The 461,373-nt window shown below is 53.9% G+C and carries 418 protein-coding genes, 2 tRNA genes, 3 other RNA genes, 5 pseudogenes and 4 riboswitches (2 of these 432 cut by a window edge); of the genes and pseudogenes, 242 read left to right on the top strand and 186 right to left on the bottom strand.

Going from position 1 to position 461,373, the window contains the following annotated elements:
• The 3 genes from R2K28_RS19485 to R2K28_RS19475 all read left to right on the top strand — a co-directional run.
• Positions 1-1,014: the 3' portion of a heme biosynthesis HemY N-terminal domain-containing protein gene (locus tag R2K28_RS19485; RefSeq protein ID WP_316367093.1), read on the top strand. 270 nt of this gene lie to the left of the window's left edge; the window shows 1,014 of its 1,284 coding nt (coding positions 271-1,284); the start codon falls outside the window, past its left edge; it ends in the stop codon at positions 1,012-1,014.
• 284 nt (positions 1,015-1,298) lie between these two features.
• On the top strand, positions 1,299-1,916 hold the full coding sequence (locus R2K28_RS19480; protein WP_316367091.1) for a c-type cytochrome: 618 nt from the start codon (positions 1,299-1,301) through the stop codon (positions 1,914-1,916).
• The gene (locus R2K28_RS19475) at positions 1,913-3,595 is read left to right on the top strand and encodes a sensor domain-containing diguanylate cyclase (RefSeq protein ID WP_316367090.1); all 1,683 of its coding nucleotides are present in this window, start codon (positions 1,913-1,915) and stop codon (positions 3,593-3,595) included. Before R2K28_RS19480 ends, R2K28_RS19475 begins: the two co-directional genes overlap by 4 nt.
• Here R2K28_RS19475 and R2K28_RS19470 read toward each other — a convergent pair.
• Positions 3,585-7,436, bottom strand: a complete 3,852-nt coding sequence (locus R2K28_RS19470; RefSeq protein WP_316367087.1) for a BTAD domain-containing putative transcriptional regulator — start codon at positions 7,434-7,436, stop codon at positions 3,585-3,587. The two genes, R2K28_RS19475 and R2K28_RS19470, sit on opposite strands and share 11 nt — an antisense overlap.
• 171 nt (positions 7,437-7,607) lie before the next feature.
• Between R2K28_RS19470 and R2K28_RS19465 the strand changes: the two genes are divergently transcribed.
• The gene (locus tag R2K28_RS19465; RefSeq protein ID WP_442871454.1) at positions 7,608-8,687 is read left to right on the top strand and encodes a class I SAM-dependent methyltransferase; all 1,080 of its coding nucleotides are present in this window, start codon (positions 7,608-7,610) and stop codon (positions 8,685-8,687) included.
• A gap of 67 nt (positions 8,688-8,754) precedes the next feature.
• Here the strand turns inward: R2K28_RS19465 and R2K28_RS19460 are convergent, their stop codons facing one another.
• Entirely contained in the window at positions 8,755-9,096 is a 342-nt protein-coding gene (locus R2K28_RS19460) for a TraR/DksA family transcriptional regulator (RefSeq protein WP_316367085.1), read from the bottom strand.
• A gap of 95 nt (positions 9,097-9,191) precedes the next feature.
• Between R2K28_RS19460 and R2K28_RS19455 the strand changes: the two genes are divergently transcribed.
• Complete coding sequence (locus R2K28_RS19455) at positions 9,192-9,668, top strand: rhodanese-like domain-containing protein (RefSeq protein WP_316367082.1); 477 nt, start codon at positions 9,192-9,194, stop codon at positions 9,666-9,668.
• Positions 9,669-9,676: 8 nt separating this feature from the next.
• Here R2K28_RS19455 and R2K28_RS19450 read toward each other — a convergent pair whose 3' ends face one another.
• From R2K28_RS19450 to R2K28_RS19440, 3 genes are all read right to left on the bottom strand, one after another.
• Complete coding sequence (locus R2K28_RS19450) at positions 9,677-10,423, bottom strand: hypothetical protein (RefSeq protein ID WP_316367080.1); 747 nt, start codon at positions 10,421-10,423, stop codon at positions 9,677-9,679.
• A 15-nt stretch (positions 10,424-10,438) separates the two neighbouring features.
• Entirely contained in the window at positions 10,439-11,080 is a 642-nt protein-coding gene (locus R2K28_RS19445; RefSeq protein ID WP_316367079.1) for a SatD family protein, read from the bottom strand.
• A gap of 158 nt (positions 11,081-11,238) precedes the next feature.
• Positions 11,239-12,264: a CDP-6-deoxy-delta-3,4-glucoseen reductase gene (locus tag R2K28_RS19440; RefSeq protein ID WP_316367077.1), complete on the bottom strand. Its 1,026-nt coding sequence runs from the start codon at positions 12,262-12,264 to the stop codon at positions 11,239-11,241.
• Between the two features lie 136 nt (positions 12,265-12,400).
• On the opposite strand from R2K28_RS19440, the gene R2K28_RS19435 reads away from it, so the two are divergent.
• Complete coding sequence (locus tag R2K28_RS19435; RefSeq protein ID WP_316367076.1) at positions 12,401-13,261, top strand: SDR family oxidoreductase; 861 nt, start codon at positions 12,401-12,403, stop codon at positions 13,259-13,261.
• A 9-nt stretch (positions 13,262-13,270) separates the two neighbouring features.
• Here the strand turns inward: R2K28_RS19435 and R2K28_RS19430 are convergent, their stop codons facing one another.
• The gene (locus tag R2K28_RS19430) at positions 13,271-13,897 is read right to left on the bottom strand and encodes a nucleotide-binding protein (RefSeq protein WP_316367075.1); all 627 of its coding nucleotides are present in this window, start codon (positions 13,895-13,897) and stop codon (positions 13,271-13,273) included.
• A 65-nt stretch (positions 13,898-13,962) separates the two neighbouring features.
• On the bottom strand, positions 13,963-15,429 hold the full coding sequence (gene ubiD / locus R2K28_RS19425; RefSeq protein ID WP_316367074.1) for a 4-hydroxy-3-polyprenylbenzoate decarboxylase: 1,467 nt from the start codon (positions 15,427-15,429) through the stop codon (positions 13,963-13,965).
• A 204-nt stretch (positions 15,430-15,633) separates the two neighbouring features.
• On the opposite strand from ubiD, the gene R2K28_RS19420 reads away from it, so the two are divergent.
• The 4 genes from R2K28_RS19420 to R2K28_RS19405 all read left to right on the top strand — a co-directional run bounded on the left by R2K28_RS19420 (position 15,634) and on the right by R2K28_RS19405 (position 23,181).
• Complete coding sequence (locus tag R2K28_RS19420) at positions 15,634-17,499, top strand: sensor histidine kinase (protein WP_316367073.1); 1,866 nt, start codon at positions 15,634-15,636, stop codon at positions 17,497-17,499.
• 189 nt (positions 17,500-17,688) lie between these two features.
• Positions 17,689-18,738, top strand: coding sequence for an efflux RND transporter periplasmic adaptor subunit (locus tag R2K28_RS19415; RefSeq protein ID WP_316367072.1), 1,050 nt, complete (start codon positions 17,689-17,691; stop codon positions 18,736-18,738).
• Positions 18,731-21,949, top strand: coding sequence for an efflux RND transporter permease subunit (locus R2K28_RS19410; protein ID WP_316367071.1), 3,219 nt, complete (start codon positions 18,731-18,733; stop codon positions 21,947-21,949). Before R2K28_RS19415 ends, R2K28_RS19410 begins: the two co-directional genes overlap by 8 nt.
• A gap of 170 nt (positions 21,950-22,119) precedes the next feature.
• Positions 22,120-23,181, top strand: a complete 1,062-nt coding sequence (locus R2K28_RS19405) for a GGDEF domain-containing protein (protein ID WP_316367070.1) — start codon at positions 22,120-22,122, stop codon at positions 23,179-23,181.
• Between the two features lie 34 nt (positions 23,182-23,215).
• On the opposite strand, the gene R2K28_RS19400 is transcribed toward R2K28_RS19405, so the two are convergent.
• Both R2K28_RS19400 and R2K28_RS19395 read right to left on the bottom strand, forming a co-directional pair.
• Complete coding sequence (locus tag R2K28_RS19400) at positions 23,216-23,722, bottom strand: GNAT family N-acetyltransferase (RefSeq protein WP_316367068.1); 507 nt, start codon at positions 23,720-23,722, stop codon at positions 23,216-23,218.
• A gap of 9 nt (positions 23,723-23,731) precedes the next feature.
• Positions 23,732-24,148 carry a hypothetical protein gene (locus tag R2K28_RS19395; protein ID WP_316367067.1) on the bottom strand — a complete coding sequence of 139 codons (417 nt, stop codon included), beginning with the start codon at positions 24,146-24,148 and terminating at the stop codon, positions 23,732-23,734.
• Between the two features lie 288 nt (positions 24,149-24,436).
• On the opposite strand from R2K28_RS19395, the gene R2K28_RS19390 reads away from it, so the two are divergent.
• On the top strand, positions 24,437-26,569 hold the full coding sequence (locus tag R2K28_RS19390; RefSeq protein WP_316367066.1) for a C25 family cysteine peptidase: 2,133 nt from the start codon (positions 24,437-24,439) through the stop codon (positions 26,567-26,569).
• Positions 26,570-26,728: 159 nt separating this feature from the next.
• Here the strand turns inward: R2K28_RS19390 and R2K28_RS19385 are convergent, their stop codons facing one another.
• The 6 genes from R2K28_RS19385 to R2K28_RS19360 all read right to left on the bottom strand — a co-directional run bounded on the left by R2K28_RS19385 (position 26,729) and on the right by R2K28_RS19360 (position 31,596).
• Complete coding sequence (locus tag R2K28_RS19385; protein ID WP_316367064.1) at positions 26,729-27,940, bottom strand: hypothetical protein; 1,212 nt, start codon at positions 27,938-27,940, stop codon at positions 26,729-26,731.
• A 33-nt stretch (positions 27,941-27,973) separates the two neighbouring features.
• Positions 27,974-28,195, bottom strand: a complete 222-nt coding sequence (locus R2K28_RS19380; protein WP_316367062.1) for a putative Ig domain-containing protein — start codon at positions 28,193-28,195, stop codon at positions 27,974-27,976.
• 101 nt (positions 28,196-28,296) lie between these two features.
• Complete coding sequence (locus R2K28_RS19375) at positions 28,297-28,485, bottom strand: putative Ig domain-containing protein (protein ID WP_316367059.1); 189 nt, start codon at positions 28,483-28,485, stop codon at positions 28,297-28,299.
• Positions 28,486-28,826: 341 nt separating this feature from the next.
• Positions 28,827-29,144, bottom strand: coding sequence for a hypothetical protein (locus tag R2K28_RS19370; protein WP_316367057.1), 318 nt, complete (start codon positions 29,142-29,144; stop codon positions 28,827-28,829).
• 764 nt (positions 29,145-29,908) lie between these two features.
• The gene (locus tag R2K28_RS19365) at positions 29,909-31,156 is read right to left on the bottom strand and encodes an OmpP1/FadL family transporter (protein WP_316367056.1); all 1,248 of its coding nucleotides are present in this window, start codon (positions 31,154-31,156) and stop codon (positions 29,909-29,911) included.
• Between the two features lie 158 nt (positions 31,157-31,314).
• A complete protein-coding gene (locus R2K28_RS19360; protein ID WP_442871409.1) occupies positions 31,315-31,596 on the bottom strand; it encodes a DUF1304 domain-containing protein in 282 nt (93 codons plus the stop codon).
• A 250-nt stretch (positions 31,597-31,846) separates the two neighbouring features.
• Here R2K28_RS19360 and R2K28_RS19355 point away from each other — a divergent pair, with 250 nt between their 5' ends.
• A complete protein-coding gene (locus R2K28_RS19355) occupies positions 31,847-32,749 on the top strand; it encodes a hypothetical protein (protein WP_316367054.1) in 903 nt (300 codons plus the stop codon).
• Positions 32,750-33,008: 259 nt separating this feature from the next.
• Positions 33,009-33,662: a hypothetical protein gene (locus R2K28_RS19350; protein ID WP_316367052.1), complete on the top strand. Its 654-nt coding sequence runs from the start codon at positions 33,009-33,011 to the stop codon at positions 33,660-33,662.
• 91 nt (positions 33,663-33,753) lie between these two features.
• Here R2K28_RS19350 and R2K28_RS19345 read toward each other — a convergent pair whose 3' ends face one another.
• Entirely contained in the window at positions 33,754-34,731 is a 978-nt protein-coding gene (locus tag R2K28_RS19345; RefSeq protein ID WP_316367050.1) for an AraC family transcriptional regulator, read from the bottom strand.
• Positions 34,732-34,884: 153 nt separating this feature from the next.
• Here R2K28_RS19345 and R2K28_RS19340 point away from each other — a divergent pair, with 153 nt between their 5' ends.
• The gene (locus R2K28_RS19340; protein ID WP_316367048.1) at positions 34,885-35,958 is read left to right on the top strand and encodes a homocysteine S-methyltransferase family protein; all 1,074 of its coding nucleotides are present in this window, start codon (positions 34,885-34,887) and stop codon (positions 35,956-35,958) included.
• Positions 35,933-36,520, top strand: coding sequence for a GNAT family N-acetyltransferase (locus R2K28_RS19335; RefSeq protein ID WP_316367047.1), 588 nt, complete (start codon positions 35,933-35,935; stop codon positions 36,518-36,520). The genes R2K28_RS19340 and R2K28_RS19335 overlap by 26 nt, the downstream gene beginning before the upstream one ends.
• Positions 36,521-36,940: 420 nt before the next feature.
• On the opposite strand, the gene R2K28_RS19330 is transcribed toward R2K28_RS19335, so the two are convergent.
• The 6 genes from R2K28_RS19330 to R2K28_RS19305 form a co-directional block, all read right to left on the bottom strand.
• Positions 36,941-37,615 (bottom strand): M15 family metallopeptidase, encoded by a 675-nt coding sequence (locus R2K28_RS19330; protein WP_316367045.1) that lies wholly within the window; start codon positions 37,613-37,615, stop codon positions 36,941-36,943.
• Positions 37,616-37,642: 27 nt separating this feature from the next.
• Positions 37,643-38,152, bottom strand: a complete 510-nt coding sequence (locus R2K28_RS19325; protein ID WP_316367043.1) for a DUF1697 domain-containing protein — start codon at positions 38,150-38,152, stop codon at positions 37,643-37,645.
• 157 nt (positions 38,153-38,309) lie between these two features.
• Positions 38,310-38,687, bottom strand: a complete 378-nt coding sequence (locus R2K28_RS19320; protein ID WP_316367042.1) for a DUF6869 domain-containing protein — start codon at positions 38,685-38,687, stop codon at positions 38,310-38,312.
• 615 nt (positions 38,688-39,302) lie between these two features.
• A complete protein-coding gene (locus tag R2K28_RS19315; protein WP_316367040.1) occupies positions 39,303-39,956 on the bottom strand; it encodes a hypothetical protein in 654 nt (217 codons plus the stop codon).
• Between the two features lie 133 nt (positions 39,957-40,089).
• Positions 40,090-40,335, bottom strand: a complete 246-nt coding sequence (locus R2K28_RS19310) for a hypothetical protein (RefSeq protein WP_316367037.1) — start codon at positions 40,333-40,335, stop codon at positions 40,090-40,092.
• Between the two features lie 159 nt (positions 40,336-40,494).
• Positions 40,495-42,030, bottom strand: coding sequence for an IS1182 family transposase (locus tag R2K28_RS19305; RefSeq protein WP_316365261.1), 1,536 nt, complete (start codon positions 42,028-42,030; stop codon positions 40,495-40,497).
• Positions 42,031-42,205: 175 nt separating this feature from the next.
• Between R2K28_RS19305 and R2K28_RS19300 the strand changes: the two genes are divergently transcribed.
• The gene (locus R2K28_RS19300) at positions 42,206-43,231 is read left to right on the top strand and encodes an IS110 family transposase (RefSeq protein ID WP_316367035.1); all 1,026 of its coding nucleotides are present in this window, start codon (positions 42,206-42,208) and stop codon (positions 43,229-43,231) included.
• A gap of 280 nt (positions 43,232-43,511) precedes the next feature.
• Here the strand turns inward: R2K28_RS19300 and R2K28_RS19295 are convergent, their stop codons facing one another.
• The 6 genes from R2K28_RS19295 to R2K28_RS19270 all read right to left on the bottom strand — a co-directional run bounded on the left by R2K28_RS19295 (position 43,512) and on the right by R2K28_RS19270 (position 47,417).
• Positions 43,512-44,207 (bottom strand): tetratricopeptide repeat protein, encoded by a 696-nt coding sequence (locus tag R2K28_RS19295; RefSeq protein WP_316367032.1) that lies wholly within the window; start codon positions 44,205-44,207, stop codon positions 43,512-43,514.
• 66 nt (positions 44,208-44,273) lie between these two features.
• The gene (locus R2K28_RS19290; RefSeq protein ID WP_316367029.1) at positions 44,274-44,627 is read right to left on the bottom strand and encodes a hypothetical protein; all 354 of its coding nucleotides are present in this window, start codon (positions 44,625-44,627) and stop codon (positions 44,274-44,276) included.
• 108 nt (positions 44,628-44,735) lie between these two features.
• Complete coding sequence (locus tag R2K28_RS19285) at positions 44,736-44,987, bottom strand: hypothetical protein (RefSeq protein ID WP_316367027.1); 252 nt, start codon at positions 44,985-44,987, stop codon at positions 44,736-44,738.
• A gap of 344 nt (positions 44,988-45,331) precedes the next feature.
• The gene (locus R2K28_RS19280; RefSeq protein WP_316367025.1) at positions 45,332-46,120 is read right to left on the bottom strand and encodes an ABC transporter ATP-binding protein; all 789 of its coding nucleotides are present in this window, start codon (positions 46,118-46,120) and stop codon (positions 45,332-45,334) included.
• Positions 46,117-47,118, bottom strand: a complete 1,002-nt coding sequence (locus R2K28_RS19275; protein ID WP_316367023.1) for a FecCD family ABC transporter permease — start codon at positions 47,116-47,118, stop codon at positions 46,117-46,119. The genes R2K28_RS19280 and R2K28_RS19275 overlap by 4 nt, the downstream gene beginning before the upstream one ends.
• A complete protein-coding gene (locus tag R2K28_RS19270; RefSeq protein WP_316367022.1) occupies positions 47,115-47,417 on the bottom strand; it encodes a hypothetical protein in 303 nt (100 codons plus the stop codon). The genes R2K28_RS19275 and R2K28_RS19270 overlap by 4 nt, the downstream gene beginning before the upstream one ends.
• A 209-nt stretch (positions 47,418-47,626) precedes the next feature.
• Here R2K28_RS19270 and R2K28_RS19265 point away from each other — a divergent pair, with 209 nt between their 5' ends.
• Positions 47,627-47,791 (top strand): hypothetical protein, encoded by a 165-nt coding sequence (locus R2K28_RS19265; protein ID WP_316367020.1) that lies wholly within the window; start codon positions 47,627-47,629, stop codon positions 47,789-47,791.
• Between the two features lie 49 nt (positions 47,792-47,840).
• On the opposite strand, the gene R2K28_RS19260 is transcribed toward R2K28_RS19265, so the two are convergent.
• The 3 genes from R2K28_RS19260 to R2K28_RS19250 form a co-directional block, all read right to left on the bottom strand.
• A complete protein-coding gene (locus R2K28_RS19260) occupies positions 47,841-48,668 on the bottom strand; it encodes an ABC transporter substrate-binding protein (RefSeq protein WP_316367018.1) in 828 nt (275 codons plus the stop codon).
• A 3-nt stretch (positions 48,669-48,671) separates the two neighbouring features.
• The gene (locus R2K28_RS19255; RefSeq protein ID WP_316367017.1) at positions 48,672-50,630 is read right to left on the bottom strand and encodes a TonB-dependent receptor; all 1,959 of its coding nucleotides are present in this window, start codon (positions 50,628-50,630) and stop codon (positions 48,672-48,674) included.
• Between the two features lie 105 nt (positions 50,631-50,735).
• Positions 50,736-50,928: riboswitch (cobalamin riboswitch) on the bottom strand.
• 181 nt (positions 50,929-51,109) lie between these two features.
• The gene (locus R2K28_RS19250) at positions 51,110-51,889 is read right to left on the bottom strand and encodes a class I SAM-dependent methyltransferase (protein ID WP_316367015.1); all 780 of its coding nucleotides are present in this window, start codon (positions 51,887-51,889) and stop codon (positions 51,110-51,112) included.
• Positions 51,890-51,976: 87 nt separating this feature from the next.
• Here R2K28_RS19250 and R2K28_RS19245 point away from each other — a divergent pair, with 87 nt between their 5' ends.
• Positions 51,977-52,636, top strand: a complete 660-nt coding sequence (locus R2K28_RS19245; protein WP_316367014.1) for a YqiA/YcfP family alpha/beta fold hydrolase — start codon at positions 51,977-51,979, stop codon at positions 52,634-52,636.
• A gap of 389 nt (positions 52,637-53,025) precedes the next feature.
• Here the strand turns inward: R2K28_RS19245 and topA are convergent, their stop codons facing one another.
• The 4 genes from topA to R2K28_RS19225 all read right to left on the bottom strand — a co-directional run bounded on the left by topA (position 53,026) and on the right by R2K28_RS19225 (position 58,085).
• Positions 53,026-55,305 carry a type I DNA topoisomerase gene (gene topA / locus R2K28_RS19240; protein WP_316367012.1) on the bottom strand — a complete coding sequence of 760 codons (2,280 nt, stop codon included), beginning with the start codon at positions 55,303-55,305 and terminating at the stop codon, positions 53,026-53,028.
• Between the two features lie 87 nt (positions 55,306-55,392).
• Positions 55,393-55,869 carry a DUF494 domain-containing protein gene (locus R2K28_RS19235; RefSeq protein WP_116446136.1) on the bottom strand — a complete coding sequence of 159 codons (477 nt, stop codon included), beginning with the start codon at positions 55,867-55,869 and terminating at the stop codon, positions 55,393-55,395.
• The gene (gene dprA / locus R2K28_RS19230) at positions 55,866-57,026 is read right to left on the bottom strand and encodes a DNA-processing protein DprA (RefSeq protein WP_316367009.1); all 1,161 of its coding nucleotides are present in this window, start codon (positions 57,024-57,026) and stop codon (positions 55,866-55,868) included. The genes R2K28_RS19235 and dprA overlap by 4 nt, the downstream gene beginning before the upstream one ends.
• Positions 57,027-57,050: 24 nt before the next feature.
• On the bottom strand, positions 57,051-58,085 hold the full coding sequence (locus R2K28_RS19225) for a LysM peptidoglycan-binding domain-containing protein (protein ID WP_116446134.1): 1,035 nt from the start codon (positions 58,083-58,085) through the stop codon (positions 57,051-57,053).
• Positions 58,086-58,280: 195 nt separating this feature from the next.
• Here R2K28_RS19225 and def point away from each other — a divergent pair, with 195 nt between their 5' ends.
• The 6 genes from def (at position 58,281) to R2K28_RS19195 (ending at position 65,551) form a co-directional block, all read left to right on the top strand.
• Positions 58,281-58,814, top strand: a complete 534-nt coding sequence (gene def / locus R2K28_RS19220; RefSeq protein ID WP_316367007.1) for a peptide deformylase — start codon at positions 58,281-58,283, stop codon at positions 58,812-58,814.
• Positions 58,815-58,934: 120 nt separating this feature from the next.
• Positions 58,935-59,957 (top strand): methionyl-tRNA formyltransferase, encoded by a 1,023-nt coding sequence (fmt, locus tag R2K28_RS19215; RefSeq protein WP_316367004.1) that lies wholly within the window; start codon positions 58,935-58,937, stop codon positions 59,955-59,957.
• A 182-nt stretch (positions 59,958-60,139) separates the two neighbouring features.
• Entirely contained in the window at positions 60,140-61,468 is a 1,329-nt protein-coding gene (gene rsmB / locus R2K28_RS19210) for a 16S rRNA (cytosine(967)-C(5))-methyltransferase RsmB (protein WP_316367003.1), read from the top strand.
• Positions 61,465-62,013 carry a DUF4390 domain-containing protein gene (locus R2K28_RS19205; protein WP_316367001.1) on the top strand — a complete coding sequence of 183 codons (549 nt, stop codon included), beginning with the start codon at positions 61,465-61,467 and terminating at the stop codon, positions 62,011-62,013. The genes rsmB and R2K28_RS19205 overlap by 4 nt, the downstream gene beginning before the upstream one ends.
• A complete protein-coding gene (locus R2K28_RS19200; RefSeq protein WP_316366999.1) occupies positions 61,995-64,184 on the top strand; it encodes an ATP-binding protein in 2,190 nt (729 codons plus the stop codon). The genes R2K28_RS19205 and R2K28_RS19200 overlap by 19 nt, the downstream gene beginning before the upstream one ends.
• Complete coding sequence (locus tag R2K28_RS19195) at positions 64,181-65,551, top strand: sigma-54-dependent transcriptional regulator (protein WP_316366997.1); 1,371 nt, start codon at positions 64,181-64,183, stop codon at positions 65,549-65,551. Before R2K28_RS19200 ends, R2K28_RS19195 begins: the two co-directional genes overlap by 4 nt.
• Before the next feature lie 98 nt (positions 65,552-65,649).
• On the opposite strand, the gene R2K28_RS19190 is transcribed toward R2K28_RS19195, so the two are convergent.
• Both R2K28_RS19190 and R2K28_RS19185 read right to left on the bottom strand, forming a co-directional pair.
• The gene (locus tag R2K28_RS19190; RefSeq protein WP_316366994.1) at positions 65,650-67,290 is read right to left on the bottom strand and encodes a hypothetical protein; all 1,641 of its coding nucleotides are present in this window, start codon (positions 67,288-67,290) and stop codon (positions 65,650-65,652) included.
• Positions 67,291-67,426: 136 nt separating this feature from the next.
• On the bottom strand, positions 67,427-69,256 hold the full coding sequence (locus R2K28_RS19185; protein ID WP_316366992.1) for an alkaline phosphatase PhoX: 1,830 nt from the start codon (positions 69,254-69,256) through the stop codon (positions 67,427-67,429).
• 256 nt (positions 69,257-69,512) lie between these two features.
• On the opposite strand from R2K28_RS19185, the gene trkA reads away from it, so the two are divergent.
• Both trkA and R2K28_RS19175 read left to right on the top strand, forming a co-directional pair.
• Positions 69,513-70,886 (top strand): Trk system potassium transporter TrkA, encoded by a 1,374-nt coding sequence (trkA, locus tag R2K28_RS19180; protein ID WP_316366989.1) that lies wholly within the window; start codon positions 69,513-69,515, stop codon positions 70,884-70,886.
• Positions 70,887-70,902: 16 nt separating this feature from the next.
• Positions 70,903-72,354 carry a TrkH family potassium uptake protein gene (locus R2K28_RS19175; RefSeq protein ID WP_316366986.1) on the top strand — a complete coding sequence of 484 codons (1,452 nt, stop codon included), beginning with the start codon at positions 70,903-70,905 and terminating at the stop codon, positions 72,352-72,354.
• 133 nt (positions 72,355-72,487) lie between these two features.
• Here R2K28_RS19175 and R2K28_RS19170 read toward each other — a convergent pair whose 3' ends face one another.
• From R2K28_RS19170 to R2K28_RS19145, 6 genes are all read right to left on the bottom strand, one after another.
• Complete coding sequence (locus R2K28_RS19170) at positions 72,488-72,979, bottom strand: DVUA0089 family protein (RefSeq protein ID WP_316366985.1); 492 nt, start codon at positions 72,977-72,979, stop codon at positions 72,488-72,490.
• A 227-nt stretch (positions 72,980-73,206) separates the two neighbouring features.
• The gene (locus R2K28_RS19165) at positions 73,207-73,659 is read right to left on the bottom strand and encodes a YqaA family protein (protein ID WP_316366983.1); all 453 of its coding nucleotides are present in this window, start codon (positions 73,657-73,659) and stop codon (positions 73,207-73,209) included.
• Positions 73,635-74,570 (bottom strand): class I SAM-dependent methyltransferase, encoded by a 936-nt coding sequence (locus R2K28_RS19160; RefSeq protein WP_316366980.1) that lies wholly within the window; start codon positions 74,568-74,570, stop codon positions 73,635-73,637. Before R2K28_RS19160 ends, R2K28_RS19165 begins: the two co-directional genes overlap by 25 nt.
• A complete protein-coding gene (locus R2K28_RS19155) occupies positions 74,570-74,944 on the bottom strand; it encodes a DUF423 domain-containing protein (protein WP_116446129.1) in 375 nt (124 codons plus the stop codon). The genes R2K28_RS19160 and R2K28_RS19155 overlap by 1 nt, the downstream gene beginning before the upstream one ends.
• Positions 74,944-75,495, bottom strand: a complete 552-nt coding sequence (locus R2K28_RS19150; RefSeq protein ID WP_316366976.1) for a hypothetical protein — start codon at positions 75,493-75,495, stop codon at positions 74,944-74,946. The genes R2K28_RS19155 and R2K28_RS19150 overlap by 1 nt, the downstream gene beginning before the upstream one ends.
• The gene (locus R2K28_RS19145) at positions 75,495-76,145 is read right to left on the bottom strand and encodes a HEAT repeat domain-containing protein (protein WP_316366974.1); all 651 of its coding nucleotides are present in this window, start codon (positions 76,143-76,145) and stop codon (positions 75,495-75,497) included. The genes R2K28_RS19150 and R2K28_RS19145 overlap by 1 nt, the downstream gene beginning before the upstream one ends.
• Before the next feature lie 513 nt (positions 76,146-76,658).
• On the opposite strand from R2K28_RS19145, the gene aprB reads away from it, so the two are divergent.
• From aprB to R2K28_RS19130, 3 genes are all read left to right on the top strand, one after another.
• Positions 76,659-77,132, top strand: coding sequence for an adenylyl-sulfate reductase subunit beta (gene aprB, locus R2K28_RS19140; RefSeq protein WP_316366971.1), 474 nt, complete (start codon positions 76,659-76,661; stop codon positions 77,130-77,132).
• 51 nt (positions 77,133-77,183) lie between these two features.
• Entirely contained in the window at positions 77,184-79,169 is a 1,986-nt protein-coding gene (gene aprA, locus R2K28_RS19135) for an adenylyl-sulfate reductase subunit alpha (protein ID WP_108289497.1), read from the top strand.
• A 227-nt stretch (positions 79,170-79,396) separates the two neighbouring features.
• The gene (locus tag R2K28_RS19130; RefSeq protein WP_316366968.1) at positions 79,397-80,287 is read left to right on the top strand and encodes a YkgJ family cysteine cluster protein; all 891 of its coding nucleotides are present in this window, start codon (positions 79,397-79,399) and stop codon (positions 80,285-80,287) included.
• Positions 80,288-80,405: 118 nt separating this feature from the next.
• On the opposite strand, the gene R2K28_RS19125 is transcribed toward R2K28_RS19130, so the two are convergent.
• Together R2K28_RS19125 and R2K28_RS19120 are read right to left on the bottom strand one after the other, a co-directional pair.
• Positions 80,406-83,351, bottom strand: coding sequence for a hypothetical protein (locus tag R2K28_RS19125; RefSeq protein ID WP_316366967.1), 2,946 nt, complete (start codon positions 83,349-83,351; stop codon positions 80,406-80,408).
• A 275-nt stretch (positions 83,352-83,626) separates the two neighbouring features.
• Complete coding sequence (locus tag R2K28_RS19120; protein WP_316366966.1) at positions 83,627-83,968, bottom strand: 4a-hydroxytetrahydrobiopterin dehydratase; 342 nt, start codon at positions 83,966-83,968, stop codon at positions 83,627-83,629.
• Positions 83,969-84,129: 161 nt separating this feature from the next.
• Between R2K28_RS19120 and R2K28_RS19115 the strand changes: the two genes are divergently transcribed.
• The 4 genes from R2K28_RS19115 to R2K28_RS19100 all read left to right on the top strand — a co-directional run bounded on the left by R2K28_RS19115 (position 84,130) and on the right by R2K28_RS19100 (position 91,234).
• Complete coding sequence (locus tag R2K28_RS19115; protein WP_316366964.1) at positions 84,130-85,524, top strand: response regulator; 1,395 nt, start codon at positions 84,130-84,132, stop codon at positions 85,522-85,524.
• 581 nt (positions 85,525-86,105) lie between these two features.
• Positions 86,106-88,016: a S8 family serine peptidase gene (locus R2K28_RS19110; protein ID WP_316366963.1), complete on the top strand. Its 1,911-nt coding sequence runs from the start codon at positions 86,106-86,108 to the stop codon at positions 88,014-88,016.
• Between the two features lie 24 nt (positions 88,017-88,040).
• Positions 88,041-88,298 (top strand): DUF5062 family protein, encoded by a 258-nt coding sequence (locus R2K28_RS19105; RefSeq protein WP_116446118.1) that lies wholly within the window; start codon positions 88,041-88,043, stop codon positions 88,296-88,298.
• A gap of 122 nt (positions 88,299-88,420) precedes the next feature.
• Positions 88,421-91,234: a 2-oxoglutarate dehydrogenase E1 component gene (locus R2K28_RS19100; RefSeq protein ID WP_316366962.1), complete on the top strand. Its 2,814-nt coding sequence runs from the start codon at positions 88,421-88,423 to the stop codon at positions 91,232-91,234.
• 75 nt (positions 91,235-91,309) lie between these two features.
• On the opposite strand, the gene R2K28_RS19095 is transcribed toward R2K28_RS19100, so the two are convergent.
• From R2K28_RS19095 to R2K28_RS19065, 7 genes are all read right to left on the bottom strand, one after another.
• Positions 91,310-92,344: a hypothetical protein gene (locus R2K28_RS19095; RefSeq protein ID WP_316366961.1), complete on the bottom strand. Its 1,035-nt coding sequence runs from the start codon at positions 92,342-92,344 to the stop codon at positions 91,310-91,312.
• Positions 92,345-92,643: 299 nt separating this feature from the next.
• Positions 92,644-94,230 carry a DUF4062 domain-containing protein gene (locus tag R2K28_RS19090; protein WP_316366959.1) on the bottom strand — a complete coding sequence of 529 codons (1,587 nt, stop codon included), beginning with the start codon at positions 94,228-94,230 and terminating at the stop codon, positions 92,644-92,646.
• A gap of 461 nt (positions 94,231-94,691) precedes the next feature.
• Positions 94,692-95,591, bottom strand: coding sequence for a CoB--CoM heterodisulfide reductase iron-sulfur subunit B family protein (locus R2K28_RS19085; RefSeq protein ID WP_316366958.1), 900 nt, complete (start codon positions 95,589-95,591; stop codon positions 94,692-94,694).
• A gap of 12 nt (positions 95,592-95,603) precedes the next feature.
• Complete coding sequence (locus R2K28_RS19080; protein WP_108333729.1) at positions 95,604-96,227, bottom strand: 4Fe-4S dicluster domain-containing protein; 624 nt, start codon at positions 96,225-96,227, stop codon at positions 95,604-95,606.
• A gap of 11 nt (positions 96,228-96,238) precedes the next feature.
• On the bottom strand, positions 96,239-98,488 hold the full coding sequence (locus R2K28_RS19075; protein WP_316366957.1) for an FAD-dependent oxidoreductase: 2,250 nt from the start codon (positions 98,486-98,488) through the stop codon (positions 96,239-96,241).
• Positions 98,489-98,492: 4 nt separating this feature from the next.
• A complete protein-coding gene (locus R2K28_RS19070; protein WP_316366956.1) occupies positions 98,493-99,767 on the bottom strand; it encodes a CoB--CoM heterodisulfide reductase iron-sulfur subunit A family protein in 1,275 nt (424 codons plus the stop codon).
• A 356-nt stretch (positions 99,768-100,123) separates the two neighbouring features.
• Entirely contained in the window at positions 100,124-102,598 is a 2,475-nt protein-coding gene (locus R2K28_RS19065) for an EAL domain-containing protein (protein WP_316366955.1), read from the bottom strand.
• Positions 102,599-102,963: 365 nt separating this feature from the next.
• Between R2K28_RS19065 and R2K28_RS19060 the strand changes: the two genes are divergently transcribed.
• From R2K28_RS19060 to R2K28_RS19045, 4 genes are read left to right on the top strand one after another with little or no spacing between them, the layout of a single operon-like run.
• The gene (locus R2K28_RS19060) at positions 102,964-103,761 is read left to right on the top strand and encodes a CbbQ/NirQ/NorQ/GpvN family protein (protein ID WP_316366954.1); all 798 of its coding nucleotides are present in this window, start codon (positions 102,964-102,966) and stop codon (positions 103,759-103,761) included.
• Between the two features lie 12 nt (positions 103,762-103,773).
• Positions 103,774-105,888: a nitric oxide reductase activation protein NorD gene (locus tag R2K28_RS19055; RefSeq protein WP_316366953.1), complete on the top strand. Its 2,115-nt coding sequence runs from the start codon at positions 103,774-103,776 to the stop codon at positions 105,886-105,888.
• A gap of 49 nt (positions 105,889-105,937) precedes the next feature.
• Positions 105,938-106,549, top strand: coding sequence for an MlaC/ttg2D family ABC transporter substrate-binding protein (locus R2K28_RS19050; RefSeq protein WP_316366952.1), 612 nt, complete (start codon positions 105,938-105,940; stop codon positions 106,547-106,549).
• Positions 106,550-106,604: 55 nt separating this feature from the next.
• Positions 106,605-107,114, top strand: coding sequence for a retropepsin-like aspartic protease family protein (locus R2K28_RS19045; RefSeq protein ID WP_316366951.1), 510 nt, complete (start codon positions 106,605-106,607; stop codon positions 107,112-107,114).
• A gap of 43 nt (positions 107,115-107,157) precedes the next feature.
• Here the strand turns inward: R2K28_RS19045 and R2K28_RS19040 are convergent, their stop codons facing one another.
• The gene (locus R2K28_RS19040; protein ID WP_116476092.1) at positions 107,158-107,565 is read right to left on the bottom strand and encodes an HU family DNA-binding protein; all 408 of its coding nucleotides are present in this window, start codon (positions 107,563-107,565) and stop codon (positions 107,158-107,160) included.
• 404 nt (positions 107,566-107,969) lie between these two features.
• Here R2K28_RS19040 and R2K28_RS19035 point away from each other — a divergent pair, with 404 nt between their 5' ends.
• Entirely contained in the window at positions 107,970-108,536 is a 567-nt protein-coding gene (locus R2K28_RS19035; RefSeq protein WP_316366950.1) for a chalcone isomerase family protein, read from the top strand.
• Positions 108,537-108,967: 431 nt separating this feature from the next.
• On the opposite strand, the gene R2K28_RS19030 is transcribed toward R2K28_RS19035, so the two are convergent.
• Positions 108,968-110,506 carry a gamma-glutamyltransferase family protein gene (locus R2K28_RS19030; RefSeq protein WP_316366949.1) on the bottom strand — a complete coding sequence of 513 codons (1,539 nt, stop codon included), beginning with the start codon at positions 110,504-110,506 and terminating at the stop codon, positions 108,968-108,970.
• Positions 110,507-110,720: 214 nt separating this feature from the next.
• Here R2K28_RS19030 and R2K28_RS19025 point away from each other — a divergent pair, with 214 nt between their 5' ends.
• Genes R2K28_RS19025 through R2K28_RS19015 form a run of 3 tightly spaced genes read left to right on the top strand, consistent with a single transcriptional unit; the run spans position 110,721 to position 117,145 of the window.
• Positions 110,721-115,904: a cyclic nucleotide-binding domain-containing protein gene (locus R2K28_RS19025; RefSeq protein ID WP_316366947.1), complete on the top strand. Its 5,184-nt coding sequence runs from the start codon at positions 110,721-110,723 to the stop codon at positions 115,902-115,904.
• Between the two features lie 31 nt (positions 115,905-115,935).
• Positions 115,936-116,796, top strand: coding sequence for a PfkB family carbohydrate kinase (locus tag R2K28_RS19020; protein WP_316366946.1), 861 nt, complete (start codon positions 115,936-115,938; stop codon positions 116,794-116,796).
• Entirely contained in the window at positions 116,789-117,145 is a 357-nt protein-coding gene (locus tag R2K28_RS19015) for a Rieske (2Fe-2S) protein (RefSeq protein WP_316366945.1), read from the top strand. Before R2K28_RS19020 ends, R2K28_RS19015 begins: the two co-directional genes overlap by 8 nt.
• A gap of 43 nt (positions 117,146-117,188) precedes the next feature.
• Here R2K28_RS19015 and R2K28_RS19010 read toward each other — a convergent pair whose 3' ends face one another.
• The 3 genes from R2K28_RS19010 to R2K28_RS19000 all read right to left on the bottom strand — a co-directional run bounded on the left by R2K28_RS19010 (position 117,189) and on the right by R2K28_RS19000 (position 119,045).
• Positions 117,189-117,389, bottom strand: a complete 201-nt coding sequence (locus R2K28_RS19010; RefSeq protein WP_116447108.1) for a hypothetical protein — start codon at positions 117,387-117,389, stop codon at positions 117,189-117,191.
• A gap of 212 nt (positions 117,390-117,601) precedes the next feature.
• Entirely contained in the window at positions 117,602-117,895 is a 294-nt protein-coding gene (locus tag R2K28_RS19005; protein WP_316366943.1) for a DUF6763 family protein, read from the bottom strand.
• A gap of 109 nt (positions 117,896-118,004) precedes the next feature.
• A complete protein-coding gene (locus tag R2K28_RS19000; RefSeq protein ID WP_316366942.1) occupies positions 118,005-119,045 on the bottom strand; it encodes an NADP(H)-dependent aldo-keto reductase in 1,041 nt (346 codons plus the stop codon).
• Between the two features lie 119 nt (positions 119,046-119,164).
• Here R2K28_RS19000 and R2K28_RS18995 point away from each other — a divergent pair, with 119 nt between their 5' ends.
• Both R2K28_RS18995 and djlA read left to right on the top strand, forming a co-directional pair.
• Positions 119,165-119,830, top strand: a complete 666-nt coding sequence (locus R2K28_RS18995) for an energy-coupling factor ABC transporter permease (protein ID WP_316366941.1) — start codon at positions 119,165-119,167, stop codon at positions 119,828-119,830.
• A gap of 64 nt (positions 119,831-119,894) precedes the next feature.
• Positions 119,895-120,707 (top strand): co-chaperone DjlA, encoded by an 813-nt coding sequence (djlA, locus tag R2K28_RS18990; RefSeq protein WP_316366939.1) that lies wholly within the window; start codon positions 119,895-119,897, stop codon positions 120,705-120,707.
• A gap of 30 nt (positions 120,708-120,737) precedes the next feature.
• Here the strand turns inward: djlA and R2K28_RS18985 are convergent, their stop codons facing one another.
• The gene (locus R2K28_RS18985; protein ID WP_316366938.1) at positions 120,738-121,595 is read right to left on the bottom strand and encodes a DUF3530 family protein; all 858 of its coding nucleotides are present in this window, start codon (positions 121,593-121,595) and stop codon (positions 120,738-120,740) included.
• Between the two features lie 263 nt (positions 121,596-121,858).
• On the opposite strand from R2K28_RS18985, the gene rpe reads away from it, so the two are divergent.
• The 4 genes from rpe (at position 121,859) to R2K28_RS18965 (ending at position 125,671) form a co-directional block, all read left to right on the top strand.
• Complete coding sequence (gene rpe / locus R2K28_RS18980) at positions 121,859-122,551, top strand: ribulose-phosphate 3-epimerase (RefSeq protein ID WP_116448641.1); 693 nt, start codon at positions 121,859-121,861, stop codon at positions 122,549-122,551.
• Between the two features lie 196 nt (positions 122,552-122,747).
• Positions 122,748-123,425, top strand: coding sequence for a phosphoglycolate phosphatase (locus tag R2K28_RS18975; protein ID WP_316366937.1), 678 nt, complete (start codon positions 122,748-122,750; stop codon positions 123,423-123,425).
• Positions 123,426-123,593: 168 nt separating this feature from the next.
• Complete coding sequence (gene trpE / locus R2K28_RS18970; RefSeq protein WP_316366936.1) at positions 123,594-125,090, top strand: anthranilate synthase component I; 1,497 nt, start codon at positions 123,594-123,596, stop codon at positions 125,088-125,090.
• Positions 125,091-125,092: 2 nt separating this feature from the next.
• The gene (locus tag R2K28_RS18965; protein WP_316366934.1) at positions 125,093-125,671 is read left to right on the top strand and encodes an anthranilate synthase component II; all 579 of its coding nucleotides are present in this window, start codon (positions 125,093-125,095) and stop codon (positions 125,669-125,671) included.
• Positions 125,672-125,685: 14 nt separating this feature from the next.
• On the opposite strand, the gene R2K28_RS18960 is transcribed toward R2K28_RS18965, so the two are convergent.
• From R2K28_RS18960 to R2K28_RS18945, 4 genes are all read right to left on the bottom strand, one after another.
• Positions 125,686-125,868 carry a hypothetical protein gene (locus R2K28_RS18960; RefSeq protein WP_316366933.1) on the bottom strand — a complete coding sequence of 61 codons (183 nt, stop codon included), beginning with the start codon at positions 125,866-125,868 and terminating at the stop codon, positions 125,686-125,688.
• Between the two features lie 66 nt (positions 125,869-125,934).
• Positions 125,935-126,117, bottom strand: coding sequence for a hypothetical protein (locus R2K28_RS18955; protein WP_316366932.1), 183 nt, complete (start codon positions 126,115-126,117; stop codon positions 125,935-125,937).
• A 66-nt stretch (positions 126,118-126,183) separates the two neighbouring features.
• A complete protein-coding gene (locus tag R2K28_RS18950; protein WP_316366931.1) occupies positions 126,184-126,366 on the bottom strand; it encodes a hypothetical protein in 183 nt (60 codons plus the stop codon).
• Between the two features lie 66 nt (positions 126,367-126,432).
• Positions 126,433-126,609 (bottom strand): hypothetical protein, encoded by a 177-nt coding sequence (locus R2K28_RS18945; protein ID WP_316366929.1) that lies wholly within the window; start codon positions 126,607-126,609, stop codon positions 126,433-126,435.
• Positions 126,610-126,799: 190 nt separating this feature from the next.
• Between R2K28_RS18945 and trpD the strand changes: the two genes are divergently transcribed.
• The 3 genes from trpD to R2K28_RS18930 all read left to right on the top strand — a co-directional run bounded on the left by trpD (position 126,800) and on the right by R2K28_RS18930 (position 129,273).
• A complete protein-coding gene (trpD, locus tag R2K28_RS18940; RefSeq protein WP_316366928.1) occupies positions 126,800-127,822 on the top strand; it encodes an anthranilate phosphoribosyltransferase in 1,023 nt (340 codons plus the stop codon).
• 2 nt (positions 127,823-127,824) lie between these two features.
• Complete coding sequence (trpC, locus tag R2K28_RS18935) at positions 127,825-128,622, top strand: indole-3-glycerol phosphate synthase TrpC (RefSeq protein WP_316366927.1); 798 nt, start codon at positions 127,825-127,827, stop codon at positions 128,620-128,622.
• A 78-nt stretch (positions 128,623-128,700) separates the two neighbouring features.
• Positions 128,701-129,273, top strand: coding sequence for a DNA-3-methyladenine glycosylase I (locus R2K28_RS18930; RefSeq protein WP_316366926.1), 573 nt, complete (start codon positions 128,701-128,703; stop codon positions 129,271-129,273).
• Between the two features lie 120 nt (positions 129,274-129,393).
• On the opposite strand, the gene crp is transcribed toward R2K28_RS18930, so the two are convergent.
• On the bottom strand, positions 129,394-130,047 hold the full coding sequence (gene crp, locus R2K28_RS18925) for a cAMP-activated global transcriptional regulator CRP (RefSeq protein ID WP_316366924.1): 654 nt from the start codon (positions 130,045-130,047) through the stop codon (positions 129,394-129,396).
• Between the two features lie 323 nt (positions 130,048-130,370).
• Between crp and R2K28_RS18920 the strand changes: the two genes are divergently transcribed.
• From R2K28_RS18920 to R2K28_RS18905, 4 genes are all read left to right on the top strand, one after another.
• Entirely contained in the window at positions 130,371-130,790 is a 420-nt protein-coding gene (locus tag R2K28_RS18920) for an OsmC family protein (protein ID WP_116445466.1), read from the top strand.
• Positions 130,780-132,378, top strand: coding sequence for a DUF885 family protein (locus R2K28_RS18915; RefSeq protein WP_316366923.1), 1,599 nt, complete (start codon positions 130,780-130,782; stop codon positions 132,376-132,378). The genes R2K28_RS18920 and R2K28_RS18915 overlap by 11 nt, the downstream gene beginning before the upstream one ends.
• Positions 132,375-132,785: a VOC family protein gene (locus R2K28_RS18910; RefSeq protein WP_316366922.1), complete on the top strand. Its 411-nt coding sequence runs from the start codon at positions 132,375-132,377 to the stop codon at positions 132,783-132,785. The genes R2K28_RS18915 and R2K28_RS18910 overlap by 4 nt, the downstream gene beginning before the upstream one ends.
• A 73-nt stretch (positions 132,786-132,858) precedes the next feature.
• Positions 132,859-135,165 carry an FG-GAP repeat protein gene (locus R2K28_RS18905; RefSeq protein ID WP_316366921.1) on the top strand — a complete coding sequence of 769 codons (2,307 nt, stop codon included), beginning with the start codon at positions 132,859-132,861 and terminating at the stop codon, positions 135,163-135,165.
• 140 nt (positions 135,166-135,305) lie between these two features.
• On the opposite strand, the gene R2K28_RS18900 is transcribed toward R2K28_RS18905, so the two are convergent.
• The 5 genes from R2K28_RS18900 to rplM form a co-directional block, all read right to left on the bottom strand.
• Positions 135,306-135,435: non-coding RNA, RtT sRNA (locus R2K28_RS18900), on the bottom strand.
• Between the two features lie 45 nt (positions 135,436-135,480).
• A non-coding RNA gene (locus R2K28_RS18895) (RtT sRNA) lies at positions 135,481-135,610 on the bottom strand.
• A 44-nt stretch (positions 135,611-135,654) separates the two neighbouring features.
• Positions 135,655-135,728, bottom strand: a tRNA-Gln gene (locus R2K28_RS18890).
• 24 nt (positions 135,729-135,752) lie between these two features.
• Positions 135,753-136,142 carry a 30S ribosomal protein S9 gene (rpsI, locus tag R2K28_RS18885; protein ID WP_316366919.1) on the bottom strand — a complete coding sequence of 130 codons (390 nt, stop codon included), beginning with the start codon at positions 136,140-136,142 and terminating at the stop codon, positions 135,753-135,755.
• Between the two features lie 22 nt (positions 136,143-136,164).
• The gene (rplM, locus tag R2K28_RS18880) at positions 136,165-136,593 is read right to left on the bottom strand and encodes a 50S ribosomal protein L13 (RefSeq protein WP_116476363.1); all 429 of its coding nucleotides are present in this window, start codon (positions 136,591-136,593) and stop codon (positions 136,165-136,167) included.
• 405 nt (positions 136,594-136,998) lie between these two features.
• Here rplM and R2K28_RS18875 point away from each other — a divergent pair, with 405 nt between their 5' ends.
• From R2K28_RS18875 to ptsP, 14 genes are all read left to right on the top strand, one after another.
• On the top strand, positions 136,999-137,967 hold the full coding sequence (locus R2K28_RS18875; RefSeq protein WP_316366918.1) for a calcium/sodium antiporter: 969 nt from the start codon (positions 136,999-137,001) through the stop codon (positions 137,965-137,967).
• A 38-nt stretch (positions 137,968-138,005) separates the two neighbouring features.
• Positions 138,006-139,004: a KpsF/GutQ family sugar-phosphate isomerase gene (locus tag R2K28_RS18870; protein WP_316366916.1), complete on the top strand. Its 999-nt coding sequence runs from the start codon at positions 138,006-138,008 to the stop codon at positions 139,002-139,004.
• A gap of 12 nt (positions 139,005-139,016) precedes the next feature.
• Entirely contained in the window at positions 139,017-139,538 is a 522-nt protein-coding gene (gene kdsC, locus R2K28_RS18865; protein WP_316369780.1) for a 3-deoxy-manno-octulosonate-8-phosphatase KdsC, read from the top strand.
• Positions 139,535-140,098, top strand: coding sequence for an LPS export ABC transporter periplasmic protein LptC (gene lptC / locus R2K28_RS18860; protein ID WP_316366915.1), 564 nt, complete (start codon positions 139,535-139,537; stop codon positions 140,096-140,098). Before kdsC ends, lptC begins: the two co-directional genes overlap by 4 nt.
• A complete protein-coding gene (lptA, locus tag R2K28_RS18855) occupies positions 140,085-140,600 on the top strand; it encodes a lipopolysaccharide transport periplasmic protein LptA (protein WP_316366914.1) in 516 nt (171 codons plus the stop codon). The genes lptC and lptA overlap by 14 nt, the downstream gene beginning before the upstream one ends.
• Complete coding sequence (lptB, locus tag R2K28_RS18850; protein WP_316366913.1) at positions 140,597-141,322, top strand: LPS export ABC transporter ATP-binding protein; 726 nt, start codon at positions 140,597-140,599, stop codon at positions 141,320-141,322. Before lptA ends, lptB begins: the two co-directional genes overlap by 4 nt.
• A gap of 193 nt (positions 141,323-141,515) precedes the next feature.
• A complete protein-coding gene (locus R2K28_RS18845; protein WP_316366911.1) occupies positions 141,516-143,003 on the top strand; it encodes an RNA polymerase factor sigma-54 in 1,488 nt (495 codons plus the stop codon).
• Between the two features lie 171 nt (positions 143,004-143,174).
• Positions 143,175-143,495: a ribosome hibernation-promoting factor, HPF/YfiA family gene (hpf, locus tag R2K28_RS18840; protein WP_316366910.1), complete on the top strand. Its 321-nt coding sequence runs from the start codon at positions 143,175-143,177 to the stop codon at positions 143,493-143,495.
• Positions 143,496-143,524: 29 nt separating this feature from the next.
• Entirely contained in the window at positions 143,525-143,992 is a 468-nt protein-coding gene (gene ptsN / locus R2K28_RS18835) for a PTS IIA-like nitrogen regulatory protein PtsN (RefSeq protein WP_116445480.1), read from the top strand.
• On the top strand, positions 143,992-144,930 hold the full coding sequence (gene hprK, locus R2K28_RS18830) for an HPr(Ser) kinase/phosphatase (RefSeq protein ID WP_316366909.1): 939 nt from the start codon (positions 143,992-143,994) through the stop codon (positions 144,928-144,930). The genes ptsN and hprK overlap by 1 nt, the downstream gene beginning before the upstream one ends.
• Positions 144,931-144,940: 10 nt before the next feature.
• Positions 144,941-145,804: an RNase adapter RapZ gene (gene rapZ / locus R2K28_RS18825; protein ID WP_116445491.1), complete on the top strand. Its 864-nt coding sequence runs from the start codon at positions 144,941-144,943 to the stop codon at positions 145,802-145,804.
• Entirely contained in the window at positions 145,804-146,202 is a 399-nt protein-coding gene (locus tag R2K28_RS18820) for a PTS sugar transporter subunit IIA (RefSeq protein WP_316366905.1), read from the top strand. Before rapZ ends, R2K28_RS18820 begins: the two co-directional genes overlap by 1 nt.
• An 8-nt stretch (positions 146,203-146,210) precedes the next feature.
• Entirely contained in the window at positions 146,211-146,480 is a 270-nt protein-coding gene (locus tag R2K28_RS18815; RefSeq protein WP_116445483.1) for an HPr family phosphocarrier protein, read from the top strand.
• Positions 146,477-148,210 carry a phosphoenolpyruvate--protein phosphotransferase gene (gene ptsP, locus R2K28_RS18810; RefSeq protein ID WP_316366902.1) on the top strand — a complete coding sequence of 578 codons (1,734 nt, stop codon included), beginning with the start codon at positions 146,477-146,479 and terminating at the stop codon, positions 148,208-148,210. The genes R2K28_RS18815 and ptsP overlap by 4 nt, the downstream gene beginning before the upstream one ends.
• Positions 148,211-148,253: 43 nt before the next feature.
• On the opposite strand, the gene R2K28_RS18805 is transcribed toward ptsP, so the two are convergent.
• From R2K28_RS18805 to R2K28_RS18735, 15 genes are all read right to left on the bottom strand, one after another.
• Positions 148,254-150,005, bottom strand: coding sequence for a cytochrome C (locus R2K28_RS18805; protein ID WP_316366901.1), 1,752 nt, complete (start codon positions 150,003-150,005; stop codon positions 148,254-148,256).
• A 142-nt stretch (positions 150,006-150,147) separates the two neighbouring features.
• Complete coding sequence (locus R2K28_RS18800; RefSeq protein ID WP_316366900.1) at positions 150,148-152,616, bottom strand: glycogen/starch/alpha-glucan phosphorylase; 2,469 nt, start codon at positions 152,614-152,616, stop codon at positions 150,148-150,150.
• A gap of 149 nt (positions 152,617-152,765) precedes the next feature.
• Positions 152,766-153,170, bottom strand: a complete 405-nt coding sequence (locus R2K28_RS18795; RefSeq protein WP_316366898.1) for a VanZ family protein — start codon at positions 153,168-153,170, stop codon at positions 152,766-152,768.
• Complete coding sequence (gene purD / locus R2K28_RS18790; protein ID WP_316366897.1) at positions 153,167-154,456, bottom strand: phosphoribosylamine--glycine ligase; 1,290 nt, start codon at positions 154,454-154,456, stop codon at positions 153,167-153,169. Before purD ends, R2K28_RS18795 begins: the two co-directional genes overlap by 4 nt.
• Positions 154,457-154,607: 151 nt before the next feature.
• Complete coding sequence (gene purH, locus R2K28_RS18785; RefSeq protein ID WP_316366896.1) at positions 154,608-156,167, bottom strand: bifunctional phosphoribosylaminoimidazolecarboxamide formyltransferase/IMP cyclohydrolase; 1,560 nt, start codon at positions 156,165-156,167, stop codon at positions 154,608-154,610.
• Positions 156,168-156,198: 31 nt separating this feature from the next.
• Complete coding sequence (gene fis / locus R2K28_RS18780; protein ID WP_316366894.1) at positions 156,199-156,495, bottom strand: DNA-binding transcriptional regulator Fis; 297 nt, start codon at positions 156,493-156,495, stop codon at positions 156,199-156,201.
• Positions 156,492-157,478 carry a tRNA dihydrouridine synthase DusB gene (gene dusB, locus R2K28_RS18775; protein ID WP_316366891.1) on the bottom strand — a complete coding sequence of 329 codons (987 nt, stop codon included), beginning with the start codon at positions 157,476-157,478 and terminating at the stop codon, positions 156,492-156,494. Before dusB ends, fis begins: the two co-directional genes overlap by 4 nt.
• 538 nt (positions 157,479-158,016) lie before the next feature.
• Complete coding sequence (locus R2K28_RS18770; RefSeq protein WP_316366890.1) at positions 158,017-159,435, bottom strand: DUF3426 domain-containing protein; 1,419 nt, start codon at positions 159,433-159,435, stop codon at positions 158,017-158,019.
• Positions 159,436-159,554: 119 nt separating this feature from the next.
• On the bottom strand, positions 159,555-160,430 hold the full coding sequence (gene prmA / locus R2K28_RS18765) for a 50S ribosomal protein L11 methyltransferase (protein ID WP_316366889.1): 876 nt from the start codon (positions 160,428-160,430) through the stop codon (positions 159,555-159,557).
• 82 nt (positions 160,431-160,512) lie between these two features.
• The gene (gene accC / locus R2K28_RS18760) at positions 160,513-161,853 is read right to left on the bottom strand and encodes an acetyl-CoA carboxylase biotin carboxylase subunit (protein ID WP_316366887.1); all 1,341 of its coding nucleotides are present in this window, start codon (positions 161,851-161,853) and stop codon (positions 160,513-160,515) included.
• Positions 161,854-161,861: 8 nt separating this feature from the next.
• A complete protein-coding gene (accB, locus tag R2K28_RS18755; RefSeq protein ID WP_316366885.1) occupies positions 161,862-162,335 on the bottom strand; it encodes an acetyl-CoA carboxylase biotin carboxyl carrier protein in 474 nt (157 codons plus the stop codon).
• A 19-nt stretch (positions 162,336-162,354) separates the two neighbouring features.
• Positions 162,355-162,795, bottom strand: a complete 441-nt coding sequence (gene aroQ / locus R2K28_RS18750; RefSeq protein WP_116445078.1) for a type II 3-dehydroquinate dehydratase — start codon at positions 162,793-162,795, stop codon at positions 162,355-162,357.
• A gap of 168 nt (positions 162,796-162,963) precedes the next feature.
• Positions 162,964-165,273, bottom strand: coding sequence for a protein-disulfide reductase DsbD (locus R2K28_RS18745; protein WP_316366883.1), 2,310 nt, complete (start codon positions 165,271-165,273; stop codon positions 162,964-162,966).
• Entirely contained in the window at positions 165,258-165,581 is a 324-nt protein-coding gene (gene cutA, locus R2K28_RS18740) for a divalent-cation tolerance protein CutA (RefSeq protein ID WP_316366882.1), read from the bottom strand. Before cutA ends, R2K28_RS18745 begins: the two co-directional genes overlap by 16 nt.
• Positions 165,582-165,717: 136 nt before the next feature.
• On the bottom strand, positions 165,718-166,560 hold the full coding sequence (locus tag R2K28_RS18735; RefSeq protein WP_316366881.1) for a CsgG/HfaB family protein: 843 nt from the start codon (positions 166,558-166,560) through the stop codon (positions 165,718-165,720).
• Positions 166,561-166,805: 245 nt separating this feature from the next.
• On the opposite strand from R2K28_RS18735, the gene R2K28_RS18730 reads away from it, so the two are divergent.
• Positions 166,806-167,261, top strand: coding sequence for an FxsA family protein (locus tag R2K28_RS18730; RefSeq protein WP_116445081.1), 456 nt, complete (start codon positions 166,806-166,808; stop codon positions 167,259-167,261).
• A gap of 107 nt (positions 167,262-167,368) precedes the next feature.
• Here the strand turns inward: R2K28_RS18730 and ppk2 are convergent, their stop codons facing one another.
• Both ppk2 and R2K28_RS18720 read right to left on the bottom strand, forming a co-directional pair.
• Positions 167,369-168,187: a polyphosphate kinase 2 gene (gene ppk2 / locus R2K28_RS18725; protein ID WP_316366880.1), complete on the bottom strand. Its 819-nt coding sequence runs from the start codon at positions 168,185-168,187 to the stop codon at positions 167,369-167,371.
• Between the two features lie 72 nt (positions 168,188-168,259).
• Entirely contained in the window at positions 168,260-168,688 is a 429-nt protein-coding gene (locus tag R2K28_RS18720) for an FKBP-type peptidyl-prolyl cis-trans isomerase (RefSeq protein ID WP_316366878.1), read from the bottom strand.
• 235 nt (positions 168,689-168,923) lie between these two features.
• On the opposite strand from R2K28_RS18720, the gene R2K28_RS18715 reads away from it, so the two are divergent.
• The 8 genes from R2K28_RS18715 (at position 168,924) to R2K28_RS18680 (ending at position 180,035) form a co-directional block, all read left to right on the top strand.
• Positions 168,924-169,214, top strand: a complete 291-nt coding sequence (locus tag R2K28_RS18715; protein ID WP_316366876.1) for a co-chaperone GroES — start codon at positions 168,924-168,926, stop codon at positions 169,212-169,214.
• Positions 169,215-169,291: 77 nt separating this feature from the next.
• On the top strand, positions 169,292-170,935 hold the full coding sequence (gene groL / locus R2K28_RS18710; RefSeq protein ID WP_316366874.1) for a chaperonin GroEL: 1,644 nt from the start codon (positions 169,292-169,294) through the stop codon (positions 170,933-170,935).
• A 163-nt stretch (positions 170,936-171,098) separates the two neighbouring features.
• Positions 171,099-173,027, top strand: a complete 1,929-nt coding sequence (locus R2K28_RS18705) for a methyl-accepting chemotaxis protein (protein ID WP_316366871.1) — start codon at positions 171,099-171,101, stop codon at positions 173,025-173,027.
• A 435-nt stretch (positions 173,028-173,462) separates the two neighbouring features.
• Entirely contained in the window at positions 173,463-176,330 is a 2,868-nt protein-coding gene (gene glnE, locus R2K28_RS18700; protein WP_316366869.1) for a bifunctional [glutamate--ammonia ligase]-adenylyl-L-tyrosine phosphorylase/[glutamate--ammonia-ligase] adenylyltransferase, read from the top strand.
• Positions 176,330-177,253 carry a branched-chain amino acid transaminase gene (locus R2K28_RS18695; RefSeq protein WP_116448621.1) on the top strand — a complete coding sequence of 308 codons (924 nt, stop codon included), beginning with the start codon at positions 176,330-176,332 and terminating at the stop codon, positions 177,251-177,253. The genes glnE and R2K28_RS18695 overlap by 1 nt, the downstream gene beginning before the upstream one ends.
• Before the next feature lie 15 nt (positions 177,254-177,268).
• On the top strand, positions 177,269-177,457 hold the full coding sequence (locus tag R2K28_RS18690) for a zinc-finger domain-containing protein (protein WP_116446977.1): 189 nt from the start codon (positions 177,269-177,271) through the stop codon (positions 177,455-177,457).
• Between the two features lie 172 nt (positions 177,458-177,629).
• Positions 177,630-179,285, top strand: coding sequence for a hypothetical protein (locus R2K28_RS18685; protein WP_316366867.1), 1,656 nt, complete (start codon positions 177,630-177,632; stop codon positions 179,283-179,285).
• Between the two features lie 165 nt (positions 179,286-179,450).
• The gene (locus R2K28_RS18680) at positions 179,451-180,035 is read left to right on the top strand and encodes a tetratricopeptide repeat protein (RefSeq protein ID WP_316366865.1); all 585 of its coding nucleotides are present in this window, start codon (positions 179,451-179,453) and stop codon (positions 180,033-180,035) included.
• 48 nt (positions 180,036-180,083) lie between these two features.
• On the opposite strand, the gene R2K28_RS18675 is transcribed toward R2K28_RS18680, so the two are convergent.
• The gene (locus R2K28_RS18675) at positions 180,084-180,326 is read right to left on the bottom strand and encodes a hypothetical protein (protein ID WP_116446980.1); all 243 of its coding nucleotides are present in this window, start codon (positions 180,324-180,326) and stop codon (positions 180,084-180,086) included.
• Positions 180,327-180,511: 185 nt separating this feature from the next.
• Here R2K28_RS18675 and R2K28_RS18670 point away from each other — a divergent pair, with 185 nt between their 5' ends.
• The 3 genes from R2K28_RS18670 to R2K28_RS18660 all read left to right on the top strand — a co-directional run bounded on the left by R2K28_RS18670 (position 180,512) and on the right by R2K28_RS18660 (position 184,208).
• Positions 180,512-181,657, top strand: coding sequence for a glycosyltransferase (locus R2K28_RS18670; RefSeq protein ID WP_316366861.1), 1,146 nt, complete (start codon positions 180,512-180,514; stop codon positions 181,655-181,657).
• Positions 181,650-182,771 carry a glycosyltransferase gene (locus R2K28_RS18665; protein WP_316366859.1) on the top strand — a complete coding sequence of 374 codons (1,122 nt, stop codon included), beginning with the start codon at positions 181,650-181,652 and terminating at the stop codon, positions 182,769-182,771. Before R2K28_RS18670 ends, R2K28_RS18665 begins: the two co-directional genes overlap by 8 nt.
• 126 nt (positions 182,772-182,897) lie before the next feature.
• Positions 182,898-184,208, top strand: coding sequence for an NAD(P)/FAD-dependent oxidoreductase (locus R2K28_RS18660; RefSeq protein WP_316366857.1), 1,311 nt, complete (start codon positions 182,898-182,900; stop codon positions 184,206-184,208).
• A 200-nt stretch (positions 184,209-184,408) separates the two neighbouring features.
• Here R2K28_RS18660 and R2K28_RS18655 read toward each other — a convergent pair whose 3' ends face one another.
• Genes R2K28_RS18655 through R2K28_RS18640 form a run of 4 tightly spaced genes read right to left on the bottom strand, consistent with a single transcriptional unit; the run spans position 184,409 to position 188,688 of the window.
• Complete coding sequence (locus R2K28_RS18655; RefSeq protein WP_316366855.1) at positions 184,409-185,089, bottom strand: sulfotransferase family 2 domain-containing protein; 681 nt, start codon at positions 185,087-185,089, stop codon at positions 184,409-184,411.
• Positions 185,073-186,221 carry a glycosyltransferase gene (locus R2K28_RS18650; protein ID WP_316366854.1) on the bottom strand — a complete coding sequence of 383 codons (1,149 nt, stop codon included), beginning with the start codon at positions 186,219-186,221 and terminating at the stop codon, positions 185,073-185,075. The genes R2K28_RS18655 and R2K28_RS18650 overlap by 17 nt, the downstream gene beginning before the upstream one ends.
• Positions 186,205-187,569: an O-antigen ligase family protein gene (locus R2K28_RS18645; RefSeq protein ID WP_316366853.1), complete on the bottom strand. Its 1,365-nt coding sequence runs from the start codon at positions 187,567-187,569 to the stop codon at positions 186,205-186,207. Before R2K28_RS18645 ends, R2K28_RS18650 begins: the two co-directional genes overlap by 17 nt.
• Positions 187,570-187,587: 18 nt before the next feature.
• Positions 187,588-188,688, bottom strand: a complete 1,101-nt coding sequence (locus R2K28_RS18640; RefSeq protein ID WP_316366851.1) for a glycosyltransferase — start codon at positions 188,686-188,688, stop codon at positions 187,588-187,590.
• A gap of 130 nt (positions 188,689-188,818) precedes the next feature.
• Between R2K28_RS18640 and R2K28_RS18635 the strand changes: the two genes are divergently transcribed.
• The 3 genes from R2K28_RS18635 to R2K28_RS18625 are packed head-to-tail and all read left to right on the top strand — an operon-like array spanning position 188,819 to position 192,059.
• Positions 188,819-189,886 (top strand): glycosyltransferase family 9 protein, encoded by a 1,068-nt coding sequence (locus R2K28_RS18635; RefSeq protein WP_316366850.1) that lies wholly within the window; start codon positions 188,819-188,821, stop codon positions 189,884-189,886.
• Positions 189,883-190,983 carry a glycosyltransferase gene (locus tag R2K28_RS18630; protein WP_316366849.1) on the top strand — a complete coding sequence of 367 codons (1,101 nt, stop codon included), beginning with the start codon at positions 189,883-189,885 and terminating at the stop codon, positions 190,981-190,983. The genes R2K28_RS18635 and R2K28_RS18630 overlap by 4 nt, the downstream gene beginning before the upstream one ends.
• Before the next feature lie 2 nt (positions 190,984-190,985).
• Positions 190,986-192,059 carry a glycosyltransferase gene (locus R2K28_RS18625; protein WP_316366846.1) on the top strand — a complete coding sequence of 358 codons (1,074 nt, stop codon included), beginning with the start codon at positions 190,986-190,988 and terminating at the stop codon, positions 192,057-192,059.
• Positions 192,060-192,549: 490 nt separating this feature from the next.
• Here the strand turns inward: R2K28_RS18625 and R2K28_RS18620 are convergent, their stop codons facing one another.
• The 3 genes from R2K28_RS18620 to lpxL form a co-directional block, all read right to left on the bottom strand.
• Positions 192,550-192,744: a hypothetical protein gene (locus R2K28_RS18620; RefSeq protein ID WP_316366844.1), complete on the bottom strand. Its 195-nt coding sequence runs from the start codon at positions 192,742-192,744 to the stop codon at positions 192,550-192,552.
• Complete coding sequence (locus tag R2K28_RS18615) at positions 192,741-195,815, bottom strand: glycosyltransferase (RefSeq protein ID WP_316366843.1); 3,075 nt, start codon at positions 195,813-195,815, stop codon at positions 192,741-192,743. Before R2K28_RS18615 ends, R2K28_RS18620 begins: the two co-directional genes overlap by 4 nt.
• A gap of 356 nt (positions 195,816-196,171) precedes the next feature.
• A complete protein-coding gene (gene lpxL / locus R2K28_RS18610) occupies positions 196,172-197,083 on the bottom strand; it encodes an LpxL/LpxP family Kdo(2)-lipid IV(A) lauroyl/palmitoleoyl acyltransferase (RefSeq protein ID WP_316366840.1) in 912 nt (303 codons plus the stop codon).
• A gap of 191 nt (positions 197,084-197,274) precedes the next feature.
• Here lpxL and hldE point away from each other — a divergent pair, with 191 nt between their 5' ends.
• From hldE to waaA, 3 genes are read left to right on the top strand one after another with little or no spacing between them, the layout of a single operon-like run.
• A complete protein-coding gene (gene hldE, locus R2K28_RS18605; protein ID WP_316366839.1) occupies positions 197,275-198,699 on the top strand; it encodes a bifunctional D-glycero-beta-D-manno-heptose-7-phosphate kinase/D-glycero-beta-D-manno-heptose 1-phosphate adenylyltransferase HldE in 1,425 nt (474 codons plus the stop codon).
• A complete protein-coding gene (msbA, locus tag R2K28_RS18600) occupies positions 198,689-200,473 on the top strand; it encodes a lipid A export permease/ATP-binding protein MsbA (RefSeq protein ID WP_316366837.1) in 1,785 nt (594 codons plus the stop codon). The genes hldE and msbA overlap by 11 nt, the downstream gene beginning before the upstream one ends.
• Before the next feature lie 21 nt (positions 200,474-200,494).
• Complete coding sequence (gene waaA, locus R2K28_RS18595) at positions 200,495-201,760, top strand: lipid IV(A) 3-deoxy-D-manno-octulosonic acid transferase (RefSeq protein WP_316366836.1); 1,266 nt, start codon at positions 200,495-200,497, stop codon at positions 201,758-201,760.
• 40 nt (positions 201,761-201,800) lie between these two features.
• On the opposite strand, the gene R2K28_RS18590 is transcribed toward waaA, so the two are convergent.
• Complete coding sequence (locus R2K28_RS18590; RefSeq protein WP_316366835.1) at positions 201,801-203,564, bottom strand: mechanosensitive ion channel family protein; 1,764 nt, start codon at positions 203,562-203,564, stop codon at positions 201,801-201,803.
• Between the two features lie 228 nt (positions 203,565-203,792).
• On the opposite strand from R2K28_RS18590, the gene R2K28_RS18585 reads away from it, so the two are divergent.
• A complete protein-coding gene (locus R2K28_RS18585) occupies positions 203,793-205,307 on the top strand; it encodes an FMN-binding glutamate synthase family protein (RefSeq protein WP_316366834.1) in 1,515 nt (504 codons plus the stop codon).
• Positions 205,308-205,333: 26 nt separating this feature from the next.
• Here the strand turns inward: R2K28_RS18585 and rpiA are convergent, their stop codons facing one another.
• Positions 205,334-205,993, bottom strand: coding sequence for a ribose-5-phosphate isomerase RpiA (gene rpiA, locus R2K28_RS18580; RefSeq protein WP_316366832.1), 660 nt, complete (start codon positions 205,991-205,993; stop codon positions 205,334-205,336).
• 328 nt (positions 205,994-206,321) lie between these two features.
• On the opposite strand from rpiA, the gene ilvA reads away from it, so the two are divergent.
• The gene (ilvA, locus tag R2K28_RS18575) at positions 206,322-207,842 is read left to right on the top strand and encodes a threonine ammonia-lyase, biosynthetic (protein ID WP_316366831.1); all 1,521 of its coding nucleotides are present in this window, start codon (positions 206,322-206,324) and stop codon (positions 207,840-207,842) included.
• 292 nt (positions 207,843-208,134) lie between these two features.
• Here the strand turns inward: ilvA and R2K28_RS18570 are convergent, their stop codons facing one another.
• The 5 genes from R2K28_RS18570 to R2K28_RS18550 all read right to left on the bottom strand — a co-directional run bounded on the left by R2K28_RS18570 (position 208,135) and on the right by R2K28_RS18550 (position 210,111).
• The gene (locus tag R2K28_RS18570; protein ID WP_316366829.1) at positions 208,135-208,548 is read right to left on the bottom strand and encodes a hypothetical protein; all 414 of its coding nucleotides are present in this window, start codon (positions 208,546-208,548) and stop codon (positions 208,135-208,137) included.
• A gap of 193 nt (positions 208,549-208,741) precedes the next feature.
• The gene (locus tag R2K28_RS18565) at positions 208,742-209,329 is read right to left on the bottom strand and encodes a 5-formyltetrahydrofolate cyclo-ligase (protein ID WP_316366827.1); all 588 of its coding nucleotides are present in this window, start codon (positions 209,327-209,329) and stop codon (positions 208,742-208,744) included.
• 24 nt (positions 209,330-209,353) lie between these two features.
• Positions 209,354-209,538: non-coding RNA, 6S RNA (gene ssrS / locus R2K28_RS18560), on the bottom strand.
• A gap of 28 nt (positions 209,539-209,566) precedes the next feature.
• On the bottom strand, positions 209,567-209,881 hold the full coding sequence (locus R2K28_RS18555) for a cell division protein ZapA (RefSeq protein WP_116447870.1): 315 nt from the start codon (positions 209,879-209,881) through the stop codon (positions 209,567-209,569).
• Entirely contained in the window at positions 209,878-210,111 is a 234-nt protein-coding gene (locus R2K28_RS18550) for a TIGR02449 family protein (RefSeq protein ID WP_116447872.1), read from the bottom strand. The genes R2K28_RS18555 and R2K28_RS18550 overlap by 4 nt, the downstream gene beginning before the upstream one ends.
• A gap of 190 nt (positions 210,112-210,301) precedes the next feature.
• Between R2K28_RS18550 and R2K28_RS18545 the strand changes: the two genes are divergently transcribed.
• The 13 genes from R2K28_RS18545 (at position 210,302) to moaE (ending at position 223,034) form a co-directional block, all read left to right on the top strand.
• Positions 210,302-210,868, top strand: coding sequence for a UPF0149 family protein (locus R2K28_RS18545; RefSeq protein ID WP_316366825.1), 567 nt, complete (start codon positions 210,302-210,304; stop codon positions 210,866-210,868).
• Entirely contained in the window at positions 210,855-212,162 is a 1,308-nt protein-coding gene (locus tag R2K28_RS18540; protein WP_442871453.1) for an aminopeptidase P N-terminal domain-containing protein, read from the top strand. The genes R2K28_RS18545 and R2K28_RS18540 overlap by 14 nt, the downstream gene beginning before the upstream one ends.
• Before the next feature lies 1 nt (position 212,163).
• Positions 212,164-213,387, top strand: a complete 1,224-nt coding sequence (gene ubiH, locus R2K28_RS18535) for a 2-octaprenyl-6-methoxyphenyl hydroxylase (protein ID WP_316366821.1) — start codon at positions 212,164-212,166, stop codon at positions 213,385-213,387.
• The gene (locus tag R2K28_RS18530; protein ID WP_316366818.1) at positions 213,380-214,585 is read left to right on the top strand and encodes a UbiH/UbiF/VisC/COQ6 family ubiquinone biosynthesis hydroxylase; all 1,206 of its coding nucleotides are present in this window, start codon (positions 213,380-213,382) and stop codon (positions 214,583-214,585) included. The genes ubiH and R2K28_RS18530 overlap by 8 nt, the downstream gene beginning before the upstream one ends.
• Before the next feature lie 112 nt (positions 214,586-214,697).
• A riboswitch (glycine riboswitch) is annotated at positions 214,698-214,786 on the top strand.
• Between the two features lie 33 nt (positions 214,787-214,819).
• A riboswitch (glycine riboswitch) is annotated at positions 214,820-214,967 on the top strand.
• Positions 214,968-215,023: 56 nt separating this feature from the next.
• On the top strand, positions 215,024-216,115 hold the full coding sequence (gene gcvT, locus R2K28_RS18525; protein WP_316366817.1) for a glycine cleavage system aminomethyltransferase GcvT: 1,092 nt from the start codon (positions 215,024-215,026) through the stop codon (positions 216,113-216,115).
• 62 nt (positions 216,116-216,177) lie between these two features.
• Entirely contained in the window at positions 216,178-216,570 is a 393-nt protein-coding gene (gcvH, locus tag R2K28_RS18520) for a glycine cleavage system protein GcvH (RefSeq protein ID WP_116446258.1), read from the top strand.
• Positions 216,571-216,653: 83 nt separating this feature from the next.
• Positions 216,654-218,051 carry an aminomethyl-transferring glycine dehydrogenase subunit GcvPA gene (gene gcvPA / locus R2K28_RS18515; protein ID WP_316366815.1) on the top strand — a complete coding sequence of 466 codons (1,398 nt, stop codon included), beginning with the start codon at positions 216,654-216,656 and terminating at the stop codon, positions 218,049-218,051.
• Between the two features lie 10 nt (positions 218,052-218,061).
• Entirely contained in the window at positions 218,062-219,510 is a 1,449-nt protein-coding gene (gene gcvPB / locus R2K28_RS18510) for an aminomethyl-transferring glycine dehydrogenase subunit GcvPB (protein ID WP_316366812.1), read from the top strand.
• A gap of 91 nt (positions 219,511-219,601) precedes the next feature.
• Positions 219,602-220,537, top strand: coding sequence for a carbohydrate kinase family protein (locus R2K28_RS18505; protein ID WP_316366810.1), 936 nt, complete (start codon positions 219,602-219,604; stop codon positions 220,535-220,537).
• Between the two features lie 10 nt (positions 220,538-220,547).
• Positions 220,548-221,078: a molybdenum cofactor biosynthesis protein B gene (moaB, locus tag R2K28_RS18500; RefSeq protein WP_316366808.1), complete on the top strand. Its 531-nt coding sequence runs from the start codon at positions 220,548-220,550 to the stop codon at positions 221,076-221,078.
• 1 nt (position 221,079) lies between these two features.
• Positions 221,080-222,318: a molybdopterin molybdotransferase MoeA gene (locus R2K28_RS18495; RefSeq protein ID WP_316366806.1), complete on the top strand. Its 1,239-nt coding sequence runs from the start codon at positions 221,080-221,082 to the stop codon at positions 222,316-222,318.
• Complete coding sequence (gene moaD / locus R2K28_RS18490; RefSeq protein WP_316366805.1) at positions 222,315-222,566, top strand: molybdopterin converting factor subunit 1; 252 nt, start codon at positions 222,315-222,317, stop codon at positions 222,564-222,566. Before R2K28_RS18495 ends, moaD begins: the two co-directional genes overlap by 4 nt.
• Positions 222,567-222,569: 3 nt before the next feature.
• Positions 222,570-223,034, top strand: a complete 465-nt coding sequence (gene moaE, locus R2K28_RS18485; protein ID WP_316366803.1) for a molybdopterin synthase catalytic subunit MoaE — start codon at positions 222,570-222,572, stop codon at positions 223,032-223,034.
• Positions 223,035-223,096: 62 nt separating this feature from the next.
• Here the strand turns inward: moaE and R2K28_RS18480 are convergent, their stop codons facing one another.
• On the bottom strand, positions 223,097-223,471 hold the full coding sequence (locus R2K28_RS18480) for a helix-turn-helix domain-containing protein (RefSeq protein ID WP_316366801.1): 375 nt from the start codon (positions 223,469-223,471) through the stop codon (positions 223,097-223,099).
• Positions 223,472-223,710: 239 nt separating this feature from the next.
• Between R2K28_RS18480 and lgt the strand changes: the two genes are divergently transcribed.
• The 3 genes from lgt to folA are packed head-to-tail and all read left to right on the top strand — an operon-like array spanning position 223,711 to position 225,947.
• Positions 223,711-224,550: a prolipoprotein diacylglyceryl transferase gene (gene lgt / locus R2K28_RS18475; protein ID WP_316366798.1), complete on the top strand. Its 840-nt coding sequence runs from the start codon at positions 223,711-223,713 to the stop codon at positions 224,548-224,550.
• Between the two features lie 60 nt (positions 224,551-224,610).
• Positions 224,611-225,405: a thymidylate synthase gene (locus tag R2K28_RS18470; protein WP_316366796.1), complete on the top strand. Its 795-nt coding sequence runs from the start codon at positions 224,611-224,613 to the stop codon at positions 225,403-225,405.
• Between the two features lie 44 nt (positions 225,406-225,449).
• A complete protein-coding gene (gene folA, locus R2K28_RS18465; protein WP_316366794.1) occupies positions 225,450-225,947 on the top strand; it encodes a type 3 dihydrofolate reductase in 498 nt (165 codons plus the stop codon).
• Here the strand turns inward: folA and R2K28_RS18460 are convergent.
• The 3 genes from R2K28_RS18460 to apaG are packed head-to-tail and all read right to left on the bottom strand — an operon-like array spanning position 225,937 to position 227,810.
• Positions 225,937-226,761 carry a symmetrical bis(5'-nucleosyl)-tetraphosphatase gene (locus tag R2K28_RS18460; RefSeq protein ID WP_316366792.1) on the bottom strand — a complete coding sequence of 275 codons (825 nt, stop codon included), beginning with the start codon at positions 226,759-226,761 and terminating at the stop codon, positions 225,937-225,939. The two genes, folA and R2K28_RS18460, sit on opposite strands and share 11 nt — an antisense overlap.
• Positions 226,761-227,384, bottom strand: coding sequence for a DUF2238 domain-containing protein (locus tag R2K28_RS18455; RefSeq protein WP_316366790.1), 624 nt, complete (start codon positions 227,382-227,384; stop codon positions 226,761-226,763). Before R2K28_RS18455 ends, R2K28_RS18460 begins: the two co-directional genes overlap by 1 nt.
• Before the next feature lie 42 nt (positions 227,385-227,426).
• The gene (gene apaG / locus R2K28_RS18450; RefSeq protein WP_116446272.1) at positions 227,427-227,810 is read right to left on the bottom strand and encodes a Co2+/Mg2+ efflux protein ApaG; all 384 of its coding nucleotides are present in this window, start codon (positions 227,808-227,810) and stop codon (positions 227,427-227,429) included.
• 142 nt (positions 227,811-227,952) lie between these two features.
• Here apaG and R2K28_RS18445 point away from each other — a divergent pair, with 142 nt between their 5' ends.
• Positions 227,953-228,429, top strand: a complete 477-nt coding sequence (locus R2K28_RS18445; protein ID WP_316366787.1) for an ankyrin repeat domain-containing protein — start codon at positions 227,953-227,955, stop codon at positions 228,427-228,429.
• 154 nt (positions 228,430-228,583) lie between these two features.
• Positions 228,584-228,745 (top strand): hypothetical protein, encoded by a 162-nt coding sequence (locus R2K28_RS18440; protein ID WP_316366785.1) that lies wholly within the window; start codon positions 228,584-228,586, stop codon positions 228,743-228,745.
• Between the two features lie 22 nt (positions 228,746-228,767).
• On the opposite strand, the gene coq7 is transcribed toward R2K28_RS18440, so the two are convergent.
• Both coq7 and R2K28_RS18430 read right to left on the bottom strand, forming a co-directional pair.
• The gene (coq7, locus tag R2K28_RS18435; RefSeq protein WP_316366782.1) at positions 228,768-229,412 is read right to left on the bottom strand and encodes a 2-polyprenyl-3-methyl-6-methoxy-1,4-benzoquinone monooxygenase; all 645 of its coding nucleotides are present in this window, start codon (positions 229,410-229,412) and stop codon (positions 228,768-228,770) included.
• A gap of 60 nt (positions 229,413-229,472) precedes the next feature.
• Complete coding sequence (locus R2K28_RS18430) at positions 229,473-230,657, bottom strand: (Fe-S)-binding protein (RefSeq protein ID WP_316366780.1); 1,185 nt, start codon at positions 230,655-230,657, stop codon at positions 229,473-229,475.
• Between the two features lie 119 nt (positions 230,658-230,776).
• Between R2K28_RS18430 and R2K28_RS18425 the strand changes: the two genes are divergently transcribed.
• The 11 genes from R2K28_RS18425 to R2K28_RS18375 all read left to right on the top strand — a co-directional run bounded on the left by R2K28_RS18425 (position 230,777) and on the right by R2K28_RS18375 (position 241,705).
• Positions 230,777-231,088 (top strand): (2Fe-2S) ferredoxin domain-containing protein, encoded by a 312-nt coding sequence (locus R2K28_RS18425; protein ID WP_316366778.1) that lies wholly within the window; start codon positions 230,777-230,779, stop codon positions 231,086-231,088.
• Between the two features lie 282 nt (positions 231,089-231,370).
• Entirely contained in the window at positions 231,371-233,128 is a 1,758-nt protein-coding gene (locus R2K28_RS18420) for a hypothetical protein (protein ID WP_316366775.1), read from the top strand.
• 442 nt (positions 233,129-233,570) lie between these two features.
• The gene (locus R2K28_RS18415) at positions 233,571-234,386 is read left to right on the top strand and encodes an ABC transporter ATP-binding protein (protein ID WP_316366773.1); all 816 of its coding nucleotides are present in this window, start codon (positions 233,571-233,573) and stop codon (positions 234,384-234,386) included.
• Positions 234,383-235,165, top strand: coding sequence for a lipid asymmetry maintenance ABC transporter permease subunit MlaE (gene mlaE, locus R2K28_RS18410; RefSeq protein ID WP_442871452.1), 783 nt, complete (start codon positions 234,383-234,385; stop codon positions 235,163-235,165). The genes R2K28_RS18415 and mlaE overlap by 4 nt, the downstream gene beginning before the upstream one ends.
• 2 nt (positions 235,166-235,167) lie before the next feature.
• Positions 235,168-235,647 carry an outer membrane lipid asymmetry maintenance protein MlaD gene (mlaD, locus tag R2K28_RS18405; RefSeq protein ID WP_116446280.1) on the top strand — a complete coding sequence of 160 codons (480 nt, stop codon included), beginning with the start codon at positions 235,168-235,170 and terminating at the stop codon, positions 235,645-235,647.
• Positions 235,648-235,650: 3 nt separating this feature from the next.
• Positions 235,651-235,953, top strand: a complete 303-nt coding sequence (locus tag R2K28_RS18400) for an STAS domain-containing protein (RefSeq protein WP_316366769.1) — start codon at positions 235,651-235,653, stop codon at positions 235,951-235,953.
• Between the two features lie 224 nt (positions 235,954-236,177).
• On the top strand, positions 236,178-236,504 hold the full coding sequence (gene trxA, locus R2K28_RS18395) for a thioredoxin TrxA (protein ID WP_116446282.1): 327 nt from the start codon (positions 236,178-236,180) through the stop codon (positions 236,502-236,504).
• 172 nt (positions 236,505-236,676) lie between these two features.
• Positions 236,677-237,933, top strand: coding sequence for a transcription termination factor Rho (rho, locus tag R2K28_RS18390; protein WP_316366766.1), 1,257 nt, complete (start codon positions 236,677-236,679; stop codon positions 237,931-237,933).
• 420 nt (positions 237,934-238,353) lie between these two features.
• Complete coding sequence (gene murU / locus R2K28_RS18385) at positions 238,354-239,040, top strand: N-acetylmuramate alpha-1-phosphate uridylyltransferase MurU (protein ID WP_316366764.1); 687 nt, start codon at positions 238,354-238,356, stop codon at positions 239,038-239,040.
• 53 nt (positions 239,041-239,093) lie between these two features.
• Positions 239,094-240,515 carry a glutamate--cysteine ligase gene (locus R2K28_RS18380; protein WP_316366762.1) on the top strand — a complete coding sequence of 474 codons (1,422 nt, stop codon included), beginning with the start codon at positions 239,094-239,096 and terminating at the stop codon, positions 240,513-240,515.
• A 143-nt stretch (positions 240,516-240,658) separates the two neighbouring features.
• Positions 240,659-241,705, top strand: a complete 1,047-nt coding sequence (locus R2K28_RS18375; protein WP_116446286.1) for a M14 family metallopeptidase — start codon at positions 240,659-240,661, stop codon at positions 241,703-241,705.
• Positions 241,706-241,719: 14 nt separating this feature from the next.
• Here R2K28_RS18375 and lipA read toward each other — a convergent pair whose 3' ends face one another.
• From lipA to R2K28_RS18310, 13 genes are all read right to left on the bottom strand, one after another.
• Positions 241,720-242,700, bottom strand: a complete 981-nt coding sequence (gene lipA, locus R2K28_RS18370; protein ID WP_316366760.1) for a lipoyl synthase — start codon at positions 242,698-242,700, stop codon at positions 241,720-241,722.
• A complete protein-coding gene (gene lipB / locus R2K28_RS18365; RefSeq protein WP_316369776.1) occupies positions 242,697-243,311 on the bottom strand; it encodes a lipoyl(octanoyl) transferase LipB in 615 nt (204 codons plus the stop codon). The genes lipA and lipB overlap by 4 nt, the downstream gene beginning before the upstream one ends.
• Before the next feature lie 83 nt (positions 243,312-243,394).
• Entirely contained in the window at positions 243,395-243,664 is a 270-nt protein-coding gene (locus R2K28_RS18360) for a YbeD family protein (RefSeq protein WP_316366757.1), read from the bottom strand.
• Positions 243,665-243,677: 13 nt separating this feature from the next.
• Positions 243,678-244,856: a D-alanyl-D-alanine carboxypeptidase family protein gene (locus R2K28_RS18355; protein WP_316366755.1), complete on the bottom strand. Its 1,179-nt coding sequence runs from the start codon at positions 244,854-244,856 to the stop codon at positions 243,678-243,680.
• A gap of 25 nt (positions 244,857-244,881) precedes the next feature.
• A complete protein-coding gene (locus R2K28_RS18350; RefSeq protein ID WP_316366753.1) occupies positions 244,882-245,742 on the bottom strand; it encodes a septal ring lytic transglycosylase RlpA family protein in 861 nt (286 codons plus the stop codon).
• Complete coding sequence (gene mltB / locus R2K28_RS18345) at positions 245,743-246,741, bottom strand: lytic murein transglycosylase B (RefSeq protein WP_316366752.1); 999 nt, start codon at positions 246,739-246,741, stop codon at positions 245,743-245,745.
• Positions 246,742-246,747: 6 nt separating this feature from the next.
• Complete coding sequence (gene rodA / locus R2K28_RS18340) at positions 246,748-247,881, bottom strand: rod shape-determining protein RodA (RefSeq protein ID WP_316366751.1); 1,134 nt, start codon at positions 247,879-247,881, stop codon at positions 246,748-246,750.
• On the bottom strand, positions 247,871-249,715 hold the full coding sequence (gene mrdA / locus R2K28_RS18335; RefSeq protein ID WP_316366750.1) for a penicillin-binding protein 2: 1,845 nt from the start codon (positions 249,713-249,715) through the stop codon (positions 247,871-247,873). Before mrdA ends, rodA begins: the two co-directional genes overlap by 11 nt.
• Before the next feature lie 9 nt (positions 249,716-249,724).
• Positions 249,725-250,213 (bottom strand): rod shape-determining protein MreD, encoded by a 489-nt coding sequence (gene mreD / locus R2K28_RS18330; protein WP_116446293.1) that lies wholly within the window; start codon positions 250,211-250,213, stop codon positions 249,725-249,727.
• Positions 250,210-251,085: a rod shape-determining protein MreC gene (gene mreC, locus R2K28_RS18325; protein WP_316366746.1), complete on the bottom strand. Its 876-nt coding sequence runs from the start codon at positions 251,083-251,085 to the stop codon at positions 250,210-250,212. The genes mreD and mreC overlap by 4 nt, the downstream gene beginning before the upstream one ends.
• A gap of 124 nt (positions 251,086-251,209) precedes the next feature.
• On the bottom strand, positions 251,210-252,259 hold the full coding sequence (locus R2K28_RS18320) for a rod shape-determining protein (RefSeq protein ID WP_116446295.1): 1,050 nt from the start codon (positions 252,257-252,259) through the stop codon (positions 251,210-251,212).
• Between the two features lie 224 nt (positions 252,260-252,483).
• Positions 252,484-253,875 (bottom strand): DUF5666 domain-containing protein, encoded by a 1,392-nt coding sequence (locus tag R2K28_RS18315; RefSeq protein ID WP_316366744.1) that lies wholly within the window; start codon positions 253,873-253,875, stop codon positions 252,484-252,486.
• Positions 253,868-254,689: a DUF6502 family protein gene (locus R2K28_RS18310; protein WP_316366742.1), complete on the bottom strand. Its 822-nt coding sequence runs from the start codon at positions 254,687-254,689 to the stop codon at positions 253,868-253,870. The genes R2K28_RS18315 and R2K28_RS18310 overlap by 8 nt, the downstream gene beginning before the upstream one ends.
• Positions 254,690-255,158: 469 nt before the next feature.
• On the opposite strand from R2K28_RS18310, the gene gatC reads away from it, so the two are divergent.
• From gatC to glcF, 7 genes are all read left to right on the top strand, one after another.
• On the top strand, positions 255,159-255,446 hold the full coding sequence (gatC, locus tag R2K28_RS18305; RefSeq protein ID WP_316366740.1) for an Asp-tRNA(Asn)/Glu-tRNA(Gln) amidotransferase subunit GatC: 288 nt from the start codon (positions 255,159-255,161) through the stop codon (positions 255,444-255,446).
• Between the two features lie 72 nt (positions 255,447-255,518).
• Complete coding sequence (gene gatA / locus R2K28_RS18300; protein ID WP_316366739.1) at positions 255,519-256,973, top strand: Asp-tRNA(Asn)/Glu-tRNA(Gln) amidotransferase subunit GatA; 1,455 nt, start codon at positions 255,519-255,521, stop codon at positions 256,971-256,973.
• Positions 256,974-257,044: 71 nt separating this feature from the next.
• Entirely contained in the window at positions 257,045-258,478 is a 1,434-nt protein-coding gene (gene gatB, locus R2K28_RS18295) for an Asp-tRNA(Asn)/Glu-tRNA(Gln) amidotransferase subunit GatB (protein ID WP_316366738.1), read from the top strand.
• 80 nt (positions 258,479-258,558) lie between these two features.
• On the top strand, positions 258,559-260,769 hold the full coding sequence (locus R2K28_RS18290; RefSeq protein ID WP_316366736.1) for a reprolysin-like metallopeptidase: 2,211 nt from the start codon (positions 258,559-258,561) through the stop codon (positions 260,767-260,769).
• A gap of 348 nt (positions 260,770-261,117) precedes the next feature.
• Positions 261,118-261,798 (top strand): energy-coupling factor ABC transporter permease, encoded by a 681-nt coding sequence (locus R2K28_RS18285; RefSeq protein ID WP_316366734.1) that lies wholly within the window; start codon positions 261,118-261,120, stop codon positions 261,796-261,798.
• Between the two features lie 102 nt (positions 261,799-261,900).
• Positions 261,901-262,722 (top strand): methyltransferase domain-containing protein, encoded by an 822-nt coding sequence (locus R2K28_RS18280; RefSeq protein WP_316366732.1) that lies wholly within the window; start codon positions 261,901-261,903, stop codon positions 262,720-262,722.
• A 34-nt stretch (positions 262,723-262,756) separates the two neighbouring features.
• Complete coding sequence (glcF, locus tag R2K28_RS18275; protein ID WP_316366730.1) at positions 262,757-264,058, top strand: glycolate oxidase subunit GlcF; 1,302 nt, start codon at positions 262,757-262,759, stop codon at positions 264,056-264,058.
• 58 nt (positions 264,059-264,116) lie between these two features.
• Here the strand turns inward: glcF and cynR are convergent, their stop codons facing one another.
• A complete protein-coding gene (gene cynR, locus R2K28_RS18270) occupies positions 264,117-265,100 on the bottom strand; it encodes a transcriptional regulator CynR (protein WP_316366728.1) in 984 nt (327 codons plus the stop codon).
• 418 nt (positions 265,101-265,518) lie between these two features.
• Between cynR and R2K28_RS18265 the strand changes: the two genes are divergently transcribed.
• From R2K28_RS18265 to R2K28_RS18205, 13 genes are all read left to right on the top strand, one after another.
• Entirely contained in the window at positions 265,519-265,950 is a 432-nt protein-coding gene (locus R2K28_RS18265) for an SH3-like domain-containing protein (RefSeq protein WP_116446306.1), read from the top strand.
• The gene (locus tag R2K28_RS18260) at positions 265,943-266,311 is read left to right on the top strand and encodes an SH3-like domain-containing protein (RefSeq protein ID WP_316366725.1); all 369 of its coding nucleotides are present in this window, start codon (positions 265,943-265,945) and stop codon (positions 266,309-266,311) included. The genes R2K28_RS18265 and R2K28_RS18260 overlap by 8 nt, the downstream gene beginning before the upstream one ends.
• 59 nt (positions 266,312-266,370) lie before the next feature.
• Positions 266,371-267,066 carry a thiocyanate hydrolase subunit gamma gene (gene scnC / locus R2K28_RS18255; protein WP_116476245.1) on the top strand — a complete coding sequence of 232 codons (696 nt, stop codon included), beginning with the start codon at positions 266,371-266,373 and terminating at the stop codon, positions 267,064-267,066.
• An 8-nt stretch (positions 267,067-267,074) separates the two neighbouring features.
• Positions 267,075-267,530, top strand: coding sequence for a hypothetical protein (locus tag R2K28_RS18250; RefSeq protein ID WP_316366723.1), 456 nt, complete (start codon positions 267,075-267,077; stop codon positions 267,528-267,530).
• Positions 267,531-267,616: 86 nt separating this feature from the next.
• A complete protein-coding gene (locus R2K28_RS18245) occupies positions 267,617-268,444 on the top strand; it encodes an ABC transporter ATP-binding protein (RefSeq protein WP_316366721.1) in 828 nt (275 codons plus the stop codon).
• Between the two features lie 47 nt (positions 268,445-268,491).
• On the top strand, positions 268,492-269,784 hold the full coding sequence (locus R2K28_RS18240; protein WP_316366720.1) for an ABC transporter substrate-binding protein: 1,293 nt from the start codon (positions 268,492-268,494) through the stop codon (positions 269,782-269,784).
• A gap of 50 nt (positions 269,785-269,834) precedes the next feature.
• Positions 269,835-270,608: an ABC transporter permease gene (locus tag R2K28_RS18235; RefSeq protein ID WP_316369774.1), complete on the top strand. Its 774-nt coding sequence runs from the start codon at positions 269,835-269,837 to the stop codon at positions 270,606-270,608.
• A gap of 70 nt (positions 270,609-270,678) precedes the next feature.
• Complete coding sequence (locus R2K28_RS18230; RefSeq protein WP_316366717.1) at positions 270,679-271,527, top strand: ABC transporter permease; 849 nt, start codon at positions 270,679-270,681, stop codon at positions 271,525-271,527.
• A gap of 89 nt (positions 271,528-271,616) precedes the next feature.
• Positions 271,617-271,886, top strand: a complete 270-nt coding sequence (gene tnpA / locus R2K28_RS18225; protein ID WP_316366715.1) for an IS66 family insertion sequence element accessory protein TnpA — start codon at positions 271,617-271,619, stop codon at positions 271,884-271,886.
• Between the two features lie 23 nt (positions 271,887-271,909).
• On the top strand, positions 271,910-272,302 hold the full coding sequence (locus R2K28_RS18220) for a DsrE family protein (RefSeq protein ID WP_316366713.1): 393 nt from the start codon (positions 271,910-271,912) through the stop codon (positions 272,300-272,302).
• A gap of 41 nt (positions 272,303-272,343) precedes the next feature.
• Complete coding sequence (locus R2K28_RS18215) at positions 272,344-272,574, top strand: sulfurtransferase TusA family protein (RefSeq protein WP_316366711.1); 231 nt, start codon at positions 272,344-272,346, stop codon at positions 272,572-272,574.
• Between the two features lie 122 nt (positions 272,575-272,696).
• On the top strand, positions 272,697-273,830 hold the full coding sequence (locus R2K28_RS18210) for an NAD(P)/FAD-dependent oxidoreductase (protein ID WP_316366709.1): 1,134 nt from the start codon (positions 272,697-272,699) through the stop codon (positions 273,828-273,830).
• Positions 273,831-273,842: 12 nt separating this feature from the next.
• Positions 273,843-274,286 (top strand): hypothetical protein, encoded by a 444-nt coding sequence (locus R2K28_RS18205; RefSeq protein ID WP_316366706.1) that lies wholly within the window; start codon positions 273,843-273,845, stop codon positions 274,284-274,286.
• Here R2K28_RS18205 and R2K28_RS18200 read toward each other — a convergent pair.
• Both R2K28_RS18200 and R2K28_RS18195 read right to left on the bottom strand, forming a co-directional pair.
• On the bottom strand, positions 274,265-274,726 hold the full coding sequence (locus R2K28_RS18200; protein WP_316366704.1) for a hypothetical protein: 462 nt from the start codon (positions 274,724-274,726) through the stop codon (positions 274,265-274,267). The two genes, R2K28_RS18205 and R2K28_RS18200, sit on opposite strands and share 22 nt — an antisense overlap.
• A 206-nt stretch (positions 274,727-274,932) precedes the next feature.
• A complete protein-coding gene (locus R2K28_RS18195; protein ID WP_316366702.1) occupies positions 274,933-276,918 on the bottom strand; it encodes an SLC13 family permease in 1,986 nt (661 codons plus the stop codon).
• A 231-nt stretch (positions 276,919-277,149) separates the two neighbouring features.
• Here R2K28_RS18195 and R2K28_RS18190 point away from each other — a divergent pair, with 231 nt between their 5' ends.
• The 10 genes from R2K28_RS18190 (at position 277,150) to pyk (ending at position 287,483) form a co-directional block, all read left to right on the top strand.
• Positions 277,150-278,049 carry a LysR family transcriptional regulator gene (locus R2K28_RS18190; protein WP_316366699.1) on the top strand — a complete coding sequence of 300 codons (900 nt, stop codon included), beginning with the start codon at positions 277,150-277,152 and terminating at the stop codon, positions 278,047-278,049.
• A 456-nt stretch (positions 278,050-278,505) separates the two neighbouring features.
• Positions 278,506-278,985 (top strand): 4Fe-4S dicluster domain-containing protein, encoded by a 480-nt coding sequence (locus tag R2K28_RS18185; RefSeq protein ID WP_316366698.1) that lies wholly within the window; start codon positions 278,506-278,508, stop codon positions 278,983-278,985.
• A 17-nt stretch (positions 278,986-279,002) separates the two neighbouring features.
• Positions 279,003-280,856, top strand: coding sequence for an aldehyde ferredoxin oxidoreductase family protein (locus R2K28_RS18180; RefSeq protein WP_316366696.1), 1,854 nt, complete (start codon positions 279,003-279,005; stop codon positions 280,854-280,856).
• An 18-nt stretch (positions 280,857-280,874) separates the two neighbouring features.
• Complete coding sequence (locus R2K28_RS18175; RefSeq protein WP_316366693.1) at positions 280,875-282,122, top strand: NAD(P)/FAD-dependent oxidoreductase; 1,248 nt, start codon at positions 280,875-280,877, stop codon at positions 282,120-282,122.
• Between the two features lie 4 nt (positions 282,123-282,126).
• Positions 282,127-282,387, top strand: coding sequence for a sulfur carrier protein ThiS (gene thiS / locus R2K28_RS18170; protein WP_316366691.1), 261 nt, complete (start codon positions 282,127-282,129; stop codon positions 282,385-282,387).
• A gap of 443 nt (positions 282,388-282,830) precedes the next feature.
• Positions 282,831-283,889, top strand: a complete 1,059-nt coding sequence (locus tag R2K28_RS18165; RefSeq protein WP_316366689.1) for an SGNH/GDSL hydrolase family protein — start codon at positions 282,831-282,833, stop codon at positions 283,887-283,889.
• Between the two features lie 45 nt (positions 283,890-283,934).
• The gene (locus R2K28_RS18160; RefSeq protein WP_316366687.1) at positions 283,935-284,387 is read left to right on the top strand and encodes a putative molybdenum carrier protein; all 453 of its coding nucleotides are present in this window, start codon (positions 283,935-283,937) and stop codon (positions 284,385-284,387) included.
• 53 nt (positions 284,388-284,440) lie between these two features.
• Positions 284,441-285,196 carry an SDR family NAD(P)-dependent oxidoreductase gene (locus R2K28_RS18155; RefSeq protein WP_316366686.1) on the top strand — a complete coding sequence of 252 codons (756 nt, stop codon included), beginning with the start codon at positions 284,441-284,443 and terminating at the stop codon, positions 285,194-285,196.
• Complete coding sequence (locus R2K28_RS18150) at positions 285,193-286,044, top strand: alpha/beta hydrolase (RefSeq protein ID WP_316366685.1); 852 nt, start codon at positions 285,193-285,195, stop codon at positions 286,042-286,044. Before R2K28_RS18155 ends, R2K28_RS18150 begins: the two co-directional genes overlap by 4 nt.
• Entirely contained in the window at positions 286,044-287,483 is a 1,440-nt protein-coding gene (pyk, locus tag R2K28_RS18145; RefSeq protein ID WP_316366684.1) for a pyruvate kinase, read from the top strand. The genes R2K28_RS18150 and pyk overlap by 1 nt, the downstream gene beginning before the upstream one ends.
• Before the next feature lie 2 nt (positions 287,484-287,485).
• Here the strand turns inward: pyk and R2K28_RS18140 are convergent, their stop codons facing one another.
• The 5 genes from R2K28_RS18140 to R2K28_RS18120 all read right to left on the bottom strand — a co-directional run bounded on the left by R2K28_RS18140 (position 287,486) and on the right by R2K28_RS18120 (position 291,557).
• Positions 287,486-288,076, bottom strand: coding sequence for a YiiX/YebB-like N1pC/P60 family cysteine hydrolase (locus R2K28_RS18140; RefSeq protein ID WP_316366682.1), 591 nt, complete (start codon positions 288,074-288,076; stop codon positions 287,486-287,488).
• A gap of 549 nt (positions 288,077-288,625) precedes the next feature.
• Positions 288,626-288,943, bottom strand: a complete 318-nt coding sequence (gene soxZ / locus R2K28_RS18135; protein WP_316366681.1) for a thiosulfate oxidation carrier complex protein SoxZ — start codon at positions 288,941-288,943, stop codon at positions 288,626-288,628.
• 54 nt (positions 288,944-288,997) lie between these two features.
• Positions 288,998-289,471, bottom strand: coding sequence for a thiosulfate oxidation carrier protein SoxY (gene soxY, locus R2K28_RS18130; RefSeq protein WP_316366679.1), 474 nt, complete (start codon positions 289,469-289,471; stop codon positions 288,998-289,000).
• Positions 289,472-289,520: 49 nt separating this feature from the next.
• On the bottom strand, positions 289,521-291,080 hold the full coding sequence (locus R2K28_RS18125; RefSeq protein ID WP_316366677.1) for a thioredoxin fold domain-containing protein: 1,560 nt from the start codon (positions 291,078-291,080) through the stop codon (positions 289,521-289,523).
• Positions 291,081-291,086: 6 nt separating this feature from the next.
• Entirely contained in the window at positions 291,087-291,557 is a 471-nt protein-coding gene (locus R2K28_RS18120; RefSeq protein WP_316366675.1) for a cupin domain-containing protein, read from the bottom strand.
• 201 nt (positions 291,558-291,758) lie between these two features.
• Between R2K28_RS18120 and R2K28_RS18115 the strand changes: the two genes are divergently transcribed.
• Positions 291,759-293,468 (top strand): winged helix-turn-helix domain-containing protein, encoded by a 1,710-nt coding sequence (locus tag R2K28_RS18115; protein WP_316366673.1) that lies wholly within the window; start codon positions 291,759-291,761, stop codon positions 293,466-293,468.
• A gap of 447 nt (positions 293,469-293,915) precedes the next feature.
• On the opposite strand, the gene R2K28_RS18110 is transcribed toward R2K28_RS18115, so the two are convergent.
• Positions 293,916-294,497: a superoxide dismutase gene (locus R2K28_RS18110; RefSeq protein ID WP_316366671.1), complete on the bottom strand. Its 582-nt coding sequence runs from the start codon at positions 294,495-294,497 to the stop codon at positions 293,916-293,918.
• A gap of 439 nt (positions 294,498-294,936) precedes the next feature.
• Here R2K28_RS18110 and R2K28_RS18105 point away from each other — a divergent pair, with 439 nt between their 5' ends.
• On the top strand, positions 294,937-296,478 hold the full coding sequence (locus R2K28_RS18105) for a hydantoinase B/oxoprolinase family protein (RefSeq protein WP_316366669.1): 1,542 nt from the start codon (positions 294,937-294,939) through the stop codon (positions 296,476-296,478).
• A 127-nt stretch (positions 296,479-296,605) separates the two neighbouring features.
• The gene (locus R2K28_RS18100; RefSeq protein WP_316366668.1) at positions 296,606-297,268 is read left to right on the top strand and encodes a cation transporter; all 663 of its coding nucleotides are present in this window, start codon (positions 296,606-296,608) and stop codon (positions 297,266-297,268) included.
• Between the two features lie 5 nt (positions 297,269-297,273).
• Here R2K28_RS18100 and hybE read toward each other — a convergent pair whose 3' ends face one another.
• From hybE to recQ, 3 genes are all read right to left on the bottom strand, one after another.
• Complete coding sequence (gene hybE, locus R2K28_RS18095) at positions 297,274-297,825, bottom strand: [NiFe]-hydrogenase assembly chaperone HybE (protein WP_316366666.1); 552 nt, start codon at positions 297,823-297,825, stop codon at positions 297,274-297,276.
• Between the two features lie 404 nt (positions 297,826-298,229).
• Positions 298,230-299,090, bottom strand: a complete 861-nt coding sequence (locus R2K28_RS18090) for an HDOD domain-containing protein (RefSeq protein ID WP_316366665.1) — start codon at positions 299,088-299,090, stop codon at positions 298,230-298,232.
• 171 nt (positions 299,091-299,261) lie between these two features.
• Positions 299,262-301,127 (bottom strand): DNA helicase RecQ, encoded by a 1,866-nt coding sequence (gene recQ / locus R2K28_RS18085; RefSeq protein ID WP_316366664.1) that lies wholly within the window; start codon positions 301,125-301,127, stop codon positions 299,262-299,264.
• 203 nt (positions 301,128-301,330) lie between these two features.
• Here recQ and R2K28_RS18080 point away from each other — a divergent pair, with 203 nt between their 5' ends.
• Positions 301,331-303,124, top strand: coding sequence for an N-acetylglutaminylglutamine amidotransferase (locus R2K28_RS18080; RefSeq protein ID WP_316366662.1), 1,794 nt, complete (start codon positions 301,331-301,333; stop codon positions 303,122-303,124).
• Positions 303,121-303,306: a hypothetical protein gene (locus R2K28_RS18075; RefSeq protein WP_316366660.1), complete on the top strand. Its 186-nt coding sequence runs from the start codon at positions 303,121-303,123 to the stop codon at positions 303,304-303,306. The genes R2K28_RS18080 and R2K28_RS18075 overlap by 4 nt, the downstream gene beginning before the upstream one ends.
• Before the next feature lie 21 nt (positions 303,307-303,327).
• On the opposite strand, the gene R2K28_RS18070 is transcribed toward R2K28_RS18075, so the two are convergent.
• On the bottom strand, positions 303,328-303,966 hold the full coding sequence (locus tag R2K28_RS18070) for an HD-GYP domain-containing protein (protein ID WP_316366658.1): 639 nt from the start codon (positions 303,964-303,966) through the stop codon (positions 303,328-303,330).
• Between the two features lie 396 nt (positions 303,967-304,362).
• On the opposite strand from R2K28_RS18070, the gene grxD reads away from it, so the two are divergent.
• Both grxD and R2K28_RS18060 read left to right on the top strand, forming a co-directional pair.
• Positions 304,363-304,707, top strand: coding sequence for a Grx4 family monothiol glutaredoxin (gene grxD / locus R2K28_RS18065; protein ID WP_116447565.1), 345 nt, complete (start codon positions 304,363-304,365; stop codon positions 304,705-304,707).
• Positions 304,707-305,228 (top strand): deoxycytidylate deaminase, encoded by a 522-nt coding sequence (locus R2K28_RS18060; protein WP_316366654.1) that lies wholly within the window; start codon positions 304,707-304,709, stop codon positions 305,226-305,228. Before grxD ends, R2K28_RS18060 begins: the two co-directional genes overlap by 1 nt.
• A gap of 50 nt (positions 305,229-305,278) precedes the next feature.
• On the opposite strand, the gene R2K28_RS18055 is transcribed toward R2K28_RS18060, so the two are convergent.
• A complete protein-coding gene (locus R2K28_RS18055; RefSeq protein ID WP_316366653.1) occupies positions 305,279-305,662 on the bottom strand; it encodes a CBS domain-containing protein in 384 nt (127 codons plus the stop codon).
• Positions 305,663-305,887: 225 nt separating this feature from the next.
• Between R2K28_RS18055 and R2K28_RS18050 the strand changes: the two genes are divergently transcribed.
• Both R2K28_RS18050 and R2K28_RS18045 read left to right on the top strand, forming a co-directional pair.
• Positions 305,888-306,331: a hypothetical protein gene (locus tag R2K28_RS18050; protein WP_316366651.1), complete on the top strand. Its 444-nt coding sequence runs from the start codon at positions 305,888-305,890 to the stop codon at positions 306,329-306,331.
• Between the two features lie 141 nt (positions 306,332-306,472).
• A complete protein-coding gene (locus R2K28_RS18045; protein WP_316366649.1) occupies positions 306,473-307,918 on the top strand; it encodes an aldehyde dehydrogenase family protein in 1,446 nt (481 codons plus the stop codon).
• Here R2K28_RS18045 and xseA read toward each other — a convergent pair.
• Positions 307,913-309,271, bottom strand: a complete 1,359-nt coding sequence (gene xseA / locus R2K28_RS18040) for an exodeoxyribonuclease VII large subunit (RefSeq protein ID WP_316366647.1) — start codon at positions 309,269-309,271, stop codon at positions 307,913-307,915. The genes R2K28_RS18045 and xseA overlap by 6 nt on opposite strands.
• Entirely contained in the window at positions 309,268-312,792 is a 3,525-nt protein-coding gene (locus tag R2K28_RS18035) for an EAL domain-containing protein (RefSeq protein WP_316366645.1), read from the bottom strand. The genes xseA and R2K28_RS18035 overlap by 4 nt, the downstream gene beginning before the upstream one ends.
• Positions 312,793-313,091: 299 nt before the next feature.
• Between R2K28_RS18035 and guaB the strand changes: the two genes are divergently transcribed.
• The 3 genes from guaB to R2K28_RS18020 all read left to right on the top strand — a co-directional run bounded on the left by guaB (position 313,092) and on the right by R2K28_RS18020 (position 316,817).
• Positions 313,092-314,555 (top strand): IMP dehydrogenase, encoded by a 1,464-nt coding sequence (gene guaB, locus R2K28_RS18030; protein WP_116448526.1) that lies wholly within the window; start codon positions 313,092-313,094, stop codon positions 314,553-314,555.
• 1 nt (position 314,556) lies between these two features.
• Positions 314,557-316,134, top strand: a complete 1,578-nt coding sequence (guaA, locus tag R2K28_RS18025) for a glutamine-hydrolyzing GMP synthase (RefSeq protein ID WP_316366643.1) — start codon at positions 314,557-314,559, stop codon at positions 316,132-316,134.
• A gap of 494 nt (positions 316,135-316,628) precedes the next feature.
• A complete protein-coding gene (locus R2K28_RS18020) occupies positions 316,629-316,817 on the top strand; it encodes a hypothetical protein (protein ID WP_316366641.1) in 189 nt (62 codons plus the stop codon).
• 164 nt (positions 316,818-316,981) lie between these two features.
• Here the strand turns inward: R2K28_RS18020 and R2K28_RS18015 are convergent, their stop codons facing one another.
• Complete coding sequence (locus R2K28_RS18015; protein ID WP_316366639.1) at positions 316,982-317,737, bottom strand: cation:proton antiporter domain-containing protein; 756 nt, start codon at positions 317,735-317,737, stop codon at positions 316,982-316,984.
• Complete coding sequence (locus R2K28_RS18010) at positions 317,718-318,296, bottom strand: cation:proton antiporter domain-containing protein (protein ID WP_316366638.1); 579 nt, start codon at positions 318,294-318,296, stop codon at positions 317,718-317,720. Before R2K28_RS18010 ends, R2K28_RS18015 begins: the two co-directional genes overlap by 20 nt.
• A gap of 590 nt (positions 318,297-318,886) precedes the next feature.
• Between R2K28_RS18010 and R2K28_RS18005 the strand changes: the two genes are divergently transcribed.
• The 5 genes and pseudogenes from R2K28_RS18005 to R2K28_RS17980 form a co-directional block, all read left to right on the top strand.
• On the top strand, positions 318,887-319,024 hold the full coding sequence (locus tag R2K28_RS18005; protein WP_316366637.1) for a hypothetical protein: 138 nt from the start codon (positions 318,887-318,889) through the stop codon (positions 319,022-319,024).
• A 133-nt stretch (positions 319,025-319,157) separates the two neighbouring features.
• Positions 319,158-327,697: pseudogene (locus tag R2K28_RS17995) on the top strand (GH36-type glycosyl hydrolase domain-containing protein).
• Between the two features lie 101 nt (positions 327,698-327,798).
• Entirely contained in the window at positions 327,799-328,113 is a 315-nt protein-coding gene (locus R2K28_RS17990; protein WP_316366633.1) for a DUF1488 domain-containing protein, read from the top strand.
• 291 nt (positions 328,114-328,404) lie between these two features.
• A pseudogene (locus tag R2K28_RS17985) lies at positions 328,405-328,704 on the top strand (IS91 family transposase); the annotation flags it as partial.
• Positions 328,705-329,133: 429 nt separating this feature from the next.
• A pseudogene (locus R2K28_RS17980) lies at positions 329,134-329,794 on the top strand (transposase zinc-binding domain-containing protein); the annotation flags it as partial.
• 488 nt (positions 329,795-330,282) lie between these two features.
• On the opposite strand, the gene R2K28_RS17975 reads toward R2K28_RS17980, so the two are convergent.
• From R2K28_RS17975 to R2K28_RS17955, 5 genes are all read right to left on the bottom strand, one after another.
• Positions 330,283-331,230, bottom strand: coding sequence for a chemotaxis protein (locus tag R2K28_RS17975; protein ID WP_316366631.1), 948 nt, complete (start codon positions 331,228-331,230; stop codon positions 330,283-330,285).
• Positions 331,231-331,243: 13 nt separating this feature from the next.
• A complete protein-coding gene (locus R2K28_RS17970) occupies positions 331,244-332,899 on the bottom strand; it encodes a methyl-accepting chemotaxis protein (RefSeq protein ID WP_316366629.1) in 1,656 nt (551 codons plus the stop codon).
• Between the two features lie 533 nt (positions 332,900-333,432).
• Complete coding sequence (locus tag R2K28_RS17965; RefSeq protein ID WP_316366627.1) at positions 333,433-333,726, bottom strand: hypothetical protein; 294 nt, start codon at positions 333,724-333,726, stop codon at positions 333,433-333,435.
• Positions 333,727-333,748: 22 nt separating this feature from the next.
• Complete coding sequence (locus tag R2K28_RS17960) at positions 333,749-336,133, bottom strand: methyl-accepting chemotaxis protein (protein WP_316366625.1); 2,385 nt, start codon at positions 336,131-336,133, stop codon at positions 333,749-333,751.
• Between the two features lie 273 nt (positions 336,134-336,406).
• Complete coding sequence (locus R2K28_RS17955; RefSeq protein WP_316366622.1) at positions 336,407-336,742, bottom strand: hypothetical protein; 336 nt, start codon at positions 336,740-336,742, stop codon at positions 336,407-336,409.
• A gap of 167 nt (positions 336,743-336,909) precedes the next feature.
• Between R2K28_RS17955 and R2K28_RS17950 the strand changes: the two genes are divergently transcribed.
• The 4 genes from R2K28_RS17950 (at position 336,910) to R2K28_RS17935 (ending at position 341,793) form a co-directional block, all read left to right on the top strand.
• The gene (locus tag R2K28_RS17950) at positions 336,910-338,739 is read left to right on the top strand and encodes a PAS domain S-box protein (protein WP_316366621.1); all 1,830 of its coding nucleotides are present in this window, start codon (positions 336,910-336,912) and stop codon (positions 338,737-338,739) included.
• A gap of 144 nt (positions 338,740-338,883) precedes the next feature.
• Positions 338,884-339,507 carry an ANTAR domain-containing response regulator gene (locus R2K28_RS17945; protein ID WP_316366620.1) on the top strand — a complete coding sequence of 208 codons (624 nt, stop codon included), beginning with the start codon at positions 338,884-338,886 and terminating at the stop codon, positions 339,505-339,507.
• A gap of 274 nt (positions 339,508-339,781) precedes the next feature.
• Complete coding sequence (locus R2K28_RS17940; RefSeq protein WP_316366618.1) at positions 339,782-341,566, top strand: putative bifunctional diguanylate cyclase/phosphodiesterase; 1,785 nt, start codon at positions 339,782-339,784, stop codon at positions 341,564-341,566.
• Complete coding sequence (locus tag R2K28_RS17935) at positions 341,566-341,793, top strand: hypothetical protein (protein ID WP_316366616.1); 228 nt, start codon at positions 341,566-341,568, stop codon at positions 341,791-341,793. Before R2K28_RS17940 ends, R2K28_RS17935 begins: the two co-directional genes overlap by 1 nt.
• A gap of 165 nt (positions 341,794-341,958) precedes the next feature.
• Here the strand turns inward: R2K28_RS17935 and R2K28_RS17930 are convergent, their stop codons facing one another.
• The 3 genes from R2K28_RS17930 to R2K28_RS17920 all read right to left on the bottom strand — a co-directional run bounded on the left by R2K28_RS17930 (position 341,959) and on the right by R2K28_RS17920 (position 345,120).
• Positions 341,959-342,519 (bottom strand): OsmC family protein, encoded by a 561-nt coding sequence (locus R2K28_RS17930; protein ID WP_316366615.1) that lies wholly within the window; start codon positions 342,517-342,519, stop codon positions 341,959-341,961.
• 71 nt (positions 342,520-342,590) lie between these two features.
• A complete protein-coding gene (locus tag R2K28_RS17925) occupies positions 342,591-343,439 on the bottom strand; it encodes a class I SAM-dependent methyltransferase (protein WP_316366613.1) in 849 nt (282 codons plus the stop codon).
• Positions 343,440-343,569: 130 nt separating this feature from the next.
• The gene (locus R2K28_RS17920; protein WP_316366611.1) at positions 343,570-345,120 is read right to left on the bottom strand and encodes a winged helix-turn-helix domain-containing protein; all 1,551 of its coding nucleotides are present in this window, start codon (positions 345,118-345,120) and stop codon (positions 343,570-343,572) included.
• 218 nt (positions 345,121-345,338) lie between these two features.
• On the opposite strand from R2K28_RS17920, the gene R2K28_RS17915 reads away from it, so the two are divergent.
• Positions 345,339-346,946 carry a toll/interleukin-1 receptor domain-containing protein gene (locus R2K28_RS17915; RefSeq protein WP_316366609.1) on the top strand — a complete coding sequence of 536 codons (1,608 nt, stop codon included), beginning with the start codon at positions 345,339-345,341 and terminating at the stop codon, positions 346,944-346,946.
• A gap of 67 nt (positions 346,947-347,013) precedes the next feature.
• Positions 347,014-347,898 carry a PhzF family phenazine biosynthesis protein gene (locus R2K28_RS17910; protein ID WP_316366607.1) on the top strand — a complete coding sequence of 295 codons (885 nt, stop codon included), beginning with the start codon at positions 347,014-347,016 and terminating at the stop codon, positions 347,896-347,898.
• 72 nt (positions 347,899-347,970) lie between these two features.
• On the opposite strand, the gene R2K28_RS17905 is transcribed toward R2K28_RS17910, so the two are convergent.
• The gene (locus tag R2K28_RS17905; RefSeq protein ID WP_316366605.1) at positions 347,971-349,122 is read right to left on the bottom strand and encodes a hypothetical protein; all 1,152 of its coding nucleotides are present in this window, start codon (positions 349,120-349,122) and stop codon (positions 347,971-347,973) included.
• A gap of 327 nt (positions 349,123-349,449) precedes the next feature.
• On the opposite strand from R2K28_RS17905, the gene R2K28_RS17900 reads away from it, so the two are divergent.
• Positions 349,450-350,289, top strand: coding sequence for a Rossmann-like domain-containing protein (locus R2K28_RS17900; protein WP_316366604.1), 840 nt, complete (start codon positions 349,450-349,452; stop codon positions 350,287-350,289).
• Here the strand turns inward: R2K28_RS17900 and R2K28_RS17895 are convergent.
• Positions 350,273-350,710: a hypothetical protein gene (locus R2K28_RS17895; RefSeq protein WP_316366603.1), complete on the bottom strand. Its 438-nt coding sequence runs from the start codon at positions 350,708-350,710 to the stop codon at positions 350,273-350,275. The two genes, R2K28_RS17900 and R2K28_RS17895, sit on opposite strands and share 17 nt — an antisense overlap.
• A 150-nt stretch (positions 350,711-350,860) precedes the next feature.
• Here R2K28_RS17895 and tadA point away from each other — a divergent pair, with 150 nt between their 5' ends.
• Both tadA and R2K28_RS17885 read left to right on the top strand, forming a co-directional pair.
• The gene (tadA, locus tag R2K28_RS17890) at positions 350,861-351,331 is read left to right on the top strand and encodes a tRNA adenosine(34) deaminase TadA (protein WP_116447506.1); all 471 of its coding nucleotides are present in this window, start codon (positions 350,861-350,863) and stop codon (positions 351,329-351,331) included.
• A gap of 25 nt (positions 351,332-351,356) precedes the next feature.
• A complete protein-coding gene (locus R2K28_RS17885; RefSeq protein ID WP_316369772.1) occupies positions 351,357-352,376 on the top strand; it encodes a phospholipase A in 1,020 nt (339 codons plus the stop codon).
• Here R2K28_RS17885 and mltF read toward each other — a convergent pair.
• The gene (gene mltF, locus R2K28_RS17880) at positions 352,371-353,798 is read right to left on the bottom strand and encodes a membrane-bound lytic murein transglycosylase MltF (protein ID WP_316366600.1); all 1,428 of its coding nucleotides are present in this window, start codon (positions 353,796-353,798) and stop codon (positions 352,371-352,373) included. The two genes, R2K28_RS17885 and mltF, sit on opposite strands and share 6 nt — an antisense overlap.
• Before the next feature lie 304 nt (positions 353,799-354,102).
• On the opposite strand from mltF, the gene R2K28_RS17875 reads away from it, so the two are divergent.
• The 3 genes from R2K28_RS17875 (at position 354,103) to R2K28_RS17865 (ending at position 355,586) form a co-directional block, all read left to right on the top strand.
• A tRNA-Ser gene (locus tag R2K28_RS17875) sits at positions 354,103-354,192 on the top strand.
• Positions 354,193-354,420: 228 nt separating this feature from the next.
• The gene (locus R2K28_RS17870) at positions 354,421-355,161 is read left to right on the top strand and encodes an MBL fold metallo-hydrolase (protein WP_316366598.1); all 741 of its coding nucleotides are present in this window, start codon (positions 354,421-354,423) and stop codon (positions 355,159-355,161) included.
• Positions 355,162-355,169: 8 nt separating this feature from the next.
• Positions 355,170-355,586 (top strand): PAS domain S-box protein, encoded by a 417-nt coding sequence (locus R2K28_RS17865; protein ID WP_316366596.1) that lies wholly within the window; start codon positions 355,170-355,172, stop codon positions 355,584-355,586.
• A gap of 100 nt (positions 355,587-355,686) precedes the next feature.
• Here R2K28_RS17865 and R2K28_RS17860 read toward each other — a convergent pair whose 3' ends face one another.
• Together R2K28_RS17860 and R2K28_RS17855 are read right to left on the bottom strand one after the other, a co-directional pair.
• Positions 355,687-356,715 carry a metal-dependent hydrolase gene (locus R2K28_RS17860; RefSeq protein ID WP_316366594.1) on the bottom strand — a complete coding sequence of 343 codons (1,029 nt, stop codon included), beginning with the start codon at positions 356,713-356,715 and terminating at the stop codon, positions 355,687-355,689.
• Between the two features lie 21 nt (positions 356,716-356,736).
• Positions 356,737-357,387 (bottom strand): TetR/AcrR family transcriptional regulator, encoded by a 651-nt coding sequence (locus R2K28_RS17855; RefSeq protein WP_316366592.1) that lies wholly within the window; start codon positions 357,385-357,387, stop codon positions 356,737-356,739.
• A gap of 256 nt (positions 357,388-357,643) precedes the next feature.
• Between R2K28_RS17855 and R2K28_RS17850 the strand changes: the two genes are divergently transcribed.
• Entirely contained in the window at positions 357,644-357,868 is a 225-nt protein-coding gene (locus R2K28_RS17850) for a hypothetical protein (RefSeq protein ID WP_316366590.1), read from the top strand.
• On the opposite strand, the gene R2K28_RS17845 is transcribed toward R2K28_RS17850, so the two are convergent.
• Positions 357,858-358,724: a LysR family transcriptional regulator gene (locus R2K28_RS17845; RefSeq protein WP_316366588.1), complete on the bottom strand. Its 867-nt coding sequence runs from the start codon at positions 358,722-358,724 to the stop codon at positions 357,858-357,860. The genes R2K28_RS17850 and R2K28_RS17845 overlap by 11 nt on opposite strands.
• Before the next feature lie 260 nt (positions 358,725-358,984).
• Between R2K28_RS17845 and acnB the strand changes: the two genes are divergently transcribed.
• Complete coding sequence (acnB, locus tag R2K28_RS17840; RefSeq protein ID WP_316366586.1) at positions 358,985-361,588, top strand: bifunctional aconitate hydratase 2/2-methylisocitrate dehydratase; 2,604 nt, start codon at positions 358,985-358,987, stop codon at positions 361,586-361,588.
• An 81-nt stretch (positions 361,589-361,669) separates the two neighbouring features.
• Here the strand turns inward: acnB and R2K28_RS17835 are convergent, their stop codons facing one another.
• Complete coding sequence (locus R2K28_RS17835) at positions 361,670-362,371, bottom strand: transposase (RefSeq protein WP_316366584.1); 702 nt, start codon at positions 362,369-362,371, stop codon at positions 361,670-361,672.
• A gap of 225 nt (positions 362,372-362,596) precedes the next feature.
• On the opposite strand from R2K28_RS17835, the gene R2K28_RS17830 reads away from it, so the two are divergent.
• The 3 genes from R2K28_RS17830 to R2K28_RS17820 all read left to right on the top strand — a co-directional run bounded on the left by R2K28_RS17830 (position 362,597) and on the right by R2K28_RS17820 (position 364,433).
• On the top strand, positions 362,597-363,139 hold the full coding sequence (locus R2K28_RS17830; protein WP_316366581.1) for an RNA polymerase sigma factor: 543 nt from the start codon (positions 362,597-362,599) through the stop codon (positions 363,137-363,139).
• Positions 363,136-363,879: a DsrE family protein gene (locus tag R2K28_RS17825; protein ID WP_316366580.1), complete on the top strand. Its 744-nt coding sequence runs from the start codon at positions 363,136-363,138 to the stop codon at positions 363,877-363,879. The genes R2K28_RS17830 and R2K28_RS17825 overlap by 4 nt, the downstream gene beginning before the upstream one ends.
• Positions 363,880-363,956: 77 nt before the next feature.
• Complete coding sequence (locus R2K28_RS17820; protein ID WP_316366578.1) at positions 363,957-364,433, top strand: DsrE family protein; 477 nt, start codon at positions 363,957-363,959, stop codon at positions 364,431-364,433.
• Positions 364,434-364,490: 57 nt separating this feature from the next.
• On the opposite strand, the gene R2K28_RS17815 is transcribed toward R2K28_RS17820, so the two are convergent.
• Together R2K28_RS17815 and R2K28_RS17810 are read right to left on the bottom strand one after the other, a co-directional pair.
• Complete coding sequence (locus R2K28_RS17815) at positions 364,491-365,045, bottom strand: eCIS core domain-containing protein (RefSeq protein ID WP_316366576.1); 555 nt, start codon at positions 365,043-365,045, stop codon at positions 364,491-364,493.
• A 156-nt stretch (positions 365,046-365,201) separates the two neighbouring features.
• Positions 365,202-365,324 (bottom strand): annotated as a pseudogene (locus R2K28_RS17810) (transposase); the annotation flags it as partial.
• 416 nt (positions 365,325-365,740) lie between these two features.
• Between R2K28_RS17810 and R2K28_RS17805 the strand changes: the two are divergent.
• The 8 genes from R2K28_RS17805 (at position 365,741) to purT (ending at position 374,330) form a co-directional block, all read left to right on the top strand.
• A complete protein-coding gene (locus R2K28_RS17805) occupies positions 365,741-366,766 on the top strand; it encodes a toll/interleukin-1 receptor domain-containing protein (protein WP_316366574.1) in 1,026 nt (341 codons plus the stop codon).
• Positions 366,763-367,806, top strand: coding sequence for a carboxypeptidase-like regulatory domain-containing protein (locus R2K28_RS17800; RefSeq protein WP_316366572.1), 1,044 nt, complete (start codon positions 366,763-366,765; stop codon positions 367,804-367,806). The genes R2K28_RS17805 and R2K28_RS17800 overlap by 4 nt, the downstream gene beginning before the upstream one ends.
• Positions 367,803-369,338, top strand: coding sequence for an SH3 domain-containing protein (locus tag R2K28_RS17795; protein ID WP_316366571.1), 1,536 nt, complete (start codon positions 367,803-367,805; stop codon positions 369,336-369,338). Before R2K28_RS17800 ends, R2K28_RS17795 begins: the two co-directional genes overlap by 4 nt.
• Before the next feature lie 129 nt (positions 369,339-369,467).
• On the top strand, positions 369,468-370,325 hold the full coding sequence (locus R2K28_RS17790) for an HDOD domain-containing protein (protein ID WP_316366569.1): 858 nt from the start codon (positions 369,468-369,470) through the stop codon (positions 370,323-370,325).
• 77 nt (positions 370,326-370,402) lie between these two features.
• On the top strand, positions 370,403-371,293 hold the full coding sequence (locus tag R2K28_RS17785; RefSeq protein ID WP_316366568.1) for an MBL fold metallo-hydrolase: 891 nt from the start codon (positions 370,403-370,405) through the stop codon (positions 371,291-371,293).
• A 78-nt stretch (positions 371,294-371,371) separates the two neighbouring features.
• A complete protein-coding gene (locus R2K28_RS17780) occupies positions 371,372-372,058 on the top strand; it encodes a transposase (RefSeq protein ID WP_316366566.1) in 687 nt (228 codons plus the stop codon).
• A gap of 197 nt (positions 372,059-372,255) precedes the next feature.
• Positions 372,256-372,999: a hypothetical protein gene (locus R2K28_RS17775; RefSeq protein WP_316366564.1), complete on the top strand. Its 744-nt coding sequence runs from the start codon at positions 372,256-372,258 to the stop codon at positions 372,997-372,999.
• 149 nt (positions 373,000-373,148) lie between these two features.
• Positions 373,149-374,330 (top strand): formate-dependent phosphoribosylglycinamide formyltransferase, encoded by a 1,182-nt coding sequence (gene purT, locus R2K28_RS17770; RefSeq protein WP_316366561.1) that lies wholly within the window; start codon positions 373,149-373,151, stop codon positions 374,328-374,330.
• 163 nt (positions 374,331-374,493) lie between these two features.
• Here purT and R2K28_RS17765 read toward each other — a convergent pair whose 3' ends face one another.
• Positions 374,494-375,279, bottom strand: a complete 786-nt coding sequence (locus tag R2K28_RS17765) for a HAMP domain-containing sensor histidine kinase (RefSeq protein WP_316366560.1) — start codon at positions 375,277-375,279, stop codon at positions 374,494-374,496.
• A 116-nt stretch (positions 375,280-375,395) separates the two neighbouring features.
• Between R2K28_RS17765 and R2K28_RS17760 the strand changes: the two genes are divergently transcribed.
• Complete coding sequence (locus tag R2K28_RS17760) at positions 375,396-375,584, top strand: hypothetical protein (protein WP_316366558.1); 189 nt, start codon at positions 375,396-375,398, stop codon at positions 375,582-375,584.
• 147 nt (positions 375,585-375,731) lie between these two features.
• On the opposite strand, the gene R2K28_RS17755 is transcribed toward R2K28_RS17760, so the two are convergent.
• Positions 375,732-376,466 (bottom strand): response regulator transcription factor, encoded by a 735-nt coding sequence (locus R2K28_RS17755; RefSeq protein ID WP_316366557.1) that lies wholly within the window; start codon positions 376,464-376,466, stop codon positions 375,732-375,734.
• Between the two features lie 409 nt (positions 376,467-376,875).
• Here R2K28_RS17755 and R2K28_RS17750 point away from each other — a divergent pair, with 409 nt between their 5' ends.
• Positions 376,876-377,601 (top strand): EF-hand domain-containing protein, encoded by a 726-nt coding sequence (locus R2K28_RS17750; protein WP_316366555.1) that lies wholly within the window; start codon positions 376,876-376,878, stop codon positions 377,599-377,601.
• Between the two features lie 110 nt (positions 377,602-377,711).
• On the opposite strand, the gene R2K28_RS17745 is transcribed toward R2K28_RS17750, so the two are convergent.
• The 3 genes from R2K28_RS17745 to R2K28_RS17735 all read right to left on the bottom strand — a co-directional run bounded on the left by R2K28_RS17745 (position 377,712) and on the right by R2K28_RS17735 (position 379,844).
• Complete coding sequence (locus tag R2K28_RS17745; protein ID WP_316366553.1) at positions 377,712-377,999, bottom strand: hypothetical protein; 288 nt, start codon at positions 377,997-377,999, stop codon at positions 377,712-377,714.
• Between the two features lie 159 nt (positions 378,000-378,158).
• Complete coding sequence (locus tag R2K28_RS17740; RefSeq protein ID WP_316366551.1) at positions 378,159-379,049, bottom strand: dioxygenase family protein; 891 nt, start codon at positions 379,047-379,049, stop codon at positions 378,159-378,161.
• 384 nt (positions 379,050-379,433) lie between these two features.
• Positions 379,434-379,844, bottom strand: a complete 411-nt coding sequence (locus tag R2K28_RS17735) for a hypothetical protein (RefSeq protein WP_316366549.1) — start codon at positions 379,842-379,844, stop codon at positions 379,434-379,436.
• 274 nt (positions 379,845-380,118) lie between these two features.
• Here R2K28_RS17735 and R2K28_RS17730 point away from each other — a divergent pair, with 274 nt between their 5' ends.
• From R2K28_RS17730 to R2K28_RS17720, 4 genes are all read left to right on the top strand, one after another.
• Positions 380,119-380,586: a MarR family winged helix-turn-helix transcriptional regulator gene (locus tag R2K28_RS17730; RefSeq protein WP_316366547.1), complete on the top strand. Its 468-nt coding sequence runs from the start codon at positions 380,119-380,121 to the stop codon at positions 380,584-380,586.
• 126 nt (positions 380,587-380,712) lie between these two features.
• Positions 380,713-380,943: an NAD(P)H-binding protein gene (locus R2K28_RS20500; RefSeq protein ID WP_442871451.1), complete on the top strand. Its 231-nt coding sequence runs from the start codon at positions 380,713-380,715 to the stop codon at positions 380,941-380,943.
• Positions 380,944-380,953: 10 nt separating this feature from the next.
• A complete protein-coding gene (locus R2K28_RS17725; protein WP_316366545.1) occupies positions 380,954-381,796 on the top strand; it encodes an SDR family NAD(P)-dependent oxidoreductase in 843 nt (280 codons plus the stop codon).
• Positions 381,797-381,841: 45 nt separating this feature from the next.
• Positions 381,842-382,543, top strand: a complete 702-nt coding sequence (locus tag R2K28_RS17720; RefSeq protein ID WP_316366544.1) for a hypothetical protein — start codon at positions 381,842-381,844, stop codon at positions 382,541-382,543.
• On the opposite strand, the gene R2K28_RS17715 is transcribed toward R2K28_RS17720, so the two are convergent.
• Positions 382,485-383,108, bottom strand: a complete 624-nt coding sequence (locus R2K28_RS17715) for a class I SAM-dependent methyltransferase (protein WP_316366543.1) — start codon at positions 383,106-383,108, stop codon at positions 382,485-382,487. The two genes, R2K28_RS17720 and R2K28_RS17715, sit on opposite strands and share 59 nt — an antisense overlap.
• Before the next feature lie 300 nt (positions 383,109-383,408).
• Between R2K28_RS17715 and R2K28_RS17710 the strand changes: the two genes are divergently transcribed.
• Entirely contained in the window at positions 383,409-384,848 is a 1,440-nt protein-coding gene (locus R2K28_RS17710) for an Lcl C-terminal domain-containing protein (protein WP_316366542.1), read from the top strand.
• Positions 384,849-385,132: 284 nt separating this feature from the next.
• Here the strand turns inward: R2K28_RS17710 and R2K28_RS17705 are convergent, their stop codons facing one another.
• Together R2K28_RS17705 and R2K28_RS17700 are read right to left on the bottom strand one after the other, a co-directional pair.
• The gene (locus R2K28_RS17705; RefSeq protein WP_316366540.1) at positions 385,133-385,822 is read right to left on the bottom strand and encodes a response regulator; all 690 of its coding nucleotides are present in this window, start codon (positions 385,820-385,822) and stop codon (positions 385,133-385,135) included.
• Positions 385,815-387,251 carry an ATP-binding protein gene (locus tag R2K28_RS17700; RefSeq protein WP_316366538.1) on the bottom strand — a complete coding sequence of 479 codons (1,437 nt, stop codon included), beginning with the start codon at positions 387,249-387,251 and terminating at the stop codon, positions 385,815-385,817. The genes R2K28_RS17705 and R2K28_RS17700 overlap by 8 nt, the downstream gene beginning before the upstream one ends.
• Before the next feature lie 194 nt (positions 387,252-387,445).
• On the opposite strand from R2K28_RS17700, the gene R2K28_RS17695 reads away from it, so the two are divergent.
• The 5 genes from R2K28_RS17695 (at position 387,446) to R2K28_RS17675 (ending at position 393,175) form a co-directional block, all read left to right on the top strand.
• Complete coding sequence (locus tag R2K28_RS17695) at positions 387,446-388,168, top strand: GGDEF domain-containing protein (RefSeq protein ID WP_316366537.1); 723 nt, start codon at positions 387,446-387,448, stop codon at positions 388,166-388,168.
• A gap of 455 nt (positions 388,169-388,623) precedes the next feature.
• Entirely contained in the window at positions 388,624-389,103 is a 480-nt protein-coding gene (locus R2K28_RS17690) for a (2Fe-2S)-binding protein (protein WP_316366536.1), read from the top strand.
• Entirely contained in the window at positions 389,100-391,289 is a 2,190-nt protein-coding gene (locus tag R2K28_RS17685; protein ID WP_316366534.1) for a xanthine dehydrogenase family protein molybdopterin-binding subunit, read from the top strand. The genes R2K28_RS17690 and R2K28_RS17685 overlap by 4 nt, the downstream gene beginning before the upstream one ends.
• Before the next feature lie 80 nt (positions 391,290-391,369).
• Positions 391,370-392,365, top strand: a complete 996-nt coding sequence (locus tag R2K28_RS17680) for an XdhC family protein (RefSeq protein WP_316366533.1) — start codon at positions 391,370-391,372, stop codon at positions 392,363-392,365.
• Between the two features lie 63 nt (positions 392,366-392,428).
• Positions 392,429-393,175 carry a sulfite exporter TauE/SafE family protein gene (locus R2K28_RS17675; RefSeq protein WP_316366532.1) on the top strand — a complete coding sequence of 249 codons (747 nt, stop codon included), beginning with the start codon at positions 392,429-392,431 and terminating at the stop codon, positions 393,173-393,175.
• 88 nt (positions 393,176-393,263) lie between these two features.
• On the opposite strand, the gene R2K28_RS20495 is transcribed toward R2K28_RS17675, so the two are convergent.
• Positions 393,264-393,404 (bottom strand): hypothetical protein, encoded by a 141-nt coding sequence (locus R2K28_RS20495; protein ID WP_442871408.1) that lies wholly within the window; start codon positions 393,402-393,404, stop codon positions 393,264-393,266.
• A gap of 488 nt (positions 393,405-393,892) precedes the next feature.
• On the opposite strand from R2K28_RS20495, the gene R2K28_RS17665 reads away from it, so the two are divergent.
• The 4 genes from R2K28_RS17665 (at position 393,893) to R2K28_RS17650 (ending at position 396,627) form a co-directional block, all read left to right on the top strand.
• Positions 393,893-394,558: a hypothetical protein gene (locus tag R2K28_RS17665; RefSeq protein ID WP_316366531.1), complete on the top strand. Its 666-nt coding sequence runs from the start codon at positions 393,893-393,895 to the stop codon at positions 394,556-394,558.
• Positions 394,559-394,634: 76 nt separating this feature from the next.
• Positions 394,635-395,597, top strand: a complete 963-nt coding sequence (locus R2K28_RS17660) for a carbon-nitrogen hydrolase family protein (protein WP_316366530.1) — start codon at positions 394,635-394,637, stop codon at positions 395,595-395,597.
• Positions 395,584-395,751: a hypothetical protein gene (locus tag R2K28_RS17655; RefSeq protein WP_316366529.1), complete on the top strand. Its 168-nt coding sequence runs from the start codon at positions 395,584-395,586 to the stop codon at positions 395,749-395,751. Before R2K28_RS17660 ends, R2K28_RS17655 begins: the two co-directional genes overlap by 14 nt.
• A 576-nt stretch (positions 395,752-396,327) precedes the next feature.
• Positions 396,328-396,627: a hypothetical protein gene (locus R2K28_RS17650; RefSeq protein WP_316366528.1), complete on the top strand. Its 300-nt coding sequence runs from the start codon at positions 396,328-396,330 to the stop codon at positions 396,625-396,627.
• A gap of 255 nt (positions 396,628-396,882) precedes the next feature.
• Here the strand turns inward: R2K28_RS17650 and R2K28_RS17645 are convergent, their stop codons facing one another.
• A complete protein-coding gene (locus R2K28_RS17645; RefSeq protein ID WP_316366526.1) occupies positions 396,883-399,105 on the bottom strand; it encodes a DUF2235 domain-containing protein in 2,223 nt (740 codons plus the stop codon).
• A gap of 178 nt (positions 399,106-399,283) precedes the next feature.
• Here R2K28_RS17645 and R2K28_RS17640 point away from each other — a divergent pair, with 178 nt between their 5' ends.
• Positions 399,284-399,871, top strand: a complete 588-nt coding sequence (locus tag R2K28_RS17640) for a nucleotidyltransferase family protein (protein ID WP_316366524.1) — start codon at positions 399,284-399,286, stop codon at positions 399,869-399,871.
• On the opposite strand, the gene R2K28_RS17635 is transcribed toward R2K28_RS17640, so the two are convergent.
• Positions 399,868-400,167, bottom strand: a complete 300-nt coding sequence (locus R2K28_RS17635) for an MGMT family protein (RefSeq protein WP_316366522.1) — start codon at positions 400,165-400,167, stop codon at positions 399,868-399,870. The two genes, R2K28_RS17640 and R2K28_RS17635, sit on opposite strands and share 4 nt — an antisense overlap.
• Positions 400,168-400,277: 110 nt before the next feature.
• On the opposite strand from R2K28_RS17635, the gene R2K28_RS17630 reads away from it, so the two are divergent.
• The 8 genes from R2K28_RS17630 to R2K28_RS17595 all read left to right on the top strand — a co-directional run bounded on the left by R2K28_RS17630 (position 400,278) and on the right by R2K28_RS17595 (position 406,475).
• Positions 400,278-401,897 carry a glutamate synthase-related protein gene (locus R2K28_RS17630; RefSeq protein WP_316366520.1) on the top strand — a complete coding sequence of 540 codons (1,620 nt, stop codon included), beginning with the start codon at positions 400,278-400,280 and terminating at the stop codon, positions 401,895-401,897.
• A 44-nt stretch (positions 401,898-401,941) separates the two neighbouring features.
• Complete coding sequence (locus R2K28_RS17625; RefSeq protein ID WP_316366518.1) at positions 401,942-402,184, top strand: hypothetical protein; 243 nt, start codon at positions 401,942-401,944, stop codon at positions 402,182-402,184.
• Between the two features lie 68 nt (positions 402,185-402,252).
• Positions 402,253-403,518, top strand: a complete 1,266-nt coding sequence (egtB, locus tag R2K28_RS17620) for an ergothioneine biosynthesis protein EgtB (protein WP_316366516.1) — start codon at positions 402,253-402,255, stop codon at positions 403,516-403,518.
• The gene (gene egtD, locus R2K28_RS17615; protein ID WP_316366514.1) at positions 403,518-404,471 is read left to right on the top strand and encodes an L-histidine N(alpha)-methyltransferase; all 954 of its coding nucleotides are present in this window, start codon (positions 403,518-403,520) and stop codon (positions 404,469-404,471) included. Before egtB ends, egtD begins: the two co-directional genes overlap by 1 nt.
• Positions 404,472-404,491: 20 nt before the next feature.
• On the top strand, positions 404,492-404,854 hold the full coding sequence (locus R2K28_RS17610; protein WP_316366512.1) for an EthD domain-containing protein: 363 nt from the start codon (positions 404,492-404,494) through the stop codon (positions 404,852-404,854).
• A gap of 132 nt (positions 404,855-404,986) precedes the next feature.
• A complete protein-coding gene (locus R2K28_RS17605; protein WP_316366511.1) occupies positions 404,987-405,370 on the top strand; it encodes a nuclear transport factor 2 family protein in 384 nt (127 codons plus the stop codon).
• Positions 405,371-405,397: 27 nt separating this feature from the next.
• Positions 405,398-405,826 (top strand): pyrimidine dimer DNA glycosylase/endonuclease V, encoded by a 429-nt coding sequence (locus tag R2K28_RS17600; protein ID WP_316366509.1) that lies wholly within the window; start codon positions 405,398-405,400, stop codon positions 405,824-405,826.
• Positions 405,827-406,016: 190 nt separating this feature from the next.
• The gene (locus R2K28_RS17595) at positions 406,017-406,475 is read left to right on the top strand and encodes a hypothetical protein (RefSeq protein WP_316366507.1); all 459 of its coding nucleotides are present in this window, start codon (positions 406,017-406,019) and stop codon (positions 406,473-406,475) included.
• 54 nt (positions 406,476-406,529) lie between these two features.
• Here R2K28_RS17595 and R2K28_RS17590 read toward each other — a convergent pair whose 3' ends face one another.
• Together R2K28_RS17590 and R2K28_RS17585 are read right to left on the bottom strand one after the other, a co-directional pair.
• Positions 406,530-407,108 (bottom strand): hydrolase, encoded by a 579-nt coding sequence (locus tag R2K28_RS17590; protein ID WP_316366505.1) that lies wholly within the window; start codon positions 407,106-407,108, stop codon positions 406,530-406,532.
• A 74-nt stretch (positions 407,109-407,182) separates the two neighbouring features.
• Entirely contained in the window at positions 407,183-407,851 is a 669-nt protein-coding gene (locus R2K28_RS17585; RefSeq protein ID WP_316366504.1) for a protein-L-isoaspartate O-methyltransferase family protein, read from the bottom strand.
• 331 nt (positions 407,852-408,182) lie between these two features.
• Positions 408,183-408,287: riboswitch (TPP riboswitch) on the top strand.
• 36 nt (positions 408,288-408,323) lie between these two features.
• Between R2K28_RS17585 and thiC the strand changes: the two genes are divergently transcribed.
• From thiC to R2K28_RS17570, 3 genes are all read left to right on the top strand, one after another.
• Positions 408,324-410,213, top strand: a complete 1,890-nt coding sequence (gene thiC / locus R2K28_RS17580; RefSeq protein ID WP_316366503.1) for a phosphomethylpyrimidine synthase ThiC — start codon at positions 408,324-408,326, stop codon at positions 410,211-410,213.
• Between the two features lie 388 nt (positions 410,214-410,601).
• Positions 410,602-411,312 (top strand): pseudouridine synthase, encoded by a 711-nt coding sequence (locus R2K28_RS17575; RefSeq protein ID WP_316366501.1) that lies wholly within the window; start codon positions 410,602-410,604, stop codon positions 411,310-411,312.
• A gap of 253 nt (positions 411,313-411,565) precedes the next feature.
• The gene (locus R2K28_RS17570; protein WP_316366500.1) at positions 411,566-413,680 is read left to right on the top strand and encodes an EAL domain-containing protein; all 2,115 of its coding nucleotides are present in this window, start codon (positions 411,566-411,568) and stop codon (positions 413,678-413,680) included.
• Positions 413,681-413,736: 56 nt separating this feature from the next.
• On the opposite strand, the gene rapA is transcribed toward R2K28_RS17570, so the two are convergent.
• Positions 413,737-416,616 carry an RNA polymerase-associated protein RapA gene (rapA, locus tag R2K28_RS17565; protein ID WP_316366498.1) on the bottom strand — a complete coding sequence of 960 codons (2,880 nt, stop codon included), beginning with the start codon at positions 416,614-416,616 and terminating at the stop codon, positions 413,737-413,739.
• Between the two features lie 166 nt (positions 416,617-416,782).
• Here rapA and R2K28_RS17560 point away from each other — a divergent pair, with 166 nt between their 5' ends.
• The 4 genes from R2K28_RS17560 (at position 416,783) to R2K28_RS17545 (ending at position 419,686) form a co-directional block, all read left to right on the top strand.
• Complete coding sequence (locus tag R2K28_RS17560; protein WP_316366496.1) at positions 416,783-417,310, top strand: YqhA family protein; 528 nt, start codon at positions 416,783-416,785, stop codon at positions 417,308-417,310.
• A 259-nt stretch (positions 417,311-417,569) separates the two neighbouring features.
• Positions 417,570-417,893 (top strand): c-type cytochrome, encoded by a 324-nt coding sequence (locus R2K28_RS17555; RefSeq protein WP_316366495.1) that lies wholly within the window; start codon positions 417,570-417,572, stop codon positions 417,891-417,893.
• Positions 417,894-418,162: 269 nt separating this feature from the next.
• A complete protein-coding gene (locus R2K28_RS17550) occupies positions 418,163-418,648 on the top strand; it encodes a copper chaperone PCu(A)C (protein WP_316366494.1) in 486 nt (161 codons plus the stop codon).
• Positions 418,649-418,651: 3 nt separating this feature from the next.
• Positions 418,652-419,686: a hypothetical protein gene (locus R2K28_RS17545; RefSeq protein WP_316366493.1), complete on the top strand. Its 1,035-nt coding sequence runs from the start codon at positions 418,652-418,654 to the stop codon at positions 419,684-419,686.
• Positions 419,687-419,714: 28 nt separating this feature from the next.
• On the opposite strand, the gene R2K28_RS17540 is transcribed toward R2K28_RS17545, so the two are convergent.
• Positions 419,715-419,942: a hypothetical protein gene (locus R2K28_RS17540; RefSeq protein ID WP_116448976.1), complete on the bottom strand. Its 228-nt coding sequence runs from the start codon at positions 419,940-419,942 to the stop codon at positions 419,715-419,717.
• Between the two features lie 169 nt (positions 419,943-420,111).
• Here R2K28_RS17540 and R2K28_RS17535 point away from each other — a divergent pair, with 169 nt between their 5' ends.
• The 3 genes from R2K28_RS17535 to R2K28_RS17525 all read left to right on the top strand — a co-directional run bounded on the left by R2K28_RS17535 (position 420,112) and on the right by R2K28_RS17525 (position 423,339).
• Entirely contained in the window at positions 420,112-420,723 is a 612-nt protein-coding gene (locus R2K28_RS17535) for a c-type cytochrome (protein ID WP_316366491.1), read from the top strand.
• 173 nt (positions 420,724-420,896) lie between these two features.
• A complete protein-coding gene (locus R2K28_RS17530) occupies positions 420,897-421,700 on the top strand; it encodes an endonuclease/exonuclease/phosphatase family protein (protein WP_116445572.1) in 804 nt (267 codons plus the stop codon).
• Between the two features lie 97 nt (positions 421,701-421,797).
• Entirely contained in the window at positions 421,798-423,339 is a 1,542-nt protein-coding gene (locus R2K28_RS17525) for a diguanylate cyclase (RefSeq protein ID WP_316366487.1), read from the top strand.
• Positions 423,340-423,402: 63 nt separating this feature from the next.
• Here the strand turns inward: R2K28_RS17525 and R2K28_RS17520 are convergent, their stop codons facing one another.
• Together R2K28_RS17520 and R2K28_RS17515 are read right to left on the bottom strand one after the other, a co-directional pair.
• Complete coding sequence (locus R2K28_RS17520) at positions 423,403-423,984, bottom strand: hypothetical protein (protein ID WP_316366485.1); 582 nt, start codon at positions 423,982-423,984, stop codon at positions 423,403-423,405.
• Between the two features lie 356 nt (positions 423,985-424,340).
• On the bottom strand, positions 424,341-424,730 hold the full coding sequence (locus R2K28_RS17515) for a TusE/DsrC/DsvC family sulfur relay protein (RefSeq protein ID WP_316366484.1): 390 nt from the start codon (positions 424,728-424,730) through the stop codon (positions 424,341-424,343).
• A gap of 215 nt (positions 424,731-424,945) precedes the next feature.
• On the opposite strand from R2K28_RS17515, the gene R2K28_RS17510 reads away from it, so the two are divergent.
• The gene (locus tag R2K28_RS17510; protein WP_316366483.1) at positions 424,946-426,736 is read left to right on the top strand and encodes a sugar phosphorylase; all 1,791 of its coding nucleotides are present in this window, start codon (positions 424,946-424,948) and stop codon (positions 426,734-426,736) included.
• Between the two features lie 185 nt (positions 426,737-426,921).
• Here R2K28_RS17510 and R2K28_RS17505 read toward each other — a convergent pair whose 3' ends face one another.
• Positions 426,922-428,136 carry a hypothetical protein gene (locus tag R2K28_RS17505; protein ID WP_316366482.1) on the bottom strand — a complete coding sequence of 405 codons (1,215 nt, stop codon included), beginning with the start codon at positions 428,134-428,136 and terminating at the stop codon, positions 426,922-426,924.
• 2 nt (positions 428,137-428,138) lie between these two features.
• Positions 428,139-428,918 (bottom strand): HAD-IIB family hydrolase, encoded by a 780-nt coding sequence (locus R2K28_RS17500; RefSeq protein WP_316366481.1) that lies wholly within the window; start codon positions 428,916-428,918, stop codon positions 428,139-428,141.
• A gap of 455 nt (positions 428,919-429,373) precedes the next feature.
• On the opposite strand from R2K28_RS17500, the gene R2K28_RS17495 reads away from it, so the two are divergent.
• Positions 429,374-430,504, top strand: a complete 1,131-nt coding sequence (locus tag R2K28_RS17495; RefSeq protein ID WP_316366479.1) for an efflux RND transporter periplasmic adaptor subunit — start codon at positions 429,374-429,376, stop codon at positions 430,502-430,504.
• A complete protein-coding gene (locus R2K28_RS17490) occupies positions 430,501-433,605 on the top strand; it encodes an efflux RND transporter permease subunit (protein WP_316366478.1) in 3,105 nt (1,034 codons plus the stop codon). Before R2K28_RS17495 ends, R2K28_RS17490 begins: the two co-directional genes overlap by 4 nt.
• A gap of 130 nt (positions 433,606-433,735) precedes the next feature.
• Here R2K28_RS17490 and phbB read toward each other — a convergent pair whose 3' ends face one another.
• Positions 433,736-434,458: an acetoacetyl-CoA reductase gene (gene phbB / locus R2K28_RS17485; protein WP_316366476.1), complete on the bottom strand. Its 723-nt coding sequence runs from the start codon at positions 434,456-434,458 to the stop codon at positions 433,736-433,738.
• Positions 434,459-434,905: 447 nt separating this feature from the next.
• On the opposite strand from phbB, the gene R2K28_RS17480 reads away from it, so the two are divergent.
• Together R2K28_RS17480 and R2K28_RS20490 are read left to right on the top strand one after the other, a co-directional pair.
• Positions 434,906-435,031, top strand: a complete 126-nt coding sequence (locus R2K28_RS17480) for a hypothetical protein (protein WP_316366475.1) — start codon at positions 434,906-434,908, stop codon at positions 435,029-435,031.
• A gap of 92 nt (positions 435,032-435,123) precedes the next feature.
• Positions 435,124-435,276: a DUF2057 family protein gene (locus R2K28_RS20490; RefSeq protein WP_442871450.1), complete on the top strand. Its 153-nt coding sequence runs from the start codon at positions 435,124-435,126 to the stop codon at positions 435,274-435,276.
• Between the two features lie 76 nt (positions 435,277-435,352).
• Here the strand turns inward: R2K28_RS20490 and R2K28_RS17475 are convergent, their stop codons facing one another.
• The 3 genes from R2K28_RS17475 to R2K28_RS17465 form a co-directional block, all read right to left on the bottom strand.
• Entirely contained in the window at positions 435,353-436,324 is a 972-nt protein-coding gene (locus R2K28_RS17475; RefSeq protein ID WP_316366474.1) for an aldolase catalytic domain-containing protein, read from the bottom strand.
• A gap of 150 nt (positions 436,325-436,474) precedes the next feature.
• A complete protein-coding gene (locus R2K28_RS17470) occupies positions 436,475-437,005 on the bottom strand; it encodes a universal stress protein (RefSeq protein WP_316366473.1) in 531 nt (176 codons plus the stop codon).
• 17 nt (positions 437,006-437,022) lie between these two features.
• The gene (locus R2K28_RS17465; RefSeq protein ID WP_316366471.1) at positions 437,023-438,750 is read right to left on the bottom strand and encodes a TRAP transporter permease; all 1,728 of its coding nucleotides are present in this window, start codon (positions 438,748-438,750) and stop codon (positions 437,023-437,025) included.
• 816 nt (positions 438,751-439,566) lie between these two features.
• Between R2K28_RS17465 and R2K28_RS17460 the strand changes: the two genes are divergently transcribed.
• The 9 genes from R2K28_RS17460 (at position 439,567) to R2K28_RS17420 (ending at position 447,680) form a co-directional block, all read left to right on the top strand.
• Entirely contained in the window at positions 439,567-439,980 is a 414-nt protein-coding gene (locus R2K28_RS17460; protein WP_316366469.1) for a bacteriohemerythrin, read from the top strand.
• A 236-nt stretch (positions 439,981-440,216) separates the two neighbouring features.
• Positions 440,217-441,593: an L-serine ammonia-lyase gene (locus R2K28_RS17455; protein ID WP_316366468.1), complete on the top strand. Its 1,377-nt coding sequence runs from the start codon at positions 440,217-440,219 to the stop codon at positions 441,591-441,593.
• 63 nt (positions 441,594-441,656) lie between these two features.
• Positions 441,657-442,334, top strand: a complete 678-nt coding sequence (locus R2K28_RS17450; RefSeq protein ID WP_116445587.1) for a hypothetical protein — start codon at positions 441,657-441,659, stop codon at positions 442,332-442,334.
• Between the two features lie 310 nt (positions 442,335-442,644).
• Positions 442,645-444,090, top strand: coding sequence for a Fe-S cluster assembly protein SufB (sufB, locus tag R2K28_RS17445; protein WP_316366465.1), 1,446 nt, complete (start codon positions 442,645-442,647; stop codon positions 444,088-444,090).
• 35 nt (positions 444,091-444,125) lie between these two features.
• Positions 444,126-444,878: a Fe-S cluster assembly ATPase SufC gene (gene sufC / locus R2K28_RS17440; protein WP_316366462.1), complete on the top strand. Its 753-nt coding sequence runs from the start codon at positions 444,126-444,128 to the stop codon at positions 444,876-444,878.
• Positions 444,875-446,176, top strand: coding sequence for a Fe-S cluster assembly protein SufD (sufD, locus tag R2K28_RS17435; RefSeq protein WP_316366460.1), 1,302 nt, complete (start codon positions 444,875-444,877; stop codon positions 446,174-446,176). The genes sufC and sufD overlap by 4 nt, the downstream gene beginning before the upstream one ends.
• A 53-nt stretch (positions 446,177-446,229) precedes the next feature.
• Positions 446,230-446,556 (top strand): SUF system Fe-S cluster assembly protein, encoded by a 327-nt coding sequence (locus R2K28_RS17430; protein ID WP_316366458.1) that lies wholly within the window; start codon positions 446,230-446,232, stop codon positions 446,554-446,556.
• Positions 446,557-446,872: 316 nt separating this feature from the next.
• On the top strand, positions 446,873-447,199 hold the full coding sequence (locus R2K28_RS17425; protein ID WP_316366455.1) for a HesB/IscA family protein: 327 nt from the start codon (positions 446,873-446,875) through the stop codon (positions 447,197-447,199).
• 28 nt (positions 447,200-447,227) lie between these two features.
• A complete protein-coding gene (locus tag R2K28_RS17420; protein ID WP_316366453.1) occupies positions 447,228-447,680 on the top strand; it encodes a SufE family protein in 453 nt (150 codons plus the stop codon).
• Positions 447,681-447,707: 27 nt separating this feature from the next.
• Here the strand turns inward: R2K28_RS17420 and R2K28_RS17415 are convergent, their stop codons facing one another.
• Positions 447,708-448,835 carry a methyl-accepting chemotaxis protein gene (locus R2K28_RS17415; protein WP_316366451.1) on the bottom strand — a complete coding sequence of 376 codons (1,128 nt, stop codon included), beginning with the start codon at positions 448,833-448,835 and terminating at the stop codon, positions 447,708-447,710.
• 194 nt (positions 448,836-449,029) lie between these two features.
• A complete protein-coding gene (locus R2K28_RS17410) occupies positions 449,030-449,743 on the bottom strand; it encodes an SIMPL domain-containing protein (protein WP_316366449.1) in 714 nt (237 codons plus the stop codon).
• A gap of 222 nt (positions 449,744-449,965) precedes the next feature.
• Here R2K28_RS17410 and R2K28_RS17405 point away from each other — a divergent pair, with 222 nt between their 5' ends.
• The 3 genes and pseudogenes from R2K28_RS17405 to R2K28_RS17395 all read left to right on the top strand — a co-directional run bounded on the left by R2K28_RS17405 (position 449,966) and on the right by R2K28_RS17395 (position 452,449).
• A complete protein-coding gene (locus tag R2K28_RS17405; protein WP_316366447.1) occupies positions 449,966-450,487 on the top strand; it encodes a PAS domain-containing protein in 522 nt (173 codons plus the stop codon).
• Positions 450,462-451,715, top strand: a pseudogene (locus R2K28_RS17400) (methyl-accepting chemotaxis protein); the annotation flags it as partial. The gene R2K28_RS17405 and the pseudogene R2K28_RS17400, both read left to right, overlap by 26 nt.
• A gap of 209 nt (positions 451,716-451,924) precedes the next feature.
• Positions 451,925-452,449, top strand: coding sequence for a PAS domain-containing protein (locus tag R2K28_RS17395; RefSeq protein ID WP_316366443.1), 525 nt, complete (start codon positions 451,925-451,927; stop codon positions 452,447-452,449).
• Here the strand turns inward: R2K28_RS17395 and R2K28_RS17390 are convergent.
• Positions 452,443-453,321 carry a ThiF family adenylyltransferase gene (locus tag R2K28_RS17390; protein ID WP_316366441.1) on the bottom strand — a complete coding sequence of 293 codons (879 nt, stop codon included), beginning with the start codon at positions 453,319-453,321 and terminating at the stop codon, positions 452,443-452,445. The two genes, R2K28_RS17395 and R2K28_RS17390, sit on opposite strands and share 7 nt — an antisense overlap.
• A complete protein-coding gene (locus tag R2K28_RS17385; RefSeq protein ID WP_316366440.1) occupies positions 453,308-454,081 on the bottom strand; it encodes a PEP-CTERM/exosortase system-associated acyltransferase in 774 nt (257 codons plus the stop codon). The genes R2K28_RS17390 and R2K28_RS17385 overlap by 14 nt, the downstream gene beginning before the upstream one ends.
• Positions 454,082-454,422: 341 nt before the next feature.
• Here R2K28_RS17385 and R2K28_RS17380 point away from each other — a divergent pair, with 341 nt between their 5' ends.
• A complete protein-coding gene (locus tag R2K28_RS17380; protein ID WP_316366438.1) occupies positions 454,423-455,616 on the top strand; it encodes a GGDEF domain-containing protein in 1,194 nt (397 codons plus the stop codon).
• A 134-nt stretch (positions 455,617-455,750) separates the two neighbouring features.
• On the opposite strand, the gene R2K28_RS17375 is transcribed toward R2K28_RS17380, so the two are convergent.
• From R2K28_RS17375 to R2K28_RS17355, 5 genes are all read right to left on the bottom strand, one after another.
• A complete protein-coding gene (locus R2K28_RS17375) occupies positions 455,751-456,968 on the bottom strand; it encodes an efflux RND transporter periplasmic adaptor subunit (RefSeq protein ID WP_316366436.1) in 1,218 nt (405 codons plus the stop codon).
• A gap of 24 nt (positions 456,969-456,992) precedes the next feature.
• The gene (locus R2K28_RS17370) at positions 456,993-459,356 is read right to left on the bottom strand and encodes an ABC transporter permease (RefSeq protein WP_316366434.1); all 2,364 of its coding nucleotides are present in this window, start codon (positions 459,354-459,356) and stop codon (positions 456,993-456,995) included.
• Positions 459,357-459,573: 217 nt separating this feature from the next.
• On the bottom strand, positions 459,574-460,305 hold the full coding sequence (locus R2K28_RS17365) for an ABC transporter ATP-binding protein (RefSeq protein WP_316366432.1): 732 nt from the start codon (positions 460,303-460,305) through the stop codon (positions 459,574-459,576).
• 499 nt (positions 460,306-460,804) lie between these two features.
• Positions 460,805-461,332, bottom strand: a complete 528-nt coding sequence (locus R2K28_RS17360; RefSeq protein ID WP_316366430.1) for an LEA type 2 family protein — start codon at positions 461,330-461,332, stop codon at positions 460,805-460,807.
• On the bottom strand, positions 461,329-461,373 hold the 3' portion of the coding sequence (locus tag R2K28_RS17355; RefSeq protein WP_316366429.1) for a DUF6116 family protein. The gene runs 192 nt beyond the window's last position; only the last 45 of its 237 coding nucleotides appear in the window; its start codon lies off the right edge, out of view; the stop codon is at positions 461,329-461,331. Before R2K28_RS17355 ends, R2K28_RS17360 begins: the two co-directional genes overlap by 4 nt.

Genomic DNA, 461,373 nt, shown 5'->3' with positions numbered 1-461,373 from the left:
GGCCTGGTGGAACTCGCCGAAGGGCGCTGGAAGGTCGCGGAGCGGCACCTGACACGCAACGTCAGCCAATCGGAGACCCCCCTGCTCAACTATCTGGCGGCGGCTCGCGCCGCTCAACTACAAGGTGAACATACCCGGAGAGATGACTATCTCCACTTGGCCCACGAGAGTATGCCTTCCGCCGATGTGGCCGTGGGTCTGACCCAGGCTGAGTTGCAGTTGGCTCATCAGCAGTACGAACAAGCGCTTGCGACCTTGATGCATGTGCGATCCTTGTCGCCCAAGCATACATATGTGCTGACCCTGTTGAAAAAACTCTATGAAAACCTTGGTGAATGGAAAAAACTGGAAGAGATGCTGCCGGAGTTGAAGCGCCGCAAGGTAATCAGTGAAGCCGACTACCAGGCGCTGGAGGTTCGTGTCTATCACAAACGCCTGAAACAGGAGTCTTCGACGGTCGATGATATCGTGCGCTACTGGCAGGGCATTCCCAAGGGGATTAAACAGCAGCAGGGAATGTTGTATCAGTACAGTGAACATATGATGGACCTGGAGGCGGGTTCACGGGTTGAGCCCTTGATTGCAGCCTCGCTGCAACGGCAATGGAACAGCGAACTGGTCACCCTCTATGGACAGATCGAACTTGCCAATCCCTCTCACCAGTTGGCGATGGCAGAAGGCTGGCTGAAAGCGCATCAAGAGGATCCAGTGCTGTTATTGACGCTCGCCAGGCTCTCCCTGCAGAACAAATTGTGGGGTAAGGCGCGCAGCTATCTGGAGGCCAGTATCGGCATATCGCCTATCCCGGAGTCCTATCAGCAGCTTGGCCTGTTGTTACAGCGCCTTGGTGAGGACGATGAAGCGCTACGCTGTTTTCGTGCCGGTTTGGCCTTGCTGCATACCGAGCCTCAGCGGGAGTTGCCAAGCATCGGCAGCCGACCGGCATTGGCCAACAAATCCATCATCGATGAAACCCCCAGTAGTGAAACTTTAATCACATCTGTAAGATCCTGATTCGTATTTCATTGGCGAACTCACCCAAAAATATAGAAACAGGGCGTTGTAATTGACTAAAATACATGGTTGAAGGCCGAAGCTTTTTCTTATATACACATACATATAGTAAGGTAATTCAATCTTGCATTGTGTGATCTGCACAAAAGGAGTTGTCAATCAGTAACGCATAACCGGTCATTGTGGGGGCTCGCAAAGCCGTGTACGCCTTTTGGGTAAAAATGATCATCGCTTTCCCATTGTTAGCTGCTCCCATTGCTCATGCGGGTTGGGATTCCGCTGAATTGGAACGCTTAGAAGCGATGAGGCTGAATCCGGACTATGACCGTGGCAAGGCCGTATATGAGATCTGTGCGGTTTGTCATATGCCGGAAGGTTGGGGAACGCCAAACGGCGCCTATCCGCAAATTGCCGGTCAACACCGTTCTGTCGTGATCAAGCAACTGGCCGATATCCGAGCCAAGAATCGCGACAATCCTTCCATGTATCCATTCGCCCTGCCCGAAGAGATCGGCGACGCTCAAGCCATAGCTGATGTGGCCTATTACATCGAAGCGTTGAAGATGACTACCGCTACCGGCAAGGGTGATGGCAGCGATCTTCAACGTGGTGAATCGTTGTTTAAAAAACACTGTATCGACTGCCATGGTGAACAGGGGGAGGGGCAGTTCGATAAGGCCTATCCAGCCATCCATGGACAACACTACAACTATCTCCTGCGTCAGCTGATCTGGATCCAGAACGGCAAGCGGCGCAACGGTAACAAGGAGATGGTTAAAATCATCGAGGCCATGGATACGCGAGACTTCAAAGCGTTATCCGATTATGTATCCAGAATGCTGCCGCTGGCTGAGAAGCGTTCCAAACATACCTGGAATGATCGCAAGTTGCAGGTGAGATGAATAGGCAAAAGATACCTGTCGAGAGCGATGCCGCGGTTGAATTAAACGGATACTCTGAACATAAGGAGTTGATCCTCAGCTTCCTTGCGGTGTTCATTCCCGCATCCCTGTTACTGGCATTTATTTTTTATGCCTTCTCCACCCAGACCGAAGAATATGAGCTGCAAACCACATTGATTCGTGAAGAGGCGGCTTTGAACAGTGCCAGCGAATTGACCTCGTTGCTATTAGAGCAGAAGCTCTCCGATCTGCTGGTAATCGCGGAGGGGGAGATACTCAGAAACTATATCCATGATCCCAACCTGAAGAACTGGATACGTGCCGCGCGTGAGTTTTCCCTCTTTGCAAGACGGAAACCCAAGTATTTTCAGATAAGATACCTTGACAAAAGCGGCATGGAGATGATTCGCATCAACAGCGATGGCACGTCCCAGGAGATCACTCCCCAGAGTCAGATGCAAAACAAGGGGGATCGCTACTACTTCAAGAACGCAATCAAGTTGGAAGTGGGTGAAATCTATATCTCGCCTCTGGATCTGAATATGGAGCGGGGCGAAATCGAGCGGCCGTTTAAACCCACGGTACGCTTTGCCACGCCGGTGGCCGACGGATACGGGGAAAAACAGGGTATAGTGATTATCAACTATACACCGTCTGAGCTGTTGGATCGCATCACCGATATCTTCACAAGCCTACGTGGTGACGCGGTGATGCTTAACAGCCAGGGATTTTGGCTGCATGGTGTGCCGGATGAGCAATTGTGGGGCTTTATGCACGGCAATGATGAAACCTTCGCAAAACAGAATCCCGATGTCTGGTCCATTGCCAATAGTAGCGAGAAAGGCTCATTCTTTGCCGATGATGGTGTTTATATATTCAAGAAAGCCTATCCATTAGTTCGCCAGAGACTTGGAACGCTGGAGAATGTTGATGAATCGATTGTCCCCTCGCCAAACAGAGCCGAGATGAGATACTGGATCTATCTCTCCCATATTTCCAAAAACCTGATCGAAGATCTCACCGCCAAAAGAATGATCGTTGCCACAATTACCTATCTGTTGCTGTTTTTGGTGACCGCGGTGATCAGCGTCTTCTTCGCCAAGAACAGCGTGCAGAAAAAAGCAGCCTTTCGCAAGCTTCAACTCTACGCCACCACCGATGATCTCACCGGTCTCGCAAATAGACGTGAATTGGACAAGGTCGCGCTGCGCGAATATAAGCGCGCAACCCGTTTTTCGAGACATCTCTCGGTATTGATGATAGATCTCGATCATTTCAAAACGGTTAATGACAACTATGGTCACAACACCGGGGACTGGGTGCTGAAGCATGTGGCCGATATCTGCGCAAACGCGATCCGAGGACAGGATTTTCTCGCCCGTTACGGAGGCGAGGAGTTCACTATCCTGCTGCCGGAATCGGAGATCAATAATGCAGCTCTTCTGGCCCAGCGGATCTGTGATGAGGTCGCGGTCAAACCCTATCAGGATGGCACTCAGGTGATTGCAGTCACCATAAGTGTCGGTGTCAGCGACATCGAAGATGGTGATGATAATGTTGACGATCTGATGTATCGGGCAGACAAGGCTTTGTATGAAGCGAAGAAAAGGGGTCGCAACCAGGTAGTGATCTGTAGTGCCGGTATTTTTATCTCGCACCTTGCGATGATCAGCGAGTAAGCTGCTCGGTTCCGTTACCGGCAATTATCTTTAGCGCTTGCGTGCCCGCATGGATGCCTGCCTTGGCGGCGGCATCGAGCAGCTGTTTCGCCTGCAGCGACACTTCCCGATCACCTTCACTTCGTAGGTTTTGCGCCAACAGCCGACCCCGGGCGATATAGAAATCGCTCCAGGGGAGAGGCTCTTCCCGGGTGTATTCCGCCAAGGCATCTGCGTAAAAGAGCATCCTGTCAGGTTCCCGTTTGTGAAGATGGACCTCGATCATGTTTTGATAAAAGTGCAGGTAGTTGTGGCTGAGGCTGCCTTGATCCAGGTAGCGCTGCCCTTCATGGATCGCATCTTGGCGCTGTTTCTCGTCCCGGGTCACCCGTGCCAGTACACCAAGGATAAAAGGCGCGGTGTGGGTTGGAACGGAATCGAGGGCAGCCCGATAGGCGCGTTGCAGGTAGTCGATACCCTCTTCCAGGTTTCCCAACAACACCTTGGCCTCACCGATGGTGGCAAGGTTATCGCCATAAAAACGACTGGCCCTGAGTTGTTGCGCCAGTGTCAGTCCCAATTGGCCGTATCGTTCCGCCGCGTCGATATCATCTGTGAAGAGCAGTACCAGACCAAGGTTCATATAGGCCGCCATCTCGGCCCGCAAGTTGCCGTATTCTGCGGCGAGCCTGCCTGCTTCATGCAGGGTCTGCAGGGCATCCGGGATCGAGCTGGCATATAGCTGGGTCAAGCCATACATGGAGAGGTTGCCGACCTCCTGGGGCAACCGCTGTTCCCCCTTTGCCAGCGCCAGGCAGCGTTGGAAATGGCGTTGCGCCGTGACTATTTGTCCCTTGGCATAGTAGGCATCCGCCAATCCTGCCTGGACGCGAATCTCGAGCAGCGGATTGTCGGATTGTCTGGATTGGGATTCAGCCACCCTGTGTGCTTGCAGGCACTCATCGGTGCGTGCCAGGGCGAACAGGATATCCCCGCGTCGATAGTGTAGTTCGGTGAGTATGGCGCTGTCTTCACTGGTCTCCGCCAATGGGGTGGCATGCTCCAGGATATCCAGGGCCTGATCCAGATTATCCTGGACCGTCAGGCCGGTGGCCTGCCCGATCATTGCGCGACAACGGAGAGTTGCATCATCTGCTGAATCCGCGGCAGCGGCAAATGCCTGGATGGCGGACGATATGGCACCCGCATGTATCAATAGATCCCCTTGCAGGCAGTTCAGTTGAGCGCCCAACTTCTCTGTTTGCGCAATTTCAGCGCCACGCCTGGCCAGTGATTTCGCCTGGTCGAAGTCAAGCATCTGAATAGCCGATTGAGCTGCCCCGAGATAGGCCTCCGCCGCGGCCTCATTCCCGCCAAGGTCCAGATGCCTGGCATAAAGGGCCGCATCACGCTGTTCATACCAGGCGGCGGCTTTGATATGCAGGGCACGTCTATGAGAAGCCAAGAGTGAATCGTATATGGCATCCCGCAGCAGGGCATGGACAAACAGATAACCTTCTCCTTCCGGTTGCAGCAGGCGTTGCTTGAGCAGCGCGTCGGGTCGATAGTCTTGGTTGTCGAGGAGGTGATCCAAGGCATCCAGTTTGAAACGCTGACCCAGCACAGCCGCAGCCTGAACCGCCTGCCTGTCCTTTGCGGTCAGCAGATCGAGCCTCGACATTACCAGACTGCGGATCGAGTCCGGTACGTTCTCCCCGGGGTCTTTACTGCCGAGCAGCAGCTGTTCGAGAAAGAATGGGTTACCACCCGAACGCTCGATGCATCTGGAGACGAATCTTTGCTCCTGGTCGCTGATCTGATGCGCCAGATTCTGCGCATCTTCCCTTGGCAGCGGACTCAGGTCGAGGGTGGTTAAGGGTGCCCCATGCATGGCGCTGCGCCAGGCGGGATCGAGGGGTTCACCTTCGACCCGTGAGGTGATGATCAACAGGGCTGCATAGCGGCTGACGACATCGGCAAGCCCGGCGATATGGGCGAGGGTCGTCTGATCCGCCCAATGAATATCCTCCACGATCAATAGGCGTGGCGCCGTCCGGGTGGCACTCGCGAGAATGGATCCCAGGATCTGCTGCATGCCTTTTTGCTGTGTCTCGTCGCTGATGCTGTCGATCGAAAAGGTCTTTTCTGTCTCGAGCTGAAGATGAAACAGACGCTGCAGCACAATCGGGTGGGTGGCTGGATTCCATTCCACATCCATTGATTGTTTCACTGAGTTTTCTATCTCATGGGCAGATGCATTGCTATCGAGTCCCAACAACTGGCGCAGCAGGGAAGGGATGGGTTCTGCCGTTGCTTCCATACCGAAGTCGAGCACCAATGCCTGATGGGGTTTGACTCCCATCGGAATTGCGCTCTGACTGATCTCTCCCAAGAGGCGGGTTTTTCCTATACCCGCTTCACCGCGAAGCAGATAGGTTTCACCTGCCAGGTCTTCGCTGCAGGCCTCCAGAGCGGTCTTGAATTGCCTTAACTCCCGGGTTCGCCCGACGAAGGGAGGCAGATTGACCTGTTGCTCCTGCCCCGGTCTGATAGCCGTGATGGCCCATACCGATGCATCTCGTCTCGTTGCCTCGAGATTTAGTCGCAGTCCCAGATAGGCAGATTCGGTGAGTAGAAGATCCCCAGGTTCTCCTGAACGTGCCAACTCTTCCGCCTGGGCGAATACCGCTCCGGAAACAGTACCGCTGGGATCGCTCATCACAGCACCTGTAGCGACACCGCTCTGAAGCCCCATTTGGACATACCATTCTCCTGCCGGCTCTTTTTCCGGCCTCAGTTCCAGGATTAACTGAAGTGCCTTTTCACACTCATTGCCATGGGCCTTCTCGAGACCGAAGAGTATGACAATGGCATCCCCATGTTGATGATGGAGTATGCCGCCGTAACGGGTTATCAGTGGCTGTAACCGATCAAGCAACTGTTTGTTCAGCTTATGCAGATCCTCAGGATCGTCCCTGGCCAACAATTCCAGATAGTGTCCCAGGTGGAGGTGTACGACGGTCACCGTACGCATCTGTTGTGGTGTTTGGACTGGCTGGGTGGGTGGTGGTGGCTGCTGTTTCGATCTCAGTACTGCGGGACGCTGTGAATCAACGGCCTTGCCGCCACTATCATTGGCACTGCGTTGTTGAAGAATCTCACTATACAGTTGCTCGGTTTCCGCCTCCGGCGAGATACCGAGTTCACGCAGCAGCAGGCGTCGGCACTGCCGATATTGACGCAGTGCGTCACCGGGTCGTTTAAGCCGGACATAGAGCTGCATCAGGGTGCGATGGATCTGTTCTTGCAACGGATCGCTAGCAAGTAGTTTTATAGCCAGGCGGATTCCCGATTCGAACTCAGAATTTTCCAGGAAGTGATCCAGCAGCTTCGACATGCTGCTGATGGCGAGTTCCCGATAGTGGCTGCGTTGGGTCATCAGCCACTCCTCATAATTGTTGGAGCGGGGATTGAAGCCTTCTAAGAATTCTCCGCCATACAGGGATACCAACTGGGTTAGGTATTCTGGAGAGCACCCATCCCTCAACAGGGCGTCAAATGCACCGGTGTCGGTGTCGATATGACCGCTCCTGAGTAGCACACTCTCCTGATCGGCGATAAGTGCGTCGGCGTGACCGGCCAATACCTTTCGCAAACCGCTGAGTGCCTGACGCAGACTGTGGCGCGCCTGGGTATCGTTGCTCTCCTCCCATAGCAGCAGTGCCAACCGGTCCCTGGGTTGAGGTTTCTCCTGATGTAACGCCAGCCAGGCTAGCAGGGCCTTCGTTTTGCGTGCCCTCAAGTCGATTACAGCACCTGTATCGTCAGTCAGCTGAAAGCCACCGAAGAGAGACAATTCCATGCAAGGCTCCGGAGAAAATTTTTTTAGGTGAATTTTGACGCTATTTTGACGCTTGCCGGTCGGCTGCTGTGACGCCTGCTGAATAAATTAGCACATAACGCATCGTTTAAAGCGTGATTTTACTTATTCAGCGAACTATCAGAGGAGATAATTATGTGTCAACCAGTCAATCTGCCCGTTGTCGACCAGACGGCATCCAATGATCAATCTGCCCTCTTTGCCGAGGAATTATTACAGATACTCAACCATGGAGCGACAGCGCTGATGATATCCATCGGTCACCGCACTGGATTGTTCGACACCATGGCCAAGTATCCACCAGGAGACAGTCATAGGCTCGCCGAGTCGGCGGGATTGAACGAACGTTATGTGCGGGAGTGGTTGGGCGCCATGGTGACCGCCGGTATTGTCACGTATGTGGCAGAGGATGGCAGCTATAGCTTGCCTCAAGCCCATGCCGGATTACTGACCAGGGATGCCAGCCCGGACAATGTGGCGGTATTCGCCCAATACGTCCCGTTGCTTGGCCAGGTGGAAGACGACATCATCGACTGTTTCTACAATGGTGGCGGCGTGCCCTACACCCGCTTCAAGCGCTTTCATGAAGTGATGGCCGAGGATAGCGGGCAGACGGTGGTCAGCGCCCTGTTTGAACATATCCTGCCATTGATCGATGGTCAGTTATCCCGCCTGGAGCAGGGCATCGATGTGCTGGATGTGGGCTGCGGCCGGGGTCAGGCCCTGCTCTCATTGGCAAAGGCCTTCCCTAACAGCAACTTCACCGGTTACGACTTTTCCAGCGATGCCATACACTGGGCGCGGCAGGAGGCGCAGCGGCAGGGATTGAGCAACCTGCTGTTCGAGGTCAAGGATGCGGCCACCATGGATGAGACAGAGGAATATGATTGGATCGTCACCTTCGATGCCATCCATGATCAGAAGTCACCGGATCGGGTGTTAGCCGCCATTCATCAAGCGTTGCGTGACGATGGCGTCTATCTGATGCAGGACATCAAGGGATCGAGTCATCTGCATAACAATCTGGATCACCCTATCGGACCTTTGCTCTATACCCTTTCCACCATGCACTGCATGACGGTTTCACTGGCCCAGGAGGGTGCCGGGCTGGGTACAGTGTGGGGTAAGGAGCTGGCCCTGCAGATGTTGAGCGAGGCCGGTTTCAAGCAGGTCGAGGTGAAGGAGTTGGAGCACGATTTTCAGAACTACTTCTACATCATGCACAAAAATTGACCTGCTTACTTCAGCATTTTAGTTGTGATGGGTGGGGCCCTGCCCCACCCTGCAGCCTATGCTGAGTTTACACCTCGGCACAATCGATACATCGCGTGATGGTAGGATCGGCATTCAGCCGGCGCACATCGATAGCCTCTTTACAGATAAAGCAATAACCATACTCATCTGCATCGATACGCCGCAGGGCTCCCTCGATTTTTGATAGCTGTTGTAGACGTCTCCTGGCGGTCTCCTGGGCCATTTGTTGGGCCTGCATGGCGTCCATACGACTCAGACGTCCGACCCGGCTCTGGTCCAGTTCGACAGTCTCTCCCGCCGCTTGCGATGTCTCATCGACGGCCTGCAGCTCCGCTTGCAGATGCAACAATCTCTCCCTGATCGTATTGATTTCGTCGGCTGTCATCATAATGTCAGTAGTGGCGTCTGCTTATTGCACGAACAATTATCTGTATAGTGTATCTTAGATTAATGTCTACCCACCTTATCCTGTAAGCTTACCTCATGAACCAACACATATTAGTCCTGACAATCTGCCTCTGTTTTTACGCCTACAACGCGTTCGCAGAGGAAGAGGGTGAAGCCGTCGAGGCGATGGAGGAGTATTTCGAATTCGTCGACTATGGTGGTGCAACCATCTTTGCGCAACAGATACCCGCCGAGGATTGGGGCAGTTTTTTCATCGTCGATACTCGTAGCGCAGCCCAATATGGGAAGGCACATATCCCCGGTGCGGTGAATATCGAATGGCGCCAGATCCTGGCACGGCGTTCGGAACTGCCGCGGGACAAACCGGTGCTGGTCTACTGTAATACCGGCTCACTGTCAGCCCAGGCGGGTTTTGCCCTGCGTCTGGCGGGACACGAGAATGTGAGAATCCTCCAGGGTGGAATCCGTGAATGGCAGGCCAAAGGTGGTTTCGAGGCCCACGCCCGCGCCGTTGGCTCAGCCAAACTTGAGGATTCTCCCGAGGAGAATTAACCGGCCACTCAAATCAAGCGACCTATGATCTGGGCAACCAGAATAGTCAGGAGCATTGAGGAGAGGGTGCCGATCAGGACGTACTCTGCGAAGGCGCGTTCTTCCATTTGGCGAAAACGTGCGAATCCCTTGGCCGCTATGATCAAGGCAATCACGTTGAAGTTTTGGCTTACCAATAGAACGCTATACATCAACCAACGTTCCAATATGCCGATGACGCGGCCGGCATTGAACTCCTGCTCGTCGAGTTGATTAGTATTGGGTTGATTAACATCATCTGCTTTCAGCTGTGGTTCCAGGCCGAACCGGTGGAATAGACTGCGGATCAGGAGATTGGCCTCATTCGCTACAAGCAGAAATCCCAACAGGAACCAGAGACCCGGGCTCAGAAGCGCGTCCATGTTCGCCCCCTCGTGCCAAAGCATGTCCACTGCTTCGCTGAGTGCGGTCTCAAGCCAGGGTGCTAATATCAGCTTGTCCCGGAGGAGTGCAGTCGCGATCAGGATCATCAGAAGTCCGATAAAGCGACTTTCATTCAGCCAATCCTTGGCTAACCAGCGCTCAGGTGCCAAGAGGATAAGCAGCACCAACACAGCAAACATCGAGGGCAGCCAACCAACAGCAAAGACCAGGAGACAAAGCACCACCTGGACCAGGCTAAATATAATCAATGTGCGGCTGGAGAGGCGCCCGTCGTTGAAAATGTAGACCAGTCGGCTGAGCAATAGGCCGTTTAGAAACAGCAATTCTTCCATGCGTTGGCTCCCTGTTTATGCAGTTGACGCATCCCCGGTCAAACAGTTATTCAGAAGTTCGGCCAAGGCGGACAGTACCTGGATCACCACCTCCAGTCCTCCGCTACGGATGTTCTTGTATACCGCCTGCTCTGAAACATGCAGACTTTCAGCGATAGCTTTTACTGAATGACCAACCAGCAATCCATGCAGGATGGCCAGGCGGTTGGTCTCCCATTTTTGCATCCGCTGGCTAAGCAGGCGCAAGGTTCCCTCAGCCAGCGGGGCCCAGTTTTCAGGTGGTCCATCAAGGTGAAACAGGTCGCCGCTATCCTTAAGCCGGTTGATACCATCCCGGGCTCGGTAGAAAGCCGGGCCATCCATTCCCATGGCCTGATCTGGATTCAGGTCGGTAGCGATCTCTCCGAGCCCCAAGGAAAATCGCACTTGGTCGGGGTGCAGGGCCACCATGATCTGAATGATGTCGATGAAAACACGCTCTGCCTGGTCGAAGACGGCCTGGAACTCATCACCAAGGGTCAGGGTGTAGGGCGACACCGGTCTTGGCGTTCGCTCATTCAGCGTCTTCAGTAGCGCGCTGAGTCGATGCTGGAGACCTTTGCGATCGGGGGAGTGCCGCGAGGCGACGAGATCGCCGATCAGAACAAGGTAAGACATGCGTCAACCTCTTTGGTTGTTTATGAAGATATTAAACCAAATCGGTTGTATCTGTCAAACCAAACCGGTTTAATTAATAAAGATTAAACCGCCTCTTCGCCCAACAGCAGGCCCTTTTTGTGCCCCTCGGGTAGTGCCTGACCAGGATTGATGGTTTTTTAGGTCCCGGTCTTTTGCTTGGTTGCGGCGGCCCCATATTCAAACGAGTCGGAATAGAGCTCTTCCCCGGCCAGGCCATGGCTGAGAAAGGCCTCTTTGCCGGCCTCGATCATCGGTGGCGGACCGCTCATGTATACTTCATGGCCGCTGAGATCGGGATGATCCTCGATGACGGCCTCGTGTACCCAGCCGGTCTTGCCGGACCAGCCGGCATCGGGTTCGGAGAGCACAGGCGTATAGGTGAAATTACTATACTTGCTTGCCCATTGCTGTGGCAGTTCAGGCAGGTAGAGGTCGCTCTTGGCGCGTACCCCCCAATAGAGATGCATGGGGCGTTGAATCCCGATTTGAAAGGCGTGCTCGATGATACCCTTGAGGGGCGCAAAGCCGGTACCGCCACCCATCAGGATAATCGGTTTAGATGACTCTTCCCGCAGATAGTAGCTGCCGAGGGGTGCCTCGATGCGCATGATGGTCTTCTCCTCCATGCCACTGAAGAGTACATCGGTGAAAAGGCCGCCGCTGACATGACGGATATGCAATTCGATAAAGTCGTCATCATGGGGCGCATTGGCTATCGAGAAGGCGCGTTTGGTTCCATCCTGGAGGACAAAATTAAGATATTGGCCGGCAAGAAACTGCAGTCGCTCCCCCTCCGGCAATTTCAGGTAGAGCCGGATGACGTCATCGTTGAGACGTTCAATGCGGTCGATCTTACAGGGCATGGTACGGATCGGGATATCCTTCGACTGGGCGATCTCTTTAACTTCGATGGTGACATGCGTAGTGGGGGTTGCCTGGCATATATAGCATTCGCCGTTCTGGTCATCGACCATCACCGGTGGTATTCCGTTGGGGTAGTCGACCTGGCCGGTTGCAAGGGTAGCCAGACAGTCGCCACAGAAGCCGTTACGGCAGCCGTAGGGGAGATTGATACCCTGTCTGATGGCGGCATCGAGTATGGTCTCACCCGATTCGACCGAAAATTCATGACCACTGGGCTCAACCTGTACTTTATAACTCATGGGATAGCTTCTCATTCATGAGTCGATACAATCGGCGTAACAATACGTTATCCTCAATCGACCTGCATATATTATAGGTTTGGTGGGGAATTCTCTCCTATTCTTGTCAGGAATTAAACCGGGAGTCCATTGGGTTATGGGTGTGACCATAGTTGGTTGTGGCGATATCGGCACGCGGGTGGCGTTGGCATATAGAGACGAGGGGGTCGATGTTGCCGGGTGGGTGCGCACGCAACAGAGTGCAGAGAAGCTGCGGGATGTTGCTATCGAAGCGGTTCAGATCGATCTGGATCGGCCTGTGATACCAGCCAGTGAGATTGGATCACAGCGGCTTTACTATTTCGCACCGCCACCACCACAGGGTCAGCAGGAGAGCCGGGTTGCCCAGTTTATCGCGCAGTTGAAGAATCGGCCTCTACCGCAGAAGGTGGTCTATTTGAGCACCAGCGGTGTGTATGGTGATTGCCGGGGGGAGTGGGTGGATGAATCCCGGCCGCCGGCCCCGATGGCGGATCGGGCGAAACGGCGCCTGGATGGTGAGCAACGCTGGCGGGCCTGGAGTGAGCAAACCGGTTGTGCACTGGTGATATTGCGAGTGGCGGGGATCTATGGACCGGGGAAGCTGCCTGTGGAGCGGTTGCGTAGCGGTCAACCCATGGTGGCCGAGGCGGAAGCGCCGATCACCAACCATATCCACAGCCTCGATCTGGTAAAGACAGCGCGAATCGCCATGCAGCGAGGTGTCTCGGGGGAGGTCTACAACGTCTGCGATGGTGCGCCGGAGCCGATGACCCGCTATTTCAACCGGGTGGCCGATTTCCTGGGATTGCCACGGCCGCCTGTGATCAGTCTGGAGGAGGCACAGCAACAGCTATCGCCGGGGATGCTCTCCTATCTGCGGGAATCACGCAGACTCAGTAATCGTAAGCTGCTTGATGAGCTGGAGATCGAGCTGGACTACCCAGATCTGCAGCAGGGTCTACCGGCTTCTGTTTAGAAAATCGTGCTAAACCTTCAACCACTTGAACAGCGGATCCCAGAGAACCACATCCTTATAGACCTGTGACGGGGCCAGCTCAAAGATCGCCAGGCCTTTCTCCGCAGAGCGGATATAGTTTTGACTCTCCCGCAGATGGGTGATGAAGGGGACCTTGAGATGACCCAGGTAGGTCTCCAGGTCGTGGTAGATGCGGGTCTGCTCCTTGGCCCGGTTGGCGACAATCCCGATCCGGGTCTGGTTTTTGGAGACCCGGCCGCTGGCCAGTAGTTCAGTCAGGAAACGGCTGCAGGCGCGCATATCGATTGGCGAGGGAAGCACCGGCAGGATCAATGTGTCGACTCGCAGCAACATTTTATTGATGGCCTTGCCGTGTACCCCGGCTGGAGCATCCATGATCAACAGGTCGGTCCCTTTGGCGGGTCTGACCGGTTCACTTGCCGCATTGATGGCCTGGATATCGGGTATCCCTTCGTAGTCTTTTCTTGCTTCCAGCCAGTCCATAGTGGACTGCTGTGGATCAAAGTCCGCCAAGGCGACACGCTTGCCCTCATCGGCGTACCAGGTGGCCAGGTTGGTAGCGATGGTTGTTTTGCCACAACCCCCCTTAGCATTCATCAACATGATTGTGCGCATTGCTATTCCCTATCCTCTTAGTGGTTTGTACAAAGCCGGCTGGGTTAGTGTTAGCAGGCCCTACTTTAGTCGATCCCGAGCTGATCCCAAATTTCATCGATGCGTTGCTTGACGCTCGCTGTCATGGTGATCGGCTTTCCCCACTCTCTTTCCGTCTCGCCAGGCATCTTGTTGGTCGCGTCAAGACCGATTTTCGAGCCGAGGCCAGATACCGGCGAGGCGAAGTCGAGATAGTCGATGGGTGTGTTCTCCACGATGGTGGTATCCCGTGCTGGATCCATGCGGGTGGTCATGGCCCAAATGACATCCTGCCAATCCCGTGTATTGACATCATCGTCGACTACGATCACGAACTTGGTGTACATAAACTGGCGTAGGAAAGACCAGACCCCCATCATCACCCGCTTGGCATGACCAGGATACTGCTTCTTCATACTCACAATTGCAAGCCGGTAGGAGCAGCCTTCAGGCGGGAGATAGAAATCGATGATTTCCGGGAACTGTTTCTGCAGGATCGGTACGAAGACCTCATTCAACGCCATACCGAGCACCGCCGGTTCGTCCGGAGGACGGCCGGTATAGGTACTGTGATAGATCGGCTCCTCGCGATGGGTTATGCGGGTGACGGTGAAAACGGGAAAGCGCTCGACCTCGTTGTAGTAGCCGGTGTGGTCGCCATAGGGACCCTCCTGTGCCATGTCATCGGGATGGATGTGCCCCTCAAGCACGAACTCTGCGGAGGCGGGTACCTGGAGATCGGATTCCAAGCATTTGACCACCTCTGTACGGCTGCCGCGAAGCAGCCCGGCGAAGGCATATTCCGAGAGTGTATCCGGCACCGGGGTAACAGCGCCGAGAATGGTGGCCGGATCGGCACCCAAGGCGACACAGACCGGAAAGGGTTCACCAGGATGGGCTGTCTGCCACTCTCGATAGTCGAGGGCCCCACCGCGATGGGCCAACCAGCGCATGATCAGGCGGTTGGGCCCGAGCAGCTGCATGCGGTAGATGCCGAGATTCTGGCGTGATTTGCTGGGGCCACGGGTGATCACCAGCCCCCAGGTTATCAGGGGTGCGGCATCCTCCGGCCAGCAGGTTTGAATAGGCAGCCGGGTCAGATCGACCTCATCCCCCTGTTGCGAGACCGCCTGGCAGGGGGCATTGCGCAACTCTTTGGGAGCCATGTCGAGCACCTTGCGGAATACCGGCAGCTTGTCCCAGGCATCCTTCATCCCCTTGGGGGGATCGGGCTCCTTGAGAAAGGCGAGCAGCCTGCCCACCTCACGCAGGGCCTCTACCGACTCCTCACCCATCCCCATGGCGACCCGATCGGGGGTGCCGAAGAGATTGCCGAGCAGCGGATAGGGGGAACCCTTGACCTGCTCGAACAGTAGTGCGGGGCCGCCGCGGCGCAGGGTGCGATCGCAAATCTCCGTGATCTCCAGCTTGGGATCCACTTCGGTGTGAATGCGTTTCAGGTCACCCCGGGATTCAAGCTGTTGGATGAAATCACGTAGATCTTTGTACTTCATGGCCTTGCAGCGTTTATTTGTCTCTCGGTGACATTACCAGAGGCAGCATTGAGGTCAAGTAATACCCGACCTGAGCGGTATGTTGAGCTTGGCGATGGAATCACAAATATCAACGATCAGAACTTCCAGGGGTTAAAGAGACCCAGATGGCAGTCGCTAATATTTAGTGTATTTATCTATGTCACGAACAGGAGACCTAGCGTCATGCGAATCAACCGGCATGACAGGGACGTCCTGATAGATCTGTTGCAGAGCAGTGAAGACAGACTCATCGAACTCATAATCTACTATACCAATCAAGAAGGCTACACTAGCTACACCTCGACCTTGAAAGAGGCCTGGAAGCTCTCCATAGAGGGCCTGAGCAAGGCGATTATCGAGGTTGTGGAAAGGTCCGACATGGTGCCTGAGCTGAGTCCGGAGGAGGACTACGCTAAAGACCCTGCTACTCAGTTTGGTGTCATAGAGGCGCAACGTCACCGTGGCAGAGGCGTCAATCTCTCGATGTTTCTGGGATTGATGAAATATTACCGGCAATCCTATGTCGACCTGCTGACCGAGTCAGGTGGATTCGATTATCCCAAGTCAGTGGACCTGCTGGTCAGGCGGTTCTTCGATCGTACAGAGCTGGCCTATTGCGACGAGTGGGCTGGGACAGATGCCGAGGCGCAGATCAAGCAGCTGAGCCGCAACAATCTGCAGCTGGCCACTGAGAAGAATAAATACCTCACCATGTTCGAGAGTCTCTCATCACCGGTGATTCTGTGTGACGAGGACGGTAAGGTGGACAACTATAACAACGCTGCCGGACGCCTGTTGTTGGGCTGCGATACTCCTGGAAGTCGCTATTATGCGGAACAGCGTAATGACCTGGAGCCACCCGGCTTGCATCATGAACTCGGGATAATGAAGCACAAGGGATTGGATCACTGGGAGCTGGAAAAAAGCTACACAACGCCTGAAGGTGATAGGACCTATGGGGTTCGAATCGAACGGATGCTCGATGTGAGTCACAAGTTTGCCGGTTACACCATACTCTTCAATGACATCACCGAGACCATTCAGTGGGGTGCGCAGCTGGCAGAGATCAACCGTGAACAGAAGCAGCTGATCGAGGATCTGAACAGCACAAGACAACACCTGGTACAGTCAGAAAAGATGGCCGCCATCGGTCAGCTGGCATCGGGTGTGGCCCACGAGATCAATACTCCGATCCAATATATCGGTGAGAATATCCAGTTCATGCAGGAGGCCTTTGGGGATCTGATCGACACAGCCAAGCAGCACCTGAATCTGCTCTCTGCCGTGGAGGGGGGCAGTGTCTCCCGGGATCTGCTGGCCCAAGCGCGCAGCCAGGTGGAGGAGGCCGAGCTTGACTATCTTTTTGACGAGATCCCGGTGGCGGTAAAACAATCCCTGGATGGGGTGGCGAAGGTCTCCAGCATTGTTACGGCGATGAAGGATTTTGCCAGGCCGGGCACCAATGACAAGATCGATACCGACCTAAATGGGGCTGTGGTCAGTACCCTCCAGGTCTCTGCCAATGAATGGAAGTACCATGCGGAGATAGAGACCGAGCTCGACCCGGAACTGCCCCTGGTTCCCGTGGTGCCGAGTGAAATCAATCAGGCCCTGCTGAATGTAATTGTCAATGCTGCAGCGGCGATTAAGGAGTGCGAGGAGCGTACAAACTCCAGGGACAAGGGCAGGATAAAGATTATCACCCGTAAAAGTGGCGATTGGGTGGTCATCGAAATCAGCGATACCGGTCGCGGTATTCCCCGGGAGATCCAATCCAAAATCTTCGACCCATTCTTCACCACCCGGGATGTGGGTCAGGGTAAGGGACAGGGGCTTACGGTCGCTTACCTGGCGATTGTGATTAAACACGCTGGTGAGATCGCTTTACTGCACAGCTCCGAGGAAGGTACGGCCTTCGAGATACGTCTGCCCATCAACCCCGGAATAAATGAGGCGGCTGAGCGTAAGCTGTGGCGGCAGGGCGGTCGATTTCATACGGGTTTCACAAGCCCTGATGACCCATCCATGAGAAAGGTGTCAGACTTATAACCAGTCCTTCCCCTTCTGTTACCTGCCATACTGAGCTTTGCTGAACAGGTGGCTAACAGGATTTGGCGCTACCCTGAAATGTTGTGACCGTCGTCGAGTTCAATCGCGGTTATTGAGGGATGTGGTTGAAAAAATAAATTGAGCCAGTAATATAAGAGAAATCTAATATACTTATCGGAGTCCTTGACAATGAGGCGTTTGCTGGTTCCATTTATCCTCAGCCTTGGGTTGCTGCCCACCCTATCGATGGCGGAAACCGGAGAGCTCGAAACCGTTACCGTGGTGAAGCGGGAGACGGCCAGGGAGTTCTGGCTCGACGGGGTGGTCGAGGCGATCAACCAGACCACCCTATCTGCCCAGACCCGGGGGCAGGTGGAGGAGATACTGTTCGACGTGGATGACTACGTGGAGCAGGGTCAGGTGGTGGTGAGACTGAAAGCCACCGAGCAGCAGGCCGGATTGGATCAGGCCAGGGCGGACCTGAAGGAGGCCGTGGCCCGACTCCAGGAGTCCCAGGACAATTTCAAGCGCAGCAAGGATCTGTTCGGGCGCAAGCTTGCGTCCCAGTCGCAACTGGATAAATCCACGGCGGCGCTGAAATCCGCGAAGGCGCGCAGGGAGGCTGCAGATGCGCGCCTGGCACAGGCCAATGAGCAGTTTGAATATACCCGTGTCAAGGCCCCCTACAGCGGCATAGTGACCCATCGTCACGTGGAGGTGGGGGAGATCGCCTCTCCCGGTCAAAAGCTGATGAGCGGCATCTCCCTGGATCAGCTGCGGGTCACCGTTGAGTTGCCACAGAGCCTGATCCCGGTGATACGCAAGCAGGGTAAGGCACGGGTGCTGCTGTCTACCGGCGAGGCCATCGAAGGTCAGGGACTCACCATCTTTCCCTTTGCCGATCAAAGCAGCAATACCTTCAAGGTTCGCGTCGATCTGCCACAAGGCATCGCCGACCTGTTTCCGGGGATGTTTGTTAAAACGGCCTTTGTCACCGGGGTTAAAAAGGAGCTGGTGGTCCCGACAGGGGCGGTTGTCTATCGTTCCGAGGTGACAGCCGTGTATGTCGTGGGTAAGCAGGGGCGGGTCCATTTCCGGCATATTCGCGCCGGGCATCCGGTGGCGGGGGAGATGCTTGCGGTGATCGCGGGTCTGTCGGAGGGAGAGCGGGTGGCAATCGACCCGGTAGCTGCTGCCAAGTTATTGAAACAGCAGTTGGCGGAGGGCCAGGATGGATAAGTTGGGCCTCTCCGGCGCTGTTGCAAAACGCTTCCTGATCACTGAAATCACCCCGCTGCTGGCCCTGGTGGGTCTGCTGCTGGGTGTATTCGCTGTGTTGGTGACCCCCCGCGAAGAGGAGCCGCAGATCAACGTCACCTTCGCCAATGTCTTCATCCCCTTTCCCGGCGCCACCGCCACCGAGATCGAGAATCTGGTGGCGACACCGGCGGAGCAGGTGTTGTCGGAGATCGACGGCATCAAGCATGTCTACTCCACCTCGCGTCCCGGTATGGCGGTGCTGACGGTGCAGTTCCTGGTGGGTGAGGATCGTGAGGACGCCATCGTGCGCCTGTTCAGCAAGGTCTACGCGAATCAGGACTGGCTGCCCCAGGGCCTGGGTGTGGGGCAACCGATCATCAAGCCGAAGGGCATCGACGATGTGCCAATTGTCACCGCCACCCTTTGGTCGGAAAACCCCGAGGTGGGTGCCTTTGAACTCGGCCAGGTGGCACATGCCATCGAATCCGAACTGAAACGGGTACCGGGTACCCGTGACATCTACACCATCGGTAACCCCGATCGGGTGGTGCATGTGCTGCTCGATCCCCAGGCGTTGTCTGGTCACGGCATCGACCTGAGTGATCTGCGCAATGCCCTGCAGGCAGGCAACCATATCCGTGACAATATCAGCGTCACCGCCGACAACCGGGAGTTGCTGGTGCAGGCCGGCACCTTCCTCACCTCCGCGGAGGAGATCGAAGCCCTGGTGGTGGGTGTGCATGAGGGTAAGGCGGTCTATCTGCGCGACGTGGCCAGGGTGAGCCATCAGCCCGATATCCCCCAGCACTATGTCTGGATGGGGGTGGGTCCCCGGGGTGAGGCCAAGGATCTGCCCCCGGGGGGCAAGTTTCCGGCGGTGACCATCGCCGTGGCGAAGAAGGCGGGCACCAACGCGGTGGATATCTCCAAGGCGGTGATCGACCGCTTCCAGCAGCTCCAGGGGGTGTTTATTCCCGAAGGGGTACACGCAACCATTACCCGTAACTATGGGGAGACGGCAGAGAACAAGGCCAACAAGCTGATCACCAAACTCGTCTTCGCCACTCTCTCGGTGGTGGTGCTGGTGCTCTTAACCATCGGTTGGCGCGAGGCCTTCATCGTCGGCGCCGCGGTGGTGGTGACCCTGGCTATCACCCTGTTCGCCTCCTGGGCCTGGGGCTTTACCCTGAACCGGGTCTCCCTGTTCGCCCTGATCTTCTCCATCGGCATCCTGGTGGATGACGCCATCGTGGTGGTGGAGAATATCCATCGCCATCTGCAAATGGGGGCCAAGCACCTGTTGGAGGCGATTCCCAGGGCAGTGGATGAGGTGGGCGGTCCCACCATCCTGGCCACCTTCACTGTCATCGCCGCGCTGCTGCCGATGGCCTTCGTCACCGGCCTGATGGGGCCCTACATGAGTCCGATCCCGATCAACGCCAGTACCGGTATGTTGATCTCCCTGATCGTGGCTTTTGTCTTCACCCCCTGGTTGACCAACCGGATATTGGCCAGCCAGGCGGAAAAAATAGCCAGCCACGCCCATGCCGAAAATGAGGATACGGCGCTGAGTCGATTCTTCACCCGGGTGATGACCCCCTTCCTTGCCGGCAGTCGGGGGAATCGCATGCGCTGGGTGCTGTTGGGCTCGATCATGCTGCTGATTGCCGCCTCAATCTCTCTGGTGGCGACCAAATCGGTGGTGATGAAGATGCTCCCCTTCGACAACAAGTCGGAGTTCCAGGTGGTACTCGACATGCCGGAAGGGACCAGCCTGGAGCAGACCACCCGGGTGCTCGACGAGCTGGGTGACTACCTGGGCAGGGTGGCGGAGGTGACCGACTACCAGGTCTACGCCGGGACCGCCTCGCCGATCGGCTTCAACGGCCTGGTGCGGCAGTACTACCTCCGCGAGGGGGCCCATCTGGGTGACATCCAGGTCAATCTGGTGGACAAACACCACAGGGATCGTAAAAGCCATGAGATCGCCCTCTCGGTACGTAAACCCCTGCAGGCGATCGCGAGAGAGTACAAGGGTAACGTGAAGGTCGTGGAGGTGCCGCCGGGACCACCGGTGATGTCACCCCTGGTGGCGGAGGTCTATGGTCTCGACTATGAGGGACAGACAGAGGCCGCGTGGGAGGTGCGCAAGGTATTTGAGAATACCCCGGACATCATCGACGTGGATGACAGTGTGGAGTTCCCCTCGGCAAAGTTCGTGGTGAGGGTCGATCGGGCAAAGGCGGCGAGGCTGGGGGTGGCCCAGAGCACGGTGGCCGAGGCCCTGTCGACGGTGTTGCATGGCGAAGACGCCAGTTATCTGCATGGGGAGAACCTGAAGTATGCAGTGCCGATCCGCATCGAATATGCCGAGGCGGACAAGGCCGATCTCGACCAGGTGCTCTCACTGCGGGTGCGTTCGCTGGGAGGCGAGCTGGTGCCCCTGTCGGAGATCGTGCAGGTGATCCCACGGGTGCGCGAGTACTCCATCTACCACAAGGACCTGCTGCCGGTGGTCTATGTTACCGGTGACATGGCCGGAGAGACCGACAGTCCCCTCTACGGCCTGTTCGACATCTCGGGCCAGCTGGGTGACGGCGGCATCGAACAGTGGTTCCTGCAACAGCCGGAGAACCCCTACGCCTACAGCCTGAAGTGGGACGGGGAGTGGCAGATCACCTACGAGACCTTCCGCGACATGGGCATCGCCTACTCGGTGGGGCTGCTGATGATCTACCTGCTGGTGGTGGCTCAGTTCCGCTCCTACCTGGTACCCCTGGTGATCATGGCGCCGATCCCGCTGACCGTGATCGGCATCATGCCTGGGCATGCCATGCTGGGGGCCCAGTTCACAGCCACCTCCATGATCGGCATGATCGCCCTGGCGGGTATCATCGTGCGTAACTCAATCCTGCTGGTGGATTTCGTCAACCAACAGGTGAGAGAGGGCATGGCGCTGGAGAAAGCGGTGATCAACTCGGCGGCGGTGCGTGCCAAGCCGATTGCATTAACTGCCATCGCGGCCATGGCGGGTGGCTTTTTCATCCTCGACGATCCGATCTTCAGCGGCCTGGCGGTCTCCCTGATTTTCGGTCTCTTCGTCTCCACGGTGCTGACCCTGGTGGTGATCCCGGTGGTCTATTATGCGGCGATGCGCAACCGGGTTGAGTTCATCCGTGCCGACGACTAACCATTGAAGCAACATAGCCGGCCTTCCGATTCAGGATGGCCGGCTTGGTCTGGGCTCGCTGTTTGCTCATCGTTTCCGGATGTTAATGAGTTGGCAAGTTTTCTTTGGCTTGGGTTCTGAGCTAATCTTGCACATATGAAATCAATTAGGTGCTGCTTGAGACGAGATCAATGCTGAGGTTGCCGCAACTGATCAAGAATTCATTGCGGTCCCGATTCAGAGTTTCCGATACCTTTCCGGTTAGCTTGGTTATCTGTCTGATTGGTTTTCTTGCGCATTTCTCCTTCATATTTTTGTTTGACTACTGGGGCGTTCCGTCACTCTCCTATTTCAATGTTTTCAGCTCCTTGCTGTGGGCCTGGGCGATTGCTGAAATTCTGCGTGGTTATACTTATCGATCTGTCTATTTAGGCACTATCGAAATATTGCTTCACGCTGTATTCGCAATGTCGATTTTGGGGCAGGACTCAGGATTCGATCTCTATCTATGGCCGTTGGCTGCATGGTTGGCGTATAACCCAAACATAAATCATAAATTTGCACTGGTTGCCGGCTCAGCAAGTATCATTTTATGGGTGTTTGGGCGTGTTTACTGGAGTCATGTTGAAGATGTCCCAGTATCCGTTGAAACGCTCGCTATGATGCTGCGGGTAAATGCTGTAATTGCAGGCATTGCATTCATTTTTGGTATCGTCAGCGCGCGTATTTTAGTGGAGAGGCATAGCAAGCAATTGACCGAGTTGGCGCGCAGGGATGAATTGACGGGTCTGTATAATAGGCATTATCTCACTGAATATATCAGTCGTCATGAACAACAGGATCAGCCTAATAGACGAGCTTATGCCTTGATAATGACCGATGTTGATCACTTTAAGGCTATCAATGATCAATATGGGCATGAGATTGGCGATATAGTACTTCAAGCCTTTGCCCTCCATCTCCAGAAAAGTGTCAGAAAAGAGGACTTGGTATGTCGCTGGGGCGGCGAAGAGTTCATCATTATTCTTCCAAAATGCTCCCTTGAGGAAGCGACCTCGAAGGCTGAAAGCATTCGAAGAGAAATCGCCGATAAGAGCACCGTCGATGGCCGGGTACAGCCAATATATATAACCGCAAGTTTCGGAGTGACGCTTAATGCCACTGGGGAATACTTTAGCGATCTTATTTCGCGGGCGGACAAGCTGCTGTATCAGGCAAAGGAGTCCGGGCGGAATCGTGTCATTGCAAAATAGATGCTGATGTCCCTGGCTGAGTACCAGACATAAATCACCGATTCCTTGCGTCCAGACGCATATGGATCAGCGCAACGCTGTCGCCATTTGGCATGCTACGCTGTTCAATTTCATAGGGTTTGAATCCCAGCGATGTGTAAAGCAGCAATGCCGGGGTATTGAAATTGAAAACCGAAATATAGACGGTCGAGGCGTAGTGTTCGAAGATGATGTCACACATATGGTAGATCAAACGCCGACCGATACCCTGGCCCCGGTAGGCCTCTGATATAACCACATTGCCGATGAAAAACCTGTCACCGGCGGTGTTGGTATAGAGATTGGCAAATCCGATCACTTGCCTGTTATCCAGCACCACGGTGAAATCTCTGCGCTGTGTTGCGAGTCGTTGCAGCTGTGATCTGTCAAAGGGCCAGCTGCCAGAGGGGTTTATGAGGTAGAACTCCTCCTGGGATGTGAACAGCGCCACAATAGCGTCGTAGTGAGACTCATCCCCGGCGGTTATCTCAAATCTGTCAATAGAATTGCTGCTGACTGTCACAAGGATCGATCAATCTCCAATACGTTTAAGATATTTTAGCTCAAGCCACTCCTCGGGTTGCATATTACTGACACGCGCCCAAGTGTCATAGGTTTCATAAACAAATACCCGCTGCCCCTCCTTGTATTCGCGGCTGGTCCGGTTGGAGTTGGGTGCCTCGACTGCCGTTATGGATGTGGCTGTAATCTTGTGCACCTTGGGCAGGCGATGCTTCATTCGGTGGATGATTCTGCCGGTTTGTTGAGTGGAGCTGTATCTCAAGGCACTACTTCTGCTGCTGGGGCTTGCGTCGATACGGCAGGTCTTGTTGAGTGCGATACAACCCTTCCCACAGGGCTTCCCTTTGATACAGTTTCTGGCATGGGCGAGGGTGCCGAGTGTCAGGATAGAAACGAGGGCGAGGGCAAGCATCTGCTTGATGTCCATGTGTGAGTCCTTTCATAGTCTTTGCGCCAAGGCGATCCTGCGATGGCGGTTATACAATCTGCCTGCCCACGATAGCGATTGATGGATATGCTATCAATGCCGGAAATGAATTAACGTTTATTTAATTCGAGTCAGAGAGCAATAAACTCTCTGATCTGATTTTTTTCATTGACTTTAATGCGTCACACTCCGGGTGTGAATATTTAACAGACTCCTCTCCCGTATCACCTTAGCCTGAGTCGTGCTGAGCAATGAGGCTCAGCGATTCACGCACAAAGGAGAGAGTAGATGCTCAGAAAACGTTTGTTCATAACACTGGGACTTGGTGTATCGACGATGTTGTCAGGCGGGCTGCAGGCTGCCCAGGTCGATTTGTCACCGGCGGTGGCCCTGACTTCAATCAACACGACCAATGTGGCTGACGTTCGCGTTGCGGTGGAAGCGCGCAAATGGGTCGCACTGGATCAGGACCAGGAGCCTGGTAGCGAGGCGAGGGTGGAGTTGAACCGCAAGGCCTCCAACAAACGTCGCAGCGTATTCGATATCACCATTCCCGGTTTCTGGATGACCGGCAAGAAGGGTGATGACGGCCAGATCTATCAACAGATCGAGATCCCGGGTCTTGGTAGCCATGACGAGTTGGGCCAGCCCGATCTGCCCCGTTACAAGTTCCATCTGGCCCTGCCTTTCAGCAAGGGCAAGGTGAGCATGCGCGGCGAGGTGCAGGAGTTACGACGCTTTCAGGATATCCTGGTCTGGCCCCAGTCGGTGCCGGAGCTGGATGGGGAAAAGGATACTGGTACCCCGGAGCAATTCGTTCTCGATCGTGAAACCTACGCCGGTAAAGGGAGCTGGCCTGGCACGTTCTCTCCCGAGAGCTATGAGATCGGCAAGGCCCTGCGAGGGATCCCCGCCATCCATGGCGAGGCCTGGCCGGTGCAGTGGGATCCCTCCAGTCGAGAACTGCAGGTGGCTGGCAAGATCACCTACATCCTGGACCACGACGGCGATGAGGAACAGTTCGAGCCCATCACCCAGGAGCGTTTCAAACTAGCTGAACTGACTTTCATCAACTGGGAGATACTGGAACCGGTCTTCGGCCCTAACTTATGGTTCTACACCGCCGACTATCTCTTCATCTATCCCGACAGCAGTTATGCCGATGAGATCAAGCCGCTGGTGGATCAGAAAAAGGCCCGTGGATTCAAGGTTACCGAGATGAACGTGGCCGACGATATCGGTGCCTCCACCTGTAATACAATCCGCACCGCCATCCAGACCTGGGAAGCAGCCATTCCTTTCTCCCGTGATGCCTACGCCCTGTTGGTTGGGGATACGGATGTGATTCCCCATTGTACCTCGCCGGACGGGGATCAGACCGATGATAGCTATGCCTCCACCGACGGCGACGATCTGAATGAGGAGATCTATCTAGGACGCCTCTCAGTGGACAGCGAGGCCGATCTGGCTAACCAGGTGAGCAAGATCCTCACTTATGAGGATCATCCCAGCCCCTTTTGTTGCTACAACCGGGCAGGGCTTTGGGCTCACAAAGAGAATGCGCCGGGGAAATACGAAGGGGCTCACGAAACGGTACGCACCTTCGCCTATGCTGACGCGCCGATATTCGAGACCTTTTACGGCTCACAGACCGGGGTTACCGATTCGGACGTGGCTAACCGGGTTAGCAATGGGGTTGGGGTGATGGCCTATCGCGGCCACGGCAGTTCCGGCTCCACCGCCACAAGTTGGAACCAGACCAGTGAGTACTTCAACGGCCTCGATGTCTCAACCCTTTCCAACCCGTTGTCCCGCTCGCCGGTAGTCTGGTCTTTTGCCTGCACCAACTCCAAGCTAGACGAGAACGACTCCATCGCTGAGAAATGGATGGAGCTGGCTGATGCCGGATCCTCGTCTTACTACGGTGCCACTCGCACCTCCTACACCGATCAGAACCATGTGTTGGATGAGTGGATGTTCCGCGCCGTGTACGACGAGGGATTGCTGACCCAATCCCACGCCATTGAGCGGGGAGAGGCACAAATGGCGGCGCTCATAGGTGCACGCAATGCGTGGATGTATCTGTTGCTTGGGGACCCGGATATGAAGATCCGCACCAAGAACCCTTACACCATTACGATTAAGATCCCGGAGCTGATCGAGATCTGTAAGTTCTGCGAACTGCCGATCCAGGTCTTGGACGAAGTCGGGAATCCGCTACCCAACGCCCTGGTGGGATTGTGGAAGCCCTCACAGCGGGATCTGCCCAACATGGAGGGTGAGACCTGGGTCAACGGTTACACCGATGAGAAGGGTTTGATCACTTTGCCTTATAGTGCGCTCACCGAGGGTGAACTCTACTACTCGGTAGAGGATGGGGCTGGCAATGCGGTGTTTGAAAAGATCCAGGTCGTGAAATAGACCTGGCGAAAAAGTTGTCCTCCACCTTGCCCTCCGTACCTTGCGGAGGGCTTTTTTATGGGGGCAAGGGAGGGCCGGAGTTATTCCGGGTTTCGAGGATAATAAATGTAAGTAGGTGCCTTACTTTGGTAACTGCGCTGAGTTATGACTCCGTGCTGTTCAGGTGTTGAACCTAAGGACGTGAATCCCTTCGCCCCTTTCGTGAACATATGCCAAGCGATTGACGGAATCGAACCCGAGCGTCCGCACCTGGTCCAGTTCACCGATCCAGGTAATGTCTGTATTGCGCAGGCAGAAGTCCATATCGAAGGTCGCATAGGGGCGGATGTTGTTTAAAGGACTCTGATTGCCGTCGAAGGCCTGCTTGAGGTCACGGGCGTCGTAGAGATAGAACCTGTCATTCATGGTGCCGCCGGTTGCGTAGGTGCCCTGCCAGCTGCCTGTGATCGCGCCACCCGTGTCATAGAAGGCGTCACTGCCGCCACAGCCGTAAGCCATGAAGGTGCGTGTCTCGGGCAGCACGATGGTGCCACGATGGGTGCTCATGCTGTTCCACACGTCGGTCTCGTAACCGGGGGTGAAGGGGTAGCCGCTGCCGGCGATATCCGTGTAGTAGCAGGCATTCACACCCGGGACCGTCTGGCTGGTACTCCCTTGGACATCGTCGGGGTTGAAAAAGTGGAAGCCGGGGCCGTAGCCGGCGTTGTTCATCAGGGAGAGGTTGCCGCCGCCACCGACGATGGCCTGGTAGCCGCCGAACACGCTCTGCCACTCAGGCGGGAGTTCACAGCCCATGCCGTTGCCGACGATGCGCTGGTTCACATTCGTGACCCGATAGGGCCCCAGCACGGTGTCGTCTGAAAGGTTGAGGCTCGGCCGAACGAACATGCAGGAGGATGTGGGATCGTTGATGTAGAGGCCCGCCACGGTGATCAGCAACCGGCCGTTGGAGACCAGCATGCCCGTTACAGGGGCGCCGTTGCCGTATTGCCCGTCGTTGACTTGGGCCTGACGGTTCAATCCGCAGGCCAAGGTGAAACTCTGCAGCATGCCGGCCGTATTGTACGGGGCCGAGAGGCTGGGTGTGGGGATGGATATCTCCGCAAGTATGGTGTTCACACGATCATTGTTGGTGGTCGATCCAGTGAGGAACAGGGAGTTGTTCGCCGGGTTGTAGGCAATGCCGCCACCGCCCTGGTCCGGTGAGCCCTGGAAGCCATCGTGGGCCTGCCCGCCGATGGTTCCGCCGCCGCTGGGCAGTGCAAAGCCTCCCAGGTATTCAATCTTCGAGGTGTCGTAGAGCGGTAGATCCAGCTGGTCACCAAGGGCGGGTAAGACGCGAATCGTGAAGCGCTGTGTTGAACTTGCCATGGTGTTACTCCTGTATGCTCTATGGATCGTCCGCTATGCATTCCCGTCATCGGCGGTAGCCACATAGGAAGCCGCGTCGGCCTCTGCGGTGGGGGTTCCACTGATCACACCGTCGTTGAGGGTGACGCCGTCTGGCAGTGCCTGGTCGAGGGAAATCGTCAGTGTGTCGCCATCCGGATCGGTGACATAGTCGTTGAGATCGATGTGGACGGCAACGCCCACGGTCCAGGTCTGCGCCGGAATCGTGCTCCACACGGGCGCCTCGTTCTGGTCGCCATCTGCGGGCATGACGTTAATTGTGAAGCTTTGTGTTGAACTTGCCATCGTGTACTCCTGTATGCTCTATCGATCGTCCTCTAGCCGGTCCCGTCATCGGCGGTCGCCGCATACGAGGTCGATGCGGTCGCTGTGGTGGGGGTTCCACTGATCACGCTACCGTTGAGGGTGACACCGTCTGGCAGGGGTCTGTCGAGGGAAAACGTCAATGCATCGCCTTCCGGATCGGTGACATAGTCGTTGAGATCGAGATGGACGGGATCGCCCACGGTCCAGGTCTGCGGTGGAATCGTGCTCCATACGGGCGCTCCGGGTTCACAGCCCGAGAAGACAATGCCCATGGCGACGTACCCGGTGTTGCGAATGAATTCTCGGCGGGTTTGCAGCTTACTCATGATCGTCATCCTTGTACTCGTGTGATCATCGATTGTTTGAGGCTATCAGTTACCCCCGAGTGTACAAAGGGTAGGGGCGGCAAAATGTGACATCTATCGTTTATTGGCAACTGAACTCGTTGTCTGTGATGGGTCTGTGTCACAGAGTAGAGGGTGCGAAGACACTATGTTTAAGCGGAAGGGGTTAAATAGAGTGGATACTATTCGGCTCACCTCTAGGCATTGCCGTCATCGGCGGTAGCCATGTATGACGCCGACGCGGTCTCAGCGGTGGGGGTTCCACTGATCACGCCGTCGTTGAGGGTGACGCCGTCCGGCAGTGCACTGTCGAGGGAAATGGTCAGCGCGTCCCCATCCGCATCGGTGACATAGTCGTTGAGATCGAGATAGACGGCAACGCCCACGGTCCAGGCCTGGGCCGGAATCGTGCTCCACACGGGCGCCTCGTTATTGGTCGTTCCATCATCGGTAGTTCCATTATCAGACGATCCGTCGTCGCTGGGTGGACTGGTATCCTCGGAGCCACAGCCCATGAAGGCTATGCCCATGGCGACGTACCCAGTTTTGCGAATGAATTGTCGGCGTGTTTGCAGCTTGATCATGATCGGAATCCTTGCACGCGCGTGCTCATCGACATCCAGAGGCTATCAGTTACGTTTGAGTATCGGAAGAGTGAGACGAGGTACCCATTGAGTAAAACGTGACGCGTATCGCGGGTGAATAGAGGCGGCTGGAGTTAAATTCCTAAAATCTTTCCTGCATAAAAAATCCTGACCTCGCGGTCAGGCTCGATCTCATATTTACCAAACTGTTTCGGTCGCTCTTACCGATAACCTTATAAACAACTGCTCCCAACATCTATATTACTTTGGATGAGGCACTCTGTTTTTTGCGATGATATATATGAGTAAAATCAGCGAGCCTGCGATCAATATCCCGCTGAAAAAGGTATAGCCCAAGAGCAGTAGAACTATACCGGTCAGGATGGTTAACGAGAAAGCCGTATAAAAGTAATAAAAACATGTTTTGGAGGTTGCCGGGGTGATTGCTCGGTCGCCCGAATGATTGTCATCAGTCTCGGGATCAGCTGAGATCATCTTGTTTGATGGTCCAATCAACAGGCCCTAATAGGATGATCGCAATGGATAATATTGCCGATAATAGAATCCAACTATGCGCAATTTTCATGATTCATGATCCTTCAAAAATCAAGTGGGACAGAGTTGGATGATCAACCTATATCCCTGATGTCTCTTTCCATCAGAATGATCTTCTGCCAGTTACCCGTCGCTGCCTCTCAGAATATCCATGCATAGCTTATCTCAAGCTCTGTCTGCTCCATATAGAGCGTGCCTGTCTGACCGCTGGTATTCGGATTGGTGCCCTTGAGCTCTTCCCTGGGTGAATACATCAGCGACAGACTCACCTCATGCTCCTTCGAGAGCTGTCGGGAGAAACCGACGGTGTAGTGATCCCGTCCCACGGCTGGCGCCAGGATATTAAGCAACGCTTGGTTTGGGGGAATGATCTGGTTGCCGTGGCTGTAACCTGCCCGCAGCACGGTTTGGGGGTCGTACTGCCAGCGGATGCCGGCCTTGAACACCCTCGCATCCCGCCAACCACCACCGATTCCGTCATCGGCACCCAGGATCGGGGTCATCAATGGGATATCGTTTGGATTACCGACTGAGGCGATGTTGCTGTAGTAGATGCGCTGGTAATCAAGCGCCAGCTCAAGACCGTCGCTGAGGCGAAACGACGCGCCCACCTGGAATGTTGCCGGTATATCGAAATCGCCATGTTCCGCGAACAGCCCGCGGTAGTCATCGAACTCACTCATCCTCAGTCTGGACTGAACACTCAGCCCCAGGGCAATCCTATCCACAGGCCGGAAGTTGACGCCGAGACTGAGTCCGAGGCCGCGAGAGTAGTCAAAACCGTTGTTGGTCACGTCGTCCGGATAGAGGGAGACCGCGCCAAAAGGGTTCAATCCTTTCGCCCTGAAGGCCTGCAACGCAAGGATCGGTGCTATGCCAAGCGCCAGTCTGTCAGAGACCCGGTGGGAATAGGGTAGATGCAGTACCATTTGATAGAGGTCGACGCCGGTGGGGGACGTCGCCTCCCAGCCGGGTCGTTGGAAATATCTGAATATCTCGTCATCATATTCCGTATTCAGTCCATTCATCACAAGCGCGACACCGATCGCCCTGTCTTCATCCAACTGCCGGCTATAGGCGAACTGGGGAATGAGAAAGAGACTGTTTTCGCTGTCGTAAGTCATGGGGGCGATCTGTACAGGTCCCGTCGCGTCGTTATTGGCACGAAAGCCCCGGTCTGGCAGAAACAAGGAACCACCCAACTCCAATCGCCCACCCACCAATACCAGATTGGCGGGATTCAACGCGCCGCTCGCCGCATCCTCCCCAAGGGATACCCCTGCCCCTGCCATGCTCTTGCTTTTAGTGCCGATGCCGTGGGAAAAATAGCCATTGGTGGCGTTGAGGTTTGCGCTGAAGAACAGCAGGAGAATGAGCACTCTTTTCATGATTATTCCTGGGGGGCGTACATCAGATAGAATCGAACATAATATTACCGAATCTCAAAAGCAATGACTCATACTCTAAATGTTAAAATTGGTGTCCCCAATTGCTCCTTATCCTATCCCACAATTTTCGTCAGAGAGCAGATTCTGTTCGCGCATAACTACTGAAACCACAGCAGCACCAAGCCCACTGCCGCAGGCAAAGCCTGAACATAGAGAATCTTTCGACTGGCAGTAAACGCCCCGAAAAGTCCGGCTGTAAGCGCACAGCACAAAAAGAAAGTCAGGACTCCGAAGCCGGCGCTGCCTAGGGAAAGCCCCCAGACTAGCCCCGCGGCAAGAAATCCATTGTACAGACCCATATTTGCCGCCAGTACCTTAGAGGTTTGAGCTTGCTTGAGTGTTTGATTGAAGATCTTCAGGCCTACAGGTCTATCCCACAAGAACATCTCGAGCACAAGAAAGCATAAATGGAGCGCCGCCACCAAGGCTATAGTGATGTTAGCAACGATTGTAATGGTTCATGCCTCCCTTGGCTTCAGCGCGTTAGTGGCAATGTGCTATGTAGAAGATAAATGGTGTCTGTGCCCTGTTTATTTCCATCGGGTCAACAAATGCTATTGAAATATTCTATTATTTTTACACCCCTGCGTTATTATATTTTTATTGTAGAAGATTATTTTTATAACCAGCATGAATGACGAAACTCCGCAAAACGGCAGCCTGAGCGTCATAAACGGCGTGGAGCGCATTTACTACGACGGCTACTGGATCAAGCGCTACCATGCGCCGGTGGACAGCCTGACTGATAAAAAACTGCTGATCCAATCCCTCACCCGCCGCCTGTTCAACCACATGGAGCACGGCATCAATATCCCTGGGCGCCTACTGGACAAGGTCCGGGCGGAGTACCAGGCTGAAAGCGATCCCGCCAAAAAGCGGGTCAGGGGCGCGATGTTGGCAGGCGCGTTGTTCAATCGCGCGGCGGATATCTTCAACCAGCTGGTTGAGCTGGAAGCCAGCGGTGTGCATATAAAAACCGACAATGACCTGATGCGCACCTGCGGAGAGTGCTTGCAGGAGGCGCTGGAGCTGGGCAAGTTGGTCCGTCACCGTAATGGTAGCGCCGGAATCAACGAACTTTGGGGAGAACCATTCAAAGCTTTCGTCATGTCGATCGAGGATTTCTATCAGTCACGCTACGTCAAGATTGCCCTCACCATGCGTAATATCGATGAGGTTGCCGAGCACATGATCGGATGCGCGCGGAACAACCAGGGGTCTGGGGAGATGGAGGCACTGATCAGGCACTACGCCTGCATGGCGCGGCGCAAGTGTGAAACCCTCAGAACCGACCCTGACATCTTCGACGCCTGGGTTGAGTTTGTCGTGGCGGGGGAGGCGATTACCAGTTATACGGGCGAACAAGTGGAAGTTGAAACCGGCAAGGGAATCCTCGATGAATTCGATACCCGTTACATGCTCGAACAGGGTGTCGAGCTGATTGCAGACATCACCAGGGCGAGAACTTCAATGCCGAATAGCACTAAGGAATACCTGGGGTTGTGCGAGCAATTCAAGAGCAGGAAAGTATAGACAGATAAAGACCCTGAGGCTGAAACAGAGTTGCCTTGTGTGATCAACCCAGACTCGTTCCTGGTCTTGTATATGCTATTGGGTGCTCCTGTTTTCTATATGGATCGAACCGTCACGCTAACCAAGTGAATGGCATAATCAATAACTCGCATGATAATATTACTGGCGCGGTCAACAACATTGAATTAGTGTTAACAGGCCCTAGCCTCTCAGATACAGATAACTATCGCTTCAATATCCATTTTAAGGGGAAACTGTCATGATTAGGACAATAACGCTCAGCCTATGTGCACTATTACTGCCCGGCATTGCCAGCTCGGATATTGTTGATGAAGTGGCAGACGCCATGTGTAAATGCGGCGTTCCCCCCAGATCGGCCTGTATGGATGCGTTGGCGAAGAAATATCCGGAAATGGATAAGAGTATAGAGTTGCAGGATCAGGTTATGAATAGGTATCAGCACGATTGTGTCGCAGGGATGGGCTCGAAGGGTGGCTCCAAAATGGGTATGCCCGGCATGCCCGCAGCTGCCGGTGGGTCGGCGGATGCCGCCGACTGCTCCACAAGCGCTTTCAGCGTTGCGATTCCAAAAGGTTGGAAATGCCGCAAGATGGGGGCTAACCCCCAGGATGTGACACTCTATGCCTATGGAAACAAATTGAATGTATCCTTGGGTAAGAATCAGGGAAAGACCAGCTGCTCTGTCATTCCTGGTTGCAAGCGTGCCAAGCATGAGCTCAGCAGCAGATTCGAGAGTACGCGTTTCACCAACCCGATGATCGGCACGCATGAATATGCAGGGCACTTCAAAGACGACAATTCCTTAAAATTGACCATCACTTCGAATATTCCGCCTACAGACAAACAGTACAGTGAGATCAAAGCTATTTTGGATTCATTCAAAAAGAGATAGTGAACGAGCAAACTATAGAGGGTTAGAGAGCGGTCAGTTCTATTTTTAGAGGGTGTCGTTCTCTGGCCCTAACTATTTAACTCGAGTTTCTTTATTCCGACCCGGATTGCGTGTGTTGCCGATGACGGCTTCGCCACTGCGCGGGTGGAATACCGACCTCCCGTTTGAATGCGCGATTGAATGCGACAGCCGATTCGTAGCCAATCTGATGTGAGATCTCGGCAAGTGTCTGGTTGGTTTCCTGTAACAGGGATTTTGCAGATTGGAGTCTTGAGAGCATGAGATAGCGTATCGGTGGTGTGCCGACAAGAGAGGTGAATTTGTCGACAAAGGCGCTGCGGGACATAGCGACCTCATTTGCCAATAGATCGTTGCTCCATGGCTCATTGAGCTGACCGTGTATGAGGGCCAGTGCTCTGCCAATTTTTTTGTCGGTTAAACCCATGATCCAACCATCTATGTCAGACCGCTGCTGTGAATATGTACGGACCGCTTCTGTCAGCAGCAATTCCGAGAGGCGTGACATCATTGAAGATGAAGCAAGTTCACCCTTTATGAGTTGTTTAGCCGCAAGCTGAACCGAAGCCTCTATCCAGTCTTTGGTTATATCTTGGGTGATATCAAGTTTTATAAAATCGGGTAATGAGTCGAAGAGGGGATTTCGGGAGATATCGCTGGCCAAAAAACCACAGTAGATGGTTGTTGCCTCGCCTCCACCACCATAGTTGATTTGTGCCAATTGATCCCCTTCTGCTGGGATGATCAGCTCGTCAGCTTCTGTAGGCGATACGCCTGGTTTGCTGGACAAAATATGCATGCTGTTCTTGGGTAGAAGTATGATCTCTCCAGTGCTGACCTCGATGGGTGAGTTTCCCTCTATCTCCACAAACAGGCTGCCCTCTATGACCAGGTGATAGGCGATGACATGGGCGGGGATGTCAAGGAAAGGGGCGCAATCCTCCGGTGTCACCTGGGAATAGATCGCCCAAGGTGCAGTAAAGTTGGCTTTGAGGAACACAGCGCCTGTGATGCTGGCTGCGTGGATAACATCCGACAGTGGGTCCTGCATGGTCCCTCCAGGATTCTGGTCGATGGGTTAATGATTCAGGTCGAACTGTCATTCACGCCGCGCATGGTCTCCATTAGTCTGATACTCAGGAGTAGTGCAGAACTATTATCTGTTGCAACAATATATTACAAGACTAAAAGAGGATGACCAACCATGAACAGAACAAACGCTCGACTACCGCAACTGGCATCGGGTCTGTTTTTGACCGATGGTGGCATAGAGACGACGCTAATTTTTCACGATGGCTTTGATCTGCCCCATTTTGCAGCATTTGATTTGCTACGTAACACAAAAGGTCGCCAGGCCCTGACCGACTACTACAAACGCTATCTCTCAATCGCCATAGAAGAACAACTCGGGTTTATTCTCGAAACACCTACTTGGCGGGCCAGTGTTGACTGGGGAGAGAAAATTGGCTACACAGAAGATGATATCAAGGCAGTCAATGAAGATGCGGTCTATTTGATGCGCCAGTTGGCCGAGGAGAATAGAAACTCTATCGATCCTCTGGTGATTAGCGGATGCATTGGTCCGAGAGGTGACGGTTATGACGCCGGCGATAAGTTGACAGTTGAAGCAGCAGAAAGCTATCACGATCTCCAGATTGAGGCATTTAAAAGAGCGGGAGCGGACCAGGTAACGGCGATTACCATGACGCATATGAATGAGGCACTCGGGATCGTCAAATCTGCAATGAAGCACGATATCCCAGTGGCTATCTCGTTTACGTTGGAAACAGACGGTCGTCTGCCGAGCGGTACGGGTCTGAAACAAACCTTGACGGAGATCGATAAGGAAACCGGGTGCGCACCGGCGTACTATATGATCAATTGTGCCCATCCCACCCATTTTGACTTTATCCTGCCTCAGGGTGAGGCGTGGGTGGAGCGCATTCATGGTATACGTGCCAACGCCTCCTGCAGAAGCCATAAGGAGCTTGACGAAGCCCCAGATCTGGATATAGGTAATCCCGAGGAGCTTGGTATGCAATATCGTGATCTGATCAAGTTGCACCCACAGTTAAATATCCTGGGTGGCTGTTGTGGGACAGATCACCGGCACATCAAGAGCATCAGTAAGGCATGTCGTGCAGTTGCAAGGTCTGACGGCAATGAAATAAACAGGATCAAAGCTCGCAAAGCGATCCCGGTTAAAGCAGGTATTAAACAATCCATGTCTCATAGGAAGAGAACCAATGATTTTGAATATTCGATCAGCAACGGCTGATGACGGTCCGTTTATTGCGCAGATGATTGAGCTCTCTTCTGACGGCGTGGCGAGCCTTGAGTGGCAGGAAGCGAGTGAGCGACAAGAAGATGTCACACCTTTGGATTTCGGCAGCCAGCTCTATTCCTCCAGCGAAGGAGACTACAGCTATCGCAACTGTCGTATTGCAGAGATCGATGGGCCTGTAGGCATGCTGTTGTCTTTTCCTCTCACAGAAGAGAATATGTGTGTGGACGCCATGCCGCCGCCATTTGAGCCAGGTGACTATCTAGCGCCCTTCAAATATCTGGAGGCGAAAGATAGCTGGTATATCTGCGGGGTTGCCGTCAGGCCGGAATATAGAAAGTTTGGGATCGCCACCCAGTTGATGAAGCAGTCCATGGCCCAGGGAAAAGTCAATGGGTATGATAATTGTAGCTTGGTGGCGATGTGTGAGAAGCAGTGGTTGATTGAGTTCTACGAGTCACTGGGGTTCAGGGTTACGAAGACTGCGCCGATTGTTGAGCATCCGGGGATTAGGGTTTCCGGGCTCGCTGCATTAATGGAAAGACAGACGAGTTGAGTGAAAGGGTACCGAATCTGGTACCCCTTCTCATTGGCATGTAAGCCTGAAATTAGACGCTAGCTCAATAACCAAACCGAGGGTAATACTCAGGGTGAACTTCCCTCAATCTTCTGGCGTAAAAACATGATAACGATTGTTACCAGGTGGTCGGCCAATCGCATCCAGGAATAGAGGGTGTCAATTTATCGAAGTAGGCAGGCGCGGTGAAAGTGCCGCTCATGGCTGCCTCTGGCCTGATAAACGGCGAGGTCGGGTCCGTGGCGGTTCCTAGCGCTTGTTCCTGATTCCTGTTACGGGCCAGGTATTCGCCCGATTCTCATTGTTACCTACGTACCATATACTCGCGTATAGCAAGGTGGTGCTGGTTCACTTGGGCGTCTCAGGACTGGAGTCCGAGTTGCCTTGCTTGTTATAGCCTTACTCGATAATTGAATATGTGCTTCTGGCATCTTTCTTCGTCATACCGTTGAAATGCCACCATTCATGAGATAGTGGATAAAAGCCCGCCTTTACCATTGTTTGCTTCAATAGATGGCGATTCTCTTGTTGATCTACAGATACACCCATGCCTATCTGTTTCAGAAAATACTGCCAATAAATCTTGGCGTGACTCCTATAAAAAGGGCTGGGCCCCATATCCAGTTGATTGCCTCTCTCATCAATGATTGTGATATCTACAGCGATACCATAATTATGCATTGAGCCTTTATCCGGGTTTGCAACATACCTTTCAAAACCTGTACCTTGCATTTTTTCATACATTGCACGAGAGACCGATCTTGGGCGTGCAGCATCAAGCACCTGAAGAGAATAAGTTGGTTGAGCTTTCTTTAGTATGTCTTGCGCCTTGGATAGCATAACAGCAATGCTTCTTCTAAGATAAGCTTTATTCAGCCCGCCGTAGAAATCTTCTTCAAAGAAGTTTTTCCTGGGATCCGAGTTAACAAGATCTACCTTGATTGAGCTATCGATGGTGTTCACATCGATAAGATCTGCAGCTATGAATTTTCTTTCGACGCCATTTGCCAACACATTGCTCGATAGCAAAAGAAAAATGAGCAAAATGATCTGCTTGGTTGTGTGGTTCAGCATTGCCTTTTCAGGTTGTAATGACCAAGCTCAGTCGCGCCGTTTATTGGCGTCGGTTGTAGCGCCTCGTTGGGCAGACGCTATGGAGACGAGTTTGGTCATAGTATTAAGATTCCTGGTGGTCGCAGTGACTTTCAGTTTACGCTCGAAATAATTATTGTTGAACTTTGAATCACTATGTTTGGTTGCATATAAAGTGTATATCGTGTTTCCCACATACCGCACCTGGTCAGGCGAAAAATTTGTAGATAGAAATTCTTTTAAAAGCTTCTTGTCCGGCTCTGTTGCAAGCAGCGAAAAATAAAGTCTCTTTCCATCCTCTTCTTTGAACGGATTGCACTTCAAGATTTCAGAAAACTGACCTGGTGATCTTGCTAGAACGGCGATGTCTCCGCCAAAACTTTTGTGGATAACGTCATACACAAGATTTTCAATCTGATTAAAAGTGAGACTGGATAGGGCGATAATATTGCCGCTTTGTATATATGTCTGCACGTCTTTTAGTCCTGCTTTTGTAAGAGCCGCACGCAGCGGTGCCATCAGAACCTTGTTTTTTCCAGTAGGTGTAATGCCTCTTAGTAAAATAACGAATGTATTCATATTCTTGTTTATGACGCCCAACGGCCGAGTTTTGGGGCAGGCGCTTACCGGACGTCCCGGCCCCGAAGGGACGACAAGAACGAATTGTTATGCGCTTTCACCATGCTTCACCTCGACATTCCAATATTCTCTTCCACACTTCAGTTGTGCCACTCTCCCAAACACCACCCAGTAAAAAGCGGAAACTTGGATTTTGCCTAGCTAATATTTCTATTTCATCAATGACTTCTGTACCAGCATTTTCGATTAGATCTTCTAATGGGCCTGCTGCAAGAACACCTATTAATTTATCTGGTGGATCAAGTTCCAAAATTTTCAAAATTGCTTTTAAACTATCTCCGGGAGTTGTTTCTCCGCCTCCAATACCCATAAACTTTTCAACTGCCCACCATTTTGTGTGATCTGTATTTAGGCCATGAGCTAGCTGGGCTTCAATATAAGCTTTTACCCATTTTTCTATCTCTGTGTCATCCAATATTAAGCGCATAACGTTTATATATGGGGCGCGCAACGAAGTGGAGCGTCCCAGTGAGCGGCAGCGAACGACATGATGTGCTTGCTATGCAATTTCATTCTTCCAGTACCGCTCGCTCAGCCCTTATTTTTTCATTAAACCGGAAAGTATGATCAACTAAGCATTGGTCATATTGTGAATCTGAAACATTAAAATGTTTTCGGAACTCACTATTTACACACTCGCCTATCTTATATTGTATTTTTCTGTCAATAACGTAATCGTCTCCTGCTTCTTCCTTACGGTTGAATTCCTGCTAAAGAGGTGAGTAATCACACTTAGCCACTGATTTTTCCATGCGGACAGAACAGTCCTGCTCATTGGTCCCTAGACATTGAGAGAATTTAATGTCAGTGCAGTATAGCTTGCTCATATCTTTAGCCATATGAATATTGAAATCTTCCAGCATTTCAATGCTATAGCATGGGGAAATGCAAAAAATTATTGAGAATAGAGTAGCTTTATGCTTCATTATTTTCACGCATAACGCCAAATTCACCGGAAGCAAAAAGCAGCGCCGACTTCCCTTGGAGCCCATTGTTATGTGTATGCACCACTCGCACATGTTTTGATCTTTTAATTACCACGTTGGGGATTACTGCCGTTATTACCCTCATCTTGAGAGCCGGGGCCTCCACCTAGTGCTGGTGCCGGTTTTGGGAGTGATGCTGGCGGCGTAATTGTAAGCGGATTCGGCGGGTCGCGCATGACTACACATTCGTATGCTTCATTTGCGCCTTGTACCTCATCACACTTTGGTAGCGCGTTCCATTCATGACCCGCAGCAAAGATGGCACCTGCAATAGCGGCCAAAGAACCCACTGCCCCAACGACCTGACCAACAGACAATGTACGCAAAGCAGAGAATAACCATTGCAGAGTTATTTTATCTGGTATCGCGAGATCACATGCACAGACTTCAATATTGTCACCGTGCGAATATACCGTGTCCCTTAAGCTCCCAAATAGGTCATTAATATTTTTTGACTGTTCGCTTGTTATATTGTTTGTTTGGGAACTATTGAGCTCCTGTTTTAGAGTATTGATTTTTTCATATAAGGTTTTGACTCTCTTATTCTCTACGAAACCAAGACTCTCTAAAAGATCGATCACCTTATCTATATTAGGTATTACGTTCTTTTCGTACATGGGCTCGCCTTCCTTCACCATATAAAGATAACGAATGGACATGCCAAGTTTCAATATACTACTTAAAGGTGATTTGTTCATGTGTCACATCATCTGCGTTTGGAATGAGACTATATTTGGCAACTGAAGACACAAAACGTTGCCTTCAGCGGAGCAGGCGCGTTAGCGTCTGAAACCGCTGGAAGGCCTGGTTATGTGTCATGTTGGTTTGCATTTAAATAACTTCAACGTCGCTTGTTAATATGAGCAGACTATTTGGTATGTCGTTGTGACAATGTAACCCAAAATCACTAACCTGGTCATCGAACTGCATAAGAACCCTAGAACGATCATTTTCTGGTTTGACTATTGTTCCGGTTTTGCCAATTAATGCCCAATAATTCTCTGATGGGTTACACTTTTCTGGCGCGTCGCTATCACCGTTGAATGTTTTTAACTTAACCTTTAATCCTACTTCCATATTTTTCTATATTCCTTTTGACACATAACGAGCCTGTCGAAAAACCTGATTTCGGAAAATAGATTTCCCTATGATCAATTTTTGACAAAGCTTTTTCATTGTTTTACTGATTAATCAACTTCTTTAATTGTTGCACCAAACTTTGTTTCATTCTCGATTCTAAGTCCATTCCCATCCATACCGGTGGATCTTCAGGATATTGTGTAACATCATCATCAATTTCCATTGACCGTCAACTTTCCTTTTGCCTCTATAGCTGAACCGATTGATCCCAATGGCATCAGTGAGATGGCCAAACACCGGTTCAACCGTACCTAATCGTTGACTGTAGATATGGCGGCCTCTTGGGCTATCGATCTTACGCTTCATCCGTTCGAGGATTCCCGCCTTCTGTTCCTGCGTGATATCCAGTGTGACATTGATCTGCCTTGGTGTATGCTGGGCCTCGTTTCTCAGGCAGCGTTTCCTCAAGCCGCAGTTGTCGCAGTCTTGTTCGTAGCCCTGGAACTGCATGAACAGGTGATGGCCGATTCTTGCCCGACGGGCTTTTAGCCACATTGCCTTTCCGGCAGGACACCGGCAAGTCTCGTTATTGCGGTCAACCTTAAACTCGCTCTGGCTGAACCGTTCCTTCTCTTTACGCTTGTTTCTCTCTTTCGATGCCTTGTGATCCTTGAACCGGGGGTCGCGGGCGCGAAAGCCGGTGTCCGCCAGATAGCCGTCTATGCCTTCGGCTTCCAGGTATTCCAGGGTATCCCGGTTGTGGTATCCCGAGTCGGCAGTGATCTTGGTCTTTTGCAGTTTCCTCTCTTCTTTGGGGCTGCTCTCTTTGAAGGTCTCCCTGATCCCTTCTATTACGGGCTTGAGCAGACCATGTTCCTGGCCTTGCCCAAAGGCTTCGGCGTGCACGACCACCTGGTGTAGACTGTCGGCGGCGGCAACGCCGGTGTAGCCCTGGATAACCCCGTGGCTGGTCTTCATCTTGGCGCTTTCGTTGTCGGTGATGTTGCTTTTGACCCTCTTCCCGCTTGTGCCCTTGCGCTCGGGCTCGGTGTCCAGGTGCTGTTTGATCTTACGTGAGGCTGCTCGCAGCTTTTTGATCTGCTCTTGCTCTCGCTCGTAGATATCCGGTTGTTGTTCCGCTGTATCCTGCTCACGATGGCGTTGCAGCATGCGTCGCACCGCGCGATCGATCTTCTGTCGTTTCTTCTTCAGTTCAGCATGTGTGCCGCTCCAGCTCTTGGACGCGTTTGAGGGCAGCTTGCAGCCATCAACGGCGAACATCTCTTTACCGATCAGGCCTAACCGATCACACACCAATACGACTTGTCCAAACAGGTCGGCTATCGTATCAGGGGCGCGGGAGATGAAATCTGCTACTGTACTGTGGTCGGGTTGCAGGTCTGCCGACAGCGCCATGAACACGATATTCTCGCGACATAGGCGTTCGATCTGACGGCTGCTGGTAATGCCCTTGGAATAGGCAAGAATGATGATCTTTAACAGCAGTTTGGGATCATAGGCAGGCCGGCCTGTGCTGTCGTTTTGATACTGTTGGTCAAATGCGCTTATATCAAGCTCGTTATCGATCAGGTAGGAGAGGGAGTATTCGAAACTGCCCGGCAGGATTTGTTTCTCATAGGACACGGGCAGCATTTTCATCTGATCGTAGTTGTAATCCTTATAACGTGCCATCTTCCTTTCTCCATGCACCGTTATTGTCTATGTGATTTTATCGGATTATGGGGTTTTCCGACAGCCTCAACAGTTGCGTTAACAAGCCCCCCTGTCTCAATGGTATGGACTCCTCCACCTTAAGTCGAAATCTCGTTAAAGTGACAGGTCGACCAAAACCAACGGAGCCCATACCATGAAAAATACTACCACAATCACCATAGACCTCGCCAAAGATGTATTCCAAGTTGCTGTTTTTAATAAATTTGGTAAACAATTAGTCAATAAGGACGTGAATTCAAAGCAGTTGGTGAAACTGGTTATGCAACTTCCAGGAGCCTGCATTTACATGGAAGCCTGTGGGTCAGCCCATTACTGGGGAAGACGATTCACGCAATTAGGCTACAAGGCTCAATTGATTCCGCCCCATTTGGTTGCTAAATATCGTACCGGCAACAAGAGCGACAAAAACGATGCTGTGGCTATTTATGAAGTATCCAAAAATCCTCATGTTTACTTCGTTTCAATACGTACCCTGGAGCAACAGGATCTGGCAACGCAACATAAATTGCGAAGTGGGTATATCAAACAAAGAACGCAGTTAGGTAACCGTATCCGTGGATTCGCAATGGAATATGGGGTTAACTTCTCACGTGGCATACATCGATTGCGCCATCAGATTCCTTCCGCCCTGGAAGATGCAGAGAATGAATTAACATCAGTTGCAAGAACATGCTTGTGGGATTTATACAACCAGTTATTGGCCCTAGATAAAATCATTGAGCAGGCGACGACCATTCTGGTTAGTCATGCCAAACAAATTGATGCTTGTGTGCGACTCGAAAAAATACCCGGTGTAGGCTGGCTAGTTGCGAGTATGCTCTATGCACGATTAGGTAATGGTAGTGCCTTCCGGCGAGGCCGAGATGCCAGCGCGAGCCTGGGTTTGGTACCATCCCATTCCGGTAGTGGTGGAAAAAACCGATTAGGAAAAATCACTAAACGGGGCGACAAGTATCTTCGCTGTTTGCTGGTGCATGGGGCGCGGTCTACCCTGCATAGAGTTCAGGGTAAGGAAGATGGACTGAGTGCTTGGGTACGACAGCAACTCACCACAAAGCATGTAAACAATACGGCTGTGGCATTGGCTAATAAGATAGTCAGAATGGCTTGGTCTATTTTAATCACCGGTGATGAATATAAGGCGCCTGTAGCGCAGTAGCACCCATTCATCTCAAGAGGTCACAGTTGTAGGCCTAGATTTGGTAATGTATGAACGGAAACTGACAAAATAGTCAGCCAGATAAAACCTGGTAGTAACGAAGGCTCTTGAAGCCACTGTCTCGATAAGGTATCTGGCAAACGGTGAATGATGCCGTTAAGGTCAGGGGTAGCTCCCATTAATAAAGACCGGATATACGTGAACTAAACTATTTCGTTTTTCCTGAAAATATATTGCTGAATAGGAGGAGTCCATATACGTTACTATTTTTTATGTGATTTCATTTGTAGAACCAATCTGGGTACCCTCTAAATTCCAAGGTGCTTAAATACTGTGCGCGACTTCGCCAATACTCGGCTTCCTTAAGGTTAATCAGTTCTTTATATGGCGCCCCTCTATATATTCGTTCTAATGCTTCTGCGGCCCATTGAGCGTAGGGAACATTGTGATCTTCGCTAGCCGACTTTTTATACCAATATATCGCATTTTCCTTATCAACCACACCTCCCATGCCGTGTAGCAGCATTAGCGCTAGATCGTTTTGGGACTCAGCCAATCCTTGTTTTGCTGCCTTTTCATCCCAGTACATGGTTTTAATGTCATCTTGCGGTACTACATCACCATGCGCGTAAGCGCATGCTAGACTTCTTTGTGCTTCTGCCGACCCCATATTGGCTGCTTTTAGGGTCATTGATAAAGACGTTTGGCTTTGCGGCTCATTACTCCAGAATCCTTTTTTGAAATTGGTTGATGCGAGCAGTGCTATAGCCTCAGCATTTCCATTTTGTGCGCTTTTCTTGAGCCAGTAATGAGATTCTTTTGCCGTGGTCTTTGTATCACCACCATAATACAAGTACCCAAGAATCAATTGAGCTTCAGCATTATTAGTTGCAAGTGAGCGCAGTAGCAATTTAGCCTGCTCATATTTCTTAGCAAGTATCAGTCTCTTGGCTACGCCGATACGATGAAACTTCATGCTTATTTCTCATAACGACCTGGCTCAGTGGGGCGAGCGATAGCTAGCATCCACTGAAGCAGCTGGTTAACTTTGTTTGCTTTTAGACTTTGCTGCATAGTGAAAAAAAGCACCCATAGCAAGCATTCCAACACCAACCGTTATTGTAAATAATTGCAATTCACTGATTTTTGTATAAAAGCCAAACCAAATAAATATTGCTCCTAAGACATAAGATCCATATGCCCCAGACAAAGCAGAATTTTTAGTTTTATTCAATGTTTGGCTAACAACAGTTTCCCTAATTGTAATTTCACTGGTGCATTCTTCAGAGCAACTTAATTTATTACTTGGTGTGAATTGAATGCAATCCGAACACAAACCTTTGCCGCAATTATTACAAATACCTTTCGCTTGTACTTCGTGGTTAATGCATTCCATAGACACTCTCTTTTGAAAAGTTAACGACTAGATATGCGGCGCTGGAGCGGTAGCGACAGCGTCCGAGCGAACGATAGTGAGCGACATGATTTGCTTGTTATAACCTGATTAAATTTTCTTAGCTTCAAACCACGACTCCATGCCACGGTGAAAATATAGTTGAAATTTTAGTTTATCACCTTCTAATTTTGCCCAGCCCCTTCCGCTAATTGGATCTCGATCGTCTTGCCCACTGAAGGAAAACTCTATTTTATCTTTTTCATTATCTGATATTCGATAGTCGATATCCGCTTCTACAGCACAGAAATTTACAAAACCAAACCCATTATTCTCTATTTCTATCTTTGCGGGTTGATCCATATCCATCATATCCGGAGCCCATTCTTCGGACTTTAATATTCGCCACCTTCCTATCAATTTGTTATTCATTATCGATTAATTGTTTATAACAGTGGATTATGTGGACGGCACAAATAATGTGTTATGTGGAAAAATATTCTCGTCTCTTTCCCCGTCAGGGAATCGTGAGATAAATGGCAGTCGCGGATCAGGTTTGCTGGAAATAGCGTCCTGCCAGAGAGGATTCCCATGGTTGTTCACAGGTTATCACGGTTAGCTGCCAAAACTGAAAACGAGAGGAAGAAAATTCCAGTTCTACAGGGTCTCTATACCTTTGGTGTGGTAATGGTCTGGGGGGCTATCCGTTAATCTGGTCTGTGCAACCGCCGCCAAGGCAAACTGGCAGGCTTCAACGCATTCCCATTGGCCTCGGTCAGGGCAATGTCATAGGCATCCGCCAGATTTTTCTCATTAAGTACCGCTTCCGCCGATCCCTCTACCAGGGTGGTGCCCTGATGCAGAAGCTGCAACCGATGGCAGTAGTGCGCCGCCAGACTGAGATCATGCAGAACGACAATCACCGAGTGGCCGCTGTCGCAGTGTTGGCGCAGCAGGTTCATGACATCGAGTTGATGGGCGGGGTCGAGGGCGGAGACGGGTTCGTCCGCGAGCAGGATGTCGGGTTGGGTGACCATGGCGCGGGCGAGGAGGACACGGGCCTGTTCTCCGCCGGAGAGGGTGTTGAAGGCGCGATCCCGGAAGGCCAGCAGATCGGTCTGGCAGATTACCCGCTCGATGATCTCTTGATCCTCTTCTCCCGGATCCTGCCAGGGTTCAAGGTGGGGGATGCGTCCCAGCTCGACGATCCGCTCCACGCTCATGGGCCAGGCGATTTCGCTGAGTTGGGGGAGATAGGCGATACGTTGTGCCCGCTGTGATTGGGGGATCGATTCGATTGCCTCGCCATCGATGCCGAGTTCACCGGCGTCGGCTTCGATCACCCCGGCGAGAACGCGGAGCAGGGTGCTTTTCCCCGCGCCATTGGGGCCGATCAGGCCCAGCATCTCACCCTGTTGCAGGGAGATCTCCACCCCCTTGAGGATCGGCCGCTGCCCACGGGTGACGCAGAGGCCCTTGCCGCTCAGCAGTGTCATACCCCCCTCCTTCTGTGGTGCAGGATCAGCCAGAGGAAGAAGGGTGCGCCGATGAGGGAGGTGACCACGCCGACCTTGATCTCGCCCTGCACCGGCAGCAGGCGCACCCCCATGTCGGCCAGCATCAGCAGCAGTGCCCCACCCATGGCGCTGGGGACCAGCAACCGGCTCGGCTGGTAGCCCACCAGGGGGCGCAGCAGATGGGGCACCACCAGGCCGATAAAGCCGATGGCGCCTGTGACCGAGATGGCCGAGCCCACCGCCAGGGCGACGGCGAGAAAGAGACGCTTTCGCAGATTCGGCAGATCGGCGCCCATGGAGCTGGCGGTCTCCTCCCCCAGGGTGAGGAGATCCAGGGGGCGGCCCTGGCGCCAGATCAACAGCCAGCCCAGGAGTGTGCCGGGGAGCAAGATCCACAGCTCGTTACGGCTCACATTGGCCAGGGAGCCGAGCATCCAGAGGGCGATCTCCTGCACCGCGTAGGGGCTGGGGGCCAGGTTGAGCAGCAGGGAGACCAGGGCCAGGGCGAAGGCGTTGACCGCCACCCCCGCCAGGATCAGGGTGAGGGTGCCGCCGTCGCGCCCGGCCAGGAGATAGGCCGTGAGGGTCGCCAGCAGGGCCCCCGCCATTCCGCCTAAAGGGAGTGCGTATGCGAACAGGCCGGCGACGCCGAAGTAGAGGGTGATCACCGCCCCCAGGGCGGCGCCGCTGGCGCTGCCCACCAGGCCGGGGCTGGCCAGGGGATTGCGCAGCAGGGCCTGCATCACCGCGCCGCAGAGACCGAGGGAGGCCCCGGCCAGCAGGGCCACCAGGGTTCTCGGGATGCGCAGCTCTGTGAGGATCAGGCTGTAGACGCCGGGCGTGTCGCCGAAGCTCTCCTGCAATGCCTGCAACAGGGGCAGGGGTTGGCTGCCGATGGTGAGGGAGAACAGGGCGGTGATCAGGATGGCCACCGCGAGGGAGAGGATCAGACGGTGTTGTCGCACGGCGGCGATCATTGCCCACTCCCGCTCATCGTCCATATCCGACACCCTCTCATCGTCATCCCGGCGCATGCCGGGATCCAGTCAGTGCCGGTAGCCTCTGGATCCCGGCCTTCGCCGGGATGACGGGGTAGTAGGGTAGCGAGAAGGTTGTTTGTCTGATCGGGGTACCGTATCAAGTTCAGTCCAGGGTATTTGCCGAGGTTGTTGGGCTCTCTGGATACGGTGGGCTTGTCGCTGAAGCTCTCCAGCAGTGTCTGCATCAGAGGCAGGGGTTGACTGCCGGTGGTGAGGGAGGGGAAGGCGGTGATCATTGCCAACATCCTCTCATCGTCATCCCGGCGGAGGCCGGGATCCAGTCCGTGCCAGTAGCCTCTGGATCCCGGCCTCCGCCGGGATGACGGGGTGGTAGGGATACGAGAAGGTTATTTACCTGATCGGGGTGCCGTGACAAGTTCAGTCCAGGGTATTTGCCTGGGTTGTTGGGCTTTTTGGATACGGCGGGTTTGTCGCTGAAGCTCTCTTGCAGCGCCTGCGTCAGGGGCTGGTTGCCGATGGTGAGGGAGTGGATCAGGCGGTGTTGTTGTATGGCGGTGTTCATTGCCAACACCTTCTCATCGTCATCCCGGCGGATGCCGGGATCCAGTCTGTACCGGTAGCCTCTGGATCCCGGCCTTCGCCGGGATGACGGGGTAGTGGGGATAGAGATAACAATAACAATGAGAGGTTGTTGGGCTTCATTGATCTACGCCCTCTCTTGCCTGACGCAACAAGGCCACCGCATCGGCCAGCATCGGGCCGGGGCAGATCCAGTACTTGAAGGGGATCTCCACCATCGGCCGCTTCGCCAGCAGGCGCTTCAGGGCAGGGTGGCGCAGTTGTCGCTCCGCCAGGGAGTCCCCCGACTCGCTGAAGCTAGAGGTGAAGAGGGTGCCGGGTTGCCAGCGGAGGATCTCTTCCAGCGGGACAGGGGTGTAACCCTTCACACCATGTTGTGCGGCCAGGTTGTGCCAGCCGGCGAGTCGTAGTGCTTCGTCCTGCAGGGTGTCGGTGCCGCTGGTGTAGCCGCGGGGTTGCAGGAAGAGGGCGCCGGGTGGTTGAGGGTTTTTGTCTTCTCCGGTGTGTAAACGTTGTTGCATCTCTCTTATAAGCAACTCGCCCCGGGAGACCTGCCCGAGCCGGGCGGCCAGTTGGCGGATGTCTGTATGGATAGTGTCGAGCCGGTTGCCGATAGAGAGTTGATGCAGCGGGTACCCCAGTTGCTTGAGAGTCGTACGCAGGCGTGGATTGTCATGGGGGGTGATCAATATCAGATCGGGTTTTAATCGGATGATCTCTTCCGCCCGGGCGTGGTTGATCGGATAGGCCTTGGCTTTCTCTGCAACAAAGGAGCTGTCGGGATCCCGGGAGAGAAAACTGACCGACGCCACCTGTTGGGGGTCGGCTAGCATCAAAAGCAACTGATCACTGCAGAGATTCACCGAGACCACCCGCCGGGGTGGCTCGGCGGCGATGGCCATGCCTGAGCAGAGCATCAGGATTATGGCGATCGCGCTAGTCCGCATGGGCTAGCCGAAGTGGTAGTTGAGGGTCAGCCACAGGTTTCTCTCCGGTGCCGGGAAGAAGGCGGCCCGGTTGGCGAAACTGGCGTCCATCCCCACCGAGCCCGAGTTCGAGTACTCCCTGTCCAGGAGATTATCGATCCGCAGGCCGATGTGCCAGGGTCCGCTGGTGAATTGGGAGCCGAGATTCAACATGCCATAGCCGGGCAGTTCTTCATGGCTGTTGCTGAAATCCCCCCCCAGCACCCGTTCGCTGCTGAAGATCCCTTCGGCAAAGAGGTTCCACTGGGATGAGATGCGCCAGTCGCCGGTAAGTTTGCCGGTCCTCGCCGCCACCAGGGGGATGCGGTTGCCGTCGTAGGGACCGTCGCTGATACGGGGGTCGGTGTAGCTGAGGGAGCCGCCCAGGGAGAAATCGGGGGCGACTTTCCAGTTGGCTTCCATGGTGATCCCTTTGCGACTGGTGTCCTCCAGGTTGATGTTGCTATAGCCACTGGCGTCGAAGCTGATCTCGTTCTCCAGGTCGAGGCGGAAGAGGGCCAGCTTGGTGCTGAAGCCATCCCGGTTCCACTCGGCCCCGGCCTCATAGGAGATACCGGTCTGGTTTTCCAATCCTGTTGGATTGCCGAAGATGGGATTGGTGTGCTCTTCTACCGTGGCGTAGCGGAAGTTTTCGTCTGCACGTAGAAACAGGCGCAGGGCGTCGGTCGCGCGAAAGCTGGCACCAAGGGAGCCAACTGTTTGACTGTCATCCAACTGATCGATACCGAGATAGCTCTCGATGTGGTTGTCGATGGACGAGTGACGCAGGCCGCCGGTGATGGAGAGTTTCTCGCTGGCGGGGATAGTGATTTGGGCGTAGATCGCGTCCACCGATTGATCCAGGATGGTGGGGGCGAAGCTGGTGATCAGCTTGTAATCGGTCCGCTCAAGATCGGCACCCGCGGTCAACTGCATCTCGCCGGAGGCGATGGGAAACTGCCCGATGACGCGTGGGTTGAAGCCTTTCACCGTTCTATCCTGGGTGTTGATTGAGCCGGGTAAGGTGCGGAAGCTGGTCTGGAACTCCCGGTCGTCTTTGCGATAGGTGAGTTCTCCATCGAAGGTCCAGTGGCTGCCCAGACTCTGTTGCAGGCCGATGCGGCTGACGTCGGTCTCGGCATCGGCGAAGTCGCCGTCGTAGGCTGAGACCGATTGGGTGCGGTCCAGTGCCATCTCATCGGCGAAGAGCGCACCAGGCAGCTGTTGGTACTCTTCGGTTCGCTGTTGCTCGAAGAAGATGCCACCGCTGGCGTAGTCGTAGTCGAGTCGCAGATTGTAGTCCTTGCGCTCGGTTTCGTTGTTGTCCCTGTAGTTGTCGCTCTCGTGGTGCTTGGCGGAGAAGCGGTAGGCCAGGCCGTTATCCAGGCGGTCTTCGATGTCGACATAGCCTTCCCGGCCCTGGTAGCTGCCAACGCCCAGCGAGACATTGGTGGAGAAGGTGTTCGCTAGCCTGGTGATGATATTCACCATCCCCCCCACCGCTTGGTTGCCGTAGAGCACACCGGCGCTGCCCTGGACGATCTCGATTCTTTCCACCCGCCGCATATCGATGCTGTTGAGATCGGGGGCGGCGGTGTCGCCGGTGTTGTTCAGGCGCCGGCCATCCACCAGCACCAGGGTGTTGGATTGGGCCGTGGCACCAAAGCCACGCATGTCGATGACCGCTTTACTGCCGTCGCCGTAGAGGCTGTCGATCTGGATGCCGCTGCGGGACTGCAGCAGCTGTTGTATTGTTTGCGAACCGCTCTGTTCGATCTCCTCCCGATCGATGACGGTGATGTTGGCCGGAGTATCGATACTCGCCTGGTCGTGGCGCGATGCACTGACGGCAATGGTCGGCAGATCAGAGGCCGCAAACAGCGGTAGACTGGGAAGGAGTAACAGACCGGTGGTTATCAACCGGCTTCTTTTTGAAAAATACATCGTAAGCTCCCGATGACGCACACCCGCGTCTTTGGATGAAAAAGCGCGTGCGTTGGGAGCCGGGTGGAGCCGATGTGGTCGGCGATCCCCATGCCGCCCGCCGCAACACATCGAATCGCCCAGGCCGGTCTCCGGACTCACAGATTGGATTAAACCGATGTCACGCCTTCCCATGGTCTTAGCCACAGTGGCTTGTTGTGACACCTCATCTGTTTACCGTTGCGGGGGCAGTGCAGGCATCTCACCTGCTTCCCGTTTAACCCGGCTTGCGCCGGGCACCTGAGGCAGGCGGCAAAACTTACAGAGATTGGGGCTATGGGTCAAGCGATCCTTGCCTAGTGAGTTGCTATACTGGTTCGATTCTGGTGAGCGGACTTCGATTCGAGTGTTAGAAATAATTGTCTACTTACACGGTCTGAATAGCGCAGGCAGTTCGGCCAAGGCGGCGATGTTGCTGAGAGAGCAAGCTGTAAGGGTTATTAAATCGTCTGATGCCTCGGATAGTCTGTCTGGAGTATGTTAGTGATAGGGATATCCCAGGATAATCCGGGATCTGGTAATGCTGTTTTTCGTGCCAGTACAGCGATACTCTGGTTAATAGGTGCCAGATGTACTTTGGATGTGGTGCGATCGCGGGACAATGAGATGATTCGGCCTGGTGTCCCTTCAATGGACTCAATTATTTGGAATCCGGTTCTTTCATTTAGCAATGTTTTGAAAGTTTCGATGGAGTAGCGCCAAAAGTCCCAGGGCATTTCGTGGGGTGGTATGGCTGGATGAGTGGATACATATAGTAGTCCCCCGGGTTTCAGGGTCTTATTGATTTCTATCACCGCCTTCCATGGCATCGCCAGGTGCTCAAATACAGATATCGAAAAGACGGCATCGTAATGTTCAGTAGGAAGATGTGAGGAGAGTGCGTGAACGTCTCCAACCACATCAACGTTATCGCCTTGATGAATATCCAGTCCAGTATATGAAACAGAGGAATGAAACGCATCTCGCCAAACCACGCCAGTAACATTTCTTGAACCTATCTCAAGCAGTTCCGGTTTCGGTGACTCGTTTACAGACGCTATAAACTTACCGAAGAGCTGATAAAAGGGATCCCTATCTGTCCCTTTTTTCAATGGAGTCAGTAACACAGCCAGGATTGTGAGTAGTGCAGCCACTGTTTGACGGGTAAAAAAATTCGCCACACCTTCTTCTTGTATATGCTTAGGGATCATCTTGATCCGATCTGACAATCTAGCATTCATTGTTAACTATCCGTAGTCGTGATCATATGGCTTGGGCGACTCCATGTAATTCGTTCTATTATATCCTAATCATCGTGCTGGCTTTAAATGTCCGGCATTACTGTTGCAACCAGCTGTTATCGATATATTGTGATTATCTATCTCCATGGGCTCAACAGCGCCGGCAGTTCCGGTAAGGCGGCGGTATTGAGGGAGTCGCTACCCGAACTTAAGATCATCGCCCCCACCTATCCCGCCCATACCGCGGCGAAGGCGGTGGCGACACTCACCCATAGTCTGCAGCCCCTGCTGCAAGAGGAGCGCAATGCCGATGAGCCCCGCGTCATGGTGGGAAGCTCCATGGGGGGCTTCTACGGCGCCTGTCTGGCGCAACGCTTGGGGATTCACCACCTGGTAATGATCAACCCCGCCCTGCGACCCTGGGAGCTGCTGCTGCAGGTGGTGGGTTGGCAGTACAACCAGGCCCAGGACGAGCGCTACTATCTATCCTCGGAGATGGTGGCCGCTACCCGTGGATTTGCCGTGGAACCGAGTGCCGATGGGGTGCCCACGACCCTGCTGCTCGACAAGGGGGATGAGCTGATCGACTACCGCATCGCCGAGGGGATCTATCGGGGGATCGGTGACATTCACTGTTTCGAGGGGGGGAGCCACACCTTCGATCACATGGAGGAGGCGGTGGGGATAGTTGCTGAGATTCACCAGAGAGTGGCGGAGAAGATTGATTCCGCAAATCAACGCGAATGAACGCAATTGTTGCATTTCTCATTCCGTGTTCTTGGTATGAATTAGAAGGAGTCACGGTGGCTGGCGTAGCTCTTTCTACGCCGCCCCAACAGCACGTCCGTGTGCTGACGGGGCTATCGCGGCATCCCTGCCGCTGCTACGAAAGAGCTACGCCAGCCACCTCCGTTCTGATAGTGGTGGCTTGCAACGGCATGTAGAACAGCAAAGAGAGGTATGAGTTTCCACGTTGGAGCTTGGTAATTTGAAATGTTCTTTCTTGCGTAGGGTGCGGCTTGCCGCACCGATACACAAACATCAGAGTGGCAAGGTGTTTCCGGATGGTTTAATGGTGCGGCCAGCCGCACCCTACGTAATATTTACGTTTATTCGTGTTTATTTGCGTGCTGATGTCAGCCGTCGACCACAGGCTCGCTGAAGGAGCAATCCTTCTGCGGGCAGACCTTCTCGGTGCCTTTGCGCTTGGTGGTCTTGATGGTCAGTACCGGCCAGCCGCAGTTGGGGCAGGGTTCGGCCACCGGCTCGTTCCACACCGCGTAGTCGCAATCTGGGTAGGTTGAGCAGGAGTAGAAGATCTTGCCGCGCCGGGATTTTCGTTTCAGCAATTTGCCCTTGTTACACTTGGGGCAGCTGACGCCGGTATCCTCCGGCTTTTCCAGGGGTTCGATGAATTTACAGGTCGGATAGCTGGAGCAGCCGATGAACTTGCCGTAGCGGCCCCGCTTGATCACCAGTTCGGAGCCACAGTCGGGACAGTTACGCCCCTCCACGACCTCCGGTTCCTCCTTCTCCGCGGTGTCCGCATTCAGATCCCGGGTGTAGTCGCACTCGGGATAGTTGGTACAACCGATAAAGCGGCCGTGACGGCCGAGGCGGATGGAGAGCTGCTTGCCGCAATGGGGACAGGCCTCGTCCAGTGCCTCATGGGTGACGTCGCTGCGTTTCACATTCTCCTGGGTATGATCGATCCGTTCCTTGAACGGGCCCCAGAATTTACTCAACAGCGGGATCCAGTCCTCCTCCCCGCGGGAGACGGCGTCCAACTCATCCTCCAGATTGGCGGTGAAGTCGTAGTCCACGTAACGGGTGAAATATTCGGTGAGAAACTTATTCACCACCCTGCCCACATCGGTAGGCTGGAAGCGCTTCTTCTCCAGCACCACGTATTCCCGGTCCTGCAGGGTGGAGATGATGGAGGCGTAGGTGGAGGGGCGGCCGATGCCGTACTCCTCCAATGCCTTCACCAGGCTCGCCTCACTGTAGCGGGGGGGTGGCTCGGTAAAGTGTTGCTCGGGGCGGATCGCCTTCAGCGGTAGGGTCTCGCCTTCGATCAGCGGTGGTAATAGTTTCTCATCGCTGTCGCTCTTGGCCCCATCGTCGAGTCCTTCCTGGTAGACCGTGATGAAACCCGGCTTGGCGATAACCGAGCCGTTGGCCCGAAACAGGTTGCCCTCGCCACACGCTAGATCGGCGGCGACGGTATGAATCGTGGCGTGGATCATCTGGCAGGCCACCGATCTTTTCCAGATCAGCTCGTACAGCTTTGCCTGATCCTTGCTCAGGTGACCCTTGATCTCTTCGGGGATGCGCAGCACAGAGGTGGGTCTGACCGCCTCATGGGCCTCCTGGGCATTCTTGGCTTTTGTCTTGAAGTGACGTACCGATGCAGGCAGCTGATCGGCGCCATAGCGTTTGCTGATGAGGTCACGGATCTCATCCAATGCCTCATCCGCCAGGTGAACGGAGTCGGTACGCATGTAGGTGATCAGGCCCACGGTGCCCTGACCCACGTCCACCCCTTCATAAAGTTGCTGCGCGGTGCGCATGGTGCGTTGGGTGGTGAAGCCCAGCTTGCGTGCCGCTTCCTGCTGCAGGGTGGAGGTGGTGAAGGGCGGCGCGGGATTACGTTTGCGCTGTTTCTTCTCAACCTTGACCACCTGCAGACCGCTACGGCCAGCCTCCAGCAGCTGATTCTCGGCAGCCTTGGCGCTTGTCTCGTCGGTGATGCTGAACTTCGCCAGTTTTTCACCCTGGTAGTGGGTAAGGCGTGCAGAGAAACCCTGTTTCTCCTTTTCCGAGTCCGCCTCGATGCTCCAGAACTCTTCCGCCTTGAAGGCCTCGATCTCCAGCTCCCTCTCCACGATCATGCGCAGCGCCGGGCTCTGCACGCGACCTGCCGAGAGGCCTCTGCGTACCTTTTTCCACAGCAGGGGCGAGAGGTTGAAACCGACTAGATAATCAAGCGCCCTGCGCGCCTGCTGGGCATCCACGAGTTCATGGGAAAGTTCGCGGGGATTGGCAATGGCGTCATTCACCGCCTTCTTTGTGATCTCGTTGAACACGACCCGGTAGACCGGCTTGTCCTTGAGCTTGCCACGTTGCTGGAGCAGCTCGGAGAGATGCCAGGATATCGCCTCGCCCTCGCGGTCGGGATCGGTTGCCAGATAGAGGGCTTCAGATTTTTTCAGGGCCTTGGTTATTGCCTGAACATGGCGATCGTTGCGTTCGATCACCTGGTATTTCATGGCAAAACCCTTGTCAGGATCGACTGCCCCCTCTTTGGGTATAAGGTCTCTTACATGCCCATAGGAGGCCATTACCTCGAAGTTGCCACCGAGGTACTTCTTGATGGTTTTTGCCTTTGCTGGCGATTCAACAATAACCAGATTCATCGATATTAGGGTCGTTTCAAGGGAAAAACGCGGCACAGTGAACCGCCCCGCGCGAAAGAAATCAAGTTTTTTTAATGTTTGCTGCTACTAATGCAGGAATACCGGGACTTCGTTATAGACCATATCCTCCATCCGCGCGAAGGCAGCTTCCTGACCGGGCTGATTCATCAATACCAGTAGTATTATCCATTTCAACTCCTCTTCCGTGATGATCGCGGTATCGAGCGCCAGGGCCCGATCGATGACAAGCTCGCGGGCGTTTAGCGTGAGTATGTCATTCTGCTCCAGAAACAGCAGCAGACCGCGGGAATCCACATCCAGCCGGGTGGTCTCCTCTTCGGTAAAGACCCTCAGAGAGTGGGATTGGTTCGTATCGCCATGTTGAGACTGATCGTGGTTGGCAAGTTCATCCAGCCAATCAAAGGCCTTGGTAATCTCTACCGCGGGGAAGCCTGCTTGAATCAACTCGTCACGAAGCTCGTGTTGATCGGATGGTGGGGCCTGCTCGCCGTCCATATAGTTTTCATAGAGGTAGATCAGAATATCGACCACGTTCTCGTTCATATGCTCTCTCTCCCGCTGTGGCGGGATGTCAGTCTGTCTGTGCGGCAGTAGTAGCCGCCGGGAGCCGATGATACATGACCTTCTAGCTCGAGCAACAGCAGCATGGACGAAACTGCCTCCGCGGTCAAACCCGTTCGGGTGATTAATTCGTCAACCGATACCGGATCATAACCCAGGGCCTGATCCAACAGCTGATAGTCGGCATCGCGTTCTACGATCTCTAAAGTCTGTCCAGGTATCTGTGTTTCCACTGGATTTTCAAGTGTTGCGAACAGGGAACCCAATTCCTCGATGATATCCTGGGCCGACTCCACCAGTTTGGCCCCCTGCCTGATCAGGGCATGACAGCCGCGGGCCTGGGGATTGTGAATCGATCCCGGAATGGCAAACACCTCTCGGCCCTGCTCCGAGGAGAGTCTTGCGGTGATCAGTGAACCGCTCTGCAGGGTGGCCTCCACCACCAGGGTGCCGAGGGAGAGGCCGCTGATGATCCGGTTTCGACGCGGGAAGTTTTCCGCCCTTGCCTGGGTGCCTGGCGGAAACTCGGTGATCAAGAGTGACTGATCGGCAATCTGGTGGGCGAGGTCTTTATGACTGCCCGGATAGATACGATCAGGCCCTGTACCCATGACGGCAATGGTTGAACCGCTCTTGAGCGCGCCCTGGTGGGCTGCCCCATCAATGCCCTGGGCCAGGCCACTGGTGATGCAGAAGCCGGCCGCGGCCAGGTAGCTGGCAAACTCGCGGGCATTATCGAGGCCCGTGGTGGTCGGGTTGCGGCTGCCGACTATGGCCAGCTGAGGTTGTTGCAGCAGCTGTTCGTCACCCACCAGAAAGAGCAAGGGGGGTGGGGCGTCTATCTGCCGTAACAGGGAGGGATAGCCCTCGTCCTTCAGGGTGAGGAGTTGATGGTCAGGATGTGTCAACCACTCGAGGGAGGGCTCTATCCTGCTCCGGTCTTGGCTCAAGAGGGCGTCTATAGCCGGTTGTGGTAAGCCAAGTTGTTTAAGCTCGTCACCCTTGGCGCCCAGGATGGCTTGCGGATCACCATAGTGATTCAAGAGACGCTGAAAGTAGCGGCTGCCGATACCGGAGGCCAGGCTGACAAGCAGCCAGGCCTCCATCTCGGAAGCTGATGTGCCAGGTGTACCATCCATGCTACACGGCCTCTTCAGATTGGTTTAGGAGCCTGGTGTGCGCACCCAGTCCAGAACATGCAGGGGTTTGGTGGCATCCATCACCAGGGCGAAGCTGACCTTCTCGAAGGTGCGAAAGACCATCAGATGGCCGGCCTCTTCCAGGGGCAGGGTGACGGTTTCACCGCGGCCTTTGACGATATCGCGCACCTCGTCACCACCCTGCAGGATCTTCATTACATGGCCGGCTTCCAGTCCCGCGTTGGCACCTTTGTTCAGCACCACCACGTTGTACTGTCCGATCTGGGTGACACCGTTGAGCACTGATATGATACGTCCTTCAATGGCCGAATCAGGCACCCTGGGTTGAAAATCGATCAGTGGTTCATCCTGCTGTTCCTTGATCAGGCGATCCCCGATGATCGCTTCCATGTCGGTGGAGGTAAGCAGCAGTTTGGCGGGGTCGCCGGTTCGTTTCAGCTCCGAAGTGCCCACATACAGGGCTTCATAACCCAGAATCTCACCGGTATCAGGATCTTTGTAGGGCTTTTCCGGTCTAACCACGGCGTATTGGATGGGACTTGTCTCCATGATACTGCGTGCGTAGTAGCTGATCCCCGCACCCCCTACAATGTGGTCATCCAGAAAATGGACGATATAGGGTGCCTTCTCCAGCTCATTCTCGTCGACCACGTAAGGTCTGGTGAGGAATGGGGCTATGGCGTCAATGGGGATGGTTGGAATGGCCTGATCCAGGGGAGTTGCCCGAATTCTGGGCCCAAGCGCGTTTTTGCGATTCAGCTGAAGTACCGGACGACCGTCCCGATAGGTGAGCAGGATCTCATCGCCGGGATAGATCAGATGTGGGTTTTCGATCTGCGGATTCACATACCAGACCTCCGGCCACAGCCAGGGGTCCCGCAGAAACATCGATGAGATGTCCCAGAGTGTATCGCCTTTGACCACGGTGTAACGTTCCGGGTGAGAGGGATTGAGAGCGACATGCTCAGCCGCAATTAAGGAAAAGGAGAGCAGCAGGCCGCTGATGACTCCGATGAGTTTGTTGTTAAGATATGACATAACTATTCCCTTGGGTACGAAGCGGAAATTCTTCGGCTTGGCTAGCGATCAACTGCGGATATCTCCCATGAGCTGTGTTCTATACTCGATGACGATTTTGGTGAAAAAACAGTCTGTGACACTACACCAGTTTCCAGTATGATCATAATGTTAGCGCAATTTCTTGCATTTGTACTATAGATTTTGGAAAAACAGATGGCGATTCTTGACATACTCCACTTTCCCGATCCACGACTGCGCAACAAGGCCAAACCTGTGGCTCAGGTTGACGACTCTATACGTCGGCTGATTGACGATATGCTTGAGACAATGTATCAGGCCCCGGGGATCGGACTCGCTGCAACCCAGGTCAATGTGGCCAAGCGTGTGGTCGTTATCGACCTCTCCGAAGAGAAAAATGAGCCCCTTTGTCTGGTCAATCCGGAGATAATCGAGAAGGATGGCGAGGAGCAGATGGAAGAGGGTTGTCTCTCGGTCCCCGGCATCTACGAAATGGTGATAAGGGCCAACAAGATCCGGGTGAGAGCCCTCGATCGCGACGGTGCTCCCTTTGAGATGGAGGCCGAAGAGTTGTTGGCGGTCTGTATTCAACACGAACTGGATCACCTGGAAGGTAAATTGTTTGTGGACTATCTATCCAGCCTCAAGCGACAACGGATCCGCAAGAAGCTGGAAAAGGAGAATCGACAGCAAGTTGCCCCTGGCGATAATGCCCACCAGGCCATCTGAGCCTTCTCTGGAGTCCCATCTTGATCCAATCTTCATCCGTGAATGCGGGTTTGTCTGAGACACCGTTCCCAAAGCTATCAAATCTACCCTTCGATATTGATCAAAGCAGGTCAACAACCCATGTCTGAGCCACTGAATATCGTCTTTGCCGGGACCCCGGAGTTCGCCGCTACTGCGCTCGAGTCCCTCCTGACTACCCAACACCGGGTGGTGGCTGTCTATACGCAGCCCGATCGACCTGCCGGCCGCGGCAGAAAAGTCCACATCAGTCCGGTGAAGGCGTTAGCCCTGGAGAGAGGTATCGAGGTGAGGCAGCCTCAGACACTCAAGGATGAGGGTGCACTGCAGGCACTGGCCGATCTGAAAGCGGATTTGATGGTGGTGGTGGCCTACGGACTGCTGTTACCTCAGGCTGTTTTGGATATACCCAGACTGGGTTGCATCAATATCCATGCATCCCTGTTACCGCGCTGGCGGGGGGCCGCACCGATTCAGCGGGCGCTGTTGGCGGGGGACAAGGAGACGGGCGTCACCATCATGCAGATGGAGGCGGGTCTGGATACGGGGCCGATGCTATATACATTGAAGACCCCTATTCATGACCAGGATACCGGTGGCTCGCTACACGATCGCCTGGCGGAGATGGGTGCACAGGCGCTGTTGGCCTGTCTGCCCGATTTGGCTGCAGGTCGGCTACAGGCCGAAACCCAGGATGACCAACTGGCCAACTATGCCAGTAAACTGGATAAACAGGAGGGCCTGATAGACTGGTCGCAGAGTGCAGCAGAGATCGACCGCAAGGTACGGGCCTTCAATCCATGGCCGGTGGCCCAATGCCGCTTTGGGGAAAAGGTAATGCGCATCTGGCAGGCAGAACCGCTTAAGCAGGGGTGTGCCGCCGAGCCGGGAGAGGTATTGCGCAGCGGTAAATCGGGCATCGACGTTGCTACGGCTGATGGCGTGTTACGCATCACTCAGTTGCAGATGCCGGGTAAACGCGCCATGTCCGCAGCCGATTTCCTGAATGCCCATTCCATGCAAGGCGTGGTGCTAGGGCCTGTTAACACTAATCCAATGCACACTGTTGTGCCTGAAAAAGCGCCAATCAAGGCGCGAGGAGAGAAGTTTGGTCACTCCAAATGAACGACGAGCAACGCTGAGTGGCGCTTTTTCAGGCGCACCCCGAAGGGCTGGGGCTGTTTTTGCACCCAGCGGCGTTATCATTCGCTCATGTAGCCGGGCTACACTACGCTCATTCTGCCTTGCTGGGTGCAAAAACAGTCCCAGCAGAGTGCATTGGATTAGTGTTAACAGGTCCTAGGCTGATGCCGGCTGGCGCAAGGAGAGTAAACTCCGGTGATCCGCGCCTTGTTTCCGCGCTCGTCATCCAGCAGGTATTGGCGGGTCGTTCGCTTTCCGAGTTGCTGCCCCACTATCTCGATCAACTTGACGATAGTCGCGACCGGGGATTGGTCCAGGCGATCTGCTTCGGTGTGATGCGGTTTTATCTCAAGCTGCAATATCTGCAACGCCAATTATTGGCAAAACCGTTGAAGTCGAAGGACCGGGATGTGGAGGCCCTGATTCTGGTTGGGTTCTATCAGCTGCTCGAACTCAGAGTTGGCGATCATGCCGCGGTGCATGAAACGGCCGGTGCGGCGAATAAACTCGGCAAGCGTTGGGCCGTGGGTCTGATCAATGGTGTGCTACGCAACTTCCTGCGCCGGAAGGAGAAGCTGCTCGCTGATCTGGCGGATGAAGCGGAGGCGCTGCATGCCATGCCCGGTTGGTTACTGCAAGCGCTGCAGACCCAATGGCCCGAGAGTTGGCGTCAACGGGTAGAGGCGCTCAATGCCCATCCACCCATGAGTCTCAGGATTAACCGGCAAATCAATTCGCGCCAGGATTACCTGCAACTGCTGCAGGAGAGTGCTATCGAGGCCAGTCCCATGCCAATCATCGAAAGCGGCATCAACCTGGCCCAGGCCATGGACGTGGAGAGACTGCCCGGTTTTGCCGAGGGGCGTGTCTCGGTACAGGATGGGGCAGCCCAGTTGGCGGCAGGTCTTATGAGATTGCAGCCTGGGCAGCAGGTACTGGATGCCTGTGCGGCGCCGGGGGGCAAGAGCTGCCATATGTTGGAGCTGGAGCCAAAGATCGAGTTGACCGCCCTGGACAACGACGCCGACCGTCTGCAACGGGTGGGGGAGAATCTGTCACGCCTGGGACTTCAGGCGACCCTGCAGCTGGGAGATGCGGCCAACCCCAGTGGATCCTGGGCGAGGCAGTGTTATGATCGGATATTGCTGGATCTGCCCTGTTCAGCGACAGGTGTGATCCGGCGCCATCCTGATATCAAGTACCTGCGCAGGGAGACAGATATCGTCAATCTTGTGAAACTTCAGGCCAAAATTCTGGACGCTGTCTGGCAGTTATTGAAACCGGGTGGTGTGATGCTCTATGCAACCTGCTCAATCCTGCCGCAGGAGAATGAACTGCAGTTACAGCAATTTCTCTCCCGCCAGGCCGATGCCAGGGAGGATATGATGGATGAGACTTGGGGAGAGGCCAGATCGTCAGGACGCCAGATCGCCCCTGGTGAGGATGGTTTGGACGGTTTTTACTATGCTCGTTTAGTAAAACTGGCCTCATGAGGAGGGGATCATCATGGCTGTTGTCGATTCTGCTGTTGCTGCCACTGGCGCAGGCAGCGGCCTTTAACATCAAGGATGTTCAGATCAATCAAGTCGACAACGTGTACCAGTTGAATGCCCGCATAGATTATCAATTGAGTGAACAGGCCCATGAAGCGCTGAGCAACGGGGTGCCGCTGACCTTGAAAGTACAGCTTTTTGTGGAGAAGGTATGGCGTGGATTCTGGGAACCGAGCCCATTTGCCACCACCTTGAGTTTTCAGATTCGCTACCATGCCTTGACGGAACTCTATCGAATCGTGGATAGACAGACCGGGGATGAAGAGAATTTCGTCACCCAGGAAGCGGCCCTGCATGCATTGGGTGAGATCACCAATCTGCCTATGGTCAGCATGACAAAACTGACCCCTGGCGAGGCCTATCAACTGCGTCTACGCGCCGACCTCGATATCGAATCACTTCCCTTACCGCTGCAGCCCTTGGCCTACCTGGGCCGGGGCTGGAAGCTGACGACAGGATGGTCCCAATGGCCCCTTCAACCTTGAGTCGATTACGCCTGGGAGGGCTCTCCGTCGGCCTATTGCTGATACTGTTGCTGGTGAGCCTGCACCTGATGAGCAGTGCGGTGCAGAATTCAACCGAGTTGAGCCGCTATTTTGTCCCGCTGCTGATCTTCAACCTGGCGGGTATGTTCGTCCTGATCGTCATGATCACCTACAACTCGATACGTCTGATACGCCAATATCTGCGACACAGCGCCGGTTCGCGGCTGACCCTGCGCATGGTGATGATCTTCACCCTGATCTCACTGCTTCCCGTAGGCGTGGTCTATTATTATTCGTTCAGTTTTCTGCAGGGGGGTATCGATAGCTGGTTCGATGTGCAGATCGACCAGGCCATGCAGGATGCTCGGGATCTGGCCCAGGCCTCTCTCTCCCTCAATCAGCGGGTGTGGCTGAAGTATACGGAGCAGCAGCTGCTCAGTATCGCGGATACCTCTGAATCGGCGCTCTCTCTGACTATAGCCAAGCTGCGTCAACAATCGGGTGCGTTGGAGCTCTCACTGAGCGATCCGTCGGGGCAGATCATCGCCTATTCAAATGCCGTGGCGGATGAGTTGGTGCCGGCCAAACCGGACGATTACATCATGCAGCGTCTGCGTGAGGGTAACAGCTACGTTGGATTGGCCAGGGAGAAGGATGAGCTGATGATTCGTGTTGCCGTGGCGGATCCCCTCGGCCGACCCTTCATCATTCAGGGGCTCTACCCCGCGTCGGAGAGGGTCAGCGTCCTCTCGGAAAAGCTGGAAGTGGCCTATAACCGCTACAATGAACTCTCGTTTCTGCGTCAATCACTGAAGCGCAACTTCTCCCTGACCCTGTTTCTGGTACTGATGTTCGCGATGCTGTCGGCTGTCTGGGCCGCGTTCTTTTCCGCCAGGCGCTTGGTGGCGCCGATTGCGAACATCGCTGCAGGCACCAAGGCGGTTGCCGAGGGGGACTACGATCGCCGTCTGCCCGTACCGAGACGGGCGGATGAGCTTGCCTTCCTGGTATCCTCATTCAACACCATGACCCGGCGTATCCGCCAGGCCAGGGATCAAGCCGCGGAGAGCCAGCGGGAGGTGGAGGGACAGCGGGCCTACCTGGAAACCGTGTTGGCCCGACTCTCGTCCGGGGTGCTGACCTTCGATGCCCAGCGCAAGATGCGCACCGCCAATCCGGCCGCGGAAAAGATTCTCGGTATCAACCTGAACCGCAGAATCGATATGCCGGTTCAGGCCTTGGCCCTTGAATCCCCCATTCTGAGGCAGTTCGCCGAAGGTTTGGAGGCGCCGTTACGCCAGATCGACGAGGAGTGGCGCGGTGAGTTGACCCTGTTTGGTGGTGAAGGACGCAAGGTGTTGATCTGCAGGACCACCCCATTTGCCCAGCCCAACGGGCGCAAAGGTCATATCGTCTTGTTCGATGACGTGACGGCACTGATCCGCGCCCAGCGGGATGCCGCCTGGGGCGAGGTGGCGCGGCGTCTGGCCCATGAGATAAAAAATCCGCTGACGCCTATTCAGCTTTCGGCGGAGCGTTTGCGACACAAATATCTGAATGACATGCCGAAACGTGATGCCGAGGTGCTCGATCGCGCGACCCATACCATCGTGCAGCAAGTGGAGGCCATGAAGAGCATGGTCAACGACTTCTCCGAGTATGCCCGTCCGCCGCAGATGGAGTTGAAGCCGATCAAACCGGATACCCTGATCGGGGAGATTGTCGACCTCTACCGGGGTACTCGCGGGGTGGGATTTGAGATCGACCTGTCAGCCAACCACGCCAGGATCGAGGCCGATCCCTTGCGTATCCGTCAAGTCGTTCACAATCTCGTTAAAAACGCTGTCGAGGCGTTGGAGGGGAAGAAGCGGGGTAAGGTCTCCCTGGTCTCTTCCGTCCGTAGCCGGGATGATCATCCGTTCTATGAATTGCGTGTGCAGGACAATGGTCCGGGCTTCGCCGAGGCGATGATACAACAGCTCTTTGAGCCCTATGTCACATCCAAACCCAAGGGTACGGGACTGGGTCTGGCGATTGTAAAGAAGATTGTTGAGGAACATGGCGGTATCATCTGGGCAGAAAACTGTGATAAAGGTGCCTGTATGGTGGTGCAACTACCTATGCTGCTGGATTTGACTCGAGAGACCGCAACAGAGGAGAGTGAAGTATGAGTCGCGCCTATATCCTGGTTGTGGATGATGAGCCTGATATCCGCAACCTGGTAAAAGAGATTCTCCAGGACGAATCCTATGAGGTAGCGATGGCGGAGGATGGCAAGTCTGCGCGCCAGGCATTGCGTGATCGTCGCCCGGAACTGATCCTGCTGGACATCTGGATGCCCGATGTGGACGGTATCACCCTGTTGAAGGAGTGGGGTGAGAACGAGGGCCTACCCTGCCCGGTGATCATGATGTCGGGGCATGGCACAGTGGAGACAGCTGTCGAGGCCACGCGTCTGGGGGCCTATGATTTTCTGGAGAAGCCTCTCTCTCTGGCCAAGTTATTATTGACGGTCAATCGCGCCCTGGAGGCGGAACAGCTCAAGCAGGAGAATGTTGGCCTAAAACGCCATGTGCATGCCGTGCACGAGCCCACGGGCCGCAGCCCGGTGATGCTGCGTCTGCGAGAGCAGGTGAAGCGGATAGCCCAGCACGATACCTGGGTGTTGGTGACCGGTGAGCCAGGTAGTGGCCGTGAAACCCTGGCCCGCTATCTCCACTCCCAGAGCGTTCGCCGCGACCGACCCTTTGTGGAGGTGAATGTCAGCTCGATCGTGAAGGGAAACGCTGCGCAGGAACTGTTTGGCAGTGAAAGAGACGGCCGAATTCACTACGGTCGACTGGAGCAGGCGGCGGGAGGGACCCTGTTCCTTGATGAAGTGGCGGATATGGACCTGGAGGCCCAGTCACAACTGGTGGGTGCGCTGGATACCGGGAGTTTTCTTCGGGTCGGCGGCACGGAGCCGGTGAGTATCGATGTGCGGATCATTGCCGCAACCCAACACAATCTGGAAGAGGCGGTGCAGGAGGAGACATTTCGTGAAGACCTCTTCTACCATCTCAATGTGGTACCCCTGCATGTTCCTCCCCTGCGTGAGCATCCGGAAGATGTCCCGGAGCTGCTCAACTTCTACGTGGACTGGTATGTGAACCACGAAAAGCTGCCTTACCGGCACTTTAACGTGGGGGCGCAGAATACCCTGCGTAACCATCCCTGGCATGGCAACGTGCGGGAGTTGAAGAACCTGGTGCAACGATTGTTGATCCTGGGTGCCGGCAATGAGATCTCCCAGGAGGAGGTGGAAGCGGCGCTGGGCGCCCCCGATGTGGGGAGTGCATTGGGGGGGCTGGAGTCATTGGTCAGTTTCGATCAACCCTTGCGACAGGCCAGAGAGGAGTTCGAGAAGGTCTATCTGGAGTATCAGCTGCGCCAGCACGAGGGCAACATCTCACGCATGGCCAAGGAGGTGGGCATGGAACGCACCCATCTCTATCGCAAGCTCAAATCCCTGGAGATCGAGTTCAAAGACAAGCGGTGATGTAAAATCGGGGACAGACCACGGTTTTGGGATTTTAGCGCGTTACTGTTGTTAAACGTCGATAGCGTTGGAAACCGTGGTCTGTCCCCCTTACTTCTTCACCAGGCCAGGCGCATATCCCAGTCATACTGACGTTCGGTGGGTAAAACCGGTGCGATCTCCGGATCGACCGCATTATAGACGTTCACTGCTGATGTGACATTGGCGTCGCGACCGTGGATGAAATCCTGATCCCCTACGATCACCATGTAGGCCTTGTTCAAGATCAAGGCGCGTTCCGGGCTCGGGGTGATCAACTCATAGACGTCCGCGGCCAGGACCTTCTCTTCATTGACGCTGCCATCCTCATTGAACCACTTCTCGATGATCTCGTCGTTTTCCCGGAATTCATTGCCGCCGCCGACAAGCTTCAAATAATTGAGAATCTCACCCTCTGTCTCGCCGATGTTGGGTGCGTCCACCATACCCCGAAGGTTGATATAGCCCCAACCCGAGGCTCCGGTCACTTTGCGGGGGAAGGCAAAGGTCTGGTCGATAGTGCTGCCGATGGAGGTATGGCAGCCCATGCAGAAGGTGGTCTCCTCTTCGCTCTGCTTGCGTAGATGGCCGTCAGCACCTTCGATAAAACCCAGCACCAGCCAGCCGAAGCCGTTGTCCAGACCGTCGTCTCCCCGGGAGACAAAGTTCGGTAGGTTGCCATCGAGTTTTTCCTGCTTCTCGTTGCCATACATGGAGAGCAGTTCCGGGGGCGTATAGAAGGTCTGTTTGACCATATACCGCACCTCTTTCATGCGTGCCGGGATGGTAATCGTCATATCCTCGTCGAGTCCGATATAACGCACCGTATGCAGGAATTCGGTACCCTCGGGGTAGAGCATCGGGGTGACGCTGACATTGGAGGCGTTACCGACATATGCATCGGGACGGTTAATCGTGTTGATGAGCCCAAGCTGCCCATCCCCGTTCAGGTCGGTACAGAAGCTGTTTTCATCCACTTGCGGCAGGCTTACCTGTTGCAGCTCCTGTATTGCCGCCTCCAGTATCGCCAGGTTGGCGATGTAGGTATCCCGGGAGTAGCCGCTGCCGTTACAACTCTGTTCGCGAAACGCTGCGGGAAGCCGCACCATGACGTCATCGGTGGAACCGTTGGTCGGCCAGAATGTGCTGGGCAGGGGTTTGTAGTTGAAGGCCACCCAGTGGCTGCCATCGAGGGCAAAGCCCTGGTCGTCAAAGGCGCCGGCACCGAGATGCAGATCTTGGATGGCGGGGATAGGTCCATCCCAGGAGTCTCGCTGCAACTGCTCGATCAGGGTCGAGTAGTTGTCGGTATAGATATAGTCGATGACCGCCTGATCGCTGATTTGGGAGACCGCGTCCGAACGGTCTTCAAACAGATTCTGCCAATGGTTGGTAACCCCGATCTCCGAGAATGAGTACTCTGCCTGCAGCGCCTTGTCGCTCATATAGTTCGGACGGCTGCCAAAGGTATAGGTCTGGTGGCAGATCATACAGGGATTGTGGGTTGCTTCGTGCTTGGTATAACACTGGGGGGGGACTATCGCCTCCAAATTGTAGACCACACCGGTCTCCTCGGGTCGCAGGTCTCCGGCAGGTGATTTCGCATAGCTTGTGGGAAAAACCAGCGATTGATTTAGCGTGTCTGAGTCGCTGCTTGAGCCGCCGCATGCCGTGAGGGCCGCAAACACTACCGTCATCAAGAACATGTGAATATGTTTCATTTTGTATCTCCTGAAACACAATGGGGGTGGCATAGGCCACCCCCATTTCCCTGATTTGATTACTCAAGCCCGTTCATCCCGCACCCTTGAGCCGTCTCGCTAGGTCCGGGTGCGAGAAATACGGGCCAGCCGGTTTTTAGATCGCAGGATCATCGAATACCCAGACCACATTGTTTTCGTGGTTGCCGGTATCCTCACCGATGAGTACGCGACCATCATCCATGATCAGCAGGTTGTCGGGGTTGGAGATGTTGTTGACGTTACACTCGTTGACTGAACGGTCAGCGTAGTAGGGTCCGCCAACAATGGCCGGGACCATGGTTGCCACATCAACCTCGCCCTGGGCATTGCGCATCAGCTGCATGCGGTAGACAACGCCGCACTTGCCGTTGTCGCCGTTCAGTTGAATGGCTCCTTCGTCGTCGCTCATGGTGGCGTCGAAGCTGGACATGGCCATGTACATGTGGGCCTGGTCACCGTCCGCAGCACCACCGTTCCACCAGTCCGAGGCCAGGCCGTAGTTGATGTTCACCCCTTCCATCTTGCGGAACTCGCCGGTAGCGCCCAGGGCGACTGCCGCTTTACGGCTCTCCAGAAAGGCCACCCGGTCATCGCTGAATGGGTTGGCGTCGACAGTGACGTCTTCGTCACAGGTCAGATCGGTGCCGGTCTTGGACTCGGCCCAGTCACAGACCTGCTCGTCGGTGATGTAGTTGCCATCGGCGAAGCTACCGTCGAAGGAGTTGATAGCAGCCTCGATGTCGGCTTCACCCATACTGGCGAGTTCGATCCACTCGATACCCAGAGCAGCCTCTGCAGGATCGTCAACACCGGAAGCCTGGGTGATCTGCGCGGCATACAGGGTGCCTGAACTCATATCACCGGCCGCATCGGCAACGAACTTGAAGAATACGACACCGGTGCCGTCGTCACTGAGGAAGACAGTCCGCTGATCGGGCATGACAACCGAGTTCTCGTGGGAGAAACGGCCCATGGTCTCCAATTTGTTGACCGTGACGTTGGCCACTGCCGCATCGGCAGCATTGCCGATCTCCACGATGTAGCCGTAGCGATAGGGGTTGGGCCAGTCGCCGCTACCGTCGGTGGGATAACCGAAATAGGTGGCCAGGGACTGAGGATTGTCGAAATATTCGTAGTCCGGGTTGAACCAATCAGCAGTATCGTCGAAGTAGAGCTCTTCCGATGAGAGCGGGGTTTCCCAGGGACTGACAGTACCGAAGCAGTTCACCCAGGTGCCGCCGACGCTGGTGAAGTCGATCATGCCTTCCTGGACGATGCTGGTGTAGCCACTATCGGTGAGGCCATTCACCTGGATACGGCTCATGCTGCCTGGACGGTCTTCCCAGTTGCTGTAGACATAGAATCCGCCGTTACCGTCAGAGATGACGCCGTTAAAGTCAGGATCGTTGGAGCTTTTGATCAGGGTGGTGCCGTCCAGGGCGACAATGTCGCCCATGGCGTTACCGTCATCCAGGGTGTCGCCCTGCTGGGTCAGTACCTGATAGGAGCCCACTGCTGTCATGACTACCTCTTTCTCGGCAGTGGTGACCGGCAGGTCGAGAGTGCCGAAGTTCTCAGACAGGGCCGAGAAATCCTGGCCAACGATGACACCCACGGTGCCCTTGTCGAATACCTTACCTGCGGCGTCAGTGGTTGTGTTGCTGCTGCTGGGATGCTGAACATTGAGAAACAGGGTGTTGTCGCTGTTCAGGTACATGCCGGTGAACTCAGCTCCCAGGGGGGCAGTCGCAAGTCGCTTCAAACCCAAGGGGATATAGTTGGTTATGCCGTCGGTGCCATCAGCACCATCTTGTCCATCGACGCCGTTTACACCGTCATCGCCGTCATCACCGCTACAGCCGGTCAGCAGCAGAGATGAACCCAATATTGCTGCCGCTATTGAAGCAGGCAGAGATAACAGACGAAATGATTTCTTTTGCAACATAGAATATGCTCCCCATTAGGCGTAATACTTATAAGCGCTGAGCATTCTAGGTGGCCACTGTTTCTTAACGGTGTCATATCTATTTCGTTTACATGAATGCTATATTTCAAACAGTTATAATGGTGGTCACTAACAGAAGTTGCTATGAGACCTGAACAGGACCGGGGTTGATGTTGCTATTATTCTGCCCCAGGTGTTGAGGTGATACGGCTGTTGCGACTCAGGTAGGCATTAAACAACTACACCCGATGAAACAATGAAAATAATTATTCTCGGTGCCGGTCAGGTGGGTCGTTCAGTTGCCAATGCGTTGGTCAGCGAGGCCAACGATATTACCGTGGTCGATCAGGATGAGCAGCTATTGATGGACCTGCAGAATCGGCTCGATCTCGGTACTGTCAGGGGGCATGCGGGTCATCCGGATGTGCTGCGCAGAGCCGGTGCCGAGGATGCGGATATGATCCTCGCGGTCACCAACAGCGACGAGACCAACATGGTTGCCTGCCAGATCGCCTATACCCTGTTCCATACCCCGACCAAGATCGCTCGGGTGCGGGCTCAGGGCTATCTGGACTATCCCCATCTGTTTGAGCAGACCGCGGTACCGGTTGATGTGCTGATCAGCCCGGAGCAGCTGGTAACCGACTATATTCTCAAACTGATCGAATACCCCGGGGCACTGCAGGTGCTCGACTTCGCGGATGGTCGGGTCAGGTTGGTGGCGGTAAAGGCCTACCATGGCGGGCCCCTGGTGGGGAATGCTCTGAGTGCGCTGTATGAGCATATGCCCAATGTGGACGCCCGGGTCGCCGCCATCTACCGCGAGGGTGAGGTGATAATTCCCAGGGGTGATACCCTGATCGAGGAGGGAGATGAGGTGTTCTTCATCGCCGCGACGGAGAACATCCGTTCCGTGATGAGTGAACTGCAGAGGCTGGAGAAGCCCTACCGGCGCATCGTGCTTGCCGGGGGTGGGAACATAGGCAGGCGACTGGCCTCATCCCTGGAACAGAAATACCGGGTCAAGCTCATTGAAAATGACAAGGTGCGGGCAAGGGAGATTGCCGAGCGACTCGAAATGACCATCGTGCTGCATGGAGACGCGGCGGATGAGAGCTTGTTGCTGGAGGAGAATATCGAGAACACGGATGTCTTCTGTGCCGTGACCAATGATGATGAGGACAATATTCTCTCCGCCATGCTGGCCAAGCGCCTGGGTGCCGCCAGGGTAATGGCATTGATCAATCGTCCCTCTTACGTCGACCTGGTGCAGAGTGAAACCATCGATATTGCCATCTCTCCCCAGCAGGCCACCATCGGTACCCTGCTGACCCATGTGCGACGCGGTGATGTGGTACAGGTTCACTCCCTGCGAAGGGGTGCCGCAGAAGCGATCGAGGCAGTGGCTCACGGGGATAGAAATTCATCCAAGGTTGTGGGTCGCGCGGTTGAGGAGATCAAGCTCCCCAAAGGCGCGACCATTGGCGCGGTGGTGCGTGGGGATGAGGTGCTGATCGCCCACCATGACACCATGATCGAGAGTGACGACCATGTAATCTTGTTCCTGGTGGACAAGCGGAAAATCCGCGATGTGGAAAAGCTTTTCCAAGTCGGTGTGACCTTTCTGTAATCCAGGAAAATAGAATATGCATCTTTTTGTGGTTCAACGGATACTGGGTGTGCTGCTGATGGTCTTCAGTCTCAGCATGCTGCCACCCCTTGGGATCTCCATGTGGACCGGTGACGGTGCCCTGGTGGGCTTTACCGATGCCTTTATCCTTACCCTGGGACTCGGCCTGGCGTGCTGGGCACCGGTACGCAACCGCCGCCAGGATTTACGCGTCCGCGACGGCTTTCTGGTTGTGGTGATGTTCTGGGGCGTGCTGGGGCTGACCGGCTCCCTCCCTTTCCTGTTCGCGGAAAACCAGGATATGACCATCACCGATGCGGTGTTCGAATCCATATCGGGCCTCACGACCACCGGCGCCACGGTCATCGTTGGCATCGATGAGCTGCCGGTATCCATCCTCTACTACCGACAGCAACTGCAGTGGCTGGGGGGGATGGGGATCATCGTCCTGGCGGTGGCGGTGTTACCGATGCTGGGTATCGGTGGCATGCAGCTCTATCGGGCCGAGACCCCGGGTCCGGTAAAAGACAATAAACTGACACCCCGTATAACCGAGACCGCCAAGGCGCTCTGGTATATCTACCTGGGTCTGACCCTCAGCTGTATGCTCGCCTATTGGTTGGGGGGCATGCGGCCCTTTGACGCCATGGGACACGCCTTCTCGACGGTGGCCATCGGCGGATTTTCCACCCATGATGAGAGCATCGGTTATTACGACAGTACCCTGATCGAGATGATCGCGGTGATTTTCATGCTCCTCTCAGGGGCAAACTTCGCCCTCCATTTCCTTGCCGTGCGGCGTAGATCCCTTCGCACATATTTCGAGGACCCGGAGTTTCGCGGCTATATCACCACCCTGGGGGTGGTCATAGTTATCGTCTCCTCGGCGCTCTTTTTCATGGGGGTTTACGGCACCTGGGGTGAGTCGATTATACGTGGGCTGTTTCAGGCGGTTTCAATCGGCACCACCACCGGATTTACCACGGCAGACTACTCCCTATGGCCGGGATTCATATCCATCCTGTTGCTGTTCTCCAGCTTCGTCGGCGGCTGTGCCGGCTCCACTGGTGGTGGCATCAAGGTGATACGTTTTTTACTGTTGATCAAACAGGGTGTACGCGAGATCAATCGCCTGATCCACCCCAATGCTGAGATTCCGATCCGCATCGGCACCAAAACCATTCCCTGGCGGATTGTGGAGGCGGTGTGGGGATTCTTCGCCCTCTATGTGGCCAGTTTTGGCGTCATGTACCTGGCCCTGGCCTCCACCGGACTCGATCTGATGACCTCGTTCTCCGCAGTGGCCGCCAGTATCAACAATCTGGGGCCAGGTCTGGCCGATGTGGGTTCCAACTATGCCAACCTCAACGACCCCGCCAAGTGGATACTCTGTTTCGCCATGCTGTTGGGTCGTCTGGAGATCTTCACCCTGCTGGTGTTGTTGACCCCCGCGTTTTGGCGTAAGTAAGGGACACTCTGTTATCGACGAATCGCCAACTACCAGCATCCGCGGAAGTGGATAATTTCTCAGGTCAATAAAAAAACCCGCTGCATTTGCAGCGGGTTTCTATGTTATGAATAGAGTTAAGATCAGAGGCAGACTATTTTTTGGCTCGACGCCGGGAAATCCCCGCACCCAATAGGCCCAGGCCCAATAAGGATAGGGTTGTTGGTTCGGGTACGGAGCTAGAGTTGAAACCCACCTCGGCCCGCGACGCGATAGTAATAGCATAGTCACCATATCGGTTGTTGCTGTTGTACCCCGATAGTGCCTCGCTCAAGGAGAGATGGAAATCAGACACGGCCAGGATATAACTGCCTGCACTCAACATCCTGCCGATGAAAGAGTTAAGGCCGGGTCCGCCATCATCATTCCGCGTGATGTAGTCGGTGTTGTCGAGAGCACCGTTGCTCTCAAACAGATAGACATAGGTGTCAAAATCACGTGAATTAACAGAAATGCCTGTCCATCCAGCTGTACTCTGGTCGAACAACGTGTACGCGACTGATCCGGCACCAGAAGCTGTAATCGATCCGGTCGTACTAATGATGTTCGCAGAGGTGGCCAGAGGAAGCAGGAGCAAGAGTCCCAAAATTAAATTGCTTGATTTATACATTTATTTCGATTCCCCGTATTTATATTCAAAGCTTTGTCATTAAAGCTTTAAGGCCTATTAAGCATGATCCGTGCCAGTGCATACAATATGCGTGTTTAATTAATAGCTTGCAGGGTTGTGTGTGGGACGGGTGATACCCAATGGCTGATATATGTAAAGTAAATCGACATACTTACAAGGGAGTCAGCTAGATATGCCAGCCGCTATCCCAGGCTGCCCATGGCTCCTGCCAGTGCCCCGTACCGCAGTGCCTTGCCAAGTCCGATGAAGAGGGTGGCCGGTAGCAGCCTGACGCCGCTCCAGCCTGCGGCCAGGCAGAGCGGGTCGCCTATCACCGGCAGCCAGGAGAGCAGCAGTATCGGGCTGCCGTAGTGGGTTACCCGCTTTAACGCAAGCCTCTGTCTCTCGTTGCTTAGCCCTCGTCCAGGATATCGACGCCCCAACCACCAGCCGATCAGCCAACTGCTGAGTCCGCCAAGGGTGTTGCCAAGGGTGGCAACGCTGCATAACAGGATTGCCTGGTCAGGATGCTGTTGCAGTTCCCATACCAACATCGCCTCTGAACCGCCGGGCAACAGGGTCGAGGCAAGGAAGCTGCCGATGAAGAGTCCGACTGGCCCACCCGACAGGTTCAGGATTGACGGAAGATCCAGCATCGATGGGCCGGGTGGCGTTTGAAGTCGTCGGGCAGTGTCTGGCGGGTGATCTCCTCACAACCGGGTAGGGACTCCAGACCCTGATCGATCTTAAAACGGCGCTTGTTGGTGGAGAAGTAGAGTTCGCCGCTGGGGGTAAGCAGTTTCAGGCAGGCCTCTATCAGCTGTCTGTGGTCCCGCTGAACATCGAGTATCTCCTGCATCTTTTTCGAGTTGGAGAAGCTGGGTGGGTCGAGGACGATGAGGCCGAACAGCCGCCGTTCACGCACCGCCCGTTCCAGATAGTCAAACACATCTGCCCGCTGCAACTGATGGTCATCGCCGCTGAAACCGTTGAGGGTCAGGTTGCGCCGGGTCCAGGCCTGGTAGGTATTGGAGAGGTCGACACTGGTGGTGGCCAGGGCCCCGCCCGCTGCGGCGTAGACCGAGAAGCTGCCGGTGTAGGCGAACAGGTTGAGCATGCGCCGCCCTTCGGCACGCCGGCGGATCAGATCACGGGTTTCCCGGTGGTCGAGAAACAGTCCGGTATCCAGATAGCTGTGCAGGTCGACCTCGAATTTCAGACCTCCCTCGCTGACCACCTGATGGCAGCCCCGTTGGCCGGTTTTTTCATATTGGGCGAGGCCGCGCTGTCTTTGACGGGTCTTGAACGCCAGTGACTGGTTTGGGATCTGCAACGCTTCACAGATCGTCTCGCCGATGGCCAGTTCTTCTGCCTCGCTCAGCGGCACCTGGCCTTTGCGGGCAAAGACCTGGGCGTGGACCTCGCCTTCGTACCAATCGATGGCGAGGGGAAACTCGGGGATATCCCGGTCATAGAGGCGGTAGCAACTGATGCCACGCCGGCGTGCCCACTTGCTCCAGTGGCGCTGGTTCTTCTGCAGGCGATTACCGAAATCACTGAGCTGCATCAGCGGGGCAGGCGCCATGCAGCCAGGGCGAGGGCAAACCAGCCTGCGATAAAGGCCACACCACCCAGGGGGGTGACCATGCCCAGGCTGCGTACACCGGTGAGTGCCAGGATATAGAGGCTGCCGGAGAAGAGCAGGATTCCGGCCAGGAAAGACCAGCCGGCGATACTCAGTGCGCGGCTGGGATAGTGCAGGCCAAGCAGTCCGCAACCCAACAGGGCCAGGGTATGCAAGCCTTGATAGTGTACCGCTTTTTGCCACCAGATCATGTGGCCGGGTGGCAGGCGGGCCTCCAGGGTGTGGGCGCCGAATGCACCGAGTATCACCAGCAGCATACCGCTGACAGCAGCGAGAACCAGCAAGGTGCGCGGCATCAGCGGTCGTCCCCTTCGAGTTGTTTGAGCTCTTCCAGAATACCCATGACGATTGCTTCTGTTTTGCTATCCATGCGTTTGCATAGAACCTCGGGATGGCGTTCGCCATCGATCATGGGACGAATCACGGCAGCCAGTCGGCTCATGGGACCGCCGACCTTGCTCATCTGATTCGCCATCTCGGCGATAATCTGCAGTGCCTGGGGATTGCCACTGCCAGCGGCGTGAATCATGGAGGCAAGACCGGGGGCTGCCATTGCCGGGTCTGGTTTTGCATTGGGATCAGGCAGGGTGGAGGGGTCCTGCAGGCCAAGCAGGATCGCTTCGGTGATCACCTGGTCCTCTTCGTCAAGATTGTTCAACAACTCAATATCACGCCGACCCTGATTGAAGATCTTGCGTATGGTCTCTACCAGTTCTGACCAGCCATTCTCGCTCGCCAGGGCCATGAGTTGTTCGAACTCGCTGTTACGCTCAGGATTGGGTCCGGTGGCGACAACCTGATTGATGAAGGCGGCGTGCACCGCCAGGATCTGGGCTCTCTTATCCATCAGCTGTTTTCTCCCTGCAGCAGTTCGAGTGATTCCGCAGCGATCTCTCTGACATCAGGGTGTTCGTCATCGAGCATTCCTCGCAATGGTTCGATGGCCTGCTTGGACAGGGTCAGGCCCAGGTAGTGGGCAACATCGGCGCGCAGGGTGGGGTCGGGGGATTCTGCCAGTGGCAGCAGGTCAGTGAGTACTGACTTCCACAGGGGTGTTCCCTGCAACTCCTCAGCAACCACACCGATACCGATGCGTACCACGATGGGGGTTTCGGGGGAATTCAGCAGACTCAGTAAATCCCCCAGTGCATCGGGATGTCTCTGCAACCAGGCAACCGCCCCATGGGCCCGCTGGGATTCCAGCAGGTGGCTGAGATAGCTTGCTGTTCCCTCCTCCCGGCCTGCCAGGTCGATCCATCGCTCGAGTTCTCCCTGGGACAGGACACCCTCCAGCTCAAAGGAGCCGATGCGGGTCCAGGGAACACTGCGGGTGCCCATGCTGTGTGCGACTTGGGGATGTTCAACGATGTTTACAGCCTCCAGACGACCAATCTTGCCCTGCTTCAGCAGCTGGCTCAGATGTTGCAAAACCACGGGACAGTGAGCACAACCAGTGGCCAGGAGAAGTAGGGCGTCAGGGGCTTCAGCTTTGCTCATGTGGATACTCGAAAAAGGGCCACTCTAACCGAAAAGGCCGGTTCTGCAACTTTTTGACTTGATAGATTATCGCGCAATGCATATCTCCCTTGGGATAGTCGCGTCGCATATTCGACCGGTTGATCAACCCTGAGGTAAAAGACCTTATTTAGAATATTGGAATTTTCTTTTTTATAAATAGGTAGTTACTAAACCAACTAAAATAGTATGTTTTACAATGGGCTAGGTCAATAAGCGTATTTTATGCGCCCTCATAAAAAGACTGTTTGGCTAAAGGGATTGTAAGGCATTAATGTTTGTCGCCCCGAGTCCAGCTTGCGCGCATGCGTGCGACGGAGTGCCTGGCTGTGCGGCCTGGCTGATTCGGGAGTGAAACTAGGTTCGGACGCCATGGGCACGGGCCGGTAGAGATACTAAAGAATGACGCCGGGTATTGCCCGGGTGTGCTTACTAAAGCTGCGGCATCTCACGGCGTCTGAATCACTGCAGTGAAACCCTTAGGAGATAAACACCATGCCAACATTTGTGCGTACTGAGAAGTGCGATGGCTGTAAAGGCCAGGACAGGACAGCTTGCATGTACATCTGTCCTCACGACCTGATGAAGCTGGATAAAGACGGCTCAGAGACAGGCCATGCCATGAAGTCCTTCAACCAAGAGCCTGAGCAGTGCTGGGAGTGTTACTCCTGCATCAAGATCTGCCCTCAGCAGGCCATCGAAGCGCGTCCTTACGCCGATATCGTACCTCTGGGCGCATCTGTACAGCCTCTGCGCGGTACCGATTCCATCATGTGGACCATCAAGTTCCGCAACGGCACCATGAAGCGCTTCAAGTTCCCGATCCGTACCACTCCAGAGGGTTCCATCGATCCCTATGGTGGTAAGCCTGCTGCCGATTTCGCGAAGATCGGTGAGCCCGGTTTCTTCAATCATAATGAGCAGAACGGCTACCGTGCCGGTGATGCTAGCGAACTGATCCGCAAATAAGCCGGATTCAGACAGATTTAGAAACTAACGAAATTTTTTGAGGAATTAAAAATGGCTGAGTTCGGAAATCCGGAAGTCGTCCAAGAAGAGGTAGACATCCTGCTGATCGGTGGTGGTATGGCCTGTAGTGGTGCCGCCTATGAGATCGGTCCTTGGGTACAAGCCGCTGGTGGCGACATTAAAGTTAAGCTGGTCGATAAGGCCGCTATGGACCGTTCTGGTGCTGTCGCCCAGGGTCTGTCCGCTATCAACACTTACATCGGTTCGGAACAGGATCCCGCCGATTACGCACGTATGGTCTCCAACGATCTGATGGGTATCACCCGTGACGATCTGGCCTATGACCTGGGCCGCCACGTTGACGAGTCCGTGCATCTGTTCGAAGAGTGGGGCCTGCCCATCTGGAAGACTGATGAGAACGGTGAGCGTCACGACGGTTCAAAAGGCATGACCCCATTGAAGGACGGCGGCAAGCCCGTACGTTCCGGTAAGTGGCAGATCATGATCAACGGTGAGTCCTACAAGTGGATCGTCGCTGAAGCCGCGAAGAAAGCCCTGGGCATGGACAACATCCAGGAGCGTATCTTCATCGTCAAGCTGGTCAACGACAAGAACGATCCCAACCGCATCGCCGGTGCCGTTGGTTTCTCTGTACGTGAGCACAAGCTGTATGTCTTCAAGGCAAAGGCCATCCTGCTGGCTGCCGGTGGTTGTGTAAACATCTTCCGTCCCCGCTCTGTGGGTGAGGGTCAGGGCCGTGCCTGGTACCCGGTATGGAACGCTGGTTCCACCTACGCCATGGCTGCCGAGGCTGGTGCTGAGCTGACCATGATGGAAAACCGCTTCGTACCTACCCGTTTCAAAGACGGTTACGGTCCTGTTGGCGCATGGTTCCTGCTCTTCAAATCCAAGGCCACCAACGCCTTTGGTGAAGTCTACATGGACCGCAACAAGGAGATGCTGGACGACTATCCTCCTTATGGTCAGGCTGCCGTTCCCGCATCCTGCCTGCGTAACCATCTGATGCTGAAAGAGATGAAAGAGGGTCGTGGTCCTATCTGGATGGACACTGTCACCGCCCTTGCCAACCTGCGTGAGACCCTGTCTCCCCGTGAGGTTAAGCATCTGGAAGCCGAGGCCTGGGAAGACTTCCTGGACATGTGTATCGGCCAGTGCGGTATCTGGGCTGGTGAGAACATCGAGCCTGAGAAAAAGAACTCAGAGCTGATGCCTACCGAACCCTACCTGCTGGGCTCTCACTCCGGTTGTTGCGGCATCTGGACCTCCGGTCCTGAAGATGTTGGCGCACCTACCGAGGAGACCGAGGCTGGCGTGCCTGAGCATCTGCCTCAGGGCTGGAACTGGGGCTACCGTGGTATGACCACCGTCTCCGGTCTGTTCACCGCTGGTGACGGCGTGGGCGCTTCCGGTCACAAATTCTCTTCCGGTTCCCATGCCGAAGGCCGTATGGCCGCCAAGGCCATGGTCAAGTACGTCATGGACAACAAGGATCTCAGCCCTGAGCTGGACACCGACGTTGATTCCCTGATCGAAGAGATCTACCGTCCGGTTCGCAACTACCTTGAGCACAAGGACTACTCAACCGCAATCGATGTAAATCCCAACTACATTACACCGCGGATGCTGCAGTTCCGTCTGCAGAAGGTTATGGATGAGTACGTTGCCGGTGTTGCCACCTACTACACCACCAACGAGCACATGCTGGACCTGGCTGAGCAGAAGCTTGAAATGCTCAAGGAAGACGCCCTCAAGATGCGCGCCAAGGACCTCCACGAACTACTGCGTGCGTGGGAGAACTATCACCGCATCCTGACTGCTGAAGCTCACATGAAACACATTCAGTTCCGTCAAGAGTCTCGTTATCCTGGTTTCTACTACCGCATGGATAAGAACTTTGTCGACGAAGAGAACTGGAAGTGCTTCGTAAACTCCATCTACGACAGAGAGACCAAGACCTACAAGTGCTTCAAGCGGGCACACGTAGATATCGTAGATAAGGCTAAGTTGTTCAAGTAATACTTGACTGTTTAGTAGCTTAGGAGGGTCCGGGTATCGTAAGGTGCCCGGACTTTTCCGTCTTTAATGGTTGTTATTTATGCAGTTTTTAAATGAACACATGTGTGCGCTGATACTCTAAGGGCGAACCGTATCAGCAGTCCGCAACTTGGACTAATATTCAGTTTCACGGTGTCCATTTACAAATTGATTCCTACACCAGCCGATTCCCATATCGGAGGCAGACAATGAGCGAAAAATTCGATATTCCATTCAAAAGCAGCTTCGTACCCGCGGTGCTTGAGCCTGGCGCCAAGATCACATTCAACTGTCACAAGGGAATTTCCTGCTTCAATGCCTGCTGCAAGCATGCGGATATTCAGCTCACACCCTATGACATCCTGCGTTTGAAGGATAATCTGGGGATCAGTGCCACAGCGTTTCTCAAGGACCACACGGTACCTTACGAGATGGATAAGGATGGTCTGCCGGGGGTGAAACTGCGTACCGATAATGAGGGTGCCTGCCTGTTTGTGAATGATGAGGGCTGCAGTGTCTATAAGGATCGTCCCACGGCCTGCCGTTACTATCCGATCGGACATATGGCCATGCGCGAAGCAGGTTCCACCGAGGACGAGGCTCGCTACTTTCTGATCCGAGAGGATCACTGTAAGGGGCATGAAGAGGATAGGGAGATATTGGTCGATGATTACCGCAAGGAGCAGGAGGTTGAGGTCTACGATCAGCTCAATCGTGAATGGCTGCAGCTGATGCTGAAGAAGAAATCCGCCGGCCCGGCAATCGGTCGACCCTCCGATACCAGTCTGCAGTTCTTCTTCATGTGCTCCTACGACACTGACCGCCTGCGCCGCTTCGTGTTAAGCGACTCCTTCAAGGCCTCCTACGATCTGGATGAGACGTTTTACCAGACCATGGAGAAAGAGGATCTCGCCCTGATGCAGTTCGGTACCCGGCTGTTGAAACAGGTCCTGTTCGGCGAGGTCACCATTCCGGTGAAAGATAACGCAACTGAAAAGCGTGTAGAAGAGCGCAAAGAGATCCTGGAGATGCGCAGAAAGGCTGAGATCGAACTGCACAAACAGAAACAGGAGCAGCAGATGAAGGATGCGCTGTCCTGATTGTTCAAGGATTCGGTGCGTAAGTTAGATTATCAATCTAGGGTGGGGCAGGCCCCACCCTACGTTTTACCAATAGTTTCAACTCAATTATCTCCTACCCCGGTTCCCGCTTGGCCCACTATAGTCCCGACTTGGCCCAGGGAATTCTCACCCAAGGATCGCCACCCTGTTCAGCCCGCGTCCAGACAGCCTGGAAACTGGTTGAACCCCCAATCAGATCGAGATCAAATTTACTGAGTTGGTTATCATCCACGACCACGGGCTCTCCCCAGCTATTGTTGTCGTAGCTGCTGCTGACAATCTCATGTGTACCGCTTCCGTTGTCTTGTATCCAGGCCGCGAGAAATCCCATGCCGTCGCTGGCCAATTGAAAATGGCTGGTCTCATTGAGAACACGATTCAAACGGGTAGTGGTGGACCATTGGCTCCCATCGTACACACTGGTTGAGACTTCGGGGTAGGGTGTAGCCCAAAGCAGGGCATATTTTTCCCCTGATGCCTCGAGCAGGTCACCGTTGTCGGGCAGAACGAAAGTGTCGTTTTGGCTGGCGCTGAATCTCTCGGCGCCGATCCATGAGGTAGCGTTGTAGACATTGGCATAGAGGGTTGATCCCGTCTCGTTATCGGATCGCCATGCAACCGCATAACCGCTGCCGTTGGATGCGACGTATGGCGTCTTCTCACCGCGCCAGGCCTGGAGGTTGATATCACCAATATCTTCGGGACTGCTCCAGCTCTCTGTATAGAGGCTGCCCATCACGTTGCCACGGTCGAACCAGAATATTCCATAGCCTTCACCGTTACTCGCCAATTCAGGGCCATCCGGCCTGCTCATATGGTATATGTTTGTTGTTATTTCCAGGTCGGATGCGACCAACTGGCCGCTGCCCCAGACATCGCCATCATATTGAGACGAATAGATGTCCATGGTATCGCCCTGTTGTAACCAGGCCGTCAAATAGGTTGTTCCGTTGGTTGCGATCTTTGGATACCTGGTTGCGAAATAGACACCTTCGGCAACCATAGCGGGTTCGCGCCAATCGATGGCGTCAAAATGGCGTGCGATCAGGTTTCCCGTTGTGTTTGACTGGCTGGGGTAGTCGAAATGCAACAACATGTAATCGCGGCCATTTGACGCCAAGACCATGGGTATGGGTTTGGATGAGTAATGCAGCACACTGATATCATGCACAATGGAATCACTCCACCCATCCCGCTCAAAGGTTACGCCCTTGAGGAGATACTCCTCGCCGCTGCGTTCCTCCCAGGTGACAGCAAAGCCGGTTCCATTGCTGGCAATACGTGGTGTGGTCTCTGTTGTTGAGTCGGATAGAACAACGGGTTGTGCCCAGGCGTCGCCATCACGGATATTGGCGATCAACGCCCGGTATCCGTTTCTATGCTGTGACCAGAGTGCCAGGGTTGTGCCGTTGTCAGCGGCGACCAGCTGTGGTGTGTAACTGCTGCCGAGTAGGTAAGTGGATTCGTGAAGCAGTTCCGCACCGCTCCATTGTTCCCCATCCATACGGTTACGGTATGTCGAGATAGCTGTACCGCTGTCATCGATTTGGTGCCAGATGACCGAGAGACCCCTGTCTTGATTCACGGCTAACTTTGGGTCTTTGGCCGTTCCGGAGCCGTTTTCCAGGATCTCCGTATCAAGCCAACCCAGATCGCTGTCGTAGCGGGTGGCGGTGATGCTGTCGACACCATCGATCAGTTGTTTCGTAGCGAGTGCATACTGTCCATTCAGGCCTGCGATTTCGATGTCCAATTGATCGTGCAGGCGATACCGGTACAACACTTCCGAGACTATGGGGGCAATGCTTATCGGATTGCTTAAGGTATGCCAGCCGGTTCCCTGATAAACACTTGCGGTGTGTTGTACGATATTGTCGTTGTTAGCGTCAAAGTAACCCCATGCAGCGGCATAACCGTTGCCGTCAGAGACCAGCGTCCACTGTTCTGTCCCCCACTGCCTGGAGATGTCCAACAATGAGGTATCTTCCCAGGCTCCATTGCCCTGAGAGTCGATTGCCGCATAGAGTCCCCACTGACCGGCATCCTCGTACTTCGTGATCAGTGCGCAATATCCCGTACCGTTTGAGACGATCGTATTGACGTGTGCTGAATTGTCATCGCTGTCCCGCGGGAACAGTACTTCGCTGAGACCCCAGCCGTCAGATGGCGTATAGATCCGATTCATTATGGATTCGCCACCTCTGGTCCAGGCCAGTAAATATCCCGTGCCGTTGCTGGCGATGCGGGAACGGAAAATAGAGCTGCCGGGCAGGTTGACCAGCTCTTCTGTGCCTAGCCAGGCTGATCCGTCATGAATATTACCCAAGATACGGGTATTACTCTCTTCCCAGATCACTGCATAGCCGGTTCCATCAGACTCGACTTGAATGGAAAATGCGTTATCGCTGGCTGCCTCACTGTGGATAACCGTGTCTCCCCATGTCATGCCATCTTCTGATAGTGAGGTGTATACACTTTGTCTGGCCCCGGAATCCTGCCTCCAGGCAAGTAGATAACCTCTGCCATTGGAGATTAACTCATGACTATCGAACCAGGTTGCACCGGGATTTGCCTGGGTTGTGACCCACTCACCATCATTGAACAGGTTGATATACAACGTGTTATCCGTATTCCAGGCAACGGCAAAGCCGACACCGTTCGAAACCACCTTGGGTGCAATATATAGCTCGTCATGGGCAACTTCAGCCAATCTTTGCGCACTTGTCCAGCTGTCGGAAGCGCTGTCATAGAGTGAGTAATAGAGCCAGGAGCCTTCGCTAGTCACCGCCCAGACGGCCAAGCCATCCCCTGCATCGTTGAATACGCTGATCGGAATGTCTGGATTGGCGGCGGTGCGCAGGTTACTGACGCTAAGGACCGACGGGTCCTGAATTTGCACATTATCCGAGTCGCCATTGGAGGGCGTGTCATTTGTCGAATCACCAGGCTCACCACTGTTGCCGGAGCCGCCACATGAGGTCAGTAGGAGCAGGATGGATGAAACTGACAGAATGAGTCCGATAAAGCTTTTCCAATGTCGCATATAAAAACTCCGTTTACTACAAATCCTGCGCCATATGGGGGATCCTGGAACAGTCGTCGCCAATAAGTATCCCTGTACCGTCCTGGCCGTAGAGCCGGAACCTGGGATTAAGGGAATGACTACTGTGTTTAATTTACACCGTTCAGTGTCTGGTCTGCATTAAAAAAAACAAGCATTTCTGTAGTCTGGCCACAAAAAAATGGACCTGACAGCCACTGGGTAGAAGACCAATCACCCTGTAGAGCGCGGATGGCAAACCGGAGGATGCTACGCTGCTATCCCTGGTAGAGCTGATCGGTTTTCGATGACATGATAAAGTCGTTGCGGTGAAGGCCTTTTATCTTATGCGACCACCAGGTTACCCTGGTACTGCCCCACTCGGTCAATAGCGCGGGGTGGTGCCCCTCCTCCTCGGCCAGGTGCCCGACCCTGTTGGTGAAATCCAGGGCCTCGACGAAGTTGTTGAAGTGGTAAGTCTTCTCCAGCTGCATGATCCCTTCCCTGACCTCAATGTTCCAATCAGGAATGGCACGTATCAGCTCCGCCAGCTCGTCATCGCTGACTTTTGGCGCATCAGCGCGACATGCCTCACACTTTTCTTCAGTCAACGCTAGCATTAGGTGTTTCCTCTGTTCGAATATGTCAGATATAGTTAGTTGAGGATGGTGCCTCTGTCATTTGTGCAAGACACCACGATAGGATTATCATGCAGATAGTCGGGATTGCATACACAGAATCAATAGGGGAAAGCGGCACTCCGGTGCGGCCTAGGGATTAAGTGACCAAACGCGCACTCATCGTCGATGATTCAAAAACAGCTCGACAGGTCCTGTCGGGTAAGCTCTCGCAATATGGTATTTCGGTGGTGTCGCTGGAGTCAGCGGCAGCGGCAATAGACTTTCTGTATGACAATGCACCGGATGCCATCTTCATGGATTACGAGATGCCCGGCATGGATGGATTCCAGGCACTGAAGGTCATCAAGTCCAATCCCAACACCGCTGTGATACCGGTCATGATGTATACCTCTAAAGCCGGAGGACTGGAACTTAGTCAGGCCAGGGCGCTGGGTGCGGTCGGGGTACTGCCGAAACAGCTGGAGTCCCATGACCTGGAGGATGTGCTCCACTCGCTACACCTGATGCCGGATCAGGAGTCCCTGGTACACGGTTTCGAGGACAGCGAGTTGAGCGGGGTCAAAACCGTTCGTCGTCAGAGCAACATTCACTCCATCAGTGAACATGAGCGTCGCAAGTCGGCGCCTGTGGAGCCGGTCAGCCTGCCCATGGAAGACATTCTGGGCTCTATATCCACAGGTGACGAATCCCTGAAACGTTTTATCCGTAAAGAACAGAGTCTCAGCGAGAGCCGGCTTCAGGAGCGGTTGGAAAAGCATTTTGCCGAGACCCAAGGAGAGCTGTACGAGCTTGAAGCGATGCAGGAAGCATCAAAGAATCAGGCCAGCAGAGCGCAATTGCTGGGTTTATTGAGTCTTCTGTTTATGTTCGTCGGCTTCACCCTTACCTACTACTTTCTCATTCTTGCTCCAGTGGATCAGAGCGCCAATACCGGCCTTGGCGGGAACAGTGAAGGCCTATTCGAATTGATCGCTGACCAGGGTGACAGTATAGAGCGCCTGTCTCAGAAAATGGATGAGGGTGGGTTCGGCAATGCGGATAACACCGGACCACTGATTCCGGTCAAACTGATTGAATGGGCTGCAAATCAGGGCACCGAATTTGCCTATGGCGAAAGACCCTTCAATGATCAACGGGCGCTGTGGTTATCGGAACTTGTCGACCAACTGAGAGAGGCGGGATTTACCGGCACCATTGAGTTGCGTGCAACCCATGGCAACTACTGTCTGCAGAAAGCCGAAGGGGATAAACTGATCCTGGCAAAGGATGGCACGGATGTCAGTGAGTGTCTTTTTGCGGCCGATCACCGCAGCAGCAATGATTATATCAACGGCCAGTCCGTGGCCTTTGCAAACTATCTGAATGTCGAGTTGGCAAGGAGTGGCGGTGAGCTGGAGATACTGCTTTTCAGTAGTGGCTTCAATGACCCGCTAATACCCTATCCGTCAATCTACGAAGTCAAGACAGCGGCAGAGTGGAATAAGATCGCGGCTCAGAACCAGCGGATCAGGGTCAATCTCTACAGCAATCCCTAAGCACGATTGCTTCTTCCTTTATATAAAAAATTGTTGCCAATGGAATGCTAGTCTGCACGAGTATTATAAATAATTGCTCTCTGTCCCCTATGCTGCCGTTGACACAAAGACCACAAGTTAAACGCAGTTGTTTGCTCTCGCTATCATTGCCATTCTGAACTATTTTCTGTAGACCATGGATTTAGCTTAGGGATGACGAGATGAGTCGATACCAGCAACATCTCTTAAGCCTCAAGGGCCCTAATGTTACCTATGTCGGAATAGGCGAAGAGCCGCCGCTACTCTTTACACACTATACCTGCGCCAGTCATAAGCTAAAACGAATCGAAAATATCCGCAGTCTGTTCCTACTAGGGCCGGATTTTTTTGAACTCTCAATAATGGCTGGTATCCGCTGCAATGTCATCGGCACTGCCATAGTCACAAGAAATTATAAGGGAGCCCTGTAAGTTGGGGAGGGAGTCTATGTCATGAGAGTCTTTGTCTTGTTACTCGTTTCTCTTGCATCAACGTTTATTGCGTGCGCACCGATTAAACATACCGAACAGTCAAGATTCAAATCGGCAGAGATGCTTGAGTCGATGAAATTGAAAGTACCGATTGCGAAATCAGGAAAGCGGGAGAGGGATGTAGGTATCCGGATACGTGCCATACCTCAGCTGCAAAAGTTGACAGCCAAGCATCGTATTGCGCCCGACCGCAGTGGCTCGGAACGCCGGCTGGCTGTCCTTCGTAAGGATCGCACGAGCACCCTGTTTGTCGAGAATGAGCTGATTCTCGTCTCGCCGGAAATTGAGGTGCTGGAAGCGATCGGACAAGGCTTGGATGCCAGGATTGTCGCTACCCACGACATTACATCGATTCTGGATGGAGAGAAGAGATCGCTTTACCTGCGTCTGATCCGAATCGAAGCAAGCAAGTACGAAAACCCAAAAATCTTTCACGATATTGAACGCATGGCTCCCGGCGCATACGCAGGGATCTATGAAGTCTCTTCCCCTGAAGCCGGGGCGACACTGCGACTTGCCACTGCGCTTCATCTTGGTGGCAGGGCCAGCATCGGTATCAATTGGGTCGGCCAACCCTTCTCGCTGGAAAACGAAATCCTCATCGAGGGTGTTCTGCCCAGCAATGCCGGCTTCGTCAATCCGTTCCTGCTCAACTACCTTAACGGTACGGGTGCAGCTGCAGTTGGTGTGACAGATGCCTGGCACCTGATGAAAGCTGCCGGCGTCCTGGACGGCAACAATTTCGCGACCCCGCCGCACCAGATTGTGGCGGGTGTGGCCGATACCGGCTTCTGGTCAGGCGTTGATGTGACAAATCCGACGCTGAATGGCGGCCCGTTTGATATTCCGGCCAGCGCTGCTTGTACCGGTGGATTTGAGTGTGAGTGGCACGGTTCCAATACGGCTGAGGCGATGGCTGCCCGACTGGGTAATGGAAAGGCCGTGGCGGGTCCGGCTGGACCGGTGGTCTCACAGATGATCCTGCAAAACTTCGAAGGTTACGAAACCTGGTCATTGATCGGATGGATCGCCGGTCTTGGCAAGACAGTTGTCGAGCGTCCGCGTGTCGTCAGTATGAGTTTTGGCTATTCGGTTCCCGCACTCTTTGAATGGTCTACCACGCCGTTGGACGTTGCCGCGCTATCGCTGGAATCGCTGGGCGTTCTGCTGGTGGCTTCTTCAGGTAACAACGGTGAGGATATTGATGCGACCTACTGTCCCGAAAGCAGCCTCGCCAGCTGCTATGAGACAGAGCGCAAGTTGCCCTGTGAGCTGACCGGGGTGGTGTGTGTCGGAGCGTTGCGTTCGAACAGTACGCAACGATTGGCGCAGAGCAATTTCGGCACCGGGACCTTCGGACAGGGTAAGGATAACGATACGGTAGATATCTATGCACCAGGTAGTGGCATCTTTGTCGGTGCTGATCCCCAGTTTCCTGGAGTGCCCAATGACTCTGTTCAATCCGCTTCGGGGACCTCGATTGCTGCACCGTTGGCGGCGGGCGTGGCTGCACTGATTACTGCAGTCGAACCCACACTGACTCCGTCGCAGGTGACGGATCTGTTGCTCTCACTGGCCTCTACCAATGAGAACAACCTGCCTGAAGCTGCGGTGCCCGATAATACCGTCAACCGCTGGCTTAATGCTTCGCGACCGGTGCAGCAGGCGCTGATCAATAGTTTTTCGGATACCGACTTTTCACCTATCGTCCGTATCGTCGATCCCATGCCGGGAGTGTTTGGTACACCGGTGGTCGATATGGGGAGTCCGGTAACGGTCACCGCCCGTGCGGTCGATGTTGAAGGTGGTGTACCCTGTTGCAGTATAGAATGGACAATCGACGGTTCGGTGCAGACGGCACTTTCCGGTCCGACTGTCGAACTGACATTTGACGAGGATAGAAACTATACGATTGGCGTCACGGTCACCGACCAGTCAGGACAGATTGCATCGGACACACTCACCGTTCGAGCAAGGCCTTGACTCACTTACACATAAGAGAGCGTGATGAAGAAACTCAAAAATGAAGCGGAGTTGGTCAAAGGGGCCATTATTGCAGGTGTTAAATATGCTGAAAAAAGAGGTGCTGCCGTATTCGAGCCGACGGACTCCGCAAGTGAAAAGATCCTCTACATCTACCGACTCTTGGTACATGACAAAGTCATCCAACCCTTGCCGGAGAATCAGGTCTCCCAATTATCCATGAAACACAAGCTTGCCATCTGGTATGCAAAGCAACTACCGAAAGACCACCCATTGCTCTAGGGGGTAAAACACTATTTTGGTATGAAGAGGTTCACTCTGACTCCTATACTATATATTACCCTTTATCCATATAGACTTGGGTAGTGTACTGGAACCATCTGGCAGTCCAATATTGAGCAGTAATGAATACCTTCAACAAGACAGGGATCAACCCGCAAAACGCACAGTATATCGATCAACTATACGAAGCCTTCAGGCAGGATCCGGATAGCGTCTCCACCGAGTGGAGGCACTATTTCTACGGTTTCGAACTCGCCTATAGCGAGGGACAGACACCCGGTAGTATCACACCTCAGGCAGACTCCGTCCCAACTCCTGGGGTAGGTGTAGCCGCGGCAGCGGAACGTCTGATCACCGCGTACCGCATGATGGGACATCTATGTGCTGCAACCGACCCTCTACAACTGAATAAGATTGAACGGCCTATAGAGCTCAGTCCGTCATACTATGGTCTCCAGGAGGAGGCGTTGAAAAAACGCTTCAACCACGTTTCGATAGATCCGAAGCGTAAAATCCCCCTGGATGAGATCGTCGCCATCCTGAATAAGGTCTATTGTGGGAGTTTGGCCACTGAACACATGCACATCAGCTCAACCGAGCAGCGGCGCTGGATAGAGCAGCGCCTGGAATCCGGCCATGGGGATTGGCGGGGACAGCACAGCGATGAGGCGCGGGTGGGAATTCTCAAGGACCTGACCGCAGCGGAAGGGCTCGAGCAATATCTGCATCGTCGCTACATCGGACAGAAGCGGTTCTCACTGGAAGGTGGAGATTCCCTGATTCCGCTACTCGATGAAGTGGTTCAGGGCAGCGGCCAACTCGGTGTCACCCATGTGGTCATCGGCATGGCCCACCGTGGGCGTCTGAATGTGCTGGTCAACCTGATGGGTAAGTCGCCACAGGAGCTCTTTTCCGAGTTCGAGGGCACTCTCGATGAAGAGGATTCAACCGGCTCGGGGGATGTGAAATACCACCAGGGATTCTATTCCACCATCCAGAGTCCGAGTGGTCCTGTGCATGTGGCGCTGGCATTCAACCCCTCCCACCTGGAGATTGTGGCGCCTGTGGTGGAGGGGGGGGTGCGTGCGCGGCAGGATAGTATTGATGAAAACGGCAGAGGCCGGGTGATGCCGGTTTTGATTCATGGTGACGCGGCCTTCATCGGCCAGGGTGTAACCTCTGAAATCCTCAATCTGGCAAAGACCCCCGGATACCAGACCGGCGGCACGGTACATATCGTTATCAACAACCAGATCGGTTTCACCACAAGCCTGCCCCAGGAAGCACGCTCGACCCGCTATTGCACCGAGATGGCCAAGTTGATCGAGGCGCCGATATTTCATGTCAACGCCGATGATCCTGACGCGGTGGTCTTCGTCGCCCGCCTGGCGATCGAATATCGCAATACCTACCACAACGACGTGGTTATCGATCTGGTCTGCTACCGTCGTCAGGGCCACAACGAGGCCGATGAGCCGATGATCACCCAGCCAGGTATGTATCAACGCATCAAGCAGATCGAAACAACCCGTGCCCTCTATGCGAAGCGGCTGAAAGCCGACGGCATCCTTCAACAGGGCGAAGCGGAACAGCTGATCAGCGACTACCGCCGTATGCTTGATAAAGGTCAGGTCATGGTACATGCGTTCCTGCAAGGCTCTTCTACCGGCTACCAGCTGAATGACTGGAAGCGCTATATCGACGCCAGACCCGTTGAAACAGTCATTACCGCAATCAGCCTTGAACAAGTGAATGCGCTGGGGGAGAGGCTCATCCATGTGCCCGAATCCTTCAGCCTGCATCCGCGGGTCAAAAAGGTGCTCGAGAACCGCGCAGACATGATCGCCGGCGTACAACAGTTCGACTGGGGTATGGCTGAGCTGCTCGCCTATGCATCGCTACTGGGGGAGGGTGAGTCGGTGCGCTTTTCCGGCCAGGATAGCGGACGTGGCACCTTTTCACACCGCCATGCCATCCTGCACGATCAAGAAACCGATGAACGCTACATACCCCTGCAGCATATCACCCGGGAAGGACCCAGTTTCAAAATCATCAACTCGGCCCTCTCCGAACTCGCCGTGCTGGCCTTCGAATACGGCTATGCCACGTCGAGTCCTGAAACCCTGGTTATCTGGGAAGCCCAGTTCGGTGATTTCGGCAACAGCGCCCAGGTGGTGATCGATCAGTTTATCTCCAGCGGTTATCTGAAGTGGGGGCGCTTTTGTCAGCTGACCCTGTTTCTGCCCCACGGTTTCGAAGGCCAGGGCCCGGAACATTCCTCTGCGCGCCTCGAACGCTTTCTGCAGTTGTGTGCAGAGTTGAACATGCGGGTGTGGAACCCGAGCACTCCGGCGCAGATGTTCCATCTGTTGCGGGATCAGCAAAAGCGGGCCTTCCGCCGTCCCCTGGTGATTATGACCCCAAAGAGCCTGTTGCGGCATCGATTATCCACATCGTCGATTGAAGAGATTACCCAGGGCTCCCTGACGTTGGTGATCGAAGAGCTCGATGAGCATCAGGTTACAGAGATCCGGCGTGTGGTGTTGTGCAGCGGCAAGGTCTATTTTGACCTGCTCAAGGCGCGTCGAGAGCGCGGGATTACAAATATAGCCATTCTGCGCATCGAGCAGCTCTATCCTTTCCCGCGTAGAACTTTGATGGATATATTACAAAAATATGTGTATGCCCATGAACTCGTGTGGTGTCAGGAGGAACCGCGCAACCAGGGTGCCTGGTACCAGATTCAGCACCATCTACGTGTCAGCAAGCCCAAGTCCATGGTGCTTGGTTATTCGGGGCGGCCACCCTCGGCATCGCCTGCTTGCGGCAACTCTCGCCTGCATGCCCAGCAACAAATGGAACTGATCGATCGGGCGCTATCCGAGACAGCCGTGGATGATCCGGGTGAGCGGCTGGATGATACCGATGTTCATTGAATCGAGAAAGGCCGTATCTCTGCCTGCTTGATTACTTGGAACAGTTGCTCTCTGACCTTTGTGCTGTATGCTGTTTCACACTGCAAACCTATCATCCCAGGTTTTGTGCTTACCTTCATCACGCATTAATCCGTGATCAATCATGATCTGGTACGCCAGGTTCGCATCCTTAGCGGTGAGTGCATCAAAAGTGTTGATTGATTCCGGCCAGGAACGTGTCCAGCGACTAGACATTTGTCCGTCCGGCTTGAAGGTTGATCGATTGAGTACTAGTTCTGAGTGCCCCAGACCGTTCGACCCCAGCCAATTGACAAGAGGGAACTGCAAACGTTCGGGATCATTTTCTATACACTCAAAATCCACCACTGACGCCAATTCAGGATAGCGAGCAGCCAACATGCGAAACATATGCTGGATTAAGGCGATGGTAAAAACTTTCATCTGTATACTTCGCTGGCGGTCTGTAGGCAGACGCTGAATCAGTTTATAGGCATGTAGTACAGCGCGAAGATCGTGAGATAGAAAACGCTTCAGAAACCGGGATTCCATAACCGCCTTACTTTCCAACTCGAGATAGGAAGTATTTAATCCCTCCCGCGAGAAGATCTGTTCAGCCAGAATGACGGGATCGCTTATATAGAACAGTGCATGACATTGTAATTCCCGTAACAGGGCTTCTGTCGCCAGTAAGCTATGCGTCTCCTTCATAATGAGTAAAACGCTAGGTGTTGCTTTGTTCTCCATCAGTAACAGATCGTAATTGGTTTCCGCCAGATTCTCTTCAGCATAAATCCGATAGACGCGGTTCAGGGGGTGATCTGCCGTCAACTCCTTTTGATAGAGAATTGCCAATCTGTCACCTTGGTAAGACAAGGTGAGTTTGGGTTCAAACTTTGCAAGCGGATTGTGAATAAAGCGGTTGTTGGGTACTGCTTGTGACAGAAGTTGAATCAAATGATTGATACCGGTGCCATCAACACCCAGTATCAAGTGAATGTCTCCGCCATTGCCCATGTATCCGGCATGGGGCATAAATTTCTGGTTGATGCGTTTGCTCCACAACAACTGGCTGAAAAACAGACGTTTGTTTTGTTTGGGAATCTTCTTCATCAGGGATCTCAATGATTATCGCTTCGTCCCTGAATATCCGAGAAAGAAACGTGCTTATGGAATTATTAACGTATCGATGTCATAAGTGATGTGAAGCTGATCGCAATTTACTGACTGTTAACAGATAGCCTCCATCTGCGACTCAATTCCACCATGATGGATGGCGCCATTACCACCGATGTTGAAATGGATGGTAGCCTGGTGTCCGATTTGGTGGGGGAAGTTCAAAACATAACGGCAGAGTTGTGCTAGTTCAGGCACAAAAAGCAAAGCGAAGCGGCGCTTTTTGTGGCCTGAGTTTATGCCTTTGTTATGCTATCTTCCCATTCTAGATACTTCTTGTTCCCCACTAATATCGCTCGTTTTCTTGACCCGTCATGACGCTGTGGAATCAACGGAGTCAAAGCTAGTTCATCCAAAACATCTTTGACTTCTGACTCATCGTTGTGGTCATATCCAATGCACAGCGCGAATGGGTAGTTTTCTAAAAATTGTTCCCACGAGTATGCATCATCAAACACAAGGTGACATTTCCCTACTTTGATCGGCTGATGGATCTTGTTGTAGTGCATGCAAACGACTATCGGTAATCCTGTTTCATACAAATACCGTTTGAACAGCATGCTGTGGTAATCACCGACATGAAAGCCTCGGTATCTCTTTATACAAGCCCTTATTTCCTCATCTATGAAGAAATTGGAAGCGTCATCAGGAACCGGTTCGGGCGTATCCGCAATCTTCACACCAGACACTCCGCCAATAATTAAAACCGGGGTTTCTTTTTCATGATTTAGTCGCGGGGATAGCTTGATCAAGCTTGCGATTCTTTTTTGTTCTGCTGGTGATAATTCCAAACGGCAATAGTCCGCCTGTTGACTTGAAGACTCTTCACCATATAGAGATAGTGGCCCATGAGATGCTCCATAGGGCGCTTCAACAGGGCCTTCAGGGAACATGGTAGCGGGTATGTCGCTACTCAGCCACAAATGTAGAAATGTTAATGCACAATTAGTGGATACAGAAGAAATCAGTTTCTGCGACGAGTATGCCCTATGCTTGGCACGCTTTACTTCAATGCCTAGTTCTTTTGCCACATATGAAGAAGTGGAGCCTGTATCAAAATAGAGGTTTACATTCTTGCTTGCGATACGCTCTATATAATACGTAACAAAATGCTTAGCTAGCGCTTTTTTTTCTGCCTTGCTATCTGCGCACCTATCGTCGAGCTCAACGAATTTATTAAATCTATAATGAACGTCGGCTCTTAACTCATTCTTTAAAGCTTTAGTGAATATATCAAGGGTCTGAGCACTAGATGCTGGTATCAACCCTCTATCAGGACTCTTCTTAAATAACTCTGTTGCCGTATTGTTGACAGAGATACCAACTGCGCCAGAAAGAGCAGGGTAATCTTGTTCTGTCCATATATTATCGAAATGATCGCCCTCTCGAAGCATATTGTAAAAGCGCCAAAACTTATCTTCATTCTTAAGTTCTTCCGAATCATGCTTTTTTTCTCCGTCTAACAAACGTCTTTTTTCTCGTATTTCAGTTTCGTTCAACAAGTAAATCAATATTTCGGCACCCGAGGCAACCGCCTGATTATACTCCCACTCCGTAAAACTCATATTGCCGCCTTCATCATGCATTAACGATCCATAGCGGCAACCTAAAATCAGTACATAAATGTCAGATTTCTGAATGGCGCTTTTAATGACTTCTCTGGTGGCTCTACTAGTGGCGGGAGTCTCTTCCATTCTGATCGGAATGTGATTTGTCATCAATACGGCGCGAAACACCTGCTGCCTCACTTCCTGCAAGCTGAATGGCGAACTTATAAATACTTGGTATTTTCTTTCTTGCTCATACAAACCATTACTTTTCATATGCATATCCCCAGTGTTTTACAATAAAGCACTGCTAGTGACTATATTTTTATCGCATAACAGTGGATTTTGGGGACGCCACAAATAATGACTTATGCCGACAAGTGAATATTTAAAGCACCATATAAGGACTTTGATTAATTGAAGGGGCATGTGCCCGACAGTTTTCTGTGACGTCAAACTGGTTGAGGCGGTGTGGGTACGGGGTTGGATTTTCCGATCCGTTGCATTCACTTCCAAAGTTCCCTGTGCTGGCATGAATTGGATTTCACTGTTTATTTAAACCATTTCTAAACCCAACGCAAGAAAACAACGTGTTTTTCTCCCCAGCAAAGCCTGTTTAAACCCAAATAAGCTGTATACATGCGATAAAAAGATTCATATTCTCACGCCCCCCACAATTTCCCCAAAGCAAAAAAAAGCCCGCCTAAGCGGGCTTTCAAGTCTGAAGTTTGACCGCCTTATTTATTAGCGATTTCTTCAAGCTGCTTGGCCGGGATCACCTGGCCGTCGAGGGCGGCGTCCTTGGCACTACGGCCGAAGGCGACACTCATCAAGGTAGAGTAGTAAACCACCGGCATATTGAACTTGGTGCCGTAGGTGTCATTGATGTTGTCCTGATAGATCTCCACATTGGCCTGACACAGGGGGCAGGGGGTGACGATCATATCGGCGCCGTTGTCGTAGGCCGCTTCGATGATGCCTTTGATCATCTCCTGGGACTTTTCGGGCTCGGAGAAGGCGAGGGCGCCGCCGCAGCACTGGACCTTTTTTTCGTAGCCGGGAATCGAATCAGCGCCGACGCTCTCCACGATCTTGTCCAGGTACTGAGGGTTTTCGAAGGATTCGCCGGCGATGCCGAAAGGACGGTTGGTCTGACAGCCCACGTAGCCGGCGATCTTGAGGCCCTCCAGGGGCTTCTTGACCTTGGATTTGATGCCGTCGAAACCGATGTCTTCCACCAGCACTTCCACCATGTGGCGCACGTTGGCTTCGCCCTGGTATTTCAGACCGGCCTCGGAGAGGGCGGCGTTGGCGTCCTTGAACATCTGCTCGTCTTCGTGCAGGCGCTCCTTGGCCTCCCGGGTGGAGAGCCAGCAGGCGGCGCAGGTGGCGACGATCTCCTGGCCGGAGTTGTGCTCCTCGGACAGCGCGATGTTGCGCACGGACAGGGCCAGACGGGGCAGTTCGCCGCCACCGCCGTAGCCGATGGAGGCGCCGCAGCAGTTCCAGTCGGGGATCTCGTTGAGCTGGATGTCCAGCTCCTCGCACATGGTTTGCGCGGAGACTAAATAGTTGGATGAGGTGGCGCCCTTTTGTGAGGAGCAACCCGGGTAGAATGATAGTTCTATCTTAGCCATGTCGGTCGTTCCTCACTTCGCGTCTTTCAGGTTGCCTTCTTCGATCTCCTGGGCCTTCTTCACCATCTTCTGGAAGCCGGAGAGATCCTTTACGCTGTGTCCGCCAAAGAACTCCATGGCGTTCATGCGCTTGGCCTTCATCATGTTCTGGCCCAGTTTCTGATTCGCCATGGCGTTCTTGATGCCCTGGCCGAAACCGTCCTTGAAGTACATGGAGAGACCGAGTTTCAGTTCGTTGACCCGGCCCTTCTTCATCAGGTTGTCCCAGAAGATCTGCGAGAACTCAGCGGTGGGCTGTTTCTTCTGCACCAGGCCGAGACGTTTCGAATAGACCGCCAGGCCGTGCATGATGTGGGTGATCGGCAGGCCGCGGGGGCAGCGGGCGATGCAGTTGTAGCAGGAGGTGCACATCCACATGGAGTCGGTGCCCAGCACCTCGTCGCGCTTGTTGGCGCGGATCATCATGAAGAGCTCCTGGGGGGGATGATCCCAATGCTTACCCAGCGGGCAGGAGCCGGAGCAGACGCCGCACTGCATGCACATCTTGACCCATTCTCCCTCCTCCACATTCGCCTCAACCTCTTTCAAGAAGCTGCTGCGATACTTTTCGATCATTGCGGTATTCAAATCACTCATTTTCTATCCCCTTAGAACTTGAACGGGCTCAGGCCGATCTTCTCGACGGTCTCCGCCATGTCGTTGATCAACTGCGGCGCACGCTCCACGTCGGTGATGGCAACCTCGTGCAGGATCACCCGCTCCGGTTCCAGGTTCAGCGTATCCAGGGTGTCACCCACCTTGCTCATGCGCTCCGCCGCCATGGCCGAACCGCGTACAAAGTGGCATTGGTAGTCGTCATCACGACGACAGCCCATCATGACGATGCCGTCATAACCGTTGTTCAAGGCATCGGTCACCCAGGAGAGGCTCACGGATCCCAAACAGCGCACCGGGATGACCCGGGCCCAGGGGTTGATCTCCACACCCGCCTGGGCGGCTTGGTCGAGAGCCGGATAGGCGTCGTTCTCACAGGCCAGTACCAGGATACGGGGTTTCTCATCCCACTCTTCCGGGATCTCCACGTTCTTGATCTGCTGGTTGACGGTCTCCACCGAGTAGTTCTCGAAGGAGATGACGCGCACCGGGCAGGCGCCCATGCAGGTGCCGCAGCGACGACAACGGGATTCGTTGTACATCGGATAGCCTTCCTCGTCCTCGTTGATGGCGCCGAAGGGGCACTCAACGGTACAGCGCTTACACTGGGTACAACCCTCCTTGCGGAAGCTCGGGAAGGAGAGGTCGCCGGAGCGGGGATGCGCGGCACGTCCCTTGCCTGCGTTCTCGGCTGCCTGGATCGCCTTCAAGGCTGCACCGGTGGCGTCGTCGCGGGCCTGCTGGGCGTCCATGGGACGGCGTACAGGGCCGGCGGCGTAGATGCCGGTACGGCGGCTCTCGTAGGGGAAACAGATGAAGTGAGAGTCATTGAATCCGTTCTTCAGATGGGGCAGGTCGGTACCCTGACGATACTGCAGGTTGAGGATTGAAGGGGGGGCATTTTCCAGTGCCGCCTGGGCCTTCGCCTTTTCCTCTTCGTCCTCTGCCTCGTCCACCATCAACTGGGCGTAGGGATCGGGACCGGAGTTGGGCTCCATGCCGGTGGCCAGGACCACCAGGTCACAGACCATCTCGGTCTCTTCGTTGAGGATCTTGTCCTCGAACTTGACCGTCAGGCTGTCGCCTGTGACGACCTCTGAGGCGATACCCTTGGAGAAGGTGACCATCGCCTCTTGACCGGCGCGGTAGAAATCCTCACCGCCGGCACCGGGGGTGCGCAGGTTGTCGAACAGGATGGTGGTGTCGCAGTCGCCGTTGAGCTCCTTGAAATACATCGCCTGCTTGATGGAGACCAGATCGGTGACACCGGCGAAGTAGGTCAGGTGACCCTCTTTGTCGGAGCACTGTCCCGCGTTCTGGATAAAGCAGACCGACTGCACCTCTTTGCCGTCGGAGGGCCGTTTGATGGGACCGCCGTTGGCGGCGACCGCCAGGGCCTCCAGCTCGTGGTTGGTCACCACGTCCGCCGATTTGTCGTAGGCGAACTCGGGAAGTTGGCCGGCATCGTAGGGCTTCCAGCCGGAGGCCTGGACGATGGCGCCGATGGTGAGGGTCTCGCTGCTGCCCGATTCGGTGGCGACTTCCACGTTGAAGCGGCCAGGAGCACCTTCGGTCTTGGCCAGGGTGCTGTTCAGGTGAACCGTGATCTTGTCATCGGCCTCGATGGCAGCGACCATGCCGGGCACCGGATTCTCGGCCGGGGCGTCATAGGGGGAACGGTTCGGGATGACCTTGTAGTAGCCGCCGATGGCGCCGCCCAGCTTGCCGCTCTTCTCCACCAGGTGGACCGGATAACCGGCGGCGGCAGCCTCGATGGCCGCGGTCATGCCGGTAACGCCGCCGCCCACCACCAGGATGTTCTTGTTCAGGGACTGCTCACCGGAAGCGGATGGCTTGGTCATGGACTTCAGCTCGGCACAGGCCATACGGATGTAGTCGTCGGCCATCTCCTGGGTGGTCTCTTTGTTCTCGTCCGTATCCGGACGAACCCAGATCACACCTTCACGCAGGTTGGCGCGGGTCAGGGCCACATCGGTAAAATTGAAGGCCTCCACCTTGGCGCGGCGGGAGCAGGCGGCGATCATGACATGGGTGACATCATCGTTGGCGATGTCGTCTTTGATCATCTGTACGCCTTCAGCGTTACACAGCATCTCGTGTTGCTTGCAGCTCTGCATCTTACCGTCACGGGTGGCGGTGGTTTCCAGCTGACCGGCGTCCAGGCGCTCGCCCAGGCCACAGCCGGTGCAGACATATCCAGCAAATTTCTTTTCCTCAGCCACTCTCTTAACCCTCCGTCGCTGCTACGCGATTGACCACTTGGATGGCGCGCAGGGCGGCACCAGTGGCGTGTTGAACGGCGCGGTTGACATCCAGCGCATCGGACGAGCAACCAGCAGCGAAGACGCCGCCGTTTTCCGGCGCGGGCTCGATAAAGCCCTCTTCGTTGATGACGATCTCCACCGGGAAACTGGTCTTGTCGACGCTGGGCTCCATACCCACGGCCAGGACCACCAGGTCGTGCTCGTTGGCGTAGCGGTTGTAACCCTCGGTATCGACGCCGTGCAGGGTCGGATTGCCGTTCTCCTTGTTCTCCACGATGGAGGCAACCTTGGACTTGATGAAGCTGACGTTCTCCTTTGCCTTCACCGTCTGGTAGAAATCTTCAAAACGGTCGATGGCGCGGATATCGATATAGTAGATGGAGATGTCCACCTCGTCCGCCGGGTAGGTGGCCTGCTTCAGGGAGGCCATGCAGCAGATGCGCGAGCAGTGCAGCAGGTGATTCTTGTCACGGGAGCCGGCGCACTGAATGAAGGCCACTGATTTGACCTCTTTACCGTCGGATGGACGCACCAGCTTGCCGCCGGTGGGGCCGTTGGGATCGGCCATGCGCTCGAATTCGACGCTGGTGATCACATTGGCGATACGATCGTAGCCGTAGGGCTGGATCTTGTTGGCATCATAGGGTCTCCAGCCGGTGGCCCAGACTACCGCGCCGGCCTTGAATTCGATGGTCTCTTCCTGCATGTCCAGGTCGACTGCATTCACTTTGCAGGCGTCTTTGGCTTTCTGAGCCTCATCGGTGCCGATCAGTGCCGGATCGATGATGTAACGCTGGGGATGGGCCATGCGGTGAGGCAGGTAGGCGCCCTTGCGCTTGCCCATCTCATAGTTGAATTCATCGTCGAATTCGCTCTCCACTGCCTTGGCGCAATCGCCACAGGCGGTGCAGTTCTCATTCACGTAACGGGGGCTGATTTTGACGCTGGCGGTATAATTGCCCGCCTCACCCTTGATATCCGTAACCTCGGCCATGGTGATGATGTTGAGGTTCGGATTCATCTTTGCCCGGCGCTGATTGATCTCCAACCCGCAGGTGGGGAAGCAGAGCTTGGGAAAGTATTTGTACAGCTGGGTGACGCGACCGCCGACGTAGGGGCGCTTTTCAACCAGTACGACCTGTTTTCCCGTCTCAGCGGCCTCTAACGCAGCGGTCATGCCGCTGATGCCGCCACCGACCACGAGAATAGTCTCATTGGTTGCGATTACTTCCGTCATGGATCTTCCTCCGTTGCGGAATGGCTTTAGATTCTGGACCCGATACCTTACGCGTCTTCTGGCGTGCCTTCTATATCCCAGCTGGGAATAATCCATCGAATTTTTGAATGAGATGATAGAGTTGGGTTATGGTGTATAAGCCTTTTCTAATAAATACTGGCCCGAATAGCACTCACTTAAGGGGTCTGACACCAAGTCCGAGAATTCTCTGTGGTAACCAGGCTATTTTGCTGGGGCAGGGCCCCGGCCTACACAATTATAAAGGCCGTAGGGTGGGGCCCTGCCCCACCAAAACACGTTGGAAATGCCCTAGTTAGTGATCAAATCGCTTTAGCAAGTAGGATTCGGGCTAGGCCCTATCTGCCGTAGTTGGAGAAGTGGTGGTGGAAGGTTCTTCTGCCCTCCAGGAGCATCTCTTCGAAGGTCTCCGCAGGCACCGGGGGGCTGTAGAGATAGCCCTGGCCCTCCTGGCAGCCCATCTTCTGCAGCAATGACTGCTGCGCCATGGTTTCAATACCCTCCGCGGTGATACGCAATCCCAGGTTTTTGCCTAACGAGACGATGGCCTGGGTGATAGCGACCGCATCGCTGTCGTGGGGCATGTCGCGGATGAATGAGCGGTCGATCTTGAGCTTGTCGATGGGCAGCTGCTTCAGGTAGGAGAGGGAGGAGTAGCCGGTGCCGAAATCGTCGATGGCAATCGACACCCCGAGTTTCTTGAATACGTCGAGTACCGGCACCGAGTGTTTCATCTGTCCCATGAAGATGCCTTCAGTGACCTCCAGTTGCAGCATATCCGGTGGACATCCCGATTCACCGATGATCTGTTCGAAACGCAGGATCAGATCGGTCTGCATGATCTGTCTGACCGAGAGGTTGATGGCCATGCGTCCTTGAAACAACCCCTGTCGATGCAGATAACGGGTCTGCTCGCAGGCCTCCTGCAGTACCCAGTTGCCGATCTCATGGATCAGACCTGACTCTTCTGCGAGGGGGATGAAGCGCGCCGGCGGGATGATCCCGAGCCGCGGATGGTGCCAACGAAGCACAGCCTCCGCACCGGTCATCTCACCATTATGCAGGGATATCTGCGGCTGGTAGTAGAGCAGCAATTGATTCTGTTGCAACGCGCTGCGCAACTCGGTTTCCAGCAACAGGCGTTCGAATGCGGTTCTGGTCAGCTCCGAGGTGTAGTAGCGGTAGCTGTTGCGACCCTGCTCCTTGGCCTGGTACATGGCGGCATCGGCATTCTTGGTCAGGTCGGCGACATCCTTGCCATCCTCGGGGAAGATGCTGATGCCGATGCTGGTCGTGACATGCAGTTCCCGTCCCGCGATCTTGAAGGGGTCCTTGAAGTTTTCCTGGATCTTGGAGGCGACCACCGCCGCCTGGCTCGGATCCTCCAGGTTTTCCACCAGCACGGTAAATTCATCTCCCCCCAGGCGTGCGGCGGTGTCGTCATCCCTTAAGATATTCTGTAGCCGCGTGGCGACCTCTTTCAGGAGTTCGTCCCCCATGGCATGGCCGAGGCTGTCATTGATGTTCTTGAAGCGATCGAGATCGAGAAACAGCACGGCGAGCTGACGTTTTTGACGTTTCGCCTGGGCAATGGCGTGTTCCAGGCGATCCTCGAAGAGCAGCCGGTTGGGTAGATTGGTCAGGGAGTCGTGGTGGGCCAGATGTTCCAGCTGGGATTGAGTCTGCTTGATGCTGGTGATATCGGAAAAGACCGCCACGTAGCGCAGGGTGTCTCCCCGTTGGTCCTGTACGCAGGTGATAGTCATCCATGCAGGATAGGTCTCGCCGTTTTTTCGCTGGTTCCAGATCTCGCCGCGCCAGGACCCGGTCTGATTGACCTCGTTCCAGATCTCGTCAAAAATTTCGGGGGAGTGTCTGTTGGATATCAGCTGCCGCGGGTGCCGATTGATGATCTCTTCCTCGGTATAGCCGGTAATCTCGGTAAAGGCCGGATTGATCGAGTCGATCATACCCTGGTTGTTGGCAGTCAAAACACCTTCCATGGTGTGTTCGATGATCTGTACCGCCTGCTGCAACTTGACATCTGAATCCTTGCGCTGTGTGACATCGGTGAAGACGAGCTGGGTGGCAGGTGACCCTTCATGCTCTGCCGGACTGACAAAGACCTCGACCATAATGATGACACCATCGGCGCGTATGAAAGCGGCCTGATAGGGGCTGCTGTTGTGGTTGCGCAGTAACTTCAGCTGGGATTTCAATAGCTCAGGTGGGCCGTCATGCAGCAGCTTGTTGATAGGTTCATTTATCAACTGTTCTTCCTCGGATACGGCGAGGGTCTGTTTTGCCGCTTTGTTGAGGAAGACGATCTTCTCGTCTTGCAGCAGCAGAATCGGGGTGGGTGAATCATCGACCAACTGACGGTAGCGATTCTCACTGCGATGCAGTGCCTGCTTGGTCTGTTCCGCTTCGCGACGCACCGCGGCCTCTTTCAGTTCCCGTTCTATTGCGGGTACCAGCCGGGTGAGATTCTTGAAATTGATAAAATCGTTGGCGCCCGCTTTTAGCAGGGTGACCACGTTTTCTTCACCGATATGGTCGGAAACCAGGATAAAAGGGATGTCCAGCTGTTGATTCTGCAGGAATTTGAGGCTCAGTTCCGGCGCACAGTTTGTGACATCTGTGGCCGACAGGATAAGGTCCCAACTCTCGGTTAGCAGGGCATTCTTAAGGGAATCTAAAGAATCTATGCGGAGGGTGGATAGGTCCAAACCGCCACGAAGAAGCGATTTATGCAACAGATCATGTTCATATTCGGATTCTTCTATAACAAGAGCCCGCAGTTGTCCTGACATCAACATTCCCTGAAATGTTTCTTTAGAATTGACAATGGCAGACAGGTGATTTGATCCCCTGCATACGACCAAGGTTCCTATTTGCGATTGTCGACAGTCTCTGCGTAAATGCAACAATGGTATATGGTTAGCGACTGCCCCAACTACGAAGTATAATTCACTATTGCTCTCTGTTGTTGGGTTAAGTTGCTGATGGTAGGGCCTTGATAGCCAAAAACTCCTGTTTTGCTGACTGTTTAACACTCTCGAACTACCGCAGTGGCGTATAAAAGCCCCTGGGCAGGCCGTGGTTTAATGAGTTGCGCTAATCATCGGGCCCAGTTAGCGTTGACGTCCAATACTTAAATTACTTTAAGAATCAAACTTTGAAACCTGAAGAGTATTATTTCGAACAAGAGCCCTATTACGAGCCGGTAAACGATGAGATAACGGTTTTTGAGGCCGCCTATCGCAATCAATTGCCCGTCTTGTTGAAGGGGCCTACCGGCTGTGGCAAGACCCGCTTCATGGAGCATATGGCGTGGCGTCTGAAACGCCCCTTGATTACAGTTTCTTGCCATGATGATTTGACTGCCTCTGATCTGGTGGGCCGCTTTCTGGTAAAGAATGGCGAAACACTGTGGGTGGACGGGCCCCTGGCGGCAGCGGTGCGCGCCGGCGGCATCTGTTATCTGGATGAAGTGGTGGAGGCACGCAAGGACACCACTGTGGTAATCCACCCATTGGCCGACGATCGACGCGTCCTGCCGATGGAGAAGGTGGGTGAGTTGCTTGAGGCGAAGGAGGATTTTTGCCTGGCCATCTCATTCAATCCGGGCTATCAGAGTGTGCTCAAGGATCTCAAACAGAGTACGCGTCAGCGTTTCGTCGCCCTGGAATTCGATTATCCGGAATCTGAGCTGGAGAAAAAGATTATTCAAAATGAGGCGGCAGTGGATGGCGAAATGGCGGCCAGGCTGGTGAAGTTTGCGCATATGACACGCAATCTCAAAGGCAGCGGCTTGGACGAAGGGGCCTCAACCCGATTGCTGGTACATGCGGCAAAACTGATTGCCAGTGGGATTGATCCGGTGATGGCTTGTCGTGCATGCGTCGCTCAGGCGTTGACCGACGATGCGGATATGCTGGTGGCGGTGAATGAACTCAGTGCCTCGCTCTTCTGATCATTCGCCGGTATGAGGTCTGAGCTCAACCAGGCCCAGATTCAGGCGTTGCTCGATGAGTACTTCGAAGTCGAGTACAGTTTCCGCAACACTCAGAACATCTGTGAAGAACTGCTTGGTCTGCCAGCCGATGACCAGAGATTTATCCTTGACTGGATAAGGCGGACCGCCAGTACCCATATCGAGATTGCTTATCAGTTTGCACAACAGGCGCCTAAGGTGCTGCGCTTGATGGACAAGGCGATGATCGAAGCCTGGTTGGTGCAGGCGATGGATGTGTACGATCTTTCCGGCCTGCATGCGGCATTGGCGACGCTCCGGGATGTGGAGGTGTTCGTCGAACAGGGACGGGAACGGGCTGCCGGGTCTCTGTTCGATGAGCAGGCTGGCGTGCTGCTCCCTTTCGTGCAGGGTTTGTCCGGGCGAAAGTTGAAACTCGAGCGGGCCGATGCTCTCTATACCGATGGTGAGGTGATATTTCTTCCCGCTGTCATGGCCCATCTGCCGAATCCACGGGATAACTTTCTACTCTACAAGGCGGCTGTAGCCTATCATTGGGCGCAAGTTCGTTTCGGCACCTACCGTGCCGATTTGATCGCCTATCTGCAGCAGCATCCCACACCGGACACGGCGCTGCGTTATTTTCACGCGGTTGAAAGTGTGCGTCTGAATGCCTGCATCGAGCGCGAACTGCCAGGTCTGTTTCGGGAGATGGGTGAGCTCGAGAAGCAATTGAATCCTGAATCGAAACCCGCGGGCTGGGAGCGACAGCTGGCCTTTCTGCGAGCACACGATGCCACCGCCCAGGACTCCCTCGATCTGAGTAAACGCATCATCGGTGATGCGTTGCCGAAGCTGGCCCTTTTCCACGGTCAATTGAAACCGGGGTTGGTGGCGGCGGTTATGCAACGCCGGATTGAAAGGGAAAAGGTGAAGCTGCGAGTGGCCTTGAAGACGATTGCCGATGATCTGCAGCAGTCCGATGATGAGCAGGAGCCGATTCAGCGGTTTTCCATGCCGGCTCTGGATGATGTGGAGTCGAGGGAGGAGATGCGGTTTGAGTTGCAGGTCAATGGAAAGTCCGTGCCATTCTCGGAAGAGATTAAAAATCTCGCCACATCGATTGTTCAGGATCTCGGGGATATCCCTGAAGAGTATCTGACCCCAGCGGGGCCAGGAGAGTACGACCTGAAAGATTTGGAAGACGAGACATTGAAGCCGCAAGAGGTGTGGAGCGGCACCTATCATGAAGATGGTGCGTTTCTCTATCAGGAGTGGGACTATCGGCGTAAGCACTACCGCAAGAACTGGTGCGTGGTGCGAGAGATGCCTGTGGAGGAGGTGCACGACGATTTTGTGGCCGGGGTGATGGTCAAATATCGTCGCTTATTGTCGGGTCTGCGCAAGACATTTGAGGCGTTGCGCGATGAGGATCGATTGCTCAAGCGTCAGGCACAAGGTGATAGCGTGGACATCGATGCCTTTGTCGAGGCCTGGGCTGATATGCACAAAGGACTGGAGATGACCGACCGTCTGTTTACACGCATGCAGCGTGAGGAGCGGAATATCGCGGTGATGTTCATGGTGGATATGTCCGGCTCGACTCAGGGTTGGGTCAATCAGGCGGAGCGTGAGGCCTTGATTTTACTGGCTGAGTCACTGGAAACCCTGGGGGATCGCTACGCGATCTATGGCTTTACCGGGATGAGCCGCAAGCGTTGCGAGGTGTTTCCGGTGAAGCGATTCGATCAGCCTTATGATGCGGCGGTCAAGGCCAGGATCAGCGGTATGCGGGCCGGGGACTATACTCGCATGGGCGCAGCCATACGCCACTTGAGTCATCTGCTGGGTGAGGTCGAGGCGAGAACCAAATTGCTGATCACATTGTCAGATGGCAAACCGGATGATTACAATGATGATTACCGTAGCCAACATGGCATTGAGGATACACGGCAAGCATTGTTCGAGGCGAGACGCCAGGGAATTCACGCCTTCTGTATAACTATTGATGAAGAGGGGCAGGATTATCTGCCACATATGTATGGTGCTGCGAACTATACGGTTGTCAATGAAGTTGAAAAACTACCTTTGAAGGTTTCTGATATCTATAAAAAAATAACCACCTGAAGATTGCGTGCGTCAATCCACGCAAACTCACCACCCAAACGGAGGAATTATGAAAAGAGTATTAATTGCCATTGCCAGCATGAGCCTGTTTGCTACATCAGTGTTGGCGGCCCCGGGCTACAACTATCCCGCCTCACGGATGCAGGCCCCTGCATACCAGGAGGTAGGGCCGGATACACTGCTGCGTGAAGGGATGACCAAATTACTGAGATACCTGCGTACCGCTGATAACCCCCAGCCGCGACAGATTTCCGGGTTTCTTGAGCGTGAAGTGGCGCCCTATTTTGATTTTGCCTACATGGCGACCTGGGCGGCGGGTCCTATGAATCGAAGCATGAATGATCAGCAACGCATGGAGTTGGCGCAGCAGATCAAAACCCTGCTGTTGGGAACGCTGGCAAAGAGACTTATCAGCTACGACAATCAGGATGTGCGTTTTTATCGACCGCGCCGAGTCGGTGACAATGAGGTGAAAGTGCGGGTCGGTATTCTGCGGGCCGGCGGTTATCCGGCAAACCTGGATTTTCGCTTCTATCGTAGTGAATCGGGCTGGAAGGTGTTTGATGTGTCGGCAAATGGCAATAGTGCATTGGCTTATTATCGCCGCCACTTCGCCAACCAATCCCGCACTCAGACAGGCAGCAGGAACTACCGCCGTTAACCTAACCTACATTTAATTTAAACTGTGCCTGCTAGCCGCCGGGCAAATCTGCCACATGAGTGAACGACAGAGGTTCGGACGATGGATGATTCTTTTCGCCTGGTTGCTGCTGTTGCTGCTGTTGACCCTGCTGTTTTCACAGTGGCTTGATAAGCGAAATAATCCGAACCGGGATTTGCAGGTCACAACGATTGGTGGCGGTAAGACGGGAGTCGTATTGCAAAGGAATCGAGCCGGACACTATGTTGCACCTGGCCGCATCAATGGGATAGACGTAACATTTTTACTCGATACCGGGGCGACCTATGTCGCGGTATCCTCCAGCCTGGCGGAAAGGGCGGGACTGCAGCGAGGGATGCCAATGCAAAGCAGGACCGCCAACGGTGTGGTGCGCAGTTGGTTGACGAGGATAGATCGACTCCAGTTAGGGCCGATTGAGATGCGAGAGGTGAAGGCTACTATTCTGCCGTCTATGCCTGATGGAGAGGTGTTGCTCGGCATGAGTTTTCTCAAGCATCTCTCCCTGAGGCAGCAGGGCGGGGAGCTGGTGATATTGCCCCAATAGTTGATTGCAGCTGCCACTACAAAGGTAGTGGCAGCGGAATCGATCAGCCGATCTTGTCTTTCAATGCCTTGAGCGCAGTTACCTTGACCACGGTCTTGGCTGGCTTAGCCGCAATCTTGATGGCTTCGCCAGTAGCAGGATTTCGGCCCATACGCGCCTTGGTGCGAGGTTTGATAACCCGACGTACCTTGACGCCAGTATCAGGAATGGTTATCTCGCCAGAACCCCTGCGTTGCATATGACGCGTGATGAGTGAATCCAATGCGCCGAAAACTGAGGAAACTTCCTTTTTCGTCAGGCCCGTGTCTTCGGCGATAGCGCTGATGATCTGGGTCTTTGTCTGCTTGGTTGCGATGGCTTTCAAGCGTGGTGCTGCTGCTACTTTCTTTGCAGCTACCTTTTTCTTTGCTGCTTTTTTTGCAGTCTTTTTGGCGGTTTTTCTGAGGGCCATAGGGTTTGCTCCTTCTGATGAACATGGTTGTGCATGGTAAAAATAACACAGATTCTAATTAGTTAAATATGAAAAACCAGTTTTTTATATAGTTTTTTCATGATCTCGATTAATTTCTCTCCCATTTGATAGATTATTTCGCTATAAACAGAGTTGGCAGCTAAGCGTATTTGGCGCTTCGGGTGGCTGGTGGGCTATGATTGAAACGCATGTTATTACAGTCGGTGTGCCATTCATCTGAAGATAATCTGGGCTGAAGCTTCCCGGTCGATATTCAGAAATCAGATTCATGGCTCCGATATTTCACTACTCAGGATGTAATGCTATCTATGCCAATCCAACCGATTGGGATCGTAACGCTAGCGGCAGTCCGATTGGATAATTGAACAAAGGATGAAGAAGTAATGCAAAAAATAGTTGTTGCCTCTCTTTTGGCCCTCAGCATGATGACCAGTCAAGCCCGGGAAGTTGCCGGCATATCTTTGCCGGAGCAGATTGTCCGGGATGCGGATAGTGCTGAACTGGTCTTGAATGGCGCCGGTATTCGAAAGAAACTCTTTTTCAGCATCTATCTGGCCTCCCTCTATCTTGAGCAATCGACCAGTGACATCGCCGAAGTGCTGGCTGTTGACCGGCCTGCCCGAGTTCAGATGCAGATTCTCTATTCGGAGATTGAAAAAGAGAAATTCGTATCCGGGTGGAATGATGGCTTCAGCGCCAATCTCGACGCCGACAAGTTACAGGCGGTGCGTGATCGACTCGATCAATTCAATGCCATGTTTCAGACATTACAGGAGGGTGACCTGATAAGCCTGGACTACATACCCGGCACAGGCACCCATGTCACCATCAAAGGGGTGGAGAAAGGGGTTATACCAGGCGGGGATTTCTACCAGGCGCTGCTGCTGGTGTGGTTGGGCGATTCGCCAATCAGCAAATCCCTTAAACAGGAACTGCTTGGTTCAGACTGACTCGTAGCCCGTCCAGAAATAACACGTGTTTTAGCCCTCCGACGCCCCAACAGTACTTCCCTATACTGATGGGGCTTACGCGGCATCCTTGCCGCTACTGCGAAAGACAAGCGTCAGGCGTAGTGGGCCAAGCGGGAAGTTCTGTAACTCTCAGCCAGTCCACAAGCCAAGGTGACAAGGCGTGCGAGCGCAGGACTGGCCGTAGCCAATTCAAGTGAGCACAACACGGTCAGCTTGGCTTGTGGGCTGGCCCATGGGGAGCCCCGCAAAGGGATCAATTCGGCGTTGCGCTTCTTGGAAAGGGCCTGCCATTCCCCGCGAAGCGCGCCTTGCTTTGATCCCTTTGCGGGGCTCTGAGAATTACAGAACTTCCCGCTTGGCCCACTAGCCATTGATATTGTTATTCGACGGGCATTAACTATTGGTATGGGTTATACGGACAGGCTGACGCCGCCACGGCGTTCATCGCCAATGCCTATGTGATTTCCTTTATCATCCAGCAGGACACAGTGGGTTCCACCGAAGAACAGATTTTTGCTCTGCCAATGCTGTTGCTTCGGGAATTCACTCTTCAATATGTCGCCGATTGCAGCATCGATCCCCGGTTCCATACTCAAGAGTTCGCTTTCGTAGTGGATGCGGGGGAAGGAAACGGCCTGTTCGAGGGGCATGCCAAAATCGAGCAGGTTGATGATGACCTGCAATATCGCGCTGCGAATCCGGTTGGATCCCCCGGAACCCAATACGATCGAGCGGCCGTCGTCGGTCAGGATCAGGGTCGGCGCCATCATCGAGGCAAGACGTTGGTTGAGCGGCCATTGATGGAAACCTTTTGGGTTCAGATCCTCCTCGCCTAACATATTGTTCATCATAATCCCTGTGCCCGGTATCACATAGCCGCTGCCCTCACCGTTGGAGAGGGTCATGCTGGCAAGATTTCCATCCCTGTCTGCGATGCTGATCTGGGTGGTGCCGCGGGTGGACAAGCCTCCCTGGCGCAGACGTTTTTTAAACTGCTCGCTGATATCTGGATCGAGTAGACGCTCCATGCTCGAATGGTGATCCATTCTTGCTATCTGCGTTATCTGCATGGTTTGCGCAAGTCTCCTGATATGATCCTCTTCACCGGCACTGTTTGGGTCAATGGTGTGGGAGGCCAGTTGACCCAGGGAAAAGGCGATCAGTGTGCCACCCAGGGAAGGTAATGGGTTGGTTAAAATTTGTGCGCCGTGGTATCTGTATCGCAGAGGTGAACGCCGGAGAAGCGCATAACCGAGCAGATCATCCATCTGCAGATGGCCGCCTCTATCTCGACAGTCATTGACCAATTGTCTGCCTGCCTCACCCTCGTAGAATAACCTCTCCCCTTCATGTTGTAGAATCTTCAGGAAATCCGCGAAGGCGGGTAATCGATGGCGTTCACCCTCAGAGATCAGGCGATCAGGGCTTTCTGGCGAGGCATTGATCTGCAGGGCCTCCGGGGTCGCACGCAGAATTGGGGCGACGATGGTGGATATCAGGTGCTGAAACGGATTGATGGATACACCCTTGGTCGCCAGTTCGATCGCCGGTTGAAACAGGGTTCTCAGGGGTAGCCGGCAGTGATTGTCATGAATGGTGTACAGGCCCTTGATGAACCCGGGCGTGGCTATGGAGCCCATGCCAATATGGAAGGTTTGGCTGGCGGTGCCGAAATCAGCCTCGATCGGATAGAAGCCAAGTTCGCCCTCGGTCAGCTTCCGGTGCGGGGTTTGGGCAAAGAAATCGTAGACCAGCGGGTCAGATTGGGCGGGCCTGGCGGTGAGAAATCCCCCTCCGCCGAGTGATGCGAGTACCGGCTCGGCCACGCAGGCGGTCAGCATCGAGGCCACTACTGCGTCGAAGGCGTTCCCGCCCTCTCCCAGTATCTCGCATCCCGCCTTAACGGTTTCGTAATGTCCAGCGGCAATAATGCCCTTAAACTGTTTCACATTTCACCCGTGTGATATTAAATTAATTGATCTGGGTCGTTGCATCATAACCTTGATCCAGCTATGGTTTTGTGTTCGCAATTAGTGCGAACCTGGTCGAGATTCGCTCATATATAAGGTTAATATACCCGTTCAGTTTTAAAAAAAAGTGCCGTTACATAGAGGAGCGATGTGACCTCTCCATTAAGGATCAAAATTCCTGAGCATTTTAAGAATGGCCGTGCCCGATAGTAAAAACGATGACGTCCTACTCAAGAATCTGGTGCCTCTGAACACGCTTTCAGAAGAGCAGCTCGGACATCTATTGAGCCAGATTGCGATTGAGAAGGCCAAAAAGGGTGATTACCTCTTTCGCGAAGGGGATACAGACCACCAGAATGTCTATCTGCTCTCCGGAACAGTGGCCCTGCTGTCCGGGCAGAAGGAGATGGACCTGATCAGCAGTGGAACGCCTACAGCGCGTTTCGCCCTGGCTCACCAGCTGCCAAGAAAGCACTCCGCACAGGCGAGAACCAACGTCAGTTTCGTCCGTGTCGACAGCCGTTTACTCAGCGATATGCTGGCACGAAGCCACAGTGCGAGCTATGAAGTGAAGGACATCGAGCAGCCGAGCAGCGACGATTGGATGACCCTGCTGCTGCAGTCACCCATATTTCAACAGATACCCCCGGCTAATCTGCAGCGTGTCATGATGCGGATGGAGGAGATCAAGGTCAAAGCAGGGGCTGAAATCATCACCCAGGGGGAAGAGGGAGACTACTTCTATCTCATCAGTAAGGGAGAATGTAACGTCTCGCGCACCCCTGAGGCCGGGCATGCCCCGGTAGAGCTGGCTATATTGCGTGCCGGCAAAGGATTTGGCGAGGAGGCCCTGATCTCCAACAAACCCCGTGGCAGCTCGGTCACCATGACGACAGATGGCGTACTGGTACGATTAAACAAGAATGATTTCATTGAGTTGGTCAAACAGCCCCTCTCCAGATCGATCGATTTCAAGGAGGCGGCCGCAATGATCGAAAAGGGGGCGCTTTGGCTGGATGTGCGTACCCCGGAGGAGTATGAGGAGGGGCATCTTCCCGGTGCGATCAACCTGCCATTTTTCTCCTTACGCTTTCAAGCCTCCAGCCTTACCCTCGATCGGGCCTATGTTGTGTATGGTGAGGAGGTCGGTCAATCCGCCACAGCCGCATATCTGTTGACCGAGCGCGGCGCAGAGGTCTTCGTTGTGGAAAGCAACTGGGATCAGATCGCTGAGATCGCGGGCTTCAATAAACAAGGGGATCCGGCAGGCAGCAACAATGTCATCGATTTCAACCGTGAATCGGATGAAGCCGCTGACGCCACCGAGGGAACCGGTGTCCCTCAATCGGTGGTAGATCGTCTGCAGAAGGAGTTGGCGGAAGCCCACCGTCAATTCGAACAGGAGTTGGAACAGCGGCATACCGAAATCAAACTCCTGCGCCAGGCCCTGGCGGTGGCCAAGAATCGTATGCAAACAGGCGAGGAGGGTGCAAAAAACGCGCATGCCCTGGAGCAGGAGGTCGACTCCTTGCGCAAGGCCCTCGCGATGGCGGAATCCAGGCTTGCGGAGGGGGAGGGTCTGGAGGCTGAAAGGCAGGTGCTGCAGGAAAGGATCGATGAGTTGGAACACGCACTTGATACGACCCGGGCCGATCTGAACGGGGCCAGGAAGAGTCATGATCAAGCATCCCACCAGAGCAATTTGTTGCGTGAACAACTCAAGCAGCTGCAATCCAGTCAAGAAGGAAACGAGAGACAACTCAACGCAGAGATTGAGGTATTACAGAGCGAGATTTCCCAACTCCAACAAGAGGCAGAAACCTTTCATGCTCAATCGACCCATGAGCATGAATCCGTCCTCAAGGAGCGGGATGAACTGCAACAGCATCTCCAGGAGACGGAGACTCAACGCCAACAGCAGGCAGACGAATTAAAGACGATTACGGATGAGCGTGATCAGTTGGCCGAATCGCTGCAGCAGACGCAGCAGAATATGACCGCCGAGGCGGCTGAGCTTGGACAGAGACTGGAGTCGACCCAGCAGGAGCTGTCTCAGGTCCAGTCTGAATTGGAGCAGCATCGAACCGAGCATCAGCAGCAGTCAGACGAGTTACAGACGATCACGCAAGAGCGCGATCGGTTGGCCGAATCGCTGCAACAGACTCACCAGAACATGACTGCAGAGTCAGCAGAGCTTGAGCAGAAACTGGAATCCACCCAGTACGAACTGTCTGAGGCCCGGTCGGCGCTGGAACAGCAACAAGCCGAACATCAGCAGCAGTCAGACGAGTTGCAGGCAATCGCGGAACAGCGTGATCAGTTGAATGAATCGCTGCAACAGACCCAGCAGGATTTGACTGCAGAGGCAGCCGAGCTTGAGCATAAGCTTGAGTCTGCCCAGCAGGAGCTGTCTAAGACCCAAGCGGATCTGGAACAGCAACAGGCGCAACGCAAGCAGCAGGCGTCTGAGCATGAACAGAGACTGGAGTCGACCCGGCATGAATTGTCTCAGCTTCAATCGGAGTTGGAGCATCAGCAGGCCGAACATCAGCAGGTCGTTTCCGAACTGCAGGATCAGCTGCAGGAATCCAACCAGCGAGTAGAGCAATCTGCACAACAGGCGGAAAGTCAAGTCAGCGGTCTGTTGCAGACTCAACAGGAGCTGAAACAGCAACTGGAAGCTGCCGAGTCGGCCCAGGGCACCCTTCAGAGCGAGCATGATGAACTGCAACAGCGCTATGGCGAGGAACATGCGCAGGTCATCTCCCTGCAGCAGGAACTGCAGGCGTTGGATGACCGCAGAACCGGTCTGGAGAAGGAACTCGAAGCGGTACGCCAGGCAGGCAACGATGCGGATGCCCAGTATGCCAACGCCATGGAGTCCCTGCGTGGTGATCTTGAAGAGGCCAGAAGCGCCTTGGATCAGCTCAGACAGGAGAAGCATCAGAATGACGAGCTGCTGACGAGTCGCGAGCAAGATCTTGAGAAGTCGGAAGCCAGGGCCAAGCAGCTGCAGGATTCCCTTGATGAACAGGCAGGGAGTCATGCGGGTGAGGTATCCGAGCTAGAGCAGAAACTGGAAGCATTCGAACAGGCACATCAGCAAGCCGAGGAGAGGGAACAGCAGTTGCAGCAGGAGTTGGATGCATTGCAGCTACATGAGGATGAGATCACATCCCGTTCCCATGAGGCACTGTTAACACTTAAAGATCAATTACAGCAGGCAGAGGCGGAAGCCAAGCAGCAAAAAGAAAAGCGGGTTGAGTTCGAGGCGCTGCTGGAGCAGGAGCATCAGACCGCTCAATTCCTCAAAAAATCTCTGGAGACCGCTGAACAGTCGGTGAATCAGAGCAGTGTCGAGTTGGAAGAAAAGAAACAGCTGCAACAATCCCTTGAGCGGCAACTGACCGCATTGCAAGAATCCCTGCAGGGTGCCGAGCAGGCGCAGAGCGAGTTGCAGCAACAGCAGGATCAACAGCAGCTTGAGTTGCAGGAGCGTATACAGGTCGCTGAAGCGCAGATCAATGAAAAGACTCAGCAGGCAGAGCAGTTGGGACAAGCACTGGAGGAGACCAAGGAATCCCTGCAGTCAATGGACCAGGCTTGGTCAGAGATGGAGGCCAAGCAACAACAACTGGCTGCAGAGAAGAGTGGATTGGAACAGCAGCTGAATGAGGCCCAGGCTGAGATGCAGCAATCCCTGCAGTCAATGGACCAGGTTTGCGCGGAGATGGAGACCAACCAAGAGCAATTGACTGCAGAGAAGAGTGGCTTGGAGCAGCAGCTCAATGAGGTTCAGGCTGAACTGCAGCAATACCGGGAAGGCACTGAAGCGACTTTGGCAGAGGAGAAACAAAGAGTTGAAAAACTGCAACAGGAGTTGACGGCTGAGCAGGCGTCAGCCGAGTCTGTTGCGGCATCCTATGCCGAGCTGGATACGGAACACAAGGCGTTGCTGGAGACAAAGAGATCCCTGGAACAACAGCTCCTCGATCTCAACAGTGAGCTGGAGCAACAGCGGCAAGAACTACTGGGATTGAATGAGCGTAGCGAGCTACATGAAGAGCAGGAGAAGACGCTCTCTCAAACTGTTGTACAACAAGAGCAGGATCTTGAGACGCTGCAGCAGCAGTTACAGGAGAGTCAGCAGGCACTGGAACAGTTCCAAGGAGAAGCCCGGGAAGAGACCGAGAGTTACCGGCAGCGCGAGCAGGAGTTGAAGCAGACCATCGGGCAGCAGCAGGCTGAAATGGATGAGTTGCATATCGCCCTGGCGGCTTCGGTCGAAGGGGCGGAGCGGATGGTCGACAAGCGCGAAGTGAAAGAGAGTAGAGACGCGCTGCGCAAGGCGGAAGCGACGATCAAGACGCTTAAACGCGAGGTGGAGGGCCTGCGTGAAGTCCAGATGGAGATGGAGAGCCAGCTTAGTGACGATGTGGAAAACGAAGTGCATGCACTCCGGTTGGAATTGGAAGCCGAGAAGAAGAAGCGTGAGAAATCGGAGAAAATGGCGCGCCAGGCGGATGTCTTGCGACGGGAGCGTGATGTTCAGGAGACGGCGATTGAGATGCTGGGAGAGGATCTCGAAGTTCTCACCAAGGAGAAGGAGGGCCTGACCCGGCAGCTTACGGAGATGCGTAATCAATATACAGATATGGTCAATGAGAATGACCATTTACACTCTGAAATGAGTGGCATGCGAGAGCAGGTATCCGATTCCAGTCTGGCGGATGATCTGCTGGGTCAGATGGAGGAGTTGCGTCACAAGGCCGAGAGGTATGAGCGGGAACGTGATGGCGCCAAGGCTGAAGCGAGCAAGATGCGCCGTGAAGTGAGCGAACTGCGTAGCGTTATCGAGACCTATGTGGAGCAGATCCAGGATGTACAGTCTTTCGGTGTAGACGAACAGGTGAATGCGCTACGCACAGAGCTGGATATGGTGCGTCGTCAGGCAGCAGCGGATCTGGAGCATATGCGTAGTGAATTACATGCTGCGAAGTCCCGTCTCGGTACATCAGAAAATCGCGATGTTGATGAAGTGGCGGCACTCCAGGCCAGCCGCCAGGAGAAGGTCTCACTACAACAGTCCATTAACGAGAAAGATCACCTGCTGAAGATGTCGCAAAGTCAGTGCCGCTCATTGGAAGATGCCATCGAGGACCGTGACAAAGAGGTGGATCAGTTAAAACGTAAGCTGGAACTGTTACTCAGAAAGGCCGGTGGTTTGGAGTTGTCTTCAGAGCAGTATGACAACAGCCATCTGGCAGATGATTCCATCATGCGCAACGAATCGCCCCGGCCGTCATCTACAGAAAAGAGCAGTACAGGTCCAGACTCGAAACGCACATCCCTGGGGCGTCTGTTTCGCAGGAAATAAACTACCCTCTCAAAGTGCCGGGTAAATAATTATGCAGGTGCTTGCGGTTGGCGGCGCGACCCTTGATATCATCAACAGTGTTCCAGTCTATCCCAATGAGGATGATGAGCTGCGCGCCACTTCCCATCAGGAGTGCCGTGGTGGCAATGCCACCAATACCCTGGTGGTTTTGAGTCAACTGGGTCACCAATGCAGCTGGGCAGGCGTGCTGGGCGATGATAAGTCGAGTCGATTGATCCTGCGTGACTTGCAACAGCAGGGTGTTGATACCCAATGGGCAAGGATTCAGCCTGAAGGTTTCACACCGACCTCTTATATCCTCTCCAGTCTGGCCACAGGTTCGCGAACCATCGTTCATTACCGGGATCTTCCGGAGTACGGGATCGAGGCCTTTGAACAGATCGATCTTGCGAACTACGCTTGGATCCATTTTGAAGGGAGAGAGGCGGCTGTGTATGAGCCGATGCTCAGACATGCCAGACTTGCAGCACCATCCGCGACCATCTCCCTGGAGATCGAAAAACCCAGGACAGACATCGAGCGGCTCATACCGCTGGCAGATGTTGTAATTATCGCCAAGGCCTATGCCTCCTCCCATGGCTATGAGAATGCGCTGGATCTGTTTGAAGCGATAGGTACAAGCCCGGGTTCGGTCATGCTGTTTGCAACCTGGGGCGAGGATGGTGCCTGGCTGCAGACGGTTGATGGAAATACCCTGCACATGCCGGCATATCAGCCGGGGCGGGTGGTCGATACCCTGGGGGCGGGGGATGTCTTCAATGCCGGCGTGATAGACGGCTTGCAGGCGGGCCTTGAACCCGCTGAGGTATTAGGCAGAGCGGTTCGTCTGGCCGGCGAAAAGTGTGGACGTCGGGGGCTGGACATTGCTTGAGCGTCATCCGCTGTGTGATATCTCAACCCTTGGAGATCCGGGAAGCCGAGGTTTCGTCCTGGAGTCACAGGGTGGGAGTGTGGCCCTATTCGTGGTGCGTCGCGGCGAACTTCTGATGGCGTATAAAAACAGCTGTCCCCATACCGGTGTCAATCTTGAATGGCAGCCGGATCAATTTCTTGATCTCAGTAACAGCTATATTCAGTGTGCTACCCACGGTGCCCTGTTCAGACTGGAAGACGGTTACTGTTTACGCGGTCCCTGTGCAGGTGATGCGCTCGAGCCCGTAGAAGTCAGGTTGGAGGCAGGCCAGGTTGTGGTGATCCTGGATAGAAAAACCGGGTCGTGAAGACCCGGTTTTGGGTGGTACAGAGAGAAAGGCTCTTATCCCATCAGCTCATTTCGTCAAGGAAGGCGTTTAAGTCCGCCAGGACCAACTCGGGCGGAATCTCTCTCTCTGTACGCTGTTCAGTTGTCACCAACTGGAGTTGTAGTGCTGGAACGGATGCGTCAGGCGCAATAAGTTGCGTGGTCTCATCAGTCAGGCCGTTATCAACGATCTGTCCTGTACTCATGTCGTAGACTCTCTTCATTTTGCACCTCCTGCACCACGTCTCAGTGGGGGTTCGTTACTTAATTTAGCGGCGTGGGTATAGCTAACTTTAACTACTCAGGCTCAATTTCGGTGTTATCGCCAGGATTTCACATCCTTACAATAACTTACGTGAGCACTAAGCCTTTGGTTTCACTATGCGGGTCTGGATGGGGGTTTTCAACGGTAGGAAAAAAAGGGTTGAAGACTCGATTACTCCGTATCCTCCAGATTATCGAGTGGATTGGGGATGATTTCACCTGCCGGATGGTCCAGATCGACACCATAATCGTCTTTCGAGAGGTCATAAGAACCTGACCAGTCTTCCGGTGGTGCAATGGGTTTGACCTCCAGCTCCTTCCAGTCTTCCAGGTCGTACTCTTCCACGGTTCCGTCATAAAACTGGACCTCCACGACACCCTCGTCCAAATCAAAGGCCACAACCTCGAGATTGTCACCATCGACTGTTTTAAACCAGGCGCCAATTTGGATTCTCGGTGAGTTCATTTTTATGGGTCTCCGCTAGATATGTTTATCCCCGGGGATAGTTCGATTATGGCTCTGAAAGTGGTTTATTACCATTGCGATTCTGCATTTTTATCAATTGACCATCTGTCTAAGGGGCTGGGTTGGGCTGTTGGGTATGGATTGCTTCGATCCCCTGCAAAACCTCTTTGGATAGACTGGTGTTAATACTTTCAAGGTTCTCATCAAGTTGTACCAAGCTGGTTGCACCGATGATGTTGCTGGTGACGAAAGGGCGGCTCGTGACATATGCCAATGCCATTTGTGCGGGATTAAGGCCCTCCTGCTGTGCCAGCCCGACATACTCTTCGGTCGCCCGTTGAACTTGCGGATTGGAGTAGCGATCGAAACGATCGAAAAGGGTCAGACGAGCCCCTTTCGGCTGCTGCCCATTGAGATATTTACCGGAAAGTACCCCGAATGCCATTGGCGAGTAGGCCAGCAGACCGCAGCCTTCGCGATGGGCGATCTCAGCCAGTCCGATCTCGAAGGTACGATTCAGTAGGTTATAGGGGTTTTGAATTGAGACCGCCCTCGGCAGATCGTGCTCCCGGGCCAGATGCAGATAGCGCATCAATCCCCATGGGGTCTCGTTGGAGACACCGATATGGCGTATCTTTCCCGCCTTTTTAAGATCATCCAATACTTGCAGGGTCTCCAGGATCGGTGTCATCTGCTCGGATTCGACTGCTTGGTAACCGAGCTTGCCGAAGTAATTGGTACTACGATCCGGCCAATGGAGCTGATAGATATCAATGTAATCTGTCTGTAGTCGTTGCAGACTCTCATTCACTGCCGCCTCGATATTGACTCTGTCGAGATGGAGATTGCCGTCTCTCAGGTAGCTTAACCAATCCGCCGGGCCGGCAACCTTGGTGGCGATGATCAGGCGATCGCGCTGACCCTGACGGGCAAGCCAAGTGCCGATATAGCGTTCGGTCAGCCCCTGGGTATTCCCCTTGGGTGGAACCGGATACATCTCGGCTGTGTCGATAAAGTTAATACCGGCATCCACTGCCCGGTCGAGCTGAGCATGGGCCTCAGATTCACTGTTCTGCTCACCATAGGTCATGGTGCCCAGGCAGAGCGCGCTTACCTTAATGTCAGTGTGGCCGAGCGGGCGGTATTTCACGGGAGTCTTCCCCTGCTATTGTGGTCGGGTTGGCGGGCCTAACACCCAATATCGAGGTTTCGGTTTTTGCTGACTAACAGCATAACTGAAATCCGCTTTGTAAAAAGGATTGAATCGCGATGGAGCTGGATGGTGAACTTTTTTCCGGTGCCCTGTTGTGGTGGATCGCCGGCCTGTATGGTGTGGTACTGCTGTATGCGTTACGCATGGCGCCCTGGAGTCGACTCGCCCGTAAAGGGCAGTTACATGTCTTTTTAGGTGCGATCGTTGCCCTGATCGTGCTCTGGCATATTCGTGCCCAGCTGCAACCGGGGATCTCATTCCATCTGCTTGGGGTTACCGCTATAACCCTGATGTTTGGCTGGTCAATGGCCATCATTATGGCCAGTCTCGCCCTGTTGGCTGTATGTGTGAATGCAGGCTATGGGTGGCAGTATTATGTGGTCAGTTTCCTGACCGTGGCGTTGGTTCCGATCACCCTCTCGCAGATATCCTTGATATTGATACGCAGCTGGTTGCCAAGGCAGTTCTTTGTCTATGTCTTGGGTAACGGTTTTTTTACCGCTTGGCTGGTCGGTTATGTGAGTGGCTATCTGGCGATGCAACTGTTGGTTCTCAGCGGCGCCTACACCATGGCAGAGCTGAAGGTCACGGTGATGCCATTTTTTCCCTTGATGTTCTTCCCGGAAGCCCTGGTCAACGGCTGGGTGATCACCCTGATGGTGGTGTTCTGTCCCACCTGGGTCTACTCCTTCAGCGATGAGCAATATATCCACGGAAAATAGGTTTGGGTTAATGTATAGTGACGGCTTGGGTTAATGAGAAGCTGTTGCGTATAGAGGTAAGCCTTTGAGTTGGTGGGGTAAACTGGTAGGTGGTGCATTCGGTTTTGTGCTGGGTGGACCCTTGGGTGCGGTGTTGGGCGCTGCCCTTGGCCATCGCTTCGATAAGGGCCTGCAGGGGCTGCCCGATGACCAGGTCAGCTGGGGACCGGGTGACCAGGAACGGGTCCAGACCGCCTTCTTCACTGCCACCTTCTCCGTACTGGGACACTTGGCCAAGGCCGATGGTCGCGTTTCCCCAGACGAGATCAAACTCGCCGAAGCCCTGATGGCGCAGATGTCACTTTCGAGTGAAATGCGCAAGACTGCTATCCACCTCTTCAACGAGGGTAAAGCTGAGGACTTCCCGCTCGACGATGTGGTGGAGCAGTTTCGCCTGGAGTGTCATCGTCGCCAAACCCTGATCCAGATGTTTCTGGAGATCCAGATCCAGGCGGCCTATGCGGACAAGCGTATGGATAGCGCGGAAGAGTCCCTGTTGCTGCACATCTGCTCGCTGCTGAATATCTCCGAATTTACCTTCAGAAGACTGGAACGAATGATACGGGCCCAGTCTCATTATGCCGGTACGGGAGGCGATCGTGCGCCATCAAGGGCGCAAGGCCCGACCCTCGAGGATGCCTATGACGTCCTCAACGTCACACCAGCGGCGACCGACAAGGAGGTCAAGCGTGCCTATCGACGCTTGATGAGCCAACACCATCCCGACAAGCTGGTCTCCAAGGGGCTGCCCGAGGAGATGATGAAGATGGCGGCGCAAAAGACGGATGAGATCAAGAAGGCCTATGAACGTGTCAAAGAGGCCAGGGGGATGGCCTGATTGGTGAGACCCGCTTCCATGTCAGGCCCATTAGGGTGCTGATGGGGGCTGCTTAGCTCGCCATTGGCCTGCGGCCCGCTTCAACCAGGCGGCAATCCGATGACCCAACTCATCCTGCATACCGCTGAAATAGTGGTCGGCACCCGCTACCTTGTCCTGACGGAATTGATCACGCCCATTCCTGATAGCGATGCCACGCCGCAGGGTGGCACTGCCAACAACGGCAGGATGGTCACGGCTGCCAAAGATATCGAGGATGGGTATCTCTGTTCCGGTTATGGCCTGGAACACCGGATCCTCTCTATTCTCAGCACTGAGCGCCACCCCGATAGCGACCAGGGCCCGTATTCTGTTCCCCTGCTGAGTGGCGAAATTGAGAGCCATTTCTGCCCCCAAACCATGCCCGATCAGGATTGTCTGATCGATCTGTCGACTGTTGAGGAAGTCGATGCCGGCCTGGATGCGCGGTGTGCTCAAGGAAATCAGCGAGCTGCTGGCGGCGGGGTCTGATGGATCATCGGAGATGGGAGTCTGGATCGACAGGCTATCCCAGCCCCGTTCTGAGAGCTGCCGCCGCAAGGGTTGGATCACCTCGTGCCAGTCGGCATGGCCGTTGCTGTCGTGAAGCAGAATGACTCCCCCCAGTCGTTCAGCGGCAGGGGTTTGGATATGCAAGGCGAGAAAGCGGACTGTGTCTGCTTCAAGCCAGACCGGATTGCCCTCAGTCACCCCGGCCGCCAACTCTTCCGCAATGCGCAATTCACGGCTCAGATTGGCGGCCGACGTAAATTCCGCCATGCAGACGATCAGTAGCAGGAGCAACCGGCGGATGGCGACAGGGAGGGTACGACTTGAGGCCAATATGGGGCTGCAGCGGTATCGATTCATGGGAATTTCCTTACGCCTGGCAATCGGACCCAGTCTACTCTGCTCTACAATCCGCGTCGCTAACGGGGTTCGGTGAAGGGGTATTGTTCGACGCCAGGGTCGGGTCCGCTGACCTCTGTTTGATCCACAAAATAGCCCTGTGAAGGGGAATGCTGAAAATGCCGGCGCTTTGGGGTAAAGTGGCCTCCCTTTTTTTGGTATCTGTGGCGATAATCTGGATTTGCGCCAGGCCACAGCCAGTTGAACCGTAGGAGATAATAATCATGGCCCGTCAATCCGATAAGATCGCACCATCAATATTGTCAGCGGATTTCGCCAAGCTGGGTGAAGAGGTGGATAACGTCCTCGCCTCCGGTGCGGAGATCGTACATTTTGACGTCATGGACAACCACTATGTGCCCAATCTGACCATTGGTCCGCTGGTCTGCGAGGCCCTGCGCAAGCATGGTGTCACAGCCGATATCGATGTGCATATGATGGTCAAACCGGTGGACCGTATCATTCCTGACTTCGCCAAGGCCGGGGCCACCTACATCACCTTTCATCCGGAGGCCTCCGAGCATGTCGACCGCAGCCTGCAGCTGATCCGTAGCGAGGGCTGTAAATCGGGCCTGGTGTTCAATCCGGCCACCCCCCTGTCCCATCTCGACTATGTGCTGGATAAGGTCGACATGATACTGCTGATGTCGGTCAACCCGGGATTCGGCGGTCAGAGTTTCATCCCGGCCACCCTGGATAAACTGCGCCAGTGTCGCCAAATGATCGATGATTCCGGTCTGGATATCCGCCTCGAGATCGACGGTGGTGTCAAGGTCGACAACATCGCCGAGATCAAGGCTGCCGGTGCCGATACCTTCGTCGCCGGTTCAGGCATTTTCGGTTTCCCGGAAGCGGGGGATGCCAACCGTTACGACACCATCGTTGGCAAGATGAAGGCCGAAATGGCCAAGGTTTGATTGAATGAAATATTAGTTCGCGAATGAACGCAAATAAAGAATGATTGATCGGTTAATGCGTAGGGTGCGGCTCGCCGCACCATTGACAGGTCGGTTCTGACATAAACGGTGCGGCAAGCCGCACCCTACATATTAAAAAACATTTACGTTTATTTGCGTTCATTCGCGGACCTCTTCCGTTTGAGAGTACCCGGTCATGATTAAAAAACCCGAAATGATCCTCATCGACGTGGACGGCACTCTGGTCGACAGCGTGCCTGACCTGGCCTATTGCGTGGATGAGATGATGAAACAGCTGGGCCGGCCGCCCCACGGTGAAACGAAGGTGCGGGACTGGGTAGGCAACGGGGTGGAGCGTCTGGTGCGCCGTGCTCTCATCGGCCGGCTGGATGGTGAACCTGAGGAGGCGGAATTCGCACGCGCCTATCCTATCTTTCTCGAACTCTATGCAGAGAATACCAGTAAGCGATCGCTGCTCTATCCCGGTATCCGCGAGGGGCTGGACTACTTGAAGGGGCAGGGTTACCGCCTGGGTTGCGTCACCAACAAGGCCGCCCAGTTCACCCTGCCGCTGCTGCGGGACCTGGGTGTGCATGACGATTTCGAGATCGTTGTCGCCGGTGATACCCTGCCGAAGAAGAAGCCCGATCCGATGCCCCTGTTGCATGCGGCGGAGCAGCTGTCAGCGGATCCTTCCGCTGCATTGATGGTGGGTGATTCTCAGAGCGATGTGAAGGCGGCCCGTGCAGCGGGTTTTCAGATTGTCTGCATGAGTTACGGTTACAATCATGGCGAAGATATCCGGCACTACAATCCGGATGCGGTGCTCGATTCGTTGATCGAGATTCGCACCCTGCTGGAAAATGCCGCTTGAGCTCGGACCAAGTTTTGATTATGGTTAACCCCGACTATTCACAGTAGATGATTTGAAATGGCCCTGCTTTCACACGACACGACCTTGATGTATGGCGCGCGATGGCGTTGGTGATTCCCGAACCAACCCGTTAAATCCCGTTGTCTGGTCTTTTGTGTGGAGAGGAAAATGACCCCCCAACAGTTCGCCGCCCTGGCGCAACAGGGCTACAACCGCATACCTGTCGTGTGTGAGGTCCTTGCGGATCTCGACACCCCCCTCAGTGTCTATATGAAGCTGGCCCATGGCCCCTACTCCTATCTCTTTGAGTCGGTGCATGGGGGAGAGAAGTGGGGGCGCTACTCTATTATCGGCCTCGCTTGCCATACCCAGGTCAGGGTAGAGGGTCTGCAGATCGAGGTGGTGACCGATGGCGAGGTGACTGAATCCCACCAGGTGGATGATCCCCTGGCCTGGATCGAGACCTTCCAGCAGCGCTTCAAGGCCGCCGAGGTAGAGGACCTGCCGCGCTTCAATGGGGGTTTGGTGGGCTATTTCGGTTACGACATCATCCGCTATATCGAACCCAAACTGGCCCAGTGTCCCAATCCCGATCTACTCGGGACTCCGGATATCCTGTTGATGGTCTCCGACGAACTGGTGGTGTTCGACAACCTGTCGGGGCGGATGTTCGTGATTGTGCATGTGGATCCCTCTCAGGGTGGTACCCTGGCATCGGCCGAATCGCGCATCCGCGAGCTGGTCCACGCCATGCGGCAGCCCATACCCCGGGAGAGTTGCGGTCCTGAGCGAACCATTAATGAGTCCGATTTCGTCTCCGGCTTTACCGAGCAGGGTTACAAACAGGCGGTGGAGCGGATCAAGGAGTATATCCTCGAGGGCGACTGTATGCAGGTGGTAGTCTCGCAGCGCCTGTCGATTCCGTTTCAGGCGCCGCCCATCGATCTCTACCGGGCTCTGCGCGGGCTCAACCCCTCACCCTATATGTACTACCTCAATCTGGACGATTTTCATATCGTCGGCTCCTCACCGGAGATCCTCACCCGCCTCGAGGATGGGGAGGTCACGGTCCGCCCCATCGCGGGGACCCGCCGGCGTGGACATACGGAAGAGGAGGACCGGGCCCTGGAGGCGGAGCTGCTGGCCGATCCCAAGGAGCTAGCCGAACATCTGATGCTGATCGATCTCGGGCGCAACGACACCGGCCGGGTGGCGAAGATCGGCAGCGTGCAATTGACCGACAAGATGATCGTGGAGCGCTACTCCCATGTGATGCATATCGTCTCCAATGTGATCGGGGAGTTGCGCGACGGTATGAGCGCCATCGACGTGCTGCGGGCCACCTTCCCGGCCGGTACGGTGAGTGGGGCGCCGAAGATCCGCGCCATGGAGATCATCGATGAACTGGAACCGGTGAAGCGGGGGGTCTACTCCGGCGCGGTGGGTTACCTCTCCTGGAATGGCAATATGGATACCGCCATCGCCATCCGAACCGCGGTGATCAAGGACAAAATCCTGCACATCCAGGCGGGGGCCGGTATCGTTGCCGACTCCATACCCGAGCTGGAGTGGAAGGAGACCATGAATAAGGGACGGGCGGTATTCCGTGCCGTGGCCCTGGCGGAAGCCGGGCTCGACCGGCATGCCTGTGATAAGGAGACATAGCTGTGTTATTAATGATCGACAATTATGACTCCTTCACCTATAACCTGGTGCAATATCTCGGCGAGCTCGGTGTGGAGGTCAAGGTGGTGCGTAACGATGAGATCGGGGTGAAGGATATCGATGCCATCGGCCCCGACCGGATCGTAATCTCTCCCGGGCCATGTACACCCAACGAGGCTGGCATTTCCGTGGAGACCATCCGCACCTATGCCGGCCGCATACCGATCCTGGGTGTCTGTCTTGGCCACCAATCCATTGGCCAGGCATTCGGTGGCAGGATCGTGCATGCGCGGGAGGTGATGCATGGCAAGACCTCCCCCATCCTGCATGCAGACACCGGGGTCTTCAGCGGTCTGGAGAATCCCTTCGAGGCGACCCGCTACCACTCCCTGGTGATCGAGAAGGAGAGCCTGCCCGACTGCCTCGAGATAACCGCCTGGACCGAGGTCGATGGAGGGATGGATGAGATCATGGGGGTACGGCACAAGGAGCTGGCGATCCAGGGAGTGCAGTTTCATCCCGAATCGATCCTCACCCGTCACGGGCACGATCTGTTGCGTAATTTCGTCGAGGGGCGGTAACTTTTTTTAGTGGACTAGTCACCCTCCATCACCACCAGCCTCCGACACTCTTCTTTCTCCGCCGCCCCGACAGCACATCCTTGAGCCGGCGGGGCTACCGCGGCGTCCATGCCGCTGCTGCGAAAGAAGAGCGCCGGAGGCTTCTGTGCCAGGCAATAGGTAGCAGCTTGTAGATACTGTCCACTCCCATGGTCCACCAATACGAACAGACAGTCATTTCGGTGGGGCAGATGTAGGGTGCGGCTTGCCGCACCGTTCGTGGACTAGTCCCCCTCCATCACCACCAGCCTCCGACACTCTTCTTTCTTCGCCGCCCCGACAGCACTTCCTTGTGCTGACGGGGCTACCGCGGCGTCCATACCGCTGCTGCGAAAGAAGAGCGCCGGAGGCTTCTGTGCCAGGCAATAGGTAGCAGCTTGTAGATACTGTCCACTCCCATGGTCCACCAATACGAACAGACAGTCATTTCGGTGGGGCAGATGTAGGGTGCGGCTTGCCGCACCGTTCGTGGACTAGTCCCCCTCCATCACCACCAGCCTCCGACACTCTTCTTTCTCCGCCGCCCCGACAGCACATCCTTGTGCCGGCGGGGCTACCGCGGCGTCCATGCCGCTGCTGCGAAAGAAGAGTGCCGGAGGCTTCTGTGCCAGGCAATAGGTAGCAGCTTGTAGATACTGTCCACTCCCATGGCCCACCAATACGAACAGACAGTCATTTCGGTGGGGCAGATGTAGGGTGCGACTTGCCGCACCGTTCGTGGACTAGTCCCCCTCCATCACCACCAGCCTCCGACACTCTTCTTTCTCCGCCGCCCCGACAGCACTTCCTTGTGCCGACGGGGCTACCGCGGCGTCCATGCCGCTGTTGCGAAAGAAGAGTGCCGGGGGCTTCTGTGCCAGGTAATAGGGAGCAGCTTGTAGGGTGGGGCCCTGCCCCACCAAAAAAACCCGACAATAGGCCTGAATTAGTGGGGCAGGCCCCACCCTACACCATGGTCATAATGCTCTGCCAGATACTGTCCACTCCCATGGTGGACCCTGGCAACCAGAGAAGAAAAATTTGCGTTCATTTGCGTTCATTCGCGGACTGCAATAGATTCACTCCTGAACGAATAAAAGGAGACCCCCCGTGGAGATGCAGCAAGCGATAAAAAAAGTCCTGGCCCGTCAGGATCTCACCGCCGACGAGATGACGGCGGTGATGCGCAACATCATGACCGGTAATGCCACCCCGGCCCAGATCGGTGGATTCCTGGTCGGTCTGCGCATGAAGGAGGAGACGGTGAGCGAAATCGCCGCCGCGGCCTCGGTGATGCGCGAGCTGGCCTCCGGCGTCTCAATCGCTGATCTTTCCAACACCGTCGATATCGTCGGCACCGGGGGCGATGCCTCCGGCACCTTCAATGTCTCCACCGCCTGTATGTTCGTCGCTGCCGCCGCCGGCTGTCACGTGGCCAAACACGGCAACCGTTCGGTCTCTTCCAAGTCGGGCAGTGCCGATGCCCTCGAGGCCGCGGGTGTCAGGCTCGACCTGTCGCCACAGCAGGTGGAGCAGTGTGTGCGTGAAGTCGGCGTCGGTTTCATGTTCGCTCCAGGCCACCACAGTGCGATGAAACACGCCATCGGTCCGCGTAAGGAGATGGGTGTGCGTACCATCTTCAATGTCCTGGGACCGTTGACCAATCCGGCAGGGGTACCGAATCAGCTGCTGGGTGTTTTCGACAGCGACTTGCTCGAACCCCTGGCCGAGGTGTTGCAACGTCTGGGAAGCCGGCATGTGATGGTGGTTCACTCCCGTGACGGCCTGGATGAGATCAGTATCGGAGATGTCACAGACGTGGCAGAGTTGAAAGATGGCCGGATCAGGCGATTCACCCTGCACCCCGAACAGTTCGGCCTGCAGCGCAGTTCCCTGGATGCCATCCGGGTCAACGATGCCGCAGAGAGTCTGGCCATGATCCGCGGTTTACTGGAAGACAATCCCGGGCCGGCTCGGGATATCGTGGTGTTCAATGCGGGGGCCGCGATCTATACTGCCGGTCTGGCGGAGAGCCTGGAGGAAGGTATCGAGAAGGCCAATCACGCCATTACCAGCGGTGAGGCGCGGAGCCGTCTCGATCGCCTGGTGGTCCTGACCCAGAGCTTTGACTGAACATGAGCGCTACCCCCGATATTCTGCTGAAGATAACCCGGCGTAAGCGCCAGGAGATCGCCGACAGGCTGTCGCTACGCTCCATCGCCGAGCTGGAGACGTCGCTGCCCCAGGCTTCCGAACCGCGGGGCTTTGCCGATGCGATCGCCCGCAAACTGGCGGCTGGTGAGGCGGGTGTGATCGCTGAGATCAAGAAGGCATCACCCAGTAAAGGTGTATTGAGAGAGGACTTTCAACCTGCGCAGATCGCCCTGAGTTATGCCAAGGGTGGCGCTGCCTGCCTCTCCGTACTGACCGACATCGACTTCTTTCAGGGCAGCGACCAGTACCTGCAGCAGGCCCGGGACGCCTGCACGCTGCCGGTGATCCGCAAAGACTTCATTATCGATCCCTACCAGGTGTATGAGGCGCGGGCGATTGGTGCGGATTGCATTCTCCTCATCGCCGCCTGCCTGGATGACCAACAACTCAAGGATCTGAACGATCTGGCCCGGCAGTTGGGTATGGATGTCTTGATCGAGGTGCATGATGCAGAGGAGCTGCAGCGGGCCTTGCAGGTGGAGAATCGTCTGATCGGCATCAACAACCGCAATCTGCGCAGCTTTGAGGTCAGTCTCGATACCACCCTTGAGTTACTGCCCAGGATACCGGCCGACAGGATCGTGGTGACGGAGAGCGGCATTCTCACAAGCGAGGACGTGGCCCTGATGCGCAGTCACCAGGTCAACGCCTTTCTTGTAGGCGAGGCCTTCATGCGGGCCGAGGATCCGGGGGCGAAGCTGGCGCGGCTCTTCGCCTGATGCGCCGGGCCGATCGACTCTTCCACATTACCCATGAGCTGGATAGCAAGCGCTATCTGACTGCCCAGGAGATGAAGTATGAGCAAGATGGAACCCTGTCCATGGTGTCTTGGGCATGAAGAGTATCAGCGCTATCATGATGAGGAGTGGGGCGTCCCCTCCCATGATCCTCGCCACCTGTATGAAATGCTTATTTTAGAGGGCGCTCAGGCGGGCCTTTCCTGGCTGACTATCCTGCGCAAGCGTGAGGGATACCGACGCGCTTTGCACAATTTTGATGTGCAACGGATTGCTGGATATAACGAGGCGGATACAAGCCGATTGCTCGCGGATCCGGGTATCGTGCGGAATCGGCTCAAGGTGGCCGCGACCATTGACAACGCCAGGGCCGTCCTGGAACTGGAGTCCGGGGAGGGACTGGCCGATTTCCTCTGGTCCTTCGTTGACGGTGCGCCGATCCAGAATCGTTGGCGCACCCTGGAGGAGGTACCGGCTTCCACATCGCTTTCAGACGTTATGAGCAAGGAACTCAAACGCCGCGGTTTTCGTTTTATCGGTACCACTATCTGTTATGCTTTCATGCAGTCGGTGGGGATGGTGAACGATCATCTGCTGAGTTGTCCGCGGCACAAGGAGGTCGCCGGACTATAACAGGCATCCGCCTCCCCAACGGTCCGTCCATGTTTCGCTGGGGTTACCTAGGCATCCCTGCTGCGAATGCGAAAGTGGAGTACCAACCGACTCCCTTTTCGATCATTAGTTTGTATGCTGTCAGCGGGTGCCGAAGACTACGATGGTCTTGCCCTTTACGCTGATCAATCCCTGCTCTTCCAGGTTTTTCAATACCCTGCCAGCCATCTCCCGGGAACAGCCGACGATACGCCCGATCTCCTGGCGGGTGATGCGAATCTGCATGCCGTCGGGATGGGTCATGGCATCCGGTTCCTTGCACAGATCGAGCAGGGTGCGGGCAATGCGCCCGGTCACATCGAAAAAGGCCAGGTGTCCAACCTTATTGCTGGTCTGGTTGAGCCGTTGAGAGAGCTGAGCCCCCACGGCATACAGGATGTCTTTGGTATAATCCTTGAGATCGTGATTGAAGAGCTGTTCCAGTCGCTGGTAGCTGATCTCCGCTATCTGACAGGAAGCACGCGTCCGAACCATCACACTTCGCTTGGGTTCAGGGACGAAAAGGCCCATCTCGCCGACAAATTGCCCTTTGTTGAGATAGGTGAGGATAATCTCCCGACCGTCTTCATCTTCGATGTAGACAGCCACCGAGCCTTCCGTGATGTAATAGAGGATATCAGCCGGATCACCGATATGAATAATCTCGGTATTTTTGGGGTAACGTCGGCGGTGACAAAACGAGAGGAATCGCTGAAGATACTCAGGTTCCTGCGGTGGCGGTTTTATGATCGTCATGATCTCGGGACTCTTGGCTGTTGTGGGGAGAGATCAGCCTGCAGATTGATCCAACTATCTGCCTATCGGCAGCTTCAGGTGATCTTTATCGCAGTAATTCTGAGCCCTCGTCCGTAGTGTTATTGTCATCGTTTAAATATTAAGGAGATTAGGATCTAGTTTAGCAACCCTTTTCAACTTGTCGAATCTACAGGCATCGGTAGATACGGGCGATGCACAGTGTAACAAAAACAAGAGTTCATTAATTTAACTCAATTCATACTAATCATCTATCCCTTCTGTCACATATTTGACGCCTTTGGGGTGGAGAACTGGAGTAACTAATGAAAGCACGGGTCGTTTGGGTGGAGGATTCTGTCATGCTGGGGGAGTCCGGGAGTGGTCACGGGGTGGTGATGGATGGGCCGCCAGAGCACGGCGGACGCAATCTTGGCGTCAGGCCCATGGAGATGCTGCTGCTTGGGATGGGCGGCTGTACCGAATTCGATGTGCTCTCCATCCTGAGGAAATCCCGCCAGCAGGTAAGCAGCTGCGTGGTGGAACTCGAGGCTGAACGGGCGGATCAGGATCCCAAGGTGTTCACCCGCATCCACGCCCATTTCATCGTCACCGGCAAGGGGCTCAGTGAAAAGCATGTGGCCCGTGCCATCTCTTTGAGTGCCGATAAATACTGCTCCGCCTCCCTGATGCTGGCTAAGAGCGCTGAGATCACCCACGACTATGAGATACGTGATGAGCAGTGAGGCGGCCGATTTCGATAGGCTGATTGCCGACTACTACCGGGTCTGGTTCCGTTTTCACCCGGTGGCAGCAGTGTATGCATCGGTGCCGGGGTATGAGGGACTGCTGGCTGCCGACGGGGATGATGAAATGGGTGCCTTGGCAAGCCTGATCAGCAATCTCCTGGTCAGTCTGAAGGAGTTGGACTATGAGGCCCTGGATGCCGACCGTCAACTCGATCTGCAGCTGATCTATGGCGCCGCCATGGTTGAGCATCGAATGCTCCTTGAGCACGACTGGCGCCACCGGGATCCGGCACGCTACCTCTCCTTGCATCTGCTCCAGGAGCTGGTTGTGCGCCAACCGGAGAGGTTGTGCGAGGCCTTGATGGGGGTACTGGAGAAGACCCCCAATTATCTGCGGGATGCCAGGGGGCAGCTTGCAGAGTTTCCGGGCCTGGTGTCCACCCTGTGGTTGGCCGATGCCCTGGAGACGGCGGAGAAGGGGGTGCCCTGGCTGAAACGGCTTGGCAGGGATCTGCCACAAACCCACGAATGTTGTGCCGACAAGGGGCGCCTGCAGGCACTCAGCAGTCAGGCAGCGGAAGCGGTGGATGATTTCAGACAGGTATTGATCCAGGATCTGGCCCCGGCCGCCTCGGGAACCGCCGATTGCGGCAAGGAACTGCTCGCCTGGTTATTGCGGCACCGTGACCAGCTCGATATCCCGGTAGAGGATGCCTTGGCCTATGCCCGCAGACGATTGCACCAGACCTACACCGAGATGGAGCAGCAGGGGATCACCCTACAGAGTGTAAAGCAGGATGATGGTGAGCTGCTTAGCGGTGACAGCAGATTACAGGCCTATCGGGAGGAGTCCATTGGTCTCAGGTCTTTCCTGCAGCGGCTCGAACTCCTGCCGGAGTCCACCCAACCCCTGGATTTCCGCATTACCGACAGCTGCTTCCGGCAGCCGGATTGCGGCAGCTATCTGCGCACCCAAAAGGGCGGGGTATTCCTAATCCCCCATGATCAACAGGTTGGGGGTGGTGAGACCCGCGCGGCGATCCGCATGCGTAATCTCTACAGCGGCTGGGCCGGCCGCCACTATCTGGCCTGGGCCGGTGGGGTATCGGCACACAGCCTGGTGCGCCAGATCAATCCCTCCGCCGCTTTCAAAAGGGGTTGGGCACACTACATGAGTCGGATCCTGGAGGTACATGCCTATTTCAATGAAGATGATCGCCTTGCCCTCTATCAGCGGCGCCTGGCCCTGGCCGAACAGGCGACCATCGACCTGGAGTTTCATGCCGGAGAGATCAACAGCCGACAGGCCCTGGAACGGTTGAAACTGCTGTCAGATATTCCGTGCTGGGCGGAGGTCAGTCTGACTGCCATATCGAGGCGTCCGACTGATGCCTTCATGGCCCTGTTGGGGTCCGAGTTGATTGATCACCTTTGCCAGCAGCAACTTGAACAGAGGCCCGATGCCACCCTGCGTTCTTTACACGAAGAGTTGCTGGCCCATGGTGCCGTCGCGCTGCCGTTGGTGGTGCAACGGGCCTGCGATCGGGAGACCTGGGACCAGGCCTTGAGTGAGGTGCTTTCGTGAAACGACCACCGCAACACCTTGGTATGCGACATGTGGCCCTGAATGTGAGGGATATGGCGGCCAGCGAACATTTCTATGTGGACCTGCTGGGAATGGAGATTGAGTGGCGGCCCGACCCGGACAATCTCTATCTTACCTCCGGGCCAGACAATCTGGCACTGCACAAGACCGCGGCGGAGCAGTTTGACGAGGCCGCCCAACGCCTCGACCATATCGGTTTCTTCCTTTCCAATCCTGAGGAGGTGGATGCTTGGTACGACTATCTGCTGGCGGCCGGGGTGAGGATGCGTAACGCACCGCGCACACACCGTGACGGAGCTCGCAGTTTTTACTGCTTCGATCCCGACTGTACCACTGTTCAGATAATTTACCATCCACCAATTGTGGAAAGTAGGCTAAGTTACTGAGGTGGCATGTGGATAAGTATGCGGCCTTCCTGTTGAGGCTGTCGGATAGTAAGTAAAATCAGGATATTAAGGTATGAAGCAATTTTTGAGTTGGGTGTTTAAAACAGTGTTATTGATGCCGTTGTTGTTACTGGTCGCCTGTGGCGGAGGTGGTGGCGGTGGCAGCAGTGATGATGGAGACACGACTGGAACCACCTATACCCTCAGCGGCACCCTTACCGGCCTGACAGGCAGCGGACTGGTGTTGCAGAATAATGGAAGCGATGATCTGGCACTCAGCGGTGACGGCAGTTTCAGTTTCGCTACCGGGCTCAGCGACGGCAGTACTTACAGCGTAAGCGTCGCCACCCAGCCCACTGATCAGAGCTGCACGGTGGGCAATGGCAGCGGGACCATAGCGGCCGCCGATGTCACCGCTATCACCATCACCTGTACTGACAGTACTGGCGGTGTCTTTACCATTGGCGGCATTGTCAGCGGTCTTACCGGTGATGGCCTGTTGTTGCAAAACAACGGTGGTGATGATCTCAGTATCACAGACAGTGGTACATTCACTTTTACCACTGCGCTGAACGACGGCGAGGCCTATAGCGTGACCGTCGCCACCCAGCCCACTGGTCAGACATGTACGGTAACGAACGGTAGCGGCAGCCTGAGCGGAGCCGCTGTCACCGATGTGCAGATCAGCTGCCCACCGAGCGATATTGTCAACCCCAGTGTCACTGTCGCAGGGCCCAAGCTGCTGCGCTTTAGCTGGAACGATGTGGGTGTCGATCACTACCGCTTGTTACAGAATCCAGACGGTAGCTCCGGCTTCAGCCAGGTGGGTGACAACATCACCGGGACCAGCGTGGATGCGGTAATTCCTGTCCACCTGACTGACTGGATAAATGCCAGCTACATGGTTCAGTCATGCAATGCCACGGGAGATTGCGCCGATTCGATAACCATGTCTGCGGCTTCGCTGATGATCGATGTCATCGGTTACCTCAAGCCCTCGTTTATCGGCTCGGAGGATCGGTTTGGCAGCAGTGTCGCGCTCTCCAGCGATGGTTCGACCCTGGCAATAGGCGTCCCAGAGGAGGATTCCATAGCGACCGGGATCGATGGTGATCCGGTGGTCGGAACAGACATGGCATTGAGTTCCGGTGCGGTCTTTCTGTTCGCCCGGGATGGCGACGATTGGAGTCAGCAGGCTTATTTCAAGGCTTCCAACGCCCAGGCAGGCGATATGTTTGGTCAGGCGGTATCCCTCTCTGAGGATGGCCAGGTGCTGGCCGTCGGTGCAACAGCAGAGGATTCGTCCGCTTCTGGTATCGATGGCGACCAGACAGATAACTCATTACAAAGAGCGGGCGCTGTCTACATCTTTAACTATGCCGGTAGCGCGTGGAATCAACAGGCCTATATCAAGGCGTCCTCGCCGGTGGCAGGCGCCAATTTCGGCAAACAGGTCTCGCTCTCGGACAACGGACAGAGGTTGGCTGTCAGTGGTGGCGGTGTCTACCTTTTCGAAGATAGCAACGGCTGGTCCCAGCAGGCGATGGTGGCGGCAACCAATGGCGAGGGTACGGACGGTTTCGGTGACGCATTGCAACTCTCCGGTAATGGCGTGACACTGGTTGTGGGCGCGCCGGGAGAAGACTCCTCGGCAACCGGTATCAATGGTGACCAGACCAACAATGACGCGAGAGGGGCAGGAGCGGCCTATGTTTTTGCCTATAGTGGTTCTGCCTGGAGCGAGCAAGCCTATCTCAAGCCATCAACGACCGACAGTGGTGATGAATTCGGTAATGATGTGTCAATCTCGGCGGATGGGGATTCCGTGGTTGTGGCAACCTGGGCGGAAGATTCAAGCGCCATTGGTGTCAATGGCAGCGCTGCCAATAATTCCAGAGAAAACTCGGGCGCGGTCTATCTGTTTGAGCGTCAGGCCGGCGTATGGTCGCAAACCGCCTATTTCAAGGCATCCAATGCCGATCCCAATGACAAATTTGGCTATAAAGTGGCGCTTTCCGGGAATGGAAACAGTTTGGCTGTGAGCGCAGCCTATGAGGACTCCCTGGCTGCGGGTGTCAACGGCAGTCAGGTGGACAACAGCGCAGCTGCCTCCCCGCCAGGTGCGGCCTATATGTTTACGCGTGGCGATAGCGGCTGGTTTCAGCACTCCTATGTCAAGGCCTCGAATACGGATGCAGGCTGGGAACAGCCGCTCTGTTCACTATTCTGCCCCGATCTAAACGACGAGTTCGGCAGCAGCCTGGCCATCTCCGGTGACGGATCGACCCTGGCTGTGGGGGCGCCTCTGGAGAATTCTGGGGATAGCGCGAATCAGCAGGATGCAACAGCACCTTATGCCGGGGCTGTCTATCTCTATTAGAACATAGGGTTGTATGTGTAGGGCAGCAGCGGTGTACGCCATTGGTGGTTACCCGCTGTGTGCCCTTTTTGATTGCCTCATCCTTCTGTCAGGTTCTAATTAAGGCACCAAAAATTACCCGCACATGGCGGGTTCTATGTTGGCTGGGGATGGAGGATTATTCGGCCCTTTGGGCCTCACCCCTTTGGGGCCAGCTTGCGCTGTTCGCCTTCGCGTTGCTCAGGCGTCGAACCTCTGAACGGTTCAAATCCTCCATCCGGGCAGCTTTGTAGAACCCGTAAAAAAGCCCACATAGTGTGGGCTTCAATTTACTGTTGGCTGGGGATGGAGGATTATTCGGCCCTTTGGGCCTCACCCCTTCGGGGCCAGCTAAAGCTGTTCTCCTTCGCGTTGCTCAGTCGTCGAACCTCTGATCGGTTCAAATCCTCCATCCGGGCAGCTTTGTAGAACCAGTAAAAAAGCCCACATAGTGTGGGCTTCAATAACTGTTGGCTGGGGATGGAGGATTCGAACCTCCACATACGGAGTCAGAGTCCGGTGTCCTGCCGTTAGACGAATCCCCAGTTGCAGGCTCGTGAGAGCCAGGCTTAACGTTTGGAGTATTGCGGACGCTTGCGGGCCTTGTGCAGACCGACCTTCTTACGCTCCACGGCGCGGGCGTCGCGGGTCAGGAAGCCGGCCTTGCGCAAGGTGCTGTGAAACGACTCGTCGAAGGCGTCCAGAGCGCGTGAGATGCCGTGGCGGATGGCGCCTGCCTGGCCGGTGGTGCCGCCGCCGTTGACGGTCACTTTGATATCGACCTTGTCAGTGGTTTCGGTGGCATCCAGTGGTTGGCGTACCACCATGCGAGCGGTCTCGCGGCCAAAGTATTCGTCGAGGGGACGGTTGTTGACCACGATGTTGCCGCTGCCTGCTGTCAGGAAGACCCGGGCAGTTGAACTCTTACGGCGTCCGGTGGTGATATGCTTATCTGCCATGTTGGTTACTCTATATTAATGATCAGATGTCCAGCGGCTGGGGCTGCTGTGCCTGATGGGTATGCTCGGGACCGGCGAAGACGCGCAGTTTCTTGAACATGGCGCGACCCAGCGGGTTCTTCGGCATCATACCCTTGACCGCGTGTTCGATTGCGCGCTCCGGGGCCTTCTGCAGCAACTTTTCCAGACTGATGGACTTCAGATTGCCGATGTACCCGGTGTGGTGGTGGTACATCTTATCGCTCAGTTTGTTGCCGGTAACACGTATCTTCTCGGCGTTGACCACGACGATATAGTCGCCGGTATCGACGTGAGGTGTGTATTCCGGTTTGTGTTTACCACGCAGGTGACGGGCAATTTCCGTGGACAGACGACCCAGGGTCTTGTCTGTTGCATCCACTAGATACCAATTGCGGCGTACCTCTGCCGGTTTCGCGCTTACAGTAGTCATCCGATGTCGCTCCGAGGGAGAACTAAAATGCCTTGAAAAAGACGGCGGATATTACATGATCCAAGAATGGGAGACAAGGCCTAATCAAATATAATTAGGCATGGATCCGACACATGGGGCCAAACGGCTATGCCCGGATTCGAGCCAAAAAAAAAGCGCGACAGGGGGGTGTCGCGCTGAATCTATATTTACCACCAAAGGAGGAATACTGTTACCTGAAGTATCAGTATATTTAAATTATCTAATATACTAAGATTCTTGTCAAGCCAATTTTTAACGCTTTCTGCTATCATCTTTGCCCTCAGCACCCCTGTGGCAGATCATTAGCTAACTAGTCGCAGTGAAGAGACTCTTTAAATTCACCCCTAGCCTCCATAGTTTATTGAATTTTATATAAAATATTTTATGTTTCTTTTCAGCGTTGCGATACTTGTCGGCCTGGTTGTGCTTGTTTGGAGTGCCGACCGGTTTATCAGCGGTGCGGCGGCCCTGGCAGATAATCTGGGTGTCTCGCCCATGTTGATAGGACTCACCGTTGTAGGATTTGGCACCTCGGCGCCGGAGATACTGGTATCGACCATGGCAGTGATCAATGGCAATCCCGGATTGTCGATCGGCAACGCCATTGGCTCCAATATTGCGAATATCGGACTTATTCTCGGTTTCACCGCCCTGGTGATCCCCCTTTCCGTCCACTCCAGTGTATTAAGAAGGGAATATCCGCTGCTGCTTGCGGTCTCGGTGATGACCTTTCTGTTGATGTGGGACGGCGACCTGAATCGTCTCGATGGCACAATCCTGATCGTGACCCTGGTGGGGGTGCTTGGCTGGATGATCTACACCGCAAAGACAGGTGCTGCCGATCCCATCGCCGGAGAGTTCGATGCGGAGATTCCGCATAATGTGCCAACCAAGAAAGCATTGCTCCTGTTACTGGGCGGATTGGTTTTCCTGCTTGTGAGTTCCCGCGTATTGGTCTGGGGCGCCACCAACGTGGCGGTTGTGCTGGGCGTCAGCGATGTGATCATCGGTTTGACTATCGTTGCCATCGGTACCAGCCTGCCGGAGCTGGCCGCGAGTATCACCAGTGCCCTCAAGGGTGAGGATGACCTCGCGATTGGTAATGTAATTGGTTCGAATCTATATAATCTGCTTGCGGTCTTGAGTATCCCGGGTTTGATAGCGCCGGGTGCCTATTCGCCAGAGGTCATGAATCGCGATCTGCCGGTGATGCTGGCGCTGACCCTGCTGCTCTACTTTATGGGGCACGGTCTGGGTAAGCAAGGGCGTATCAATCGTCTGGAGGGTCTGCTGCTGTTGCTCTGTTTTATCGGTTATCAGTCCCTGCTCTTCTTTTCACTGGTGAATGCCTGATGGATGGGTGTTTCAAACCGATTTGAGTTAGTTGTCCAATGACCAAACCCACTACCCCAACACAAGATGAGATGGCCCGGATGATCGACCTGGGCCGGGCTGTGATCGAGACTGAGGCGGATGCGGTGGCATCGCTTATTCCCCGCCTGGGTGATGAATTTGCCCGGGCCTGCAGCTATCTGCTCCATTGCCAGGGGAGGATCGTCGTTATCGGTATGGGCAAGTCGGGTCACGTTGGCAACAAGATCGCTGCAACCCTTGCCAGTACCGGTAGTCCGGCCTTTTTTGTCCATCCTGGTGAAGCCAGTCACGGCGATCTGGGTATGATTACACCTCAGGATGTGGTGTTGGCCCTGTCCAACTCGGGGCAGACCGGCGAGTTGCTCGTCATCTTACCCCTGCTCAAGCGACTGGGTGCGCCCTTGATCGCCATGACCGGAAGACCTGATTCGACCCTGGCCAGGGAGTCCGAGGTGCATATCGATGTCAGCGTTGAGAAAGAGGCATGTCCCCTGGGTTTGGCGCCGACCTCGAGCACCACAGCGGCATTGGTGATGGGTGATGCAATGGCGGTTGCCTTGCTTCAGGCACGGGGTTTTACAGCCGAAGACTTCGCCCTCTCTCACCCGGGGGGTACCCTGGGAAGACGCTTGCTGCTGCGGGTCGGTGATATAATGCATGCGGACAGGTCGCTGCCCGCTATCGGACTCGATGCCACACTGCATGAGGCACTGGAAGTGATGTCAGCCAAAGGTTTGGGTATGACTGCCGTGTTAGGTCCTGGGGGGAGTGTGGCTGGGGTCTATACCGATGGTGATCTGCGGCGTACCTTGAATAAGCCCATTGATATTCACCATGTCAAAGTGAGTGAGGTCATGACCAAGAACTGTCTGACTGTGACGCCTGATATGTTGGCTGCCGAGGCCTTGCAGATGATGGATGAGAAAAAGATTAACGGTCTGCTGGTGATCGATGAACAACAGCAGTTGATCGGTGCATTTAATATGCACGATCTGCTAAGAGCCGGCGTGTTGTAGAGGGGGATGAAAGTGCAGGATATTGATACCAAAGCCCGCGGGGTGAAACTCGTTATCTTTGATGTGGATGGCGTGCTTACGGACGGAAGTCTCTATCTGGGTGACGATGGCCAGGAGTATAAATCATTCAACTCCCGGGATGGTCATGGCATGAAGATGCTGCAAAAATCGGGTGTGGTAATCGGTATTATCACCGGGCGCACCTCAGAGGTTGTGCGCATCCGTATGGCGAGCCTGGGGATTGAGCATGTCTATCAGGGGAAGCTGGACAAGCTTCCGGCCTACGAGGAGTTGCGTGACAAACTGGGCCTGTCGCATGACCAGGTCGCCTATGTGGGTGATGATGTGGTCGATCTGCCCATCATGCGGCGTGTCGGCTTGGCTATCGCGGTAAATGATGCCCATCCCTTCGTGCTCCAGCATGCTCACTGGCAGACGCCCCACAACGGTGGGCGTGGCGCAGCCAGGGATGTCTGCGAAATGGTATTGCAGGCCCAGGGTAATCTTGAGACTGAGTTGGACAGCTATCTTTGAAGCGTCAACTGATCGGTCTCTTTTTCATCCTTGCAGCACTGCTGAGTCTGGGCTGGTGGATGAATAGATTGACACAGCCGGAAGAGGTCAGACAGCCCAGGGTTAAAATCTATCCCGATTCGTATGCCGACGGACTGGTGGTACAGACCTATGATGACCAGGGTGTGCTGAAACAGCGTTTGCAGTCACGAGGGATGGAACATTTTGAACAAACCGGGATTACCAAACTGAAACAACCGACTCTCTGGCATTTCGATCAACAGGCTCCACCCTTGCAGATGCAGGCTCAGGATGGCCTGATCAAACGCAGTGAATCGACCCTGCATCTACCCGGTCGGGTGGTAATCGACAGACCAAGCAGTGCGGATTTGGCACCACTCCATATCATCACCCAGGATTTGACCCTGCACATTGATGAATCCTTTGCCACCACCGAAGCGCCGGTACGTATTGAAAGCGAGAATCAATGGATGACGGCAACGGGTATGCAGGCCTGGTTGAAAGGACCGATGCGACTCAAGCTGCTACATGAGGTGCGAGGCTATTATGAGATTCAATAGAGCAAAAGCCGGCATGGTCTATCTGATTTTGCTGCTATGCATAGCGCAACCGGGGCTTGCGCTGGAGAGTGACAAGGATCAACCCATGCAACTGGAGGCGGACAGCCTTTCCATCGATGAAGCGTCTGGGGTGGTGCTCTATGAGGGTAGTGTCGAAGTTACCCAGGGCAGTCTGAAAATTTGGGCCGAGCGACTCTGGGTGCATCGCCGCCAGGGTAAAACCGAGAAGGTTATCGGTGAAGGGAATCCTGTTCGCTTTCGCCAATTGATAGAGCAGGGGGGAGAAGAGGCGCGCGGCGAAGCCCGACGGGTGGAGATCAGCCTGGAGCACGATGAGTTACTGTTGATCGATGATGCGCTGCTTGAGCAGGGAAACAACCATTTTCGAAGCGACCGGATAATCTACAATCGCGGCAAGGCACTGGTAAGGGCGGGTACCAGCGCACAAGGCAAGCAGCGAGTACAGGTCGTCATTGAACCTGAACAGCAGTCAAAACCATGAGCCAGCTACAGGCCAAGGCGCTGCAGAAGCAGTATGGAAAGCGTAATGTGGTGGATGGTGTCTCACTCAGCGTGAACAGTGGTGAGGTGGTTGGGTTGTTGGGGCCGAATGGCGCGGGAAAGACCACCAGTTTCTATATGATCGTTGGCCTGATCCAGGCGGATAGTGGGGAGATACTCCTGGATGGAGAGGTATTGACCGATCAGGTGATGCATAAACGGGCACGCAGCGGTATCGGCTATCTGGCTCAGGAGCCATCGGTTTTTCGCCGCCTGAGTGTGGAGCAGAATATTCTTGCGATCCTGGAGACCCAGGAGCAGCTGGATGCCGCCAGACGCCGTGAGCTGTGTGACGAGCTGTTACTGGAGTTAGGTATCGGGCACTTGAGGGAAAGCCTGGCAATGAGCCTCTCCGGGGGTGAGCGCAGGCGTCTGGAGATTGCCAGGGCCCTCTCCATTCGGCCGCGCTTTATATTATTGGATGAACCCTTTGCCGGTGTCGATCCCATTGCGGTCATCGATATCAAGAAGATCATTCAGCACCTGAAGGCCCTGCAAATAGGCGTCCTGATTACGGATCATAATGTCAGAGAGACCCTGGATATCTGTGATCGGGCCTATATCATCAACAGCGGTCGCGTGTTGGCTGAGGGCTCCACGGGAGAGATACTTCAGAACGAGGAGGTTCGAAGTGTCTATCTCGGTGAGGATTTTTCCATGTAGCAGACTGAGGGGGCTTGGTTATCCTGTTGATTTTAAATGAATTACAGGATTAATCCTTGAATGGTTCGGGCATTGGGCAAGGTAATGCAGTGGGATTCAGCCAAGAAATATATTTTTCCTCTGCGGCGTTTTTTAGCTAGAATGAAATTAAAGACATACAAATAACATACCAGGTCCAAAGATAACATCTGCGATGAAGCAGGCCCTACAGCTCCGGCTCGGTCAACATCTAACCATGACACCTCAATTGCAGCAGGCAATACGCCTGCTGCAACTCTCCGCGCTCGACCTGAGTCAGGAGGTTCAGGAGGTGATGGAGACCAACCCCATGCTCGAAGTGGAAGAGGAGTTTGGTCAACAGAACACCACCAAGGAGGGGGAGGCCGCTGACAGCGGGGTGTCGGAGCAATCTGCGGCGGTTGATGCGAACAGCAACGACATCAACAACGAACGTGAAATTAAGACTGATGCGCCCCAAGCGACGGAGGAACTGCCGGTCGATAGCGAATGGAGCGATGTCTACGACAGTTATCAGCCCACTTCAAGCGGTGGTGGCGAGACGAACGATCACGACTATTTGATGCACAATAGTAGTGCCACAACCCTGCATGACCATCTGGTATGGCAGATGAACCTGACGCCTTTCTCACCCCAGGATATCGCAATCGCCACAAACATCATCGACGGCATCAATGAGGATGGCTATTACACCGGTGATCCGGAGGAGGTGCTGGAGTCGCTCAACGATGAAGAGGCCACCATTGAGGATATCAATGCGGTGTTGCACCGGATCCAGGCGTTCGACCCGCCTGGCGTGGGGGCCCAGGGCCCTCAGGACTGTCTCCTCATCCAGTTGAATCAACTACCCGAATCGACCGCCTATCGGCAGTTGGCAATCAAGCTTTGCAGGGACTATTTCAATCTTTTGACCGCGCAGGATCAAAATCAGATCATACGCAGGATGAAGATCAATCAGGATGAGCTTGTGGCGGTGATGCAGCTGATTCGTACACTTAATCCCCACCCGGGTTCACTGATTGCCAGCAGCGAGCCGGATTATGTCATACCCGATGTGTTCGTGAGCAAGCAAAACGGTCGCTGGATAGTCGAGCTGAATGGCGAGGTGACGCCAAAATTGCGGGTGAACACAGGTTATGCCAATTTGATCAGGCGCGCGGATCAGAGCGAAGACAACACCTTTCTGAAGAACCATTTACAGGAAGCTCGTTGGTTCATTAAGAGTTTGATGAGTAGAAACGAGACTATTTTACGCGTAGCGAGTAAAATCGTAGAGTATCAAAGGGGGTTTTTCGAACATGGAGAAGAGGCGATGAAGCCTCTGGTTTTGAGGGATATCGCTGAGGCGTTGGAAATGCACGAATCGACCATATCCCGTGTGACAACCCAGAAATACATGCATACACCCAGGGGGACACTGGAGTTCAAGTATTTCTTTTCCAGCCATGTCAGCACCAGTGCGGGAGGTGAGTGCTCGTCTACAGCGATTCGCGCGCTGATAAAGAAAATGATAGCCGCTGAGATTCCCAACAAGCCTCTCAGTGACAACAAGATTGCCGCTCTTTTGTCTGATCAGGGTATCGAAGTCGCCCGTCGGACAGTGGCAAAGTACCGAGAGTCGATGGGTATTCCTCCATCGAACGAACGTAAGCGTCTGATATAGGAGTTATTTGAGCGACGAATCGCAGGTTGTTAACAGCGATCCCTTTGCGGATGCAGCCAGGCACGAGGCTTATGCGGATTGCTGCACAGCATATACTGAAAGTACGATTGGTCCTCAATTAGTGACATCAGGCAGGGTGATGGGTAACCTCATCTAAGATAGGAGAAAATTATGCAAATTAGCGTGACCGGTCATCATGTGGATGTAACCGATGCCTTGAAAAGCTATGTAGACAATAAGTTTGAACGTCTTGAGCGCCATTTTGATAATGTGATCAATGTCCACGTTATCTTGAGCGTGGAGAAAATGAGGCAGAAGGCAGAAGCTACAATGCAAGTGAACGGTGCGAGTGTTTATGCGGACTCTGTACAGGAAGATATGTATGCAGCCATCGATCTGCTCACGGATAGACTCGATAGGCAGGTGTTGAAACACAAGGAGAAAATGAAAAGTCATCGCGCCGGTAGCGGCGTTAAGTATGCGTCTGAGTAATACGGGCTGATTGAACTGGCGAGGTCTCCATGTTTCCAAACGGCTATCTTGTGGAAGAACGGATCGGTTGCAAAGTGGAGGCTGCCAGCAAGAAGCGCGTATTGGAACAGCTCGGTCAGCGCTTGGCCGAGGCTGTTCCCGATCTCAATCAAGATCTGGTATTTGATGCGCTCCTCGAGCGTGAAAGGCTGGGTAGCACCGGTCTGGGCAAGGGTATCGCCCTGCCCCACGCCCGCATGCCGCAAATCACTGGAGCGCTTGCAGCGTTTATCCAGCTCCCCGAGGGAATCGATTTCGACGCAATCGATAATCAGCCGGTTGATCTTGCCTTTGCAATGTTGGTTCCGGAGGAGGCAACCGACGAACATCTGCAGCTTTTGGCCAAGTTGGCGCAGATGTTCGATGATGAGGAGTTCTGCACTGCCCTGAGGCAGGCGGCAAGCGCACATGATCTTTATGAACTGATCCAGCAACGGGAAGCTATAATCTCTGCTTAATGAAGCCAATCTATACCATTCGGGATCTCTATGATGAGTTGGCCAGCGAACTTTCGCTGACCTGGAATGGTGAGGGGGGAGACGCGGAGATTGTGGTGGATATCGAGCTGCAGCATGGAAGGCAGCCCGCTGGCCCCCTCAACTTGATCAGGCCCAATCAGATCCAGGTCATCGGGCCACCGGAAAGGAAACATCTGCTGAGTGAGGAAAAGGATGCCTATCATGAATACCTACAGGTTCTATTCAAGGCCTCACCGGCCGCGCTTATATTTACCGATGGTTTAAAACCACTTCAAGAGTGTGAGGGACAGGCCATGGATAGGAATGTCGCACTTTTCTATACCCCGCAATCCGATAATCAGGTGATAAAACGCCTGGTGGAACGCTTCAGCCAGCCGGTGGGTGAAAAGCTGCTGGTACATGGGGTCTATATGGAGGTCCTGGGCAGGGGAGTGCTGTTCAGCGGTGATCCGGCGATCGGTAAAAGCGAACTCGCACTGGCGCTCATTTCCCGCGGACATTGTCTAATTGCGGATGACGCAACGGAGCTCTATAAATCAGCCAGTAAAACACTCATCGGTCGTTGTCCGAAGGTTTTACAGGATTTTCTGGAAGTGCGTGGACTGGGCATGATCAATATCCGCGCCATGTTCGGTAACAGCGCCATCAAACCCAATAAAGAGTTGCACTTGATCATTGATCTGCTGCATTTCGATGACAAGAAACTACATGATATGGATCGTCTCGAAGGCTGTCATTCAACAAGAACCTTGCTCGGGGTTGAAATCCCGATGACAAGCCTGCCGGTTGCCGCCGGTCGTAACCTGGCTATCCTGGTTGAAACCGCTGTGCGCCAGCATATGCTGATGCTCGATGGCTATAATGCCACTCAGGATTTCATTGAACGACAACAGATCTATATCGATCAGGATGAATAAAGCAGCCGACATGTCTGATTGGTTCAAATTGCAAATCGTCAGCGGAATGTCGGGATCGGGCAAGACAATAGCCCTGCATACGCTGGAAGATATGGGCTATTACTGTATCGATAATCTGCCGATTTCCCTGTTGGTCTCTGTGGCCGATCATCTGATAAATGAACCGGAGGCGATCTTCCGCAAGACCGCGGTGGGCATAGATGCCCGCAGCCAATCCAGTCAGTTATCCACGCTACCGGATATGGTGGAGGATATTCGTAACAGTGGACTCGACTGTAAGATGCTTTTTCTTGATACCAAAGCGGAAACATTGATCAAGCGCTTCAGTGAAACCCGGCGTAAACATCCGTTGACGAATGAGCAGCGTTCTCTGGCAGAGGCCATTCGCTATGAACGTGAATTACTGGCGCCGGTGATCGAGGCGGCTGATCTGAGAATCGATACCACCCATACCAATCTTCACGAGTTGCGTGACCTGGTGCGACACCGTATCGGAGGTGAGGAGGGTAAGGTCTCGATTCTTTTCGAATCCTTCGGCTTCAAACACGGCCTGCCTAGAGATGTGGATTTTGTCTTTGATGCCCGCTGTCTGCCTAATCCCTATTGGCAGGAAGAACTGCGCGCCTACAATGGTATGCAGGCACCTGTAGCTGACTATCTGTCGGCACATCAAGAGGTGACCAGTATGCTTTCTGACATGATCGATTTCCTCGCCCGTTGGATACCTGCATTCGAAGCCGATGGGCGTAGCTATCTCACTATTGCAGTGGGATGTACAGGGGGGCAGCATCGGTCTGTGTTTTTGGTGGAACGGCTGTCACAACACTTTGCAGAGGCGGGTTTACATGTCATGAGCCGACATCGGGAATTGTAATGACCGTTGGTTTGCTGCTTATCACCCACAGCAGGATTGGCGAGGCAATCCTGGAGACGGCTGGGAAAATGCTTGAGGGCGCACCCCTGGGTGTCGAGTGCCTGCCTGTTGGTACAGACGGCATCCCGGAAAAACTAATCGAACAGGCCAGCATGATGATTACCCGGCTGGACCAGGGCCATGGTGTGTTGGTGCTTACCGATATGTACGGTTCCACACCCAGCAACATTGCTTACAGTTTGGCGCAGAAGGGTCGGGTGAATGTGATCTCGGGTATCAATTTGCCGATGCTTATACGCGCCCTCAATTATCAGACCATGAATCTTGATATGTTGACAGAGAAGGCGGTGAGCGGAGGAAAAGAGGGAATAGTCTGCTGTGAAACCCTAAGTAAATAGAAAGGTGTATGTTGAATAAAGAGATTGAAATCATCAATAAACTGGGGCTGCATGCCCGTGCGGCGGCTAAATTGGTGAGTTGCGCCAATAGCTTTTCCAGCAATGTCTTTCTGAATCGCAACGGCCAGAGGGTGAATGGTAAAAGTATTATGGGAGTCATGATGCTGGCAGCGAACCAGGGCTCCATAATAGTACTTGAAATAGACGGTAGTGATGAACAGGAGGCGATGCAGGCATTGACCTCTCTGATCAACGAGCGATTTGGAGAAGACCAGTGACGCTATCCTGCCAGGGCATAGGGATCAATACCTCACGGGAAGTGGCGATTGGTGAGGTCTATCTGCTGCAGCGGGGTATCCCGGAGGTCATCCATCGGGAAATCACTGAGGATTTGATTCAGAGCGAAATAGATCGTTTCGAAGACGCCTTGCACACCACAAGCAGTCACCTGCGCCTGGTGCGCGAACAGATACCGACCAATACGGCTTTGGATATCAGTGAGTTCATTGATACCCATCTGTTGATGTTGGAGGACTATGCCATCAGTCAGGCGACGATCAATCTCATCAGGGAGAACCTGTATAGTGCCGAGTGGGCACTGCAGGTGCGCAGGGATGAGTTGGTCAGGGTGTTTGACGAAATGGATGATCCCTACCTGCGAACCCGCAAGGACGATGTCGACCATGTGGTGGGTCAGGTGCAGTTTGTGCTTGCGGGTGGAAAGCCGCAACAACAGGGTGACCTGAATGGCCGGGTTGTGGTGGCCAAGGACCTGACCCCCGCCGAAACCATCATGATGAAGAATCAGGGTGTGGTCGCTTTCGTTACCGAATATGGCGGACCACTCTCTCACACTGCGATTCTCGCACGTAGTCTGGGTATCCCTGCGGTTGTCGGTATTCATCAGGCAACTTCTCTGTTTCGCCAGGGGGAACAACTGGTGGTGGATGGGGCTCAGGGAGTCGTGCTTGCCGATCCCACGGAGCGAATCCTTGCCTATTATCGCCAACGCATCGAGAACAGACGTCTGCGTGAGGAAGATCTGCGACGTCGTGTGGATCTGCCCGCATTCACTACCGATGGTGAGCAGATCTTTCTGCATGCCAATATTGAGTTACCGGATGATATTGAGACTACGCTCAATAACCGGGCGGATGGGGTGGGGCTCTTCCGTACTGAATTTCTCTTCATGAATCGACCGACACTGCCAACGGAAGAGGAACAGCTGGAGGCCTATCACAATGCGGTCAGGGGGTTGGGAGGTATCCCTCTTACCATCCGCACACTCGATTTGGGTATGGATAAGACCACCGGAAATATATCTGACTCGGGTTGCATGCCGGCTATCAATCCAGCCCTGGGACTGCGCGCGATTCGCCTCTGTCTGAAGGAGCCGGAGCTGTTCCTGCCTCAGCTCAGGGCGATTCTGCGCGCCTCCGCCGAGGGGCCGGTGAGATTGATGCTGCCCATGTTGTCAGGGCTCAAGGAGCTGAAACAGGCGTTGCAGATGATTGACAGGACCAAGCAGGATCTACGCAGTGCCGGCCTGCCTTTCGATACCCAGATCCCGATAGGGGGTATGATCGAAGTGCCGGCGGCGGCCTTGGCGGCAGAGAGTTTTGCCCGTCACCTGGACTTTCTCTCAATCGGTACCAATGATCTGATTCAATATACCCTGGCTGTGGATCGTATGGATGAAGAGGTGAATTTCCTGTTCGATCCACTCCACCCTTCGGTGCTGTTTCTGATTCAGCACACTATCGACGCCGCCAATAGCGCGGGCATTCCGATCAGTATGTGTGGTGAGATGGCGGGTGAACCACGCTATGCCCGACTGCTGATCGGAATGGGGCTGCGTGAGTTGAGTATGCAACCCAGTGCCCTGCTCGAAGCCAGGGAGCTGGTGAGGCAGTCGTCACTCGCTATGCTGCAACAACGCACTGCTGAATTCTTCAGCCAGCTTGAGGCGAGTGGCGAAAGCGGGCACTTCGACGCCCTCTTCGATTGATTCCACTATATCTGCCCGGCCTGCGTATGAGACTGTTTCAGGATCAGTCGGGTCTTTCGTGACATAGGGTACAACTCACCGCTGTGCCCTTGGCAACGAAGCGGGTACGCTCCCCGTCATCATCGCGTAGAAATGTACGGTCGGCAGCAGTCACGGAGAGGACTGTTCCTTCCAGGTTCTGTCCGTGACAGCTCATGCAGGCCTGTGGATTGTCTTCATAGAAATCTTCATGTTCAAGGTTCCAGCCGCGGCTGTTGACGTTGTGCATGCCATGGGGGCCGTCGAGGGTAAGTGGCAGGCTGGTATGGCAGCTGCTGCATTCACTCAGCGTACCGGCATGACCCTGAAGCTGTATCGCCGCCAGGTTGTCGTTGGCGGAAGCGACCGGGTTTGGCCAGATGGCATGGGTGGAACCGTGGCAACCCTCGCAGGCGACGCCACCATGACCGAGGCTGTTGCGATAGAGGGTGTCGCTGTTTTCCGCAAATCTCTTGTTGCTGGCCACACGTGGCGTGGCTGTATCTATATCATCCTCCCAGGCCTGGGTCAGGCGCAGGTTATTACCCAGGTGGCTGACCGCATCACCGGTGTGGCAGGATTCACAGCGGGGTTCATCCAACCAGGGTTGCCGCTCATCGCTCCCCACTGCAAGCATGCTGCCGTGACAATCCTGGCAACCTATGCCTGCAGCACCCATTGCGCCCCTGAGGCATTGGGTTATTTTGCCGGGGTGGCACTGATAACAGGTCTCCTCAAGGCTGCCATCGGTGGGGAACAGGGGTTGATCGGTGTCAGGATCTGTTAGCTGGCCATGGTGGTCATGCATGACCTCAGACATGGTGTCCATGTTGAGTTGCTGGCCAGTCGGGCCGCTGCCGGTCAGGTCGAGTGCTGCGGAGTAGTGGCAGCCAGCACACAGGACCGGGGTTGCATTGATGAGATCGGTGCCGTGCTCGGCGTCGTGAAGGAGCAAGATATTCTGCTTCGCTGCCTGCAACACACTGTTGGCATCGTTGATGTCCTCAGGCAGGACGAAATCGATGCTACTGTCGATGGGCGCGGCGACCTCTCCCGCCGCGTGACAGTTCTGGCAATCCGCTTCAGAGGCCACCGGTAACACCACATCCAGACTGGCGAGGGGATCCGCGCTACCCGGTTCGGTGGCGCTGACCCGCATCAATGGATAGGCGTTCAGCTGTCCTGTATCGTCGATGGGAACAATGGGCACACCATCGGCGGCAAACCACTTTTTTTGCGGATCGTAATGGTTGAAGGCCTGGGCATCGTTTGCCGTGTAGGGATTGAGGATACCGGGCATCGACTGGCCAAACAGCAGACCTTCGTCCGCTGGCGGATCGAGCCCGAACAGGTCGTTGACAAAGCTGTTGCCGCTTGCAGGATTGGTGTCCCAGAAGTTTGTTTTATTCACGCTGCCCGCCAGGTTCTGGCTGGTGCTGTTGATGGAACCGCTGCCATCCGTACTGGCCCGGTAATCCACATTGACACTCGATGCATCGAGGATGCGGGGAGATGCGCCACGTTCGATGATCTGGGCATGTATGACATTGAAAGGTGGCAGGATGACAAAGGTTGAATAGTCCAGATCTGCGCAGTGCATCCCCAGATCGTTGAATGCCAGGACGCGGTGGCTACCCGTTACCTCTGACACCCCCGGTCCATCGTTATGGTCATCGTCATCATCATGGTCGTCGTCATCGTCACCCCCGCCCCCGCCACAGGCGGTTAACAGCAGCATGATAAGTAGAGCGGTTAGCCATTTCCGGTGCAAAGACATTGTGTACACTCCCTGGACCCAAGCCATTTAGCGTATATTTGGGAATAATATCCTAAATTATTGCCAGCTGCATCCAATTTTATTATCCGCCGTGATCCTTTTTTATTCGTTGAGCCGTCGTTAGGCCCGGAACCCTGAACATCTATCTTATTGGCTTAACATGCCAGATTTTCCCGGCATATTCCTGGATGGTGCGGTCACTGGAGAAATAGCCCATACGGGCGGTGTTGAGTATTGCCCGTTTGTTCCACTCGGCCGTGTCGAGGTAGACCTGGTCGGCCTGGTCGCTGGTTGCCAGGTAGCTGTTGAAATCGGCGACCACCTTGAAATGATCATTGTTGAGAAGATTGTCGGTGATCACGCGGTAGCGATCCGGCTCCTCGGGTGAAAAAAAGCCATTGGCGATCATGTCGATGACGCGTTTCAATACCGGATCAGAATCATAAGCACGACGCGGTTGGTAGCCCTGTCGATTGAGCCTTGCTATCTGTTCTGTGTTCAAGCCGAAGATGAAAAAATTCTCGGCACCGATATTCTCCAGCATCTCTACATTGGCGCCATCCATGGTTCCCATGGTCAGGGCGCCGTTCAGCGCAAGTTTCATATTACCCGTACCCGAAGCCTCCATACCGGCAGTGGAGATCTGTTGTGAGAGTTCCGCCGCTGGGATGATGTCCGATGCGGTGGTTACATCGTAATTGGGGATGAAGATTATCTTCAAGCGATCGCTGACGGCCGGGTCGTTATCGATCACATCGGCCACGTCATTTATCAGGCGGATAATAAGTTTCGCGACTGTATATCCAGGCGCGGCCTTACCGCCGAAGATGATGGTTCTCGGTACGCATCTGGCATTGGGATCATCGAGCATACGATTGTAGAGGGCGATGGCACGTAGCAGGTTGAGCAGTTGACGTTTATATTCGTGGATTCGCTTGACCTGGACGTCGAACAGGGTGTGCGGGTCAACCTTGCTCTCCAAAAAGTACTGCACCAGCTTGGCAAGGCGTTGTTTGTTTGCCTGTTTGATGGCGTAAAACCTCTCCTGAAAGGCGCTGTCTTCAGCAAAGGACTCAAGCTGTTTGATGCGGCTCAGGTCTCTGATCCAGTCCGGGCCAATGGCTTCACTGATCAGTGTCGAGAGGCCTCGATTGGATTGGTAGAGCCAACGGCGGGGAGTGATGCCGTTGGTGATGTTGATGATCTTGCCCGGATAGAAGCTGTTGAAATCCTTGAAGGTCGATTCGCGCAGAAGTTCACTGTGCAGTGCCGAGACCCCATTTACCTTGTGGCTGCCGATGATCGCCAAGTGGGCCATGCGAATCCGTCGCCCGTTGCTTTCATCGATGATGGAGAGGCGTCGCAGGATATCCATATCCCCCGGGTGGAGATGACCGAGCATCAGCAGGAAGCGGCGATTGATCTCCATTATCAATTGCAGATGTCTTGGCAGCAGTTGTTCAAAGATATCCACCGGCCATGTCTCCAGGGCCTCTGGTAGCAGGGTGTGGTTGGTGTAGGAGAAGACCCGGGTGGTGATCTCCCAGGCGGGTTGCCACTCCAGGTGATGTTTATCCATCAGCAGCCGCATCATCTCCGGGATGGCGATGGCGGGGTGGGTGTCATTGAGCTGGATGGCAACCTTGTCCGGCAGTTCACTCAGGCTGTCGTGATCGGCGAAGAAGCGACGTAATACATCCTTGAGTGAGGCGCAGACAAAAAAGTACTGCTGTTTCAGCCGCAGGCGTTTGTTCATCGTCGAGCTGTCGTTGGGATAGAGTACCTTGGAGATATTCTCAGACAGGGTCTTGCCGACGACGGCCTCTGTATACTCGCCCTGATTGAATCGGTTCAGGTCGAAGTCCTCATACGCCTTGGCGCTCCAGAGGCGAAGATTGTTGACGGTATCGTTTTTGAAACCGGGGATCGGGGTGTCGTAGGCCTGGGCGATGACCACATCACCCTCGATCCAATCAAAATGGCGCCGGCCGGTTGTATCCTGGTACTCCATGACCCGTCCGCCGAAGCGCACCCGGTAGGAGACCTCGGGGCGGGGAAATTCCCAGGGATTGTCATGTATCAACCAGTTTTCCGGCAGTTCGACCTGGCAGCCGTTTTCGATCTTCTGTCTGAACATGCCATATTCGAAGCGTATGCCGTAGCCATAGCCCGGGATATTCAAGCTGGCCATGGAGTCGAGAAAGCAGGCGGCCAGGCGCCCGAGCCCGCCATTGCCAAGTGCCGCGTCATGTTCAAGGCTGCGGAGTCGCTCCAGTTCGAGACCGAGTTTATGCAAGGCCTCGGTGCAGGCGTCGTGAATATCCATGTTCAACAGGCTGTTGACCAGACTACGCCCGATGAGAAACTCCATCGACAGGTAGTAGACCCGCTTGGCGTCGTGCCTGTAGTAGTTGCGTTGTGACTCCATCCAGCGTTCGATGAGCCGGTCGCGAATGACATGGCTGAAGGCCATCATCCAGTCATGGTCGGTAGCGGTGTAGGGGTCCTTGCCTATGGTGTAGACCAGGTGATTGGAGACTGATCGTTGAATGTCCTTTGGATCTGAGCCTAAAAAATCGTATTTGAAAGCGCTGTGTTTGACTTTGCTCATGACAGACGAAGTTGTGTTTTTGGTTGTGCGGCGATTACCACTGTGGTTTAGATTAAATATAACCTAAAGCCAGGAGGGGGGGTGGAAACAACGCCATGTTGCTGAAACGCGACCTGTTCAGCATCCCCATCGGTGGGGGATTCATCTCATTACGCAGGATCGTTGCGCAATCTTTTGATAAGGGGGATGCGTAGCAGTAGCGGTAGCAGCAAAGGGTAGATGAGCAGTCCCAAGACGTCTGCCAGTAAATCCCAGGTTGAGAATATACGATAGGGCATCAGGGCCTGGACTACCTCGATGAGGAGGCCATAACCGATAAGTGGGGCTATCTTGGGCAGATTCCAGCTTGTCTGAGGCCAGGAAAAGTCGACCAGAAAGGCAAGTACGATAAACGCTGCTATGTGGGAAAATTTGTCGTTGAATTCGTCGATGACCGGGGTGCTTATTGGGGTGAATGCGAGATAACTGATCAGCAGCAGCGCCACCACCAGCAGTACGCGAATAGTGCGCGTGCTGACGATGGATGCAGCCACACCAGCAGCCCTATTCTTCAATCGCTATTTTCCCTGGCAATCGCCCGGTAAGCGATGTCGTTGCGAAAATAGACGCCATCCCAATGGATTGCGCGGGTCAGGGTGTATGCGCTCCGCTGGGCCAAGGTAACGGATTCACCCAGCGCGGTGGCACATAACACCCGTCCACCTGCGGTGACGACGTCGTCGCCCTGCAGCTTGGTGCCGGCATGGAAGACCTTGCGCGACAGGTCGTCAGATTGTGGTAGCCCGCTGATGACCTTGCCATTTTCATAGGGGCCGGGATAACCGCCAGCGGCCAGTACCACTCCCACCGATGCCCGGGAGTCCCATTCGGTCCGCTCCTGATCAAGTCTGCCATCCAGTGCGGCCAGGCAGTGGGCAACCAGGTCGGAGCGCATGCGCAACATGATCGGTTGTGTCTCGGGATCACCAAAGCGACAATTGTATTCGATCACCTTGGGTGAACCGTCCTCAGTAATCATCAGCCCTGCATAGAGGAACCCGGTATAGGGCATGCCCTCTTCGGCCATACCGTTGACGGTGGGCAGGATAACCTCCTGCATGATCCTCCCATAGATGACATCATCCACCACAGGAGCAGGGGAGTAGGCCCCCATGCCTCCGGTGTTGAGACCGGTATCGCCATCCCCGGCCCTTTTGTGGTCCTGGCTGGTTGCCATCGGCAGGATATGCCTGCCGTCGGCCATGACGATAAAACTCGCCTCTTCCCCCTCAAGATACTCCTCGATGACCACCCGATGACCCGCTTCGCCGAAGGCATTGCCAGCCAGCATATCGCGGACGGCTGCTTCCGCGGTTGCGAGGTCCATGGCAACGATGACGCCCTTCCCGGCCGCCAGTCCATCGGCCTTGATGACAATGGGGGCGCCCACCTGGTGTAGATAGGCCAGTGCGGCACCAACCTCTGTGAAGGTCTGGTAGCTACCGCTAGGTATATTGTGCCGTGCGAGAAAGTCCTTGGTGAAGGATTTCGAGCCCTCCAGTTGCGCCGCATCCCGGGTTGGTCCGAAGCAGCGCAAACCGGCAGCTTGGAAAGCATTCACGATGCCGTTCACCAGTGGTGCCTCGGGACCGACGATAGTCAAACCGACTTGGTTTGCCAGGGCGAATTCGATCAGTTCATCGATGGAGTCTGCGCCTATCTCCACATTTTCGAGCTTATTCTCAATGGCAGTGCCGGCATTGCCGGGGGCGACGAAAACCTTATCCGCCTGGTCTGACTGTGCGGCCTTCCAGGCCAGGGCGTGTTCACGGCCGCCCGATCCGATGACAAGTATGTTCATAGTGATGAGAGACTTCTGGTAAGTGGGCTATAACGCAGAGCTCGCAATGAAGCGCAATGGACGCTAAGTATATTTATAGCAAAACAGAAAATTGCTTTGCGTACTTTGTGTTTCTTAGCGTTCATTGCGTTATAAAACTTGATAACAAGGCTTAGTGACGGAAGTGACGCATACCTGTGAATACCATTGCCATACCATGCTCGTTGGCTGCAGCGATCGCCTCATCATCGCGCATCGATCCGCCGGGTTGAATAACAGCGGCGATACCAACCTCGGCGGCATTGTCGATGCCGTCACGGAAGGGGAAGAATGCATCCGATGCCATCACCGAACCCTTCACTTCAAGGGATGCCTGTTCAGCCTTGATCGCGGCGATGCGAGCCGAATTGACCCGACTCATCTGGCCGGCGCCGACGCCGATGGTCATTCCATCCTTGCCGTAGACTATGGCATTGGACTTGACGAACTTGGCGACACGCCAGGTGAACAGCAGATCACGCATCTCCTGCTCGGTGGGCTGGCGTTGGCTGACCACCTTGATGTCATGGGTCAGCTGCAGGTCCGCGTCCTGCACCAACAGGCCCCCATTGACCCGTTTGTATTCGGTGCGATGGATCGCTTCGCTGAGCCATTCACCGCACTCCAGTAAGCGCACATTCTTCTTGCTGCTGACAGCTTCAGCTGCTGCTGCCGAAACCTTAGGTGCAATGATTACTTCAACGAACTGGCGTTCCACAATAGCCTTTGCTGTCTCTCCATCCAGTTCACCGTTGAAGGCGATGATACCGCCGAATGCCGATTCGGGATCGGTGCTGTAGGCCCGGTCATAGGCCTCCAGCATGTTTGCGCCATAAGCCACGCCGCAGGGATTGGCATGCTTGACAATGACGCAGGCGGGGCCCTCATCAAAGCTCTTGGCGCACTCCAGGGCGGCATCGGTATCGCCAATATTGTTATATGAGAGCTCCTTGCCCTGCAGTTGCTTGGCCGTGGCGATACTGGATTCATCGATCCTGTGCTCCACATAAAACGCCGCTTTCTGATGGGGATTCTCACCGTAACGCATGCTCTGCGCTTGTCTGAATTGAAGCGAGAGGGTGCGAGGAAAGTCGCTTATCTCACTCCCTAGACGGCTGCCAAGGTAGTTGGCAATGGCGGCATCATAGCGGGCAGTATGCTCGAAGGTCTTGACCGCAAGATCGAAACGGGTGGCGTCACTCACCAGATTGTTGTTATCCCCCATCTCACGCAGCACTCTGTCATAGTCGAGTGCGTCGACGACCACGGTTACATCCTTATGGTTCTTGGCCGCTGCGCGAAGCATGGTGGGACCGCCGATATCGATGTTTTCAATCGCTGTGGGAAGATCGCAATCGGGTTTTGCCACAGTCTCCTCGAAGGGGTATAGATTGACCACGATCAGGTCTATGTCTCCAATACCGTTCTCCTTCATGACCCCGTCGTCGATACCGCGTCGACCGAGGATTCCGCCGTGAATCTTGGGGTGTAAGGTCTTCACCCGGCCATCCATCATTTCCGGGTAACCGGTATATTCGGAAACCTCGATGACCGGGATGTCATTTTGGGTCAGCAATTTTGCTGTACCACCAGTGGATAGGATCTCAATTTTTTTCTCAGCGAGACTGCGGGCGAATTCCACAATCCCTGTTTTGTCAGAAACGCTTATCAGGGCGCGTTTTATCGATGCCATGTTGTAGATTCCAAGTAAGTGTAAGCGGGGTTCAGTCGAGATCGTATTGGGAAAGTTTTTTGCGCAGGGTGCTTCGACTGATACCCAGAATAGATGCGGCTTGGGATTGGTTGCCGCCGGTATGCTTCATGACGCTCTCGAGTAACGGTGCTTCCACCTCGTTCATCACCAAGCGGTAGAGATTGTTGGCACCATGCCCGTCAAGATTATTGAAATAGCGTTGCATTGCGTCGCTGACACACTGGCGTAAGGGTTCTGATTTCTTACTGTGTGTAACTGTCAGGTAATCTTGGTTTTCTTTGCTCGTTAGAACAGCTTCAATCATCATGCCGCCAAATCCCCGTTGTTTTGTAGGCATTCAAAATAGTTACGGATAGCCTTCGTCTGTTGTTCTACAGAATCCGAGTAGTTTATTTTGTTCCTAAAAACTGCGCCACCAGGGCGCCCCTTGCTGTACCAGGCAATATGTTTTCGTGCAATGCGTATGCCAAGGTACTCCCCATAAAAATCATACAGTTGTCTGACATGCTTGGTTACAACGTCAGTAATCCATTCGAGATCAGGTTGCGGTAATTCTTTACCGGTCAGCAGATAGTGGTTGATCTCTTTAAAAATCCAAGGGCGTCCTTGCGCAGCTCGACCGATCATCAGGGCGTCGGCCCCAGTGCGGTTCAAGACGAAAGCGGCTTTTTGTGGTGTATCGATATCTCCGTTTGCGATAACCGGTATCTCGACTGATTGTTTGATGTCGCGAATGGTTTCATACTCCGCTTGACCCATAAACTTGCATGCTCGGGTGCGTCCATGTACAGCAATGGCGCGGATACCTGCCGCCTCAGCTATGTTCGCGATACGTATGCCGTTGCGGTTTTCGGGATCAGTGCCGGTGCGGATTTTCAATGTTACAGGCACCTCGACGGCACTGACCACCGCTTCCAGCAACCTGGCTACGAGATGCTCATCCTTCAACAGGGCGGAGCCGGCAGCACGTTTACACACCTTTTTCGCCGGGCATCCCATGTTGATATCTATGATCTGTGCGCCATTGGCCACATTGGCCCGCGCCGCTTCCGCCATCTGGTCCGGCTCGGAGCCGACTATCTGTACGCTGACGGGTCGCGCTTCCCCTTCATGGTCGAGTCGTCTCACGGTTTTTTTCGTGCCTCTTAGGGAGGCATCTGAAGAGACCATTTCCGACACGGCAAGCCCAGCCCCCATCTCTCTGCATAATTGCCGAAACGGTCTGTCCGTGACGCCGGCCATTGGCGCCAATAGCAGATTGTTCTCTAATTTATAGGGTCCAATTTGCATCCAGAATGCCACTCTTCAGGAGGTCCATCATGGGTGAAGGAGGGGATGGGATACTACCGCTAAATGTTGGCGGAATCAAAGGCAAATTGAGTCTGAATTGATCTGGTACAAGTGGCGTTTGGGAGTCGACCTGCGAATCGGCTGGAAGGGTGCTAAGTAAGCTCTTAAATCTTAGGCAGATATGTGACAAGGGATAAGTGGCAGATGATTATATGGGGAATGTAAATTCTTTTTGTAGAATTTAATTCCTTACTGATACTAACCAATTATTAAGTGTCGAACTTTTTTACACTTGCCATTTTTATTACCGACATTATTCACTCTGTTATTACCCTTCGTTGGCTGAACAGATAGTGTTGTTTGGGATGCAGAACAATCTGTTGTAATGAGTCGGATCGTTTGCTGCCTGGTAGGGTGTTTTAGTATCAGTAGGAGCTTAACCGCAGATAATAATAAAGGTGTACATGGATATACGTATTTACTAGCAACAGTAGCATGCAATGTCGTGTTGATCTGTTCTGCTTGCAGGTTGCTTCAATTATAGAAAATCGAACTTGAAGCCTGTGACATCATTGCCCGGGTCCAGTAGTTCGAGTTCTATCTGCACGGCCTTTAATTTCGGCATCATCTGTTGTGATTGGTATTGCTCGCCCTTGTACTGATCGGGATGGAAGGTACGTCTTGCTAATATTTTTCCCATATCATTGTAGAGGCTTAACTGCAATTTTGGGAAAGGTTGTTGGAAGGCTGCGGCATTCACCATCTCAAGTTTGAGAGAGAGGATCTCTTCCTTTTCAGGGTGAGCGGTCAGGGCCCTTTCACTGATGATTATCTGTTCGGTATCCCGGCGCAGGGGGACCTCACAACCGGTGAGGCTGCAGACACCCTGAAGCAGCTGCCTTCCGGCATCGTGGGTGATGAGATTGTCCCGTAAATACCAGGTAATCTGCCCACTTAGGGGCAACAGCAGGAGTAATGAGCCGACAATCCAGTAACGCCGGGATCGACTGGGTTGGGGTCGCTCATACTCCTCCTCAAAGGTGAAACGACTCTCCTCATCCAGCGGATCCTGGGATTGGAAAGGCTCTTCAACGGTCGGGATAGAGTCCTCCTCCAGTGGGGTGAACTCCGATGATGACTCGTGATCTGACTCACCCTCTGTGTCTGTGGTTACATCTGCAGCAAGTGGATCATTGTCTATTGGTATAGATCCGTCTGTGACTAGCGGCTCTTCGTCTGTTGATATGGATCCATCTGTGGTTAGTGGCTCTTGGTCTGTTGGTATAGATTCATCTGTAGCAAGTAGCTCTTCATCTGAGGGTATCGATGCATCTGTAGTCTGAGACTCCTCGTCTAATCGGATCGGTCTATATTCAGCATCAGTCTTCTGGTCATGGTTTTCGAGGGCTATGACATCTGCTAACTGTTCGTCTGCACCCTTCTCTTCGAGTAGCAGAGAGGTAGAGTCTTTATCGAGGAGTTCGGACATCTGCGACTCAGTACCGGCAGCAAAATACTCAGGTTCCGTCTCGAGCCCGTCGTCCTGTTCAAGAATAAACTGGTTTTGGCTATCGAAATCTGAGCTATTCTCATCCACTTCCAGGATCGATTCTTCACTCAATTGTTGGATACGGGGCTCTTCGTCAGCCAAGGCATCGAGGGATTTCACCACTTCACTGTCACTAACCAAGCTGGATTCAATTGCGAGTCCATCAGCGTCTGCCCCGCCTTCCCTTGTTTGTGCCGTAGTGGCGGAAGAGATCCCATTCTGTTCGGTTGTTGATGATCCTTCCTGGATCTGGTCGTCGTTGGTAAAGGGGGTGGGGGATTCCATAAGCTTATGCAGCGCATTGAATACGTTGTTGCATTGGCAGCAGCGTACTTTTCCGTCAGCAACCTTGAGCTGCTCCGGTGTGATGCGGAACATGGTCAGACAGTGTTGGCACTGGGTAAACATCTGGCAGATTTCTTTCTATCTATACTTCAAGTGAGCGTAGTTTTCGACACCTCTACGTTAGACCGAAGCCAAACCGCAGGCAAGCCCTTTATGGAAAATTGGGGCTGGCTGTAAATGTTTTAGATGACAGCGCCACTCAGCAGTAGCCAATCCTGCTGCTGTTTAGGCCTCTCCATGGCTGCGAATGATTGGTAGACTGGCAGAACCGCCGGTTGCTGTTCGGCGAGAATGCCCGAGAGGGCGAAACATCCGCCGGGTCGGATTAGGCGCGCGAACTCTGGGGCCAGCTGGATCAGTGGAGCAGCGAGAATGTTTGCAACCAACAGGTCATACTGCCTTTGGGGCAGCTCATCAGGCAGGCAGGTGGTGAGGTTGCTGGAAACCCCGTTCTTCTCCGCATTGTCTCTACTCGCAATCAAGGCCTGTGGATCATGGTCGAGAGCCACGGCTGAGGCTGCCCCGAGTTTCAAGGCGGCGATGGCGAGGATACCGGAGCCACAGCCGTAGTCGATGATGGACTTTCCCTGCAACGCTTGAGCATCCAACCATTCCAGGCAGAGTGCGGTGGTGGGATGGGTGCCCGTACCGAAGGCCAGTCCGGGATCGAGCTGAATGACGATAGCATCCTGCTGTTGGATCGATTCACCTGCCGGACAGACCCACAATCGCTGCCCGAACGGCATGGGCTTGAAGTGATCCAGCCAGACCCGTTCCCAGATCCTGTCTTCGATGCGTTCCCAGCGTAATCTTGCTACCAGTTCGGGATCGAGGAAGGAGACAAGGGCATTGCGTAGGTCTACCGGGTCCTGATCTCCCTGGAACAGCGCGGTGACCTGGGTATGCAGCCATAACTGGGTCGAATCCGGTGGCGTTTCCAACAGGGGTTGATCACCTGCATCACCCAGGGTAACGGAGAGGGCGCCGAGGTTTTCAAATACCAGCTCCAATAAAGGGGCCTCGGTTTCGCTACAGTCGATAGAAAGATGCAACCACATTGCTTCGAGTTTTGAGTTTTTAGTTATAAGTTTGGTGAGAGATGCCTTCTCAACTCAAAACTCATAACTCAAAACTCTTCAGCTATAGTCCTAGTTTCTTTTCCAGGTAGTGGATGTTGGCGCCGCCTTCCTTGAAGGCAGCGTCACGCATGATGTCCAGATGCAGTGGTATATTTGTCTTGATACCGGTGATAACCATCTCCTGCAGAGCGATTCGCATCCTGGCAATGGCAGATTCACGGCTCTCTCCATGGGTGACCAGCTTACCGATCATGGAGTCGTAATAGGGTGGTACTTTGTAGCCGTTATAGATATGGGTATCGACCCGCACCCCTGGGCCACCCGGGGTGTGGAGTTGGCTGATGGTACCTGGACTGGGGAGAAAATTTTCTGGATCCTCCGCATTGATTCTGCACTCCACGGCATGGCCTTGCAGTTTGATCTCGTCCTGTTTGTAGCTGAGGGGCTCCCCGGCAGCGATGAAAATCTGCTGTTTAACGATGTCGACGCCGGTGATCAGTTCGGTGACCGGATGTTCCACCTGTACCCGGGTGTTCATCTCAATGAAGTAGAATTCGCCGTCCTCGTAGAGAAATTCGAAAGTGCCGGCGCCCCGATAGCCGATCTGGCGGCAGGCTTCGGCGCATCTTTCACCGACCTCTTCGCGTTGCTGTTCCGTGATGCCTGGTGCCGGCGCCTCTTCCACCACCTTTTGATGGCGGCGTTGCATGGAACAGTCACGCTCCCCCAGGTGAATCGCATTGCCATGGGTGTCGGACAGGACCTGAAACTCGACGTGGCGTGGATTACCGAGGAACTTTTCCATATACACTGTGCCGTTGCCGAACGCGGCTTCGGCTTCGGCCTTGGTCATGGCCACTGCGTTCAGCAAGGTTGCTTCCGAATGCACCACCCGCATGCCTCTGCCACCACCACCGCCGGCGGCCTTGATGATGACCGGGTAACCGATTTCGTTCGCCACCTCTCTGGTGCGTTTGGCATTGTTGTCCAAGGGGCCGTTTGAGCCAGGCACCGTTGGTACCTTTGCCTTGCGCATGGCGTCGATGGCCGCCACTTTATCGCCCATGGTGCGGATTGTGTCCGCCTTGGGTCCGATAAAGATGAATCCACTGTTTTCCACCCGCTCTGCGAAGTCGGCATTCTCCGAAAGAAAACCATATCCGGGGTGTATGGCAACTGAGTCGGTCACCTCGGCGGCGCTGATGATAGCCGGTACGTTCAGATAGCTTTCACTCGAGGGGGCAGGGCCAATACATACCGATTCGTCGGCGAGCAATACATGCTTCAGGTCACGATCAGCCTCTGAGTGTACAGCGACTGTCTTGATACCGAGTTCTTTACAGGCGCGCAGGATGCGCAAGGCTATCTCACCACGATTGGCGATTACGATCTTGTCTATCATGGTTTCACTCAATCAATGATGAATAGCGGTTCGTTGTATTCGACGGGCTGACCGTTTTCAACCAGTATTTTTTTCACGGTACCTGCCTTGTCGGACTCTATCTGGTTGAGAATCTTCATCGCTTCGATGATACACAGGGTGTCACCGACCGCGACTGCCTGGCCCTCCTCAACAAAGGGTTTGCTGCCGGGAGAGGGGGATCGGTAGAAGGTGCCCACCATGGGTGAGTTTACGCTGTGCCCCTGCATCTCCTCAGCGGCTGCCTGTGGTTCAGGTGATACAGCTCCTGCGGCGGTGGCTGCAGGTGCTACAGGCGTCGGGACCGCAGCTGCCTGAGGCTGCATGTTTGGGATGGCTATGCTTGTGGGTATGGAGCTTTGACGGCTTATTCTGACCGACTCCTCTCCTTCATGAATTTCGATCTCCGCGACGTCCGACTCCTCAAGTAGTTCAATCAGTTTTTTTACTTTGCGAATATCCATGTTGACCTGTCTCTTAGAATTATTTGTTGAGCCGCGTGATGGCGGCTTGCAAGGCAAGCTCATAACCCTGTGCACCCAGGCCGGTGATGACACCTTCGGCCTTGTCAGAGAAATAGGAGTGTTTACGAAATTCCTCCCTGGCGTGCACATTGGAGAGATGAACCTCTATGTAGGGTATGTCTGTTCCCAGTAACGCATCCCTCAGCGCTAGGCTGGTGTGAGTGAATGCTGCCGGATTGATGATGATGAAACAGACATCCGATTGGTTTGCCTGATGTATCCATGTCAGGAGTTCGTGTTCCGCATTGCTTTGACGGAAGTCGATATCGAACCCCGACTCTCTGCCGCTGTTTTGCAGGCGTTGGCGAATGGCGTCAAGCGTCTCATGACCATAGTGGTCGGGTTCCCGGGTGCCAAGCAGATTCAGATTTGGGCCGTTGAGTACCAGGATGGTTGCCATTTTCCAATATTCCAGAGCAGAGAAATCCGCGTATATCCCCGCTGCTTATATTTCTGATGCTGATCCCTACAACAGGGATCCAGGGGGGTGTTGATGAATCGTTAGATTCTGCAAGATCAGCGCGATTTTGTCCAGTTTCAATGCAGTACATGCCATGATCGTCGCATATTACTGTATGGCCCTGGACGCGTGCTGAGTGAATTCCTGGGCGGGTTTGAAACCTACAAGGCGATAGTTCCTGCGTTCCTGCCCGTCACTGCCGTAAAAAATGATGGCTGGTGGGCCGGGTAGTCCGAAATGCCCTTGCAGCAAGGCCTGGTCGATGTCGTCATTGGCGGTGACATCGGCCTGTAACAGATGCGTATTGGCGAGTGTCTTGATCACCTGGGGATCGGAAAAGGTATATTTCTCCATCTCTTTGCAGGAGACGCACCAGTCGGCGTAGAAGTCGAGCATCACGGGCCTTCCCTGACTGCTGGCAAAAGCGACCTCACGCTGCAGATCATCGATGCTTTTGATCCGCTTGAATTGCAGTTCCTGATGCCCCTGAGCGCCACCAGCACCGCCGGCAATGGCAATCCCGCGCAGTGGCTGAAGGGTATCCTTGCCGCCAGATGCGGCACCGACCAGCATCAGTGTGCCGTAGACCAGAAATACGAAACCGAGTCCTTTCCAGAGCTTCTGCCAACCGCTGGCCTCGATCTCCAAGTGACGCAGGGCCCCCATATAGATTGCCGAGACAATGAACAGTATGCCCCACAGCAACATTGCGACCTCGGCGGGGATGATGCGTTCAAGCATGACGATGGCGACAGCCAGCAGGGCGACACCGAACACGGCCTTGACCGCATCCATCCAACTGCCAGCCCGTGGCAGCAGCTTACCGGCGGATGTGCCGATTGCGATCAACGGTGCCCCCATACCCATGCTGAGGGCAAACAGGGCCAGGCCTCCCAGCATGGCGTCGCCGGTCTGGCCGATATAGATGAGTGCCCCTGCCAACGGCGGTGCGACACAGGGGCCGACTATCAGGGCGGAGAGAAAGCCCATGATGGCGACGCCGGTGAGGGAGCCGCCCTGTTGTTTGTTACTGATATCAGACAGACGACTCTGCAGGCTGCTGGGAAGCTGCAGATCGTAGAAGCCAAACATCGACAGGGCCAGTAAGACGAAAACCAGGGCAAAGCTGCTGAGGATCCATGGGTTCTGAAAATAGGCTTGCAGATTTTCGCCGAACAGTCCGGCCAGGACCCCGGCGACGGTGTAGGTGACCGCCATCGCCAACACATAGACCAAGGATAGCGTGAAGGCCTTTCGGGTGGTGATCTTATCCCCATGGCCGGCGATGATGCCGGAGAGGATGGGGATCATCGGAAAGATACAGGGGGTGAATGCCAGGCCCAGACCGAGGAGAAAAAAGAGACTGATGATGAGTAGGGTTGAACCGCCTTTTAGGGTTTCTGTAATCTCGTCCAGTTCGGATATCGGCTCATCGGAAGATTCGGCCGGTAGCACAGTAACCGCGGCTTGCGTGGTATCGCTTGCCTGGGCCGCTGAGATGGCTGGCAGTGCCAGGGTGAACTGCTTGTTTATCGGCGGATAGCATACGCTAATCTCAGCACACCCTTGATAGCCGGCTTTCAGCGTGAAATCTTGCGCATCGGTAGTGCTTCTGAGCAGGGGGACCAGAAGGTCGATCTCATTGTGGTATACGGCAACATCGCCGATGCTTCCATCGGGTCTTACCGTGTCCTGCTTGATTTCCGGTTCAGGCAGGGTGATCTGGCCCAGAGCGATGGCCTGATCCTCAGCTGCGGAAAGAACAATCTTGTCGTGATAGAGATAGGTCCCATCGGCGATACTCCAGTAGAGACGGAGGTGGGTCCCGTCCTCCACTGTGACCGAGAGTTTGTAGGCTTCCTCGGGATCCAGCAGCTCATCTTCAACACTGTTGTCAAACAGGGGTGGTGGGGTTGAATCCGCGATATTGAGCAGAGGTTCTCCAACCGCCTCGATGCCATTGGCAGCGACCATCGGTTCCAGTGCCAGGCGTATCTCCTGTAGGTGGGGTGGAAAGCAGATGCCCTGATCGGCACAGCCCTGTGAGCGCGCCTTTACCAGCAGGGTCTCCTGGGACCCCTGCATGCGTCGTATTGGGATCTCCGCAATGGCTTTATTCCGGTAGACGGCTACCTCGCCGAAGAATTCGTCGTTTTTTATCTTGGCTTTCGATAGTTTCGGTTCGCCGATTTCGATACCGATGGTGTCGCTGTCGAAATGGATCTTATCGCGATACATGTAGTAGCCATCCGCGATGCGCCATTCAACGACCAGTTTTTCCGTACCGTCCGTGCGGCCGGAGATCTGGAAGGCCTGGTCGGGCATCAACAGCTCTTCTTCGTCCCAGACCGCTGGGCTCAGGCTGGAGACAGCCAGCAGTGCCAGGAACATCATCATCAAATCTATTCTTTTGTGCATCTCTCCACCCAGTCGAGGTAATCATCCAGCCCCTGTTCTACAGGGACTGCGATGATTTCCGGAAGTTCATAGGGATGTTGTGCCCGGAGCAAGGCTTCCACACGTTGATATTGTTTTTCTACACTCTTGATCAGCAGCAGAATCTCATCGGACTGTTCCAACTGTCCTTGCCAGCGGTAGACAGATGTGACCGGCGAAGTGAGATTGACGCATGCGGCCAGTCCCTGATCCAGCAAAGCTTTGGCGAGCTTAAGCCCTGTCTCCCTATCGGGTACGGTACAGAGAATCAAGAGGAGTGGTGTTGGCATTGGCGGAAAATACACTATCCACATGCAACTGGCAAAATGGGAATGGCCTGGTGTGGTTCTGACTCGGCAATGAAAAAGGCGGCCTGGGGCCGCCTTTTAGGATCAAGCCTCTGTGTCAGTCAGAGGCAGGCCTGGCTTATTCGCCGACTTTCAGGCGTCCGCCCTTGCCCAGACCGCCCTTGACCGTCTGTGCCTTGTAGTTTCTCAGGGCCTTTACCATGTGATTGAATGAATCGGCGAAGGCAGCAGTGATCACCTTGCCTTCCGGTGTTTTGGTGAAACCACCAGCACCGCCAAAGGCGCCGCCGCCGAAGAGGCCGCCAAACAGGTTGTAGTCAAAATTCTTCGCGTTACCCACCGAGGAAGAGATCTGGACGCCAGAGCGGTTGTCTATCAGCAACAGGGTGGTAGCGGCCTCGTTGGACTTCATTCCACCTGCCAGCGCACCGGCAACAGATCCGAATAGACCGCCGACAATGCCCTTCACTCCGCCGGTACCCTTTTCAGAGAACTGAATGCTTGGATTCATGGTGTAGTCGGCAGCAACCATCTGGCCCTTGCCGAAATTGCTGCCTTGACGCATCTCGCCAGACTGCATCAGGGCCCGCTCCTGCATCATATTATTCATCGCCCTGCCGCGTTCAACGACGACGAAGCAGTTGGACTGCTGGATCATGGTGCGCAGCACCGGGACAGTGGTGCCCAGTGAAGGGTAGCGGTGCCTGTAGGTGGCCCACCAAGGCGCGGATTGGTCTTCAACCACGGCCAGTGTGCCGAGTGTCTCATCGCAGCTCTCCAGGGCGCTGTTGGCGCCTTCCGAAGTTTCACCGCTGGCAGCGCCAGTGACCGTGTTCCCGGATGACCCCCCCATCTTTGGCATGGTGGCCTCACAGCCACTCAGGCCGATGAAGGCGGCTGCAATCACCGCTGCCAGGGCGGTAAAGCCAGGTGTTCTTCGTAGATTGGTTGATGGTTTCATTTTTTCACTTTCCCTTAAATGAACAAACAATAAATATAGATGAGAGTTGCGTAATTGCACTCTGGTTTTATTATTTCGTCAAGTTTGATAAGAACATGAATTATTTTTGAAATCAATTACCGCCATGCTGCGGGCTCCATATCGATTAAATCCTTGTGCGTAGCAGCAATGGCTGGGGGCAGGGGCGATCCAAGCATGGTTTGAGAGCCTTGTATGGGCCGGGAGCCCGGCGTAAGCTCTCCGCTATGAATCCTCTGCTGTTGTTTTTGCTGTTATTTGTCGGTGTCCCCCTGGTGGAGCTCTACTTTCTTATAAAGGTCGGTTCCCAGATCGGCGCTTTTCCGACAATTTTCCTCACCATCTTCACTGCACTGCTGGGGGGGTGGATGGTGCGCGCCCAGGGATTTTCCACCTTCTCCAGAGTGCGTGGATCGATGGATCGCGGAGAGGTGCCGGCCTTTGAGATGATGGAGGGGGCGGTATTGCTTGTGTGTGGTTTTCTCCTGCTGCTCCCGGGATTTATAACGGATGTGGTGGGTTTCGTGTTTCTGGTTCCCCCCCTCCGGCGATGGTTGCTTGCCCTTGGGTTGCAGCAAGGGGGTGTTATGGGGCCGGTGGCATCATCCCGGGATGAATCGAACAGAAGTCAGGAGAGGCGGGTCATCGAGGGGGAATTTGAACGCGAGGAGGATAAAAAATAACCAGCGAATGGCACTGAACCGGTCCCCTGCAAACTCCCGCTATTTGGCTTAAGTGCCGACTGGGCACGTCATCCCGGCGTAAGCCGGGACTCATTTTGATGCAAGGTTTAAGGATAGATTTCCGGTACGAATGTCTGGTCGGTGATCGGCGGCCTTATGTAACCGGTATCGGGGGCGCGGTGAGGCAGCTCGATGGGTTCAGGGGTCAGATCCTCATAGGGGATCAAGCTTAATAGATGGGCGATACAGTTGAGTCGGGCATGTTTCTTGATATCTGAGTTGACCACATACCAGGGTGCCTGCTTGATGTCGGTGTGGGCAAACATCTCATCCTTCGCCTTTGAATACTCCAGCCAGCGGGAGCGGGATTCCAGATCCATGGGGCTTAGTTTCCAGCGCTTGTGCGGCTCTTCCAGCCTGCTCTGAAACCTTCGCTCCTGCTCCTCATCTGAGACGGAGAACCAGTATTTGATCAGGATGATGCCGGAGCGCACCAGCATACGCTCGAACTCTGGGCATGAGCGTAAGAACTCCTGGTACTCCTCCTGGGTGCAGAATCCCATCACCTTCTCGACACCGGCCCGGTTATACCAGCTGCGGTCGAACAGGAGCATCTCGCCGGCAGCGGGTAGATGGGGTACATAGCGTTGAAAGTACCATTGGGTCTGTTCCCTTTCCGTGGGGGCTGGGAGGGCTACAACACGGCAGATGCGTGGGTTCAGGTGTTGGTTGATACGCTTTATCACCCCCCCTTTACCGGCGGCATCCCGCCCCTCGAAGATGACAACCACCTTCAAACCCTTGTATTTGATCCATTCCTGTAGTTTGACAAGCTCAAGCTGCAGCTTGAACAACTCCTCTTCATAGACTTTGCTATTGATTTTTTTCGGCTTTTTTTTGCTTGCTTCTTTTTTTACTTCAGCCATTGCAGCCTCCCGGTCTCACGCTCATTTTTTAGTCAGTGAATCGCGTTGGTCTCGCGTGTCAAGCCTGTATGATTATACGATTTCTAGCAACTCCAGGTCGAAATTCAATGCCTCGCCTGCCAATGGGTGGTTACCGTCTATGGTCGCTTCCTTGTCTGACAGGTCGGTAACAACCACGTTGAAATGTTCGCCGTTCGGGCTCTGCGCCTGAAGATGCATGCCTACCTCGAGATTCAGGTCATCGGGAAAGTGTTCCCGGGGAACCTTTTCAATCAGGGCGTCGTTACGTTGCCCATAGGCCTCGTCAGCGGGGATGTGAATCTTCTTCTGATCGCCGACTTGCATACCCTCCACGCCGGACTCGAATCCGGGGATAACCGCTTTTTCGCCAAGGGTGAATTCGAAGGGTTCTCGATCTACCGATGAATCGAATTGGGTTCCGTCATCCAGTGTGCCGGTGTAGTGAATACGCACAGTATCCCCCTGTTTGGCTTGACTCATGATTGGCCTCTTATTGTTCAGATGTAGTGTAAATGGGTAATTATCACATAGATTCAGTGCGTCGTGATGGGTGGTTTCCATTTATATTGAAAAAATCTTATTGGGCAGTCTTGACTAACGGCTTTTTCCCTCTATTATTAGCACTCAGTTCTGGCGAGTGCTAACAGCCTTGCCTGGGAATGAAGAACCCAATATCGATTTTCAGAAAAAACCATTTATTGAGGAGAATCAGTCGATGAATATTCGTCCGCTGCACGATCGCGTGATCGTTCGTCGTAAGGAAGAGGAGCGCACCAGCCCGGGCGGCATTGTGCTCCCAGATGCAGCCACCGAGAAACCCGTCCTCGGTGAGGTGCTCGCTGTCGGCAACGGAAAGGTCACCGATAAAGGTGAGGCTCGGCCGTTGGATGTCAAGGTCGGAGATAGTGTGCTGTTTGGCAAATACTCCGGCACTGAAGTGAAGTTGGGTGGTGAGGAAGTCCTCGTCATGCGTGAAGAAGACATCATGGGTGTGATCGAAGACTAAATCCTGGCCTTTAGATCACAGAACCATACAGGTTAAACCTGGTGAAGATTCTCAACATTTACCCAAGGAATTAAGACATGAGTGCAAAAGAAGTACAATTTGGTGATGACGCCCGTCAACGTATGATCAAGGGCGTCAATGTTTTGGCCAACGCTGTGAAGGTCACCCTTGGCCCCAAAGGCCGAAACGTGGTGCTGGAGAAGAGTTTCGGCGCCCCGACCGTGACCAAGGACGGTGTCTCCGTGGCCAAGGAGATCGAACTCTCCGACAAATTTGAAAATATGGGTGCGCAGATGGTGAAAGAGGTCTCCTCCCAGACCTCGGATGTGGCCGGTGACGGTACCACCACCGCAACCGTATTGGCTCAGGCCATGGTGCGCGAAGGCCTGAAGGCTGTCGCTGCCGGCATGAACCCGATGGACCTCAAGCGTGGCATCGACAAGGCTGTTTTGGCCGCTGTAGAAGAGCTGAAAACGGTCTCCCGCCCCTGCTCCGATGACAAGGAGATCGCCCAGGTCGGTACCATCTCCGCAAACTCCGATGCGGATATCGGCGACATCATCGCCGAGGCGATGCAGAAGGTGGGTAAAGAGGGTGTGATCACCGTTGAAGAGGGTTCCGCCCTGCAGAATGAACTGGATGTGGTTGAAGGTATGCAGTTCGACCGCGGCTACCTCTCTCCCTATTTCGTGACCAATCAGCAGAATCAGTCGGCCGAGCTGGAGGATCCCTATATCCTGCTGCATGACAAGAAGGTCTCGAATATCCGCGATCTCCTGCCGGTGCTCGAAGGTGTAGCCAAAGCGGGTAAGCCCCTGTTGATCATTGCCGAGGACGTGGAGGGTGAAGCCCTGGCCACCCTGGTGGTGAATAACCTGCGTGGTATCGTCAAGGTGACAGCGGTCAAGGCCCCTGGATTCGGCGATCGGCGCAAGGCCATGCTGCAGGATATCGCGATCCTCACCGGTGGCACCGTGATCTCGGAAGAGGTCGGTCTCTCCCTTGAGAAGGCCACCCTGGACGATCTGGGTAACGCCAAAAAGGTGACCATATCCAAAGAGGAGACCACCATAATCGATGGTGCCGGCGTAGAGGGTGATATCAAGGCCCGGGTCGAGCAGATCCGTGCCCAGATCGAGGAGACCTCCTCCGATTACGATCGTGAAAAGCTGCAGGAGCGTGTGGCCAAGCTGGCTGGCGGTGTGGCGGTAATCAAGGTTGGTGCGGCCACTGAGGTCGAGATGAAAGAGAAGAAAGCACGGGTCGAGGATGCGCTGCATGCTACCCGTGCTGCTGTTGAAGAAGGCATTGTGCCCGGCGGCGGTGTCGCACTGGTGCGCGCCCTGCAGGCGATTGAGAAACTGACCGGTGAAAATCACGACCAGGATGTGGGGATTGCGATTGCCTGCCGCTCCATGGAAGAACCATTGCGTCAGATCGTGGCCAATGCGGGTGGTGAGCCCTCAGTTGTGCTCGACAAGGTACGCGGTGGCGACGGCAACTTTGGTTTCAATGCCAGCAATGATGAGTATGGCGATATGATGGAGATGGGTATCCTTGATCCCACCAAGGTGACCCGTTATGCATTGCAGAATGCCTCCTCCGTGGCCGGCTTGATGGTCACCACCGAGTGCATGGTGGCCGAGGAGCCGAAGGATGAAGCCGCGGCCCCGCCGATGGGTGACATGGGCGGCATGGGCGGCATGGGCGGCATGATGTAATTCACGCTCCCAGGTTTTAGACCCACAAAAAGCCCCGTGCCTCAAAGGCACGGGGCTTTTTTCATTCTGTGAGGTAAATATTTTTTTGTGAATGCCGCTACTGACTACGATTTGGAACCATATTTATTCACGGAAATCATCATCACTCTATCGGGGAAAACTCATGTTTCGGAATATCGGTATCTCGCTGCGATTTGTCGTCGCAACAGTCTTGGCTGTTACTATTGTTCTCGCCATTACCCTCTCGATCACCTTCAACTACATGGGGGGGGTCCTGCATGCGGCGGAAGAGAATGAGATGGGAGAGATCTTTGAGACCGTGGTAGCGGGGATCGAGTCGGAGGGAAGGCTGGCCCGGGCGATGAGTGCCCTGGTTGCCGGGATTCCCATTGTGCAGGAGCACTTTGCCGCACGTGACCGGGACGCGCTGGAGGCACTCTTCGTGCCGGGATTCCAGGTGCTCAAGAAGGAGTATGGCGTTCGGCAGTTTCAATTTCATGAACCCCCGGCAACCTCATTTTTGAGGGTGCACAAGCCGGCCAAGTTCGGTGATGACCTCTCCTCTTTTCGCTTTACGGTGGTGGAAGGCAATCAGAGTAAGAGTGCGATACAGGGCCTGGAAGTGGGCGTGGCCGGACTTGGCGTTAGGGGATTGGTGCCTGTGAGCAATGGCGGTTCTCATGTGGGTACCGTGGAATTCGGCATGTCCTTTGGGCAGTCGTTTTTCGACGAGTATGCCAAACAGCATGAGATCGACCTGGAACTCCATATCGACCGTAATGGCAAGTTGGATCGGTTTGCTTCGACAATGGTGAACAATGATCTTGTCTCAGCCGAGCAGATGAAAGGACTGGGCAAGGGCGAACATCTCTTCGATACAGGTGAATTGGGCGATAAGCCTGTCTCCTACTATGCGGCACCGGTGGAGAACTACTCTGGTGAGACCATCGGGGTATTGGTGGTGGCAAAAGACCGCGCCTATTTTGCCGACTCCATATCGAGCTTGCAGCTGATCGTGATTGGATTGGGGCTGTTCTCAATATTGCTGATTGGGGCCATGGTGTGGTTGATCAGCCTCGGCGTTGTCAAGCCGATCAGTGGCGCCGCCAAGGCGATGGAAGGTATTGCCTCTGCTGAAGGGGATTTGACCGTTCGTATGGATGAGTCTGGTTCTGACGAGGTTGCACGACTGTCGCGTGCTTACAATCGTTTTGCCGACAAAACAGAGCAGATGATTCAAAAGGTCTTCAGCGCCACTGGAAATATCAGTCACCAGATCAGTGAATTCACAGTTTTGGCGGAACATGCCAAAGATGGCATCAGTAAACAACATGAACAGACCACGCAAGTGGCGACGGCGATGACAGAGATGTCCGCCACCGTCCATGAGGTGGCGCAGAATACCACCCAGACCGCAGAGGCTGCCAACCAGGCCGACCAACAGGCCAACCACGGTCGGGATGTGGTGAATGACGTTACCGGCAGTATCGATGCCTTGGCTTCTGACGTGGGTAAGGCGGTGGAGACGGTACAGCATGTTGAGCAGGACAGTGAGCGTATCGGATCGGTACTCGATGTGATACGCGGGATCGCGGACCAAACCAACCTGTTGGCCTTGAATGCCGCTATCGAGGCTGCGCGTGCTGGTGAACAGGGACGGGGCTTTGCGGTTGTAGCCGATGAGGTCAGAACCCTGGCCAAACGCACCCAGGACTCCACCAAGGAGATCCAGGAGATGATCGAGAGCCTGCAGAGCGGTGTACGTGAAACCGTTACGGTAATGGAGACCAGTCAACAGCAAGCCGCCGAGAGTGTGCAACAGGCAGGTCGTGCCCATGACTCCCTCGAGGAGATAACCCGGGTAATCGATACCATCTCCCAGATGAGTGCACAGATCGCCACCGCAGCCGAGGAGCAGAGCGCAGTTGCGGAAGACATCAACCGTAATATCGTTGAAATCACCCACGTGGCGGAAGCTACATCCGAGGATTCAGCCAAGAGCTTTAAAGCGAGTGAGGTGATGTCGAGTGAGATCGATCTCTTAAGCGAATTATTATCGGAGTTCAAAGTCAGTGATGCCGACTCCAGCTAGTTGGATAAGACAATTGTCTGTGCATCATGATTGGAAGGCCAAATTCAATTGATTGTGTTGCACTTCAGTGTCTGGATACACCCCATGGCAAGCGTGCAGCCGCGGGTCGAGGTGACAGGGTCGGCACCTACACAGAATGTCCATGCGGTTTCAGAGGGGTTGAAAAGAAGCTGATCCAGTCCATACCAGGTGCCAACTATGTTGATCGATGCTTGATTGTGATACGTAGCGGTAGGGGGGGTGGATATCGACAGGATGCGGGATCTCGAGATAGTGCTTAACAATCACGGGGAGAAAAACTGTTAGACTGCCAAATTACAGGGAATAGGCAAGGCCAGGTTGAAGCTGCAATCATATTTGAAACGACCAATCGATACCTGGCGCATCAATTTATAAGTGGCATAGTCCCACCCTGAATCTGACATGGGTTTGTGTGTGAATCTGCAACAAGAGACAGAAAAACAGTGGCAACAGTGGCAGCAGAAGCTGGTTGAGGCGGATCTGCCGATACCCCGGGAGGCCGAATTTCACCAAGCCGCACTGAAGGTCTGGGAGGCAAGCGATTATGTGGTTCAATCCGCGTTTCGCCATCTCGGGCTGTTACCGGAACTGTATCGACAGGGGGAGCTGAACAGTTCCTTCGGCGAGGGGGAATTGGCGCAAAAGCTTGCGGGCCTGCTGCAGGGTGTCGACGATGAAGCGGCGCTATCGCGGGTGCTAAGAGATTTCAGACGCCGCCAGATGGTGCGCATTATATGGCGCGACCTTGCCGGATTGGCGCCATTGGATGAGACTCTTGAAGATCTCTCCGCATTGGCGGACTGTTGTATCGAGTGGTCGCTGCAGAAACTCTACACCTGGTTTTGTGAGCAGATGGGCACCCCGCGCAACCAGGCAGGAGAGGCGCAGTCCCTGGTGGTCCTTGGGATGGGAAAGTTGGGGGCCAGGGAGCTCAACCTGTCATCGGATATCGATCTGATCTTCGCCTATCCGGAAGCGGGCCACACCGATGGCGCGCGGCAATTGACCAATGAGCAGTTTTTTATCCGCCTCTGCCAGCGCATGGTGCAGGTACTCGACAATCACACTGGCGATGGTTTCGTTTTCAGGGTGGATACCCGGTTGCGCCCGTTTGGCAATGTCGGACCCCTGGCCATGAGTTTCAGTGCCTTGGAGAGCTACTATGGCTCGCAGGGACGGGAGTGGGAACGCTACGCCATGATCAAGGCGCGGGTGGTGGCGGGTGATCCCCAGGCGGGGGATGAGTTGATGGCCCTGTTACGCCCCTTCGTCTATCGTCGTTATCTCGATTTCGGGGCCATAGAGTCCCTGCGTGAGATGAAGCAGCTGATCAGTAGCGAACTGCATAAAAAAGGGATGCAGGCCAATATCAAGCTGGGTCCCGGTGGCATTCGCGAGATCGAATTCATCGGTCAGGCCTTTCAGTTGATTCGCGGTGGCCGTGACAAGGCATTACAGATTCGTCCCATACTGCTTGTGTTGCAATGTCTGCAGGAGCGGGAACTGTTGCCGGCGTATACGGTGCAGGAGCTGAGTGAGGCCTATCGTTTTCTGCGCCTGGTAGAGAATCGCCTGCAGGCATGGCAGGACAGACAGACCCATCTGTTGCCTGAAGATGAAGCAGGCAGACTGCGCCTGGCCCGGTCCATGGGATATGTCTGCTGGGATGACTTTTCTGTCCAGCTGGAACAGTACCGCAAGCGGGTCCAGGGGCAATTCGATATGGTGTTTGCAGCACCGCAGACATCCAGTGATGAGGAGAGTCAGCCACTTACTGGGGTGTGGCATGAAAGCGTTGATCAGGAGCAGGCGATATCAGCCCTTGAGGCGGTGGGCTTCAGGCAGGGTGATGTGGCCTTACAGGAATTGCACACATTTCGGGAGAGTCATGCCTACCGACGGCTGAGTACCAAGGGGCGGGAGCGGCTGGATCAATTGATGCCACTGCTGCTGGAGGCGGTAGGCCGGTCGGAGTGGGCTGACGACGCACTGCAACGGGTGATCGGTCTGCTCGAGGCGGTCGTCCAGCGTACCGCCTACATTGCACTGCTGGTTGAGAATCCGTTGGTGCTGTCACAGTTGGTCAAACTGACCGCCGTCAGTCCCTGGGTTGCGAATATGCTGACCCGTCACCCTATCCTGTTGGACGAACTGATCGATCCTCGGCGGCTCTACTCTCCGCTCAAGCGGGATGAGCTCAATGTGGAATTGGCCGATCAAGTCTCCCGTATCGATGCGGATGATCTGGAGAGCCAGATGGAGTTGCTGCGTCTCTTCGCCCAGAGTAACAGGCTGCGTGTGGCAGCGGCGGATATCGCTGACCAGATCCCCTTGATGGTGGTCAGTGACTATCTGACCTGGATCGCTGAAAGCGTCATTGAACAGGTGATTCAACTCACCTACCGGGAGTTGGTGCGACGCCACGGCAGGCCCCCGGGACTGAACCAGGATGAGACCGGTTTTGCGGTTCTCGGCTATGGCAAGTTGGGTGGTATCGAGTTGGGTTTTGGTTCTGACCTGGATATGGTTTTCCTACATGGCTGTCCTGACAGGAATGCCTTCACAGATGGCGAGAAGCCGGTCTCGGTGGATGTTTTCTACGCGCGCATGGCGCAACGCTTCATCCATATCATGACTACACGCACCCCTTCCGGCATTCTTTATGAAGTCGACATGCGTTTAAGACCCAATGGCAATTCCGGGATGATGGTCAGCTCTCTGGAGACATTTGAAACCTATCAGCATCACAACGCCTGGACATGGGAACATCAGGCGCTGGTTAGAGCACGCGTGGTGGCTGGGGACAAGCGAGTCAACGATCGATTCGAAGCAATCCGTAAGGTAGTGCTCAGTGAGAGTAGGGATCCCGCTCAGTTGCAGGGTGAAGTGATTGAGATGCGTGAAAAGATGCGTGCCAGCCTGGACAAGAGTAATCAGGATCAATTTGATCTCAAACAGGGAACCGGCGGTATCGTCGATATAGAATTTATGGTTCAATACACGGTCCTCCGGTGGGCGCATGACTATCCCGATCTCCTGGCGTGGACAGACAATATTCGTCTTCTGGAAACCATGAGCAAGCTCGGTCTGCTGAATGATTATGCGGCGGAGCGGATGATGGGGATCTACAAGGTGTTGCGCGCAGCCTACCACCGCAGCGCGCTACAGGATTTGCCGGCTTTGGTGGAGAGTGGGAAACTCACTGAAGAGCGGGCGCTGGTGCAGGACATCTGGTCCTGTCTGATGCAAAACAAAAAGACTGAACGAGAGATGTTCCAATGATGTCGACAATGGCAGACCGTGACGGTGTCATCTGGCTGGATGGCAAGATGGTCCCCTGGCGTGAAGCCAAGACCCATGTCCTGACCCATACCCTGCACTATGGGATGGGGGTCTTCGAGGGGGTGCGCGCCTATCATGCCGAGCAGGGTACCGCCATCTTCCGCCTGCAGGAGCATACGGATCGCTTGTTTCGCTCCGCACATATCTTGAGCATGCCGATGCCCTTCGATCGGGACACCCTCAATCAGGCGCAACTGGCAGCGGTAAGGGAGAATAATCTCGATTCCGCCTACATCCGCCCGATGTGTTTCTACGGTTCCGAGGGAATGGGCCTCAGGGCCGATAATTTGAAAGTACACTGTATGGTGGCTGCCTGGGAGTGGGGCGCCTATCTGGGTGCTGAAAACATGCAGAAGGGTATTCGTATCCGGGTCTCCTCGTTCACCCGCCACCATGTCAATATCACCATGTGCCGGGCCAAGGCGAATGGTAACTACATGAACTCCATGATGGCGCTTCAGGAGGCGTTGCATGACGGCTATGATGAAGCCCTGCTGTTGGATGCGGAGGGGTATGTCATGGAGGGTTCCGGAGAAAACATCTTTATCGTCAGGGATGGTGTTATCTATACTCCGGATCTGACCTCGGCATTGGATGGTATTACTCGCAAGAGTGTCATCATGCTGGCAGAAGAGCGGGGCTACAAGGTTGTGGAGAAGCGTATAACCCGGGACGAGGTGTATATCGCGGATGAGGCCTTTTTCACCGGTACCGCTGCCGAGGTGACACCGATACGCGAGGTGGACAATCGTCCCATCGGGAATGGCGGGCGTGGTCCGATCACGGAAATATTGCAAAAAGATTATTTCGATCTTGTACATGGCCGTCTTGCATCCCATCCGGAATGGCTGGCGTATGTCTGATCAGGAGTTTTGATGATGACCCAAACAGAGACACACTTGACGCAACAGGAACCGCAGAAGGTGGCACGAAAAGATTTGCCTCTAAGTTGCCCAAGACCAGGTGAGGCATTGGCCGGACTACACCCGCGGGTCTATCTGCCGATCGAAAAAACCGGTAGTGCGGTCTGTCCCTATTGTGGGGCACGTTATCAACTCGATGACTAGATTCTTACAGGTCTCATTCAGCAGCAAGATAAAAATTCATCACCCTAATTTACCCACAACTCATAAGTCTAAATTGGATTTTGTATAACACATAGTGGGCTATACTCGATCCCTCACATGCCATACAGATGACGGCATGAAGCAATCAATCCGGATCTAATGGGGAAGGGGAATGGGTTTCACTGTCACACTACTGCCACTACTCCTGCTTTTTCTAGCGGGCTGCCAATCAAACATTCCTGAACAACAAGTTGTATCCATCACCCCAGGCAGTGGTAAAGGAAAGGAGATTGAGGTCGCCGAACGTCGCCATGCACAACCTGTTTCGGTCAACTACCCGGAGACCGGGGTCGATGTGGGATGGGGTTGGGATTCGGATGAGGGCATACCTCAACCCAATGTGTGTATCGAATACTCCATTGAAGAGGACCAGGGACAGACCAAGTACATGACCATGTCCGAGATTTCCGACAGTCGCGAGCTGATGCAGAGCATGAATGTATCCGCAGCCGCCTCGGTCAAGACCATCGCCTATAGCGCAAGCGGTAGTGCGAAGTTTGCGAAGAACACAAAGATCAACAGTTTCAGTTCGAATTTCGTGCTCAATGTGTCGGTGGATAATGGGGTACGTTATGCAACGCCATTGATGCCCGGCAGCCGTGGTGAGATCAAGGATCCGGAGACCCGAAAAACACTCCCCGATGCAGGTTCCATCCGTTTGACCTCGGAGGCCTTGCGGCTTGCCAAGAAGCGTGATCTGACCTCCTTTCTGAACTACTGTGGTGACTCCTATGTGGCGGCGCTCTATGGGGGGGCGCGCCTGACAGCGCTCATTACGGTAAAAACCAACAGCAAAAAGGAGCGTCAAGATGCCTCGGCCAGTTTCAGCGGTTCCGGCTGGGGTGTGAATGTGAAGGCAAGCGCCAGTGGAACCAAGGTGGGATCCATCGAAAGTAAAAATGTCAGCATGCGTTTCTATCAGTCTGGCGGGCGTAAGGACGAGATTCCGGCCACCAAGGGGGATTTGCTAGGCAAGCTTAAGACGATCACTACCGAAGCCAGCGACTACCCCGCCTACTATCGCGTCACATTGATGCCCTATACCGCGCTGGCCAATTGGCCGGAAAAGAGTATTCCCCTCGATCTTTCTGAGCTGGATCAGCTTGCCGACTATTGGGCAGGCTATGTGAAATTGTACGAGGACCTGGAACATATCTTCGCTCAACCGGAGAAGTTCCAGGTATTGAATGCCCAGAGTCAGTTTATTCCGCTGGGCGGTAATGGTGACAGCATAAAAAAACTGCAGCAGCTTCAGGACCAGGTGCAGACGGAGCTGGGTCGTTTACAGGAGGATGCCCTGCAGTGCAGCATGCCTGAACAGGATTGCAGTTTCAGCGAGGAGCTATACCAGTCGCCCTATGCCTACCGCATCCAGATGCCCCTTCCAATGGATATCACTGCAGCGAACAAGCAGTGCCCCTGCGCTGATACCGAACCCAAAGGAGAACTGGCCAAGAATGCCGCAATACTGGTCGATTACTATATCCGTAATCCGGTTAAGCGGCGCTGTCTCAACAATCCGGTTGACCCTGGCTGCCTCAGCAATGGGGAGATGGACCGTTGGCAAAAGCGCGTGGGCAGGCAAATCATCGAATTGCCTGATGCTGATAGTGCAAGCCAGCTGCGTAAACTTATTACCAAGGATGACGGAAATGAGTACGGCTGGTTGGATGTGATCGAGCATCCACCCTATGCCTGGATGGATAGGAGCAGGATCGAACAGGATAAAAAGCCCCTCGATACGCTAATGGCCCTACTCAATCAGTGATTGTTATATTGATCCCCATCACATTGTGCCCAGGAATGCTTTCTTTGTAAGTCTAACGCGAAGTAATATCTTCGGTCTTAATAACCCGGTAGCATTGCAGTCGTGATCTGGGTAGATGGAAACAAATTCCATCATCTTTGAAATATAAATAATGGTTTGATTGATATGCCTAAATTCAGTGCTTTGGCTTGGGTGGTGATAGTCGTCGCTCTAGTCACCTATGGTTTGTTGGTGTTTGCCATAACCCGCAGTTATTATCAGGATACCCGAATGGTAACCACTCAAGCCCCGACTGCCGCGCCCGAGGTGCCAGTTCATCCAAAGGTGAGCCCATTCGATGCCACACTGCAGCCTGCGGTGAAGTACCAACCTTCCGCTGAAGAGCTGGCAACTGAAGACCCTGCCTTGATTGCGCGTCTTGCGGATGACTACTTTATGAAAAAGGAGTATCCACAGGCGATTGAATTATATGAACGTGTATTAAAGATCAATCCGGACGATGTGGAGTCCTACAATGATCTCGGCCTGTCACTGTTCTATATCGGTCAGTCTCAACGGGCCGTGGAGGCATTGCAAACCGGGGTTTCCAAGCAACCTGATTTCCAGCGTATCCAGTTGACACTGGGATTCGTGCAAGCACAGCTGGGAGACAAAGAGGCGGCTGCCACAGCATTCCAAAAGGCAATAGAGCTGGGTCCTGAGAACACGGTGGGTCAGGAAGCCAAACGCATGTTGAGCGAGATGCAATAGCCGGGCTATAGGGCTTCGGCCTCCGCAGGTCACAACAGGCGCCAATTGCTATTGCCTGATTTTTGTCTCCGGATGCATGTTGATCTCCCCGTTACACTCCAACACGCCGATTTTATCGCCAGACGGGTTGCTGATCACCGGAAGGACCTCTTGAAATAGGGGTCTGCGCACAAACTGTAGTTTCCAGCCGAATCCTTCCGCCTTCTGAAGCGCCATGATCTGGAGATTGTTCAGCACTTCCTTGAGGTTGTCGGGGATCGGTTTGTCTCCTTTTCGATTATCCTGAATCATGGGACTACTCCTTAAAATTCCTATGCATGTGCAGAGCCAGGGTGCACCCAACTCACCATGGATGATAAATGATATATTATCCCTTTGTATATGAAATAATCACGTTGCAATAAAATCAGCACCTGCGTCTGAAAGACTCCCTGATATGCCGAAAAAAAAAGTGTTTTCCCGGAACTGGTTCTCTAATGCTTGAATCAAACCAGCGCAGGCCACATGTGTGCCTGTTTATTCTCAAGTTTGGCGATGGCGGCGTGGAGCGCATGATGGTCAATATCGCCCGGGGATTGTCACTGATCGGTGCCCGGGTGGATTTCATTGTCAAAGAGACTGAGGCACCCTACCTCCACCTGTTGCCGCCGGAAGTGCGGATTATCAGATTCCAGGTGGCAAAGCAGAAGGCTGCGTTGCCGAAACTGATAGACTATCTGAAGCGCTATGATCCGGATATTCTGCTATCGGCGAAGATATTGGATGACCAGCTTGCGCTAAAGGCGAAGCGGCGCCACTCAGGTCGGACGCGCTTTTTTCTGCGTCCTGGCACGGCCTTGTTATCAAGGATGCAGGCGCGTGGTACCCATCCGCTCCGCCGCTGGTTGAAGCAGAGACAGCTGAGCTCTCTGTTCAATAATGCGGACGGTGTGGTAGCAGTCTCTCAGGGTGTGGCGGATGAGGTGATGGAGCTGAGTGCCATTGATGGGGATAAGATCACTGTCATCAGGAATCCAACCATCACCCCTGAGCTGTACCAGCAGGCAGAAGAGCCCGTCGATGAACCCTGGTTGGCAGCGGATCAGCCGCCGCTGATTCTCGGTATCGGGGGATTACGCCGGCAGAAGGACTTTCCAACCCTATTGCGTGCCTTTGCCCTGGTAAGGCAGCAGCTGCCTTGCCGATTGATGCTTCTCGGTCAGGGCAACAAGGAGGGGCAGTTGCTGAAACTGGCCCAGGAGCTGGGATTGGGGGACGATTTTCGCCTTGCCGGTTTTGTTGCTAATCCCTACGCCTATCTGAAGGGAGCGAAACTGTTTGTTCTATCCTCACTCTGGGAAGGATCACCCAATGTGCTGACCGAAGCGATGGCATTGGGTACCTCCTGCGTGAGTACCGACTGTCCCTCGGGTCCCCATGAGGTTACCCGTGGTGGAGAGGTGGCACCCTTGGTGCCCATGGGCGACCCGGAGAGGTTGGCGGAAGCCATGTTGCGGACCCTGAGGAAACCGTTGGATCCGCAGCGTCTCAAGGAGGCAGTCAGCGACTACACCCTGGAAAAGAGTGCCCGGGGCTATCTTGCGGCATTTGGTTTGGTCATCCCCCAGACAATCGATGCATAGCAGACCACGCATCGCCTGTTTTCTGGCCACCTCGGGACACAGTGGTGTGGATCGCTTGGCGCAGAATCTGCTGCCCGGCATGGCGCAGGCCGGATACCCCGTTGACCTGCTTAAAATAGGTAACCACGGCCCCAATCTCGATCCGCAGCGGCCGGATAATCTACGTGTTATCGAATTCAATGCCAGGCATGTCTACACTGCCCTGCCTGAACTGTTGAGATATTTGAAGCGTGCCCGCCCCGAGGTGTTGCTGACCGACAAGGACCGGGTAAACAGAACCGCCATCCTGGCCCATGCCTTGAGTGGTGCCAAGTTCCGCCTGGTAGTGCGTAGCGGCACCACGGTCAGTGCCAATCTGGCTAGCAGAAGCCCCCTCGATCGCTTCATACAGCGCAACTCCATGCGCTATCTCTATCGACGCGCGGATGCCATTTTGACGCCCTCCAGGGGGGCGGCAGATGATTTCGCCGAGACGATAGGCACACCACGGGAGCGTATTACAGCGGTACCGAGTCCGATTATCACGCCCAGCTTTCTGCGTCAGCTGGACCAACCATTGGACCATCCCTGGTTCCGGGCAGGTGAGCCTCCGGTGATTCTGGGTGCCGGAGAACTCTGTCGGCGCAAGGACTTCACCACCCTGATCCGGGCCTTCGCCCTGCTGGTCGATAGCCATGACTGCCGCTTGATGATACTCGGCAAGGGGCGTGCCCGGGAACGGCTGGAGCAGGAGATCAGGCGACTGGGGCTTGAGGATCGGGTTGCTCTGCCGGGTTTCGTGGCAACCCCCTATCCCTATATGAGACAGGCCTCCCTGTTTGTGCTCTCCTCCCTGTGGGAAGGCATGGGAAATGTGCTCGTCGAGGCGATGGCCGCCGGAACACCGGTGGTCTCCACAGACTGCCCCAGCGGTCCGGCGGAGCTGCTGGGTGGGTTGTCCGCTGATCTGTTGGTGCCGCCGGGTGATGCCGCCGCAATGGCGCGGACGATGGCGGGGCAGTTGGATAATCCACTCCCAAAATCAGAGCTACTAGGGGCGGTGGAGGCCTATCGTCTGGAAAATAGCGTGGCCGGTTATCTTGCCGCAATGGGGCTGCCAGCCACAGCTTCGTAGGTCTTCAGCTGAGATCGTCGGCACGATGTTTGAAGCGAGACAGGCATAGGACAACCTGTTAAAGTTTGTCCTTCTAAGTTAAATTAATACCCACTTCGAATTTTTTTATCACATCAGGAGCCATCGATGTCCGAGACACCGAAGATAGTCGTTGTCGGCGGCGGAGCCGCTGGCCTGGAGCTCGCCACCCGGCTCGGCAGGAAGCTCGGCAAGCGGGGCAGGGCGGAGATCACCCTGATCGACGCCACCCGGACCCACGTCTGGAAGCCACTGCTGCATCAGGTGGCGGCGGGCACCTTCGATCCGGATCAGCATGCCCTGGGTTACCTGGCACATGCGCGCTGGAACCACTATCGTTTCCGTCTTGGTGTGATGACTGACCTGGACCGGGTCGAACGCAAGATTATCCTGGCCCCACTGCTAAACGACAAGGGGGAGGAGCTGATCCCCAGCCGCAGCTTTAGCTACGATTACCTGATCTTCGCCATCGGCAGTGTGAGTAACGATTTCGGCATCCCCGGGGTCAAGGAGCACTGTCTGATGCTCGATACCAAATCCCAGGCCAATGCCTTTCAACAGCAGTTGCTGGAGGCGCTGATCCGCGCCAATACCCAGCATGAACCCTTGCGGGAGGGGCAGTTGGACGTGGCCATCGTCGGTGCTGGCGCCACGGGTGTGGAACTGGCGGCCCAGCTCCACCAGGTTACCCGCCAGATCGCCCAGTACGGTTTCGAGACCATCGAACCGGACCACCACATCCGCCTGCACATCCTTGACGCAGGCCCGCGCATCCTGCCTGCCCTGCCGGAGAAGCTTTCCGGCCAGGTTCAAGAGGAGCTGGAGGGGCTTGGGATTCAGGTGCATGTCTCGGAAAAGGTCACCAAGGTGACGGCCGATGAGATCCATACTGCCTCCGGCTTGGTGATACCGGCCACTATCAAGGTTTGGGCCGCGGGTATCAAAGGTCCCGACTTCCTCGGCGAACTCGGTCTTGCGGCCAACCGCATCAACCAGCTTAAGGTGCATGGAGATCTGACCCTGGAGGATGACGACCGCATCTATGCCATCGGTGACTGTGCCGCCTGTGTCATGAACGAGGAGGGAGAGCTGGTGCCGCCCCGTGCCCAGGCCGCTCACCAGCAGGCCTCATTCGTTGCCAAGGCGTTGGGGAGACGGCTCAAGGGTCAATCCTTCAACAAGCGCTATATCTACCGGGATTACGGTTCTCTGGTGACCCTGGGACGTTACAGCACCGTGGGCAGCCTGATGGGGGCGATTACCGGCAGCGTAAGGGTCAGCGGCTGGATCGCCCGCTGGGTATACCTATCCCTCTACAAGATGCATCAGCTGACCCTATTCGGTTGGTGGCGCACCGGGCTGACCACCCTGGCGCGCATGTTGCGCAGGAGTGTCGATCCGGCTATCAAGCTACATTGATGACATGATTGCAATGGCTTGTCTGTCATCGGAACTGTTTCACCTGCTCGATCTATAGTCGCGTGGTGAGATCCCGTGTCTGAACAGTTCATACCCAATGGGCCGGGCACAACGACGTTCAATGTCTATATGTACGCCAGTCTGATTCTGACGAGTTATGGTTTCGGTAAGGGGGCGGTGTTGGTTTTAATGATCCGCCATCATCCACCAAAGGCGTCTGCAGGTGGATCGAAGCTGTATCCAAGCGTCTCGATATCTTTGAAAAAGTGGTTAGCTACCAGTTCGGCCAGTTCATCGGTGTAGTAATTGCGATAGTCTTTCTTTCTGTCGGTGGCTTTACGTTTGTGGGGCAATTGTAAATGCTTGGCGCCGATGCGTTGAATGATCTCACCAAAGTCATCGGCCAGGGTTTCGTAGTGTCCGATGAAGTCGACCAGGATATTGCCCTGCAGATCGACCAGGTAGTCGAGCTGTGACTGAATCGAAGTATCGATATGGTATTGGTAGGGCCTTTCCGGATCGAGTTTCCAGCGAATAAATTGCTCGAAGTCGTCGATATGGGTGATCAGATGAGGCCGCTCGCGACGAATATGGTGATAGGAGCTCACCTGCAGGTCCCAGGGATTGCGCACAATCGCAAACTTGAAAAGCTCGTTGAAGAACGCTTCGGGAAGCATCTCCTTGGCGGCGATGATGCGTGAATGCCTGGGGAATTTACTGCCCAGCCTATGCCCGCTGAGGTGACTGAGGCGTGAACAGAGAAACATGGGGTAGTACCAGGGATCGCGCCAGCGCAGGGATTGTAGTGCCGCGCGCACACTGGTGCCGCCGGTTTTGGCGATATGCACAAAGAGAAAGTTGTATTTAACTGACAATAGCATCGGAACGAATCTTGGCTAGGCCCATGATCTCCAGGTAGTGGTTGGCGCTCTGGTGTGCATTGTATTCCCGTACGGACTCGCGCAGAAGGGTTGTCTCCGGTGGGCTGTCGAGTACTCTCTGCATGGCCTCGGCGAGTGCCTGCCAGTCACCAACAGGAACCAGTGGTGCAATGCGTCCCTCACCGAGCAGTTCGTTAGGTCCGCTCGGGCAGTCGGTGGATACCACGGGTGTGCCGAGGGCCATCGCCTCTGTCAGAACATTGGGGGAGCCCTCCCAACGGGATGAGAGTACAAACAGATTCGCCCGCTTCATATAGGCGTAGGGATTGGGGGTGAATCCGGGGAGTGCCAGCGCCTCCGAAATGCCTAATTCATGGCTCAGGTTGAGCAGTGTTTCCCGCTCACGACCATCGCCGAGGATGATCAGCCTGCAGGGGCGGAGTTCGCGAACAACCGCAAAGGCACGCAGCAGGGTGATGAAGTCCTTCTGCAATGTGAGGCGCCCGACACCGAGAATCACGGGATATTTGGGATCGCCTAACCAGGGATGTGGTGTCGGGGCCGCTGCCGCTTCTATCATCCGGGGTGTGATGACAGGATTGCGAACCACCACAACCCGGTCCTGGTCGAGACCCGAAACCGCCAGCGTGTCTTGCCTGACACCCTCGGATACCGCGATGATCCGGTCGATACCTGGATAGATCAGGCGGATCGGTAGTTGGCGTAAAAACAGTCGCCAGCGCGATTTATGCGCAAATGCGGCAGTCAGGTTGGTGCCCAACCGGAGTAGCAGTCGGGTATGGGAAGCACCCGCCAGGGCGCGAGCGACAACAGCCATACGTCCAGCCCTGTCTTTCGCCGCAAGCAGGCAGGGAGGCTGTGTCCGTCTCAGATATCGGGCGAGTGGCAGCAGGCTGGTCGCGGTATGGCGACTACCCAGTTCGATGCGGTTGACAGCGGGATGAATCTCATCCAGGTGCCTGCTGCGGGTTTTGATCAACAGCAAATCGATCTGCAAACCCCGTTCGGCGATGGCATTTACCAGGTTCAGCACCATGCGCTCCACACCACCCTCGCCGGAGAATGATGCCAGGATCGAAAGGTCCGGACGCCTCTCAGTCTGCGTGCTCATGATCTGACCGGCGTGCAGGTGATTGGAGGATCATGCCAAAGGCAACCGTGACGCCGGCAATCATCAGCCAGTAGAAACGCCAATTCCAATGCAGGTGTCTGAAGTCCGTAAGGCTGTAGATGGCAATCAGGGTAAAATTACTCATCAAAAAGGCGAGAAAGTAGATTGATAGCCTTTTTCGCCGGTAACTCTCCATCAATTTGTAGATCATCAGGCCGCTGATCAGGGCCACCAGCGCGATGCCAAACATACCTAGCTGGAAGACCACTTCCAGATAGGCATTGTGCAGGTGATCGAAACTGGAGCCGGGGGGGTCTTGCAGGTTGATATCGTCTTCCGCCTCAACCAAGGCGTGGGTTGTGCCGGGGCCCCAGCCGAAAAAGGGTCTCTCAAGCCATTTTCGCAAGCCAAACTGCCACAGGTGCAGGCGATAGGATGAGGAGCCCAGGGGTGCCTTATCGAGTCCCTCGTTGACGATCGCGCTCCACTCGGTGCTTTCGCTGGTGATGCGTTGGCTGATGGTGTTCCAGTTTATGGCGAGAATCATGGCCATGACCAGCAACAGGCCTAGCAGAGGATAGCGGAACCGGATTGGAGTCCGCTGACGTGGTGGAGCTGCGTAGCGCAAGGTCAGAAAGAGCATGGGCAGAGCAAACAGAATCGCCAGCCAGACGCCACGGGACTGGCTGATGATAAGGCCCTGGGTAAAAAACAGCGTGCCAATCATGATCAGCCCCAGGTTCAACGCCAGGTTGCGTCTGCTGGGGTCATGTTGGGCATCGAGCCTGTACATGCCCAGGGCCGTTAGGCCGAGAATGGCCGCTGCACAGTCGAAACCTAAAATGATGGGTTTGCCGAAATGGAGTCCTGAGCGGACCCCTTGCAAGGCCTGCAACAGGGTTTCGCTATCCAGCGCGGTGAGCATCCCAAGGGCAAACCCGCTGAACATCAGGGTAACGCTTATCCTGATGCGATGCGTCGATTGGCTTAACCACCAGGCTGGAATAAAAAACAGAAACAGTTGTATCCAATCCCTGGCCTGGTTTATCTGGGTCTCCTGATCGGCGGCAATTTCTCCAATGGACCAGAATGCACGCAGCAGAATATATAAAATGATCAGGAGGCAGAACCAGGTGATGGATTGAGAAAACAGCGCTCTCAATGCCTGCCTGGACAACATCAGTCCGATAATCATCAACCCCAGCCCAAGGTTTGCGCCTGCAATACTCAACAGGGCAAAGAATGAGAACAGATAGAGGCCGATTAGACCGGCCCAGTTACCTATCTTTTCAAGCTTCGTAGCAGATGTGTGTATCGGGGTAAGGCTGGCCCGAAATAACTCCAACATAACCTATGGTGTTTCCTGTTAATCGAGGGCCTGGTTTCTCAGGCCGATTGCCCGGGCAATGCCTTCCGCTCTGTCGGGCCAACTGTAGGGCATGGCGTCCTGCCGTGCCTGCTGCGCAAGTTTACCTGCCAGTTGGGGGTTGTGTATAAGTGTTTTTACCGCCGCTTCCCATGCGGCAGGATTTTCCGGGTCTGCCAGCAGGGCGTTATGGCCATGTCGCAAAATCTCTCTGAGTGGCGGAATGTCACTGGCGATGATCGCTCTTCCAGCGGCCATGGCCTCGAACAGCTTCATGGGGCTGATTGCATCAGCATGGCTCAGTGCCTGCTGGTAGGGCAACAGCACCAGTTCACTCTCGGCATACAGCGATGCCACCTCCCGATGGGGGACGGCTGGTTGGTGGTGCAGATTGGGTATATCCGGTAGTCGGTCATCACAATCACCCACCAGGCGCACCTCGCCACTGCCCTGTTCTGCCAAGTGGGTGAGGATCTGCAGGCCTCGGTCTTTGCTGATTCTGCCGAGATAGATGATCCTGGGCCTGGTGAGTCGATCCGGATCAAGCTCGGGTAGGGTATTGAAGCGCCGCAAATCGACACCGGACGGGCTGACATGGATACGGGTCTCGTCGGCGCCTGCTGACACCAGGGCTGTCGCAGCACTCTGGCTGATCGGGATCAGCTGACCGATCAGTCCCTGGCGGTGATAATCGATGATCGTCTTCAACACCCCCTTGTTCCGCATCGGTTGCAGGGTATGTACTTCGAAGTGGTGCGGTATGCCTTGCGCAGCCAATCCAAGGCTCAGTTCCGGTGCACGGACATAGATGGCTCGAGCCTTGCTCAGCAGTCTTTTGTAGAGGCGTGGAAACAGGGATGTGGGCCAACGCCGGTGCAACAGCTGAACTCCACGAATATCAGGCACCAGGGGGATCCCCATCTCCTCACATCGCTGTTGCGGGGAGACCGTGTGGTGCCAGGGAGGTAGATAGAGCCGGGTCCTTATCCCGATCTCAGTCAGGGCGGCGACTGTATGTAGAGTCTGGATCAAATTGGCACGGTTGCGGTGCAACCGGCTTCGACCCAGATAGATCAGCTCGGGATTGTCGACTTTCTGCATGTGTTGAAATTTATATTAACCCGGCGACCCGGTTAATTGATAACGGCTAACGCTAACATATTCGCCAGCCAGCTTGTACTATAGGCGGAATTTAGTAAGCGGGAATTGGTCTTCCTCCACCCTGAACACCGTGAAACTGTCTGATCTCGAGAGTCCATCAATCTTGATCGTTCGCCTGAGTGCTATCGGCGACATCATATTTGCAACGCCTCTGATACATGCCATTCGGCAGCGCTATCCAGGGGCGCGCATCAGTTGGCTTGTGCAGGCAGAATCGAAAGGCCTGTTGGATTGCCATCCCGAGTTGGATCGGGTGATCGTGTGGCCGAGGCAGGAGTGGGAGACGTATTGGAAACAGCGACGCTGGCTGCGTCTGTGGCGGGCGATCCGGCAATTCAGGGGTGAATTGAGGGCGTCTCGATTCGATGTTGCATTGGATGTGCAGGGCTTGATGAAAAGCGGCTTTCTTGCCTGGCTATCCGGTGCCAAACGCCGTATCGGCCTGGGTTCCAGGGAGGGGAGTCAACGGCTGATGAGCCAGGTCATAGCCAAGGGCGGGGAGCCATCACGTATCGCGTCTGAGTATCACTATTTCGCGCAGCTGCTTGAACTGCCGGTGAACGATTTTGAGATGCATATCGGCTTGAGTGAAACCAATCGTTCCCTGGCGGATGCCTGGATTGCTGCAAAAGGGCTTGAGCATGGCTTTATCGCGATCTGTCCTTTCACCACCCGGCCGCAAAAGCACTGGTTCAACAGCGCCTGGAATGAGTTGCTGGCTGCCATCGAGGCACACTGGCGGATGCCGGTTGTAATGCTTGGCGGGCCTGGCGATAAAGCATCTTCTGCTGCCATAGACCAGGGTCAGGATGGTTTGATCAGCATGGTGGGTGAGACCTCTTTGGGACAGGCCGCGGCCCTGATCAAGCGGGCCAGGTTGATTATCGGTGTCGATACCGGTTTGACCCATATGGGCATAGCCATGAATCGTCCTACTCTCTGCCTGTTTGGTTCAACCCGGCCCTACCTTGATACCGGACATGAGAATGCTGAGGTGATCTATCATCCCCGCATATGTTCACCCTGCAAACGCAAACCCACCTGTAATGGTTCATTCGACTGTATGCGTGATATCACGGTAGCAGAGGTAATGCAGCGGGCCTCCCGCTTGGCCGGCCTCGAACTGGGGGTGATGTGAGGGTTCTGCATGTGGAAGCCGGAATGCACCTCTATGGCGGTGCCAGGCAGGTCGTCTATCTGCTGTCGGGTCTGCAGCAGCAAGGTGTCGAATCATGCCTGGTATGCCCAACGGGTAGCGCGGTGGCCGAGGCGGTGCATGAGATCGGTGAGGCAGTGGAAGAGATACCCATGGGCGGTGATCACGATCTGGGTCTGATTTTTCGTCTGAAGCGGGTCATTCAACACTACAACCCCGATCTGGTGCATATTCACAGCCGTCGGGGGGCCGATATTCTGGGCGGCATTGCGGCGCGTCTGTCAGGGGTCAGGTCGGTACTGTCGCGCCGGGTAGACAACCCTGAACATCCGTGGCTGGTAGCGTCGAAGTATCGACTCTATGATCGCGTGATCGCGATATCCCAAGGTATTGCCGATGTGCTGAGTCAGGAGGGTATGCCGGCGGATAAGCTGGTTTGCGTGCGCAGCGCCGTTGATGTGGATCTCTATCAACAGCCCTGTGACAAGACCTGGTTCCGGGAGCAGTTCGGTCTCGCGGAGGATGCCTTGGTGATGGGTGTGGCCGCGCAACTGATACCCCGCAAGGGCCATCGCTATCTGTTGCAGGCAATGCCGAAGTTGATTCAGGCGTTTCCCCAGGTGCATCTATTGCTGTTCGGCAAGGGGCCGTCGCGGGAATTGTTACAGCAACAGATCGAGGCGTTGCAGCTCCAACAACATGTAACCCTGGCCGGATTCCGCGACGATTTGCCTCGGCTCCTGCCTTGTCTCGACCTGTTGGTGCATCCGGCGCTGATGGAGGGCCTGGGTGTTGCACTGCTGCAGGGGGCGAGTGCCGGTCTGCCCATCGTGGCCGTGGAGGCGGGAGGTATGCCGGAGGCGGTTGAGGATGGTGTGAACGGTCTTTTGGTACCGCCTGGCAGCGATGAGGCCCTGGCCAATGCCATCCATCAATTGTTGGAAAACGAAACATTGCGCCAGCGGATGGGTGAGTCCGGCAGGGAGAAGATGCGACGTGGTTTTTCCGTGGAACAGATGGTGTTGGGGAATCTGGCCGTGTATCGGAATTTGCTGGGTATGCCTGAGGTGGAAGGCTAGGCATGTCTGAGTTACATACACTGCAGCTTATCGGGAGTAAATCCTTTGGTGGGGCAGAGCGCTGGTTTCAACGTTTTTCCCTGGCCCTTGCAGAGATGGGACATCCCACCGAGGTCGGGGTACGTAGCGGTCATGAACTCGATGGCGACCACTGGCCGGGTCTGACCCGGTATGCGCTTCCCATGCGTACGGTATGGGATCCGCTTTCGCGTTTCGAAGTGAAGCGATTGGTGAAACAGATACAACCGGACATAGTACAGACCTATATGGGCCGGGCGACCCGACTTACCCATCTCTCAGCAGCAGGCGATCCGGTGCATGTGGCCCGGCTGGGCGGATACTATAAAGTGGACGGCTATCGACATGCCCATGCGTGGATCGGTAACACCAAGGGCATATGTGACTATCTTCTGCAGGCGGGGCTGCCGCAAAAGCGTATCTTCCATCTCTATAATTTTGCCGATCTGCCAACGCCTGGCCCTCCGCCGGTGGATTTGAAGGCGAAACTCGGCATTCCCGAGGATGCCTGGGTGTTGATGACGCCGGGCAGATTCGTACCCTTCAAGGGTCATCGATTCCTCCTGGAGGCGCTGGCCCGTTTACCCGCAGTGGTGGCAGGACGACCCGTATGCCAGGTGATATTGGGTGACGGGCCGCTGCAACAGGCGCTGCATGCCCAGGCGAAGACGACAGGCATCGATGAGCGAATCGTCTGGACAGGCTGGCAACTCGATCCGGATGCCTACTATCGCCTTGCGGACCTGATCGTGTTTCCCTCCACCTACGCTGAACCCTTTGGCAATGTCATCATTGAGGCCTGGGGATATGCCAAGCCTTTGGTTACTTCAGCCTCCATGGGCGCCAGCGAGGTGGTTCGGCATGAACAGGATGGGCTTGTGTTCGAATGTGAAAATGGCTTGGCCCTGTCCCAGACGATCGAGCGGGCATTGAGTAACGATGAGTTGCGGCAGGGAATGGCCGAGGCCGGCCACCAGCGGGCGCTAAGCGAGTTCGCCAGGGATGCGATCATGCAGACCTATGTGGAGCTCTATCGCTACCTGTTGGAACATCATTGACGCCCTTCATAATGTGTTTTTCCAACCATCGGCGCCTGACGGTTGTCTTTCTCCGACGCCCCAACAGTAGCTCCCTCTACTGACGGGGCTTACGCGGCATCCCTGCCGCTACTACGAAACACAACCGTCAGGCGCCTACCAGCGTTGCTATGGTTGCAGGATGGTCACTAACCACCCTCTTTAATGATTTCAGGGCCTAGGGCCTGTTAACACTAATCCGATAGGCCCTGTTGCGCCTGAAAAAGCGCCAATCAAGGCGCGAGGAGCGAGGTTTGGTTGTTCCAAATGAGCGACGAGCAACGCCGAGTGGCGCTTTTTCAGGCGCAACCCGGAGGGCTGGGGCTGTTTTTCCACCCAGCGGCGTTATCATTCGCTCATGTAGCGCTGCTACACCACGCTCATTCTGCCTTGCTGGACGAAAAAACAGTCCCAGCAGAGCCTATCGGATTAGTGTTAACAGGCCCTAATCAGCCATGGATTGAACCCCGGGTCAGAGCAACCGGTTTTTTATATGCAGGGCGATCCATTTACGGTAGTAGCCCAGCAGTGGAAACAAACCCGGCCAGAACGGCACACCCCGCTTGAGCAGCGGAAGAAAGGGTAAGGCATAGAGAAACAGTCTCGATGGACTGAGGTAGCTGTTACTCGATTCAGATTGTTTGTTGTTATGTGTTGTCGTTTTCACGAGTGTCTCACTACTTTCAAGACCCTGAACATGAAGTTCCATGCTTTGGTGGGGAGGTCGACAAACATGGCTGCCTTCCAGGGTGCATTGAGCAGGTTGTGCCATACCGCGCGTGGGTGAAACAGCACGCCACCAAGTCTGATGGGTGGTGCTTTCAGGTTCAGGATATTCTCATGGCCGAAGTCTTCACTGTGGGCAAGCCCGGTAATATGCTCAACCTCGTCTCTGGTGGGATAGATAATGGATCGCTCGAGGAGGGCGAAACCATACGGCCGCAGTTGAGCGAAGTCCAATCCCGTCAAGCGGTGGGCATTGATAAACGCCTCGGTGCTCGACAGGATACCGGTATGGATCTGTTTGATTGATCCATTGCAATGAATCTCTGCTATTCGGTCTGCGGTGTCATCCTGTTTGAGGATGGGTGATATGGTTCCCTCATCATCCGCATAACCCAGGGTGGTCGCTTCCAGGGATCGCGCGCCCTGCTCAAAGAGCTCCTCGAACTCGGCGGCGGTTTTGAATGCCTCTTGGTCACTGTTGGCGTCATACAGCAGGCCGTGCACCCGGTTATCCTCGCCGAACTCCTTATGGATCTTGCCGACGAACGCGAAATAGTAACCGGACATTTTCGGGAAGTCGTGGCGATGGCCAAACGCGCGCTTGAGATATTTCTGGATCGTGCCGTTCCAGCCGATATCCACAAAGGCGATGTTGTGGTGGGTGAAGAAACCCATTTGCTCCAGGTAGCGTTCCAGGCGTTCCTGGCAAAGGGTGCCGTATGCGCTGATTTTGGCCTGTACTTCCGGATCATCGAGAAAACTCTTGAGGCGTCTGTCCCGGTGATCGGTGAGAGGTTTATCCATCGCTTTGAAACCGTGGCGATGGGCATGTGCTTCGAACTCATCCCTGTCCAGGCCGAAGGTTTTCAATATCGATAGTAGTCCCTGCTGTTTTGGATTGAAGAGTGCCATACGGGCCTGATCGACCGTCATGCCCTGACTGATGGATGCGGCCATGATGGTCTTTCTGGACGCATAGAGATAGTCGCCCTGGGGACAATCATCCCCCTTCCACTGCTGGTAGAGTTGCTGAAAAATAAAGCCGTCTCTGGCAACGAAAAAGAGCTTGTCGATCCGATCCCGTCTGACAGCCTCAATCAAACCGGCCATGAAAATATTGAATACAGGTGCCAGCTGATGACGCCCATATCGATAGAAAAAGCTGTTTTCCTCCTGGCTGTCAGCCTGTTGTGCCAGTAGCGCATCGTATACCTGTGAAAACCACATGCCAGGCCAGGGGCCGCCGTGGTGACACATTTCGTGATGCAGCGCCTGATGCCTGCGTCGAATCAATTCATGCTTTTCATGCAGATGCAGGCCGATCCCGCCCTGAGTCAGCAATGCCTGACTGTCGGAGATCGGATTGTCTCCGATATGCAGCAGCTCCTCCGGACTCCATCCATGTTGTTCAAGGATATGCTGAAACAGCTTGCCCGAGTGTTTGCATAGGCCCGATTCTGAAGAGACGTGGAGTTCATCCAGCTTGTGCAGTAATCCCTTATCACTCAGGATCTCCTGGATATGTCGTTCTCCAAGATACATATCCGAGGTGGCGATCAGGGTGAGATCCTGCTGTTTGATCCAGTCCAGCAACTCAAGCATACCGGGTTTGACATACAGGGCGAGACACTCCATTTCGACTTCGATCTTGTGGATCAGGGTTGCCAGCCGCTGCTTGGGAATCCCGGCATCCAGCTGTTCCACCCAATCATCCACCAGATCGTTGAAATGGCACTCACCGTCACCCCTGTTTTCCCGCGCCAGCGTGCGCAGGTGTAGTTCCGCTTTTTGCCGTGCCTGGCATACGCTTGCAGCGGTATGGTCTCCGCCCAGGATTGCCGCAAGTTCACGGCATACCGCCATCTGTACCGCTTCAGGGGGTTCGATGACCCGGGCCAGCAGGGTGTCAAAGATATCGAATGAGACACATTTGAGCCGGTGGCGATTTTTAAGGATGAATGCCTGGGTCTCCTGTATGTTGTGTATCCGATGTTCTTTTCTGTTGAGGAAGCGTGTCAGCCGATTTCGGACGCGCTGAATAGGACTTACAATTTTGTTTCCCAGGCGGTACGAGGTGCTGTTATAGATGGCGGATATCTGCTGTTGGTAATTCTGCTCGAGTTGTTTTTTGTTCTCTTCGATATGTTGTGTAAGTGAGGCGATCTGTTGTTGATGAGCTGTCTCTTTTTGCTCAATCGTGGCCTGCACATTGTCACCAAGCCAGTCTAACTGTTGTTTGATGAGGGAAAGATTAGTGTCGCGATACTGCCGGGAATGGGCAAGTATTTCAGGTGTCGATCCGCTCAATAGTTGAAAGGTTTCTATAATCGCCGCAACCGGGTTCTCCTGGATGGTGTTCGCGCCGTGTATGCGGTATTGCACCAGAGCGCTGTCGTCCAGCAGGTCGGTCTTGTGCCCTGCGAGTATCAGTCTCAAGACGAATTCATAGTCGTGTACGTAGCGGTAATCGGCGAATCCACCGTGCTTATCGTATACCTCGCGGCTGAAGAAGAAATTCGATGTGGTAATCAGCAGATTACCCTTGCACAAAGCGGTCAGGAGTTGCTTGTTTTCCCGATAGGTCTCGAGTAGTCCTGAGTACCACTGGTGCCAGTAGCTGTCCGGGTCATCCATGGGTGAGCCATCGGCGCTGATCGGTTGCACTCTGGTTGCCAGGAAGGCAATCCCTTCCTCTGTTGCCTTGGTATAGAGTTTTTGTAACCTGTCCGGACTGTAGGTGTCATCCGAATTGAGTATTGTCAGGAAATCACCCTTCGCCAGCGCCAGTCCCTCGTTGATGGTGGTGTGGGCGCCCAGATTTCGCTCATGTCGGGTAGCGTGAATTCGTTTGTCGGTGAAATCGTCGATCACAGGCCAGGAGTCATCCTGGGAACAGTCGTCGATGATGATCAGTTCCCAATCACTGAAGGATTGCCGGATGACACTTTCGATCGCCTGCGCAATGTAGCGTGCATGGTTATAGCAGGGGATGATAACGCTGATTGCTGGCATCTAGGGCCTGTTAACACTAATCCAATGCGCTCTGCTGGGACTGTTTTTGCGCCCAGCAAGGCAGAATGAGCGTGGTGTAGCCCGGCTACATGAGCGAATGATAACGCCGCTGGGCGCAAAAACAGCCCCAGCCCTTCGGGTTGCGCCTGAAAAAGCGCCACTCAGCGTTGCTCGTCGTTCATTTGGAGTGACCAAACTTCTCTCCTCGCGCCTTGATTGGCGTTTTTTCAGGCACAACAGAGTGCATTGGATTAGTGTTAACAGGCCCTAGGCCATGTTGGAAAAGGCGTTAGTATAGCTGCCACGAGCGGGTGTGAAAAATGCTTATCCAAGGATATGCGGTTTATAAACAGGCTCTAGTAGGGGTCCGGAATCACTTTCCGCTTCTTGAAGCGCCGGTGTATCCAAAGATATTGCTCAGGGGCATAACCGATAGCCATCTCAATCAGGCCGTTGATGCGTGTCGCATCCTGTTGGACATCCTGGGTTGGAAAGTCGTTCAAAGGTGGATGTATAACCAGGTGATAACCACTGCCATTCGGTTTTCGATAGCCGCTGAAGAGGATGACATCGGCACCGCTGATCTTTGCCAGGCGGGAGGTGGCGGTATTGGTACCGGCAGGTTCACCGAAAAAAGGGGCCAGGATGCTGTTGCGTCCCTTGAAACTCTGATCGGGGGCGTACCATACGGGCAGGTTCTGCCTTAGTGTCCTGACCACCTGACGTATGTCGTTACGCGCTATCGCGGCCTCGAAGCGCATGCGACGATTGCGACTGAATGCCCATTCGATGACCGGATTTTCATGGGGACGGTACATCACCGCAATCGGTTGGAACAGGCTCAGCAACCTGCCTGTGATCTCCAGGTCAGTGAAGTGGGCGCTCAATAAAATAGTGCCTTTGCCCCTATCCAGACTCTGTTGCAGGTGCTCAATCCCTTCAATTTTAACCAGGGACCGCAGTTTCTCATCCCTGGCCCACCAGGCGAAACCTATCATCACAATCCCGATGCCCAGGGAGTGAAAGTGATCCAGCAGCAGTTGCTCACGCTCGATTTCGCTCTTCTCGGGAAAACAGATGCTGAGATTCACGGCGGCAATATGACGACGTGTGGGTGAGACACGATAGATCAGCTTACCCAGCAGGCGCCCCACGGTCATTGCCAAGCTGTAGGGAAGTAACTGACTGAGAAGCCAAAGCATAGTCATCCCTGCCCAGGTGGGCCAGTAGCGTGGGGAATAGAGGTGGTGTTTACGTTTTTTTGCCATTAACCGCTGTGCATCAACCTGGATTCAGATTGTTACCTTTACTGCTTCGATTGTTTATTATGCACGGATCTGTCGTTTTCCGCTGCGGCAAGCCACACCCCGTACTTCGATTATTTGTAGGGTGCGGCTTGCCGCAAACACGCTAAATGTATAATGTCACTCAATTACCCAGCTGATAAGTTAACGGTTTAATGCAATTTCATCTTCCCGACTTTAGCCGTGCGCGGGTCCTGGTAATAGGCGATCTTATGCTGGATCGTTATTGGCAGGGTGCCGCGGCCAAGATCTCACCCGAGGCACCGGTGCCTGTGGTACATGTGCACGAGCGTGAAGAGCGTCCTGGCGGTGGTGCCAATGTGGCGCTGAATATGACCTCCCTGGGCGTCAATGTGGACCTGTGCGGCCTGGTGGGTAAGGATGAGGCCGGCACTGCCCTGGCGCAGCATCTTGAAGCGGCAGGTGTGGCCTGTTACCTGCAGGTAGAGAAGGGTCTGCCCACGATCACCAAACTGCGGGTGATCAGCCAGCATCAACAGCTGATTCGACTCGATTTCGAGCAGCCCTTGTGGCGCTGTGATCTGACCGAACTCGACCGACTCTGTCTGCAACAACTGCCGGGTGCTGAATTGGTGATTCTGTCGGATTATGCCAAGGGCACCCTGCAGCAGCCGCAACGCCTGATCGATGCCGCCAACGAACGAGGCATACCTGTTCTGGTGGATCCGAAAGGGGGGGATTTTTCCAAATACCGGGGCGCCACCCTGCTGACCCCCAATCTGAAGGAGTTCGAGGCAGTTGTCGGTGCCTGCGAGTCGGATCGGGAACTCAATGAAAAAGCTATCGAGTTACGTCAAAAGCTCAACTTGAAGGCGTTGCTGATCACCCTTAGCGAACGTGGCATGTTGTTGATCCATGAGGATGCCCCTCCATTGCACCTGCCAACCCGGGCCCGGGAGGTGTTTGACGTGACCGGTGCCGGGGATACGGTAATCGGTGTGCTGGGAAGCGGAATGGCGGCTGGTATGCCGATACAGGAGGCAGCGGGTTTGGCGAATGTGGCGGCCGGCCTGATGGTGGCGAAGCTCGGCGCGGGCAGTGTCTCCCTGGGTGAGCTGAAGGGTGCCTTGCGCAGGCAGGGAGACTTCCACACCATCCTGACCCGGGATGAGTTGCGTGAGGCCACGCATGAGGCGCGCTACCAGGGTGAGCGAATAGTCATGACCAACGGCTGTTTCGATATTCTTCACGAGGGGCATGTGCGTTACCTGCAACAAGCCAAACAACAGGGAGACCGTTTGGTGGTGGCGGTGAACGATGACGATTCTGTGCAACGCCTGAAGGGAACAGGGCGACCGATTAATGGTATCAATCAGCGCATGGCGGTCCTGGCAGGCCTGGCCTCGGTGGATTGGGTTGTACCGTTCAGTGAAGATACGCCGGAGTCGTTGATCTGTGATATCAAACCGGACCTCCTGGTCAAGGGAGGGGATTATCAACCACAGGAGATAGCCGGTTACGATTGTGTAGTGAAAAACGGCGGTGAAGTGAGGGTGCTCGAATACCTGGAAGGCGCCTCCACCAGCCGTATCGTGGAGGCCATGCGCGATGTCGAATGAGACCGGAGCGCCATCCGGCCCCGGCATGACAGGTCGTGAACTCTATCTACGACTGCTGAAGCGGGTGCGCCCCTACTGGCGCCAGTTCAGCGGTGCACTGACGGCCATGGTGGTGTTGGCGTTGACCGAACCGGCCATTCCCTGGCTGATGAAACCGATGCTGGACGGCAGCTTCGTGGAGAAGGATCCGGAGATTATCTTCTGGTCGCCGATCCTGCTGATCCTGCTCTTCAGCATCCGTGGCATCATGAACTTCATCAGTGGTGTTGCCTTCGAGTGGGTTGCCGGGAAGGTGGTGCTGGATCTACGCAAGATGATGATTGAGCGAATCCTGACCATGGGTACCGCTTTTTTCGATGCCCATGCCACAGGCAGCTTGATTTCAAAAGTCACCTTCAATGTCAATCAAGTCACCATGGCGGCAACCAAGGTGCTCACAACCCTGGTCAAGGATACGATCATTATCATCGGTCTGCTGGCCTACATGCTCTACCTTAATTGGTTGTTGACCCTGGCGGTGTTTTTGGCGATGCCGGTTATTGTTATCGCGGTGCGTTACCTGGCGATTCGTTTACGCCGGGTGAACCGGGCCTTGCAACAGACCATGGGAGTGATGACCCAGGTCCTGGAGGAGTCGATCAGAGGGCATAAGGTGATCAAGATCTTCGAGGGTCGACCTTATGAGCAACGGCGTTTCATGGAACGTGCGAACTGGGTGCGTCGTTATAACATGAAGAGCAAGGTGGCCGGTTCTGCACATATGCCGTTGGTCGAGTTTGTCGGCGCAGCGATGATTGCGGCTTTGGTCTATGTCAGTACTCACCAGACAGCCGTGGGAGAGCTGACAGTTGGTGGTTTCGTCTCGTTGATGGTGGCTATCGGCCTACTCTTTTCACCCTTAAAGAGACTCACCGGTATCAATCAACCCCTACAAAAGGGGTTAGCCGCGGCGGAGAGTGTATTCAGCCTGGTGGATGAACAGCCCGAAGCCGATAACGGCAAGCGTTGCATCGACAATATTGAGGGTAGGGTGTCCTTCGAAGCGGTCTCGTTTCGTTATGCGAGTATGGATAAGGATGCATTGAAACCGATCAGTTTCGAGATGTCCCCGGGTTCCACGGTGGCACTGGTAGGTCACTCTGGAGGAGGCAAGACAACCATTGCCAATCTGATTCCCCGTTTTTACACCCCGACGGGAGGGCGGATACTGATTGACGCTATCGATATTCAGGAGTTGAGTCTGATCAGTCTGCGCAGACAGATATCCTATGTGGGGCAGGACTCGGTACTCTTTGATGATAGCGTGGCGGCGAATATCGCCTATGGGGCTGTGGGCGAGGTCAGTCAGGAGCAGATAGTCGAGGCGGCGAAAAGTGCCCATGCCCTGGAGTTCATTCAGCGCCTGCCCGATGGATTCGATACCCTGATCGGTGAGGATGGGGTGCGTCTGTCGGGTGGGCAGCGCCAGCGGCTGGCCATAGCCAGGGCGCTGATCAAGGATGCGCCTATCCTGCTGCTGGATGAGGCGACTTCAGCACTGGATACCGAATCGGAGCGACATGTCCAGGCCGCCTTACAGGCCTTGACTCAGGAGAGAACCACCCTGGTTATCGCCCATCGCCTCTCAACCATTCAACATGCGGACAAGATTTTGGTTATTCAGGATGGTGAACTGGTTGAAGAGGGTGTGCATCAGCAATTGATCGATCGAAAGGGTGTCTATTATCAACTCTGCCGACATCAGTTCAGCGATCAGTTCGAGACCCTGGATTAAGCGAGTCGAGACGGAATTTCGATGCGCTATATCTATACACTCATTTTGACCCTACTGGTTCCAGTCTACTTTCTGCGGCTCTATTGGCGTGGTTTCAAGGCGCCTGCCTATAGACAACGCTGGCTGGAACGGCTGGGTATATTCGAAACGCCTATCGAACAGGGTGGGATCTGGGTACATGCGGTTTCGGTGGGCGAGGTGCAGGCGGTTGCCCAACTGGTCGGGCGCCTTCTCGATCGTTACTCCGATATGCCGCTGCTCATAACCACCACCACACCCACCGGTGCCGACCGGGTCAAAGCGCTGTTTGGCAGTGATGTGACACATCTCTATGCGCCAATCGATCTGCCCTGGGTGGTAAGGCGGTTTTTAATCGCATTCCAGCCCCGGCTGCTGATCCTGGTGGAGACTGAGATTTGGCCCAACCTGATCTACTACGCCAAGCTGGAGGGTGTACCAACCCTGCTTGCGAATGCCAGACTTTCATTACGCTCTGCCAAGGGTTATCACCGGGTTGCGGGATTGACCCGGGATGCGCTGCGTAACCTTACCATGATCGCTCCCCATGCCGAGGCGGATGCAGAGCGCTTCCATACCCTGGGTGCGAGACCCGAAAAGATCGAGGTAACCGGCAGTATCAAGTTTGATGTACACCTGCCCGGGAGTCTGTTGGAGCGCGTTGATGTGCTGCGCCGGGAGTGGGGAGGGCAACGACCGGTATGGATCGCAGCGAGTACCCATGAGGGCGAAGATGAACTGATCCTGCAAGCCCATGCAAGCATTCGGCAAGCCCTGCCCGAAGCATTGTTGGTATTGGTGCCCCGCCACCCGGAGCGGTTCGAGCGGGTGGGGCAATTGGTTGAAGAGGCAGGTTTTAAACTTGTGAAGCGAACCCAGCAACTGCCTTGTGATGATGATACCGCTGTCTTTCTCGGTGACACCATGGGTGAATTGACCCTCTTCCTGGGGGCATCCGATATCGCCTTCATTGGTGGTAGCCTCGTGCCTCACGGGGGACACAATATTCTGGAGGCGACCGCGCAAGGCGTGGCTGTGGTATTCGGTCCCCACATGTTCAATTTCAACGAGATCAGCGAGCTGTATCTTCATCACCAGGCAGCGGTCCAAGTCGACTCGGTGGCAGAGCTGGCTGATCAGGTGAGCCGTTGGCTCAGTGACGCCAGCGAACGTAGCCGCGTGGGTGAAGCGGGCAGGGAATTGGTGGAGCAGAATCGAGGTGCGCTGGATCGATTGACCCAGCTGGTGGATAGACTGCTGGTGAGCTGATTGATCTAGCAAGCCGCACCCAACGGATTTGTGCGATTGATTACGAAACGGGTGGAAACACAACGGGTGGTGGTTTGACGCCGCTACCGGTGGTCTCTGCCACGATGGTTCTGGCATGGGATTGGCCAAGTTCAAAGGCCTGTTGTTGATCCATCTCCGTTGCTGAAGCTGCTGCTTCATCCTCTTTTTTCATATATAGGGTTTGGGTTGGGAAGGCGAATTCAACCCCCAGTTTTTGCGCCAGGCGCAGGATGTCGAGCATAAAACGATGGCGCTCACGCAACTCGGTATTCCATTCCGGTGTCTCCCAAAAGACATACAGCAGCACATCGAGGGATGAAGCTGCAAACTCATTCAGATAGGCATGATAGTAATCCTTTCGCATGTAGGGGTGTTGCCTGACCAACTCCCTCACCCCTTCGCAAAATGCCTCGATACGGTCCGGTGGCGTATCATAGGTGAGTGATAATTTGCATGACAGACGGCGATAACGACGCTCACCCATATTGTCCACCGTGGCGGTGATGAACTTGGAGTTGGGTACCGTGACCACTGAGTTGTAGAAGGTTCTGACCCGGGTACTGCGAAAGCCGATTCTTTCCACGCTTCCCTCCACATCGTCGACAATGATCCAGTCCCCTACCGAAAAGGTGCGGTCCATCAGCACCGTTACCGAGCCGAACAGGTTCTGCACCATATCCTTCGCCGCCAAGGCAAATGCCAGGCCACCCAGTCCAAGGCCTGCCAGCAGGCTGGAAATGTCCACATTCAGGTTGTCGGCGATGAACACAAAGCCGATGACCGTGATGAATACCTTGAGGGTGCGGGGTATCAGCGGCACCAGCGCATCATCCAGCTTGTTATCCGACAGCTCTGCCTGTTTATGCAGATAGGCGGAAACCAGGTCGACCAGTCGATAAGCGGCCCATACCCCTGAGATGCTGGCCAGGAACTTCACTGCCAACAACAACACCAGCATGACATTTTCCGGTAGCCCCATCAGATTGAGACTGCCCCACCAGACGATTGCCATCGCCATCAGGCCGAGAGGACGCAGAATATCTTCCGAGATCTCTTTGAACTCGTTGTGACGGGTGCCGTTACGCCAGCGACGAACGCTGGTCTTCAGAAACAGGGTGATCAGCTTGTCGATGACAACACCAGCCAGGATGGTCAGCAGAAGACCTATCCATTGCCAGTTCTGCAACAGAAAAGTGGATTGTTTCAGTGATAGAGGCACCTTTTGCCGAAAGCGGATATGCCAGGGGACATATGAGGCCTCATCCTTTTCGCCGGTGACCCGTTCAGCGCTCGCCACTTCATCCATGATGGCAGGCAGACTGTTGATGGTATTGCGATCGAAAAGCCAGCGCCCGGATTCGCTACGTGAGATGGCGATCTCTCCGTTCATATAACGCTTGAACAGGTACCTCGATCCCTCGATACGGCTCGGTATTTTTTTAACATCGATGATTTTTGTGCGATCGAGCACCTCCAGCAGCATCCAGGCCAGGTCCTGTCCCCGCTCTTTTCTCACCAATTGGTTGATGTCGGATAGATCGAGGGTGGATATTGCCGCCTCGATCCTGTTTGGTGCGCCTCGCTTGATATCGTTCATGGCATGGAGAAAGGTCTCCATGGTGGCACGGGGCGATTTCAGGTTTGCCGGAACCGTCTCCTCTGAGCTGGTTTCGGATTTTACTCCCTTTTCTGAAGCCTGCTCCTGTTCCGCCCAGCCCGGATGTGCTGCTGCGAGTAGGGTGAGGGTCACTATCAATTGCTGGCCTAACTTTTTAAGTTTCATGTTCCCACAACTCATTTTTCTGTAATTGGCGGTATTTTAGGGGTGAAAATGAAAATATGCATCCAGAGTCTGGATTAAGTTCCAGGGGATGGCGCCGCTATCAATGGTGAAACTTCGGGGCCAATCACTGTTTCGCAAGTTGTACCGCTGACCCTCTAGTAGTTTCCATCTGACTCATCTTGCGCCGTAACACCTGTTCTACGGTTGGCGAAAATGCAGGGGGTAGATATGAACGAAGCAGCGCTTACAAATGGGGGCTTTCTATACGGTGCCTTAGAGGTGTTTGCGATTGTGTTGCTGCTGCTATTGGCCGGTCTGCTCGTAGCAGTGATTGTCACCTATATCTATGATGTGACACAGACCAAGACGGCGATTCGTCGCAACTATCCTGTAATCGGTCACTTCCGCTATTTTTTTGAACACCTCGGGGAGTTCTTTCGCCAATATTTCTTTGCCATGGACCGGGAGGAGTTGCCCTTCAATCGCGCCCAGCGGGCCTGGGTCTACAGGGCCTGTAAAGACCTGCCGAATACGGTTGCCTTCGGTTCAACCCGGGATATTCGTCGTCCTGGCTCGATTCTCTTCGTCAACTGCCCGTTCCCGACCTTGGGAGAGGATGCGGTGCCACCTGGTGCGATTAGCATCGGCGAAGGCTGCCGCACTCCCTATATGACCGACTCATTGTTCAATATCTCTGGTATGAGTTATGGGGCATTGTCCAAACCGGCCGTGCTGGCACTCTCCATGGGAGCGAACAAGGCGGGGTGTTGGGTCAATACCGGTGAAGGTGGCGTTTCTCCTCATCACATCGAGGGTGGTGCGGATATCGTATTTCAGATCGGTACAGCAAAGAATGGGGTACGTGATCTGGCGGGAAACCTGAGTGACGATAAACTCCGCGAGGTCGCGAGTAATCCTCAGATCAAGATGTTTGAGATCAAACTGAGCCAGGGCGCCAAGCCGGGTAAGGGCGGTATTCTGCCCGGCGGTAAAGTGACCCCGGAGATAGCAGAGATCAGAGGGATTGCGGTTGGCGAGGATGCGATCAGCCCAAACCGGCATATCGATATCCGCAGCAACAAGGACCTGTTGGATATGATCAAGCGGGTCAGGGATGTGACCGGAAAACCGGTGGGCTTTAAAACTGTGATCGGCGGTCCCCATTGGCTGGAGGAACTGTTCACGGAGATCCAGAAAAGCGGTGTAGAGTATGCCCCCGATTTCATCACCCTGGATGGGAGTGACGGTGGTACAGGTGCAGCACCGATGCCGCTTATCGATGCAGTGGGCCTCTCTCTGAGGGAGAGCCTCTATATTTTGGTCGATAAACTCAATGCTTATGGCCTGAGAGGGCGCATTAAAGTGATTGCCTCAGGCAAGCTGATTACACCGGCTGATATTGCCTGGGCACTCTGTGTGGGCGCTGACTTTGTAACCTCAGCACGCGGCTTCATGTTTGCATTGGGTTGTATCCAGGCCCTGCAATGCAATAAGAATACCTGCCCTACCGGTATCACGACCCATGATCCGAAACTGCAACAGGGATTGGTTCCGGAGGTGAAGGCCGAGCGGGTGGCGAGCTATGTCGGTCACCTGGTGCATGAGGTCGGGGTCATCGCCCACTCCTGTGGCGTCAAGTCACCTCGCGAGTTGCGCCGGCACCATGCCAGGATCGTAACCGCGGATGGACCGTCGGTTGCCCTGGACGAACGCTTTCCACCAGTAAAGACGAACCTGGAATAAGTCGTTTGGCTATTTTTACGCCAGTGCTATTTTGGTAATATCGTTTTGGCCCCCTGTTCGGTGCCCAAAATCAGTACGTCGGCACCGCGCATGGCAAAAATACCGGTTGTGACCACGCCAGCTATGGCGTTGATGGCATTCTCCATCTCTCTCGGCTTCATGATCTCCAGGTTGTGGACATCCAGGATAAGGTTGCCATTGTCGGTGATAAAATCTTCTCGCCAGATTGGGGTACCGCCCAACTTTACCAATTGCCTGGCAACATGGCTGCGGGCCATGGGTATGACCTCCACCGGGAGTGGAAATGTGCCCAACACGTCGACCAATTTGCTTGCATCCGCTATGCAGACGAATTTTCTGCTTGCCCCAGCTATGATCTTTTCCCGGGTCAGCGCACCCCCGCCACCCTTGATAAGGTTGAGATAGTGATCTGATTCGTCTGCTCCGTCGATGTAGATATCAAGCTCTCCCGCGGCATTCAGGTCTAACACGGGAATAGCGTGAGCCTTCAAACGTTCGGTGGAGGCTTCTGAACTCGAGACAGTACCTTCGATCTTACCTTTGATGCCGGCCAGAAAGTCGATAAAGTGATTGACGGTTGAACCCGTGCCTACTCCTATGATGCCGCCTTTGACATATTCAATAGCGGCCTCAGCGGCCTGTTTTTTAAGATCGTCTGCATTCATTTTATTCTCCTGCGGCGGTCATTACATCGGACCGTAGAAATATAACGGAGCCGAACAAGGTTATTTTCATAGCTCAGATAAGTGAGCCAAAAAAGCGGATTGTGGGAGGTAAACTGCGAGGTTCAATGGTCATTATCCCCATGGCGGTCCCATAATCTAGAAAATTAACTACACATTGGCACAAATAATACGGGGTTAGCAGGTTACCAAAGCTTTTTCTTTGAGTGTGAGTAATAATAACCATACCTATGAAGAATGTCAGGTTTACGAGTAGGATATTGAGTGTCGCCCGACAATTGTCGTCAAGGGTCTGATATCGGATGAGTCCATGCCACAACGTTATATAGAAAAAATACTTCGCGCCCGTGTCTATGATGTAGCCAGGGAGACTCCCCTGGATAGAGCCAATCGTCTTTCGTTACGGCTTGATAATGAGGTGTTTCTCAAGCGGGAGGACCTGCAGCCTGTTTTCTCGTTCAAGTTACGTGGCGCCTACAATAAGATGGTTAACCTGCCGGATTCAGTCAAACGCCAGGGTGTGGTTGCCGCTTCAGCCGGCAATCATGCCCAGGGTGTAGCCTTGGCAGCGCAAAAGCTGAAGATTCAGGCCTTGATTGTGATGCCAAAGACGACACCACCGATCAAGGTCCAGTCTGTAAAGAGTTATGGGGCGAAGATTATCCTTGCCGGCGATTCCTATGATGCGGCCTATGCACGTGCACAGACGATCGCTCAGGAAGGGGGGCTGACTTTCATACATCCATTCGATGATGCGGAGGTCATCGCCGGTCAGGGGACGATTGCAATGGAGCTGCTGAGACAACATCCGTTACCCCCCGAAGCGGTATTCATACCAGTCGGTGGAGGTGGTTTGATTGCAGGCATCGGCGCCTATATCAAATATGTCTATCCCCAGGTGAAGATTGTGGGGGTTGAACCTGAGGATGCGCCATCGCTACACAATGCATTGGCGGCAAAGCGGCGCGTAACACTCAAGCAGGTGGGGATATTTGCGGATGGGGTTGCAGTAAAACAGGTGGGCAAAGAGACCTACCGCCTGGCAAAACAGGTGGTGGATGAAGTGATTCTGGTAAATACAGATGAAATTTGCGCTGCAATCAAGGATATATTTGATGATACACGCACCACCGCAGAGCCAGCTGGGGCGTTGTCGATTGCCGGGTTAAAACGCTATGTAAAACGCGAGGGGATAACAGGCAAACGCCTGGTTGCCATCAATAGTGGTGCAAACATCAACTTCGATCGACTACGCCATGTGGCTGAGCGTGCGGAGTTTGGTGAGCGCAGAGAAGCCCTGTTCGCGGTTCAGATCCCAGAACAGCCTGGGAGTTTTCTGCGTTTTTGCAAATTGATAGGAAAACGCAGCATCACAGAGTTCAATTATCGCTATTGTGATGCAAAACGCGCACAGATCTTTGTCGGTATCGAGTTAAGTGATGGTGATGAGGAGAGAGAGAAGCTGCTTCAGCGATTCATTGACAAGGGGTATTCCATAGTGGATATGACCGATAATGAAACAGCCAAACTGCATATTCGTTATATGGTCGGTGGACATGCTCAAGGTATCGATGGAGAGAAGTTGATACGTTTCGAGTTTCCAGAAAGGCCTGGTGCACTACTCTATTTTTTGAACAATTTGGGTACAGATTGGAATATCAGCCTGTTTCACTACCGTAACCATGGCGCCGCATATGGGCGTGTGTTGATGGGTATACAGTTGTCGAACGCGGAGAAAAACACCCTGCTCAGGCGTTTGAAGAAACTCAACTATCCGTTTTGGGATGAGACGGAGAATCCAGCCTACAAGTTATTTGCGGGAGTCAGCTAGGCTCATCAGTGTGGGCATACCTGATAAGTTAAGTCAGATATGTATCATCTTTATGTTGCACTCACCAAGGGCCCGATCAGTTGCGCTTCAATAGTCACTCATCCCCCGGATGCGGAATTCCAAAGTTAAGTATCATGCCGGTTCCGGTCTGTTATCTGAATACCGGATTAACTAATTGAATTATAAGTCAATTATTATATATTCAAAGTGCTTTGAAATATGCAAAATCAGAACCGGGCAGGATAAAAAAAACCCCGCAGAGCGGGGTTTAGTTTAGCTATAACCAACAGTCTTATTTGGCTGTTCTTTTCTTGCGAGGCGTTACTTTCCTGGGCCTAGCTGGTCTCTTCTTGGCAACCTTCTTCTTGGTTGCCTTTTTCTTAGCAACCCTCTTCTTGGTTGCCTTCTTCTTGGCGACCCTCTTCTTGGTTGCCTTCTTCTTAGCGACCCTCTTCTTGGTTGCTTTCTTCTTAGCAACCCTCTTCTTCGCCGTAGCTTTCTTTTTTGCTACCCGTTTCTTTGCGGTCTTCTTCTTAGCAACTCTCTTCTTGGTTGCTACCTTCTTCTTCGATACTTTCTTCTTGGCTGCGACTCTCTTCTTCGTCGTTGCCTTCTTCTTAGCAACCCTTTTCCTTGCGGGTGCCTTCCTGGTTGTGGTTGAACGTCTTACTGTTGCCTTCTTTTTGGCGGCTTTTTTCTTCGCCATTTACATTCCCTCCCGAGAGAACTACCTGATAGATGAACTGAGTATAATTCAGCTTTTAAAAAAATCCAGAATAGAAAGCAATCTTTTATCAATTATTTCAATTCGTTGTTGTTATACAACACTTGCTAAGTGTAGTTTGCGGGTAGTGAAAGGCAGGAAAATGATGCTATGAACACTCGTTTATATGTTCATATTAAGTGAAGTTGTATATCGCAGCTTCCGTAATGACAGCATCGAGTGGTATATCCCAAGGCATAACTGATATTTGTGATTGCTGTTGAAACTCATGCGCCAAACCAACCAGTGTTGGGCCTTTTAAATGACTGCGTCTGTTTTTAAAGGCGAATGTCCGGTCGTAGTAACCCCCTCCCATCCCCAGGCGATTACCTTCTCTATCGAATGCAATCAGAGGTACGAATACCAGGTCCAGTGCCCATGGCATGACTAACTTACTATGCCTGTAGTTCGGTTCCGGTATACCAAAACGGTTTGTTGTGAAGCCGGTTTGGGTTGTAAAGGGTGCAAACCACAACCCCTTTGTTGGTCTATCGCGCAAAATGGGTAAAAAAACCGATTTCCCGGTACCCTGGGCGAGTTGTAACAAGGGAGCCGGATCCATCTCTCCCCGGACAGCGAAGTAAAACGCAATGCGCCGGCTATGCCTAAAGGGTATGTAGTTTCTTGCCAGGCGAAGGACCTTTCGGCTATGAAAATTGAGCGTTTGCTGAGTTAACTGCTGCCGATGGGCCTTGATTCTATGCCGGATCTCGTGTGATTCCATTGTCTGAGCGGGGTTGGATAAGAGACATCCCCCACCTGTGCCGTCGCAAACCGTTGTTCCTGAACCAGAGGGCTCAAGTGGGAACAACAGAAGTACCTCAGGCTTTCCGCTGGAGTGCGGACATGCACAACGGCACTATCATCATGTTCCCTGGGTAGTTGTTAGGCTCAAGAAAATACCCTGGTTGCTTACGTACACCGCAGGGGATGTCATACCTCTAGGCTAAACCTATTTTGATCAAAGTTCCAGTTGATTGGTTGTGTTGAGTGCAATCTCAATCTTTTCTTGAAGGTTTTTTATGCGGCGCGATATGTTCTGCGAACCGTCTTCCCTGTGTTGCTGGTTGGATAGCAGGTCATTGGCAATATTGAGTGCGGCCATGACCGCAACTCTTTCGGTGCCTATGATACGTCCGTTCTGCCTGATTTCACGCATTTGGCCATCCAGATAGGCCGCTGCTTGCAAAAGGGATTCTCGTTCTTCTGGCAGGCAGGAAATACGGTACTCTTTATCGAGGATATTGACTGTTACAGGCAATGAATCGTTGCTCACTGGGGTGTTTCCATCGATTTCAGTCGTGTAATCATGGCTTCAACCCGGGCACGCGCCAGTTCTGTCTTTTCGATGAGCGCAGCACGTTCAGCTACCAGGTTATCCTGGGTGGCACGCAGTGATTTATTCTCATCTTTGAGGTAGGAGCAGGCCCGGATAAGCTCTTCGACCCGGATTTCAAGCTTGTGCAGGTCCAAATCTGCCGGATTTTGTGTCTCTTTATCAGTCATGGCCATCAATATAGTGGTCTGACAGTGGTGGGTCAATCTCTACGGCTGCATGTTATGATTTGTTCATAGGGCCTGTTAACACCAATTTGATTGTCACTGCCAATACCCTGTTTTTGTCCTGCAATGCAGAAGAAGCGTCGTGTAGTGAGTCTACATAGGCAACTGACCTATATGATAGAGGAATTTGTAGATGATTGAGAATAGCCAGATGCCCGATTATTCCCGTGTTGATGGGGCGCTGAAGTCAATCGGACTCGATCTGGGCGCGAGTGAGATTCATGGCGTGATTTGTGGACTGGTGTGCGCCGGAACCAGTCAAAGCCATATCGATTGGATGGCTGGACTGTTCGAGGATTGGCCAGAAGAGGATCTATTGGCGCGCGAGGCCAGAGAACTGATCGGTGAACTGTACTATGTAACCCGTGACCAGATCGGGAATGACGACCTGACATTCATGCCCTATCTTCCTGACGATTCTCAACCTATCTCCACCAGGGCCAAGGCATTGAGCGAGTGGTGTGAAGGCTATCTGTATGGATTGGGCATGTCAGGTATCACCGATCAGCAATTCGAGGGTGATGCCAGGGAGGCATTGCAGGATATATCCCATTTCACTCAACTCGACTATGAGTTACTCGAGTCAGGTGATGCGACAGAGCAGGCCTATACAGAACTGCAGGAGTTCCTGAAAGTGGTGACCTTACTTATCTGGGGTGATCTGTCTGATGTCCGGGGACCTGGCCATGTTGAAGAGTGAATTCAAGCGGCGGCGACGTGAACTGATGCGCATGATGGGACCAGGTAGTATTGCCATACTGCCCACGGCACCACAGCTGATTCGTAATCGAGATGTGCACTACCCGTATCGCCCTGACAGTGATTTCTACTATTTGACCGGTTTCCCTGAGCCAGAGGCGGTACTGGTTCTGATTCCGGGAAGAAAACAGGCGGAATATATCCTTTTCAATAGGGAGCGGGACCCGGTTAAGGAGCAGTGGGATGGTGCCATAGCGGGACAGGAAGGCGCTTGCGATGAGTATGAAGCCGATGATTCCTTCCCGATTGGAGACCTGGACGATATCTTGCCACGCATGCTTGAGCAGTGTGAGCGCATCTTTTACATCATGGGCTGCAATGCAAAGTTCGATAAACGCCTCTCGGAGTGGATCAACACTATTCGCTGTGAAGCGCGCAGTGGTGTTCAGGGGCCTGTCGAGATTATTGCCCTTGATCACTATCTGCATGAAATGCGGCTGTATAAGAGCCGGTCGGAACTGAAGGTGATGCGACAGGCTGCAAGGATTTCCGCCAAGGCGCACAAGAAGGTGATGCAGCGCTGCAAGCCTGGGTTATGGGAGTACCAACTTGAAGCGGAGTTCGTGCGTGAGTGCACTGATCTGGGCGCCAAGTCCCAGGCCTATCCCCCGATCGTCGGTGCGGGTAAAAATGCCTGCACACTTCACTACATTGAGAATGGGGATAAGGTTGGTGAGCAGCAGATGTTGCTGATCGATGCCGGGTGTGAGGTAGACTACTATGCTTCGGATATCACTCGTACCTATCCGGTCAACGGTAGTTTCAGCGAACCCCAGCGACAGTTGTATGAATTGGTTTTAGCTGCACAGGAGGCGGCAATTGCCAAGGTCAAGCCGGGCAATCATTGGAATGATCCACATGATGCTGCGGTGCGTACCATTACCAGGGGCTTGATCAAGCTGGGAATACTCAAGGGGTCTCTGGCCAAGTTAATACGCGAAGAGAAGTATAAGGCCTATTTTCCCCATCGCACCGGGCATTGGATCGGTATGGACGTTCATGATGTGGGTGATTATAAGGTCGACGGTACATGGCGTTTATTGGAGCCGGGCATGGCTTTAACCATCGAACCCGGAATCTACATTCCCTCCGGTTCCAAGGGTGTGGCCAAGAAGTGGTGGAACATCGGCATCCGTATCGAAGATGATGTGGTTGTGACCAAGGATGGCTGTGATGTGTTAACCAAGGATATTGTAAAATCAGTGGCTGAGATTGAGGCCATTATGGCGGCATGATATGGCACAAGATTTTGATCTTCTGATCGTTGGCGGCGGCATGGTCGGCGCCAGTCTGGCGCATGCAGTGAGCGGCCAGGGATTGAGCATCGGCGTCATCGAAGCCTGGCCGCTTGAATCCTCTTCCCAACCCAGTTTCGATGACCGGGTGATTGCCCTCTCCTGGGGTAGCCGCGTCATCCTGGAGGCGATGGGTGTATGGCAATCCATCCAGGTCGCCGCAGAGCCGATACTAGGCATCCATATCTCCGATCGTGGCCACTTTGGTTTTACCCGACTCAACCATCATGATGAAGGGGTCGAGGCCTTGGGGTATGTGGTGACCGCACGCGCACTGGGTGAGGCTTTAATAGAGGACCTGGTTGATCGTCAAGCCGTAGAATTGATCTGTCCGGCCAGGCTGAAGAGTTTTGCCGTATCTGACCAAGAGATTGAGGTCTGTATCGATCAGGATAGTGGTGAGAAACGTCTCAATACACGCCTGCTGGTGGCTGCCGACGGTGGTGAATCCCAGGTCAGACAATTTCTGTCGATTGGGCTGAAAGAGAAGTCCTATGGCCAAACCGCCATCATTGCCAATCTGCGCGCTCAACAGGCACACCATGGTGTCGCCTATGAGCGATTCACCGATAGTGGACCCTTGGCATTGTTGCCAATGCTTGATGATCGCCTCTCCATGGTGTGGACGGCGCGGGATGACCAGGTTGCCGAACTGATGGTCTTGCAGGATGATGCCTTCCTGCTCAGACTGCAGGACCGTTTCGGTTATCGTCTTGGAGGTTTATATGAACTGGGTAAGAGGGTTGCTTACCCATTGCGTCTCCGCCAGGCGGCTGAACAGGTTCGTCCCCGGGTAGCCCTGATTGGAAATGCCGCGCATGCAATTCATCCGGTAACGGGGCAGGGGTTCAATCTCGGTCTGCGGGATGTTGCGGTACTGGCAGATCTGCTCTCCTCAGCTGCCCAACGGGGCGCTGATCCAGGTGATATTGGATTGTTGCAGGAGTATGCATTATGGCGCAAAAAAGATCACAACAGTGTTGCCATGATTACCGATAGCCTGGCACGTTTTTTCGCTAATCCATTCGGTCCGGTAAGACTGCTTCGTAACATGGGCATGGTGGGTCTTGATGTTGCTCCCAGTATGAAGCATCTTGTGGCACGCCAATTCATGGGATTGAATGGACGCTTGCCAAGACTGGCTCGGGGAGTATCTCTTGACTGACGAAATGTACGATCTGATTATCGTAGGTGGTGGCATGGTGGGGGCCGCATTGGCCTGTGCTGCCGCCGATGCCGGGATGCGTATCTGTATCCTCGAGGCGAGAGAGCCGCAACGTAGTTGGCCATTGGATGAAGTCGATCTGCGCGTCTCCGCCCTTACCCGCGCCTCTCAACGCATGTTGGAAAACCTGCAAGTATGGTCCAGGATGAGCGAGATGCGTATCAGTCCCTATACCCATATGGAGGTGTGGGATGCAGAGGGTAGCGGTCGAATCCATTTCAGCGCGGCTGAGATTGGCGAGCCCGACTTGGGCCATATCGTGGAAAACCGTGTCACCCAGCTGGCGCTATGGGAGCGGCTGGAGACCCTGCCCAATGTCAGATTGTGTTTCCCTGCAAGCGTAGCGGCGTTGCAACTGGAACCGCTGCCGGGTGTGGTTTTACAGGGTGGTGAGCAAATAACAGGGAAACTCATCGTTGCGGCGGACGGTCGAGATTCGCAAATGCGCGAGATGGCGGATATCGGTACCAAGGGTTGGGATTACGATCAACACGCCATTGTCGCAACGGTCAAACCCGCACGCCACCATCAACAGACGGCCAGGCAGCGCTTCATGCCGCGAGGGCCATTGGCGCTGCTTCCCATAGATGATGGCCGCTGTTCCATTGTCTGGTCCACTTCACCAAACCAGGCGAATGAGTTGATGGCACTCTCCGATGCGTTGTTCTGCGATCAACTTACCCTTGCCAGCGAGGCGATACTGGGTGAGATGGTGGAGGTAGGTCCGCGTGGCCTCTTCCCGCTACGACTTGGACATGCCCAAACCTATTGTCGTCCAGGTTTCGTCCTGGTGGGGGATGCGGCCCACGCCATGCATCCTTTGGCGGGGCAAGGGGTCAATCTCGGTTTCATGGACGCCATGACCCTGGCCGATGTGATAATTGAGGCCCATGCTGCGGGCAGAGCAATAGGTTCGATGGTCACCCTGAGACGCTATGAACGAGCGAGAAAGGGTCCGAATTTGGCCATGTTGGCGGCGATGGATGCGTTCAAGCGAATATTCAGCAATGATCTGATGCCGCTCAAACTGATGCGTAATCTGGGCCTTGATCTGGCCAACAGGTCCGGAATTGTCAAACATCAGCTGATTCGTCGGGCCATGGGGATGAGTGGTGAGCTGCCGCCCCTGGCCAGGTGACGCTCCTATCGCAGATTGTTACAGCCCCATCTCTGAGGGATGAAACGGGGTCGCCTGCAAGGTTTTTCGCAATTGGCAAGCGGTTTGCGGCAAGGTATAGTCGTCAACTCGATCCACCCCCGTGGGAGAGGCCGGCTCAAACCGGCGCCGAAGGCGCAATCCCGCCCGGAATCGCTCAGGCAAAAGGACCGTGGGGGAGAAAGTCACCTTGTGTAAGGCAATCAGCGAGGGATTTAGGTCGACTCTGGAGAGTGGTGTAACAGCACCCACCGAAGGGGCAGGCGCTTACTGACGTTGTTTGGAGAGACGGTGATGGTGTTACATCATGCCGAGCCCGACGAGTGCAGCGCCAAACTCTCAGGTTTTGGACAGAGGGGCGGCGCGGATGAATTAATCATCTGCGCCGCCCTTTTTTGCGTTTTGGACCGGGAGAAGATCATGAATAAACAGACCGTTCTTTACGATACTCACAAATCGATGGGCGCCAAACTGGTTCCCTTCGGCGGTTGGGATATGCCATTGCACTATGGTTCGCAACTGGAGGAGCATCATCAGGTGCGACGAGATGCGGGTATGTTCGATGTATCGCATATGACCGTTGTCGATATCAAGGGCGCTGGTGTTAAACCCTTTTTACGCTACCTGCTGGCCAACGATGTGGATAAGTTGAAGCATCAGGGTAAGGCCCTCTATACCTGTATGCTTAACGAATCGGCAGGGGTAGTGGATGATCTTATCGTCTATCATTTGCACCACAGTTGGTATCGCCTGGTTGTTAACGCCGGTACCACAGACAAGGATCTGGCTTGGCTGGAACAGAAATCGGGGGCCTATGAGGTAACCATCACCCCCCGTCGCGATCTCGCCATGATCGCAGTACAGGGACCCAATGCCCGCTCCAAGGCGCTGCCACTGATGTCGGAAGTGTTGCAACAGACTGCGGCTGACCTGAAACCGTTCAATGCGGTTGCCGATGCCGAATGGTTTCTGGCCCGAACCGGGTATACCGGTGAAGATGGCTTCGAGATCATGCTGCCGGCGGATCAGGCACCCTCTTTCTGGCAACAATTGCGTGAGGCCGGGGTTGAGCCATGTGGACTCGGTGCCAGGGATACACTGCGCCTGGAAGCGGGTATGAATCTGTATGGGTCCGATATGGACGAAGAGACCTCCCCCCTGGAGTCCGGGCTTGGCTGGACCATTGCCTGGGATCCGTCGGAACGGGATTTTGTCGGCCGTACAGTGCTGGAACAACAGCGTAATGATCCGCAAAAGCGGCGTTTCATCGGTTTGGTATTGACCGGACGTGGGGTGCTGCGTAACCATTTAAAGCTGTATGACGGTGAGAGGGAGATCGGTGAGATCACATCAGGTGGATATGCCCCCACATTGGAGCGGTCCATCGCATTTGCCCGGGTCCTGCCCGATATTGGTGAGACCTGTGAGGTTGAAATGCGCGGCAAACGTATCAAGGCACAATTTGTCAAACCGCCATTTGTGCGCAATGGCAAAGCCATCATCGACTTATAATCCGGAATGCAAACGACTTAACGGGATGACCCTGTAACCTATTCTCCACGAAGGTAAGAAATATGAGCACTACACCTACTGATAGACGCTATGCCAAGTCCCACGAATGGATTAAAGATGAGGGCGATGGCAGTTTCACCATCGGTATCACCGAGCATGCACAAGAGTTACTGGGTGACCTGGTTTTTGTCGACCTGCCTGAGGTGGGTGCCCAGGTCGAGGCTGGTAGCGACTGCGCTGTGGTAGAGTCAGTCAAGGCTGCTTCCGATGTCTATAGCCCGGCCTCGGGTGAAGTCATCGCCATCAATGAAACCCTCGATGGGGCACCTGAAACCATCAATGAGGATGCCTACGGTAGTGGCTGGATGTTCAAGGTCAAAGTGACAGACACAAGTGGCATGGATGAGCTGCTTGATGCGAGTGGCTATGATGCAATGATCGCCGAAGAGGGATGATCCCGGTTTTACCTTGATCCTCTCTGCTGCGAATCCTGGATTCGCTGGCGGACTGACATATTTTTTTAGCAGACGAGAGAGCTATGCCTTTCATCCCCCACACAGAAGAAGATATTCAAGAGATGCTTGCGACTATCGGGGTCGAGCATATCGATGCGCTGTTCGATGAGATACCCGAGGAGTTGCGTTGCGGAGAGTTGAATACGATACCGTCGGGCATATCGGAAATGGAGCTTTCCCGGCTGATGCAGGCGCGTGCCCGTGATGATGGTCAACCACTCTGTTTCATCGGGGCGGGCGCTTATGATCATCATATACCGGCTGCTGTCTGGGAACTGACCACCCGGGGCGAGTTCTATACCGCCTACACGCCCTATCAGGCAGAAGCGAGCCAGGGGACATTGCAACTGCTTTATGAATTTCAGTCGATGATGACCGCATTGACAGGAATGGATGTCTCCAATGCATCGCTCTATGATGGCGCTTCAGCCTTGGCTGAAGCGGCGTTGATGGCAGTCAGGGCAAATCGCAAATCCAAATCAAAACGCATCCTCGTTCCCCGCAACCTGCATCCCACTTACCGCAAGGTGATTTATACCATCGTGCGAAACCAGCAGATCGAGTTGGTTGAGGTGGGTTATGACAGCAGCAGTGGCGCGATCGATAGACAGGAACTGGAACGCCACAGTGGTGAAGATTTCGCCGCGTTGATTATTCCGCAGCCTAATTTTTTCGGTGTGCTGGAGTCAGTCGATGAGCTGACGGATTGGGCTCATGCAAACAATATGCTGACCATCGGGGTGGTTAACCCACTCACCATGGCGGTTCTGAAACCGGCTGGTGAGTGGGGTGAGCAGGGTGCGGATATCTGTTGTGGAGAAGGGCAGCCGTTGGGTGCGCCACTGGCTTCCGGCGGGCCCTATTTTGGATTTCTCTGCAGTACACAAAAACTGGTGCGCCAGATGCCGGGGCGCATCATAGGCAAGACTGTGGACATGGATGGAAAGCCTGGCTATGCGCTTACGCTGCAAGCGAGAGAGCAGCATATCCGACGTTCAAAGGCGACTTCCAACATTTGCACCAATCAAGGCTTGATGGTGACGGCGGCGACCATCCACATGACCCTGGTGGGTAGCGAAGGCCTGCAGCGGGTTGCTGCCGCAAGCCATGCCAACACCGAAAAGCTGACTCGGGTCCTGAACTCGCTACCGGGTGTGGAGAGTGTATTCGATGGCCCAGGTTTCCATGAACGTGTAGTGCGTTTGCCCATCGCCGCAAAGAAGGTGTTGCGTGCCTTGGCGGCGCACAATGTACTGGGTGGTTTCGATCTCAGTGATGATTATCCCGAATTGGGTGATGCGATCCTGGTATGTGCGACTGAATTAAGAACCGACAGTGATATAGAAAGCTATCGGAGCAAACTGGAGCGGGTGATCGCATCCCAGGTGGAGACACCCTGTCAGCTGAAACCCGATTGGTAAGGCTAAAGATATGATATACGAACGTTCACGAAAGGGGCGTCGGGCGGCAGCTCAGGCACCATTGGAAAAGGCTGATCTGTCAGCTATCCCGGCGGCGATGCTGCGAGATAAACAGGCATCCCTGCCGGAAGTATCCGAGATGCAGGCGGTGCGACATTTTACCCAGTTGTCGCAGAAGAACTTCTCCATCGACACCCATTTTTATCCTTTGGGTTCGTGCACCATGAAATACAATCCGCGGGCGTGCAATAGCTTGGCCAGCCTGCCCGGACTGGTTTCAAGACATCCATTGGCGCCTGAAACCCACAGCCAGGGTTTTATGGCATGTCTTTATGAGCTGCAGGAGATACTCAAGACTGTCACCGGTATGTATGCGGTCTCCCTGACCCCTGCCGCAGGGGCCCAAGGGGAGTTTGCCGGGGTCGCAATGATCCGTGCTTACCATGATGCCAGGAAGGATACAGACCGCAGTGAGATCCTGGTGCCGGATGCGGCCCATGGCACCAACCCCGCTTCGGCGGTCATGTGCGGCTATAAGACGCGAGAGATTCCAACCGGTGCCGATGGGGATATCGATGTGGAGGCCTTGAGGTCTGCACTGGGTCCGCAGACTGCCGGTATCATGTTGACCAATCCATCCACCGTGGGTGTCTTCGAACGGCGTATCAAGGAGATCGCCGGGTTGGTCCATGCCGCGGGGGGGCTACTCTATTATGATGGCGCCAACCTGAACGCCATTCTCGGCAAGGTCAGGCCTGGGGACATGGGATTCGATGTCATTCATATGAATCTGCACAAAACCTTTTCCACGCCCCACGGTGGTGGCGGACCAGGTGCTGGTCCGGTCGGGGTCAGTCAACGTCTCGAGCCCTATCTGCCGGTACCCATGGTTGATTTCGACGGCAGCGACTATAGCTGGCTGACAGAAAAGGAGCGACCCGAATCCATGGGACGTCTCTCCGCATTCGCCGGTAATGCCGGGGTGCTATTGCGCGCCTATATCTATGCCCGTCTCCTGGGCAAAGAAGGGATGCATCGGGTGGCAGAGTTTTCCACCCTGAATGCCAACTATCTGCTCAAGCGGTTGATGGAGGCCGGCTTTGATGCCGCTTATCCTGAACGTCGTGCCAGTCATGAATTTATCCTTACCTTGAAACAGCAAGCCAAGGAGTTGGGTGTCAACACCATGGATTTTGCCAAACGCATGCTCGACTATGGGGTGCATGCGCCGACCACCTACTTTCCCTTGTTGGTCCCAGAGTGTCTGTTGGTGGAGCCCACCGAGACAGAGGCCAAGGAGGAGTTGGATAACTTTGTTGAGATCATGAAGAGCATCAAGCAGGAGGCCGAAACCCAACCTGATATGGTTAAACAGGCGCCTCATACCATGCCAGTAAGGCGACTCGACGATGTGCGCGCTGCGCGAGAGCTCGATCTCGCCTGGAGAGGGGACGAGTAGTCCTACCTGTCATGCCATGATGTAAGCATGCACATTGCTTGGTTCCCACGCTGCATTTTTTTTATCCTACAAATTTCGACAAGAGGTAAACATGTCGGCCTTGATCTGTGGTTCATTCGCCTTCGATACCATCATGGTCTTTGATGATCATTTCAAGCACCATATTCTTCCGGAGCAGGTGCATATTCTGAATGTCTCCTTTCTGGTGCCTGATCTGCGCAGGGAGTTTGGGGGGTGCGCCGGTAATATTGCCTACAATCTGAAAATGCTCGGTGGTGAGGGAAGGCCGGTGGGTACCGTGGGTGAGGATTTTTCCCCCTATGCAAAATGGATGGACGAGTGTGGTATCAGTCGTGAACAGGTGTTGGAAGTATCCGGCAGTTATACGGCCCAGGCCTATATCACCACGGATAAGGATGATAATCAGATCACCGCCTTTCATCCCGGAGCTATGAACCAGGCCCACCAAATCGATGTCTCAAAGATCGATGGCTGTACCCTTGGTATGGTCTCCCCGGATGGCCGCCAGGGTATGATCGAGCATGCTGAGCAATTCGCCGAGATCGGGGTGCCATTTATATTTGACCCCGGTCAAGGCATGCCCATGTTCGATGGCGATAGCCTGATGAGGTTCGCTGAACAGGCAAGTTGGCTCGCCTTCAACGACTATGAAGCGAAGTTGATGCAGGAGCGTACCGGAAAGAGCTTGAAGCAACTGGCGCAGATGGTAGATGCGATCATCGTAACCCGCGGTGGTGAAGGTTCAGAGATTATCACCAGGGAGAGCGTCTACTCCATACCTGCAGCACCGGTGAAGGCGGTCGTGGACCCGACTGGCTGTGGCGATGCTTATCGTGCCGGAATGTTATATGGCCTGATGAATGATATGGACTGGGAGACAACGGGTCGAATCGCCGCATTGATGGGTGCGATCAAGATCGAACAGGCAGGTACCCAGAATCATATTGTAACGTCGGAGGAGTTTGGCCGCCGTTTTGAGAAGGCGTTTGATTATAAATTTACATAGAGAATAATTTATGTCCGGACATTTTAAAGAAAGCGACTTTGTACCCCTCAATCTGGCCATATTAACGGTATCGGACAGCCGTACCGAAGAGACGGATAAATCGGGTAAAACCCTCAGGGAAAGGGCCTTGGAGGCCGGTCATCAGGTAGTTGATAAACGCATCGTGCCGGACGATGTCTATCAGATGCGGGCGGTGGTCTCGGCCTGGATTGCCGACACCGATGTACATGTGATCGTCTCCACCGGAGGTACCGGCATTACCGGGCGCGACAGCACACCGGAAGCGCTGCAACCCCTGTTCGATAAGTCTATCGAGGGGTTTGGTGAACTCTATCGCGCAATCTCCCTGGAGGAGATCGGTAGCTCCTCGATTCAATCCCGTGCGATCGCCGGTCTGGCCAATGGCACACTGATCTTTTGCCTGCCCGGGTCTACCGGCGCCTGTCGCACCGGATGGGACAAGATCTTGCAATCCCAACTTGATATGCGCACCAGGCCCTGTAATTTCGCACAAATGTTTCCGCGCCTGTTGGAGGACTGAGATGGCTGATTGCGATAGTCATCAAGCGCAGCTGAAGCCGGTCGATGAGGCGCTGTCATTCCTGCTCGATCAGGTCAAACCCATCTCCGGGCTCGAAATCCTGGACTTAAACGAGGCGCTGGGCCGGGTGCTGGCCGCTCCGGTTAAAAGTCAGGTTGACGTACCACCCTGGGATAACAGCGCCATGGATGGGTTTGCCATCAACAGTCAAGATCTAGACAAACATGGGGACCGGTTGAGAGTCGCTCAACGCATCCCAGCCGGATCAGCCGGTACACCGCTTGAGCCTGGCACTGCCGCACGTATATTTACCGGCGCTCCAGTGCCGGAGGGTGCCGATGCGGTGGTCATACAGGAGGTCTGCAGGGTCGACGGCGAAGAGGTCGTGATCACAGAGAGGCCTGCAAGCGGCGCCAATATCCGAAGGGCGGGAGAAGATATCCTGCAAGGTGAGGAGATATTGTCGCCAGGGGTCAAACTTGATGCGCAACACCTCGGTCTGGCCGCTTCGGTGGGGGTGGCCGGGTTGTCGGTCTATCATCGGTTGAAAGTGGCGGTTTTTTCCAGTGGCGATGAATTGGTAATGCCTGGTGGGGAGTTGAAGGAGGGTCAGATATACAATTCCAACCAGTTCACCTTGGCTGGACTGTTGCAGCGGCTCGGATGTGAAGTGATTCAATTGGGCATAGTTGAAGACACATTTGAAGCCACCTGCGAAGCCCTCGCTCATGGTGCCGAAGCAGCCGACCTGGTACTTGCGTCGGGTGGGGTTTCCGTGGGGGAGGAGGATCATGTCAAACCTGCAGTGGAAAAACTGGGGTCACTGGCGTTATGGAAGATTGCCTCTCGTCCGGGAAAACCCCTGGCGTTCGGTTATATAGCAGAGACACCTTTCTTGGGCGCACCGGGGAATCCGGTCTCACTCTTTGTCACCTTTTCTCTCTTCGCCCGGCCATTCATACTGCGTATGCAAGGCATAACCGGGGAGGTGCTGCCGCAACCGATCAAGGTTATTGCTGGCTTCGAGAAGGCCGCCACCGATAAGCGTCAGGAGTATGCCCGCGGACGACTGGAGCTGAACGAGCAGGGGCAGGCGGTGGTGCGACTCTATCCCAATCCTTCATCCGGTGTATTAAGCTCTGTGGTATGGGCAAATGGACTTGCCGTATTGCCGCCGCTTACCGCCATCAAGCCCGGTGATCCTGTGGACTTCATACCCTTCAGCGAGATGATGACATGATCCAGGTCCTCTTTTTTGCCCGATTTCGCGAGGAACTTGGGGTCGCGTCCGAGCAGATCGATCTGGATGGCCTGACATGCGTTGACGACCTGCTTGCGGTACTGAGGGGGAGAGGGGGTGCATGGGCCCGACTCTTTGCCGCGGATCAGCGGGTGATGATGGCGGTCAACCAGGAGCTGGCTGATAGGAAAACAACGCTGAATACTGGTGACGAAGTTGCCTTTTTCCCGCCTGTCACCGGGGGTTGAAGGATGAACAACATAACTATCCAGGCTGACCCATTCGATCCGAATCATGAGGTGGACCTGTTGCGCGGGAATGATTCGTCCATTGGTGCTGTAGTGACATTCATCGGCCTGATGCGGGATATCAACGAGGGCGAAAGGGTGGAAAAACTGACCCTTGAACACTATCCCGGTATGACAGAGCACGCCCTGCAACAGATAGTCGATGAGGCTGGCAGCCGCTGGGAGATCCAACACTGCCGGGTGGTGCATCGGGTAGGTGTCTTGTTGCCGACCGATCCGATCGTATTGGTGGCGGTGGCGAGCCGTCACCGCAAACAGGCCTTTAAGGCCTGTGAATTCATCATCGATTATCTAAAGACCAGGGCGCCGTTCTGGAAGAAGGAGACAACCCCAGAGGGAGATCGCTGGGTGGATGCAAGAGAGAGTGATGATGAGGCAACCCTGCAGTGGCAAATGCCTGACTCGTGAGGGGGATCGCTTGAGGGGATTGATAACCGGGATGCGCGGGTGCATCCCGGTTTGAAGCTGAGCTACTTCTTGTTTGAATGGAGCAGAACCTGTTCGAAGATATTTCTCTTGATGCGGCTACGAATGGGTTCCGGCAGGTTGTGCCAGGCCTTGGCCACTTCAACCGCTTCGTCATCCATCACGGTGGTAGTGGATTCGCCGAACATCAACCAGGCTGGATTGACGTCTAGTACCTGGGCGATCTCATCTATCTTACGGGGACGAAGACTCTTACCGTTCTCGATTTTCTGTATCACGGCCTGATTGGTGCCGGCACGCAGGGCCAACTCTTCCTGGGTCCAACCCCTTTCCCGTCTTTTCCTGCGTAATCGAGAGCCTAGAGTATCCATTTCCCGCGGTATATATGTTTCAAATTTCTGTGCGTGTACGTAGCTCATGGTCCTTCCCGTTAAGATGCCGATGTGGGTTTGCATCACCTGTACGTGGTAGCGGCGCAGCGTTCAAAAACTTGACACCCCGTAGAAGTCCGTCATAACGCTTGCGAAATTAATTCCAGTACATGGGGAAAATGTGACCAATTTCACACTATCCTAACATGAAAATATGCCATGAAATTGTGGATTTACGATTTCTTGGCACATTGGCGAATAGAATTCCTGTGATACCATTCACCCCCATGATCACTTACCCTGTTATCGACTCCACCCTGCTAACCCTGGGGCCGGTGAGTATCCACTGGTACGGGATGATGTACGTGGTTGGCTTTCTGGGAGGCTGGTGGCTGGGACGCCGCCGGGTAGGGAAACCGGGTATGGTATGGGACGCCAAGCAGGTGGACGATATCGTCTTCTATATAGTGCTTGGGGTGGTTCTGGGCGGGCGTATAGGCTATATCCTGTTCTACAATTTCAACGAATTTTTGGCGAATCCCCTGGTACTGATAAAGGTATGGAACGGCGGGATGTCGTTTCATGGGGGGCTGTTGGGTGTATTGCTGGCAATGTGGTACTTTGCCCGCAAACATGGCCGAACGTTTTATGAGGCGACCGATTTCATTGCGCCGTTGGTCACCATTGGTTTGGGGGCAGGCCGTATCGGTAATTTCATCAATGCGGAACTCTGGGGTGGGGTGACCGATCTACCCTGGGGGATGCGTGTTCCCTGTAGTGTGGGGGAAGCGCTCTGTGCCCGGCTCGGATTGCCCATGGATGCGGAGTACTCGCTGCCTGTCCACCCCAGTCAACTGTATGAATCCTTCCTGGAAGGTTTGGTGCTGTTCCTGATCCTATGGACCTTCTCGGCCAGGCCAAGACCGAGGATGGCGGTTTCAGGACTGTTTTTGGTCTGTTATGGGATATTTCGATTCATGGTCGAATTCGTGCGCATGCCCGACCAGCATATCGGCTATCTTGCCTTTGACTGGTTGACCATGGGGCAGCTGCTGAGTTTGCCGATGATACTATTTGGTGCCTTGCTGCTCTTTCTGGCCTACAGGCCGAAGATCAGCCAGGGCTAGTTTTTTCCTGCAGGTAAATTAGATGAGACGAGTTTTACTAGGTCGTCGGGAAGTGACGACATGAAGCAGTATCACGATCTGATGCGGCATGTACGCGATCAAGGTGTGGATAAAGAGGACAGGACAGATACGGGTACCCGGAGTGTGTTTGGTTACCAGATGCGCTTCGATCTGGATGACGGATTTCCCCTTTTGACCACTAAGCGCCTCCATCTTCGTTCCATTGTTCACGAGCTGCTGTGGTTTCTGAAGGGTGACACCAATGTTCGTTATCTGCAGGAGAACGGGGTCTCTATCTGGGATGAATGGGCGGATGAGGATGGTGATCTGGGTCCGGTATATGGCTACCAGTGGCGTTCCTGGCCGGCGCCGGAGGGGGGGCATATCGATCAGATCAGTCAGTTGATTGAACATATCAGGACAAACCCCGACTCGAGACGCTTGATTGTCTCGGCCTGGAATCCGGCACAGGTGGAGCATATGGCCCTGCCGCCCTGTCACTGTCTGTTTCAGTTCTATGTGGCTGAGGGAAGGCTCTCCTGCCAGCTCTATCAACGCAGTGCCGATATCTTTCTCGGCGTGCCGTTCAATATCGCTTCCTATGCATTGCTGACCATGATGATCGCCCAGGTGACCGGGCTGGAGCCGGGTGAGTTTGTGCATACCTTCGGTGATGCCCATCTCTACAGCAATCATCTGGAGCAGGTCGATCTGCAACTCAGTCGTGCTCCGCGAAAATTACCGAGCATGAAGATAAACCCGGCAGTGAAGTCAATATTCGATTTCCACTTCGAGGATTTCGAGCTGGTCGACTATGATCCTCATCCCCATATCAAAGCACCAGTGGCCGTATAGTGTGCATGCTTGTGAGTAGTTCATGTGGGGCAGGAAGTGGCTGAATGAAACCGTTGATCTCTCTTATTGCAGCGGTAGCAAAAAACGGTGTTATCGGGATAGACAACGGCCTGCCATGGCGTCTGCCTGCCGACCTGCAGCACTTTAAGTCCCTGACCATGGGTAAACCGATCATCATGGGACGCCGTACCTGGGAGTCTCTTCCCGGTCTCCTTCCCGGACGTCGCCATATCGTGGTAACCCATGATCGTGACTATCGCGCAGAAGGATGTGATCTTGTGCATTCGGTGGATGAAGCCCTGCAGGTTGCCGGCGATGTGCCCGAAGTGATGATTGTCGGCGGTGGAGGTCTCTATCGGCAGATGCTCTCCCGTGCTGACCGCCTCTATTTAACCAGGGTGGAGGTTGCAGTGGACGGGGACGCCTTTTTTCCTGAGATCGACTGGGATGATTGGCAAGAGGTCAGTCGTGTGTCTCATTCCAGTGATAACAATAATCAGTTTCCCTACACCTTTATTGTATTGAACCGCGTCAACCCTTGAGCGGGCAGGAGACCTGGTGGGGTTCGGGAGGCTTTTTTTTGCGTAGACGCAGTGCGGTGAGTTTGCCACCCCAATAACAGCCGCTATCCAGGCAGCAGACGTTAGCGGTCTGACGGTAACCCAAGGTCGACCAGTGTCCGAATAGGATACGTTCCTTTTTAGTCGGACGTCCGGGTATATCGAACCAGGGAATCACCCCATTTCTCTGCTCTTCCGGCGCACCATTATCGTTTAGCGAGATACGACCATCACGGGTGCAGTAGCGCAGGCGGGTGAAACAGTTGGTGATGAAACGGAGTCGCTCCATGCCGTTGAGATCGTCGGACCAGAGATCCGGTTTGTCGCCATACATGACCTGGCAGAATTTGGAGAATTTGGCGCCGCGTAAGACTGTTTCCAGTTCCCTGGCGCATGCCATGGCGGTTGCCATGTCCCATTGTGGAGCCAAGCCGGCGTGGACCATGCTGTACCCCTTCTTTGGGTGATGTACCATCATGGGTCTATGACGCAGCCATTCGATCAGCTCCAGTTTGTCGGGGGCATCGAGAATCTCTTTCAGGGTGCCATATTTATTGAGGCTGCGATTGCCTTGGGAGAGGGCGAGCAGATGCAGGTCATGATTGCCTAAAACGGTAACAGCCCGATCACCGAGGGATTTGATGAAGCGAAGTACCTGGAGTGATTTGGGGCCTCGATTGACCAGGTCTCCGGCGAACCAGAGCTTGTCTTTGGATGGATCGAAGCGGATCTTCTCCAGCAGTCGCTGTAGTTCGTCATAACAACCCTGAATGTCTCCGATGGCATAGATCGACATCAGATCACTCCAAGTTGAAACAGTTGCTTGTCGTGGATTCTCACCAGCAACAGCTGGGCACATATAGCCCCGATAAGTGCAAGAAACATGTCTGTCTGGGTATCCCAGGGATCGCCCTGGGTACCCAGAAAGGCCTCCGCGGCCTGTTCGCTCATCAGCGCAACCCACCACTCGATCAGTTCGTAGAAGGCGCTGAAAGCGAGACAGAAGCAGAGACAGAGAAAAAACAGCCAGCGACCCGGTTTCAGTGGCGAACGTCGCAATAAAATCTCCCGGGCCAGCATGGCCGGTACGAACCCCTGAAAAAAGTGCCCTATCCGGTCATAGTGGTTACGTGATAGTTCATAGGTGTCTCTGAGCCAGTTGAATAGGGGTACCTCGGCATAGGTGTAGTATCCACCGATGATCAGTATCACGGCATGCAGCGCAAGCAGGCGGTAGACCAGGATGGTCAATGGAAAGCCCGGTCGGGTGTAGTAGAGGAGTGGCAGTCCGATCATGACCGGTAAGGTTTCCAGGAACCAGGTATAACGGTCAGCCACCGGATCGAGGCCGCTGAGAACAAGCAGTAAGCCGACCCCGCCGGCTAACCAAAGCAGTTCACTTTGAGTTCGCAGCTCCATCTTTATCCATACATTATGGTTTGGTTTCGGGTTGACCGGTGCTTAATGAAGACTGCCCGGACGGGCAAGGGAAAAGGGGGGTATCAAGGCGTCGAAACGGTTGCCTTGACCGTCCACCATGTCATAGCTTCCCTGCATGCTGCCGACCGGTGTGTCGAGTACAGTGCCGCTGGTGTAACGGAAGGTCTCACCGGGATTGAGTTGTGGTTGTTCACCCACCACGCCTTCCCCTCGAACCTCCTGTACCTTGCCGTTGGCATCAGTGATGATCCAGTGCCTGTTCAGCAGGCGCGCACTCGACTCTCCATCATTACGTATGGTTATGGTGTAAGAGAAGACGAATCTATCCTCGTTTGGGAGAGATTGCGATTCCACATAGCGGGTCTCGACCTGGACATCGATCTGGTGCTGCGATTCCTTATCCATATATAAGTGTTTACTCTGCTCTGGCGTGGTTATCATCATCAAGACTACAAGGTTACTGAGGGGATGGTGTGAGTGCAATGGGTTAAGAATTAAATGCCGATGCCGATAGTGTGGATAAGCTATATGATTAGGATGCTTGACCGTGAGAAACGCTCTTTTGACAACCCTGTTCCTGTTGTTGTTCAGTGCCCACGGCTGGTCAGCGGAAGCGCCACAACAATCCCAAGCGCTGTTATCCGCAGCAATGTTGGGAGATGTGGGCCGCATCAATGATCTCCTGGCGCAGGGTGTTGATGTCAACAGCGCCAACCCGTCGGGTAGAAGTCCTCTCCACATCGCGGCCTTTAATGGCAACCTGAAAAGCGCCAAGGCACTCCTGGCGGCAGGTGCAGATCCGAATCTGGCAGATAGCAGAGGCATTACACCAATTATGGAGGCCTCCGCATTTGGGCATCTGGAAATCGTACGTCTGCTGCTGCAACGGGGTGTGGATGTGAATGCGGCTGATCAGGCCGGTAACACGGCCCTTGCCCTGTCCAACAGGGGCAAACATGAGAAGGTATCGGCACTGCTGACTGAAATGGGTGCTGTGGAAAGCGCGAAAAAAGATGCCAAGTAGTTACTGGCAGGGTTTTTTTTTGATCCTGATCAGTGTTTAGTAAGTAAAAGGATAAATTGACTGAAAATTGCACAACAACGTGAACAGGGTCCAAGTTAAGTTGGAAAACTACACAATAATCCTAGTTAAGTTATTGAATAGGCTAGTAAGGTAAATGTACAGACATCATCAACATCGAAAACCTGACTTCTTCGCCGTGGTCCTGGTGTTGGTAATGGTGGGCTTCGGTCTGACATTGGCTGTACAGGTCAGTCTGGTTGACCGGCAACAGGTCGTGGACAGGGAAGTCATCGAAGTGATTCCCAAGGCGGGTTAGTCTTAGTGTTAACAGGCCCTAACTAGAGATAGAACACCGACTTTGTCATCAGTTTCGAGGTCAGTTTCATCGCCGCCTTGATCGGGGCTGGCAGGTCCGCACCGCCCGCTTCAAGCGCCACCGTTGCGTGGTGGATCTCATCCTCTTTCATCTGCTCGAGTATGGCAAGGCTCTTCTGGTCCTGCACCGGGATGCGGTTTATGTGCTCATTCAAATGGGCCTCGACCTGGTGTTCGGTCTCCGCGACGAAGCCGAGACTCCATTTGTCTCCCGCCAATCCGGCCGTCGCGCCGACCAGGAATGAGCCGGCATACCAGAACGGGTTGAGCAGGCTCTTCCTGTTATCCAGTTCATCGAGACGGCTTTCACACCAGGCCAGGTGATCATTCTCCTCTTGAGCCGCACGCTCCATGGTGTCGCGGATTTGCGGCAGTTTCGCCGTCAACGCCTGTCCCTGATAGAGGGCCTGTGCACATACCTCTCCGGTGTGGTTGATGCGCATCAGACGCGCGGTCAGATCCCTCTCCTCATCGCTCATCTCCGCGTCGTCGAGGGCCTCGGCCGGGTTCACGCGCTCAGTCACCTGAGGGCGTCCGAACAGGGTGCGCAGGGCGCTGTCGATGCCGATCATGAGTTGGTCGGCGGAATTGAATCTTCGCTTGTTCATGCTGAAACCTTAGCCTCTTTCTGCGCCAGGATACAACTGCAGTTTATGTCTATTTGCGGATCACACGGGCCATTGTCGATAGACAAGCTCGATGGGGTGCATGACCTGGACCTGCAACCCGGCCTCTGCGACAAGTTGGCGAAATTGCATGCTGCAACCCGTATTGCTGGTGATCAGTATATCTGCCTTGCAGGCCTGCAGTTGTTCAATCTTTGCCGTGCCCAACGCGGTGGAGAGTGAGGGTTGAGTGAAGATATAGCTCCCTGCGGCACCACAGCAGACAGTGTTGTTCGCCAGGGGGAAGATCTCTGCCACAGGAATGCGCTGCAACAGTCTCAGGCTGGCGTCATCCTGACAGCTGCAAGGCGTATGCACTGCCACCCGCCCGGCAAAGGGTTTCAGGCTTGGTAGCTCATTCTCCGGCAGGGATAGCAGGAGTTCCGTCAGGCTCATCACGGGGATTTCACTGGCATCATGCTCGCGTAGTTCGAGGTCGCATGCGCTGCTGAGGGTGATCAGGGTCTGGGCCTGGCTTTTGGTAGTCTGCTGCCGGTTGGTTGTGCAGAATCGCTCCGCTCTCTCTTGGAATCCATTATGACGGTGGATGGCGCCGCAGCAGCACTGGGATGCCGGTATCTCCACTGCATATCCAAGCCGGCGTAGCAGTGCCAGTCCGCTTTCGAGGAGGGTCTGTTCCACCTGAGTGGCAACGCAACCGGTGAAAAGCTGTACCAGTCTGCCGCTGGGCAGATCGGCGGGATAGAGCCCTGTCGGGATGGGTGCTGCAGCGGCGAGCTGACTGCTCAATCTGGCTAGACGGCCATATCTGTCCGGCAGCAGTGCCGCAACACCTTGGGTGATACCCAGCTTTTGCAATGGTCTGTTGCAACGGCTGATCCGCGCCAGGCGTTTGGGATCCGTCAATTGATTAAACAGCCAGCGCATAAAGGGTCTGCCTGGTTTGCGTTTCGCAATAAGGCTGCGGCTGGCGTCCAGAAGCTGGCCATATTTTACCCCTGAGGGGCAGGCGGTTTCACAACGTCGGCAGCCCAGGCAGCGATCCAGGTGGGTTTCGATGCTTGTACCGAGATCGAGCTCACCCTCTGCCAGGGCCTGCATCAGACTGATACGGCCACGGGGCGAGTCGGCCTCGTTGGCGAGCAGCTGATAGGTTGGGCACTCGGGGAGGCAGAGGCCGCACTTTACACAGCGGTCCGCTTCGGTCAGCAGCTGTTCTGGGGTCACGGTTTGATTGCGCGGGGCCGGAATTGATGAAACAGACCCTATCATAACGGTTAATCGTCGTTGTATCATCGCCAACAGGCCTTTATGTGAGATTTTTTTTCACGCTAAACTATCGACCCATGTCCTACTATCGTCACCATCTCTTCTTCTGCGTGAATGAACGCAGCGACGGCCGTCCCCACTGTGCCCAGCATGGGGCGAAATCCATGCGTGACTACATGAAGGGGCGGGTCAAGGCCATGGGACTGGCCGGGCCTGGTGGGGTAAGGGTGAATACCGCCGGTTGCCTCGACCGTTGCGACAAGGGGCCGGTACTGGTGGTCTATCCCGAGGCGGTCTGGTATACCTTTGTCGATCATGATGATCTGGAGGAGATCCTGCAATCACATCTGATCGAAGGCAGGGTGGTTGAGCGCCTGCTGATCGATTGAGTATCGACAGCGGCCGATATGTGATTCCTGTCAGGATAATATGATTGATTGTTAAAGAGGCGGGGAGAGCTGCCGCTAGTTTACTGACCCTGTGATCACTGGGATCATGGGTCGTTTTTGGTTCCTTGGTAAAAGCGTGAAGTGCGTTGGTATTGAGGAGAAAAAACAACCGGGTGATTGCTTATAATCACTTGCAATACCCGATTGATTGTATACTATTAAGAAATTAGTCTAAGTTTCTGCTCTTAATGGACTGTTTCCTATGGGATTTTGGAGTTTGCCATGTCAGGTCTAGCCCGCTTATTAACCGCTTTTTCTCTGATGCTGCTGCTCGCTGCCTGTGGTGGTGGCGACCCGGATGTGCCTTGGGATTCATCCACTACGGTAGACGGTGACACGATCGACGATGCCGGCACCAGCGGGGCGGATATATTTATCGGCAGTGGTTCAGGGAGCTCGTTCAGTGCGGGTACCCTGGATATCGCTGTCACATCACTGGCGGCGGGTGGTCAGACAACGGTCTCGGCAACCCTCGCCGATTCAGAGGGCAATCTCTATCAAAACGATGTCAGTGTCTCTTTCAACACTGATTGCTTTTCAACCGCACTGGCGACAATTGATACACCAGTGGATTCTGTGGGCGGGGTGGTGACGGCCACCTATATCGCCCAGGGCTGTTCCGGGGCGGACACCGTAAGGGCTACGGTTACCGTCAATGGCGATACCACTACGGCGACAGGCACCATCAGTGTACAGCCCGCCGAGATCGGCTCGATGGAGTTCGTCTCTGCGGAACCGGCCCTCATCGGCCTGCGCGGTGTCGGTCTGACCGAGGTTTCCCGGGTGTCCTTCAGGGTGCTGGATCAGAACGGCAACCCGGTGCCGCAACAACGGGTCAATTTCTCATTGAGCACCGATGTGGGCGGGGCGAACATACCTGCAGGCGCTGAGACCGCAGTCAGCGATACCAATGGATTGGTTGGCACGGATGTCAAATCCGGCACTATCCCCACAGCGGTTCGGGTCACCGCATCCTTGGACTCCAATCCGCTGATCTCCACCCAATCGGATGGTTTGGTAATCTCCACCGGTGTTTCCGACCAGAACAGCATGACCATAGGTGCAGAGATATTCAATCCGGAGACCTGGGGTTACAATGGTGTAGAAGATGCGATAACGATCCACGCCGCCGACCATTTCAATAATCCGGTGCCCGACGGGGCCTCGGTCTATTTCACCACCGAGGGCGGGCAGATCCAACCCCAATGCCAGATCGAAAACGGCAGGTGCAGTGTCAACTGGACGAGTGCAAATCCACGGCCCCAGGAGAATGACGTGCCTGACGGCATGGCGGGGCGTCTTACGATCCTCGCCAGCATGTTGGGGGAAGAGAGTTTTATCGACGCCAACGGTAACGGTGTCCTGGATGCAGGAGATCCCGCTTACGCGAACATACCCGAGGCCTTCAGGGATGATAACGAGGACGGTGAGAAGCATCCCACCTACGAGGAGTTTGTGGATTTCAACACCAATGGAGTCTATGATGGCGCCGACAGCGATCTCGGCTACAATGGCGTACTCTGCTGTGATGCTGCTGCTGTGGCCGCGGCGGAAACGGCAGTGGCGGAGGGTGAGGATTCTGGCGTCTGCTATGGTGTTACGCCCACCACATCACCTGTCTGCAGCAGTGAAAAGAACATTAATGTACGTGAATCAGTCGTCCTTATCATGGCGGAGAGCTTCGCCACAATCACACTAGTTTCCGGTACAGTGGCACCTGGTAGTTCGGTAACATTCGAAATAGTAGGCTCTCAAAATGGACAGATAATGCCTGCGGATACAGGCATTACTGCTTCGCTTGAAGAAGGTGACATTGATGACTCGTATACGGTGCCAAATACTAATTTCAATGCCCGATTAGGCGATGCGGTAGGCGCTGATCTTTTTACGTTTAATATTCCAGCCGATGGGATTGGTCCATTGACGATTTTAGTTACAACGCCAAATGGGAATACCACTCGGGCAGATTATAGCTTTTAATGTTAAGCCCTGATTAGGGCTGTCCTTGGGATGATCAGAGCACTTTAACAGGAAATACAGCTTTCTATTTTCTTCATTTGACCTACAGGGATGTAGGAAATGATGAAGCCTCCATGAAGCATGAATGGGTCTGTGCTGTTCGTAACAACCTCTATTCTTCAAAAATTGATAATAAATAATCTACATAGTGGTTGTTCTGAATAATAGTGGGGTGTATTGCTACCCCCTTCATAGCAGGCTGTAGTAGATTAATACCTGAGTTTTTTCTCCGTCATATCCTTACCCTATGTAAATGCCACTTGATTTCACTCACCTGCAAAAGCCTGACTGGTATCTCAGTTACCTATTGTATTGGCAAGCCATCCCTTGACGCCCCTCCATCTCGCAGCCACAATGCCCCGATCTTCCCCCATCCACAGGGACCTCCAGTCAGAAGGGTAAAGTGAACAGTAACGAACCACTGGTCAAAATCCGTAATCTGCACTTTTCCCATGGCGACAGGGTCATCTTCAACGGCGTGGATATCGATATCCCCCATGGCAAGGTGACCGCCATCATGGGGCCCAGCGGCACCGGCAAGACCACCCTGCTGAAACTGATCGGGGGGCAGTTGCGCCCCAGCCTGGGCAGCATCGAAGTGGATGGGCAGGATGTCCACAAGCTCTCCCGCAGGGAGCTCTATCGGTTGCGCATGCGCATGGGGATGCTGTTTCAGAGCGGCGCCCTGCTCACCGACCTCACTGTCTATGACAACGTGGCTTATCCGCTGCGGGAACATACCGACCTACCGGAGTCGATGATCAGACGTCTGGTGCTGATGAAGTTGGAGGCGGTCGGCCTGAGAGGTGCCCGGGATCTGATGCCCTCCGAACTCTCCGGCGGCATGGCGCGCCGGGTGGCCCTGGCCCGGGCCATCTCTCTCGACCCGATGATGGTGATGTATGATGAGCCCTTTACCGGCCAGGATCCGATCTCGATGGGGGTTCTGGCGCAGTTGGTACGGCGCCTTAACGATGCGGCGCGGCTCACCAGCGTCCTGGTCTCCCACGATGTGGAGGAGACCGCAGGCATATCCGATATGATCTATGTATTATCCGGGGGCAAGGTGATCGAGTCCGGCACCCCGGAGGCCCTGGGTGTATCCCAATCCCCCGCGGTCAAGCAGTTCATGGGGGGGCTGCCCGATGGTCCGGTACATTTTCACTATGCAGCACCGGCACTGAATGATGATCTGCTGAGTATGCGGGGGGCGAGATAGTGCTCGATACCCTGGCACGCTTTGGCCGCCTGGGACTGGCGGCGATGGAACGTCTTGGACGCGGCCATCTGTTGCTGATCCAGATCCTTGCGGGGCTCACCAGTCTGCTGCCAAGATTGGGACTGCTGATCGCACAACTGCAGAGTATCGGTGTGCGAACCACCACGATAATCGTTGTCTCCGGTCTGTTCGTCGGCATGGTGCTCGGGTTGCAGGGCTATTATGTGTTGTCCCAGTTTGCCGCAGAAGACAGTCTCGGGGTGATGGTCGCCGCTTCCCTGGTGCGGGAATTGGGCCCTGTGGTTACCGCCCTGCTGTTCGCCGGACGCGCCGGTTCCGCCCTCACCGCGGAGATTGGTCTGATGAAGGCCACCGAGCAGCTCTCCGGCCTGGAGATGATGGCGGTGGATCCCATTCGCCGCATCCTGTCGCCACGGTTTTATGCCGGATTTATCTCGATGCCGTTACTCGCCGCGATGTTCAGCGCGGTAGGTATCATCGGCGGCTTCTTTGTCAGCGTGGGGCTGCTGGGGGTTGACGAGGGTGCCTTCTGGAGCCAGATGCAGGCCAAGATCGACTGGAACGAGGATATCATCAATGGGGTAATCAAGAGTCTGGTGTTCGGCTTTGTCTGTACCTGGATCGCCCTGTTTCAGGGATATGACACCATCCCCACTTCAGCCGGTGTCAGTCAATCGACCACGCGTACCGTGGTCCATTCCGCGTTGGCGGTACTGGTGCTGGATTTCGTTTTAACGGCACTGATGTTCGGAGAATAGTGATGAATACAAGAGGATTGGAGATTACCGTTGGCGCCTTCATGGCAGCTGGACTGGTAGCGCTGTTCTTTCTCGCCATGCAGGTGAGTAATCTGGCCAGCATAAGTGCCAGCGAAGGCTATGAAATCAAAGCACGGTTCGACAATATCGGCGGGCTCAAGGTGAGATCACAAGTCTCCATGGCTGGGGTGCGAATCGGCCGGGTGGTCGATATCGATTATGACCAGGAGAGCTTTGAAGCGGTGGTTACCATGTCTATCGATCCGGCATATAGTAAGATTCCGGATGACAGTATCGCCAAGATCTACACCTCCGGACTGCTGGGTGAGCAATATATCGGGCTCGATCCCGGGGGGAGTCTGGAGAGTCTGCAGGGGGGCAGTGAATTGATGCTGACCCAATCTGCCCTGGTATTGGAAGAGATAATCGGTCAGTTTCTGTTCAGTAAGGCGGAAGAAAACGCTATCAAGGATGATTTATAACCTATGAGTATCACTAAAGTTGAACGGGATGGAGCCTTCCGTTTCCATGTTCAGGGAGATATGACCTTTTCCAGTGTCAATGGACTGTTGCACCGCTCCTATGAACTCTTTTCTACGCTTGAAGAGCTGGAGGTCGATCTCTCCCAGGTCGATCATGCAGATAGTGCAGGATTGGCGCTGGTGCTGGAATGGATGGCGCAAGCATCCGAGCGAAATGCCAAGATTGTATTCACCGGTGTACCGGAATCGATGCTCTCCATTGCTCGTCTGTGCCAGGTTGAATCCCTGTTGGATGGGTGTACCTGAGTCATAAAAAAAGAATGTAGTGGATTAGTTGCTGTTTTTTTATATAATTAGGTCTTGAAATATGATCAAATTTGGGATTGAATAATCAGTCCTATCCAGATGCCCCCCTCGATTTGTCTTGAAAGCTTGTCTCACGGTGCCCTTCTGGATTCATAACGAGATATTAAAATGCGGGATGATTCCGCACAGCAATCCCCGATCATTCAGTTGGAGAGCCTCAATCTATGAGTGAACAGATTGTTCATGTAACAGACGATTCCTTTGAATCGGTAGTGCTTCAGTCAAATCAGCCTGTGCTGATCGACTACTGGGCCGAATGGTGCGGTCCTTGCAAGATGATTGCACCGGTGCTGGATGACATTGCCACTGAGTACGATGGCAAATTGAAAGTGGTCAAGTTGAACATTGACGAGAATCCCAACACACCACCCCGCTACGGTATTCGTGGAATTCCTACGTTAATGCTGTTTAAAGATGGTGAAGTGGAGGCAACGAAAGTGGGCGCTGTCTCAAAATCACAGCTAGTGGCATTTATCGATAGTAACCTTTAACAATCTCAGGCGCCGGACGTGCCATCGCTGTCTGCCAAGCACAGTTCTCTGTGGACCATCTCGTTTCGTTCTGGTAGCGCCTGAATAGCGAATCAACCAATAATCTCAAATTGCCCGGTGTGGCTGAACTCCCTTCAAACAATTTCCCAAACATAACAACCCTTGAAAAATTATGAATCTCACTGAACTCAAGAAAAAGCCGGTAGCCGATCTGGCTCAGCTCGCCACCGAAATGAAAATCGAGGGAATGGCACGGACCCGAAAGCAGGATCTGATATTTGCGATTCTCAAGGCGCATGCAAAAAAAGGCGAAAGTATTTTTGGTGATGGTGTATTGGAGATCCTGCAGGATGGATTCGGTTTTCTTCGATCCGCAGATAGTTCCTATCTTGCCGGTCCTGATGATATCTATGTCTCTCCAAGTCAAATCCGGCGCTTTAGCCTGCGTACCGGCGATACAATTTCAGGCAAGATTCGGCCACCTAAGGATGGTGAACGCTACTTTGCATTGCTCAAGGTTGATGAGATCAACTACGACAAACCGGAAAACGCCAAGAGCAAGATTCTATTCGAAAACTTTACCCCCCTGTTTGCCAACAAGCGTTTTCACCTGGAGATAGGCAACGGCAGTACCGAGGATATCACCGCTCGTACCATCGATCTCTGCGCCCCCATCGGTAAGGGGCAGCGCGGTCTGATCGTATCGCCACCGAAGGCGGGTAAGACCATGATGTTACAGAATATCGCCCAGTCGATTACCCATAACCATCCCGAATGTTACGTCATGGTGTTGCTCATCGACGAACGTCCGGAAGAGGTGACCGAAATGGCGCGTTCGGTGAGGGGCGAGGTGATATCCAGTACCTTCGACGAGCCCGCAACCAGGCATGTGCAGGTCGCTGAAATGGTCATCGAAAAGGCCAAACGACTGGTCGAGCACAAACATGATGTGGTGATCCTGCTGGATTCGATCACTCGACTTGCCCGGGCCTATAATACAGTCGTGCCCTCCTCGGGCAAGGTCCTGACCGGTGGTGTCGACGCCAATGCACTGCACCGGCCGAAACGCTTCTTCGGTGCCGCGCGGAATGTGGAAGAGGGTGGATCCCTGACGATCCTGGCCACCGCCCTGGTGGATACGGGATCACGCATGGATGACGTTATCTACGAAGAGTTCAAGGGTACAGGCAACATGGAGGTCCATCTGGACCGGCGTATTGCCGAGAAACGCATCTTCCCGGCGATCAATATCAATCGTTCCGGCACCCGTCGCGAGGAGTTGCTGATGAAGCCGGATGAGTTGCAGAAGATGTGGATTCTGCGCAAGATCCTCCACCCCATGGATGAACTTGCCGCCATGGAGTTTCTCTACGACAAGTTGAAGGTGAGTAAGACCAACGACGAATTTTTCGATGCCATGAAGGGCTAGCGTAGGGCGCGTCTTACCGCACCTTGATCAAGGGTACGCTTGGAACCCTGAAAGCAATCTATTTTATCATCGGTGAATAACAAATCACCCTCTAGCCAAAGACCGCCTCCACACCCATCTGTCAGCGGGCAGGGTGGGGCCCAGCCCGACCGAATTCTCCGGATAATTCGATTATTGTTCCAGCGGCCAGCGGTCAGCGTGTGGGCTAGTAAATTGGTGGGGCAGGGCCCCACCCTACAGTGCTACCAGTTATTGGTTTCCCGTTAAACATGACTCCAATCTGCATATCGGACAGTGTCGCTGGCGCATGGATCATTCATTCCGCTATAGTCTTTATACATAGAGGTTGTGTTTCCAGGATGCGTTTATCAGAAGAACCGGTTACATTGTTGCTAAAGCAATCGACCTCTTAAATAAAAAATGAAAGCCATGATACTGGCTGCTGGGCGTGGCGAGCGCATGCGGCCCATGACCGATAAGCTGCCTAAACCACTCCTGCCGGTCGCCGGCAAGCCCTTGATCGTGCACCATATCGAAAGGCTTGCAGAGGCGGGTTATCGCGAGCTGATTATCAATCATGCCCATTTGGGCGAGATGATCGAATCTGAGCTGGGTGACGGAAGCGCCTGGGGTGTTGAGATACGTTACTCACCCGAGGCGGTGGCATTGGAAACAGGCGGGGGCATCTATCATGCACTTCCCTTGTTGGGGGATGAGCCCTTTTTGGTGGTCAATGCAGACATCTGGTGTGATTTGGATTATTCACAGCTAACCTTGAAACAGGGAGATATGGCCCATCTGGTGCTGGTGCCGAACCCCGATCACCATCAACAGGGGGATTTTCATCTGCAACAGGGTCGGGTGAGCCAGGGCGGGGAGAGACGGCTGACCTTCAGCGGTATCGGCGTCTATCATCCGCGACTGTTCGCATCCTGCAGCCCCAGCGCATTTCCATTGGCACCTCTGCTGAGGGATGCCATGCAGCGTGGTTTGGTATCAGGAGAGTATTTCCGCGGGGTGTGGATGGATATAGGTACACCTCAGCGATTGTCACAGTTACAGCAACTCATCCTGCAGCACGCTAGGGGTGCCAGCAATGAATCGTGAAATTGAGGACGGCATGCAACGTGCAATAGAGGCGTTTTGGTATTGGAGAAGGCATGGGACAGGAAATAGATTCGAGTGAATTCTCTGCGGATGATTTTGCCGAGTTTCAACGCCGTCTCAAGCGAGAGACTGAGCTGCTTGCTGAGTGGTTTGAAGCGGGGGTGTTCGCCTCGGAAGGGTCGATCGGGGGGTTTGAACTGGAGGCCTGTCTGCTTGATGAGAAGGGGGCTCCGGCGCCGCTCAATCAGCCCTTGTTGGAAAAGCTGGATGAGCCATTGGTGGTCCCTGAACTGGCCACCTTCAACGTTGAAATAAACAGTACTGCCAGGCCGCTGCGGGGTGATGTATTTGAGCGAATGGCCGATGAGCTGCAGTGTGTCTGGGATAAGTGCAACCGTTTGGCCCATCCCTTGGGTGCCAGAATGGGCATGATCGGCATCATGCCGAGCCTGCAGCAAGAGGCGCTTTCGCTGCATAACATGTCCCCTTTGAACCGCTACCAGGCCCTCAATGACCAGGTGTTTAAACTGCGTCACGGCAGACCCTTGTCAGTCCACATAGAGGGTAGAGAAACCCTGGATCTGCAACACCACGATGTCATGCTTGAGTCGGCGGCAACCTCGTTTCAGATTCATTTACAGGTGGATGAAAGGCATGCGGCGAGGCTCTATAACCTGTCGAAAGTTGCATCAGCGCCGATGGTGGCCGTGAGTGCCAATGCCCCCTATCTGTTCGGTCACGACCTATGGGACGAGACACGCATCCCCCTGTTTGAACAATCGATCGCTGTGGGGGCCTCGGATTTGACCAAAAGAGTCAGTTTTGGCATCCGTTATGTCTATGAATCGATACTGGAAAATTTTGAGGCCAATCTGAAGCGCTATCCGGTACTGCTACCCCTGTTGATGGATGAAGCAGTGGAGAGTCTTTCCCACCTGAGACTGCACAACGGTACCATCTGGCGTTGGAACCGTCCGCTGATCGGTTTCGATGCCAGGGGCAAGCCCCATCTGAGGATCGAGCATCGAGTGGTGCCAGCTGGACCCAGCGTGCTAGATGCCATCGCCAATGCGGCGTTTTATTTTGGTTTGGTGACCGGCATGGCGGAACGTTACAAATCGCCGGAAGAGGATATGGGATTTATCCGTGCCCGAAGCAACTTCTACAATGCGGCACGCCAGGGTCTGCAAGCGGAGTTTTTCTGGTTCAACTGGAAGACCTGCAGTGCCGAACAGTTGATCCGGGATCAGCTGCTGGCTGTGGCCAGAGAGGGATTGAGCAGCCTGGGTATTGAGCCCGCCTCCATCGACTACTGGTTGGGCATTATTGAACAACGGGTTGTGCGTGGTATCAATGGCGCCACCTGGCAGCGGCAATGGGTGGCGCGTCACGGCAGGGATTTTCAAGCATTGACACAGGCCTACCTGGAACAGCAGGAGAGTGGTAAGCCGGTGCATGAGTGGCCGTTGGATTAATCTTTCTTGTTGGGGCGTCGGAGAAAGACAACCGTCAGACGCCGGGGGTACAACAGTCGCGGTTTCTGGATGTAGACTAATTTGTGGCACCAATTGTTGCGAGAAATGCGAGCTACCCTGTCCTATTCAGGTAAACTATAAGTATGCTGCAGGAATTCGATCATCTACCGGAAAATCTGTTGGCGCTGGAGGCAAATCAGCTCGCCGAACAACTGAATGGTCCGAGCCTGATCCATATCCCCGGGAGAAGAGAGGAACCACTGTTTGTGTCTGTGCTGATGCATGGCAATGAGACAGTCGGGTGGGAGGCCATACGCACCCTGCTTACCCGCTATGCAGGGGGTAAGGAGCTGCCTCGGGCGTTGAGCCTGTTTATCGGTAATGTGGATGCGGCGGCCCAAGGGCTGCGGCTGTTACCCGGACAGCCTGACTACAACAGGATCTGGAGGGGTAGTGAGGTGGCAGAAACACCTGAACACCGTATCATGCAACAGGTTGTTGAGCGCATGCGTGAGCGCAAGCCCTTTGCCAGTGTCGACATACATAACAACACCGGCCTGAATCCCCACTACGCCTGCATCAACCGGCTGGATACCGAGTTCTTTCATCTGGCGCTGCTGTTTTCCCGTACCGTGGTCTATTTTTTGCGCCCCAAGGGGGTGCAGTCGATGGCCTTTGCGGATCTCTGCCCCTCGGTAACCCTGGAGTGTGGCAAGGTCGGCAGTGCCCATGGTGTAGAGCATGCGCGGGACTATCTCGAGGCCTGTCTGCACCTGGCAGAGCATCCTCAGCATCCTGTGAGTCATCTCGATATCGATCTGTTTCATACCGTGGCCCAGGTCAAGATATCACCGAGTGTCAGCTTCGGCTTTGCCCCGGAGGCGAGTGATATCGTGCTGGATCCCGACATCGATCATCTCAATTTTCGCGAACTGCCTGCCGGCACCCTTTTCGGCTGGATCAATGGCGTAGGACTCGATGTCCTGGATGTCAGGGATGAACAGGGAGAGGCGGTGGTGGGTGACTATTTCTCAATTGAGGAGGGTCAGCTCTGTCTGCATCGCTCGGTGATGCCTTCCATGCTGACCAAGGACCTGAACGTCATTCGACAGGATTGTCTCTGCTATCTGATGGAACGGTATGATTCGCATCTGACACCACCGGCTGCGAACCCATCCGGCAGGCGCTAAATCCTGCGTTTCGGCTATGACTGTTCCTGCAGTAGAGGATTCGCCTGCAGATCTGCATGATAGGATGAGCGCACCATAGGGCCGCTGGCAACACTGGAAAATCCCATCTCCTTGGCAATTTCTCCCAGCTGCTCAAACTCTTCCGGTGAGACGAAACGTGCCACGGGCAGATGATCCTTGCTCGGTTGCAGGTATTGACCCAGGGTGAGCATCTCGCAACCATGTTGGCGCAGTGCCTGCATGACTTCGAGTATCTCTTCCCGGGCCTCACCCAATCCCAGCATCAGGCCCGATTTTGTGGGTAGATCCGGTTGTAGCTGTTTGAAGCGCTGTAACAGATCCAGCGATCCTTGGTAGTCTGCCCCAGGGCGGGCCTGTTTATAGAGTCGCGGGACCGTCTCCAGGTTGTGGTTGAAGACGTCGGGCGGATGTGACGACAATGACCTCAACGCCGCATCCACGCGACCGCGAAAGTCAGGTACCAGGATCTCTATTTTGGTCTCAGGGCGGTGTTGGCGGACTGCCGAGATACATTGGGCGAAATGGGCGCCGCCCCCATCGCGCAGGTCATCCCGGTCCACCGAGGTGATAACCACATAGTTGAGCTGCATGGCGGCTATGGCCTCGGCGAGTTGCGCAGGCTCTTGCCCATCAAGGGGTTGGGGTTTGCCGTGGGCCACGTCGCAGAAGGGGCAGCGGCGGGTGCAGATATCCCCCATGATCATGAAGGTGGCGGTGCCGTGATGAAAGCACTCCCCAAGGTTCGGACAGGCAGCCTCTTCACAAACTGAACTCAACCCCCTGTCCCGCAGGATGCGACGAATACGGCTGACCTCCTTGCCGAGCGGGGCCTTGGCCCTGATCCATTTGGGTTTACGCGGGATGGTCTCCTGGGGTTCCACCTTGATTGGGATACGCGCCAGTTTGGACTTGCCCCGTTGGTGGCTCTCCGGCGTTGTGCGCGATGGTGGCAGGATATCTTTGTCGAGGCTCATGGGTCTACTTCTGTATCGATGCAGGTCAGAGTGTAGCCTAAGGCCTGCGCCAGGTGGTGGGACAATCTTAGGCCAAGCGAAGGGATATCGGTATCAATCTTCTGATCGGCCAGTTGGGTGATATTCAGGCCCGGAAAACCGCAGGGATTGATGCGTTCGAAGGGGGAGAGATCCATGTCCACGTTAAGGCTCAGTCCATGATAGCTGCAACCCCGGCGCACCCGCAGTCCAAGCGAGGCGACCTTGCTGTCAGCGATATAGACACCGGGGGCATCCCGGCGTGCAGCTGCGCCTATGCCGTACTCCCTCAACAGTGTTATCACTGCTTGTTCCAAATGAGTGACCAGGGTGCGAATGCCAATGCGGGCCCGGCGCAGATCGAGTAGCAGATAGGCGATGAGCTGCCCGGGGCCGTGATAGGTCACCTGGCCACCCCGGTCGGACTTGATCACAGGGATGTCACCGGGGTCCAGGATATGTTCGGCCTTTCCTGCCTGTCCCAGGGTGAACAGCGCCGGATGTTCGAGTAACCAGAGCTGATCGGGACTCGATGCATCCCGCCCATTGGTGTAGTCCTGCATGGCATGCCAGGTGGCTTGGTAGGGCTGCATGCCAAGTTGTCGGATCAGGAGGTTAGAAGGCACGTCAAGCCTTTCCCCGGGTGTCGCAGGATCTGTCGTTGGCAGGGTGTACACTAGAGGGCCATGACCACTTTTTCATGGGCGCTGAGATCGAGATAAATGGCATCCAGCTGAGCCTTGCTCTGGGCACGCAGAGTGATGGTGACAGATACCCATTTTCCCCCTTTGCTGAGCCGGCTGTTGATGGCTGTTTCAAGCAGCTCTTCAGTATGCCGGCCCACCAGTTCCACAACCATTGCCTCAAAACCCGGTTCCGCCTTGCCCATCACCTTGATAGGAAAGTCGCAGGGAAATTTCAGCAGTGTCTCTTCATCCTGGCTCATGATGGATCGGCCTTCACTCCAGCCACAACAGGGCGCTGTCCTTGATCTGCTGCCAGATGTTACCGTCAGCGATGCTCTTCAGCGCCACCAGCTGTGCCTCGGTAACGGGATCTCCGTTCAGGGTGATGTTGACGTGACCGAGGACATCACCCTGTTTGATCGGGGCCATGATCTTCGGTTCGATCTCCATACGGGCATCGAGATTTTGATACTGATGACGAGGAATGGTTACGTTCAGGTCCCGGTTCAGGCCCAGGGGCAGTTTCTCTTTTTCCCCCTTCCAGATGCGGGTCCGATTGAGTACCTCCCCCGCCGCGTAGAGCTGGTGGGTTTCAAAGAAGCGAAAACCATAATTGAGCAGGCTTTGGCTAGCCTTGGCCCTTGCCTCCTCACCCTTGGTGCCCATCACCACTGAGATGAGACGCATGTTTTCCCGTTGAGCTGATGCCACCAGGCAGTAACCCGCCGCCTCGGTGTGACCGGTCTTGATGCCGTCCACACTGTCGTCCCGCCACAGGAGCTTGTTCCGGTTGTGCTGAGTTATATCGTTGAATATATAAGACTTATCGCTATACCAGGGGTAGTATTCAGGAAAATCCCGGATTGTGGCTGCCGCCACCTTGGCGATGTCCGCAGGCGTCGTATAGTGGTCATCGTGGGGAAGCCCGGTACTGTTGACGAAATGGGTGTCGGTCATTCCCAGTTCACTGGCATGGTTGTTCATCAATTCAGCGAAGGTGGCCTCACTCCCGGCGATATGCTCGGCGAGGGCAACACAGGCATCGTTGCCGGATTGAATGATCATTCCCTTGACAAGATCGAGCACTTTGACCTTTTTTCCCACCTCGATGAACATGCGTGATCCCGGTGTACGCCAGGCCTTCTCACTGATGAGTACCCTATCCTCCAGGTTGATATTGCCCTGCTTCAACTCACGGAATACCGCATAGGCGGTCATGATTTTGGTCAGGCTGGCAGGCTCAAGACGATTACTGGCTCCCTTTTCGGCGAGTACCTTGCCGCTGTGAAAATCCACCAGAAGATAGCCTGAGGCAGAGACCTCCGGCGGGGCCGGGGTGGGGGTGGTGGCATGGGTTGAAAGTGCAACTAGGCTGAAGAGCCATAACAAAGTGACTTTCACAAATCTGGTCGGTGATAGATGGTGCATGGGTAAGGATAATCTACTTGGCATAGTGGTGGGTTATTCTATTATTCCGCTAGCGAATGACAACATGTGGGTCGGCAATGCCGAGCTTGGCCAATTGTTGGCTGAGATGGTCAGCAAGCTCCACACTGGCAATCGGGCCCACCTGTACCCGATAGACCGGGCGCTCCGGGTGATCGTTGTCTTCTATGAGTACGCCGGTCTTTAAATGTTCCTCGAGCCTTTTTTTCAGACGCTGGGCATTCTCGGAACTGCCGAAAGCGCCAACCTGGAGAAACAGTTCAGGCAGCATGTTGCCTTTTCTCAGCTTTACCGGTTTTGTCTTCAGCGGCTGTAGCGGACTCTTCGGATCGAGACTCACCACCTCCACCAGCCCCGTTCCCTCGCCGGTGATGCCCAGCTTCCAGGCTGCCGTATAGGAGAGGTCGATCAGGCGGTTGTCATGAAATGGGCCGCGATCATTGACCTTGACCACCACGCTGCGGTTATTTTTCAGGTTCGTGACCCGGACATAGCTTGGCAGGGGCAAGGTCTTGTGTGCTGCAGTCATGGCATACATGTCGTAGCTTTCACCGCTGCTGGTGCGTTGGCCATGAAATTTACTGCCATACCAGGATGCAATGCCGCGGGCATTGTATCCCCGACCGCTGCGCAGTGTGTAGTAACGCTTGCCGAACACCTCATAGCTTTCAGGATTGCCATAGCGGCTTTTGGGGTCGTCCTTGGGTACCGCATCGGGGATGGATGCCATATTCGCAGGCGGGGGATGGCGGTGGCTGATGCCATCCTGCTTGGGGCCGGGTCCTATCTTGCTGGTGCTACAGGCAGTGATCAATAGCATGCCGATCAGCGCGGTGAAACCGGCCTTGATTGAAATCCTGTCTGGCAAATATATGCTGTTGCGCTTCTTCATCTACCTGGCTGCATCAGCCGCCTGTTTGGCGGTATGGATCTCCCGGCTCAGTTGATAGACGGCCATGGCGTAGAGGTTGCTGTGATTGTAGCGTGTTATGACATAGAAATTGTGCAGTCCCAGCCAATATTCATGATTTTCACCCGCATCCAGCTTAATCAGACTGGTGAGTGTTTCGGGCGCAGGCGGCGCACCGTTTACTGGGCGTACCCCCTTGGCCAGCAGCTTGCCTACCTGGATGCTGGGCTTCATACCGGCGTCGACAAAGCGCTGTAGATCCTCTCCTCCTTGAGTAAGCAGGGTGATGGGCTGGTTGGTTCTCCAGCCATGGGTTTTGAAATAGCTGGCGATGCTGGCGATGATATCGGGATTGCTGTTCCAGAGATCGCGCCGGCCGTCAGCATCATGGTCCACGGCGTATTGGCGGTAGCTGCTGGAGATGAATTGGGGCTTACCCATGGCGCCGGCATAGGAACCCATGGCACTCTCCTGGTCCACACCCTCCTCTCTTGTCAGCAACAGGAACTCTTCCAGCTCGCGGCGAAAGAAATCCGCCCGTTTTGGATAGCCGAAGGCGAGTGTGGTCAGGGCGTCGACGACCCGGTAGCGGCCCGTATGTTTACCGTAACGGGTCTCCACGCCGATGATGGCGACGATAATCTCAGCCGGTACCCCATACTCTTGACTGACGGAGGCCAGCAGGGCCTCATTCTCCTGCCAGAACCTGACCCCCCCGGCGATCCGGTCCGGCTTGAGAAAAATCGGACGGTATTCATGCCAGGCCTTGGATTCTGCGGGCCGTGTTATGGCAGCGATGATGTCATCCCTGAAGGTTGTGCTGGTCAACAGGCGTTCTACCTGGAGGGCATTGAAATTGTGCTTTTTGGCCATCTCCAGGGCGAATTTTTTGTACTCGGTGGTCTGCTTTTGGGTATGGGCACACGCCACCGTGGTCAAGGTGAGGGTGAAAAAGAGCAGCAGTCGGGTTATGGTTCGCATGATCGTTTATGTTGGCAGTAGTTTTTTGTGGGTATGGATGGACATCAGCATACCGAAGCTGGCAAGAATGGTCACCAGGGATGTCCCTCCATAACTGATTAGCGGTAAGGGTACACCCACTACCGGTAGCAATCCTGTGACCATACCTGCATTGACGAAAAGATAGACGAAAAAAACCAGTGACAGTGAACCGGCCAGGATCCTGCCAAAGGTGTCCTGGGCCTGGGTGGCGATATAGAGTCCGCGCATGATGATAAAGAGATAGAGTGTGAGGAGCGCCAGCACCCCAACCAGGCCAAACTCTTCGGAGATGACGGCAAAGATAAAATCGGTGTGTCGTTCAGGAAGAAACTCCAGATGAGACTGGGTGCCGTTGAGCCAGCCCTTGCCACTGATGCCTCCTGAGCCGATGGCGATTTTTGACTGGATGATATGATAGCCGGTACCCAATGGGTCGCTCTCCGGATTCAGGAAGGTCAACACGCGCTGGCGTTGATAATCGTGCATGAAGTACCAGGCTACCGGGCCGAGGGCGGCCATTAACAGACCGATAGCGCTTATCACCCGCCAGCTGATGCCGGCTAGAAACAGGGCGAATGTCCCCGCGGTGGCCACCAGCAGGGCGGTGCCCAGATCCGGCTGTTTTGCGATCAGTAAGACCGGCAGCAGGGTGAACAGGCCCGCGATTATCAAACGGGAGGGATTGGGTGGCAGGCGATATTCAGCCAGATACCAGGCGATCAGCATCGGCAGGGTGAGTTTGAACATTTCCGAGGGTTGAAAGCGAATAAAACCCAGATCCAGCCATCGTTGGGCACCTTTTCCCTGCTCGCCGAAGAGAATCACCGAGATCAACATGAGGATCCCGATAGTGTACAGAAAGGGGGCCCAACGGCGTATATTGGCCGGGTGGATCTGGGCCAGGGCAAACATGGCAACAAAGCCGAATCCCAGGCGTATCAACTGCTTTTGCAGGAGTACCATCTCCTGGTCGCCAGCGCTGTAGAGGATGGTCAAACCAAAACCTGACAGCAGCAGCAGACCAGTCAACAGGGGGATATCGAGGTGCAACCAAGCCAGTAAGCCACTCGCCTGTGCCGGCTGTGATTCATAGAAGGTGGTGTAACTCCTACCCCTCATCAGCGGCTCCGACGAGATAGCGATCCATGACCTTGCGGGCTATGGGTGCGGCCACGGAACCGCCATGGCCGCCATTCTCCACCACCACGGCGATGGCGATTCGCGGATCTTCAACGGGGGCGAAGGCGATGAAGAGCGCATGATCACGTTTCCGTTTAGCGATCGTCTCTTCATCATACTCCTCATCCTGTTTTACGCTGAATACCTGAGCCGTGCCGGTCTTGCCGGCAATACGATAATGATCAGTGTGGATTGAACGGGCAGTACCACGGATACCTTCCACAACCTCAGTCATGGCATGGATAACCTGGTCCCAATGCATAGGGTCGAGCTGATGAAGGTCGTCCACGATCTTAGGGCTCTCCACCTGTGTGCCATCGGACTTTTCAATGCTATCGACCACCCTGGGACGGATACGGTGGCCGCGATTCGCCAGGGTTGCCGTGGCGGATGCGAGCTGCAACGGGGTGGCGAGAAAATAGCCCTGTCCAATGCCCACGATCAGGGTCTCACCCGGATACCAGGGCTCCCGTTGCCTCTTCTGTTTCCATTCGCGGCTCGGCATCAAGCCAGACAATTCTCCATCCAGGTCGACTTTGGTGGGGTGTCCGAAGCCGAAACCGGAAAGGAACTCATAGAGTCTGTCGATGCCCAGTGTCCGCGCCAGTTCGTAATAATAGACATCACAGGATTCCACGATCGCCCGTTGCATATTGACCTTGCCATGCCCCCATTTTTTCCAGTCGCGATACTTGTGGTCTTTCCCTGGGAGCTGGTAGTAACCTGGACAGTAGTTCTCCTGATGATAACCAACCACATCATACTCCAGTCCGGCGAGGCCTATGAAGGGTTTGACGGTGGAGCCTGGCGGGTATTGACCGCGGATAGCACGGTTGAAGAGGGGGTTATCGAGGGATTGTTCCAAGGCCTGGTAGGCTTTGGCACTGATCCCCTCCACAAACAGATTGGGATCGAATCCCGGTTTACTCACCAGGGTCAGCACCCCCCCGGTCTGGATATCGATGGCGGCGACTGCGCCGTTGTACTCCCCCAGCGCCTCGAGAGCGGTAGCCTGCAGATCCATATCCAGAAACAGCCGCAGATTGTCCCCGGGTTGCGGTGGCCGATTTTCCAATACCCGCAGTACCCGGCCCTTGGCGTTGACCTCCACCTGTTGCAGACCGACGCTACCATGCAGCAGGCCTTCGTAACTCTTTTCAACACCGTTCTTGCCGATGAAATTGGTACCTCTGTAGTTGGAAGTATCGATGATCTGAAGTTCCTGGGCATTGATGCGGCTGACATACCCCAGCAGATGGGCGGTCTTCATGCCCTGCGGGTAGTCGCGTAGCAGGCTCGCTTTTACCTCAACACCGGGAAATCGGTGGCGATTGACAGCGATACGGGCAACTTCTTCATCTTTCAGGCGCACCCGGATCGGTATGCTGTCGAATCGTCTACGCTGCCTGCGCAACTGATGGAATCTGTTGATGTCATCTTCATTTATATCGATGATTTCACTCAATTTTTGGATGGTGAAATCAAGGTTTTCAGTCCTTTCCGGGGTGATCTCCAGACTGTATGCGGGTAGATTTTGCGCCAATATGGCGCCGTTTCGGTCATAGATCAGGCCCCGTGTCGGTGGCAGTGGCTCAAGCTTTACCCGATTATCCTGGGACAGGGTTTTGTAGTGATCGTGATTCTCTACCTGCAGGTAGAACAGGCGCCCAATCAGGATGAACAGAACCACAAGCACAAGTGTACCTGAGGCAATTGCGCGTCCCAGGAACAACTGACTCTCATGCAGATAGTCCTTGATCGAGGATTGAGGCACCAATATCTCCTAGCTGAGGTGAAAACGGCGTCGAACATCCCGAAGAATAATAAAAACCCAAGGCCAGAGCAGGGTACTTACCAGCGGAGTTATCCAATACAGGAGCGATGGCGTTGGATAGCCTGCTGCTCCAGTTGACCACAAAGCCAACAGACGTTCGAGCAGCAGTAGTACAAAAATCGTGAAGACCTGCTGTCGCAATGGCATGACGCGGACCCGAAGATGCAGCTTCAACATAATATAGGTGATTACCGAGAATCCCAGGGCATGTTGGCCAAGCAGGGTACCGGTGAGTACATCCAGTAACAGACCCGTAGTCCAGCTGATACCCACACCGATGCGTTCAGGCATGGCCATACACCAGTAGATCAGGATCAGAGCGACCCACTGTGGCCGATAGGTGGAGGCCCACTCAGGCAGTGGCATGATGGTAAGGATGAAACCGACCAGCAGGGTTGAAGTGATGACATAGCGACGGGATTGGGTTTGACTGATCACTCGGCTCCCTCCCCGGTCGGCTCAGATGTCTCAGATGTCTCTTCGGTCTCCCCGGTCTCCCCGGTCTCCTCGGTGTGATCGGCCAGAGTACCCATGCCGGGGTCCAGGGTCCATACCAGCAGGACCTCACGAATGCGGTCCAGATGGGCTGTGGTTTGAGCGATAACGGAGGCAAAGGGCTGCCCGGGCTCCCGTTTCACATCAATAACCTCGGCCACAGGATAGCCGGGAGGAAAGCTGCCCCCCATGCCCGAGGTGGTTAACAGATCGCCAACCTTGATATCGGCATTATTGGGCAGATGAGGCAGTTCCAGGCGGTTGATCAGACCGGTGCCCAGGGCGATGGTACGAAGACCGTTGCGATTGACCTGCACCGGCAGTGCATGGGCGGCATCGGTAATCAGCAGAACGCTGGCATTGAAGGGGCTGATATGGGTGACCTGGCCGACCACGGCACTCGCATCGACCACGGGTTGGCCGACGAAAAGCCCTGAAGTACTCCCTTTGTTGATTAGGACCTGTTGCCTAAAAGGGTCCTGTTCCACGGATATCAGTTCCGCGATCAAGACCCGGTCACCAACCTTGAATGAAGAGTCTAAAAGACCTCTAAGGCGCATGTTTTCCGCTTCCAGCGCTTCGAATTTCTGCTGCCTTGCACGCAGCAGAAGATTCTCTGCATGCAATTTGTTCCGTTCCGACTCCAATTTGTTGCGATTGGTGATGGCATCGCTGGCTGACTCACTCAGGAGCAGGGGCAGCGAGGCGAGATATTGTACCGGGAAGAGCAGCACCGAGAGCCCGGAACGCAGTGATTCCAGATGGTTGTAACGATGGTCCAGGACCATGATTGAGATGGACAGCAGTACTGCCACCACCAGTCTGGTGGTGATCGATGGACCCTGTGTAAAGATGAGTTTAATGGCTGAATGACTCCACTTTCATTTCGCTGGCTCCCTGCGTTGATCCCTCCCCATCCGGTCGCAGGGGGCTCATACACTAGTCAACCATAAAGAACTCGCCACCCCTTTCATCGATGAGTTCCAGGGCCCGTCCGCCGCCCCGTGCCACGCACGTAAGGGGATCCTCTGCAACGATCACGGGTAGTCCTGTCTCCTCCTGAAGCAGCCGGTCGATATCCAGTAGCAGTGCGCCCCCCCCGGTCAGGACTATGCCACGTTCCGCCACATCGGCACCCAATTCCGGGGGTGTCTGTTCAAGGGCGGTCTTCACTGCACCCACAATGCCCGAGAGCGGTTCCTGCAGCGCCTCCAGGATTTCATTGCTGTTGAGGGTGAAGCTGCGCGGAATGCCTTCTGCCAGATTGCGGCCCTTGACATCGATCTCCTTGACCTCGTTACCCGGGTAGGCCGAGCCGATTTCATGCTTAACTCTCTCGGCAGTGGCTTCACCGATCAGGGTACCGTAGTTGCGTCGCACATAGTTGACGATCGCCTCGTCGAAACGGTCGCCACCCACGCGCACCGAATTGGCGTAGACGATACCATTCAAGGAGATTATCGCCACCTCGGAAGTGCCGCCGCCGATATCCAGTACCATGGAGCCACGGGCCTCGTCCACCGGCAGGCCGGCACCGATAGCGGCTGACATGGGTTCTTCAATCAGGTAGACCTCTCTGGCGCCTGCGCCCGCTGCCGACTCCTTGATTGCACGCCGTTCCACCTGGGTGGATCCGCAGGGCACACAGACCAACACCCGGGGGCTGGGACGGATGATGCGACTCTCATGCACCTTGTGGATGAAGTACTGCAGCATCTTCTCGGTAACGGTGAAATCGGCGATGACGCCCTCTTTCATGGGGCGGATGGCGGTGATGTTGGCGGGTGTTCGGCCAAGCATCTTCTTGGCGTCTTCACCCACGGCAACCACAGATTTCGCCCCCCCCGGTCCCCGGTCCTGGCGAATCGCGACCACTGAGGGTTCATTCAATACAATGCCCTGACCGCGGGCATAGATCAGGGTATTGGCGGTACCCAGGTCAATGGATAAATCATTGGAAAATATGCCACGTATGCGTCGGAACAGCATGGATTTCTAGTCTTTTTCTCTGTTGGTAAAGGCTGGGCCGAGACTAAATCCATCTCAGGCCAAACCGAAAGTGGATTAATCTATCAATGGTACAGGAGTTGGGCAAGGATGGGGATGGGGAATTGAGCACATTAGGCAGAATTAACTGCCTCGACGCAAACACCTACAGGCATCAGGGGCAGCGCATCGTTATCGCGATAGCCCCATTGATGCCTGCTGATTAGTCAGTCATCCTCCTTGATGCTGTCGGCAATCAGGACCCCATTAACGAAGTCTCCCTTCACCTCGATAATCTGGTTGCTGAAGCTGTAGTCGTCCACACCGGAGGTGTCGATGGTGATACCGAATATCTCGATTGTGGATGAATCCACTAGATTAGCTATACCTTCCACCTCGGCGTTGTGGTTGGACGGGATCTGTTCCAACTCCAGTTTACTCGCCACAAGGGTGTTGTTGTCGGTGTAGATCTTGGCCTCCAGATAGTCGCTAGAGGTCAGCTGATCCAAGGTGAAGGAGGCGCTTTCGTCCTCCTCATCGTTCTCCATGATGGTCGAGTTGTCTACCCTGATGGTGCGTCCTAAAAGCGTTACTGTGCCTGCGCTGACGTCCACATTGTCAATCCCGAGGATAGCGCTGATTTCACCTCTATCAGCGGCTGCGGCCTTCAGCTCAATCTCTTCGGCGAGCAGGATATTCCCATTCATGACCCCCTCAACTTCTGCCACACGCCCTATGGTGAGTTGGCTGGTGGCGCCGCTCAGGGTGGTTCCAGAAGCATCTACAAGCTGACTGTTGAGGGTGAAAAGGTTATTCACGTCAAGGGCCTGGGTGATCTGACCCTCGATCTCAACCTCTTCACCATCCTCGGCTACCGCACTATCACTTTCGGATTCGATGTCGATGGATTCCGCTACGAAGAGACCCCCGGAAAAACGATTTCCCTCGACCTCGACAAATGTTCCTTCCGGTGGGATGGACGGTATGCCTGAGCCATCGACCACGAGACTGCCGATCCGGAAGGTGTCCCCTGAAATGGCACTGACCACACCAGAGACTTCCAGCTCATCACCAGCCCATGCGAGGGATATGACTTCGATACGGGTAGCCAATATGGTGCCGTTGCCATTGGTGAAGCCGCTCACTTCCACCTCGCTGTTGGGCGGCAGGTCTTCAAGCAGTGTGGCATCGATGGGATTGTCATACACCGTATCCCCATCCACGATTATTGTTTGCTGCATCACCGTAAGGGTGTTGTTCAGGATGATGTTATTATTGTTGATCACACCTTCAATCAGGCTGTCATAGGTTATCGAGTCTGCAGTCCCGGTTGCGTTTGTGGTATCGCTGCTGCCACTGATGCGAACCACCATACCGATAGCCAGATCATCCTGGCTCCCAGTGAGATCATTGACAGTGAAACTGGCACTGTCGGTATTGAATTCAATGCCGTTGACGAAGACCGAGCCGAAACTGGTGACCCTGCCCTGGGTAATGCCTGTTCCACCGATACCGCCATCGGCGACTTGTGTGCCACCCGCGCCACCGCAACTGTAGAGTGTGACAAGGGATGCCCCCAGTGCCAACGAAATCAGGATCTTAAGAATAGGTCTATTCATCCTTTATTACATCCTGTTCGAAATAGTAGATACCGATACCTGCCTGTTTTCGGCCTGTGCCGTCGCTATCCTGGTTGAGATCTCGATCGTGCTGCGACAGATATTTGTCGCACTCCACCAACAGGGCCTGGGACTTTTCAGCACTCATATTGCGAAATTCCAGCAGTGCCTCCATGGGAAGGTTGTCGTAGGCGACCTTACGTTGAAAATAGGGTGTTAGGGAGCCCTGTTGAAGATTATGATCGATGGTATCGAGCAAAAGTTGCACATCAGTGCCGAGAATATGTAGTTTACCCGTCTCCCCGGTACGTGGAACATAGCCATCACTGAGGAGGGTAATCTTGCCGCTCTCATCCTTGGCTATGGTGCCAACCCTGACAAGCTCATCATAGATTGCGCGTGGTGGTACATCACCACTGTGTTCCTTGACCAATTCGCTGAAGCTTGCTTTTCCCTTGTCGAAATAGAGTGGAGCCGGCGCGCCCTTTTTGGTCTGGAACCTAGGGTCTCGCAGCCAACCGGAGATGACCCTGGCGGCACGGTTGTATTGATGAGCGATGGCGCTGTCATCGGGGGTGTCGATTTTTTGCAGTCGGCTGACCTCTTTGCGGGTCAGGCCGGTGATGACGGAGACCCTTGAAACCGTCTGTTTTCGACCGGGAATACCAAACTCCTTGGATGCCACATCCATAAAGGTCCATTTACTCAGATCGGCAAAATCACCATAGGTAAAGCCATTGCGTAACATCAGCCTGACCAGGGGTCTGAGCAGTTTGAGGATGGATGCAGTGAGTGTCTTTCGGATCTCGTCCATGGGCGTTGTTTAACCGGGTTATTCTGATTTCGGATTGATCTGTCTACTCTATATCCCAGCTATGTCTGGTTGTCTTTGATATTTATCGCCTGTCAGGGCGGTATTTAATCTTATGCAGTTTCCTACAGATCCATCTGCGCTCTATGTTGGGAATTATATCCCAATGCAGTCATTAATTATATTGTAGCCTAATTGTTACTTTTCAGAAGTGGAATTTGGATCACACTTTAATATCTAGCGTCCAATTGATTTTTCTCTTGTGTGTCAGTTATTTATAACTGCTTATGTGGTGTTTTAAGGGTGTGGATTGCAGCCGATGGCTTTGGGCTCTTGTCTCGATGCTCAGTGCATACCGGCCTGATCCGGGTATCAGCTTATATCTATATAGGACCGCTGACTGTTCAAGTATCATGTATCGGTGCAGAGAATATGGTAGATTTGCCCATTTTTCAGAGTAGGTAGCAAGTGGATGTCACTGGATAAGTCCGATGTTGAAAAAATAGCTCATCTGGCGCGAATGGCCTTGGATGAGTCCCATATCGATGCCTACGTCGAGGATCTCAGCAATATCCTCGATCTGGTGGAACAGCTGGAAGCGGCTGATACCGAGGCCATCGAACCCATGTCGCATCCCCTGCATATGGCCCAGCGCATGCGCGTGGACGAGGTGACCGAAGATGATTGCCGCGAGGCCAACCAGGTTGTGGCGCCCAAGGTGGAAAACGGCCTCTATCTGGTACCCAAGGTCATCGAGTGATGGGCCGAACCATCAGCGACTGGGCTGAACAGAAAGTAATCTCACAGATACCCACTGGACACAAATTACACCATGCAGAGTAAATCCATTGCTGAACTGGGCGCCGCTATGCAAGCTGGAGAGTTCTCCAGTGTTGAACTGACCCGCCATTTTATCGATCGCGTCGAACGCTTGAACGGAGATCTCAATGCCCTGATCACAACCACCCCTGATCAGGCTCTGGCAGAGGCCGAAGCCGCCGATAGGGCGATCAGGTCGGGACAGGCAGGTCCCTTGACCGGGATTCCTCTGGTGCAGAAGGATATCTTTTGCACCCAGGGGGTGAAGACCAGTTGCGGCTCCAAAATGCTGGATAATTTCATCTCTCCCTACGATGCAACGGTGGTTGAGAGATTCAAGCAGGCAGGTGTGGTCTCCCTGGGCAAGGCGAATATGGATGAGTTCGCCATGGGCTCTTCCAATGAGACCAGTTACTACGGGCCGGTGCGTAATCCCTGGGACAGGGACAGGGTGCCCGGCGGATCTTCAGGGGGGTCGGCCGCGGCAGTCGCTGCGAGACTGGCTGTGGCCGCTACCGGCACGGATACTGGCGGATCGATTCGCCAACCGGCGGCGCTGTGTGGCATTACCGGCCTCAAGCCCACCTATGGACGGGTCTCCCGCTTTGGCATGATCGCCTTCGCCTCCAGTCTCGATCAGGCCGGTCCGATGACGCGCAGTGCCGAGGATGCCGCCCTGATGCTGCAGGTGATGGCGGGATTCGATAGCAAGGATTCGACCTGTGCGGACCACCCCGTGCCCGACTATTCGGCAACTCTGAACGACTCCTTGCAGGGGCTGAAGATAGGGCTGCCCAGGGAGTATTTCGGCGACGGACTGGACAGCGCTGTTGCGGCATCCATCGAGGGGGCGATAGATCTCTACAAAGGGATGGGAGCCGAGGTGATCGACATCAGCCTGCCAAATACTGGTCTGGCGGTGCCGACCTATTATGTGGTTGCACCGGCAGAGTGTTCATCCAATCTGTCCCGCTTCGATGGGGTGCGTTTCGGTTACCGCTGCGAAGATCCCAAGGATCTGGAAGACCTCTACAAACGCTCCCGGGGCGAGGGTTTCGGTGCCGAGGTCAAGCGTCGTATCCTGATCGGCACCTACGCCTTGTCCGCCGGTTACTACGATGCCTACTATCTGAAGGCGCAGAAGACCCGGCACCTCATCTCCGACGATTTCGAACGGGCCTTTGAAACGGTAGACGTGATCATGGGGCCGACCGCGCCCACCACAGCCTTTGCCCTGGGCGAAAAGATGAATGACCCGGTGACCATGTACCTGAACGATATCTATACCATCGCCACCAATCTGGCCGGGTTGCCAGGCATCTCCATTCCGGTACAGCCGGTAGCGGGATTGCCCGTTGGATTGCAGATAATCGGCAACTACTTCAATGAAGGAAAATTACTGAATCTGGCCCATCGGCTTCAGCAAGAGACGGATTGGCATCAACAGATGCCTGAGGGTTTTGCTTAAACAATGCTGTGCGCGGAGCACACACCTCGATTCATAATTCAAACTTCATAACGCAAAATTAGAGAACAGACATGCAGTGGGAAACCGTTATCGGGCTTGAGATTCATACTCAATTAGCGACCAGGTCGAAGATCTTTTCCGGCGCCTCCACCGCCTATGGTGCGGACCCGAACACCCAGGCGTGTATCATCGACCTGGGATTTCCCGGCGTTCTGCCGGTGCTGAATGAGACAGCAGTCGACATGGCGCTCAAATTCGGTATTGCGGTGAATGCCGAGATTGCCCCTCGATCCATATTTGCCCGCAAGAACTACTTCTACCCCGACCTTCCCAAAGGCTATCAGATCAGCCAGTTCGAACTGCCGATCGTGGGCAAGGGCTCGATCGGCATAGACCTGGAGGATGGCGCGCATAAGGTGATCGGTATCACCCGTGCCCATCTTGAGGAGGATGCGGGAAAGTCACTGCATGAAGATTTTCATGGTTTGAGTGGTATCGACCTCAATCGTACCGGGACCCCGCTGTTGGAGATCGTTTCCGAACCGGATATGCGCTCCATCAAGGAGGCCGTGGCCTACGCCCGTAAGATCCATCAGCTGGTAGTCTATCTGGGTATCTGCGACGGCAATATGCAGGAGGGATCATTCCGGGTCGATGCCAATCTCTCCATCCGTCCCTTCGGTCAGGAGGAATTCGGGACGCGAACCGAGTTGAAGAACATCAACTCGTTTCGCTTCATGGAACGTGCCTTGAATTTTGAATTGGAGCGTCAGATCGATCTGGTCGAGGGGGGAGGCGAGGTTGTCCAGGAGACGCGGCTCTACGATGCCGACCGGGATGAGACCCGCTCCATGCGCAGCAAGGAGGAGGCCAACGACTACCGCTACTTCCCCGATCCAGATCTGCTGCCGGTCGAGATCAGCGAGCAGCGATTACAGCGTGCCAGGGAGGATATGCCTGAACTGCCTGATCAGAAACGGCAGCGCTTTGAAGCCGAATACGAACTGAATGCAGCGGATGCGCAGAGCTTGACCCTTAGCCGAGGAATAGCAGACTACTTTGAACAGGTGGTCGCCAGCGGCGCTGAGGCCAAGATGGCCGCCAACTGGGTCACGGTTGAATTGGCAGGGGCGCTGAACAAGGCGGGTTTGGATCTGACCCAATCCCCAGTCAACCCGAAGCAGCTTGGCGGCTTGCTGCAACGCATTGGGGATAACACTATTTCCGGGAAGATTGCGAAACAGGTATTCGAGGCCATCTGGAATGGTGAGGGTGATGCAGATGCGGTAATCGAGGCAAAGGGATTGAAGCAGATAACCGATAGCGGTCAGATTGAGCAGATTATCGATGAAGTGATTGCCGCCAATCCCAAACAGGTTGAACAGTTCCGGGCCGGCAAGGATAAACTGCTTGGCTTTTTCGTTGGGCAGGTAATGAAGCAGACCCAGGGCAAGGCCAACCCGGGTCAGGTCAACCAGATATTGCTGGCCAAGTTAAAAGGTTAATCGCCGATAGGTTTGGTTGTTATCGATGCCGTGCAACAATTGTCAAAAGTGAAAAGGGATCAGTGATGCGGGAATCTATAGTGAAGGTTATAAGATGGATTCTGACAACACTGGTACTGTTTCTTCCCACTATCACATCAGCTGCAATCTGGCAGGATGCCGACATCCCTGAGCTGGCGGCAAAGGGTGTCGACCTGTCATCCGTCTACTATCGTAAACTTCAAGCGGACAGCTCCGCCTTGAGGCAACGGCTACTGCAGGCGCCTTTGCAGGAGAGCAGCTCATCGGCTGTTCAACTCGAGTTGCCTTTGCCCTATGGTTCGATGCAGCGCTTCATGGTGGAAGAGTCACCTGTGATGGCCGAATCATTGGCCCGGCGTTATCCCGAGATTCGTACCTACAGGGTCAGGGGGGTGGATAATCCCGCCAGCAGTGGACGTTTGGATCTGACGCCGGCCGGGTTTCATGCCATGCTCACCACCCCGGCGGGTAGCGTGTTCATCGATCCGGATGGTGACGGCGGTTATCGGAGTTATTACAAGCGGGATTACGCAGCTGTTCAGGCCGGCCAGACATCACCCTTGGTCTGTATGCATAGAGATGGACAAGCCCACGCCAACCAACTATCCACATTCGTTTCTCCCATCCTTGCAAGCAGAACTGTGAGTGGCGCCCATCGACGGATCTATCGCCTGGCCGTGGCGGCAACCGGTGAATATAGCGCCTATTTTGGCGGTTCTGTCAGCGCTGCCCTGGCGCAAATCGTTACCACCATCAATCGAGTGAATCAGGTCTATGGTCGCGATCTGGCAGTACAGTTTCAATTGGTGGGGAATAACGATCGCATCATCTTTACCGATCCTGATACAGATCCCTACACCCAGACTGCGGCCGGTATCAGTCTGATGCTGATCGAGAATCAAGAGCAACTCGATTTTATTTTAGGTGCTGACAACTATGATATCGGCATCCTGTTCGGGACGGTCGGTGGTGGTTTGGCCAGCGTGGGTTCGTTGTGTACCGTCTACAAAGCACAGGCCTATACAGGGACACCGACGCCTGATAACGATGGTTTCTACATCGATTTTGTTGCTCATGAACTGGGTCATCAACTGAATGCATCGCACTCGTTCAATGGAACGACAGCAAGTTGCGGTGGAGTGAACAGGGTTGCAAGTGCCGCCATGGAGCCAGGTAGCGGATCAACCATCATGAGCTATGCGGGGATTTGTGCCGAGGAGGACCTGCAAGCCAATTCTGATGCTACCTTTCATGCCATCAGTATTCAGCAGATGAACGAGTTTATCACTCAGGGTGAAGGTAATCAGTGCGGCCAGCTGACAATCACAGAAAACAACGCCCCAAGTGCGGATGCCGGCCAGGAGGGCGAGGATGAAGTCAGAATCATACCTGCAGCCACCCCGTTCAGGTTGAGCGGTACGGCTGCCGATGTGGATGGGGACGCTCTCTCCTATCAATGGGATGAGATGGATGCGGGGGGGGTTAATGGAGCCACTGACGCATCGACCATCGGTACTGATCTGCCCGATGCAAGCAATCCGTTGTTCAGGTCATTTCTTCCAAAACGAACGCCTGTGCGATATTTTCCGAGGTTGAGTCAATTGTTGACGCAGCAGGATGAGATCGGTGAGACCCTGCCTCAATCCAGCCGAACCCTCAACTTCAGACTTACTGTAAGGGATGGTGCGAGTGGTGTCGCTAACGATGACATTGCCATTCAGGTGGATGGCAATCAGGGACCGTTCCGGATCACTGGCGGAGGATTGAATCGTTCATCGACCTTTATGGGGGGTACTTCGCACACCCTGGAGTGGGCAACCGCAGGTACTGAAACGAGTTGTTCAAGCGTACAAGTTTCACTGCTTAGCCTGAGTCCCGGGAGTTCCCCTGAAACGTTTTGTGATATGCATGATAGCGGATACGAACAGTTATCCCTGGGTGAGTTTCCCAACGATGGCTTCGCAACTATTGAATTGCCGAATGTTTCTATAGGGTATGCCAGGGTCATGCTCAGTTGTTCAGACAATCTCTTCTTTGCAATCTCCGATGACACCCTGAGTATTGCAGGTTCAGAGGCTACCCTTGGCAACGATTGCCAGCCACTGGACGGGGAGGACCTTGAGCACGGTGTGGTTTTCAGCGACGCTGACGGTGCGGATAAGTTTGATAGTCCCGGTGGTGGCGGTCAACTGGATTGGTTTCTGTTCGCTATATTGTTGGTCGTTATCTTGCGGACCACGCTTTATATACCTGGGCAGCAACAAAGTTAATACATGCTATTGGTGTTTTAGTCTGTATTCTTTTTTCTCATAACTATTCGCTATAGATCCAGTTCAAGTCTCACGAGCAATATCCCTTTCTTCTTTTCTTTGTAATCTCAATCTCTTACGGTTATTTGGGCTGATAGTTCAGTTGCTATAGACATCCCCTATAGAGTTGATCAGGTTTAGGTCTTGGACAAATAGTGGTGCCTGGTAAATAGTTTAATCTAATGGTAGCTATCTCGAGGTTTGTGCGAGACGGCGTCAGTATTTCATTGCAAGCATGTCGCAACAGGCTGGAGGTTGCTAAATATCGTTTCAACAGTTGATCCACAAGTATGAGGAGAGGGGGTACAGATGCATATTGAACCAGGCATTGTTGAGGGCGCAAAAATGGCACTTGGCGTTGTGACGGCTGCAGGCGCAATTGGATATGCGGCCAAACTCACGTTGAGTACAATTAAACAAAACAGTGTCACTATACTGGCGATGCGCAGCGCAATCACGACACTACTCGTGTTCTGCTTTTTTCAAGTATTACCGCACTATCCGGTAGGTGTATCCGAGGTACACTTTATTCTTGGCGCTACGCTGTTTCTAATCTTTGGCGCAGGTCCAGCAGCAATTGGCCTGGCTATGGGATTGCTTGCTCAAGGGCTACTATTTGCACCTGCGGACCTGCCGCAATATGGTATGAATGTAACCTCTCTGTTAGTGCCGCTGCTGGTTGTTGATGCGTTGGCGCGCCGCCTGATCCCAGCGAAGACTGCGTATAAAGATGTTAAATATGCGCAGGCACTCGCGCTCTCCACAGCCTATCAGGGTGGGGTTGTCGCTTGGGTGGCATTCTGGGCATTCTATGGGAATGGATTCGGTGCGGAAAATCTTGTTCAGGTAGGTACATTCAGTGTTGCTTATATGACAGTTATTTTAATAGAGCCACTACTGGATCTTGCTATTCTTGCAACAGCAAAAAACCTGCATCAACTCAAGGACAACAGACTTTTTCATTCTCGTCTCTATCGAGCGGCTGCCTAAATGGTGAACTGAGACCTCTACCAGGAAGAGGTCTCAGGTTTTTCACCTGGTAGTTGGATTGGAATGTTTTTGGTGTAAGTGAGATTGTAGGTAGTCTGTGAAATGGCCGCGCGAGACCCACACAGATTCGTCAATGATCTCGATGATGAGGCAATCGATCGCCTGATAACCCGTCTGGAAAGCCGTGCAAAGGACGGTGTGTTTACCAATCTCATCGAGAAATATTCATCCCAGTTGTTGCGTGCCAATCCCGCTCAGGTACTGGAGGTGGGTTGTGGTACTGGTGCGATGATTCGCTCCTTGGTGCGCCGGGAAGAGTTTACAGGCAGTGCGGTTGGGGTTGATCAAAGTATTCCGTTCATCAAGGCGGCCAAAGCATTGGCTCAACAAGAGTTTATCGATGAAAGGTTGGAATTTCGAACCGGTGATGCACATCATCTTGAATTTCCATCTGCAGGTTTTGATACCGTTATAGCAAATACCCTGATAAGCCATGTTACCGACCCGGTGCGTGTGCTCGAAGAGATGGCAAGAGTGGTTAAGTCTGGTGGAACTGTGGTCATCTTCGACGGTGACTATTCATCCTTGACCTATGCCTTTCCGGATTACGATTTCGGCTGTCAAATGGATAGCGCTCTTGCCAATGCATCTTTCTGTAATCCCAGGATTATGCGTGAGTTGCCAGGGATGTTGGCTGATATCGGACTGCAACTCAAAACCGCATGGGGGGATGCTGTGGTGGAGATCGGGAAGGCAAGCTATTTCAAGTCGTTTGCGGAAACCTATGCCCCCTATGTCTCGAGCTCCGGTCTGATGACAGCTGGTGAAGTCGAGCATTGGTTGTCTGTGCAGCAACAGGCAATGGAGTCTGAAACCTTCTTTGCAGCATGCAACTACTACACATATCTCCTGGGTCGCGCATGAGTGAATTGACAGTACTTCCTTAAGCGGAGGGCCTATGCAAACCAATTTTAACCAACAGCAGCTGACACTACCTGCCATCGCAAGTTCAGAAGTGGAGTTGCGCGCGTGCCTGCAATGCGACTATTGCACGCCAAACTGTCCCACTTATAAGTTATTGGGTGATGAGTATGACAGTTCCCGTGGACGCGTCTATTTGATCAAGGAACTACTAGAAAGCGAGGGCAAACCGCTGCAGAAGACAGTGGATTACATCGATCGATGTCTCTCCTGCCTTGCCTGCATGTCCACCTGTCCATCCAGTGTGCACTATCAGCACCTGCTGGATCATGCCCGGGAGAGTATTGAACTGAGGCACCAGCGAAAACCGCTGGATCGGTTGTCACGCTGGTTGTTGGCAAAGCTGCTGCCCTATCCGAATCGCTTTCGCCTGGCGATGCAAACGGCAAAAATCCTAAAGCCGGCAGCATCGATGCTGCCAAATCCGATTCGTGGCATGGTGGAGTACACACCAGATAGGTTGCCACCACCCAGCCCCAACGATGAACCTCAAGTATTTCCCGCAAAGGGCGAACGTAAGCGTCGCGTGGCATTGTTGACAGGATGTGCGCAACGAGCATTGAACACAGATATCAACGACGCAACGATTCGGATTCTCTGTCGGCATGGCTGTGAGGTTGTTGTCGCGCAAGGCGCCGGGTGTTGCGGCGCCGTTACCCATCATATGGGTAAGTCAAAAGAGAGTCTGATGGCGGCGGCGAAGAATATACGCGCCTGGATGAGCGAGATCGATGGTGATGGTCTGGATGCGATTGTGATCAATACCAGCGGTTGTGGTACGGTCATTAAGGACTATGGATATATGTTCCGTAATCACTCGCTGGCATCACAGGCAGAGACAATCGCAGGACTGGCCAAGGATGTTACCGAACTGCTTTCAGAGATGGAGTTGGACTATAGGGTCAAGCCGGGATTACGAATTTCCTACCATGCAACCTGCTCATTGCAATTTGGACAACGAGTGAGGTTTACACCCAGGCGGTTACTGAAAACGGCGGGCTTCACGGTGCTTGAGCCACGGGACTCGCATACCTGTTGTGGTGCTGCCGGGACCTACAATCTATTACAGCCAGAGATCTCCACACGCCTGAAAGAGAATAAATTAAAAGCGCTTGAAGCGGGGTCGCCCTCGGCTGTTGCTGCAGGCAATATTGGCTGCATGATGCACCTGATGTCGAGCTCCAGGATTCCAGTAGTACATACAGTGGAATTGCTGGACTGGGTGACAGGAGGGCCGATACCGTCATCTTTGAATGATATTCAAAGTGAGGCCGGATAGTAGACGCAGGTAATGCTGTAGGCCTGTTTCAGATCACTGGTTAGGTTTGTGTCAATAATCAGTTGTGTGCGTTGGGTACGCAGACTTCTGACATGGGACAGGGGCCTGTGCGCTTAACGGGTGTATCGTGACAACCGTCTGTGCCCCATTCAGCCGCCAGTTCCTTGAATGCAAGTGATGCAGGGCTCTTATATGAGTCCTGTCTGCTGATGAGTGTGATTGTATGGTGAGGTAGCTCTGGAATCAGCATTACTGGAAATATCTCGGTTTGCTGACACGCGATTGTGTTGGGAAGAATGGTGGCAAGCCGTCCCAGTCGGAGAACCTCTATTATTGTGCTCAGGGAGTTTGTTTCGATTGCGATCTGCGGCTTAATGTCGTGTTCCAGACAATAGAGATCGATGTGTCTGCGTAATGCGAAGTCGCTATTCAGGAGTGCCAGCGGCTCCTGTTCGAAAGAGTGCTGTCCCAAAGGAGTCTCCATGCCGGCATATTGGTGGGTTGACCCTACTGCCATATTGAGTGGTTCCATGAACAGGTGTTGTGTCTCTATGTATTCATAGTTAGCTGCAACGGTAAGGGTATTGGTAAACGCAATACCAATATCTATGTTCCCAGACAAGATGCCGCTTTCAATATCATCCTGTGGCATTTCGTAGGTGCCTACGGATATGCCGGGAAAGCGTTTATTGAATTTATCTATTAAAGGGGCGGCAAGATAGTCCGTGATGGGAGTCATGCCCAGGCTGAGTGAGCCTCTGCTCAGGTCCTGAAGTTCCTGTATGGCCCGCTTTCCGGCGTCCAGTTCACCAAGGGCTCGGCGGGCATAACTGATATAAACCTCCCCCGCGTCAGTAAGGTGCACATTACGGCCTGAACGATCCAACAACTGGGTCTCAAGAGACTCTTCCAACTGCTTGATTTGCTGGGAGAGAGTGGGCTGTGACACAAATAGTGTTTCGGCCGCTCGGGTAAAGCTGTGATGTTCAGCAACAGCTAAAAGATAGCGTAGTGAACGGGGACACATGATATTTCTATCCATAGCTAACCCCTATGGAAGTTATAAAAAAAGCGGATATCCCTTATTCCACCATGGTGAGACTTAGTGTAGACCAATAACTGAATTTGGAAGTGTATTTCGTAAAAAAAATATTTCTAAGGCTTTAAATTAGCAATTGTATGTAAAACCGTTAGTCAAGTATCTCACTTCATAGTCATCGCCTATAGAGCTAATCAGAATTAGGTCTTGGACAAATATTGTGACCTGGTAAATAGTTTGATTTAACACGATAGATAGGCGAGTGCTTGGTAATTTAAGCATTACTTAAGAAACTATTTTGCATGTGGTAAAGCCACGCATCATTGTTTACTGAAGTACCAAATATTTATATGAGAAAAAAAGACATTAGGTAAATAAAGGTATGCTTAATTAAAAACCTAATAGAGGAGTTTACGCAACTATGTCATCAACCATCAGACGAAAAGTGATGAAACACCTGGAGATCGTTAAACAACTCCAGCCGTCTCTGCATCAGGAAACCCACGCGCCATCTCCAGATCAGGTGGATAACGAACACTATAGGGCCTATACACGTATGGCACATGATGTCGGCGGTGAACCTGATGTCCCGATTACATGGGAAGAGAAGGAGGAAGAGGTGTGGGAGCACAATACCTTCGTCACTTGCGAGGTACTGGCATGGCGCGGTGTCTGGAACGCCGAGGAGCGGCGTCGCAGACAGAATGTGGATGTAGGACAGACAGCTTATTTGGGGCTGCCCTATTACGGTCGTTGGTTACTGACCGCTGCAAGAATTCTGGTTGACAAGCAATACATCACAGTCACCGAGTTATCCGACAAGATAGACGAGGTCAGAAAACGCTATGAGTAAACCACATTATGATCGAGAGCATCACGTAAAGAAGGCGACAAACGTCGGTGATCCACAATGTTTTAAGAGCGAAGCGGGTAAACCCAAGTTCAAGGTGGGTGACAAGGTACGGGTCAAGGATCTACCGGATATTTTTTATACCCGTACGCAAGTCTATACACGTGGCGCGCCTGCAACTGTTGCCGAACTGGTCTATGAAAGCCCTGCGCCGGAAGATGAGGCGTGGGACAACACGGATAAAGTCGTCTGGTTTTACAGCCTTGTTTTCAAGCAAACGGATCTTTGGCCGGACTATCCCGATGCATTCTCAAGCGACACGGTTGAGACCGAACTGCCTGAGCGTTGGCTTGAACCACTGTAGGTGTGCATACGACATACAGCACGTAGACGTTAGGGTAAAGAATTAAAGAGGATAAGCTAATGGCGGAGAAACACAAACCTGCACCAATGGTCGATGAGGTCAGCGAGTTCGAGGTGCTCGAAATCGCCGTTCGTGAACTGGCGATCGAGAAAGGCCTGTTCAGCGCTGAAGACCACCAAAGTTGGACCGAGTATATGCATACCCTTGGTCCTCTTCCCGCGGCACGTATGGTGGCAAAGGCTTGGTTGGACCCGGAATACAAGAAGCTTTGTATAGAGGATGGCGTCAAGGCCAGCCTCGATGTGGGGATTGATTGGGTCAACAGTATGCCATCTCATTTTGGCACCCCCAGTGACTACTGCAATCTACGTGTGCTCGAGGATACGCCAACCTTAAAACACGTGGTCGTATGCACACTCTGTTCATGTTACCCGCGTCCCATTCTCGGGCAGTCGCCTGAATGGTATCGGACACCCAACTATCGACGTCGTCTGGTGCGCTGGCCACGTCAGGTACTTGCGGAGTTTGGCTTGCAACTGCCCGATGAAGTAGAGGTCAGGGTGGAGGACTCGAATCAGAAATCACGTTTCATTGTTCTACCGGTTCGCCCCGAAGGGACCGAGGGATGGAGCGAAGATCAGTTGGCCGAGATCGTAACCCGGGACTGTTTGATCGGTGTAGCCCTGCCAAAACCCGGTAAGACTGCCAATGACCCGCGTCCAATACGTCCCGCAGTCAATCCATATGGTCATTAGGAAATCCCATGGCTGAGATAAATCCTAAATATTTCGAACTCGATAAAGAGATGCGCGATCGCCAACTCGATGGCTCATCACCTGTTTCACTTTTGGAAGAGGTTAAAAGAAAAGGAAGAGTCTGGGATGACCTGTGTGAACAGTATGGCGTGGACAACCCGGACCCTCCCTGGCGGATCACCCTGGAAGCGACCTGCGATATGCTCTCCGGCGGTTATTGGGAGACCTTCAACGTCTGTAAACCCAAGCATGATCGTAATCCGCAAGAGGAGCAGAAAAAACTCGATGCTGTGGAGCGCCGTTGGGAAGAGGATCAACTGGTCAATGAGCACTATACCGAAGTGCCGTTCCCTGAAAGTCAGTTATTGGCACTGGCCCATACCTTGATCCGACGTGGATTATTTGATGAGGATGAATTGGAGCACCGTATGGAAGAGGTTGAGCGACGTCTGAACAGCGCCTGATCATGAAACTGTCTTACTGCTATCGAATGGATTGTGTGTGGTTCGATCGAGAGCAGTCCATCCGTTTGATACAGAGGATAGATTGAATGTCTATACGCGGAGTTCGCATCAAGATAGAGGAGCTTAGCCATCGCTACACCTCGAAAAGCCCTATCACTTTTGACAAGGTTAATCTGGAAGCGAGGCAGGGCGAGATACTCGCTATAATCGGGCGCTCCGGTTGTGGTAAATCAACCCTGTTGCATATTCTGGCAGGCCTGTTGAAACCGACGGATGGTTCCGTTCGTCTTGATGATACCCTGGTGACAGCGCCTTCGCCGCAATGGGTCATGATGTTTCAGGCGCCCCATCTTTTTCCCTGGATGAAGGTTTCGCAAAATGTCGGTATCGGCCTCCATTTTGCTGGCTGGGATGATATGCGAATGCGTGAACGGGTCGATGAATCACTCAGTTTGGTCGATCTTCAGGATTACGCCGACAACAACGTCCAGGATCTGTCGGGCGGTCAGCAACAACGGGTTGCACTCGCACGCTCGCTGGTGATGGAGCCTGAATTATTGTTGCTGGACGAACCCTTCTCCGCACTCGATGCCTTCACCCGTTCATCCTTACAAAAGGATGTTCGATCCATTGCCAAACGCCTCGGTTTCAACGTTGTGATTGTTACCCACGATATCGATGAAGCGGTATTGATGGCTGATCGGGCGCTGATCATGGCAGGTTCTCCCGGCAAGATCTACGACGAGCTAGAAGTCAATCTCCCCGACCCGCGAGAAAGGCAGGATCCGGCTGTACAGGCGATGCGCGCACGCCTGATGGAAGCCTTTAAAAGTGCCGCCAACGAATACCCGAACTCCTCCAGCAAGGATGCTGGCGATGATTCCAGTCCACATAGCGTCACGCAGCACGCCTGACCCTACATAAGTCGGAATATCCGATTACCTAACGGAGGATACCGAAGATGAATAAGTCTAAGCAGATAGTCGATAAGTATGGAGATGGTATTGACGATCCAGAACTTGTCTTGGATTATGATCCGCTTTTCAAGAATGTCTTGGGTAGTGGCGTCGACAGGCGCGATTTTCTGAAGATGGGTAGTCTTGCGGCGATGAGCAGCCTGATACCCTCTGCGGCAACGTTCGCCCAGGAGAAGAAGTGGGATCCGGTGGTGCGTATCGGATATATACCGATCACCGATGCTGCGGCTCTGCTGGTCGCCCATGAGTTGGGCTTTTTCAAAAAAGAGGGGATCGAATCGGTTCGCCCAACCCTGATCCGTGGTTGGTCACCCCTGGTGGAGGCCTTTGCCTCACATCGATTCAACCTGACCCACATGCTTATCCCGATCCCGATCTGGATGCGTTACAACAACAAGTATCCGTTGAAGATAACTGCCTGGGATCACACCAATGGTTCCGCGATCATCGTTCACAAGGACAGTGGAATCAACTCGCCCAAGGATTTTGGGGGTAAGCAGTTTGCCGTACCTTACTGGTACTCGATTCATAATATCGTTTCCCAGAAGATCATGAAGGAGGCGGGTATAACCCCAGTGATACGGCCGCAAACCGCCAAGCTGGGTCCCAATGAATGTAACTTCCTGGTGTTGAATCCACCCGATATGCCACCCGCGCTTGCAGCCAAGTCGATTGACGGTTACTGCGTGGCCGAGCCGTTCAATGCCCTTGGCGAGATCAAGGCAGGTGGCAAGGTGCTGCGATTCACCGGTGATGTCTGGAAGGGACATCCCTGCTGTGTGGTGGTTATGCATGAGGCGGACGCGATGGATCCGGATCGGGCGGCATGGGCACAGGGTGTGCACAATGCAATCATCGCCGCACAGATTCATCTCGGAGAGAACAGACAGGAGATGGCGCAGCTGCTCTCTCGCGATGGAAAGAAATATCTGCCGTTCCCGAAGAAGATCATCGAGCGGGCAATGCTGTTCTACGATCCCGCCTACTACAACAATCCGGTAGCTATCAAACATCCGGAGTGGGGTATGGATAGAATCAACTTCCAAAGCTGGCCCTATCGCTCAGCCACTGAGCTTGTTGTCTCCGATCTGAAAGAGACCGTGCTAACAGGAGATGCCGGGTTCCTCGATAATCTCACACCGCAGCATGTGGCTGACGACCTGGTTAACTACACCTTTGTCAAGAATGCCTTGGAAGCGAATCCAAAGTGGAAAAACGATCCCAGCGTGCCCAAGACCGGCGACCCCTACTCCAGAGTTGAGGTGGTTGAACTGTGAGTGGAGATGCCGCATCTTTCAAGGTCGGCGAATCCAGGTCCTACCGCGCCCTGAAATCATCAGGGCGTGGTTTGACAAATTTCTTCGGTGGGTTGGCGGTTCTATTTACCTTGTGGTGGATTGGCGGCTACTTCATTGCCACCAATCCATCCACGGAACACTTCGCCGCCTTTGGACCAATCCCCACCTTCAAGGCATTCCCAGAGTTATGGTCCGCGGGGACGATTCAGAATGCGATGGCCGCCAGTGGCTATCGTTTGGGTATTGGACTGCTCATTGCGATCTGTATCGGAGTACCGGTTGGTATCCTCATGGGGCGCAGCAAACGCTTCCGTGAGATCAGCAATTCACCGTTTCAACTGTTACGTATGATCAGTCCTTTGGCGTGGATGCCACTCGCAGTGGTGGTATTCGCCACCTGGAACCAATCGATCATCTTCCTTATTGCGATCGCATCCCTCTGGCCGGTGGCCTTTGCAACGGCAGCTGGTTTGGCGAAAGTGGATCCGGCCTGGTTCAAGGTGGCCCGCAACCTGGGTGCCAAACCCATACATCTACTGACCAAGATTATTCTGCCGGCGATCAGCTTTGATGTCTTTACGGGTATCCGGCTGGCATTGGGGGTAGCCTGGATAGTACTTGTGCCGGCGGAGTATTTAGGCGTGACCTCAGGTCTTGGTTACTCCATAGAAGATGCCAGAGAAACCCTCTCTTATCACCACCTCACCGCAATCGTATTGGTTATTGGGGCTATTGGGTACTTGCTTGATAGTGCCTGCGTACTGCTGATCAATCGATTCAGCTGGCATAGAGGTGAGTCGTGATTGATGGGATAAGAAAATTGCATGTGCGGCTGTCCTCCCTGATCGTCCCTGATCGAGAGGTTGCAAGACAATGAGCAATGACACTGCGCCAATCAGGGTGAATGTGCTGAACGCCGGGGCTGGCGAATCCATGTCATCGCGTGTTTTGAAGTCTTCATGGCGGGGGCTGTCGAATTTTTTTATCGGTATCGCGATACTGTTTGTTATCTGGTGGTTTGGTATCTTTCTTATCTCCTCCAATCCCTCCACCGAACACTTTGCCGATTTCGGACCGATACCGGCGTTAAAGGCGATGCCGGTATTGTGGGAGGAGGGAACCATACAAAGCGCGATACTCTCCAGTGGCTACCGTCTGGGTAGCGGTTTGCTGATCGCCATCTGCATCGGTGTGCCTATCGGTATATTAATGGGACGCAGTAGAAGATTCCGCGAGTTGAGTAATTCGCCATTTCAGTTGCTGCGCATGATCAGTCCGCTGTCATGGGAGCCGATCGCGGTTATCGTATTCGCCACCTGGAATCAGGCGATAATCTTTCTTATAGCGATCGCATCGGTGTGGCCGGTGGCATTCGCGACTGCGGCAGGCCTGGCCAAGGTGGACCCTGCGTGGTTCAAGGTAGCGCGAAATCTAGGCGCCAAACCCTGGCATATCGTAACCCGGATTATCGTACCGGCGATCACGTTCGATGTGCTTACCGGAATACGTCTTGCGCTTGGTGTGGCATGGATCGTAATTGTCCCTGCGGAATTTCTCGGCGTGACTTCAGGTCTAGGCTACTCGATTCAGGATGCCCGTGAGGGTCTCTCATATGACCATCTCATGGCTTGGGTTCTCATCATAGGCGTTATCGGCTACGTCCTCGATAGCTCCTGTGTTTTGTTAATCAAACGTTTCAGTTGGCATCGTGGAGATGAATGATATCTAGTGGCTTTTACTGCGTTGATTCAACCTGAAACGCTTGATGATTAGTATTTGTCGTGTGCTGGTATGGACGCGAGGTAAAAGTGATGAGCAGATTACGTTTCACCGAAGAGCAGATCATGGCGATTTTGAAGGAGGCCGAGGAGTCAGGTGAGAAGATAACTGCACTATGTAGCAGGCATGGTATCTCTGATGCAACATTTTATAAATGGCGGACGAAATATGCAGATCAATCAGCCAATGATTCGAAACGATTGAAGCAGCTTGAGGAGGAGAATCAGCGTCTGCGCTCCCTTGTTGCCGATCTCACATTACGTAATCAAGCGTTAAAGAGAGTGGTGTCGAAGAAGTGGTGAATGGAATTGATGAGGTACAGATTATGCCCGAAAGTTACCATATCGTTTGCTTGAGCGGAACCCGCGAGAAGTTGCAGATGGCCGCGATGTTCGCTTCGGTGGCGGCTGCCACAGGTGACCAGGTTACGGTGTTCTTTTCAATGAATGCCCTGCCCTTTTTCATCAAGGATTCGACACACAAGGTTCCGGTGGAGGGTCGGTTTGGCGAACTGATGGAAAACGAGGCGGGAGTGCCGCCGTTTAAACAGCTGTTTCAAAGTGCGGCGGAATTGGGCGATGCAAAACTATTACCCTGTTCGATGGCGCTTGATTTATTGAAGGTTTCTGAAGAGGCGCTCGATCCGGTGCTTGGGCCGGCGACCGGACTGACCCGTTTCCTGAGCGATGCAGAAGGTGGACAGCTGCTCACATTTTAAATCTTTGGCGGCTAATGCAATGTCAGTATGAGGATTGTTGAATGAGTGAATTTAAAACCATCGATGCATGTAATACGTTTTGCCCTGGGCCACTGATGGAACTCATCACCTATATGAAACAGGCCAATGTGGGGGATATGCTGGAACTGTTGTCGACAGACAATGGAACGGCAGCCGATGTTCCGGAGTGGATCAAAAAGGTCGGTCACGAAATGGTCAGCAGCGAAAAGGTCGGAGAGGTTTGGCACTTGAAGGTGCGAAAGCTCAAGTAGTTAACAGGCGGCAGATCAGAGAATTGGTTGCAGAGCGATCAATGGTTTGGCTGGATAAATCACTGGGATTTTTCTGACCCGCAGTCAGAACTATCCTGGGAATAGCGGATTAGGAGAATACAATGAGAATCTTAGTCGTCGGTGGTGGCTGTGGCGGTACCATACTGGCCAATAACCTTGCGCGGCGACTGGCCGTCGAGATTCGAAAGCGTAAGGTCAGAATCACCATGCTGTCAGCCTCCGATAAGCATATGTACCAGCCAGGCTTGCTGTATGTCGCGTTCGGACAGATGATGCCTGATGAGCTGTATCGCGATCAGTTGAGTCTGCTAGAGCCATCCATCGAGTTTCATGTGGATCCGGTGGAGGAGTTTCATCTGGATCAGAACAAGGTTAAAACCAAGAGCGGGCGGACCCATGAGTATGATGTGATTGTGATTGCAACCGGCTCACGCATCGTTCCCGAAGAGGTGCCTGGTCTGGCGGAAGGTTCCGAGACCTTTTACTCCGAGGCGGCAGCGGTAAAGATGTTCAAACGTCTAAGAGAGTTTGAAGGTGGCAAGGTTGCGATTGTCGTAGGCGTTCCGCACAAGTGCCCTATCGCACCGGTCGAAGTGACATTCTCCCTGCACGACTATTTCAAGACACGCGGTATCCGTGACAAGGTGCATATCAAGTATCACTACCCGATCGGGCGCATCCATACGATTGAGAATGTGGCCAAATGGGCGAAACCGGAATTTGATCGTATCGGTATCGAATACGAAACCCTGTTCAACGTCAAGGAGGTGGATGTGGAGAACCAGGTGGTAAAGAGCGAGGAAGGTACCGAGACAGAGTACGATCTGCTTATCTCCATTCCGCCACACCGGGGTATGGAGGTGATAGAACGGGACCATATGGGTGACGGAGGCTGGATACCCACCGATCGTTACAAACTCACCATGGAAGGCTATGACAATGTCTACGTACTGGGTGATACCACCAATCTTCCCGTCAGTAAGACCGGTTCCGCGGCACACTTCGAGGCGGAAGTGGTGGCCGAGAATATCTCTTCGATCATCAAGATCGGTACGCCGGTGCGTGACTATGATGGCAAGGTCTACTGTTTCATCGAGGCCGGTCATGATCGAGCGACCTATGCGATGTTCAACTATGAAAATCCACCCGACCTGAAGACGCCGAACAAATCAATGCATTGGTTCAAGATGAGCTATAACAAGATGTATTGGACCAGCGTCCGCGGTCTACTTTGAGGAGGCGTGGTTATGACTGCACAGACTGAATCACCTCAAACCGCAACACCTGTGGATCGCGATGAGCTCGCCCATGAGCTGGAGCAGCTTTCCGAGCTTGCAACCCTGGTTTTATCGGCGCGGGATGCCCTATCGGATGACATCGTCTCCCGTGTCGCTTCCGCATTGAGTGAAGGCATCACCCTGCTCGACAGGCTTACTCGCAATGAGGGGCTGATGCGTTTGCTGCAGGTGCTGGACACACCTGAGAGCCAGCATCTGCTGCATGGTCTGTCCACGGCCCTGAGTAAAATGAGCCGTGATATAGCCACCTCTCCCCCGGCCAAGGGTGGTGTGGTGGATCTTGTGAAACTGGCCATGGAGCCTGGCACCCAGGAAGGGCTTAGATCCCTGTCCCTATTGGGTAAGTATTGGAGTGACAGTATGCGCGATCTTCACCGGACCGGTGGAAACTGATCAATAATCAAATTCAATGGCTGCATCTCTTTGTACATGATGTTCAGAGGCTTTTTGGTGGCAAAGGTGAGAATGCGGGTGCGGGAGGGATAGACCAGGTGGCTGCATAGAAACATATGCATCTCCTCTCCCTGCATTAGAAACTCCTTAAATCGAAAGATATTTTTTTTGTCCACATCATCCTTGAGTGAATGTTCATATTGGTTCAGCATCACGCTGTGGTCGGTCAGCTTCAGTTGTGGAATCTCATCGTGATGTCCCAGCAACTCATGCTGTGCCTGTTTGCGCAGGTTGGGGGAGAGTATCAAGCCGATCCGGTCTTCTCCGAAAAGCCAACTGATATCCCGCTCTTCATCATAGTCAGCATTGTGTTCACCAAAGGCAAGGCACCAGCCCCTATAGTAGGCGTTGTAACGTTTGACGATCCGTGAATCATTCATGATTTGATCAGAGCTATAATCGTGCTGTGCAATGCCAACTGGCTGTGATGCAAAAAAAGATAATCAATAACAGTGCGTTATCAATAGCTGGCCTTTGTTGTTGGTTTGATATGGCCAGCCCTGTTTAGGGTATTGGGTTGATCTTCATACTACTTAAAACAGACATTGCACACAAATCCCTGTAATGGAATTGGGTTCGTTGCAGCTTAAAACACCAGGTTCATCACCAGCATCATCACACACAGAAATAACAGTGTCATGATGCCGCCTGCGCGCATGAAGTCAGACACACGATATCCAGCCGGTCCCATGATCAGTGCATTCACCTGGTGGGTGGGAATGAGAAAGGAGTTGGAGGTGGCGATGGCCACCGTGAGCGCGAACAGGGCAGGATTGGCATTCGCGCCGATGGCGATATTCACTGCCAAGGGCACCAACAGCACCGTTGCGCCCACATTGGACATGACCAGGGTGAAGAATGTGGCGAGCACCGCGACCGATAACTGTATGACCCAGATCGGCATGTCTCCCACCACCCAGAGTACCTGCTCTGCGATCCATTTTGCGGTACCGGTAGTCTCCACGGCGAGACCGAGGGGTATCAGGGAGGCGAGCAGAAATACTGTCTTCCAACTGACCGCCTCATACGCCTCTTCAATATTCAGAACCCCGGATAGCACCATTCCCATGGCGCCGGTGAGAAGGGCGACCGACAGGCGGATGTCGGTAAACAGCACCATGGAGAGTGCAATGGCAAAAAACAGCATGGCCCAACCCACTTTGTGTGGTCGCAGCTCCTCATGGGGATATTCAGTGGTGACGACCACAAAATTTTTGTCTTTTTCAATCCTCGGGAGAACGTCCCAGGGGGTATGCACCACCAGCGTATCACCGGCCATGAAGGGGATGTTGCGGATATCCTCACCCTCGCGCATGGTCTCACCATTGCGATGCAGACCGATCATGGCAAGGCCATAGGTTTTTCGCATCCAGACGTCGCGTGCGCTCTTACCGATGAGTGAGGAGCTCGGCGGAATCACCACCTCGGCAATACCGGCCTTGTTGGCGGAGAGGTCATTGGAGAAGGTACGCAGCATCGGGCGCTTTTTCAGCTTGAAGACATCGATGAAATCGGTCAGGGAGTCGGGGTCGGCGACTATGCCCAGCACCATGCCCGCCTCCAGGTCCACATCCCGGGCCAAGGCGCCCGGGCCGATCCGGTTAGCCTCGCCGGAGAGCTTGGATGCAATGACCCGCACCCGGTAGGCGGTTTCGATATCATCCAGCTGCTTGCCGATCAGGCCGCTGTTGTCGGTGACGATCACCTCTGACAGGCTATAGCGCAGACCGTACACATCCTGGAAATACTGCATGGGATCGGTACCGCTGGTGCTGCTTTCACTCTTGGTTTTCGGCAGCACGAAGCGTCCGGCAAGTACGAAGTAGATGATCCCGCAGGCAATCAGGGCGATGCCGATGGGAGTCACCGAGAAGAGTCCCCAGGTCTCCATCTGCTGATCGGCGGGCAGTGCCTTGTTGGAGGTGAGAATCAGGTCGTTGAGCAGGATCAGCGGGCTGGAGCCAACCATGGTCATGGTGCCGCCTAGTATCGCGGTGAAGCCCATGGGCATCAGCAGGCGTGACATGGGCAGTCCTGAGCGGGCGGAGATACGCGATACCACAGGTAGGAATAGCGCGGCCGCTCCCACATTCTGCATGAACGAAGAGATGAAACCCACGCTGGCGGAGATGATGGGAATGATTCTGTTCTCCGTGGTCCCTCCGATCTTGAGGATAAATGAGGCCACGCCGTTCATGATGCCGGTCCTGTCGAGACCGGCACCGATGATCATCACTGCAATGATGGAGATGACGGCATTGGATGAGAAGCCGTCGAACAGATGTTTGTTATCCACCAGGCCCTGATTGAGGCCCATCACTGGAGCTAGCAGGGATGAGAGACCGAGCAGCACCATGATGCTGGCAGCCGCAACATCCACCCCGACCACCTCGAAGGCAAACAGGTAGATGGTGAGCATCAGGATGGCCCCAACCCAGGCGATCTCGATAGTGGGAGAGATAAACGCCAGCAGCAGGGCGCCGATGAGGAAAACGATGCTTGCGATGAGTTGTTTGCGTGACTGGGGCTGGTCTTGGTCGGGTGTCGATTGCTGATCGTTCGGTGGGGTCATTATGTTACTGCTTTTATCTGTTAATGGTTGTTGCGGTGCTGCACAAACAGCAGCCACCGGAGTTGGATCCGGACCAAAAGTGCAATAATGCACATTCCGATATGGAATTACATTCGGGCTAAAATGGAGCGGTATCTTGCGATTGTGGCCGATAGATAGCCGGGAAAGTCGTGTATCCTGCCGGACCTCTTGGGTGTTTTCAAATAAATAATAATGTCTTAATATTCCTTTATGGAATATTCTAGTCTACCTGACCTAAAACATCTGGCGACCCTGAGGGCGGTTGTCGAACAGGGTGGTGTGTCTGAGGCCGCGCGCCTGCTGCATATTGGCCAGCCGGCGGTGACCAAACGGTTGCGCGCCCTGGATAGCTGTTATGCGGTAAGTTTGATGCAGCGTCAGGGACGCAGTCTCGAACTGACGCCTGCGGGGCAGAGGGTGTATGCCTATGCGCGCCTGGTGCTCGATCATCAGGCCTCACTGTTGGATGACCTGGAGAATCTGCGCTCGGGGCGTAACAAGCTGCGTCTCGAAGTGACATTTGTTATCGGTGAGCGTCTGTTGCCGAGCCTGTTGCTGCGTTTCTCGGAAAATTATCCTGAGTATGAGATCGAGAGTCGCATGGGTTACAGCCGGCATATTCAGCGTCGTCTGGCGACGGGGCTTTCCGATCTGGCGCTGCTGGAGCAAGCGCCGGATCACCCGGAAATACTGGTGCAGAAATGGCTCGACGATGAGTTGGTACTGGTATGTGGCAAAGGGCATCCACTCTGGGCCAGTGGATTGTTGCCAGTGACCGAGTTGGGACGTCTGCGTTATGTACTGCGCGAGCCCCAGTCCTCGATGCGAATCACTCTGGACAAGGCGCTTAAGGACATCGGCATCGAACGGCTGCCCGTTACCATGGAGGTGGGATCGACGGATACCATCGTGGAGATGCTGCAACATGGCGGTCATGTCAGCTTCCTGCCGCGTTTTGCCGTAGACGACGCCCTGCAGGCCGGCAGTCTGTATCACATAAAGATTCAGGGTCTGCGAATCAATCGTACCCTGTGGATTGCACGAACCCGCTCCAATCTGAAGAGCGCCGCCGCTGAGGCGTTTATCCAACTGTTGCGTGATGGTTTATGAAATCGGTACCACTGGGTGCTTTATGCATAGTTCAATAAGGTATCAGTCAAATCTTGGTTTGCTTTATTAGAATGTTGTAAATATCAGAACTATCGCGTAGTGACATTTTGTCATTTAACTATGACCATTTGTCATTATTTGTCCCTATTTTCCCGCAATTATCAGCCGCCGATTTTTTTCACTGAAATATTTGATCTCTAAAAATTTCCCAACTAACCTTCAACTGTGCACTCACCAGATTCCGGCTGTATAACGGAGATACTTGTGAGTGATCAAACATCTTCTACGCCAATTCGACTCGCCCATAAGCCTTGGTAGCTGCTTTTTACTGAGGAGGTGATCACTCGTACAGACAATAATTAAAACGTCTGTGTTTTGCCGGGTTAGAAGTCAGACCAAGTTAATCAATAAAATTACTATGCCTTAATTTTTTTTAAAGTTGGGAAGGAGAACAATATGCTCAGGTCCCTTTTGATCGATGCGGAAAAATGTACCGGATGCGTACAATGCGAATTGGCGTGTTCCTATGAAAATGAGGGGGTATTCAACCCCGCTAAATCGCGAATCAGGGTTTTTACGTTTCACCATGAAGGGCGTTTTGTTCCCTATACATGTACCCAATGCGCAGAAGCCTGGTGTATGCAGGCCTGTCCTGTCGATGCCATCACACTGGATGCCGACTCAGGTGCAAAGGTAATCAATGACTCGGTGTGCGTTGGTTGCAAGGTGTGCACCATTGCCTGTCCCTTTGGCACGGTCAACTACAGCAGTGATAACGGAAAGGTTATCAAATGTGATCTCTGTGGCGGAGATCCGGCCTGTGCCAAGGCCTGTCCGACGGCTGCGATCACCTATGTGGACGCGGATCAGACGGGATTTGAAAAGATGCGTGCCTGGGCGGGTAGAACCGACGCCGGCAGCGCTGCAAGCGCATAATCTGGAGGTAAATAGCTATGTCATGGGCTGGAAAAATTCTTCGCGTCAACCTGACTCAAGGTACCTGCACCACCGAGGCACTCAATCGACAATGGGCACAGGAGTATCTTGGGCAACGGGGTTTGGCAAGTAAATATCTGGTCGAGGAGATCGATCCGCAAGTCGATCCCCTGAGTCCCGAAAACAAGATGATAATGACCACTGGACCCTTGACCGGGACCATGGCTGCAACCAGCGGCCGCTACTCGGTGGTTACCAAGGGGCCACTCACCAATTGTATAGCCTGTTCCAATTCCGGGGGATTCATCGGTGCCGAAATGCGCTTCGCCGGATGGGATATGATCATATTTGAAGGTAAATCCCCAAAGCCGGTCTATCTCTATATCGTCAACGACAAAGTGGAGCTGCTCTCCGCCGAAGAGATCTGGGGCACCAGTGTCTGGCACACTGATGAGTGGCTGCATGCCAAGCACCAGGACCCGATGCTGCGTATTGCCGCTGTTGGGCGTTCGGCGGAAGCGGGCTGTCTCTATGCGGCTGTAGTGAATGATCTGCACCGGGCGGCGGGCAGGTCCGGTGTCGGCACCGTCATGGCTTCCAAGAATCTCAAGGCAGTGGCGATCCGCGGCACCAATGGGGTCGGCAATGTCAAGGATTTTGGAAAATTCATGCAGGCGGTCAATGATGGCAAAAAGGTGCTTGCCGATAATGCGGTCACCGGACAGGGACTGCCCACCTATGGTACCCAGGTGTTGATGAACGTGATCAATGAGATGGGCGCCTTGCCGACCCGTAACATGAAGGAAGTACAGTTCGAGGGGGCTGACAAGGTCTCAGGTGAGGCTATGCATGAGAATAGAGCCTCCGATGGCAAACCCAACCTGACCACCAATGCCGGCTGCTTCGGTTGCACCATCGCCTGTGGAAGGATCTCCACCATCGACAGGGGGCATTTCTCCATTGAGAACAAGCCCGAGTACTGGGGCAATTCCGGTGGCCTGGAATATGAAGCGGCCTGGGCCATGGGACCGGATACCGGTGTCGATGACCTGGATGCATTGACCTATGTTAACTTCCTCTGCAACGAGGACGGTTTCGATCCGATCTCCTTCGGTGCCACCCTCGCTGCCGCCATCGAACTCTACAAGATCGGTGCCATTACCACCGAACAAACCGGTGGCAAGGAGCTGGACTTCGGTTCTGCGGAGGCACTGGTCTGGGGTGCCGAGACGCTGGTTTCAGGCGAGGGCTTCGGCAAGGACCTTGGGCTGGGGTCGAAACGTCTGTGTGAAAAGTACGGACACCCGGAACTCTCCATGACGGTCAAGGGACAGGAGTTCCCCGCCTATGATCCACGGGGCATACAGGGGATGGGGCTTGCCTATGCCACCTCGAATCGTGGCGCCTGCCATTTGCGGGGTTATACCGTGGCTTCTGAAGTCCTTGGCATTCCGGAGAAGACCGATCCACTGGAGACCGAGGGTAAGGCCGGACTGGTAAAGGCATTTCAGGATGCCACCGCCGCGGTGGATTCCAGTGGTCTGTGTCTGTTCACCACCTTTGCCTGGTCGTTGGAGGATATCGCACCCCAGGTGGATGCAGCCTGTGAAGGCGACTGGAGTGCGGAGCGCCTGGCGGAATTGGGTGAACGGGTATGGAACATGGAACGGGACTTCAATCTGCGTGCCGGTCTGACCGCTGCGGATGACACCCTGCCGCAACGTTTACTCAAAGAGGCGGCGAAAACCGGACCTGCTGAGGGGCGTGTCAATGACCTGGACAAGATGCTGCCCGAGTATTATGAACTACGCGGCTGGTCCGCGGACGGTGCACTCACCGATGAAACCCGCCAACGGCTCGGCCTGACCTGATACAGGGAGAGATGTCAGATGCACTATATCGTAATCGGTGCCGGGCCAGCAGGCGTTACCGCCTGTGAAACCCTACGCAGTGAGGACCCCACCGGTCAGATTACTCTGATCGGTGAGGAGCCTGAGCCTCCCTATTCCCGGATGGCCATCCCCTACCTGTTGGTAGAACAGATAGATGAATCGGGTACCTATCTGCGTAAGACCGAGGGTCACTACCAGCAGAACAGCATCGAACATATCAGGATGCCGGTGACCGAGGTGAATCCGCAACAGCATCGGGTCACCCTGTCCGATGGAAGCAGCCTGGAATATGATCGTCTGTTGATCGCTACCGGCGCGACGCCGTTGAAGCCGCCAATCCCAGGCATAGAGTTGGACGGAATCCACAACTGTTGGACCCTGGAGGATGCCCGGGCCATCGTCGCCCGTGCCAAACCGGGATCGCCGGTGGTACTGATCGGGGCCGGATTCATCGGTTGCATCATCCTCGAATCCCTGGTGGAGCGGGACGTGAAACTCACCGTCGTGGAGAAGGGTGACCGGATGGTTCCGCGTATGATGGATAACGTTGCCGGCAATCTGTTGAAGAGCTGGTGTGAAAACAGGGGCGTAAGAATCCTCACCAGCAGCGGCGTAGTGGGCTTTACCAAGATGGGTAATGGTGTGAGCGTCAACCTGGATAGTGGTGAAAGCCTCTCAGCAGAGCTGGTGATCACCGCCATGGGTGTGCGCGCGAATATCGACTTCCTGGCCGGTTCAGGGATTGAGACCGATCAGGGTATCCTGGTGAACGAACATCTGCAGTCCAACTGGAAAGATGTCTTTGCTGCCGGGGATGTGGCCCAGGGGCGGGATTTCTCCACCGGTGCCGATACGGTACAGGCGATTCAACCCACCTCGGTGGAACATGGTCGCATTGCCGCAATCAACATGGTCAAGGCGGATTCGATAACCCATCACGGCAGCCTCAATATGAATGTCCTGGATACCCTGGGCCTGATTTCGAGCTCATTCGGTCAGTGGATGGGGATTGAGGGTGGTGAGCAGGCAACCCTTTTGGATGAGAGTGAGTTTCGCTATATGCAGCTGCAATTCAACGGAGACTATCTGATCGGTGCCAGTACCCTCGGGCATACCCAGCATATCGGTGTGCTCAGGGGGTTGATACGCAGTCGCGTCCCCCTGGGTGAGTGGAAGGATCGATTGATGAAGGATCCAACCCGGTTGATGGAGGCTTATCTGGGATCCGTGCAGGGTGTAAGTTGAGTCGATGTCCGAAGTAACAGTCGAGTTCAAACTCTATGCTTCATTAATGGACTATCTACCAGCGGGCGCACTCAATCATGCCGTCAAGGTGAAGCTGTCTGAAGGTGCAACCGTGTTTGATGTAATGGATCGCTACCAGGTCCCTCGCGAACAGGCCCACCTGGTTGTGTGCAACGGCGTGTTCATGCCTCCCTCTCAGCGCCAGACCTATCAGTTGCAGGATGGGGATGTGATCGCTCTCTGGCCGCCGGTTGCCGGCGGCTAGATGGCGCACGCCAGTTACGTCGCACCCTTGAGTCGCCTCGCCACGCACAGGGCTTAAATGATGCAGTCTAGCGCCAGCCGGACAATGACGATTTCCCACGCAGAGTTTTTACGCAGTTTGTTGCCACTCACGCGGTACTACCAGATCGAGATTGATGAAACCGAAACAGAAGTGGCTATCTTCCATCAGACATTCAGGGCTGGTTTACAATTGCATATGAACAATCCACTGAAGATTGGTTCACTCAGCATGCCGTCGTTACAGGTCGAGTTTCAGTTTAAAAATTCTGATAGAGATGAAGTCGCAAGGTTTTGGTCGAGATTTGATCTCTGCTTCAGGCGTGGAGGAGGGTGAAGATATCCTTGCAGGAGAGTGTCCGGGTATAAACTGATTTCTCTACTGCTGTTAGAATAGGGCTACTAATAAAAAAAGGAGGATAAATAATGATAAGAGAACAACAACGTTTTAGATTGTCAGGCGCCTTACTCGCCATCCTACTGATCCCATGCCTTGTTCTTGCCAAGGATAAGCCTTATGCCGGTGTTGTCGTTTTCGGTGACAGCCTGTCAGATCCGGGTAATGCATTTTTTCTGTCCGGCATCAATCTCAAACCCCCCTATGAGACCCTCGATGATTTTTTAATACCCGATGCACCCTATGCGCGAGGCGGCAACCACTTCAGCAATGGTGCCACATGGGTTGAGCAGTTGGGAAAAAAGCTCGACCTGGGTGACAGTGTAAAGCCCGCCTTCAAGGGAGAGAATGGGGACGCATTGAAACGAACCAACTACGCTGTCGGCGGTGCGCGCGCGCGGGATGACGGTATCAATATCAATCTGAATGCCCAGTTAGGCGCTTTTTTCAGCGATTCCCAGGGTGTGGCAACGATGGATGCGCTGTATGTAATAGCCCTGGGAGGCAACGACGTTAGGGATGCTGTTGCCGCCTTTTCCATTGATCCCACGGGTCAGGCCAGTAATGATATTTTACAGGATGCGTTGATGTCTCTGGCCGATTCAATAATCGCTCTGCATGGTGCCGGCGCGACAAAGCTGTTGATTGTCAACTCCCCCGATATCTCCCTGACCCCTGCAATTCAACGACTCGACCTGCTATTTCCCGGGTCTGCTCTGGGAGCGGCCATGGCGTCGCACCAGTTCAATATGAATCTGCTCGCATTGCAAGAAGAGCTGAGTATCGCCTTTCCCGGGATGGAGATTGCGCAACTGGATGTCTTTCAGATCCTGCATGATATCCAGACCGACCCCGCTGGGTTTGGTCTGAAAAATGTAATGGACGCCTGCGTGATGCCGAATCAACCCCCTTACGCCTGTAAAAAGCCGAAGAGATATCTGTTTTGGGACGGCATTCATCCAACCCGGGCCGGACACCGGATTTTTGCTCGGGAGGCTATGCAGATTCTCAACCTGGGTGATGTGGAAGATCCAGAGCCCTCCAAGGATCATGAGGATGAAGATAGGAGTGATAAGCGCCGCAAATGAAGAGCGATCATCTGAACAGGTCAGCGCATTTCCAGCATCTGTAACGTGTTGAAAATCGTATCAGGCGCGCAGACAGGTGTGGACAGGGCCGCATTGGATGCGGCAATGGCATGTGGCATCGAGGTGGGTGGATGGTGCCCTCAAGGCCGCCTGGCTGAAGATGGTGTCATTCCCGATCGCTATCCGGTAACCGAGTTGGCCGATGCAGGATACAGTGAACGAACCCTGCAAAATGTCATCGATAGTGACGCTACACTGATCATCTATTTTGGTTATATCTCAGGCGGTACGGAGCAGACCCTCAGCTACTGTATTGCAGAAGAGAGACCCTACCTATTGATCGATGCCGAGGAGCTGAGTAGGCAGCGAGCAGGGGAAAGAGTCAGGAGATTCATCACTGACAAAGGGATAAACGTATTGAATGTTGCGGGACCGCGGGCGAGTGGGGAGACTCGGGCATATGACTATACAAGAGCGGTTATCGCATCGCTGTCGTAGCATGCCCCTGACTGTAATTGCTCCAAGGATGAAGTGATCAACATGGATTAGATATGGACAAGAAAAACGCATTGATTACCGGTAACAGCAGTGGTCTTGGTTTAGGGCTTAGTGAAGTGCTGCTGGCCCATGGCTACAAGGTATTCGGCTGTAGCCGGCGGGGCTGTGACCTGGCGGGTGATGTGGTGGATTTACGCTGTGATCTTAGCCGATTTGACACCATTGGGGAGAAGCTGGAGCAACTGCTGCAAGGGGTTGGGGCGTTGCAACTGGTGGTGCTCAATGCCGGTATCCTGGGTGAGATCAAACATATCAGCAAGACCTCATTGGATGAGCTGCAACAGATCATGGATATCAATCTCTGGTCGAACAAGATCATCCTGGATTGGTTGCTCCAGTCGGGTATCAGAATCGATCAGATCCTGCTGCTCTCATCGGGTGCTGCCGTGTTGGGCAACAAGGGGTGGGCCGGTTATGCCCTGTCGAAGTGTGCCCTGAACATGCTCGGACGTCTCTATGCCCACGAATTTCAGGCTACCCACATCGCTTCCATCGCCCCCGGCCTGATCGAATCGAGCATGATGGACTATTTGTGTACCCAAGCGGACAGCACCGAGTTTCCCGCATTGCAACGGCTGCAGCAGGCAAGAAAGGATGGTGTCGTTCTCTCGCCGGTTGAGGGGGCTGAACGGATCCTGGAAACCTTGCCGCGCCTGAAAGAGTTTGAAAGCGGCAGCTATATCGATCTCAGGCAGATTCTGGCCCCGGATGAGTATCAGGCACTGATCGAGGCGAGAAACAGGCCATGACACTGCCGCCGGTGTTGCGCGAGATGTTGCTCCTGCTATCGCTGATCCTGCTACTGTTTCTGGCAGTCACCCTATACCTCTATCTGAACCAGACTAATCTGATTCATTTGCCAGATCTACCATCCAGGCGTGTGGCTGCTACGCCGCACCAGGTGGGATTGGCTTTTGAGTCGGTTAACCTGATGACTGAGGATAATGTAAAACTGCATGGCTGGTTCCTGCCCCATGAACAGCCACGGGGGACCTTGCTCTTCTTTCACGGCAATGCCGGCAATATATCCCATCGCTTGGAGTCACTGGCCCTTTTCAGTGAATTAGGCCTGGCTGTATTTATTTTTGATTACCGCGGTTATGGCAAGAGTGAAGGAAGACCGTCCGAGAAGGGGATTTACCGGGATGCAGAGGCGGCATGGCGCTACCTGACAGAGACAAAGGGAGTGCAGGAGGGAGAGATCCTGCTTTTCGGTCGCTCGTTCGGTGGAGCGGTTGCTGCTTATATGGCTGAGAAAAAATCGCCCATGGGTCTGGTGTTGGAATCCACTTTCACCTCCGTGCCCGACATGGCGGCCGAGCTCTATCCCTGGCTGCCCGTGCGTTGGTTGGCGAAATACCAGTACAATACAATGCAGCGTATAGTGACCATCAACAGTCCGGTAATGGTCATTCATAGTCGTAATGATGAGATTATTCCTTTCCACCATGGCCGACTCCTTTTTGAGAGAGCCAATGACCCGAGACGTTTTGTTGAGCTGAGCGGGGACCATAACAATGGTTTCATGCAGGAGCTTGATCGATACAGGGATCACTGGGATGATTTTATTCGCTTTGCCAACAAAGAGCAGATCTGATGACAGCACTTCCAATACGCAAGACCAAGATAGTGGCCACCATCGGTCCCGCTTCCGATTCGGTCGATACCCTAGAAGAGATGATCGTGGCGGGAATGAGTGTTGCCCGGCTGAATCTCTCCCACGGGAGTTATGCAGAGCACAGTCAGCGTATCCAACGTATCCGTCAGGCGTCTGAAAATCTGCACATACCGGTTGCGATCATGATCGACACCCGGGGTGTGGAGATCCGCACCGGTAAGATATCCCAGGGGAGTATTGAACTGACCTCGGGTGATAGCTTTTCCATCTTCACCGATGGTCGTAGCGGTGACCAGCAAGGGGTTTCAGTGACCTACCAGCGCCTGCACCAGGAGGTGAATCCCGGGGATGTGATCCTGCTTGATGATGGGGCGCTGGAGCTGACGGTACAATCGATCCTTGACCGGGAGGTTCGTTGCAAGGTCGTCTTGGGTGGCGTGTTGAAGGAAAACAAGGGAGTCAATCTGCCGAATACCCAGCTCTCCATGACAGTGGTGGAGCCGGAGCATCGCGATGACGTACTGCAGGAACTCTCGTTTGCGGCGGAAAACGATGTCGACTATATCGCGGCGTCATTTATTCAGGATGCCGATGAGGTAAACCGGATGCGGGAAATCCTCATTGGAAAAAAGGTCGATATCCCGATTATTGCCAAGATCGAAAATCGTGCCGGTATCAATAACCTCGAATCTATCGTTGCGGCGGCGGATGGGATTATGGTGGCGCGGGGCGATATGGGTGTGGAACTGCCCATGGCGGATGTGCCAAGCATGCAGAAGAAGATCATCCGTATTACGGTGAGTAATGGCAAACCTGTGATCACCGCGACCCAGATGCTGGCCTCAATGGAGCACAATCCAAAGCCGACACGTGCCGAGGCGAGTGATGTAGCGAATGCCATTCTGGATGGCTCCTCTGCGGTTATGCTGTCGGGTGAGTCGGCCATGGGTGACTATCCGGTGGAAGCGGTCAAAACCATGGACATGTTGGCGATCCGTACCGAGGCTTCACTGCGGGAATACGGTTATCTGCAGCATATCATTCCTCACCCCTCCAACGTGGTCACCGAGGCGGTCAGCCACTCAACGGTCGACATGGCCAGTCAACTGAAGGCGGCTGCGATCATCAGCCTCACCGAATCGGGCTTTACCTCCAGGCTGATCTCCAAGCATCGGCCGGAGTGTCCCATTCTCGCCATTACACAGTCGCCCAGGGTGACCAGGCGGTTGTGCATGAACTGGGGGGTGATACCTGTTCTCTACGACGAGGAGAGTACGGATGAAGCAAAGATCGCTTATGGAATAGCGCAGGCACGAAAACGCGGATTACTGGATGGTGGCGATATCGCCATTGCCACCAGCGGGCATAGTCAGATGACCGGGGGTACCGACCTGATTCGGGTGATGACCGTGGAGTGACCTCAAAAGATTCTATATTTTGGCTGGACTTGATCATCCTGCCAGATATCGTCCGGACTGACATATTCATCCCGTAGACTGAAAGGTACACCAACGCTGTTGAAACAGTCGTAGACTAATTCAGAGCAGATATATTTCCGATCCTGGGTACGGCGGCTGATCTTGAACAGAATACGCACCCCTATCCGCAGAATCTCAAAATTGTCATAGGGTTTGGTGAGTTCGTCCATGCCGTAGCTGATAGCCTGGTTGAGCCTCTCTTCATCCACGGGCGGATTCACGTTTGCAATCACGATATGGCCTTTATAGGGACGGTTCTTGCCATGGTAGTCGCGAAGATACTTGGATAGCGGGGCCAATCGCACCCCGATAAAAGTCTCACTCTCCAATACGAAGATCCTTTGTAACGTCGGATCCCTGTAGATCATGCCCACATGGCTCCACACTGAATGGGTGAACTTTTGCACAGCTTGCGAGAAGAAATAGGAACCGGAACAGAACACCAGGTCACCAGTCTGTAAATCCTGTCGCATGTCATCATATGGCTGCACCGGCAGTTGCTCGATCTCTTTCTTTGTAAGTGGGATTGCCATAGCGCTCACCTGAAACCTAGTAAAAATCCTATAGATCTTACTATCGTATTAAAAACTATGCATCAACAGTGTCGCTATGCCGGTTGCTGCAACTGTCAGGCATATCTTCTTCAAACACATAGTCATATTCTCGTTAGCCATATGCTTCAGAAGCAGAATTCTAGTAAATCCAGAGAGCCAACATAGACGGGCTTGGTTGCGTGACTATGCATTTTTACTGTCGTTATTAAGAAGATTCAGGGTGGGAGCCTTGACCCAATTCCGGCTAGGTGTAGAAGTACGGACTTAATCTGACATTTTGGAATTTTAATTTTGATGCCATCTGACAGTCGTATCTTCCTCGCAAGAAAAAACGGACATAATAAGTTTTCAGCCTAGACGCCTGCTACGCGACCATACCGGTCATTGGGTGCATCTGTACTGATCGACTGATCCTGACTCTTAGCCGCCAATTACCGATTCTGGGAAACAGGCAGTTTTTGGTTGATTTGAGACACTAGAGTATGCTGATATTTGAGGAGTCCCTGATTCCGTCAGAGGCCCCTGAGACTATTTGATTTGTGTTGTTGCAGATTCTGTCTCCCCTCTATTGTCTCTCCATGTCAGCTCCAGGATATCCCCCTTTTCACCACCTTCAAGTTCAAACTGTAGAAAAGGGTTTTTCGAGACGGAGATTCCAAACTCAGTCGTAACCTTCAACTCCCCATTATGCCGGCATGCAACTTCCTGAATATAATGGGCGGGCATTGCCTTTCCGGTCTTCTTGTCTTTTCTCAATCCTGTCTCCATGGGGTGTAGCATCAAGGATCTGACAGTGGTCACACCGTTTTTGAGCTTTGCACGAAGTTTAATGGTTTTCCTGTTCATCTTGATTACCTCTTGATAGGTTGAGTGGTGTTGAGCGTGATTAATGCTCATGTGCTACGCACAGCCACTGGCGGTCACCTTTACAGTGCGCCGTGCCATAAACAGTCTCCCATTTGATTTGATCACAGCGATGACGTCTGCCGTTTTACCCATCTTGATGCGTATTCCGACCTTCGATCGAATACCGGGACCGGGATGAATGATGCTACACAACGGCCTTGGATTCTTTTCTGCAAGCACGGCGATGGATTCCACATTGGGCAAGGTAGTTGCAACATTTATCGGGACTGTGGATCCATCTGCAGCAACATCAGGCGCATCAATATGGATAGCATCGGATATCTCCGTAATAGCGCTACCAAGACCGTTCATCAGAGCATCTTCAACCTTCTTGGAACTAAATGCCTTCTGATCCCAAATGGCAAATACACGCTGCGGGATCAATAAACCTGCAGCAGTGGCAGTACCAATCAATCCCGCGCTTAATGAGACCTTTAGAAATAACCTGCGTTGTATTTTCTGTGTCATTGTTTCAACTCCTCATATTCTATTGACCAGAGCGCCTCTGGTTAACTCACTACTTCTCGAGATTAAACAGCTGTATTGCCTTATCCCGCCTCCAGCGCTGCAGTTGGGCATCCTTCTCATAACCCTTCTCGAGTACCAGCTGGAGTGTTCCCTCCATGCGAAAACGCTGGGTTTCTGAATCCAAGCGCAGGACTTCTCGGCCCGTATCGTCAAAAAAGACCATTGACGGGCTGTATGCCAGGTCGAGCCGGGCATACCATTCCGACGGAGTAGTGCGTTCACCTTTCGGGCTTATGAGGCGTGTCGTGCTGTCCGAGGCATTGAGCTGGACTGTCTCAAACTCATGCATGAGACGCCGAATCGACAGGTCTGCAAGTACCCTTCGATGGAAGCGTTCACAGGCACCGCAATTGGGGCGTTCGAATAGCACCAACAGTGGCTGTTTCGCAGCTCGGGTGTGTCGATCAAGCTGGTAGGGTGGTTTGGAAAAGAGCACCGGATCGCTGATGATCCCGCTCGTCGTTTCCGATAATGTGTTGACCGTTTTGACAAGATAGTCACGCAAAGGCTCACGTAGATAATGCGCTCCCTCCAGATAGTCCAACACCTCGCGGAATTTTACCGGCGGATAGTAACCCACGATCTTCAGTTGTTGCGCTCCATTCGCGCCATAGAAGATCATGCTTGGCGTATAGGCGGCCTTGTTGGCACTTACAAACTCCTTTACGCGGAAGCTGCGGCCTGCGGGATCGGTCATCTCGCTGTCGTCGAAGATCTCTAGTCCAACCACATTAAAGGAGCGCTCCACGCGCTGGCGAATGTCAGGTAGGCTCAGGACATTCTGGATAAACGCCTTACAGTAGCTGCAGCGACGCGTGCTGACGAAAAGCATCAACCCTAGTTTACCCTTCCCAACTGCTTCTTTAAGCTCCTCATCGAGTTCCAGGAAGGTCGTTTTGAACCAATGTGGAAACTGCACATCAACAAAAACCTCTTCAGCGAATTCAGTGCCGCTTGTCTTTGGCTCAGCCTTAACCTGAGTCGCAAGTTTCCGCTCCAGCATCCTTCGCAGTTCTCTGTGATTACTGCGTTGCGACCAATCCACTACAGAATTGCCCTGATAGTCCTTGAGGTCCATACGGGCTTGTGCTTCCAATAGCAGCTCGACTATATCCCGTCGTCCGAGGCCTGCTGCCTGCATGAGGGCAGTTACACCGCCCGCATTGCGTGTGTCCATATCGGCCCCAGCATGGATCAGCAATCGTGTGATGCCTACCGGTTTTTCCATAGCAAGGTGCAGTGGCGTCCTGCCCAGTCGATCCCCGATATTAGGAGATGCCCCTGCCGCAAGCAGCACTGATGTTTTATCTGTATCTCCTATCTCGATAGCGAACATCAAGGCAGTCCAGCCGTTCTGATCCTGGGCATCCAGCGATCCTTCAGCTGCAATTGCCCTTTTTAGAATCGTGACATCCTCTGATTGAACAGCATCATGCAGTGGTAGCGAATGGGTAGTGGCTCCAGTCGGCAATAGGATGGCAAGCAGACCGGCCGCCACGACCTCTCTGATCCGTCTCAAAAAGATAGCTTTGTGTGGGAGTTCAGCCATTGCTGTCTACTTCTTGGGAGCATGTGACGGATCGACGAATTGGGCTGCCGTAGGACCGGTACCGGTTATCTGTACCACCGTCTCACTGTCTGGGGTGGCAATGAAATGGGGTACCCCGGCCGGTTCGGTATAAAAGCTGCCTGCGGGCAAAGCTGTCATCTTCTCGGGATCGTACTTTTCTCCCCATCCGATGTACCAGGTTCCCGAGATCACCGTATAGGTTCGGTCATCCGGATGACTGTGGGGCTGGACGATACGGCCCTTGGGGAATCTGACCCGGTAGACGAATGGTCCCGGTTTCTTGCCGTGGCCGATGATATGGGCGACCCCTAAACCGGTCACGCGGGGATTGTCTTTCCACTTGAGGTCTTCGAGTGTCATCATCATGCCGCTTGTTTGTTCACTTTCGGCAAAGACCGCGCCAGACGTAGCCAGATACATCGCGCACAAGTTAATGATAAGGGCGGTAGTTTTCATTTCATTCTCCTGTTTGTTATCACTGAATGAGCTGTCCCACACAAAGTGTGGCGCTGTCATCAAGAGGAATAGTGCTAGTATTGAAAAAAGTCCCAACGGAAATCCGTTGGTTATCCGTTATTTTTATAATATCCATTAAATACATTAAGTTAAGTCTGGCTATGCCAAGGGCTGAGTCTACTTTGCAAGGATTGAATCCTGGTGGAATCCCTCCCACAACTGAGTGAAGCGAGAAGCTTCAGGATCTGCGGTTTTCACGTTGAACCATCGGCATTGCGGGTGAGTGGTGATGGTCGGGTGGTTCGTTTGGAACCCAAGACCATGCAGGTCCTGGTCTACCTTGCCTCCAAGGGAGGGCGTGTCATCAGCCGAGCGGAACTCGAACAGCATATCTGGGAGGGGCGTATGGTAGGTGAGGATGCGTTGACCAACACCATCTCGAAGCTACGTCGGACCTTTGCGGACAATGCACGTGATCCGAGGGTCATCGAAACCCTGCCGAAGACCGGTTATCGTCTGATGGCCGAGGTGGAGTGGTTCGGACAGCAGCCGAAGGCGTCTCAAGCTGGAGAGAAGAGGGCGGACAGACCATTCTCCCGGTCCAGTCGCCAATGGATCGGGGCTGTGCTATTCCTGGCACTGTTCGCTGGAGCGATGGCTTGGATGCTGCTACAGCAAGATGCAACCCTTGAGCCGGAGATCGCACTTAGGGGCACTGGACCCGGGGAGCGACCCACCGTTGCCATCCTTCCGTTCGACAACCTGGGAGGGGAAGCAGATCAGGACTATTTTGCAAACGGCCTAACATCGAACCTAATCACAGATCTCTCCAAGGTTTCGGGGCTGCAGGTGATAGCACCGGGTTCGGTCTTTTCCTATCGCGACACCACCTCCGGAACCCAGCAGATCTCCCGAGAGCTGAATACAGATTATGTGGTGCGGGGCAGCGTGCAACGCCAATCCGAGCGTGTCAGGATCAATGCACAGCTGTTTGAGGCAGACAGTGAACAAGCACTATGGGCGGAGCGTTATGAGGGTGGGATAAGCGATGTCTTTAGACTACAAGATCAGGTAGCAACCGCAGTGATTGCAGCACTGAGTGTTGAATTGTCACCTGGTGAGCAGAATATTTTCAGCCGCTATCCCACCGAGAGTGTGGAAGCCTATGACTTATTTCTGAGAGGCCTGGAAGCCTATGGCCACCGTACCCCGGACAGTAATAGATCCGCCCGGGAATATTTTGCACAGGCGCTTGAAATAGATCCGGATTTTGGCCGTGCTATAGCCGGACTTGCACTGGTCCACTCACGAGAGGCCATCGATGGGTGGAGCGAAAAGCCATCTGACTCAATGTCTCTGGCCGTGAAGTACGCAGAAAAAGCGGCGCTAAGTAATCCCACGATTCCACAGATACATTTTGTGACAGGTCAGGTTGCGCTTTTCAGGGGAGAGCACAGGAAGGCCATCGCGGCTACACAGCGGGCGATCGACTATAGTCCGAATTATGCCGATGCATATGCATTGCAGGCCTGGATCATGAATTATGCGGGTCAGCCTAATGAGGCCTTTACTGTTCTGCAGACGGCGATACGGCTCAATCCGGTTATTCCTGCATCCTATGCTGAGATTCTTGGCGAGATCCGATATCTACAGGGACGCCATGGAGAGGCCATCGCAGCGTTCAATAGGGCCTTGCAAATCAATCCAGCACACATGCGTGCCCGCATGTGGCTCATCGCAGTCCTTGCCCAAAGCGGAAATACGGATGAGATGGAGTGGCAGGTCGCGGAATTGGAGGTCTCGAATCCGGGCTTTTCAATGGCACGCCTGGACTATGCCTTTCCCTTCCGTGATCCATTAATCAGGGAAGGACTTGTTGAAAATCTCCAGCAAGCAAGTTTGGCGGAATAGAAACATGTTTGGAGATGAGGTGTAAAAAAATATTGCTTTTACAACTTGCAAATGTCAGTTTAGGATCGCTAAAAATAGACTGCTGCATGACTAATTGTACACCAGAATTCAAGTCTGTTTTTGGTTAGTAATGTAAGTCATTAAACATAATTCAGATGACGCCTTCAGGCACTGATCAGTCTTTGATGTTCTGACCCGCAACTGTCCGCTTGTGGCCGTTCCCTGCCGGTGCAACAGGCTTTGTATTAGGTCTACTTTGGGGTAGTAAACCTTGGGCAGCCTTACTCCACTGTCAGATAACATCGGAACCGATCTTAACAGATGCCAGATCAAGTCTAGATTTCTACAGCTAGGATTGATCCATGTGTGGCGGGTCTGAGAGCAGAGGATATAGGCCGAGACAAAAACCCGCCAGCACGGAGGCATGCTGACGGGCGCAGAGAGGGGTTAACTCATATTGCCGGCGACAAAGTCCCAGTTCACCACCTTCCAGAAGGCCTCCAGATAGGCGGGTCGCGCATTGCGGTAGTCGATATAGTAGGCATGCTCCCACACGTCGGCGGTGAGCAGGGCCTTTTTACCCGAGGTCATCGGCGAGCCCGCATTCGAGGTGTTGAAGATCTCCAGACTGCCGTCATCATTCTGTACCAGCCAGGTCCAGCCGGAACCGAAGTTGGTTGCGCCGGCGGTGGCGAACTGCTTTTTGAACTCATCAAAGGAGCCGAAGGTGGAGTTGATGGCATCCGCCAGTGCGCCGCTGGGGGCGTTGGCATCGTTGGGACTGCGCAGGCAGTTCCAGTAGAAGGTGTGATTCCAGATCTGTGCAGCGTTGTTGAATACACCGCCTGATGATTTCATGATGATATCTTCCAGGGAGGCATTCTCGAACTCTGTACCGGGGATCAGATTGTTGAGATTGGTCACATAGGTGTTGTGGTGCTTTCCGTGATGAAACTCCAATGTCTCTTTCGATATAACAGGTTCCAGTGCGTCGATTGCATAGGGCAGTGCGGGTAGTTCATGGGCCATGGAATGGTACTCCTTCGTTTGATATGAATTCTTGTTGTGATCCTCGTGATAGAGAGATCCGATCAATAACCTAGTAGAATGGTCAGCTATTCTAGCGGTGCAATAGCCGGGTTGCAACAGGGGGTGTTGTGGGGGAAATAGTACCACTGCTACTGAGTTTGAGTAGCAGGATTTTGGGCCATCGAATCTCGGCACCTGAGGGTTGTCTTTCTCCGACGCCCCGACAGCACTTCCCTGTGCCCAAAGGAAGTGCCCTTGGGGTATGCTGGTGGGGCTTGCGCGGCATCTCTGCCGGTTCTACGAAAGATAACTGTCTGGCGCCTACCATAAGGTGTATGTTTTGGATTGGGATATATCTTCAGGGATGTTCTGTACGAGATATTTTTAATAATCTATCAGCTAATTGGATTAGTGTTAACAGGCCCTAGATGAGACAAGTATGAACCCGGTCGAGCTCAGTATCTTCGCCTCGCGCCTGGAGGCGGTCTGCGATGAGATGGGAGCGGTGTTGCGTAACGCCGCCTTCTCCCCCAACATTCGTGACCGGCTCGATTTCTCCTGTGCGGTGTTCGACGCCCAGGGCGAGCTATGCGCCCAGGCCGCCCATATCCCGGTCCATCTCGGCAGCATGGCCTATGCCATGGCGGACATCGTCGCCAAGGTGGAGTGGCGCGAGGGGGACATGGTGGTATTAAACGATCCTTTTTTGGGGGGGACTCATCTGCCCGATGTCACGCTTATCGCGCCGCTCTTCTGGGAGGGCCGGCTGACGGCCTTTCTGGTCAACCGTGCGCATCATGCCGATATCGGTGCCAGTTCGCCGGGTTCTATGCCGGTATCGCACTCCCTCGATCAGGAGGGGCGTGTGATACCGCCGGGTAGACTGGTCAGAGGTGGAGCTATCGATAGGGATTTTCTCACCGCGATCACCCGGGATAATCGCAATCCAGGAGAATCAGAAGGTGATTTCGCGGCCCAGGTCAGTGCCAATAGAAGCGGTCTGAAGCGACTCGCCCAGTTGATTGATGAATGGGGCAGGGATGCCTTTCTGTCCGGCCTGGGTGAGCTCAATGCCTATGCAGAGCGTCTGGCGCGGGGGGCGTTGCAACAGATACCTCCCGGAGAGTATCGCTTCAAGGATTTCATGGACGATGATGGTCAGGGGAATCGTGATATCCCCATTCAGGTCAGACTGGTTGTGAAAGCGGAAGCTATCCTGGTCGATTTCAGTGGCACCGCCGATCAGGTTGGGGGGAATATCAATGCCCCCTTATCGGTGGCCGCTGCTGCTGTCTACTATGTGTTTCGCTGTTTGATGCCACCCCAGACACCGGCTTGCGCAGGCAGCTTCCGAGCCATTCAGTTGCGGGTTCCTGCGGGTTGTCTGTTGAATGCCAAACGCCCAGCCGCCGTTGCGGCGGGCAATGTGGAGACCAGCACCCGGGTGGTGGATGTGGTGCTCGGGGCTCTGGCCCAGGTGTTGCCGGATGAGATACCTGCGGCAAGTCACGGCAGTATGAATAATCTGGCCATGGGTAGTGTCAGTGGCAATCTTCGCTGGGACTATTACGAAACCATAGGCGGTGGCATGGGGGCGGGAAAGAAAGGTGGTGGGTTAGATGGCGTACAGACCCATATGACCAACACCCTGAACACCCCAATCGAGGTGATTGAGGCACGTTTCCCTGTCCGGGTGATCAATTACAACATACGTCGGGGTTCCGGGGGCGCGGGGGCCAGGCAGGGAGGTGATGGCCTGGTCCGACGTTTCAGTTTCCTTGCGCCAACCCAGGTCACCCTGTTGACCGAGAGGCGGAATCATCCCCCCTGGGGATCTGCCGGTGGTCAGCCCGGTCAGGCAGGGATCAACCGCCATAATGAAAAACTCCTCCCGGCCAAGGTCGCTGTGATGGTCGAGGCGGGGGACACTATAACCATCGAGACCCCCGGCGGGGGTGGTTGGGGTGTCGCCGGGAAGTGACTATCTCACTTAGGGCCTATCGGATTAGTGTTAACAGGCCCTAATACCCATATTAGAGTGAGGAGAATGCGCCACCCCTGCTGGGCTAGTATCTGGAGGGGGATACAGATTTTTTCGAGGTTAGGCAATGGCTGGTTGCAATTGCGGCAATGACATAAAGTTTGATGGGGTTTCGCTAAGCTACAAGCGGATCCTCTGGCTGGTTATCGCCATCAATGCCATGATGTTCATTGTCGAGATTGGTGCCAGCGTGGTGTCGAATTCCATGGCCCTGCGTGCCGATGCACTCGATTTTCTCGGCGATTCCCTGACCTATGCAATCACCCTGCTTGCGATTGGTCACTCCATGCGTTGGCGGGCCGCCGCGGCGATGTTCAAGGGAGTGACCCTGGTTTGTATGGGGCTCTGGGTGCTGGGATCGACCGTCTACCGGGTGCTGGTGCTTGGTGTTCCCAATGAGATCATCATGGGTTCGGTGGCACTGATGGCCTTCAGTGCCAATATGATCAGCGTATTGTTGCTGCTCAAGTATCGTGACGGTGATGCCAATGTGCGTTCGGTATGGCTGTGCAGTCGTAACGATGCAATTGGAAACCTAGCGGTATTGGGGGCGGCCGGCTTGGTATTTATCAGCCAAAGCCATTGGCCCGATCTCCTGGTGGCATTCCTGATGTCGCTGCTGTTCCTGCATTCGGCCAGCCTGATCATCCGTCAGGCGCGGCATGAGTTAAATCACGATCAGGCTACGCTGCCTACTCAACAGACATGTTCCACAGTGGATAGGGATTAACAGTCCTAGCCCGGATGTTTCTGTAGAAACTCCAGGCGCGAGACCTCCTCCTGCCAGGGACAGTCGCGGCGTATTCGCTGCATGCTTTTATCCCGGGTCTTGATGGCGCCGTTCCAGGCCTTAAATGCCTGTTTTGGCGAGTCGTAGTTTTGCATGTTCATCAGAATCGGTTGCAGCAAATAGTGTCCAAGTCTGGAATGAAAATTGAGATGGGATTGCATATAGTTGCCGCTCCAGCCAAGACGCAGGGATGGCCCCAGTACCTGGTAGTCCGTACCGCATCGTTCTTCTCCGCCCCAGCCTTCCGGGATGACGATATGGGGGTCATTTTCAGGAAACAGCAGGCGTGACAGCATCCACGGGGTCAGGATCAGTACCACCCGCCAGCCACTGGTACGTCGGTAGGCATGCAGATGGAAACCCAGTCTATTGTTGATCAGTGGATCATCGTGGAAATATTCGTCATAGATTTCATGATGAACATCGAGCAGTGCCTGTTTGAATTTTTTATCATCGTCCAACTCCCTGGGTAGGAGTTGCCAAGTGGTTTCATGCATTAGCTTGAGCTCTTCCTTGCGCAATTTGGGGTAGGTTTGGGGTATACCAATCCATTCTCATGCTCCTAATTGATTTCCTATGCGACCTGGCAGTTCAGTAACCGGTAGTCGATTAATTCGTCTTATGCGTGCATTAATACGGCTAGGGTTGGGAAATATCCGACCATTGGGATCCGATGTCTACAAAATTTTTCTGCGGGTTTGATTTAGATCAATTGATTGAGCGCTACCCTGATCGATTGATAATTGTCATTGCATGGATAGAGGGGATTGTGTTGCTCGCCTCCTGGTTTCACCATGAGGCACGGCAAAATGTACGGGCATTCTTAAGCCAACAGCCGGCTTCGCGCTTTCTTTGGAGCGCAACCGGGTCAGCTCCGAATTTACAGAGCTCGATTTAGGCTTTAAGCGAACGCTTGCTTGTACTGGGGAGTAATCAAGCTCAACGCCTCATGACTTTTTGCTACCATTTCGTCAATCATGGGAGAGACAACTTCAGGAGTCAGTCCTGTCATCTGCCAGGCGAACGGATCGATTGCCCACAGCATCTCTTGGACATTCAGTCCAACCATCTCACCATTGGCAATCGCCTTGGCAATATGCACCAGGGATGTCTCAAGTTGATAGTCACCTGCCTCCTGCGGGTGATTATTGTAACCGGCCACCGCTGCGAAACTGTCTGGCAGACCCCATGCGCGCATGAGTTCAGCACCAACGTCCAGATGCGTGAAACCTATTACTTCGTTTTCGGTTTGCGGCAGTATCCAGTTATCGCCACCTGTTATATAGAGTACGTCGGTAGCCTTTTCCGCTAATGTGAGGTAAATCACCAGGCGTCCGATATCGTGCAACAGCCCCATTACGAAAAGCCGTTCACTGTGCAGTACGTTGCTGTGCTTGGCCAGGGATTGGGCCATGACACCGGTGGTCACTGAATGTTGCCAATATTCGGTCATATCGACCAGCTGTTTAGGGATACCGGTGAAGGTGCGCATGGCGGTGGCTGCCATGACAAGATTACGTAGGTCATCTGCGCCAACAATGGTGATAGCACGGGAGAGGGTCTCAATCTTTGTCGGTAGACCGTAAAACGAACTGTTGACCACGCGCAGGAGTCGGGCAGAAATATCAGCATCTTGGCTAATGATCTCTGCAACTTGCGCAGAAGAGAAATTGCCGGACCCCATCAGATGATTTACCCGAATGCAGACGTCGGGCAAGGAGACCAGGTGGTCAAGGTCTTTAACAAGGGTTTTTGGATCCATCGTGCAGGCACCTCAGGTTGATGGTAGGAATCAAATTCTTTTTATTTATGCTCTCGTAATAATATTAAATAAATTGTGGTATTTTTCGATATATCAATGGTTTCATCTAGAAATGAGAACTAGTTCGATATTATAGACAATAGCAGGCCCTGTCTGACTGAATCACTCAAGTTAGTTTACTCCATCCGCAGGTAGGTCCTGTTCACTCTCCAGATTGTTTTTCAATACCGATAAAAAGGCATCCCCATAGCGTTCCAGTTTGCGATCGCCCACCCCTGATATGGTTGCCAACTGCTGTTTGTCCCTGGGCCTTTTTTGTGCCATTTCCATCAAGGTCGCATCGTGGAATATCACATACGCCGGCACCCCTTGTGTCTGAGCGAGCTCAAGGCGAAGGCTTTTCAAGGCCTGCCACAAAGGTCGGTTGCTATCGCTGAGTTCCAAGGCATGGGGTCGCTCGCCTCGCTCCTTAGCTTTCCTTTTTCGCGCCTTACGCAACATCAATTGGGTTTCGCCCCGTAGCACCGGTCTGCTTGCCTGGGTTAGACGAAGACCGCCATAACCCTCCAGGTCCACGCTCAACAGCCCATGTGCAATCAGCTGGCGATACACGGTGCGCCATTGCGCGGCGCTGTGATCGATTCCGATGCCATAGGTGCTGACCTGATGGTGGCCGAATTTCAATATACGATCGTTCTCCTTACCGAGCAGGACATCGATCAGGTGGTTTACACCAAAGCGTTGGCCGGTTCGATGGACGCAGGAGAGGGCCATCTGTGAGGCGGTGGTGGCATCCCAGGTTTCTGGCGGTTGCAGACAGGTGTCACAATTGCCGCAGGGCTGTTCAAGATGGTCATCGAAATAGTCGAGGAGTCTCTGTCGACGGCAGCTGGTGATTTCGCAGAATGCCAGCATGGCATCGAGTTTATGGCGTTCAACCCGTTTATGCTGTTCATCCGCATCGGAGGCGACCTGCATCTGTCGCAGGGTGATAACATCCTGCAATCCATAGATCATCCAGGCATCCGCGGCCTGTCCATCGCGGCCGGCACGCCCTGTCTCCTGATAATAGGCCTCGATACTCTTCGGCAGGTTCAGATGAGCGACAAATCTGACGTCGGGTTTATCTATACCCATACCGAAGGCGATGGTGGCGACGATCACCACGCCTTCATCGCGCAGGAATCGGGATTGGTGGTGTTGACGGGTCTGGGTATCCAGACCCGCATGGTATGGCAGGGCATCGATTTCGTTGGCTTGCAGCCAGCTGGCGATCTCATCCACGCGTTTGCGTGAAAGGCAGTAGACGATACCGGACTCACGCGGGTGTTCTTGGTGGATAAATTGCAGCAGGCGTTGTTTGGCATTGCCGTTGTTTTCGCTGATCTGGTAACGGATATTGGGCCTATCGAAGCCGGCGATGAATTCTCCGGCCTGCTGCAGTGAGAGGCGTTGCACTATTTCTCTGCGGGTCGGTTTGTCCGCGGTGGCGGTAAGCGCGATTCTGGGGGTTTCGGGGAAACGTTCGTGTAGTAGTGAAAGCTGCATATATTCAGGGCGAAAGTCGTGGCCCCATTGGGAGACGCAATGAGCTTCATCGATAGCGAACAGTGAGATCCGCGTCTGCCGAAGCAGTTCTAGGGTCCTGGGTTTCAGCAGTCGTTCGGGGGCGATGTAGAGGAGGTCGAGTTTCTCCTGCAGCAGTTGCTGTTCCACCTGTCCGGCCTCCTCAGGGGTCAATGCCGAATTGAGAAAAGCGGCGCGAACCCCCAATTGGCGCAGGCTGCTGACCTGGTCCTGCATCAATGCGATCAGTGGCGAGATAACGATGCCGGTACCCTCTCTCATGATCGCCGGAATCTGGTAGCAGAGAGATTTGCCGCCACCGGTGGGCATCAACACCAGGGCGTCACCGCCCCCGATCAGGTGACTGATGATCCGGTCTTGGGGGGCACGAAAGTCGCTGTAGCCAAAGGTATGCCGCAGCACTTCCCGTGCATGGGTCAAGTCGGGGGTTGTCGCTAAGGTTTCAGTCATCCGTGACATTATCCTTTCCTTTTGCCTGTCTGTCAGCGTTTGCCGTCTCTACTGGGTCATAATCGGTTGTAGTGAGGTTGCCATGACTATAGAGCAACCGGCTGATATGGCCAAGCCGATTCTCTGTGTCTGAAATGTTTCGGCATGACATAAAAAATGGCTTGGTGTAGGCTCGGAAGAGAGATAAAACCCTGGATTATTTTATGTGCGGACTTTGTGGAGAACTGCGTTTCGATGGTGCGCCGGCCGATCTGGCGGCGATCGAGAGAATGAATGAGCGCCTGCGCCAGCGTGGTCCCGACCATGGTGGGAGTTACAGTGATGGTGCATTGGGTTTCGGTCACCGACGGCTGTCCATCATCGACCTGTCAGAACACGCGCATCAACCGATGCTGGACCAGGAGTTGAATCTGGCGCTGGTATTCAACGGCACTATCTATAACTACAAGGAGCTCCGCGGGACCCTGCAGGGACTTGGATACCATTTTTTTTCCAGCGGCGACACAGAGGTGATCCTCAAGGCCTTCCACGCCTGGGGCGAGGATTGTGTCGACCGTCTGCATGGCATGTTTGCTTTCGCGGTGTGGGATTGTCAGCGGCAACGCCTGTTTCTGGCCAGGGATCGTTTTGGCATCAAACCCCTCTACTACACCCAGGACAGCAGGCGTTTTCGTTTTGCATCCAACACCCAAGCGCTGCTTGCGGCGGGTGGGGTTGATACCGCTATTGATCCCGTTGCCTTGCATCACCAGTTCACCCTGCACGGGGTGGTACCGGCACCACTGACCATTTTACGTGGCATACGTAAGCTGGCGCCAGGTCACTGCATGGTTATCGAAGCCAATGGTACTGAGCGTATACGCACCTATTGGAGTTACCCTGCCACCCGTCCTGAGATGCCGCTCTCGGAGCGGGAGTGGATGGAGGCGATTCATGATTCACTTCGTGAAGCGGTGCGCAAGCGCAATGAGATAGCCGACGTACCCGTAGGGGTGCTGCTATCCGGGGGGCTCGATTCGAGTCTGTTGGTGGCGCTGCTGGCTGAGGCGGGGGTGACGGATTTGCGGACCTTTTCGGTGGGCTTCGAGGATCAACCGGAAGAGAAGGGCAATGAATTCGAATACTCCGATCCTGTGGCAGAGCGATACCGCACCCAGCATCACAAATTTCTGGTGCCCAACAGCGAGGTGCTGAACCGGTTGCCTGAAGCGGTGGACAACATGGCCGAGCCGATGTTCGGTCAGGATGCGGTGGCCTTCTATCTGCTGGGTGAACAGGTCTCCCGTCAGATCAAGGTGGTGCAGTCCGGACAGGGGGCTGATGAGGTGTTTGGGGGCTACTTCTGGTATTCACGCATCATGCAGGAGCATGAGGGTGAGGCGGTGGAGAGATTCGCCAAACACTATTTCGACCGGGATCATGATGAATATCTGCGCATGGTCATGGGGGAGTATGCCGGGGCCGACCATACCCGGGAGATGATTGCCGAACGCCTTGGGGAGTCCGAGGCGGAGACATTGATCGACGCCGTATTGCATATGGATCAGACCATGTTGATCGTCGATGATCCGGTCAAGCGGGTGGATAATATGACCATGGCCTGGGGCCTGGAGGCGAGGGTGCCCTTTCTCGACCATCATCTGGTCGAACTGGCGGCCCGCTGTCCACCCGAGCTGAAACTGCGGGAGGGTGGCAAATATCCCCTCAAGGCAATGGCCAGGGGTATCCTGCCGGACGCGGTAATCGACCGCCCCAAGGGCTATTTTCCGATGCCTGCATTAAAATATGTGCGGGGCGAATTTCTCGCCTTCATGCGCGACATTCTCGATAGCCAGGAGGCAAGGCAAAGGGGGATCTTTCAGCAGTCATATATCGATATGCTGATGGCGGCGCCGGAGCTGCACCACACGCGAATCCGTGGTAGCAAGCTGTGGCATATCGCCCTGTTCGAGTATTGGCTGCAACGCAATCTTCAACAGGCAGGAAGCGCGGGATGAAGCAGGTTTTTCTGGTCCTGGTGGTGTCTGTTGCTGGTTGCTCGGATCCCGTCGAGGTGGAACTCTTCAACTATCAAGGTTGCCGCAGGCAGATGACCGAGGAGTTCATCGAAAATGGAATCGATCCGGTGGCTGCCAATATGCAGGCAAAGGCCTATTGCGAGGAACAGCTGGAAAAATAGGTGTGTATCAAGTCAGGGGGTTTATTTAAACCAGCTGAATTTACCCGATCTGCAGATATCCAATACAACTTCGACCGCCTTGGGGCAGAACTGCTTTCCGCTCTCCGATTCGATCATTTTCAACGCCTCAATCTTGCTCATTTCCCGCCTGTAGCTGCGGGTCGTAGTCATGGCGTCATAGGCGTCCACGACGGCAATGATGCGAGATACGATGGGAATATCCTCGCCTTTCAGGCCATCTGGATAACCCTTTCCGTCCCACTGTTCATGATGGTGCAGGACACCCACGGCAACCTCATCGAGGAGTGGATTGGCCAGGGTGCGTAACATATTCGCGCCGATGGCAGAGTGTACCTTGATCCCTTCGTACTCTTCCCTGGTAAGGGTGCCGGGTTTGAGCAGGATGTTATCGGGTATGCCAATCTTGCCGATGTCGTGAAAACTTGCAGCCAGTGAGAGCACTTCCATCTCGCGCTTTTGCAGATTGAGATGTTTACCGATCACTTCGGAAAGGGTCACGACCCGATTGGAATGTTCAAGGGTATAGTTGTCCCTTGCTCTCAGGGCGTAGTGGAGAATCGGTTCCAATTTGAAACCGATATGTTCTTCAAGGAGTGAAACCCTTCGGTTAAGGTCGTGTATGTGGTCTGCTTCTATCACACTGAATCTGCCGGGTTGCGAACTTAAATAATAACCTAAGTTTTGGGTAATCAAGTGATTTTATGTCACATGAGTGTTGTTTTAGCCATTTAATTCCCTTAATGTCGCTAATATTAGTAAGGTTTATTCAGTGCTATAGGTATCACTCCCCGGCAGGGTCTGGTGCAAGATGCTTGCGACAAGTGCCTGGTCTGTCACCGGTTAGCGTCTATGTGTCGGGACAGAACTGGGTAGACAACTTCTCCAATCAGGATTGGTCCAAGGTGGGTAAGCTTGGATTGTCACGGGTTTTTTATCCCGATACAAATGGATAGAATTCCCCTAATGTATCCGTGTTTGAAATATGCCGGATCCCCCACATATAGACACGATAGCCGAATCAGTGAGGTGTACGCGATGGATGTTTTGGACAGAATCAAAGAGCAGGTCGAGCACAACCCGGTCGTTATCTACATGAAGGGAACGCCACAGTTTCCCATGTGCGGCTTTTCATCCCGTGCGGCCGCTGCCCTGCAGGATTGCGGTGTCCCTTTCGCCTATGTGAATGTCCTTGCTGATGCGGAAATCTTCGAGAACCTGCCCCGGTATGCCGATTGGCCGACCTTTCCCCAGATCTATATCGATGGTGAACTGATCGGTGGTTGCGACATTACCCTGGAGATGCACCAGAGCGGTGAATTGAAAAAAGTGATGGAAGAGGCGGCAGCCAAAGTCGCACCGACAGACGACGATCAAGTTTAATGGTCAAATGGGATACCCGCTTTCTTGGCCTGGCGGCTTATATCTCTTCCTGGAGTAAGGATCCCTCATCCCAGGTCGGTGCGGTGATCACTGACGGCAACCGGATCATCTCCCTGGGTTACAATGGATTTGCCGCGGGTGTGGAGGATAAGCAGGAACGCCTGGACGATCGGGACCGCAAGCTCAATCTGACCATCCATGCCGAAGAGAATGCGATGATCTTTGCCAAGCGGGATCTCACCGGTTGCACGGTTTATGTCACCCATCCACCCTGCCCCCGCTGTGCCTCAAAGCTGATCCAGGAGGAGGTCGGGCGGATTGTCTATATCAAGCCCAGCGAAGACTTTCTCTCCCGCTGGGCAGATGATATCCAGCTCTCCAGGGAGATGTATCGTGAGGCCGGTGTCGAGGTGACCGGTTACGCCCTGCAGAAGATCAACCATGAGAATGCCCAGATCACCATTGCACCCGGTGGTTTTTTCAAGAATGTGATGAACCTCTTTCTCCACTCTGACGATTGAAAAAACCCGGCAATATCTGGGTAGCATCCTTTATTCAGTGAATACCCATCCTAAGAATCCAATAGATCGCTCAATGCACGGATGAGGTCGGTTTCGGTGAGCATGCCTGCGACGATTTTATCATCGCCGATGACCGGTAGGCAGCCGATCCTGTTGTCGTTCATCTGCTTGGCTGCCGATGCCAGCGGAGTATTCGCGTTCGTGGTGTAGACCGGGGTATGCATAACCTCTGCGATCTCCACCGGTGCCTCTTTGAAATAACGGGCGGCGAGTTGAAGGTCCCGTCGCGTGACTATGCCTACCACTTGATTTTCATTATCCACAACCGGCAGGTGGTGCATGTTTTTCTTTTCCATTATCTCGAAGGCTAAATCGTAGTTGTCCTCTTGTTGTACGGTAATGGGGGCGGAGCTCATATAGTCGCTTACCAACATCGGTCTCTCCTCTGGTGTTTCATTGTTATAACTAGCCACGGACTGGATAGTGATTCATTTATAACTCAACTTTAGACGAAAAATTCCATAAAAGGCGCAAGGGACTGTTCTTGAAACGCCCCCCAGTCTGTCGGAACCTCCCTGTTTACCCTGAAAAAACAGTAATTTTGTTCCATACTAGATACTTAGGCTCGGATATTAATGGTTTTGATAAGGGGAAGGTTGATGCCAAAGAAGAGTAAATCCAATAAAGCACTTCAAGCTAAGTTCCAGAACAAGCTGAAACAAAAATTCGTCAAAGCTGAACACCACAAAGCCCTGAAGGCCAGGGTGGTTGCATTGGAAAAGGAGTTCAAGGCGCTTCGCAAGATGTTGGAAGGAGGCGCTAGAAAGGCCTCCCCGGCAAGTAAAAGACGCACAACTAAAAAGCCGGTGGCCAGGAAACCCGCTGCCAGTCAGGCCGGGGCAAAGACCAACAACCTGCAGATGATCAAAGGCATCGGTGCCGTCATCGAGAAAAAACTCCTGGAATACGGGGTCAACAGTTATGCCCAGATCGCTGCCTGGAGTGATGCTGAGGTAGAGGATTTCTCACAAAGACTCAACTTCAAGGGCAGAATCGAGCGGGAAGGCTGGGTGGATCAGGCAAAGCAACTACTGGCTGGATAGCCCATGCCTGGGACCCCGTCTCAAAAACCGGGGCTCCAACCCTAAATCGAGACAAGATCTGGTCTGAATCTCTTGGTATATTGAACCGGCATGGGCCTGAGTCATGATGATAGTAGAGTGCCTGCTTCCAAGGAGAGTTTGATGTCCCAACTGAGCCACTACCCTCATATGATTGCGGCCGATATCGAGCCTGCAGGTCAAATAGTGGTCACCGCGCCATTCGATCAGACACCGATCGCGAGCATAGATAGCGTGGATGGGGCTGGCGTGGAGCAGGCGTTGACTATTGCGCGAACGCTGTTCGATGACCGCTCCCGGTGGTTGCCTCTCTCGGATCGGATAGGGATCCTTAAACGTACCGCCGAGCTGATGACCGAGCGGGCTGAGTCACTGGCACTGGAGGCGGCCAGGGAGGGGGGTAAACCCCTCGTGGATTCAAGGGTTGAAGTGGCGCGGGCCATCGATGGTATCGCGATCTGCATCGAGACCCTGCGTACCGAGGCCGGGGAGGAGATTCCCATGGGGGTCAATCCCGCCTCCCGGGGACGGATCGCCTTCACCCATCGGGAGCCGATCGGGGTGGTGGTGGCGGTCAGCGCCTTCAACCATCCCCTGAATCTGATTGTGCACCAGGTCGCACCGGCGGTTGCCACCGGCTGCCCGGTGATTGTCAAACCGGCCGAGGACACACCCCTCTCCTGCATGCGCTTCATCGAGATGCTCAGAGAGGCCGGTCTGCCGGCTGGATGGGCCCAGGCCCTGATGACCACGGATCTCGAGGTTGCGGAAAAGTTGGTGACCGATCCCCGGGTCGATTTCTTCAGTTTTATCGGTAGTGCCCGGGTGGGGTGGTGGCTAAGATCACATCTGGCCCCGGGAACGAGATGCGCCCTGGAACATGGTGGCCTGGCGCCGGTGATCGTCGAGGCCGATGCCGACCTGGAGGATGCCCTGCCACTGCTCGCCAAGGGCGCCTTCTATCATGCCGGGCAGGTGTGTGTCTCGGTACAGCGGGTGTTTGCCGAGCAGTCGATTGCACGTCGCATAGCGGATGGCCTGGCGGCGGAAGGGAACAATATGCAGGTGGGTGACCCAACCCTGGAGGAGACTGCGATAGGTCCACTGATCCGCCCACGTGAAATGGAACGCATCCATGCCTGGGTCACCGAGGCGGTGGAACAGGGTGCTGAATTGATCTGCGGCGGCCAACCATCTTCCGCCACCTGTTATCAACCCACGGTACTCTTTAATCCACCGGCGGATGCAAAGGTCAGTACCCAGGAGGTCTTCGGTCCGGTGGTCTGTGTCTATGCCTATGATGATATGGATAAGGCCATCGATCAGGCCAATGCGTTGCCCTTCGCCTTTCAGGCGGCTGTCTTCAGCAACAATCTGCAGCGCTCCCTGCGGGGTTATAAGCGTCTGCATGCATCGGCGGTGATGATCAACGATTTCACCGCTTTTCGTGTCGACTGGATGCCGTTCGCCGGTTTGCGACAGTCGGGGATGGGGGTTGGTGGCATACCCCATACCATGCGGGATATGCAGATCGAGAAGATGATGGTGATCCGTTCTAACGAGTTATGACTCTTTGTCTTCGATGCGGCACAGCAAACGGCCTTGACTGAGTCTGGCATCGACCTTGTCACCTATCTCCACCTCACTGCTTGCGTGGATAACGCGCCCATCCTCTTCACGACTGACGATGGCATAGCCCCTGCTCAGGGTATTCAGTGGGCTGAGGGTATGCAGGTCCCTCGCCAGCTGCCCCCATCTTGCCTTCTCGTCCCTGAGACGGCGCTCCATGGCGCGCTGCAGCCGCTCTGTATATAGCTGGTATTGATGTCGCTGACCCTCGATGCGTTGTTGCGGGGAGAGACGGGTGAGCCGGGAACGCAGCCTTTCCAGTCGATGTTGCAGGGTGACAAGATGGAGCTGATGGGCCTGTCTGAGTCGCTGGCTCAGTTCATCGAAGCGTTGGGCGCGCTGTTGCAGACGTTGGCTGGGGTGTTGTCTCAGCAGGCGGTTGCTGAGTGTTGACAGCTGTTGCTGGTGATATTTCAAGCGTCGTGTCTGGTTCAAGGCGAGACGTTGCCTTAGCTGATGCAACTGCTTCACCCAGGCCGCTTGATCCGGTGATACCAACTCCGCCGCCGCTGATGGGGTGGGCGCGCGCTGGTCGGCGACAAAGTCGGCGATGGTGAAATCGATTTCATGGCCGATGCCGCTCACCAGGGGAATCCGGGAGGCGTGGATGGCACGGGCGAGTCCCTCGTCGTTGAATGCCTGCAGATCCTCCAGTGATCCCCCGCCGCGACTCAGGATCAACAGGTCGCACTCACTGCGTTGGTTGGCCAGCTGCAACATCCTCACCATCTGCTCGGCCGCACCCTCACCCTGTACTTGGACAGGATAGATGACCACCGGCAGTGCCGGAAAACGACGCTTCAAGACGGTCAGCAGATCCCGAATCGCAGCACCGCTTGGCGAGGTGATGATGCCGATTTGCTGCGGCATGGCGGGCAGCGGTTGTTTGTTTGCCGCATCGAACAGGCCTTCCGCGGCAAGTTTCTGTTTGAGCTGTTCAAAGGCGAGTCTCAAGGCACCTTCGCCCGCCGGTTCCATATGTTCGGCAATCAGCTGGAACTCGCCACGTGCCTCGTACAGGCTCACCCTGGCGCGCAGCATGATCTGCTGTCCGTTCTGGGGTTGAAAGCGCAGCCGTTGACGTTTCATACGAAACATGGCGCAGCGAACCTGGGCGATCTCATCCTTGAGGCTGAAATAGATATGTCCGGAGGCCGGTTGCGCCAGGTTTGAGATTTCACCGCTGATCCAGATCAGCGGAAAGCTGCCCTCAAGCACTGAGCGTGTTTCCCGCACCAGGCGGGAGACCGTATAGATGTCTCTCTGGGTAAAATCACTCTGTGACGTGTTCAAGCTGTCTGTTTCTTCAGGCCGGATTCAAAGGTATCCGCTGGCAACGGATGGTCAAAGTAGTAACCTTGAAATATCTTGCAGCCGTTGTCACGAAGAAATTGCAATTGAGCCTCAGTCTCGACACCTATGGCGATTGCATCCACCTCCATCTGCTGGGCCATGGTGATGATGGTCTGCACCAGTTTGGCATCCTTGGGATCGGTGGTGATATCCCTTATGAAGCTGCGATCGATCTTCAGTTCGTCAAGGGGAAGCTGTCTTAAATAGGTGATCGAGGCATAACCGATCCCAAAGTTGTCGATACAGAATCTCACCCCAAGTTTTTTTAGGGCCAGGATCTTCTGTATCGCTTCGTCGAGGTTTTCGATCAAGGTGTTTTCATGGATTTCCAGGGTCAACTGATTCGGATTGAATGAGGTCTCCTGCAAGATACCCTTAACTTGATCGGCAAATCCGACCTGATGAAAGTGCACCGCATTGATGTTGACAGATATGCGTCTAAGTGAATAGGAATCTTGCATCCACAGGTTACTGAGGGTCAGGGCCTGTCTTAGGCTCCATTCACTGAGCGGCAGGATCTGTCCCGACTCCTCAGCCACCTGGATAATGGTGCTGGGTTTGATTTGACCCTGGTGTGGATGGTTCCAGCGCAACAGTGCCTCCGCACTCACTATCTGCTCCTCACTGTTGAGCATGGGTTGAAAATGGAGCTGCAGTTGGTTGTTTTTCAGTGCCAGACGAAGATCGTGCTGCAGGCGCAGATGCTCCTCGGCGGCCTGCTGCATGCCAGGCAGGAAGAAGCGGATGGTGTTCCGTCCGGCCTCTTTGGCGCGATACATAGCGGTATCGGCAAACTTGAGGATATCGTCGGCGGTTTCAATCGTCATTGGAAAGATCACGATACCGATACTCAGGGTGATGTGGAGTTCATTATCGTTGATGGTATAGGGCTCAGATATGGTTTTCAGAATCTTCTGTGCACCCTGTTGGGCCTGTTGAGCCGCCAGTTGCGGATCTCCGCTGAGCTCGGAGAATAAAACCACGAATTCGTCACCACCCAGTCTGGACGCGGTATCTTCATCGCGAATCTGTTGTGTCAATCTGTTCGCCACCTCCTGCAGCAGCATATCTCCAATATTGTGTCCCAAGGAGTCGTTGATGGTTTTGAAATGGTCAAGGTCCATGAACAGGACTGCGCCACGGTGGTTGTGTCGCATGCAGCGCGCCTTTGCCTGGCTGAGGCGATCTATCAGCAAGCGTCTGTTGGGCAATTCGGTGAGGATATCGAACGAGGCCTGATGTTCCAGCTTGTCCATGGCGCGCATGCGTTCGATCTCGGCACTGATGCGAGCGGCGATAATGTCCATGACCTCCGCCCACTCAGGTTCCATGTAGAGGGGCTTGCTCGAAGTGACCCAGACGATGCCGATAATCTTGCCCGTGAGATCCCTGATGGAGGTGCCGGCATAGCCCTGGACCTTCAGCAGCACCAAATCCTCATCATCGGGAAACAGGTCCTGCACCCCGCGTGTGTAGAGCTTTGTACCTTCCTTGACCACGGTTTCGCAGGGCGTTCCTGTAAGCGCATACTCAAATTCATCGATGACCTTGTTATTGGCGATCATAGCCAGGGCCTTGATACGCTTGCCTTCGATCAACTCGCCGATATTGGCGCTATCGGCATCGAACCAGTGGCAGAGTTCCTGTGCCACATGTTTGAAGAAGTCGCCACCGGTGATCCCCACCATGCTCTGCATCAGGGTATGCAGGGTTTCGGATGCCCGTTTACGCTCCGATATCTCCTGATGGGTGCCGCAGGCACGCACCGGACGCTGGGCGCTTGGTTCATGTTCGACGGCACCGCCTGAACCCTCGATCCATATCCAGTGGCCATCACTGTGGCGCATGCGAAACTCTACTTTGTAGGGGATGCCAACCTCGATATGCTGCATGACAATAGGCATTATCCGTTCACGATCCGCGGGGTGGAGACGACTTTGCCAATCCTCGATATTGCCATTCACATCACTTGGCAGCAGTCCCAGCATCTCCAGCCAGCGGTTATTTACCGTCAACTCGTTGGTGATCAGGTTCCAATCCCAAAACCCCAATGATGCGCCTTTGATAACCAGGGATAGCTGTTTCTCGGTCTCACGTTGCAGGCTCACATCCATGATGGAGACGGGAATATGGCGTGCCCCATCCACTGTGGTGGAGAGAGGAAACGCAACAATCAGCTGGATACGCCTTCCATCGGCTGCGAGCATGGAGATTTCCGCGGTGAAGCTGGTTTTTTTTTCGCTGCTTGCGATCAGAAACTCCTTGAGTGCGGTGAGGACATCAGGGGTGTAGCTCTCCGGCAGCCAGTGTTGCAGTTGGTACAGGCTGTCGACGGCAAATAGTCGCAGGGTGGCTGGATTGGCATTGATGACCCGGATTAACCGGATATAGTCTGCGATCTCTTGCGGATGGTTGTCGAAATGGCCGCGTATATCCTCGACACCTGAATCGATAAGTTGTTGTAACTTGATTAACGCCCTGGAACTGTCGCCTTCACACAGGGCGATGGCAACGCCGTTGAAGAACTGGTGATATTGGGCTGCCTGGGAAATCAATTTTTGGCTCTTACGGCTATGTTTCAGGCTGAGAATCTGCGCCACGACCAATAGCGCGACAATCACCAAGCCGCTAATCAGCAGTGTCCGCAACACCCATCTCGGTGCCTTCTCTTTGGTCCGGGTATCCGGCCCAAACAGGGTTCTCAGGTTTTCATGATAGACAGAGAGATCGTCGATTTTCATGATCGCCAAATGGTGATCCAGGCGTTTCCGGATAAATGCGGCAGTGGGTGATTTTGGCGAGATGGCCAGGCGTATATCCTGTGGCATGAGCACAATCGGACTGGCAATCGCGGGGTAGATATGGCCCCGGGTGGCGCCAAACAGGCGATTGACCAGACCGGCGTCAGCATTACCTTGGGCTACAGCGCGCAATACCCTGTCATAGGTGTCATACTCGATGAGATCACAAACAATGAGGAAGGATTCGCAAAGTGCCTCGAATCCATTTTCACCCGTGATATAAACGTCATCACGCAAGACGGCGATTCGCTTGCCATCCAGGTCAGGTAAGGATTGGATAGACGACTCTTCCGGAACGAAGATCTGTGCCCAATTACTCACCAGGCTCTGTTCGGTAAATATAAATCGTTGTTGCCTGGCTGGATTGATTGCAATGGCGGGCAGCAGGTCGATCTTGCCTGTGGAGAGGCGCTGCAGGTTATCACTCCAGGTGCCGGCAATATAGTGTAGTTTCCAGCCCTCCTGGGAAGCGATCTCTTCAAGAATCTCTATAAACAGACCACCCGGGTTACCGCTCTGGTTGGTAGTGACCAACGGGGGGTTGTTGTAGATGCCGACCTTCAGCTGGGAGGCGGATTGGTCCGACTGTACGACATCTGCCAGCAATAGCAAGAAGAGCAGGAGATACCTTCCAATTTGGCTGACAACTCTTCTCCGCATAGTCGAAATTCCAATAAAAAACCTTCCTTACCAAAAGCATAGCCCTTCAACACCCGAATGTGAGGTAATTTTCCTCCCTGCTGTGATCTTAGTTCCTCTACAGGAGTTGCTGTTCTCTGTGTCTGATGGGGGCTGTCAGATGGTGTGCCATCTGCTGAGTGTGTCAAGTTCAAAATAGACATTATGGCGGATGTTGTATGTTGTTGTTTTATCGATTTATTTTGCTTAGCGGTTTACCGGCCAACCGGCACCTCCTATAATGCCCGGTTTATTTCACACCACCTGCCGGAATAACTGTTATGCGTGTAATCGAGGAAGCCCTCACATTCGACGATGTCCTACTGGTGCCGGCCCACTCTCTGGTACTCCCAAAAGATGTTGATCTGCGGACCAAGCTGACCCGCGGGATCAATCTAAGTATCCCCCTGGTCTCTGCTGCCATGGACACGGTGACTGAATCCAGATTCGCCATCGCGCTGGCCCTGGAGGGGGGCATAGGTATAGTCCATAAGAACATGACCCCGGAGCAGCAGGCCGCTGAGGTAGCCAAGGTTAAAAAATATGAGAGCGGTGTCATTCGTGAACCGATCACGGTTGGGCCCTATGTGAGTATCGGTGAGGTGGTTGAACTCACCCGGGCGAGAAATATCTCCGGTGTGCCGGTGGTGGATGGCCAGGAGTTGGTCGGCATAGTCACGGGCAGGGATCTGCGATTCGAGCGAAAGATGGATGATCCGGTACGTAATATTATGACCAGGAAGGAGAACCTGGTTACTGTCAAGGAGGGTGCGAGTCGCGACGAGGTATTGCAACTACTGCACAAACACCGCATCGAGAAGGTGCTGGTGGTGGATGACGATTTTGCCCTGCGCGGCATGATTACCGCAAAGGATATTCAGAAGGCCAAGGACTACCCTGGCGCTTGTCGCGATGAGCATGAGCGTCTCCGGGTGGGTGCCGCTGTGGGTGTCGGGGCCGGTACGGAGGAGCGGGTGGATGCACTGGTCAAGGCCGGTGTCGATGTGGTGGTTGTGGATACCGCCCATGGCCACTCCCAGGGTGTCCTGGATCGGGTTGCCTGGGTGAAGAAACGCTATCCCGATGTACAGGTGATCGGCGGTAATATCGCCACAGGCGAGGCGGCCAAGGACCTGGTCAAGGCCGGCGCGGATGCGGTCAAGGTGGGGATCGGTCCCGGTTCCATCTGTACCACGCGCATCGTTGCCGGTGTGGGTGTGCCACAGGTGACTGCGGTAACCAATGTGGCCAAGGCATTGCAGGGGACTGACGTGCCCTTGATCGCCGACGGTGGCTTGCGGTATTCCGGGGATATAGCCAAGGTGCTGGCCGCAGGTGCCTACTCGGTAATGATCGGTGGTATGTTCGCCGGCACCGATGAGTCCCCGGGCGAGGTGGAGATCTATCAGGGTCGCTCCTATAAATCCTATCGGGGTATGGGTTCCCTGGGCGCCATGTCCGGAAAGGACGGTTCCAGTGACCGCTACTTCCAGGAGACCAACGAGAAAGAGAAGTTGGTACCTGAGGGTATCGAGGGTCGGGTACCCTATAAGGGACCTATGGTGGGTGTCATCTATCAGGTGATCGGCGGTATCCGCTCCAGCATGGGTTATACCGGTTGTGCCAATATCGACGAGATGCGCACCAAGCCGGTATTCGTGCGGGTCACCAATGCGGGCGTCACCGAATCCCATGTGCACGACGTCGCCATCACCAAAGAAGCCCCCAACTATCGGCGCGATTGACATGACCACTGATATCCATGCGCATCGGATCCTGATCCTCGATTTCGGATCCCAATACACCCAATTGATTGCCCGCCGTGTACGTGAAGCGGGAGTCTATTGTGAGATCTATCCCTACGACAATCCCGATCAGGGGCTCGCCGGCGTGAAGCCGGCCGGGATTATCCTCTCCGGGGGGCCGGAGACGGTAACCGCCAATGAGGCACCGGCGGCGCCAGCAGAGGTATTCGAGCTCGGGGTACCGGTGTTGGGCATCTGCTATGGCATGCAGACCATGGCGGCGCAACTGGGTGGACAGGTGGCCTCATCGGACAGGCATGAGTACGGTTATGCCCAGGTGCGTGCCCGCGGACACTCCCAACTGCTCAAGGATATCGAAGACCATACCAGTAAAGAGGGGTATGGCTTGCTGGATGTGTGGATGAGCCACGGCGATCGTGTGGAGTCGCTTCCCGCGGGATTCAAGGTGATATGCGAAACGGAGAATGCCCCCATCGCCGGTATCGCCGATGAGTCACGACACTACTACGGTCTGCAGTTTCATCCCGAAGTCACCCATACCCGTCAGGGAAAACGTATCGTCGAGCGATTTCTGTTCGAGATCTGCGGCTGCGAGGTATTGTGGACGCCAGGCAAGATTATCGAGGATACGATCAGCCATGTACGTGAACAGGTCGGCGACAAACAGGTCGTGCTTGGCCTCTCCGGTGGTGTCGATTCCTCCGTGGTGGCGGCGATGCTGCATCGTGCCATCGGTGATCAGCTGACTTGCGTATTCGTGGATAACGGTCTGTTGCGCCTCAATGAGGGTGATCAGGTGATGGCAACCTTTGCCGAACACATGGGCGTCAAGGTGGTCCGGGTGGATGCGGAGGATCGTTTTCTCAAGGCCTTGAGCGGGGTTGCGGATCCGGAACAGAAGCGCAAGATTATCGGCAACCTGTTCATCGATATCTTCGAGGAGGAGGCAGGCAAGCTGGATAATGTCTCCTTTCTCGCCCAGGGCACCATCTATCCCGATGTGATCGAGTCGGCGGGTGCCAAGTCGGGCAAGGCCCACGTCATCAAGTCCCACCACAACGTGGGTGGGTTACCCGAGTATATGAAACTGGAGTTGGTGGAGCCCCTGCGCGAACTGTTCAAGGACGAGGTGCGCAAGATCGGCGTCGAGCTGGGCCTCCCCTACGAGATGATCTACCGCCACCCCTTTCCCGGCCCCGGCCTCGGGGTGCGTATTCTGGGTGAGGTCACCAAGGAGTATGCCGACCTGTTGCGTCAGGCCGACCACATCTACATCCAAGAGCTCTACAAGCACAATCTCTACGACGAGGTCAGCCAGGCCTTTGCCGTGTTCCTGCCGGTCAAGTCTGTCGGTGTGGTGGGTGATGCCCGTCGTTATGAATATGTGGTTTCCCTGCGCGCCGTCAAGACAGTGGACTTCATGACCGCCAAGTTTGCCCACCTGCCGTTCGAGTTTCTGGAAGAGGTATCGAGACGAATCATCAACGAAGTGACCGGTATCTCCCGGGTGGCCTACGATATATCCAGCAAGCCGCCTGCCACTATCGAGTGGGAGTGACCGGCACTCACAGGCAATCTCTGGTACTGGCTGGCACGTGCGAGCAGACTCTTCGGGTATGTTGATTCTGCTTCGCAAGCCTGGGTTGCCCGATTCTGGCCTGGTTTTTCCACCGGTATTAAAAACAATTGTTCTTTGACCGGTTTTTTTACATGACTCAGGCAATATTGAGTGGTTCCGGCAGTTAAGGAATTACAGCCACAGGTCCGCAAGATAAAGATAGCTATTCGGTCACAAAGGGAGCGCTTTGGTAACAAAGCCTGAGCCGCATCGATCTCCTGTAGTCGATCAAGAAAGATGACTTCCCTGCTCTGTACCATGCATTTCGCATGCGCCAGTGCAGTAGGTGGCGCAGGCGACAGGAGGATATCATGAATACCAGAGCATCCCATCCCGCAACAGCAGAACTCCAGCATTTCAATACGCATCCTGTGAAAGCGATGGCGCGCGACAAGCAACAGAGTCGTGTATTGCACTAGCCCCGGTTCCGCATCATGAAGACCGACCCGATCAGCGGTCGCGATGTTGAAGATTGCATGAACCATTGTTCTTTGCTGGACGGCAATCTGACGATCTATCTCGAAACCGAAGAAAATTGCCTGGCGTACAAGGCCATTCCCTTCGATCATCCTAACCTGCATCTGCCATTTCCCGCTGCCGAGGATGATGACCGTGGCGGCTGATGGACTCGAAGTGTTCGTCAAAGTTAGATAATACAGTCGGGTTTTTTGCAGATACGTTGAAGACGAAAAGTATCCTTGAGAATTACGGGGCTTATACGAATACTCCCGCCTTTTGATCCGGCTGGTCGGGCCTTACCGGCACCACACCAGGAGACTGCTGCACCTTACGGGGCCTGAGGTATCTTCCGTTTCCGGTAGAAATGCATTATCGGCCGCACGGACATGCCGTGTAGCACGATGGAGACGGTTACCGCCGCCAGCGTGATGGCGACGATCGGTTCCACCAAGGGTTGGGGCAGGCCATGATTAATGGCGTACATCAAGTAGTAGATCGAGCCGATGCCGCGGATGCCGAACCAAGCCATCATGAAGCGCTGATCCCCTGAGATTGGCGCACCGAGCAGGCCCAGCCATACAGATATGGGGCGAATCACCAGGAACAGCGTTGCCAACAATCCCAATGCGGCGATAGGAAGATGGGCAAATGGTAGCAGCGCTCCTACCAGCAGCACTACGGCCAATTCGCCGATTCTCTCCATCTGTTCGTTGAAGCCTCGCACTGCCTGCATCATGTAGGCGCTGGCGTGATCGGCATGGATGGCATGGGCGATGGGTTCGTTATCAACCTCTCCTTGTGGATGTTTGGTGTTGAATACATGAATCACCCCGGATTGCTCCTTCACCCGTTGTAGAGCCAGGCCCGCGGCGAATACGGCTAGAAAACCGTAGGCGTGGGCGAGCACAGCGACCCCATAGGCGAGGGCGATGAGCCCCAGGGCGAGAAACTCGTCCAGTCCAACGGACTCCTGGTGACGGGTCCTAAGATAGACCACCAGCTTGCCGATGAATGCACCGAGAACTCCACCAATCAGGAGGCCACCGGTGGTAGCCCAGACCACGTCAATCGCCAGCCAACGCAAATCCCCCGGATCCAAGGTTGTGTAGACCCAGCAGACCCAAACCCAGCATCACGAAGGGAAACGCAGTACCGTCGTTAAGTCCACCTTCGCCGGTCAGGCTAAAGCGCAGGCGGTCGCGATCACCCGACGATTTGACCTGGACGGCCGATGCCAGCACCGGGTCGGTGGGCGCGAGAATCGCGCCTAGCAGAACGGCCGCACCTAGTGGAAGGTCGAGTAGCAGAGCGCCAGTCACTGCTATCAGCGCAACGGTGAGGGTCATTGAGACAAAGGCAAGGCGTAGCGGCAACAGCCAGTGCCGGTTCGACAGAGGCAGACCCAGCTTCAGGCCAACTGAAAACAGCGAGATTAGCACCGCTACCTCGGTCGCCCGTTCCAGGAAGGCGGCGTGGTTCAGAGGATTGAGCGTCAATACTCCCCATCCGGCTGGGCCCAGGATGAATCCGGCCGCCAAATAAAGCATGGCGGTACTCAGGGGTAACCTTTTCAGCAGCGTACCCGATAATACCATGGCGATCAGTAACACACCGAGGATAATAGCCCAAGCCGCGAAAGTCATGGCTGGTGTACCTTAAGCCCTTCGTTACTGCAGGCCATAAGGTCCCGTCTGGATTCTTGGTTTCATACTCACAATGTCCTTATGAATGATGGGAACAGAACTGCGGTTACTGGTATGTAAATTTTGTGGTGCAAGTATCCGGCTACAAGCCTGGTCAGGTAGCTAAAGAAGATTAACTCATTTGATCTGGCAATTGCATATTTCCTCTGTGCTGGAGTATTTGAAAAGCTTCAGGCATCAGGAATCAAAGTATTTATCCGGGTACTGAGTAGTTCGTGGACAAAATATTGGCTCGATTAGAGCCCTTTAGGGTGGGGTTTTGGAATAAGAATAAACAAACCCATATTATTTATTTATGCTACCATTAGCGCGATAAATAGTTGCCAAATCCACCCAACCCAGGCATTTCTTTTTGCCGGATAACAGAATATCCCGTGGTCCCACAGGACGGACTGGTCTCTCGATATTCAGTACTTAGTAAAACGTAGTCAGGACAACATTGGACAGACTCGATTGAACTGCTTTCAGTTGAATCGAGTTGCAGTGTGTGGCCTGAATGTATTCCATTAAATTATTTAGGATTGAATACCATGAGCAAAGGACAACACAGCAATAGAGAGATGAAGAAGAAACCGGCCATGACGCCAAAAGAAAAAAAGGCGGCAAAGAAAATAAAGAAAGAACAGCAAGAGTCTACTGGCTTATTCAATAATAGCAGGCAGCCTTAACAGGTGGGCATCTGGTTTGAAAAATATGCTTGAAACCATTTCAAACCAGATCAAGGAAAAATCAATAAGTATCAAAGCGTTTTTATCGGGTGCGCACAGGCGGAGTACACTGAGCAACGATGCGGATACCCGATTGTTGCGCGCTGAGTTGTTCAGCATCGAGCAACTGAATCATCACGCGATAAAGCTTGCCGGCCAGCATAAAATCGATACGCGTCCGGGGCCGGACAGCTTGTTACCGCGGCTGATGGATAATGAGCATGTCCTGGTGGCGGCTTATGATGTTGTGGCAGTCGCAACCACACCAGGACAACGGATCGTGCCAGCAGAGGCCTGGTTGCTCGATAATTTCTATCTCATCGAGCAGCAGATTAGTCTGGCGCGTCGGCATCTGCCGCGCGGCTACAGCCGCCAGTTACCGCGACTCGCAGAGGGTCTGTCTGCCGGATTCCCTCGCATCTATGATCTGGCCTTGGCGTTGATTTCTCACATGGATGGCCTTGTCGACAACGACAACACCACCCAGTTCATCGCTGCCTATCAGAGTGCTGAACCGTTACAGCTGGGTGAACTGTGGGCATTTCCGATCATGCTGCAGTTGGCCTTGCTGGAAAATCTGCGTCGCGTTGCCTTGCGTGTCGCCCGTCGGCGCGAGGAGCGCGACGCCGCTATCGTCTGGGCAGACCGCATGCTCAAAACGGCTGAAGAGGAGCCGAAACTGCTTATCCAGCGACTGGCCGAGTTTGCCAATGCCGATGTACCACTGACCGCACCCTTTGTGGAGGAATTTTACGCTAGACTCCAGGCTCAGGGGCCAGCGATGGCGTTCGTTCAAACCTGGCTCGAGCAAAAACTGCTTGAACAAGGGGTGTCCGCAACGCAACTGTCGTCGGCGGCTGCCCGAACAGCCGCAACCAACCAGATATCGATTGCCAACAGTATTAGTAGCCTGCGTTTTATCGGCACCGTGGACTGGCGTGATTTCGTCGAATCGCTCAGCATCGTCGAACAGACATTGCGAGAAGACCCGACGGGAATGCATGCCATCCAGAACTTCGCCACCCGTGATCGTTACCGGCATGTGATTGAAGATGTGGCCAGGCGCTGTGAGCGCAGTGAGTTGAATGTTGCGCGCGAAGCCATTGCGCTTGCACAGGAAGCGGCAGAGTGTGTGGGTGCCAATGATCGCAGCGCGCATGTCGGATACTATCTGGTCGATCAGGGTCGGCAGCGTCTGGAGCAAACGGTCGACTGCAGTTTGTCGTGGAAGACGCGAGCAAGCCGGACGTTCCGAAATCTCCTTCTACCTCTTTACCTCAGCCCCATCCTGTTGCTCACCGCGCTGGCGACCAGTGTGGTGCTCTCTTCTTTCAGCGGTATCGCATTGGGTGACTGGCGCTACTGGTATTTTGCCATTTCCGGCCTCATCGGCGCCTCGGCGTTGGCTGTGCCGCTGGTAAACCTCATGGTTACGTCCATGCTGCCACCTCGCGCCTTACCTCGCTTGGATTTTTCGAAGGGGATTCCAGATCTCCATCGCACCATGGTGGTTGTCCCTACACTGCTGAGCAAGTCGCAAGAGGTTGATGATCTGCTCGAAGCCCTGGAGATCCGTTATCTTGGCAATCGCGATCCCAATCTCTTTTTTGCATTGCTGACGGATTTCCGTGACGCGCCTGAGTGTACCCAACCCGGTGACGATGCCTTGCTTGCCTATGCACGCACAGCACTGCAAACGCTCAATGAAACCTACAGTGAAGACCGTCCGTGCATCTTCTATCTTTTCCACCGGCCTCGACAGTGGAATGCCTATGAACAGGTATGGATGGGATATGAACGTAAGCGCGGCAAGCTGGAACAGTTCAATTCCCTGCTGCGCGGCGGAGCGCAAACGGCATTTTCGGATATTGTCGGCGATGTCTCCATCCTGGGTTCGATCCAGTATGTCATCACGTTGGACACCGACACGCAATTGCCCCGCGATGCGGCACGCACACTGATCGGTAACATGGCGCATCCGCTGAACCGGCCGGTCTACGATACCAACAGGAAACGTATTGTAAAAGGCTACGCGATCCTGCAGCCACGTGCCTCGATCAGTCTGACCAGTGCAGCCCTGTCGCGGTTTTCGAAATTGTTCGCGGGTGAGTCTGGCATCGATCCCTACACGCGAGAAGTATCCGATGTCTATCAGGATGTCTTCGGCGAAGGATCATTTGTCGGCAAGGGTATCTATGATGTGGATGCCTTTCGTCAGGCCGTTGATGGACGCTTTCCGGATAACCTCATTCTCAGTCATGATCTGTTGGAAAGCGGCTATGCGCGATCGGCGCTGATAACCGATGTCGATCTCATTGAAGAACACCCAGACAGCTACGCCGTCGATATCAGTCGGCGACATCGGTGGATACGTGGAGACTGGCAACTGGTCGGCTGGCTGCTGCCGACCGTGCCTGGAGCGGATCAATCAGAAGGAGCAAAGGCCAGGCGCCAACCGAATCCGCTTTCAGCCTTGTCGAGGTGGAAGCTTTTTGACAATCTTCGCCGCAGCCTGGTACCACCGGCACTGTTTGCCCTGCTGATCGGTGGTTGGCTGTTTGGCCCGGGGCCGTCGTGGTTCTGGAGCCTGCTGGTGGTGATGATGGTGTTTCTGGCCCCTTTGCTGTCCACCTTTTTCGAGTTCATCCGTAAGCCTGCTGAACGCGCCTGGCTGGTGCATCTGATGCAGACCGCCAGACCGCCAGATCGGCTGGTCGCCCAATGGCACACGATTTTCTGACCTTGATGCTGCTGCCCTACGAAACACTGATTAGCCTGGATGCGATCCTGCGTTCGGGTGTGCGTATGCTGTTCACCCGGCGTGGATTATTGCTCTGGCATACGAATTCGTACGCACGCCGTAACGCACGTCGCACACTGGCTGATTTTTTTTCGGAGATGTGGATCGCGCCGGGTGTGGCGCTGGTATCGGCTTTTACATTGAGTGGCGCTGCGTTGCTTCTGAGCGCCCCGGTATTGTTGCTGTGGCTGGTATCCCCCGCGATTGCCTGGTGGATCAGCCTGCCGCTGGTCTCCCCTGTACCCGATTTGAGCGCTGAACAACGCTCATTCCTAAGGCTGGCGGCCCGGCGCACATGGCGCTTTTTCGCAGATTTAGTCGGTCCGGAGGACAACTGGTTGCCGCCCGATAACTTCCAGGAATATCCGGCGCCCGTTATCGCTTCACGTACCTCGCCCACCAATATTGGCATGTCACTGTTGGCGGATCTGTCGGCCTACGATTTCGGTTATATCTGTGCCGGAGAATTCTTGCGGCGCGCCGAAAACACGCTGGCCACGATGGAAAAGCTGGAACGCTACCGCGGCCATTTCTATAACTGGTACGACACCCGCACCCTGAAACCGCTTCTTCCGCAATACGTCTCTTCGGTCGACAGTGGAAATCTGGCGGGCTGCCTGCTCACCTTGCAGGCGGGACTGGCCGAGCTGAAAGATCAGCCGGTGCTGTCTGGAAACGCATTTCAGGGATTACTGGATACCCTGCAGGTGCTGGTGGAGCAGCTTCCTTCATCATCAACGGCCGATCTGGCCAAGAAGGTCAAGTCGCTACAGGACGCACTCACGCCGAATGATCCGCCACGGACACTGGCCGATGCCGATCGCTTGCTAAATGAGATTCAGCGTATCGGGGGTGGGCTGGTAGCATGTCTGCCAGCAGATATTGATATTGACGGCGAACTCTATTACTGGGCGCAGGCATTCGATCAACAATTCCGTGCGCTTCGCGGTGACCTTGGCTACCTGGCACCCGAGCTGGAACAGTTCAGCACCATACCCACGCTGGCGGAGTTGGCCACGAAAGGTTCAGCTTATAAGGACGCGGTGGCGCGGCTCATAACCATCGACGATTTGGCGGGGCGTTGCCGTGAACTGGCGGTGATGGATTTTGCATTTCTCTACGACACAAGCAGTGGTTTGCTGAGTATCGGTTATGACGTGAGTGAACGCCGCCGCGACCCGGCCTGCTATGACCTTCTGGCATCGGAAGCGCGGCTGGCCAGTTTTCTGCTTATCGCACAGGGCCAGCTCCTGCAGAAGCATTGGTTTGCACTTGGCCGCCTGCTGACCAGCCATGGCGGCGATGTGAGCCTGATCTCGTGGAGCGGCTCGATGTTCGAGTACCTGATGCCGCAGCTGATCATGCCGAGTTACCACCACACCCTGCTGGACGAGACCTGCAAAGCCGCTGTGTCTCGCCAGATCGAATATGGCCGACAACGTGGCGTGCCCTGGGGGATTTCAGAGTCCTGCTACAACGCCACCGATATGAACCAGGTCTATCAATATCGGGCCTTCGGCGTGCCTGGTCTGGGCCTCAAGCGCGGGCTGGGAGAGGACCTGGTGATCGCGCCCTACGCCAGCGCACTGGCGCTGATGGTGATGCCGCAGGAAGCCTGCCGTAACCTGCAGACCCTGGCCGCCGATGGTTTTGTTGGTGCCTATGGCTTCTATGAGGCGGTCGATTACACGCCTTCACGTGTGCTGCGGGGCAAGAGTCACGCCATCGTGCGTGCCTTCATGGCGCATCATCAGGGCATGAGTCTGCTGGCCCTTGAGCATCTGTTGCTTAACCAGCCCATGCAGCGCCGATTCCTGTCTGATCCGCTGATACGGGCCACGGACCTGTTGCTGCAGGAGCGCGTACCGAAGAAGAGCGAAATCTTGCACCCGCACGCGGTAGAAGTGAGCGCCGCCGCCCGCCCGCCTGTGGCGGATACCGGCTCCATCATGCGTGTGTTTACCGACCCGAATACACCGGTACCGGAAGTTCACCTGCTGTCCAACGGCAGCTACCACGTGATGGCGACCCATGCGGGTGGCGGTTACAGCCACTGGCGCGACCTGGCCGTCACTCGTTGGCGCGAAGATGCCACTGCCGATGGCTGGGGCACCTTTATCTACCTGCGAGATCGTGATAGCGGGACGTTTTGGTCAACCGCGTATCAGCCAACACTGCGCCAGGCCGATCACTACGAGGCGATCTTCGTGCAGGCGCGGGCTGAATACCGGCGCCGTGATGAGGCCATCGAAGCGCATACCGAGATCAGTGTTTCGCCTGAAGACGACGTTGAGATCCGCCGTGTCACGCTCACCAACCTGTCGTCCCGCACTCGTCATATCGAGGTGACAAGTTACGCTGAAGTTGTGTTGGCCGCGTTGAATGCCGACTTGGCCCATCGTTCTTATAGCAATCTGTTCGTGCAGACTGAAATTCTGCCCGCGCGGCAGGCGATTCTCTGCACGCGCCGTCCACGCACGCCGGGTGAGCAGGTGCCGTGGATGTTTCACCTGTTGGCAGCACCTGGCGTCGTGTCCGATGAACCCTCTTATGAAACGGACCGCGCCAAATTCATTGGCCGGGGTCGAACGGCAGTCAACCCAGTGGTTTTGGATGGCAGAAATGCCTCGTCGACTTCGCCGATGCGGTTGTCGAACACGGATGGTTCGGTGCTCGATCCTATCGTGGCAATCCGCAGCACCATCAGCTTGTCAGCCGATGAATCGGTGAACGTGCAGATCATCTCCGGTGTGACGGACACGCGTGAGGCCGCATTGGCCTTGCTGGACAAGTATTGTGACCGGCACTTCGTGGAGCGAGCCTTTGAAATGGCATGGTTTCAAAGTCAGGAGGTACTGCGCCACCTCAACGCAAGTGAAGCCGATGCACAGCTCTATGGCCGCCTGGCCACCTCTCTTATCTATGCCAATGCCCTGCGCCGTGCGGCCCCCAGCGTGATTGCCCGCAATCAGCTTGGCCAGTCCGGGCTTTGGCGCTTTGGCGTCTCGGGTGATCTGCCCATCGTGCTGCTTCGCATAGGCGATCTGAACCGCATCGACCTGGTTAAACAGGTGCTGCAGGCACATGCCTATTGGCGGATGAAGGGTCTGACTGTGGATTTGGTCATCGTGAACGAGGATTTCTCAGGCTATCGGGCGGTACTGCAAGACCAGATTCTGGGGCTGATCAACGCAGGTCCCGAAGCACACATCATAGACAGGCCGGGCGGGGTGTTCGTGCGGCGCGCCGAAGAGCTTGCAGAAGAGGACCGGGTCCTGTTCCAGACGGTTGCCCGCGTCCTGTTCACCGACAGCGCCGAGACCCTGCTCGAGCAGGTGGAACGGCGCGCGGTGGCAGAGCGCTTGCCGAACCATCTGGTCCCTGCGCTGCAACCGGCAGCCGAACCGGGCCAGCCTCTGGCGCAACGGGAACGCATCTTCTGCAACGGACTGGGGGGGTTTACGCCCGATGGACACGAATACGTCATTACCCTTGAACCGGGGCAGAGTACGCCGGCACCCTGGGTCAATGTCATCGCCAGTCCGTACATTGGTACCGTCGTCAGTGAGGGCGGCAGCGCCTATACCTGGGTGGAAAACGCCCACGAGTTCCGTCTGACCACCTGGCACAATGATCCGCTGAGTGATTGCAGCGGTGAGACGATCTATATCCGTGACGAGGAAACAGGTGAGTTCTGGTCACCGACGCCTTTGCCTGCATGCGGCCGATCCGGCTATGTATGCCGACATGGCTTTGGCTACAGCGTGTTCGAGCATGATCAGGCGGGTATCTCGTCGGAGCTGTACACCTATGTCGCCATGGACGCGCCAGTGAAGTTTGTGGTGGTGAAACTGCACAACCATTCTGGCCGCCCGCGTCGACTGTCACTGACGGGCTATTGGGAACTGGTGCTCGGCGAGTGGCGACACGCGAACCAGATGCACGTTGTGACCGAAACAGACCCGCACAGCGGGGCGTTGTTTGCCCGTAATGCCTTCGGGCGTGATTGCGCCGATCGTGTGGTCTTTGCACAAGTCAGTGAACAAGAGCGAACGGTAACCGGAAATCGCACGGAATTCATCGGCCGCAATGGTGCATTGAGCCGCCCGGCGGCTTTGGGTCGTGAGCGTTTATCGGGCCGGACAGGCGCCGGTCTCGACCCCTGCGCCGCGATACAGACCCAGATCGAACTGGCTGTTGGGCAAGAGCGTGAAATTGTATTTACCTTCGGCGCGGCTAAGCATGCTGAAGAAGCGCATTATTTTATCCAACGCTTCAGGGGTCCGGCCGGCGCACGCCAGGCATTGGAAACGGTATGGGGATTCTGGAACCACACCCTTGGCGCGGTGCACGTAGAGACGCCGGATCCAGCATTGGACCTGTTGACCAACGGCTGGCTGATCTACCAGACGCTCTCCTCCCGGCTCTGGGGCCGCAGTGGCTATTATCAGTCCGGTGGCGCCTACGGTTTCCGTGATCAACTGCAGGACACCATGGCGCTGATCCATACCACACCGTGGCTCGCCCGTGAGCAGTTGATCCGTTGCGCCGAACGCCAGTTCATTCAGGGTGATGTGCAACACTGGTGGCACCCGCCCAACGGCCAGGGTGTGCGCACCCATTTCTCCGATGACTATTTGTGGCTGGCGTATGCCACCTGTCGTTATATATTGGCGACCGGTGACACCGGCGTGCTCGATGAATCCGTACACTTCCTGGAGGGGCGCGAGTTGAATCCGGGAGAAGAGGCCTACTACGATCACCCGCAACGTTCGAATGAGACGGCAAGCCTCTATGAACATTGTGTACGTGCGATCAAACATGGACTGCGTTTTGGTGTGCATCAACTGCCGCTGATGGGCTGCGGCGACTGGAACGACGGCATGAATCTCGTCGGTGGAGAAGGCAAGGGTGAAAGCGTTTGGCTGGCGTGGTTTCTATACGAAAACCTGCAACTGTTTGCGGGGTTGGCGCGTAGCCGGGACGATAAAGTCTTTGCCGAACTTTGCACCGAACAGGCCTCTCAACTGCGCGGTAATATTGAGGCCAGTGCTTGGGATGGCGATTGGTATCGACGGGCCTGGTTCGATGACGGCACCCCTCTGGGCTCTTCCGACAACGACGAGTGCCAAATCGATTCGATCAGTCAGAGTTGGGCGGTCATCTCAAACGGTGGTGATCCCGCGCGAGCCCGCCAGGCGATGGCGGCGGTGGACAAACGCCTGGTGCGACGCGATGCGCAGCTCATCCAACTGCTTGATCCGCCCTTTGATAAATCAGACCTTGAGCCGGGTTATATCAAGGGATACGTACCCGGTGTGCGCGAAAACGGTGGCCAATATACCCACGCCGCCATTTGGGCCACAACGGCATTTGCCATGCTGGGCGACAAGGAACGTGCGTGGGAACTGTTCGCCATGCTAAACCCCATCAATCGCGGCAGCCGACCGGAGGAGATCGAACGCTACAAGGTCGAGCCCTACGTCATGAGTGCGGATATTTATGGTGCAGCGCCACACACGGGGCGGGGCGGTTGGACCTGGTACACCGGCGCGGCGGGCTGGATGTACCGATTGAGCGTGGAAACACTTCTGGGCCTGCAGCTGGAGGGCGACCATCTGCGTATTGCACCCTGTGTCCCGGTCGATTGGGAGTCGTACAAGATTCATTATCGCTACCGCGACACCTACTACCATATCACCATCCAATGCGGTGGTGAAAAGTCAGATCACGTGACCCGTGTGACGATGGATGGCTTGGTGGTGAATGAGACCGGCCTGATACCCCTGCTGGATGATCGCCAGGAGCACTATATTGAGGTGACGCTGAGGTAGCGGCATGGATTCGCGCAGAAAACCGCAGGAACCAGAGAATCAGAAATACATGGCAGGTAATTTCGCCTGCCGGATTTGAATCAGGAAAAAAGCGGATATGAATGTGCATTCTATTAAACGAAGTATACCGGCAGGCAATGATGAAGCTTCACTTTCCTAACCCAAGCCGCTATTTTGATGAGAAAAGCAGCCGCATTCTGTTTTGGGGATATGACCGTACGATTGAGGTTTCTTTCTTTTTGGAGGCGGCTGCCCTCAAACGGCTCTCTCCCAAGATGAATAGTACCGAGACGGATTTATTGAAGGCATTCGATACTGCTCGGGAGAGGATCTGTGAGGTTGCGGATAAGGTCTATGAGCGTGGTGGAGCTGGTAAAGGAACCTATGCTTACGTCCTGGCTGCGGGAGATTTCTGAGGGCTGTGTCTTGTATGAGTTGCACTAGGAATTTGTCTGACTTGATGTGGTGGCTGATCAGATGGATACAGATCGGTAGAGTAATGTAGGGGTCGCCCAACTCCCTCGAGAACTTATTGATCAATGGTACGCATCCTGTGCATTGAAGACGCTGGGGCGTGGTGTTGTTGCCCTATTATAATAGCATTGGTTCTATGCAACCCCCCTTAGTAACTTCCTTTCTATGGGGGTTTGGGAAACGCCAGTGGGTGTTCAGGTAGGCTCGTTTGAATTCACTCTTCCTCTGTACGAGTAACCATGGCAAAGTGGGGCAGTGGCTACAAGGCCAGGGGTGCCGATGCACCGCGAACGCCCTCCGAACTGCGAGCGTCGATGACATGGGTGCAGAGGCTCAAGTGCGTGTTCAATATTGACATCGAGACTTGCGGTGCCTGCGTCGCCGCCATGAAAGTCATCGCCTGCATTGAAGATCCGGCGGTGATCAAGCAGATCCTCGATTATCTGAAGCACAAAGCCGAAACCGGCGGATCCAGAGCACTACCCGAAAGCCGGACGCCACCAGTTGGACTGCACGATGGGCTGTTTGACTGACAGCCCGAAAATCAAAAGTTCCAACCAGGATGCTGCGCTCACGCCACTGCGGCAGGGATTCGCCGTGCCGAAAGTCGGAAATGGATGGAGCCGCTTGTGGGAGTGGAGGGTAAGTTTTCAGTGTTGCTGGCTCCCTGTCAGCCGTATTCGGAGTGGATTGCATGGTTGTCAAAAGAGTCAACAGCAGTCAGAAGCTGTTGGACGTGTGTAAAAAGGGTGTTTATTCTTTCGCGTATACTTTTTTGAGTATTTTGCAGGATTTTCTGAGCATGGTATTTTTCAAGGTATTATCAATTAACGGGAAAATAAGTCGTTGAAAATAAAAGCTAAAAAAGGCTTATTTACAATAGAATGGGAGTGACAGGAACTGGCGGGCACTGGCTGGCAACTGCGGGCAACAAGCATTTATCTATGCAGATAGAGAACAATATGAGAACATCGAGCGCTCCATGGAATGGAGAACGATATGCTTCAAGCCGCGATCACGACCGGTCGCCACACAGCCCCTCTTATAAACGGCACCGGCCGGAACAGACCCTCCTATACCAGATCATTGAACAATGCTACCCGGAGTTCAGGGATGTGATGGCTATGCAGGGCAAGTCGTTGCCCCTGCATGTGCAACAGGAATTTGCCGATTACCTCAAATGCGGGCGGTTGGAACACGGATTCCTGCGGGTGCAATGCACCCACTGTCATCATGAACACCTGGTGGCATTCAGTTGCAAGCGCCGTGGATTTTGCCCCAGCCGTGGCGCCAGACGCATGGCCGAAAGCGCAGCGCTGCTGGTCGATGAGGTATTACCGAAGCAACCGATACGCCAGTGGGTGCTGAGCTTCCCATTTCAATTACGGTTCCTGTTCGCCAGCCGTCCGCAACTGATGGGGCGGGTACTGGGGATCGTTTACAGGGCCATATCGTCCCATCTTATTAAGAAGTAGGGATTCACTCGAAAAACCGCGCAGACTGGTGCGGTGACGCTGATCCAAAGATTCGGCAGTGCGCTCAATTTGAACGTGCATTTCCACATGCGCACCCAACCAGCAGGAATTGACAGAGCTGGTGCATACGATCAGCCATCGGGTTGCCGGGTTTCACACTTCTCTACACGGCACAGCAACAGAAGGATAGGCCGCCTGGCGGCCTGTTGCCTGAACTAAGCCGGAAGGACGGGAAGGCAGTGGAAGCGGGCGGATTCAACCGAAAATCCAGTAGATTGAATAGATTGAGGACGGATAGACGGATGATTCAGGCATATCCAGGCCCTAGTTATCTGCCTTGATATACATGGGTGATAGCGGTTATTCTCCTTATACTTTTATATAGATAAGCCGGGATTATTGTACATCACCCCCCCGATTGGTGAATATCGATCGTGCGCCCCCACCAATTTGGCAGAAAAAAATACACAGAGCCTCTTCGTCTAGTGAAGCATATTGAAGCACGGTTTCCTTCCCGCTTCTGAAAGAAGACTGCAATTTGTAATCTCGCCGAGGGTGACTGTGTGATCACTCATTACTTTCGTAACAATCGCTTAGAATTGACGGAGAGGACAGATGGCAGTTAGATGAAACGCTTCAATAAAGCAGCCCTTCCAAAGTAGCCGCCAGCTCTTTTGGTTCGAATTTCGGAACATACGCATCAGCACCCACGCCCTTGCCCAGGCATTGATTAGCCTCAGCGGTCAAAGATGAGTGCATTACTACCGGTATATCCTTAAACCTATCATCGCTTTTAATTTTTCTCGTTAAGACATAGCCGTCCATTTCAGGCATCTCGACATCTGTCAGGATGAAATTTACTGTGTCAGTTATCATCACACCATCTGCGTCTGATTTCTCCGCTAGCTCGTTTAACTTATCCCAAGCTTCTGCACCGTTTCTAACGCCTATGTGCAGAATACCCATGCGATCAAGTGTACGTTTAATTTGGCTTCTTGCCACACTTGAATCATCGGCAAATAAGACAGTTATGCTGCTGCGACCCTTATGAGGCTCAATACCACTATATATATTTTGGTCTTCGTAAAAGCCGGCAGTTTCAGCGAGTATTTTCTCCACGTCCATAATCATGACCAGACGCTTATCCTGTAACTCAGAGACAGCGGTTACAAGACCACTCATCTGACTTGTAATCATTGAAGGAGGCGCTTTGACGTCATCCCAGTTCAAACGCTCTATTGTGTCCACTGCGTGAACTAGAAAACCTTGTACATGCTTATTGTACTCTGTGATCATGAGGATATTAGGCTGTTCTTCAGCCTGAAGATTACAGAACTCTGAGAGGTTGATTACTGGCACCATACTGCCTCTCAAGCTCACCATACCCTCTACTGCCTTCGGCATATCAGGGGCTTGCGTTATCTCAGGTATATGCATAACTTCCCTGACCTTAAACACATTGATACCAAAAACTTCCTCACGCCCGCTTGTTACATTTTTACCCAAGCTGAACAATAAGACCTCCAACCTATTAGTTCCAGCAAGCTGAGTTCTCGCATCAATAGATTGCATAAGCTTTGACATATCTCCCCCCAGACTAAACCGTGAATTTCATGGCAAGTTTATCCAGACTTACAGCAAGCTGGGCCTGCTCACTACTTGCTTGTGATGTCTCCTCAGCGCCCTGTGCAGATTCAGACGAGAGATCACTTATAGCAACTATGTTGCGGTTGATCTCCTCGGCCACGGTACCCTGCTCCTCTGCAGCAGTGGCTATCTGTGAATTCATCTCCTTTATACGGGCCACCGCATGGCTGATCTCGTTGAGTGCCTCATCTGCTCGTTCAACCTGATGCAGGCTATGTTTGGCTTTATCCTGTCCTTGATTCATTGCCGCTCCCGCATCCTTCGCACCCTGCTGTAAGCGCTCTATCATGCCCTGTATTTCCTGTGTGGATTGTTGAGTTCTACCTGCCAAGGTACGTACCTCGTCAGCCACTACGGCGAATCCCCTGCCTTGTTCTCCCGCTCTCGCCGCTTCAATTGCAGCGTTGAGCGCAAGCAGGTTCGTCTGTTCTGCGATCCCTCGAATAACGTCGATTACCGCACCTATACTGTCACTCTCTGCCTCCAACCTTTGAATTACATCTGCAGCCAGTTGAACCTCTTTGGCCAAATCCTCCGTCGCAGTAAGTGCGCTAGCAGCCACTGAAATCCCCTCGTTAGCCTTTTCATCTGCGTCATGTGCTGCTCCATCAGCCATTCCGGCATTCCGAGCTACGTCCTGAACGGTTATAGTCATCTGATTCATGGCAGTTACAACCTGTTCTGTTTCGGATTGCTGTTGCTTTATTCGATGACTTGTTTCGCTGGTTATAACCGAAGTCTCCTCAGCCGCAGAAGCCAACTGTATAGTCGAAGCTTTCAACTCTGTAATAACACTCCGGAATTTATTACCTAGGTCATTGAATGCGCTAATAACTTGCCCAAGCTCGTCATTTGATGATGATTCACATTGAATTGTAAGATCCCCCTCTGCCATTCCATTAGCAGCGTTATTTAGCTTTTTAACTGTCTCTGAGACACTTCGAATGGTTATAACGGAGAGAAATATGAGAAAACCAACACCAGCTAGAATCAGGCAAATGAAAACAATGCCAATCTGGTGATCGCGCTCCATAGCTTTTTCGTACTCCGAATTTGCAACATCAAGTTGTAATTGCCAAAGATCCTCAGCAACTTTATGAGCAGCTTCAAATGCCGGGTTTGTCTTGCTCGACAAGTGAATAGCGGAGTTTAAGTAGTCGCCACTCTCGATATACTTTATTACCGGCCTCAAACCATCATTAACAAATATGGCGCGCTTTTGAGTGAATTTCTGCGCCAGTATTTCCTCGTCCGGTGTCAGATATGTCGACATATACTCTTTCCAGACTTCATCGATAGTTTTTATATTTTGATCTACCTTTTTTAAATGTAGCGACACATTATGCTTATGCAGAACAGCGGTTTTTGAGTTGGGATCATGCTGAAGGGAGAAGAGCAACTGACTTCGATTTTCCCGCATTAATTCAATGATCTGACTGATCTGGCCAGTCGGTATCAGTCGATCCTCGTAGACAGTTTTCATTGACGCTTCTCCGCTCTTCATTGCGTATATGCCTAGCGAACTAATGACAAGCATGACTACCGCAGCAAATCCAACTAAAAATATCAGACGTGCACGAATAGTTATTTGATTCATCAAGCCCATAATGCTACCCCCTTACCAAAGAGTGATATTCGTTATTCGACGTTTGAACAAAAATCGCGGGGATTGGGCGATTGAACACAAGCAGAATGCTAGGTGAAGGACGGGATCTGGGACCTTCGGGTGACTTAAAACGAAGTAGCGACCGGACCCAGGGAAACTTTACAAATAATAAAGCAGAATTATCCAGGGAAATACCCCTTTTGAGCTGTCCAATAATCGCACGAAAAATAGGGTTTTATAACTCAAAAAGATAGAGCAATGAGAAGCCTTCGTCATCACAGTTTTTTTACATCGCACCAAATCTTCCGGGTTGCCATATTTACACTAAGAGCTGCACCTGCATCATTTTCGACACTCAGATCAATCACAGACCGAACTAACATAATGAACCGTTGTGCTTTATGGTAGTAGATTACAAATCTGGTAAAAAAGTTACTTTAAGTACGGGTGGCAAAACAATACTGACAGTTCTTACTACAAACAAATAACATCACTGATACTTCAGTTAAACCTAACCATGCGCCTCTACATTATCAGCCACAACACAGCACATTATCTTCGGTGATCTCGATAATCAGGCTGTCAGGCAGGAAGTCCTGGGCGATCAGATGCTCAAACAGCTGTTTTCGAAAGCCGGTATCGTTTAACAACCGCACCGAGAGGTTTAGAGCAATCGCCACTTTTTTCTGATAGTGACGATGTTGCTCCCGTTGAAACTCTACCGCCTGTTCAATCAGCGAGGACATCACGCTGGTAAAGAGCCGGCCGTCTTTTTCCAGCACCGAGAAGGGGTCGCTGGACCAGTCCTGGCCCGCGACCGGGACCACGTCGGTATGGCCCGACAGCTCATCATGCCTGGTTGATCTGCGACTCCACGCTGTTCAATAAGCCGATGATGGTTTGTGACAGGGGTTCTATCTCCTGGTAGACCGCCTCTGCCTGTTGGTCTTTGCCAGCCTCCTTCAGCTTGATGATCTCCTGAATCAGGCGATGCAGTTTGCTGTGGGGGGCTTCGATATCCCGCATCTCGGCGACCTCGCCATACCTTTCCAGCCCTTCGCTGTAGTACCACTTGCCGAGGATGCAGTCGTGATGGGAGACAGCCTCCTCATGGGACAAGGCATCTCTACCGTCCAGGAAGTCGCGTAGGCGTGCTTTCCAGGCCAGATGGGCCGACTTGGCGGCGCTGAAATCGAGCCCGCCGTCACCGGAGAACTTGAACTGCTGGATGACTCCCTGCAGATTGGCTGCAAATTGACCCAGCGAGCTGACGGTTTCCGAAGTCTGCTTGGCGCCCTGGGCAGTCTGCTTGCTGCGGTCGTTGATATTGAAGATGTTCTGCTTGATCTCTTCAGATACGGCACGCTGTTGTTCCGCTGCGGTGGCGATCTGGGAGTTCATGCGATTGATGGTATCGACCGCCTTACTAATCTGGTCCAGGGAGTTGAGAGTGTGACTCGCCTGGGTCACGTTCCGGTCCACTTTTTCCCGGCCGGTGGCCATCACCGCAACGGCCTGTTGGGTGCCGCTCTGCAGTGACTGGATCATGGATTCGATCTCGCCGGTGGATTCGTGGGTACGGTTGGCCAGGCTGCGCACCTCGTCAGCAACCACGGCAAAACCGCGGCCTTGTTCGCCAGCACGAGCTGCCTCAATGGCGGCGTTGAGCGCCAGCAGGTTGGTCTGCTCGGCTATGCTTTTGATTACATCGATCACCGTGCCGATATGTTCGCTCTGTTGCTCCACTTCCTGGATGGTCCGCTCCGCCTGCTCCACTTCTGTTGCCAGTTCATTGATGGCGTCGGCGCTCTCCTGCACCATCTGACGACCGTTCAGGGTCTCCTGATTAGCTGAGCCGGCTGCTTCCTCAGCGATGGCGGCGTTTTGCGCTACTTCGGTGATACTACTAGCCATCTGGTTCATGGCTGTGGCCACCTGGTCGGTCTCCTGCTCCTGCTCCAACACGCGTTGAATGATCAGGCGGGTGTTGTCCGAAGTCTGTGCCACTGCACTGATGACCGACTCGGTGGAGTGGGCGGTACGCTGTATCAGGTTACGGATTTTACTGACAAACTGGTTAAAGCCCTCGGCAAGTTCACTGAGTTCGTTTTTGCCTTTACTGTCGAGAGCAATCATCAGATTGCCTTCACCGTGTGCAATGTCCTGCATGGTGTCCGCTGCGAACACGATGGGTTTGCAGATGGCGCGTGAAATCAGCCAGCTGATCAGCAGTCCCGCCAGCAGACCGAAGATGAGCAGTCCCAATACCAGCCTGTCGACTGAATCGGCTGTATCCATTAACTGCTGACTGGTCTCTTTGATGGTTGTCTCTTGATGCTTGACCAGATCAGCCAGGTCGTTGTGTAACTCTTCAAGCGCGGGATTGAATTCGCTGCTGAGCAGCCAGGCGTCACTGCGCCAGCTCTTACCGCCGTGGATCTCCTGCATCTTTTGCGCCCGCTGTTTGAACAGGCTAAAGCTTCCGCCGAACTGTTCCACTGCGTCTGACTGTTCCAGGGTCAACAAATCTTCCTTCTTTTTCAGCTCCAGCAGCAAGCTGTCAATGCGTTCAATGTAGAGCTTCATGTTGTCGATGCTGGCGTCACTGCGGAAGGCGAGATAACCGCGTATACCGTTCATGACGTTGCTCCAGGCATAACGCAGTTCAGTCAGTTCGAACAGCAATTGCCTGCGCTCGTCGTCAGGTTCCTCTTCCATTTCGGAGAGGATCATCTCTGAAGTCAGTTGCAGATGGGTACGGCTCAGGGGGTTGATCTGATCGTTGGCAAAAGCGATGCCTGGGAAATTCTTTTCAAAAGTTATCGATTCGCTGAGCAGGTGATTGGCGTTGGATTCGAAGGTTTGAAGCTTGGTCTGAATATTCGATACAAGTTGTGATGCCTGGCTGCTCTCGATGACGGCCGGCATTGCCTGGAGTTCCTGTAACAGTTTCGAGGCCTGCTTCAGGTGCCGCTTGTGCTCATCCAGATGGTGGGACTCTTTGGTAAGCAGGTGGAAACCGAGGGAGGCTGCGGAACGTTCCAGATAGCTTGACAGGTCTTCAGCCAGGATAAGCGTATGCTGCTTGTCGTGTACAACGTCTTCGATTTTCTCGCCGACGCCCTTGAGGCTGAACAGTGTAATTGCGGAACTCATGGTGAGCACTGCGAGGATGAGGCCGAAGCCGATCCACAATCGAGTGCGAATGGTCAAACTGCTGAATAGTTTTTGCATGGTCGTTTCCCGGTATCAAAGTGCTTTTCATGGGTGTCTGCGCTGCTTTATATTCTTTGATGCGTGTGCCCGTGCTTCACGAGTGGGCCACATACAGGCGCTGTTTGTTTTTGTCTGTGTAAAGGAATTTGGTGACTATGGGCCAGAAATTCCTTTCAGATTTTCTATTTGAGTAGGGATATCGGTCTGTCTGCGAGGTTCTTTAACTCTGTTCCGGCGTTAACGTGAACGGTATCGCGCTCTAGCGCTCGATGTGTTTTTTTTAAGGCGGGATTATTTCCTTCGCGGCGGTGTTTGGTTACCGCTCAATATTCTTGGCCAGCGGTCATGCACCGCATCTTCCATCTCCGGCGTAATGGTCACTACGTAGACCCGGCGTTCATGCTCCCAACGGGCCACAGGCCCTGTATCCACTTGCCTGGCGTGACGTCGAACCAGTGGCTGACGCCCTCCATATCCTTCTCCATGAACTGGCTGATGGCCAGTTTGACCGGGATCGGCCGCCAGCGGTCCCAGCGTCCGCCGTAGATGGAGTCGAGCCGTGCCCAGCCCCCCAGTGGCAGTTTGCCGGCCTGTTGCCTGAACTAAGCCGGAAGGACGGGAAGGCATTGGAAGCGGGCGGATTCAGCCGGAAATCCAGGGGATTGCATAGAATGAGACTGGAAAGATGGATGATTCAGGCATATCCAGGCTCAAGTTTTCTGCCTTGATATACATGGTTGATAGCGGTTATTCTTCTTATACTCATACTCTAATACTCTCAGCCTGGATACGTGATGACGATGGACGGCCGCTTTACTGGATCGCCCTACAACAGGATATCGACCAGCATGAAGAAGGCCGAGGCGCTGCTGCATGAGAAACTCACCGAAAGGGCATCCTTGCTCAATGCCAGCCCGGTGGGAATTGGCTTGGTACGTAACCGAGAAATCCAGTGGCTCAATCAACGTTTTCTCGACATGCTGGGTTATGCGGAGGAAGAGCTGCTGCAAAGAAACAGCCGTTGCGTCTATCCGAGTGATGAAGAGTACGAGCGGGTCGGCAGGGAAAAGTATGCCCAGATTGAAGCAACCGGCGTGGGAGAGATTGAGACAGTCATGTGTCATCGCGATGGGCACACGCTGAATGTGCTGCTGCGATCTGTGCCGCTGGACGAGTCAGACATGTCAGCCGGCACTATCTTCACGGCACTGGACATCACCCAACGGAAACAGGCCGAGGAAGAGCTGCACTTGTTTCGCAACCTATTCGATCAAACCAAGGATGCCCTTTTCGTGGTCGACGCGGAAACCGCAGATATAGTCAATTTCAACCTGGAAGCCTGCCGCAGCCTGGGTTATTCGCACGACGAGCTGTCCAGTCTGCGGATACCCGACATAGCAGACCCAGTCGAGTCTGGCTCGCAGACTTGGCGGGAATTCATACAGCGCTTCGAGCCAACAGGAGAATTGATTTTCGAGGCCAGGCATAAACACAAAGATGGCAGTCAATTTCCTGTAGAAATCACTGCCAGACTTATCGACTACCAGGACAAATCCTATTTGGTTGGTGTGGTGCGGGATATCACTGAGACCCTTAAAGCCAGGCAGGCCTTGCTGGATAAGAACAGAGAGCTGGAGACATTGCTGAACACGATTCCCTCTCCGGTCTATTTTGAAGACCGCGAGCTACGTTACCAGATGGTCAATCGCGCATTCCTGGATTTCATGGGTAGGACCGAAGATCGTGTGATAGGGAAGACCAATACTGCGTTTTTTCCTCCGGACGTAGCGCAGACCTTTATGGACGTTGACAGGATCGTCATTGGTCAGGGCCGGCAGGTGACGGACCATGAACAGAGGGTGCCCGATCCAGACGGCCGGCTCCACTGGTTCAGCACCACTAAGACGCCGTTGACCGACAGTGCGGGTGAAGTGGTTGGCTTGGTCGGTATCAGTACCGACATCACCCCGCTGAAGGAGCTGACTGAGCAGCGTCTCAGCAAGGAACAGGTTTTGCGTGAGGCGTTGGTCCGCGAGGTACATCACCGCATCAAGAACCACCTACAGGGTGTGGTTGGGATGCTCCACAACCTGACCTACTCCTGCACAGACATATCCCGCTGCCTGGAAAAAGCTATAACCCAGGTCCGTACTATTGCCACCGTCTATGGTCTGTACAGCCAAGCGGGGACGGAACGCCTGCAGATCGACGAGTTGGTGCAGGCCTGTATCAATGTCTATCCGAACGAGCAGGTGGCTCAGATAGACTTTCAGGCAGACAGATCCACGGTCATCAATTTGGCCAGAGAGGAGTCGGTGCCAATGGCGCTTGTGATCAACGAACTGATCGCCAACGCGTTGAAACACAGTAAAAGATCAGCTAGCAGGGGCGATATCAAGGTATCGCTGAGCGCGCATGGGCAACAGGCTCGGCTCTGCCTGGTCAATTCCGGCGAGCTGCCCAGCGGATTCGATTTTTCCAGTGGTAAGGCAACGGGCACAGGCCTGGAGCTTTTGCGTACCCTACTACCTGCTGAGGGTGCTCATCTGGATATCCACCAGGAGGCTGGGCGGGTGGTCACTGAACTAGCTCTCGAAGCGCCACTGATCTGGTTGGCTGTTTAGTTTTTGCAACATGCCATCGAAAGACTACCTAAATCGGGTCTCTCTTCTGGACTCAGGCATCAGGGAAAACCACAATTGTAATTAGGTCTTTTACTTTGATATATATTAGTTAGAGAGAAACGACTATCCTGAAGTTTGTGAGATATGAATTCTAACGCTACGATGATCATGCTGGTTGATGATGACCGTCTGGTGCTTGCCTCCCTGAGTCCCAGTCTGCAAGCTGCCGGCTATGAGGTGAAAACCACCACTAGCGGCAAAGAAGCCATCGATCTTTGTCAACAAATGCCTCCTGACCTGGTGGTTCTCGATATGCGTATGCCGGGCATGGATGGCATTGAAGTAGCTCATTGGTTACGCCATAACACCCAGATTCCATTCATTTTTTTGACCGCCTACGGCGAGGATGACGCTATCGAAGAGGCGGTGGATAGCGGCGCGCTGGGCTATCTGATCAAGCCTGTTGATCCCCCGCAATTGCTGGCGGGGGTGAAAACTGCGCTACAACGAAGCGCAGAGAATCGCCTGTTACTCCAGCGCGAGGGACAGCTGACTCAGGCGCTGAATGGCGATCGCACCGTCAATACTGCGGTTGGCATTCTTATCGAGCGTGAGCACATGAGTGAGCAGGAGGCCTTCGATCGGTTGAGGAATCAAGCCCGCTCAAGTCAGCGCAAACTCCCTGATTTAGCACGTGAGTTGGTGCAAGCTGCTGAATACCTAAACAAATTATCAGGGGCAAATACAACAACTTCAGGTTCGCACTAGACCGCCGATGTCGAATGGAGGTTAGCAATTTAAACCGAGAGAGGGTCGTGATCAGGGCTCTGTTGTAAAAAGCCTTTCCGCCCTCTAAAGTTTTAGGGAGATCTGCCGAAATCCCTATTTGATTGGACAGCAGCACAGTTCAAAAGGACCCAGCCCCGTCCGCGCCAAAAACAGCAGGCCCGACCAACGTTCCTGCCACGGCCCAGCCCCCGCCAAATACCAAGAAAGTGCTGCACCATATGGCAGCCAAAGATTTCCCTCGGGGTATGTTTCCATGGGTGGGGTATCTAAAAGCACTAATGTCACAGAGACCGGATCTGTCGCGGCTTCTGCCGACCTGTCAAACCGTCTGTTGTCGCAGGCCTTGGAGCAGACGGCCGATATCGTTCTGATAACTGATAGCCAGGGCGTCATCGAATATGTGAATCCTGCGTTCGAGCAAACTACCGGTTATTCCAGCAATGAAGCGGTGGGTGAGCGGCCTTCCCTGTTGTGTTCAGGTATTCATGACAAGGCGTTTTACCGCCAGCTTTGGTCCACCATTGCAAACGGGCAGGTATTCCGCGGGGTGGTGGTGAACCAACGCAAGGATGGCAGCTACTATCACGAAGAGAAAACCATCACCCCCTTGATTGGTGAGAATGGTGACCTTACCCATTTCGTTTCCACCGGAAAGGATGTGACCGAACGCGTCCGGGTGCAACAGCAACTACATGAACTGGCCTACTTTGATGCGCTGACAGAGCTACCCAACTGGCGCTATCTACAGCAGTTACTAGCCCAGGCGGTACACCAGGCAAAACGTCACAACGACACGCTGGCAGTACTCTTTCTTGATCTGGACCAATTCAAACGGGTCAACGATGCATTGGGCCATGCCAAAGGTGACCAGCTCCTGCGAGAAGTTGCGCATCGCCTTCGCGCCACCCTGCGTGAAGAAGATACGGTGGGCCGTAGTGGGGGGGATGAGTTCGTGGTTCTGATTCATCAGCCGCAAAAGATTGAGGATTTGGTCCGTGTCGCCGAGAAGTTGCTCAAGCAGCTAACCCAGCCTTTTGTGCTGAACGGGCAGGAACATCGTATCGGTATCAGTATCGGCATCAGTGTCTACCCGCAGGATCAACAGACACCAGGAGACCTGCTCAAGGCAGCCGATATGGCAATGTACCGCGCCAAGTCAGATGGGGATTCACGATACCGATTTTTCTCCCGCGACATGGAGACGGAGGTGGTCGATAGGATCAGGCTGGAGCAGTGTCTGAGACAAGGATTGGTCCGTCACGAATTGTTGAACTTCTACCAACCGCAGTACGACCTGAGCAACGGAAGATTGACCGGTACTGAGGCTCTGGTTCGTTGGCATCATCCCGTGCATGGGATAATAGGCCCGGATCGGTTCATCCCTGTCGCTGAGGAGACAGGGGATATCATTGATATTGGCAACTGGGTCCTGACAGAGGCCTGTCAGCAGATAGCCGACTGGACAACAGAAGGACTTCCTATCAAGCAGATGTCGGTGAATCTATCTCCCCGACAACTGGCGCACCCAGATATTGTAAACCAGGTTAGCAGACTAATCTCTGAGCACAGTTTTCTTACTGGTAAATTGGTGCTCGAGCTAACTGAGTCATCACTTATGCAACACCCAGACCAGGCGGCATTGACTCTGGCTAGCCTGAAGGACCTGGGGGTGAAGCTATCGGTAGACGATTTTGGCACGGGGTATTCCAGTCTTAGCTACTTGCGCCGGTTTCCCCTGGACTGCGTCAAGATCGATCGTTGCTTTGTCAAAGATATGGAAATTGACAAGGCAGCGACCGCGCTTGTAGAGGGTATCGTACGTCTGGCCCATAGTCTGAACATGAGTGTGGTTGCCGAAGGTGTGGAAACTGAAACCCAGTTAGACATGCTGAGCCAAATGGGCTGTGAAGCTGCTCAGGGTTATTTGCTCGGGAGACCTATGCCACCTAACGAACTGCATTGTCACAGCATAAAAGAAGCGACTGCATCCGATCCTGTATCGAGTTGTGGCCTTAGAAGAGATCATGTCGACCTGTAATGGCATCTTCATGCTTTCGTGTCGACGATGAGAAGTGGTGTCTTGTCAACAATCGATCCAAACGTTCTAGTGCGGTGCATACGATCAGCCATCGGGTTGCCGGGTTTCTGGAACGCGAAGGCATCCTGGAACGGGATGAAGAAAACAGTTACCTGAATCTGGAAGAGGGTGACGAAGACCCCATGCAACAGGTACTGGGCTGCTCGGTCAGCGTCAAACTACTCTAACCAATATTCCCAACTTTATCCCCCCTCCCTCAGGGAGGGGGGTTCTCATTTGTTTCCAATCACCTTGTTTAAAGGAGTGTCTGTGCATCCTGTTCAGGCCTATCCATGGAGCCAGGTTTCCTGGCGGGAGCATCCAGGGTCTCAACCTCTGCTACAAGTGCCCTTTCACTTCATCAGGCTTGAGTCACGGGAATTTACGCTTGTTTCCACGTTAACCCCGGAGCGTAGAGTCTGCAGAGTGACGCAGCTGTGCTCAGCTGCGGCAATGAGCTTCTCCACGAGCCTGGGATCTGTCTGTTTTTCCGCCTGGATATCAATGCGGCAGCTCATTTTGTGAAAGCCGACCTGTACCTTTCGATCAACCATCAGGGTACCGCGCACATCAACTTCTCCCAATACCGCAACCTCAAGCGATTGCAGCCTAACACCCAGACGATCGGCGATGATTCGCAATGTCGAATCCAGACAGGCAGCGAGAGCCGCGCAGAGTAAATCGCCGGGGTTTGGCGCATCATGGTAGCCGCCGACGGCGGAGTGTATGCCGAAGTGCAGGGCGACACTGGTGTCGGGCTTGCCCGGATGAACCGTTCCATGAAACGGATCGGTCTCCACGCCCCCCGAGGTTCTTGCCTGGTCGTTGATCAGCGCCTCATCAGGGTTTACCTGATATCGCTGTTGCAATGGTGTCTGTCGATCGCGAACATTGAGTCTGATTTGTGTGTTCATAGTATAAGCCTCAGCAATGGGTTGGGATTGGGTCTATCGATGTCATGAGTCCGTACCTCAGCCAGGGTGATTCATCCTGACACTCTCTTCTTGGTCGCCACCACCTCCAGGTATTCGGAGGGGACCACCATGGTGCCGTCTTCGGCCGTGTTGAACTGATCAATAAGGCCCAGCAGGTCGCGACTCAATTTTTCACCTGTCTCCTCATCAAGAACCTCATAAGCCTTCAACACCGGGCCATAGTAAGTGGCAAACAGATCGAGCCAGTGCTGGGGCGACTGATAGCGAAAGACAAATTGACGCGGTTCCATATCCAGGTTCGAACTCTGCGGACCCAGGTGTTGTTGCAGAAACTGCATCGTTCCCCAGGCTGCAGGTGAGTTGATGCCGGGTGGTGGCGAAACGTACTGACCTATGGTCTTGAAGACCTGACCGATAAATCCCGTCGGAGTCCAGTTTGCCAGACCGATTTTTCCACCCGCTCTGCAAACCCGGATCAATTCGGACGCCGCACTGGTCTGATCCGGCGTGAACATCACCCCGAAGGTGGAGACCACGTTGTCGAAACTGTTATCGGCAAAAGGCAGTGCCTCCGCGTCCGCCTGTTGGTAATCGATCGCCAGACCCTCGGCCTGGGCCCGCTGTTCGGAGTGGGCCAGCAGAGCCGGCACATAATCGGTCGAAATCACCTTGCAGAATCGCCGTGCAGCGGCCAGTGTCACGTTGCCGTTTCCGCCCGCGACATCCAGTACACTCTGACCGGCATGCAGATCCATGGCTTCGCACAGCTGCTCGCCTGAGATCTGCAGGGTGACTCCCACCCGGCCGTAGTCGCCGGCACTCCAGGCAATCTGTTGTTTGTGCTTGATTGCCGCGTAGTCCGGCATGGGCTGCTGCATCGCTTGAGCTGTTTTGTTCATGATCATCTCCAGTGTCGTTGATTGAATACCGCTGTTGGTTTCTTTATCCAGCTGAAGGTAATGCTAGAGATGCCAGGCCTGGGCTGCTTGGGGGGGGTCTGGTCTTTTTGTGGGGATTTTGTGTGGATGGTCAGGAACGCAGCTGTCCGGCCTCAGCGGACAGGGAGCGTAACTGCTTGCCGAGTCTGGTTGAGATCAGGGCATCGATCTCCACATCGGACAGGTCGGGCTTGATCCTGTAGGCATCGGCCAGGGCCTGCAGAGCGGCTTGTGGGTTTTTACGACACAGCAGGACGGCCGCATGGACCACCCGCGACAGATAGGTTCGATCATCCCGTTGACAGGCGAGTTGCGCCTGGGCCTGCGCCGCATCCAGATCGCCTGTCTGCATCAGCGCCAGCGCCAACAGCGCCCCCCAGATAGAGAGTCGGCTGTCCAAGGGACTGATGTCTATACCCCGGGCCAGATGCTGTATGGCGAGCGCAGGCTGTTTGTCGATCAGGTAGGCAGACCCGAGTGCAGCCCAGGCCTGGGCATTGGCCGGGTCAACCTCAACCGCTTTCCTGAGTATGGGAAGAGATCGGTAGACCAGACCGAGATCCGCCAAGGCACATCCGGCAAAGCCAAGCACGGCCGAATCCATATTTTCCAGTTGCAAGGCGCTCTCTGCGGCGGCAATGGCTTCCGCTTTGGTCTGTTCCTTTTCGTCCAGCAGACCCACGCGATGGCCCAACGCCAGAATCAATGACAGGTACGCGGGCGCCAGGGCAAATGCCGGGTCCTGCTGCAAACTACTGCGCAACAACGCCGCCGCCTCCTGGAAAGTATCCAGATGCCATCCCTTGAGGGCCAGAATACCGCTGGCCTCCAGGTACAACTCCCGAGCAGTGGGAGGTCCCTCAGCGGCACGCACTCTGTCGTAAATGGCCCGATTCAGTTGTGGTTCCAGTTTGGCAATGATGCTGATGACAACCCTGTCGCCACCGTCCTTGATAAGCGCCGGCGCATGCTCAAATTGTTCCGCCCACAGTCGGAAGCCGGATTTCGCGTCGGTGAGTTGCACATTTACCCGGAACAGATCCTCCAGTATCTGAAGATTGCCTTCAAGCAGGTAGTCGATGCCTATCTCCTCATGGATCTGCCGGGCTGTCGGCGCCAGCTCAGAGTGTGAGTAGTCAGCAGCCTGGGCGCTGATATGCAAGAGTGGAATGCGGGTCAGTATGGTCTCCAGGTTCACGGCCAGCCCCCTGGCGAAATCAATGATGGCGGGAGATTCATTGCTGCATTTGAACGGCAGCACCAACAACGATGGCGCGAATTGCCTTACAGGAATGCCCGCAGCCGGTGGGGTTGAAGTGACAGGCTCAGGTTGATCCCGGCTGACTTCACCAACAAAGCGAAATCCCCGTCCGTGTACAGTCTGGATATAGATCTGCATATCGCCGCTGTCACCTAGCGCCTTGCGTACGGATTTGATACAGCCGGATATCGTGGCATCGGAGACGATCCGCCCGCCCCACACGGAAGCCATGAGCTCTTCGCGACTGAACAGGGTGTTCGGATGTTTCGCAAAATGCAGCAGCAGATCGAACACCATGGGCTCGACAGAAACCGGTCTGCCGCTCCTGCGCAGTTCATAACGGTCTGTATCGATCTCAAAATCTGCGAATCTTAGCATCATGGTGATATTCATTTACCGATGTGGACCTCTGAAGAGAGGCTATGTTCGGTCATCCTAAGCCGGCTTGATGTCAGTATGAATCAAATCCGCGAAATGTGCTGAAATCAGTTTCTGCGATGGTGTGAAGTTCCTACCCACGCAAATCAAGAGGACGCTTGCACCGGATGCTACTGGGAGGGTCGTTATCAATCTCAGGCCTTGCTGGACGAATCCGCTAAATGACACAATTTGTCAGTACTATCTCCGGAAAAGTCTGCTACACATGGTATATGTCAGCCACTTTTATCAGTTACAGACGCAATGACAGCGCTGGTCACACCGGCCGCTTATACGACCATCTCTGCGAGTCACTTGGAGAGGGAAATGTTTTTCGTGATATAGACACGATAAAACCCGGCTCTGATTTTGTTGATGCGGTACAGGATGGTATCAAGCACTGCTCCACACTTGTGGTTGTTATCGGCAATCACTGGTTGACGGCAGAAGATGAGTCCGGTCGTCGACTTGACCATCCATTGGATTATGTACGACTTGAAATCAGTTCAGCACTAAAACAGGGCATCCAGGTGCTCCCGGTACTGGTCGAAGGCGCGAGAATGCCTGACCCGACAGATCTTCCCGAAGATATAGCACCACTTGCACGTCGACAGGCGCTACAACTCAGTGACGATCGCTGGGACTATGATGTCAGCCGGCTCATCTCGGCATTGGCAGAACCTGATATAACAAGAGAATACCCTCAGAAAACAGATGCTATTTCCACTGATGATATAACAGCCATTGCAGCGCATCACATCCCCTCTGACAAGAATACTATTGAGAAAAAAAATAAATCACGGCTAATCAGTACGCTTGTTCTACTGATGATTTTGTCTGCCGGTTTGGTTATATGGCTCTGGCCTGGAAAGCAGCAACCCCCAGCCAGTTCGAAAAAAATCGAAGAGAAAACATTGCCGATAGAAACCAAAGAGATTGTGGTAATTGACAATGACAGTGTAAAAATAGAAAGGAAATGGGATGAGAGCGTCATTATAGAAGCTAAAGAAGCTAAAGAAGCTAAAGAAGCTAAAGAAGCTAAAGAAGCTAAAGAAGCTAAAGAAGCTAAAGAAGTTAAAGAAATTGAAGTGGAATCAATTCAGTTCCAGAATGAAATCACACTACTGCTTGATAGGGCCCGTGAAAATCTCAATAGACTACAACTGACTTCACCTAAAGAGGATAATGCTGTAGAGAAATACCGCAGGATACTTGAACTGCAACCTGGCCACACAGAAGCGCTGCATGGACTGGAACAGGTCAGCAGAACATATGTAGGCCTGGCGACTAAGGCCGCCGAGGGGAACGAGTTCAACAAGGCCGACTCTTACCTCAATCTGGCAAGATCCATCAAGTCAGATATCCCGGCAATCCGTCAAGTCGAGCAACTCATCTCATCACTACGGCAAAGACAGGAACAAGCAGAAAAATCAGCCGCAAACAGGGAACAGAAGGATGTGCAGTCCGACCTGCAGTCTCTGGAGCAAGAACAATCCAGACTTAGCTGTGAAAGTGGCTGTAAAAATGAGGCCCTGCAATGTGAACAGAAGGCGCAGACAATTGACTGCTCTATGAAGAAAATTCAGACACAGTGCGACGACATGCACAACGAATGTCTGCGTGATCCGCAAACCTTATTGACCTGGGGCGAATTAGGCGCAGCCGCTGAGTGTCTGGGGATATATAATCAGTGCAAGGAACAGCAATTAAAGGCGTGTGAAACCTCACAAAGCAAGCAGCTAACAAAGTGCCAGACCAACTTGGATAGTTGCCTGATAAACTGCCTGTGAACGGTTATTTATATATATTCTCAAACAACTCTATATTCAGAATTTCTTTGAACCAATATCCATAGTTATGACACACCAATTATATATAGTTGATGTATTTGCGGAGCAGCCCTACTCAGGAAACCAGCTGGCCGTCATCGTTGGTGAAGATGCCCTCTCTTCTGAAACAATGCAACAGCTTGCGGCGGAGATGAATTTTTCAGAAACAACCTTTGTAACATCCGAGCCTGGTGCGGATGGTGCTTACTCTGTAAGAGTATTCACACCCGCCCGGGAGATTGCCTTTACCGGACATCCCATACTTGGTACGGCCTGGGTTATTCGTCGTTATGTTGCGCCTGAATCATATGATGTGATCCGGCTTGAGCTGGCCGTAGGTCAAGTGCCGGTTGCCTTTGAGACGTCGGCTGATGGACGAGAAGTTGCCTGGTTCATCGCGCCACCCATGTCACTTGGGGCCACAACATCCAGTGAAGCGGTTGCAGCGGCGCTTGGTATATTGCCGGAGGATATCGACACCAAGGCGCCGATTCAGGTTGTATCCGCCGGCACCTCGGCGATGATTGTCCCACTTTGCTCGTTGGATGCACTACAACGGAGCAAGCTGGATCTTGAGCGGTTTGCCCCTTTGGCGGCACAAGGTTTTCCGCCTCTTGTCTACCTCTTCTGCCAACAGACGAGAAACTCCCGGAACAATCTCTCGGCAAGATTCTTTTTTGATGCGCACGGGGTGCGGGAAGATCCGGCAACAGGAAATGGTGCCGCCTTTCTGGGTGCTTATCTGTTAGAGCATCAGATCCTGCCTGAGGCAGAGATTTCCCTGCGGATTGAGCAAGGCCATGAAGTTCGTAGGCCCTCTTTGGTCATGTTGCAGGCAAGTGTGCAACAAGGTATTCCACAAGTGCGTGTCGGCGGATATGTTATTCCCACGGTTCAGGGAGAGTTGATCTGAGACTAGCAGAGATAAAACCCTGTCGATGTTTTGTTGCTTCCGCACAATGCTGAAAATACGAATCAACAGTTTTTAAGGCAGTTTGATCTGGCTTGAAAATAGGTGAAAACGGGGAGTGGAGTCGGGAGTAAATTCGCTGTAGATAATACCGTCGACACTGTCGTTCAGGTCATAGCCACAGGCCCCATTGAAGCTTCCGCTGCTTCCATTCACCCGGGTCACGAGTACAGGTAAACCGGCGCTGCGCTCGACGACGGCGTTGGCCAGATCGCTTATCCGAAACACCAGGCAGCCGTTGTATCGGATATCTGCCCCATCCCCGTCCTCAACGCCGGTTACGATCAGGTAGGTGGCTGTTGAGGTATCCACCAGCTCTGGCGCGGCATAGAAGTCAATCGGATGGTCACTGAGGGAAAACGCAGCGGCGTCGTCGGTGGTGAGCAGATCCCCCAGGTAAGCGCAGGTTGCAAAGCCGCGGTCACAACGCAGCAGAACGATCTTTCTCTCCCCGGTACATTGCAGACTGATATAGATGCCTTCGTTTTTTGCCAGCACGCCCGGTTCGGTATATACAGTGCAGCCACCAAGATCTGAGCTGAAAGCCGTGTCTAGTGGAAACTCCGGTGGGCCGATAATCGGGTCCATATCGGCGCTGTTGTAGAGCAACCCCGTAAAGAGCTTGCGCTCGTCGCTCCAGGTGCCGTCGGGTGACGCGGCGCTGCTGTAACCGATCCAGCTGTTCTGAAACAGGGGGGTTGGCGCCGGATTTCCAATGGCCACAACACGGTGCCAGAGCATCTTCCAGCGGCGGTTGGCATCGCTGTCGTAGGGATCGTGGAACAGTCGTGAGACCTCGAAGCGCCATGTGGCCCAAAAAGTATCGGTGCCGACGGTCACTTGAAAATCGGGCACCAGGTGGGAGCGGTTGGGATCGACACCGGCGTCAACCCAATTTGCGCCGCCGTCCTGGGACATGGCGATGCGCGTGTGTACCTGAGACAACAGGGGATCGTCATTTGACCAGTTAACACTGGAGTGACTCATCCACAATGTTGAGGCGCCGTCCCATGCGGGCGCCGGGTCGAAAACACCATCGTCACCCGGCGTGGCGATCATCTGCAGTTCGACAGCCGTGGGCGATGTGTCGTCGTTGCTATTTCCACCGCCGCCGCATCCATAGACTAGCAGCAGGATTAGCAGGGATATGATGATACAGCGCAACATTCTGGCGCCTCTCACAAGCTCTCAATCACAAGATCTTACCACATAAGCTGCGCGGCCTTTTTCCTGCGAATCATGTACTAGGGCCTGTTAACAGGCCCTAGTCTGAAAACCACCTTGGTTACCACAAATTGCAGAAACCCGGTTGCAGCGAATAACTCTTCCTATATCCTCTATCTCAAAGAGTATCGGTTGGTGGTTGTATGAATTGAAAACGTAAGCCAACAAAAGCTATCCTGCCCGGATCAACCATTAGGTCCCCGCCATATTGAGGATGCAGCCATCCATGAATAACGATACAGGATTCGCCAACACTTCGAGGCTTGATCGATGCAGATAGCCCAGGAACTGATCGAGACCACGGAACGCATTGCTCACAGCATCGAACTCCCGGTCATCGAGGAGATCATTCTGCCGAGACCCGACTCCCCGCAGATACACGATGCCGAGTTCGCAGCCATCTGTCTGCAAGACGGCAGCATGGGTTTTTTCTATACCCTGCTGGATGACACCATGCAGCGTTTGCACGCTGAGATCGATGCGGATGCCTGGCGGGGCAAATCGCCAATTATGTTGGCACGTCACTATGGTGAGTCTGATCCGCTGGCGCGGAGCATGGGGCTCGGTGCCATCAGCGCGGTAACCCAGCATCTCTTTCGTATTTCCGGGTATGAGCCGGATACACAGACAAATTCAATGGCGAAGATGGCGTTTTCTCAAACCGACCATATCGGTATGGTGGGCTATTTCCCACCGTTGGTGGAGCGTCTGCGCGAACAGGGTGTGCGCTTGTGCGTGATCGAAAAGAGAGCGGAATTCGTACAACAAGGTGATCTGTTCCGGGTGACCCTCGACCCGCGTGCCTTGCGCGACTGCAACAAGATCCTCTGTACCGCGGCCACCCTGCTCAACGATTCATTGGATGAGATTCTCGCCCACTGCGGCCATGCCCAGCGGGTGGCGGTGATCGGGCCGACCGCCGGGTGTCTGCCAGACCCCTTGTTCTCCAGGGGCGTCGATGCGGTCGGTGGCAGCAGGACGGCAAATCCGGTGAGCCTGAAGCAGCGGTTGCGAGATCAACTGGAGTGGGCCGATGCGGTGGAGAAATACACCATAGAGAGGGATAACTATCCCGGCTTCGACCAGCTGCTGCTCAGGGCGTCCCGGTAGTGACCTGAATGCCCTGCATGCGTAGTGCCACGCAGACCGGGTTTCGCGACTCCTGGGTGAGCCGCACGCGGCTCGCCGCGGGGAGACACTGGTTGGTATCGAGATAGACGCACTCGATTTCGCACGTCTGCTCGAGGCCCGTGAGCACCGATTCTATAATGCAGCGGATATCCACCACAACGGAGTTGCAGAAGTAGAGATATTGAGTCTGCGGGCTGTAGTGCACACGGCCCATATCCAGGTTGTAGACGATCTGGATCTCACCGCTGTTATTACTGATGGAGACCTGGCGTCTGTGGCTGAGAAAGGCCCGTCGGTTCTCATCGCTTAGTCTGGATACCGGCATGAAAGGGGGGCTCCGTTGGAGGGCGTATTGATCTTCAGTATAGCGCACCTGGCAAGCACCGCTGACCTGCTTCATAATGTAAGGTCTGCAGTTTAACCGAAAACGGGTTTTTGAATGCTATTGACACTTCTGACCATCGAACAACACAACCTTTTCTTGTATTTGTCGGATTTGCTTTCAAGGGATTGGGAGTTGGGCCGAACCGCGCAGCTTTAGGACTGATCGATGGAAGTCGATGAAGTGGAACTGAGTGATCGAAAATTCATGCAGCAGGCACTGCTGCTGGCGCAAAGGGCGGAATCCGAGGGTGAGGTGCCGGTAGGTGCTGTGGTTGTGTTGGACGGTAAGGTTATCGGCGAGGGCTGGAACCAACCCATCGGGCTGCATGATCCAACTGCTCATGCCGAGATCGTAGCGCTACGTGACGCTGCGTCCAGGATAGGTAACTACCGGCTGCCGGGCAGCACACTGTATGTCACCCTAGAGCCATGCCCGATGTGTGCGGGAGCTATCGTACATGCCCGTGTTGAGCGGGTGATCTATGCCGCCGACGATCCCAAGGGGGGGGCAGCCGGCAGTGTCTTTGATCTGTTACCAACGGATCAACGATTCAATCATGGTGTGGCAGTAAAGGGGGGAGTGCTGCAGCAGCGCGCTACTGATCTGCTCAAAGATTTCTTTCGACGTAAAAGATGATAAAAATCAACGGGAGTTATAGGTGATGTACCCCAAGCTTCAAATTCTCTGCATTGGCATAATTCTGATTGCGATACTGGGGCCAGGCAGTGTATTTGCTGATCCATTGGCTAATTATGAGCGCTGTATCTGGGAACAGCTACAGGATGCGGACCATGAAATGCGTATCGGCGAGTTGAAAAGACTATGCCTGGATCTTCCCGATCCTCTCGCCCATCCCACAGTCAGTGACAGTGAGCCCTTGGCTCCGGTAACGGAGAAGAGCATTTCACTGGTGGAGAGACGCCTCCATGCGGAGAAGGAGACCCGTTCCAACCCCTTTGTGCTCTCCCCGCATAAACAGAACTATGTATTGCTGGCATCCTACAACGATAAACCGAACTACGAGGTCTACAACACCCCGCCCTCTGAATTCGACCGTCTGGAGATGAAATTTCAACTCAGTTTCAAGATACCGATAGTGGATTCCCTGTTCGACACCCGTGCGGATCTCTATGCCGCCTATACCAACCTTTCATTCTGGCAGGCCTTCAATCGGGATATCTCATCTCCTTTCCGCGAAACTATGCATGAACCTGAGTTGTTTCTGGCGATACCCAACGACTGGCAGCTGTTTGGCTGGAGAAACGTGCTGCAGCAGTATGGGGTGGTGCATCAGTCCAACGGACAGGGAGGTTATTTGTCGCGCAGCTGGAATCGTGCCTATGCCAACTTTATCTTTGAGAAAGACAATTATCTGGTGAGCATAAAACCCTGGTATCGCATACCTGAGGATAATGACGACAACCCGGACATCGATGATTTTCTTGGCAGATATGAATTACGCGGAATCTACAAGCGAGAGAATCAGACCTTCAGCCTGATGTTGCGAAACCTGTTTGATGGTGAAAGACGAGACACGCTGCAGCTCGATTGGAGTTTTCCCATTCATGGGCGGTGGCGTGGATATCTGCAGTATTTCAATGGCTATGGTGAAAGTCTGATCGACTATAATGCGGAGAGCCATCGTCTTGGTTTCGGTGTGCAACTGACCGATTGGCTATAGCGCCTCGGGGTTGATGGAGAGTGCGTGAGGGGGATTCTGTTGCGCTTGCTTTGCCAGTTCCATCTGCTTTAGTTGCCATTTCAGCAACTCATAGTAGGCGCGGATATTGTCCACGTAGTTGACCGGCTCCTTACCGCGGGCATAGCCGCGTTTAAGGCTGGTGTACCACTTCTTGAGACTCAGTTTCGGCAGATGTTTCTTTACCTCGGCCCATTTATCAGGATCGTCTTCCAGGTGTTCGGTCAGGATGCGTGCATCCTCCAGGTGACCGAAACCCACATTGTAACCAGCCAGTGTCAGCCATAACCTGTCCGGCTCCTGAATCCTCTCAGGTAATAGTTTTTCGATATATCGCAGATATTTTGCACCCCCGATGATGCTCTGTTTCGGGTCGAGCCGGCTCTCGATTTTCATCTGCTTGGCTGTGGCCAGGGTGAGCATCATGATCCCTCTCACCCCTGTGGGTGACTTTGCCTTGGGATTCCAGTGTGACTCCTGATAACCGATTGCGGCCAGCATGCGCCAATCGATACCGGTAATTTCAGCTGCCTCCTCGAAGTAGTCCTGGTATTTCGGTAGCCGGTTATTTATGTGCTTGACGAAGGTGCGCAGTTCGACGAAGTTGAGTCGGCCGATATGGCCGTAGTGACGCTCGATCAACTGGGCCAGGGTGCCGTTTTCACGGATGTTGTTGAAAAACGCCTCCATCGCCTCGAACAGGCTGGCATCCTCCGCGTGGGCCATGGCCCATGCCAGGGGCTGGGGTTGGGTCAGGTCGAAGCCGACCTTGAGATAGGGCATGAAACGACGGGTTACGGAGAATTCATTGGAGTCAGCGATGGTGAAGTCGATTTTTTGCTCCTGCACCATCTGCATCAATTCGGCGCTCTCCAGATCGGTATGGCTGACCCACTCCAGTGTCGGGTGGGTCTGCTTCAATCGCTGCAACTCCTGTTCGTGGCTGCTGGCGGCGAGGACATGCAGTTGCTTGCCGATCAGGTCTTCGATCTTTCTCGGGCGCTTGTTGCCGACGCGATAAACCACCTGCTGGGTAATCTCCTGGTAAGCGGGACCAAAACGAATTTCGGCCTCCCGTTCCGGGGTGACTGTCAACCCGGCAGCTGCCAGATGGGCGTCCCCATTGATCACGGTGGGAAGCAGATAGTCGAAGTGCTTGGGAATGATGAAGTGGGCCTTGACCCCAAGCTCCTTGGCAAAGAGTTGTACCAATTCATATTCAAAGCCGGTCAGTCCTTCCGAGCCTTCATACAGCGTCGTGCCGCTATTCCGGGTAGCGACGATAAGCTCACCGGAAGCCTTGATACGCTCCACCAGGGGAGGAGGGATACTGCAACTGCCCAACGCTGAAACAAGACTAAGCAGACAGAGAGTGACCAGCAGTTTAGGTAGTATTGGCTGCATCTAACTCAGTGGCAGGTTATTACTTTTTGTTATGACTAGCGGAATGGTTATAGACTCCATGGTAAGCAAAACAGTGTGACGAAACTGGTCAAAGAATGACCTCTTAGTCCTTAACTCTAGCTCATTTAGTATAGAATAAGGCAGTTCACCTTATACATGGTTACTCTTGGTAACCTATTTTGACAGCTGAGGCATTGATTTTAGGCAAATAACCGAGTTTATAATCTTAGAATTACAAGAAGCATAGTTCCAGCAGGCATAGTTCCAGTTGGTCCACAAGTATCTGTGAGCCACAACACGATCAGGAGAGGTGCCGGAGTGGCCGAACGGGCCTGACTCGAAATCAGGTGATCCCTTACGGGATCCGAGGGTTCGAATCCCTCCCTCTCCGCCAATTTATGTCGGACCTTTTAAAGAATAAAAAGTATAAGAGAGCATAAATACGCTACCTTATCCATCCTGCCCTCGCGCAATCCTCGCCCAATTGATAAAGATCAATACCTCGCTATCAGTCTGAGTCAACACTGATAAATAGCAGACTGTACTCAGGGCTTGTTGTCCGAAGGAAAGTGCTGTGTCCCATCGATCAGGTTTCACTCTAACTACTGCGGCAATCCCTGATATGGATAGTCCGACGCCGTTGTATTCGCGCCATAGTACAGCGATCTATTGGCTGGGGATCACCGATGAAACGGCTTTTAGATGCAACACCTATCTAATTGTTGATGGCGACCAGGCTTTATTGGTAGATCCCGGCAACCGCTCTTTCTTTGATCAGGTGATGACGCGGGTTTCGCAAATCATACAGCCGGAGAATGTTACTGGACTGATACGCTGTCACCAGGATCCGGATGTTGCGGCATCAATGATCGATTGGCTGGAATTGAATCCTGAAATGCCGGTCTATTCCTCACCCAGAACCCATGTCCTGCTTCCCCATTACGGTATTTCCGATTACAACGTTTACGATATTGTCGCCAATCCCGAACTCGCCCTGCCATCCGGTTACCATTTGAAATTTATAGAGGCTCCGTTTCTGCATTTCCCTGGTGCCTTTGTAACCTATCACTCGGAAAGCGGTTATTTGTTTTCCGGTAATATTTGGGCGGCCCTTGATACAGATTGGAGTCTGACAGTTTCCACTTTCGAGACACACAAAGAGAAAATGGACCTGTTTCACCTGGATTACATGGCATCCAATCTGGCAGCTCGGGATTTTATTCAGTCGCTATCCGGGATAGAGATCCAGGCCATACTACCCCAGCATGGATCAATCATCGGTACCCCCCATGTTGACAGCGCAATGGATTATCTGAAGCAACTACGGTGTGGAACCGACCTAATCTACCCTGAAATCCCCTGAGCAATAACATGCGCACCCTCACCGCGGAAGCTCAGGAACAGGTCTCGAAAGTTCCTCGTGAAAAAAAATTGCTCGAGGAGAGCCTTCGTCAATCAATTCGATTGGGAAAACTGCGGGAAAAGGCCTTCAATAACCTGATTACTGTTGAGCGTCAGCTAAAGAAGAGCGAGGCAAGATTCAAAAGTATCGCAATGGCCACCAGGGAAGGTATCATCATCATCGATAGTGAATCCAGAATTCAGTTCTGGAACCCCGCTGCGGAAAAAATACTTGGGTACACCTCAGCTGACGTGGCTGATCAAAACATCCACGAACTGCTTGTACCCGAGCGCCTCAGAAGCATCGCCAACCAACACTTCAATCGATTCGTGGTTCAATACGGTAAGGATTTTGAATCTTGGACCAAACATCTACTCACCGGGTAACACTCTTTTACGATGCGGCGTGCTTAGTTGGTGCCGATGAAGCTGTGCGGACCCTGGCATCCAGGGTGCCGGTCTCGAGCGTATAACAGTGATATTCATTTCAATGTTGTGTGATGGTAGGCAGCGCCTGCCGTTCGTTGTCACTGAACCGCTTCAAGCGGTAGAGCTTCCAGGCTTGCTTCTGCCGGTGACACATTCCGTAACGAAATGCGGGAGTAAGGTAGGGCAGCGTATAGCGAAGATCGGTAAACCACACACAGGTTTCTTCTCCCTCATTATCCAGGCGATACAGGACTGGAAAGCGGGCGAACTCCCTGAATTTCAAGAAAAGCGGCTGACGCCACGCCTCATCGACCAGGGGGGCGAGGCCAGCGTCATCTCCCAGCAGGCTTTCCTGTCGCCACTCAAGCGCAGTGGGTCCCCGGTAGTGATTGATGACGGCCTTATCGTCGGCAATCAGGCTGAGATAGGCAACCCGATACCCATCCCCGACCCGGTTGATTGCCTGCCAGTAGAAGGGTGAGAAGGGTTGTGGCAATAGATGCAGATCGGACGCTTCGGACAACTGTGCGGATACAATCTGGTAAGCATGATTTCTGAATCCCCATTGTGCGCCCAGATAGAGAGTGAGCAGTAGCAGACCGCTCAAAGCCGTATCTCGTGCAGGGTGGCGCAGACAGTACAGGAGGGTTGCTGCAAGCAGAACGGTGACAATTCCGTCGATGACAAAGCTCGTACCGAAAGCGTAGAGGGCAGGTGATAGCGGATAGAAAATTCTGATCCCGAAGACCGTCAGCAGGTCGAGCAGGATATGGGAAGTAATCCCGAGCCCGCACAGGGCGTAGACCATGAACCTCCGTCTCCTTGCCCAGAGGGAGAACGTCCAAAGTGATGCCAATAATCCAGCCCACAAGGGCATGAGTAACAAAGAGTGGGTCGCACTGCGATGCCAGTCCGCAAGGAACAGCAGGGGATCTATCCAGAAACTCAGATAGTCGATATCCGGGAATGCCGCGGCGGTGCCGGCAACAGCCAGTCGCATATACAACTCCTTGGCAGGAGCAGATTTGGTTCGGGTGACCGCTAACGTACAGACCGCACCGAAAAGAACATGGGTGACAGTGTCCATCGGCAGGTGACTATTTTCTCCTCAGTGGATCGGTCCCTCGGCACTCTGCGCGGTATTCGCCTTAGTCTCACCATGTGCCGGGTTGAAATCTTCATGCCCTGTCCTGCTGAAAGGTGTAAGCAATCGTGCCACTGTTTCAGCGCGACTCAACAACCGGTCAAGTAATCGCCTGGTCTTTTCCGCTTCATTGGAATTGTCAAACAGCCAGTGTGCGAAACTGGCAAGATAGATATTGGTCAGCCCTATCTCTTCAACGACTCTATGTAGATGAATGGCGTCGCGTTGTGACGCTTCCAGAATCCATTGAACTGTGCGGCTAATCCTCAGCAGGCCGAGTACCTGCAAATGTATGTGACCCAGCTCGAACTTATACATCAGCATATCCCGGCTGATGCGACGATGATGCTGCATCGACATCAGCCAGCACATGATGGAGCGATGAAGACGTTCACGGGTGGTCAGGGAGAGGTAGTCCGGCAGGGCGGCGTCGGCCAGCATGGCGCGGTCCGCGCGATCGTACCAGGCCTCCACCAGGTCGTCTTTCTGTCGATAGAAGCGGTGTATCACCTCAAGGTCGATGCCCATCTCGATCGCTACATGGTGCAGTCGCATCGATTCCCATGAGCCTTCCTCGGCCAATCGAACGGCCGTATCGAGGATACGTTCTGCCAAAGGGTCGATAGCTGTTTCCCGGAGGGGGGGCGAATAGGGCTGGGTTGTCATGGCATTAATGGTGATGAGTTATGGGTTTCTAGCAGTATAGTCGTTGGTCCGTTTACATTGCAGGCCGTTCATGGTGACGTGTTAAGCAAAATAAAAAAAGAAAAAACAAAGGGATAGGATTTTAGGTCGGTGTGGAGATTGAATATACCCTGCTCTAAGCATATCTACTGTTGAGCACTCGTCAGTGTCTCTAGGGTCTAACCGCATGGGTAGCAAAACCGGCAAATTTGCCCAGAGGAGAGTAATGGAAACCATCCTGGCGGGAATTTTGATGTTGGCGCCGGCGATCTTTTTCATCCTGCTGATCGCTGGCGGAATCATCATGGCGAGCATATGGATCTTTGCCCATCTACAGATCGACAAAGCAGGAAAGAAGCAGAGCGTAGAGAGAAGAAGCGGTAGTGACAGGCGTCATACCGTCATGCAATAGGCTGCTCCTCCCTGAGCAGGGAGGAAAAGGCCTGGGCCGCGGGGGAGAGCGAGCTGCCCTTTTTGGCAATGACCGCCAATTCACGGGCGATGTTGAGTCCGCGCACTTCGATTTCACAGACGCCCGCCAGGGTATCCACGCCCATGCGGCTGACAAATGCGAGGTTACCAGTGGTGGCGACCATGCGCAGGATGGCCGGTATTGAACGCAGCTCCATCACTACATTCATCTCAACCCCGGCGTCGCGCAGTGCCGCATCGATGATCTGGCGCACCGCGGTGTCGGCCTCGAAGCCGACAAAGGCGAGCCCGTCGAGGGCCTTGGCGTCGATCTCGCCCTGGCGCGCCAGGGGGTGGTCCTGGGGGGCGACCAGCACGATGCGATCGGTGATCAGGGGCCATATCTGCAACTCCCTGGCCTGAACGGGCAGGGTGACCAGTCCAAGTTCCAGGCGGCCGCTGATGACATCCCCGGCGACTTCGATACTCCCTGCCTCTTTGAGTTGAAAGCGAACCCCGGGATGCTCCTGCCGAAAGCTGGCGATCGCTTTCGGCAGTACGAAGGAGACCGCGGTTGCACCACCACCGATACGCACGGTGCCCCCTTCCAGACCCTGATGTGCCCGGACCTGTTCACGCAGGTGGTCGAAACGGTTGACCAGGACGCGTGCCTCGCGTTCGACCAAACGGCCAATCTCGGTCAGTTGAGCACCTTTGCGCCCTCGGGAAAACAGTTCGGCGCCAAGGTGCTCTTCCAGCTGCTGCAGGCGGCGGGAGAGGGCGGGCTGGGTGAGACCGATACGGTCCGCAGCTTCGGTGATGGAGCCTGTGTCGGCCACTGCCAGGAGCGATCTCATGAGTTGAAGATCCATAATCAGGCAATAATAGCATGCAAAATATTTATGATATATATGCGAACAATCCATTATACGTATGGATTAGCCTCTGCTATCTTCCTAGTCCTAATTTCTGGCATACCCAAATGGCAGTTAACTTAAGCCGTGAACCACCGTCATCCCGGCGCAGGCCGGGATCCAGATTGCTTGATGGTGACGGTATCCCATAAGCCAGGACGCAGCCAATAAAGGCGGGTCCCCTAACAGAAGTGAGGTCATCCATGCTCCAAGCCTATCGCCAGCACGTCGAAGAACGCGCCAAACAGGGAATTCCCCCGCTGCCGCTGGATGCGCAACAGGTCGCCGATCTGGTGGAGTTGCTGAAGAACCCGACTGCCGGCGAGGAGGAAACCCTGCTCGATCTCCTCACCAATCGTGTACCGCCGGGGGTGGACGATGCCGCCTATGTGAAGGCGGGTTTTCTTGCCGCGGTGGCCAAGGGTGAGGCTGAGAGTCCGCTGGTGGATAAGCGTAAGGCGGTTGAGTTGCTCGGTACCATGCTCGGGGGCTACAACATCCTGCCCCTGATCGAGCTGATGGACGACGCCGGGCTGGGCGAGCTGGCCTCTGAGCAGCTGAAGTTCACCCTGCTGATGTTCGACGCCTTCCACGATGTGAAAGAGAAGGCCGATGCAGGCAGTGCCAATGCCAAGGCGGTGCTGCAGTCCTGGGCCGACGCCGAGTGGTTCAAGCGTAAGCCAGACGTGCCCGCCGAGATCAAGCTGACTGTCTTCAAGGTCACCGGCGAGACCAATACCGACGACCTCTCCCCCGCCCAGGATGCCTGGTCCCGTCCCGATATCCCGCTGCATGCATTGGCGATGCTGAAGAACGAGCGTGAGGGTATTACGCCTGACGAGCAGGGCAAGATCGGCCCGATCTCCAGCCTGGAGTCACTCAAGCAGAAGGGTCATCCCCTGGCCTATGTAGGCGATGTGGTGGGTACCGGTTCCTCCCGCAAGTCGGCCACCAACTCGGTGCTCTGGCACATGGGCGAGGATATCCCCTTCGTGCCCAACAAGCGCCAGGGCGGTGTGGTGCTGGGGGGTAAGATCGCGCCTATCTTCTTCAATACCGTCGAGGACTCCGGTGCCTTGCCCATCGAGTGTCCGGTGGACAAGCTCGGCATGGGTGACGTGATCGTGGTCAAGCCCTACGAGGGCAAGATCGAGAGCGATTCGGGTGAAGTAATATCCGAGTTCTCCCTCAAAACCGAGGTGCTGCTGGACGAGGCCAAGGCGGGCGGTCGTATTCCCCTGATCATCGGCCGTTCCCTCACCGAGCGGGCCCGTGAAGCTCTTGGCCTGGGTGCCACCGACGTCTTCCGTCGCCCGGTGGATCCTGAAGATTCGGGCAAGGGCTTCACCCTGGCCCAGAAGATGGTCGGCAAGGCCTGCGGCGTGGAGGGGATCCGTCCCGGCACCTACTGTGAGCCGCGTATGAGTACCGTCGGCTCCCAGGACACCACCGGTCCCATGACCCGGGACGAGCTGAAAGAGCTGGCCTGTCTCGGCTTCTCCGCCGACCTGGTGATGCAGTCCTTCTGCCACACCGCAGCCTATCCCAAGCCGGTGGATATCAGCACCCAGCATACCCTGCCCGATTTCATTCAGAACCGGGGTGGTGTCTCCCTGCGTCCCGGAGACGGCATCATCCACTCCTGGCTCAACCGCATGCTGCTGCCCGATCAGGTGGGCACCGGTGGCGACTCCCACACCCGCTTCCCGCTGGGTATCTCTTTCCCCGCCGGTTCCGGTCTGGTTGCCTTCGGCGCGGCGCTGGGTGTGATCCCGCTGGATATGCCCGAGTCGGTGCTGGTGAAGTTCACTGGTGAGATGCAGCCCGGCATCACCCTGCGTGATCTGGTCAACGCCATCCCTTACGCCGCACTGCAGCGGGGTTTGCTGACGGTGGAGAAGAAGGGCAAAAAGAATGTCTACAACGGCCGCATCCTGGAGATCCAGGGGCTGCCCGATCTGACCGTAGAGCAGGCCTTCGAGCTCTCCGACGCCTCCGCCGAGCGTTCCGCCGGTGGTTGCAGCATCGAGCTTTCCGAGGAATCGGTTGCGGAGTACCTGCGCTCCAATGTCACCATGCTGCGCTGGATGATCGACAACGGCTATGAAGATGCCCGCACCCTGGAGCGTCGCGCCCGGGCCATGGAAGAGTGGCTGGAGAACCCGAGCCTGATGCGCGCCGATGCGGACGCCGAATACGCCGAGGTCATCGAGATCAACATGTCCGAGATCAAGGAACCTCTGCTGGCCTGCCCCAACGATCCGGATGATGTGAAGCCCCTGTCGGAGATCGCCGGCACCCAGATCGACGAGGTCTTCATCGGCTCCTGTATGACCAACATCGGTCACTTCCGCGCCACCGCCAAACTGCTGGAGGCCTCCGGTGAGTCTATACCGACCCGGCTCTGGCTGGCGCCGCCCACCAAGATGGACGAGCAGCAGCTGATGGAGGAGGGCGTCTACAACGTCTACGCCAGTGCCGGCGCCCGTACCGAGATGCCCGGCTGTTCCCTCTGCATGGGCAACCAGGCGCGTATCGCGGCGGGTTCCACGGCGGTCTCCACATCAACGCGTAACTTCCCCAACCGCCTGGGGCAGGGCGCCGATGTCTTCCTATCCTCGGCGGAGCTGGCCGCGATAGCCGCCGTCATGGGCAAGCTGCCCACGGTGGATGAGTACATGGCCTACGCCACCAAGATCGACTCCATGTCACCGGAGATCTACAAGTATCTCAACTTCGACAAGATGGATGAGTATGTGGAGTCGGCCGGTCGCGGTAAAGAGATTGCGGTTAAGTTGATTGCCTGAGGGTCATGACAGACCGGAGGGGTATGCCTCCGGTCTGTAACGGTAAGGATTGGAAAAAAGGGGTCAGTACCCTTATTTCACTTATTTAATTACCGTTTTCTTCTTATTTGGGCGTCCTCTTCTTGCCTGACCTACTTTACACTTTAGTTGCTTTTCAATCTGCTCGCAAAAGCGAGCATTGCCAAGGGGTGTGCCGGTTTGAACGCTCGCACGGATATCGTGAACCCGATCATCAGCTAGTGCATTGCAGAATAATTCACGATAATAAAATTGCCTGTCTTGGTAACCCTGGGCAAGTTGTCGATATACAGCATGAGGAGTAGTCAATTTGTCAGTGTACTGGGTGGCGTTGCCCCGATAACTGGACCAACGATAATCGATTGGTTTTTTTACCATACCCGCCCGAACTGGATTGAGTTCTATGTAACGCATACAAGACAATAGATACGTGTCACTGTCAATCACGCATCCTTTGTGGCGACCTTCCCACAATGTACCAGACCTACTGTAGGTATTATTGATATAGGGAACATAATGGCGGCCTACGAACTGTATGATTTTACTGATCGCCTCAGACGATTCGGGTGTTAGAAGTAAATGGACATGATTAGTCATTAAACAATAGGCGTGGATGGCGCAACCGTGCTTGTTCGCACCCTCTTTCAACCATCCTAAATAGGCCTGATAGTCATCTGATTCAAAGAATACGGGTTGGCGACTATTGCCACGCTGGATTACGTGGACCGGGATACCTGGTAAATAGAAACGGCGTTTTCTTGGCATTTGAACATCCTTGTTCAGATGGCTATTGAAGAATGATTGTACTAACTATATGGGCTTATGGGTACTGACCCCTTTTCTCCGCTTTTCTCCTTTCTTCTTCTTGACCCATCTACAACAAGTTCTATGTGGTTTTATTAACCCCGATTAGTCAATGGTATTGGTATCCGTTGAAAGGGAATAATCTAATCTTCAGTTACGTCATAAGTTATAAATCAGCAATAAACCATGGCAATGATTCCATTTGGTCCCACCAGAACGATTAACAAGCGCTACGCAGAGCTGCAACCACAGCTTTACCGGCTCGCCTGGTCGTGGTGTCGGAATGCGGACAACGCCCAGGACCTGGTGCAGGAGACCTGGGCAAAGGCGCTGGAGCGCAGCAGTCAATTGCGCGACCAGGAGAAGCTGTTGCACTGGATGACCCGCATCATGGTGAATACATATCGTGATAATCAACGGCGAGGGCATGATGACTTGAACCTGGATCAGGTCGAGATTCTAGGTCATGACGTTACCAGCGAAAACCTTGATCGTCACGATGATATACGACGGGTGCAGGATGCCGTTGCGCAACTGCCGGATGAGCAGCGTCTGGTGTTGACCCTGGTCGATCTGATGGAGTTTTCCTACGCCGAAGTAGCGGATACCTTGGAGCTGCCGATCGGAACGGTGATGAGCCGGTTGAGTCGGTCGCGTAAAAAGCTGCGTGAGTTTTTGACAGTGGAAAGAGATGAGCGAAGACACATGGAATTACGGAGAGTGAAATGAAAAAGATTGGACCAGGAATCTCTGAAGAGATGCTCAATGCCTTGGTCGACAAGGAATATTCTCCCAGCGAACAGGCTGAGAAATTACGCCAGGTCCGGGATGACTATGTTGCTGCCACCGAGCTGTGTCATTTACGCGAGCTAAAGGAATCCGTCCGCCTTGCCTATGCGGAGCCACCCCAGCCGAAGTCTGAGCGCCGCAGCAAAAAATCGGAGCGAATTCCATTGGCTATGGCTGCAGCCCTGTTATTGCTTGTCGGCGTCACCCTGATATTTCAGCAGCTGACCCCTTTGTTGTCATGGAGCGGTGCGGAGCGTTTCGTCGTTCTGGATCCCGAGGGGCGCGGACATCGCCCGGCGATTGCCTCCGATCAAGAGATGCGCGTGGTGTTTCATGTGCAGGATATCGACCGGATCAGCTCAAGGGAGCTTTTGGACGAGGTTGAGGGTTTACTGCTCGACTTTCATGGACGCGGCGAGACGGTGCGCGTCGAGGTGGTGGCCCACGGTAATGGATTGGGGCTGCTTCGCTCCAAGCTGTCGACCGAGGGTGAGCGGATATCCCGCATGGTACAGGACTATCCCGCCCTTACTTTCGTCGCCTGTCGCAACACCATCCAACGACTAAGCGTGGAAAAAGGCATAGAAGTTGTCCTGCTACCGGAGGCAGCCACTACCGAATCCGGTGTTGCCCATGTCGTACGCCGTCAGAACCAAGGTTGGTTCTATATCCAAGTATGATTACGCCCTGCAAATGGCACAAGGGCGAAATCACTCAATATAACTAAGTGCCTGAAGCCAATGTGAGGATGCAACAGATGAAGATAATTCGAATTTTACAGTGCACCATGGTTTTACTCGGTATGGTCGCTTTCAGTATCGCCGTCGCCGATTCCTATGGTAAGCAGAAGGTGGTCTACCATATCAACTATGACAATCCTAAAACCCAGGCGGGGGCGATGCGCAACATCCAGAATCATATCAATGCGGTTGGCGCTGAGAACCTGGATCTCAAGGTGGTCCTGCACGGTAAGGGATTGAGTTTGTTACTTGAGCCGGATCTCGCTGCAGAGACAAAATTACCGCGGGGAAACGCAACGGATGATATGCAGGCCAAGATATCCGGCCTCAAAGATCAAGGAGTCAACTTCAAGGTTTGCGCCAATACCGTTAAAGGTAAGAAGATCGATATCGCGGAACACCTCTACGACTCCTCCGACGGTGATGTGGTGCCGAGTGGGGTTGCTGAACTGGCTAAGCTGCAAGCGGTGGGGTATACCTATATAAAACCCTGATGTAATTAATAAATTGATATCGTTGATACACGCCGTCCTTGTTCTCAAGGACGGTTTTTAAGAGAAGAGAAAAGGGGTCAGTACCCTTATTTCGTTCTTTGCAAGATCATGTCCAGGCCAGACATATTTTATTAAAAAACTTTCCGGGCAGTCATTGGTATGACTATAGCGTTGGATCAGAGAGCCACCATGCCTGCCGCCATTCTGCTGTATGACATGCGTTAATTCATGCGCTAACAGTTTCTTTCCAGCATGTGAATCTGGTGTATATTCACCTTTGTTAAAGACAACATTATTGCCATAGGTATAGGCTCTGGCGTTAAGATCACTTGCACTTTGTGCCGCCTGCGTATCACTGTGCACACTAACATGACTGAAATCATAATCCATGCGTGATGAAAAAAACTGCTGTGTGGCTTTGGGCAGGGAATGCCCATTATTTAATGATGGCAATTGCACATATTTAGTAGAAGTTGATGTTTTTTCAACACGCTTTGCTTGAATGACATCATCCTGTTTTTCTTCATCAGTTTGCCGTTGTAGAGCTGAATCTGGCATACGCATCACCTGCTCGGAAACACGATCCGCTTCCTGCTCATATTTATCATTCAATAGACAAGACACCCATTCCAAAAACACCCCTCCTTTTGACGGGCAAAGAAACACGAAGGTGATACCATCCACTCAGAAAAACAGCGATATATAGTGCGGTTAAGTGAATATTCGAATCATTCCTTTAAAACGACTTTCGAAATGCTGCGTCATGTAGAGCCAATGCTTGGGATCGATCTGTAATCGTTCAAGAACAGGGTGTTGATGATCAGGTATGTAACCCCGTTTGTATTCAAGAATGGCGCGTCCCGTCCAATCGACAAGCTCAAGATAGTCTTTATGACGTAAGGGTAACCCCTTGGGCATATCCTGTCGTGGGTAACCGGCAATAGGTAACAGACCGCATCGCGCTCTGCCTGAGTGATAGGCGCTGAAACCAGATAGCACGGGACAATCACCGGGAGTGAAAAGAGGCGCTCCCAGCGTTCGATAACTTCATGATCGCTCCAGCCGGCTACAAGCCGGGTATTGACATGGAGAATAACCTGTCACTCCTTGATAGATGATGGTTGTAGTAGAGTGCCGGAACGAATAGTATTTGGTAAAACTAGCTGTGGGCGTCCCCCGAAGACTGCAACAATTAATAAGGTATGTGTGAACACAACAAAGCTGTCCATGACTGTTTCGCCCGGTCGGCAACCTGGACTATCATCAAGTCGATCCAATATTGAGAGTGAATGCTCCGGAGTGGCAAAATGAAGGATCTCTTCATTAGCTATGCCCATGAGGATGTGGAAGTCGCGCAGCATTTGGCGACGCAATTGGAAGCGGCAGGCATTAGTGTCTGGTGGGACCCCCAACTGCGGGCTGGACAGGAGTTCGCCCGCGAGATTGAAAAGGTCTTGAAGCAGGTGCACTGCGTGGTAGTGCTCTGGTCTGAACACTCGGTTGCATCCCGCTGGGTCAGGGCAGAAGCGACAGAGGGTATTCGTCTGGAAAAACTCGTGCCTGTGTCCCTTGACGGTACCACTCCACCCCTCGAATTCCGTACCCTTCACACCGCCCAGCTCGATTCCGGCGAACTGGACCAGGTGTCTGAGGATTATACAAAGCTGATCGACGATATTCGTGTTCGGCTAGGCAAGGGGTCGACCGGTGAGAAACGTCCGCAATCGAGGATTCAACCCTACCCCTGGCGTTATCCCATTGCGATCGCACTTGGCGTTGTTTGTTCAATTCTGCTACTCGCGGCAATGGGTTGGTCCACTCTGATACTGGATAGATTGACCGGTAGTCTGGCCGCATCTCCACTTCACTTTACCACCTGGGCCACTGAAGCCGTGTTGGTAGGCATAACATTGCTGCTGACCCTGATGCTGGGCTGGCGTATTCACCGCCAACGATATCGTCACCGCTGGTGGATTGCAGTCACTGGCTTGGTCGCACTGATAGGAATTTCAATCGTCTATACTTGGACTACGCGTTGGCTTACTCCAGCCGTGGATCATATCAGCGGTGGAATCGTCGCCTCTGACTGGAACGAGATGCACATCCTGGCAGTCGATGCGCTCGGGCGGGAAATCTCGTTGGGAGGGGAAGTGCCCGTCAGTACAGAAAACGGCGAATTTGGAATGCGAGTGGCGACCTCGTTTGCGGATCGGCCCCGTAAGTTAATTGTGCGTAAACCTGGTTGTGCTGATTTCCATTACCCATTGTCCTGGCATCAATGGAATGACCAACAACCGGCAACCATCAACTATAAATGTCAACCAGGAAGATGAACAGATTCATCCCATTTCTGTTACTTATCCTTAGCCTTATCAGCAGTGGCTTAGCTAAGTCAGAACCAATCACCGGGCATGTGATCGATGACGCAAGCGGAAACGGTCTACCCGGTGTCTCTATCAGAGCGTTGCTGAGCGGTACCAGCTGGTTGGTTTCGGAACAAACCGATAACGATGGCGCTTTCCGGTTTGACCTGACAGATGGCTTCGATAGCGCGGCGATGGACACCAATTTCCTCAACCTTGAGTTCAGTAAAGCCGGCTATCACAAAGCAACACGCATGCGCTCGACCCAAACCCGCGGGCAATTCATCGTCAAGGATCTCAGGGTTCGCTTGGAGCCTAAGAACGATCCCGATACCGCAGTCGAAGTTTCCTCGCCGACAGACATTGAGGAACCCGCAATTACCCCCTTCAGGAGAATCTTTCACCGCAGCTACGACCTATTCGGCGCCGGGGAAGGCAACACGGACGATTCACTGACAAATCTGAACCGGAGGCTGCCACGACATTTACGCCGCGGCATCATTACACACCTGCAACAGTTGCAGTTACCAGCCAATATAACCTTCGACCCGATCCCTGATGAGATCAAGCAAGACAACTCCATCAAGTTACGCGCCTTTGCCCACTCCGAAGACGCCCTGGCAGTCATCCTGGGTGAAGCGGAACTAACGGTCAGTGACGGTGACGAGACCATCGAGCTGGCTTCGGAGTACCGAATCATTCCTCTGCTACCTGATTTTCAACCCGGTAGCCTGTTTCTCGATGACCGGATTTCCAAGGATGATTTTAGCCCCAGCCGCCTCTCCCGAAGCCTAAGCAAAACCTGGGGCGGTACCACGGTCTTCGCTCTGGCACTTTATGAAACCCGGGAAGCGATGAAGCAAGACGACCAGCAGAAACGACAGGCCGGCCTGAAGCGCGCCGAGGCTTTTCTGAAGGCCCAGAAAAGCGTACTGGGCATCGATGATGACATGCTCAATCAGCAGATTGACGCACTGCTTGACCTCATTCGCCGGGAGGGTGAGTCATGATTCGCTGGATAATACTGATGCTGTTTCTGATGCTCTGCTGGAACGGCGCCATTGCAGGCGCACAGGTGATGGCAGAATTCCAAGACAAACGTGCGAAAACGCCCGAAGTACTGGCTCACGTACCCTTGAAAGCGGTTGTCGTGGAATATCTAGATCCCTTTGACAGTGGACTCGGAAAGTCTCTAAGTTGCCTGATCTGGCGTGAAGTGCTTACAGCAATCAGCGACCAGGCGGGGGCAGGTGTCATCGTCGCCGAAACCCCTCCCGGTGAACGCCTGGTCGATCTGTTGAAGCAGGACTACCACATTGCGGCGGAGAGAATCGCCCGTCACCAAAAAGCGCGAATGGTAATCTGGGGCGTAGTTTCGTCTGACAACGACGAACTGGCGATCCAAACCTATCTTTCCCTGCTCACCGACGACAAGCAAAGCGGACTCAAATTCGGCCTTGGCAGTAAAGTGATAGCCGGTCCCAGCAGATGGCTCGAGGAACAGCAGCATACGCGCATTGAAGCTGATCTTGCATACAAGCGTTTCAACTTCGATGCTGATCTACTACTGCGTAACGCATTGTTTGACCGCACTTTGGTTACCAGTGCCCGAGTTGATATTAAATCCAGGCCCGACAAGAATGCCAGGACCCTAAGGAAGCTAGCCGCCAATAAAGCCATTCGAGCTGTGGATATGACCGGCGCATGGTTCAAGGTAGCGCTTCCTGAAGGTGGATTCGGTTATCTTAATGCTGGAACGTTCGGCAAATTGCGTCTCCCCCCCAGAGAAGTGAGCGGAACCTCAAATCGCGTCAACTTGCGGAATGGACCGGGAACCGACCATGCGGTAGTCGCCACCCGTAACCTGGGTAGAGAGCCCATACGGGTACTGGATATGCGCTATCGAAAAGGTCACGGCCTCTGGTACCGCATCGATCTGGGCGCCCGCGATAGCTGGGTTGCCGCCTGGTTGGTCAAGCCTCGATTCAGCCTGCCGGTGATCGACTTTGTCGCTGGCCTATACCGTTACTACGGTGAACGCCACGAACAGGCCATCGATGCTTTTTCACGCTATATCGATAGTTCCGATCCACTGACAGACAACGTCAATCTGGCAGCCGCCTTCCAACTCCGGGGCGCCAGCCGAATACTCGCAAATAAAACTGACAGCAATGGCAACACGGAAGGCTACCGTGATTTTTCCCGGGCCATTGAACTAACCCCCTATAACCCCAACGCCTTTCTACTGCGCAGTGTCGCCAACCTGGGTATGTCTCAACCTAAAGCTGCCCTGGCGGACCTGGACAAAGCACTGAGTTTGGACCGGGAATACAGGCCAGCACGCAAACTGGCAACTACCTTTAAGAGCATTGCCGATAAACCGGGAATGAGTCCCCTCGGCATCATGACTCGTCTTCCGCAGGTTAAAGCCGAAGTGGATAAGCTAACGACCTCACACCGAATTGAGCAAAATGTTCGCCCTATACCCGAGCGTTCTCCGGCCAGGTTAGATAATCATCAAAGGGGAATCGAACGATATTGACCTTACGTCTCTTTAACGGCTATTGGGCTGAGAGATGGAGTAGAATAAGGATCGATTGGGATAGATAAAGTCTGCCAGTCACCTGGTGGTCAATCCCAATGAGTCTATTAAATGGGGGATATCAGGCTTATGACGATTAATGCGGCAGAAGTACCCGACTTGGTCGAGAAGATGCCCGCTTTTCCCCAGGGGGTGACCAAGGTGCTGGACCTGGCCTCCCGCCCCGATTGTGCTCCCAAGGCATTGGTTCAGGTCATTGAGCACGATCCAGTGATGACCATGAAGGTGCTGAAACTGGTCAATTCTGCCTATTTCGGTCTGTCACGCCCGATTAACTCTATCAACCACGGTGTGGTCTATGTGGGGATCAACACGATCAAGAACCTGGCCCTCTCTATTGCCGCCATTGGCATGTTGCCCAAGAGTAATAAGGCGGGATTAGACATGAATCAGTTTTTGGCCCACTCACTGGGTGTGGCTTCGGTAGCCAAGTTGCTGGCGACGCACTTGGGTGTGCCGGATAAAGATGCCACCGATTTCTTTGTGGCCGGATTGTTACACGATTTTGGTAAAGTTGTGCTGGCACAGTTTAAACCTGAGGAGTTCCGTCTCTGTCTGGATCAAGCCGCTGAGCAAGAACGTAGTTTGCATGAGGTAGAGATGGAGACACAAGGGATCAGCCACGATGAGATTGGCGGACGCTTGGCTGAGATTTGGAAATTGCCCCCAGCTTTGGCACACGCCATTCATCATCACCATCACCCGGAACTAGGGGCTGAGGAAGCCAATGACGGCATGTGCGAAGCGGTGTTTGCCGCTAACCAGATCGTACGTTGCTTGGGCTTTGGCGATGCCGGCAATCCTCTGATTGCCGAGTTTCCACCCTTGGTATCTGAACGGTTTGGCAGTGATCTATCGGGTCTGATGTCTGCATTGGGAGATCTCAATGGAGAATTGGAAAAGGCCCGTTTGTTCACTCAACTCTAAGTGATGGACATAGATGTTTGCATGATGTTCTGGGCGCAACGCCCCTGTTTTTTCATCATTGGGAAAGGATAAGTAAAGTGCGTTTTAAATTTTGGGGTGTACGTGGCTCCATTCCATCACCCGGACCCAAGACTGTTCGTTATGGGGGCAATACCACCTGTATTGAAGTGCGTGGAGACAATAACGAACTGCTGATTCTGGATGGTGGAACGGGTATTTTCCCTCTGGGTCAGAGTCTGATACCCGAGTTTCCCCTCAAGGCCCATCTCTTTATCACCCATACCCATTGGGATCATATTCAAGGCTTACCCATGTTCTTACCAATTTTCGTACCGGGTAACGAGGTGACTATCCACGGCGCTGCCGACCCCATAACCCAGCGGGATATAGGTGAGGTGCTGGCCCGACAAATGGAATATGCCTATTTTCCAGTGCGTGAAGCCGAGCTCAACGCCCGTATGAGCTATCTGAACATACAAGAAGGCCAGGACGTGCGAGTCGGCGGAGTCAATGTGCGTTGCATGTTGTTACATCATCCGGTGCTGAACTTCGGCTATCGCTTGGAATGCGGTGGCAAGGTGTTTGTCTTTACCGGTGACCACGAATGGCAATACAACATCTATAATCAGGATGAAGTGGACTACGCCGATTACCAACAGATGGCGGATGAGCAACGGAGCAGAGTACTGGATTTTTTCCATGCTGCCGATGTTCTGGTAATCGATACTGCCTATACCGATACCGAGTACCCCAAACGTAAAGGCTGGGGGCATGGCACTTTTGGATCAAGTATCGAGGCATCACGGGAAGCTGGGGTCAAGCGGGTATTTCTCACCCATCATGAACCAACCCGTAGCGATGCCGATCTGGAAGCGGCATTCGATGAAGCCATGGAGACCCATGGCGTGGGAAGGGAAGGGGATCCCCAGTTTGAATTGGCACAAGAAGGTGTGATGATAGAGATCTAGAGGGGACAGACCACGGTTTCCAACAACATAAACGTTTAGTACCCTAGTCATCAATCCCAATGATCAAGGAAGATCGTTATGCCAAGACGCCCAAGGATAGTGCTGCCAAATGTCCCGTTACACATTATTCAGAGAGGTAATAACCGTCAAGCCTGCTTTTATGCAAGGCAGGATTATCATATCTACCTGGAGTGGCTGGGAAAATATGCTGTAGAGACAGGCTGTACTGTTCATGCCTACGTGCTGATGACCAATCATGTGCACTTGCTATTGACTCCAGAAAATAGTGAATCAGCTGGACATATGATGAAGAAGCTTGGCCAGCGGTATGTTCAGTATGTCAATCGAACATACAGACGTAGTGGAACCTTGTGGGAGGGTCGCTATCGATCGTGCCTGATTCAGAGTGAGATCTATTTATACACCTGTCATCGCTATATTGAATTGAATCCGGTTCGTGCCAAATTGGTCGATCACCCGGCGGACTATCCTTGGTCAAGTTATCAAGCAAATGGACATGGAATGAGCAATGGCATATTAAAGCCACACCCCTTATACGAGGCTTTGGGTAGTGATATGACTGAAAGACAAATTGCCTATCGAGAATTGTATCGCCATGAGTTGGGTCCTGATGTTATCGATAAGATCAGGAAATCAACCAATGGTAATTTTGTACTGGGTGATAGACGATTTGCCGAGCAAATAGAAGCAAAGCTGGGAAGACGAGCTACACCGGGTAGATCTGGGAGACCAAAGGGTTATTAAGAATGCACTTAAATGCAAAACCCGTGAAACCGTGGTCTGTCCCCGGTTTTTCTATTTGTCAAGCTTGTAATCCTGGCTTTATCTGCAATGCTCAATCTAAGTACCGTCAGGAATCGATACGGACAAGCTTAGCTCTGAAATGGACCGGATAGCTGACCGCGCCAGCGGTTTGTGTCATACGCCAAAAGGATTTAGCAATGAAAAAGTCAGCACAAGTTGTCTCCTGCGTTTTCATATTAATCTCATCAGCCACCTGCCAAGCCGAATTTTCCCCCCACAATCTGCCGGGTATGGGGGATCTGGTGATGTTCATCGATCAGGCGGATAGATCCAGGGTCGAGGAGGAGATCTACGATACCTACGGCAGGGTCTCGGCAGACATACCGGTCGCTGATACTGCCCAGGGACAAACCGCAAGTGAGCTTGCCGGCTTGCTGAGCGGTAGCTCTGAGACGCTGCGGCAGAAGCTGATCGATGCCTTTCTCGAAAGTCGGAGTCAATTGCTCAAGAATTTGAGTGACAACAACTACGCCGTCGATGACATGGGTGTGGCTTGTGCGGTCTCCTTTATTCTGCTATGGGAGTTGGCCTCGCATAGGGAGTTGTCACAGGCCGCTTCTCTACAGGCGGCAAAGCTCCTTGTTCACTCTTTTCATAATTTGGAGGTGGAATATGCCAGGATCAGTGATGAGGAAAAGGCAAAGGCCTATGACTGGCTGATAACAACCCCTGTTGCTCTGGCTTCCCTGGTCGCGGCCTATGAATATAGGGGGCGCGAGAAAGAGGTGAAGATGTTGCGTGAAAAGTCGGCTTCACTGTTTTTGAGCGTCTTCAAAATCCCTAGAGAAATGCTGAAGATCTCTGAAAGCGGAGTAATCAGCGTTGATATCGATAGGGTTTTGACCTATCAGCAAGAGCTTAGCTCGAATATCACGTGGTAGACCTGTGAAGGCTTGTAGCGCTGTTTCTGCTCGCTGCATTATTGTTGCAGGAGGATTTTAAGATTGGATATCGATCAATGCAGATGAAATAATGGTCCTCTCAACCTTAACCAACAAACAACCAGATTAAAGGTTTTTCAGGATCAGCCATGACAACAATCGGTACACCTTTCTCGCCATCTGCAACGAAAATCCTGTTTTGTGGCTCTGGAGAGCTGGGCAAAGAGGTGGTAATCGAGCTGCAGCGATTCGGTTGCGAAGTGATCGCCTGCGATCGCTATGAGAATGCACCGGCGATGCAGGTGGCTGATCGCTCATACACCTTCTCCATGCTCGACGGGGCCGAGCTGCGCCGGGTGATCGAGCTGGAAAAGCCTGACTATATCGTGCCCGAAATCGAGGCCATCTCCACCGATACCCTGGTTGAGCTCGAGGGTGAGGGATTGCATGTGATTCCAACCGCGAATGCCGCGCGGCTTACCATGAACCGGGAAGGCATACGCCGGCTCGCGGCTGAAGAACTGGGCCTGCCCACATCCAACTATCAGTTTGTCGACAACAAGGAGGATTTTGTCAAGGCCGTGGCCGAGATCGGCATACCCTGTGTGGTAAAGCCGATCATGAGCTCTTCCGGCAAGGGTCAGAGCACCATCAAAAGCGAAGCCGACATAGAGACCAGTTGGACCTATGCCCAGGAGGGCGGACGTACCGGAGCGGGGCGGGTCATCGTCGAAGGCTTTGTGGATTTTGATTATGAGATCACCCTGCTGACCATTCGCCATATCAACGGCACCAGCTTCTGCATGCCGATCGGGCATCGCCAGGAGGATGGAGACTACCAGGAGTCTTGGCAACCGCAGCCGATGAGTGATGCGGCACTGACTCGTTCCAAGCAGATCGCCGAGAAGGTGACAGGAGCCTTGGGCGGTCGCGGTATCTTCGGTGTGGAGCTGTTTATCAAAGGGGACCAGGTTTACTTCAGCGAGGTATCGCCCCGTCCCCACGATACCGGCATGGTCACAATGATCTCTCAGGATCTGTCCCAATTCGCACTCCACACACGCGCCATTCTGGGACTGCCGATCCCGAATATCATGCAGCATGGTCCTTGCGCCTCCGCTGTAATATTGGTCGAGGGTGATTCCAGCAATCTACGCTTCAATAATCTCGATGCAGCACTGCAAGCCCCGGACACCCAGCTGCGACTGTTTGGCAAACCGGAAGTCAAGGGCAAGCGCCGTATGGGTGTTGCACTGGCAAGGGGAACGGATATCGAGAATGCCAGAGACAAGGCTTTAAAGGTCGCTGACGCTGTAGTTACTGAGCTTTAGACCCTAAAAATATTTCAATTAATGTCACTAGTATGGCTGCAAGAGGAGAGTTGGCGTGTCGCCCTATTCTTCAGGTTGGACCGCTAGCCTGTCTTGTCCATCTGCATCACGGAGGTACTTTATATAGCGAAGCTATCTTGAGGGAGCTGGAGTTTGTAGATGTTTACTCCAGCTTAGGGAGTTCGATGGTTACCAAAAATCCCCCATCCTTCAGATTTTCAGCACTAACCTCCCCCCGGTGGGCGGTAACAATCCGCTTTGTGATCGCCATGCCCAATCCATATCCATTGAATCGGCCAGCAGTTTCACCTCTGAAGAAGGGCTCGAATACGGATTTGAGCTCACTTTCAGGCATGCCGCTTCCCTGATCCCTGATTGATAAGGAGAGTCGCTTTGTTTCAGGATTCGTATCGCAGCTGATCGTGACTTGTGTGCCCGAGGGAGTGTGGCGGATAGCATTGCGCATAATATTTTCAATTGCGCGATGGATTAGGTTTGGATTACACGACACGTAGAGATTTTCAGCTTTTATGGCCTTGACCGTGCACTGCTTGCCCTTTGCCTCAAAAGTAGCATCCTCAACGATGGTGTCGATCAATTCACCGAGGTCGGTCTCTATTTCACTGTTGCCAGGCAGTCCGGCATCAAGACGTGCCAGGGTCAACAGCTCTTCAATCAGGCGATCCATGCGGTTCGATTCACGCTCAATTCGTTCGATAAACTCTACTGCGCGATCTGGCTGTTGCTGCATAAGGTCGAGTGCAGCCTGTAGCCTTGCCAGTGGTGAACGCAATTCATGGGAGACATCGTGGAGTAAGCTCTGTTGGCCTTCGACCAGGCTTTGTAATCTTTTGGCCATGCTGTCAAAGCCATACGCAAGGTCAGATAGCTCATCGTGGCGTCCTCCCATGGCTTCGCCTATACGAGTATCCAGTCTTCCATTTGCCACAAGTTCAAAGGCCTCTCTCAAGCTGCGAATGGGTCTCGAAAAATACAATGCGAGTAGTGTTGCAATGACCAGGCTGACCAGGCTTCCCGCAAGAAGTGGCAGTACTGGCGGGGATAATGAGTGGTTTGGGCCTGTGTGTGGAGGAGTGGAACGAGGTCCTGGAGGTGGTTGGTCGGGCCCTCTCGTTTCCGGACGTATTGGGACCTGCTCATTCTCATATTGTCGGTGCGGTGGTGGCCCGGGCATTGCAAAAGGCATGTTTGCTATTGGGCCTGGTGGTGGTTGATCAAAGGGTGGTGGGTTGATGGGTAAGTCCAAAGGATTGTTACCCGGTTCAGGTTTGGTCAGCATGATCACAATGCTTACACCAAACACGGTCAGTATCTGACTGAGAAAAAGAAAGAGAAAGAACTTCCAGAACAATCTGCCCATGCTATACCTGGCTGTGTGGCTTATTCTACGACTAATATGTATCCCTTACGTACCAGGGTTTGAATCATCGATCGACCGTCGTCCAGGGGGTGTAGCTTACGTCGGATGTTGCTGATGTGGACGTCGATGCTGCGATCGTATGGGCTCAGTGGCCGGTCCAATGCGGCCATCGATAGTTCATTTTTACTGACCGGATTACCGGCATGGCTTACCAGTACCTCGAGCAGACTAAACTCAGTGCTGGTAAGTTCGAGTGGTTGATCACTCTGGTCAGCGCGACGTTGGGTGGGCCAGAGCTTTAGGTTACCGGCAGTCAGGGGCTGGTTGGATGATGGCTGGTTTGCAGTAGCACCCTGTAAACCTACGCGATGAAGAATGGCACGCAGACGCGCTATCAGTTCTCGGGGAGTGCAGGGTTTTGGTACATAGTCGTCCGCACCCAGCTCCAGGCCCATGATCCGGTCAGTGTCATCACCCTTTGCTGTCAGCATCAAAATTGGCAGGTTGCTCTTCATACGGATCATGCCTAGGGCTTGGATGCCATTGATTTCCGGCATCATGACATCGAGTACGACAATGTCATATAAGCCTGAAAGAGCTGCATCCACGCCTTCCTTGCCATTGTTGACGCATGCGACGATGAAATTCTCTTTCTCAAGGTAGTCTCTGAGTAACTCGAGAAGTTCCAGGTCGTCATCGACTAACAGTACGTGTGGCTGTGAAGCGGGGGATTGATTGGGTATTGTGCCTGTCATCGGGTGAATATTTAAACTATCTGTAAAAGGGTGGTCTCAGAGAAATATCTTTTTGGGCCTCAGTCATTTGTATATCAATAACCGGCAAAGGCTCGCCACCTAAGAGTGTAGTCGAATTAAAAATTACAACATAAATCAGTGAATGAAAAAGGAACTTACAATAATTTACAAGCCTGGTTCAGAGGCAAACATTTGCCGCTAATGGAGGAAATCCTTCATAAGTCAACTGATTTTGCCGTATCTGGCTTGTGCGCGCTGGCCTGCCTTTGCAATTTCCAACTAGTCCTTACTTCTTTTTACATAACTTTACCCTAATCGTCATCTAATCTCACGACACCTGGCCGATATGTTGCTTAGAGATCAAAGTACCGTGGGTACAAAACAGGTTTATCAGCAATGGGAGACAATTATGAATGGCATTAGCGGCGCTGGAACGGGAATGATGCAGACTATGTTTGGCCACAATAGACCAGATCCTACCCAAATGGCCCGGAAACTCTTTACTGAAATTGATACTGCCGGGCAAGGTTACATAGAAAGGTCTGACCTGGCAGCTGCCTACGAAACCACGACTTCAGTCATTTCAACAAGTAGCGATGATTCAGGTATTGACGAGCTTTTTAGTCAACTGGATAGCAATGATGATGGCAAAATAACACAACAGGAGTTTACAGATTCGTTTATCCAGCTCGATGAGCAAATCTCAAATATAATGTCACAGATGCGGGCGAATGAGGCGAGGGGGATGATGCCGCCGCCCCCACCACCATCAGATGCACAAGCGGGGGAAATGGATGAGGGATTCACACTGGAGCAGCTTACCGCACAGTTGGAGGAGATTGGTTCAAGTGATCCCAGACGTGCCGAATTGATTTCCAACATTATCGAAAATTTTGACGAGGCTGATACCGATGGTGATGGTAAGGTTAGTTTCGCAGAGGCGATGACCTTTGATGAGGGCAGGTCCGCAAATGGAAGTGCAACAACAACGAGCGAGACTCTGCTCTCGTCAGCTGAATCAAGCCAGGATCTGAATCAAAAGGTCATGATGCAACTTACTCGTCTGCTGCAGGCTTATGGTGCCGATCAATTCAGTAGTGGGGAGTCTACCACCTCGATTTCTGAATCAGTGTAGAACAGGAGATACAGGGCCTGGAATAAGAGCGGAGAAAGTATCCGATACTTGTCTCCGCTCTAGCGTATGCCATACGAGCATAATGAATAAAATAGACTGGATGGATTTAGTTACATCCGATTGGGTGGCGCGCGATGCATGCCATCGGAACCTGGACCGCGCTCACCGGAAGGCCTGGTAAACCCTTTTGCGGTCATACACTCATCCATGGCGGAAGGTTCAGGACGTCCACTGCCGTCACTATCCAGTGAGGCAGCACATGCCTCCATTGCGGCTTCAAGTTCTGCCCGATCTGGCATGTTGCCGTCGCGATTTGAGTTACCAGCGAGTAGCGAACTTGTGGCTAAGCTTAGAGCGAAACCGATGATGATTCGAAATTTGTAATCCGATAATGTCATTTGAACTCCACATTACAATCTGTCGTAGTTGACCCATTCTTAAACCGTTGTGTAATTGTGTTTATTTACACTTTGGTTGTCATTTAACTTTACTTAAATTTACCAGTGCGCTTGTGCCAGAGAGATAAATCAACTGCGCGATCAAGTCTCTAATAATGATTAGATCTCAATCATGATTCTCTTGTAACCAAGGAGTGTGCCATCATCATTTTGTGCTGTATTCAACAGATAATTATCATAACCACTACTTGGAAACACGGTATCTGATCCGTCACTCAACGGGGTGTCTTGAACCCCTCTGTCAGAATAGAGGCTATGGGTAGTACAGATATCCTCACAAAAATCGTCATCAAAACAGAACTGGGAGACAATAAAGTCAGCGCCGCCATATTCGAGACGAACCCGAAAGTGGATGTGTATGGTCCTCCCCCCGTACCAACCGGGGAAACATGTCTTGAAGTTTACCCGACCGTTACTGTCAGTGGTGAGTTCGCCGCGAAACCAGGTGCTATTTTCCGCTTCCTGGTCATTCGCGGTACAGAAGCTACCCGCGAAGGTGCTTGTATCGTCACTTTGGCTTTCGTCACCTGAATAGATGCCTTCCCTGTTACAGTGCCAGACTTCAACCAAATAACCTTCAAGTGGATTACAATTTTGATCGATCACCTGTAAGCAGAGCATCATGGGTAAACCGGTCTCTCCATCGGATATGTCTTCCTGGTTGTTCACGCCCAGGTAACATGGGCCTTCAGTTGTCCTCTCTGTCAATAACAGGGAACATATGCTCGCACTTTCAAACAGCGTGTCATCAGGGTAGTCCAGTGTTATCAGGTCTGTCCCTCCTGCTGCCCATTCAATAGAGGTCTCAGTATCGGATGTACCTTGTTCGGTTGTAGTGTCCTCAGTTGTTTCGTCCTGCGTGGTTTCTGACTCGGTCGTTTCTGTCGAGCTGTCATCACAACCGATCAAACCAATAATCGGGGTGTATAACGCTGCCATGCCCATGTTCGCCAGCAGATTACGACGTGTTTTATCAACCCTGACCTTCATATCATTTGCCTCCGGTATGAAAAGTATCGAAATAGCCGATAGTGGTAATTGAAATTTCAGTACCTGGCACTGCCGTTACTGTCTGTTAATGCGCGCCAGCCACCGAATGGGAACATGATGGACAAGTGGCAGGTTAAATACAGTCAGCAGTTGTAAAGTTACGTAAATGCGACCCGGCGCAGGACATGGAAGATGCATGCTGTGAACGGGTTGACGTTATTTGAGGGGGTAGAGTTGCCGGATGGGGTATATGCCACTCGTCCGTATATATGAGCGGTCAGTGGTGTTTACGCTGGCTGGATGGTGTTGTACAGCCGATATGGGGAAGCATGGTCAGGATCGAGCAAGCACATTAGCTGCTGCTGAATGTGCTTGCTCGCTGATTTACATATCGTCACATATATGCCCGTCTTTCTCTTCCGAGGTGGGAGGACTGAATGAACCCGGCATATTGTCCATCATGCCTTGCATATGTTCGCCACATTTACGCATCGCTTTAAGCTGCGGGTCGTTATGCATCTCCTGACCGTATTTCATGGCGGTGCTCATGGCTTTGTCGCGCTTGCCCGCTTTGCATAATGCCTTTATCTCGGCCTCCATTTTCTTGCCCTTGGCCTCGAGCTCATCAAATTTAGACTTATCAAGTTTATTGAAACACTCTTGTGCCTGCAGCATTCTTTGCTGCATTTGTTGCATCTGCTGCTCACTCATGCCCGGGGCAGCGGGTGTGATTTGACTGAAAAATATTAGTGCAACTGGAATATATTTTGTTAGCTGTTTAAGGGGTGAAGTCATGACAATCTCCAGGTGAGAAATATATAAAGCGGTCAATTTCTGTTATGCATAGGTAATTTGGTGTCAATCTAACAACAGTTATATCAAAAATGGAAGAGAAATAACGGTATAAATAACGATAATATCTCTAATCCAAGTTCCATCCATACGCTATTGATTAATAGCAATATAACCGCATAAGTATTACCAAATGAGATGAGAATCTGTACCGGGATGGGTAGTTTCTAGCTAGGAATGACTTGACAAAAATGGAAAAAGTGCATATACACATAAAATGCCTGACAAAAACACCATCACTGACCTTGTTTCTTGCCAGGAAATTGGCAAAGCATGTGTTGTATTCAATCTGCGCAAGGCTTCCCGGGCGCTGACCCAGGTCTATGAGGAAGTCATGAAACCCAGCGGTGTACTACCCACCCAGTTTACGCTATTGGTGGTAACCCGAGCCATGCAGCCGGTTGCCATATCCAAGATGGCTGAAGTATTGGTGATGGACCGCACCACATTGACGCGAAATCTAAGGCCCCTGGAGAGGGATGGCATGTTGTCTGTGAAACCAAGCAGGCGTGACAAACGCACACGAGAGGTCAGGCTTACGAAGAAAGGATTGGCGCACCTGGAGTCGGCTGTACCGTTATGGCAGGAGGCGCAGCAGAAGGTAAGAGAGTCCCTGGGTCGTGGTCGCCTCGACCGAATGATCGAAGACCTGACGGCTGCTGTGGCAGTTGCCACGGCGAATTAATTTTTTTGTCTTATAACGTGTATATACACACAATTGGAGCTGGTCATGAAATCAAGCAACTTTCATCGGGAATCTGAAAAAATCCTGGTCTTGTGAGCGGCTGGTAAAACCGGTTATTCCACGGCACTGGAACTGCTGGCAAGAGGAGAACAGGTACGGGCATTTGTGCATAGGAAGAGTGATCGGTCCGATGCGTTACAGACAGCGGGCGCGGAGATTTTCAAAGGTGATATGTCGGACTATGAAGACGTCTCGAAAGCGTTGATCGATATCCACAAGGCTTACTTTTTCGCCCTTTTGGTTCCTGATCAGCATTGTAATCCAGTGTATCTGTATCGCCAGGTTCAAAATATATGAGATTAAAATTATGACTACAAAAGTTATGAAGAGAGACAGCCGCCCGACCGCATTGATCACCGGCGGTTCTAAAGGCATCGGGCTTGAGTTGGCAAACCAGTTCGGACAACATGGCCATGATCTTGTACTGGTGGCACGCAGTGACAGGGACCTCAAGCGGGCTGCAACGCAGCTCCATACTGAGTATGGATGTCGGGTTGATGTATTCAGTGTCGATCTGACTGCTATCGATGCACTGGCAGAGCTATATAGGCAAGTGACTGATAATGGTATCCAGGTGGATGTCCTTGTAAACAATGCTGGGACGGGTGATGTGGGGCCCTTTGCGGTTAGTGACATCAACCGGCAGCTTGATATGTTGCAACTCAATATCGTCAGTCTCACCGCACTCACACGGCTGTTTTTACCCGGTATGATCGAACGTGGTAGTGGACGAATTCTGAATATCGCCTCAGTGGTTGCCTATTTTGCAGGAGGCTCCAACTGGGCAAGCTATGTGGCTTCAAAGCACTATGTGCTTGCCTTGACTCGCGGCCTGGCGAAGGAGCTTGTGGGAACGGGAGTCAATGTCACGGCCTTGTGTCCTGGTCCCACGGCGACAGCATTTGTCAATCAGGCGGGTGCCGGCGTTATGCGGATCTATCGTTGGTTACCCAAGGTCACGCCGTCGGAGGTGGCACGTGCTGGATATCGCGCCGCCATGGCGGGACAAACCACGGTGGTCCCGGGTCTGCTCAACAAGTTGTTTGCCTTCCTCGGCGAGTTGCCGCCTCGGTCCATCGCTCAGTGGGTGTTCGGTTTTCTCTCCCGCAGTCCATTAGTCACCACGACTGATACCAGAAAGGCATCGTGAAATGAGTGTTATGGGCCTGGTTGGGTTCACACCTGGGAGATAACTATGCAGTTATCCAGCCTGCCCCTTTTGATTGCCGCCATCTTCGGCTTTCTCTGGTTCCTCGTCAGCAGACTGCATCGGCGGGGGTCGTTGAGTGCGGTGCAGCGGAATCATCTGGCATTGCTCATGGGCATACTCCTGATCTGGGGTTTGCTTATCGGTTACCAATCAGACATGGGACGCTTGGATGGTGAGTCATTTTTAAACCTGATGCCGGGCTATTGGCTGCCCTATGTGCCGGTGGTGATCGCGGTGACCCTGATGCTGCTCCTGACCCCGCTGCGTGAGGGACTCAGGGTGTTGGTGGATGAGACGCCGAGCCATTGGCTAAGCGGGATTCATATACTGAGGATTCTTGCCCTGGGAACACTGATCAAGGCGTCGAAGGGACTGTTTCCCCAAGGATTCGCCTGGTTTGTGGGTGGTCCGGACATGCTGTTCGGACTCTCCGCGATTGTGCTGACATATATGGCATGGGCCGGACACTTGAATAGTCGCGTGCTCCTGTTCTGGCATCTTGTCGGGGCGGTAGCGATTGTGCTGCCGATTGCCGGACTGATGCACATATTCATGGCTGAACCGCTGTTCCTGGAACTGTTCAGGTTCCCCATGATCATGGCACCGGCGCTAGTGGTGCCTACCCTGGTCATGCTGAATCTATTGGTGGCCTGGCGGCTGTTCGAGAAAGATATTGTGAAGCAATAAAAGGGCGTCGCCTATAGACCCATACATGTGCCGGCGGCAGGTTCAACAGGATCCGGTCGGTTCGCTCGCCATTGACACCGAGTGAGTGGGCGAGTCTATCGGTAATGGGTGGCCTGAGGGAGTAGGTGAACTGCACGAACTTCCCCTCGGGGTGTAAAACGGTGAAGATCTGTTTTAGGATGCGCACGCGAGTACGATGACGCATGTTGAGCAGCGGCAGGCTCGAAACCACATTATCGACCAGTCCCATCTTTTCCCTTTGCAGCAATGCCTTGAGTCGGGCGGCATCTCCCTGCAACACCCGCAGATTGGGAAAGTGTTGTGAAAGCTCTTGGGCCAAAATGCGATCCTTTTCGATCAGCACCAGTCTATTGGGTTGGATGCCCCGGGTAAGCAGTGCGGATGTGACAGCGCCAGTGCCCGCACCCAGTTCTATGGTAATGCCTGATCCCTCCTCGGTTTGTGCGGCCATGGTGCTGGTCAGACCATTGCTGCTGGGAAGGACAGCGCCTACCTGGATGGGATTGCGTAACCAGGCCGAGAGGAAATTGGGTCTTGCTTTCAACGCATGTAGTTCCTTTTGGATTCTAACTGCTTGAGATGCATCTTAGTCGCTAGTGTTCCATCCAAAATGCCATATCTTGTTCATCTCAAGCAAGAGAATGGGTGTGGTAATCTGTAATCATGCCTATCAGCTAACAGTTGTGCAAAATAATCCCGGCAGTGTTTGACAGCAGCAGCATGGGTGCAGTAGCGTCATTGATGCTTGTTGAATTCACACTAACCCGCTTCTATCTTCACATTTTCTCCCTAATCAATGGTTAGACTTATCAACTAAGGACTCGATATAGATTAGAGGTACGCTATGAAAGCGGTATGGGTGGGTATTGTCACGTCAAGTCTATTCTATTTCCCTGCTACGCAGGCGCAGTTTGAGCCGGATAACAGAAGACCGCCTGGGGGAGGGCCGCCAACCGAGGCATTCGAGGTATGTGAGCAGAAACGACAGGGTTCGGACTGCTCCTTTCAGGCACCCCATGGCAAGGTCGAAGGAAACTGCCGGAACATGCGCGAAGGCATGGTCTGTGTACCGAATGATCATCGAAGGAGGATCTCTCCTGACGGGCGATTGCCGCCAGGGCGGATTGGACCTCGGGATAGTGAATATAGAGAACCGGGTGCCCCGGCGGTCATCCAGGTAAAGCCTTCAGATAATGCATTTGGTCCATCTGCGAGAGATGTGGTGACAGCGCATAACCGGGTGCCCGATAGCGGGCAGATCGACTGTTATACCAATCGGCAGAGGGTGGCCTGTGCAAATATCCAGCAACGCTTCAAGGGACAGGATGGCCACTATGGTGCCAGACAGGCCTATCGTCACAACGGCGATGGCACGGTCACCGATCTCGTTACCGGTCTCCTCTGGCAGCAGGCCCACAACCAGCAGCGACTCGCCTACCGGGATGCGGCCGAAGCCTGCAGTCGCCTCGACCTGGCGGGTATTGAAACCTGGCGCCTGCCCACCATTACCGAGCTGTTCTCGATTTCCCATTGGCAGCATGCAGGCAGCCAACAGTGGTATCTGGATCGACGCTATTTTGAGCTCCAGGAGCCTGGCCCAGAGATACTTGCCGGCGACCCCTATCGCGCCACCCACAATACCTCGATGATGGGCCAAACCTGGTCATCCACCAACTATGCGGGTCATATCGAGCTTGGTGCTGAAACTCCCCATGCGTTCTTTTTCAATTTTCTGGACGGCAGGATAAAGGCCGCGTCCAAACGGGGACGCAGCCGTCTCTTTTACCGCTGTGTGAGCGGTGAATCCTGGGGCGACAATCTGTTTTTGGAGAATCACAATGGCACGGTAAGCGATGCCGCAATGAATCTGCAGTGGCAGCAAGCCGATGATGGTCAGCCCAGGGACTGGCCACAGGCCCTCGCCTATTGCGAAGGGCTGAATCTGGCTGGATATAGTGATTGGCGCCTGCCCAACATCAAGGAGCTGCAGACCCTTGTCGACTATCGCTACAGCGACCCGGCCATCGATCCGAACTTTTTCAAACAGCAAGACAAGCGGGGCTGGTTCTGGTCATCCACAACCCATGGCGAGAGCCCGTCCATGGCCAGCTATATCTGCTTCGGTCCCTGTACCTCGGTGGATGGGAAGGATGTACACGGTGCCGGCGCGCAGCGCAGCGATCCGAAGACGGGGAATCCCTCTCGCTGGCGGGCCAGGGGCGGACAACGGGACGAGACACGTATCTTCAACTATGCCCGCTGTGTGCGGGATACAAAAGATTAAAAAGTCCGCAAATGAACGCCAATAAACGCAAATGTTTCTGCTTCGCGAGAACAAAGCGTAGGGTGCGGCTTGCCGCACCGTCCACCCCTGAAAATATAAGCAAACCGCCAATGAACGCGAATCACTGCAAATTATCGCAAATAAAATGATTATGAGAAGTACGCGGCTTTACATAGTGGGTGATTGATTATTTTTGCGTTCATTGGCGGTTTTGAATTGCTTCCTGCTTTGTTAGGTTTTTCTTCAATCACCTCACCCGAAGAGGCGATGTAGTGACAAATTGGTCAGAGTGGCAATTCGAGCTTATAGCCGACGCCGTAGATGGAGCGGATGACCTCTTCGTCGGGGGTCACGGCATTGAGTTTCTTGCGCAGATTCTTCACATGGGTGTCCACGGTGCGATCGCTGACCACCCGCTGATCGGTATAGAGATGATTCATCAGCTGGGCGCGGGAGTAGACCCGGCCGGGTTGATCCGCGAAGGCCTTGAGGAGGCGGAACTCCACCGGTGTCAGTTCCAATGTCACCCCCTGGAAGCGGGCTGAAAAACGGCTTTCGTCGAGCGCCAATTTCTCACTCGAAGGTACCGGCTCGGTTGCAGGGCGCAGCCGCCGCAGGATCGCCTTGACCCGCAAAACCACCTCTCTGGGGCTGTAGGGTTTGCAGATGTAGTCGTCGGCGCCGAGCTCCAGGCCGAGCAGACGGTCGATCTCTTCAACCCTTGCGGTCACCATGACGATGGGCAGATCGGAAAATGCGCGGACCTCGCGGCAGATTTCGAGGCCGTCCTTACCCGGCAGCATCAGGTCAAGCAGCATCAGATCCGGCGGATCGCTGCGCACGGCTTCGACGACGCCGTTTCCCTCCCTCAGGGTGGTGGTGAGAAAGCCTGCCGCCTGCAGGTAGTCCTCGAGCAGATCCGCCAGGGCGGGTTCATCTTCCACAATCAGGATTCGGTGGCCAGGGTCATTCATGGTAATCGGTCTCAGCCGGTAGAGTGATGTGAACGCGAACGCCACCCAGCCTGGAGGCCTGGGCGCTGATCTCACCCTCATGGGCCGTGATGATGGTTTTACAAATGGCAAGACCGAGCCCGGCCCCGCCACGGCTGCGGTTGCGTGACGCCTCAACCCGGTAGAAACGGTCAAACAGCCGCGGGAGTTCATCCATTGCCACGCTGGGGGCTGAATCCTCCAGGTTGATATAGATCTGCCACTTTTTCTGTATCCCTGTCAGTCGGCATTCGCCACCCTTATCGGTATAGCGGAGACTGTTCTTGAGTAGATTGTCGAATACCTGCCGCAGGCGGCGGGTGTCACCGAGGATCTGCATCCCCTCGTCCACATTGATGGTAAGTGAGATATCTTTCTTTGCGAACTCACCCGCGGCGGCATCGGCCGCCTGTTGCATGATAGCGGAAAGATCGATGCTTGACTTCTGATAGGTCAAAGCCCCCGCATCCACCAGGGCCAGATCATACAGGTCATCCACCAATCGGCTGAGTACCATCACGCTATTGTGCAACCTGGCCATTTGTGACTGATCCAGGGGGCGTACCCCATCCTGAATCGCTTCGATGTCGCCGCGCAGGATCGCCAGCGGGGTGCGCAGTTCGTGGGAGACGTCCGCCATGCTCTGACGTCGCAACTGCTCATTGCGTTCCAGTGCTTTCGCCAGGGCGTTGAAGTCGAGTACCAGCCGGCCCAACTCGTCACTGCTTTGGGGTTCGAGACGGGTATCGAAGCGCCCCCTGGTGAGGGCATGGGCGCCCCTGGCGATAGCCTTGACCGGTTTCAACAGATGGCGTCCCAGGGGGACGCCGATTAACAGCGCCAACAGCAGCGCGCCACCGGCTATAGGGTAGATCGACCTCAGTTGTTGATCGCGAAAACGACGATCCAGATCGGACTCGGGTACAGGCAAGGGGCTCAGGCTTAACCAGCCAATCGTTTGATCATCCAGTTCGATAGGTCGTAACAAGGCGTTGCCGCTCTCACTGGGTGGACCGATTATGTTGTGCTTGTCGGCGTCGAGGAGACGCAGCCTGGTGGTCAGACCAGTACGGTCCTGTGGCGCAAGCGGGGGTGGAAAACGTCCCCCCGATTGGGCGCCTACCGGGGGTTGGCGTGGAGGAACGGGCTGAGATTCCTTCACTTTTCGAATCGGTAAATACTCCATCCAGCCCTCATGATTACCGCGCAGGAAATCCCACGAGCCGACGATTCGATAGGTGGCACTCAGATCGGCAACCGTCTCATCGAGACGATCCAACTCCAGTTCTGTCAGGTAGGTGAGGAAACCCTTCTGGAAACTCCAGTAGATAGCCGTCGCCATGGCGGCGACCAGCAGGACACTGGTCAGTGAGAGGACTGCGACAAGTTTTCCGGTGATGTTCAACTTCATGATTGCACAGCAGTGATATTTCGGCCCGCCTGTATCTATTCTGGTATGCATCCATCCTGGATGCGATAGCCAACTCCATTCTTCACAAAATCTCCTTATTCACCCCACAGTTCCTCACATTTGTCCGCATAGTCTTACAGACAGACACAAAATATCACCGCTGAGACTGGAAAATGCAAACAAACGGCTTACAAATGAATCAACCAACAGAAGGGTTGCATAAGATGGGATCGACCGATCATTCCAAGAAGGGTAACTGTAACCTCAGGCTAGTGAAGAGTGATGATCAGTCAGTGCAGACAATTCGTCTACCCGGTCGTTTGGACGATGTGGATAAGCCTGATGAAATGCTGCAAAGACGTGTTGATGAGCTTGAGCAACAAGTGCGGTTGTTACAGCAGCAGCTGGAGAGTGAGCGTAAGCTCGCCCAGATCGATCCGCTCACCGGTATTGCAAACCGGCGCGCATTCGCCGCACGTTTAAAGTCCGAGATAGCACGCAGTGAACGCTACGCTACGCCCCTGTCACTGGTGGTTTGGGATATCGACCATTTCAAAAAAATCAATGACAGCTACGGACATCCTTTTGGTGACGACGTAATCCGTTGTGTGGCCCAGGTGATTGACACTCACCTGCGTGAAAGTGATTTCACCGCCCGCTATGGGGGTGAAGAGTTCGTTGCGTTACTGCCCGGTTGCGATGCCGATGGCGCAAGGTCCCTGGCGGAAAAGATCAGCCTGGCCATTCAGCAGAGTGGCTGCTGTCTCAACATCGTGGGATTGAATCTCACCGTCTCCTGTGGGATTGCGTCTCTTCATGGACCTGGTAGGGATGAGACACTCTTCAAGCGCGCTGATGATGCCCTCTACAGGGCCAAGGTGACTGGGAGGAATAGGGTTGTGGTTGAGGATGACTGATTTTTTTGATATCTAAGTGTAGGGTGTGCCGGAATATTTGCTATTGATTGAAAGCCATTATTCGACAGTATCTTTGCTGTGTTTAATTTGCGATTATCAACAGTGATTGGCGTTTATTTGCGGCCAGTTTTGCATCAGTTTAATAGCCATTTTTTATTAAAGAATCTAAACAAGAATATGCAAGTGTATATGACACATCATGCTTGCTGAAAATACCCTAACCAATTGCTGGCTGAAGCTATCATATTCTATTACTTAACGCTTTTTTAAACGTGCCGATGATGCACTCTACAGGACCAAGCTGACTGGAAGGAACAGGGTTGTGGTTGAATCCGATTGTCAGCTCTCCTGAAATGGGTGTGAATTACCCCTAATTATTTAATCGTAGCTAAGCCTTGAATGTCGTACTATCCTAGCCTGGTAGCTGCAGGGAAAACAGCGTTCGGAGGCTTTGCATGATTCAACTCAATATCAATGGTTCAAAACAATCCCTCGATATCGATCCGAGTACACCACTGCTGTGGGCACTGCGTGATCAAGTTGGGCTGACCGGCACCAAGTTCGGTTGCGGTATAGCCCAGTGTGGCAGTTGTACGGTTCACCTGGACGGTGTGCCTGTACGCTCCTGTATCACGCCTGTTTCTGAAGCGATAGGTAAACAGGTGACCACAATAGAAGGCTTGAATTCCCCTGCCGGCAAGGCGATTCAGGCAGCCTGGCGCGAATTGGACGTGGTGCAGTGTGGTTACTGCCAGTCTGGACAGATTATGTCCGCCACGGCCTTGCTCGAGCGTAAATCGTCTCCTACCGATGCGGAGATAGATGATGCCATGCAGGGCAATCTCTGCCGTTGCGCCACCTATGTGCGGATTCGCGCTGCTATAAAAGCGGCTGCGGACAAGTCTGCCCAGGTTGCAGGGAGGAAGAGAGGATGAAAAGTGACTGGATCGCCAATCTAAGTCGTCGCCGTTTTCTCGCGGCAGGTGTCGCCACCGCGGCCGGACTGACCCTGGGCATCATGCCCGTGACCCGTGCCGAGATGCGCAAATCGGGTCACGGATTTGCCGGCGTTGCGCCAGCCGAGCAAGCGGCCTTTCAACCCAACGCCTTTCTGCGTATCGGCAGTGACAACCAGGTCACCGTGATCTCCAAGCATCTCGAGATGGGGCAGGGGACCTACACCGGCCTCGCCACCCTGGTGGCGGAAGAGCTGGATGCGGCCTGGGAGCAGGTCGAAGTGGTGGGCGCCCCGGCGGATGCGAAGCGTTATAAAAATCTTTACTGGGGCGAGTCCCAGGGCACCGGTGGCAGCACCGCCATTGCCAACTCCTGGATGCAGATGCGCAAGGCCGGCGCCGCGGCCAGACATATGCTGGTGGAGGCGGCGGCCAAGCAGTGGCAGGTCAAGGCAGACGATATTCAAGTGGCATCGGGGGTACTGACCCATAGTGCCAGCGGACGCAGTGCCAGCTTCGGTGATATGGCGGAAGCCGCCGCGCAACAGCCCGTGCCCGAGGAGGTGCTGTTGAAGGAGCCGGAGGAGTTCCGCCTTATCGGCAAGCGGATACCCCGCAAGGACAGTGCGGAAAAGGTCGACGGCAGCGCGGTTTTCACCATCGATGTGAAACTCCTGGAGATGTATACCGCGGTGGTGGCCCATCCACCCCGCTTCGGCGCCAAGGTGCGCAGTTTCGATGACAAAGCCGCGAGGGCGGTCAAGGGTGTCAAGCAGGTGCTGCAGATCCCCTCCGGGATCGCCGTGGTGGGGGACGGTTTCTGGAGTGCCAAGCAGGGCCGGGATGCCTTGCAGGTGGAGTGGGACGAGAGCGGGGCATTCCAACAGAGCTCCAGTGAGATCCTCGACAGCTACCGGGAACTGGCGCAACAACCCGGCGTGGTTGCCCGTAACGAGGGCGATAGCGAGGCGGCGATGGCAGGGGCGAAAAAGGTCATCGAGGCCGAATACAGCGTCCCCTTCCTGGCCCATGCGCCCATGGAACCCATGGACTGTGTGGTGCGCATCGATGCCTCGGGTTGCGAGATCTGGAACGGCGAGCAGATGAACACCGGGGATCAGATGGCGGTCGCCGGTCTGCTGGGGCTGCAGCCGGAACAGGTGCGCATAAACATGCTCTATGCGGGCGGGTCATTCGGCCGGCGCGCCAATCCCAAGGCCGACTATGTGCTGGAGGCGGTGCATATCGCCAAGATGATGCCGCCGGGGACCCCGGTGAAACTTATCTGGACCCGGGAAGACGATATGCGTGGCGGTTTCTACCGGCCCCTCTATCTGCACAAGCTCAAGGCAGGACTGGATGCGGAAAACCGGCCCCTGGTGTGGCAGCAGCGCATCGTGGGCCAGTCGATCCTGGCGGGTACCCCGTTCGAATCGATAATGGTCAAGGATGGCATCGATCAGACCTCGGTGGAGGGTGCCGCGAACCTGCCCTATGCCTTGAAGAACATCCATATCGATCTGCATTCACCCCAATTGCAGGTGCCGGTGCTGTGGTGGCGCTCGGTGGGTTCCACCCATACCGCCTTCGCGGTGGAGTGTTTCCTTGATGAACTCGCGGCAGCGGCGGGCAAGGATCCGGTGGCCTTCCGCCGTGAACTGCTGGCGAAACATCCCCGTCACCTCGGCGTGCTGGATCTGGCCGTTGAAAAGGCGGGCTGGGACCAACCCCTGGGCCGCAACAGTGGCCGGGGTGTGGCGGTGCACGAATCCTTCAACTCCTACGTGGCCCAGGTGGCGGAGGTCACGGTACGCCGTGGGGTGATCTATGTGGACCGGGTGGTGATCGCGGTGGATTGCGGCGTGCCGGTGAACCCCGATGTCATCGAGGCGCAGATGCAGGGGGGTATGGGCTATGGCCTGGCGGCCACCCTGGCCAGTGAGTTGACCTTTAAGGATGGGCGGGTGGAACAGTCCAACTTCCACGACTACCTGACCCTGCGCATCGACCAGATGCCAGAGGTGGAGGTCTATATCGTGCCCTCCACCGAGGCCCCAACCGGGGTCGGCGAACCGGCTACCCCGGTGATCGCCCCGGCGGTGGCGAATGCGGTGTATGCGGCAACAGGTCAACGTCTGCGCCAACTGCCACTGCGCCCCGCCTGAAGGCTTTGGCTTCATGCCGCACGAATTGTTCTCCTGGTTCCCACGCTTGCGCGTGGGAAGGATGAAGTGGGGTTTGAGAAGTGAACCAAAGCGATACCTTGAATGAGCTGGTGGAGGCGGAAGACAGGGCGGTCATGGCCAAGGCTGTGCAGTGGCTGCGCGAGGGCAAAAGAGTGGCCCTGGCAACGGTCACCCATACCTGGGGCTCCTCACCCCGACCACCCGGTTCGTTGATGGCCATGAATCATGAGGGCCGCTTCATCGGCTCGGTCTCCGGGGGCTGCGTGGAGGAGGCGTTGATCAAGCGCTATCGCCAGGGTGAATTGGCCGAAACTGTTCCGGCCTCGGTGGGATTCGGCGTCGACAGCCAGGAGGCCGGGCGGCTCGGGCTCCCCTGCGGCGGACGTCTGCAGATCACTGTCGAGCATCTCGATTCGCTCACCTCCATCGAGCAGCTATTGAACCGCATCGATCAGGGTGAGCTGGTTGCCCGGCAGGTGAGCCTGGAAAGCGGTGAGGTCACACTCCAGGCCGGTGAGGGACAACCCGAGTTGAGTCTCTCGGATCAGCATTTGACCAAGGTCTTCGGTAGCGCCTGGCAGCTGCTGTTGATCGGGGACGGCCAGCTGGCCCACTACCTGGCCGGGATGGCGCGCATGCTCGACTACCGGGTGACCATCTGCGATCCCCGGGAGGATTTTGCCGATCCCGACCCCCTCCCCGATGTGACCTACACCCGCCAGATGCCCGATGACGCGGTGCGCGCACTGGCCACTCAGCCACGCACGGCGGTGATAACCCTGGCCCATGATCCGAAGCAGGACGACATGGCGCTGCTCGAGGCGCTTGAGACCAATGCCTTCTACATCGGCGCCTTGGGCTCCACCCGTTCCGCGGCAAAGCGGCATCAACGCCTGGCGAAAATGGGCTGTACCCTCCAGCAACTGGCGCGCATACGAGGCCCCGCGGGTGTGCCCATCGGCAGCAAGCGGCCGGCGGAGATCGCTCTCTCCATCATGGCTGAGATAACCGCCACTCGGAACAGTGGGGTTGGGGTTGACTTGATATGCATCTGAGCAATTTGAAACTGCTTGAAAACAACCTGCATTGAATAGATGGGTAAAACATAATCCACAGTTATGGAATTCTGGCAGATACTGATTTTGGCCCTTGTGGGTGTCGCTGCCGGTTGGCTGAATGTGATGGCGGGGGGCGGTTCGCTGCTGACCGTGCCGGTGATGCTGTTCATGGGTATCCCCGGACCTGTCGCCAACGGTACCAACCGCATCGCCATACTGGCGCAGAACATCACCGCGGTTACCGCCTTTCGTCGCCGTGGTTATTCCGATTTCAAACTGGGACTGAGTCTGGCTGCAGCCGCCTCGCTGGGTGCCGTGGGTGGGGCCTCCCTGGGGGTGCATCTCGAAGGTGAGTGGTTCGACCGGGTACTGGCATTGGTGATGATCGCGGTGATGGTGCTGATGGCAACCGGGCATGACAAGGTAAAGCCGATCGACGGCGATACGGAGGCAAATAACCTCACTGCCGGTCATCTGCTGATGGTCGGGGCCGGATTCTGGGGCGGCTTCATCCAGATAGGTGTCGGCTTCATTCTGATGCCGATCCTGCATCGGGTCATGCACCTGGACCTGGTGCGGGTCAACATGCACAAGGTGCTCATCGTCCTGGTCTACACAGTGGTCGCCCTGATCGTCTTCAGTTCGCAACTGGAACTGTTGTGGTGGACCGGGCTTGGTCTCGCTGTCGGCAACTCCATCGGTGGTTGGCTGGGGGCGCATACCACCATCAGTCATGGAGAGACATTGATCCGCAGGGTGCTCTACCTTGCGCTATCTGCCTTTATTGTGAAGTTATTGTTTTTCTAAAAACAGAGCCCCCTATCTCCGGATTATTCAAGCCTATCCAGCGGGCTTTTCACTCCCTGGCCGCCTAACCCGGCAACATGGGTATAGATCATCGTAGTCGATACGTCTGCATGCCCCAGCAATTCCTGCACAGTACGTGGGTAGCGAAAGAGTGCCTTAAAGTATGACTGGCGACACGCTTGAGCAGCCCTGATTCTGATGCTGCACGCTTGATGCTTTTCTGAATCACTGACTGGTGGATGATGGCGATGTACTATGTCGGTTCCCGGATCCTGGTAGGTACGGCTGGCGGGAAATAGTTAATTTGCCATCCCAGCTCAAATACCGCTTCATCGCTCATCTGAGTATCAAGGACAGTTGTATGAACAAGGCGTACAACCTAGTATGAGTCGAAAAGGTAACTGCTGGGAGGATGCCGCAGTCGAATCCTTCTTTGCGAGGATGAAGGTGGAGTCGATCCATGCGGAGATTTCTAACCAAGGATGACGCGTATGCATGAGTATTGGAATATATCTAACTGTTTTACAATAGTGTCCGACGACACTCTGCCATGGACTATAAAAACCCTGGGCAATTTGAAGAAGACTACTATGCGCAGTGTGCAAAATTTAATGCCTACTTTTTGTGGATAGGAACAGACCCAAACGGGCTAAAAGATAGTTCTGATACTCCTATAAGCTTGGTCGTTTTAAGTCATTACAGGGTCTGGAGTTATAAATGGTATCGTTGATATGGAAAATTTTAGTTCGAGACAAGCCGGAATCTAGTAATAACCGTGATAAGGCGAGATTGGCATTTCAAAGCATGTGGGTTGCCGGCACACTGGGTGCGTTTTTTGTGGCTCTTTTGAGTAATTTATCAAAACATATACCTGAGACTGCCTGGCCCAAAGATGTAGATGCTCTGTATACGATGCAATTAATTTTAAGTTATGGATACTTGCTATGGTTCTTGACATATTTTTTTATATCTAACTTTAGTAATGAAATACTGCAGAAAGCGAGAAAAAAAGATCTTTTATTCGATATTATTCAATCCTTGGTCGCGTTTTTCGCAGCGTATAAACTAGGCTTTTTATCCTTGAATTTAAATTTCTCATATATATCTTATGCGTACGCAAGTGCTTCAGTATTTGTTATTTGTTTCTTGTCGTTTCTTCTCTTCGGCTGTGAAAGTAAACGAGGAATTAATTTGATAAGAGTATATGGCTTAATCATATCGTTAATTTCAATATTTTCTGCAAATTACTTTGCAGAAAAACAATCTGTGGAGCAGGTGGGTGAGTATTTTATGCTTGCGGTGATTCATTTCTTAATGTGGATAATTCTGTGGCCTTTCATGTGGATACGTATAGACGAAGCAGCAGAAAACCCTGGCTTATAATAAACGTCTCCATATAGACGCGGCTACTACGCGCACTTGAGGCGAGACGTTAGGGATTATAAACAAGGTATGATCCATGGCGACAATTATCAAAGTCGGTGCAGTTCAAATGAACTGCTATTTAGGAGAAATAGATAAGAACTTGTCTCATGCCGAGATAATGATTACCAATGCAGTCGAGGAAGGATCGCAGGTGGTTCTGTTGCCTGAACTGATGCCATGTGGATACACACTGTCTGAAGACATTTGGAATTTTGCAGAAACCATCAAAGGAAAATCAGTTGGTTGGTTATTGGAAGCGGCCAAGCGCTTTGGCATATATCTAGGATGCACATTTCTTGAAGCGGATGGTGAAGATTTTTTTAATACATTTGTGTTGGCAGGTCCTGAAGGTAAGTTAATAGGAAAAGTAAGAAAAAGCCCGCCCTCTTCCGTTGAAGCATATTTTTATACTTCAGGTTCGGATTCGCACATCATCGAGTCGGAAATTGGTCGTATCGGCGTAGGTGTCTGCTACGAAAACACTTTAATTGATCATATGTCATTTCTTTATAGTGGAAATGTTGATTTTGTATTATCACCTGCTGCTGCGGGTAGGCCAATACCTTTCATTCCAGGTGATGTAAATCGGTTTGAAAAAATGCTAATAAATAGTCGGTCAGTTTTTGCAAACACACTCGGAGTTCCAGTTATAGTAGCAAATCGGACTGGTCCGCTAGAAACGGATTTACCTGGATGGTTACCGTCTTTAAAGAGTAGCTTCCCGGGATTGTCATCAATTGTTGATTTTGACGGCACAGTGAAAGCGGAACTCGACGATAAAGAAGGTATTATCGTGGCTGATGTTCAGATTGGCCATAGCTCGAAGCAAAAATCCACTCCTCAAAAATACGGAAAAATGTGGGGAATACCCGTGCCATGGTACGCGTTTATTTGGCCGTTGACGCAGAAACGGGGAGAGAGGAGTTACGAACTAAATAAAAAAAGAAAACAGCGTGCACTGTCTATGAGTCATTGTGAACGAGATGAAAAATCTTGACGATAACTTGCACCCGACCCATTTGGACGATATTGAGCCTGGCCTTAAACGTTATGGAATTATGGATGCTCGCCAAATGGATAATATAGATTATGCTGTCAGTGTTGGTTGTGCCTCTTATGCTATAAAATTGGCTAATGAGCAAAATACATAAAGGAGCAATGAGTAAGTGAGTGGACACCCTGTAGAAATTCAAATCAAGCAAGCTGATAAAGCTATCGTTCCTGGAAAAGTTGATGTGCGCATGATTATTTATACTGATCACGCAATCTCCTGATTTACCTGCAAGCAATGGTCTCGGGCAAAAAAAGAATATGACCAATAGAGAGATTGTCATGGAATATCTCAGGTGCTTCTGCGCTGGAGACGTTGATGGTTTAGAGCCTTTGCTTGCTAATAGTCTATGTTTTAATGGAACGCTACATACTTATGGCTCTGCCAGGGAATACACTGACGCATTGAAAAACGATCCACCCGAGAAGTGTGGATGCAAAGTGCTGAGTATCACTGAGAGTGAGCAGAGTGTAGCTGTATTTTACGACTATCAAAAACCAGATCGAGTCATACAGATTGCGCAACTATTTAAAATCGAGCATGAAAAGATTCATGAAATATTGTTGATCTTTGATAGTAGAGGCATTGACTAACACGTTATACCTTTAGTAACTAACTCAGTGGATTAATAGAACGGAATGGGTCTTAATAAATCGAAAAAAAACACCTAAAGGAATTGACGGGACTTGCATATGAGAGGGACTTAAGTCAATGCCTTGAAGTTATTTATTCAGATTTTAACAAATGGAAGTCTGATGAAATATCTGTCTGGGATCTAAATGATAGAATACATGAATTTCATGATGATATTGGTAGAGAGCTCTATAAAATATATAACATATACGATCTGCATATGATTGTTGCATTTGCCATCAAACGAGGCGTGCTTGATATCCGAGATGTTAATCAAGAATGCAGGCCTGAGGTTCATCGTATCGTAGATTTATTGGGTCAAGATGAAGAAGGTGAGGGGTAAACAGATGTTCCTGCCGATTCGTCATGACGAATCGACTTCTCTCAACGAGGTTTGTTCGTTAATTAAGCTATGAAGATTTGGAAAATATTATTCGTTCCTCTTCTTTTGCTGTATATTCTTGATCTAATTGGATTGTCTTTTCAAAGCAGCCTAAGTATTGGTGATACTGTTGGGATGCCCATGTGGAGTTTATAAATGACACCACCCATCTTATAGGCAACTTCTGATCAAACAGGCGAGGCTCGGAATATTAAGCTATATACCATTGGTCTTTGATAGCTTCGTAACCTTGATTTCAGCGCTACCCTGGTTGTTTCTATAGTAGGCAAAGACCCCCTTGAGACACACATCACACAGCGCGTCATTGACATAGAAATACAAAGGACCGTTGTATTGCGCCGTGAATGTCGCATCGCGACCCACACCTACCTGTTGTCGACCGCCAACATTGGCTATCAGCTTGAACCAGCCTTGGTTGTGGGAATTACCGTCCTCATGGTGGCGTTTGCTGAATGAGATGAGCTTGTATGGCAGACCAGGTTCTTCTTCGATCCCATCGGCAGTCGCTGGAATGTGCTTGTCACGCCAGTCATCATCTCCGCTTACCTGCACCTTGTAGGATACCCCCTTCTCCACGCGGATCCCCGTTGCATACCAGGGATTACAGGTGTGAAAATCATTCAGTGTCAACCCATCTTCAGGCAGCTGTTTGAATGTTATCTTTTCACTCACGCATGCATCCCTGTTGGGCGGCAGGATGAACATATTGCTTATCCAAAATATAAGCAGCGATGCGAGAAAGCCAAATACTGCCGAGGGAAAGATATATTTACGCACTGAATCCCGGATCCACTGGGGGGCATAGACTGCCTTGATCAAATCCACAATGGACTCGAAAACCGTTTTTGTCGGACTATGGGTTGCCGTTCCACCCGTCAGGTTCCATCCGGATTGTCCCAGGTACCGGGTACGTTTGCGTAGATAGTGACGCAGGATCAGCAATAAAGTGAAGATCACTGCCAGTGTTAAAAGAAACCACCAGCGGCCACTGAAGGCGTAGAGCCATTTTTCCGGAAATCCACCCAAGTATTCTGATAAGGAGGCTGGAATGCCTTCGAAGACCCCTCTCCACCCTTCCGACAAGGGTAAGGGCATGGCGCCGAATCTACGCAGGGAAAGAAATGTGCCGATGGTTGCGGTGAGTAGCAGGAAATAGACAACCCTGCGCCACCAGACATCTTTAGCGGCCAGGCTCTGTGCCTTCACCCTCTCGTCCGGCAGGCCGTCTATGGGGTGGGGCTTGCCCGTTGTCACTACCGAGTAGTGCTTACCGAAGACCACAGGGGCGTAGTCTTCGGTCACCTGTTTGATTCGATCGAATACCGACTCGTGCACCAGCACTGGGGTATTCGCCTCCGTGCAGATCTCATCCACCTGCCGGGGTTTGTAGCGGTAGTATGAGGCCAGGCCCGCCCGTGAGTCATATATCTTTCCGGTGACATTGGCCTGTTCCGATGCTTCTGTGCGCGCGGATTTCAATAGCTTCAGTCCGCAGTCTTGTGCTTTCTGCATCATCCAGTCCAGGGACACATAAGCCATTTCATCCTTGGCATAACCTCCACCCACATTGGAGTGAACACCGGAGAACCAGACCTGCTCAATCTTCTGCCCTGAAACCCGCAACGACTCGTCCCACATCAGAGGATGAAAGGTGTGTCTTTCATCGTCCAGGGAGAGGGCGTGATAGTTACAGCCGGCAATCGGGTAGCGGTCATAGCTGTAGAAGCGGAATTTGAACAACCAGTCCAGGAATTCAGTCAACTCGTCGATGGGAAGGCCTATCGCGTCGACACTATCCCACACGCCGATGAAACGGATCACCGGTCGGTAGGCCAGGTCGTCATCTGGAATGCCTTTTGCCGGCTCTTTTTCCTGTGCCTCCACTACCTCGGTGAATGGTTTGTGGCTCAACTCCCGGTAGGCCCGAACCAACTGTTCGAGTGTCAGTTTCTCCGCCTGTCTGAGGGCGGGAGAGGATTTCTCCGGTTTATCAAATTTACGGATCTCTTTGCGCCACTGGAGATATCGCTTCATGGCGCCGTCAATGCGCGCTTGTGTCTCATCCGGATCCCCATGGGCTTTGACCACACCGCACACAGTCACCATATAGGCCAAGGCCCTGACGGTGAAGGCGCCACGGCTGAAGCCGAGTAGATAGATATGGTCGCCGGGGCGATAGTTGTGCACCAGAAAGTGGTACATTTCTAGAATATTGGCCTTGAGACCAAAGCCGAATGCCCCACCCAATAGCCGAAACAGTTTAAAGTTCTGGGTGCCGACGCCATCCTGATAGAAAGTCAGCTGATCGAGTGTCGGATCGGTATCGATTGCCTTATAAAAGCGCCAGACATTGGTGCCCCGCGCCTTACTACCGCTGTTACCCGTACCGTCCGAGCATAAAACGAGTTTCCTGGCCATGGGCAGACTCCTTTTCCAACATCAGATTTCCTTAAACTGTGCATACCGCTATTAGCCTGAGGATAGACCAAGTAGAAGGATTAACTAGTAGAATGCCGAATAGGGAGAAGCGTCGGAGTGTCAAGCAAGAGGGTGTGCCTGAGCTGTTTCTTGGGCCCGTGTTAACAGGCAAAGAGTCATGACTGAGATACAAGGCATATTACTCGCAGCCGGTAGCGGTCAACGGTTTGGCCGTCACAAGCTGCTGCATCCCCTGCCTGATGGTGAGTCGATGGGCATAGCGTCAGCGCGCAATCTGGTAGCCGCTCTACCCAACACCCTGGCGGTCATCCGCCCTGGCGACCAGCGACTGGCAGCCTCCCTGGAAGCCCTGGGTTTGAGAGTGGTGGAGAACAGTCAGGCGGGGCAGGGCATGGGCAGGAGCCTGGCCATGGGGATTGGCGCCAGCGCCGATGCCCAGGGTTGGGTGGTGGCGTTGGCGGACATGCCCTGGATCAAACCAGAGACCGTAGGCGCGGTGGCCCAGGCCCTGTCCCAAGGGGCTAGGTTGGCCGCACCTGTATATCAGGGACGTCGCGGTCATCCGGTTGGTTTCGGCCGACGATGGGGGGATCGGTTACAGGCCTTGCAGGGTGATCATGGGGCACGCCATCTGCTGCAGGCCCATCCTGACGAGCTGGTGTTGTTACCCACCGATGATCCTGGGATTCTGCTCGACATCGATCATCAGGATGACCTGTACCCCGGGGAGGCGCCATTGGGTTAGGAATCCGGCCACCTGTAACGGGCCGGGAAGCGGCCATTGGCCTCGGGAATGAGTCCCTCTGCCGCGAGTTTTCGATACTGTCTCTCGTTGCCCGGATAGTCCGCAATCCGCCGTTGCCCGGTGATCAGCCGATACCAGGGTAGATCGCTGCCCCTGGGCAAGGTGCGTAGCCAGGCCAGTACCTGACGCACATGCACTCCGCACAGCTTGGCCATATCCCCATAGCTGCAGTAGCGACCTGGCGGGATCGAGGCCAGGGTGGTGTAGAAGATCCTGCGCATCTCATCTGTGGCCACTATCGGTAATCCCTGAAAATGATCATGAAATGAATCGGAAATTCTGTTCTTGACGTATGGTTAGAGAACGCACGCTATCAAGCAACAAAAACAGTAGCAAGGAATCCCCCATGAAAAAAACCGCCATCCTCTCCTGGTCCGATCTGCAACCCCTTACCCCCACCTATGCCTTGGCGGCGGGTGTCGACCTGGTGGTTATCCGTTGGCGGGGGGAGGAGCGGGTGTCGGTGCTCTACGGGCGATGTGCCCATCGGGGCGCGCTCATGGCCGACGGGCGTATCGAGGGCGAGGATCTGATCTGCGGGCTGCACGACTGGGACTATCGCTATAAGACCGGTATCAGCGCCTACGATCCCGCGGAGCGTCTGCATCCATTCCAGGCCTGGGTCGAGGCGGGGCAGGTCTGGGTGGATGAGGATGAGATCCAGGCCTGGGCGGTGGACAATCCCCAGCCCTACGACCGGGAGCAGTACCAGGGCCTGTACAAGGATCTGCATGGGGGCAGTGAGGAGCCCCACTATAAATACATCCAGCATCTGGCCGAGCACGGCCTGTCGAAGGTGGGGCATCACGGCCGGGTCAGCGCCATGGGCGTGCCCCGGGACGAACTGCCGAAATGGGAGCGGATCCAGCTGCTCACAGCCCAGCTGCATCGGGTGCCCCTGCTTGACGACCACCCGGTCGGCACTGAAGTGGTGATCGGTCCCAATGCCAACAAGCCATTACAATTGGAACGCCCCCTGTTCGTCTCCGATATGAGCTTCGGCGCCCTCTCGAAGGAGGCGAAGGTGGCCCTGGCCAGGGGTGCGGAACTGGCGGGCACCGGGATCTGCTCCGGCGAGGGCGGCATGCTGCCGGACGAACAGACCGCCAACCGCCGCTATCTCTACGAGCTGGCATCGGCCCGCTTCGGCTATTCCATGCAGAAGGTGCGGCAGTGCCAGGCCTTTCACTTCAAATGCGGTCAGGGGGCCAAGACAGGCACCGGCGGCCACTTGCCGGGGAACAAGGTCAAGGGCCGCATCGCCGAGGTGCGCGGGCTCGACGAGGGCGAGTCGGCCATATCGCCTTCCCGCTTCCCCGACTGGGAACATGTGGATGACTACCGTCGATTCGCCGATGTGGTGCGGGAGGCGACCGATGGCATCCCCATAGGCGTCAAGCTCTCCGCCCAGCATATCGAAAGGGATATGGAGGCCGCCCTGCAGATCGGGGTGGACTACATCATTCTGGACGGGCGGGGCGGTGGCACCGGGGCGGCGCCGCTGATCTTCCGTGACAATATTTCGGTTCCCACCATACCGGCCCTGGCCCGCGCCCGACGCTATCTGGACAAGCGGGGACGCAGTGATGTCTCGCTGGTGATTACCGGTGGCCTCAGGCTGCCGGCGGATTTCATCAAGGCGATGGCCCTGGGCGCCGATGCCATTGCGGTTTCAAACTCGGCACTGCAGGCCATCGGCTGTCTCGGTATGCGCGCCTGTCACACCAACAACTGCCCGGTGGGGATCGCCACCCAGAGAGCGGATCTGCGCAGCCGCCTCAAGATAGAGAAGGGCGCGCAACAACTGAACAACTTCTTTCGCGCATCCACCGAGCTGATGCAGGTGATGGCCCGGGCCTGCGGTCACGACCATCTCAACGGATTCTGCGTCGATGATCTCACTACCTTCGATCGCGAAATGGCCCATCTCTCGGGGGTCGCCTATGCGGGGATCGCAAGGGACTGAAACATCCCTACCCTCGCGTGCTTTGCAGATAGCTTTGCCACAGGATGCAAAACGATGTATCGATCACGCCGGCCATCGCCACTAGCGACGGTTTTAACGTGACCGCCTATCCGGAACCTGCCGATTGGACGAAACTTGAGCTGAAAAATGGTGCCTATTGGCATAGGGATGGATGGGTCGGCGCAATTCTGCCTTATGCCGAATCGATAGGGTCGGATCAACCCTATAGTTTGTTGCTTGTTTATCTTCAACAATTACGTTTACATGGTGCGGACCTGATGGCTTGATACATCAATGGCATAGGCTTGCTCCGGATCTCAAATCGCAGACAAAAAAAGCAGCATGAGATGTTGATATGGAAAGCACTATCACAGTAAACAGCAGTCGTGATCAGATGATCGCGGAGTTTCACCGGGTCCGTCAATTTACCGAGTCCCTCTGTCTGCCACTGCAGCATGACGACTATCAGATCCAATCCATTGTCCAGACCAGTCCGCCCAAGTGGCATATCGCCCATGTCAGCTGGTTTTTCGAGGCCTTCGTGCTCGACCATTTCAACCCCGCATACAAACCCTTTCATCCCCAATTCGATTACATCTTCAATAGTTATTACTACACCCATGGCATGATGCATCCCCGGCCGAAGCGTGGCCTGCTGTCACGACCGACAGTGGGAGAGGTCTATCGATATCGCGCCCATGTCAATCAACAGATGCATCAATTGATGGAGAGTGTTGTTGAGGAGGAGTGGGAGGAGCTCGCGTTTCGCATCATCCTCGGGCTCAACCATGAGGAGCAGCATCAGGAGTTGCTGCTGATAGATGTGAAGCATAATTTCTGGAGCAACCCGCTGAAACCCAGCTATCGGGACGATCTGAAATCGATACCCGCTGGCACACGGGAGACGCGTTGGGTGGAGCAACCGGGTGGCGTGCATAGCATCGGTCATGGTCTCGAGGGTGGTTTCGCCTATGACAATGAAACGCCTCAACACAAGGTGCTGCTTTCTGACTACCGCATCGCCGACCGGTTTGTGACCAATGGCGAGTACCGGGCCTTTATGGATGACGGCGGTTACAGGGAGCCGGCGCTGTGGCTCTCCGACGGCTGGGCCCTGCTGCAGCGCGAGGGTTGGCAACATCCCCTCTATTGGGAGCAGCGGGATGGGGAGTGGATGCAGTATACCCTGGGCGGTCTTGAGCGGTTGAATTCCCACGAACCTGTCTGCCATCTCAGCCACTATGAAGCGGATGCCTATGCCCGCTGGGCAGGCAAGCGTCTGCCGCTGGAGAGCGAGTTGGAGATCGTTTTGGCGCAACAGCCCGTGAACGGCAACTTCGCCGATGCCGATTACCTCCACCCGCTGCCGGCTGGGGAGACGGGACAGTGGTATGGCGATCTCTGGACCTGGACGGCTTCACCCTATGCCGCCTATCCGGGGTTTAAGCCCCTGGCCGGCTCAATGGGGGAATACAACGGTAAATTCATGTCCAACCAGATGGTGTTGAAGGGTGGTTGTTGTGCCACACCCGCCGGCCATACCCGCGCCAGCTACCGTAATTTTTTCTATCCCGATGAACGCTGGGCCTTCACCGGCCTGCGGCTTGCGGAGGATGCGTGATGGAGAATGTCACCTTTCACGACCATAAACCCCAGGCACTGAGTCTCTATGATGCCGTTGTCACGGGCCTTTCCAAGTCGGATAAATCGATTCCGCCGAAATTCTTCTATGATCAACGGGGGTCGGAGCTGTTCGACAGGATCTGTGACCAACCGGAATACTATCTGCCTAGTGTGGAGTGCCGCATGTTGTCAGATCTGGCCGATGAGATAGCCAAGCTGACTGGAAAAGGGCGGGCGCTGATCGAACCGGGTGCGGGCAGTGCCAGTAAAGTGCGCCTGTTGCTGGATGCATTGAGGCCGAGTGCCTTTGTGCCCATGGATATCTCCTTTGACTATCTGAAGTCGAGTGCCAGGGCGCTGGCAATGGAATATCCCTGGTTGCCCATTCATGCCGCCTGTGTCGACTTCACCCACTCCTTACCGATTCCCAAGGAAGTACCCAACGGCCCGCGGCTGCTCTTTTTCCCCGGCTCCAGCCTGGGCAATTTCAATCCCGGCGAGGCAGGTGAATTCTTGCGCCTGGTCCACGATACCGTGGGTGAAGATGGCATGATGCTGATCGGTGTCGATACCAAAAAGAGCGAGCAGGTACTACATGCCGCCTACAATGATGCGGCGGGTTTGACTGCGGACTTCAATCTGAACCTGCTGCAACGCATGCAGCAGGAGTTGAATGCCGATATCGATCCCGGTGTATTCGAACATCTTGCCTTCTACAACGGCGAAGAGGGGCGTATCGAAATGCATCTGGTAAGTACGCAACAACAAACGCTCCGCCTCAATGGTCACCGGTTTGAATTCGAAAAAGGTGAGACCTTGCACACCGAAAACTCCTACAAATACTCACCAACGGAGTTTATCAACATGGTTACAGATAATGGATTTAAAGAGGTACGTCATTGGGTCGATGACGAAGGATTGTTTGCAATCTATCTGGTGGCTGTTGCTTAACCCGAAAGGAATAAATAACTATGATCAAATTTGTTATGTGCTTAACTCGACACCCAAATATGACCCGCGCTGAATTCAAGGACTATTGGATGAATAAGCATGGTCCATTCTTCATGAGCAATGCGGATGCGATGGGTGCGAAAAGGTATGTGCAATCCCACACGATAGATACCCCGTTGAACGAAGGTTTAAGAACTTCGCGAGGCATGTTGCCTGAATATGATGGGGTCGCTGAGGTATGGTTTGAATCAGAAGAAGCACTTATGCAGGGTATGAGTTCTCCTGAAGGTCAGAAATTAGCTGCAGCATTGCTGGAAGATGAGGGGAATTTTGTCGATCACTCAAAGTCTTCAGCGTTCATTGTCGAAGAATTCGAATTATAAATGCTAAGTAAGTCAATTGAGTTTGCGTCTATGCTGTTGGATCCAGGGAAGTTATACCTTTATCGAAAGGTTATTCTCATCAGAATTCAAGCCGGTAGTGATGGATATGACTGATACATGTGCGGGGTGGATATGCAACAGGAACTCGAGGCGAATAAACAAAACGCAATCGCGTTTTATCGCACTGCTTACTTGGGTAATCCTGAGAAGGCCGTCGAATTGTATGTAGGGGCTGAGTACATTCAGCACAATCCTTCAGTAGGCAATGGCAAGGCTGCGTTCATCGAATACTTCGACCAGATGGCGAAATCCTATCCCAAGAAAGAGATCGAGTTTGTTCGGGTGGTTGCAGAGGGCGATTTGGTAGCTCTCCATACCCATCAAATATGGCCAGGGGATGAAGAGTATGTGACCATGGATTTCTTTCGCTTCGATGAGGCGGGGAAAATAGTCGAACACTGGGATTCAATTCAGCAGATACCGAGTGAATCCAAACATGGTAACAGCATGTACTGAATAACCAATTCTACCGCTCAACGAACCATGAGGCTCTGGTCTATACATCCTGATTATCTCGATGCCAAAGGGTTGGTGGCATTGTGGAGAGAGGCGTTGCTGGCGCAAAAGGTGCTCCAAGGTCAGACAAAGGGTTATACAAACCACCCCCAACTAACCAGGTTCAAGGAAGCCAGTGATCCTCTTGGTGCCATTGCAACTTATCTACGGCATGTTGTCGCCGAAGCGGATAAACGGGGTTACAAATTCGATAAGGGAAAAATATCCATTAAGGGCGCACGAAAACAACTGTATGTTACCGAAGGTCAAATTAACTACGAGTTCAATCATTTGTCGCTAAAGTTAAAACAACGAGACCCCGCTGCATACGCGAAAATAAGAAAAACATCTGTCATAAAACCGCATCCATTGTTCATACTCCACAAAGGGAGTGTTGAGGAATGGGAAGTTACATGATGACTTTCGCTTATCACATAAAATATATACGTAAAAAAATTTCTGGTTCTAGTATTGAATGGCGGTTTTTATTCCAACTTGCTCTATTCATTGTGCTTGATGGGCAATTTTACCACTTGCGCTAACTCCATTATGGTCTATAGATGTTAATAATATTGTCATCGTATTGTAGTAATGGGGTCACACAATCATGCATACAAGGATTATTGGCGCACTGCTTATCCTCTATTCAGGCACGCTGCTGGCAGTCGACGAGCATGTGGCCTGTCAACATCCAAATGCCTATGCAGACTATGATGCGGATACGCTCCACTCGATAGCACGAAGCTGCAAAGTGTCTGAAGTGGCCGACCTCTATTACCATCGGGCAAGCCATATACGTCAACTCGAAAAGTATCTCTTGTTCGAGCATAAGTTGAACAATCTGGGTGACAGCGAGAACATCGCCTACATCGACGCCTACAGGATCCATATAGGACTGGCTGAGGCCTTGTTAAGTAAAGAACTGGCCCCGGATGCGACACCGGCTTTAAATCGTCTCAATCGAATTTATGAGCGTAGCGGTGAGATTGCTGAGTTACGTTTTCGGGGTTACGACTTAATTGCAAACAGGCTTCAACAGTGGCTTAGGGAAAAGTCAAATATCTAGTACTGTCGAATCCTGTTTGCAACCTTCCTTGCATGATTGCGGAGTCGGTATCCATCAGCGAAACAGCTGAGAAACTTCTTTAAACTTGGGATTGTTGGCGTCTCCCATCCATTCAAACGCAACCGATTCACTGTTGGTGATATGCACGCCGCCTGAACGCATGCGTTGCAGTGAGTTTTTGCGGTGATATGGGTCCCGCGAGGAGATGGCATCTCCCACCACGAAAACCTGATAGCCCCACTGCTGTAGTCCGGATGCAGTCTGCAGGACACAGATATGCGCCTCAAGACCCACAATGACAATCTGTCTACGCTCGCCGTTTTCCGCCAATTCCTCTTCGAACCCTGGGGCGGTACAGCAGGAGAAGGTCAATTTATCCTTTGCCTTGGTATGCGGAGGGAGGTGTTGGGCAATTTCCGGCAGGGTGTTTCCAAGCCCTTTACCATAGTGTTCTGAGAGTATGATGGGGACTTCCAGTGTACTTGCGGCCTGGCTGAGTTTGACGATATTTTTAACCATCTGATCCAGGTCCGTCTTGGGCATAGCCTTGGCGAGTCTTTCCTGGGTATTGATGATCAATAACTGACTGGTTTTAGCATGGGTCAGCGGTAGTGCACACTTGCTAGAAGGCATGGTGATCTCCCTTACAATTGTAGTTCTTCGCTGTGCTGCGAAATTACAACAGGGAGCAGCAACAGTCTGTTTTATTAAAATTCGAACTCCACGGGCGCCGGGGCATTGATCAACGGCGCCAGCTCCGTTTCCAAGATACTCTCTTCTTCAAAGATCTTATCCGCATGCCGGGTGATCAGCATGCACTCCATCACCGGCGTAGTGCCGATGACAACAAACAGCCGTCCACCGACTTTAAGCTGCTGGCGGAAGATTTCAGCCTGTTGACTGGTGGGTAGAGAACCGGTGACAGCGATGGCGTCGAACGGCCCCTCCTCGAGTGGAGCGGCAAGGGCATCTCCACTTCTCAAAGTGACGTTTCGTATCTCCTGTTGTTCGAGTTTTTGTTCGACTTGTTGACTGAACTCGTCGTGGAGATCGATGCTGACAACCAGTTTCGCCAGGTTTGCCAGACAAGCGGTGAGGTATCCGCTGCCAGTGCCCACCTCGAGCACTTTGTCGGTCGGCCGGATAGCCAGGGCCTGCAGCAATTTGGCTTCGATGCGGGGAAACATCATCTGCTGTCCCTGGCCGATGGGGACCTCGATATCGGCATAGGCCAGATCCCGGTAGGATTCCGGAACGAACTGCTCTCGGGGCAGGGTTTCCATCAATTCGAGTACCCGCGGGTCGAGTACCTCCCATGGGCGGATCTGTTGCTCCACCATGTTGAATCGTGCTTTGTCGAAGCTGCTTGCCATCATGTAAATTTCCTGGTCGTTCATATGGTTTTTGTCCGGCAGAGGATTAAGACTACGTATTTTGTCTCCTCCGGGCAAGATTCTCCTCACGGATTTTACTTATGCAGCATGCTGGATTCCGTCTGTCTTCTGAGGTATTTGACCCTGGAGATTAACCTGTCAGGATTAATGGCATGGCATATGGGTGAATTGTAACACCATGAATATAAAGCGATTATTGCTCATTATATGAATGAGCATGCAGTTTTGCCTGTCATTATACCCCGGTCATTGGTCAACCTGGTCCTATCGAGTATTGATTCGCTGTAGATGAAAACCGGTTATACTGCCAGAATTCGCAGGCTGGGGGTGTTCGTGGCAGGTTGCCGTCGCGGGCTGAGAAAGACCCTTACTACCTGATCCGGTTAATACCGGCGGAGGGAAGCTGAAACCTTACTGGGCTCATCTTCGCCTTTGCCACAGCGAGGTTTCATGCATGAGTGTTATCCCTGAAGATTTTATCGAGAAGACCGTCACCCTTTCCGAGGCGGTGACCGGCCCCTTCTACAACTCCCGCAAAATCTATGTCAATGGCAGCCGCCCGGATATCCGTGTGCCCATGCGTGAGATCAGCCAGGAGGCGACTTCCGCCAGTTTTGGCGCGGAGGAGAATCCACCGATCCCGGTCTACGACACATCCGGTCCGTTTACCGATCCGGCGCATAAGATCGACCTGCTGGAGGGTATGCCCGACCTTCGCTCAGGCTGGATCCAGGAGCGTGGCGACTGCGAGCATCTGGATGGCCCCAGCTCGGAATATGGTCGCACCAGGCAGGAGGATCCGGCGCTTGCCCATCTCCGCTTCGAGCATATTCATGCCCCGCGTCGAGCCAAAGCGGGACACAACGTGACCCAGATGCACTATGCCCGCCGTGGGATCATCACCCCTGAGATGGAGTTCGTGGCGATTCGCGAGAACTGCCGCCTGCAGGAGTTACGCGAGGATCCGCGGTATGCAAAATTGCTGCGTCAGCATCAGGGCCAACCCTTCGGCGCACGCATACCCGAGGAGATCACCCCTGAGTTCGTGCGCTCGGAACTGGCCGCCGGCCGTGCCATCATCCCGGCCAATATCAACCATCCCGAGCTGGAGCCGATGATCATCGGCCGCAACTTCAGGGTCAAGATCAATACCAACATAGGCAATAGCGCCATCACCTCCTCCATCGCCGAAGAGGTGGAAAAGATGGCCTGGTCGGCCCGCTGGGGCGGCGATACCCTGATGGACCTCTCCACCGGGGACAACATCCACGAGACCCGGGAGTGGATCCTGCGCAACTCTCCCATGCCCATCGGCACCGTGCCCATCTACCAGGCCCTGGAGAAGGTCAACGGCAAGGCGGAAGAGCTCACCTGGGAGATCATGCGCGACACCCTGATCGAGCAGGCGGAGCAGGGGGTCGATTACTTCACCATCCATGCCGGGGTGCTGCTGCGCTATGTGCCCCTCACCGCCGAGCGGGTTACCGGTATCGTCTCCCGTGGCGGTTCGATAATGGCCAAGTGGTGTCTGGCCCACCATCGGGAAAGTTTTCTGTATACCCACTTCGAGGAGATCTGCGAGATCATGAAGGCCTACGACGTGGCCTTCTCCCTGGGTGATGGCCTGCGCCCCGGCTGCCTGGCCGACGCCAACGATGCGGCCCAGTTCGGTGAACTGGAGACCCTGGGGGAGCTGACCAGGATCGCCTGGGAGCACGACGTGCAGGTGATGATCGAGGGCCCGGGTCATGTGCCGATGCAGATGATCAAGGAGAACATGGACAAGGAGCTGGAGGACTGTTTCGAGGCGCCTTTCTATACCCTCGGTCCCCTGGTCACCGATATCTCACCAGGCTATGACCACTTCAGCTCCGGCATCGGTGCCGCCCAGATCGGCTGGTACGGTACCGCCATGCTCTGCTATGTGACACCCAAGGAGCACCTGGGGCTGCCCAACAAGGAGGATGTGCGGGAAGGGATCATCACCTACAAGATAGCCGCCCACGCAGCAGATCTGGCCAAGGGCTTTCCCGGTGCCCAGCTGCAGGACAACGCTATGTCCAAGGCGCGCTTCGAGTTCCGCTGGAATGATCAGTTCGCCCTCAGCCTCGATCCGGAAAAGGCGATGGCCTTTCATGACGAGACACTCCCCCACCAGGCCCACAAGGTGGCCCATTTCTGCTCCATGTGCGGTCCCCACTTCTGCTCCATGAAGATCACCCAGGACGTACGCGACTACGCCCGCGCCCAGGGGATGGCCGAGGAGGAGGCGCTGAAGCAGGGGATGGAAGAGAAGGCGGTGGAGTTCAAACGCCAGGGGGCGGAGATTTACAAGGAATTGTGAATTATGAATGTTGAAATATGAATTAATCGGGTTCGCTTCGCTCACAGTTTGTTGTAGTCCCCCTCTCCCTGGCCCTCTCCCGCAAGGGGAGAGGGGACGTTCTTATCGAGTGCATCGAAAGCTTCATGCCGGGTGGTGGACACAAGCTATCTGTTTACGATCAGCCCTGATCAGTACATTCCCTCTCCCCTTGCGGGAGAGGGCCAGGGAGAGGGGGGTCATAACAGGATGTGAGCAAAGCGAACCCTATAATTCAAAATTCAAATCCAGGCGGCTTACAGAAAATGAGAAGTACGCAGCATCCGGATAGTCGGCACAGCCGAAGCAGAAAAGATTTTTTATGCATAATCAACTGCCTGATAAGGACTGCTCTTCGGGGTGATGAGACATGACCGCGCTCAAGGCGGTGATCCGGATCGATCGCTTCATCAGCAACGCCACCTCACTGAGCCGATCCCAGGTGCAGCGGGTGATTCGCGCCGGAAGGGTCAGGGTTGACGGGGTTCAGATCAAAAAGGCGTCCTTGCCTGTTCGCCTCGATGCCGAAGTGTACCTTGATGAGTCAATGGTGGCGCCCCCCCTGCCGCGCTATTTCATGTTAAACAAACCCATTGGTGTGGTCAGTGCCGCCCATGATCCCAGCCAAAGAACAGTCCTGGATCTGTTCGATGTCCCTAAGCGGACCGGGCTGCACATCGCCGGACGGCTCGATATCGATAGCTCGGGATTGGTGCTGGTGACCGATGACGGTCAGTGGTCCCATCGTATCACCGCACCCTCGAATCACTGTCCCAAGAGCTATGCCGTCACTCTCGCCGAGCCCCTGACGGCTGGACAGATATCGAAACTGGAAACCGGCCTGCTGCTTAAGGGGGAGACTAAACCGACAAAACCGGCAACCGTTGAACAGCTATCGGCGCTCGAGCTACGCTTGACCATTACCGAAGGCAGATATCACCAGGTGAAGCGTATGTTCGCGGCGCTGGGAAATCATGTGGAGGGTCTGCATCGGTTGTCGATTGGCGGATTGTTGTTGGATCAATCCCTGTTGCCGGGAGAGTATCGCCCATTGACGCCGCGAGAGGTCGGCCTGTTCTAGGGCCTGTTAACTTCCATTAAAGTTCCAGTGTAGACCTGCCGCTCCTATATTAAGTCAACCTGCTTTCGGGCAGGGGTCCGCATGCATAAATAAGGACGATGACCTGATACTTCTTGTCGTGATTACCGCCCACAGCCGGCGGAAAACAAAAGCTAAAGATGATCAGGCGCTGAAAGATTCAGCCACTGCATATCTAGATTATAAGAATTTAGTTCGCCACTACGATATAGAGTCTGGTTCAAGAGGTATGGTCGTGCAGGGGAAGGGTTCAATAGAGGCGCTTCAGGTAGGTGTTTTCTCCCAGAGTGATCTGGTGCAACTGCAGGAAGTGATCGAAGCGTGTGATGTTGGTCTCTGCCTTATCAACACTGAGCGGCGAGTGGTCGCCTGGAATCGGCATCTGGCGGACATAACCGGAATGATGGATCAAGAGGCGATAACCAGGCCCCTTGATGAACTTATCCCGCAACTGGCAGGACCCCGCTTCTCAAAGATGGTGCTCACTGCCGTGAAGGCGCCCCAATCCGATGGTTCTCTGCAGGCCTATTTCTCACTCTCCTGTTCCCGTCACCTGTTCAACATCGATGAGGAGCGTTTTATTCGGGTCAGTGTCAAGCCGCTGATGATGCATCCAGGCTATTGTCTGGTGCAGATCAGTGAAATCGACACCATGCGCGCTCAGCAGGAGCAGTTGACTGCCAGCAGCGTGGCGGAGCAGCGGACTCGGGCGATGCTGTCATCGGTGGAAGATGCGGTTATTCTGATCGATGCGAATGGCAGGGTGGAGTTTTCCAATCTGGCCGCTGAAGGGATGACGGGCTATCACAACCGGCAGATGGTTGGGCGCCGACTGACCGAGGTGTATCGGCTTTTCGATGAGTCGAGTTCAGATAAGAACCCGCTTGGGTTGGAACAGATTATCGATAGCGAAGGAAAACAACTGGTATTGAAACATAGGGAAGGACTGAGTCTGCCGGTGCAGCAAACGATTACCAGCCTTAAGGATGAAGCGGGAAATCTGGAAAGCATGGTGTTGGTGTTCAAAGACACCAGCCAATCAAGGAAGTTGGCGGCACAGTTGAGTTGGCAGTCAAGTCACGATCCGGTCACAAGGCTCTACAATCGAACCGAATTCGATAGGCAATTAGCAACCTTATTGGAACAACCCGTAGTTAAGGGTAGCGGACACTGTCTGCTCTATCTTGATATAGATCGCTTCAAGATCGTCAATGACAACTGTGGCCATGCCGCCGGGGATGAGCTGCTGCGTCAACTTGCCAGTCTGATCAAACGATCCATCCGCAACAGCGATCTGCTGGCCAGGATGGGTGGGGATGAGTTCGGCATTCTCTTGACTCAGTGTTCAGTCGCTGCGGCGGAACGGATCGCTGACAGTATTCGCCGCTCGATCCAAGGGTTTCGTTTTGTGTATGGTGATAAGAGCTTCTCCCAGAGCGTCAGTGTCGGAATGGTCGCCATCGATGACCAGAGTAAGGATCTGCAACAGATCCTGAGCTTTGCCGATTCGGCCTGTTTCTCCGCCAAGGAGGAGGGCAGGAACAAGATTCATATCTACGATCCTCTCGGGAGCTCTGCCGCCAAACGACATGGCGAAGCGAAATGGGTTACCCAGATTCGCAGTGCCCTGGATGAGGATCGCTTCACCCTCTATGTGCAACCGATAAAGTCGATTAACAGGGAAAATGCAGCAGAGCATGTGGAGGTATTGATCCGGATGCTGGACGAGTCAGGAGAATTGATCCTGCCCGGGGCCTTTATCCCGGCTGCGGAAAGATTCGACCTGATGCCGAGAGTGGACCGCTGGGTAATTGATCGCCTGATGCGTTATATAGAGGATCACCGAGAGGTTTGTCTCGCCGCGGAGCGACGTTACTTCGTCAACTTGTCGGGTCAATCACTGTGTGACGAAGATGTGCTGAATATGATTTTGGACTGCATCAAACGTTATGCTATTCCGAAGGGGATGCTCTGCTTCGAAGTCACTGAAACCGCAGCCATATCGAACCTCACCTCTGCGGAACACTTCATGCGGACACTGCAACGTTTTGGTTGTGAATTCGCCCTGGATGATTTCGGTAGTGGTCTCTCATCCTTCGGCTATCTCAAGCACCTGCCAGTGGAGTACCTGAAGATTGACGGTGCATTCGTCAAAGAGATGCTTGACAACCTGATCGATGATTCGATGGTGGATGCAATAAACCGGATCGGGCATATCATGGGCCTGGAGACGATTGCGGAGTTTGTGGAAAACAAAAGGGTCTTGCATCGCCTGGAAGACATCGGCATCGATTATGCCCAGGGCTACGGTATTTGCCGCCCATACCCCATCGAACAACTGTTTGAGTAGCAAGGCAGCTCGGATCACACTCTCTGCATCGGTTAACTAGGGCCTGTTAACAGGCCCTAAAGGGATACTATCAGACGCACCGCATCCAGACGCACCCTGGCAGAGTGTAGATGTTGGTGCAGGGCCATGCCCTGGTCCTGCATCAGGCGGATCTCCTCTTCGCGTATCCCTGGATTGTGTTTTTTCAGTGCCGTCATGCGCTGAATCTCTTCTGTATAGTGCTGCATCATGTTGTTGACGGCGCTTGTTTTTAGCGGCTCCACGTTGTGATGTGCCGCGGTTTCAGCCTGTTTCAGCAAATCTCTTACCTGTCCACGGTAGGTCTCGATAACCGGCATCAGGGTTGGTGTATCCAGGGTCTGGGCATTCTCAAGCAGTTCATCACATTCGATCATATGGTCCCATCGCTTGCCATTGGCATCCAGCAGGATGCGAATCAGTGTCGGCGGCAGGAAACGGCCCACATGCAGTTTGCCTGGGGCAAGACATTCGACCACGAACAGGGACTCCAGCAGCAGTTGTCCCGACTTCAGCTTTGCATGCCTGCAGGCAATCGCGGAGCTGTTGCCGGTCTGCTGGCCGATGATCTGTTCCATGGCATTGCTGACCAATGGATGCTCCCAGGTCAGCAGTTGGCGCTCCTCATGGGCCAGGGCATCGCTACGGCTATAGGTGGCTGTCATCCCCTCTGCTGGCAGGCCGGGGAGCTGACCTGCAATAACCTGCTCCCCCGGGTGCAGAATAATGCCGGCCTCCCCCAGCTCCTCGGTGTCGATGTTGTAACTGTTGAACAGCTGTTCGAGATAGTGACGCAGATGCTGGGATCGATCCTGCGCCTGCAGCTCGCCCACCAGCCAGCTGGCACTGGGTTCACGGCAGGCGCCCAGCTCTAACAGATGGTCGCGACCCTGCTGCAGACGTTGCTGGGTGGCTGTCCTGAGTTGACGGGTCTCTTCCAGGAGTTGATCCAGGTCCCTTTCCCCATCCCCACTCTCCAGGGTCTCCCAGAGTCGTGGGCTGAGCTGTCTGAAGAGCTGGTGAGCACCGGGCACCGGGTGGCTGAAGGCATCCAGGCCATCCCGGTACCAATGCAGCAGTATCGATTGTGGACCGGGGTCCAGGTAGGGGAGATGGATCTGCACCGTCTCTTTCTGACCGATCCGGTCGAGTCTGCCGATGCGCTGCTCCAGCAGGTCAGGATCCAGGGGCAGGTCGAAGAGGATCAGGTGGTGGGCGAACTGAAAATTACGGCCCTCGCTGCCGATCTCGGAGCAGATCATCAGTCTGGCCCCCTGGGGATCGGCGAACCAGGCGGCTGATCGATCCCGTTCGATGATGCTCATGCGTTCGTGGAACAGGGCTGCACCGATACCGGTCTGCACCCGGATAGCCTCCTGCAGCTCGATGGCAGTCTCCGCGTGGGCGCAGATCAGCAGATATTTCCTGGAGACCTGTTGCCGCAGCTGCTCAATCACCCATCCAACCCTCGGGTCTTCCCGCCACCAGCTGGGATGTCCTCGGTAGGCATATAGACGTTCGGGTGTGAGGCTCAATTCAGCTGGTGCATCGCTCTGCCTTCCGAGCATGTCCTCGTATCCCCTGGGCAGCGGCAGCGGATAGCTGTGCAACTCCCGCGCGGGAAAGCCGCTGACACCGGCACGGGTATTTCGAAACAACACCCGGCCGGTACCGTGTCGATCGAGTAAGGTCCCGATCAGGGTCTCTCTGGCCGCATCCCGTTGTGCTGCATCGGCGTCACTTGCTTCGAGCAGGGGCTGCAGGAGTTGTTGTTCGCTCTCGTCCAGGATATCCCGCAACTGTTGTGCCCCCTCCGGGGACACCCGGTTGTGGTGGAGTAGTTGCTCCACTGCATCCGCGACTGGCTGGTAGTGTCGCTCCTCCTCCTGAAAGGCCTGCAGGTCATAGTAACGATCCGGGTCGAGTAAGCGCAGACGGGCAAAGTGCCCCGCTTGCCCCAACTGCTCCGGGGTGGCCGTCAACAGCAGCACCCCCGGGGTTTTCAGGGCCAGGGCCTCGACCAGCAGATACTCCGCACTGGGATCCTCGGCGGACCAGGTCAGATGATGTGCCTCATCCACAATCAACATATCCCAACCCCCATCCAGTGCCTGGCTGAGGCGTTGAGCATTGTGATGGAAGAGATCGAGGCTGCAGAGTACCAGCTGTTCGGCATGGAAGGGGTTGTCACCCTGCCCCGAATCCTGGATGGCCTGGCAGGTCTCCTCGTCGAAGATTCGGAACCTGAGATTGAAACGCCGCATCAGTTCCACCAGCCACTGATGGACGAGTGGATCCGGAACCAGGATCAGGGCTCGGCTGGTGCGTCCTGTCATAATCTGATGATGCAGTATCAGGCAGGCCTCGATGGTCTTGCCGAGTCCCACCTCATCGGCCAGCAGTACCCGGGGATTGGGCCGGTTTGCCACTTCGTGGGCGATGTAGAGCTGATGGGGGATCAGATCGATCCTGGGTCCACCCAGGCCGAGTATGGGTGATTGCAGATGTCGCCCGAGCTGGCGCAGGGTGTGATAGCGCAGATTGAACCAGTGAGGCGGGTCGACCTGTCCCCCAGAGAGCCGTTGCTGGGGTTGGTCGATGCGTAACGAGTCGCTGAGATCCGTTTCCTTGAGCGCGCGCTGCTCCCCAGCCCGGTCTTCTCCCAGGTAGGTCAGGCAGCCGTTCTCCTCGACCACGCGTTTCACCAGCAGAGTGCCGCCATCACGGCTTTCGACCCTGTCACCCGCTGTGAAGGCAACCCGTGTCAGCGGAGCCCCCTGTTGGGCATACACCCTGTTTTCTCCGACCGCGGGAAAATGGATGGTGACCGTGCGCCCTTCACACTTCACGATGCTGCCCAGACCCAGCTCGGATTCGCTATCACTGATCCAGCGTTGGCCGGGTAAGAAGAGTGGCATAGGGTATGGTCCTGGAAAAAGAGGCAGATAATATCACTTCACTGATATCGGTCCAGTCTAGGGTTGCGGGACGATCTGGCCTGCGGATGGCTTTTTGCGGGAAAAGACTTGAGTCTGGGCGACAGCAGGGAATAATATCCCGACGGTAAACTGAGCGTGGTGGATTGTGGAAAATAAGTTTGAACAAATTCTTTGGGGCAGTCGACTTGTCGTCCTGGCTGCCGTGGTCGCGAGCATGGCAGCAGCCATTGCAATGTTCTATATGGCTTCGGTGGATGCTTTCTACATGATCTCCCACCTTGGAGATTATGCCTCGCCATCCCTCAGTCCCGAGCAGAGGGTCGATCTACGCTCCACCACCATTACCCATGTGGTGGAGATCGTGGACGGTTATCTGCTGGCGACAGTGCTGCTGATCTTCTCCCTGGGACTGTATGAGCTCTTTATCAGCAAAATAGATCATGCGGAGCACTCTGAGAGTGCCTCAAATGTCTTGATGATCACCAGTCTGGACGATCTGAAAAGCCGACTCGCCAAGGTTGTGATGATGATACTGGTGGTGCGCTATTTTGAGTTTGCCCTGGGTATGGATTTCACCACGCCCATGGATCTGCTGCAGTTCGCCGGCGGTATTGCGCTCCTTGGATTAGCCCTCTACCTGGCCCATTTGGCAGACAAGGATGGGGCTCATTAAGCTGCCGTTCAGGGCTTTCTTGGTATACTGGTGTTGCATCGGATGTTAGCTGTTTCCGGTGTCTAAGTGGACCCTGAAGAGTCGTCGTCAAGGGCATAAGATCCGTTGTGATTTGATGTAAACTAAAGCGATTGATAATTGTCTTTGATAGCTATTAGTGGTCTATTTACTTTATAATCCGCCGAGTTTTAGGGAAGGGTGTTTCTTGTCCCTGCAGGTGTATAAGTGTTAACTGTTTGATTTTAGAGGTAATTACCTGATGAATAAAATGAAAATTATGCTACTGGCTGCCAGTACGACAGTTGTGTCCCTGGGTGCAGTGGCGACTGCTAGCGCTGATCCTGTGGCACTCGCCACTCAACGTGGCTGCATGGCCTGCCACCAGGTTGAAACCAAGGTTGTCGGTCCTGCTTATAAAGAGGTTGCCGCTAAGTACAAGGGCCAGGAAGGTGCCGTAGAGATGCTGTCGGCAAAGGTTAAGGCAGGCGGATCCGGCGTTTGGGGTCCTGTACCCATGCCACCGAATGCTCATGTCAGCGATGAAGACATCAAGGTCATCGTTGAGTGGGTGATGACGCTCTAAAGCTGCTCATCCTCATCACAAGATAGAAAAAACGCCTGCCATTGAGTCAGGCGTTTTTTTTTATAAAAATCGGGCGAACCAGGTGTTTGGCTGGGGTAAATGGCGCGATGTGTGGCAAATGACCTATAAATCGTCCCGATCCTCACCCTCGGGTTTGCTTTGAATGGGGCATTAATGTCATTCTCGTCAGCCGTCGATCCAGCCATTTCCGGGTTGATTATTATGGAGATGGACAGAGAAGTTGTGTTTAGTATCAGGAGTTTTTGAGTATGACCTATTTCAATCGTTTTTCACTCATCGGACTGTTTCTTATCGCTATTGGCCAGACAGCTGTCGCCGGTTCTGTCGCCGATGGCATCATGGTGGAGGATCCCTATGTCAGGGCTGTACCGCCTGGACAGCCGAATTCGGCATCTTTCATGGTGTTGCACAACAAGGGAGATAAGGGCAGTGCCTTGATGTCAGCCAGCACGCCTGCCGCTGACGTGGTGGAGCTGCATACTCACACCATGGAAGAGGGAATGATGCGCATGCGCAAGGTGGAGAAGATCGACCTGCCTGCCGGAGAGGTTGTCAAGCTGCAGCCTGGCGGTTTACATGTGATGCTTATCGGTCTGAAGCAGAAACTGGTGCCTGATGAGAAGCTGTCCTTGACCCTGACATTCGCGGATGGATCGAGCCTGCAAGTGGATGCCCCGGTGCGCAAATTGCAGATGAAGATGAAACAGGGTGACCACCAGGGTCATATGCACTGACAGTTGAAATCAGCACCTCCCTTCGATTCCTGCGGGGCACTGAGGCAGGCATTTACTGCGGGGTTGCAGCGGTTACTGAGCAACCCCGGCCTGGGCAGCTATATCCTGGTACACGCCAATGCCTGTTTTGACACCGAGATCTATCGGATACTCAAGCAGGACCTGGCGCACCGCTTCGACCAATTGGCTGCCTACTGCCGCGAGGCCTTGAGCGAAGGTCGTGAACTGGCGGGTGCCGAAGATGATCAGCTGGTCTTTCTGAAGCTGATGGCAATCGGTTTCGAGGGTATACAGGCCACGGAGTTTCGGCAATCGGGGGGGTGGGAACTGCAATTCAACCATGTCAGGGCCTTTCGGCCCTCACGCATGAGCAGACAGCCCGTGCAGGGTATCAGCCGTCCCTTCGATCCTGAAGGATTCAATTTCAACAAGCCCTATCTTCGCAAAGAGGTCTTCTGGGCGGGTGCGTTACTGGGGATTGAGGTTGAACTGCTGTATAACAAATTCCCTTTCGCTCCTCTGCACGGGCTGCTGGTCCCTGACCGGCGTGCGCGACTACCGCAACGCTTGACTGCCCGCTACCATGACTATGTCTGGTCCCTGGCAGAGCGTTTGGGGGCAGGCTTACCGGGCCTGGGAATCGCCTACAACAGTTATGGCGCCTACGCCTCTGTCAATCATCTCCATTTCCAGCTCTATGTGCGTTCATCTCCTCTACCCATAGAGCAGGGGTGCTGGCGTCACAATGGCGGGAAAATTGACTATCCATTGTGGTGCGAGGTATTTACCTCGGCCGCTACAGCCTGGGCCCATATAGAGGCACTGCATGAGCGTGAAACCAGTTACAATCTGATCTATCAGCCAGGACGGCTCTACTGCCTGGCACGCAAACGCCAAGGCAGCTATCAGCATGCACCTTGGACGAGCGGGTTTGCCTGGTATGAGCTCGCCGGTGGCATTACCACCTTCAGTCGATCCGATTTCGAAACCCTGGATGGGGTGGCCATCGAGCAGGAGATGGATAAGCTTCAGGTATGATCGGCTTAGGTTGGGGTTGGAGCAGTCGCTAAAGCCATCTCAGCAGATAGTAGAGGCGAAATCCCTCAGATGAACGGGAGGGCCCCATTACCTCCGCTGCATGGCAGTCTATCTGCTCGGCGGCGGTCGCCAATGCCTCTTCAGCATTGGCCACCGGGTGCACGCAGTTTTCCGGGAAACGCTTGCGTCGTTGGCTCGGAGTGTAGATCACCGCGTAGCAACGTTGCACGATGGATTGATCGGGATCTGTTTGCATAGATTGAACCGGCGCTTGCATAGAGTGTCTGATTTTGACCTTTATTAGAAAATTCTGCTATAGTTTCGCAGCTTTTTTCGAGGGCTTTCAGGGTTTCCGCCCATGGGACGGTGGGGACTGTAAGCTCGTGATTTCAACCTATCCAGCAGACTTCAGAGCAGGATTGATCATGAACAAATGGCTCATAACCGCAACTATTGCCCTTAGCATCGGATTCAACCTGGCCCATGCCGCCGGGAACGCAGACGAAGGAAAAAATCAGTCCGCAATCTGTGCAGGCTGTCATGGTGCTGATGGGAACAGCCCGATCAACCCCCTCTGGCCCAAGATAGCAGGGCAACATCCCAGATATATCGAGAAACAACTCAAGGATTTTAAATCAGGTGCCCGTACCGATCCCACCATGGCGCCGATGGCATTGCCGCTAAATGATCAGCAAATGGCTGACCTGGCAGCCTATTTTTCCAGCCAGCCCAGGCAGATTGGTAAAGCTGCCGCTGACCAGGTCAGCGCCGGTGAGGCACTCTACAGGGCCGGAAATTCAGAAACCGGCGTGGTTGCCTGCATGGCATGCCATGGCCCAGCCGGGTCGGGTAACCCGCAAGCCAACTTCCCCGCCATTGCCGGCCAGCATGCCGCCTATGTGGAGAAGTCACTGAAGGACTTTCGTGATGGCAAGCGCACCAATGATGCGAGCAACATGATGCAGGGTGTAGTGACTCGAATGAGTGACGAGGAGATGGCGGCTGTGGCTCAATATATACAAGGACTTAGCAGATAACCTGCCTTTTCTGTATGTATAATCGATATAAAAAGGCGGCTCCGGGCCGCCTTTTTGCATTTGCGTGCTATTGTTTTAAAAACTTGCGCAACCGCGCTCAAGTTTTTAACCTGGGTTGCCGTAAAATTTAAAGTAACCGGAGTAATATAATCAAAAGCCGCGCCACAGAAACCATGCCGAATCAAATTATTCAGAATCAGGTCGCCCTGGATGGTACAGACCGACTCCGCCTGCTGAGCTATAACATCCAGGCCGGGGCCGATACCAGACGCTATCGTGAGTATGTGACCAATGGCTGGAAACAGATGCTGCCCCACAAACAGCAGCAGGATAACCTGAACCGGATTGCTCACCTGTTGAAGGATTTCGATGTGGTCGGATTGCAGGAGGTCGACTCAGGCAGCCTGCGCAGCGGTTTCATCGATCAGACGGCCTATCTCGCTGAGCATGCGGGATTCCCCTTCTGGTACCGACAGGTGAATCGAAAGCTGGGCAAGTTGGCGCAACATAGCAATGGGGTGCTCAGCCGGGTTGAGCCAAGCAACATCTCAGAGTACCGGTTGCCCGGATTGCCTGGACGGGGCGCGGTACTGATGGAGTTCGAGACCAATGAAAAGCCCCTGGGCATCTGCATGATGCACCTGGCGTTGGGACGCCGGGCACGCTTGCGCCAACTCTCCTATGTCAGCGATCTGGTATCTCACTACTCGCATCTGGTTTTAATGGGCGATTTCAACTGTGGCTGCAGTTCCCAGGAGTTTCGCTATTTGATCGAACGGACCAACCTGCAGGGTAGTCCCTGTGACATGCTGACCTTTCCAAGCTGGCGCCCGAGCCGCAAGCTTGACCATATTCTGGCATCCCCAAGCCTGAAAGTGTCCAAGTCTGAAGTGCTCAACTATGCCCACTCTGATCACTTGCCGGTCAGTCTGGAGATAGAATTACCGAAGGATGTTGTGCTGCCTATGGTCGCTTGAACAAGCCCTCAACAGAGTGTAATGGATTTGCCATGAATTGGGTGCGAACGGCCTGGCAGCAAAGCGTAAAATACACTCGTGAATATGGCGATAAGCGATGAATGAGAAAGATTGGAAACAGCAATACGAAGATCTGCTGCGTCAACATGAAAGCGAGGATGGAGCCAATCGCGAACTGCAGGAGTTGCTGACTCGCACCATCATCCGGTTGACCCTTGCCGCCAACGGCCTGGACCCCCGTCTTGATCCCCATTTGAAAGGTGTACGCGATGCCGTGCGTGGCGGTATCAATGATAAGCTGCAGGGTAAGCTGAATGCCCTGTCGGATGGATTGCTCCACTTCTCGGAAGATACCGGTGAGGGTGATGGCGACACCACAGGTGACTACCTCAATCTTCTCGAATCCCTTCGATTAAGTAAAAAAGAGACCCAGGAGGCTGCAGGGTTGATGCACCAACTGGCCGACGATCCGGCACAGATGGAGGCAGACCAGTTTTCCCGGTTGGTTAAATTGTTGACCGGTGAGCAGCCGGCAAAGGGTAAGAAAGCGGGATTGTTCGAGCGCCTGTTGGGTGGTACCCAGGAGGACCATGAGAGTGGACCCAAACCCAATGATATCCTGCTAAATCTGCTTGAGCAGGCCTCCTGGCCGGGGCATTGGGGGGATGAAGTCAGTAAATTGAAACAGCGTCTGGATAAAAAGGCTTCGCTGGACGCCTGGACAGAGGTGCTGCGGGATCTGCTTGAGCTCTCCTCGAAATCCTACGGCCAGGTCCAGATGGAGATCAAAGAGGCAGAGGATTTTCTGGAAGAGCTGACTCAGCGTCTGCAGGACCTGGGGGTGCACCTGCAAACTGCCCACGATGGACGAAATCAAATTGTCGAGCACGGCAGGAGCTTGAGTGAAAAGGTGACCGGTCATGTGGGAGATTTGGGTGCCAGCGTCCAAGCAGCCACCGATCTGCAGCAATTGAAAACCTCGGTGCGTGAAAGATTGAGTCTGATCCAGAGCAATATCGACGAATATCTCGAGGAAGAGAAGGCGTGGCATAACAAGACCGAAGCGAGTGAAAAGGAGTTGAAGCATCGGCTGGAAAAACTGGAGAAGGAGTCCAGCGAACTACGCTCCCGGATGGTTGAGGCCCACCACCTGGCACTGATTGATGCGGTGACGGGGCTGCCGAACCGCCTGGCATACGAAGAGCGGGTGGAGCAGGAGTATGCCCGCTGGAAGCGATTTAATGAGCCCCTGTGCATGCTGGTGTGGGACATCGATGATTTTAAATCGATCAATGACCGCTTTGGTCATCAGGCCGGAGACAAGGCCCTGCGGGGCATTGCCCAGAGTCTACAATCACGCCTCAGGGTGACCGATTTCATTGCCCGTTACGGCGGTGAGGAGTTTGTCTGCCTGTTGTGTGGCACCGAGGGGAACGAGGCCCTGAAGGTGGCGGATCAGATGCGCAAATCGGTAGAGACCAATGGTTTCCATTCCGCGGGCAAGCCGGTTCCGGTAACCATCTCCTGCGGGATTGCTCCTTTTGGAGAAAACGAATCCATCGACAGCGTTTTTTCCCGGGCTGACAAGGCCCTGTATGAAGCGAAGAAGGCGGGTAAAAACCGCTGTGAGTTGGGTTGACGCCATCAATTGAGCCTATCGTTCAATAGGTTAGGCCAGGGTGATGTGGAGTATGCATCGATTTCAATCCTGGATGTAGAAGTAGTGCCAGGGTTGTTTTGCTGTGGTTGTTTGCAGTTCCCGCAGTAACTCCGCGGAGGGAATGGCCTCTTGAGGAAAGATATTCTCCACCAGTAACATGTAGCATCCACAACCCGCGCTCTGTCTCCAGTTATAACTGACAGGGTTCTGTTGATGTTGGCAGTGTGGGCAGGTAGCCTGGAAATGCAGTGGGTTTTGTTTCCAATCGCGCATGATTTCATACCATTCCGGCAGTCGTTTTCTGCACTGTCCGCAGCGCGGAGGGGTGGTATTGCGTCCGCTCAGAAATTGGGGTTCTTTATAGGGGCCGGATTCCACCAGGTGACAAAAAGGCTCCCCAGATGTGCCGGGCTGGAGTTGTATGGCGGGTGAGCAGCCCATGAAGGTGAGCAGTTTTATAAACCGATCGCCAAGCATATATGCCCTGGATCCGTTACCGATCTGCTGTGCGGCAAATCCAATCGCCTGCAGATGTTGAATGAGGTCAGCAGGTCGTTCGGGTGTCAGGTGGGGATCTTGCGGGGTTAAAACCAGGCGACCGGTGTGAAGAGGCGATGCAGCCATAGGGAGTCGTCTATTTCCCGGGCACAGCCGGATCATCGAATGCCCCGATGATGATCCTGTCGTTAGGGCCGACGATCCCGAACTTGGTGCTCACCTGTCCTGACTCCTCCCCCTGCGGCTGAGACGAAAACAGGCATAAAAAAAGCAGCGTGGCAGGTGTGATGCAAGAGCTTTTTCTAACTGTCATGTACATGGGCTGTAAAACAACTGGCAGATGAGACTTTCCGGTTCAAGGCTTTTATACCCTGATTGGTTGGCTGAAGAAAGGGTAAGGGGCCACCTGAGCCAGGCGCCCCATGGTGTACTGCTTGGTTTGTAGGATATCGTCAGACTGCGGCGATCTAAAAGCTATCCAGTTACAGGCAACTGCGACCCACAGGTCTCGTAAGACCTGCAAAACGGCATGCCATCTTTGCGCCGCCGGGAAACAGGGTTTCTATATAGCGTTTGGTCCAGCGGCAGTCGTTTTGGTCCTTGCACAGGTTGCGTGCCAGGATGGGGATCTCCGGTGCGATCTCGTACTCTTCGTAAAAGCGATGCAGAAAATCGATTAACAACCAATGTTCATCGGTCAGTTTTACACCATCGGCCTCTGCCAGGGCTTCTGTCACCGCCGGACTCCAGTCGTCGAAGTCGAGGAGATATCCTTCATCATCGATGGCGATCAGTCGACCCTCTACTTCTATGGTCCTGTTAGCCTGGACCGCATCTGGGCGGTTGGCTGTGTCGGTGTGTTCAAGCCTCATGTTGGTCTCCTTGGTGTGCAATGGGTGATTTTTTTAATTGTTATTCTTTAAAAGTAGCAGGATAAAGGGATGGTTTTATAGAGATGTGTTGATATACATCAACACTTTTATACTTAAGAGATATTGAATATAGTCGGTCTCTATGACCTAAAGGCCATAAAAGTTTTTTTTGTTAGTGATCACTTAAACTGCCCTATCAGTATTGCACCGAAACTGTGCAGATCAATACATCTCAACCATCCGTTGGTTCGCAACTAGAGGATAGTGTCATCGACCAATTCGATAAACGCATGCTTGGCCATCTTCAATCGCTGTATGGTGAAGAGAGGGCTGGTCAGCTTCTGCCCAGACTGCATCACCTGTTCAAGCGGCATATCGAGCTTCGCCAGGGACAACGCCGGGGTCAGCCACGCTGGGACGAAAATGACTGTGTCCTTATAACCTATGGGGATAGTGTGCAATACCCTGGCATGACGCCTCTTGCCGCCTTGAAATCATTTCTTGATCGGCGCCTGGACGGGGTCTTCAATCTGCTCCATATACTGCCGTTTTTCCCTTACAGCTCAGATGACGGATTTGCGGTTTCCGACTTCAGGTCAGTCAATCCTCAATTGGGTGATTGGGACGATATCGAGGCGCTTGCGGATGGGGCTTCATTGTTGTTCGATCTGGTTCTGAACCACATATCCCGCGAGCACTTGTGGTTTGTCAATTTCATCCACAACGAAGAGCCGGGCCGTGATTATGTCATGGAGGTCGATCCCAACGAGAATCTCTCAATGGTGGTGCGTCCCCGCAGCTCCCCACTGCTGAGTCTGGTACGCACCCCGGAGGGTATCAAACATGTCTGGGCAACCTTCAGTAATGACCAGATCGATCTGAATTTCGCCAATCCCGATGTGTTGTTCGAGATCATCGATATTATGCTTGACTACATTCGGCGTGGCGCCAGGGCAATTCGCTTGGATGCGGTGGCCTTTGTCTGGAAGCAGATAGGCACCAGCTGTATCCATCTGCCGCAGACCCATGAGGTGGTAAAGCTGTTTCGTAGCTTGGTGGAATTGCTCGAGCCTGGCACGATCCTGTTGACTGAGACCAATGTGCCGCACGCGGAGAATATCAGCTATTTCGGCAAGGGTGACGAGGCCAATATGGTCTATCAGTTCAGTCTTCCACCATTGATTCTGCACGCCATCCATCAACAGACAACGCAATACCTGACGCCGTGGGCCCGGTCACTGGAGAATGAGGCCCTGCCCGATGCCTGTACCTATCTCAATTTTACCGCATCGCATGACGGTGTCGGTCTACGCCCGTTGGAGGGTTTGGTGCCTGATGAGGAGGTCAATCAACTGTTGGATGATATGCGAAAACTGGGTGGTTATGTGTCGATGCGCGCCACTACCGAGGGTGCTGATCGGCCCTATGAATTGAATATCAGCTATTTCGATGCCTTTCGTTGCGCCGATAGACCTGATGATCCCTGGCACATAGCGCGTTTTATGCTCTCCCAGACCATCCCGCTCGCTATGCGAGGGATACCGGCAGTCTATATCAATGCACTGGCCGCCACGGCAAACGACCCAGTGGGGGTCGAAAGAACGGGTATGACCCGAGCCATCAATCGTCGCAAGTGGGACGGTGCTGAGCTTGAAAGACTCGCCGACAATCCGCTTACGGATACCGGGCGGGTGTTTCCCGAGTATATCCGGCGTTTGCGCTTGCGCAGGGGGATTAAATCCTTCCACCCGGATGCCTCGCAACAGGTATTGGATCTGCGGGACGGTGTATTCGGCTTGGAGCGGTGCAGTCTGGATGGCCGTGAGCGAGTGCTGGCTATCCACAACTTGACTGCCGATACTGTTGTTATCACTTTGCCCCGGCTGGATGATCGAACAACCAGATGGCATGACGCCTTACAGCAGAATGTCCCGGATTTGGATGAGGATGGGTTGCGGCTAAGACCCTACCAGGTGGTGTGGCTGCTACAGCTGAAGAGTTTTTAGTTATTAGTTTTGAGTTTTGAGTTGTAAAGGCGGGTGCTTTGCGATTGACCGCGCCATATTTAGATGTCTGTTTCATAAATAGTTGTGAGCGAAGCGAACTCATTCACTCAAAACTCCAGGAAGCCGGTAAATAGCGGCTGAGTTTGATTAGGCACCCCGCTATCCAAGCAGGTGGCGGTTCCGGATCAGTTCTGGCTATCCGCCTCCACGGCCTGGTAGAGTCGATCGTTGAAATCGGGCATTGCGGAGAGGATGCGTTTCCAATTGGCGATAAACGGGGCCTCCAGGGGATTGTCGAGAAAGGCCTGGCCGGCTTCGACAATGCTCTGTTGAAATACCTCAATCGCCTCCTCTTCGGCATGGCGATTAAATTTGAGGTTGTTGATGGTTGCGTCGTGATAATACATCTCCACCATGTCCAGGGCCTTGCGCAGATAGGCCGCCTTTAGGCTGCGAAAGAAGGCCTGGTTCATCTGGATGCCCTCTGTCGCCATTTTGCGATAGAAGGATTTGGCGATATCACGGCTCATCTTCGCCAGGCCTCCATCACGGTCCTCCGCTGATAGATCCTGGTGTTTGTGATCATACTGGTCCGCGATGTCTACCTGGCAGATCTGATGTCTGGATATGTTGCGATAGACTTCGGACAGCAGACCCACCTCGAGCCCCCAATCGCTCGGAATGCGCACCTGGGATGCCAGGTCCATGCTCATGGCGAATTCCCCCGACAATGGATAGCGGAAGCTGTCCATGAAGTCCAGGTACTCCAGGGGACCCACCATCATGCGCAACGCCCGGATCAGCGGGGTGACGAACAGTCGCGTGACCCTGCCGCCGAGCTTGTTCAGGTTGACCCGCGCATAGTAGCCCTTGGCATATTCGAAACTGGAGTTGGGATGGACCAAAGGGTAGAAGAGTCTGGCGGGCAGATCCCGCTGGTAGGTGACAATGTCGCAGTCGTGCAGACCGACCGCGGTAAGTTCCTCTATGGCCAGGGCGTAACCCAGGCAAAACCAGACATTGCGACCCTTGCCCGGTTCCGGTGGAGAGAGGTCCCGCTCACGCAGTTCATCGTCAAGGCCGCGCAGGCGTGGTCCATCCTGCCATAGCAGATGGGTCCGTTGCGGTAATCTGGAAAAAAAGTCCTGGGCATGGCGAAATTCCGCTTCATCCGCCCGGTCCAACCCGATGATGATGTGCGAGATATATTCCGCATGCTGCAGCTCATCCAGAATCATGGAGAGTGCAGGGCCTGAGAGTTCGGAGTAGAGACTGGGCAGGATCAGGCCGATGGGGCGTTTCTGTACATATTCGGCGAGTTCCTGCTCCATCTCTTCGAGCGGGCGGTCAGTCAGTCGATGCAGGGTGGTGATGCCGCCGTTTTGAAAGAAATCAGCCATGCTCAGGTCTCAGATTGTTGTAATAGATTTTGAATGGCCTGATTCCAACCCGCAGGGCCGGGCAGATCGGTGATTATGGCATCAGGTCGTTGTTCAAGAATGATATGAGTACCATCATGCTTGCGGACAATGATCGGAATATCGACTGCGAGCAGCATCTCCCGATCGTTGTCACTATCACCAAGGCCGATGGTTTTGGTGACTGCCTGTCCTTTTTTCTTCAGATGTCTGGTCACATATTTTACTGCCTTGCCTTTGTCGGTGTCACCCAGCAGGTGGTAGAAGCGGCCGCCTTTTAGGAGTCGTAAACCTATGTGGGCGATGTCCTGCCGGAACTGCTTCAGATCGGCCTCGCTACCTTGCCAGAAAAATGCCTCCGAGCCGAGTCTGTGCATGGCAAGCTTTGCCATATCGTGTTCCAGACCGGTAGCTTCCATGACCTCTTCCACGGTCATGTCGCCAAATCCCAGGGTTCCGTAGTTGGGATTTGTGCGAGAGTCGACTAGATAGTCCCGGATTTGCAGATAGCCCGGAGGAGCGATCTGCGGGGGTTCGCCGGGATAGATGATGACAGACCCATTCTCGCCGATCATCGGCCCTTCGAGTCCAAGTTTTTGTATCAAAACAGCAAGTTCAGCCTGGGTTTTGCTGGAAACGAGGATGACTGGAATTTGTCGCTCTCTCAACTTACGCAGTGCGGGAACTGCATCTCGATGATCGTAACTATTGTGATCCAGCAGCGTGCCATCAAGGTCTGTGAATACTAGCCATCCGGTCGTCATCGTTCGAATTCTATGTCATCAGAGTAATAAAATCAGATTGTGCCATATAAAGCCCGCACATAAACTATGGGCATTAGCATACCCTGAGAATTGTATATCTGAATGATCTGGGGCAATTGACTGAAGAATCGTCTATTGCTCAAATCCGGTATGCAAATCCTCGTATGGAGTGAGGGCTGGCGGCTTTTTTGCTCAATAAACGATGGGTTTCAATGGAACATTTGGCCTGGGTTCGATACCCAACAGGGAGCGGGTTATATTGATTCTGAAAGCAGTGATGTTGCGAAACGCATATTATGCTACTCCATGGACGACTATCACTATATCCTAATCAAGGAATCCAATTCACCGGAACAATCCGATTAATGTGTAGTGTCATGGAACTCGATCAGCAACATCAGATTCAAAATGCTTGTGATCTCATTACCCATAACCCGCTCCCGCCGAGGGATATAGTGAATAGACACCGACCTGTCGCGCCGGCAAACCGCAAACTGAAACCGAATCCGAAATACGCCTGGCTATGTATGCTGCTGTTATTGTCCATCTCCACGCTCGGTTGGTCTGCGGAGAAGCCTGGGCCCCTGGTTATTGTTGCAGAAGTCATCGAGGATGAGTTTGTTGAACGTATCGAGGCCTTGGGTACGCTTAAAGCGAATGAGTCGGTTGAATTGACCGTGAATGTCACGGAAACGGTAACCGCGATCCATTTTGATGACGGCCAACGGGTCAAAGCAGGTCAGGTGCTGGTGGAGATGACCAATCGCGAGGAGCATGCCCTGTTGCAGGAGGCCCAAGCCAACCTGAATGAGGCCAAGCGTCAATTTAATCGGGTCAGTCGACTCGAGTCCAAGGGCATAGAGGCTCAGTCTCTGCTCGACCTGAGGCGACGTGAAGTGGATACCGCGCGTGCCCGCCTGGCGGCTATCCAGTCTAGGCTTGCGGATCGGCTCATTAACGCACCCTTTTCAGGTGTCGTAGGACTGCGCAACATCAGTGTCGGTGCCTTGGTGGAGACCGGTGACACGATCACTACATTGGACGATGACGCGAGCATGAAGCTGGAATTTGCGGTGCCCTCCGTCTATCTTGCCGATCTGCAACCGGGTCTGCTGATTCGCGCCCGCAGCCGTTCCTACCAGGATCGAATCTTCAATGGTGAAGTGAAGGTCGTGGACAGTCGTGTCGATCCGGTCAATCGTTCAGTCCTGGTGCGTGCCATGATTGCCAATCCGGAGCGGTTGTTGAAGCCGGGTATGCTGATGACCGTCGAGTTGTTGCACAATCCCCGACGAACCCTGGTTATACCGGAGGCAGCGCTGATGCCTAAGGGCAATGATCAGTTTGTGTTCGTGGTTGAGGGTGGTGAGAATCGGGTGGCGAAACGGAAAATCACCATCGGATCGCGTCGGCCTGGCGAGGTGGAGGTGGTGGATGGGCTGCAGATGGGGGAGCGGGTCATCACCCATGGAACGGATAAGGCGAAGCACGATGGCAAGGTGCGTATCAAAGGCGTTCAGAAAGGCAAGATCGCCATCGATGCCTTGCTCAAGCCCCTGGTCAAGGCCACCAAGGGTGGGCCATGATCCTATCTGACATCTCTGTCAGACGGCCGGTCTTCGCCTCGGTCCTCTCCCTGTTACTGATTGCCTTCGGTTTGGTCGCCTTTGATCAGTTGCCGTTGCGCGAATACCCCAATATCGATTCACCGATCGTCTCCGTTGAGACCCTCTATCCAGGTGCAGCAGCGAATGTGGTGGAGACTCGTATCACCCAACTGATCGAGGATCGTGTTTCCGGTGTCGAAGGGATACGTTTTATCTCATCGGTGAGCGAGGATGGACGCTCGGTGGTGACCATCGAGTTTGATGTGAAGCGGGATATCGATGGTGCCGCCAATGATGTGCGTGATCGTGTTTCCGCCATATTGGATAACCTGCCGCTGGAGGCTGAACCACCGGAGATCCAAAAGGTGGACAGCAATGAGGACGTCATCATGTGGCTGAATCTGGTCAGCGACCGGATGACTGTGCCAGAGCTGTCCGACTATGCGCGGCGTTATCTGGTGGATCGCTTCTCGGTACTGGATGGGGTGGCCCGGGTGCGGGTGGGAGGCGGCCAGACCTTTGCCATGCGAATCTGGATCGACCGACAGACCCTCGCGGCACGGGGTTTGACCGTCACCGATGTGGAGCAGGCCCTGCGTGCGGGTAACCTGGAACTGCCCGCAGGCAGCATCGATTCGGTGGACCGGGCCTTCACGGTGCGTGTCGACCGTACCTTCCACACCGCGGACGACTTTGCCAGGCTGGTTATCGCCCGGGGCGATGATGGCTACCTGGTGCGGCTGGGTGAGGTGGCCAGGGTGGAAAAAGGGGCCAATGAGACGCGTACCTTCTTTCGCGGCAATGGCGTGCCCATGGTCGGTATTGGCATTGTCAAGCAGTCGACCGCCAATACCCTGGCTGTGGCCCAGGCGGCAAAAGAGGAGAGGCTGCGGATCAATGCCACCCTGCCGCAAGGCATGGAGATAAAGCAGAGCTTCGACAGCTCAGTATTCATCGAGAATGCCATCAGCGAGGTCTACAAAACCCTGTTTATCGCCATCCTCCTGGTGGTGACGGTGATCTTCCTCTTTCTCGGCAGCGTGCGTGCCATGATCGTGCCGGCGGTGGCGGTGCCGGTCTCCCTTATCGCCACATTTCTAGTGTTGTTGATACTCGGTTTCACCATCAATATATTGACCCTGCTGGCCCTGGTGTTGGCGATTGGCCTGGTGGTGGATGATGCCATCGTGATGCTGGAGAATATCCATCGACGCATGGAGGAGTATGGTGAGACGCGCCTGGTGGCGGCCTTCCGTGGTGCCAGGCAGGTTGCATTTGCAGTGATCTCCACCACCGTGGTGTTGGTCTCGGTATTCACTCCCATCGCCTTTCTAGGTGGAGATATCGGCAGGCTCTTCGCCGAATTTGCCTTGACCATGGCCGCCGCGGTTGGCTTCTCCAGTCTGGTGGCCCTGACCCTCTCTCCGATGCTGGCTTCCCAGATCCTGCCTTCGGGCAAGGTTGGCAGGGTGAGTCTGAGTCGCTGGGTAGACAGGCTGTTTGGGCGCATCCGGGATCTCTATATCAAGACCCTGCATGTGGCAATGCGCCATGCCTGGCTGATGCTGTTACTGTTTGCCGGCATCGTCGCCATGGCTTACTGGCTTTTGCAGCAGATACCGGATGAGTATGCCCCGAAAGAGGACCGGGGTGCCTTCTACCTGATCGTCAACGGTCCAGAGGGCGCCTCCTATGAATATATGAAGGATTACATGGATGAGATCGAGCGCCGCATGATGCCCTACGTGGAGTCCGGTGAAATCACCCGCCTGTTGGTTCGGGCACCCCGGCGCTTCAGTAACTTTGCTATCTTCAACGGCGGTATCGTCATCAATGTCTTGAACGATTGGAACTCCCGCCGTAGCGCCTGGACGATCATGAAAGAGCTGCGTAAGAACCTATCCGACCTTCCCGGTGTGAAGGCGTTTCCGGTAATGCGCCAGGGATTTGGCCGACGCATTCAGAAACCGATCCAATTCGTCATCGGTGGTGGTACCTACGACGAGTTGGCACAGTGGCGGGACAGGTTGCTGCAGGAGATAGAGAGCGACAATCCCGGTTTGCTGGGGATCAACTGGGACTACAAGGAGACCAAGCCGCAGCTGAAGGTGGAGATCGACTATGATCGAGCGGCCGAACTGGGCGTCACCGTGGAAACGATCGGTCGTACCCTCGAGACCATGTTCGGTTCACGCAAGGTAACGACCTATATCGAACAGGGTGAGGAGTACGATGTCATTCTTGAAGGTGAGCGCAGCGATCAACGCACACCCACAGATCTGAATCATCTCTATGTTCGCTCCACAACCAGTGGGCATCTGGTGCAGCTGTCAAATCTGGTGACCCTGCGGGAGGTCGCCGATTCGATCAGCCTGAACCGCTATAATCGGGTGCGCTCTCTGACTATCGAGGCCAACCTGGAACAGGGTCTGGCCCTGGGAGCGGCCCTGAAATATCTCGAGGGATTGGTCCGTGAACACCTTCCGGCGCATGCCGTCATCGACTACAAGGGCCAGTCCCGGGACTACAAGACCGCGGGCAGCTCCGTTGTGTTTGTGCTGATCCTCGGCGTAGTGGTGGTCTATCTCGTATTGGCGGCACAGTTCGAGAGTTGGCTGCACCCCCTGGTTATCATGTTGACCGTGCCATTGGCCATGGCGGGGGCCTTGCTGGGTCTCTATATGACCGACCAGACCCTCAACATCTACAGCCAGATCGGATTGATCATGCTGGTAGGCTTGGCCGCCAAAAACGGTATCCTTATCGTTGAATTCGCCAATCAGTTGAGGGATGCGGGTAAGGCGTTCGGCGATGCCTTGCTGGAAGCGGCCCATGTGCGTTTTCGTCCCATTGTAATGACCGGCATCACCACGGCCGCCGGTTCGCTTCCCCTGCTGCTCTCCTCCGGTGCGGGCTCGGAGACACGCACTGTCATAGGTACGGTGATTCTCTCAGGTGTCATTGCCGCCACCCTGTTTACCCTCTATATCGTGCCTGTCGCCTACCATATACTGGCCAAGCACACTGGATCCCCCAAGCAGCTCGGCCAGCAATTGGAGAAGGAACTCTCTGAGCAGTAGCGTTGCGGAAGAATGGTGCGGCAAGCCGCACCCTACACACTTAAATGGCAACACGCTTACCGACTGTTCAGTATCTTTAAACTAATTTGCGTTTCATCTGTGGTGATTGACGTCCATTCGCAGAAACTACTCAGTACATATGTTGCCCGCCGTTGACCGATAGGGTCGAACCGGTGATGAAGCTTGCGTCGTCTGCAACCAGGAAGAGTACGGAACGGGCAATATCCTCCGGCTCTCCCAGGCGGCCAACAGGAATCGTCTTGATGATTTTCGCCAGGATATCCTCCGGTACGGCGCGCACCATGTCGGTCGCCACATAACCCGGTGCCACGGCATTCACGGTAATGCCTTTGGTGGCGCCCTCAAGGGCCAGGGCCTTGGTGAAACCATGGATGCCCGATTTCGCCGCGGCATAGTTGACCTGACCGTATTGCCCCGCCTGGCCATTCACTGAGCCAACATTGACGATGCGTCCGAAGCCCCGCTCACGCATGCCGTTGATCACCGCATGGCAGGTATTGAAACAGGAGGCCAGGTTGGTCTGGATGACCTTGTCCCACTTATCAAAGTTCATCTTATGCATGGTGCCGTCGCGGGTGATGCCGGCATTGTTGACCAAGATATCAACGGGACCGATCTCTGTTTCGATCTTTGCAATGCCTGCCTCAACCGAATCAAAATCACTGACGTCGAACTTGTAGGCCGCTATGCCGGTGCGTTCCGTGAACGCCTTTGCTGCCTCTTCATTGCCGCCATAGTTAGCGCAAACCGTGTAACCCGCATCCTTGAGTGCTACACAGATGGCTTCGCCAATGCCGCGGGTACCTCCAGTCACTAATGCTACACGTCCCATCGCTTGTCTCCTCTTTATGGTTGTTTATTTGTTATCTGTGCAGGATCACTAGACCCGCAATGCTCGAGTGCAGCGATAGTTACCAGTACGCCTGAGAAACTGATGTTGACCGGTGCATGCCGTTCAGCGCGAGGGTGCAGATCATGGTCCGCCTATTATTAAAGATTTCTATCTCAGCATAAATGTAATGGCATGGCAATGACATGTGATCAAGCCCTGTTTAACCTCAGATTGTTCATGGAAATAGTCGTTGATCTTGATTGCACCCCGACCATATGGATAAGTGAATGCCTGGCTGAATCTAAAGTGCCTGGACAGGCGTAGATAGGGGTAGAGTCAGCGCATCTCTGAACATCATAACCGATAAGAAAATCGTCTCTCTTTTTAGCCGTAATACAACACGCATATTTAGATAGCTCTTATCCACGTAAAGAGGAGGATCAAGTCATGTCTGATATGAGTGAAAAACTGCCGGGAACCGGTTTTTTTATCGTTTTTCTTATGCTGCCGTTAAGTGCATCGGCATACGACCTGAGTGATATCTTCGGTGGTGACGCCAAATACTCATTTTAACCCTGAGCATCATGCGGGACCGGTTATATCTGGAAATTGCGGTTGGCGGCAGTCAAATGATTTGCCGCCAACCTGCTCGATAGCCTGCGCATATATACAGCACTATTGGAAAGAAAAGGGATGCAGTTGGTCACGCCCAGTCAGTCGATGGTGCGGCTGAGAAGTTACGCTATCGGTGGATCAAGGCAGATCATGAAGCGCGAAAGGATTTTATGAGTTGGATTATCGATCAGAGGTACGCGTAGGTTTGCGCCAAGTTGGTCGAGGTGTTATGCACTCCCCGACAGATATCGGGGATGTTTGTGTGGATGGCGACGACAATCAGGATATGATGCCTTCGTCCAAGCGGCTCTGCTCGATCAGAAAATCGTAGCAGCGATCGCAGTTTTCCTTGTCGGCGCGTCGTCTCATGGCGGCGCGGGGGTGTTGATTGAGATGGCCGCTGATGCCATAGATATCGTTGAATCCCCATTCGATCTCGTTGCGCAGAGGTACGAACTCCTCCTGGATCGCCTTGTAGATCGGTTCCACATCGAACTTGGGATTCTTCAGGAAATTGAGCAGCAACTCCAGGTTGCAATTGCCGGCCCCGCGGCCGATGCCATTGATGGTCGCATCGAGAAGATTGACACCGTCGATAATGGCCTGTTGGGTGTTGGAAAAAGCGAGTTGCTGATTGTTGTGGGCGTGAAAGCCCAGCTCCTTGCTCGGGGCATATTTTTTATACAGATTGAGGTAGTCGGTCACCTGTTCCGAATAGAAGGCACCGTAGCTGTCGACCAGGTAGAGGTAGTCGAGTTCCGGTGTCTCTTCAACCTGGTTGAGGGCTTCGATCAATTCGCTACGAATGGCGGCAGAGCAGGCCATGATATTGACGGTGGTCTCATACCCCATATCCTTTGAGCGCTTGACCAGATCCAGCCCCTTGTCGATGTCGGGTACATAGCAGGCCACGCGTGCCATGTCGAAGGGGCTTTGGTCCCTGGGTTTCAAGCTACTGAAATCGACCCGGCCGATATCGAACATCACAGCCACCAGGGGGGGATTTTCACATTCATGGGAGTCGATGATCATTTTCAGGTCATCGTCGTCACAGAAGTTCCACTTGCCGAATTTATCGTGACTGTACTCCTCGCTGACGGCGAGTTTCTTACCCAGTTCGATAATATCCACACCGGAATCACAGGCTGCGCGATAGACCGCCTTTACGAAATTATCGGTAAAATGGTAGTTGTTGATAAGACCGCCGTCTCGAATGGTGCAGTCAAGGACTTTCAGTTGTTCGCGAAACACGTTGGGATTCCTCGTGACTAGGATGGGGTTGAAACAAGCAATTCTAGCCGATCGATTGCCCCCATACTACTTCCAACTACATCGATGTTGCGGTGAGTCGTGAATTGAGTGATTCGCGCTGACAAGTAGACGTCTGATGGCTGATCCAGTTCATTCCTCAATAGGTATCACCATCACCGGCACCTTGGAGTGGCGAATTACTCGGCGCGCGGTGTCCCCCATCAGGCCGCCGCGTAATATGCCACGGCCGCGCTTGCCGATAACCACCAGGTCGTAGCCGCCGGAGTGTGCCTTCTCCACGATTCTGTCGCCTGGCTCGCCTATATCCACGATCACATCGTAGGTGACGTAGGATTCATTTTCGTCGTTCTCCATGGTGTCTTCGCAGAACTGCTGGACATCGTCCTTGATGGAGGCATCACCCCGTTTGCGCTTGACCAGGATCTCTCTCGCCTCTTCCACATTGCGGTTCCTGATCTCGTTCCACAGCTCCTCATTAAAGTAGCCTTCGAGAAACTTTTCGAACTCGCGGGATTCCACCACATGAAACACGGTCAGTTCTGCGGCGTAGATATTGGCCAGGCTGGCGGCATGGGGAAAGGCCAGGCGACCCTCTTCGGATAGATCGGTGACATAGAGGATCTTGTTGTAGCCGATCCGGGGGAGTTTTCTGTGTGGCATATTCGGATCTCTTTATTTCAGGTCTTTACCGGTGATTTTTTGAACCAGTCCAGCCAGATACCACTGAGCAACCAGGCGTAGCCGTAGGTGCCGATGAGGATCAGTATGAAGGTGACTGCGATATCCCTGACTGAGCCGTCCAACGAAAAACCGGGCACATAGCCGAACAGGAAGGGGCCAAGGTAGAGAAACTTGGCGAATTTAAACGATGTGAAAGCGGTCTTCCACATGTTTGCCTTGGCAATGGTGGCACCGGCAAAGGCGGCGATACAGACTGGCGGCGTGATGTTGGAGTCCTGTGACAGCCAGTAGACGATCATATGGGCGGCGATGGGATTGACCCCCAATTCTGTGAGTGCGGGTACCGCCACCACCGCAGTGATAAGGTAGGCGGCGGTGACCGGGACGCCCATGCCGAGAATCAGCGAGGCGAGGGCGATCAACAGGATGGTCAGCCAGAGTTTGCCATCGGCGAGTTCGATGACGATATCGGCAAAGGTCAGCACCAGGCCGCTGTAGGTCAGTACGCCAATGATAATACCGATCACGCCGACCGTGGCGCCGATCTTCAGACTCGATTCCGCGCCGGCGCGTGAGGCAACCAGGAAGCCTTTCAGGTCGATGCGGGTATCCTTGCGGAACCAGCTGACGACGATGCAGGAAACGACGCCCAGGATGGCCGAGTAGCCGGGTGAGTAACCGAGCAGCATGAAGATGGTGATAATCACCAACGGCAGGACGTAGAACCACTCCTTCTTGAGAATCTCCTTGGCGCTCTCTTTCGACTTCTCACCTACGATATTGAAGCGTTTGGCTTCATAGTGGACCATGACGAAGACACTGAAGAAGTACATCAGGGCCGGGAAGATCGCCACCAGCATGATGGTGGAATAGGGTACGCCGGTGAGTTCCGCCATGATAAAACCACCGGCTCCCATGATCGGTGGCATGAACATGCCGCCGATGGAGGCGGCCGGTTCGATGCCGCCCGCCACATGGGGTCTGAACCCGGCCTTTTTCATCATCGGAATGGTAAAGGCGCCAGTGGAGACGGTATTCGCGATGGCGCTGCCGGAGATGGAGCCGAACAGCCCTGAAGCGATGACAGAGACCTTGGCTGGGCCGCCGATCTTGTGGCCGACGGCGGCCAGGGGGAAATCGATGAAAAAGCGCTGTGCGCCACTCTTCTCCAGGAAGGCGCCGAAAATAACGAACAGAATGATATAGGTAGCCAGCACATTGGCCATGATGCCGAATACCCCGTCACTCTTATAGAAGATGCTGGTACAGAGGTCCGGAAAGGTGTCCCCTGCATGGGAGATCAACTCCGGGGCATATTCGCCATACACGCCGTAGAGCAGCATGACTGCACCGATTATGACAAACACGCTGCCGACCACCCGTCTTGCGAGTTCAACACCGATCAATACCCCGACCACGGCAATCCACTTATCGAGTTCCGTCTCTGCGCCGGCACGGTAGTTGATTGCTTCGAAGTTGAGAATCCAGTAGCCAATGGATCCGATCGATGCCGCAATCAATATGTAGTCCCATACCCGACCCCACACCGTGGGAGTACGATAGAGCATGAACACAAGCATGTAGGTGATGATGATATAGATGCCGCGATGGTACTGGGTGGCAGCAGGTTCCAAGACTGCCGAGTAGGAGTAGAACAGCACCAGTCCCAGCGCCAGGGCGTCGAACATGATCTGTTCGATTCGATGTAGTTTTTCGTAAAGCATCGTATGGTCCGCTAGCTAAGGTGAAAATAACACCGAAAGTCAGCACCTGATGGGCACCGGTACTTTCAGGGTTCTAAATCAATTATGTAGTCCTTATCTCTCGCCAGAAATTGTTTGGCATGAAACGAACGGTGCGGCAACTCTGTCGGCACTCGGCACCGGCAAGAAACGATCAACCTGGAGATGTAGGCTATGCCATGGTGGTCGTACATACTGGTACATGAAGGGAGTCCCTTGATGGGACTTGTTGTAACCCGATTATTGACAAGCTCAAAATTGTAGTGACGATGCGCCATTCTCGTTTTTCTTAGTCGGCTAGCATGATGCGTGCGAATCGATTTCCAACGCCTGGTTATCCGTAAACCATAGCTGAAAAACCGCATCCATGCCAGCCTGCGGGACATATTCTACATGCTTGCGTAGCCCAGGTGTGGCAATTGTACCAGCCATCACCAGGGTGTTAATGAGGGATGTATAATAATATTAATACTTACGAATGAATCCTGTATAGGGCAGAGTCAAACCATCTCGAGATTACACCCGCCCTGAAACCTTATGCACTACTTTTTGGGCGTTGCCAATGCACTTGTGCAATGCTGGTCGGGTCAGCTGCTAAAGTAACTATTGAATTGACACTTAGAGTGCTGTAAGTAGGCAGGAGTGGTATTGAAATGGCATTGCATGGAGTATTTCGTAAGCATATTTATGTGAGTGGCTGCCTGGGCCTTGAGGATGCTTTCAGTGGGTTTGAGGTGTTGGGGTAACATCAGGATGTCTTATTGATACAGGACTCTATTATTTTTCGGTGGCAGTTCCATGAAGAAATTTCTGAGTTGGCGCGATGACTGGTATCTGGGGATAGATGAAATCGATCAACAACACCTGCGCTTGGTCGAACTGGTCAATCAGACCGCCGATCTGATCAACGCGGCTGGATCGGGCAGTGCCGGTAACGGTGGCGGAATGGAGCTGGTTTTGCAACTTCAGGAAGAGACTCGACAACATTTCAGGGATGAGGAGGCCTTTATGCGCGCTCACGACTATCCTCATGTCACCAGGCACCATCGGGAACACGCACTGTTGCAGGCGGAGTTAAAGGATCTGATACGCGAGATAGAGGAAGGGAAACGGGATTTTGATATTGAAACCCTGACCTCGCTCAAGTATTGGCTTATCGATCATGTCATTGAGAGTGATTTGGATATCGCCCACTATTTAAACGCCAAATGACTGGTGGGATGAGTTAATTTAAAAATAGAGTTCGTTGGTATTCGGAGTGCAGTCGATCCCTGCCACCTCGTTTCAATCCACCCCTGTCTCCTCTATATCTCAAAGGGTTTTTACGGTTTCAGCGAGATAAGCCTTGAGATATGATCTGGTTGGTGTGTGATGCTGTTCTGGTTGTACCTCTGCTAGTCGGTCACAGGGAAAACCAAGTGCCTTGAGTTTGTGAGGAGATTATCGACATGGCAATCAGCGTTTTCGATCTCTTTAAAATTGGCATTGGTCCTTCCAGTTCCCATACCGTTGGGCCGATGCTGGCCGCCAAACGATTCGTGGAAATCCTCTCAGATAATGGTCATTTAAACGCCACGAAAAGAGTGCAAATTGAACTCTTTGGGTCATTGGGCGCGACCGGCAAGGGGCATGGTACGGACAAGGCACTGTTGCTTGGATTGATGGGAGAGGCACCCTCCACGGTGGATGTACACACCATTGCGCAGCGTATCGATGCGGTTCGGGAGCAGCAACAAGTAACGCTGAGCAGCGGTTTGAGTCTGCACTTCGATATGGAGAAGGATCTCCAGTTTCATCGAAAGAAACAGCTTAAACTGCATGCCAACGGCATGCAGTTCTCAGCCTTTGATGACAAGGGCGAGAAACTATTTCAAAACCATTTTTATTCTATAGGAGGTGGTTTTGTAGTTGAGGAGAATGCACAAGGGGAGGTTGTTCTCAGCGAGGATAACACTGTACTGAAATTCCCTTTCCATAGTGGTGAAGAGTTATTGCATGTCTGTGATGAGCAAGGGTTGTCCATCAGCCAGTTGATGCTGGAGAATGAAAAGGCATGGCGTGATGAAGCGGCGATACGCGAGCAATTGTTACGCATATGGGGCGTCATGCAACAGTGCGTGGAGCAAGGTTGCAGAAGCGAAGGTGTATTACCGGGTGGATTGAAGGTCAAGCGGCGTGCCCCGCGGCTCTACAGACAGCTCAGTCATGATGCGGAGCTCAATCAGGTTCCCCTCGGCACCATGGACTGGGTTAATCTGTATGCCCTTGCGGTCAACGAGGAGAATGCCGCTGGTGGCCGGGTGGTAACTGCTCCCACCAATGGCGCCGCCGGGATTATTCCTGCGGTACTCCACTACTTTTGGCGGTATTCACCGGGTGCAACAGAAGAGGGTGTGATCCGTTTCCTGCTTTGCGCCGGAGCAATCGGTATCCTCTACAAAGAGAATGCCTCCATCTCCGGTGCGGAGGTGGGATGTCAGGGTGAGGTTGGTGCAGCCTGTTCCATGGCAGCGGGTGCATTGACAGAGGTGCTGGGCGGTACACCGCGCCAGGTGGAAAATGCTGCTGAGATAGGGATGGAGCACAATCTGGGATTAACCTGCGATCCGGTAGGTGGACTGGTACAGGTGCCGTGCATCGAGCGGAATGCCATGGGTGCGGTAAAAGCGATAAATGCAGCGCGTATGGCATTGCGGGGCGACGGTTCACATTTTGTGTCCCTGGATAAGGTCATCAAGACCATGCGTGAGACCGGTGCGGATATGAAAACCAAATACAAAGAGACATCGAGGGGTGGCTTGGCAGTCAATCTGGTTGAGTGCTGAAATTGGTACATGGCAGGAATGAATATGTTGAATCTGACCAATAAAGGATGTTAGATAAGGCTCATGAACGAACAGGGAATTTTCTACAGTTGGGCACAGGCCTGTGAATATGTCGGTGACAGCCGTTTCCTGAAGGAGCTCGACGAACTCTATTTTCATTTCAATGGATTTGCTTCCGTTGAGGTGGAGAGCGGGAATTTCGACAGGGTCTATGTGGATGGTTATCTAAAACTCTACCCCACCGATGTCAGTGAGCTGCACAAGCAGCTCCCCGTCACCTACAGCAGTGCCATCATCGATCATAACATCACCATCAATGGTGTGGTTCGTGAAGATCTGTTTCAGAAGTTTTTGGTTTTCGACGAAGAGCTTGTCATTGGTGAGGGAAAGGGTGAACTGGATAATGAGTTCAATTACCCGAATGAGATCCACTTCATTCACTCCGATTTAAGCCGCGTGTGCGATGAATATGGTATTCAGCTCCCGGAGTCGGAATCTCACTCCAAGCCAATTATTGTCAAGGATGAGGTTACCCTGAAGGTGATTGGGGCGCTTGCCTGTATGCTGGCCATGAACAACGATCTTGAAGGCTCGCTGCACAATGGGCAGCACATCTCAGAGATCATTATCGATGATCTGTTTGCCATGCTCAGCGGGATGGGTGTCGATCTCGACGGCAAACAGAAATTCCTCTACGAAAGGCTGGTTTCAGAGGGTGTCAAAACCATACTCGACGCCTGATCAAGTCACCGGGAAACCATCGCGCAACTGGGGTATGAGACCTGGATAGATGAGTGTTTTTTTCCTTTAGTACTTGTTTTTCATGATTTTCTTTTTAACTGTCTCAATTTGGCAGCAGTGATTACCTTGAATTTCTCTTGGGTATAACCCTTGCAAATTACAATACCTGACTATATTACTGTGTTATTGCAGTTTCAGTAGTCGGCCATTGCTGGCCAAGGGTAGTGAAAATGAACCTATTCCCACAATATTTATCCCAAACCTCCTGTGCTCGATCAGCCACGACGGTCTATCTCAGTGGAGATGTGAGATGGGCCTAGCCGATAGCAACGTTGAAGGTCTTATACAGTCGGGTTATACCGAGGGATTCGTAACTGAGATCGAATCGGATACCCTGCCACCTGGCTTGGATGAAACTGTCATTCGTACCATTTCGGCACGCAAAGGCGAGCCCGATTGGATGCTTGAAAAGCGACTCCAGGCCTATCACCACTGGTTGGGCATGCAGCAACCGGACTGGGCGGCGATTCGTCATCCCGCGATCGACTTTCAGGCCATCTCCTACTACTCCTCACCGAAGAAAAAGCCTCAACTGGCGAGTCTTGATGAGGTGGATCCGGACCTTTTGGCCACCTACGAAAAGCTGGGGATACCTCTTGACGAGCAGAAGGCGCTAGCCGGGGTGGCGGTGGATGCGGTCTTTGACAGCGTTTCGGTGGTGACCACATTTCGTGAGACCTTGGCTGAAGCGGGTGTAATCTTCTGTTCCATGTCGGAGGCGGTTCGCGAATATCCGGAACTCGTACAGCGGTACATGGGTACGGTGGTTCCCTACAAAGACAACTTCTTTGCCGCTCTGAACAGTGCGGTATTCAGTGACGGTACCTTTGTCTACATACCCAAGGGTGTCTGTTGCCCGATGGAGTTGTCTACCTATTTCCGTATCAACGAGGCGCAGACAGGACAGTTCGAACGTACCCTCATCATCGCCGAAGAGGCAAGCCAGGTAAGCTACCTGGAAGGTTGCACCGCACCGATGCGGGATGAAAATCAACTGCATGCCGCTGTGGTGGAGTTGGTGGCGATGGAGGATGCGAAAATCAAGTATTCGACGGTGCAAAACTGGTACCCGGGTGACAGTGAGGGGCGTGGTGGAATCTATAACTTCGTGACCAAGCGGGGTGATTGCCGTGGTGACCGTGCGCATATCTCCTGGACCCAGGTCGAAACAGGGTCTGCAGTCACCTGGAAGTATCCCAGCTGTATCCTGCGTGGGGATGACAGTGTGGGTGAGTTCTATTCAGTGGCTGTGACCAAGGGTCGACAGCAGGCGGATACCGGTACCAAGATGATTCACATCGGCAACAACAGCCGCAGCACGATCGTGTCCAAGGGTATCTCGGCGATGCAGGGCAGCAATGCCTACCGGGGCCTGGTGAGGATCGCGGCCAAGGCGGAGAACGCACGCAATCACACCCAATGTGATTCCCTGCTGATCGGTGACCGTTGCAGCGCCCATACCTTTCCCTATATCGAGGTGAAGAACCCTACCGCCCAGGTGGAGCATGAGGCAACCACGTCAAAGGTAAGTGAGGATCAGCTCTTCTACTGCCGGCAACGGGGGCTCACGGATGAGGATGCGGTGTCGATGATCATCAATGGTTTCTGTAAAGAGGTCTTCAATGAACTGCCGATGGAGTTTGCTGTCGAGGCGCAGAAACTGCTTGCAGTGAGCCTGGAAGGCGCAGTGGGTTGAGGCATTCAGGATGGTAATTAACAGGTGAGGTTTCGATGTTAACGATAAAGAATTTACACGCCAGTGTGGAAGATAAGACGATCCTGAAAGGGATCGATCTACACATCAATGCGGGTGAGGTGCATGCCATCATGGGGCCCAACGGATCAGGTAAAAGCACCCTGGCTCATATCCTTGCAGGACGGGATGGCTATCGTGTAACCGACGGCGAAGTGAGTTACATGGGTGAGAATCTGCTGGATCTTAAGGTCGAAGAGCGGTCCCATAGAGGCCTGTTCCTGGCAATGCAATATCCGGTGGAGTTGCCTGGTGTGAACAATATGACCTTTTTGCGGGAATCGATGAATGCCATACGCAAGGCGAATGGCGAGGAGGAGATCAACGCGGTCAACTTCATGAAACTGGTACGAGCCAGAGCCAAGCAGGTTAAGCTGGATGAGAAACTGCTGAAACGCTCTGTGAATGCCGGGTTCTCGGGGGGTGAAAAAAAGCGTAACGAGATTTTACAGATGGTCATGCTTGAGCCTCGACTGGCCATTATGGATGAGACCGATTCGGGACTCGATATCGATGCGTTGCGAACAGTTGCGGATGGCGTGAACATGTTGCGTTCCAAAGAACGGGCGTTGCTGGTGGTGACCCACTATCAGCGGCTGCTGGACTATATTCAACCCGACTTTGTCCATGTCCTGGCTGCTGGCCGTATCATTCGTTCCGGTGGCAAGGAGTTGGCCTTGGAGTTGGAAGAGAAGGGTTATGGCTGGCTGCTGGATGAGGAGGCGGCATGAATCTGCACAGCTGCCGAGATACGCTACAGCTTAGCATCGATGGCCTGCCCCAACAGCAAGGGGATTGGCTCATCGAGCAGCGTCAGGCTGCGCTGGAACGGATGGTCAAACTGGGTTTTCCCAATACCCGCCAAGAGGCCTGGCGCTATACGAGTGTGGAGGGATTGTTGCAAAAGGGGTATATATCAACACCCCATGCACAAACTTCGCCTGCCGATGTAGTCATCAATGAGATGCTTGAGGAGCCGATGGCGGCACGCCTGGTGTTCGTAGACGGTATCTACCACCCGCGACTGTCCACAGGCGGCGAACAGCCTGGTTTTAAGATCCAAAGTCTGCGTACCGCGATGGCCACTGCTGATCAGTCGGTGCTCAGATCGGTGGGTAACCTCTCCGGTATGGGGGAACACGCCTTTGCCGCCATCAACATGGCGACCCATCAGGATGGTGCAGTGATCCAACTATCACCGGGTGTTGTGATTGAACAACCCATTGAGTTGTTGCACATAACAACCGCAGAGAGAACCGGGCATGCAAGGCAGATACGTCATCTCATCGAGGTGGAAGCGGATGCGTCATTCAGCCTCATAGAACGCTATCTGAATGCAGGCGATGAGATTGACTACTTCAACAATATCGTTTGCGAGATCAACCTGGCTCAGGGGGCAACCCTGAACCACCAGCGGGTACAACAGGAGAGCAGTCATGCCTACCATCTTTGTGACCTGCATGTCGGTTTGAGGAGTGGTGCCCACTATGCGGGTGTGAACGCCGCCTTGGGCGGGGTATGGTCACGTACCCATCTGCATAGCAGTTTCTCAGGTGAGGGGGCGGTGTGTGAAGTTGACGGTCTCTACTTGGCGGGTGATGGTCAGATGACAGATTTCCACCTGGATATTGATCATGAGGTGCCCCGTTGCAACAGCCGTGAGAATTTCAAAGGTATTCTGTATGGGGCCGGAAGGGCGGTGTTTGATGGTTTGATCCGGGTGAGGGCCGATGCGCAGAAGAGTCAGGCGGATCTGCATAATGCCAATCTGATGCTTTCCAACAGGGCCGAGGTCGACACCAAACCGCAATTGGTCATCCTGGCCGATGATGTGCAGTGCAGTCACGGTACCACTGTCGGGCAGTTGGATGAACAAGCGCTGTTCTATCTACGCTCCCGGGGAGTAGATGAACTTCATGCACGGCGCTTGTTGTGTCTCGGTTTTGCCAGCGAAATCATCGACAAGTTTGAGACAGAATCCCTACGTGAACAGGTCGGCAATGATATTGCACGCAGGATGCGGTTTTGAGTTTCAGACGGCAGAACTCAACCGGCCGAATAAGCGAATGAAGGTGTTGGCAAGTGAGTGAAACAAACAGTGGAACACTACCCACTCGTGAAGCGTTGATCGAGGCCTTGAGTACTATTTATGATCCGGAGATACCGGTTAACATCTATGACTTGGGTTTGATCTATCGCCTGGAAGTGGATGCACAGGGCAGGGTAGAGGTAGACATGACACTGACTGCTCCTGCCTGCCCGGTCGCAGGCACCTTGCCGCACGAGGTTGGCAGGGTGATCGATGCGGTACCAGGGGTCACGGATGCCACCGTCAGGGTGGTGTGGCAGCCTCCCTGGAGCCAGGAGCGGCTGAGTGAAGAAGCCAAGTTTCAGCTCGGACTGCTTTGAATGAATATTACAGACAAGGCGGCTGAGCCAGTTCTCGGAAGGTGGTTGTGGATATCATGCAGGCGCTGAAAAGTTTTTAGTTATGAGTTTTTAGTTTTGAGTTATTTGTAGCAAGTCTATCTTTCCTTGGTTGCGATCGACCTGTTATACGCTAGAAAACTGAAATGTGGGAGTTTAAAGGAGACGTGAGCGAAGCGAACACCTTCACTCAAAACTCATAACTCAATATTGTAAGAGCTCAGTTATGTAATGGCTGGTTCATAGTAAGTCCCAAAGCTGTTTGGGATCCAAGGATTAGCTTGTTAGAGAGGTGTGTATGGCAATTCAACTGACAGATAGTGCCGCAGGGCACGTTAAATCGATGTTGTCGCATCGAGATGGGGCAATTGGTTTGCGTCTGGGTACCAGGAAGAGTGGCTGCACCGGTTTTGCTTATGTAGTCGACTATGCGGAACAGGTGGAAGATGCGGATCGATTGTTCGAATCCCAGGGTGTGAAGATAGTTATCGATGTTGAGAGTCTGCCGATGCTCGACGGGATGACAGTGGATTATGTCAAGGCGAATATGCTCAACGAGGGCTTCGAGTTTATCAATCCAAATATAAAGGATCAGTGTGGTTGTGGTGAGTCGTTCAGTGTGTGAACAACTGGCTTAATGTTTGGAGAGCTGGATGATTGATATTGACGAAATTGTGGAGAATTTTGATTTTTTTGACGAATGGGACGCACGTTATCAATATCTCATTGAGTTGGGAGAGTCTCTGTTACCAATGCCGGATGCGTTGAAGGTGGAAGAGAACTGGGTCAAACCCTGCATGAGCACCGTACATGTATCCGCACATCGGGAGAAAGACGATTCCTCGCTGATCTATTTTAAAGGTGATTGCGATACTGCGATCATCAAAGGAGTGCTTGCTCTTTTGATAGACCTGCTTTCACATCGCACCCTGAACGAGATCTGTTCGATGGATGTGGATTCACTATTCAGACGCCTTAAACTCGAGGAGCATCTCAGTCCTAACCGGCATGTGGGTATCTATGCGATCAAGGAGAAAATGATCGAGAGGGCCGAAGCCCTCTCGAAAGTTGAGCCATCAAAACTCGAGTCGAGAGTATTCTCTTAGCGCGTACCTTTGCCTTCGCGGATTGTGCTAAAGATCATCTGAACAAAGAATGCCTGCATCAGACTCTGCGGCATGGGCGAGGTTCTCCAGGTTTGAAATCACCTGCATGCTGGTCTCTTCCATCAGTGCAATATTATTAATACCGGCTTGCATATCTCCTGATTCAAGATCGATCAGAGCCTGTTTGCCATATTTATGAACCTGTAGATGGGGGGCTTCGATATCCTTATAACCAGGAAGATTGGAGAAGCATGAGACTCCTTCACCCTGGTAATACCATTGGCCCAGACGGCAGTTTCTGTGGTCTGAGAGTGAATCCGAAGAAAGCTCTGTAAGACCAAGGAAGGCCTTATAGATACCGAACTTGAAAACCAGGTGGTCGAATTTTGCCAGTTCTACAAAGGAGCGCAGTGAAGTAGAAGAGATGGCGACTTCCATGGATTTCGAAAGGTCAAATTGCTGTTTGATTGTTTCAATCGATTGAGATACTTGATTCTGGAAGTTGCTTGTCACATCCATCACCGAGGCCATGGTGTCCATTGATTGCTTGGTCTCCTGGGTAATGGTGTCGACCAGGGCGGCAATCTCCGTGGTGGCTTCTCGGGTACGCCCTGCCAGACTGCGAACTTCATCCGCAACTACAGCAAATCCCCGTCCCATCTCACCTGCCCGGGCCGCCTCGATTGCCGCATTCAACGCCAGCAGATTGGTCTGCTCCGATATGCCTTGAATGATACTGACGAAATTACTGATATTTCCGGCAATGGTACCGAGTTTGTCGACGCTCTCGGCACTCTGTTGGGAGATTTGGGTTACGTTTTCGATTTCGCTGTTCATTACCTCGACACTGGCTATTGCCTGGGTCGATATCTCAGAACCGCGGATCGCATTGACCTTTTCATCTTTTATATTCGTCGCAGTGTGCAACAATGAGTGTTGAAGCTCATTGAAGGAGTTACTCAGTGTGGAGAAGTTCCCCAGCACCTGTTGCTGCACTTTGAACTCATTCGTCTCCTCTTCAATCCGTTGATGCAATTCCTCATTCTGTTTCTTGAGTGTGGTGATTTGTGCAGCTTGCGATTCGATCTCAGTGGTTTTTTCCGCCAGTTGTTGTTGTAACTGGGATAGTTGTTTCTTACTGGATATACCAAACATCAGGATTCTCGATTGGACAGGATTGATTATCTGGGGTTTTGCTTACTTCAATACTCTATTAGCGACCATTACATTTAAAAATTGAGGACTAAAAAGTCATGGAGTTGTATAAATGTGACAAAAAACAGTGAGATCGAGCCTAGGAGAATCGGTTCTTAGATGATTTCGCTATGCCTTGTATTGAACCTAGGTGGTTACTGCTCTATCTGGAGCTCGATTGTTCCCGTGACTCCGATACGCAGAGTCTGGCTGCCGGCCGCGAGGGTGGGCGCAGTTGAGGTCCCCTCCCTGGCCATCATGCTGGCGCGCATACGAACTGGTTGAATGGGTCTGTCCGAACTCTGAATCGTCATATCCACCAGACGGTACTGACTGCGACCAAACTGCTTTGTCACCAAGTCAGCGCGTCGGCGGAACGCATCGATCGCCTGCAGGGTCAGTGACTCCTCCACTTTTTCCCGCTGTGCCGGTGAGATTGCATAGCTGATGGACTCCAGGGCCAGGGTTGACTGCAGCTTGTTGAGTAAAATGCTCAGTTTATCGCTGTGCATACTCTGCAGGCGGATCGATTGACGTACGCGCCAGCCAGTAAATCTCTGCTGTTGATAGATCGGCGAGGTCTGATAACCCAGGGTCTGTACCTTGATTCCTTCTCTGCCCTTTGCTTCGCTGATGGCCTGGGCGATCAGTTGGTTGACGCTATCTGTCAATACTCCGGGGTCACTTCCCTCCTTCTGCGCATAGAGAACCGCGATCAGGGTGTCGTTCTCCACTTCCGCCGTAGCGCTGCTGTGGAGTTGAATGCGGTCGTAGTGGAGACTTTGCTCCTCTGCGGCCAGGGGGAATGGTGATGCAGCCAGGTTGAGGCAGGCGAGGAGAGAGAAAAACAGGTTTCGTAGGCCCGGCATGGTCTTACAACCTCCAGTGTTTATGCTGAATGCGTCTATTTTAGCCAATCTGCTGGCTGTTCCGCGGCAAAGAGATGTGATGAATTTTACCTCTTTAGGGGGAGAAATACCGCTCACATTTTAGCCCATTCGGGGTTAAAGTTACGCGCTTGCCAGGCGCTATAAAATACTACAGGGCCGATTGGAGTATAGAGGAAAAGTTGATACTCAAAAGGAAGGGAAATGAAAGGAAACATCGTGCCCACAGGCAGGGAAGTATTTTTGAATAACAAAGAATTTATCGTTTCAAAAACCGATATCAATGGGAGGATAATCTATGTTAACCGGGAATTCATGCGCATTAGCGGATTCGTTGAGGCGGACCTGCTAGGCAAGCAGCATAATATCATTCGCCATCCGGATATGCCTCGCGGTATCTTCAAGAAGCTTTGGGATGTCATCGCCAAAGGTGATGAGTGTTTCGCCTATGTGAAAAATATATGTAAAAATGGTGATCACTACTGGGTATTTGCAAATGTAACACCCGATTTAAATAGGCATGATGAAATTGTGGGATATTTCTCCGTGCGTAGAAAACCGAATCAGCAAGCGGTAGATTACTTTGCACAGCTCTACAGACAGCTGCTTCAAGCCGAGCAGCAAGCCGGTACGAGGGGCGCCCTCGATGCATCATCCGCGTTGTTGAATCAAGTAATTGATGAACAAGGATTTGATAGTTATGAATCGTTTATACTTAGCCACTAGGCTGAAGGTCTATGTTGCGGTATTCGTAACCCTAAATCTATTAACCCTGTTTTCGGTCCTACTGTTGGATGGTTATCAACACTGGATCTGGATATTTCCCCTGCTCTCCATCGCTATGGCCCTGGTAATTGGACATCGGATGAAGGCGCCGTTCTATGTCATGCGGGAGATCGACCGGGTGCTCACGGAGATGCTCAGCGGAGAGTTCAGTTCGCGCATAACCAAGGTCCCTTGGATGGGGGAGGCCGGGCACATCGCATGGAACCTGAACGAGTCCCTGGATCAGCTGGAGACATTTTTCAGAGAGGTCAAAACCAGTTTTGAATTGGTCTCTCAAGGTCACTATTACCGCCGCACCTTGCCGGTGGGCCTGCATGGCGAATTGGAGAAGACATTGGCACGGATCAATGAGTCTCTGGATGCAATGTCGAGCAACGCGGCCTATATCAAGCAGAATGAGATGGCTGCGGAGTTACAGCAACTGAATACTGGCCAGACTATGAGCAACCTGTTGCTGAGCCAGAATGACCTGACTAGCATCACCGACGAGATGCAGAAGGTTTCAGGCATCGCTACAGACAATATGCAGAAGGCCCAGGAGAATCAAGGGGCGGTATCCCAGGTTGTCGAATCCCAGACCAGAACCTTGGGGCTGATAGAGCAGAGCCATGAGACCATGGCAAAACTCAATAGCATGAGTGATGAGATTACCGGCATCCTGCGTATGATCGGCGAGATCGCCGACAAGACAAATCTGCTTGCGCTGAATGCCTCTATCGAGGCGGCGCGTGCCGGCGAACATGGCCGGGGTTTCGCGGTGGTCGCAGACGAGGTGAAAAAGCTGGCGGAGAGCACCAAGAAGGCGACAGATGAAATTAGCGAGGTGGTAACTACCTTTCAGAGTGAAACCACAGTGATGCAGGCCAACTCCGAGGAAATGCTGGATATGGCAAATCATGTGCAACAGGCTGTGGAGGAGATGAATACCAGTTTCAATCTCTTCGCGGATCGGGCACGCAAGACCTATACCTCGGTCAACTACGCCCATGACATCTGCTATGCATCCCTGATCAAGGTGGATCACATGATCTACAAGCAGAAGGCCTATAAATCATTTTATGCCGGGGCCGATAATCCTGATGCCCAGGCGGTGTTGGTGAATCATCATGGTTGCCGACTAGGTAAGTGGTACTACGAAGGTATAGGCAATGAAAACTTCGGCCACCTGAATGCCTTCAGGGAGCTTGAGTCGCCCCATGAAGCAGTGCACAGCTTTGGGCATGTCGCACTCGATCATCTCAAACAAGATTGGCAGCAGGACCAACAACTGCAAAAAGAGATCATCGAAACCTATAGGGAGATGGAGCGCGCAAGCGACAAGGTGATGGATCGCATCGATGCCATGATTTTTGAAAAACATAGTTGATAGGTAGGGCCATGAAGCGAGCCATCAATCCGACTAATCGTGAAATCATCATGCAGGAGAGCGATTTCATCGTCTCGAAGACCGATTTGAAAGGTCGCATCACCTACGCCAACCGGATCTTTATGCAGATTGCCGGTTATAGCGAATTTGAACTGCTTGGGGTGCAACACAATATTATTCGTCACCCCGACATGCCGAGAGGGGTTTTTCGTCTTCTGTGGAGCGTGATCGAGTCGGGTCAGGAGTGTTTCGCCTATGTCAAGAACATGGCGAAAAATGGTGATTACTATTGGGTCTATGCGAACGTCACCATTGATTACGACAGCAAGATGAATCCTATCGGCTATTTTTCGGTACGTCGCAAACCCAGCAAGCAAGGCGTTGAGGCTATTTCACCAATCTATCAGGAAATGATGAGTATTGAGCGGCAAGCGGGTGCACGGGATGCCCCGGATGTATCGATGCAGTGGTTGATGGATCTGTTGAAAAGCAAGAATACGACCTATGCGGAGTTCATTCATACACTCGGTCAGTGATATCGATTGCCATGGGGCAGCGAGAGCTTACGCTCCCCAAGCCAGATAGCCAGGCGTTGCAGGGGATGACGATTGCCTCCGGGGCGCCAGGTACGACGCAGGCGGTTACGGTAGGCGTCGAACTGCAGCCCCCAGGGGGCGGCGATGACCTTTCCCCGGCCAAGCAGGATTTTCAATACCTGAGAGGCGGCAAATCCCGCGCACAATTCGCATCCCATCGGAGTCGAAGGTCCCCGCTTGGCCACCAGGTCGATACGCTCGGGTAGTACAAGGTAGCTGGCGTGAAGCGCCGCCGGTGCCAGGCCGACCAAAAATCGCAGGTATTGCCGATACTCGCTGATTCCCTCCAGCTGAAAATAATCCTCGAAGGTCATCCCGCCGGGTAAGAAATTCAACAGCGCCGAGCCCATTCCCAGGGGGGCGGCGGTTACCGCAGCGATGTTCAATTTGTCGCAGGCGGCAAAGATCGCTCGTCTTGCCTCGATAGCGAAGAAATCAAGCCCATCCAGATAGAGGTCGCAATCCATCAGGAACGCCTCCGCTTGGGCCGGATACACTCCCGCGGGGAATTGCCTGATATCAAGTTCCGGATTGATCGACAGGGCCATCTCCTGCAGCACGTTGAGTTTCGGACTGTCGATTGTATTGAGGTTTGCCCCGGCCTGGCGATTGAAGTTTTCCAGCGCGAAACTATCAAAGTCTGCCAGGTTGAAGCCACCCACGCCAAGCCGGGTCAGGGTCAATAAATGGCTGCCTCCGACCCCACCCAAGCCTGCGATGGCGACGCGGGAGTTACGCAGTCGTTGCAGCTCTGCCTCCGTTACCCAGCCAACGGTGCGCGAAAAAGCGGTCTGGTAGTCAAATCGGTTCATTGCGCTGCCTGTCGCCGGACAACATTGGTCGCTGCCAGGGTTGGTTTTCCAGTTCGTCGTGAATGAAATCGTAGAGCGTGCGGATCTGCGGATTCATATGCTGTGTCAATTCACTGCCTGGCAATTCATACAGGGCCCGTTCACCTCTCAGCTCAAACGGAGTGCTGATCTGCTGGAACTGCAAACCGTAACGTTTTAGATGACGCTGTAACCTGGGTTCCATCACCACCAGGACCAGATCCAGGTTACATATATCCACCATGGCGATGGCCGAGAGATAGAGGCCGATGGAGATATTGGGAAAATTGCGTCGCTCCTCCTCGGTAAAGAGAGTGGGATTATGGGTATCGAGAATAAAGGGTTTGCCGGCCTCATGGGCGCGTCGGCGAAAGCAGCTCGGTACCGCCAAGCGAGATATCTCACCCACGCTGCCCTGGGTGAAGCGGCTTAGATTTTCAGTGCTGATGAGATCTATGTCGTGGAGTTGAAAGGGCAGGCGGGCGTGGTTATTGCCGGCCGGTGGTATGACCAGGCGCACGCAACCAGCGATATCCCCGGTCCTTTTGTGTTCCAACAGACAGTGATGGGCGTAGTCGTCACACTCATCCCGTTCAAGACGTTTCTCATTCAGTGGCTCCCAGCCCAACTCTTCCGCATAGACCTGATAGCGAATGGTATAGCTGAATCGTCTTTGGTGTCGGGTTGCAGCATAAAGGGGATTAAAGTAGGTCGAAAAGTTCCTAACCAAGCCTCTATCCATTCCTCTCTCCCTGATACGGCATGAATTCCGAATGTCACACAGTTTCAAGCTGTACTCGATGTTGAGTGGTTGAGCACCTGTGCTAGCCAAGAAAAGCGGGCTCTCATCCTTTAACCATAGTCAGTCCTGGTGCAGTAGACAAATGAATGGACTGGGATCGATGCGATGGCTGGCAGGCATGCTACGCTGTGGAATAGTTGCATTGGCGGGCTGAGGTGTCGTTAGGGGGATGGTAAAACGGGTGGCATTTGATCTGGGTCACTATTTAACTGATTGATGGTTAATGATTTGTGTATCTGACCGTTATAGTAGCGTCCACGTTCATGTGGGATGCGGTAGGGATGAAGTATATTAAAGCAATGTATATATCACTGATCGAATCGTTAGGAATTCACACCACGGATCAGCTGTACGAGCTGTTTACAACCAAGCAGCATGGCATACCCATCTCGTGTCATCGCGCCGCGATCATGCAGAGTCGGGTATTTTTCTTCAGTGTGATATTCGCTGTATTGGTGCCGGTCTGGTCGGTAATTGATCTTCTCTATCTGCCTACTGAGTTGTGGCGAGAGTTGCTGTTGATTCGTATGCTTGCGGCTGTTTGTTTTGCCCTCATTGCCTGGCGTTCCAGGGAAGAGCCTGATCTCATGCGGGCCCGCATACTGCTAGCCGCCATGTTGGCGGTGACGCCACTGTTCTATCTCTTATCGGACCACTTTATTGCAGATCATCAACTCAACGACACGGCACTGATACTCGCCGAAATATATGCCCTGTTACCCTTTGTCATGGTTGCCGGATTGACTCTGTTTCCATTGGCTATAATGGAATTCCTTGTCTACGCATTACCTATCTTCATCGTGGTGGGCTATTCTGTATACCCCGAGACCTCAGCCGAGATACCCGAGGCTGTCTCTACGGTATGGCTGTTGATACTGCTGTTGGGTGTCGCCCTGTTTGCGTCAATGACCCAACTGCGCTACATGCTGTCTCAGGTAAGTCACGCCAGCTACGATGTATTGACCGGCATGCTGTCTCGACGCGCCGGCATCGAGATACTGGAGCTGCAGTTTCGACTCGCCACGATGAGTGAAAAGCCCCTTTCCATCCTCTATTTCGATCTGGATAACTTCAAGGCGATCAACGATACCTACGGCCATGATACGGGTGATACCGTATTACGCGTCGCTTCACAGCAGATACGCGATACGGTGAGAAAGGGGGACAGCGTTATTCGCTGGGGTGGTGAGGAGTTTATTGTCATACTCCCGACCGCGGATCACACAGAGGCGAATGACGTCATCACCCGGATCATGTTGGCCGGGCTTGGTGATCGGCCCGACGGCGCCCCTGTCACCGCCAGTATCGGTATTGCCGAAGTCCAACAGGACAGGCTTAAAGACTGGAAATCCCAGGTCGAACTGGCCGACCATCGCATGTATACCGCCAAGTCCAATGGCAGGGCGCGCTGCGTCGGCGTTGGCGGGCAGGCCATGGAGTGGGTGATAGCGCTGGATGAGTCTTCCGGTTTTTAGCTGCTTTCAGGAAGGATCAGGTGCCTCTCTTCCCGATAACCAATATGGTTAATAGTATAAAACGCAGACGGTTGTAATGATTCCACCCTTAAGGCCATTGATGGGACATGCTGCTTGGCATATCGGAACTGTGCCTATCGAGCGTTCTCCCTGGCCTCGATGTCGACCCCCTCGGTAATCTTGTCACCGGGATGCACAACCACGGATTCACCCGCAGCGAGACCGGAGAGGATCTCTGCCTCAAGACCGGTGCGTCTGCCGAGGTTGACTTTACGCATACTGGCCTTGCCCCCCTGTTCCACAAAGACAGCCCACCGGTCACCCTCTCTGAACAGGGCGGTTAGGGGGAGTTTCAGTACATCATTACCCTGCCAGAGGACAATCCTCACATCGACCTGGTAGCCATGGGCGATGCGCGACCACTCGGTCTTGGGGGAGGTGAAGTCGATGATTACATTCACCCGTTGTTCTTCGATGCCCAGGGCCGAGACCTTGGTGAATCCGAAGGGTTCGACTCTTCGAACCACTCCGGCAAGGGACTTGGCGCCACCCCAGTTGTCGATGATGACCTGCTGTCCCTGTTCCACCTTGACCGCATCGGATGAGAGCAGGTCGGCAACGATCTCCAGGTCACCCGGATCACCGATCTCTACCAGGGGTTCGCCAGCTGAGACCACCCCCTCGCTCTTGTGCAGAATTTTCAGGATGCGTCCATCAACCGGCGCCCGTATCGGTACGCAGGGGCACTCATCGCCTCTCACCCGCGCTTCGGTGGGTGAGATGAGCTGGGCGCGTGCCCGTTCCAGTTCGGCCTGACGCGCCTGGCGAGTGGCGATAACGGTTTCCAGTGCTGCCTGGCGTGTACGGAAAGTACGTTCCGCATCTTCCAGTTCCCTCTCTGACATGACCGCGTCTGCGCGCAGTTTGCGCGCGCGCTTGAATTCGTTCTGGGCGAAGTTGAGTTCCACCCGGGCCTCTTTCACCGAGGCCTCCGCCAGCACCAGGTTGGCCTCGGCGGCGCGGATGTCGGCACGGGCCTGGGCCTCGCTGCGGGGATCGAGCAGGGTGGCGTCGGTGGGTTCGATCTCCGCCACCTTGGTCTGCTGGGCAAGCACCTCGTCACCCACCTCGGCGTCGATACGCAGGGCGCGGCCGCTGATGGGGGCCGAAAGGATGAAAACGTCACGCACCCGGGTCTCGCCTTCTTCGTCCACGGTCACCGTCATCTCGCCTGGTTCCAGCATCAACATATCGACTGGGATCGGTTTCGGGATGAAGGCCCAGACCAGGGTAGCCGCCAGGATCAGGCCCAGCAGGCTCCAGAGCAGGATGCGTTTTGCGTTGGCACTCATGACATCTATCCTATGCCTCAATGGTTATTCACGGGTTTTCAGTACGGCGATCAGGTCCAGGTGGTCAAGCCGGTTGCGCACCACCGCCGCCGAGAGCAGGGTGGCGGCCAGGGTTACCAGCACCGCGATGGCGTTGGTTGAGGCCTTGATCACCAGGGGGATGCGGTAGAGCTCCGAGTCCATGGCGCTGGTCATGAACCAGCCCAGTCCGGCCCCGGCCAGGCAACCCAGGGGCAGGCCGATCAGGATCAGCAGCCCCGCCTCGCCAAGCAGGATGTAGGAGATCTCGCCGCGATGGAAACCGAGTACCCGCAGGGTGGCCAGCTCCCGGCCCCTTTCGGAGAGCGCAATGCGGGTGCTGTTGTAGACCACGCCGAAGCCCAGGGCGCAGGCGAAGGCGGCGAAGAAGGAGATGTAGATCAGGATGGTCTCCGCCATGGTCTCGTTGAACTCGTGCACCGCGGCGTCTTTCAATGTCACCGCAGCCACCTTGGGCAGCGCCTTCAGCTCTTTGTAGAGGGCCGGTAGCTGGCTGTCGTCCACCAGCAGGGTGACATACTCCAGGCTGCCCCTCTCCCCCATCAGGCGGTTGAAGGCGTCGATATTCATATACGCGGTCATGCCGATGTAGGTCTCGTAGAGATCCACCACCGGGATGCTGCGCTTGGGCCGTCGTCCCTGCAGCACCTCGACGTGGACCCTGTCACCTATGCCCAGATGCAGTTTATCCGCCAGTGCGGTGGAGAGCAGCAGACCGTCCGGCGGCACCTGCACCACCCGGCCACCCGCATCGTAGACCCGCTGCAGTTGCGGGTTGTCCGGGACGCCCTCGATGGCCCCCCGGTGGGTGGACGTGCCGGCATGGAACTCCACGCTGGTGACCCGCATGGGCTCGGCGGCGAGTACCCCGGGCATGCGGCGGAACTCCAGCAAGGTGGTATCGGACTGGGTCTCCACCAGCCCCACCATCATGTCCTGGCGCTGGGCGTCGTGGAAGAAGACGTCGACGATCCTGTCGATGGAGTCGAGCCACTGCAGAGCCATGATCATCACCGCTACCGAGCAGGCGATGCCGATACTGGTGAAGAGCGCCTTGAAGGGGGTGCGCACGATCTGGCGCAGGATGATGCGGGAGGGCTGATCGAGCCAGAGGATAAAGCGGCTGCCGGAGATGCGGGTCTTGCGATAGAGGGGTGGCGCCGGTGGCATCATGGCTTCGGCGGGGGGCAGGTTGGCGGCCCGGCGCACCGCTCCCAGACTGCCGGCCAGGGCGGCGATCAGGCTGACCAGGGCGCCGATGGCGAAGACCCCGGGATCGGGGCGGAAGATCAGCAACGGAAAGCGGTAGAACTCGGCGTAGAGCTCCGTGTTGACCCGGCCGAGCCAGGCCCCGGCGGCCCAGCCGAGGATGATGCCGACCCCGGCCATGGCCATCACCAGCTTGGCGTAGTGCCAGCCCACCTGCCAGTTGCTGTAGCCAAAGGCCTTCATGAGACCGATCTCGCTACGGTCGGTGGCGATCAGCCGGCCCAGCACCATATTGCTGAGGAAGGCGGCCACCGCCAGGAAGATGGTCGGCAGGATGGTCGACATGGTCTCCTGCATGCGGATCTCGTTCATCAGGAACCAGTTGGAGATCTGGTCGGCGCGGGGGATGGCGCCGGTGCCGCCGTAACGCTCCAGCAATTTGTCGAGGCGTTCGATCACATCCTGCGGATTGGTGCCGTGGAGCAGGCCCAGGCTGAGATCGTTGAAGGCGCCGTCCAGATCGTAGGCCGCTTCCAGCGCCTCGCGACCGATCCACATGACACCGAAGCGGAGATCGTCGGGCATCAGGGCGCCGGGGCCGATGGTATAGACATACTCCGGCGAAAGGGCGACGCCGACCACGGTGAGGGTGCGCAGATTACTGTTCATCAGCGCCTCGAAGCTATCCCCCGGCTGCATGCCGTGGGCTTCGGCAAAGGGCTCGCTCAGCACCACCTCGTCGGGATGGCCGGGACTGACCAGGCGGCCTTCACGTAGCACCAGCTGGTTGAGTCGCGGCTGTCTGCCTTCGGGGATGGAGACCAGCTGGCCGATCACCGGCTCCTCGAAACCCTCGATGGAGAGGGTGGCCAGGTACTTGATGCGGTGGTCCACCGAGCGCACCCCGGGGATGGTGCGGATCTGCTCGATCAGCCGTTGGGGCGCCCGCTTGACGCTGGCGAAGACCTCGCCGAAACGCTGCCGCTCGTAATAGGCCTCGGTGGTCTCGGTCAACGCCTGCAGGGCGGAGAGGGACATCACCAGCACCGCCACCCCGGAGGCGATGACGATGCCGATGGCCAGCACCTGCCCGCGCAGCTTCCAAAGATTGCGCAGCAGCTTTTTATTCAGCGCACGCATAGCATTCCCCCGTCGGCTGCGGCACGCTTCACCGCCAACCCGGAATCCGAAGCGTAGGGTGGGGCCCAGCCCCACCAAATACCAGAATCAAGACTACGCCTGGATACAGGTGCCCTATCAGGAGCAGCACAGGATGGGTACCGGCATGACGACACCAGAATCCGGCGGAGGATGCGGCTTGCCGCACCGATTACCTTGTTCTTAAGCCCCCGCCTGCTCACCAGCTCAACCCGCTGGCCGATTGACGCTCAGGGTTAAGCTCGGTACTGACCACATGCCCATCCCCAAAATGGATCACCCGATCCGCCATCTTGCCGATCACCGTGTTGTGGGTGATCACCGCTGTGGTGGTTCCCAGTTCCAGGTTGACCCGTTCGATCGCCTCCAGCACCAGGATGCCCGTCTCGCTGTCCAGCGCGCCGGTGGGTTCGTCGCAGAGCAGGATGTCGGGGCGCTTGGCGATGGCCCGGGCGATGGCCACCCGCTGCTGCTCGCCGCCGGAGAGCTGGGCTGGGAAGTGGTCGAGCCGCTCACCCAGACCGACCAGGCCCAGGGCCTCCGCCGGTTGCATGGGATCGCCTGCGATCTCGGTCACCAGGGCGACGTTCTCTCGCGCCGTAAGGCTGGGGATCAGGTTGTAGAACTGGAACACGAAACCCACATGGAAGCGCCGGTAGCGGGTCAGCACCGACTCGTCACCGTCGGTGATCTCGCTGTCGCGGAAGCGCACCCGGCCGCTGCTGGGGGTATCGAGACCGCCGAGAATGTTGAGCAGGGTCGATTTGCCGCTGCCGGAAGGACCCAGCAACACAACCAACTCGCCCTCGTAGAGTGATATATCCACCCCGCGCAGGGCATGCACGTCCACCGCTCCGGTATGGTAGGTTTTGGTGAGAGACCTGCCCTCCAGGGTTGGGGTCTGTTGCTCTGCACGAATCGATGTGGACAAGACTGCTACCACTCCTTGTTGCCGGACGCATAGATACAGAGATTACAGCGATTCCATATCTCCCTTAGGGAAGTATAACCGGCAATCTACCGGTCGGATTGACTGGCAGCAATCCAGCTGCCGAATCTGATCATCCCAACTATGTTACGCAAGGGTGAGGCTTGCCGCACTGTTAAACAGTTACGGTGGCTGGTGTACCTCTTTCTCCGCCGCCCCAACAGCACGTCCGTGTGCTGACGGGGCTTTCGCGGCATCCCTGCCGCTGCTGCGAAAGAGATACACCAGCCACCTCCGTTCTGCCAGTTAGTGCGTAGGGTGCGGCTTGCCGCACCGAAACAATCTGCAAAACCGCACCGATATAGATTAAGATAAGCCTGCTACGAATGAAGACCGCAGGACGCATCTCCGCCACCTATGGGGATATAACTTTGTAGCAAACCAATAAATATATATTCGCGTTCATTCGCGGACTAAAAAAAGCATTCGCGAAAATTTGCGGTTATTCCGGTTTGGCTTCTTTCGGGGTTGCCGCGCTCGGCAGCAGATTGATCTCACCCTTTTCGCTGAAGGGCAGGGCCAGCATGCTCTCCGGTGAACTCAGGCTGCCGCTGATCTGATAATCAAAGGTCCCGCTCTGGCGGTCCTGCAGTGCGCCGAACTGTTTTATCAGGCCGAATACCGTACTGCTTAACTTAACTTCCAGCATCGATTCACTGAAACCGTCAATGGTTGCTGTCTGGTTACTGACACCCGAGGCGAACCGCTTGCCATTCAGGTCCAGGTCGAAACTCATACCGTCGATATTCAGGGCCTCCCTGGAGCGATTCTGCAAGCGGATCTTGACCAGATAGCGTTGCTCCATGAGGGTCGATTCCAGCGGTCTCAGATCGGCAATGGTGACCCTGATTCTATCCTCCTGGGGTTGCAGGGATGCGCAACCGAAAAGGGTCTGGAGCAGAAGTAATAGCAGGGTAAAAGTAGCAAGCCTGTTACGCGAATGGTTTCCTCTGTTTCTTACTGCATTCATCGTTGCGGGTCCTGTTCCGTATGTTCAATCGGTGTTGGCTC

The sequence above is a fragment of the Candidatus Thiodiazotropha sp. CDECU1 genome (assembly GCF_963455295.1).
Lineage (GTDB): Bacteria > Pseudomonadota > Gammaproteobacteria > Chromatiales > Chromatiaceae > Thiodiazotropha.
This window is presented reverse-complemented; position numbering and strand designations above follow the sequence as displayed.

What these genes read in the sequence shown, in the direction of transcription:
- R2K28_RS19430 (WP_316367075.1), bottom strand. Translation starts at nt 13,897, where the DNA reads ATGCGCACAATCATGTTGATGAATGCTAAGGGGGGTTGTGGCAAAACA.
- R2K28_RS19455 (WP_316367082.1), top strand. Translation starts at nt 9,192, where the DNA reads ATGAACCAACACATATTAGTCCTGACAATCTGCCTCTGTTTTTACGCC.
- R2K28_RS18120 (WP_316366675.1), bottom strand. Translation starts at nt 291,557, where the DNA reads ATGAAAACTACCGCCCTTATCATTAACTTGTGCGCGATGTATCTGGCT.
- aprA (WP_108289497.1), top strand. Translation starts at nt 77,184, where the DNA reads ATGGCTGAGTTCGGAAATCCGGAAGTCGTCCAAGAAGAGGTAGACATC.
- R2K28_RS18010 (WP_316366638.1), bottom strand. Translation starts at nt 318,296, where the DNA reads ATGACTTTCGCGGCTTGGGCTATTATCCTCGGTGTGTTACTGATCGCC.
- ptsN (WP_116445480.1), top strand. Translation starts at nt 143,525, where the DNA reads ATGTTTCCAAACGGCTATCTTGTGGAAGAACGGATCGGTTGCAAAGTG.
- R2K28_RS19035 (WP_316366950.1), top strand. Translation starts at nt 107,970, where the DNA reads ATGCAAAAAATAGTTGTTGCCTCTCTTTTGGCCCTCAGCATGATGACC.
- R2K28_RS18820 (WP_316366905.1), top strand. Translation starts at nt 145,804, where the DNA reads ATGACCGTTGGTTTGCTGCTTATCACCCACAGCAGGATTGGCGAGGCA.
- R2K28_RS17555 (WP_316366495.1), top strand. Translation starts at nt 417,570, where the DNA reads ATGAATAAAATGAAAATTATGCTACTGGCTGCCAGTACGACAGTTGTG.
- R2K28_RS18285 (WP_316366734.1), top strand. Translation starts at nt 261,118, where the DNA reads ATGCATATTGAACCAGGCATTGTTGAGGGCGCAAAAATGGCACTTGGC.
- R2K28_RS17920 (WP_316366611.1), bottom strand. Translation starts at nt 345,120, where the DNA reads ATGATGCTAAGATTCGCAGATTTTGAGATCGATACAGACCGTTATGAA.
- R2K28_RS18185 (WP_316366698.1), top strand. Translation starts at nt 278,506, where the DNA reads ATGCTCAGGTCCCTTTTGATCGATGCGGAAAAATGTACCGGATGCGTA.
- R2K28_RS17600 (WP_316366509.1), top strand. Translation starts at nt 405,398, where the DNA reads ATGAGGCTCTGGTCTATACATCCTGATTATCTCGATGCCAAAGGGTTG.
- scnC (WP_116476245.1), top strand. Translation starts at nt 266,371, where the DNA reads ATGGCGGAGAAACACAAACCTGCACCAATGGTCGATGAGGTCAGCGAG.
- R2K28_RS19175 (WP_316366986.1), top strand. Translation starts at nt 70,903, where the DNA reads ATGCATCTTTTTGTGGTTCAACGGATACTGGGTGTGCTGCTGATGGTC.
- R2K28_RS18100 (WP_316366668.1), top strand. Translation starts at nt 296,606, where the DNA reads ATGGCTGGTTGCAATTGCGGCAATGACATAAAGTTTGATGGGGTTTCG.
- egtB (WP_316366516.1), top strand. Translation starts at nt 402,253, where the DNA reads ATGGAAAGCACTATCACAGTAAACAGCAGTCGTGATCAGATGATCGCG.
- trpE (WP_316366936.1), top strand. Translation starts at nt 123,594, where the DNA reads ATGACCCCCCAACAGTTCGCCGCCCTGGCGCAACAGGGCTACAACCGC.
- R2K28_RS18655 (WP_316366855.1), bottom strand. Translation starts at nt 185,089, where the DNA reads ATGCTATTGTCAGTTAAATACAACTTTCTCTTTGTGCATATCGCCAAA.
- R2K28_RS18035 (WP_316366645.1), bottom strand. Translation starts at nt 312,792, where the DNA reads ATGCGGAGAAGAGTTGTCAGCCAAATTGGAAGGTATCTCCTGCTCTTC.
- R2K28_RS17590 (WP_316366505.1), bottom strand. Translation starts at nt 407,108, where the DNA reads ATGCCTTCTAGCAAGTGTGCACTACCGCTGACCCATGCTAAAACCAGT.
- R2K28_RS18230 (WP_316366717.1), top strand. Translation starts at nt 270,679, where the DNA reads ATGAGCAATGACACTGCGCCAATCAGGGTGAATGTGCTGAACGCCGGG.
- R2K28_RS18165 (WP_316366689.1), top strand. Translation starts at nt 282,831, where the DNA reads ATGATAAGAGAACAACAACGTTTTAGATTGTCAGGCGCCTTACTCGCC.
- R2K28_RS18680 (WP_316366865.1), top strand. Translation starts at nt 179,451, where the DNA reads ATGCCTAAATTCAGTGCTTTGGCTTGGGTGGTGATAGTCGTCGCTCTA.
- R2K28_RS18050 (WP_316366651.1), top strand. Translation starts at nt 305,888, where the DNA reads ATGCCAAAGAAGAGTAAATCCAATAAAGCACTTCAAGCTAAGTTCCAG.
- R2K28_RS17610 (WP_316366512.1), top strand. Translation starts at nt 404,492, where the DNA reads ATGATCAAATTTGTTATGTGCTTAACTCGACACCCAAATATGACCCGC.
- R2K28_RS17750 (WP_316366555.1), top strand. Translation starts at nt 376,876, where the DNA reads ATGAATGGCATTAGCGGCGCTGGAACGGGAATGATGCAGACTATGTTT.
- R2K28_RS18590 (WP_316366835.1), bottom strand. Translation starts at nt 203,564, where the DNA reads ATGAAACTTAAAAAGTTAGGCCAGCAATTGATAGTGACCCTCACCCTA.
- R2K28_RS18735 (WP_316366881.1), bottom strand. Translation starts at nt 166,560, where the DNA reads ATGAAACCATCAACCAATCTACGAAGAACACCTGGCTTTACCGCCCTG.
- R2K28_RS17685 (WP_316366534.1), top strand. Translation starts at nt 389,100, where the DNA reads ATGAAAAGTGACTGGATCGCCAATCTAAGTCGTCGCCGTTTTCTCGCG.
- rho (WP_316366766.1), top strand. Translation starts at nt 236,677, where the DNA reads ATGAATCTCACTGAACTCAAGAAAAAGCCGGTAGCCGATCTGGCTCAG.
- R2K28_RS18020 (WP_316366641.1), top strand. Translation starts at nt 316,629, where the DNA reads ATGAAGACCGACCCGATCAGCGGTCGCGATGTTGAAGATTGCATGAAC.
- R2K28_RS18615 (WP_316366843.1), bottom strand. Translation starts at nt 195,815, where the DNA reads ATGCCAGCAATCAGCGTTATCATCCCCTGCTATAACCATGCACGCTAC.
- R2K28_RS17955 (WP_316366622.1), bottom strand. Translation starts at nt 336,742, where the DNA reads ATGCCTTCCCGTCCTTCCGGCTTAGTTCAGGCAACAGGCCGGCAAACT.
- rplM (WP_116476363.1), bottom strand. Translation starts at nt 136,593, where the DNA reads ATGACTACTGTAAGCGCGAAACCGGCAGAGGTACGCCGCAATTGGTAT.
- R2K28_RS18650 (WP_316366854.1), bottom strand. Translation starts at nt 186,221, where the DNA reads ATGAGCACGCAGACTGAGAGGCGTCCGGACCTTTCGATCCTGGCATCA.
- R2K28_RS17885 (WP_316369772.1), top strand. Translation starts at nt 351,357, where the DNA reads ATGTACCCCAAGCTTCAAATTCTCTGCATTGGCATAATTCTGATTGCG.
- R2K28_RS17360 (WP_316366430.1), bottom strand. Translation starts at nt 461,332, where the DNA reads ATGAATGCAGTAAGAAACAGAGGAAACCATTCGCGTAACAGGCTTGCT.
- R2K28_RS18360 (WP_316366757.1), bottom strand. Translation starts at nt 243,664, where the DNA reads ATGAGCCAGGATGAAGAGACACTGCTGAAATTTCCCTGCGACTTTCCT.
- groL (WP_316366874.1), top strand. Translation starts at nt 169,292, where the DNA reads ATGAGTGCAAAAGAAGTACAATTTGGTGATGACGCCCGTCAACGTATG.
- purT (WP_316366561.1), top strand. Translation starts at nt 373,149, where the DNA reads ATGACAACAATCGGTACACCTTTCTCGCCATCTGCAACGAAAATCCTG.
- R2K28_RS19295 (WP_316367032.1), bottom strand. Translation starts at nt 44,207, where the DNA reads ATGAAGTTTCATCGTATCGGCGTAGCCAAGAGACTGATACTTGCTAAG.
- R2K28_RS18805 (WP_316366901.1), bottom strand. Translation starts at nt 150,005, where the DNA reads ATGTCTTTGCACCGGAAATGGCTAACCGCTCTACTTATCATGCTGCTG.
- ubiH (WP_316366821.1), top strand. Translation starts at nt 212,164, where the DNA reads ATGGCACAAGATTTTGATCTTCTGATCGTTGGCGGCGGCATGGTCGGC.
- R2K28_RS19440 (WP_316367077.1), bottom strand. Translation starts at nt 12,264, where the DNA reads ATGAGTTATAAAGTACAGGTTGAGCCCAGTGGTCATGAATTTTCGGTC.
- R2K28_RS17470 (WP_316366473.1), bottom strand. Translation starts at nt 437,005, where the DNA reads ATGCCACACAGAAAACTCCCCCGGATCGGCTACAACAAGATCCTCTAT.
- hprK (WP_316366909.1), top strand. Translation starts at nt 143,992, where the DNA reads ATGAAGCCAATCTATACCATTCGGGATCTCTATGATGAGTTGGCCAGC.
- R2K28_RS18045 (WP_316366649.1), top strand. Translation starts at nt 306,473, where the DNA reads ATGTCCCAACTGAGCCACTACCCTCATATGATTGCGGCCGATATCGAG.
- R2K28_RS18420 (WP_316366775.1), top strand. Translation starts at nt 231,371, where the DNA reads ATGTCAGGTCTAGCCCGCTTATTAACCGCTTTTTCTCTGATGCTGCTG.
- rpiA (WP_316366832.1), bottom strand. Translation starts at nt 205,993, where the DNA reads ATGAATGCAGACGATCTTAAAAAACAGGCCGCTGAGGCCGCTATTGAA.
- ubiD (WP_316367074.1), bottom strand. Translation starts at nt 15,429, where the DNA reads ATGAAGTACAAAGATCTACGTGATTTCATCCAACAGCTTGAATCCCGG.
- R2K28_RS18110 (WP_316366671.1), bottom strand. Translation starts at nt 294,497, where the DNA reads ATGGCCCATGAACTACCCGCACTGCCCTATGCAATCGACGCACTGGAA.
- R2K28_RS17970 (WP_316366629.1), bottom strand. Translation starts at nt 332,899, where the DNA reads ATGGGCTTGATGAATCAAATAACTATTCGTGCACGTCTGATATTTTTA.
- R2K28_RS18075 (WP_316366660.1), top strand. Translation starts at nt 303,121, where the DNA reads ATGAAGCAGGTTTTTCTGGTCCTGGTGGTGTCTGTTGCTGGTTGCTCG.
- R2K28_RS17520 (WP_316366485.1), bottom strand. Translation starts at nt 423,984, where the DNA reads ATGGCTGCATCGCCTCTTCACACCGGTCGCCTGGTTTTAACCCCGCAA.
- R2K28_RS19235 (WP_116446136.1), bottom strand. Translation starts at nt 55,869, where the DNA reads ATGAACGAGAACGTGGTCGATATTCTGATCTACCTCTATGAAAACTAT.
- R2K28_RS18355 (WP_316366755.1), bottom strand. Translation starts at nt 244,856, where the DNA reads ATGCCAAGTAGATTATCCTTACCCATGCACCATCTATCACCGACCAGA.
- R2K28_RS18585 (WP_316366834.1), top strand. Translation starts at nt 203,793, where the DNA reads ATGAACGAAGCAGCGCTTACAAATGGGGGCTTTCTATACGGTGCCTTA.
- R2K28_RS18660 (WP_316366857.1), top strand. Translation starts at nt 182,898, where the DNA reads ATGTCCGAGACACCGAAGATAGTCGTTGTCGGCGGCGGAGCCGCTGGC.
- R2K28_RS18645 (WP_316366853.1), bottom strand. Translation starts at nt 187,569, where the DNA reads ATGTTGGAGTTATTTCGGGCCAGCCTTACCCCGATACACACATCTGCT.
- R2K28_RS19195 (WP_316366997.1), top strand. Translation starts at nt 64,181, where the DNA reads ATGAGTCGCGCCTATATCCTGGTTGTGGATGATGAGCCTGATATCCGC.
- lgt (WP_316366798.1), top strand. Translation starts at nt 223,711, where the DNA reads ATGATCACTTACCCTGTTATCGACTCCACCCTGCTAACCCTGGGGCCG.
- R2K28_RS18055 (WP_316366653.1), bottom strand. Translation starts at nt 305,662, where the DNA reads ATGTTGGTAAGCGACTATATGAGCTCCGCCCCCATTACCGTACAACAA.
- R2K28_RS18565 (WP_316366827.1), bottom strand. Translation starts at nt 209,329, where the DNA reads ATGGAATCACACGAGATCCGGCATAGAATCAAGGCCCATCGGCAGCAG.
- cutA (WP_316366882.1), bottom strand. Translation starts at nt 165,581, where the DNA reads ATGCCAACACCACTCCTCTTGATTCTCTGTACCGTACCCGATAGGGAG.
- topA (WP_316367012.1), bottom strand. Translation starts at nt 55,305, where the DNA reads ATGAATCTGGTTATTGTTGAATCGCCAGCAAAGGCAAAAACCATCAAG.
- R2K28_RS17790 (WP_316366569.1), top strand. Translation starts at nt 369,468, where the DNA reads ATGACGATTAATGCGGCAGAAGTACCCGACTTGGTCGAGAAGATGCCC.
- R2K28_RS18705 (WP_316366871.1), top strand. Translation starts at nt 171,099, where the DNA reads ATGTTTCGGAATATCGGTATCTCGCTGCGATTTGTCGTCGCAACAGTC.
- R2K28_RS18570 (WP_316366829.1), bottom strand. Translation starts at nt 208,548, where the DNA reads ATGGCGAAGAAAAAAGCCGCCAAAAAGAAGGCAACAGTAAGACGTTCA.
- R2K28_RS17675 (WP_316366532.1), top strand. Translation starts at nt 392,429, where the DNA reads ATGGAATTCTGGCAGATACTGATTTTGGCCCTTGTGGGTGTCGCTGCC.
- R2K28_RS19410 (WP_316367071.1), top strand. Translation starts at nt 18,731, where the DNA reads ATGGATAAGTTGGGCCTCTCCGGCGCTGTTGCAAAACGCTTCCTGATC.
- R2K28_RS18150 (WP_316366685.1), top strand. Translation starts at nt 285,193, where the DNA reads ATGACACTGCCGCCGGTGTTGCGCGAGATGTTGCTCCTGCTATCGCTG.
- R2K28_RS17730 (WP_316366547.1), top strand. Translation starts at nt 380,119, where the DNA reads ATGCCTGACAAAAACACCATCACTGACCTTGTTTCTTGCCAGGAAATT.
- R2K28_RS19395 (WP_316367067.1), bottom strand. Translation starts at nt 24,148, where the DNA reads ATGGACATCAAGCAGATGCTTGCCCTCGCCCTCGTTTCTATCCTGACA.
- R2K28_RS19470 (WP_316367087.1), bottom strand. Translation starts at nt 7,436, where the DNA reads ATGGAATTGTCTCTCTTCGGTGGCTTTCAGCTGACTGACGATACAGGT.
- R2K28_RS17480 (WP_316366475.1), top strand. Translation starts at nt 434,906, where the DNA reads ATGTCTGATATGAGTGAAAAACTGCCGGGAACCGGTTTTTTTATCGTT.
- rpsI (WP_316366919.1), bottom strand. Translation starts at nt 136,142, where the DNA reads ATGGCAGATAAGCATATCACCACCGGACGCCGTAAGAGTTCAACTGCC.
- R2K28_RS17505 (WP_316366482.1), bottom strand. Translation starts at nt 428,136, where the DNA reads ATGGCTGATTTCTTTCAAAACGGCGGCATCACCACCCTGCATCGACTG.
- R2K28_RS18440 (WP_316366785.1), top strand. Translation starts at nt 228,584, where the DNA reads ATGTACAGACATCATCAACATCGAAAACCTGACTTCTTCGCCGTGGTC.
- R2K28_RS17500 (WP_316366481.1), bottom strand. Translation starts at nt 428,918, where the DNA reads ATGACGACCGGATGGCTAGTATTCACAGACCTTGATGGCACGCTGCTG.
- R2K28_RS17515 (WP_316366484.1), bottom strand. Translation starts at nt 424,730, where the DNA reads ATGAGGCTTGAACACACCGACACAGCCAACCGCCCAGATGCGGTCCAG.
- R2K28_RS17665 (WP_316366531.1), top strand. Translation starts at nt 393,893, where the DNA reads ATGGTATCGTTGATATGGAAAATTTTAGTTCGAGACAAGCCGGAATCT.
- gcvT (WP_316366817.1), top strand. Translation starts at nt 215,024, where the DNA reads ATGAATAAACAGACCGTTCTTTACGATACTCACAAATCGATGGGCGCC.
- R2K28_RS19315 (WP_316367040.1), bottom strand. Translation starts at nt 39,956, where the DNA reads ATGAACAAATCACCTTTAAGTAGTATATTGAAACTTGGCATGTCCATT.
- tnpA (WP_316366715.1), top strand. Translation starts at nt 271,617, where the DNA reads ATGAGCAGATTACGTTTCACCGAAGAGCAGATCATGGCGATTTTGAAG.
- R2K28_RS19415 (WP_316367072.1), top strand. Translation starts at nt 17,689, where the DNA reads ATGAGGCGTTTGCTGGTTCCATTTATCCTCAGCCTTGGGTTGCTGCCC.
- R2K28_RS18930 (WP_316366926.1), top strand. Translation starts at nt 128,701, where the DNA reads ATGAGCAAGATGGAACCCTGTCCATGGTGTCTTGGGCATGAAGAGTAT.
- R2K28_RS17755 (WP_316366557.1), bottom strand. Translation starts at nt 376,466, where the DNA reads ATGACAGGCACAATACCCAATCAATCCCCCGCTTCACAGCCACACGTA.
- purH (WP_316366896.1), bottom strand. Translation starts at nt 156,167, where the DNA reads ATGGCATCGATAAAACGCGCCCTGATAAGCGTTTCTGACAAAACAGGG.
- R2K28_RS18495 (WP_316366806.1), top strand. Translation starts at nt 221,080, where the DNA reads ATGGCTGATTGCGATAGTCATCAAGCGCAGCTGAAGCCGGTCGATGAG.
- R2K28_RS17975 (WP_316366631.1), bottom strand. Translation starts at nt 331,230, where the DNA reads ATGTCAAAGCTTATGCAATCTATTGATGCGAGAACTCAGCTTGCTGGA.
- R2K28_RS17410 (WP_316366449.1), bottom strand. Translation starts at nt 449,743, where the DNA reads ATGCCGGGCCTACGAAACCTGTTTTTCTCTCTCCTCGCCTGCCTCAAC.
- R2K28_RS17740 (WP_316366551.1), bottom strand. Translation starts at nt 379,049, where the DNA reads ATGAAGGTCAGGGTTGATAAAACACGTCGTAATCTGCTGGCGAACATG.
- R2K28_RS18210 (WP_316366709.1), top strand. Translation starts at nt 272,697, where the DNA reads ATGAGAATCTTAGTCGTCGGTGGTGGCTGTGGCGGTACCATACTGGCC.
- ilvA (WP_316366831.1), top strand. Translation starts at nt 206,322, where the DNA reads ATGCCACAACGTTATATAGAAAAAATACTTCGCGCCCGTGTCTATGAT.
- moaE (WP_316366803.1), top strand. Translation starts at nt 222,570, where the DNA reads ATGAACAACATAACTATCCAGGCTGACCCATTCGATCCGAATCATGAG.
- R2K28_RS19310 (WP_316367037.1), bottom strand. Translation starts at nt 40,335, where the DNA reads ATGGAAGTAGGATTAAAGGTTAAGTTAAAAACATTCAACGGTGATAGC.
- R2K28_RS18875 (WP_316366918.1), top strand. Translation starts at nt 136,999, where the DNA reads ATGTTTCTTTTCAGCGTTGCGATACTTGTCGGCCTGGTTGTGCTTGTT.
- R2K28_RS19025 (WP_316366947.1), top strand. Translation starts at nt 110,721, where the DNA reads ATGGCCGTGCCCGATAGTAAAAACGATGACGTCCTACTCAAGAATCTG.
- R2K28_RS18905 (WP_316366921.1), top strand. Translation starts at nt 132,859, where the DNA reads ATGAAGCAATTTTTGAGTTGGGTGTTTAAAACAGTGTTATTGATGCCG.
- R2K28_RS19065 (WP_316366955.1), bottom strand. Translation starts at nt 102,598, where the DNA reads ATGTCAGGACAACTGCGGGCTCTTGTTATAGAAGAATCCGAATATGAA.
- R2K28_RS17645 (WP_316366526.1), bottom strand. Translation starts at nt 399,105, where the DNA reads ATGGCCAGGAAACTCGTTTTATGCTCGGACGGTACGGGTAACAGCGGT.
- R2K28_RS18105 (WP_316366669.1), top strand. Translation starts at nt 294,937, where the DNA reads ATGAACCCGGTCGAGCTCAGTATCTTCGCCTCGCGCCTGGAGGCGGTC.
- R2K28_RS18455 (WP_316366790.1), bottom strand. Translation starts at nt 227,384, where the DNA reads ATGGAGCTGCGAACTCAAAGTGAACTGCTTTGGTTAGCCGGCGGGGTC.
- def (WP_316367007.1), top strand. Translation starts at nt 58,281, where the DNA reads ATGGCGATTCTTGACATACTCCACTTTCCCGATCCACGACTGCGCAAC.
- R2K28_RS18080 (WP_316366662.1), top strand. Translation starts at nt 301,331, where the DNA reads ATGTGCGGACTTTGTGGAGAACTGCGTTTCGATGGTGCGCCGGCCGAT.
- R2K28_RS19445 (WP_316367079.1), bottom strand. Translation starts at nt 11,080, where the DNA reads ATGTCTTACCTTGTTCTGATCGGCGATCTCGTCGCCTCGCGGCACTCC.
- R2K28_RS17720 (WP_316366544.1), top strand. Translation starts at nt 381,842, where the DNA reads ATGCAGTTATCCAGCCTGCCCCTTTTGATTGCCGCCATCTTCGGCTTT.
- R2K28_RS19350 (WP_316367052.1), top strand. Translation starts at nt 33,009, where the DNA reads ATGATTAGGACAATAACGCTCAGCCTATGTGCACTATTACTGCCCGGC.
- R2K28_RS17585 (WP_316366504.1), bottom strand. Translation starts at nt 407,851, where the DNA reads ATGATGGCAAGCAGCTTCGACAAAGCACGATTCAACATGGTGGAGCAA.
- gcvPB (WP_316366812.1), top strand. Translation starts at nt 218,062, where the DNA reads ATGATATACGAACGTTCACGAAAGGGGCGTCGGGCGGCAGCTCAGGCA.
- R2K28_RS19275 (WP_316367023.1), bottom strand. Translation starts at nt 47,118, where the DNA reads ATGATCGCCGCCGTGCGACAACACCGTCTGATCCTCTCCCTCGCGGTG.
- R2K28_RS17735 (WP_316366549.1), bottom strand. Translation starts at nt 379,844, where the DNA reads ATGACTTCACCCCTTAAACAGCTAACAAAATATATTCCAGTTGCACTA.
- R2K28_RS19090 (WP_316366959.1), bottom strand. Translation starts at nt 94,230, where the DNA reads ATGAAAAGTAATGGTTTGTATGAGCAAGAAAGAAAATACCAAGTATTT.
- R2K28_RS18815 (WP_116445483.1), top strand. Translation starts at nt 146,211, where the DNA reads ATGTTGAATAAAGAGATTGAAATCATCAATAAACTGGGGCTGCATGCC.
- R2K28_RS17705 (WP_316366540.1), bottom strand. Translation starts at nt 385,822, where the DNA reads ATGAATGACCCTGGCCACCGAATCCTGATTGTGGAAGATGAACCCGCC.
- R2K28_RS17660 (WP_316366530.1), top strand. Translation starts at nt 394,635, where the DNA reads ATGGCGACAATTATCAAAGTCGGTGCAGTTCAAATGAACTGCTATTTA.
- R2K28_RS18870 (WP_316366916.1), top strand. Translation starts at nt 138,006, where the DNA reads ATGACCAAACCCACTACCCCAACACAAGATGAGATGGCCCGGATGATC.
- lipA (WP_316366760.1), bottom strand. Translation starts at nt 242,700, where the DNA reads ATGAGCCTCGACAAAGATATCCTGCCACCATCGCGCACAACGCCGGAG.
- R2K28_RS17825 (WP_316366580.1), top strand. Translation starts at nt 363,136, where the DNA reads ATGAAAAAGATTGGACCAGGAATCTCTGAAGAGATGCTCAATGCCTTG.
- R2K28_RS18250 (WP_316366723.1), top strand. Translation starts at nt 267,075, where the DNA reads ATGGCTGAGATAAATCCTAAATATTTCGAACTCGATAAAGAGATGCGC.
- R2K28_RS19330 (WP_316367045.1), bottom strand. Translation starts at nt 37,615, where the DNA reads ATGCTGAACCACACAACCAAGCAGATCATTTTGCTCATTTTTCTTTTG.
- R2K28_RS18480 (WP_316366801.1), bottom strand. Translation starts at nt 223,471, where the DNA reads ATGAGCTACGTACACGCACAGAAATTTGAAACATATATACCGCGGGAA.
- hldE (WP_316366839.1), top strand. Translation starts at nt 197,275, where the DNA reads ATGCAATTTCATCTTCCCGACTTTAGCCGTGCGCGGGTCCTGGTAATA.
- R2K28_RS17370 (WP_316366434.1), bottom strand. Translation starts at nt 459,356, where the DNA reads ATGCGTGCGCTGAATAAAAAGCTGCTGCGCAATCTTTGGAAGCTGCGC.
- R2K28_RS17690 (WP_316366536.1), top strand. Translation starts at nt 388,624, where the DNA reads ATGATTCAACTCAATATCAATGGTTCAAAACAATCCCTCGATATCGAT.
- R2K28_RS19285 (WP_316367027.1), bottom strand. Translation starts at nt 44,987, where the DNA reads ATGGATCAACCCGCAAAGATAGAAATAGAGAATAATGGGTTTGGTTTT.
- R2K28_RS17640 (WP_316366524.1), top strand. Translation starts at nt 399,284, where the DNA reads ATGACTGAGATACAAGGCATATTACTCGCAGCCGGTAGCGGTCAACGG.
- glcF (WP_316366730.1), top strand. Translation starts at nt 262,757, where the DNA reads ATGCAAACCAATTTTAACCAACAGCAGCTGACACTACCTGCCATCGCA.
- R2K28_RS18190 (WP_316366699.1), top strand. Translation starts at nt 277,150, where the DNA reads ATGGAATATTCTAGTCTACCTGACCTAAAACATCTGGCGACCCTGAGG.
- R2K28_RS17405 (WP_316366447.1), top strand. Translation starts at nt 449,966, where the DNA reads ATGAAAGGAAACATCGTGCCCACAGGCAGGGAAGTATTTTTGAATAAC.
- R2K28_RS17835 (WP_316366584.1), bottom strand. Translation starts at nt 362,371, where the DNA reads ATGCCAAGAAAACGCCGTTTCTATTTACCAGGTATCCCGGTCCACGTA.
- R2K28_RS17535 (WP_316366491.1), top strand. Translation starts at nt 420,112, where the DNA reads ATGAACAAATGGCTCATAACCGCAACTATTGCCCTTAGCATCGGATTC.
- recQ (WP_316366664.1), bottom strand. Translation starts at nt 301,127, where the DNA reads ATGACTGAAACCTTAGCGACAACCCCCGACTTGACCCATGCACGGGAA.
- R2K28_RS19160 (WP_316366980.1), bottom strand. Translation starts at nt 74,570, where the DNA reads ATGCAGCTCAGTGATTTCGGTAATCGCCTGCAGAAGAACCAGCGCCAC.
- lptB (WP_316366913.1), top strand. Translation starts at nt 140,597, where the DNA reads ATGAGCCAGCTACAGGCCAAGGCGCTGCAGAAGCAGTATGGAAAGCGT.
- R2K28_RS19185 (WP_316366992.1), bottom strand. Translation starts at nt 69,256, where the DNA reads ATGTTGCAAAAGAAATCATTTCGTCTGTTATCTCTGCCTGCTTCAATA.
- folA (WP_316366794.1), top strand. Translation starts at nt 225,450, where the DNA reads ATGAAACCGTTGATCTCTCTTATTGCAGCGGTAGCAAAAAACGGTGTT.
- R2K28_RS18720 (WP_316366878.1), bottom strand. Translation starts at nt 168,688, where the DNA reads ATGAGTCAAGCCAAACAGGGGGATACTGTGCGTATTCACTACACCGGC.
- rapZ (WP_116445491.1), top strand. Translation starts at nt 144,941, where the DNA reads ATGTCTGATTGGTTCAAATTGCAAATCGTCAGCGGAATGTCGGGATCG.
- R2K28_RS19420 (WP_316367073.1), top strand. Translation starts at nt 15,634, where the DNA reads ATGCGAATCAACCGGCATGACAGGGACGTCCTGATAGATCTGTTGCAG.
- R2K28_RS18545 (WP_316366825.1), top strand. Translation starts at nt 210,302, where the DNA reads ATGATTGAGAATAGCCAGATGCCCGATTATTCCCGTGTTGATGGGGCG.
- R2K28_RS19370 (WP_316367057.1), bottom strand. Translation starts at nt 29,144, where the DNA reads ATGGGCTGTGGCTCCGAGGATACCAGTCCACCCAGCGACGACGGATCG.
- moaB (WP_316366808.1), top strand. Translation starts at nt 220,548, where the DNA reads ATGTCCGGACATTTTAAAGAAAGCGACTTTGTACCCCTCAATCTGGCC.
- R2K28_RS17945 (WP_316366620.1), top strand. Translation starts at nt 338,884, where the DNA reads ATGAATTCTAACGCTACGATGATCATGCTGGTTGATGATGACCGTCTG.
- R2K28_RS19280 (WP_316367025.1), bottom strand. Translation starts at nt 46,120, where the DNA reads ATGACACTGCTGAGCGGCAAGGGCCTCTGCGTCACCCGTGGGCAGCGG.
- accB (WP_316366885.1), bottom strand. Translation starts at nt 162,335, where the DNA reads ATGGATATTCGCAAAGTAAAAAAACTGATTGAACTACTTGAGGAGTCG.
- R2K28_RS18695 (WP_116448621.1), top strand. Translation starts at nt 176,330, where the DNA reads ATGTCGACAATGGCAGACCGTGACGGTGTCATCTGGCTGGATGGCAAG.
- R2K28_RS17530 (WP_116445572.1), top strand. Translation starts at nt 420,897, where the DNA reads ATGCCGAATCAAATTATTCAGAATCAGGTCGCCCTGGATGGTACAGAC.
- R2K28_RS19205 (WP_316367001.1), top strand. Translation starts at nt 61,465, where the DNA reads ATGAGGAGGGGATCATCATGGCTGTTGTCGATTCTGCTGTTGCTGCCA.
- R2K28_RS19070 (WP_316366956.1), bottom strand. Translation starts at nt 99,767, where the DNA reads ATGACGGAAGTAATCGCAACCAATGAGACTATTCTCGTGGTCGGTGGC.
- dusB (WP_316366891.1), bottom strand. Translation starts at nt 157,478, where the DNA reads ATGCAAATTGGACCCTATAAATTAGAGAACAATCTGCTATTGGCGCCA.
- R2K28_RS19080 (WP_108333729.1), bottom strand. Translation starts at nt 96,227, where the DNA reads ATGAGTGATTTGAATACCGCAATGATCGAAAAGTATCGCAGCAGCTTC.
- R2K28_RS18375 (WP_116446286.1), top strand. Translation starts at nt 240,659, where the DNA reads ATGCTGCAGGAATTCGATCATCTACCGGAAAATCTGTTGGCGCTGGAG.
- R2K28_RS17990 (WP_316366633.1), top strand. Translation starts at nt 327,799, where the DNA reads ATGTGCATTCTATTAAACGAAGTATACCGGCAGGCAATGATGAAGCTT.
- ppk2 (WP_316366880.1), bottom strand. Translation starts at nt 168,187, where the DNA reads ATGGCTGAAGTAAAAAAAGAAGCAAGCAAAAAAAAGCCGAAAAAAATC.
- R2K28_RS18245 (WP_316366721.1), top strand. Translation starts at nt 267,617, where the DNA reads ATGTCTATACGCGGAGTTCGCATCAAGATAGAGGAGCTTAGCCATCGC.
- R2K28_RS18770 (WP_316366890.1), bottom strand. Translation starts at nt 159,435, where the DNA reads ATGTTTACCCAGTGCCAACACTGTCTGACCATGTTCCGCATCACACCG.
- R2K28_RS17425 (WP_316366455.1), top strand. Translation starts at nt 446,873, where the DNA reads ATGGCAATTCAACTGACAGATAGTGCCGCAGGGCACGTTAAATCGATG.
- murU (WP_316366764.1), top strand. Translation starts at nt 238,354, where the DNA reads ATGAAAGCCATGATACTGGCTGCTGGGCGTGGCGAGCGCATGCGGCCC.
- R2K28_RS17465 (WP_316366471.1), bottom strand. Translation starts at nt 438,750, where the DNA reads ATGCTTTACGAAAAACTACATCGAATCGAACAGATCATGTTCGACGCC.
- R2K28_RS18320 (WP_116446295.1), bottom strand. Translation starts at nt 252,259, where the DNA reads ATGCTGTTCCGACGCATACGTGGCATATTTTCCAATGATTTATCCATT.
- R2K28_RS17450 (WP_116445587.1), top strand. Translation starts at nt 441,657, where the DNA reads ATGAACGAACAGGGAATTTTCTACAGTTGGGCACAGGCCTGTGAATAT.
- R2K28_RS17725 (WP_316366545.1), top strand. Translation starts at nt 380,954, where the DNA reads ATGACTACAAAAGTTATGAAGAGAGACAGCCGCCCGACCGCATTGATC.
- waaA (WP_316366836.1), top strand. Translation starts at nt 200,495, where the DNA reads ATGCGCTATATCTATACACTCATTTTGACCCTACTGGTTCCAGTCTAC.
- R2K28_RS18060 (WP_316366654.1), top strand. Translation starts at nt 304,707, where the DNA reads ATGGTCAAATGGGATACCCGCTTTCTTGGCCTGGCGGCTTATATCTCT.
- R2K28_RS17695 (WP_316366537.1), top strand. Translation starts at nt 387,446, where the DNA reads ATGAATCAACCAACAGAAGGGTTGCATAAGATGGGATCGACCGATCAT.
- R2K28_RS19105 (WP_116446118.1), top strand. Translation starts at nt 88,041, where the DNA reads ATGAAGAAACTCAAAAATGAAGCGGAGTTGGTCAAAGGGGCCATTATT.
- R2K28_RS18180 (WP_316366696.1), top strand. Translation starts at nt 279,003, where the DNA reads ATGTCATGGGCTGGAAAAATTCTTCGCGTCAACCTGACTCAAGGTACC.
- R2K28_RS19390 (WP_316367066.1), top strand. Translation starts at nt 24,437, where the DNA reads ATGCTCAGAAAACGTTTGTTCATAACACTGGGACTTGGTGTATCGACG.
- guaA (WP_316366643.1), top strand. Translation starts at nt 314,557, where the DNA reads ATGACCACTGATATCCATGCGCATCGGATCCTGATCCTCGATTTCGGA.
- R2K28_RS18265 (WP_116446306.1), top strand. Translation starts at nt 265,519, where the DNA reads ATGTCATCAACCATCAGACGAAAAGTGATGAAACACCTGGAGATCGTT.
- R2K28_RS19040 (WP_116476092.1), bottom strand. Translation starts at nt 107,565, where the DNA reads ATGGCCCTCAGAAAAACCGCCAAAAAGACTGCAAAAAAAGCAGCAAAG.
- R2K28_RS17845 (WP_316366588.1), bottom strand. Translation starts at nt 358,724, where the DNA reads ATGAGATCGCTCCTGGCAGTGGCCGACACAGGCTCCATCACCGAAGCT.
- R2K28_RS18240 (WP_316366720.1), top strand. Translation starts at nt 268,492, where the DNA reads ATGAATAAGTCTAAGCAGATAGTCGATAAGTATGGAGATGGTATTGAC.
- pyk (WP_316366684.1), top strand. Translation starts at nt 286,044, where the DNA reads ATGACAGCACTTCCAATACGCAAGACCAAGATAGTGGCCACCATCGGT.
- R2K28_RS18315 (WP_316366744.1), bottom strand. Translation starts at nt 253,875, where the DNA reads ATGAATAGACCTATTCTTAAGATCCTGATTTCGTTGGCACTGGGGGCA.
- R2K28_RS17870 (WP_316366598.1), top strand. Translation starts at nt 354,421, where the DNA reads ATGGATAGTCCGACGCCGTTGTATTCGCGCCATAGTACAGCGATCTAT.
- R2K28_RS18685 (WP_316366867.1), top strand. Translation starts at nt 177,630, where the DNA reads ATGGGTTTCACTGTCACACTACTGCCACTACTCCTGCTTTTTCTAGCG.
- R2K28_RS18800 (WP_316366900.1), bottom strand. Translation starts at nt 152,616, where the DNA reads ATGAGCAAAGTCAAACACAGCGCTTTCAAATACGATTTTTTAGGCTCA.
- R2K28_RS18715 (WP_316366876.1), top strand. Translation starts at nt 168,924, where the DNA reads ATGAATATTCGTCCGCTGCACGATCGCGTGATCGTTCGTCGTAAGGAA.
- R2K28_RS18690 (WP_116446977.1), top strand. Translation starts at nt 177,269, where the DNA reads ATGACCCAAACAGAGACACACTTGACGCAACAGGAACCGCAGAAGGTG.
- R2K28_RS18665 (WP_316366859.1), top strand. Translation starts at nt 181,650, where the DNA reads ATGCATAGCAGACCACGCATCGCCTGTTTTCTGGCCACCTCGGGACAC.
- R2K28_RS17550 (WP_316366494.1), top strand. Translation starts at nt 418,163, where the DNA reads ATGACCTATTTCAATCGTTTTTCACTCATCGGACTGTTTCTTATCGCT.
- R2K28_RS18090 (WP_316366665.1), bottom strand. Translation starts at nt 299,090, where the DNA reads ATGGATCCAAAAACCCTTGTTAAAGACCTTGACCACCTGGTCTCCTTG.
- R2K28_RS18730 (WP_116445081.1), top strand. Translation starts at nt 166,806, where the DNA reads ATGAATCCTCTGCTGTTGTTTTTGCTGTTATTTGTCGGTGTCCCCCTG.
- R2K28_RS19325 (WP_316367043.1), bottom strand. Translation starts at nt 38,152, where the DNA reads ATGGCACCGCTGCGTGCGGCTCTTACAAAAGCAGGACTAAAAGACGTG.
- R2K28_RS19055 (WP_316366953.1), top strand. Translation starts at nt 103,774, where the DNA reads ATGAGGTCTGAGCTCAACCAGGCCCAGATTCAGGCGTTGCTCGATGAG.
- prmA (WP_316366889.1), bottom strand. Translation starts at nt 160,430, where the DNA reads ATGTGGTTGCATCTTTCTATCGACTGTAGCGAAACCGAGGCCCCTTTA.
- R2K28_RS18155 (WP_316366686.1), top strand. Translation starts at nt 284,441, where the DNA reads ATGGACAAGAAAAACGCATTGATTACCGGTAACAGCAGTGGTCTTGGT.
- R2K28_RS19255 (WP_316367017.1), bottom strand. Translation starts at nt 50,630, where the DNA reads ATGTATTTTTCAAAAAGAAGCCGGTTGATAACCACCGGTCTGTTACTC.
- R2K28_RS18005 (WP_316366637.1), top strand. Translation starts at nt 318,887, where the DNA reads ATGAGCAAAGGACAACACAGCAATAGAGAGATGAAGAAGAAACCGGCC.
- R2K28_RS19100 (WP_316366962.1), top strand. Translation starts at nt 88,421, where the DNA reads ATGAATACCTTCAACAAGACAGGGATCAACCCGCAAAACGCACAGTAT.
- R2K28_RS18540 (WP_442871453.1), top strand. Translation starts at nt 210,855, where the DNA reads ATGTTGAAGAGTGAATTCAAGCGGCGGCGACGTGAACTGATGCGCATG.
- R2K28_RS19150 (WP_316366976.1), bottom strand. Translation starts at nt 75,495, where the DNA reads ATGGATAAGAGAGCCCAGATCCTGGCGGTGCACGCCGCCTTCATCAAT.
- gatC (WP_316366740.1), top strand. Translation starts at nt 255,159, where the DNA reads ATGTCACTGGATAAGTCCGATGTTGAAAAAATAGCTCATCTGGCGCGA.
- grxD (WP_116447565.1), top strand. Translation starts at nt 304,363, where the DNA reads ATGGATGTTTTGGACAGAATCAAAGAGCAGGTCGAGCACAACCCGGTC.
- R2K28_RS19300 (WP_316367035.1), top strand. Translation starts at nt 42,206, where the DNA reads ATGAAAAATACTACCACAATCACCATAGACCTCGCCAAAGATGTATTC.
- R2K28_RS17865 (WP_316366596.1), top strand. Translation starts at nt 355,170, where the DNA reads ATGCGCACCCTCACCGCGGAAGCTCAGGAACAGGTCTCGAAAGTTCCT.
- R2K28_RS17415 (WP_316366451.1), bottom strand. Translation starts at nt 448,835, where the DNA reads ATGTTTGGTATATCCAGTAAGAAACAACTATCCCAGTTACAACAACAA.
- sufC (WP_316366462.1), top strand. Translation starts at nt 444,126, where the DNA reads ATGTTAACGATAAAGAATTTACACGCCAGTGTGGAAGATAAGACGATC.
- R2K28_RS18625 (WP_316366846.1), top strand. Translation starts at nt 190,986, where the DNA reads ATGTCTGAGTTACATACACTGCAGCTTATCGGGAGTAAATCCTTTGGT.
- R2K28_RS19345 (WP_316367050.1), bottom strand. Translation starts at nt 34,731, where the DNA reads ATGCAGGACCCACTGTCGGATGTTATCCACGCAGCCAGCATCACAGGC.
- mltB (WP_316366752.1), bottom strand. Translation starts at nt 246,741, where the DNA reads ATGCGAACCATAACCCGACTGCTGCTCTTTTTCACCCTCACCTTGACC.
- aroQ (WP_116445078.1), bottom strand. Translation starts at nt 162,795, where the DNA reads ATGGCAACCATCCTGGTACTCAACGGCCCAAATCTGAATCTGCTTGGC.
- thiC (WP_316366503.1), top strand. Translation starts at nt 408,324, where the DNA reads ATGAGTGTTATCCCTGAAGATTTTATCGAGAAGACCGTCACCCTTTCC.
- R2K28_RS17380 (WP_316366438.1), top strand. Translation starts at nt 454,423, where the DNA reads ATGAAGTATATTAAAGCAATGTATATATCACTGATCGAATCGTTAGGA.
- msbA (WP_316366837.1), top strand. Translation starts at nt 198,689, where the DNA reads ATGTCGAATGAGACCGGAGCGCCATCCGGCCCCGGCATGACAGGTCGT.
- R2K28_RS19260 (WP_316367018.1), bottom strand. Translation starts at nt 48,668, where the DNA reads ATGCGGACTAGCGCGATCGCCATAATCCTGATGCTCTGCTCAGGCATG.
- R2K28_RS19005 (WP_316366943.1), bottom strand. Translation starts at nt 117,895, where the DNA reads ATGAACTCACCGAGAATCCAAATTGGCGCCTGGTTTAAAACAGTCGAT.
- R2K28_RS17540 (WP_116448976.1), bottom strand. Translation starts at nt 419,942, where the DNA reads ATGCAAACAGATCCCGATCAATCCATCGTGCAACGTTGCTACGCGGTG.
- R2K28_RS18310 (WP_316366742.1), bottom strand. Translation starts at nt 254,689, where the DNA reads ATGGACGAGATCCGAAAGACACTCACTGCATCCATCCTCAAACTGCTC.
- fmt (WP_316367004.1), top strand. Translation starts at nt 58,935, where the DNA reads ATGTCTGAGCCACTGAATATCGTCTTTGCCGGGACCCCGGAGTTCGCC.
- gatB (WP_316366738.1), top strand. Translation starts at nt 257,045, where the DNA reads ATGCAGTGGGAAACCGTTATCGGGCTTGAGATTCATACTCAATTAGCG.
- R2K28_RS18745 (WP_316366883.1), bottom strand. Translation starts at nt 165,273, where the DNA reads ATGCACAAAAGAATAGATTTGATGATGATGTTCCTGGCACTGCTGGCT.
- R2K28_RS18260 (WP_316366725.1), top strand. Translation starts at nt 265,943, where the DNA reads ATGAGTAAACCACATTATGATCGAGAGCATCACGTAAAGAAGGCGACA.
- R2K28_RS17385 (WP_316366440.1), bottom strand. Translation starts at nt 454,081, where the DNA reads ATGGATAGAGGCTTGGTTAGGAACTTTTCGACCTACTTTAATCCCCTT.
- moaD (WP_316366805.1), top strand. Translation starts at nt 222,315, where the DNA reads ATGATCCAGGTCCTCTTTTTTGCCCGATTTCGCGAGGAACTTGGGGTC.
- fis (WP_316366894.1), bottom strand. Translation starts at nt 156,495, where the DNA reads ATGATGATTGAAGCTGTTCTAACGAGCAAAGAAAACCAAGATTACCTG.
- R2K28_RS19435 (WP_316367076.1), top strand. Translation starts at nt 12,401, where the DNA reads ATGGGTGTGACCATAGTTGGTTGTGGCGATATCGGCACGCGGGTGGCG.
- R2K28_RS19250 (WP_316367015.1), bottom strand. Translation starts at nt 51,889, where the DNA reads ATGAATGCTAGATTGTCAGATCGGATCAAGATGATCCCTAAGCATATA.
- R2K28_RS18920 (WP_116445466.1), top strand. Translation starts at nt 130,371, where the DNA reads ATGAAAGCACGGGTCGTTTGGGTGGAGGATTCTGTCATGCTGGGGGAG.
- accC (WP_316366887.1), bottom strand. Translation starts at nt 161,853, where the DNA reads ATGATAGACAAGATCGTAATCGCCAATCGTGGTGAGATAGCCTTGCGC.
- R2K28_RS19200 (WP_316366999.1), top strand. Translation starts at nt 61,995, where the DNA reads ATGGCCCCTTCAACCTTGAGTCGATTACGCCTGGGAGGGCTCTCCGTC.
- R2K28_RS17375 (WP_316366436.1), bottom strand. Translation starts at nt 456,968, where the DNA reads ATGAGTGCCAACGCAAAACGCATCCTGCTCTGGAGCCTGCTGGGCCTG.
- R2K28_RS17860 (WP_316366594.1), bottom strand. Translation starts at nt 356,715, where the DNA reads ATGGACACTGTCACCCATGTTCTTTTCGGTGCGGTCTGTACGTTAGCG.
- R2K28_RS18985 (WP_316366938.1), bottom strand. Translation starts at nt 121,595, where the DNA reads ATGAATCGATACCGCTGCAGCCCCATATTGGCCTCAAGTCGTACCCTC.
- R2K28_RS19365 (WP_316367056.1), bottom strand. Translation starts at nt 31,156, where the DNA reads ATGAAAAGAGTGCTCATTCTCCTGCTGTTCTTCAGCGCAAACCTCAAC.
- R2K28_RS18915 (WP_316366923.1), top strand. Translation starts at nt 130,780, where the DNA reads ATGAGCAGTGAGGCGGCCGATTTCGATAGGCTGATTGCCGACTACTAC.
- mltF (WP_316366600.1), bottom strand. Translation starts at nt 353,798, where the DNA reads ATGCAGCCAATACTACCTAAACTGCTGGTCACTCTCTGTCTGCTTAGT.
- R2K28_RS19225 (WP_116446134.1), bottom strand. Translation starts at nt 58,085, where the DNA reads ATGTCATATCTTAACAACAAACTCATCGGAGTCATCAGCGGCCTGCTG.
- R2K28_RS17710 (WP_316366542.1), top strand. Translation starts at nt 383,409, where the DNA reads ATGAAAGCGGTATGGGTGGGTATTGTCACGTCAAGTCTATTCTATTTC.
- R2K28_RS17775 (WP_316366564.1), top strand. Translation starts at nt 372,256, where the DNA reads ATGAAAAAGTCAGCACAAGTTGTCTCCTGCGTTTTCATATTAATCTCA.
- R2K28_RS18350 (WP_316366753.1), bottom strand. Translation starts at nt 245,742, where the DNA reads ATGAAGAAGCGCAACAGCATATATTTGCCAGACAGGATTTCAATCAAG.
- R2K28_RS18425 (WP_316366778.1), top strand. Translation starts at nt 230,777, where the DNA reads ATGTCCTACTATCGTCACCATCTCTTCTTCTGCGTGAATGAACGCAGC.
- R2K28_RS19290 (WP_316367029.1), bottom strand. Translation starts at nt 44,627, where the DNA reads ATGGAATGCATTAACCACGAAGTACAAGCGAAAGGTATTTGTAATAAT.
- tadA (WP_116447506.1), top strand. Translation starts at nt 350,861, where the DNA reads ATGGAAGTCGATGAAGTGGAACTGAGTGATCGAAAATTCATGCAGCAG.
- R2K28_RS17800 (WP_316366572.1), top strand. Translation starts at nt 366,763, where the DNA reads ATGAACAGATTCATCCCATTTCTGTTACTTATCCTTAGCCTTATCAGC.
- R2K28_RS17900 (WP_316366604.1), top strand. Translation starts at nt 349,450, where the DNA reads ATGCAGATAGCCCAGGAACTGATCGAGACCACGGAACGCATTGCTCAC.
- rapA (WP_316366498.1), bottom strand. Translation starts at nt 416,616, where the DNA reads ATGCCACTCTTCTTACCCGGCCAACGCTGGATCAGTGATAGCGAATCC.
- soxY (WP_316366679.1), bottom strand. Translation starts at nt 289,471, where the DNA reads ATGACACAGAAAATACAACGCAGGTTATTTCTAAAGGTCTCATTAAGC.
- R2K28_RS18220 (WP_316366713.1), top strand. Translation starts at nt 271,910, where the DNA reads ATGCCCGAAAGTTACCATATCGTTTGCTTGAGCGGAACCCGCGAGAAG.
- apaG (WP_116446272.1), bottom strand. Translation starts at nt 227,810, where the DNA reads ATGGATAAGGAATCGCAGCACCAGATCGATGTCCAGGTCGAGACCCGC.
- R2K28_RS19245 (WP_316367014.1), top strand. Translation starts at nt 51,977, where the DNA reads ATGTCCGGCATTACTGTTGCAACCAGCTGTTATCGATATATTGTGATT.
- R2K28_RS17625 (WP_316366518.1), top strand. Translation starts at nt 401,942, where the DNA reads ATGCAAAACGATGTATCGATCACGCCGGCCATCGCCACTAGCGACGGT.
- cynR (WP_316366728.1), bottom strand. Translation starts at nt 265,100, where the DNA reads ATGGATAGAAATATCATGTGTCCCCGTTCACTACGCTATCTTTTAGCT.
- R2K28_RS18200 (WP_316366704.1), bottom strand. Translation starts at nt 274,726, where the DNA reads ATGAATGATTCACGGATCGTCAAACGTTACAACGCCTACTATAGGGGC.
- coq7 (WP_316366782.1), bottom strand. Translation starts at nt 229,412, where the DNA reads ATGAACAAGCGAAGATTCAATTCCGCCGACCAACTCATGATCGGCATC.
- R2K28_RS19110 (WP_316366963.1), top strand. Translation starts at nt 86,106, where the DNA reads ATGAAATTGAAAGTACCGATTGCGAAATCAGGAAAGCGGGAGAGGGAT.
- trpC (WP_316366927.1), top strand. Translation starts at nt 127,825, where the DNA reads ATGAGCGCTACCCCCGATATTCTGCTGAAGATAACCCGGCGTAAGCGC.
- R2K28_RS19165 (WP_316366983.1), bottom strand. Translation starts at nt 73,659, where the DNA reads ATGCTGGATCTTCCGTCAATCCTGAACCTGTCGGGTGGGCCAGTCGGA.
- R2K28_RS19155 (WP_116446129.1), bottom strand. Translation starts at nt 74,944, where the DNA reads ATGCCGCGCACCTTGCTGGTTCTCGCTGCTGTCAGCGGTATGCTGCTG.
- R2K28_RS17780 (WP_316366566.1), top strand. Translation starts at nt 371,372, where the DNA reads ATGCCAAGACGCCCAAGGATAGTGCTGCCAAATGTCCCGTTACACATT.
- R2K28_RS17700 (WP_316366538.1), bottom strand. Translation starts at nt 387,251, where the DNA reads ATGAAGTTGAACATCACCGGAAAACTTGTCGCAGTCCTCTCACTGACC.
- R2K28_RS19405 (WP_316367070.1), top strand. Translation starts at nt 22,120, where the DNA reads ATGCTGAGGTTGCCGCAACTGATCAAGAATTCATTGCGGTCCCGATTC.
- R2K28_RS17805 (WP_316366574.1), top strand. Translation starts at nt 365,741, where the DNA reads ATGAAGGATCTCTTCATTAGCTATGCCCATGAGGATGTGGAAGTCGCG.
- R2K28_RS19460 (WP_316367085.1), bottom strand. Translation starts at nt 9,096, where the DNA reads ATGATGACAGCCGACGAAATCAATACGATCAGGGAGAGATTGTTGCAT.
- R2K28_RS19340 (WP_316367048.1), top strand. Translation starts at nt 34,885, where the DNA reads ATGAACAGAACAAACGCTCGACTACCGCAACTGGCATCGGGTCTGTTT.
- R2K28_RS19045 (WP_316366951.1), top strand. Translation starts at nt 106,605, where the DNA reads ATGAGTGAACGACAGAGGTTCGGACGATGGATGATTCTTTTCGCCTGG.
- R2K28_RS19125 (WP_316366967.1), bottom strand. Translation starts at nt 83,351, where the DNA reads ATGCGACATTGGAAAAGCTTTATCGGACTCATTCTGTCAGTTTCATCC.
- R2K28_RS18470 (WP_316366796.1), top strand. Translation starts at nt 224,611, where the DNA reads ATGAAGCAGTATCACGATCTGATGCGGCATGTACGCGATCAAGGTGTG.
- R2K28_RS17925 (WP_316366613.1), bottom strand. Translation starts at nt 343,439, where the DNA reads ATGAACAAAACAGCTCAAGCGATGCAGCAGCCCATGCCGGACTACGCG.
- R2K28_RS18505 (WP_316366810.1), top strand. Translation starts at nt 219,602, where the DNA reads ATGTCGGCCTTGATCTGTGGTTCATTCGCCTTCGATACCATCATGGTC.
- R2K28_RS17910 (WP_316366607.1), top strand. Translation starts at nt 347,014, where the DNA reads ATGACACACCAATTATATATAGTTGATGTATTTGCGGAGCAGCCCTAC.
- acnB (WP_316366586.1), top strand. Translation starts at nt 358,985, where the DNA reads ATGCTCCAAGCCTATCGCCAGCACGTCGAAGAACGCGCCAAACAGGGA.
- sufD (WP_316366460.1), top strand. Translation starts at nt 444,875, where the DNA reads ATGAATCTGCACAGCTGCCGAGATACGCTACAGCTTAGCATCGATGGC.
- R2K28_RS19145 (WP_316366974.1), bottom strand. Translation starts at nt 76,145, where the DNA reads ATGAGCAAAGCTGAAGCCCCTGACGCCCTACTTCTCCTGGCCACTGGT.
- R2K28_RS17935 (WP_316366616.1), top strand. Translation starts at nt 341,566, where the DNA reads ATGGCATCTTCATGCTTTCGTGTCGACGATGAGAAGTGGTGTCTTGTC.
- rpe (WP_116448641.1), top strand. Translation starts at nt 121,859, where the DNA reads ATGGCCCGTCAATCCGATAAGATCGCACCATCAATATTGTCAGCGGAT.
- R2K28_RS17850 (WP_316366590.1), top strand. Translation starts at nt 357,644, where the DNA reads ATGGGTAGCAAAACCGGCAAATTTGCCCAGAGGAGAGTAATGGAAACC.
- R2K28_RS18670 (WP_316366861.1), top strand. Translation starts at nt 180,512, where the DNA reads ATGCTTGAATCAAACCAGCGCAGGCCACATGTGTGCCTGTTTATTCTC.
- R2K28_RS17895 (WP_316366603.1), bottom strand. Translation starts at nt 350,710, where the DNA reads ATGAAGCAGGTCAGCGGTGCTTGCCAGGTGCGCTATACTGAAGATCAA.
- R2K28_RS18280 (WP_316366732.1), top strand. Translation starts at nt 261,901, where the DNA reads ATGGCCGCGCGAGACCCACACAGATTCGTCAATGATCTCGATGATGAG.
- R2K28_RS18195 (WP_316366702.1), bottom strand. Translation starts at nt 276,918, where the DNA reads ATGACCCCACCGAACGATCAGCAATCGACACCCGACCAAGACCAGCCC.
- R2K28_RS18550 (WP_116447872.1), bottom strand. Translation starts at nt 210,111, where the DNA reads ATGACTGATAAAGAGACACAAAATCCGGCAGATTTGGACCTGCACAAG.
- rodA (WP_316366751.1), bottom strand. Translation starts at nt 247,881, where the DNA reads ATGAGGGGTAGGAGTTACACCACCTTCTATGAATCACAGCCGGCACAG.
- R2K28_RS19095 (WP_316366961.1), bottom strand. Translation starts at nt 92,344, where the DNA reads ATGAAGAAGATTCCCAAACAAAACAAACGTCTGTTTTTCAGCCAGTTG.
- R2K28_RS19270 (WP_316367022.1), bottom strand. Translation starts at nt 47,417, where the DNA reads ATGATCACCGCCTTCCCCTCCCTCACCACCGGCAGTCAACCCCTGCCT.
- R2K28_RS19385 (WP_316367064.1), bottom strand. Translation starts at nt 27,940, where the DNA reads ATGGCAAGTTCAACACAGCGCTTCACGATTCGCGTCTTACCCGCCCTT.
- R2K28_RS19305 (WP_316365261.1), bottom strand. Translation starts at nt 42,030, where the DNA reads ATGGCACGTTATAAGGATTACAACTACGATCAGATGAAAATGCTGCCC.
- thiS (WP_316366691.1), top strand. Translation starts at nt 282,127, where the DNA reads ATGTCCGAAGTAACAGTCGAGTTCAAACTCTATGCTTCATTAATGGAC.
- R2K28_RS17960 (WP_316366625.1), bottom strand. Translation starts at nt 336,133, where the DNA reads ATGCAAAAACTATTCAGCAGTTTGACCATTCGCACTCGATTGTGGATC.
- phbB (WP_316366476.1), bottom strand. Translation starts at nt 434,458, where the DNA reads ATGGGACGTGTAGCATTAGTGACTGGAGGTACCCGCGGCATTGGCGAA.
- R2K28_RS17830 (WP_316366581.1), top strand. Translation starts at nt 362,597, where the DNA reads ATGGCAATGATTCCATTTGGTCCCACCAGAACGATTAACAAGCGCTAC.
- R2K28_RS18215 (WP_316366711.1), top strand. Translation starts at nt 272,344, where the DNA reads ATGAGTGAATTTAAAACCATCGATGCATGTAATACGTTTTGCCCTGGG.
- R2K28_RS19050 (WP_316366952.1), top strand. Translation starts at nt 105,938, where the DNA reads ATGAAAAGAGTATTAATTGCCATTGCCAGCATGAGCCTGTTTGCTACA.
- R2K28_RS17460 (WP_316366469.1), top strand. Translation starts at nt 439,567, where the DNA reads ATGAAGAAATTTCTGAGTTGGCGCGATGACTGGTATCTGGGGATAGAT.
- R2K28_RS17795 (WP_316366571.1), top strand. Translation starts at nt 367,803, where the DNA reads ATGATTCGCTGGATAATACTGATGCTGTTTCTGATGCTCTGCTGGAAC.
- hybE (WP_316366666.1), bottom strand. Translation starts at nt 297,825, where the DNA reads ATGCATGAAACCACTTGGCAACTCCTACCCAGGGAGTTGGACGATGAT.
- R2K28_RS19085 (WP_316366958.1), bottom strand. Translation starts at nt 95,591, where the DNA reads ATGGCTAAGATAGAACTATCATTCTACCCGGGTTGCTCCTCACAAAAG.
- lpxL (WP_316366840.1), bottom strand. Translation starts at nt 197,083, where the DNA reads ATGGCAAAAAAACGTAAACACCACCTCTATTCCCCACGCTACTGGCCC.
- aprB (WP_316366971.1), top strand. Translation starts at nt 76,659, where the DNA reads ATGCCAACATTTGTGCGTACTGAGAAGTGCGATGGCTGTAAAGGCCAG.
- R2K28_RS17950 (WP_316366621.1), top strand. Translation starts at nt 336,910, where the DNA reads ATGACGATGGACGGCCGCTTTACTGGATCGCCCTACAACAGGATATCG.
- R2K28_RS17915 (WP_316366609.1), top strand. Translation starts at nt 345,339, where the DNA reads ATGACACAATTTGTCAGTACTATCTCCGGAAAAGTCTGCTACACATGG.
- R2K28_RS19475 (WP_316367090.1), top strand. Translation starts at nt 1,913, where the DNA reads ATGAATAGGCAAAAGATACCTGTCGAGAGCGATGCCGCGGTTGAATTA.
- trxA (WP_116446282.1), top strand. Translation starts at nt 236,178, where the DNA reads ATGAGTGAACAGATTGTTCATGTAACAGACGATTCCTTTGAATCGGTA.
- R2K28_RS17905 (WP_316366605.1), bottom strand. Translation starts at nt 349,122, where the DNA reads ATGTTGCGCTGTATCATCATATCCCTGCTAATCCTGCTGCTAGTCTAT.
- R2K28_RS17525 (WP_316366487.1), top strand. Translation starts at nt 421,798, where the DNA reads ATGAATGAGAAAGATTGGAAACAGCAATACGAAGATCTGCTGCGTCAA.
- R2K28_RS17395 (WP_316366443.1), top strand. Translation starts at nt 451,925, where the DNA reads ATGAAGCGAGCCATCAATCCGACTAATCGTGAAATCATCATGCAGGAG.
- gcvH (WP_116446258.1), top strand. Translation starts at nt 216,178, where the DNA reads ATGAGCACTACACCTACTGATAGACGCTATGCCAAGTCCCACGAATGG.
- R2K28_RS18125 (WP_316366677.1), bottom strand. Translation starts at nt 291,080, where the DNA reads ATGGCTGAACTCCCACACAAAGCTATCTTTTTGAGACGGATCAGAGAG.
- R2K28_RS18975 (WP_316366937.1), top strand. Translation starts at nt 122,748, where the DNA reads ATGATTAAAAAACCCGAAATGATCCTCATCGACGTGGACGGCACTCTG.
- gcvPA (WP_316366815.1), top strand. Translation starts at nt 216,654, where the DNA reads ATGCCTTTCATCCCCCACACAGAAGAAGATATTCAAGAGATGCTTGCG.
- sufB (WP_316366465.1), top strand. Translation starts at nt 442,645, where the DNA reads ATGGGCCTAGCCGATAGCAACGTTGAAGGTCTTATACAGTCGGGTTAT.
- R2K28_RS19130 (WP_316366968.1), top strand. Translation starts at nt 79,397, where the DNA reads ATGAGCGAAAAATTCGATATTCCATTCAAAAGCAGCTTCGTACCCGCG.
- lptA (WP_316366914.1), top strand. Translation starts at nt 140,085, where the DNA reads ATGAGATTCAATAGAGCAAAAGCCGGCATGGTCTATCTGATTTTGCTG.
- R2K28_RS19010 (WP_116447108.1), bottom strand. Translation starts at nt 117,389, where the DNA reads ATGAAGAGAGTCTACGACATGAGTACAGGACAGATCGTTGATAACGGC.
- R2K28_RS18140 (WP_316366682.1), bottom strand. Translation starts at nt 288,076, where the DNA reads ATGGCAATCCCACTTACAAAGAAAGAGATCGAGCAACTGCCGGTGCAG.
- R2K28_RS19355 (WP_316367054.1), top strand. Translation starts at nt 31,847, where the DNA reads ATGAATGACGAAACTCCGCAAAACGGCAGCCTGAGCGTCATAAACGGC.
- rsmB (WP_316367003.1), top strand. Translation starts at nt 60,140, where the DNA reads ATGCCGGCTGGCGCAAGGAGAGTAAACTCCGGTGATCCGCGCCTTGTT.
- R2K28_RS18845 (WP_316366911.1), top strand. Translation starts at nt 141,516, where the DNA reads ATGAAGCAGGCCCTACAGCTCCGGCTCGGTCAACATCTAACCATGACA.
- R2K28_RS19020 (WP_316366946.1), top strand. Translation starts at nt 115,936, where the DNA reads ATGCAGGTGCTTGCGGTTGGCGGCGCGACCCTTGATATCATCAACAGT.
- R2K28_RS17575 (WP_316366501.1), top strand. Translation starts at nt 410,602, where the DNA reads ATGACCGCGCTCAAGGCGGTGATCCGGATCGATCGCTTCATCAGCAAC.
- R2K28_RS17595 (WP_316366507.1), top strand. Translation starts at nt 406,017, where the DNA reads ATGCATACAAGGATTATTGGCGCACTGCTTATCCTCTATTCAGGCACG.
- R2K28_RS17455 (WP_316366468.1), top strand. Translation starts at nt 440,217, where the DNA reads ATGGCAATCAGCGTTTTCGATCTCTTTAAAATTGGCATTGGTCCTTCC.
- R2K28_RS19190 (WP_316366994.1), bottom strand. Translation starts at nt 67,290, where the DNA reads ATGAAACATATTCACATGTTCTTGATGACGGTAGTGTTTGCGGCCCTC.
- R2K28_RS18675 (WP_116446980.1), bottom strand. Translation starts at nt 180,326, where the DNA reads ATGATTCAGGATAATCGAAAAGGAGACAAACCGATCCCCGACAACCTC.
- R2K28_RS18995 (WP_316366941.1), top strand. Translation starts at nt 119,165, where the DNA reads ATGGAGCTGGATGGTGAACTTTTTTCCGGTGCCCTGTTGTGGTGGATC.
- R2K28_RS17940 (WP_316366618.1), top strand. Translation starts at nt 339,782, where the DNA reads ATGGGTGGGGTATCTAAAAGCACTAATGTCACAGAGACCGGATCTGTC.
- egtD (WP_316366514.1), top strand. Translation starts at nt 403,518, where the DNA reads ATGGAGAATGTCACCTTTCACGACCATAAACCCCAGGCACTGAGTCTC.
- R2K28_RS17820 (WP_316366578.1), top strand. Translation starts at nt 363,957, where the DNA reads ATGAAGATAATTCGAATTTTACAGTGCACCATGGTTTTACTCGGTATG.
- R2K28_RS17760 (WP_316366558.1), top strand. Translation starts at nt 375,396, where the DNA reads ATGAGTGGTTTGGGCCTGTGTGTGGAGGAGTGGAACGAGGTCCTGGAG.
- purD (WP_316366897.1), bottom strand. Translation starts at nt 154,456, where the DNA reads ATGAACATACTTGTCATCGGATCGGGCGGCCGTGAACACGCCCTGGCC.
- crp (WP_316366924.1), bottom strand. Translation starts at nt 130,047, where the DNA reads ATGACGATCATAAAACCGCCACCGCAGGAACCTGAGTATCTTCAGCGA.
- soxZ (WP_316366681.1), bottom strand. Translation starts at nt 288,943, where the DNA reads ATGAACAGGAAAACCATTAAACTTCGTGCAAAGCTCAAAAACGGTGTG.
- trkA (WP_316366989.1), top strand. Translation starts at nt 69,513, where the DNA reads ATGAAAATAATTATTCTCGGTGCCGGTCAGGTGGGTCGTTCAGTTGCC.
- mlaD (WP_116446280.1), top strand. Translation starts at nt 235,168, where the DNA reads ATGAATACAAGAGGATTGGAGATTACCGTTGGCGCCTTCATGGCAGCT.
- R2K28_RS17390 (WP_316366441.1), bottom strand. Translation starts at nt 453,321, where the DNA reads ATGAACCGATTTGACTACCAGACCGCTTTTTCGCGCACCGTTGGCTGG.
- R2K28_RS18205 (WP_316366706.1), top strand. Translation starts at nt 273,843, where the DNA reads ATGACTGCACAGACTGAATCACCTCAAACCGCAACACCTGTGGATCGC.
- R2K28_RS18175 (WP_316366693.1), top strand. Translation starts at nt 280,875, where the DNA reads ATGCACTATATCGTAATCGGTGCCGGGCCAGCAGGCGTTACCGCCTGT.
- hpf (WP_316366910.1), top strand. Translation starts at nt 143,175, where the DNA reads ATGCAAATTAGCGTGACCGGTCATCATGTGGATGTAACCGATGCCTTG.
- R2K28_RS17930 (WP_316366615.1), bottom strand. Translation starts at nt 342,519, where the DNA reads ATGAACACACAAATCAGACTCAATGTTCGCGATCGACAGACACCATTG.
- R2K28_RS17630 (WP_316366520.1), top strand. Translation starts at nt 400,278, where the DNA reads ATGAAAAAAACCGCCATCCTCTCCTGGTCCGATCTGCAACCCCTTACC.
- R2K28_RS17655 (WP_316366529.1), top strand. Translation starts at nt 395,584, where the DNA reads ATGAAAAATCTTGACGATAACTTGCACCCGACCCATTTGGACGATATT.
- R2K28_RS18640 (WP_316366851.1), bottom strand. Translation starts at nt 188,688, where the DNA reads ATGCAGAAAGTCGACAATCCCGAGCTGATCTATCTGGGTCGAAGCCGG.
- R2K28_RS19450 (WP_316367080.1), bottom strand. Translation starts at nt 10,423, where the DNA reads ATGGAAGAATTGCTGTTTCTAAACGGCCTATTGCTCAGCCGACTGGTC.
- gatA (WP_316366739.1), top strand. Translation starts at nt 255,519, where the DNA reads ATGCAGAGTAAATCCATTGCTGAACTGGGCGCCGCTATGCAAGCTGGA.
- R2K28_RS19120 (WP_316366966.1), bottom strand. Translation starts at nt 83,968, where the DNA reads ATGCTAGCGTTGACTGAAGAAAAGTGTGAGGCATGTCGCGCTGATGCG.
- R2K28_RS18460 (WP_316366792.1), bottom strand. Translation starts at nt 226,761, where the DNA reads ATGTCGATCTATGCCATCGGAGACATTCAGGGTTGTTATGACGAACTA.
- R2K28_RS18400 (WP_316366769.1), top strand. Translation starts at nt 235,651, where the DNA reads ATGAGTATCACTAAAGTTGAACGGGATGGAGCCTTCCGTTTCCATGTT.
- guaB (WP_116448526.1), top strand. Translation starts at nt 313,092, where the DNA reads ATGCGTGTAATCGAGGAAGCCCTCACATTCGACGATGTCCTACTGGTG.
- R2K28_RS17745 (WP_316366553.1), bottom strand. Translation starts at nt 377,999, where the DNA reads ATGACATTATCGGATTACAAATTTCGAATCATCATCGGTTTCGCTCTA.
- lipB (WP_316369776.1), bottom strand. Translation starts at nt 243,311, where the DNA reads ATGCAGCCCTACCAAGCCACCTGGCATGCCATGCAGGACTACACCAAT.
- R2K28_RS17420 (WP_316366453.1), top strand. Translation starts at nt 447,228, where the DNA reads ATGATTGATATTGACGAAATTGTGGAGAATTTTGATTTTTTTGACGAA.
- dprA (WP_316367009.1), bottom strand. Translation starts at nt 57,026, where the DNA reads ATGGATGGTACACCTGGCACATCAGCTTCCGAGATGGAGGCCTGGCTG.
- R2K28_RS18380 (WP_316366762.1), top strand. Translation starts at nt 239,094, where the DNA reads ATGGGACAGGAAATAGATTCGAGTGAATTCTCTGCGGATGATTTTGCC.
- R2K28_RS17605 (WP_316366511.1), top strand. Translation starts at nt 404,987, where the DNA reads ATGCAACAGGAACTCGAGGCGAATAAACAAAACGCAATCGCGTTTTAT.
- R2K28_RS17490 (WP_316366478.1), top strand. Translation starts at nt 430,501, where the DNA reads ATGATCCTATCTGACATCTCTGTCAGACGGCCGGTCTTCGCCTCGGTC.